Annotated in this window: 393 protein-coding genes, 4 tRNA genes and 1 riboswitch (1 of these 398 only partly in view); of the genes, 203 read left to right on the forward strand and 194 right to left on the reverse strand. The window is 61.3% G+C overall.

Annotated elements, in window-relative coordinates; genetic code table 11:
• A protein-coding gene (gene cysQ, locus HXW87_RS05460) for a 3'(2'),5'-bisphosphate nucleotidase CysQ (protein ID WP_047290828.1) crosses the window boundary here: on the forward strand, nucleotides 1-20 show its end. Its footprint begins 808 nt before the window's first position; 20 of the gene's 828 nt are visible here — the last part of the coding sequence; its start codon lies off the left edge, out of view; its stop codon occupies nucleotides 18-20.
• An 85-nt stretch (nucleotides 21-105) separates the two neighbouring features.
• On the opposite strand, the gene HXW87_RS05465 is transcribed toward cysQ, so the two are convergent.
• From HXW87_RS05465 to rfbC, 4 genes are read right to left on the reverse strand one after another with little or no spacing between them, the layout of a single operon-like run.
• Nucleotides 106-561 (reverse strand): YiiD C-terminal domain-containing protein, encoded by a 456-nt coding sequence (locus tag HXW87_RS05465; protein WP_095667804.1) that lies wholly within the window; start codon nucleotides 559-561, stop codon nucleotides 106-108.
• Nucleotides 558-1,943 (reverse strand): sigma-54 dependent transcriptional regulator, encoded by a 1,386-nt coding sequence (locus tag HXW87_RS05470; protein ID WP_047290830.1) that lies wholly within the window; start codon nucleotides 1,941-1,943, stop codon nucleotides 558-560. The genes HXW87_RS05465 and HXW87_RS05470 overlap by 4 nt, the downstream gene beginning before the upstream one ends.
• A complete protein-coding gene (locus HXW87_RS05475; RefSeq protein ID WP_041071297.1) occupies nucleotides 1,940-3,748 on the reverse strand; it encodes an ATP-binding protein in 1,809 nt (602 codons plus the stop codon). The genes HXW87_RS05470 and HXW87_RS05475 overlap by 4 nt, the downstream gene beginning before the upstream one ends.
• 42 nt (nucleotides 3,749-3,790) lie before the next feature.
• Complete coding sequence (rfbC, locus tag HXW87_RS05480; protein WP_047290831.1) at nucleotides 3,791-4,336, reverse strand: dTDP-4-dehydrorhamnose 3,5-epimerase; 546 nt, start codon at nucleotides 4,334-4,336, stop codon at nucleotides 3,791-3,793.
• A 146-nt stretch (nucleotides 4,337-4,482) separates the two neighbouring features.
• Here rfbC and HXW87_RS05485 point away from each other — a divergent pair, with 146 nt between their 5' ends.
• The 9 genes from HXW87_RS05485 to HXW87_RS05525 all read left to right on the forward strand — a co-directional run bounded on the left by HXW87_RS05485 (nucleotide 4,483) and on the right by HXW87_RS05525 (nucleotide 14,125).
• Nucleotides 4,483-7,395 (forward strand): aminotransferase, encoded by a 2,913-nt coding sequence (locus HXW87_RS05485; RefSeq protein ID WP_239778548.1) that lies wholly within the window; start codon nucleotides 4,483-4,485, stop codon nucleotides 7,393-7,395.
• A gap of 234 nt (nucleotides 7,396-7,629) precedes the next feature.
• On the forward strand, nucleotides 7,630-8,736 hold the full coding sequence (aguA, locus tag HXW87_RS05490; RefSeq protein WP_047290833.1) for an agmatine deiminase: 1,107 nt from the start codon (nucleotides 7,630-7,632) through the stop codon (nucleotides 8,734-8,736).
• Between the two features lie 244 nt (nucleotides 8,737-8,980).
• The gene (locus tag HXW87_RS05495; RefSeq protein WP_047290834.1) at nucleotides 8,981-9,193 is read left to right on the forward strand and encodes a hypothetical protein; all 213 of its coding nucleotides are present in this window, start codon (nucleotides 8,981-8,983) and stop codon (nucleotides 9,191-9,193) included.
• A gap of 236 nt (nucleotides 9,194-9,429) precedes the next feature.
• Nucleotides 9,430-10,098 (forward strand): DsbA family protein, encoded by a 669-nt coding sequence (locus HXW87_RS05500; RefSeq protein ID WP_047290836.1) that lies wholly within the window; start codon nucleotides 9,430-9,432, stop codon nucleotides 10,096-10,098.
• Nucleotides 10,099-10,394: 296 nt separating this feature from the next.
• Nucleotides 10,395-11,681 carry an OprD family porin gene (locus HXW87_RS05505; RefSeq protein ID WP_041071313.1) on the forward strand — a complete coding sequence of 429 codons (1,287 nt, stop codon included), beginning with the start codon at nucleotides 10,395-10,397 and terminating at the stop codon, nucleotides 11,679-11,681.
• 231 nt (nucleotides 11,682-11,912) lie between these two features.
• Nucleotides 11,913-12,659 carry a 2OG-Fe dioxygenase family protein gene (locus HXW87_RS05510; RefSeq protein WP_007961854.1) on the forward strand — a complete coding sequence of 249 codons (747 nt, stop codon included), beginning with the start codon at nucleotides 11,913-11,915 and terminating at the stop codon, nucleotides 12,657-12,659.
• Nucleotides 12,660-12,738: 79 nt separating this feature from the next.
• On the forward strand, nucleotides 12,739-13,116 hold the full coding sequence (locus HXW87_RS05515) for a GNAT family N-acetyltransferase (RefSeq protein WP_182403428.1): 378 nt from the start codon (nucleotides 12,739-12,741) through the stop codon (nucleotides 13,114-13,116).
• The gene (locus HXW87_RS05520; protein WP_027611235.1) at nucleotides 13,113-13,829 is read left to right on the forward strand and encodes an AzlC family ABC transporter permease; all 717 of its coding nucleotides are present in this window, start codon (nucleotides 13,113-13,115) and stop codon (nucleotides 13,827-13,829) included. The genes HXW87_RS05515 and HXW87_RS05520 overlap by 4 nt, the downstream gene beginning before the upstream one ends.
• Nucleotides 13,808-14,125: an AzlD domain-containing protein gene (locus tag HXW87_RS05525; RefSeq protein ID WP_007952614.1), complete on the forward strand. Its 318-nt coding sequence runs from the start codon at nucleotides 13,808-13,810 to the stop codon at nucleotides 14,123-14,125. The genes HXW87_RS05520 and HXW87_RS05525 overlap by 22 nt, the downstream gene beginning before the upstream one ends.
• Here HXW87_RS05525 and HXW87_RS05530 read toward each other — a convergent pair.
• Nucleotides 14,042-14,968 carry a LysR family transcriptional regulator gene (locus HXW87_RS05530; RefSeq protein ID WP_007961685.1) on the reverse strand — a complete coding sequence of 309 codons (927 nt, stop codon included), beginning with the start codon at nucleotides 14,966-14,968 and terminating at the stop codon, nucleotides 14,042-14,044. The genes HXW87_RS05525 and HXW87_RS05530 overlap by 84 nt on opposite strands.
• Nucleotides 14,969-15,708: 740 nt before the next feature.
• On the opposite strand from HXW87_RS05530, the gene HXW87_RS05535 reads away from it, so the two are divergent.
• Nucleotides 15,709-16,119, forward strand: a complete 411-nt coding sequence (locus HXW87_RS05535) for an MbcA/ParS/Xre antitoxin family protein (protein WP_007961687.1) — start codon at nucleotides 15,709-15,711, stop codon at nucleotides 16,117-16,119.
• On the forward strand, nucleotides 16,116-16,796 hold the full coding sequence (locus HXW87_RS05540; RefSeq protein ID WP_182403416.1) for an RES family NAD+ phosphorylase: 681 nt from the start codon (nucleotides 16,116-16,118) through the stop codon (nucleotides 16,794-16,796). Before HXW87_RS05535 ends, HXW87_RS05540 begins: the two co-directional genes overlap by 4 nt.
• 308 nt (nucleotides 16,797-17,104) lie before the next feature.
• Here the strand turns inward: HXW87_RS05540 and HXW87_RS05545 are convergent.
• From HXW87_RS05545 to HXW87_RS05570, 6 genes are all read right to left on the reverse strand, one after another.
• Nucleotides 17,105-17,180: transfer RNA gene (locus HXW87_RS05545), tRNA-Thr, on the reverse strand.
• Between the two features lie 419 nt (nucleotides 17,181-17,599).
• The gene (locus tag HXW87_RS05550; RefSeq protein WP_239778549.1) at nucleotides 17,600-18,835 is read right to left on the reverse strand and encodes a methyltransferase; all 1,236 of its coding nucleotides are present in this window, start codon (nucleotides 18,833-18,835) and stop codon (nucleotides 17,600-17,602) included.
• Nucleotides 18,816-19,505, reverse strand: a complete 690-nt coding sequence (locus HXW87_RS05555) for an ABC transporter permease (RefSeq protein WP_003220713.1) — start codon at nucleotides 19,503-19,505, stop codon at nucleotides 18,816-18,818. Before HXW87_RS05555 ends, HXW87_RS05550 begins: the two co-directional genes overlap by 20 nt.
• On the reverse strand, nucleotides 19,502-20,197 hold the full coding sequence (locus HXW87_RS05560) for an ABC transporter permease (RefSeq protein ID WP_007961693.1): 696 nt from the start codon (nucleotides 20,195-20,197) through the stop codon (nucleotides 19,502-19,504). The genes HXW87_RS05555 and HXW87_RS05560 overlap by 4 nt, the downstream gene beginning before the upstream one ends.
• 77 nt (nucleotides 20,198-20,274) lie before the next feature.
• Complete coding sequence (locus HXW87_RS05565) at nucleotides 20,275-21,024, reverse strand: ABC transporter substrate-binding protein (RefSeq protein WP_041071347.1); 750 nt, start codon at nucleotides 21,022-21,024, stop codon at nucleotides 20,275-20,277.
• A 13-nt stretch (nucleotides 21,025-21,037) separates the two neighbouring features.
• Nucleotides 21,038-21,811, reverse strand: a complete 774-nt coding sequence (locus tag HXW87_RS05570; protein WP_041071351.1) for an ABC transporter ATP-binding protein — start codon at nucleotides 21,809-21,811, stop codon at nucleotides 21,038-21,040.
• Between the two features lie 552 nt (nucleotides 21,812-22,363).
• Between HXW87_RS05570 and gabP the strand changes: the two genes are divergently transcribed.
• Nucleotides 22,364-23,755, forward strand: coding sequence for a GABA permease (gene gabP / locus HXW87_RS05575; protein ID WP_047290843.1), 1,392 nt, complete (start codon nucleotides 22,364-22,366; stop codon nucleotides 23,753-23,755).
• 96 nt (nucleotides 23,756-23,851) lie between these two features.
• Here the strand turns inward: gabP and HXW87_RS05580 are convergent, their stop codons facing one another.
• Genes HXW87_RS05580 through HXW87_RS05595 form a run of 4 tightly spaced genes read right to left on the reverse strand, consistent with a single transcriptional unit; the run spans nucleotide 23,852 to nucleotide 25,915 of the window.
• On the reverse strand, nucleotides 23,852-24,019 hold the full coding sequence (locus tag HXW87_RS05580) for a hypothetical protein (RefSeq protein ID WP_239778550.1): 168 nt from the start codon (nucleotides 24,017-24,019) through the stop codon (nucleotides 23,852-23,854).
• 44 nt (nucleotides 24,020-24,063) lie between these two features.
• On the reverse strand, nucleotides 24,064-24,516 hold the full coding sequence (locus HXW87_RS05585) for a hypothetical protein (RefSeq protein WP_003220723.1): 453 nt from the start codon (nucleotides 24,514-24,516) through the stop codon (nucleotides 24,064-24,066).
• A gap of 6 nt (nucleotides 24,517-24,522) precedes the next feature.
• The gene (locus tag HXW87_RS05590; RefSeq protein WP_041071360.1) at nucleotides 24,523-24,936 is read right to left on the reverse strand and encodes a hypothetical protein; all 414 of its coding nucleotides are present in this window, start codon (nucleotides 24,934-24,936) and stop codon (nucleotides 24,523-24,525) included.
• A gap of 28 nt (nucleotides 24,937-24,964) precedes the next feature.
• Nucleotides 24,965-25,915, reverse strand: coding sequence for an alpha/beta fold hydrolase (locus HXW87_RS05595; RefSeq protein ID WP_239778551.1), 951 nt, complete (start codon nucleotides 25,913-25,915; stop codon nucleotides 24,965-24,967).
• 243 nt (nucleotides 25,916-26,158) lie between these two features.
• Here HXW87_RS05595 and HXW87_RS05600 point away from each other — a divergent pair, with 243 nt between their 5' ends.
• Together HXW87_RS05600 and HXW87_RS05605 are read left to right on the forward strand one after the other, a co-directional pair.
• Nucleotides 26,159-26,608 (forward strand): carboxypeptidase regulatory-like domain-containing protein, encoded by a 450-nt coding sequence (locus HXW87_RS05600; protein ID WP_239778552.1) that lies wholly within the window; start codon nucleotides 26,159-26,161, stop codon nucleotides 26,606-26,608.
• Nucleotides 26,609-26,680: 72 nt separating this feature from the next.
• Nucleotides 26,681-26,962 (forward strand): YceK/YidQ family lipoprotein, encoded by a 282-nt coding sequence (locus tag HXW87_RS05605; protein ID WP_121183221.1) that lies wholly within the window; start codon nucleotides 26,681-26,683, stop codon nucleotides 26,960-26,962.
• 9 nt (nucleotides 26,963-26,971) lie between these two features.
• Here the strand turns inward: HXW87_RS05605 and HXW87_RS05610 are convergent, their stop codons facing one another.
• The 7 genes from HXW87_RS05610 to HXW87_RS05640 form a co-directional block, all read right to left on the reverse strand.
• Nucleotides 26,972-27,325, reverse strand: a complete 354-nt coding sequence (locus HXW87_RS05610) for a hypothetical protein (protein WP_121183223.1) — start codon at nucleotides 27,323-27,325, stop codon at nucleotides 26,972-26,974.
• A gap of 378 nt (nucleotides 27,326-27,703) precedes the next feature.
• Nucleotides 27,704-28,858 (reverse strand): hypothetical protein, encoded by a 1,155-nt coding sequence (locus HXW87_RS05615; protein WP_095667786.1) that lies wholly within the window; start codon nucleotides 28,856-28,858, stop codon nucleotides 27,704-27,706.
• Between the two features lie 113 nt (nucleotides 28,859-28,971).
• A tRNA-Phe gene (locus HXW87_RS05620) sits at nucleotides 28,972-29,047 on the reverse strand.
• A gap of 103 nt (nucleotides 29,048-29,150) precedes the next feature.
• Complete coding sequence (locus HXW87_RS05625; RefSeq protein ID WP_033043799.1) at nucleotides 29,151-29,423, reverse strand: oxidative damage protection protein; 273 nt, start codon at nucleotides 29,421-29,423, stop codon at nucleotides 29,151-29,153.
• Nucleotides 29,420-30,487: an A/G-specific adenine glycosylase gene (gene mutY, locus HXW87_RS05630; RefSeq protein WP_182403424.1), complete on the reverse strand. Its 1,068-nt coding sequence runs from the start codon at nucleotides 30,485-30,487 to the stop codon at nucleotides 29,420-29,422. The genes HXW87_RS05625 and mutY overlap by 4 nt, the downstream gene beginning before the upstream one ends.
• Entirely contained in the window at nucleotides 30,484-32,709 is a 2,226-nt protein-coding gene (locus HXW87_RS05635) for an AsmA family protein (protein ID WP_108181406.1), read from the reverse strand. The genes mutY and HXW87_RS05635 overlap by 4 nt, the downstream gene beginning before the upstream one ends.
• 78 nt (nucleotides 32,710-32,787) lie before the next feature.
• Nucleotides 32,788-33,192 carry an acetyl-CoA sensor PanZ family protein gene (locus HXW87_RS05640; protein ID WP_239778553.1) on the reverse strand — a complete coding sequence of 135 codons (405 nt, stop codon included), beginning with the start codon at nucleotides 33,190-33,192 and terminating at the stop codon, nucleotides 32,788-32,790.
• Nucleotides 33,193-33,416: 224 nt separating this feature from the next.
• On the opposite strand from HXW87_RS05640, the gene HXW87_RS05645 reads away from it, so the two are divergent.
• From HXW87_RS05645 to HXW87_RS05675, 7 genes are all read left to right on the forward strand, one after another.
• A complete protein-coding gene (locus HXW87_RS05645) occupies nucleotides 33,417-35,081 on the forward strand; it encodes an OFA family MFS transporter (protein WP_239778554.1) in 1,665 nt (554 codons plus the stop codon).
• A 271-nt stretch (nucleotides 35,082-35,352) separates the two neighbouring features.
• On the forward strand, nucleotides 35,353-35,946 hold the full coding sequence (gene hisB / locus HXW87_RS05650) for an imidazoleglycerol-phosphate dehydratase HisB (protein WP_007909204.1): 594 nt from the start codon (nucleotides 35,353-35,355) through the stop codon (nucleotides 35,944-35,946).
• The gene (hisH, locus tag HXW87_RS05655; protein WP_121183239.1) at nucleotides 35,946-36,584 is read left to right on the forward strand and encodes an imidazole glycerol phosphate synthase subunit HisH; all 639 of its coding nucleotides are present in this window, start codon (nucleotides 35,946-35,948) and stop codon (nucleotides 36,582-36,584) included. The genes hisB and hisH overlap by 1 nt, the downstream gene beginning before the upstream one ends.
• Nucleotides 36,585-36,845 (forward strand): DUF2164 domain-containing protein, encoded by a 261-nt coding sequence (locus tag HXW87_RS05660; RefSeq protein ID WP_095667781.1) that lies wholly within the window; start codon nucleotides 36,585-36,587, stop codon nucleotides 36,843-36,845.
• A 42-nt stretch (nucleotides 36,846-36,887) separates the two neighbouring features.
• Nucleotides 36,888-37,625 (forward strand): 1-(5-phosphoribosyl)-5-[(5-phosphoribosylamino)methylideneamino]imidazole-4-carboxamide isomerase, encoded by a 738-nt coding sequence (hisA, locus tag HXW87_RS05665; protein ID WP_027611256.1) that lies wholly within the window; start codon nucleotides 36,888-36,890, stop codon nucleotides 37,623-37,625.
• Nucleotides 37,626-37,634: 9 nt separating this feature from the next.
• On the forward strand, nucleotides 37,635-38,405 hold the full coding sequence (hisF, locus tag HXW87_RS05670) for an imidazole glycerol phosphate synthase subunit HisF (protein ID WP_007909211.1): 771 nt from the start codon (nucleotides 37,635-37,637) through the stop codon (nucleotides 38,403-38,405).
• Between the two features lie 73 nt (nucleotides 38,406-38,478).
• A complete protein-coding gene (locus HXW87_RS05675) occupies nucleotides 38,479-39,234 on the forward strand; it encodes an ABC transporter substrate-binding protein (RefSeq protein ID WP_047290851.1) in 756 nt (251 codons plus the stop codon).
• Here HXW87_RS05675 and HXW87_RS05680 read toward each other — a convergent pair.
• The 5 genes from HXW87_RS05680 to gpmI form a co-directional block, all read right to left on the reverse strand.
• Nucleotides 39,215-40,510: a Vps62-related protein gene (locus HXW87_RS05680; RefSeq protein WP_182403432.1), complete on the reverse strand. Its 1,296-nt coding sequence runs from the start codon at nucleotides 40,508-40,510 to the stop codon at nucleotides 39,215-39,217. The two genes, HXW87_RS05675 and HXW87_RS05680, sit on opposite strands and share 20 nt — an antisense overlap.
• Nucleotides 40,511-40,623: 113 nt before the next feature.
• Nucleotides 40,624-41,400 (reverse strand): divergent polysaccharide deacetylase family protein, encoded by a 777-nt coding sequence (locus HXW87_RS05685; protein WP_095667779.1) that lies wholly within the window; start codon nucleotides 41,398-41,400, stop codon nucleotides 40,624-40,626.
• 2 nt (nucleotides 41,401-41,402) lie between these two features.
• Nucleotides 41,403-42,722 carry a S41 family peptidase gene (locus HXW87_RS05690; RefSeq protein ID WP_041071409.1) on the reverse strand — a complete coding sequence of 440 codons (1,320 nt, stop codon included), beginning with the start codon at nucleotides 42,720-42,722 and terminating at the stop codon, nucleotides 41,403-41,405.
• Between the two features lie 31 nt (nucleotides 42,723-42,753).
• On the reverse strand, nucleotides 42,754-44,040 hold the full coding sequence (locus HXW87_RS05695) for a murein hydrolase activator EnvC (protein WP_041071412.1): 1,287 nt from the start codon (nucleotides 44,038-44,040) through the stop codon (nucleotides 42,754-42,756).
• Between the two features lie 252 nt (nucleotides 44,041-44,292).
• Nucleotides 44,293-45,819, reverse strand: coding sequence for a 2,3-bisphosphoglycerate-independent phosphoglycerate mutase (gene gpmI, locus HXW87_RS05700; RefSeq protein WP_095667777.1), 1,527 nt, complete (start codon nucleotides 45,817-45,819; stop codon nucleotides 44,293-44,295).
• Between the two features lie 153 nt (nucleotides 45,820-45,972).
• On the opposite strand from gpmI, the gene HXW87_RS05705 reads away from it, so the two are divergent.
• The 3 genes from HXW87_RS05705 to secB are packed head-to-tail and all read left to right on the forward strand — an operon-like array spanning nucleotide 45,973 to nucleotide 47,185.
• Nucleotides 45,973-46,386, forward strand: a complete 414-nt coding sequence (locus HXW87_RS05705) for a rhodanese-like domain-containing protein (protein WP_041071418.1) — start codon at nucleotides 45,973-45,975, stop codon at nucleotides 46,384-46,386.
• A gap of 1 nt (nucleotide 46,387) precedes the next feature.
• Nucleotides 46,388-46,642 carry a glutaredoxin 3 gene (grxC, locus tag HXW87_RS05710; RefSeq protein WP_041071421.1) on the forward strand — a complete coding sequence of 85 codons (255 nt, stop codon included), beginning with the start codon at nucleotides 46,388-46,390 and terminating at the stop codon, nucleotides 46,640-46,642.
• A gap of 57 nt (nucleotides 46,643-46,699) precedes the next feature.
• Nucleotides 46,700-47,185: a protein-export chaperone SecB gene (secB, locus tag HXW87_RS05715; RefSeq protein WP_025110924.1), complete on the forward strand. Its 486-nt coding sequence runs from the start codon at nucleotides 46,700-46,702 to the stop codon at nucleotides 47,183-47,185.
• A gap of 173 nt (nucleotides 47,186-47,358) precedes the next feature.
• Here secB and HXW87_RS05720 read toward each other — a convergent pair whose 3' ends face one another.
• Complete coding sequence (locus HXW87_RS05720) at nucleotides 47,359-47,814, reverse strand: tRNA (cytidine(34)-2'-O)-methyltransferase (protein WP_003220777.1); 456 nt, start codon at nucleotides 47,812-47,814, stop codon at nucleotides 47,359-47,361.
• Between HXW87_RS05720 and HXW87_RS05725 the strand changes: the two genes are divergently transcribed.
• Entirely contained in the window at nucleotides 47,813-48,253 is a 441-nt protein-coding gene (locus HXW87_RS05725) for a hypothetical protein (RefSeq protein WP_239778555.1), read from the forward strand. The two genes, HXW87_RS05720 and HXW87_RS05725, sit on opposite strands and share 2 nt — an antisense overlap.
• A gap of 509 nt (nucleotides 48,254-48,762) precedes the next feature.
• Here the strand turns inward: HXW87_RS05725 and ntrC are convergent.
• From ntrC to glnA, 5 genes are all read right to left on the reverse strand, one after another.
• Nucleotides 48,763-50,199 (reverse strand): nitrogen regulation protein NR(I), encoded by a 1,437-nt coding sequence (gene ntrC / locus HXW87_RS05730; RefSeq protein ID WP_007961729.1) that lies wholly within the window; start codon nucleotides 50,197-50,199, stop codon nucleotides 48,763-48,765.
• Nucleotides 50,196-51,281, reverse strand: a complete 1,086-nt coding sequence (glnL, locus tag HXW87_RS05735) for a nitrogen regulation protein NR(II) (RefSeq protein ID WP_007961730.1) — start codon at nucleotides 51,279-51,281, stop codon at nucleotides 50,196-50,198. The genes ntrC and glnL overlap by 4 nt, the downstream gene beginning before the upstream one ends.
• A gap of 231 nt (nucleotides 51,282-51,512) precedes the next feature.
• The gene (locus HXW87_RS05740; RefSeq protein WP_182403438.1) at nucleotides 51,513-52,130 is read right to left on the reverse strand and encodes a DUF4124 domain-containing protein; all 618 of its coding nucleotides are present in this window, start codon (nucleotides 52,128-52,130) and stop codon (nucleotides 51,513-51,515) included.
• Nucleotides 52,127-52,639 (reverse strand): DUF4124 domain-containing protein, encoded by a 513-nt coding sequence (locus HXW87_RS05745; RefSeq protein WP_182403440.1) that lies wholly within the window; start codon nucleotides 52,637-52,639, stop codon nucleotides 52,127-52,129. Before HXW87_RS05745 ends, HXW87_RS05740 begins: the two co-directional genes overlap by 4 nt.
• Nucleotides 52,640-52,916: 277 nt before the next feature.
• Nucleotides 52,917-54,323: a glutamate--ammonia ligase gene (gene glnA / locus HXW87_RS05750; RefSeq protein ID WP_003220788.1), complete on the reverse strand. Its 1,407-nt coding sequence runs from the start codon at nucleotides 54,321-54,323 to the stop codon at nucleotides 52,917-52,919.
• A gap of 328 nt (nucleotides 54,324-54,651) precedes the next feature.
• Between glnA and thiI the strand changes: the two genes are divergently transcribed.
• On the forward strand, nucleotides 54,652-56,106 hold the full coding sequence (gene thiI / locus HXW87_RS05755; RefSeq protein WP_239778556.1) for a tRNA uracil 4-sulfurtransferase ThiI: 1,455 nt from the start codon (nucleotides 54,652-54,654) through the stop codon (nucleotides 56,104-56,106).
• 139 nt (nucleotides 56,107-56,245) lie between these two features.
• Entirely contained in the window at nucleotides 56,246-58,066 is a 1,821-nt protein-coding gene (gene typA, locus HXW87_RS05760) for a translational GTPase TypA (RefSeq protein WP_007961739.1), read from the forward strand.
• 216 nt (nucleotides 58,067-58,282) lie between these two features.
• Here the strand turns inward: typA and HXW87_RS05765 are convergent, their stop codons facing one another.
• Nucleotides 58,283-58,720 (reverse strand): YkgJ family cysteine cluster protein, encoded by a 438-nt coding sequence (locus HXW87_RS05765; RefSeq protein ID WP_239778557.1) that lies wholly within the window; start codon nucleotides 58,718-58,720, stop codon nucleotides 58,283-58,285.
• A gap of 259 nt (nucleotides 58,721-58,979) precedes the next feature.
• Here HXW87_RS05765 and HXW87_RS05770 point away from each other — a divergent pair, with 259 nt between their 5' ends.
• The 5 genes from HXW87_RS05770 to HXW87_RS05790 all read left to right on the forward strand — a co-directional run bounded on the left by HXW87_RS05770 (nucleotide 58,980) and on the right by HXW87_RS05790 (nucleotide 68,514).
• Complete coding sequence (locus HXW87_RS05770) at nucleotides 58,980-61,430, forward strand: glycogen/starch/alpha-glucan phosphorylase (protein ID WP_047290859.1); 2,451 nt, start codon at nucleotides 58,980-58,982, stop codon at nucleotides 61,428-61,430.
• 168 nt (nucleotides 61,431-61,598) lie between these two features.
• Nucleotides 61,599-65,195 (forward strand): DUF2339 domain-containing protein, encoded by a 3,597-nt coding sequence (locus HXW87_RS05775; protein WP_239778558.1) that lies wholly within the window; start codon nucleotides 61,599-61,601, stop codon nucleotides 65,193-65,195.
• A complete protein-coding gene (locus HXW87_RS05780) occupies nucleotides 65,192-66,556 on the forward strand; it encodes a DUF3999 domain-containing protein (RefSeq protein ID WP_239778559.1) in 1,365 nt (454 codons plus the stop codon). Before HXW87_RS05775 ends, HXW87_RS05780 begins: the two co-directional genes overlap by 4 nt.
• 341 nt (nucleotides 66,557-66,897) lie before the next feature.
• Nucleotides 66,898-67,908 (forward strand): class 1 fructose-bisphosphatase, encoded by a 1,011-nt coding sequence (locus HXW87_RS05785; protein ID WP_003220797.1) that lies wholly within the window; start codon nucleotides 66,898-66,900, stop codon nucleotides 67,906-67,908.
• A 3-nt stretch (nucleotides 67,909-67,911) separates the two neighbouring features.
• Nucleotides 67,912-68,514, forward strand: a complete 603-nt coding sequence (locus HXW87_RS05790; protein WP_239778560.1) for a DUF924 family protein — start codon at nucleotides 67,912-67,914, stop codon at nucleotides 68,512-68,514.
• A gap of 106 nt (nucleotides 68,515-68,620) precedes the next feature.
• On the opposite strand, the gene HXW87_RS05795 is transcribed toward HXW87_RS05790, so the two are convergent.
• Entirely contained in the window at nucleotides 68,621-70,513 is a 1,893-nt protein-coding gene (locus HXW87_RS05795) for a methyl-accepting chemotaxis protein (RefSeq protein ID WP_239778561.1), read from the reverse strand.
• A gap of 282 nt (nucleotides 70,514-70,795) precedes the next feature.
• Here HXW87_RS05795 and HXW87_RS05800 point away from each other — a divergent pair, with 282 nt between their 5' ends.
• Nucleotides 70,796-71,050, forward strand: coding sequence for a hypothetical protein (locus HXW87_RS05800; RefSeq protein WP_003220802.1), 255 nt, complete (start codon nucleotides 70,796-70,798; stop codon nucleotides 71,048-71,050).
• A 31-nt stretch (nucleotides 71,051-71,081) separates the two neighbouring features.
• Nucleotides 71,082-71,651 carry a lipocalin family protein gene (locus HXW87_RS05805; protein WP_041071454.1) on the forward strand — a complete coding sequence of 190 codons (570 nt, stop codon included), beginning with the start codon at nucleotides 71,082-71,084 and terminating at the stop codon, nucleotides 71,649-71,651.
• A gap of 120 nt (nucleotides 71,652-71,771) precedes the next feature.
• Here HXW87_RS05805 and HXW87_RS05810 read toward each other — a convergent pair whose 3' ends face one another.
• Nucleotides 71,772-73,136 (reverse strand): formimidoylglutamate deiminase, encoded by a 1,365-nt coding sequence (locus HXW87_RS05810; RefSeq protein WP_239778562.1) that lies wholly within the window; start codon nucleotides 73,134-73,136, stop codon nucleotides 71,772-71,774.
• A gap of 188 nt (nucleotides 73,137-73,324) precedes the next feature.
• Here HXW87_RS05810 and hutC point away from each other — a divergent pair, with 188 nt between their 5' ends.
• From hutC to HXW87_RS05910, 20 genes are all read left to right on the forward strand, one after another.
• A complete protein-coding gene (gene hutC / locus HXW87_RS05815) occupies nucleotides 73,325-73,993 on the forward strand; it encodes a histidine utilization repressor (protein ID WP_230679353.1) in 669 nt (222 codons plus the stop codon).
• Nucleotides 73,990-74,562 (forward strand): HutD family protein, encoded by a 573-nt coding sequence (locus HXW87_RS05820; RefSeq protein ID WP_131670917.1) that lies wholly within the window; start codon nucleotides 73,990-73,992, stop codon nucleotides 74,560-74,562. The genes hutC and HXW87_RS05820 overlap by 4 nt, the downstream gene beginning before the upstream one ends.
• Before the next feature lie 458 nt (nucleotides 74,563-75,020).
• Nucleotides 75,021-76,706 (forward strand): urocanate hydratase, encoded by a 1,686-nt coding sequence (hutU, locus tag HXW87_RS05825; protein ID WP_047290868.1) that lies wholly within the window; start codon nucleotides 75,021-75,023, stop codon nucleotides 76,704-76,706.
• A gap of 153 nt (nucleotides 76,707-76,859) precedes the next feature.
• Nucleotides 76,860-78,332 (forward strand): cytosine permease, encoded by a 1,473-nt coding sequence (locus tag HXW87_RS05830; protein WP_047290869.1) that lies wholly within the window; start codon nucleotides 76,860-76,862, stop codon nucleotides 78,330-78,332.
• A 69-nt stretch (nucleotides 78,333-78,401) separates the two neighbouring features.
• The gene (locus tag HXW87_RS05835; RefSeq protein WP_041071468.1) at nucleotides 78,402-79,370 is read left to right on the forward strand and encodes an ABC transporter substrate-binding protein; all 969 of its coding nucleotides are present in this window, start codon (nucleotides 78,402-78,404) and stop codon (nucleotides 79,368-79,370) included.
• Between the two features lie 84 nt (nucleotides 79,371-79,454).
• On the forward strand, nucleotides 79,455-80,306 hold the full coding sequence (locus HXW87_RS05840) for a proline/glycine betaine ABC transporter permease (RefSeq protein WP_007949591.1): 852 nt from the start codon (nucleotides 79,455-79,457) through the stop codon (nucleotides 80,304-80,306).
• Nucleotides 80,303-81,133 carry a glycine betaine/L-proline ABC transporter ATP-binding protein gene (locus HXW87_RS05845; RefSeq protein ID WP_047601084.1) on the forward strand — a complete coding sequence of 277 codons (831 nt, stop codon included), beginning with the start codon at nucleotides 80,303-80,305 and terminating at the stop codon, nucleotides 81,131-81,133. Before HXW87_RS05840 ends, HXW87_RS05845 begins: the two co-directional genes overlap by 4 nt.
• 178 nt (nucleotides 81,134-81,311) lie before the next feature.
• Nucleotides 81,312-82,835 carry a histidine ammonia-lyase gene (gene hutH, locus HXW87_RS05850; protein ID WP_239778563.1) on the forward strand — a complete coding sequence of 508 codons (1,524 nt, stop codon included), beginning with the start codon at nucleotides 81,312-81,314 and terminating at the stop codon, nucleotides 82,833-82,835.
• A 116-nt stretch (nucleotides 82,836-82,951) separates the two neighbouring features.
• Nucleotides 82,952-84,484 carry a histidine ammonia-lyase gene (gene hutH / locus HXW87_RS05855; RefSeq protein ID WP_239778564.1) on the forward strand — a complete coding sequence of 511 codons (1,533 nt, stop codon included), beginning with the start codon at nucleotides 82,952-82,954 and terminating at the stop codon, nucleotides 84,482-84,484.
• 89 nt (nucleotides 84,485-84,573) lie between these two features.
• Complete coding sequence (gene hutI, locus HXW87_RS05860) at nucleotides 84,574-85,779, forward strand: imidazolonepropionase (RefSeq protein WP_047290871.1); 1,206 nt, start codon at nucleotides 84,574-84,576, stop codon at nucleotides 85,777-85,779.
• 10 nt (nucleotides 85,780-85,789) lie between these two features.
• The gene (gene hutG, locus HXW87_RS05865) at nucleotides 85,790-86,593 is read left to right on the forward strand and encodes an N-formylglutamate deformylase (protein ID WP_239778565.1); all 804 of its coding nucleotides are present in this window, start codon (nucleotides 85,790-85,792) and stop codon (nucleotides 86,591-86,593) included.
• 254 nt (nucleotides 86,594-86,847) lie between these two features.
• Nucleotides 86,848-87,795, forward strand: a complete 948-nt coding sequence (locus tag HXW87_RS05870; RefSeq protein WP_182403464.1) for a choline ABC transporter substrate-binding protein — start codon at nucleotides 86,848-86,850, stop codon at nucleotides 87,793-87,795.
• Complete coding sequence (locus HXW87_RS05875; RefSeq protein ID WP_239778566.1) at nucleotides 87,795-88,712, forward strand: alpha/beta hydrolase; 918 nt, start codon at nucleotides 87,795-87,797, stop codon at nucleotides 88,710-88,712. The genes HXW87_RS05870 and HXW87_RS05875 overlap by 1 nt, the downstream gene beginning before the upstream one ends.
• Nucleotides 88,713-88,816: 104 nt before the next feature.
• The gene (pip, locus tag HXW87_RS05880; protein WP_121183273.1) at nucleotides 88,817-89,788 is read left to right on the forward strand and encodes a prolyl aminopeptidase; all 972 of its coding nucleotides are present in this window, start codon (nucleotides 88,817-88,819) and stop codon (nucleotides 89,786-89,788) included.
• A complete protein-coding gene (gene dtd, locus HXW87_RS05885; RefSeq protein WP_041071491.1) occupies nucleotides 89,785-90,222 on the forward strand; it encodes a D-aminoacyl-tRNA deacylase in 438 nt (145 codons plus the stop codon). The genes pip and dtd overlap by 4 nt, the downstream gene beginning before the upstream one ends.
• A gap of 463 nt (nucleotides 90,223-90,685) precedes the next feature.
• Complete coding sequence (locus tag HXW87_RS05890; protein WP_161794907.1) at nucleotides 90,686-92,470, forward strand: glucan biosynthesis protein G; 1,785 nt, start codon at nucleotides 90,686-90,688, stop codon at nucleotides 92,468-92,470.
• Nucleotides 92,463-95,033, forward strand: coding sequence for a glucans biosynthesis glucosyltransferase MdoH (gene mdoH, locus HXW87_RS05895; protein WP_239778567.1), 2,571 nt, complete (start codon nucleotides 92,463-92,465; stop codon nucleotides 95,031-95,033). The genes HXW87_RS05890 and mdoH overlap by 8 nt, the downstream gene beginning before the upstream one ends.
• A 266-nt stretch (nucleotides 95,034-95,299) precedes the next feature.
• Entirely contained in the window at nucleotides 95,300-96,097 is a 798-nt protein-coding gene (locus HXW87_RS05900) for a transporter substrate-binding domain-containing protein (RefSeq protein ID WP_095667758.1), read from the forward strand.
• Between the two features lie 155 nt (nucleotides 96,098-96,252).
• Entirely contained in the window at nucleotides 96,253-97,212 is a 960-nt protein-coding gene (locus HXW87_RS05905) for an amino acid ABC transporter permease (protein WP_041071503.1), read from the forward strand.
• Entirely contained in the window at nucleotides 97,205-97,939 is a 735-nt protein-coding gene (locus HXW87_RS05910) for an amino acid ABC transporter ATP-binding protein (RefSeq protein ID WP_095137988.1), read from the forward strand. The genes HXW87_RS05905 and HXW87_RS05910 overlap by 8 nt, the downstream gene beginning before the upstream one ends.
• 154 nt (nucleotides 97,940-98,093) lie before the next feature.
• On the opposite strand, the gene HXW87_RS05915 is transcribed toward HXW87_RS05910, so the two are convergent.
• From HXW87_RS05915 to ubiE, 10 genes are all read right to left on the reverse strand, one after another.
• Entirely contained in the window at nucleotides 98,094-100,010 is a 1,917-nt protein-coding gene (locus HXW87_RS05915; RefSeq protein WP_239778568.1) for a methyl-accepting chemotaxis protein, read from the reverse strand.
• A gap of 189 nt (nucleotides 100,011-100,199) precedes the next feature.
• Nucleotides 100,200-100,907 carry a 16S rRNA (uracil(1498)-N(3))-methyltransferase gene (locus HXW87_RS05920; RefSeq protein ID WP_041071512.1) on the reverse strand — a complete coding sequence of 236 codons (708 nt, stop codon included), beginning with the start codon at nucleotides 100,905-100,907 and terminating at the stop codon, nucleotides 100,200-100,202.
• On the reverse strand, nucleotides 100,904-101,695 hold the full coding sequence (gene tatC / locus HXW87_RS05925; RefSeq protein ID WP_047290879.1) for a twin-arginine translocase subunit TatC: 792 nt from the start codon (nucleotides 101,693-101,695) through the stop codon (nucleotides 100,904-100,906). Before tatC ends, HXW87_RS05920 begins: the two co-directional genes overlap by 4 nt.
• Nucleotides 101,692-102,168: a Sec-independent protein translocase protein TatB gene (gene tatB, locus HXW87_RS05930; RefSeq protein ID WP_239778569.1), complete on the reverse strand. Its 477-nt coding sequence runs from the start codon at nucleotides 102,166-102,168 to the stop codon at nucleotides 101,692-101,694. Before tatB ends, tatC begins: the two co-directional genes overlap by 4 nt.
• A gap of 10 nt (nucleotides 102,169-102,178) precedes the next feature.
• Nucleotides 102,179-102,460 carry a twin-arginine translocase TatA/TatE family subunit gene (locus HXW87_RS05935; RefSeq protein ID WP_095667754.1) on the reverse strand — a complete coding sequence of 94 codons (282 nt, stop codon included), beginning with the start codon at nucleotides 102,458-102,460 and terminating at the stop codon, nucleotides 102,179-102,181.
• Nucleotides 102,461-102,485: 25 nt separating this feature from the next.
• Nucleotides 102,486-102,818, reverse strand: a complete 333-nt coding sequence (locus HXW87_RS05940) for a phosphoribosyl-ATP diphosphatase (protein WP_003220849.1) — start codon at nucleotides 102,816-102,818, stop codon at nucleotides 102,486-102,488.
• Between the two features lie 269 nt (nucleotides 102,819-103,087).
• The gene (gene hisI, locus HXW87_RS05945; RefSeq protein WP_095667753.1) at nucleotides 103,088-103,480 is read right to left on the reverse strand and encodes a phosphoribosyl-AMP cyclohydrolase; all 393 of its coding nucleotides are present in this window, start codon (nucleotides 103,478-103,480) and stop codon (nucleotides 103,088-103,090) included.
• An 80-nt stretch (nucleotides 103,481-103,560) separates the two neighbouring features.
• Nucleotides 103,561-105,165 carry a ubiquinone biosynthesis regulatory protein kinase UbiB gene (gene ubiB, locus HXW87_RS05950; protein ID WP_239778570.1) on the reverse strand — a complete coding sequence of 535 codons (1,605 nt, stop codon included), beginning with the start codon at nucleotides 105,163-105,165 and terminating at the stop codon, nucleotides 103,561-103,563.
• Complete coding sequence (locus HXW87_RS05955; protein ID WP_003220855.1) at nucleotides 105,162-105,785, reverse strand: SCP2 domain-containing protein; 624 nt, start codon at nucleotides 105,783-105,785, stop codon at nucleotides 105,162-105,164. Before HXW87_RS05955 ends, ubiB begins: the two co-directional genes overlap by 4 nt.
• Nucleotides 105,785-106,555, reverse strand: a complete 771-nt coding sequence (ubiE, locus tag HXW87_RS05960; RefSeq protein ID WP_007961779.1) for a bifunctional demethylmenaquinone methyltransferase/2-methoxy-6-polyprenyl-1,4-benzoquinol methylase UbiE — start codon at nucleotides 106,553-106,555, stop codon at nucleotides 105,785-105,787. Before ubiE ends, HXW87_RS05955 begins: the two co-directional genes overlap by 1 nt.
• Nucleotides 106,556-106,709: 154 nt before the next feature.
• On the opposite strand from ubiE, the gene HXW87_RS05965 reads away from it, so the two are divergent.
• The 3 genes from HXW87_RS05965 to HXW87_RS05975 all read left to right on the forward strand — a co-directional run bounded on the left by HXW87_RS05965 (nucleotide 106,710) and on the right by HXW87_RS05975 (nucleotide 108,564).
• Entirely contained in the window at nucleotides 106,710-106,985 is a 276-nt protein-coding gene (locus tag HXW87_RS05965) for a polyhydroxyalkanoic acid system family protein (RefSeq protein WP_003220859.1), read from the forward strand.
• Nucleotides 106,986-107,234: 249 nt separating this feature from the next.
• Nucleotides 107,235-107,657 (forward strand): phasin family protein, encoded by a 423-nt coding sequence (locus HXW87_RS05970; RefSeq protein WP_041074948.1) that lies wholly within the window; start codon nucleotides 107,235-107,237, stop codon nucleotides 107,655-107,657.
• Between the two features lie 10 nt (nucleotides 107,658-107,667).
• Nucleotides 107,668-108,564: a phasin family protein gene (locus tag HXW87_RS05975; RefSeq protein WP_239778571.1), complete on the forward strand. Its 897-nt coding sequence runs from the start codon at nucleotides 107,668-107,670 to the stop codon at nucleotides 108,562-108,564.
• Nucleotides 108,565-108,735: 171 nt separating this feature from the next.
• On the opposite strand, the gene HXW87_RS05980 is transcribed toward HXW87_RS05975, so the two are convergent.
• From HXW87_RS05980 to HXW87_RS06025, 10 genes are all read right to left on the reverse strand, one after another.
• Nucleotides 108,736-109,356 (reverse strand): TetR/AcrR family transcriptional regulator, encoded by a 621-nt coding sequence (locus HXW87_RS05980; RefSeq protein WP_047290883.1) that lies wholly within the window; start codon nucleotides 109,354-109,356, stop codon nucleotides 108,736-108,738.
• Between the two features lie 30 nt (nucleotides 109,357-109,386).
• Nucleotides 109,387-111,069 (reverse strand): class II poly(R)-hydroxyalkanoic acid synthase, encoded by a 1,683-nt coding sequence (phaC, locus tag HXW87_RS05985; RefSeq protein ID WP_047290884.1) that lies wholly within the window; start codon nucleotides 111,067-111,069, stop codon nucleotides 109,387-109,389.
• Nucleotides 111,070-111,208: 139 nt separating this feature from the next.
• Complete coding sequence (gene phaZ / locus HXW87_RS05990) at nucleotides 111,209-112,063, reverse strand: poly(3-hydroxyalkanoate) depolymerase (RefSeq protein ID WP_041074940.1); 855 nt, start codon at nucleotides 112,061-112,063, stop codon at nucleotides 111,209-111,211.
• 220 nt (nucleotides 112,064-112,283) lie between these two features.
• Nucleotides 112,284-113,963: a class II poly(R)-hydroxyalkanoic acid synthase gene (phaC, locus tag HXW87_RS05995; protein ID WP_041074938.1), complete on the reverse strand. Its 1,680-nt coding sequence runs from the start codon at nucleotides 113,961-113,963 to the stop codon at nucleotides 112,284-112,286.
• Nucleotides 113,964-114,220: 257 nt separating this feature from the next.
• Nucleotides 114,221-114,592: a DUF971 domain-containing protein gene (locus HXW87_RS06000; protein WP_186448480.1), complete on the reverse strand. Its 372-nt coding sequence runs from the start codon at nucleotides 114,590-114,592 to the stop codon at nucleotides 114,221-114,223.
• A gap of 143 nt (nucleotides 114,593-114,735) precedes the next feature.
• On the reverse strand, nucleotides 114,736-116,073 hold the full coding sequence (gene hslU, locus HXW87_RS06005) for an ATP-dependent protease ATPase subunit HslU (protein WP_047290886.1): 1,338 nt from the start codon (nucleotides 116,071-116,073) through the stop codon (nucleotides 114,736-114,738).
• A gap of 55 nt (nucleotides 116,074-116,128) precedes the next feature.
• Entirely contained in the window at nucleotides 116,129-116,659 is a 531-nt protein-coding gene (gene hslV, locus HXW87_RS06010) for an ATP-dependent protease subunit HslV (protein ID WP_007968352.1), read from the reverse strand.
• 287 nt (nucleotides 116,660-116,946) lie between these two features.
• Entirely contained in the window at nucleotides 116,947-117,654 is a 708-nt protein-coding gene (locus HXW87_RS06015) for an SPOR domain-containing protein (RefSeq protein WP_041074932.1), read from the reverse strand.
• Nucleotide 117,655: 1 nt separating this feature from the next.
• Nucleotides 117,656-119,392, reverse strand: a complete 1,737-nt coding sequence (gene argS / locus HXW87_RS06020; RefSeq protein ID WP_239778572.1) for an arginine--tRNA ligase — start codon at nucleotides 119,390-119,392, stop codon at nucleotides 117,656-117,658.
• A 214-nt stretch (nucleotides 119,393-119,606) separates the two neighbouring features.
• Nucleotides 119,607-121,826 (reverse strand): primosomal protein N', encoded by a 2,220-nt coding sequence (locus HXW87_RS06025; protein ID WP_239778573.1) that lies wholly within the window; start codon nucleotides 121,824-121,826, stop codon nucleotides 119,607-119,609.
• A gap of 286 nt (nucleotides 121,827-122,112) precedes the next feature.
• Between HXW87_RS06025 and rpmE the strand changes: the two genes are divergently transcribed.
• The 3 genes from rpmE to HXW87_RS06040 all read left to right on the forward strand — a co-directional run bounded on the left by rpmE (nucleotide 122,113) and on the right by HXW87_RS06040 (nucleotide 124,604).
• Nucleotides 122,113-122,328 carry a 50S ribosomal protein L31 gene (gene rpmE / locus HXW87_RS06030; protein ID WP_041074926.1) on the forward strand — a complete coding sequence of 72 codons (216 nt, stop codon included), beginning with the start codon at nucleotides 122,113-122,115 and terminating at the stop codon, nucleotides 122,326-122,328.
• A gap of 41 nt (nucleotides 122,329-122,369) precedes the next feature.
• Entirely contained in the window at nucleotides 122,370-123,152 is a 783-nt protein-coding gene (locus HXW87_RS06035) for a thermonuclease family protein (protein WP_239778574.1), read from the forward strand.
• Between the two features lie 183 nt (nucleotides 123,153-123,335).
• A complete protein-coding gene (locus HXW87_RS06040) occupies nucleotides 123,336-124,604 on the forward strand; it encodes a malic enzyme-like NAD(P)-binding protein (protein ID WP_041074924.1) in 1,269 nt (422 codons plus the stop codon).
• Nucleotides 124,605-124,828: 224 nt separating this feature from the next.
• Here HXW87_RS06040 and HXW87_RS06045 read toward each other — a convergent pair whose 3' ends face one another.
• Nucleotides 124,829-127,276, reverse strand: a complete 2,448-nt coding sequence (locus HXW87_RS06045) for a penicillin-binding protein 1A (RefSeq protein ID WP_121183294.1) — start codon at nucleotides 127,274-127,276, stop codon at nucleotides 124,829-124,831.
• Between the two features lie 216 nt (nucleotides 127,277-127,492).
• Between HXW87_RS06045 and HXW87_RS06050 the strand changes: the two genes are divergently transcribed.
• The 11 genes from HXW87_RS06050 to hemE all read left to right on the forward strand — a co-directional run bounded on the left by HXW87_RS06050 (nucleotide 127,493) and on the right by hemE (nucleotide 143,297).
• Nucleotides 127,493-128,557 (forward strand): pilus assembly protein PilM, encoded by a 1,065-nt coding sequence (locus HXW87_RS06050; protein ID WP_239778575.1) that lies wholly within the window; start codon nucleotides 127,493-127,495, stop codon nucleotides 128,555-128,557.
• Nucleotides 128,557-129,123: a PilN domain-containing protein gene (locus HXW87_RS06055; RefSeq protein WP_047290891.1), complete on the forward strand. Its 567-nt coding sequence runs from the start codon at nucleotides 128,557-128,559 to the stop codon at nucleotides 129,121-129,123. The genes HXW87_RS06050 and HXW87_RS06055 overlap by 1 nt, the downstream gene beginning before the upstream one ends.
• On the forward strand, nucleotides 129,120-129,743 hold the full coding sequence (gene pilO / locus HXW87_RS06060) for a type 4a pilus biogenesis protein PilO (protein ID WP_047290892.1): 624 nt from the start codon (nucleotides 129,120-129,122) through the stop codon (nucleotides 129,741-129,743). Before HXW87_RS06055 ends, pilO begins: the two co-directional genes overlap by 4 nt.
• Nucleotides 129,740-130,267, forward strand: a complete 528-nt coding sequence (locus HXW87_RS06065; RefSeq protein ID WP_047290893.1) for a pilus assembly protein PilP — start codon at nucleotides 129,740-129,742, stop codon at nucleotides 130,265-130,267. Before pilO ends, HXW87_RS06065 begins: the two co-directional genes overlap by 4 nt.
• A gap of 13 nt (nucleotides 130,268-130,280) precedes the next feature.
• Nucleotides 130,281-132,353: a type IV pilus secretin PilQ gene (gene pilQ / locus HXW87_RS06070; protein ID WP_239778576.1), complete on the forward strand. Its 2,073-nt coding sequence runs from the start codon at nucleotides 130,281-130,283 to the stop codon at nucleotides 132,351-132,353.
• Nucleotides 132,354-132,357: 4 nt separating this feature from the next.
• Complete coding sequence (gene aroK / locus HXW87_RS06075) at nucleotides 132,358-132,876, forward strand: shikimate kinase AroK (RefSeq protein WP_027611316.1); 519 nt, start codon at nucleotides 132,358-132,360, stop codon at nucleotides 132,874-132,876.
• Between the two features lie 151 nt (nucleotides 132,877-133,027).
• Nucleotides 133,028-134,128: a 3-dehydroquinate synthase gene (gene aroB, locus HXW87_RS06080; protein ID WP_041074910.1), complete on the forward strand. Its 1,101-nt coding sequence runs from the start codon at nucleotides 133,028-133,030 to the stop codon at nucleotides 134,126-134,128.
• 10 nt (nucleotides 134,129-134,138) lie between these two features.
• Entirely contained in the window at nucleotides 134,139-135,728 is a 1,590-nt protein-coding gene (locus HXW87_RS06085) for an AAA family ATPase (protein WP_131670928.1), read from the forward strand.
• Nucleotides 135,729-136,078: 350 nt separating this feature from the next.
• Nucleotides 136,079-140,524, forward strand: coding sequence for a glutamate synthase large subunit (gene gltB, locus HXW87_RS06090; RefSeq protein WP_047290896.1), 4,446 nt, complete (start codon nucleotides 136,079-136,081; stop codon nucleotides 140,522-140,524).
• 33 nt (nucleotides 140,525-140,557) lie between these two features.
• Nucleotides 140,558-141,976: an FAD-dependent oxidoreductase gene (locus tag HXW87_RS06095; RefSeq protein ID WP_007909438.1), complete on the forward strand. Its 1,419-nt coding sequence runs from the start codon at nucleotides 140,558-140,560 to the stop codon at nucleotides 141,974-141,976.
• A gap of 253 nt (nucleotides 141,977-142,229) precedes the next feature.
• Complete coding sequence (gene hemE, locus HXW87_RS06100; protein ID WP_239778577.1) at nucleotides 142,230-143,297, forward strand: uroporphyrinogen decarboxylase; 1,068 nt, start codon at nucleotides 142,230-142,232, stop codon at nucleotides 143,295-143,297.
• 135 nt (nucleotides 143,298-143,432) lie between these two features.
• On the opposite strand, the gene HXW87_RS06105 is transcribed toward hemE, so the two are convergent.
• Complete coding sequence (locus tag HXW87_RS06105; RefSeq protein ID WP_239778578.1) at nucleotides 143,433-144,707, reverse strand: MFS transporter; 1,275 nt, start codon at nucleotides 144,705-144,707, stop codon at nucleotides 143,433-143,435.
• Between the two features lie 118 nt (nucleotides 144,708-144,825).
• Between HXW87_RS06105 and HXW87_RS06110 the strand changes: the two genes are divergently transcribed.
• The gene (locus HXW87_RS06110) at nucleotides 144,826-145,728 is read left to right on the forward strand and encodes a LysR family transcriptional regulator (protein ID WP_239778579.1); all 903 of its coding nucleotides are present in this window, start codon (nucleotides 144,826-144,828) and stop codon (nucleotides 145,726-145,728) included.
• Between the two features lie 104 nt (nucleotides 145,729-145,832).
• Here HXW87_RS06110 and HXW87_RS06115 read toward each other — a convergent pair whose 3' ends face one another.
• From HXW87_RS06115 to HXW87_RS06220, 22 genes are all read right to left on the reverse strand, one after another.
• A complete protein-coding gene (locus HXW87_RS06115; protein WP_003220915.1) occupies nucleotides 145,833-146,270 on the reverse strand; it encodes a hypothetical protein in 438 nt (145 codons plus the stop codon).
• Nucleotides 146,271-146,542: 272 nt separating this feature from the next.
• Nucleotides 146,543-147,346, reverse strand: a complete 804-nt coding sequence (locus tag HXW87_RS06120; RefSeq protein ID WP_239778580.1) for a hypothetical protein — start codon at nucleotides 147,344-147,346, stop codon at nucleotides 146,543-146,545.
• A 25-nt stretch (nucleotides 147,347-147,371) separates the two neighbouring features.
• Entirely contained in the window at nucleotides 147,372-148,598 is a 1,227-nt protein-coding gene (locus tag HXW87_RS06125) for a beta-ketoacyl-ACP synthase (protein WP_095667740.1), read from the reverse strand.
• Complete coding sequence (fabG, locus tag HXW87_RS06130; RefSeq protein WP_239778581.1) at nucleotides 148,598-149,326, reverse strand: 3-oxoacyl-ACP reductase FabG; 729 nt, start codon at nucleotides 149,324-149,326, stop codon at nucleotides 148,598-148,600. Before fabG ends, HXW87_RS06125 begins: the two co-directional genes overlap by 1 nt.
• On the reverse strand, nucleotides 149,319-149,783 hold the full coding sequence (locus HXW87_RS06135; RefSeq protein WP_239778582.1) for a hotdog family protein: 465 nt from the start codon (nucleotides 149,781-149,783) through the stop codon (nucleotides 149,319-149,321). The genes fabG and HXW87_RS06135 overlap by 8 nt, the downstream gene beginning before the upstream one ends.
• Nucleotides 149,780-150,976, reverse strand: a complete 1,197-nt coding sequence (locus HXW87_RS06140) for a beta-ketoacyl-[acyl-carrier-protein] synthase family protein (RefSeq protein WP_239778583.1) — start codon at nucleotides 150,974-150,976, stop codon at nucleotides 149,780-149,782. Before HXW87_RS06140 ends, HXW87_RS06135 begins: the two co-directional genes overlap by 4 nt.
• The gene (locus HXW87_RS06145) at nucleotides 150,973-151,581 is read right to left on the reverse strand and encodes a hypothetical protein (protein ID WP_179294947.1); all 609 of its coding nucleotides are present in this window, start codon (nucleotides 151,579-151,581) and stop codon (nucleotides 150,973-150,975) included. Before HXW87_RS06145 ends, HXW87_RS06140 begins: the two co-directional genes overlap by 4 nt.
• Nucleotides 151,581-152,306, reverse strand: a complete 726-nt coding sequence (locus tag HXW87_RS06150) for a class I SAM-dependent methyltransferase (RefSeq protein WP_239778584.1) — start codon at nucleotides 152,304-152,306, stop codon at nucleotides 151,581-151,583. The genes HXW87_RS06145 and HXW87_RS06150 overlap by 1 nt, the downstream gene beginning before the upstream one ends.
• The gene (locus HXW87_RS06155) at nucleotides 152,303-153,550 is read right to left on the reverse strand and encodes an NAD(P)/FAD-dependent oxidoreductase (protein WP_239778585.1); all 1,248 of its coding nucleotides are present in this window, start codon (nucleotides 153,548-153,550) and stop codon (nucleotides 152,303-152,305) included. The genes HXW87_RS06150 and HXW87_RS06155 overlap by 4 nt, the downstream gene beginning before the upstream one ends.
• On the reverse strand, nucleotides 153,537-154,700 hold the full coding sequence (locus tag HXW87_RS06160; RefSeq protein ID WP_239778586.1) for a sodium:proton antiporter: 1,164 nt from the start codon (nucleotides 154,698-154,700) through the stop codon (nucleotides 153,537-153,539). Before HXW87_RS06160 ends, HXW87_RS06155 begins: the two co-directional genes overlap by 14 nt.
• A complete protein-coding gene (locus tag HXW87_RS06165) occupies nucleotides 154,697-157,036 on the reverse strand; it encodes an MMPL family transporter (RefSeq protein ID WP_239778587.1) in 2,340 nt (779 codons plus the stop codon). The genes HXW87_RS06160 and HXW87_RS06165 overlap by 4 nt, the downstream gene beginning before the upstream one ends.
• Nucleotides 157,020-157,622: an outer membrane lipoprotein carrier protein LolA gene (locus tag HXW87_RS06170; protein ID WP_095667734.1), complete on the reverse strand. Its 603-nt coding sequence runs from the start codon at nucleotides 157,620-157,622 to the stop codon at nucleotides 157,020-157,022. The genes HXW87_RS06165 and HXW87_RS06170 overlap by 17 nt, the downstream gene beginning before the upstream one ends.
• On the reverse strand, nucleotides 157,619-158,044 hold the full coding sequence (locus HXW87_RS06175) for an acyl-CoA thioesterase (RefSeq protein ID WP_047290910.1): 426 nt from the start codon (nucleotides 158,042-158,044) through the stop codon (nucleotides 157,619-157,621). The genes HXW87_RS06170 and HXW87_RS06175 overlap by 4 nt, the downstream gene beginning before the upstream one ends.
• Nucleotides 158,037-159,581 carry an aromatic amino acid ammonia-lyase gene (locus tag HXW87_RS06180; protein ID WP_145596004.1) on the reverse strand — a complete coding sequence of 515 codons (1,545 nt, stop codon included), beginning with the start codon at nucleotides 159,579-159,581 and terminating at the stop codon, nucleotides 158,037-158,039. Before HXW87_RS06180 ends, HXW87_RS06175 begins: the two co-directional genes overlap by 8 nt.
• A complete protein-coding gene (locus HXW87_RS06185; protein ID WP_239778588.1) occupies nucleotides 159,562-160,509 on the reverse strand; it encodes a glycosyl transferase in 948 nt (315 codons plus the stop codon). The genes HXW87_RS06180 and HXW87_RS06185 overlap by 20 nt, the downstream gene beginning before the upstream one ends.
• Nucleotides 160,506-161,240: a glycosyltransferase family 2 protein gene (locus HXW87_RS06190; RefSeq protein WP_239778589.1), complete on the reverse strand. Its 735-nt coding sequence runs from the start codon at nucleotides 161,238-161,240 to the stop codon at nucleotides 160,506-160,508. Before HXW87_RS06190 ends, HXW87_RS06185 begins: the two co-directional genes overlap by 4 nt.
• 128 nt (nucleotides 161,241-161,368) lie before the next feature.
• The gene (locus tag HXW87_RS06195) at nucleotides 161,369-163,048 is read right to left on the reverse strand and encodes an acyl-CoA synthetase family protein (RefSeq protein WP_239778590.1); all 1,680 of its coding nucleotides are present in this window, start codon (nucleotides 163,046-163,048) and stop codon (nucleotides 161,369-161,371) included.
• Nucleotides 163,045-163,590 (reverse strand): hypothetical protein, encoded by a 546-nt coding sequence (locus HXW87_RS06200; RefSeq protein ID WP_131670942.1) that lies wholly within the window; start codon nucleotides 163,588-163,590, stop codon nucleotides 163,045-163,047. Before HXW87_RS06200 ends, HXW87_RS06195 begins: the two co-directional genes overlap by 4 nt.
• Nucleotides 163,587-163,841 carry an acyl carrier protein gene (locus tag HXW87_RS06205; protein WP_041074867.1) on the reverse strand — a complete coding sequence of 85 codons (255 nt, stop codon included), beginning with the start codon at nucleotides 163,839-163,841 and terminating at the stop codon, nucleotides 163,587-163,589. Before HXW87_RS06205 ends, HXW87_RS06200 begins: the two co-directional genes overlap by 4 nt.
• Before the next feature lie 9 nt (nucleotides 163,842-163,850).
• Complete coding sequence (locus HXW87_RS06210) at nucleotides 163,851-164,126, reverse strand: phosphopantetheine-binding protein (protein WP_041074865.1); 276 nt, start codon at nucleotides 164,124-164,126, stop codon at nucleotides 163,851-163,853.
• On the reverse strand, nucleotides 164,110-164,916 hold the full coding sequence (locus tag HXW87_RS06215; protein WP_047290916.1) for a lysophospholipid acyltransferase family protein: 807 nt from the start codon (nucleotides 164,914-164,916) through the stop codon (nucleotides 164,110-164,112). The genes HXW87_RS06210 and HXW87_RS06215 overlap by 17 nt, the downstream gene beginning before the upstream one ends.
• The gene (locus tag HXW87_RS06220; protein WP_047290917.1) at nucleotides 164,892-165,611 is read right to left on the reverse strand and encodes a beta-ketoacyl synthase chain length factor; all 720 of its coding nucleotides are present in this window, start codon (nucleotides 165,609-165,611) and stop codon (nucleotides 164,892-164,894) included. Before HXW87_RS06220 ends, HXW87_RS06215 begins: the two co-directional genes overlap by 25 nt.
• A gap of 363 nt (nucleotides 165,612-165,974) precedes the next feature.
• Between HXW87_RS06220 and HXW87_RS06225 the strand changes: the two genes are divergently transcribed.
• A complete protein-coding gene (locus HXW87_RS06225) occupies nucleotides 165,975-166,745 on the forward strand; it encodes a ParA family protein (RefSeq protein WP_041074859.1) in 771 nt (256 codons plus the stop codon).
• A 113-nt stretch (nucleotides 166,746-166,858) separates the two neighbouring features.
• On the opposite strand, the gene trxC is transcribed toward HXW87_RS06225, so the two are convergent.
• On the reverse strand, nucleotides 166,859-167,293 hold the full coding sequence (gene trxC, locus HXW87_RS06230) for a thioredoxin TrxC (RefSeq protein ID WP_131670944.1): 435 nt from the start codon (nucleotides 167,291-167,293) through the stop codon (nucleotides 166,859-166,861).
• Between the two features lie 193 nt (nucleotides 167,294-167,486).
• Here trxC and HXW87_RS06235 point away from each other — a divergent pair, with 193 nt between their 5' ends.
• Nucleotides 167,487-167,783: a type II toxin-antitoxin system HigB family toxin gene (locus HXW87_RS06235; protein WP_047290919.1), complete on the forward strand. Its 297-nt coding sequence runs from the start codon at nucleotides 167,487-167,489 to the stop codon at nucleotides 167,781-167,783.
• Complete coding sequence (locus tag HXW87_RS06240) at nucleotides 167,780-168,181, forward strand: transcriptional regulator (protein WP_047290920.1); 402 nt, start codon at nucleotides 167,780-167,782, stop codon at nucleotides 168,179-168,181. Before HXW87_RS06235 ends, HXW87_RS06240 begins: the two co-directional genes overlap by 4 nt.
• 6 nt (nucleotides 168,182-168,187) lie before the next feature.
• Here the strand turns inward: HXW87_RS06240 and HXW87_RS06245 are convergent, their stop codons facing one another.
• The 4 genes from HXW87_RS06245 to HXW87_RS06260 form a co-directional block, all read right to left on the reverse strand.
• Complete coding sequence (locus HXW87_RS06245) at nucleotides 168,188-169,651, reverse strand: YdiU family protein (RefSeq protein ID WP_239778591.1); 1,464 nt, start codon at nucleotides 169,649-169,651, stop codon at nucleotides 168,188-168,190.
• Between the two features lie 48 nt (nucleotides 169,652-169,699).
• Complete coding sequence (gene mscK, locus HXW87_RS06250) at nucleotides 169,700-173,053, reverse strand: mechanosensitive channel MscK (RefSeq protein WP_047290922.1); 3,354 nt, start codon at nucleotides 173,051-173,053, stop codon at nucleotides 169,700-169,702.
• Nucleotides 173,054-173,087: 34 nt separating this feature from the next.
• Nucleotides 173,088-174,830, reverse strand: coding sequence for a potassium/proton antiporter (locus tag HXW87_RS06255; RefSeq protein ID WP_041074130.1), 1,743 nt, complete (start codon nucleotides 174,828-174,830; stop codon nucleotides 173,088-173,090).
• A 201-nt stretch (nucleotides 174,831-175,031) separates the two neighbouring features.
• Nucleotides 175,032-176,657 (reverse strand): methyl-accepting chemotaxis protein, encoded by a 1,626-nt coding sequence (locus HXW87_RS06260; RefSeq protein ID WP_047290923.1) that lies wholly within the window; start codon nucleotides 176,655-176,657, stop codon nucleotides 175,032-175,034.
• A gap of 278 nt (nucleotides 176,658-176,935) precedes the next feature.
• Between HXW87_RS06260 and HXW87_RS06265 the strand changes: the two genes are divergently transcribed.
• The 3 genes from HXW87_RS06265 (at nucleotide 176,936) to HXW87_RS06275 (ending at nucleotide 179,503) form a co-directional block, all read left to right on the forward strand.
• Nucleotides 176,936-177,166 (forward strand): hypothetical protein, encoded by a 231-nt coding sequence (locus tag HXW87_RS06265; protein WP_007967306.1) that lies wholly within the window; start codon nucleotides 176,936-176,938, stop codon nucleotides 177,164-177,166.
• Nucleotides 177,163-177,465, forward strand: a complete 303-nt coding sequence (locus HXW87_RS06270; RefSeq protein WP_007967308.1) for a cell division protein ZapA — start codon at nucleotides 177,163-177,165, stop codon at nucleotides 177,463-177,465. The genes HXW87_RS06265 and HXW87_RS06270 overlap by 4 nt, the downstream gene beginning before the upstream one ends.
• Nucleotides 177,466-177,565: 100 nt before the next feature.
• On the forward strand, nucleotides 177,566-179,503 hold the full coding sequence (locus HXW87_RS06275; protein WP_239778592.1) for a methyl-accepting chemotaxis protein: 1,938 nt from the start codon (nucleotides 177,566-177,568) through the stop codon (nucleotides 179,501-179,503).
• A gap of 142 nt (nucleotides 179,504-179,645) precedes the next feature.
• Here the strand turns inward: HXW87_RS06275 and HXW87_RS06280 are convergent, their stop codons facing one another.
• Together HXW87_RS06280 and putA are read right to left on the reverse strand one after the other, a co-directional pair.
• Complete coding sequence (locus tag HXW87_RS06280; RefSeq protein WP_239778593.1) at nucleotides 179,646-181,448, reverse strand: acyl-CoA dehydrogenase; 1,803 nt, start codon at nucleotides 181,446-181,448, stop codon at nucleotides 179,646-179,648.
• Between the two features lie 260 nt (nucleotides 181,449-181,708).
• Complete coding sequence (gene putA / locus HXW87_RS06285) at nucleotides 181,709-185,662, reverse strand: trifunctional transcriptional regulator/proline dehydrogenase/L-glutamate gamma-semialdehyde dehydrogenase (protein WP_239778594.1); 3,954 nt, start codon at nucleotides 185,660-185,662, stop codon at nucleotides 181,709-181,711.
• Nucleotides 185,663-186,118: 456 nt separating this feature from the next.
• Here putA and putP point away from each other — a divergent pair, with 456 nt between their 5' ends.
• From putP to rlmJ, 4 genes are all read left to right on the forward strand, one after another.
• Entirely contained in the window at nucleotides 186,119-187,603 is a 1,485-nt protein-coding gene (gene putP, locus HXW87_RS06290; RefSeq protein WP_121183342.1) for a sodium/proline symporter PutP, read from the forward strand.
• Between the two features lie 350 nt (nucleotides 187,604-187,953).
• Nucleotides 187,954-189,969 (forward strand): type VI secretion system tip protein VgrG, encoded by a 2,016-nt coding sequence (locus HXW87_RS06295; protein WP_239778595.1) that lies wholly within the window; start codon nucleotides 187,954-187,956, stop codon nucleotides 189,967-189,969.
• On the forward strand, nucleotides 189,959-190,663 hold the full coding sequence (locus HXW87_RS06300; RefSeq protein ID WP_239778596.1) for a DUF4123 domain-containing protein: 705 nt from the start codon (nucleotides 189,959-189,961) through the stop codon (nucleotides 190,661-190,663). Before HXW87_RS06295 ends, HXW87_RS06300 begins: the two co-directional genes overlap by 11 nt.
• Before the next feature lie 319 nt (nucleotides 190,664-190,982).
• Nucleotides 190,983-191,822: a 23S rRNA (adenine(2030)-N(6))-methyltransferase RlmJ gene (gene rlmJ / locus HXW87_RS06305; protein WP_041065871.1), complete on the forward strand. Its 840-nt coding sequence runs from the start codon at nucleotides 190,983-190,985 to the stop codon at nucleotides 191,820-191,822.
• Between the two features lie 124 nt (nucleotides 191,823-191,946).
• Here the strand turns inward: rlmJ and msrA are convergent, their stop codons facing one another.
• The 5 genes from msrA to aceE all read right to left on the reverse strand — a co-directional run bounded on the left by msrA (nucleotide 191,947) and on the right by aceE (nucleotide 202,023).
• Nucleotides 191,947-192,612 carry a peptide-methionine (S)-S-oxide reductase MsrA gene (msrA, locus tag HXW87_RS06310; protein ID WP_047290930.1) on the reverse strand — a complete coding sequence of 222 codons (666 nt, stop codon included), beginning with the start codon at nucleotides 192,610-192,612 and terminating at the stop codon, nucleotides 191,947-191,949.
• Nucleotides 192,613-192,782: 170 nt separating this feature from the next.
• Nucleotides 192,783-195,479 (reverse strand): GGDEF and EAL domain-containing protein, encoded by a 2,697-nt coding sequence (locus HXW87_RS06315; protein ID WP_121183348.1) that lies wholly within the window; start codon nucleotides 195,477-195,479, stop codon nucleotides 192,783-192,785.
• A 253-nt stretch (nucleotides 195,480-195,732) separates the two neighbouring features.
• A complete protein-coding gene (locus HXW87_RS06320; protein ID WP_239778597.1) occupies nucleotides 195,733-197,130 on the reverse strand; it encodes an alkaline phosphatase D family protein in 1,398 nt (465 codons plus the stop codon).
• Between the two features lie 274 nt (nucleotides 197,131-197,404).
• Nucleotides 197,405-199,366, reverse strand: a complete 1,962-nt coding sequence (aceF, locus tag HXW87_RS06325) for a dihydrolipoyllysine-residue acetyltransferase (protein WP_239778598.1) — start codon at nucleotides 199,364-199,366, stop codon at nucleotides 197,405-197,407.
• Nucleotides 199,367-199,377: 11 nt separating this feature from the next.
• Entirely contained in the window at nucleotides 199,378-202,023 is a 2,646-nt protein-coding gene (gene aceE, locus HXW87_RS06330) for a pyruvate dehydrogenase (acetyl-transferring), homodimeric type (RefSeq protein WP_003220999.1), read from the reverse strand.
• A 262-nt stretch (nucleotides 202,024-202,285) separates the two neighbouring features.
• Between aceE and HXW87_RS29465 the strand changes: the two genes are divergently transcribed.
• The 16 genes from HXW87_RS29465 (at nucleotide 202,286) to HXW87_RS06405 (ending at nucleotide 220,600) form a co-directional block, all read left to right on the forward strand.
• A complete protein-coding gene (locus HXW87_RS29465; RefSeq protein WP_256198919.1) occupies nucleotides 202,286-202,411 on the forward strand; it encodes a hypothetical protein in 126 nt (41 codons plus the stop codon).
• Nucleotides 202,408-205,347: a bifunctional [glutamate--ammonia ligase]-adenylyl-L-tyrosine phosphorylase/[glutamate--ammonia-ligase] adenylyltransferase gene (gene glnE, locus HXW87_RS06335; protein WP_182403532.1), complete on the forward strand. Its 2,940-nt coding sequence runs from the start codon at nucleotides 202,408-202,410 to the stop codon at nucleotides 205,345-205,347. The genes HXW87_RS29465 and glnE overlap by 4 nt, the downstream gene beginning before the upstream one ends.
• Before the next feature lie 310 nt (nucleotides 205,348-205,657).
• Nucleotides 205,658-206,692, forward strand: coding sequence for a lipopolysaccharide heptosyltransferase II (gene waaF / locus HXW87_RS06340; RefSeq protein ID WP_239778599.1), 1,035 nt, complete (start codon nucleotides 205,658-205,660; stop codon nucleotides 206,690-206,692).
• A gap of 1 nt (nucleotide 206,693) precedes the next feature.
• Nucleotides 206,694-207,755 (forward strand): lipopolysaccharide heptosyltransferase I, encoded by a 1,062-nt coding sequence (gene waaC, locus HXW87_RS06345; protein WP_121183358.1) that lies wholly within the window; start codon nucleotides 206,694-206,696, stop codon nucleotides 207,753-207,755.
• Nucleotides 207,755-208,876 carry a glycosyltransferase family 4 protein gene (locus tag HXW87_RS06350; RefSeq protein ID WP_121183360.1) on the forward strand — a complete coding sequence of 374 codons (1,122 nt, stop codon included), beginning with the start codon at nucleotides 207,755-207,757 and terminating at the stop codon, nucleotides 208,874-208,876. Before waaC ends, HXW87_RS06350 begins: the two co-directional genes overlap by 1 nt.
• On the forward strand, nucleotides 208,877-209,683 hold the full coding sequence (gene rfaP / locus HXW87_RS06355; protein ID WP_047290938.1) for a lipopolysaccharide core heptose(I) kinase RfaP: 807 nt from the start codon (nucleotides 208,877-208,879) through the stop codon (nucleotides 209,681-209,683).
• Nucleotides 209,683-210,417 (forward strand): lipopolysaccharide kinase InaA family protein, encoded by a 735-nt coding sequence (locus HXW87_RS06360; RefSeq protein ID WP_095667714.1) that lies wholly within the window; start codon nucleotides 209,683-209,685, stop codon nucleotides 210,415-210,417. Before rfaP ends, HXW87_RS06360 begins: the two co-directional genes overlap by 1 nt.
• Nucleotides 210,414-211,166 carry a lipopolysaccharide kinase InaA family protein gene (locus HXW87_RS06365; RefSeq protein WP_095667713.1) on the forward strand — a complete coding sequence of 251 codons (753 nt, stop codon included), beginning with the start codon at nucleotides 210,414-210,416 and terminating at the stop codon, nucleotides 211,164-211,166. Before HXW87_RS06360 ends, HXW87_RS06365 begins: the two co-directional genes overlap by 4 nt.
• Nucleotides 211,166-212,617, forward strand: a complete 1,452-nt coding sequence (locus HXW87_RS06370; RefSeq protein WP_239778600.1) for a lipopolysaccharide kinase InaA family protein — start codon at nucleotides 211,166-211,168, stop codon at nucleotides 212,615-212,617. Before HXW87_RS06365 ends, HXW87_RS06370 begins: the two co-directional genes overlap by 1 nt.
• 213 nt (nucleotides 212,618-212,830) lie before the next feature.
• Complete coding sequence (locus tag HXW87_RS06375) at nucleotides 212,831-213,166, forward strand: YceK/YidQ family lipoprotein (protein ID WP_239778601.1); 336 nt, start codon at nucleotides 212,831-212,833, stop codon at nucleotides 213,164-213,166.
• A gap of 171 nt (nucleotides 213,167-213,337) precedes the next feature.
• Nucleotides 213,338-215,095: a carbamoyltransferase gene (locus HXW87_RS06380; RefSeq protein ID WP_041065832.1), complete on the forward strand. Its 1,758-nt coding sequence runs from the start codon at nucleotides 213,338-213,340 to the stop codon at nucleotides 215,093-215,095.
• Nucleotides 215,079-216,209, forward strand: a complete 1,131-nt coding sequence (locus HXW87_RS06385) for a glycosyltransferase (RefSeq protein ID WP_047290942.1) — start codon at nucleotides 215,079-215,081, stop codon at nucleotides 216,207-216,209. The genes HXW87_RS06380 and HXW87_RS06385 overlap by 17 nt, the downstream gene beginning before the upstream one ends.
• The gene (locus tag HXW87_RS06390; protein ID WP_239778602.1) at nucleotides 216,209-217,105 is read left to right on the forward strand and encodes an antimicrobial resistance protein Mig-14; all 897 of its coding nucleotides are present in this window, start codon (nucleotides 216,209-216,211) and stop codon (nucleotides 217,103-217,105) included. Before HXW87_RS06385 ends, HXW87_RS06390 begins: the two co-directional genes overlap by 1 nt.
• Nucleotides 217,106-217,113: 8 nt before the next feature.
• Nucleotides 217,114-218,550, forward strand: a complete 1,437-nt coding sequence (locus tag HXW87_RS06395; protein ID WP_239778603.1) for a PIG-L family deacetylase — start codon at nucleotides 217,114-217,116, stop codon at nucleotides 218,548-218,550.
• On the forward strand, nucleotides 218,547-219,701 hold the full coding sequence (locus HXW87_RS06400) for a glycosyltransferase family 4 protein (RefSeq protein ID WP_239778604.1): 1,155 nt from the start codon (nucleotides 218,547-218,549) through the stop codon (nucleotides 219,699-219,701). The genes HXW87_RS06395 and HXW87_RS06400 overlap by 4 nt, the downstream gene beginning before the upstream one ends.
• Nucleotides 219,702-219,715: 14 nt before the next feature.
• Entirely contained in the window at nucleotides 219,716-220,600 is an 885-nt protein-coding gene (locus HXW87_RS06405) for a glycosyltransferase (RefSeq protein WP_239779138.1), read from the forward strand.
• A gap of 18 nt (nucleotides 220,601-220,618) precedes the next feature.
• Here HXW87_RS06405 and HXW87_RS06410 read toward each other — a convergent pair whose 3' ends face one another.
• Both HXW87_RS06410 and HXW87_RS06415 read right to left on the reverse strand, forming a co-directional pair.
• Complete coding sequence (locus HXW87_RS06410) at nucleotides 220,619-221,836, reverse strand: acyltransferase (protein WP_239778605.1); 1,218 nt, start codon at nucleotides 221,834-221,836, stop codon at nucleotides 220,619-220,621.
• Nucleotides 221,836-223,698: a bifunctional O-antigen ligase/aminoglycoside phosphotransferase family protein gene (locus tag HXW87_RS06415; protein WP_095667708.1), complete on the reverse strand. Its 1,863-nt coding sequence runs from the start codon at nucleotides 223,696-223,698 to the stop codon at nucleotides 221,836-221,838. Before HXW87_RS06415 ends, HXW87_RS06410 begins: the two co-directional genes overlap by 1 nt.
• A gap of 153 nt (nucleotides 223,699-223,851) precedes the next feature.
• On the opposite strand from HXW87_RS06415, the gene msbA reads away from it, so the two are divergent.
• The 4 genes from msbA (at nucleotide 223,852) to hldE (ending at nucleotide 228,720) form a co-directional block, all read left to right on the forward strand.
• Nucleotides 223,852-225,654 carry a lipid A export permease/ATP-binding protein MsbA gene (msbA, locus tag HXW87_RS06420; protein WP_047290948.1) on the forward strand — a complete coding sequence of 601 codons (1,803 nt, stop codon included), beginning with the start codon at nucleotides 223,852-223,854 and terminating at the stop codon, nucleotides 225,652-225,654.
• 233 nt (nucleotides 225,655-225,887) lie between these two features.
• A complete protein-coding gene (locus HXW87_RS06425; protein WP_047290949.1) occupies nucleotides 225,888-226,592 on the forward strand; it encodes a sulfotransferase family 2 domain-containing protein in 705 nt (234 codons plus the stop codon).
• A complete protein-coding gene (cysC, locus tag HXW87_RS06430) occupies nucleotides 226,585-227,196 on the forward strand; it encodes an adenylyl-sulfate kinase (protein WP_047290950.1) in 612 nt (203 codons plus the stop codon). Before HXW87_RS06425 ends, cysC begins: the two co-directional genes overlap by 8 nt.
• A 102-nt stretch (nucleotides 227,197-227,298) precedes the next feature.
• Nucleotides 227,299-228,720, forward strand: coding sequence for a bifunctional D-glycero-beta-D-manno-heptose-7-phosphate kinase/D-glycero-beta-D-manno-heptose 1-phosphate adenylyltransferase HldE (hldE, locus tag HXW87_RS06435; RefSeq protein WP_041065802.1), 1,422 nt, complete (start codon nucleotides 227,299-227,301; stop codon nucleotides 228,718-228,720).
• Nucleotides 228,721-228,798: 78 nt separating this feature from the next.
• Here the strand turns inward: hldE and HXW87_RS06440 are convergent, their stop codons facing one another.
• The 4 genes from HXW87_RS06440 to HXW87_RS06455 form a co-directional block, all read right to left on the reverse strand.
• Nucleotides 228,799-229,767 carry a hypothetical protein gene (locus HXW87_RS06440; protein ID WP_047290951.1) on the reverse strand — a complete coding sequence of 323 codons (969 nt, stop codon included), beginning with the start codon at nucleotides 229,765-229,767 and terminating at the stop codon, nucleotides 228,799-228,801.
• A 31-nt stretch (nucleotides 229,768-229,798) separates the two neighbouring features.
• The gene (locus HXW87_RS06445; protein WP_239778606.1) at nucleotides 229,799-230,611 is read right to left on the reverse strand and encodes an aldo/keto reductase; all 813 of its coding nucleotides are present in this window, start codon (nucleotides 230,609-230,611) and stop codon (nucleotides 229,799-229,801) included.
• Nucleotides 230,608-231,783 (reverse strand): FAD-dependent oxidoreductase, encoded by a 1,176-nt coding sequence (locus HXW87_RS06450; RefSeq protein WP_239778607.1) that lies wholly within the window; start codon nucleotides 231,781-231,783, stop codon nucleotides 230,608-230,610. Before HXW87_RS06450 ends, HXW87_RS06445 begins: the two co-directional genes overlap by 4 nt.
• A 146-nt stretch (nucleotides 231,784-231,929) precedes the next feature.
• On the reverse strand, nucleotides 231,930-232,262 hold the full coding sequence (locus tag HXW87_RS06455) for a multidrug efflux SMR transporter (RefSeq protein ID WP_003221050.1): 333 nt from the start codon (nucleotides 232,260-232,262) through the stop codon (nucleotides 231,930-231,932).
• Between the two features lie 102 nt (nucleotides 232,263-232,364).
• On the opposite strand from HXW87_RS06455, the gene HXW87_RS06460 reads away from it, so the two are divergent.
• Together HXW87_RS06460 and waaA are read left to right on the forward strand one after the other, a co-directional pair.
• Complete coding sequence (locus HXW87_RS06460; RefSeq protein ID WP_086794236.1) at nucleotides 232,365-233,267, forward strand: LysR family transcriptional regulator; 903 nt, start codon at nucleotides 232,365-232,367, stop codon at nucleotides 233,265-233,267.
• Nucleotides 233,268-233,278: 11 nt separating this feature from the next.
• On the forward strand, nucleotides 233,279-234,553 hold the full coding sequence (waaA, locus tag HXW87_RS06465) for a lipid IV(A) 3-deoxy-D-manno-octulosonic acid transferase (RefSeq protein ID WP_239778608.1): 1,275 nt from the start codon (nucleotides 233,279-233,281) through the stop codon (nucleotides 234,551-234,553).
• 165 nt (nucleotides 234,554-234,718) lie between these two features.
• Here the strand turns inward: waaA and HXW87_RS06470 are convergent, their stop codons facing one another.
• Nucleotides 234,719-236,152, reverse strand: coding sequence for a TolC family outer membrane protein (locus HXW87_RS06470; protein WP_095667703.1), 1,434 nt, complete (start codon nucleotides 236,150-236,152; stop codon nucleotides 234,719-234,721).
• A 205-nt stretch (nucleotides 236,153-236,357) separates the two neighbouring features.
• A riboswitch (TPP riboswitch) is annotated at nucleotides 236,358-236,463 on the forward strand.
• Nucleotides 236,464-236,609: 146 nt separating this feature from the next.
• Here HXW87_RS06470 and thiC point away from each other — a divergent pair.
• Nucleotides 236,610-238,499, forward strand: coding sequence for a phosphomethylpyrimidine synthase ThiC (gene thiC / locus HXW87_RS06475; RefSeq protein WP_047290956.1), 1,890 nt, complete (start codon nucleotides 236,610-236,612; stop codon nucleotides 238,497-238,499).
• Nucleotides 238,500-238,700: 201 nt separating this feature from the next.
• Entirely contained in the window at nucleotides 238,701-239,993 is a 1,293-nt protein-coding gene (gene cytX / locus HXW87_RS06480) for a putative hydroxymethylpyrimidine transporter CytX (protein WP_047290957.1), read from the forward strand.
• On the opposite strand, the gene HXW87_RS06485 is transcribed toward cytX, so the two are convergent.
• Nucleotides 239,962-240,708 (reverse strand): RsiV family protein, encoded by a 747-nt coding sequence (locus HXW87_RS06485; protein WP_131670969.1) that lies wholly within the window; start codon nucleotides 240,706-240,708, stop codon nucleotides 239,962-239,964. The genes cytX and HXW87_RS06485 overlap by 32 nt on opposite strands.
• Nucleotides 240,709-240,938: 230 nt before the next feature.
• On the opposite strand from HXW87_RS06485, the gene HXW87_RS06490 reads away from it, so the two are divergent.
• From HXW87_RS06490 to HXW87_RS06530, 9 genes are all read left to right on the forward strand, one after another.
• Nucleotides 240,939-241,556 carry an NUDIX domain-containing protein gene (locus HXW87_RS06490; protein ID WP_095667700.1) on the forward strand — a complete coding sequence of 206 codons (618 nt, stop codon included), beginning with the start codon at nucleotides 240,939-240,941 and terminating at the stop codon, nucleotides 241,554-241,556.
• Nucleotides 241,547-241,999 carry a DUF1249 domain-containing protein gene (locus HXW87_RS06495; RefSeq protein WP_007967395.1) on the forward strand — a complete coding sequence of 151 codons (453 nt, stop codon included), beginning with the start codon at nucleotides 241,547-241,549 and terminating at the stop codon, nucleotides 241,997-241,999. The genes HXW87_RS06490 and HXW87_RS06495 overlap by 10 nt, the downstream gene beginning before the upstream one ends.
• Nucleotides 242,000-242,098: 99 nt before the next feature.
• Nucleotides 242,099-242,914, forward strand: a complete 816-nt coding sequence (gene cpdA / locus HXW87_RS06500; protein ID WP_239778609.1) for a 3',5'-cyclic-AMP phosphodiesterase — start codon at nucleotides 242,099-242,101, stop codon at nucleotides 242,912-242,914.
• Nucleotides 242,915-243,119: 205 nt separating this feature from the next.
• Nucleotides 243,120-243,728 (forward strand): YqiA/YcfP family alpha/beta fold hydrolase, encoded by a 609-nt coding sequence (locus HXW87_RS06505; protein WP_239778610.1) that lies wholly within the window; start codon nucleotides 243,120-243,122, stop codon nucleotides 243,726-243,728.
• A 42-nt stretch (nucleotides 243,729-243,770) separates the two neighbouring features.
• Nucleotides 243,771-245,678: a DNA topoisomerase IV subunit B gene (gene parE, locus HXW87_RS06510; RefSeq protein ID WP_121183399.1), complete on the forward strand. Its 1,908-nt coding sequence runs from the start codon at nucleotides 243,771-243,773 to the stop codon at nucleotides 245,676-245,678.
• Nucleotides 245,678-246,667: an esterase-like activity of phytase family protein gene (locus tag HXW87_RS06515; RefSeq protein WP_239778611.1), complete on the forward strand. Its 990-nt coding sequence runs from the start codon at nucleotides 245,678-245,680 to the stop codon at nucleotides 246,665-246,667. The genes parE and HXW87_RS06515 overlap by 1 nt, the downstream gene beginning before the upstream one ends.
• Nucleotides 246,664-247,188, forward strand: a complete 525-nt coding sequence (locus HXW87_RS06520) for a TIGR02281 family clan AA aspartic protease (RefSeq protein WP_047290964.1) — start codon at nucleotides 246,664-246,666, stop codon at nucleotides 247,186-247,188. The genes HXW87_RS06515 and HXW87_RS06520 overlap by 4 nt, the downstream gene beginning before the upstream one ends.
• A gap of 7 nt (nucleotides 247,189-247,195) precedes the next feature.
• On the forward strand, nucleotides 247,196-249,460 hold the full coding sequence (gene parC, locus HXW87_RS06525) for a DNA topoisomerase IV subunit A (protein WP_003221074.1): 2,265 nt from the start codon (nucleotides 247,196-247,198) through the stop codon (nucleotides 249,458-249,460).
• Nucleotides 249,461-249,646: 186 nt separating this feature from the next.
• Nucleotides 249,647-250,357: an ABC-type transport auxiliary lipoprotein family protein gene (locus tag HXW87_RS06530; RefSeq protein ID WP_239778612.1), complete on the forward strand. Its 711-nt coding sequence runs from the start codon at nucleotides 249,647-249,649 to the stop codon at nucleotides 250,355-250,357.
• Nucleotides 250,358-250,608: 251 nt separating this feature from the next.
• Here the strand turns inward: HXW87_RS06530 and HXW87_RS06535 are convergent, their stop codons facing one another.
• A complete protein-coding gene (locus tag HXW87_RS06535; protein WP_239778613.1) occupies nucleotides 250,609-252,123 on the reverse strand; it encodes an AhpA/YtjB family protein in 1,515 nt (504 codons plus the stop codon).
• Between the two features lie 134 nt (nucleotides 252,124-252,257).
• Here HXW87_RS06535 and serB point away from each other — a divergent pair, with 134 nt between their 5' ends.
• Entirely contained in the window at nucleotides 252,258-253,472 is a 1,215-nt protein-coding gene (serB, locus tag HXW87_RS06540) for a phosphoserine phosphatase SerB (RefSeq protein ID WP_239778614.1), read from the forward strand.
• A gap of 135 nt (nucleotides 253,473-253,607) precedes the next feature.
• Here serB and HXW87_RS06545 read toward each other — a convergent pair whose 3' ends face one another.
• The 4 genes from HXW87_RS06545 to HXW87_RS06560 all read right to left on the reverse strand — a co-directional run bounded on the left by HXW87_RS06545 (nucleotide 253,608) and on the right by HXW87_RS06560 (nucleotide 258,780).
• Nucleotides 253,608-255,362 (reverse strand): molecular chaperone, encoded by a 1,755-nt coding sequence (locus HXW87_RS06545; protein ID WP_239778615.1) that lies wholly within the window; start codon nucleotides 255,360-255,362, stop codon nucleotides 253,608-253,610.
• Between the two features lie 143 nt (nucleotides 255,363-255,505).
• Complete coding sequence (gene asd, locus HXW87_RS06550; RefSeq protein WP_047290967.1) at nucleotides 255,506-256,366, reverse strand: archaetidylserine decarboxylase; 861 nt, start codon at nucleotides 256,364-256,366, stop codon at nucleotides 255,506-255,508.
• Nucleotides 256,366-257,199, reverse strand: coding sequence for a thiosulfate sulfurtransferase (gene rhdA, locus HXW87_RS06555; protein WP_047290968.1), 834 nt, complete (start codon nucleotides 257,197-257,199; stop codon nucleotides 256,366-256,368). Before rhdA ends, asd begins: the two co-directional genes overlap by 1 nt.
• A gap of 42 nt (nucleotides 257,200-257,241) precedes the next feature.
• Nucleotides 257,242-258,780 (reverse strand): HDOD domain-containing protein, encoded by a 1,539-nt coding sequence (locus tag HXW87_RS06560; protein ID WP_239778616.1) that lies wholly within the window; start codon nucleotides 258,778-258,780, stop codon nucleotides 257,242-257,244.
• A 166-nt stretch (nucleotides 258,781-258,946) separates the two neighbouring features.
• Here HXW87_RS06560 and motA point away from each other — a divergent pair, with 166 nt between their 5' ends.
• Both motA and motB read left to right on the forward strand, forming a co-directional pair.
• Nucleotides 258,947-259,798 (forward strand): flagellar motor stator protein MotA, encoded by an 852-nt coding sequence (gene motA / locus HXW87_RS06565; RefSeq protein WP_007952169.1) that lies wholly within the window; start codon nucleotides 258,947-258,949, stop codon nucleotides 259,796-259,798.
• A gap of 3 nt (nucleotides 259,799-259,801) precedes the next feature.
• Nucleotides 259,802-260,878: a flagellar motor protein MotB gene (gene motB / locus HXW87_RS06570; protein ID WP_047290970.1), complete on the forward strand. Its 1,077-nt coding sequence runs from the start codon at nucleotides 259,802-259,804 to the stop codon at nucleotides 260,876-260,878.
• 52 nt (nucleotides 260,879-260,930) lie between these two features.
• Here the strand turns inward: motB and HXW87_RS06575 are convergent, their stop codons facing one another.
• The 4 genes from HXW87_RS06575 to rsgA all read right to left on the reverse strand — a co-directional run bounded on the left by HXW87_RS06575 (nucleotide 260,931) and on the right by rsgA (nucleotide 264,028).
• Nucleotides 260,931-261,416, reverse strand: coding sequence for a toll/interleukin-1 receptor domain-containing protein (locus HXW87_RS06575; protein ID WP_047290971.1), 486 nt, complete (start codon nucleotides 261,414-261,416; stop codon nucleotides 260,931-260,933).
• A complete protein-coding gene (locus HXW87_RS06580) occupies nucleotides 261,416-262,375 on the reverse strand; it encodes a caspase family protein (RefSeq protein ID WP_182402456.1) in 960 nt (319 codons plus the stop codon). Before HXW87_RS06580 ends, HXW87_RS06575 begins: the two co-directional genes overlap by 1 nt.
• A gap of 2 nt (nucleotides 262,376-262,377) precedes the next feature.
• Complete coding sequence (locus tag HXW87_RS06585; RefSeq protein ID WP_182403572.1) at nucleotides 262,378-262,785, reverse strand: TIR domain-containing protein; 408 nt, start codon at nucleotides 262,783-262,785, stop codon at nucleotides 262,378-262,380.
• Between the two features lie 211 nt (nucleotides 262,786-262,996).
• Nucleotides 262,997-264,028 carry a small ribosomal subunit biogenesis GTPase RsgA gene (rsgA, locus tag HXW87_RS06590; protein ID WP_131670977.1) on the reverse strand — a complete coding sequence of 344 codons (1,032 nt, stop codon included), beginning with the start codon at nucleotides 264,026-264,028 and terminating at the stop codon, nucleotides 262,997-262,999.
• Between the two features lie 107 nt (nucleotides 264,029-264,135).
• Between rsgA and orn the strand changes: the two genes are divergently transcribed.
• Together orn and HXW87_RS06600 are read left to right on the forward strand one after the other, a co-directional pair.
• Nucleotides 264,136-264,678 (forward strand): oligoribonuclease, encoded by a 543-nt coding sequence (orn, locus tag HXW87_RS06595; protein WP_131670978.1) that lies wholly within the window; start codon nucleotides 264,136-264,138, stop codon nucleotides 264,676-264,678.
• Between the two features lie 84 nt (nucleotides 264,679-264,762).
• Nucleotides 264,763-265,374 carry a trimeric intracellular cation channel family protein gene (locus HXW87_RS06600; RefSeq protein ID WP_047290974.1) on the forward strand — a complete coding sequence of 204 codons (612 nt, stop codon included), beginning with the start codon at nucleotides 264,763-264,765 and terminating at the stop codon, nucleotides 265,372-265,374.
• A gap of 91 nt (nucleotides 265,375-265,465) precedes the next feature.
• Here the strand turns inward: HXW87_RS06600 and queG are convergent, their stop codons facing one another.
• The gene (gene queG / locus HXW87_RS06605; protein WP_121183413.1) at nucleotides 265,466-266,530 is read right to left on the reverse strand and encodes a tRNA epoxyqueuosine(34) reductase QueG; all 1,065 of its coding nucleotides are present in this window, start codon (nucleotides 266,528-266,530) and stop codon (nucleotides 265,466-265,468) included.
• Nucleotides 266,531-266,593: 63 nt separating this feature from the next.
• Between queG and HXW87_RS06610 the strand changes: the two genes are divergently transcribed.
• The 12 genes from HXW87_RS06610 (at nucleotide 266,594) to HXW87_RS06665 (ending at nucleotide 281,589) form a co-directional block, all read left to right on the forward strand.
• A complete protein-coding gene (locus HXW87_RS06610) occupies nucleotides 266,594-268,093 on the forward strand; it encodes an NAD(P)H-hydrate dehydratase (protein WP_239778617.1) in 1,500 nt (499 codons plus the stop codon).
• Nucleotides 268,081-268,551 (forward strand): tRNA (adenosine(37)-N6)-threonylcarbamoyltransferase complex ATPase subunit type 1 TsaE, encoded by a 471-nt coding sequence (tsaE, locus tag HXW87_RS06615; protein WP_047290977.1) that lies wholly within the window; start codon nucleotides 268,081-268,083, stop codon nucleotides 268,549-268,551. The genes HXW87_RS06610 and tsaE overlap by 13 nt, the downstream gene beginning before the upstream one ends.
• Nucleotides 268,552-268,554: 3 nt before the next feature.
• Nucleotides 268,555-269,982, forward strand: coding sequence for an N-acetylmuramoyl-L-alanine amidase (locus HXW87_RS06620; protein ID WP_218833143.1), 1,428 nt, complete (start codon nucleotides 268,555-268,557; stop codon nucleotides 269,980-269,982).
• A 5-nt stretch (nucleotides 269,983-269,987) separates the two neighbouring features.
• Entirely contained in the window at nucleotides 269,988-271,889 is a 1,902-nt protein-coding gene (gene mutL, locus HXW87_RS06625; protein ID WP_179295002.1) for a DNA mismatch repair endonuclease MutL, read from the forward strand.
• Nucleotides 271,889-272,860 (forward strand): tRNA (adenosine(37)-N6)-dimethylallyltransferase MiaA, encoded by a 972-nt coding sequence (gene miaA / locus HXW87_RS06630; protein WP_121183419.1) that lies wholly within the window; start codon nucleotides 271,889-271,891, stop codon nucleotides 272,858-272,860. Before mutL ends, miaA begins: the two co-directional genes overlap by 1 nt.
• Before the next feature lie 94 nt (nucleotides 272,861-272,954).
• Nucleotides 272,955-273,215: an RNA chaperone Hfq gene (gene hfq / locus HXW87_RS06635; RefSeq protein ID WP_003221112.1), complete on the forward strand. Its 261-nt coding sequence runs from the start codon at nucleotides 272,955-272,957 to the stop codon at nucleotides 273,213-273,215.
• A 12-nt stretch (nucleotides 273,216-273,227) separates the two neighbouring features.
• Complete coding sequence (gene hflX / locus HXW87_RS06640; RefSeq protein WP_003221114.1) at nucleotides 273,228-274,529, forward strand: ribosome rescue GTPase HflX; 1,302 nt, start codon at nucleotides 273,228-273,230, stop codon at nucleotides 274,527-274,529.
• Between the two features lie 96 nt (nucleotides 274,530-274,625).
• Entirely contained in the window at nucleotides 274,626-275,801 is a 1,176-nt protein-coding gene (gene hflK, locus HXW87_RS06645; protein WP_041065698.1) for an FtsH protease activity modulator HflK, read from the forward strand.
• A complete protein-coding gene (hflC, locus tag HXW87_RS06650; RefSeq protein WP_041065696.1) occupies nucleotides 275,801-276,670 on the forward strand; it encodes a protease modulator HflC in 870 nt (289 codons plus the stop codon). The genes hflK and hflC overlap by 1 nt, the downstream gene beginning before the upstream one ends.
• Nucleotides 276,671-276,983: 313 nt before the next feature.
• On the forward strand, nucleotides 276,984-278,171 hold the full coding sequence (locus tag HXW87_RS06655) for an ATP phosphoribosyltransferase regulatory subunit (protein WP_239778618.1): 1,188 nt from the start codon (nucleotides 276,984-276,986) through the stop codon (nucleotides 278,169-278,171).
• A gap of 54 nt (nucleotides 278,172-278,225) precedes the next feature.
• On the forward strand, nucleotides 278,226-279,515 hold the full coding sequence (locus tag HXW87_RS06660) for an adenylosuccinate synthase (RefSeq protein ID WP_085711159.1): 1,290 nt from the start codon (nucleotides 278,226-278,228) through the stop codon (nucleotides 279,513-279,515).
• A 139-nt stretch (nucleotides 279,516-279,654) separates the two neighbouring features.
• Nucleotides 279,655-281,589, forward strand: a complete 1,935-nt coding sequence (locus tag HXW87_RS06665) for a methyl-accepting chemotaxis protein (protein WP_121183423.1) — start codon at nucleotides 279,655-279,657, stop codon at nucleotides 281,587-281,589.
• Nucleotides 281,590-281,668: 79 nt separating this feature from the next.
• Here HXW87_RS06665 and HXW87_RS06670 read toward each other — a convergent pair whose 3' ends face one another.
• The 4 genes from HXW87_RS06670 to HXW87_RS06685 form a co-directional block, all read right to left on the reverse strand.
• Nucleotides 281,669-283,234: an iron ABC transporter permease gene (locus tag HXW87_RS06670; protein ID WP_239778619.1), complete on the reverse strand. Its 1,566-nt coding sequence runs from the start codon at nucleotides 283,232-283,234 to the stop codon at nucleotides 281,669-281,671.
• Entirely contained in the window at nucleotides 283,234-284,244 is a 1,011-nt protein-coding gene (locus tag HXW87_RS06675; RefSeq protein WP_095667685.1) for an extracellular solute-binding protein, read from the reverse strand. The genes HXW87_RS06670 and HXW87_RS06675 overlap by 1 nt, the downstream gene beginning before the upstream one ends.
• A 328-nt stretch (nucleotides 284,245-284,572) precedes the next feature.
• Nucleotides 284,573-284,659 (reverse strand) — tRNA-Leu (locus HXW87_RS06680).
• 181 nt (nucleotides 284,660-284,840) lie between these two features.
• A tRNA-Leu gene (locus HXW87_RS06685) sits at nucleotides 284,841-284,927 on the reverse strand.
• Between the two features lie 225 nt (nucleotides 284,928-285,152).
• Here HXW87_RS06685 and rnr point away from each other — a divergent pair.
• The 11 genes from rnr to HXW87_RS06740 all read left to right on the forward strand — a co-directional run bounded on the left by rnr (nucleotide 285,153) and on the right by HXW87_RS06740 (nucleotide 301,996).
• The gene (gene rnr, locus HXW87_RS06690) at nucleotides 285,153-287,783 is read left to right on the forward strand and encodes a ribonuclease R (protein WP_239778620.1); all 2,631 of its coding nucleotides are present in this window, start codon (nucleotides 285,153-285,155) and stop codon (nucleotides 287,781-287,783) included.
• Nucleotides 287,780-288,544, forward strand: a complete 765-nt coding sequence (gene rlmB / locus HXW87_RS06695; RefSeq protein ID WP_047290988.1) for a 23S rRNA (guanosine(2251)-2'-O)-methyltransferase RlmB — start codon at nucleotides 287,780-287,782, stop codon at nucleotides 288,542-288,544. The genes rnr and rlmB overlap by 4 nt, the downstream gene beginning before the upstream one ends.
• 313 nt (nucleotides 288,545-288,857) lie before the next feature.
• Nucleotides 288,858-289,280: a 30S ribosomal protein S6 gene (gene rpsF, locus HXW87_RS06700; RefSeq protein ID WP_003221133.1), complete on the forward strand. Its 423-nt coding sequence runs from the start codon at nucleotides 288,858-288,860 to the stop codon at nucleotides 289,278-289,280.
• A 28-nt stretch (nucleotides 289,281-289,308) separates the two neighbouring features.
• On the forward strand, nucleotides 289,309-289,539 hold the full coding sequence (gene rpsR / locus HXW87_RS06705) for a 30S ribosomal protein S18 (protein WP_002551829.1): 231 nt from the start codon (nucleotides 289,309-289,311) through the stop codon (nucleotides 289,537-289,539).
• A 36-nt stretch (nucleotides 289,540-289,575) separates the two neighbouring features.
• Complete coding sequence (locus tag HXW87_RS06710) at nucleotides 289,576-290,469, forward strand: hypothetical protein (protein WP_047290989.1); 894 nt, start codon at nucleotides 289,576-289,578, stop codon at nucleotides 290,467-290,469.
• A gap of 19 nt (nucleotides 290,470-290,488) precedes the next feature.
• Nucleotides 290,489-290,935, forward strand: coding sequence for a 50S ribosomal protein L9 (gene rplI / locus HXW87_RS06715; protein ID WP_003186385.1), 447 nt, complete (start codon nucleotides 290,489-290,491; stop codon nucleotides 290,933-290,935).
• 120 nt (nucleotides 290,936-291,055) lie between these two features.
• On the forward strand, nucleotides 291,056-292,453 hold the full coding sequence (gene dnaB, locus HXW87_RS06720; protein WP_041065665.1) for a replicative DNA helicase: 1,398 nt from the start codon (nucleotides 291,056-291,058) through the stop codon (nucleotides 292,451-292,453).
• 203 nt (nucleotides 292,454-292,656) lie between these two features.
• Nucleotides 292,657-294,960, forward strand: coding sequence for a YgiQ family radical SAM protein (locus tag HXW87_RS06725; RefSeq protein ID WP_041065663.1), 2,304 nt, complete (start codon nucleotides 292,657-292,659; stop codon nucleotides 294,958-294,960).
• 295 nt (nucleotides 294,961-295,255) lie between these two features.
• Complete coding sequence (locus HXW87_RS06730; protein WP_239778621.1) at nucleotides 295,256-298,531, forward strand: transglutaminase family protein; 3,276 nt, start codon at nucleotides 295,256-295,258, stop codon at nucleotides 298,529-298,531.
• 88 nt (nucleotides 298,532-298,619) lie between these two features.
• Nucleotides 298,620-301,106 (forward strand): circularly permuted type 2 ATP-grasp protein, encoded by a 2,487-nt coding sequence (locus HXW87_RS06735; RefSeq protein ID WP_239778622.1) that lies wholly within the window; start codon nucleotides 298,620-298,622, stop codon nucleotides 301,104-301,106.
• Nucleotides 301,106-301,996, forward strand: a complete 891-nt coding sequence (locus HXW87_RS06740; protein WP_182403591.1) for a transglutaminase family protein — start codon at nucleotides 301,106-301,108, stop codon at nucleotides 301,994-301,996. Before HXW87_RS06735 ends, HXW87_RS06740 begins: the two co-directional genes overlap by 1 nt.
• A 153-nt stretch (nucleotides 301,997-302,149) precedes the next feature.
• On the opposite strand, the gene HXW87_RS06745 is transcribed toward HXW87_RS06740, so the two are convergent.
• Nucleotides 302,150-302,335 (reverse strand): hypothetical protein, encoded by a 186-nt coding sequence (locus tag HXW87_RS06745; RefSeq protein WP_025111839.1) that lies wholly within the window; start codon nucleotides 302,333-302,335, stop codon nucleotides 302,150-302,152.
• 68 nt (nucleotides 302,336-302,403) lie between these two features.
• Entirely contained in the window at nucleotides 302,404-302,991 is a 588-nt protein-coding gene (locus tag HXW87_RS06750) for a TIGR00730 family Rossman fold protein (RefSeq protein ID WP_041065653.1), read from the reverse strand.
• A gap of 340 nt (nucleotides 302,992-303,331) precedes the next feature.
• Here HXW87_RS06750 and azu point away from each other — a divergent pair, with 340 nt between their 5' ends.
• Entirely contained in the window at nucleotides 303,332-303,778 is a 447-nt protein-coding gene (gene azu / locus HXW87_RS06755; RefSeq protein WP_239778623.1) for an azurin, read from the forward strand.
• 149 nt (nucleotides 303,779-303,927) lie between these two features.
• Here the strand turns inward: azu and nadE are convergent, their stop codons facing one another.
• From nadE to HXW87_RS06770, 3 genes are all read right to left on the reverse strand, one after another.
• Nucleotides 303,928-304,755, reverse strand: a complete 828-nt coding sequence (gene nadE, locus HXW87_RS06760; protein WP_047290995.1) for an ammonia-dependent NAD(+) synthetase — start codon at nucleotides 304,753-304,755, stop codon at nucleotides 303,928-303,930.
• Nucleotides 304,756-304,759: 4 nt separating this feature from the next.
• Complete coding sequence (pncB, locus tag HXW87_RS06765) at nucleotides 304,760-305,983, reverse strand: nicotinate phosphoribosyltransferase (protein ID WP_041065644.1); 1,224 nt, start codon at nucleotides 305,981-305,983, stop codon at nucleotides 304,760-304,762.
• Nucleotides 305,984-306,202: 219 nt separating this feature from the next.
• Nucleotides 306,203-307,105, reverse strand: coding sequence for a LysR family transcriptional regulator (locus tag HXW87_RS06770; RefSeq protein ID WP_239778624.1), 903 nt, complete (start codon nucleotides 307,103-307,105; stop codon nucleotides 306,203-306,205).
• 164 nt (nucleotides 307,106-307,269) lie between these two features.
• Here HXW87_RS06770 and HXW87_RS06775 point away from each other — a divergent pair, with 164 nt between their 5' ends.
• The 9 genes from HXW87_RS06775 (at nucleotide 307,270) to HXW87_RS06815 (ending at nucleotide 318,528) form a co-directional block, all read left to right on the forward strand.
• Nucleotides 307,270-308,760, forward strand: a complete 1,491-nt coding sequence (locus tag HXW87_RS06775; RefSeq protein WP_182403595.1) for an aldehyde dehydrogenase family protein — start codon at nucleotides 307,270-307,272, stop codon at nucleotides 308,758-308,760.
• 224 nt (nucleotides 308,761-308,984) lie between these two features.
• Nucleotides 308,985-310,268: an FAD-binding oxidoreductase gene (locus tag HXW87_RS06780; RefSeq protein WP_047290998.1), complete on the forward strand. Its 1,284-nt coding sequence runs from the start codon at nucleotides 308,985-308,987 to the stop codon at nucleotides 310,266-310,268.
• Nucleotides 310,269-310,636: 368 nt separating this feature from the next.
• The gene (locus HXW87_RS06785) at nucleotides 310,637-311,770 is read left to right on the forward strand and encodes an ABC transporter substrate-binding protein (RefSeq protein WP_041065631.1); all 1,134 of its coding nucleotides are present in this window, start codon (nucleotides 310,637-310,639) and stop codon (nucleotides 311,768-311,770) included.
• Between the two features lie 241 nt (nucleotides 311,771-312,011).
• Complete coding sequence (locus tag HXW87_RS06790) at nucleotides 312,012-312,926, forward strand: branched-chain amino acid ABC transporter permease (protein ID WP_027613532.1); 915 nt, start codon at nucleotides 312,012-312,014, stop codon at nucleotides 312,924-312,926.
• A 3-nt stretch (nucleotides 312,927-312,929) separates the two neighbouring features.
• Entirely contained in the window at nucleotides 312,930-314,231 is a 1,302-nt protein-coding gene (livM, locus tag HXW87_RS06795; RefSeq protein ID WP_041065627.1) for a high-affinity branched-chain amino acid ABC transporter permease LivM, read from the forward strand.
• Nucleotides 314,228-315,100, forward strand: a complete 873-nt coding sequence (locus tag HXW87_RS06800; RefSeq protein ID WP_041065624.1) for an ATP-binding cassette domain-containing protein — start codon at nucleotides 314,228-314,230, stop codon at nucleotides 315,098-315,100. The genes livM and HXW87_RS06800 overlap by 4 nt, the downstream gene beginning before the upstream one ends.
• Nucleotides 315,097-315,813 (forward strand): ABC transporter ATP-binding protein, encoded by a 717-nt coding sequence (locus HXW87_RS06805; protein WP_131670987.1) that lies wholly within the window; start codon nucleotides 315,097-315,099, stop codon nucleotides 315,811-315,813. The genes HXW87_RS06800 and HXW87_RS06805 overlap by 4 nt, the downstream gene beginning before the upstream one ends.
• Nucleotides 315,814-316,658: 845 nt before the next feature.
• Nucleotides 316,659-317,423: an SDR family oxidoreductase gene (locus HXW87_RS06810; protein WP_047291000.1), complete on the forward strand. Its 765-nt coding sequence runs from the start codon at nucleotides 316,659-316,661 to the stop codon at nucleotides 317,421-317,423.
• 199 nt (nucleotides 317,424-317,622) lie between these two features.
• A complete protein-coding gene (locus HXW87_RS06815; protein WP_182403600.1) occupies nucleotides 317,623-318,528 on the forward strand; it encodes a cation diffusion facilitator family transporter in 906 nt (301 codons plus the stop codon).
• A 130-nt stretch (nucleotides 318,529-318,658) separates the two neighbouring features.
• Here HXW87_RS06815 and HXW87_RS06820 read toward each other — a convergent pair whose 3' ends face one another.
• The 7 genes from HXW87_RS06820 to HXW87_RS06850 all read right to left on the reverse strand — a co-directional run bounded on the left by HXW87_RS06820 (nucleotide 318,659) and on the right by HXW87_RS06850 (nucleotide 323,986).
• Nucleotides 318,659-319,792, reverse strand: coding sequence for an AGE family epimerase/isomerase (locus tag HXW87_RS06820; RefSeq protein WP_239778625.1), 1,134 nt, complete (start codon nucleotides 319,790-319,792; stop codon nucleotides 318,659-318,661).
• 179 nt (nucleotides 319,793-319,971) lie between these two features.
• The gene (locus HXW87_RS06825) at nucleotides 319,972-320,544 is read right to left on the reverse strand and encodes a HupE/UreJ family protein (protein WP_041065604.1); all 573 of its coding nucleotides are present in this window, start codon (nucleotides 320,542-320,544) and stop codon (nucleotides 319,972-319,974) included.
• A 27-nt stretch (nucleotides 320,545-320,571) separates the two neighbouring features.
• Nucleotides 320,572-321,186 (reverse strand): urease accessory protein UreG, encoded by a 615-nt coding sequence (gene ureG, locus HXW87_RS06830; RefSeq protein ID WP_041065601.1) that lies wholly within the window; start codon nucleotides 321,184-321,186, stop codon nucleotides 320,572-320,574.
• 11 nt (nucleotides 321,187-321,197) lie between these two features.
• A complete protein-coding gene (locus HXW87_RS06835; RefSeq protein ID WP_047291005.1) occupies nucleotides 321,198-321,872 on the reverse strand; it encodes an urease accessory protein UreF in 675 nt (224 codons plus the stop codon).
• A complete protein-coding gene (gene ureE, locus HXW87_RS06840) occupies nucleotides 321,869-322,369 on the reverse strand; it encodes an urease accessory protein UreE (RefSeq protein ID WP_239778626.1) in 501 nt (166 codons plus the stop codon). The genes HXW87_RS06835 and ureE overlap by 4 nt, the downstream gene beginning before the upstream one ends.
• A 304-nt stretch (nucleotides 322,370-322,673) precedes the next feature.
• Nucleotides 322,674-323,306 carry a TetR family transcriptional regulator gene (locus HXW87_RS06845; protein WP_007966952.1) on the reverse strand — a complete coding sequence of 211 codons (633 nt, stop codon included), beginning with the start codon at nucleotides 323,304-323,306 and terminating at the stop codon, nucleotides 322,674-322,676.
• A 173-nt stretch (nucleotides 323,307-323,479) separates the two neighbouring features.
• Nucleotides 323,480-323,986 (reverse strand): hypothetical protein, encoded by a 507-nt coding sequence (locus HXW87_RS06850; RefSeq protein ID WP_041065594.1) that lies wholly within the window; start codon nucleotides 323,984-323,986, stop codon nucleotides 323,480-323,482.
• A 385-nt stretch (nucleotides 323,987-324,371) separates the two neighbouring features.
• Between HXW87_RS06850 and HXW87_RS06855 the strand changes: the two genes are divergently transcribed.
• The gene (locus HXW87_RS06855) at nucleotides 324,372-326,447 is read left to right on the forward strand and encodes an AsmA family protein (RefSeq protein ID WP_239778627.1); all 2,076 of its coding nucleotides are present in this window, start codon (nucleotides 324,372-324,374) and stop codon (nucleotides 326,445-326,447) included.
• A gap of 174 nt (nucleotides 326,448-326,621) precedes the next feature.
• Here the strand turns inward: HXW87_RS06855 and HXW87_RS06860 are convergent, their stop codons facing one another.
• Both HXW87_RS06860 and HXW87_RS06865 read right to left on the reverse strand, forming a co-directional pair.
• Entirely contained in the window at nucleotides 326,622-327,155 is a 534-nt protein-coding gene (locus HXW87_RS06860) for a ferritin-like domain-containing protein (protein WP_003221186.1), read from the reverse strand.
• Nucleotides 327,156-327,246: 91 nt separating this feature from the next.
• Nucleotides 327,247-328,206: a LysR substrate-binding domain-containing protein gene (locus tag HXW87_RS06865; RefSeq protein WP_182403612.1), complete on the reverse strand. Its 960-nt coding sequence runs from the start codon at nucleotides 328,204-328,206 to the stop codon at nucleotides 327,247-327,249.
• 109 nt (nucleotides 328,207-328,315) lie between these two features.
• Between HXW87_RS06865 and HXW87_RS06870 the strand changes: the two genes are divergently transcribed.
• The 3 genes from HXW87_RS06870 (at nucleotide 328,316) to HXW87_RS06880 (ending at nucleotide 330,241) form a co-directional block, all read left to right on the forward strand.
• Nucleotides 328,316-328,954 (forward strand): NAD(P)H-dependent oxidoreductase, encoded by a 639-nt coding sequence (locus tag HXW87_RS06870; RefSeq protein WP_182403614.1) that lies wholly within the window; start codon nucleotides 328,316-328,318, stop codon nucleotides 328,952-328,954.
• Nucleotides 328,955-329,260 (forward strand): multidrug efflux SMR transporter, encoded by a 306-nt coding sequence (locus HXW87_RS06875; RefSeq protein WP_095667671.1) that lies wholly within the window; start codon nucleotides 328,955-328,957, stop codon nucleotides 329,258-329,260. It begins immediately after the preceding gene.
• Between the two features lie 90 nt (nucleotides 329,261-329,350).
• Nucleotides 329,351-330,241, forward strand: a complete 891-nt coding sequence (locus HXW87_RS06880; RefSeq protein ID WP_239778628.1) for a triacylglycerol lipase — start codon at nucleotides 329,351-329,353, stop codon at nucleotides 330,239-330,241.
• Between the two features lie 120 nt (nucleotides 330,242-330,361).
• On the opposite strand, the gene HXW87_RS06885 is transcribed toward HXW87_RS06880, so the two are convergent.
• Nucleotides 330,362-331,249, reverse strand: a complete 888-nt coding sequence (locus HXW87_RS06885) for a DMT family transporter (protein WP_095667669.1) — start codon at nucleotides 331,247-331,249, stop codon at nucleotides 330,362-330,364.
• Between the two features lie 96 nt (nucleotides 331,250-331,345).
• Here HXW87_RS06885 and HXW87_RS06890 point away from each other — a divergent pair, with 96 nt between their 5' ends.
• The 3 genes from HXW87_RS06890 (at nucleotide 331,346) to HXW87_RS06900 (ending at nucleotide 333,727) form a co-directional block, all read left to right on the forward strand.
• Complete coding sequence (locus HXW87_RS06890) at nucleotides 331,346-332,140, forward strand: helix-turn-helix domain-containing protein (protein WP_239778629.1); 795 nt, start codon at nucleotides 331,346-331,348, stop codon at nucleotides 332,138-332,140.
• Between the two features lie 63 nt (nucleotides 332,141-332,203).
• Nucleotides 332,204-332,509, forward strand: coding sequence for a PsiF family protein (locus HXW87_RS06895; protein WP_041065573.1), 306 nt, complete (start codon nucleotides 332,204-332,206; stop codon nucleotides 332,507-332,509).
• Between the two features lie 204 nt (nucleotides 332,510-332,713).
• On the forward strand, nucleotides 332,714-333,727 hold the full coding sequence (locus HXW87_RS06900; protein ID WP_239778630.1) for a hypothetical protein: 1,014 nt from the start codon (nucleotides 332,714-332,716) through the stop codon (nucleotides 333,725-333,727).
• Between the two features lie 135 nt (nucleotides 333,728-333,862).
• Here the strand turns inward: HXW87_RS06900 and HXW87_RS06905 are convergent, their stop codons facing one another.
• Entirely contained in the window at nucleotides 333,863-335,137 is a 1,275-nt protein-coding gene (locus tag HXW87_RS06905) for an Hsp70 family protein (RefSeq protein WP_239778631.1), read from the reverse strand.
• Nucleotides 335,138-335,428: 291 nt separating this feature from the next.
• On the opposite strand from HXW87_RS06905, the gene HXW87_RS06910 reads away from it, so the two are divergent.
• A complete protein-coding gene (locus HXW87_RS06910) occupies nucleotides 335,429-336,379 on the forward strand; it encodes a DnaJ C-terminal domain-containing protein (RefSeq protein WP_041065895.1) in 951 nt (316 codons plus the stop codon).
• A gap of 23 nt (nucleotides 336,380-336,402) precedes the next feature.
• Nucleotides 336,403-336,708 (forward strand): chaperone modulator CbpM, encoded by a 306-nt coding sequence (locus tag HXW87_RS06915; RefSeq protein WP_047600625.1) that lies wholly within the window; start codon nucleotides 336,403-336,405, stop codon nucleotides 336,706-336,708.
• A 123-nt stretch (nucleotides 336,709-336,831) separates the two neighbouring features.
• On the opposite strand, the gene HXW87_RS06920 is transcribed toward HXW87_RS06915, so the two are convergent.
• From HXW87_RS06920 to cbiE, 25 genes are all read right to left on the reverse strand, one after another.
• Nucleotides 336,832-337,959: a sensor histidine kinase gene (locus HXW87_RS06920; protein ID WP_239778632.1), complete on the reverse strand. Its 1,128-nt coding sequence runs from the start codon at nucleotides 337,957-337,959 to the stop codon at nucleotides 336,832-336,834.
• A gap of 147 nt (nucleotides 337,960-338,106) precedes the next feature.
• The gene (gene ureC, locus HXW87_RS06925) at nucleotides 338,107-339,807 is read right to left on the reverse strand and encodes an urease subunit alpha (protein WP_198759479.1); all 1,701 of its coding nucleotides are present in this window, start codon (nucleotides 339,805-339,807) and stop codon (nucleotides 338,107-338,109) included.
• Nucleotides 339,808-339,989: 182 nt separating this feature from the next.
• Nucleotides 339,990-340,298, reverse strand: coding sequence for an urease subunit beta (locus HXW87_RS06930; protein WP_007966984.1), 309 nt, complete (start codon nucleotides 340,296-340,298; stop codon nucleotides 339,990-339,992).
• The gene (locus HXW87_RS06935; protein ID WP_047291019.1) at nucleotides 340,295-340,831 is read right to left on the reverse strand and encodes a GNAT family N-acetyltransferase; all 537 of its coding nucleotides are present in this window, start codon (nucleotides 340,829-340,831) and stop codon (nucleotides 340,295-340,297) included. The genes HXW87_RS06930 and HXW87_RS06935 overlap by 4 nt, the downstream gene beginning before the upstream one ends.
• 6 nt (nucleotides 340,832-340,837) lie before the next feature.
• Nucleotides 340,838-341,371, reverse strand: coding sequence for a GNAT family N-acetyltransferase (locus HXW87_RS06940; protein ID WP_095667667.1), 534 nt, complete (start codon nucleotides 341,369-341,371; stop codon nucleotides 340,838-340,840).
• 9 nt (nucleotides 341,372-341,380) lie between these two features.
• Complete coding sequence (ureA, locus tag HXW87_RS06945) at nucleotides 341,381-341,683, reverse strand: urease subunit gamma (RefSeq protein ID WP_003221215.1); 303 nt, start codon at nucleotides 341,681-341,683, stop codon at nucleotides 341,381-341,383.
• Nucleotides 341,684-341,823: 140 nt separating this feature from the next.
• Nucleotides 341,824-342,663: an urease accessory protein UreD gene (locus HXW87_RS06950; RefSeq protein ID WP_239778633.1), complete on the reverse strand. Its 840-nt coding sequence runs from the start codon at nucleotides 342,661-342,663 to the stop codon at nucleotides 341,824-341,826.
• A 30-nt stretch (nucleotides 342,664-342,693) separates the two neighbouring features.
• A complete protein-coding gene (gene urtE, locus HXW87_RS06955; protein ID WP_239778634.1) occupies nucleotides 342,694-343,392 on the reverse strand; it encodes an urea ABC transporter ATP-binding subunit UrtE in 699 nt (232 codons plus the stop codon).
• A gap of 120 nt (nucleotides 343,393-343,512) precedes the next feature.
• Nucleotides 343,513-344,355, reverse strand: coding sequence for an urea ABC transporter ATP-binding protein UrtD (gene urtD, locus HXW87_RS06960; protein ID WP_178085241.1), 843 nt, complete (start codon nucleotides 344,353-344,355; stop codon nucleotides 343,513-343,515).
• 23 nt (nucleotides 344,356-344,378) lie between these two features.
• Entirely contained in the window at nucleotides 344,379-345,458 is a 1,080-nt protein-coding gene (urtC, locus tag HXW87_RS06965; RefSeq protein ID WP_239778635.1) for an urea ABC transporter permease subunit UrtC, read from the reverse strand.
• Entirely contained in the window at nucleotides 345,458-346,960 is a 1,503-nt protein-coding gene (urtB, locus tag HXW87_RS06970; RefSeq protein WP_239778636.1) for an urea ABC transporter permease subunit UrtB, read from the reverse strand. Before urtB ends, urtC begins: the two co-directional genes overlap by 1 nt.
• Nucleotides 346,961-347,120: 160 nt before the next feature.
• On the reverse strand, nucleotides 347,121-348,386 hold the full coding sequence (gene urtA, locus HXW87_RS06975; protein WP_027613564.1) for an urea ABC transporter substrate-binding protein: 1,266 nt from the start codon (nucleotides 348,384-348,386) through the stop codon (nucleotides 347,121-347,123).
• 315 nt (nucleotides 348,387-348,701) lie between these two features.
• A complete protein-coding gene (locus tag HXW87_RS06980; RefSeq protein WP_239778637.1) occupies nucleotides 348,702-349,712 on the reverse strand; it encodes an iron ABC transporter permease in 1,011 nt (336 codons plus the stop codon).
• Entirely contained in the window at nucleotides 349,709-350,656 is a 948-nt protein-coding gene (locus HXW87_RS06985) for an ABC transporter substrate-binding protein (RefSeq protein ID WP_239778638.1), read from the reverse strand. Before HXW87_RS06985 ends, HXW87_RS06980 begins: the two co-directional genes overlap by 4 nt.
• Complete coding sequence (locus tag HXW87_RS06990; RefSeq protein ID WP_095667662.1) at nucleotides 350,653-351,441, reverse strand: ABC transporter ATP-binding protein; 789 nt, start codon at nucleotides 351,439-351,441, stop codon at nucleotides 350,653-350,655. The genes HXW87_RS06985 and HXW87_RS06990 overlap by 4 nt, the downstream gene beginning before the upstream one ends.
• A 170-nt stretch (nucleotides 351,442-351,611) precedes the next feature.
• Nucleotides 351,612-353,735 (reverse strand): TonB-dependent receptor, encoded by a 2,124-nt coding sequence (locus tag HXW87_RS06995; protein WP_239778639.1) that lies wholly within the window; start codon nucleotides 353,733-353,735, stop codon nucleotides 351,612-351,614.
• A 150-nt stretch (nucleotides 353,736-353,885) separates the two neighbouring features.
• Nucleotides 353,886-355,265, reverse strand: a complete 1,380-nt coding sequence (locus HXW87_RS07000) for a PepSY domain-containing protein (protein ID WP_239778640.1) — start codon at nucleotides 355,263-355,265, stop codon at nucleotides 353,886-353,888.
• A 117-nt stretch (nucleotides 355,266-355,382) separates the two neighbouring features.
• Nucleotides 355,383-357,503 carry a TonB-dependent copper receptor gene (locus HXW87_RS07005; RefSeq protein WP_239778641.1) on the reverse strand — a complete coding sequence of 707 codons (2,121 nt, stop codon included), beginning with the start codon at nucleotides 357,501-357,503 and terminating at the stop codon, nucleotides 355,383-355,385.
• Nucleotides 357,504-357,588: 85 nt separating this feature from the next.
• Complete coding sequence (locus tag HXW87_RS07010; RefSeq protein ID WP_239778642.1) at nucleotides 357,589-358,023, reverse strand: DUF2946 domain-containing protein; 435 nt, start codon at nucleotides 358,021-358,023, stop codon at nucleotides 357,589-357,591.
• 21 nt (nucleotides 358,024-358,044) lie between these two features.
• Nucleotides 358,045-358,521: a copper chaperone PCu(A)C gene (locus tag HXW87_RS07015; RefSeq protein ID WP_239778643.1), complete on the reverse strand. Its 477-nt coding sequence runs from the start codon at nucleotides 358,519-358,521 to the stop codon at nucleotides 358,045-358,047.
• A gap of 48 nt (nucleotides 358,522-358,569) precedes the next feature.
• Nucleotides 358,570-358,968: a DUF2946 domain-containing protein gene (locus HXW87_RS07020; protein ID WP_239778644.1), complete on the reverse strand. Its 399-nt coding sequence runs from the start codon at nucleotides 358,966-358,968 to the stop codon at nucleotides 358,570-358,572.
• Nucleotides 358,969-359,066: 98 nt separating this feature from the next.
• On the reverse strand, nucleotides 359,067-359,357 hold the full coding sequence (locus tag HXW87_RS07025; RefSeq protein WP_239778645.1) for an addiction module antidote protein: 291 nt from the start codon (nucleotides 359,355-359,357) through the stop codon (nucleotides 359,067-359,069).
• 255 nt (nucleotides 359,358-359,612) lie between these two features.
• Nucleotides 359,613-360,341: a cobalt-precorrin-6A reductase gene (locus HXW87_RS07030; RefSeq protein ID WP_239778646.1), complete on the reverse strand. Its 729-nt coding sequence runs from the start codon at nucleotides 360,339-360,341 to the stop codon at nucleotides 359,613-359,615.
• A complete protein-coding gene (locus HXW87_RS07035; protein WP_239778647.1) occupies nucleotides 360,338-361,435 on the reverse strand; it encodes a cobalt-precorrin-5B (C(1))-methyltransferase in 1,098 nt (365 codons plus the stop codon). The genes HXW87_RS07030 and HXW87_RS07035 overlap by 4 nt, the downstream gene beginning before the upstream one ends.
• Nucleotides 361,428-362,639: a precorrin-6y C5,15-methyltransferase (decarboxylating) subunit CbiE gene (gene cbiE / locus HXW87_RS07040; protein WP_239778648.1), complete on the reverse strand. Its 1,212-nt coding sequence runs from the start codon at nucleotides 362,637-362,639 to the stop codon at nucleotides 361,428-361,430. Before cbiE ends, HXW87_RS07035 begins: the two co-directional genes overlap by 8 nt.
• Nucleotides 362,640-362,868: 229 nt before the next feature.
• On the opposite strand from cbiE, the gene HXW87_RS07045 reads away from it, so the two are divergent.
• The 5 genes from HXW87_RS07045 (at nucleotide 362,869) to cobJ (ending at nucleotide 368,021) form a co-directional block, all read left to right on the forward strand.
• Nucleotides 362,869-363,525, forward strand: a complete 657-nt coding sequence (locus HXW87_RS07045) for a hypothetical protein (protein WP_095667652.1) — start codon at nucleotides 362,869-362,871, stop codon at nucleotides 363,523-363,525.
• A gap of 132 nt (nucleotides 363,526-363,657) precedes the next feature.
• Nucleotides 363,658-364,971, forward strand: coding sequence for a precorrin-3B synthase (cobG, locus tag HXW87_RS07050; RefSeq protein WP_239778649.1), 1,314 nt, complete (start codon nucleotides 363,658-363,660; stop codon nucleotides 364,969-364,971).
• Nucleotides 364,964-365,590 (forward strand): precorrin-8X methylmutase, encoded by a 627-nt coding sequence (locus tag HXW87_RS07055; RefSeq protein WP_182403654.1) that lies wholly within the window; start codon nucleotides 364,964-364,966, stop codon nucleotides 365,588-365,590. Before cobG ends, HXW87_RS07055 begins: the two co-directional genes overlap by 8 nt.
• The gene (locus tag HXW87_RS07060; protein WP_041068211.1) at nucleotides 365,590-366,321 is read left to right on the forward strand and encodes a precorrin-2 C(20)-methyltransferase; all 732 of its coding nucleotides are present in this window, start codon (nucleotides 365,590-365,592) and stop codon (nucleotides 366,319-366,321) included. Before HXW87_RS07055 ends, HXW87_RS07060 begins: the two co-directional genes overlap by 1 nt.
• The gene (gene cobJ, locus HXW87_RS07065; protein ID WP_239778650.1) at nucleotides 366,321-368,021 is read left to right on the forward strand and encodes a precorrin-3B C(17)-methyltransferase; all 1,701 of its coding nucleotides are present in this window, start codon (nucleotides 366,321-366,323) and stop codon (nucleotides 368,019-368,021) included. Before HXW87_RS07060 ends, cobJ begins: the two co-directional genes overlap by 1 nt.
• Before the next feature lie 149 nt (nucleotides 368,022-368,170).
• On the opposite strand, the gene HXW87_RS07070 is transcribed toward cobJ, so the two are convergent.
• Nucleotides 368,171-368,380 (reverse strand): hypothetical protein, encoded by a 210-nt coding sequence (locus HXW87_RS07070; RefSeq protein WP_147438954.1) that lies wholly within the window; start codon nucleotides 368,378-368,380, stop codon nucleotides 368,171-368,173.
• 52 nt (nucleotides 368,381-368,432) lie between these two features.
• On the opposite strand from HXW87_RS07070, the gene HXW87_RS07075 reads away from it, so the two are divergent.
• Together HXW87_RS07075 and HXW87_RS07080 are read left to right on the forward strand one after the other, a co-directional pair.
• Entirely contained in the window at nucleotides 368,433-375,500 is a 7,068-nt protein-coding gene (locus HXW87_RS07075) for a TcdA/TcdB pore-forming domain-containing protein (protein WP_239778651.1), read from the forward strand.
• 99 nt (nucleotides 375,501-375,599) lie between these two features.
• The gene (locus HXW87_RS07080) at nucleotides 375,600-382,562 is read left to right on the forward strand and encodes a TcdA/TcdB pore-forming domain-containing protein (RefSeq protein WP_239778652.1); all 6,963 of its coding nucleotides are present in this window, start codon (nucleotides 375,600-375,602) and stop codon (nucleotides 382,560-382,562) included.
• 63 nt (nucleotides 382,563-382,625) lie between these two features.
• On the opposite strand, the gene HXW87_RS07085 is transcribed toward HXW87_RS07080, so the two are convergent.
• Entirely contained in the window at nucleotides 382,626-383,222 is a 597-nt protein-coding gene (locus HXW87_RS07085; protein ID WP_047291049.1) for a MarC family protein, read from the reverse strand.
• A gap of 236 nt (nucleotides 383,223-383,458) precedes the next feature.
• On the opposite strand from HXW87_RS07085, the gene HXW87_RS07090 reads away from it, so the two are divergent.
• Together HXW87_RS07090 and HXW87_RS07095 are read left to right on the forward strand one after the other, a co-directional pair.
• Complete coding sequence (locus HXW87_RS07090) at nucleotides 383,459-384,241, forward strand: hypothetical protein (RefSeq protein ID WP_041068162.1); 783 nt, start codon at nucleotides 383,459-383,461, stop codon at nucleotides 384,239-384,241.
• Between the two features lie 60 nt (nucleotides 384,242-384,301).
• Nucleotides 384,302-384,991 (forward strand): hypothetical protein, encoded by a 690-nt coding sequence (locus HXW87_RS07095; RefSeq protein ID WP_239778653.1) that lies wholly within the window; start codon nucleotides 384,302-384,304, stop codon nucleotides 384,989-384,991.
• 49 nt (nucleotides 384,992-385,040) lie between these two features.
• Here the strand turns inward: HXW87_RS07095 and HXW87_RS07100 are convergent, their stop codons facing one another.
• From HXW87_RS07100 to gcbA, 12 genes are all read right to left on the reverse strand, one after another.
• Nucleotides 385,041-387,815, reverse strand: a complete 2,775-nt coding sequence (locus tag HXW87_RS07100) for a hybrid sensor histidine kinase/response regulator (protein WP_239778654.1) — start codon at nucleotides 387,813-387,815, stop codon at nucleotides 385,041-385,043.
• Nucleotides 387,816-387,914: 99 nt separating this feature from the next.
• Nucleotides 387,915-389,210, reverse strand: a complete 1,296-nt coding sequence (gene purD / locus HXW87_RS07105; protein WP_095667646.1) for a phosphoribosylamine--glycine ligase — start codon at nucleotides 389,208-389,210, stop codon at nucleotides 387,915-387,917.
• Nucleotides 389,211-389,400: 190 nt separating this feature from the next.
• Nucleotides 389,401-391,008 (reverse strand): bifunctional phosphoribosylaminoimidazolecarboxamide formyltransferase/IMP cyclohydrolase, encoded by a 1,608-nt coding sequence (purH, locus tag HXW87_RS07110; protein ID WP_182403662.1) that lies wholly within the window; start codon nucleotides 391,006-391,008, stop codon nucleotides 389,401-389,403.
• Nucleotides 391,009-391,090: 82 nt separating this feature from the next.
• Complete coding sequence (fis, locus tag HXW87_RS07115; RefSeq protein WP_003221275.1) at nucleotides 391,091-391,411, reverse strand: DNA-binding transcriptional regulator Fis; 321 nt, start codon at nucleotides 391,409-391,411, stop codon at nucleotides 391,091-391,093.
• On the reverse strand, nucleotides 391,408-392,418 hold the full coding sequence (dusB, locus tag HXW87_RS07120) for a tRNA dihydrouridine synthase DusB (protein ID WP_047291054.1): 1,011 nt from the start codon (nucleotides 392,416-392,418) through the stop codon (nucleotides 391,408-391,410). Before dusB ends, fis begins: the two co-directional genes overlap by 4 nt.
• Before the next feature lie 185 nt (nucleotides 392,419-392,603).
• Nucleotides 392,604-393,896 (reverse strand): DUF3426 domain-containing protein, encoded by a 1,293-nt coding sequence (locus HXW87_RS07125; RefSeq protein WP_047291055.1) that lies wholly within the window; start codon nucleotides 393,894-393,896, stop codon nucleotides 392,604-392,606.
• 30 nt (nucleotides 393,897-393,926) lie between these two features.
• Nucleotides 393,927-394,805 carry a 50S ribosomal protein L11 methyltransferase gene (gene prmA / locus HXW87_RS07130; protein WP_041068147.1) on the reverse strand — a complete coding sequence of 293 codons (879 nt, stop codon included), beginning with the start codon at nucleotides 394,803-394,805 and terminating at the stop codon, nucleotides 393,927-393,929.
• Nucleotides 394,806-395,039: 234 nt separating this feature from the next.
• Nucleotides 395,040-396,398 carry an acetyl-CoA carboxylase biotin carboxylase subunit gene (gene accC / locus HXW87_RS07135; protein ID WP_041068145.1) on the reverse strand — a complete coding sequence of 453 codons (1,359 nt, stop codon included), beginning with the start codon at nucleotides 396,396-396,398 and terminating at the stop codon, nucleotides 395,040-395,042.
• A 17-nt stretch (nucleotides 396,399-396,415) separates the two neighbouring features.
• Nucleotides 396,416-396,880, reverse strand: a complete 465-nt coding sequence (gene accB / locus HXW87_RS07140) for an acetyl-CoA carboxylase biotin carboxyl carrier protein (protein WP_024164417.1) — start codon at nucleotides 396,878-396,880, stop codon at nucleotides 396,416-396,418.
• Between the two features lie 48 nt (nucleotides 396,881-396,928).
• Entirely contained in the window at nucleotides 396,929-397,381 is a 453-nt protein-coding gene (aroQ, locus tag HXW87_RS07145; RefSeq protein ID WP_007914604.1) for a type II 3-dehydroquinate dehydratase, read from the reverse strand.
• Between the two features lie 246 nt (nucleotides 397,382-397,627).
• Nucleotides 397,628-399,574, reverse strand: coding sequence for a methyl-accepting chemotaxis protein (locus HXW87_RS07150; RefSeq protein WP_239778655.1), 1,947 nt, complete (start codon nucleotides 399,572-399,574; stop codon nucleotides 397,628-397,630).
• Between the two features lie 51 nt (nucleotides 399,575-399,625).
• Nucleotides 399,626-401,296, reverse strand: a complete 1,671-nt coding sequence (gcbA, locus tag HXW87_RS07155; RefSeq protein WP_041068095.1) for a diguanylate cyclase GcbA — start codon at nucleotides 401,294-401,296, stop codon at nucleotides 399,626-399,628.
• Nucleotides 401,297-401,723: 427 nt separating this feature from the next.
• Between gcbA and HXW87_RS07160 the strand changes: the two genes are divergently transcribed.
• From HXW87_RS07160 to HXW87_RS07190, 7 genes are all read left to right on the forward strand, one after another.
• Nucleotides 401,724-402,791 carry a DUF2333 family protein gene (locus HXW87_RS07160; RefSeq protein WP_007963034.1) on the forward strand — a complete coding sequence of 356 codons (1,068 nt, stop codon included), beginning with the start codon at nucleotides 401,724-401,726 and terminating at the stop codon, nucleotides 402,789-402,791.
• Between the two features lie 3 nt (nucleotides 402,792-402,794).
• The gene (locus HXW87_RS07165) at nucleotides 402,795-403,352 is read left to right on the forward strand and encodes an NUDIX hydrolase (protein WP_121183515.1); all 558 of its coding nucleotides are present in this window, start codon (nucleotides 402,795-402,797) and stop codon (nucleotides 403,350-403,352) included.
• A gap of 316 nt (nucleotides 403,353-403,668) precedes the next feature.
• The gene (locus HXW87_RS07170; protein WP_041068080.1) at nucleotides 403,669-404,040 is read left to right on the forward strand and encodes a translation initiation factor Sui1; all 372 of its coding nucleotides are present in this window, start codon (nucleotides 403,669-403,671) and stop codon (nucleotides 404,038-404,040) included.
• 219 nt (nucleotides 404,041-404,259) lie between these two features.
• Entirely contained in the window at nucleotides 404,260-406,173 is a 1,914-nt protein-coding gene (speA, locus tag HXW87_RS07175; RefSeq protein WP_007963030.1) for an arginine decarboxylase, read from the forward strand.
• A gap of 231 nt (nucleotides 406,174-406,404) precedes the next feature.
• Nucleotides 406,405-407,742: a contractile injection system protein, VgrG/Pvc8 family gene (locus HXW87_RS07180; protein WP_239778656.1), complete on the forward strand. Its 1,338-nt coding sequence runs from the start codon at nucleotides 406,405-406,407 to the stop codon at nucleotides 407,740-407,742.
• Nucleotides 407,739-408,533 (forward strand): DUF4123 domain-containing protein, encoded by a 795-nt coding sequence (locus HXW87_RS07185; RefSeq protein ID WP_239778657.1) that lies wholly within the window; start codon nucleotides 407,739-407,741, stop codon nucleotides 408,531-408,533. The genes HXW87_RS07180 and HXW87_RS07185 overlap by 4 nt, the downstream gene beginning before the upstream one ends.
• Nucleotides 408,534-408,545: 12 nt before the next feature.
• Entirely contained in the window at nucleotides 408,546-409,421 is an 876-nt protein-coding gene (locus HXW87_RS07190; RefSeq protein ID WP_239778658.1) for an alpha/beta hydrolase, read from the forward strand.
• Here HXW87_RS07190 and HXW87_RS07195 read toward each other — a convergent pair.
• Together HXW87_RS07195 and HXW87_RS07200 are read right to left on the reverse strand one after the other, a co-directional pair.
• On the reverse strand, nucleotides 409,415-410,764 hold the full coding sequence (locus HXW87_RS07195; RefSeq protein WP_131671013.1) for an MATE family efflux transporter: 1,350 nt from the start codon (nucleotides 410,762-410,764) through the stop codon (nucleotides 409,415-409,417). The genes HXW87_RS07190 and HXW87_RS07195 overlap by 7 nt on opposite strands.
• Before the next feature lie 152 nt (nucleotides 410,765-410,916).
• Nucleotides 410,917-411,210, reverse strand: a complete 294-nt coding sequence (locus HXW87_RS07200) for a hypothetical protein (RefSeq protein ID WP_007963021.1) — start codon at nucleotides 411,208-411,210, stop codon at nucleotides 410,917-410,919.
• A gap of 239 nt (nucleotides 411,211-411,449) precedes the next feature.
• Here HXW87_RS07200 and HXW87_RS07205 point away from each other — a divergent pair, with 239 nt between their 5' ends.
• The 5 genes from HXW87_RS07205 to HXW87_RS07225 all read left to right on the forward strand — a co-directional run bounded on the left by HXW87_RS07205 (nucleotide 411,450) and on the right by HXW87_RS07225 (nucleotide 415,991).
• Nucleotides 411,450-411,752: a MazG-like family protein gene (locus HXW87_RS07205; RefSeq protein WP_007951009.1), complete on the forward strand. Its 303-nt coding sequence runs from the start codon at nucleotides 411,450-411,452 to the stop codon at nucleotides 411,750-411,752.
• Nucleotides 411,752-412,501, forward strand: coding sequence for a methyltransferase (locus tag HXW87_RS07210; RefSeq protein WP_041068058.1), 750 nt, complete (start codon nucleotides 411,752-411,754; stop codon nucleotides 412,499-412,501). The genes HXW87_RS07205 and HXW87_RS07210 overlap by 1 nt, the downstream gene beginning before the upstream one ends.
• A 12-nt stretch (nucleotides 412,502-412,513) precedes the next feature.
• On the forward strand, nucleotides 412,514-413,125 hold the full coding sequence (locus HXW87_RS07215; RefSeq protein WP_182403677.1) for a DUF4136 domain-containing protein: 612 nt from the start codon (nucleotides 412,514-412,516) through the stop codon (nucleotides 413,123-413,125).
• A gap of 51 nt (nucleotides 413,126-413,176) precedes the next feature.
• Nucleotides 413,177-413,734, forward strand: a complete 558-nt coding sequence (locus HXW87_RS07220; RefSeq protein WP_007963018.1) for a DUF4136 domain-containing protein — start codon at nucleotides 413,177-413,179, stop codon at nucleotides 413,732-413,734.
• Nucleotides 413,735-413,987: 253 nt separating this feature from the next.
• Nucleotides 413,988-415,991: a pilus assembly protein TadG-related protein gene (locus HXW87_RS07225; RefSeq protein ID WP_239778659.1), complete on the forward strand. Its 2,004-nt coding sequence runs from the start codon at nucleotides 413,988-413,990 to the stop codon at nucleotides 415,989-415,991.
• Here HXW87_RS07225 and HXW87_RS07230 read toward each other — a convergent pair.
• Both HXW87_RS07230 and HXW87_RS07235 read right to left on the reverse strand, forming a co-directional pair.
• Nucleotides 415,988-418,735 carry a PAS domain-containing sensor histidine kinase gene (locus HXW87_RS07230; protein ID WP_239778660.1) on the reverse strand — a complete coding sequence of 916 codons (2,748 nt, stop codon included), beginning with the start codon at nucleotides 418,733-418,735 and terminating at the stop codon, nucleotides 415,988-415,990. The genes HXW87_RS07225 and HXW87_RS07230 overlap by 4 nt on opposite strands.
• Nucleotides 418,732-419,178: a TadE/TadG family type IV pilus assembly protein gene (locus HXW87_RS07235; RefSeq protein ID WP_047291066.1), complete on the reverse strand. Its 447-nt coding sequence runs from the start codon at nucleotides 419,176-419,178 to the stop codon at nucleotides 418,732-418,734. The genes HXW87_RS07230 and HXW87_RS07235 overlap by 4 nt, the downstream gene beginning before the upstream one ends.
• A gap of 76 nt (nucleotides 419,179-419,254) precedes the next feature.
• Here HXW87_RS07235 and HXW87_RS07240 point away from each other — a divergent pair, with 76 nt between their 5' ends.
• Together HXW87_RS07240 and HXW87_RS07245 are read left to right on the forward strand one after the other, a co-directional pair.
• Nucleotides 419,255-419,725 carry a prepilin peptidase gene (locus HXW87_RS07240; protein WP_239778661.1) on the forward strand — a complete coding sequence of 157 codons (471 nt, stop codon included), beginning with the start codon at nucleotides 419,255-419,257 and terminating at the stop codon, nucleotides 419,723-419,725.
• Between the two features lie 118 nt (nucleotides 419,726-419,843).
• The gene (locus HXW87_RS07245) at nucleotides 419,844-420,629 is read left to right on the forward strand and encodes a response regulator transcription factor (protein ID WP_041068038.1); all 786 of its coding nucleotides are present in this window, start codon (nucleotides 419,844-419,846) and stop codon (nucleotides 420,627-420,629) included.
• Between the two features lie 60 nt (nucleotides 420,630-420,689).
• On the opposite strand, the gene HXW87_RS07250 is transcribed toward HXW87_RS07245, so the two are convergent.
• The 3 genes from HXW87_RS07250 to HXW87_RS07260 form a co-directional block, all read right to left on the reverse strand.
• Entirely contained in the window at nucleotides 420,690-421,097 is a 408-nt protein-coding gene (locus tag HXW87_RS07250; RefSeq protein ID WP_047291068.1) for a response regulator, read from the reverse strand.
• 66 nt (nucleotides 421,098-421,163) lie between these two features.
• Nucleotides 421,164-421,376: a Flp family type IVb pilin gene (locus HXW87_RS07255; protein ID WP_041068032.1), complete on the reverse strand. Its 213-nt coding sequence runs from the start codon at nucleotides 421,374-421,376 to the stop codon at nucleotides 421,164-421,166.
• Between the two features lie 119 nt (nucleotides 421,377-421,495).
• On the reverse strand, nucleotides 421,496-421,702 hold the full coding sequence (locus tag HXW87_RS07260) for a Flp family type IVb pilin (protein ID WP_047291103.1): 207 nt from the start codon (nucleotides 421,700-421,702) through the stop codon (nucleotides 421,496-421,498).
• Nucleotides 421,703-422,046: 344 nt separating this feature from the next.
• Here HXW87_RS07260 and cpaB point away from each other — a divergent pair, with 344 nt between their 5' ends.
• The 8 genes from cpaB to HXW87_RS07300 are packed head-to-tail and all read left to right on the forward strand — an operon-like array spanning nucleotide 422,047 to nucleotide 429,499.
• A complete protein-coding gene (cpaB, locus tag HXW87_RS07265; RefSeq protein ID WP_047291069.1) occupies nucleotides 422,047-422,979 on the forward strand; it encodes a Flp pilus assembly protein CpaB in 933 nt (310 codons plus the stop codon).
• A gap of 20 nt (nucleotides 422,980-422,999) precedes the next feature.
• On the forward strand, nucleotides 423,000-424,223 hold the full coding sequence (locus tag HXW87_RS07270) for a type II and III secretion system protein family protein (protein WP_095667633.1): 1,224 nt from the start codon (nucleotides 423,000-423,002) through the stop codon (nucleotides 424,221-424,223).
• Nucleotides 424,220-425,410, forward strand: coding sequence for a pilus assembly protein (locus HXW87_RS07275; RefSeq protein ID WP_095667632.1), 1,191 nt, complete (start codon nucleotides 424,220-424,222; stop codon nucleotides 425,408-425,410). Before HXW87_RS07270 ends, HXW87_RS07275 begins: the two co-directional genes overlap by 4 nt.
• Entirely contained in the window at nucleotides 425,407-426,675 is a 1,269-nt protein-coding gene (locus HXW87_RS07280) for a CpaF family protein (RefSeq protein WP_121183545.1), read from the forward strand. The genes HXW87_RS07275 and HXW87_RS07280 overlap by 4 nt, the downstream gene beginning before the upstream one ends.
• Before the next feature lie 18 nt (nucleotides 426,676-426,693).
• Nucleotides 426,694-427,578, forward strand: coding sequence for a type II secretion system F family protein (locus tag HXW87_RS07285; protein WP_239778662.1), 885 nt, complete (start codon nucleotides 426,694-426,696; stop codon nucleotides 427,576-427,578).
• 1 nt (nucleotide 427,579) lies between these two features.
• Nucleotides 427,580-428,464, forward strand: a complete 885-nt coding sequence (locus tag HXW87_RS07290; RefSeq protein WP_239778663.1) for a type II secretion system F family protein — start codon at nucleotides 427,580-427,582, stop codon at nucleotides 428,462-428,464.
• A 22-nt stretch (nucleotides 428,465-428,486) separates the two neighbouring features.
• Entirely contained in the window at nucleotides 428,487-429,209 is a 723-nt protein-coding gene (locus tag HXW87_RS07295) for a tetratricopeptide repeat protein (RefSeq protein ID WP_145596273.1), read from the forward strand.
• A 17-nt stretch (nucleotides 429,210-429,226) separates the two neighbouring features.
• Nucleotides 429,227-429,499, forward strand: a complete 273-nt coding sequence (locus tag HXW87_RS07300; RefSeq protein ID WP_041068008.1) for a DUF3613 domain-containing protein — start codon at nucleotides 429,227-429,229, stop codon at nucleotides 429,497-429,499.
• Between the two features lie 67 nt (nucleotides 429,500-429,566).
• Here the strand turns inward: HXW87_RS07300 and HXW87_RS07305 are convergent, their stop codons facing one another.
• The 4 genes from HXW87_RS07305 to HXW87_RS07320 form a co-directional block, all read right to left on the reverse strand.
• Entirely contained in the window at nucleotides 429,567-431,237 is a 1,671-nt protein-coding gene (locus tag HXW87_RS07305) for a POTRA domain-containing protein (protein ID WP_239778664.1), read from the reverse strand.
• Between the two features lie 134 nt (nucleotides 431,238-431,371).
• The gene (locus HXW87_RS07310; protein WP_121183553.1) at nucleotides 431,372-432,934 is read right to left on the reverse strand and encodes a collagen-like triple helix repeat-containing protein; all 1,563 of its coding nucleotides are present in this window, start codon (nucleotides 432,932-432,934) and stop codon (nucleotides 431,372-431,374) included.
• Nucleotides 432,935-433,234: 300 nt separating this feature from the next.
• Complete coding sequence (locus HXW87_RS07315; RefSeq protein WP_108181590.1) at nucleotides 433,235-434,089, reverse strand: MaoC/PaaZ C-terminal domain-containing protein; 855 nt, start codon at nucleotides 434,087-434,089, stop codon at nucleotides 433,235-433,237.
• A 2-nt stretch (nucleotides 434,090-434,091) separates the two neighbouring features.
• Complete coding sequence (locus HXW87_RS07320) at nucleotides 434,092-435,444, reverse strand: 3-oxoacyl-ACP reductase (RefSeq protein WP_239778665.1); 1,353 nt, start codon at nucleotides 435,442-435,444, stop codon at nucleotides 434,092-434,094.
• 255 nt (nucleotides 435,445-435,699) lie between these two features.
• Between HXW87_RS07320 and HXW87_RS07325 the strand changes: the two genes are divergently transcribed.
• The 3 genes from HXW87_RS07325 to HXW87_RS07335 all read left to right on the forward strand — a co-directional run bounded on the left by HXW87_RS07325 (nucleotide 435,700) and on the right by HXW87_RS07335 (nucleotide 439,540).
• Nucleotides 435,700-436,977 (forward strand): acetyl-CoA C-acetyltransferase, encoded by a 1,278-nt coding sequence (locus HXW87_RS07325; RefSeq protein WP_239778666.1) that lies wholly within the window; start codon nucleotides 435,700-435,702, stop codon nucleotides 436,975-436,977.
• A 238-nt stretch (nucleotides 436,978-437,215) separates the two neighbouring features.
• The gene (locus HXW87_RS07330; RefSeq protein ID WP_041067990.1) at nucleotides 437,216-438,112 is read left to right on the forward strand and encodes a PA4780 family RIO1-like protein kinase; all 897 of its coding nucleotides are present in this window, start codon (nucleotides 437,216-437,218) and stop codon (nucleotides 438,110-438,112) included.
• 183 nt (nucleotides 438,113-438,295) lie between these two features.
• On the forward strand, nucleotides 438,296-439,540 hold the full coding sequence (locus HXW87_RS07335; RefSeq protein WP_239779140.1) for an MFS transporter: 1,245 nt from the start codon (nucleotides 438,296-438,298) through the stop codon (nucleotides 439,538-439,540).
• Here the strand turns inward: HXW87_RS07335 and cueR are convergent.
• From cueR to HXW87_RS07350, 3 genes are all read right to left on the reverse strand, one after another.
• Nucleotides 439,494-439,907, reverse strand: a complete 414-nt coding sequence (cueR, locus tag HXW87_RS07340; RefSeq protein WP_041067985.1) for a Cu(I)-responsive transcriptional regulator — start codon at nucleotides 439,905-439,907, stop codon at nucleotides 439,494-439,496. The two genes, HXW87_RS07335 and cueR, sit on opposite strands and share 47 nt — an antisense overlap.
• A complete protein-coding gene (locus HXW87_RS07345) occupies nucleotides 439,904-442,297 on the reverse strand; it encodes a heavy metal translocating P-type ATPase (protein WP_239778667.1) in 2,394 nt (797 codons plus the stop codon). The genes cueR and HXW87_RS07345 overlap by 4 nt, the downstream gene beginning before the upstream one ends.
• Nucleotides 442,298-442,460: 163 nt before the next feature.
• A complete protein-coding gene (locus tag HXW87_RS07350; protein WP_047291083.1) occupies nucleotides 442,461-442,844 on the reverse strand; it encodes a hypothetical protein in 384 nt (127 codons plus the stop codon).
• 148 nt (nucleotides 442,845-442,992) lie between these two features.
• On the opposite strand from HXW87_RS07350, the gene HXW87_RS07355 reads away from it, so the two are divergent.
• Nucleotides 442,993-443,193 carry a cation transporter gene (locus tag HXW87_RS07355; RefSeq protein WP_047291084.1) on the forward strand — a complete coding sequence of 67 codons (201 nt, stop codon included), beginning with the start codon at nucleotides 442,993-442,995 and terminating at the stop codon, nucleotides 443,191-443,193.
• A 215-nt stretch (nucleotides 443,194-443,408) separates the two neighbouring features.
• Complete coding sequence (locus HXW87_RS07360) at nucleotides 443,409-444,611, forward strand: multidrug effflux MFS transporter (RefSeq protein ID WP_239778668.1); 1,203 nt, start codon at nucleotides 443,409-443,411, stop codon at nucleotides 444,609-444,611.
• A 3-nt stretch (nucleotides 444,612-444,614) separates the two neighbouring features.
• Here the strand turns inward: HXW87_RS07360 and HXW87_RS07365 are convergent, their stop codons facing one another.
• The 3 genes from HXW87_RS07365 to HXW87_RS07375 all read right to left on the reverse strand — a co-directional run bounded on the left by HXW87_RS07365 (nucleotide 444,615) and on the right by HXW87_RS07375 (nucleotide 446,281).
• Nucleotides 444,615-444,788, reverse strand: a complete 174-nt coding sequence (locus tag HXW87_RS07365) for a hypothetical protein (RefSeq protein WP_169842458.1) — start codon at nucleotides 444,786-444,788, stop codon at nucleotides 444,615-444,617.
• 153 nt (nucleotides 444,789-444,941) lie between these two features.
• A complete protein-coding gene (locus tag HXW87_RS07370) occupies nucleotides 444,942-445,955 on the reverse strand; it encodes a zinc-binding alcohol dehydrogenase family protein (protein WP_182403705.1) in 1,014 nt (337 codons plus the stop codon).
• A 32-nt stretch (nucleotides 445,956-445,987) separates the two neighbouring features.
• Nucleotides 445,988-446,281: a putative quinol monooxygenase gene (locus HXW87_RS07375; protein WP_239778669.1), complete on the reverse strand. Its 294-nt coding sequence runs from the start codon at nucleotides 446,279-446,281 to the stop codon at nucleotides 445,988-445,990.
• Nucleotides 446,282-446,399: 118 nt separating this feature from the next.
• Here HXW87_RS07375 and HXW87_RS07380 point away from each other — a divergent pair, with 118 nt between their 5' ends.
• The 3 genes from HXW87_RS07380 (at nucleotide 446,400) to HXW87_RS07390 (ending at nucleotide 449,886) form a co-directional block, all read left to right on the forward strand.
• Nucleotides 446,400-447,329 (forward strand): LysR family transcriptional regulator, encoded by a 930-nt coding sequence (locus HXW87_RS07380; protein WP_095667623.1) that lies wholly within the window; start codon nucleotides 446,400-446,402, stop codon nucleotides 447,327-447,329.
• A gap of 316 nt (nucleotides 447,330-447,645) precedes the next feature.
• Complete coding sequence (locus HXW87_RS07385; RefSeq protein ID WP_041067961.1) at nucleotides 447,646-448,377, forward strand: helix-turn-helix transcriptional regulator; 732 nt, start codon at nucleotides 447,646-447,648, stop codon at nucleotides 448,375-448,377.
• Between the two features lie 129 nt (nucleotides 448,378-448,506).
• Nucleotides 448,507-449,886 (forward strand): MFS transporter, encoded by a 1,380-nt coding sequence (locus tag HXW87_RS07390; protein ID WP_041067958.1) that lies wholly within the window; start codon nucleotides 448,507-448,509, stop codon nucleotides 449,884-449,886.
• A 109-nt stretch (nucleotides 449,887-449,995) separates the two neighbouring features.
• Here HXW87_RS07390 and HXW87_RS07395 read toward each other — a convergent pair whose 3' ends face one another.
• The 3 genes from HXW87_RS07395 to HXW87_RS07405 form a co-directional block, all read right to left on the reverse strand.
• Nucleotides 449,996-450,949, reverse strand: a complete 954-nt coding sequence (locus HXW87_RS07395; protein ID WP_047291090.1) for an adenosine deaminase — start codon at nucleotides 450,947-450,949, stop codon at nucleotides 449,996-449,998.
• Nucleotides 450,950-451,031: 82 nt separating this feature from the next.
• Nucleotides 451,032-451,997 (reverse strand): 2-oxoglutarate and iron-dependent oxygenase domain-containing protein, encoded by a 966-nt coding sequence (locus tag HXW87_RS07400; RefSeq protein ID WP_239778670.1) that lies wholly within the window; start codon nucleotides 451,995-451,997, stop codon nucleotides 451,032-451,034.
• Between the two features lie 143 nt (nucleotides 451,998-452,140).
• Complete coding sequence (locus HXW87_RS07405) at nucleotides 452,141-453,214, reverse strand: BMP family ABC transporter substrate-binding protein (protein ID WP_239778671.1); 1,074 nt, start codon at nucleotides 453,212-453,214, stop codon at nucleotides 452,141-452,143.
• A 372-nt stretch (nucleotides 453,215-453,586) separates the two neighbouring features.
• Here HXW87_RS07405 and HXW87_RS07410 point away from each other — a divergent pair, with 372 nt between their 5' ends.
• Nucleotides 453,587-454,678, forward strand: a complete 1,092-nt coding sequence (locus HXW87_RS07410) for a calcium:proton antiporter (protein WP_239778672.1) — start codon at nucleotides 453,587-453,589, stop codon at nucleotides 454,676-454,678.
• Nucleotides 454,679-454,788: 110 nt separating this feature from the next.
• Here the strand turns inward: HXW87_RS07410 and HXW87_RS07415 are convergent, their stop codons facing one another.
• From HXW87_RS07415 to HXW87_RS07435, 5 genes are all read right to left on the reverse strand, one after another.
• Nucleotides 454,789-456,147: an 8-oxoguanine deaminase gene (locus HXW87_RS07415; protein WP_047291094.1), complete on the reverse strand. Its 1,359-nt coding sequence runs from the start codon at nucleotides 456,145-456,147 to the stop codon at nucleotides 454,789-454,791.
• A 199-nt stretch (nucleotides 456,148-456,346) separates the two neighbouring features.
• Entirely contained in the window at nucleotides 456,347-457,033 is a 687-nt protein-coding gene (locus HXW87_RS07420) for an SDR family oxidoreductase (protein WP_095667619.1), read from the reverse strand.
• A 248-nt stretch (nucleotides 457,034-457,281) separates the two neighbouring features.
• Nucleotides 457,282-458,208 carry an ABC transporter permease gene (locus tag HXW87_RS07425; RefSeq protein ID WP_121183573.1) on the reverse strand — a complete coding sequence of 309 codons (927 nt, stop codon included), beginning with the start codon at nucleotides 458,206-458,208 and terminating at the stop codon, nucleotides 457,282-457,284.
• On the reverse strand, nucleotides 458,208-459,314 hold the full coding sequence (locus HXW87_RS07430; RefSeq protein WP_239778673.1) for an ABC transporter permease: 1,107 nt from the start codon (nucleotides 459,312-459,314) through the stop codon (nucleotides 458,208-458,210). The genes HXW87_RS07425 and HXW87_RS07430 overlap by 1 nt, the downstream gene beginning before the upstream one ends.
• Nucleotides 459,315-459,328: 14 nt before the next feature.
• Nucleotides 459,329-460,876 carry an ABC transporter ATP-binding protein gene (locus HXW87_RS07435; RefSeq protein ID WP_239778674.1) on the reverse strand — a complete coding sequence of 516 codons (1,548 nt, stop codon included), beginning with the start codon at nucleotides 460,874-460,876 and terminating at the stop codon, nucleotides 459,329-459,331.
• Nucleotides 460,877-461,373: the final 497 nt, after the last annotated feature.

A 461,373-nucleotide genomic window follows, 5' to 3' on the forward strand; every position in this document is an offset into this window, starting at 1 on the left:
TGGAGCTGGCTCGCTCCTGAGATCAAAAGATCGCAGCCTGCGGCAGCTCCTACAGGGGATTTCGCATCTCCCAGCAGGAACTGCCGAAGGCTGCGATCTTTTGCTTCAGCGGTGCAAAACGTACTGCCCGCTGAACGTCACAGCATCTTCATCACTCCCGGTGTTGACGATTCGCGTATTGAGCGTCAACCGTGCGCGCCCATAGCGCTGATACATCGCCAGAAACTTCTTCCAGACGGCTGCCTGCGGGGCCGGGCAAATCGCCGTGGCATCACCGGTCACGGGCAGCGGATAGCTGATTTGCCCTTCCTGAATCACGATATGCCCGTCTTCAATGCCTTCTTCCTTCAGGCGCAGGTGCAGCCAGCCCCAACCCGCCAGCACCGCGCCGCAGTAGAGACTGCCGCCGAACATGGTGCTCTTGTGATTGACGTTCGGCTCCAGCGGCAAGTGCAGACTCAACTGCTGCTCGTGCCAACCGAGGACCTTGAGGCCCATCTCGCGGGTCAGGGGAATGTCGTGATGCAGCACCGATTCCAGATAGCGACTGTCGCGGCTCATTCGGCTTCGTCTCCATGGGTGTTACTGTCGGCGAAATTCAAGCCGTGCTTGCGCAGTTTGTCGTGCAGGGTCTTGCGCGGAATGCCCAGGGCTTCGGCGAGGCTGCGCACCGAACTGTGGGAGCGCGCCAGTTCGGCGGCAATCAACGATTTCTCGAAGTTTTCCACTTGCTCGCTCAGGCCGCCACTGATGACTTCCACGGCGCTGCCGCCGCCTTCACTTCCACTGTTGTCCAGCGCCAGCTCCAGACCGAGGGCGAAACGCTCGGCGGCGTTCTGCAGTTCGCGCACATTGCCGGGCCAGGTGTGGCGCAACAGCAAGGCGCGTTGCGCCGGTTGCAGTTCGTGCGGCGGCAGACCATGGCGGGCGCTGGCTTCGTCGGCGTAATGCTGGAACAGCACCAGCGCATCTTCGCCGCGTTCGCGCAGTGGCGGAATGCGCAGCGGCGCCACGTTCAGACGGTAATACAAGTCGGCCCGGAAGCGTCCTTGATCGGCGGCTTGCCGCAGGTCTTCCTTGGTCGCGGCGATGACGCGGATGTCCAGCGGGATCAACTGATTGCCACCCAGCCGTTCTACAACCCGCTCTTGCAGCATGCGCAGCAGTTTCACCTGCACGTCCATGCTCATGCTTTCGATTTCATCGAGGAACAGCGTGCCGCCGTTGGCGAATTCGAACTTACCGATCCGGCGTTTCTGCGCCCCGGTGAACGCGCCCGGCTCATGCCCGAACAGCTCGCTTTCGACCACCGATTCGGCCAGGGCGCCGGCGTTGATCGCCACGAACGGGCCGTTGCGCCGGCTCGACAAATCGTGCAGCGCACGGGCCACGACCTCTTTGCCGGCGCCGGTTTCACCGAGAATCAACACGTCGGCCTTGGTCGCCGCCAGTGCGCCGATCTGCTCGCGCAGGCGCAGCATCGGCGCCGAATGGCCGACCAGTCGCGCGCTCAATTCGTTACGGTCGCTGAGGGCCAGACGCAGGCTGCGGTTGTCCAGCACCAGCCGACGCAGGGCGAGGGCGCGGCGCACGCTGTCGAGCAGGGCATCGCTGGCGAACGGTTTTTCCAGAAAGTCATAGGCGCCGGCCCGCATCGCCTGCACTGCCAGCGGCACGTCGCCGTGGCCGGTGATCAGCAGCACCGGCAGCTCCGGATCCTGAGCGTGCAATTCGCTCAACAGTTCCAGGCCGTCCATGCCTGGCATGCGGATGTCGCTGACCACCACGCCGGGCCAGTCACGCTCCAGTTGCGCGGCGAGACCTTTGGCTTCGGACAGCGGAAGGATTTTCAGGCCGGCGAGGTCCAGGGTCTGGCCGAGGGCCTGACGCAGGTGCGGATCGTCGTCGATCAACACCACCTGAATGCGATTGTCGATGGTCATGCACTTCGATCCTCGGACGGTTGCAGGCTGACCCCGGGTGCACCGGCGCGCAGCCGCAGGGTGATCAAGGCGCCGCCTTGCTTGTGGTTGGCGAACGACAGTTCGCCGCCGAAGGCGCGCATCAGGGTTTCACAGATCGCCAGCCCCAGACCAAGGCCCTGAGTGCGGGTCTTGGTGGTGTAGAAGGGCTCGCTGGCGCGGCCGAGGGCTTCCATGCAAAAGCCCGGGCCGTTGTCGCGAATGTACAGATTGACGCCTTCGGCCGTGGATTCGGCACTCAGCCACAGTTTGCGCGGCGGGCCTTTTTCGGTCAGCGCATCGAGGGCGTTGGCCAGCAGATTGCCGAGCACCTGGCGCAGTCGGGTTTCTCCGGCCTCGACCCACAGGGTGGCGGCGGGCAGGTCGCGGATCAGCTCGACTTCCATGCTGCGGCGCCGCTTGGCCAGCAATGCCAATGCATCATCCAGCGCCGGTTGCAGGGCGACGCTTTCCGGAGCATGACGGTCGCGGCGGGCGAAGGCACGCAGGTGGGCGATGATCGAGGCCATGCGCCCGGTCAGTTCGCTGATCAGTTTGAGGTTGCCACGGGCGTCTTCGGTGCGTTGGTGATCAAGCAGCACTTCGGCGTTTTCCGCGTAACTGCGGATCGCCGCCAGCGGCTGGTTGAGCTCGTGGCTGATGCTCGCCGACATCGTGCCCAGTGCCGAGAGTTTGCCGGCCTGGACCAGATCGTCCTGAGCCCGTACCAGCTCCTGCTGCGCCTGTTCGCGCTCCAGCACTTCCTGCTTGAGGCGGCGGTTGAGACCTTCCAGATCGCTGGTCCGCTCCGCCACCCGGCCTTCGAGTTCACGGCGGGCCTTGGCTTCGAAGGCAATACGTTCCAGGTAATGTCGACGGCGCTGCATCATCAAACCGAGCAGGAGCATCACCACCAACAGCGTGGCGCCACCGATGGCGACAACGGTGCGCACCGGGCGATCGATCAGCGTGCGCGGGGCAAGGATGCTGACGCTCCAGCCGGTTTCGGCGATGTTCACGGTCTGCGTCAGCCAGGCGTTTTCGCTGAGGTTCAGCGGACGCGGCTCGCGGGTCGGATAGGGCAGGATCGCGGTGATCGCCGAGCGCTCGGTGTCGCTCAATGTCCGGGTCGAACGAAAACGCCACTCCGGGCGCGAGGTGAGGATGACCACGCCGTTATGGTCGGTCACCAACAGTTGTTCCGGGGTTTTGCCCCACAGACTTTCGGTGTGATCGAGGTCGACCTTGATCACCAGTACGCCGATGATTTTTTCGCCATTGCGCACGGCGGCGGCGAAGAAATAACCGCGTTTGGCCGACGTAGTGCCGAGGCCGAAGAAGCGTCCCAGACGCCCAGCCATGGCTTCGCTGAAATACGGACGGAAAGCGAAATTGCGTCCGACGAAACTGTCGTGTTTGTCCCAGTTCGACGCCGCCAGGGTCTGGCCGCTGGTGTCCATCAGGTACATGACTTCGGCGCCGGTCTGTGCGGCGATGTTTTTCAGCAGGCGGTTGGCATTGCCCTGGGTAACGCCGTCGTCCGGTGCGCCGAGTACGGCGCGCAGGGCCGGCAGGTCGCCGAGAATCTGCGGCAACACTTCATAACGGTGCAGGGTACCCAGCAGGTTGGCGACGTAGAGGTCGAGGGTCTGGCGGTTTTGCCCGGCCAGTTCACTGCGGTAATAGCGCTCGGCCAGATGCTCAAGCGGCCATAGCAGCGGCGCCAGACACAGGGCCAGCAGGGCGAGGCTGCGCCAGCGGGGTCTGCGGGGAAGGGTAGGTTTCATGAGCCGGATGCGCCTGTAGTGACAGGCGCATTATGCCCAGGCTCAGGCGAAGACGTCAGCGTCCTTGAGCAGCGCGCCGACCTGATCCTTGGCCGACAGCTTCGGCGCTTCGTCCAGTTGCCAGTCGATGCCCAGCGCGGGGTCGTCCCAGCGAATGCTGCGCTCGGACGATGGATCGTAGTAGTTGGTGGTCTTGTAGAGGAATTCGGCGAACTCGCTCAGTACCACGAAGCCATGGGCGAAGCCTTCCGGCACCCACAATTGGCGGTGGTTCTCGGCCGACAGGCGTACGGCAACCCATTTGCCGAAGTGCGGCGAGCTGCGGCGAATGTCCACCGCCACATCAAGCACTTCGCCGGCAGTGACCCGAACCAGTTTGCCCTGGGTATTTTGCAGCTGGTAATGCAGACCGCGCAGCACGCCTTTCTGCGAGCGCGAATGGTTGTCTTGCACGAACTGGGTGTCCAGACCGGTCGCTTCCTGGAACGCCTTGGCGTTGAAACTCTCGTAGAAGAAGCCGCGCTCGTCACCAAATACCTTGGGTTCGATGATCAGAACACCGGGCAGATCGGTGGTGATTACATTCATGAGGTTTTTCCAGATAGGTGTGAATGGCCGACATTCTTGCGCAAAGTGCCGGCGGATGCGAGCGCTTGAATATCTCCGGTCGGGGGTTGCGCATCGTCTGTAGCAATGGCGATATAGGCGCCTAATAAAATTTCAGGGGTCGTCCCATGCCGCTTGCCACGTTGATTCATCGCGCCAGTTTGCCCAGCCCACAGGTCTCTGAGGCGCAGGCCCGGCAGTGGTTGGCGGAGCATTACGGGCTCAGCGGCACGTTACAGGCGCTGGGCAGTCAGCAGGATCTGAACTATCGGGTCGACAGTGAACTCGGGCGCTTTGTCCTGAAAATCTGCCGCGGCGACTATGCACTGGTGGAGTTGCAGGCTCAGCATGCAGGCCTCAAATACCTTGCCGAACACTCGTCAGTGCACGTACCCCGGGTGATCCCGGCCAGCAATGGCGCGGATCTGCTGTCGCTGGACTCCGATGGCGAGCCCGTGCATGTGCGGCTGCTGGACTACATCGAAGGTCAGCCGCTGACGCATCTTGATCACTTGGGACACGATGTGGTGGCCGGTTTCGGTCAGCTGTGTGGCGAGATGGATCTGGCCCTGGCCGGCTTCGATCACCCGGGCCTGCAGCGCACGCTGCAATGGGACGCGCGCCATGCCAGTGCGCTGATCAGCCACCTGCTGCCGGTGATCAACGATGAACGCCAGCGCGCACTGATCGCAGGCGCCGCCGAGCAGGCCGAACGTCGCTTGCAGCCGTTGCAGGACAAGCTGCCGGTGCAGGCGATCCACATGGACATCACTGACGATAATGCGGTCTGGCAACGCGATGCCAAGCGTCATTGGCAATTGCAGGGCGTGATCGACTTCGGTGATCTGGTGCGCACCTGGCGCATCACTGACCTGTCGGTGACGTGCGCGGCGCTGCTGCACCATGCCGGCGGCGATCCGTTTGTGATTCTGCCGGCGGTGCAGGCCTATCACGCGGTCAATCCGCTGCAACATGAAGAGCTGCTGGCGTTGTGGCCGTTGATCGTGGCGCGGGCGGCGGTGCTGGTGCTCAGTGGCGAGCAACAGGTCAGCATCGATCCGGGCAACACCTATAGCCGCGACAACCTTGAACATGAGTGGGAAATCTTCCACGTAGCGACTTCGGTGCCGCTGGCGCTGATGGAGGCGGCGATTCTCACGGCAGTCGGCCAGCCGCTGCCGGCCATTGGCGGTGAAGGTTTCGCGCCGCTGCTGCCGGAACTGGTCGGGCGGGAGTTTGCGCTGATCGATCTTGGCGTCCTGAGTCCGCACTTCGAAGCGGGCAACTGGGAGCAACCGGGCATTGATCAACGGTTGCTGACCGAAGCCGCTGCCGCGCATGGTCTGGCGGCGAGCCGTTACGGACAATATCGCCTGTCGCAGACGCGATCGGACAGTGCGGTCGAGCCCCAGACGTTTCCGCTGCACGTTGAGTTACGCGTGCCGCAGGGTTCGGCGGTGGAAGCGCCGTTTGCCGGTGTGCTGCATCACGCGGCGGACGGTGTGTTGCAACTCGACGGACCCCAGCTCAGCGTGCGCCTGTGGGGTGTGAGCGCCTCGCTGCACAGTGGCGCGGCGCTGGTCAAAGGTCAGGTGCTGGGTTCGGTCGAAGGCCCGTTGAAGGTGCAGTTGAGCCGCGTTGCGTCGCTGGATGCGCCATTGTTCTGCAGCCCTTCGCGCGCGGCCGCGTGGCAGGCATTGTGTCCTTCGCCAGCCACGCTGCTCGGGCTGGCCTGCGATGCCGAACCGGAGCTGGACGCCAAAACCCTGCTCGAACGACGTGACGTCAGTTTCGCCCGCACGCAAAAACATTATTACGTCGATCCACCGCGCATCGAGCGTGGCTGGCGCAATCACCTGATCGACATGCAGGGCCGTTCCTACCTCGACATGCTCAACAACGTCGCAGTGCTTGGCCATGGTCATCCGCGCATGGCGCAGGTGGCGGCGCGGCAGTGGTCGCTGCTCAACACCAACTCGCGCTTCAACTATGCGGCGGTGGCGGAGTTTTCCGAGCGTTTGCTGAAACTGGCGCCGGAAGGCATGGACCGGGTGTTTCTGGTCAACAGCGGCAGTGAGGCCAACGACTTGGCGATCCGGCTGGCGTGGGCCTACAGCGGCGGCCGCGACATGCTCAGCGTGCTGGAGGCCTATCACGGCTGGACGGTCGGCGCCGATGCAGTGTCGACGTCGGTTGCCGACAACCCGCGAGCGCTGGAAAGCCGTCCGGACTGGGTACATCCGGTGACCGCACCGAATATCTATCGTGGCGAATTCCGTGGCCTGGATTCTGCGCCGGATTATGTACGCAGCGTCGAAACGCAATTGGCGAAAATCGCCGCGCAGGGGCGTCAACTGGCCGGGTTCATCTGCGAGCCGGTGTATGGCAACGCTGGCGGTATCTCGCTGCCGCCGACTTATCTGAAACAGGTCTATGCGCTGGTACGGGCCCAGGGCGGGGTGTGCATCGCCGACGAAGTTCAGGTCGGTTACGGGCGCATGGGCCACTTCTTCTGGGGCTTCGAAGAGCAAGGCGTGGTGCCGGACATCATCTGCATGGCCAAGGGCATGGGCAACGGTCAGCCGCTGGGCGCGGTGATCACGCGTCGGGAAATCGCCGAGGCACTGGAAGCTGAAGGTTATTTCTTCTCGTCGGCCGGCGGCAGTCCGGTGAGCTGCCAGATCGGCATGGCGGTGCTGGATGTGATGGAAGAAGAAAAGCTCTGGGAAAACGCCCGGGTGGTGGGCGGGCATTTCAAGGCGCGCCTGGAAGCCTTGATCGATAAACATCCGCTGGTGGGCGCGGTGCATGGTTCGGGTTTCTATCTGGGGGTGGAGCTGATCCGCAACCGCGAGACGCTGGAGCCGGCCACCGAGGAGACTACGCTGTTGTGCGATCGCCTGCGCGAGCTGGGGATCTTCATGCAGCCGACCGGGGATGACCTGAACATTCTCAAGATCAAACCGCCGATGGTCACCTCGCGGCGCAGTGTGGATTTCTTTGTCGACATGCTGGATCGGGTGCTCGAGGAAGGCCTCTAAACCAGACCCCTGTAGGAGCTGCCGCAGGCTGCGATCTTTAGATTTTGCTTTTGAAAAACAAGGTCAAAAGATCGCAGCCTGCGGCAGCTCCTACAGGGATTCGGATTTATATCGATAATTGTTGTTGGATTTTCGATGCTCGGTTGGTTGTTAGCTTTTAATGCCGATATTTATCGGTTATAAAGTCGCCATTGCTTCGCAACCCCCTCGACGGTTCCCAGGAGTCCTGATCCGATGACCACCTTGAAAAGTACCCCGCGTGACGATGGCTTCTACATGCCGGCCGAGTGGGCGCCGCAGACCCAGACCTGGATGATCTGGCCCGAGCGTCCGGACAACTGGCGCCTGGGTGGCAAGCCGGCGCAAGCCGCGCATGCGGCCGTGGCGAAAGCCATCGCGCGGTTCGAACCGGTGACGGTTGCCGTGTCGGCCGGTCAGTACGAGAACGCTCGTGCACGCCTCGATGTACCAAACATTCGGGTGGTCGAGATGTCCAGCGATGACGCCTGGGTGCGCGACAGCGGCCCGACTTTCGTCATCAACAACAGCGGCGAAGTGCGCGGTGTGAACTGGGATTTCAATGCCTGGGGCGGGTTTGAAGGCGGTCTGTATTCGCCGTGGAACCGTGATTCGCAGGTCGGTGGCAAGATCCTCGAAATCGAGCGCAGCCCGCGTTATCGCACCGAAGGTTTTGTGCTGGAAGGCGGTTCGATTCACGTCGACGGTGAAGGCACGCTGATCACCACCGAAGAGTGCCTGCTCAACCACAACCGCAATCCGCATCTGGGTCGCGAAGAGATCGAAGCGGTGCTGCGCGACAATCTGTCTGTGGATAAGATCATCTGGTTGCCGGATGGCCTGTTCAACGACGAAACCGACGGCCATGTGGATAACTTCTGCTGCTACGTGCGCCCGGGCGAAGTATTGCTGGCGTGGACCGACGATCCGCAGGATCCGAATTACCCGCGCTGCCAGGCCGCAATGAACGTGCTGCAAAGCAGCACCGACGCCAAGGGCCGCCCATTCACGGTGCACAAGATGCCGATTCCGGGGCCGCTGTACGCCACCGAAGAAGAGTGCGCCGGTGTCGATCCGGTGGACGGTACGCAGGAGCGCAACCCGTCCGTGCGCCTGGCCGGTTCCTACGTGAACTTCCTGATCGTCAACGGCGGCATCATCGCGCCGAGCTTCGACGATCCGATGGACGCGCCTGCGCGGGAAATCCTGCAGAAGCTGTTCCCGCAGCACGAAGTGGTGATGGTGCCGGGCCGCGAACTGTTACTGGGCGGCGGCAATATCCACTGCCTTACCCAACAGCAGCCAGCCCCGCACAAAGAGTGAGGTGAGACGTAACAGCCTGAGTTGATTAATAAATCACCCGGGCTGCAAGTTTTTTGCGATGGGTGCGAAGAAGCCCGCGGTCCTGCTGGACCGCGGGCTTCTTTGTATCCGCCTGTCGACAAATCGGAAACCTTGGCATAGCTCTTGTATCGGATAACGCGCACTAGGGAGGGGGGGAACTTCAACAGTTCTGTCATATACCTTGGATAACTTAGCCGCTCACGAACGGGGAGAGAGCGCTGAAATGAACGCCGAAGTGAACGTAATCAGCGAGCGGAATTTGCATCCCATGGTCGTAAACGGCGAATCGCTCCAGATTGTCGCGCACTTTTTGAAGTCCAATGGAACGCGTCAGATCAGGGAACCTGATCCGCGCCGGATGATGATTGAGCGCTATCCCGCTGACCTGTTCAGCGAGGCCGAACTGGAAGCGTTGTGGGCTGTGATGCAAGGATAAGAAAAACAACAAGGATTGGTAAAAGCGCTGCCGGGATGGCGGCGCTTTTTTATGCGCGATGGAAAACCATGGCGAACATTGAACCTGTGGGAGGGGCTTGAAGCGGTAGCCGAACAAGGCAACCCATTCGACCGATTCGCGAAACAGTCTGAGAGCCATTCCGGCGTTTTTCCCCAACACGCGTAGGAATAGTCTGCCGGCATCGAATTTTCCTGATTGGTTGCCGGAGTTCTCTCATGATCCTTCACTACATATACGATCCATTGTGCGGCTGGTGCTACGGCGCCAAACCGCTGGTGCAAGCGGCACAGCAAGTGCTGCCGGTCATTGCCCATGCGGGCGGAATGATGAGCGGCGCGAGCCGTCAGCGCGTTTCGCCGCAACTGCGTGATTACGTCATGCCCCACGACCGGCGCATCGCCGAATACACCGCGCAACCTTTTGGCGAGGCGTATTTCGAAGGTCTGCTGCGGGATCAATCGGCGGTTTTCGATTCGACGCCGCCGATCGCAGCGGTGATGGCGGCAGAGTCCATCGACGGCCGTGGCCTGCAATTGCTTGGGCGTTTGCAAACGGCGCATTACGTTGAGGGACGGCGGATTGCGGATGAATCCGTACTGTTCGAACTCGCCAGTGAGTTGGGCTACGCCGAGAACACCTTTGCGGCTGCGTTTAAATCCGTTGATACGACAGCGCATGTGAAAGCCAGCCGCGCACTCTTGGCGCAACTGGGCGGCCAGGGTTTTCCAACATTGGCGCTGGAGCAGGACGGGCAATTCACCCTGATCGACATCAGCCCATGGCTTGGCAAGCCGCAGTCTTTCGCCGACTGGTTGGGACAAGCGGCGGTCGCGGTTGAGCCGGGGCAATCCGCCGCGCAATGCGGTCTCGACGGCTGCGCGTAATCGAACTGGATTCACTGGCTGAGCGCATTTCCGAGCAATGCGCTATCGCAAAATTTACGATTCTTAGACGATTTTTACCTATTTAAAGACGATTCTTGAAATTGACACATTATTGAGGGCGCGGCTACGATTCGGCCCAACGCCTGTGGCCAACCGCCATGACTCAAGAATAATAAAAGGGCCCGACACGGTATAACCGTGGGCGGGTCTTTTTGTTTCGGGGTGAAAAAAGAGTGCAATAGCGCCGTTTCAGCCGTTCGACACAGCGCGTTTCAACCCGTAATAAGGAAAACAAAATGTTGAACAAGCGAATCAGTCTGATCGCACTGGGGATGTTGAGTGCCACACAGGCCATGGCTGACGGCCAGGCCGAGTCCAAGGGTTTTGTAGAAGACAGCAGCCTCAAAGTGCTGCTGCGCAATGCCTACATCAACCGTGATTACAAAGACGGCAACGCGGACAAATCCGAGTGGGGCCAAGCGGCTATCGGTACGTTCTCGTCCGGCTTCACCCAAGGCACCATCGGCGTGGGTGTCGATGCTTTCGGCCTGTACGCCCTGAACCTGGAACGCAGCGAAGATCGCAGCGGTGCCGGCGGTATCGACTTCTTCAAACGTGGCGACAGCGGCAAGCCTGCCAATGACCTGTCCAAGGGCGGCGCTGCGGTCAAATTCCGTCTGTCCAACACCGTGCTGACCTACGGTGACCAGATGCCGGCCCTGCCGGTGCTGAACTATGACAATTCGCGTCTGCTGCCGGAAAGCTACACCGGTACCTTGATCACTTCCAAAGAGATCAAAGGCCTGCAACTGGACGCCGGTCGTTTCACTGCCGAGTCGCGCAAAAGCGCTGAAGGCCGTGACAGCGGTGGTCTGAAGGCGATCAACGTGTTGGGCGGCAGCTATCAGTTCACCGAACAATTCAAGGCGGCGCTGTACGCTTCCGACGTCGAAGACGTGCTGAAGAAGCAATACGTGAACGCCAACTACGTGTTCCCGATCGACAAGGATCAGTCCCTGACCCTGGACTTCAACGGCTATCGCACCAAGCTGGACGACTCTTACGTCCGCGAAAGTGGCGCTACCGGTGATGACAACAAGATCTGGAGCCTGGCAGCAACGTTCGCCACCGGCCCGCACTCGTTCACCGTGGCGCATCAGCGCTCCACCGGCGACAGCAACCTGGGCTACGCTTACGGCGGCTATCAGAAAGAGCAAGGTCGTGTCGGTGACGGTGGCAACACCATCTACCTGGCCAACTCCTACTGGTCGGACTTCAACGCCGAAGACGAGCGCAGCTGGCAGTTGGGTTACGGCCTGGACTTCGGCGCATTCGGCGTACCGGGTCTGAGCTACAACTTCGCTTATGTGCGTGGCGACAACATCACCACCTCCACCAGCGAAGGCGGCACCGAGCGCGAGATTTTCAACCAGGTCAAATACGTCGTACAAAGTGGTCCGGCGAAAGACTTGAGCGTGAAATTGCGCAGCTCGATCCTGCGCGTGTCGCAGAAATCCAGCGAGTACAACGTCAGCGGCAACGAGTTGCGTGTATTCGTGGATTACCCGATCAACATCTTCTGATGAACGATCCGGTGTAAGAAACATGAGAAAACCCCGACTGGCTCGGGGTTTTTTTTCGAGGTCTTTTCTGCGAAAACCGGAAAAAACCCGTGTTTTTGTCACGTAAAAGTGGTTTTCAAGCGCCTTCAAGTACCATTTCAAACAGGGCTTTAAATGCCTGAAATTCTTTCTCATGGACGCAAATTCTCCACCTAATAGATTAGGCCGCTCAACGCAGCGGAGAATTTGGTAATGATCGTTTTGAACAGAGAAGTGGGCGAATCGCTACGGCGCGACAAATATGTCAACGTCCAGGGTGGTGACTTCAATCTCTACGGTCATTTTGCCGACTTCGTCAGACTGACCAAAAGTTGGGAAAACATGGAGCCAGACAGTTACTACGGTCAGGCCGAAGCCGGCATGCGTTACCGTCGTTACAGCGACTTTGAATACAACCCGAAAACACGTGAGCTCAAGCAACTCGAGCATCGCGCCTACGTGCAGTCCAAGGAAAACAACGCCTACGTGGGCGGTGTTGTGCGGCACTTTCAGGACTTCTCCGATGAAGTGATTACTTCGCCGGTGATGCGCAGCCTGATCGACACCGATTTTGAAGTGTACAAAAGCGTGCTGCCGGAAGAACTGCACGATGAAATCTGGCAGTGCCAGATTCATCAGATCCGCATCGAGATCAAACCCGGCAAGCAGCTGGAAATCACCCCGGAAGGGATTCACTGCGACGGCTATCCGTTCAGCGGCGTGCACTTCTGGGGGCGCAACAATGTCGAGGGGGCGGAGAGTCGTCTTTACGACATCCACGAGCATCAATTGGCGTCGACCACCTACCAGGAAATTCTCGACACCACCTACTTCCTTGACCGCGACATGCGCCACTACGTGACCCCCGCGCGCAACACCCACACGCATGCCATGGCGTACCGGCAGATTCTGGCGATTTCCTTCTCGCGGCCCGGGACCGCTTTCGACATTGTTCGCTAATCAGATCACCCCAATCGACGGCGTCGAGTGCTCGACGCCGGTGGTGCTGCGACGTGCCACCGCCAAGGACGCGCAGCGCATGGAGCGCTTCTTCCGCCAGTTCGACGAAGTGTCGTTCTGCGAATGGCAGGACGCCAAATGCCTGCGCGGCGTGTTGATCCAGAAGACCACCACCGCCTATCTGGCCTTCGACGTCGCGGGCGAAATCGTCGGTGCGGTGCTTGGCGGCATGCTCGGCAGTCGCGGCACCATCAACCACTTGGCGGTCAGCCCAAGCTATCGCAGCCAGGGCGTCGGCCAGCGGCTGGTGGAAGCGGCGTCGTCCGACATGAAACGGGTCGGTGTATTACGGATGTTTCTGTTCGTCGACGATGCTAACCTCGCGGGCAAGCGATTCTGGACTGCCCAGGGTTTTTGCGAACCCCACGGCGAGCGGACATTTGAGAGGGATCTATGAATGAAACGTCCGGCAGTGCGCCGCTGATGGCTGCCCATCAGCCATCGCGCACGTTTGCCGAAGCCAGCCCGGTGGTGGCCGGTTACTTCACGGTGTCATTCGTGTTCGGGCTGATGGCGGTCAATGCCGGGCTGCCGATGTGGCTGCCGGTGGCGATGTGTTTATTCGTCTACGCCGGCGCTTCGCAATTTGCCGCGCTGGCGCTGATCTCCAGTGGTGCGTCGCTGACCACCATCGTATTGACCACCTTCCTGATCAATGCGCGGCACATGCTGATGTCGGTGTACATGGCCAAGGCCCTGCGCGCACTGGGCCTCAGTCGCATGGAACGCTGGGCCTACGCCGGTGGACTGACCGACGAATCCTTCGCGTTTCACAGCGTCAAACTGGGCACCGGCGCGCCGGTCAACATCCGTTACCTGATCGGCTTCAACCTGTTCTGCCACACCTCATGGGTGCTGGGAGGATTGTTGGGCGCTGTCTGCGCGCAATATGCGTCGCACCTGATCAAATATCAGCTCGACTACGCGCTGACCGCGATGATGCTCTACGTGCTGGTGTCGCTGTGCAACACCCGCAACAAACTCATCGCCGCCGCGGCTGCCGTCGTCTGCATGGGCGCGCTGAGCCTGGTCGGCACTTCGCCATTCAATGTTTTCATCGCCACGTTTGTGGGCTGCGGAGTGGGTGTATGCCTGACCAAACGTTCCTGATTCTGGTGGTCGCGCTGATGATGGCCGTGACCTTCCTGCCACGCGCGCTGCCGCTGCAAGTCAACACCGAGCACTGGCCGCCATTCGTTGCGCGGGCGCTGGAATACCTGCCGGTGGCGATCGTCGCTGCGATCAGCCTGACACCCTTGTTGATCAAGGATCAGCACATACAGCTCGATCGCCCGGAATTTTATGCAGCCATTCCGACGTTGCTATGTGCGTATTTCAGCAAAAACCTCTTTCTCAGTGTGGCGGTTGGGACGGCTGCGTACATTGCGCTCGGCTCGTTCATGTAGCGGCAGATCGACCACGTCGTTCAGGGCCTGGCCTGACAGGTTCGGGTTGTTCACCGCCAGACGCACTTCGAGAAAATCCTCGAAACCGGGGAAGATCGTCAGGCCGTTCTTTTGTGCGGCCTCACGCGACACCATGCCGACTGCGTCCATCTGCGTGATCAACGACAGCGTCAGGGTCTCGCTGCAGGAATAGACCATGCGCTGACCGTTCTCGTGATTGCCCAGTCCGGCGTCGAGAAAACGCAGGAAGCTGTGGGAATACGGACAATCTTCCGCAGGACGCACCTGAAACTTGTTGCCCAGCAACGTCAGTGGATCGTTTTCCTGCCCGCAATGGGCACCGACCACCTGCACCTGCACATCCGGCAAAACAATGCTCGGCAAACCCGGCCGCTGCGGGCCGATCAGCACCGCGAGGTCAAAGTCCTCATTCTTCAGCTTGCTGAGGTTTTCCATCGACTCGGCGTAGCTGAATTCCATCTGGTAATCGGGAAACACCTCAATCAGGCGTCCGATCATTCGCCGGTTGAAGTCAGACGACAACGTGTTGTTCAACGCGACCTTCAACGTGCGCTGGCCTGGCACCTTGAGCGCCTCGACCTTTTCTTCCATCTGTCGCGTGGCGATCAGCACTTTGTCCATGTAGGGCGTCAGCTCCGTGCCTTGCGGCGTCAGCGTCAGCCCTTTGTTGGAACGTCGAAACAAGCGGAAACCGAACTGCTCTTCGACCTTGTTCAACTGCGCGGCCAGGGCCTGCACAGTCAGGCACGAATGCTCGGCTGCGGCCGACAACGAGCCGGTCTGCACGATGCGCATGAGGTTGCGTAAGGTTCTGCTATCCATGGGTAATGCCCTCTGAAGTGGGCTGGGTATTGTTGTTTACGAGACTGCCGGTCTGGCGTCATATGCCGGCTATATTCCAGCACCTGAGCATAGTTGTCGCGGGTTTAGTAGCGAATTGATGTCCCTGCCGATGGCTGGAAGCTGACACAGGATCGGGATTTTTGATGACGTGGGGGTGATTGGGGTCAAGAAAAGTGCGTGGTTTTGGTGCGCCGGGAGGGTTTTTCGAGGAGAAACGGCTTATGGCTCCTGTAATTTCCCCGGCGAGATATGCGCATATTTTTCAGCTTTGAGCGCGAGTGCCCTTAGCATCAGGGATGCTTTCCAATTTCGTCTTCACCAGTTTGTTGCGACTCTAGAGCCGCCATTCACGGGACGCTGAAGAGCGTCCGCATGTGAATGCACATAGGCAAAATTCGCCAGCACTTCGACTAGGCAAGCGAAATGCTCAAATAAACCAGGCAATAAAAAACCGACATTGCTGTCGGCTTTTTGCTCCCTTGAACAAGGGTAGAGGTCTCACCCGAGCGCTGATCTTCAGGTCATCAACGGGGTTCCTAACGCCGACTATCGCCACCTGATGGCAGTCGGTTTCGCGCTCTTGAGGCAGATCCTCTGCTACGGAACATTAACGTGTCAACTTGGAAATTCTTAGGCGTTTATTCGTATGCGAATAATTTCATGTAAAAAATTCATATGTGTACTACGCTCATCTTGCGGACCCGCTTAGAAGGACGATCATGCCTACCTCATCCCCAGCCCTCACCCCACGCGAACAACTCGACGTCCCCGAGGCCGGGCGCGTCGCGCTGAAGTTTTTCTTCAATCTCATGGAGCGCTGGGGTTGCAACGCCGAGCAGCAGCGCACGCTGCTGGGCGGCGTCGGCAACACCACGTTCTACAAGTACAAACACCTGCCGCCGAACATTCGCCTGCCGCACGACACGCTGGAGCGTATCTCGTACCTGATGGGCATTCACAAGGCGTTAAGCATCATCTTCAGCAACAGCCGTGAGCGCGCTTACACCTGGGTCAGCAGCCCCAACACCGCTGCGCCATTCAATGGTCGAACGGCGCTGGATTACATGCTGGCGGGGAGGGTGGTCGACATCGCCGACGTGCGCCGTTACCTCGACGGGGTGCGCGGTTGAAGGCCCTACCGCTGGCTGAGCCGCAATGGCCGAAGGCCTACCGGATCGTCAACAGCAGCTTCCCGCCGATTGCGCTGTTCGAAGACGTGCTCGACCCCGAAGACCTGGAAATCGCCTACGCGCTGGAAGCGCTGACCAATGATCGCCTGATCGAACAGGCCGGCATCCTCGCCCGCGTGCGCCCCGAAGACCGGCTCTCCGGCCCCGGTTCAACCCCGGTGATGGCGGCGTTCACCCACATCGGCAAAAGCAGCCGCTTCACCGATGGCACCTTCGGCGTCTACTACGCCGCCAGCAGCCAGGCCGCGGCCATCGCCGAAACCTGCTATCACCAGGAACGCTTCCTCGCGGCCACCAACGAAGCGGATCTTGAGTTGACCATGCGGACTTACGTCAATCGGGTGGTTAAGCCGCTGCACGATGTCCGTGATGGTTTTGCACATTTGCATCAACCCGATCCGGAAGCCTATGGCCCGTCACAGGCGTTTGCCCGACAACTGCGCGAGTCTGAATCGTGGGGAATTCTCTACAACAGCGTGCGTTTGCCGGGCCACGAATGTGTCGCTGCGTTCCGCCCGCCGGCCGTGTCGATTCCGAAGCAGGGTAAGCATTTGCGTTATGTGTGGAGTGCGAGTCAACGCAGGATTTCGTTTGTGTTTGAGATCAGTCAGGTTTGAAGCGCGACCTTATTCGACAGCCTGCTCGTAGCCGACCTTGAGCAACCGAAGGAAAAAACTCATTAACGCTCAAAGAATTGGAACAATTCCGGGAGGACTTGCTGGAATCTGTACGTCAGATGAAGGCCGTAAAGCTTTAGGTGTAACCGAGGTGCTGCGCCCCGCACTGGCAGAAGCACGTCCCTCGGTGACGAGTCGTCCGGATTAATGACGATTTAGGACTTCACAGCCTTGAGGCAGTGTGGACGTAATGTGGACGTTCCAGAAACAACAAAGCCCCTGCATTTCTGCAGGGGCTTTGTTTTGTATGGTGCCGGCACCAGGAGTCGAACCCGGGACCTACTGATTACAAGTCAGTTGCTCTACCAACTGAGCTATACCGGCGTGTGGGCGACGATTATAGCGATTGGGTGGGTTCTGTAAACCCCTGAATTCAGACTATTTTTACGCAGGTGCCGGATCAGGCTTGGCGTGAGCGGTGTCTCCGGGTTTTTAGCCGCAAGACTGGGGTTCCACGAGATCAAGCCAGACTGAGCGTGAGGGCAGGATTTCCACACTGTCCAAGCACCCATTTCCCCGTTTATGTCCTTTTGATTGGAAGCTTATGCACAACGGATCGGCGCGACCTTGGCGTTGCAGGGGAATTTGCGGACACGTTCTCATTTTGTGTGCAAAGCCCTGTTTTACAGGTTTTTTATCAATATGAACAAAAAATGACCAATGCTGTTTTGGTCATGCAATGGCCGTGGATATTGGATCCACGGGAAAACCATCAACAGAGTTATCCACAGGCTGTAAAAGTTTCAGGCGCGTTCGGCCAGCAGCAGAAAATTACGCGGCGTCAGCGAGCTGTCGCAGAAGGTGCCGAGCCGTACGAAGTATCCCCGTTCGTTGAGGAAAATGGCTCGATCAAGATTCAGCCAAAGCTCCAGCGGCCGTCGGAACAATCCGCGCAGTAATTCCAGGTTGCGAACTTCGGCCAATCGCTGCCAACCGGCAGCTTCCAGTGCCTGCCAATCCGGCGTACCGATTGTGGATAACTCTTTCAGCACTGCCAGGTCGCGGCAGTAATCGGCGAAAGGTTTGTCCAGCCAGGCATTGGGCAGGGACGGGGTGGGCAGGTATTCGTCTACTCCGCGCAGTTGTCGTTGCAGCAGATCAAAGGCCAAACGTCGCGCCATGGAGGTGTCGCGCTGACGTCGGACTCTTGCACCGGCGGTGACGGTTTCGCTCATGGGCAGCGCCAGATCTTCGAGCGAGAGCTGTAGGGCGGATCGCAAACCCGCTGAGGACAATGCCCGATACTCGCTGCGATTAATCCGGTTGTAACAGCACGGGGCGATGGCCATCTGCTGACATCCGGCCGCGCTTGCCAGTTGCATCAGGCGCACATGCAAATCACCGCAGGCGTGCAGGGCGACCGGGGTGTGGTGAGCGCTCAGCACGGTTGCCGCATCTGTTGCGAGCACATCCTGCTCGACATGCAGGGCGTGCAAATGATGACGCTGACTCAGGGCCTGACCGCTGGCGACCAACGCCGGATCGTATTCAACACAGGTCAGCTGTTGCCCGGCGCTCAACAGGCGCCGGCCCAGATGCCCCTTGCCGGAACACCAGTCCAGCCAATGCGTTGGCGGCGAGGCGAAAGACAAACGGCTGCCGAACGCTTCGATCTGCTGCCACTTGCGTCCCGGTACGTCGACATTCAATCGATGGCCTGCAGTTTCCAGCGCATGTCCCGGCAACTCACCAACTGCGCTCAGCTCAGCCGACAACGCCGCCAATGAGGCGAACGGCTCCGGGGCATCGGCGAGATCGGCGGGATGATTATGTGCACGCTCTGCATCTTCCAGCGATCGTCCGCGTAGCCACGAAGCCAATTCGGGGTAGGCGGTTTCCCATGGAAGCGAAAGATGAGCGAACGGACGAGGTTTCCACAGCGCCTGATGCGCCGTAAGAAAATCATCCAGCGCGGTGAAGCGGGCGAGTAGGGCCTCGCCCGTCAGCACGTGGGAAGTTTCAACGCCCTTGGCAGGCATCGACGCGCAGCCAGCGCTCCAGCAGCTTGAAGCCGCGCACCAGCACGTAGGACATCAGCAGATAGAACACGCCGGCGGCGAAGAAGATTTCCACCGGCAGGTAGGTGCGCGCGATGATCGTGCGGGCCATGCCGGTCAGTTCCAGCAGGGTCACGGTGCTCGCCAGTGCGCTGGCCTTGAGCATCAGGATCACTTCATTGCTGTAGGCCGGCAGGCCGATGCGCGCCGCACGCGGCAGCATGATGTAGAACATCGCTTTGGGCTTGGACATGCCCAGTGCTCGCGCCGCTTCGATTTCGCCCGGCGGAATCGCCTGGATCGCGCCGCGCAGGATCTCGGCGATGTACGCCGCCGTGTGCAGGGTCATGGTCGCGGTGGTACACCAGAACGGATCGCGCAGGTACGGCCACAGCGCGCTGCTGCGCACCGCATCGAACTGCGCCAGGCCGTAATAGACGAGGAACAGTTGCACCAGCAACGGCGTGCCACGGAAAAAGAAGATGTAGGCGTAGGGCAAGGCGCGCACGTACCACAGCTTCGACGAGCGGGCGATGCCCAGCGGAATCGCCAGCAGCAGGCCGGCAATCACGGCAATCGCCACCAGTTCGAGGGTCAAAGTCGCGCCCTGCGCCAGTTTCGGCAGCCACTTGATGATCACTTCCCAGTTCATGAAGCGCTCCTCGCAAAGCCGCGAGCGGCGCGTTTTTCCAGGAAGTGCATGCCGGTCATCGCCAGCACCGTCAGGCCGAGGTACATGACTGCGGCCACCAGATAGAAGGTGAACGGTTGTTTCGACACGGTCACGCCGATCTGCGCGTGACGCATGATTTCTTCCAGACCGATGACTGACACCAGCGCGGTGTCTTTCATCAGGATCATGAACAGGTTGCCCAGGCCGGGCAGGGCGATGCGCCACATCTGCGGCATGATCAACTTGGTGAAGATCCGCCATTTCGACAGGCCCAGCGCCACGCCGGCTTCGCGATGGCCCTTGGGAATGGCAAGGATTGCGCCGCGAAACACTTCCGTGGCGTAGGCGCCGAAGCACAGACCCAGCGCGATTACGCCGGCGGCGAAGGCGCTGAGTTGCAGGTCGGGGTTGCCGAAAAACTCACCGAGGCTGCGCATCAGGTTGACCGTACCGAAGTAGATCAACAGCACCCAGAGCAATTCCGGGACGCCACGCACCAGGGTCGAATAAGTGCCGCCAAGCCACTGCAGCGGCTTGTACGGGGAAGTCTTGGCCAAGGCGCCGAGCAGACCGAGCACCAGTCCCAGGCATAGGGCCGTCAGCGCCAGTTTGACGGTCATCAGCGCACCGGCAGCGAGGGCCGGGCCGAATCCGTAGAGGTCGATAATCATGGATTTCTTTTCAAATCGCGGCAGGCAAGGCCGGGAGCCGGCACCGTCGGTGGATGGCGCCGGTCCCGCAGGTCAGATCAATAGATGCTGAACGGGAAATACTTGTCGTTGATCTTCTTGTAGGTACCGTCAGCGACGATTTCCTTCAGCGCGGCGTTCAGCTTCTCGCGCAGCGGGTCACCTTTGCGCACGGCGATGCCGATTTTGTCGCTTTCCACGACCGGGTCGCCTTTGAACTCGTAGGCCTTGCCTGCATCGGTTTTCAGCCAGTCGTAGTTGGCGTACTTGTCGGCGAGGATGGCGTCGACACGACCGGAGGTCAGGTCCAGGTAAGCGTTTTCCTGGGTGTCGTAGAGTTTGACTTCGATATCGCTGCCGTAAGTGTCCTCAAGCCAGGTGCCCGCGAGGGTGGCGCGCTGGGTACCGATGATCTTGCCCTTGAGCGAATCCTTATCGGTTTTGAACTCTTTATCTTTCGGCGCGATGAACTGCAGCTTGTTCGAGTAGTACGGGTCGGTGAAGTCCACCGCGCCCTTGCGCTCTTCGGTGATCGACAGCGAGGACACCAGGAAGTCGAACTTCTTGGCGTTCAGCGCAGGGATGATGCCGTCCCAGTCGGAGGTGACCACCGAACACTCGACTTTCATCTTGGCGCACAGGGCGTCGCCGATGTCCTTATCGAAGCCGACCACGTTGCCGCTGGCGTCTTTGTTGTTGAACGGCGGGTAAGCCGCTTCGATGCCCATCTTCAGGGTCTCGGCCATGGCACCGGCGCTGAATGCGAGGGTGACGGCGGCGGCCAGGAAGACCTTTTTAAAATTCTGCATGCATGTTGCTCCGTTAGCGGTTGCTGGACATGAATTGTTTGCAGCGCGCCGAAAGCGGGTTTTCGAACACCTGCTGAGGCGACCCTTGCTCTTCCACCAGCCCCTGGTGGAGGAACACCACTTCGCTGGAGACCTGACGGGCAAAGCCCATTTCGTGGGTCACCAACAGCATGGTGCGGCCTTCTTCGGCCAGTGCGCGGATGACACTAAGTACTTCCTGAACCATTTCCGGGTCAAGGGCGGAGGTGGGTTCGTCAAACAGAATCACCTTCGGCTGCATCGCCAGCGTGCGGGCAATCGCGGCGCGTTGTTGCTGACCACCGGACAATTGCGACGGATAGGCGTGGCGCTTGTCGGCGATGCCGACCTTGGCCAGCAGCGCTTCGGCGACCTCGATCGCCTCGGCCTTGCTCTGGCCGAGCACGCGGCGCGGGGCTTCGATGATGTTGTCGAGCACGCTCATGTGCGGCCACAGATTAAAGTTTTGAAATACAAAACCAATCTCGGAACGCAGGCGGTTGATCTGTTTGCCATCCGCAGCAACCAGTTCGCCGTTCTTGGCGGGCTTGAGCTTGAGTTCTTCACCGGCTACCAGAATCTGACCCTGGTGCGGGTTTTCCAACAGGTTGATGCAACGCAGGAACGTGGACTTGCCGGAACCGGAGGAACCGAGGATCGAGATCACATCGCCGTCGCGGGCGGTCAGCGAGATGCCTTTGAGCACCTCAAGCTGTCCGTAGCGTTTGTGCAAGTTGCGGATTTCAAGCGCGGGCGTGGCCTCAGCCATGTGCGTTCCTCATATATGTTGCGCTCCTGCTGTTGGCGGGCCTTCCTGGCGAGGCGGCCAAGCTAGCATAGCGTTTCAATGGCAGCCAACAGCGCTACGGGCGGTAAGCGGATGGCGTGTGGCGGGTTGTCGCATCGGCACAGCAGACTGTCGCCCCATCAACAACCGAACGGGTGTTTGAACGTGCAAACCCGTGGGTGTTGCGTAAAAAAAGGCGCGATGTTGCCAGCTTTGGCGGGGTGTTGGAAGCGCTATCCGGCCGAACGTTCCTGATTCGCCCTTTTATTGTGCATCCCACACTTTTTCAGTGTGTTTCTGGTGCGTCTGTTCGTTTGAAAAGTGAGTCGCACAGTAACGCTCTGGCGAATTGCCATTAATTTTAAGGACTTGCGATGACTGTCCGGTCGCGTTCAAAGCCGCGGGACAGCAGAGTTTGAAACATTTTGGCGCATTTATTGCGTGCAGAATCTGGAACGCCCTGTTGGTTTCTTTTTACGAGAAGGAAAACCAGGCAGGTCGGACGCAATCGCTTTCCTCGCAAAGGTAGTTCCGATGAGCAGTACCCCAAGCTCCAATGGCCTCGAACAGGGGCTCAAACCGCGTCATGTGACCATGTTGTCGATCGCCGGTGTGATCGGCGCCGGTCTGTTCGTTGGCTCCGGCCACGCCATCGCTGCCGCCGGCCCTGCCGTGCTGCTGGCCTACGCCGCCGCCGGTACCCTGGTGGTGCTGGTGATGCGCATGCTCGGTGAAATGGCTGTCGCTTCGCCCGACACCGGCTCGTTCTCCACGTACGCCGACCGTGCCATCGGGCACTGGGCCGGCTTCACCATCGGCTGGTTGTACTGGTGGTTCTGGGTATTGGTGATTCCATTGGAAGCCAACGCTGCCGCGACCATCCTGCATGCCTGGTTTCCGAGCGTGGAGATCTGGGCCTTTGCCTTGGTCATCACCATGTTGCTCACGGTGACCAACCTGTTCAGCGTGAAAAACTACGGTGAATTCGAATTCTGGTTTGCCCTGATCAAAGTCCTGGCGATCATCGGCTTCATCATCCTCGGCCTCGCGGCGATCTTCGGCTTCCTGCCGAACAGTCAGGTCAGCGGCGTTTCGCACTTGTTCGACTCTGGCGGCTTCCTGCCAAACGGCATGGGCGCTGTGCTGGGCGCAATCCTGACTACCATGTTCTCGTTCATGGGTACCGAAATCGTGACCATCGCGGCCGCGGAATCGAAGAACCCGGGCAAGCAGATTTCCAAGGCCACCAACTCGGTGATCTGGCGGATCGGCCTGTTCTACCTCGTCTCGATCTTCATCGTTGTGGCCCTGGTGCCGTGGAACGATCCTACGCTGGCCAACCTCGGTTCCTACCAGACCGTGCTTGAGCGCATGGGCATTCCGAACGCGAAAATGATTGTCGACATCGTGGTGCTGGTCGCGGTCACCAGCTGCCTGAACTCGGCGCTGTACACCTCGTCGCGCATGCTGTTCTCCCTCGGCAAGCGCGGTGACGCACCGGCGATGTCGACTCGGGTCAACAAAAGCGGTACGCCTTACTGGGCTGTCATGCTGTCGACCGGCGCGGCGTTCCTCTGCACCTTCGCCAACTACGTGGCCCCGGCTGCCGTGTTCGAATTCCTGCTGGCCAGCTCCGGCGCCATCGCATTGCTGGTGTACCTGGTGATCGCGTTCTCTCAACTGCGCATGCGTAAACAACGCATGGCCCGCGGCGAGAAAATCGTCTTCAGCATGTGGCTGTTCCCGGGTCTGACCTACGCGGTGATCATCTTCATCGTCGCGGCCCTGACCATCATGCTGTTCCAGGAAGCCCACCGCGTGGAAATCCTCGCAACCGGCCTGCTGAGCCTCATGGTAGTCGCCGCCGGCCTGTTGGTGGCACGCCGCCGCAAGCTGGAAAAGCGTGGTGCGGTGGTGTTGAACTGATCCGCAACGCGTAATGCAAAACGGCCGCTGTCAGTGATGACGAGCGGCCGTTTTTGTTTGTGCTGCAGGTGGCGAAACATCGCCACATATCCGTAATCAGCTTTGTTCTCGCAAGAGCATAAAGTCTGAGCTGCCTTTCTCTTCGTCGAACCATTCATCCCAAGTTGTTTCCTTGGGAGTTTTAACGGTTTTGCTTTGGAGGGTCGCAGCTGAGTCTTCTGATTTCGGCAATTGTCCATCCTTGCATGAAGTTGTCTTCTTCACCTGACCTCCTTTTTTGATCGTGCGTGAATGTCAGGTGCAAAAAGTTACTCGGCTTTGGGGGCGCTGTCCTCCAGCGACTTGCCGTAAGTATCCAGCGCAATCCCGAAATCGGTGATGAATTGTGGCTCGGTCAGCCAGGCCTGGGCGGTTTCGATGTCCATGCCGTCGGCCCACATGCGGTAGTCGATCAGCATGTCGGCGGCCAGGTGAGTGGCGGCCATGCCTTCGTTCTCGGCGTTTTCCATGTCCAGCAGCTCTGGATGGTCAACGATGATGAACGCCAGTTCGCGCAGCAGGGTCAGCAGCATTTCGTTGCGACTGACGGCTTCGGCGTCGCGCATTTTGCTGAACATCGCCAGGGTGTATTCCGGGATCGGCTCGTCCAGATGCCCGAGGTTGTCGTCCTGGTCCAGCGGCTTACGGCCGACCATGCGGATGTGCTTGGCTTTGGCCTTGGCGCGTTTGGCGCGTTTCTGTTGCTTGTTCAGGGATGCCATGGGTACTCAGTTCTTCTGTTGGGTGTGTGCGGCGATCGCGTCGGAGGCCGCCACATAGTCGGCCTGGAAGGCCGGGGATTCGATCCACGCCAGGGCACCGGCTTCGTCGGTTTCTTGCGACCACTGGCGATACTCGATCAGCGCGGCGAGGATGAAATCCATTGCGCCTTCTTCGCCTTCCTGCTCGTAGACCAGTTCCAGCAGCGGGTCTTCGAGGAATGCGCTGCACATGGCTTGCTGGCTGATCTTCTCGGCGTCGATCATTTTCTTGAACAGCTCGGTCAGGTCCACCGACTCGAAGTCGATACGGTCATCGTTCGGGTCCAGTTCGAGCGGCGCCTCGGCGCGTTTGGTGCGGTTCTGCTTGGCCTTGGTCTTGGCCCGGGCGGCGCGTTTTTGCTGCTTGTTGGCGGAGGCCATGGTGTGTTCCATCGTGCGTTGAGAGGGCTCAGCTGCGTGGCACTGGCCGCCCGGGTGCAGCGGGGGTCAGCTCGCCGGTTTGCAGCCAGGTCAGAGCGATGGGCCATAGTGTGGCTTGGTATGCGCTACGAAAAAAGGCGAAATGTCCGACTTGCTGTTCGCCGATGTCCTGCGGCTCGATACGCAAGTGGGTTTTTGGCGCATGGCTGAAGTAGTCGAGCAGGCGTTCGATGGCAGGGATCGTACCGTACGGGTCGTCGCTGATGCTGATCGCCAAGGTCTTTGCGCGGACGTTGGCGAAGGGCAGGCGGCCGCTTGTTTTCAGCAGCCGACGGCCGCTCGGACGCTGCTCGTAGCGCGCGGCAGGCGTGCTCCAGTCGCGTACGACGCCTGCTGGCGTGTCCTCCAGCCAGCCAAGGCGTTTGCCCGGGAAATAGCCACAGAGGCGCGTCAGAAGCGGCATCAGCACATGCCATTTGCCGAACATGCGCCAGCGCTGTTCCGGCGCATAGTCAGGCCAGTAAGCGAACTGTGCACCGACCGTCACCAGCCGACGAATGACCTGCCCGGACTCGCCCAGTCCCGCCGCGCAACCGCCGAAACTGTGGCCAACCACATCGATTGGCTGGCCGGGGAGCTCTCGTTGCGCGCGCTTGAGCATCGCCTCGAAATCCAGCGCGCCCCAGTCGGTCCATGAAGCCTCAAGGCCTCTCAGGGTTGCCGGACGCGATTCGCCGATGCCTCGGTAGTCGTAGGTGATCACGTCGAAGCCGTTGGCGAACAGGTAATCGGCGAAGCGCGAGTAATGTCGGCAGCGTACCGAGGTGGCGGCGTTGATGATGACTACCGGGCGTTGCGCATCGGGCAGGGCGTGACGCCAGGTGAAGCCGCCGAGCATAAAGCCATCGGCGGCAGCTTCTTTGAAAGGTTCGCTCACGGTTGCTGTGTCGGGCGTAAACGCGGGACTGCGTGAATTCATATGGACTTGGCCTTGGCGAAGACGGATCGAGAATGAGCTTCAACGCCGGGCTGCGCAATCACTCGGAACGCAGTGCGTTCCGGATTGAAGGTTGGCGACTCTGTAAATTCGAGCCGCAGTGCGTCTCGAATTAGTCCCTTTCGCACCCTGGCCAAGTGCCAATCATTCTAAAACACGTGCTTCCCTGGCCGGATCAAATAAGGAGTAACGGTTGGGCTCTACAAGAGCCCGGGAGTCGTCATCATGAAACGCGTTCTTTCATTCCTGCTGCCCATCGCGGCGGTGGCGGCATTGGCTTTTCCGGCGATGTTGCAGGCGGCCAATCTCGACCCGATCGACAGTGCCGGTGTGCAAGTCCAGCAACAACAGCAAAACGGCATCAAATACCTGTCCGGCGGGATCGGCCTGGACGAGTCAAAAGCCATTCAACAATCCACTGGTTACAACCTGCACATGACGTTCGCGGTGGGCGCGCAAGACCAGTACACCGCTGATGTCGATGTGGTGATTCAAAAGTCGCCGGGGCAGACCGTACTGACCCTCAGCCAAACGGGTCCGCTGGTCTACGTGCAATTGCCACCCGGTAAGTACACGGTAGTCGCCACGCGCAATGGCGAAACACGGCGTGACGTGACAGACGTTGGCAGCGGTACTGCGCGCAATCTGGTGTTCCATTGGAATGACGCTGGATAACGTTGGGTGTAATTGAACGTCGAGGCGCGGGTAAAATCCCGCGCCTACTGTTGTGGCGAAGGAAGTGCTGGTTTGAAAGGGATTTTGCGTATTGGCTCAGTGGTGAGCCTGGTTTTGCTGCTGGCCGGTTGTGGAACGATGATGGGGCGCCTGAACGGTGATTCTGCAGAGCCGTACTACAAAGGTGTCGATGGCAACCTGCACTTGCTTGGCGTGAGAGGGGGAGACGGCATGCCCTCTGCGGTCATCTGCTACATGATGATCGTTTGCCCGCTGATTAGCGTTGTGTCACTGCCGGTAGACGCTGCGCTCGACACGGTTTTGTTGCCGGTCGACTACGTCAACACCCTCTGAGGCCGGTCTTTATTTATCGCGCGTACGCTTGGCCTTCTGCTTGTCACCGGGCTCGCGGGCCATTCGGTGAATCCATAATCCGATCCAGCCGACGACTATCAGGAATACGGTGCCGACGCACTGCGACACGATCTCGAACCAGAACATCCGGGGTTGCTGCGCCAGGGTGTAGGTATGGCGTGGACCGGAGCGGTTCCAAGTGGTGATGGAGCCGCTGAGCAAGCTGTGGATGATCAGATAAGTCGACGCAGCGATAACGAAGGCGATCAATACGCCGACCAGCACCGTCAGCCAGAATGCCACCCGGCTCTGACGATAGGGTGGCGGATGGGGCAGGGGGATGCGGGTTCTTTTCTGGTTCATCGAGCGGATGACCCTCTTCCTTAAGGTGCGGCCAAATTAGCGCGGATCGCCTTTGTTCGAACCCCGTCACGTATTTGTGCAATAAAAACCTGCGATGCCTAAAAAGGACTCGCGGGGTTTCTCTGGACTGCGCAGAGGGTTGAATTGTGCCGCTATCATATCGCAGGCATAAAAAACCCTGAATCTTGCGATTCAGGGTTTTCGGTATTTCATACTCAATCTTGCGCTTGTCACGCGCCTGCCAGGGATGGCGTAAAGCGGAGTAATCCGGTTAGCGAATGATCATCCCTGTGTGCAGCAAGACCCTGAAAAGGCGGGTCGCCATCAGGCGACTTGATGGGCGCTAGGATGCCAGTTAATGAAGGGTGCGGCACCACCTCATGGCGTCTGTGGGGTGCTTGGGTCAGATGTTGGCAGTGAAGAAGGCAGGGGTTTAGGCTTGGGTAAAGCTTTCGGCACAAAGATCCTGGTAGAAAGGATTGAGCTGCTGGGGATTTTTACCTTTAATTCCTGACTCGCAAACTGCCACGTCATCACAGTGGTACTGCCCATCGACCAGATCACGTGCACGTCATTCAATGCGCAATTGCTCTTGATGCCATAACCCTCAATGGCTTTGTATTTTTCGCAGAGATCGCTGCTGAGAATTACTTGTTCGGCTTGATAGTTGCCCAGCCCAAGCAGTTTGACGATTTTGCCCGGAAGATCTATCCAGGTATTGGTCCACAGCATCAGCACGACAGCAAACAACGGGCTGACGATCAGCACAAAGCGCGGATTGCCTCTGATTATTGCCGTGACGATGGTAAACACCACCAGTGAGGCAAAGAAGCAGGCTGCCATGAACGGATACTCTCCGACGGCTTTGACGGCCTCAGGGACGCCTCTGGCAACCTCCAGTGTGGACAGCAATGCAACTATGTTTGCGATGAAAAATACGAGAAATGCTGTGACAGTGAACTTGGCCCAGCTAAAGGGAGGGAGTTCGTAATTTCTCTGCAAAATCGAACCGAAAAGTAGACCGCTAAGAAACGGTCCTGCTACAAGGCCGATGGTGTAGGCGGTATCCCCTTCAAAAAAATATAGAGCCATCCATAGGATGCTCATACATATGAAGCCTGGAGCGAAAAAGTAGCGGTTGATCAGGCGATGATCGAGGCGCTCCTTGGGCATATTTCCATTGATTCGATACGCCAGCTCTTCGCGTACCGGCTTGTCGCTAAAGAAAGCCTCTGACCAAGTCCAACCGGGTGCGCAAAAGCCAAAGGCAATTACCAGAACCATCAGGCCACCGATGAGCGCGGCAGTTGCAAGCAATGAAAGAAAGCTGAAGAGATCGAAGTCGGGATAGAAGTGGTTTTGGCAGAAGTAGATAAGAAATATCAAAAAGCCAAAACCAAGTGATGCAATTCGGAAGAGTTTCCAATTGTGCTTTTCGATGAACTCAAAAACCGTGTCCAGAGATTGAGGTTGCGGCTTCTTGGTCTTGGCTTCGCATTCGTTGGTCAGCTTGCTTGAGGTTTGCATGTCCATTGGCTTGATTCATCCTTGCAAGAAACAGGGGCTGCTCTTATGCGGTGTGGGTGTTTCGCTTTTCTTCAGGCATAAAAAAACCCTGAATCTTGCGATTCAGGGTTTTCGGTATTTGGTGCCCAGAGACGGAATCGAACCGCCGACACGGGGATTTTCAATCCCCTGCTCTACCGACTGAGCTATCTGGGCAACGGGGCGCATTAAAAGGGTTTTTCGGATTTACGTCAACGACTTTTTTAAAATTTCTTAAATTAATTCCGTCGCTTACGATTCGCCCCCGGATTTTGCGGGTTTACTCAGCAGGCGGAACGTAGCCTTCGGCCTTGGCGTAATCCTCGCCGGAGAAGTACTTGTCCATTTCGCCCTGAAGGTATTTGCGGTCTTCGGCATTCATCATGTTCAGGCGCTTTTCGTTGATCAGCAGGGTCTGGTGTTTCTGCCAGTCAGCCCAGGCCTTGGCCGAGACGTGGTCAAGAATGTCCTGACCTTTGGCGCCCGGGAAAGGAGCGCGTTCCAGCGCGGGCAATTCTTCTTTGTACTTGCGGCACATGATGGTGCGGGTCATGACGACTCTCCTGCGTTCAATACGGCGGCCGCGCGCTCGAGCAAGGTTTTGACCGGGGCAGCAAGGCCCAGGCGCGGCGGGGTGGCGAGGTTATACCAGAGCCAGTCGGCCTCGGCCACGTGATGGGTGGCCTCCTGTACCTGAACCAGCCAGGGTTCGATGGACAGCTGGAAGTGACTGAAGGTGTGAACGAGGCTTGGCAGCGCCTGCTGTTCGCCCATGGACAGCGAGTGCTGATCGGCCAGATGTTGCAGGTCGTCGAGATCGTCGAGTTCCGGCAGGCTCCACAAACCGCCCCACAGACCGCTGGAGGGACGGCGATAAAGCAGAATCGCGCCGTCGCTATTGGCGAGCATCGGCATCAGCGTACGTTTTTGCGGTATCGCTTTGCGCGGTTTGGGGATCGGGTAGCGCGTTTCCAGGCCGAGCATGTGCGCCTCGCAGCCCTTTTCCAGCGGACACAGCAGGCAGCTGGGTTTGCTGCGGGTGCACAGCGTGGCGCCGAGATCCATCATCGCCTGGGTGTAGGCGTTGACTCGATCATGTGGCGTGAAACGCTCTGCGTTGGCCCACAGCTGTCTGGCAACCTTCGGTTCACCCGGGTAACCCTCTTGCGCAGTAAAACGCGCCAGAACGCGTTTGACGTTGCCATCGAGGATCGGCGCGCGCAGGCCCATGCTGATGCTGGCGATGGCGCCGGCGGTGGACAGGCCGATGCCCGGCAGATCTGTCAGCTTTTCGACGTCCCGCGGAAATTCGCCACCGTACTGGCTGACGACGATCTTTGCGGTCTTCTGCAAATTGCGCGCGCGGGTGTAGTAACCCAGCCCCGTCCACAGATGCAGCACTTCGTCCTCCGGCGCTTCGGCCAATGCTTGTACCGTCGGCAGCGCGGTCATGAAGCGGTCGAAGTAATTGAGCACGGTGCTGACCTGGGTCTGCTGCAACATGATCTCCGAGACCCACACCCGATACGGGTTGATGTCCTGCTGCCAAGGCAAATCGTGGCGGCCGTGGCGGTCGAACCATTCCAGCACCGCCGTGGAAAACTGCTCCGCTCTCATCGCTTGAACAGCCCTTTCAATGCGTTCTTCAATTCCGGGCTGACCTTGTCGCCGAGTTTTTCATCGATCTTCTCGCTGAGTTTGTCTCCGGCCATTTTGGTCGCGACCTGGCCGAGGCGTTCGTTATCCACACGGCAGGCCTTGGCGCCCAGCTCCAGCGGGCCACGGCAGCGCAGCGGCCACTCGATGCCGACGAATTTCTCGCCGACCTGACAGGCCGGATCCGGCATGGCGCTGGTATCGCCTTCGACGATGATGCCGACGCGGTAATCCATGCCCAGCACGCGCAGGTCGATGTCGCCGTCGCCGTTGACGGTCATGCCGGGGATGCGCACCTTGAGGTCCGGGTTGCTCGCCACGCCGTTGCGCAAGGTCAGGTTGCCCTTGAGTTCCTGGAACGGTGTGTCCTTGCCCCGTGGCTCGCCGCTGAGGGTTTTGCGGTTAAGCGTGGCGATGCCTTTGCACAGTTGCTGTTCAAGGTTGGCGTTGAGCAGCACGCCGTTGTTGATCACGAAACTGGCGTTGCCGTTGAGGGTTTCGATCAGCGCCTGCTGGCTGTTGCCGCTGCCGGTGAGACTGCTGGTCAGTGTGACCAGACCTTTGACTGGCGGGTTCTTGCCCTGGCTTTCGAGGATTTTCTCCACCGGCACGCGGTTGATCCGGGTTTGCAGATTCAACACTGGCGCGCTTGGACGCACATCGAGGGTGCCCTTGGCTTCGAAGTCGCCGTTGTACAGCCCGCCGCGCAGGTTTTCCAGGGTCAGCAGGCCGCCCTGGCCGGTGGCTTTGAGCGCGGCGTTCTGGATCGGCAGTTTATCGAGGGTCAGTTGGCCGAAGCTCAGATCGGCATCAACGTCGAGTTTGGCCAGGCGCTCGACCGGCAACAGGCGCTCGGTGCTCCAGGCGCTTTTACTCGGCTTGTCCGGCAGCGGTGTGCTGCCGGCGCCGGCCATGGCATCGGCTTCGGTGCTGGCGACTTCGGCCTGACGCACTTGCGTGGCGTTTTTGGCTTTTTCCGATTTCGGCGGCAGGTAGCGGTCGACATCAAACGTGTCAGCCTTGAGGATCGCCCGCAGCGACTGCTTGGCGAAGTCCTCAACGGCAATGCGTCCGCTGAAGCTGCTGTCGTCGAGTTTCAGGTTGATGTTGTCGAAGGCCACGCTGGTGGGCGTCGCGGCCACGCGGCTGACCAGCTCGACCTTGCTCAGGCTGCCGGGCGCCATCGCTGGCAGTGTCTGGCCGATGCTGTCGACGAACTTGGCCAGATCGAACTGGGCGATCGAGATACCGCCAGTGATCTGCGGAGTCTTGTCGAGGTCGTTGGCTTTCAGCTCACCCAAGGCGCGCAACTGGTTGGCAGATATCTTGATCCCGGTCCATTCGGCGACGTTCGCTGCCTTGTCCAGCAATATCTGCCCTTGGGCGGAGAAGGTCATGGCCTTGCCCTGCAGCGGGTCGCCAGTCAGTTCGCCGGACAACTTCATGTCTTCGAACTTGTAGCGTTGCAATGCACGCTCGATGCGCAATTCGCCATTGAGTTCGGTACGCACGCGCAGCACTGGCTGATTGGTGCTGAGGAACGCCGTGGCTTTCAGCGGAATGTTGGTCGAGTCGTGTACCGCACCGGTGCTCAGCTGGATGCTTTCGGCGCTGTACTGTTTGCCGGTCTGCTCGTCGTTGTATTCAACCCGGGCGTTGTTGACGGTCAGGCTGTCGATGTCTAGGCGGATCGGCTGCGGCGGTTTTTCCGGCTGGGCGGTGGCCTCTGCGACAGGCGGGCTGGCTGGCGCAGGGCTGCCGGCAGGCACGGCAGGAGGCGGCAGCTTGCCGATGTCTTCCCAGTTGCCGTGGCCGTTCTTGTCGCGTTTCAGGCGCAGGTTCAGGCCTTCGACGCGCACATCGCTCATCTGCACTTCGCGGCGCAACAGCGGCAGCACGCGCACGGACAGGCCGAGCATCTGCAGATCGGCGTACGGCTCGGTCGGATTGATCAGGGTGGCGATGCTGGCTTCATGCAGTTCCAGGCCAAGCCACGGGAACAGGCTCCAACCGATATCGCCATTGAGCGTCAGCTCGATGTGGGCCTTGTCGCGGGCTATCTGGCGAATCTCGTCTTTGTAGTCGTTGGGATCAAACAGGTGGGTCAGGGCGAAGCCCGCCGCCACAATGATCAGCAACAGCCCGAGAAGTACCAGACCCAGGATTTTGCCGAACGCTTTCATGGGCGAGTCCTTGTAGTTAGTCGAATTCGTAATTTAGCCGGGGAGTATAGCGCTGGATCCGCCCGGTTCGGGGCGCAGTCATGTCGCGAGGACGTCCAGCGGCACTTGCAATTTGATGGCCAGCGCCTGGATTTCAAGGTGCCCGGCCGGTGCGCGCAGGCGCAGTTGTGCACCCGCTTGCGACGCCATTTTCTGCGCTTGGTTCACCAGGCGCTCGGCCACCCCACGGCGCCGGGTGACTTTTCGTACACACAAATGTGACAAATACCAAACCCGGTCTTGCCTTGTCAGGCGAGCTGCGCCCAGCAGGCGATCATTGAAACGTCCTGCAATCAAAGAGCTGTCATCCAGGCTGTTTTCGATCAGTTGAGCGTCCCCGGAATACGGTGCGAACAGCCATTGCGGGGCGTCCCGATAGATTTTCTGCAGATCCTGTTGATCCTGGTAACTGGCATCGTGCAGCGCTTGGACAACGATCGGCATGGCTTTTTCCTGTGGGGGACGAGATCAGATGACATGAAAAAGGTGATATCAGTTTGGTTTTTCTGTCACGTGCAAATGGTAACCTTCGCCGGTTCGTCCGTCCTTCTGCGACTTAACGTCGCGCCTTCAAGGAGCTTCACCCGAAAAAACGGTCATGCCTGCGTGCATAAAGGCCGAGGGTGAGCAGTGGCTGGCGAACCATACTAATAATTGGGGGATACACAATGAGCACGAGCATCACGGCGGACGGCCTTCGCGCCGACCAGCCTGCGTTCCTGTCCAAGGAACGCATTATCGCCAAGCCCGGTTTCAACCGTTGGCTGGTTCCACCGGCCGCTCTGGCCATTCACCTGTGCATCGGCATGGCCTACGGTTTCTCGGTGTTCTGGTTGCCGCTGTCCAAGGCGCTGGGCGTCACGGCTCCGGTGGCTTGCGCACCGGACATGAGCTTCATCGCTCAGGTCTTCTCTTCGCAATGCGACTGGCCGATCTCCATGCTCGGCTGGATCTACACCCTGTTCTTCATCTTCCTCGGCTGCTCGGCCGCGATCTGGGGTGGCTGGCTGGAACACGCCGGGCCACGCAAGGCTGGCGTTGTGTCGGCATTGTGCTGGTGCGGCGGTCTGCTGATCTCGGCACTGGGGATTTATACCCACCAGATCTGGCTGATGTGGATCGGCTCCGGCGTGATCGGCGGTATCGGTCTGGGCCTGGGCTATATCTCGCCGGTATCGACCCTGATCAAGTGGTTCCCGGACAAGCGCGGCATGGCGACCGGCATGGCGATCATGGGCTTCGGCGGCGGTGCGATGGTCGGTGCACCGTTGGCGACTGCGCTGATGAGCCACTTCGCTTCGCCTGCCGGTGTCGGCGTCTGGCAGAGCTTCGTGGCCATGGCCGCGATCTACTTCGTGTTCATGATCGGTGGTGCGTTGGCTTACCGCGTGCCGCCAACCGGGTGGAAGCCTGAAGGCTGGACCGCTCCGGCGAAAAAAGCCTCGAACTCGATGATCACTCACCGTCACGTCCACGTGAATGTGGCGTGGAAGACCCCGCAATTCCGTCTGGTGTGGCTGGTGCTGTGCCTGAACGTGTCGGCCGGTATCGGCATCCTCGGCATGGCCTCGCCACTGCTGCTGGAAGTGTTCGGCGGCAAGCTGCTGGGCGTTGACGTGCCGTTTGGTCAACTGGACGCCGGGCAACTGGCTTCGATCGCCGCGATTGCTGCCGGCTTCACCGGTCTGCTAAGCCTGTTCAACATCGGTGGCCGCTTCTTCTGGGCCTCGTTCTCGGACTACCTGGGTCGCAAAAACACTTACTTCGTGTTCTTCGCCCTCGGTTTTGCCCTGTACGCGTTGATCCCGAACATGGGCCATCTGGGCAACGTTGCACTGTTCGTGGCGGCGTTCTGCATCATCCTGTCGATGTACGGCGGTGGTTTTGCGACCGTTCCGGCGTATCTGGCCGACCTGTTCGGTACGCAAATGGTCGGTGCGATTCATGGTCGCCTGCTGACCGCCTGGGCTGCGGCCGGCGTGCTCGGTCCGGTGCTGGTGAACTACCTGCGTGAGTATCAGTTGAGCATCGGCGTTGAACGCGCGGCGGCTTACGACATCACCCTGTACATCCTCGCGGGTCTGCTGGTGCTGGGTTTCCTGTGCAACCTGCTGGTGCGTCCGGTGGCCGACAAGTACTTCATGACCGACGCCGAACTGGCCGCCGAACAGGCGCTGGGCCACGACAAAGGTGCTGACGCGAGCACCGTGCTGGAGTGGAAAGCCGCGCCGGGCAGCAAGCCGCTGGCAATCGCCGCGTGGCTGGTGGTGGGCATTCCGTTGGCGTGGGGTGTGTGGGTGACCCTGCAGAAGACGGCGGTACTGTTTCACTAAGTAATGGGTAAAACGCAGTACCCCTGTGGGAGCGAGCCTGCTCGCGAAGACGGACGGTCAGTTGCCATAAGTGTTGGCTGACTCACCGCGTTCGCGAGCAGGCTCGCTCCCACATTTGTTTTCGGGGTGCCTGTAATGGCTTGTATGGACATGTCTACCCGCGACAGCCGGGCCTTCTGTCCGTCAGGCATATCACGTCGCGTGTTTCTGTTTCGGCCCCGCGTGCCTATAATGGCTGCCTTTTTCGCCCAATGATTTTGCGGAGCTGGTGATGGCCGAACGTAAGGCGTCTGTCGAGCGCGACACTCTGGAAACCCAGATCAAAGCCTCGATCAACCTTGATGGCACCGGAAAGGCCCGATTCGATATCGGTGTTCCTTTTCTTGAGCACATGCTGGATCAGATCGCCCGTCACGGGTTGATCGACCTGGATATTGAATGCAAGGGCGATCTGCATATCGACGACCACCATACCGTGGAAGACGTCGGTATCACCCTCGGCCAGGCCTTCGCCAAAGCCATCGGCGACAAGAAAGGCATCCGTCGCTACGGTCACGCCTACGTGCCGCTCGATGAAGCGCTGTCGCGCGTGGTGATCGACTTCTCCGGTCGCCCGGGCCTGCAGATGCACGTGCCGTACACCCGCGCCACCGTGGGCGGCTTCGACGTCGACCTGTTCCAGGAATTCTTCCAGGGCTTCGTCAACCACGCGCTGGTCAGCCTGCACATCGACAACCTGCGTGGCACCAATACCCACCACCAGATCGAAACCGTGTTCAAGGCATTCGGCCGCGCGCTGCGCATGGCCGTCGAGCTGGATGAGCGCATGGCCGGGCAGATGCCATCGACCAAAGGCGTTCTGTAATGCAGACGGTTGCAGTTATCGACTACGGCATGGGCAACCTGCACTCGGTGGCCAAGGCCCTCGAGCACGTGGGCGCCGGCAAGGTGCTGATCACCAGCGATGCGGACGTGATCCGTGAAGCCGACCGCGTGGTATTCCCGGGCGTTGGCGCGATTCGCGACTGCATGGCGGAGATCCGTCGCCTCGGTTTCGACGCGCTGGTGCGTGAAGTCAGCCAGGATCGTCCGTTCCTCGGCATCTGTGTCGGCATGCAAGCCCTGCTCGACAGCAGCGAAGAGAACGACGGCGTCGACTGCATCGGCCTGTTCCCGGGCGCGGTGAAGTTCTTCGGCAAAGACCTGCATGAAGACGGCGAGCATCTGAAAGTCCCGCACATGGGCTGGAACGAGGTGCAGCAGAAGGTCAGTCACCCGCTGTGGCACGATATTCCGGACATGGCGCGTTTCTACTTCGTGCACAGCTACTACATCGCCGCCGCCAACGCGCGGCAGGTAGTCGGTAGCGGTCATTACGGGCTCGATTTCGCTGCCGCGCTGGCCGATGGCTCGCGTTTCGCCGTGCAGTTCCACCCGGAGAAGAGCCATACCCATGGCCTGCAATTGCTGCAGAACTTCGCCGCGTGGGACGGTCGCTGGTAAATGGCTGCCAGGAAATCCAAGCCGCCGGTCCTGACCCTCACTCCCGAACAGGAGAGCGAGGCCAATCGCAAGATTCAGCGATTCATGGAGGATCGGTTCGAACTCGACCTGGGTTCGTTCGAAGCGGCGGAAATTCTTGAGCTGTTTACCCGCGAAATTGCTCCGCACTATTACAACAGGGCGATTTTCGATGTGCAGACCCACCTCAAAGAGCGGTTTGAAAGCATCGAAAGCGACCTGTGGGCGCTCGAGAAAAACTGATTTCCGAGCCAAGCTGAACATTCAAATTTGAAGGTTTGCCAGATGCTGATTATTCCCGCTATCGATCTTAAAGACGGTGCCTGCGTACGTCTGCGCCAGGGCCGCATGGAAGATTCCACAGTGTTCTCCGAGGACCCGGTGAGCATGGCTGCCAAGTGGGTGGAGGGCGGTTGCCGCCGTCTGCATCTGGTCGATCTGAACGGCGCATTCGAAGGCCAGCCGGTCAACGGCGAAGTGGTGACCGCGATTGCCAAACGCTACCCGAACCTGCCGATCCAGATCGGCGGCGGCATTCGCTCGCTGGAAACCATCGAGCACTACGTCAAGGCGGGCGTGAGCTACGTGATCATCGGCACCAAAGCCGTTAAAGATCCGGCGTTCGTCGCTGAGGCCTGCCGCGCGTTCCCGGGCAAGATCATTGTCGGCCTGGATGCCAAAGACGGGTTCGTCGCCACCGACGGCTGGGCGGAAATCAGCACCGTGCAGGTCATCGACCTGGCCAGGCAGTTTGAAGCCGACGGCGTCTCGTCGATCGTTTATACCGACATCGCCAAAGACGGCATGATGCAGGGCTGCAACGTACCGTTCACCGCTGCGCTGGCTGCTGCGACGAAGATCCCGGTGATTGCCTCCGGCGGTATCCACAATCTGGGTGACATCAAGTCGCTGCTCGACGCCAAGGCGCCGGGCATCATTGGCGCAATCACTGGCCGGGCGATCTACGAAGGCACCCTCGACGTCGCCGAAGCGCAAGCTTTCTGCGATTCGTACCAAGGCTGAGGACTGACCATGGCGCTGGCCAAACGCATCATCCCTTGCCTGGACGTGGACAACGGCCGGGTCGTCAAAGGTGTGAAGTTCGAGAACATCCGCGATGCCGGCGATCCGGTGGAAATCGCCCGTCGTTATGACGAGCAGGGTGCCGACGAGATTACCTTTCTCGACATCACCGCCAGCGTCGATGGCCGCGACACCACGCTGCATACCGTCGAGCGCATGGCCAGCCAGGTGTTCATTCCGCTGACCGTGGGCGGCGGCGTGCGCACCGTGCAGGACATCCGCAACCTGCTCAACGCCGGTGCGGACAAGGTCTCGATCAATACCGCAGCGGTGTTCAACCCGGAATTCGTCGGTGAAGCGGCGCAGCATTTCGGCTCGCAATGCATCGTCGTCGCTATCGACGCGAAGAAGGTCTCCGGCCCGGGTGAAACCCCGCGTTGGGAAATCTTCACCCACGGCGGGCGCAAACCGACTGGTCTCGATGCAGTCGAGTGGGCGAAGAAGATGGAAGGCCTCGGTGCCGGCGAGATCCTGCTGACCAGCATGGATCAGGACGGCATGAAAAACGGCTTCGACCTCGGCGTGACTCGCGCGATCAGCGATGCGCTGGGCATTCCGGTGATCGCTTCCGGCGGTGTCGGCAACCTGCAGCATCTGGCCGACGGCATCCTCGAAGGCCACGCCAGCGCGGTGCTGGCGGCGAGTATTTTCCACTTCGGCGAATACACCGTGCAGGAAGCGAAAGCGTATATGGCCAAACGCGGCATTGTGATGCGCTAAACCGTACAGGCCAGTGGACAGCATGGCGTACCCAAGGCACTCTTGGGCACGCCATGGATTCCGGTAGCCCGACATGATCAAACGCCTGCTTCTTGTTCTCGCCAGTGCTTCTGTGTTGTTGCTCAACACGGCGCGGGCCGAAAACAGTCCCGACACCGATCTGGTGCTCCTCACCGAAAACTTTCCGCCCTACAACATGGCGAAAGACGGCAAGAATTTCGCCAAGGGCGAGAACATCAACGGCATTGCCGCCGACATCGTGCGTGAAATGTTCAAGCGTGCCGGGCTCACCTACAGCCTGACGCTGCGCTTTCCGTGGGAGCGGGTCTACAAACTGGCACTGGAAAATCCCGGTTACGGTGCTTTCGTGATGGCGCGCCTGCCGGATCGCGAAAACCTGTTCAAGTGGGTCGGTCCGATCGGTCCGGACGACTGGATCATGTTGGCCAGGGCCGACAGCAAGATCACCCTCGAAACCCTCAGCGATGCGCGCAAATACAAGATCGGTGCCTACAAGGGCGACGCAATTGCCGAGACCCTGGCCAAGCAAGGCTTGAAGCCGGTGGTCGTCCTGCGCGATCAGGACAACGCAAAGAAACTGGTCAACGGCCAGATCGACCTGTGGGCCACCGGTGATCCTGCCGGGCGTTACCTGGCGCGGCAGGACGGGGTGACCGGACTCAAGACCGTATTGCGCTTCAACAGCGCCGAGTTGTACCTGGCGCTGAACAAGGACGTGTCGGATGCAACGGTCGCCAGGCTGCAGGCGGCGCTGGATCAGATGCGCAAGGACGGTGTGGTCGACGAAATCATGGGGCGCTATCTGTAGCTGTCGGCAACGCTTTGTCCGCGGCTTCATGGATGCATTCGTGCGACGGATACTGCAGCAGTTCCAGGCTCTCGTACTGGGTGTAGCCGAGGTTGATCCCGGCTTGCGAGCCATCTGCACGAAGCAGCTCGTAGAAGCTTTCCTGCTGATAAGCCGCGACAAATTTGCCTTTGTCGGCCATGGCGAGGACGTGGCAGACGAACGGTGTCAGCCAGCCGCTGGTTGAGGTTTCGCAGTGCGTGAACTGGCGGTCGAGTCTCGCCGAGAATGGCAGTGACGGATGGACGTCGCCCTTTGTTGCCCAGGCGCTCACAAAACTGATGGCGGTAACCTGGGTGAACAGGCGCAGCACCTTCGGATTCTGCAGCCGTTGCGCAGTCCACTTGAATGCCCGCGCCTTGTCGCCCGTATTGTGTCCGCTCCCGACCAGATAATACTGGTCGGTTCTTTCCAGGCGATAGAAGGGCGTGGTGCGTAATTGTTCGAGCGGTGACAGGTCATCCTTGACTACGAACCACGGAAGTTCCACCACTTGAGCGAGGGAGGCCGCTCCGTTGGTTTGCGGAGCGTCCGCTGCGCGGAGCGCCGGCAACACTGGCGATGATTTGATCAGCGGCGCGATCTGCATCCGCAAGGCAAAGACACTGACCTCGGCCTGTGGTCGGTTGAAACTGTCTGCCGCAACGAAGGTGCCCGGTGCGAAGTGAATGTCTCCCGGCGGTGCGCTGGGCGGCGTGACGCTCCAGGCGCTGAAACTTTGCCGTGCACCGCTGCCCTTGTCGCTCCAGAGCATATTGCCGACCGTTGAAGCGATCACCAGATCGGCCCGGACGCAGCGCACGCTACTGAGCAGTGGCTTGTCGTCGCCGCTGGAGCAAACCTGGCCCAAGGCAACGTAGCCGGCCGGGGGCAGCGGTCGCCAGACCGTGCAGTTGGTTTTGGCGCCCGAGCCGGTATCCTTCCAGACTTGTTCAAAGTCGAGGGGCGCGCTGAGGGCTCTGGCTTTTGTCGGGTCGGTCTCGCGCTCGCTGACAACGGCCACGATGTGTTTTGCGTTGATGTTGTCGTGGCTGCCCACCACGACATCGCCTAACGGAAAGTAACCCGGCAGCATCTCGGGAGAGGGGGTCGGGCGCCAAAAGCTCCCGGGTGCCGCTTTCGATCCGCTGCTGTCCCAGATGCGCTGGAAATCAGTCGTGAAGTTGATCAGCAGATTGTCCAGCGTGATCGGTTTTGCCTGTTGCGGGACGCCTGCGTCCTTGTCTTCGGTACTCATAATCAGCCCTGATAGTGAAAGACGACTCGGGAAGAGTCGTCACGGTTGCAGGGCTCACTATCCGGCCGTGAGCGGGCCGTTTGGCGGTAATTATGTATAGCGGGCGAGGCTGTTCAACGGTAGACGCCGTCCTTGCCATGGGCGGCGGTGGCGCGATTGCTGCGCACGCTGATCATCTGCTTGATGTCGATCCACTCGATGCCTTGTGCCTTGAGCTTCGGCAATTCACGTTCCAGTACGGCCAGGGTCTGCGGATACGGGTGACCGATCATCACCGCCGAACCCTGCTTGCGCGCCAGACTGATGGCGGTCTGCAGTTGGGTGAAGATGGCGGCTTCGGTGCGCTCGTCATCAAGGAACACATCCCGCGAAACACTCGCCAGATCGATCTTCTGTGCCTGTTGCGCCGCCACGGTCTGCGCACTGGTGCGGCTGTCGACGAAGAACTTGTGCCGGCGCTGCAACTCACCCATCAGCCACGCCATCGCCAGCGGCTGAGCGGTCATGCGACTGCCCATGTGGTTGTTGATGCCAGCGGTGTAGGGGACCATTTTGAAGGCAGCGTCGAGGCGCTTTTGCAGTTCCTCGAGCGGCAGTTCGGGATGCCAGGCGTAAGGGCCGGTGGCCGGGTCCATCGGCATGTGCAGAATCACGATCTTGCCGGCGCGATGGGCTTCGCGGGCGAATTCGGTAGCGTGCGGCGTGTCGGGCATGATCGCTGTGGTCACCGGTCCGGGCAGGGCCAGCACGCGGCGATCCCGGGGCAGGTTCTGCCCCAGGTCGTCGATGATCAGCGTCAGGTAGGCTTTTGGCGGGGTGGTTCTGGCAGGTTCTGCGTGAGCAGCACCCGCCAGACAGCACAGCAGGACGAAGAAGAAACGCAACGACATCCTCAACGGCCGGATGTGATGCTCAGCCCTTTGAGCAGGCTCAGCGCCTGGGCCAACTGGTAATCGTCATCCTGCGGCATGGCCTTGGCCTTCGCACCGGAACCGGTCGGCTTGTCCGCGCCGCCGTTGCCGTTGCCCAGGTGACCTTGCAGGTCGGCTTCCTTGAAGTAGTCGCCGTCGGCTTCGTTGGTGATCTTGGCCTTGCGCACTTCGATGTCCGGGACGATGCCCTGCGCCTGGATCGAGCGGCCGTTCGGCGTGAAGTACAGCGCGGTGGTGATCTTCAGCGCGCGGTCGTTGTTCAGCGGCAGCACGGTTTGCACCGAGCCTTTGCCGAAACTGGTGGTGCCCATGACCACGGCGCGTTTCTGGTCCTGCAGGGCGCCGGCGACAATTTCCGAAGCCGAGGCGCTGCCACCGTTGATCAGCACGACCATTGGTACCGCTTCGCTTTCGTCCTTGCCGGTGGCGGAGAAGCGCAGTTCGGAGTTGGCGATCCGGCCTTTGGTGTAGACGATCAGGCCTTTCTTGATGAAATGGTCGACCACTTCCACGGCGGCTTGCAGCACCCCGCCCGGGTTGTTGCGCAGGTCGAGGATGATGCCGTTGAGCTTCTTGCCGTTATCCTTGCGCAGCTTGGCCAGGGCCTTGGAGACCTCTTCGCCGGTCTTGACCTGGAACTGGGTGATGCGGATGTAGCCGTAGCCCGATTCCAGCAGCTGCGCCTTGACGCTCTTCACTTGAATCACGGCGCGGGCCAGCGTCACGTCGAACGGCGTACCGCCATCGCGCACCAGGGTCAGGGTGATTTTCTGGCCGATCTTGCCGCGCATCTTGTCCACGGCTTCGGTCATGGTCTGGCCGCGGGTCGGCTGGCCGTTGATCTTGACGATGAAGTCTCCGGCCTGAATGCCGGCCTTCGACGCCGGGGTGTCGTCGATCGGCGAGACGACCTTGATGAAACCGTCTTCGGAGCCGACTTCGATGCCCAGGCCGCCGAATTCGCCGCTGGTGCTTTCCTGCAGTTCGGTGAAGTCTTCAGGGCCGAGATAGGCGGAGTGCGGATCGAGGTTGCTGAGCATGCCCTTGATCGCGTTTTCCAAAAGGGTCTTGTCGTCCACCGGCTCGACATAGGCGGCCTTGATCCGGTCCATCACCTCGGCAAAGGTGCGCAACTCTTCCAGCGGCAACGGTGCCTTGGCGGTCGCGGCAGTGCCTGCCGGTGCGACGGCCGGGGCCGGTTGAGCGGCGAACGCCAGAGGCGCGCCGATCACCAGGGCGATCGTCAGGGCCAGCGAGGTAAGGCGGGACAAATGCAGCATGTCGAACGAACTCCTGAATTAGGCGACGCGCTTATCCTTGCGCGTGACACCATTGCGCCGGATCACTCGGGTGACCCTGCTGACGAATTGCGAAATACAGCGCTGGTGTGTCCTGACCGCCACTGTTACCCACAGTGGAGATCGACTCACCGGCTTTTACCACGTCACCGGCCGACTTGAGCAGCGTCTGGTTGTGACCGTAAAGACTCAGATAACCATTGCCGTGATCGAGGATCACCAGCAGCCCCGCGCCACGCAACCAGTCGGCGAACACCACGCGCCCGCCGTGCACGGCATGCACCTGGCTGCCGGCGGCGGCGCTGATCATCACGCCATCCCACTTGGTGCGGGCATCGTCGCCACGGCTTTCGCCGAAGCGTGCCAGCAATCGACCATCAACCGGCCACGGAAGTTTTCCCCGGGTTGCAGCAAAAGGGCCACCGAAGGTCTCGCCGCTGCTGGATACCAGCGCGCCTGGCGTTGACTTGACTGGTTTTCGTGGGGCGTCGCTGGTGTCAGCCTGCGCCTCACGCAAACGCTTTTTTTCCGCTTCCTGCTGGGCGATCAGCGCTTTCTGCCGCGCTTCTTCTGCCTCACGGGCCTGACGGGCCAGGGTTTCTTCAATGGTTTTAAGGACTTTAGACAGGTCTGCCTGATCCTGCTCGCGGGCGGCCAGTTTCTGGTCGCGGGCTTTCACGTCATCGTTGAGCTTGGCGAGGACTTGCTGGCGCTCCTTGCGGACTTTTTCCAGTTCGTCGCGCTGGCTGTCGAGGCTGCTTTTCTGCACCAGCAATTGCGCCTGCTGCGTGGCGATGTCTTTTTCGACATTGGCCAGTTGGCGCAGGGTTTCGTTGAAGTTCTTCAACTGCTCCAGGCGGGCCTGGCTCAGGTAATCGTAATAGGTGAGGGTGCGGGCGAATTTCTCGGGATTCTGCTGGTTGAGCAGCAGCTTGAGGTATTCCTGACGGCCATTCTGGTAGGCCGCGCGGGCCTGGATGGCAATCAGTCGCTGTTGTTCAGTGCGCGCGCTCTGGAGTTTTTTTTTCTCCGCATCGAGTCGCTGCAGCTCGGATTCGCTCTTCTTCAGCTCTTTCTGCAGGGCATCGACCTGTTTCTCGAGCTTGCCCATCTCGGTTTCAGTGCCCTTGAGCTCTTTCTGCACACCGGATTTTTCTTCCTGCAGCTTGCCCAGCAGCTTTTTCAGCTCGGCAATGTCCTGACGCGTGGCATCCAACTGCTGTTGGGTTTGCGCGCGCTCGTCAGCGAAGGCCGGTTGGAGCAGGCAGGTCAGAGCGAGGGCGATCAGGACGCGGAGCATAGAGGCGGGCGGCACCAGGGTAATGGACGGCCTAGTATGCCCGCCCGGGGCTGCAAAAAAAACGCCCAATTGGGCTTGTGTGATAACTGGAGCGGCGCAGAGGCCCATTTCCATTTCGAAAACCCCATAAACCACTGTGGGAGCTGGCTTGCCAGCGATGGCGTCTGCACATTCAACATAGCTGTTGGCTGTCAGATTGCTATCGCTGGCAAGCCAGCTCCCACAGGGTTTGGCGGTGTTTGATCTGGTGAATTACACCAGAATCGAGGTACCCGTCATCTCCGCCGGTTTTTCCAGGCCCAGCAGCATCAGCATGGTCGGAGCCACGTCCGCCAGTACGCCGCCTTCACGGACCTTGAGGTCACGCTTGCCGACATAAATGAACGGCACAGGCTCGGTGGTGTGCGCGGTGTGCGCCTGGTGGGTTTCTTCATCGGCCATTTTTTCGACGTTGCCGTGGTCAGCGGTGATCAGCGCTTCGCCGCCGACTTTTTCCAGCGCCTCGACGATGCGCCCGACGCAGGTGTCCAGGCATTCCACGGCTTTCACCGCAGCGTCGAACACGCCGCTGTGGCCGACCATGTCGCCGTTGGCGTAGTTGACCACGATCACGTCGTAACGCTGGTGTTCGATGGCGTCGACGATACGGTCAGTCACTTCCGGCGCACTCATTTCCGGCTGCAGGTCGTAGGTGGCGACTTTCGGCGACGGGATCAGAATGCGCTCTTCGCCCGGGAACGGTTCTTCACGGCCACCGGAAAAGAAGAAAGTGACGTGTGCGTATTTTTCGGTTTCGGCGATGCGCAGCTGGGTCTTGCCGTTTTTTGCCAGATAGTCGCCAAGTACATTTTCCAGGCTGCCCGGAGCGAAGGCGGCCGGGGCCGGGATGCTGGCCGCGTATTGGGTCAAGCCGACGTACTGCACTTTTGGCTGGCGCGCGCGCTCGAATTCCTTGAAATCGTCTTCGACGAACACGCGGCTCAGCTCGCGGGCGCGGTCGGCGCGGAAGTTCATGAACACCACGGCGTCGCCGTCTTCAACCTTGACCGGCTCGCCGATGGTGGTGGCTTTGACGAATTCGTCGCTTTCGCCACGGGCGTAGGCAGCGTCGAGGCCTTCCTGAGCAGTGGCGGCGTTGAATTCGGCGTTGCCGTCGACGATCAGGTTGTAGGCCTGTGATACACGGTCCCAACGGTTGTCACGGTCCATCGCGTAGTAGCGACCGATGAGGCTGGCGATGCGCCCCTTGCCGAGCGCCTGGAACGTCGCATCGAGCAGTTCGATCGACGAAGCGGCGCTCTTTGGCGGCGTGTCGCGGCCATCAAGAAAGGCGTGCAGGTAGATTTTTTCGGCGCCGCGCTTGAATGCCAGTTCGGCCATGGCGATCAAGTGATCCTGGTGGCTGTGCACGCCGCCATCGGAAAGCAGGCCCATGAAATGCACGGCTTTGCCGGCGGCCACGGCTTTATCCACAGCCGCGCAGATGGTCGGGTTCTCGAAAAACTCACCGTCGCGGATCGCTTTGGTCACGCGCGTGAAGTCCTGATACACCACGCGCCCGGCGCCGAGGTTCATGTGGCCGACTTCGGAGTTGCCCATCTGGCCGTCCGGCAGACCGACGTCCATGCCGCTGCCCGAGATCAGGCCGTTCGGCACCGTGGCCCACAGGCGATCGAGCACTGGCTTCTTCGCCGCATACACGGCATTGGATTCGTGGCTGTCACTGTGACCGAAGCCGTCGAGAATCATCAGGACCAAAGGTTTAGGCGTGGTAGTCATGGAATCCACTCGTGGCTAATAAAGAAGAGGGCGATGGAAAAGGGAGTGGCAGTTTAAAGCGAAGTTCCTGCGGCGTCACCGCCGGACGGGGTTTGGCCCACCATAGTGGCTGTGTATACTGGCCGACATTTTAACGCCCTGGAACCTCCTTCGATGGTTGCTCACCTGATTGAATTTGCCACTAACCACTACATTCTTGTCGGTATCTTCGTCGTACTGCTGGCTCTGCTGCTGGCGCACACGATGCAGGGCGGCGGTAAAAGCCTGAGCACTGGCGAGCTGACCGCATTGGTCAACAAGGACGCAGGCGTGGTGGTGGACATCCGTCCGGCGAAAGATTACGCCGCCGGTCATATCGTTGGCGCGATCAACATTCCTCAAGACAAGCTGGCTGCGCGTGCCGGTGAGCTGGAAAAGCACAAGGCCAAGACCATCATTCTGGTGGACGCCCTGGGCCAGACCGCTGGTACCCACGCTCGCGAGCTGATGAAATCCGGCTTCACCGCCGCCAAGCTGTCCGGCGGGATCTCCAGCTGGAAAGGCGACAACCTGCCGTTGGTGAAGTGATATGAGCGAAGTCATCGTCTACTCCAGCGATTACTGCCCTTATTGCATGCGAGCCAAGCAATTGCTCGCGAACAAAGGTGTGGCCTTCGAAGAGATCAAGGTCGATGGCAAGCCGCAGATTCGTGCTGCCATGAGCCAGAAGGCCGGACGCACCTCCGTGCCGCAGATCTGGATCGGCGACAAGCACATCGGCGGTTGTGATGATTTGTATGCCCTGGAGCGCGCCGGCAAGCTCGACGCGCTGCTCAAGGCCTGAACGGCTGCACCCACGTACAGCAATCCCTAAAAGACCCAAGATCAGAAAGGATCTGAGATGACTGACCAACAGAACACTGCAGCCAGCGAAGAAGAAACCGCACCGCAATTCTCCTTGCAGCGCATCTACGTACGCGATCTGTCCTTCGAAGCCCCGAAAAGCCCGGCGATCTTCCGCCAGCAGTGGGACCCGACCGTCGGTCTGGATCTGAATACCCGTCAGAAAGAACTGGAAGGCGATTTCTACGAAGTCGTGCTGACCCTGTCCGTGACCGTGAAAAACGGCGACGAAGTGGCCTTCATCGCTGAAGTGCAGCAGGCCGGTATCTTCCTGATCAAGAACCTGGACGCGGCTTCGATGAGCCACACCCTGGGTGCGTTCTGCCCGAACATCCTGTTCCCGTATGCTCGCGAAACCCTGGACAGCCTGGTGACCCGCGGTTCGTTCCCGGCCCTGATGCTGGCGCCAGTGAACTTCGACGCCCTGTACGCGCAAGAGCTGCAGCGCATGCAGGCTGCGGGCGAGACGCCGACCGTTCAATAAGCGGTTTGAGCGACAACGAAAAAAGCGCCGTAACGGGCGCTTTTTTCTTGGGTTGGAATACAGACTTCATGACTTCATGTAGGAGCTGCCACAGGCTGCGATCTTTTGATCTTGATCTTCAAAAACAGGATCAAAAGATCGCAGCTTTCGGCAGCTCCTACAGGATCGGGTGGTTATTTGAAGTCGTTCTGCCGCCACGCTTCGTACACGGCCACCGCCACGGTGTTGGACAGGTTCAGGCTGCGGCAGCCTTCACGCATCGGCAGGCGCAGGCGCTGTTCGGCGGGCAGGGCGTCGAGCACTTCCGGCGGCAGGCCACGGCTTTCCGGGCCGAAGATGAACGCATCGCCCGGGACGAACGCGGCGTCGTGAAACGGCCGCGAGCCCTTGGTGGTGAAGGCGAACAACCGTGGGTTGCCGAGGCTTTCCAGGCAACTGGCGAGGTCGGCGTGGCGCTGCAACGTGGCATATTCGTGGTAGTCGAGACCGGCCCGGCGCAAGCGTTTGTCGTCCATCTCGAAACCCAGCGGTTCGATCAAATGCAGGTGGCAGCCACTGTTGGCGCACAGCCTGATAACGTTGCCGGTGTTCGGCGGAATTTCTGGTTGAAAAAGGATGACGTGAAACATGCACGGCTCCGAAGGTAAAGATGACGCGCATTCTACGCCGCCAGCCGACCCGCGTTCGAAACTATTCCCGCGGGTGATTGGTTCGCTGGCGATTTTCGGCTTGATGGTCGGCTTGATGATCGGTCGCCTGACCACGCCGGACCCGAGCGTGCTGCAGCAGGTCGACGTGACCGCTGACGGCCTGGTGGTGTGGTTCAACAATGAGCCGAAGCTGCACGGCGAGATCATCGACGGTACCGTGGCCTTGTTGTTTCAGGCTGAAGGCCGCGCGCAGAAGGGCCAGCTCAAGCTCAATGGCAAGGATGTGAACTGGCGTACGCGAGCGAGTGACGGTGGGCTGTTGTTGACAGTGCTGGCGGCGCGGCCGCTGCAAGGGGAATGGGCCGGGAGCAAGGTCGATGACCGCTGGCGGCTGGAGATCCATCTCCGGGAGCAATAAAAGCGGGAATCCCCGGCCTGCCTGTACCGGGGTTCCCAAAACGGGGTGGACTTCGCTGAGAGCGTCGGTCCGGTGTAAAGAGGGAACCCCCGGCCTGCCTGTACCAAGGATCCCAAAAGGGTGGGTTCGCCGCGTTGCGGTTTGAACCCGGTGTAAAGAGGGGAATCCCCGGCCTGCCTGTACCAAGGCCCCCGAAACGGGTGGTGAATCGAATCACCTGTGAGGGATGATGCAGGCGGCGTGCCAGTTTTAGTATTTCGAAACAGAAAAAAAGCTTCAGATGCACGAAAGCCCCGTAAATCGGGGCTTTGATGCTTCTGCGTGGCTGGAGCTTTGAACCCGGTTGGTGTTTTTTTGATCAGTGAGATATGCCCAATTGCGGTTCGCCGTGCCTTGTGGCGGTGCACACAAAAAAAGATCGCAGCCTTCGACAGCTCCTGCAGGGCTATACATTCTCTGCAGGAGTTGCCGAAGGCTGCGATCTTTTCGCGGACGATTAGAGGAGGGGCTTAGCCCTCATCCCCCTCATCATCATCCCCACCGTCCACTTTCATCCCCAATTCCTTGATCTTGCGCGTCAGGGTATTACGCCCCCAGCCGAGCAATACCGCCGCATCACGCCGGCGTCCGGCCGTGTGCTTCAGCGCGGTCTCGATCATGATCCGCTCGAACGCCGGCACTGCGCTGTCGAGCAGGCTCGACTGGCCACGGGCCAAGGCTTGATCGGCCCACTGACGCAGCGCCTGCTCCCAATTGGTCACCGGTGCCGAATCCTGCGGCAGGCTCAGCAGTTCCGGCGGCAGGTCACTGATGTGCACTTCGCGACCGGAGGCCATCACGGTGATCCAGCGGCAGGTGTTCTCCAGCTGCCGCACGTTGCCCGGCCATGGCAGGTTCTTCAGGTACTCCTCGGTCTCGCTTTTCAGCAGCTTCGGTTCCACCGCCAGTTCTTGCGCGGCGCGGCTGAGGAAGTGTTTGGCCAGGGTCGGGATGTCTTCGCGACGGTCCGACAGGCGCGGAATGTGGATGCGGATCACGTTGAGGCGGTGGAACAAGTCCTCACGGAATTTGCCGGCGTGCACCAGGGTTTCCAGGTTCTGGTGGGTCGCGGCAATGATCCGCACATCGACCTTGACCGGCACATGTCCGCCAACGCGATAGAACTCTCCGTCGGCCAGCACCCGCAGCAAACGGGTCTGGGTATCGGCTGGCATGTCGCCGATTTCGTCGAGGAACAGCGTGCCGCCGTCCGCCTGTTCGAAACGTCCACGGCGCAGGTTGGCCGCGCCGGTAAACGCGCCTTTCTCGTGGCCGAACAGCTCGGATTCCATCAGGTCCTTGGGGATCGCCGCCATGTTCAATGCGATGAACGGCGAGGCCGCGCGCGGGCTGTGGCGGTGCAGGGCGTGGGCCACCAGTTCTTTACCGGTGCCGGATTCGCCGTTGATCAACACCGTGATGTTGGAGTGGCTCAAGCGGCCGATGGCGCGAAACACTTCCTGCATCGCCGGTGCTTCACCGATGATTTCCGGGGTGCGGGTCAGCGCGGGTACCACTTCCAGGCCTTGCTGTTCCTGCGCATGCTGATTGGCGCGCTTGACCAGCGACACCGCCTCGTCAACGTCGAACGGCTTGGGCAGGTACTCGAACGCGCCGCCCTGATAGGAGGCGACGGCGCTGTCCAGGTCGGAGTGAGCGGTCATGATGATGACCGGCAACCGTGGGTGCTGTTCGCGGATGCGCGCCAGCAGATCGAGGCCACTGGCGCCCGGCATGCGGATGTCGGAAATGATCACATCAGGCTGCTGACGGGCCAGACGACTCATCACGCCATCGGCGCTGTCGAAGCTCTGCGTGGTCATGCCTTCCTGCTGCAAGGCTTTTTCCAGAACCCAACGGATAGAACGGTCGTCATCGACGATCCACACGGTTTCACTACGGCTCATGTCGATGTGGCTCCTTGTTCCAGTGGCAGAAAGATCGAGAACGTGGTGTGGCCGGGGTGGCTGTCACACTCGATCAGGCCCTGGTGCTGGCTGATGATGTTCTGGGTGATGGCCAGGCCCAGCCCGGTACCGTCCGGGCGGCCGCTGACCATGGGAAAGAAGATGGTTTCCTGAAGTTCCGCCGGGATCCCCGGGCCGTTGTCGATGATTTCGATCTTGGTTACCAGGCGATGGCGGACGTGGCCGATGGTGAACTGGCGCATGGTCCGGGTGCGCAGGCTGATGCGCCCCAGACGCAGCTCGTTCTGGCTGCTGATTGCCTGCATCGCGTTGCGCACGATGTTCAGCACGGCCTGAATCATTTGTTCGCGGTCGATCAATACGTCGGGAATGCTCGGGTCGTAGTCGCGCACCAAGGTGATGCAGCCCTGGCTTTCCGCCTCGACCAGTTGGCAGACGCGTTCGAGCACTTCGTGGACGTTGCACAGCGCCAGCGATGGCAGCTTGTTCGAGCCGAGCATGCGGTCGACCAGATTACGCAGGCGATCGGCCTCTTCAATGATCACGTTGGTGTAGTCGCGCAGGCTGTCTTCCGGCAACTCGCGGGCCAGCAATTGCGCGGCGCCACGGATGCCGCCGAGCGGATTCTTGATCTCATGGGCCAGACCGCGCACCAGCATTTTGCTGGTTTCCTGCTTGGACAACTGCGCCTCTTCCTTGGTGATCCGCAGCAGGCGGTCACGCGGGTGCACTTCCAGCAAGAGCATGGTTGCGCCGTTGCTGAGGATCGGCGTCACCGCGTAGTCCACGGTCAGGGTCTGGCCGGTGAGGGCGGTGAGCATCGCTTCGCGCTTGGTGAACGGGTGCGCCTGTTCGACTGCCTGACGCAGCGAGTTGAGCGCCTCGGTAGACTCGGTGAACAACTCGCTGATGAACTGCCCATGGCTGCGCTGGCCGCTGATGGCGAGCAGCATCTCGGCCGCCGGGTTCATGTACTCAAGGCGCAATTCGGCGTCGAGCAGGATGGTAGCGGTGGTCAGGTTGTCGAGCAGCAAACGGTGGATTGCGTCGCTAATAGTCATCGGAGCCTCTTTTGGGGGCGGAGCGTGCGCAAGAAGCAGGCGTCGTTAAACGGAAAATGCAAAAACCAAACCAAGGCTCCGAAAAGAAGCGTTCGTCCCCTGAAACAGGCGTTTGACGCTCGTTTGCGTGGCGCCAATGTGCTCAGGGCGGGAAGTTTCGAACCAAATTGGGTTGAAATGTGAGTACGGTGCAGTCTTATGCACCAATATAGTGCGCAAAGCTGAACAGCGTTAGAAGAAGCGCAGGAAGGGATTTTTTTCTTCGGCGGGTTTGTCTTTCAATGGGCATTCCGGGCGCACGCCGTAGTCCTCGCTGACGCAGGGTTTGACCTGGCGTTTCTGTGCCAGCGAGATGCGCAGCATGTGGAACGGCTGGTTGGCGGTGCGTTCGACGGTGCGACCCTGCTCATCGAGGATTTCCACTGACAGGTTATGGCTGCCGCGATCAATGTTGCTCAGCGGGAAAACAGGACTCAGGCCCGGCTCGCCAGTGGCTTGTCCGTCCAGCAGCAGGCGATAGCGGTGACCCTGCTGTAGACCCGGTTCGCTGGTGACGCTGACGATCACCTCGCCCGCGCTGCTGCGAAGGGTCGCGTCCGGCTCGGGGATGAGGATGCGCAGCATGTCGTAGTGAAACAGCGGTTGTTCCGGGGATTTTTTTGCGACGTTGATCGGCGCAGCGACCGTGGGGTTGGCCGACATGCGGTTGCTGGTTGCGATGGGAACGCGCTTGGCATTGCCGCGCGGCTGATCGGTGTAGACGCGATTACCCTGCGCATCGACGTAGGTGAAGACCTCCGCCGAAACGGGCAGGGCGAACAGACACAGGATCAGCCAGAAAATCCTCATGGCTTGTGCACCCGCTGCACGGTGAACTCCACCGTTGGGCTCTGCTGGATGATCGCTTCGCCGTCGATCACCTGCACCGCGAGACGATGCTCGCCACGATCAACATTCACCAGTTGCAGGATGGGCACGTTGCTCGGCTGGCCGTAAGGCGCGTCGTCCAGCACCAGCCTCAATTGGTGCGGCGCCTGCAGGCGCGGCTTGATCAGCACATTGACAGTGAAGGTGCCGTTGTTGGCGCGCAGCGCTTCTTCGCTGGGCAGGCCGGTCAGCTCCAGCACCTCGTAGGCACTGCGTGCCGCGGGGCGTGTGTCGGTGCTTGAAGGCGCTGGCGCGCTCGGTGCCTGTGGCTCGACGCTGTTAAGTGGCGGCAACTCAAGCGGTTGCGCTTTGACGCCGTCCGGCGAGTGATCGCTGTAGACCGTGTTGCCGTTGGCGTCGGTGTACTTGTAGATCTGCGCGGCGGCGGGCAAGGCGATCAGCAGCAGAATGTAGAGAAAGGTGCGACCCATGAAATCGACCGGGAAAGAAAGCGATGGGGTGCAGCATAGGCCAGGGTGCGGCGGTTGGCCCAGCCCGGGATATATCCGGAGATCATTCAGACGCCAAAATCCCCTGTGGGAGCGAGCCTGCTCGCGAAGGCGGTCGCCATCCCCGTCAATGACCCACCGTATTCGCGAGCAGGCTCGCTCCCACCGGGGATTTGTGTAGCTTCATAAATCGTGGGCAATAAAAAGGCCTCCCGAAGGAGGCCTCTTTTGTCACGCTGCGTAGCGCAGCGCTACCGGATCAGCAGCTGTAGTACAGCTCATATTCCAGTGGGTGTACGAAGGTACGAACCTTGATTTCTTCTTCGGATTTCAGCGCGATGTAAGCGTCGATGAAGTCGTCGGAGAATACGCCGCCCTTGGTCAGGAACGCACGGCCCTTGTCCAGCTCTTCCAGGGCTTCTTTCAGGCTGCCGCAAACTTGTGGGATCTCTTTCGCCTCTTCAGGCGGCAGGTCGTACAGGTTTTTGTCAGCGGCATCGCCAGGGTGGATCTTGTTCTGGATACCGTCCAGACCGGCCATCAGCAGTGCTGCGAAAGCCAGGTACGGGTTGGCAGCCGGATCCGGGAAGCGAGCTTCGATACGACGGCCGCGTGGGCTGTTGACGTAAGGAATACGGATCGAGGCGGAGCGGTTGCGAGCCGAGTAAGCCAGCATCACCGGCGCTTCGAAACCTGGCACCAGACGCTTGTAGGAGTTGGTGGCCGGGTTGGTGAAACCGTTCAGGGCCTTACCGTGCTTGATGATACCGCCGATGAAGTACAGGGCGGTTTCGGACAGGCCGGCATAGCCTTCGCCAGCGAAGGTGTTCTTGCCGTCTTTGGCGATGGACATGTGTACGTGCATGCCCGAGCCGTTGTCGCCGTACAGTGGCTTCGGCATGAAGGTCGCAGTGCGGCCGTAAGCGTCGGCAACGTTGTGGACAACGTATTTCAGGGTCTGAACTTCGTCAGCTTTTTTCACCAGGGTGTTGAACTTGACACCGATTTCGTTCTGACCGGCAGTCGCCACTTCGTGGTGGTGAACTTCAACGGTCTGGCCCATCTCTTCCAGTGCGTTGCACATGGCAGTACGGATTTCGTGGTCGTGGTCGAACGGCGGAACCGGGAAGTAGCCGCCTTTGATGCCAGGACGGTGGCCTTTGTTGCCGCCTTCGATGTCCTGGTCGGACATCCACGAACCTTGCTCGGAGTAGATCTTGAACATCGAGCCGGAGATGTCGGATTTGAACTTCACTTCGTCGAAGATGAAGAATTCTGGTTCTGGACCGGCGAAGACGGTGTCGCCGATACCGGTGGTCTTCAGGTATTCCTCGGCGCGGTGCGCGATGGCGCGCGGGTCGCGATCGTAACCTTGCATGGTCGAAGGTTCGATGATGTCGCAAACCAGGATCAGGGTCGCGTCTTCGGTGAACGGGTCGAGAACGGCAGTATCGTCGTCCGGCAGCAGGATCATGTCGGAGGCTTCGATGCCTTTCCAGCCAGCGATGGAGGAACCGTCGAACATCTTGCCGACTTCGAAGAAGTCGTCTTCCAGCGCATCGCGAGCCGGCATGGTCACGTGGTGCTGAGTGCCTTTGGTGTCCGTGAAGCGCAGATCAATCCACTTGACGTCATGATCTTTGATGAGTTGAACCGACTTCGACATAGTGTCCTCCGGGTGGCTTAGGGCTTGGTAGTGGATGCCCTTAATTTGGGTGATGCCGGCGCAGATACTCTGCCAAGGCAACCTGCCTCACAAGGGAGCAAATTGCATGCCAGTGCCCCAGCATGGGTTTTTTGCCCCAATTTCACGCTTTCAAAGCAAGAAAGCGCCATAAAGGCGAATTTATCGCCCCTTAATGTAGCGCTTCAAATCAGAAATGACCCGTTTTGGTGCAAGTGAAACCTTCTGCATATTAACTGGTTAAACCTTGAGCAATTTCCGCTATAATCCGCGCCCCCCTTTTTCGGCTGGCCCTGCGCGCGCTGTTTTCATGAAACTAATCGTAAAAGTCTTCCCCGAGATCACCATCAAAAGCCGCCCTGTCCGGATGCGTTTCATCCGCCAGCTGGCCAAGAACATCCGCGCCGTGCTCCGCGATCTGGATCCGGCCGTGGTGGTGAACGGTGTGTGGGACAATCTCGACCTGGAAACCCGTGTGACCGACCCCAAAGCCTTGAAAGAGATGGGCGAGCGCCTCACTTGTACTCCCGGCGTCGCGCACTTTCTGCAGATCGACGAATACCCGCTGGGCGACTTCGACGACATCACCGAGAAGTGCAAACAGCACTACGGCGATGTGCTGGCCGGGAAGATTTTTTCGGTGCGCTGCAAACGTGCAGGCAAGCATCCGTTCAGCTCGATGGACGTCGAAAAATACGTCGGCAGCAAGCTGCGTCGCGAATGCGGGGCGGCCGGAATCGACCTCAAAGACCCGGAAATCGAAGTTCGCATCGAAGTTCGCGACCAACGGTTGTTTGTCATACACAGCCAGCACAACGGTATTGGCGGTTACCCGCTCGGCGCCCTGGAGCAGACGCTGGTATTGATGTCCGGCGGCTTTGACTCGACGGTTGCCGCGTACCAGATCATGCGCCGCGGCCTGATGGCGCATTTCTGCTTCTTCAATCTGGGCGGACGTGCCCACGAACTGGGCGTGATGGAAGTCGCGCATTTCATCTGGAAGAAGTACGGCAGCTCGCAACGCGTGCTATTTGTCAGTGTTCCGTTCGAAGAAGTGTTGGGCGAAATTCTCGGCAAAGTCGATAACAGTCATATGGGCGTCGTATTGAAGCGTATGATGTTGCGCGCATCGTCGGCCATTGCCGACCGGCTGCACATCGACGCGCTGGTCACCGGCGAAGCGATTTCCCAGGTATCGAGCCAGACGCTGCCGAACCTGTCGGTGATCGACTGCGTGACCGACAAGCTGGTCCTGCGCCCACTGATCGTTGCGCACAAGCAGGACATCATCGACACGGCCAACGAGATCGGCACCGCCGATTTCGCCCGGCACATGCCGGAGTACTGCGGGGTCATCTCGGTCAATCCGAAGACCGCCGCCAAGCGCCACCGTGTTGAGCACGAAGAGAAAGAATTCGACATGGCGGTCCTCGAGCGTGCGCTCGAAAACGCCAAACTGGTGCCGATCGATCGAGTGATCGACGAATTGGGCCAGGACTTGCAGATCGAAGAAGTCGGCGAAGCGCTGGCCGGTCAGATCGTCATCGACATCCGTCACCCGGATGCGGCCGAGGATGACCCGCTGGAACTCGCCGGCATAGAAGTACAGACGATGCCGTTCTACGCAGTGAACGCTCGTTTCAAGGAGCTGGATCCGACTCGCCAGTACCTGCTGTATTGCGACAAAGGCGTGATGAGTCGCCTGCATGCTCACCATTTGCTCAGTGAGGGGCATGCCAATGTGCGCGTTTATCGACCGAGCTAAGTGCCCGGGGCTGTTTGCCTGTGGCCTGCGTCACCGGCCCCCCGACACCGCCGTCAAGCTGTAACGGCCATGCCGGACACTACTGTTAATCGCTGCCAAGACTTGTCAGCAAACCGAATCCTCTGATCGAGATACACAAGTGATCGAAAATCTACGTAACATCGCCATCATTGCCCACGTTGACCATGGTAAGACCACCCTGGTAGACAAACTCCTGCGTCAATCCGGCACCCTGGAGCGCAACGAGCTCAACGACGAGCGCGTGATGGACTCCAACGACCAGGAAAAAGAGCGCGGTATTACCATCCTGGCGAAAAACACCGCCATCAACTGGAACGGCTACCACATCAACATCGTGGACACCCCGGGCCACGCCGACTTCGGCGGCGAAGTAGAACGCGTAATGTCGATGGTTGACTCCGTTCTGCTGCTGGTTGACGCTCAAGACGGTCCTATGCCGCAAACCCGTTTCGTGACCAAGAAGGCGTTCGAAGCCGGCCTGCGTCCAATCGTGGTGATCAACAAGGTTGACCGTCCAGGCGCGCGTCCGGACTGGGTTCTGGACCAGATCTTCGACCTGTTCGACAACCTCGGTGCGACCGAAGAACAACTGGACTTCCAGGTTGTTTACGCTTCGGCCCTGAACGGCATCGCCGGTCTGGACCACACCGCCATGGGCGAAGACATGACTGCGCTGTACCAGGCAGTGGTCGACCACGTTCCGCCTCCGGCCGTTGACCGTGACGGTCCGTTCCAGATGCAGATCTCCGCTCTGGACTACAACAGCTTCCTGGGTGTTATCGGTGTTGGCCGTATCGCTCGTGGTCGCGTCAAGCCGAACACTCCGGTTGTCGCAATCAGCGCCGACGGCAAGCGCCGCAACGGTCGTATCCTGAAGCTGATGGGTCACCACGGTCTGCACCGCATTGACGTTGAAGAAGCAGCAGCCGGCGACATCGTCTGCATCAGCGGCTTCGACGAGCTGTTCATCTCCGACACCCTGTGCGACATCAACACCGTCGAGGCGATGAAGCCGCTGACCGTTGACGAGCCAACCGTTTCCATGACCTTCCAGGTAAACGACTCGCCATTCTGCGGTAAAGAAGGCAAGTTCGTGACCTCCCGTAACATCAAGGATCGTCTGGACAAAGAGCTGCTGTACAACGTTGCACTGCGCGTTGAAGAAGGCGACTCGGCTGACAAGTTCAAGGTTTCCGGCCGTGGTGAGCTGCACCTCTCGGTACTGATCGAAACCATGCGTCGCGAAGGCTTCGAGCTGGCCCTGGGCCGTCCTGAAGTGATCATCCGTGAAGTTGACGGCGTGAAGCAGGAACCGTTCGAAAACGTCACCATCGACATCCCTGAAGAATCGCAGGGCAAGGTCATGGAAGAGATGGGTCTGCGTAAAGGCGACCTGAGCAACATGGTGCCGGATGGCAAGGGCCGTGTTCGTCTGGAATACAACATCCCTGCTCGCGGTCTGATCGGTTTCCGTAACCAGTTCCTGACCCTGACCAACGGCGCTGGCATCCTGACCTCGATCTTCGACCGTTACGCGCCAGTGAAGTCGGGCCACATGTCCGGCCGTCAGAACGGCGTTCTGGTTTCGGTTGAAACCGGCAAGGCACTGACCTACTCGCTGGAAACCCTGCAGGCTCGTGGCAAGCTGTTCGTAGAACACGGCCAGGAGATCTACAACGGTCAAATCGTTGGTCAGAACAGCCGCGACAACGACCTGGGTGTGAACCCTACCAAAGGCAAGAAGCTCGACAACATGCGTGCTTCGGGTAAAGACGAAACCATCGCTCTGGTACCACCTGTTCGCTTCACTCTGGAACAGGCTCTGGAATACATCCAGGAAGACGAGCTGTGCGAAGTCACTCCTAAGTCCATCCGTCTTCGCAAGAAGATCCTGGACGAAAGCGAGCGTACCCGCGCTGCCAAGAAAGCCAAGGCGTAATTCAGCCCGAGCTTGAAAAAAACGCCCCCGGTCGCGAGACCGGGGGCGTTTTTGTTTGTCCGGGATTTGTGCGGTGTTTGTGCTGGCCTCATCGCTGGCAAGCCAGCTCCCACAGGGTTTTGCGTCGCACATGAATCTTGTGTACGACAACAATCAATGTGGGAGCTGGCTTGCCAGCGATGGCGGCCGGACAGGCGCCGAAAATATCAGGAAAGGTCAGAACTTCTCGATCGACCGCGAATTCTGCACCCGCTCGACTTCTTTCGGCTTGTACGCGCAATACCCCGGCCGTGGGCCGACTTTCGGGTGGTTGCGGCAGGTGTCCGGGCGCTTGTCATAAATGGTGCACAGGCGGCTTTTACGATCCAGGTAGTAGCAATCGTTGTTGCTCATGCGCTGCAGGGTGAAGATCCCCGATTTCTGGTTGAAGCGCTCGACCAGCCCTTCCTTTTGCAGGCGCTTGGCGATGTTCTTCGGCGGATCGCCCAGCTCGAACTCGTCGACCACGCCGATGCGTACCAGGTCCTTGATCTTGACCTCGACCGGCAGGGTGCAGCAGCTGGAGACACAAGAGCCGCACATCGGGGCCGAATATTTGGCCCACGTATCGAGACGGTCGATCTCGGCGGCGGCAATCAGGTTGGGCTTCATCATCGGGGGTTACCAGGCGTGTGTGCATCAGGGCGCGCGATCATACCGGGACTGGTGGATTTTTGAACAACCTTTCGCCAGATTTTTGCAAACGCCGTGTAAATGCCATTCAGTCCGGCACGGCCCCTGCATTCATTAGCCCACTCGCCAAGGTAATGCCGGGCTATCTCACCGTCTTCGGAAAAACTGCCGAACCTGCGCCTCTACCGTCGGTCAGACCGTCTAGGCTCAGACAATTCCCCGCTCGCTCGAGGTCCTATCGATGACTCAAGAACCACTAGTTCGCGAAGCAGAGGTGGCCGCATTCCGCGATGCCGTCCTGACCAAGCTCACCTATGCGGTGGGCAAAGACCCGGATCACGCCTTTGACCATGACTGGTTCGAAGCCATTGCCCTGGCGGCACGCGACCACATGGTCGAACACTGGATGGACCACACCCGGCAGATCTACCGCAAAGGCCAGAAGCGGGTGTATTACCTCTCGCTGGAATTTCTCATCGGCCGTTTGCTCTACGACAGCCTGAGCAACCTCGGCCTGCTCGACGTCGCCCGTGAAGCGCTGACCGAACTGGGTGTCGATCTGGAACGCATTCGTCTGCTGGAACCCGATGCGGCGCTCGGCAACGGTGGTCTCGGGCGTCTGGCGGCGTGCTTCATGGAAAGCATGTCGACCCTCGGCATTGCCGGGCACGGTTACGGCATTCGTTATGAACACGGGTTGTTCCGCCAGGCCATCGTCGATGGCTGGCAGCAGGAACAGACCGAGCACTGGCTGGATTTCGGCAACCCGTGGGAATTCGAGCGTCCGGAAGTGGTGTACACCATTGGCTTCGGTGGCAGCGTCGAAACCGTCACCGATGCCAGTGGCAAGACCAAACAGGTCTGGTCGCCGGCGGAAACCGTGCGGGCGATTGCCTACGACACGCCGGTGGTCGGCTGGCGTGGGGCGAGCGTCAACACTCTGCGCCTGTGGCGTGCACGCGCCATGGAAGATCTGCACCTTGAGCGCTTCAACGCCGGTGACCACCTGGGCGCGGTGGCTGAGGTAGCCCGCGCCGAAAGTATTTCCCGGGTGCTTTACCCGGCGGACAGCACTGAGGCCGGGCAGGAATTGCGCCTGCGTCAGGAATATTTCTTCGTCGCGGCTTCGCTGCAGGATTTGCTGCGGCGCCATCGCAACATGCACACCTCGGTGCTGACCCTGGGCGATCACGCAGCGATTCAGCTCAACGACACCCACCCTTCGATTGCTGTCGCCGAACTGATGCGGCAACTGGTCGACGTCTACGACGTGGCCTGGGATGCGGCGTGGCAAGTCACCGTCGACACGCTGTCGTACACCAACCACACACTGTTGCCCGAGGCGCTGGAAACCTGGCCGGTCGGTTTGATGGAGCGCATGCTGCCGCGGCACATGCAGATCATTTACCTGATCAACGCGCAGCACATCGACTCGCTGCGCGCCAAGGGCATTCATGATTTCGACGTGCTGCGCGCGGTGTCGCTGATCGAAGAAGACAACGGTCGTCGGGTGCGCATGGGCAACCTCGCGTTCCTCGGATCGCACAGCGTCAATGGCGTATCCGGTCTGCACACGCAACTGATGCGCAAGACCGTGTTCGCCGAACTGCACAAGCTCTACCCGGAGCGGATCAACAACAAAACCAACGGCATCACCTTCCGCCGCTGGTTGTTCCAGGCCAACTCCGAACTGACCTCGATGCTGGTCGATGCACTCGGCCCGCAGGTGCTGGATAACCCGGAAGAGCGCTTGCTCGATCTGGAGCCGTTCGCCGAGAAAACCACGTTCCGCAAAGCCTTCGCCGAGCAGCGCCTGCACAGCAAGAAAGCATTGGCCTATCTGATTCACGAGCGGTTGGGGATCGCGGTCAATCCGGCGGCGATGTTCGACGTGCAGGTCAAACGGATCCACGAATACAAGCGCCAGTTGCTCAACCTGATGCACACGGTGGCGCTGTATCAGGCGATTCGTGCCGAGCCGGAAGTGGACTGGGTACCGCGGGTGAAGATCTTCGCCGGTAAAGCGGCCGCGAGTTATCACCAGGCCAAGCTGATCATCAAGCTGACCAACGACATCGCCCGGGTGGTGAACAACGACCCGACCGTGCGTGGTTTGCTGAAGGTGGTGTTCCTGCCCAACTACAACGTCAGCCTCGCCGAGAGCATCATTCCGGCGGCGGACTTGTCCGAGCAGATTTCCACGGCCGGCTTCGAAGCGTCGGGCACCAGTAACATGAAGTTCGGTCTCAACGGCGCACTGACCATCGGCACCCTCGACGGTGCCAACGTGGAAATGTGCGAGCGCATCGGCGCCGAGCATATGTTCATCTTCGGCCTCAGTGCGCAGCAGGTTGAAGCGCGCAAACAGAACCACGAGTTCAGCGCCGCGCCGGACATCGCCGCGTCGCACCGTTTGAGCGACGTGCTGCAAGCGATCCGCAGTGGCGTGTTCTCGCCGGATGACACGTCGCGCTATACCGGGCTGATTGATTCGCTGGTGGACTACGACCGCTTCCTGGTCTGCGCCGACTTCGATTCCTACTGGGAAGCACAGAAACGCGTCGATGCGCACTGGCACGACGCTAACAACTGGTGGCGTTCGGCAGTGCTCAACACGGCGCGGATGGGCTGGTTTTCCTCTGACCGGACCATTCGTGAGTACGCCACGGATATCTGGAAGGCACTGGAGTAACTTTTCGCTGGGCTCGATATAATCGGCGCGCCGGAAAAGATCGCAGCCTTCGGCAGCTCCTACACAGGTGTTCACATAACCCTGTAGGAGCTGCCGAAGGCTGCGATCTTTTTGGATCAGGCTGCGCTAATCTTCCCGGATTGGCCTTTGCGCTTAGGGATATCGACCATGCAATGGATGTTTATGTTGATCGGGCTGCTGCTCGGCTGGCTGCTTGATGAGTCGTTCAGCGCCGCGCTATTGGGGGCGCTGCTCGGGCTGGCGATCGGGCAAACGCTGCGCCTTGCCCGGCTTGGCTCGCAGGCCACCGAACAGCAGCGCCAACTGGAACAGGCCAAGATCGCCCTGCAAGCCGTCGAGCAGCGTCTGTTCCTGCTTGAAGGTGCCGGCGTGCGCACTACACCGCCGAGCATGGCGCCGACTCCGGACGCTGCCGTCGACCCCGTCATCGTTGCCGAACAAGCATCCGCCGCCACCCCTGAGCTGGTCTGGGAACTGCCGCCGGAACTCGAACCGATCTCTGCCGTTGCCAGCGAAGCCAGCCAGCCGCTGCCGGCCGATGTCTGGCGTCTGGACGCCGTCACCGACGAGCCTGCAATCCCCACACAACCGGCCGAACCCCGTGGCCCGAACCTGATCGAGCGCGGCATCAGCGCTGCGCGCAACTGGCTGTTCGGGGGCAACACGGTGTTGCGGGTCGGCGTGGTGCTGTTGTTTTTCGGTCTGGCGTTCCTGCTGCGCTATGCCACCGAAGGCATGGTGGTGCCGATCGAATTGCGTTATGCCGGCGTCGCGGCGGCGGCGTTGGCCCTGCTGGCGCTGGGCTGGTGGTTGCGTCGGCGCAACAGCAGCTACGCGCTGATTCTGCAGGGCACCGGGATCGCGGTGCTGTACCTGACGGTGTTTGCGGCGATGCGACTGCATCCGTTGCTTGATCCGTCCGCCGCGCTGGGTTTGCTGGTGGCGGTCACGGTGTTTTCGGCCATTCTCGCCATCACCCAGGATGCTCTTGGACTGGCCGCCGCCGCTGCGCTCGGCGGTTTCGCCGCGCCGATCCTGACCTCGACCGGCGCCGGCAACCATGTCGCGCTGTTCAGCTATTTCGCGCTGCTCAATGCCGGCATCCTTGCCATCGCCTGGTTCAAGGCCTGGCGCCTGCTCAACCTGATCGGATTCGTTGGCACGTTCGGCATCGGCTTCGCCTGGGGGCTGCGTTCGTATGCGCCCGAATTGCTGTGGAGCACCGAACCGTTCCTGATTCTGTTCTTCCTGATGTACCTGGCCATCGGCCTGCTGTTTGCCCGCCGCAAGTTGCTCGACACGCCCGATGCACCGGCAGACGGCGATCGCGAAGCACTACTGCACTGGTCGGCGCGCAAGGGCGACTACGTCGACGGCACAATGCTGTTCGGCCCGCCGCTCGTGGGCTTCGGTTTGCAGTTTGCGCTGGTGCAGCACCTGGAGTTCGCCGCCGCGTTCAGCGCACTCGCACTGGGCGTGATCTACATGGGCCTGGCCCGGTTACTGATGGGTGGTCGCGCCTTGCTGCTGGGTGAAACCTGTCTGGCGCTGGGGGTGATTTTCGCCAGTCTGGCGATCCCGCTAGGCCTTGATGCACGCTGGACCTCAGCAGCGTGGGCAGTGGAGGGCGCGGGGATTTTCTGGCTCGGTCTGCGTCAGCAGCGGCCGTTCGCCCGAGCGTTTGCCCTGTTGCTGCAACTGGGTTCGGCGCTGGCGTTCCTCAGTCAGCTGCGGGTCGGCGAAAGCAGCCTGCTCGACGGCGCACCGTTGGGCGCGTTGATGCTCGGCTTCGCGCTGCTGTTCAGTTTCTATCAATTGCGCAAAGCGGCGCCGGAACAGGCTTCGCCGTGGGAGCGCCAGGGTTTGCCGGTACTGGCGGCGCTGGGCCTGACCTTCCTGTATTTGCTGGCGCCGTTGTTTTTCTTTGTTCAGGCGACAGCGATCAGTTGGGCGTTGGCCGGACTGGTGACCTTGTTTGTCGGCCTGCGCCTGCAATCGCGTACGTTCCTGTTCACCGCGTTCGCCGTGCAGTTGTTCGGCGGTGCGCTGTTCCTGTTGCGTCTGCAAGGCGCGGGCGAGGATTCGGCAGCGGTGTTCAGCGCCGGGTGGAGCGGGTTGCTCAGCGCATCGCTGATCGGTCTGGCGTTGATCGCCGGCATGCTGCTGGCGGCACGGGACGAGATGGTGCGCGGCGATGTGCGGCTGCTGCGCGGCTTGTCGGTGGTGTTGCTGGCGGGGCTGGTGCTGATCAACCTGGCGGTGCTGTTCGTGTTGCCGTGGCAAACCGCGAGTGCGGTGTGGGCGGCGAGTGGCTTGCTGATCATCTGGCTGAGCCTGTACCTCAAGCAGCGCGTGAGTTTTGTTTTCGGCCTGTTGTTGCAGTTGATCGGTGGCACGGCGTTCTTGTTGGCCGGCCCCGAGTTGCTCGTGCCGCTGTCCAGCGAAGGCCTGCGGCCGCTGGCTCATGGCAGCTTCTGGACGCCACTGGTATTGGGGCTGGCCGCGCTGGTCGGTGCCTGGCGTTTGCAACTGGGCAATCATGCCTCGGCGTTCGATGCGCTGGGTTTGCAGCGTCTGTCTGAAGTGTTGCTGGTGTGGGGCGCCGGTTGGTGGGCGTTGGCGTGGGTCAGTGAGGTGCTGCGTTTTGCACCGTTGAACCTGCAGGCGCCGCTGTTGCTGCTGGTCGCCGCGCTAAGCGTGGCGTTGTGGACGCTGTTGGCGCTGCGCCTGAAATGGCCGGCGCTGGGCCTGATCTGCACCTTGCTGATCCCGGCGGCGGGGCTGGTGCTGCTGGCGGCGTGGCATTCGCGTTATCACCCGGCGGCGAATGTCGGCTGGCTGGCGTGGGTGCTGGTGTTCGTCGTGCACTTCTTCAGCTTGCGGCGTCTGGCGCCGATGTTGCCGGCACGGGCATTGAGCACGGCGCATGTGCTGGGTTGCTGGCTGCTGATCGGCGTACTGGCGCTGGAATTACGCTACGGCTTGCTGCTGTTGTCCGAGCAATACAACGCTTGGCGCTGGCTCGGCTGGGCGATCCTGCCGAGCCTGTATCTGTTGCTGGCGGCGGCTCCACGCAACTGGCCTTGGCCGGTGGCCGCGTTCTCGCGCGAATATCGTTTGTATGCCGCTGCGCCGTTGGCAGTGCTGATGCTGGCGTGGTTCTGGCTGGCCAACGGCTTCAGCGACGGCAACGCCGAACCGCTGCCGTACGTACCGCTGGTCAACCCGCTGGAATTGGGCCTGCTGTTTGCCCTGTTCGGGGTGTATGCGTGGTCGCGCCATGCGGTGACGCAGTTTGCCCTGCGCAAGGATTACGCCGAGTACGCCACGCAACTGGTCGCCGGGGTTTCGCTGTTCGCCTTTTGTACCGCGCTGGTGACCCGCGCCGCTCACCATTGGGCGGGGATCCCGTTCGAGCTGGATCTTTTGCTTGAGTCGATGCTGGTGCAGGCCGGGTTGTCCATCGTCTGGACCCTGATGGCATTGGGTCTGATGATCGGCGGGCATTTGCGTCACCGGCGCGAAGTCTGGCTGATCGGCGCGGCGCTGATTGCGCTGGTGGTGGCGAAACTGATTTTTGTCGAATTGAGCAACCGTGGCGGCCTCGCCCGGATCGTCTCGTTTATCGGCGTCGGCGTGTTGCTGCTGGTGGTGGGCTACTTTGCGCCGCTGCCGCCTAAGCGTGTCGAAGCCGAACCGGAGGCGGACAAACCCGTGCCGGATACCGAAGGAGTTTCATCTTGAGTCGCATGCTGAATCTGGGGTGGTTGGCGCTGGGCGTAGTGATGGCTGCCGGCGCGCAGGAAAAACCGGCGGACTTCGCCACGCAGGTGCCGCTGGCGGTGAGCGGTAACGGCCCGTGGTATCGCCTCGACCTGCCGCTGAGCGCGCAATTGCAGGCACGCCAGACCGATCTCAGCGACCTGCGCGTGTTCAACGCTGCTGGCGAGCCGCAGGCCTACGCCCTGGCCCGGGAATCGGCGCAGACCCGCGACGACGGGCAGTTGCATGAGGTGAAGTGGTTCCCGTTGTACAACGCCGCCGACGCCAGCGAGCGGGCGCCGAACGTGCGCGTGCAATCGACCACCACCGGCACGCTGGTGGAAGTGCAGCCGTCAACTCAGTTGGAGGCCGGTGAGGAAGTGCTGCGCGGCTGGCTGCTCGATGCCAGCGCGATCAAGGCGCCGCTGCAGCAGCTGATTCTTGACTGGACCAGCGAGCGCGACGGCTTCCAGCGTTTCAGCATCGAGGCCAGTGACGACTTGCAGCATTGGCAGGCGTGGGGCGAGGGGCAGGTCGCGCGCCTGACGTTTTCCGACGAGCGTATCGAACAGCATGAGGTGACGCTGCCGGGGCAATCCGCGCGTTATCTGCGTCTGCTGTGGGAGGCGTCCACCTCGGCACCCATCCTCACTGCGGTGCAATTGAAAAGCAGCGATCCACGCAACGTGCCGCTGCCGTTGGTCTGGTCGCAAGCGTTGACGGGCAGCAGCACTCAATCCGGCGAGTACACCTGGCAGTTGCCGATGGGGCTGAATGTCGAGCGGGTGCAGGTTGAGCTGAAACAACCGAACAGTCTGGCGCCGGTCACCCTCGCGGGCCGCCGCGAAAGCAGCCTGCCGTGGCAACCCCTGGGCAACGGTTTGCTGTATCGCCTGACCCAGAACGGTCAGGATGTGGTGCAGAACGAATTGCAGTTGTACGGGCAAACCGTGCAGCAATTGAAACTGAGCGTGGATGAGCGCGGCGGTGGCCTGGGCGAGCAGGCACCGAGCCTGAAATACGCGGTGCGGGCGACGCAGGTGATTTTCCTCGCGCGCGGTGACGGACCGTACAGCCTGGCGCTGGGCAATCCGACGGTGAAAACCGCGAATCTGCCGCTGAGCACGCTGATTCCGGATTTCAAACCGCAGAAGCTCGCGACGCTCGGCAAGGCGACGGTGCAGGGCGATGTGGTCACCACGCCGACCGCCCCGGCCACTACAGCGGCGGTGGCCGAAACCAACTGGAAGAAAATCGGCTTGTGGGCGGTGTTGCTGGTGAGTGTGGTGTTCCTCGGGGTGATGGCGGCGAGTCTGTTGCGCAAGCCACCGACCCGTTCCTGAGAATGGCTGGCGCTGCGCGCCATTCGCGAGCAGGCTCGCTCCCACTTTGGATCTTCAATGGACGCCCATTCAGCGGTCTCCCGGATTCCCTGTGGGAGCGAGCCTGCTCGCGAAAGCGGCGTGTCAGCCCATACATATTCCGAACTGATCAATTAACCCCCAGCCACACCCGTCCGATTTCCTACTACGCTAAATCCGCTACCTGAACTCTCCATCGACAATCACGTCTCATACAGGCAAATACACCCCAATGCACGTTACCGGGCGTCATCGCTCGCTAGGTTTTCAGACTCCCTGTAAACTGCGCGGGTTTTTAGCCCCCCATTCCACCGGAGCCGTCCATGTCCCGCGTTACCCTGAGTCGCTATTTGATTGAGCAGACCCGCAGCAATAACACTCCTGCCGATCTGCGCTTCCTGATCGAAGTGGTGGCGCGTGCCTGCAAAGAGATCAGCCACGCCGTGTCCAAAGGCGCCCTGGGCGGTGTTCTTGGCAGCATGGGCACTGAAAACGTCCAAGGCGAAGTGCAGAAGAAACTCGACGTGCTGTCGAACGAGATCCTGCTCGAAGCCAACGAATGGGGCGGTCACCTGGCCGGCATGGCGTCCGAAGAAATGGACAATGCCTACCAGATCCCGGGCAAATACCCGAAAGGCGCCTACCTGCTGGTCTTCGACCCACTGGACGGCTCGTCGAACATCGACATCAACGCCCCGGTCGGCACCATCTTCTCGGTACTGCGCTGCCCGAACGAATACCTGAGCCAGAACGAAGCGCTGAACGAGAAAGCGTTCCTGCAGCCAGGCACCCAGCAGGTTGCCGCCGGTTACGCGATTTACGGCCCGCAGACCATGCTGGTGCTGACCCTGGGCGACGGCGTCAAAGGCTTCACCCTCGACCGCGAAATGGGCAGCTTCGTGCTGACCCACGAAGACATCACCATTCCTGAAACCACCCAGGAATTCGCGATCAACATGTCCAACCAGCGCCACTGGGAAGCCCCGGTACAACGTTACGTCAGCGAACTGCTGGCCGGCGAAGAAGGCCCGCTGAAGAAGAACTACAACATGCGCTGGGTCGCGGCGATGGTGGCTGACGTGCACCGCATCCTGACCCGTGGTGGTCTGTTCATGTACCCACGCGACAGCCGTGAGCCATCCAAGCCGGGCAAACTGCGTCTGATGTACGAAGCCAACCCGATGTCGTTCCTGGTGGAACAGGCCGGCGGCGCGTCCACCGACGGTCACCAGCGCATCCTCGACATTCAGCCCGAAGGCCTGCACCAGCGCGTAGCGGTGTTCCTCGGCTCGAAAGAAGAAGTCGCCCGCGCCACGGCTTACCACAAGGAATAAGCCGTGAACGCGCCCTGGCAGCCGCTGCTCGATTGGTGGTTCGGACACGCCGAATCACCGCGCGAGATATCGGCTGAGAAGGGTACATTGTGGTTCGGCAAGAAAGACCGCCAAGACCTCGAAGCGCGTGAGCGTTTCGGGGTCTTTGTCGATCAGGCCCTCGCTGGTGAATTGACCGAGTGGACGCAACGTCCCGAAGGTTGGCTGGCGGTGGTGCTGCTGCTCGATCAACTGCCACGCATGATCTTTCGCGATACACCCAAAGCTTTTTCCGGTGATCTGCGCGCGCAGAAACTTGTCGCGCAAGGCATTGCTGCGGATTTCGATCGGCAACTGAAGCCGATTCAGCGGGTATTCATTTATCTGGTGTTCGAACACTGCGAAAACCTCGCGGTGCAGAACGAAGCCGTTTCGCGTTTTATCGATCTGGTAGCTGAACAGCCGGAAGCCGAGCGGGCGGTGTTTGCCGATAACCTGGACTATGCCGAGCGGCATCAAAAGGTGATTGCGCGGTTTGGCCGGTTTCCGCATCGCAATGCGGTGTTGGGGCGGGAGTCGACGGCAGAGGAGTTGGCGTTTCTTTCTGAGCCAGGTTCCAGGTTCTAAATCTTCACTGCGGCTGAATCCCGCTTCGCGAGCAGACTCGCTCCCACCTTGAAATGCATTCCAATGTGGGAGCTGGCTTGCCAGCGATGGGGCCAGTGGCCGCGCCTTAGATCCTGAAACTGCCCACCAGCTGCTTCAACCGCGCCGCCTGCTGCTCCAGATCCGAACAAGCCCGCAAGGTTGCCTGCAGGTTCTCCACACCTTCCTGGTTCAGCGTGTTGATCTCGTTGATGTCGACGTTGATCGACTCGACCACAGCGGTTTGCTCCTCTGTTGCGGTAGCTACCGACTGGTTCATGCCGTCGATCTCGCCGATGCGCTGGGTCACGCTGCCCAGGCGTTCGCCGGCCTGATTGGCGATGCCGACGCTGCTTTCGCTCTCGCGCTGGCTCTCGGTCATGATGCTCACCGCCTGACGCGCGCCGACTTGCAGCTCTTCGATCATCTTCTGCACTTGCTGCGCCGAATCCTGAGTGCGGTGCGCGAGGTTGCGCACTTCGTCAGCAACTACGGCGAAACCACGGCCGGCCTCACCGGCGCGGGCCGCCTCGATCGCGGCGTTGAGCGCCAGCAGGTTGGTCTGCTGCGAGATGCTGGTGATCACTTCCAGAATCTGGCCGATGTTCACCGTGTTGCTATTGAGGGTTTCGATGTTGCCGCAGGAGTCGCTGATTTTTGCCGACAACTGCTGCATCGCGTGAATGGTTTTATCCACAACCTGCTGACCGTCGACCGCCAGGTTGCGCGCATCGCTGGAGTGCTGCGAGGCGAGAGCGGCGTTCTGGGCGATTTCCTGGGCGGCAGCGCCGAGCTGGTTGATCGCCGCGGCCACGCTGTTGGTGCGGCTGGCTTGCTGGTCGGAGTTGTACATCGACGAGTTAGAGGCCGCGACCACACGCAGGGCGACTTCGTTGACTTGCCCGGTGGCCGACGACACTTCGCGGATCGAGGTATGAATACGCTCGACGAAGCGGTTGAACGACAGGCCCAGCGCGCCGAACTCGTCGTGGCCGTGGATCACCAGCCGCTTGGTCAGGTCGCCTTCGCCTTCAGCGATGTCGTGCATGGCACGGCCCATGGTCAGCAGCGGTTGCATCAGCACGCGGATCAGCATGCCGAGCAGGGCGATGATGATCACCACGGCAATGACCATGGCGATCAGCGCCGAGGTGCGGAATTCGCTGAGCATCGAGAACGCGGTGTCCTTGTCCAGCAACAGCGCCACGTACCAGTCAGCCGATGGCACGCCGTTGACGCGGGTGAACGAAATCAGTTGGGTCTTGCCGTCGAATTCGACTTCTTTCAGGCCGGGGCTGACTTTCGGTGCACCGTTCGGATAAGCCTCGGCAAGGGTTTTCAGCACCAGTTTGCTGTCCGGGTGAATCAGGATCTTGCCATCGGCGCTGACGATGAACGCATGGCCGTGGCCACCGAAGTTGAGCGAGTTGATGATCGCGCTGACGCTGGTCAGGTCGATATCCGCGCCGGCCACACCGATCATCTGGCCTTGACGCTGCACCGGGGTGGCGACGGTGATCACCAGTTTGCCCGACGAAGCGGCGATGTAGGGTTCGGTGACGATGGTCTGCTGCGCACTGTTGGCGGCCTTGTACCAGCCACGGGCGCGCGGGTCGTAATCCGGTGCACGGTTACCGGCGGGTACCGAGAACATTACGCCGTCAGCGCCGCCGAAATAGCTGAGCTGGAAATTGCCGGTGTAGGCGGGCAGGTCGATGATGCGCTTGAGGCTGGCCGGCGCGCTGCCGTCGGCGGCGACCTGCTGTGCCAGCGATTGCAGCAACTGGATGCGGCTTTCCAGCCAGGTCTGGATGTTGCTGGTCGTCAGACTCCCCAGCTCCTGCATCGAGGCTTCGGTGCTGCTGCTCAGGGCTTCGCGTTGTCGATAGTCGTTGAACAAAATGAAACAGGCGAACGCAACGGCCACCACGAGGGCGGCAGCCAACAAGATCTTGTGGCTGAATTTCATGTTTCTGGTCATCGAATGAACTACCGCGAAGGGGCTGGTCGAGAAAGGGCGGCAATTTGCCACACTCGGGGGCTTTGCGCTGCTCTTATTTCGACCGCGGTGCGCCAAAGATTAGGCGTCTTTGGTGAAATGCGACGAAATGCTCAATAGCCGCAGAAAGTGTCTGATTTGCCGGTAAATGCCAGACGAGCGGAGCGATAAATAGCCATTTCTGAAGGGAACCAGATGAGGGTTTTCTCTTCTAAGCTTCTGGTTGGCACCATGCCATCCCCCTTCCGCTCCAGGAGTTACTTCATGTCGCTGCGATCTATCGCCCTTCTGACTTTTTGCGTGCTGTTGGCCGCGTGCAGCAAGGTCAACCAGGAAAACTATTCCAAGCTTTCGGCCGGCATGGCCAAAGCCGAAGTTGAGACGCTGCTCGGCAAACCCACCGACTGTTCGGGTGCGCTCGGCATGTCCAGTTGCACCTGGGGCGACAAAAACAGCTTTATCAGCGTGCAGTACGCCGGTGACAAAGTGCTGATGTTTTCTGGCCAAGGCCTGAAGTAAACCGGGGCCAAGCGCCCACGGGAGAAAAATAATGAAGCGGTTATTGTTCGTCCTTTTTGCCGGCCTGGTACTGGCCGGCTGCGCCACTCACGGTGAAGATCCGCTGGCGCCCAAGACGGCTCACAGTGTCAACCTCAAGCGTTATCAGGGTACTTGGTACGAACTGGCGCGACTGCCGATGTACTTCCAGCGCAACTGCGCGCAATCCGAAGCCCATTATTCGCTCAGGCCGGACGGTAATGTCGACGTGCTCAATCGTTGCCTGACCGCCGACTGGCAATGGGAAGAAGCCAAAGGCAAGGCTTATCCACAGGTGCCGGGCAAGACCGACAAGTTGTGGGTCGAATTCGATACCTGGTTCTCGCGTTTGATTCCGGGAGTGGCGAAAGGCGAATACTGGGTGTTGTACGTCAGCGACGACTACAAGACCGCTATCGTCGGCGACCCGAGCCGCAAGTACATGTGGTTGCTGTCCCGCACGCCGACCGTCAACGGTGTGGTGCGTGAGGAGTTGCTGAGCAAGGCGCGTCAGCAGGGTTACGACACCACGCGACTGATCTGGCGGGCGTCGGATCGGCAGATGGCGAAGACTTCGAATTAAAGACCACCACCAATCAAATGTGGGAGCGAGCCTGCTCGCGAAGAGGGTGTGTCAGTTAACGAAAATGTTGCTGATACACCGCTTTCGCGAGCAGGCTCGCTCCCACATTTTTGTTTTGTGTCAGCCTAAAAGTTCGCGCAGAACCTGGGTGAAAGCACGTGCACTTTCCTCTTCGCCTGCATGCCGGCCATCGCGCACCACCCACTGGCCATTGACCAATACATCGCGTACCTGACGATCGCCGCCAGCAAACAACCAGCGATTCAAAATCCCGTCACCCGTTGCTGTCGCCAGATACGGATCGCTGCCATCGAGCACGATCCAGTCGGCACGCTTGCCGACTTCCAGCGCGCCAATCGGCTGCCCCAATGCCTGGGCGCCGCCGTCCAGCGCCGCGTCATACAACGTGCGCCCGACCATCGGTTGATCCGCCCCATACAAACGGTTGCGCCGCTGGTCGCGCAGACGCTGGCCGTATTCCAGCCAACGCAATTCCTCGACCACGCTGAGCGACACATGGCTGTCGGAACCGATGCCCATGCGCCCGCCCTGCGCGAGGAAATCCACCGCCGGGAAGATCCCGTCGCCGAGGTTGGCTTCGGTGGTCAGGCACAGGCCGGCGATGGCGCGACTCTTGGCCATCAGCGTGACTTCCTCGGGATTGGCGTGGGTCGCGTGAACCAGGCACCAGCGCTGATCGACTTCGGTGTTTTCATAGAGCCATTGCAGCGGCCGGCGACCGCTCCAGCTCAGGCAGTCATCGACTTCCTTCTGCTGCTCGGCAATGTGAATGTGCACCGGGCACTGTTTGTCGCTGGCCGCCAGCACTTCGCTGATCTGTTGCGGGGTGACCGCGCGCAACGAGTGGAAGCACAGCCCCAGCGATTGCGCTTTTTGCTGAGCCAGCAGCGGCTGCAGGCGCGCTTGCAGGTTCAGATAGTTTTCGGTGCTGTTGATAAAGCGGCGCTGCCCGTCATTGGGCGTTTGGCCGCCGAATCCGGAATGGCTGTAAAGCACCGGCAACAGGGTCAGACCGATGCCGCTGTCGCTCGCTGCCTGGCTGATGCGCAGTGCCAGCTCGGCCGGATCGGCATACGGCTGACCGTTGTTGTCGTGGTGCACATAGTGGAATTCAGCAACCGAGGTGTAACCGGCCTTGAGCATTTCGATGTACAGCTGACGGGCAATCACGCCGAGTTGCTCCGGGCTGATTTTTCCGACCAGCCGATACATCAGGTCACGCCAGGTCCAGAAGCTGTCGTTGGGATTGCCAGCCACTTCGGCCAGTCCCGCCATCGCGCGCTGGAAGGCGTGGGAGTGCAGATTGGGCATGCCCGGCAGCAGCGGACCGCTCAGCCGCTCGGCGCCATCTGCGGTGGAATCGGCCTGGATTCGGGTCAGCATGCCATCGGCACTGACTTCGAGACGTACATGGTTGGCCCATCCGTTAGGCAGCAGCGCGCGTTCGGCAAAGAAAGCGGACATGGTTCAGCACCCCATCGTGTGTTATTTGTATATACATATACAGACGTTTGCCTGCCCGGTAAACTCCGGCAAGCTAGCAACCTTCATCCAATGAACAGGGATCCACCGTGCCGACTCCGCCTCCAGTCTCCCCGTTGGCCGCGAACCTGGGCGACAGTCCGGCGCCCTTGTACGCCCGCGTCAAACAGATGATCACCCAGCAGATCGACAGCGGTAACTGGCCACCGCACTACCGCGTGCCGTCGGAAAGCGAACTGGTCAGCCAGCTCGGTTTCAGCCGCATGACCATCAACCGCGCGCTGCGCGAAATGACCGCAGACGGCCTGCTGGTGCGCATGCAAGGTGTCGGCACGTTTGTCGCCGAACCGAAGAGCCAGTCTGCGCTGTTCGAAGTGCACAACATCGCCGACGAAATTGCTTCCCGTGGGCATCGCCACACCTGTCAGGTGATCACCCTCGAAGAAGAGGCCGCGGGCTCCGAGCGCGCGTTGGCGCTGGACATGCGCGAAGGGCAGAAGGTCTTCCATTCGCTGATCGTGCATTACGAAAACGACATTCCGGTGCAAATCGAAGACCGTTTCGTCAACGCGCTGGTCGCTCCGGAATACCTCAAGCAGGATTTCACTCTGCAAACCCCGTACGCCTATCTCAACCAAGTCGCGCCGTTGACTGAAGGCGAGCATGTGGTCGAAGCGATCCTCGCCGAGCCGTCCGAGTGCAAGTTGTTGCAGATCGAAAAAGGCGAGCCGTGCCTGTTGATCCGTCGTCGTACGTGGTCGGGCCGTCAGCCGGTGACCGCCGCGCGTTTGATTCACCCAGGTTCCCGTCATCGTCTGGAAGGACGCTTTCATAAATGAGCAGTGAAGTGAAAGTTTTACGCGCCGAAGGTTACCCGCGCATGCCGTGGAAAAACGGCGGCGGCAGCACCGAAGAGATCACCCGTGATGCGGGTGCTGGCCTGGATGGTTTTGGCTGGCGTCTGTCGATTGCCGACATTGCCGAGTCGGGCGGTTTCTCCACCTTCAGCGGTTACCAGCGAGTGATCACCGTCTTGCAGGGTGACGGCATGACCTTGTGCGTCGATGGTGACGACACGCGTCCACTGTTACCGCTGGACCCATTTGCGTTCAGCGGCGAAAGCCAAGTGTCCTGCACACTGCTCGGTGGGGAGATACGCGACTTCAACCTGATTTACGCACCGCAGCGTTACCACGCGCGGTTGCAGTGGCTGGACGGTGAACAGCGGTTTTTCAGCTCGGCCTCGACGGTGCTGGTGTTCAGTGTCAGCGAGCTGCTGCAAATGCGGGTCGGTGACAGCACTGCGCAACTGGCCCGACATGATTGCCTGCAGCTGGACGGTAACACCGGTCTGGTTGAAGTCGCGGTCAATGCCGCGTGCTGCGTGATCGAGCTGACGGCGCGCTGATCCAACTCTGGTAACACTCCTGTGGTGAGGGGATTTATCCCCGATGGCGGCGCAGCAGACCTTTTGGGACCGCTACGCGCTCCATCGGGGATAAATCCCCTCACTACAATTGCATTTCAATTCCTGTTTCCCTCAGCGCACCAACTTGTTACCGAACGCCCCAGCGTGGCGCAAAGCCACGGGTTCGTAACGATCCCCCGCGACCTCAATTCTCCCCTGCAAAAAATTTCATCCGCGCCACAACCCTTGTTTCCAGCGCTCTGTAGCCCTGTTCGAGATTTTTCTTGAACGGCTCTTCAGTGAGTTGGCCGCTTGATTGCATATGCTTGTATGTACAAGTAAAGACGTATGCGTATAAGTCCGCAGCGTCCACTGATTCGCTTGTCGCGCATTGAGGCGCGCAGGCTGCTTGCCCACTGCCAGGGTTGGTTTGAATTGATCGCTGAGGAGTCTTTTTCGTGACTGACACAAAACCTACTAAATACCGTGACGTCGAGATCCGCGCTGCACGCGGCAACAAGCTGACCGCCAAGAGCTGGCTGACCGAAGCGCCGCTGCGCATGCTGATGAACAACCTCGACCCGGAAGTGGCCGAGAACCCGAAAGAGCTGGTGGTTTACGGTGGTATCGGTCGCGCTGCGCGTAACTGGGAGTGCTACGACAAGATCGTCGAAAGCCTGACCAATCTGAACGACGACGAAACCCTGCTGGTGCAATCCGGCAAACCGGTCGGCGTGTTCAAGACTCACAGCAACGCCCCGCGCGTATTGATCGCCAACTCCAACCTGGTGCCGCACTGGGCGAGCTGGGAACACTTCAACGAACTCGACGCCAAAGGCCTGGCCATGTACGGCCAGATGACCGCCGGCAGCTGGATCTACATCGGCAGCCAGGGCATCGTTCAGGGCACCTACGAAACCTTCGTCGAAGCCGGTCGCCAGCATTACAACGACAACCTCAAGGGCAAGTGGGTCCTGACCGCGGGTCTGGGCGGCATGGGCGGCGCACAGCCATTGGCTGCAACCCTGGCCGGTGCCTGCTCGCTGAACATCGAATGCCAGCAGGTGAGCATCGATTTCCGCCTGAAAAGCCGTTATGTCGACGAGCAAGCCAAAGACCTCGACGACGCCCTGGCGCGCATCGCCAAATACACCGCCGAAGGCAAAGCGATCTCCATCGCCCTGCTGGGTAACGCCGCAGAAATCCTCCCGGAACTGGTCAAGCGCGGCGTGCGTCCGGACATGGTCACCGACCAGACCAGCGCCCACGACCCACTGAACGGCTACCTGCCGGCGGGCTGGACCTGGGACGAGTACCGCGCCCGCGCCAAGACCGAGCCGGCCGCCGTGATCAAAGCCGCCAAGCAATCGATGGCGGTCCACGTCAAAGCGATGCTGGACTTCCAGAAGCAAGGCATTCCGACCTTCGACTACGGCAACAATATCCGTCAGATGGCGCAGGAAGAGGGCGTGGAAAACGCGTTCGACTTCCCGGGCTTCGTCCCGGCCTACATTCGCCCACTGTTCTGCCGTGGCATCGGCCCGTTCCGTTGGGCGGCACTGTCGGGTGATCCGCAGGACATCTTCAAGACCGACGCCAAAGTCAAAGAGCTGATCCCGGACGACGCGCACCTGCACAACTGGCTGGACATGGCCCGCGAGCGCATCAGCTTCCAGGGTCTGCCGGCACGGATCTGCTGGGTCGGCCTGGGCCTGCGTGCCAAGCTCGGTCTGGCGTTCAACGAAATGGTGCGCAGCGGCGAGCTGTCGGCACCGATCGTGATCGGTCGCGACCACCTCGACTCCGGCTCGGTCGCCAGCCCGAACCGCGAAACCGAATCGATGCAGGACGGTTCCGACGCTGTCTCCGACTGGCCACTGCTCAATGCGCTGCTGAACACCGCGAGCGGCGCGACCTGGGTCTCGCTGCACCACGGTGGTGGCGTGGGCATGGGCTTCTCGCAGCACTCGGGCATGGTGATTGTCTGCGACGGGACCGACGAAGCGGCCGAGCGTATTGCGCGCGTGCTGCACAACGACCCGGCCACTGGCGTCATGCGTCACGCCGATGCCGGCTACCAGATCGCCATCGACTGCGCGAAGGAGCAGGGGCTGAACCTGCCAATGATTACCGGCGGCAAGTAACACAGATTCCTGTGGGAGCTGGCTTGCCAGCGATAGCGGTGGCATTGCCGGAATAGATATTGAAGGTGCCGACGTCATCGCTGGCAAGCCAGCTCCCACAAGGGTTCGAGTAGGCCCGAGAGAACAATCAAAACAATCCACAGAGGTTGAATCATGGCTGTAACCCCCGATCGTGCAGGTAACAAACCGTTGATCGAAAGGCGTTCGATCGACTACATCCCGGAAGCGGAAAGACACGGTCGTCTGTTGAGCCAGTTCACCCTGTGGATGGGTGCGAATCTGCAAATCACCGCGATTGTTACCGGGGCCTTGGCCGTGGTGCTGGGCGGTGATGTGTTCTGGTCGTTGATCGGTCTGTTGATCGGTCAACTGCTCGGCGGCGGCGTGATGGCGCTGCACGCGGCGCAAGGGCCGAAGCTTGGCCTGCCGCAGATGATTTCCAGCCGGGTGCAGTTCGGCGTGTATGGCGCGGCGATCCCGATCGTGCTGGTGTGCCTGATGTACCTGGGTTTCACCGCCACCGGTACGGTGCTTTCCGGCCAGGCGCTGGGCCAGTTATTCGGGGTCAGCGACACCGTCGGCATCCTGCTGTTCGCCAGTGTCATCGTGGTGGTCACCGTGCTCGGTTATCGGGTGATCCACTGGATCGGGCGTGTCGCCAGCGTCATTGGCGTGATTGCCTTCGTGTATCTGTTCAGCCGCCTGCTGAGTCAGGTGGATGTGGGCGCCCTGTTGCAGATCCGCCACTTCAGCTGGAGCAGCTTCCTGCTGGCGGTGTCGCTCGCGGCGTCCTGGCAGATCGCCTTCGGCCCGTATGTGGCGGACTATTCGCGTTACTTGCCGAGCAAGGTTTCCTCGGTGAAAACCTTCTTTGCCGCTGGCGCAGGTTCGGTCATCGGCGCGCAGGTGGCGATGGTCCTCGGCGTATTCGCCGCGGCGTCGGCCAACGGCCAGTTCGCCGGGCATGAAGTGGCTTACATCGTCGGGCTGGGCGGCACCGGTGCCACGGCGGCGCTGCTGTACTTCAGCATCGCCTTCGGCAAGGTCACCATCTCGACGTTGAACTCGTACGGCAGCTTCATGTGCATCGCCACGATCATCAGCGGCTTCCGTGGGCATTTGACGGTCACCCGCCTGCAGCGTCTGGTGTTCGTGCTGGTGATCGTCGGTGCGGCGACCCTGATCGCACTGCTTGGCCAGCACTCGTTCCTCGGTGCGTTCAAGTCGTTCATCCTGTTCCTGCTGGCGTTCTTCACGCCATGGAGCGCGATCAACCTGGTCGACTACTACTGCATCACTCGTGAACGCTATGACGTACCGGCGCTGGCCGATCCGAATGGTCGCTACGGCCGCTGGAACCTGCTCGGGATCAGCGTCTATGTGTTCGGTGTGCTGGTGCAGCTGCCGTTCATCTCCACCAAGTTCTACACCGGCCCGCTGGTGGCTGCCCTCGGTGACGTGGATATTTCCTGGATCATCGGCCTGGTGCTGCCTGCCGCGCTGTATTACCTGTGCGCGAAAAAATGGCACGGCTCGGTGCCTGATCAACTGATTTTGCCGCTCGAGCAGAACAGTGCTGTACAACCTGAAAAAAGTGGGGCCGGGCGCGCTGCGGCGCAGGCCTGATTGGACGTGGACAGGGCTGGATGCCTCTTGACTGCCGTAAGCCAATTCATGATTAGGAGCGTCGCAATAATGAAATCGAACAAGACCCTGCTCACCACACTGCTGTCCATGGGCCTGCTGGCCAGTGCCGGCGCCACCCAGGCGGCCGGCTGGTGCGAGTCCGGCAAACCGGTGAAATTCGCCGGCCTGAACTGGGAAAGCGGCATGTTGCTGACCGACGTGCTGCAAGTGGTGCTGGAGAAAGGTTACGACTGCAAGACCGACAGCCTGCCGGGCAACTCCATCACCATGGAAAACGCCTTGAGCAGCAACGACATTCAAGTGTTCGCCGAAGAATGGGTCGGTCGCAGCGAAGTCTGGAACAAGGCTGAGAAGGCCGGAAAAGTCGTCGGTGTCGGCGCCCCGATCGTCGGCGCTATCGAAGGCTGGTACGTGCCGCGCTACGTGATCGAAGGCGACGCCAAACGCAAGATCGAGGCAAAAGCCCCGGACCTGAAAAACATTGCCGATCTGGGCAAATACGCGACGATTTTCAAGGACGCCGAAGAGCCGTCCAAGGGCCGTTTCTACAACTGCCCGGCGGGCTGGACCTGTGAGCTGGACAACAGCGAAATGCTCAAGAGCTACGGCCTGGAAAACAGCTACACCAACTTCCGTCCGGGCACCGGCCCGGCGCTGGATGCGGCGGTGCTGTCGAGCTACAAGCGTGGCGAGCCGATCCTGTTCTACTACTGGTCGCCAACCCCGCTGATGGGCCAGATCGACGCGGTCAAACTTGAAGAAAAACCGGGCGTCGACAAAAGCGTGAGCATCAAGGTCGGCCTGTCGAAAACCTTCCACGAGCAGGCACCGGAACTGGTGGCCGTGCTGGAAAAGGTCAACCTGCCGATCGACCTGCTGAACCAGAACCTGGGCCGCATGGCGAAGGAACGTATCGAGTCGCCGAAGCTGGCGAAAATCTTCCTCAAGGAACATCCTGAGGTCTGGCACGCGTGGGTCAGTGACGACGCAGCCAAGAAAATCGACGCGGCGCTGTAGGTCGATACCTCCCGGTCAACCGTGAGGCTGGCCGGGAGATATGCCGTAAATCGCTTGATTGAGATTTCTGATTGAGAGCCGCTTATGTTTCCCGAAAGCTTTACCTTTTCCATCGCCGACTGGGTCAACGGTTGGGTCGATTCGCTGGTCACCAACTACGGTGATGTGTTCCGCCACATCTCGGACACGCTGCTGTGGGCCATCGTCAACCTCGAAGGCCTGCTGCGAGCGGCGCCGTGGTGGTTGATGCTGGCGATCGTCGGCGTCGTCGCCTGGCACGCCACGCGCAAAGTGGTGACCACCGCTGTCATCGTCGGTCTGCTGTTCCTCGTCGGTGCTGTCGGCCTGTGGGACAAACTCATGCAGACGCTGGCGCTGATGATGGTCGCGACGATCATTTCGGTGCTGATCGGCATTCCGCTGGGGATTCTCTCGGCGCGCAGCAATCGCCTGCGTTCGGTGCTGATGCCACTGCTCGACATCATGCAGACCATGCCCAGCTTCGTCTACCTGATTCCGGTGCTGATGCTGTTCGGCCTGGGCAAGGTCCCGGCGATTTTCGCCACGGTGATCTATGCCGCGCCGCCGTTGATTCGCCTGACCGATCTGGGCATTCGCCAGGTCGATGGTGAAGTGATGGAGGCGATCAACGCCTTCGGTGCCAACCGCTGGCAGCAACTGTTCGGTGTGCAACTGCCGCTGGCCCTGCCGAGCATCATGGCCGGGATCAACCAGACCACGATGATGGCCCTGTCGATGGTGGTGATCGCCTCGATGATCGGCGCCCGAGGTCTGGGTGAAGACGTACTGGTGGGCATTCAGACCCTCAACGTCGGACGCGGCCTCGAAGCCGGTCTGGCGATCGTGATTCTCGCAGTGGTCATCGACCGCATTACTCAGGCGTACGGTCGGCCACGGCATGAGGTGAGCAAATGAACAACGCAACCGTGAGCAAGATCGAAGTCAAAAACGTCTTCAAGATTTTCGGCAACCGCGCCAAAGACGCACTGGCGATGGTTGGCCAGGGCAAGACCAAGGATCAGGTGCTGAACGAAACCGGTTGTGTGGTCGGGGTCAATGACCTGTCGCTGAGCATCGGCACTGGCGAGATCTTCGTGATCATGGGTCTGTCCGGCTCGGGCAAGTCGACGCTGGTGCGCCACTTCAATCGCCTGATCGACCCCACCAGCGGCGCGATCCTGGTCGACGGCGTGGACATCCTGCAATACGACATGGAAGCGCTGCGCGAATTTCGCCGGCACAAGATCAGCATGGTGTTCCAGAGCTTCGGCCTGCTGCCGCACAAGACCGTGATCGAGAACGTCGCCTACGGCCTGAAAGTGCGCGGCGAGAGCAAGCAACTGTGCGCCGAACGTGCGCTGCACTGGATCAACACCGTGGGCCTCAAAGGCTACGAAAACAAATACCCGCATCAGCTTTCCGGCGGCATGCGTCAGCGTGTCGGCCTGGCCCGCGCGCTGGCGGCAGATACCGACATCATCCTGATGGACGAAGCGTTCAGTGCGCTGGATCCGCTGATCCGCGCCGAGATGCAGGACCAGTTGCTGGAGCTGCAAAAGACCCTGCACAAGACCATCGTCTTCATCACCCACGACCTCGACGAGGCCGTGCGCATCGGCAACCGCATCGCGATTCTCAAGGACGGCCGCCTGATTCAGGTCGGCACCCCGAGAGAGATCCTGCATTCGCCGGCGGATGAATATGTTGACCGGTTCGTGCAGCGGCGGGCGGCAGTAGTCTGAAATGGATTGCCTTTGTGGCGAGGGGATTTATCCCCGATGGGTGGCGAAGCCGCCCCCAAACATTGCATGCGGTGCACCTGAAACATCCTGGCTGAAGGTTTTGGGGCTGCTGCGCAGCCCATCGGGGATAAATCCCCTCGCCACAGGGTGTATCAACAGAATTGGTATGAGGTTTTAGATGTCCCAGGCTGAAAAAATCATCATCACCGGCAACCCCCTGCATTGGCAGGACGTGGTCGCCGTCGCCCGTCACGGCGCGCAACTGGAACTGTCGAGCGAAACCTGGGCACGCATCGAAAACGCTCAGGGCATCGTCCAGCGCATCGTCGAAAGCGGCGAGCGCGCTTATGGCGTCAATACCGGCCTGGGTGGTTTGTCCAATGTCTCGCTGAAGGACGAACAACTCAGCCAGCTCTCGCGCAATACTTTGCTCAGCCACGCCTGCGGTGTCGGCCCGGTGCTGCCCGATGAGCAGACCCGCGCGATCATCTGCGCGGCGATTCACAACTACAGCCATGGCAAGTCCGGTATTCATCGCCGCGTGGTCGAAGCGTTGCTGGCGCTGCTCAATCGTGGCATCACCCCGCAGGTGCCGGCGCAAGGCTCGGTGGGTTACCTGACGCACATGGCGCACATCGGCATCGCGCTGCTGGGCGTGGGCCATGTCAGCTATCGCGGGCAAATCATCTCGGCGCAGCAGGCGTTGGCCGAAGAAGGCCTGCAACCGGTGCAGCTCGGCGCGAAGGACGGTTTGTGCCTGGTCAACGGCACGCCGTGCATGACCGGCCTCAGCTGCCTGGCGATTGCCGATGCGACGCGCCTGGTGCAATGGGCCGACGTGATCGGCGCCATGAGCTTCGAAGCCCAGCGCGGTCAGATCGCCGCGTTCGACGCCGAGATCATCGCGCTCAAGCCGCACCCGGGCATGCAGCAGGTCGGGAGCAATCTGCGTGCATTACTCGATGGCAGTGAAGTGATCGCGACCAGCAAGGGCATTCGCACTCAGGATGCGCTGAGCATCCGCTCGATCCCGCAGGTGCACGGCGCAGCGCGCGATCAACTGGAACATGCGATCAGGCAGGTGGAAGCCGAACTCAATGGCTGCACCGATAACCCGTTGTTGCTGGGCACGCCGGACAACTTCCGGGTGATGTCGCAGGCTAACCCGCACGGCCAGTCAGTGGCGATGGCAGCGGATCTGCTGGCGATTGCCATGGCCGAAATCGGCTCGATTGCCGAGCGTCGCCTCGATCGCCTGGTCAACCCGCACGTCAGCGGTCTGCCGGCGTTTCTGGTGGCCAATCCGGGGGTGAACTCCGGGATGATGATCGTGCAATACGTCGCCGCCTCGCTGTGTGCCGAGAACCGCCAACTGGCGCAACCGGCGGTGCTCGACAACTACGTCACCTCGGGCCTGCAGGAAGACCACTTGAGCATGGGCACCAGCGCTGCGCTGAAGCTGCACCGTGCCCTCGAAAACTGCACGCAGATCCTCGCCATCGAGTACCTGCTGGCGGCGCAGGCCTTTGAATTTCTCAAGGCGCAGCGCTTTGGCGCAGGCACCGACCGGGCGTGGCGCCTGCTGCGTGAAACCGTCCCGGCCTACGATCAGGATCGCTGGCTGGCGCCGGACATCGCTGCCGCCGCAAGCGTTCTGAAACACCCGGATTCGCTGCACAACGTATTACCGAATCTGCACTGACAATACCCATACCAGCGTGCCAAGGCGCGGATCGTCCACAAGACGAGAAACGACGGCTAACGGAATGCTCCGGAGCGACTGGTAGTTAATAACAATGCCTAAACAGGAGCATTTAAATGACTGCGCTGAACCTGATTCCCGGCCAACTGAGCCTGGCCCAACTGCGTGACGTTTATCAGCAACCGGTCAAACTGACCCTCGACCACAGCGCCTCCGCGCAGATCGAGGCCAGCGTTGCGTGTGTCGAGCAGATCCTCGCCGAGAACCGTACCGCCTACGGCATCAACACCGGTTTCGGCCTGCTGGCCTCGACCCGCATCGCCAGTGAAGACCTGGAAAACCTCCAGCGCTCGCTGGTGCTGTCCCACGCCGCCGGCGTCGGTCAGCCGATCAGCGATGAACTGGTGCGGCTGATCATGGTGCTCAAGGTCAACAGCCTCAGCCGTGGTTTCTCCGGCATCCGCCGCGTGGTGATCGACGCGCTGATCGCACTGATCAACGCCGAGGTGTACCCGCACATTCCGCTCAAAGGTTCGGTCGGCGCCTCCGGTGACCTGGCACCGCTGGCGCACATGTCGCTGGTGCTGCTCGGCGAGGGCAAGGCGCGCTACAAGGGTGAATGGATGGAGGCGACCGAAGCGCTGAAAGTCGCCGGTCTGACTCCGCTGACCCTGGCGGCGAAAGAAGGTCTGGCGCTGCTCAACGGCACTCAGGTGTCCACCGCATTTGCCCTGCGTGGTCTGTTTGAAGGTGAAGACCTGTTTGCCGGTGCGCTGGCAATCGGCGGTCTGACGGTGGAAGCGGTGCTCGGTTCTCGCTCGCCGTTCGATGCACGTATTCACGCCGCTCGCGGTCAGAAAGGCCAGATTGATGCAGCCGCCGCATATCGCGATCTGCTCGGCGAGCGCAGCGAAGTCTCCGATTCGCACCAGAACTGCGAGAAGGTCCAGGACCCGTATTCGCTGCGCTGCCAGCCGCAAGTCATGGGCGCTTGCCTGACCCAGTTCCGTCAGGCCGCCGAAGTGCTGGCCATCGAAGCCAACGCCGTGTCAGACAACCCGTTGGTGTTCGCGGCTGAAGGTGATGTGATTTCCGGCGGTAACTTCCACGCCGAGCCGGTGGCCATGGCCGCCGACAACATGGCCCTGGCCATCGCTGAAATCGGCTCGCTGAGCGAGCGCCGCATCTCGCTGATGATGGACAAGCACATGTCGCAACTGCCGCCGTTCCTGGTGGCCAATGGCGGCGTCAACTCGGGCTTCATGATCGCTCAGGTGACCGCCGCGGCACTGGCCAGCGAGAACAAGGCGCTGGCCCATCCGCATTCGGTCGACAGCCTGCCGACCTCGGCCAACCAGGAAGACCACGTGTCGATGGCCCCGGCCGCCGGCAAGCGTCTGTGGGAAATGGCCGAAAACACCCGCGGGATTCTCGCGGTGGAGTGGCTGGCGGCGGTGCAAGGGCTGGACCTGCGCAACGGTCTGAAGACCTCGGCCAAGCTGGAACAGGCGCGGGCGATTCTGCGGCGCGAAGTGCCGTTTTATGAGAAGGATCGCTTCTTTGCGCCGGACATCAATGCGGCGACCGAACTGTTGGCGTCGCGGTGTCTGACCGAGCTGGTTCCAGCCAAGCTGCTGCCGAGCCTGTAAGGCCCTCATCGCTGGCAAGCCAGCTCCCACAAATACCTGTGGGAGCTGGCTTGCCAGCGATACGATTTTGAACAAGACGAGGACTTGGGATGAAAACACTCTGGCAACACTGCCACGTCGCAACCATGGCGCAGGGCGTCTACTCGATCATCGAGGATGCGGCCATCGTGACGTCCGGTGCGCACATCGAGTGGATCGGCCCGCGCAATCAATTGCCCTCTGGCGAATACCCGGCGGTCAACGACCTGCAAGGCGCGTGGGTCACCCCCGGCCTGATCGACTGTCACACTCACACGGTGTTCGGTGGCAACCGCAGCGGCGAATTCGAGAAACGCCTGCAAGGCGTCAGCTACGCCGAGATCGCGGCGCAGGGCGGCGGTATCGCCAGCACTGTGCGCGCCACCCGTGAAGCGAGCGAAGACGAGCTGTTCGCCAGCGCCGCCAAGCGTTTGAAAAGCCTGATGCGCGACGGCGTGACCACGGTCGAGATGAAGTCCGGCTACGGTCTGGATCTGGCCAGCGAACGCAAGATCCTGCGGGTCATTCGCCGGCTCGCCGCGCAACTGCCGATCAGCGTGCGCAGCACCTGTCTGGCCGCCCACGCCTTGCCGCCGGAGTACAAGGATCGCGCTGACGACTACATCGAGCACATCTGCGCCGAGATGCTTCCCGCTTTGGCCGCCGAAGGGCTGGTCGATGCGGTGGATGCGTTCTGCGAGTATCTGGCGTTCTCGCCGGAGCAGGTCGAGCGGGTATTCATCACCGCGCAAAAGCTTGGTCTGCCGGTAAAGCTGCATGCCGAACAATTGTCGTCGCTGCATGGCTCCAGCCTGGCCGCGCGCTACAAGGCGTTGTCCGCCGATCATCTGGAGTTCATGGATGAAGACGACGCCATCGCCATGGCCAAAGCCGACACCGTCGCCGTGCTGTTGCCGGGCGCGTTCTATTTCCTTCGCGAAACCCGGTTGCCGCCGATGGACGCCCTGCGCAAGCACAAGGTGAAAATCGCCATCGCCAGCGACCTCAACCCCGGCACCTCGCCGGCGCTGTCGTTGCGCCTGATGCTGAACATGGCCTGCACCTGCTTCCGCATGACTCCGGAAGAAGCCCTGGCCGGCGCGACCATCCATGCCGCACAAGCGCTGGGCATGGCTGACACCCACGGTTCGCTGGAAGTCGGCAAGGTCGCGGATTTTGTCGCCTGGCAGATCGACCGCCCGGCGGACCTGGCCTATTGGCTCGGGGGCGATCTGGACAAACGCGTCGTGCGTCACGGCGTTGAATCAAGTCTGTAGGAGAGCGGTTGTGGATAAGGTTCTGAACTTCAAACAAGGTCGCGTACCGCTGCTGATCAGCATGCCTCACGCTGGCGTACGTCTGACCCCGGCGGTCGAGGCCGGATTGATCCCGGACGCGAAAAGCCTGCCGGACACCGACTGGCACATTCCGCAGCTTTACGATTTTGCCGAGGCGTTGGGCGCCAGCACGTTGGCCGCCGAGTACTCGCGGTTCGTCATCGACCTGAACCGCCCGTCCGACGACAAACCGCTGTACGCCGGCGCCACCACCGGGCTGTATCCGGCAACGCTGTTCGATGGCATTCCGTTGTTCAAGGAAGGCAAGGAGCCGTCGAAAGAAGAACGCACGACGTACCTGGAACAGATCTGGACGCCGTACCACCGCACCCTGCAGCAAGAGCTGGCGCGGTTGAAGGCCGAGTTCGGCTATGCGCTGCTGTTCGACGCGCACTCGATCCGCTCGGTCATCCCGCACCTGTTCGACGGCAAACTGCCGGATTTCAACCTCGGCACCTTCAACGGCGCCAGTTGCGATCCACAACTGGCGACGCAACTGGAAGCCATCTGCGCCCGTCACGACCCTTACACCCACGTGCTCAACGGGCGCTTCAAGGGCGGCCACATTACCCGCCATTACGGCAACCCGGCCGAGCACATCCACGCCGTGCAACTGGAGCTGTGCCAGAGCACCTACATGGAAGAGTTCGAACCGTTCCGCTACCGCGCCGATCTGGCAGAGCCGACGCGGCTGGTGCTCAAAGCGTTGCTGCAGGGTTTGCTCGCCTGGGGCGAGAGCCACTACCAAGCCTGAACACAGACCCACAACCCCCTGTGAGAGCGAGCTTGCTTGCGAAAGCATCGTGTCAGTCGATTATGAGATGACTGATTCACCGCATTCGCGAGCAAGCTCGCTCCCGCGAGAGGGCGGTGTTCCGTCCGGGTCGCCGCTGTGCAAAACACAGTCGCCACCGTTCATCTTTCCCTCTCGTCGCCTGCGTAATGTTGCGGCCACGGTGCACCAGACACCGACCTGACAATAATCTGCTGCCGCACGAGAACTCCCGAATGAAAAAGCTCTTCACTCGTTGTGCGTTAATCCTCACCGGCAGCGCGCTGTTCAGCGCTGGCGTCATGGCCAATGACGACGCCTCCTGCAAAACCGTGCGCATGGGCGTGGTCAACTGGACCGACGTGATCGCCACCAGCGGCATGGCCGATGTGTTGCTCAATGGTCTCGGCTACGACAGCAAGCAGACCAGCGCAGTGCAGCAGATCATCTTTGCCGGCATTCGCGACAAGCGTCTGGACATCTTCCTCGGCTACTGGAAACCGGCGATGGACAACAACATTGCGCCCTTCCTCGCTGCCAACCAGGTCAAAGTCCTGGACAAGCCGAGTCTGGCAGATGCTCAGGCGACGCTGGCGGTGCCGGATTACGTGGCGGCGGCCGGGTTGAAAACCTTCGCCGACATCGCGAAGTTCAAGGATCAGTTGGGCGGCAAGATCTACGGCATCGAGCCGGGCAGTGGGGCCAACACCACCATCAAGACCATGATCGAGACCAACCACTTCGGTCTGAAGGATTTCAAGATCGTCGAGTCCGGTGAGGCAGGCATGCTCGCCGCTGTACAACGCGCGGTGAATCGCAAGGAGTTTGTGGTGTTCGTCGGCTGGACCCCGCACCCGATGAATATCAACATGAAGATCACCTACCTGACCGGCAGCGAAGACGTCTACGGCCCCAACGAAGGCGCCGCCACCGTGTCCACCGTGACCGCGCCGGATTACGCCGAACGCTGCCCGAACGTCCATCGCCTGCTGCAAAACCTGACGTTCACTGCCGCCCAGGAAAGCCAACTGATGGTACCGATCATGGCACGCAAGACGCCGCAGGACGTGGCAAAGAACTGGCTGCGTGAACACCCCGAGGATCTGCAGCGCTGGCTGGCCGGGGTCAGCAGCTTCGATGGCAAGGATGGCGTGGGCGCCGTTCAGGCCAGTCTGAAAAACTGATGAGCCATTATCCGCTGACGCCGGCCATGGCGGCCTTCGTTACCCGAACCGAAAGTTTCGTCAGTGATGACAGCAGTCTCGCAGGACTGCGCCAGGCCTATGACGCCATGTGTCGGGCCTTCACCCCTGAACGGCCCGCAGGGCTGGAGGTCGTCGACTTCCAGTTGAGCGGCGTACCGGTGCGTTCCTACCGGCCGCCGCTCAAGCCACCGGCCAGCGGCTGGCCTTGCGTGTTGTACTTGCATGGCGGTGGTTGGGTCGTCGGTGGGCTCGACTCGCACGACTTCATCTGTTTCGAACTGGCCATGGCGCTGGGGGCGATGGTGGTGGCGGTGGATTATCGGCTGGCGCCAGAACATCCATACCCGGCGGGGTTCGAAGATTGCCTAAGTGTCTGGCGCGCGTTGCGCAGCGGGCCGTTCTGGTTTGACCCGCAGAAACTGCTGGTAGCCGGCGACAGCGCCGGTGGCAATCTCGCCGCCGCGTTGTGCCTGGCGTTGCGCGATGCCGGCGAGGCGATGCCGGCAGCTCAAGTGCTGATCTATCCCGGCCTTGGCGGTGACGACCGGTTGCCGTCACGCAGCGAATGCGCCGATGCACCGTTGCTCGGCAGCCATGATGTGCACAGCTATCACGCGTTATACCTGCGCGGCAGCCCTCATCCGGATGCTTATGCCATGCCGCTGCTCGCTGACGATTTCAGTGGATTGCCGCCAGCCTGGATCGCCGTGGCGCAATTCGATCCGCTGCGCGACGACGGCGTGGGCTACGCTGAACGACTGGCCAGCGCCGGCACCGACGCTTCGCTTTATTACGGCGAAGGGCTGGTGCACGGTTGTTTGCGTGCGCGAGGTCAGGTCGCCGAGGTCGACCGGCTCTACGAAAACCTGTTGAGGTTCATGGCTGACAAATTGTGACTGCGTGCGGGCATGCTCATTGATGTAAATCGGGTTTATGATGCCGGACGGCAGAATAATAGAAGTCCCCCCAGGGATGACCTCGACCCCTTACGGAGCACGCAATGCAGACATTGTTTCCGCAGATCAAACCCCATGCCCGGCACGATCTGGCTGTCGATGACACCCACACGCTGTACGTCGACGAAAGCGGTTCGCCGGAAGGCTTGCCGGTGGTGTTCATCCACGGTGGTCCCGGCGCCGGTTGCGACGCGCAGAGCCGTCGCTATTTCGACCCGAACCTGTATCGCATTGTCACCTTCGACCAGCGCGGCTGCGGACGCTCCACCCCCCACGCCAGCCTGGAAAACAACACCACCTGGGATCTGGTCGCCGACCTCGAGCGTATCCGCAAGCACTTGGGCATCGACAAATGGGTGCTGTTTGGCGGTTCGTGGGGCTCGACCCTGGCGCTGGCCTACGCGCAAACCCACCCCGAGCGCGTACACGGTCTGATCCTGCGTGGGATCTTTCTCTGCCGTCCACAGGAAATCGAATGGTTCTATCAGGCCGGTGCCAGCCGTCTGTTTCCTGATTACTGGCAGGACTACATCGCACCGATCCCGCTGGACGAGCGCGACGATCTGCTCGGCGCTTTCCACAAGCGCCTGGTCGGTAACGATCAGATCGCCCAGATGCACGCGGCCAAGGCCTGGTCGACGTGGGAAGGGCGCACCGCAACCCTGCGGCCGAACCCGCTGGTGGTCGACCGGTTCTCCGAACCGCAGCGCGCCCTGTCGATCGCGCGGATCGAATGTCACTACTTCACCAACAATGCGTTCCTCGAACCGAACCAGTTGATCCGCGACATGGGCAAGATCGCTCATCTGCCGGGGGTGATCATTCACGGTCGCTACGACGTGATCTGCCCGCTGGACAACGCCTGGGAATTGCATCAGGCCTGGCCGAACAGCGAGCTGCAGGTGATTCGCGATGCTGGCCACGCTGCCTCCGAGCCAGGTATTACCGACGCGTTGGTGCGTGCCGCAAGTAACATGGCCCGCCGCCTGCTCGACCTGCCACCCGAAGAAGCATGAAGGGGCTTCTGCAGCGCGTGCGCGGTGCGCGGGTCGAAGTCGCGGGAGAAATAGTCGGCGCGGTGGATCAGGGGTTGCTGGTGCTGGTGGCGGTCGAACCCGACGACACCCGTGCCAGTGCCGACAAACTTCTGCATAAGCTGCTTAACTATCGGGTATTCAGTGACGCCGAGGGCAAGATGAATCTGTCCCTGGCGGATGTGGGCGGCGGGTTGCTGCTGGTCTCTCAGTTCACCCTGGCTGCCGACACCAAGAGCGGGTTGCGTCCGAGTTTCTCGACCGCGGCCCCTCCGGCATTGGGCGAGGAATTGTTCGACTATCTATTCAGCAAAGCGAAACAGATGCATGGCACTGTGGCATCAGGTAGATTCGGCGCGGATATGCAGGTGCACCTGGTCAACGATGGCCCGGTCACCTTCCTGTTACAGACATGAAAGCGCTTGAAACATCTTTTCAAGGGCTTTTCGACTGAAAACAGGCGTTTTTCGCGATAAATACTTTGTTACCCCTGATGCGTTGTCACGCGGGCTACTAGATAATCGCGCGCTATGGGGATCAGCGTTCGCTGGTCCATTTTTGACTTAGGTAGAGACTTGTCTGGATCCGATTGGGGAATCATTTTGCCCCAGCGGAGTCGGAACAATGCTCGCCAACCTGGCATGAGCGGTCTGTACGGCCATTTTTGTCAGCATTATTTCGAGGGCCAGGGAGCCAGAGACAAGGCGCCGCGACGAGTCATAGCCCGCTATGGCGAGGAGCGGCAACGCAGTATCTGGCTCTCTGGAACCGAAATAAGCTGACGAAAATGGCCACACAGACGGCTTGCTGGCCGTTGGTTTTTTGATCTGTTTTCGGCGAGGGTTGCTCGTGATTGTTAGTCCCTGTAATGCAGCAAAAATGTCTGCCAAACGCATGCGAAGTGCCCTGGTAGCGGGTTCGGCGCTCCTGTGCCTGCTCAGCGCCGGCCAGCTTTGGGCGTTCAATCTTGACGATGTATCAGCCAAGGCTAAAGAGCTCGCCGGGCAGAAATTCGAAGCCCCGCGCAGCAACCTGCCGAACGAATTCCGCGACATGAAATTCGCGGACTATCAGAAAATCCGCTTCCTCACCGAAAAGGCTGAGTGGGCCGATCAGAAGACCCCGTTCAAGCTGTCCTTCTATCACCAGGGCATGCACTTCGATACGCCTGTGAAAATCAACGAAATCACGGCGAACACCGTCGAAGAGATCAAATACGATCCGACCCGCTTCGATTTCGGCGACCTCAAGTTCGATCCGAAGGCCACCGAGCAGCTGGGCTACGCCGGTTTCCGTGTGCTGTACCCGATCAACAAGGCCGACAAGCAAGACGAAATCATGACCATGCTTGGCGCGAGTTACTTCCGTGTCGTCGGCAAGGGTCACACCTACGGTCTGTCGGCCCGTGGTCTGGCGATCGACACCGCGCTGCCGTCGGGCGAAGAGTTTCCGCGTTTCCGCGAATTCTGGATTCAGCAGCCGAAGCCGGGCGACAAGCACCTGGTGATCTTCGCCCTGCTCGATTCGCCGCGCGCCACCGGCGCCTACCGTCTGATCCTGCGTCCGGGCAGCGACACCATTGTCGACGTCAAGGCGCAGATGTTCCTGCGTGACAAGGTCGGCAAACTGGGCATCGCGCCGTTGACCAGCATGTTCCTGTTCGGCGCCAACCAGCCGTCGAAAGTCCTCAACTACCGTCGTGAACTGCACGACTCCAGCGGTCTGTCGATCCATGCCGGCAACGGCGAGTGGATCTGGCGTCCGCTGAACAACCCGAAACACCTGGCCGTGAGCAACTTCAGCGTCGAGAACCCGCGTGGTTTCGGTCTGCTGCAGCGTGGCCGCGACTTCAGCCACTACGAAGACCTCGACGACCGCTACGACAAGCGTCCAAGTGCCTGGATCGAGCCGAAGGGCGAGTGGGGCAAGGGCACCGTTGATCTGGTAGAGATTCCGACCGCCGACGAAACCAACGACAACATCGTTGCGTTCTGGAGCCCGGAAACCATGCCGGAGCCGGGCAAGCCGCTGGACTTCGCCTACCGCCTGCACTGGACCATGGACGAAGCGGCGATTCACGCCCCCGACAGTGCCTGGGTCAAGCAGACCCTGCGTTCGACCGGTGACGTCAAGCAGTCGAACCTGATCCGTCAGCCGGACGGCAGCGTTGCCTACCTGGTCGACTTCGAAGGTCCATCGCTGGCAGCCCTGGCGCCGGATGCCGACGTGCGCAGTCAGGTCAGCGTTGGCGATAACGCCGAGCTGGTCGAGAACAGCGTGCGCTACAACCCGGAAACCAAGGGCTGGCGCCTGACCCTGCGGATGAAGATCAAGGACGCGAGCAAGTCCACCGAGATGCGTGCTGCCCTGGTCCAGCCAGTGGTCACCGCTGATCTGGCCAAATCTTCGGTACCGGCGTCGAATTCGTCGGTGGCCAAGGCTGACAAGATCGCCGCCAAGCAACAAGAGAAGGAAGACAAGGAAGCCAAGGCCGCTGAAGCCAAACAGGCCGACGCCAAGCCCGCCGCAGATGCCAAGGACAAGGCCAACAAAGACGCCAAGCAGCCAGCGGCTGCGAACGCGGCCCCAGCCACACCGGAATCGGCACCGACTGAAGAAGTCCTGACCGAGACCTGGAGCTATCAGTTGCCTGCCGATGAGTAACTCTCAAGTACAGCCAGAAACTCTGTCGGAGTATCTGGCGCATCTGCCGATGACCGACGAGCAGCGCGCGGAACTCGCGGGCTGCCAGTCTTTCAGCGAACTGCACCAGCGCCTGTCGTCGCCAACGTTCGACGCCCCTGCCGAAGCCGCCCAGGCTTCGGTGGGCAAGCGCCTGACCCTGAGCACCGCAGAGGAACTGGAAGAGGCGGAGATGCTGGTGCTCGACGCCAGCGGCCGGGTCGCCATGAAGGCGACGCCGCCCATCCACCGGACCAAAGTCGTGCCGGAACCCTGGCGCACCAATATTCTGGTGCGTGGCTGGCGCCGTCTGACCGGTCGCACCAACCCGCCGCAGCCGCCAAAAGATGCGAATGTGTTGCCGGCCGCGCGCTGGCGCACCGTCGGTTCGATCCGTCGCTACATTCTGTTGCTGCTGATGCTCGGCCAGACCATCGTCGCCGGCTGGTACATGAAAGGCATCATGCCGTACCAGGGCTGGTCGTTCGTCGATCTTGAAGAGGTCCTGCACCAGCCGCTGCTGCAAACCGCCACGCAAGTGCTGCCGTATGCGCTGCAAACCAGCATCCTGATTCTGTTCGGGATTCTGTTCTGCTGGGTGTCGGCCGGCTTCTGGACGGCGCTGATGGGCTTCCTTGAGTTGCTCACCGGTCACGACAAATACCGTATCTCCGGCAAAAGCGCTGGCAACGAGCCGATTCCGAAGGACGCCCGTACTGCGCTGGTGATGCCGATCTGCAACGAAGACGTGCCCCGGGTATTCGCCGGTCTGCGCGCCACCTTCGAATCGGTCGCGGCCACCGGTGAACTGGATCGTTTCGACTTCTTCGTCCTGAGCGACAGTAACGACACCGATATCTGCGTCGCCGAGCAACAGGCCTGGCTGGACGTCTGCCGCGAAGCCAAGGGCTTCGGCAAGATCTTCTATCGCCGCCGACGCCGTCGTGTGAAACGCAAGAGCGGCAACCTCGACGACTTCTGCCGTCGTTGGGGCGGTGACTACAAGTACATGGTCGTGCTCGACGCCGACTCGGTGATGAGCGGCGAGTGCCTGACCAGTCTGGTGCGCCTGATGGAAGCCACGCCGGACGCCGGGATCATCCAGACCGCGCCACGTGCGTCGGGCATGGACACGCTGTATGCGCGCATGCAGCAGTTCGCCACCCGCGTCTACGGTCCGCTGTTTACCGCCGGTCTGCACTTCTGGCAGTTGGGTGAATCCCACTACTGGGGTCACAACGCGATCATTCGCATGAAGCCGTTCATCGACCACTGCGCCCTGGCGCCGTTGCCGGGCAAAGGTGCGTTTTCCGGGGCGATTCTGTCCCACGACTTCGTTGAAGCCGCGCTGATGCGTCGTGCCGGTTGGGGCGTGTGGATTGCCTACGATCTGCCGGGCAGCTACGAAGAACTGCCGCCGAACCTGCTCGACGAACTCAAGCGTGACCGTCGCTGGTGCCACGGCAACCTGATGAACTTCCGCCTGTTCCTGGTCAAGGGCATGCACCCGGTGCACCGTGCGGTGTTCCTGACTGGCGTGATGTCGTACCTGTCGGCACCGTTGTGGTTCTTCTTCCTGGTGCTGTCGACCGCGCTGCTGGCGGTGAACACGCTGATGGAGCCACAGTACTTCCTGGAACCGCGTCAGCTTTATCCGCTGTGGCCGCAATGGCACCCGGACAAGGCGATCGCGCTGTTCTCGACGACCATTGTGCTGCTGTTCCTGCCGAAACTGCTGAGCATCATCCTGATCTGGGCCAAAGGCGCGAAAGAGTTCGGTGGCAAGTTCAAGGTGACCCTGTCGATGCTGCTGGAGATGCTGTTCTCCATGCTGCTGGCGCCGGTGCGGATGATTTTCCACACCCGTTTCGTCCTGGCCGCGTTCCTCGGCTGGGCCGCGACCTGGAATTCGCCGCAGCGTGACGACGACTCCACGCCATGGAGCGAGGCGGTCAAGCGCCACGGTCCGCAGACCCTGCTGGGTTTCTGCTGGGCGCTGCTGGTGATCTGGCTGAACCCGAGCTTCCTGTGGTGGCTGGTGCCGATCGTCGGTTCGCTGATGCTGTCGATCCCGGTGTCGGTGATTTCCAGTCGTGTCGGTCTGGGCCTCAAGTCCCGTGACGAGAGCCTGTTCCTCATCCCCGAGGAATACAATCCGCCACAGGCACTGCTGGCCACCGATCAGTACACCCATGAAAACCGTTGGCACGCACTGAACGACGGCTTTATTCGTGCGGTGGTCGATCCACAGCAGAACGCCCTGGCGTGTTCGCTGGCGACGGCCCGTCACGGTCAGGCCGAGCCGATCGAGTGGCTGCGTCAGGAGCGTGTGCGTCACGCGATCAAGGTCGGTCCGGCGGGGCTGAACAACCATGATCGCCTGCAACTGCTGAGCGATCCGGTGGCCCTGGCCCGTCTGCACGAGCAGGTGTGGGCCGAAGGTCACGCCGAGTGGCTGGACGCATGGCGGGCCTCGGTGAAAGCCGATCCCCACGCGCCGCTGCTGCCGTTGCGACCGCTGAGCATGCAGGCTCAGCCGGCCTAAGAAAAAGCCCCGCCAATGCGGGGCTTTTTTTTAAAAGATCGCAGCCTTCGGCAGCTCCTGCAGGGTTAGGCGCACACCTGTAGGAGCTGCCGGAGGCTGCGATCTTTTGCTTTTAAAACCCTCCCTGCAACAACAAATCCCCGCAAAAAACCTTGTGCAAACGGACGAGTGCGTTAGCATCCGTCCCCGAATTGGCGCACCCGGGCATTTTTGCCCATCACGGCTGGTTTTCGCGCCGCACATGCAATGGTTTTGGGGACTTGAAGATGAAGAAGTATCTGTCGATGCTGCTGGTCGGCGTCACGGCACTGGTTGCAGTCAATGCGGCGCACGCCGGTGCAATCGATGACGCGGTCAAGCGCGGCACGTTGAAAGTCGGTATGGATCCGACCTACATGCCGTTCGAAATGACCAACAAGCGCGGCGAGATCATCGGCTTCGAAGTCGACATCCTCAAAGCCATGACCAAGGCCATGGGCGTCAAGCTGGAACTGGTCTCCACCGGTTATGACGGGATCATCCCGGCGCTGATGACCGACAAGTTCGACATGATCGGCAGCGGCATGACCCTGACCCAGGAGCGCAACCTGCGCCTGAACTTCAGCGAACCGTTCATCGTGGTCGGCCAGACCTTGCTGATCCGCAAGGAGCTGGAAGGCACCATCAAGTCCTATAAAGACCTGAACACCGCCGACTACCGCATCACCTCCAAGCTCGGCACCACCGGTGAGATGGTCGCCAAGAAGCTGATCGCCAAAGCCAAGTACCACGGCTACGACAACGAGCAGGAAGCCGTGCTCGACGTGGTCAACGGCAAGGCCGACGCGTTTATCTACGACGCGCCGTACAACGTGGTCGCGGTGAACAAGGTCGGCGCCGGCAAACTGGTGTTCCTCGACAAACCGTTCACCTACGAGCCGCTGGCCTTCGGTCTGAAGAAGGGTGATTACGACAGCCTCAACTTCATCAACAACTTCCTGCACCAGATCCACGAAGACGGCACCTACGATCGCATCCATGACAAGTGGTTCAAGAGCACCGAGTGGCTCAAGGACATGGAATAACGCTTGATCAGTTGGATCGAGTCGCCCCATTCGCGAGCAAGCTCGCTCCCACAGTCTTTTAGGTGAACACAAATTTTGTGTCCGCCACTGAACTTGTGGGAGCGAGCTTGCTCGCGAAGAGTGCCGCCCAGGCAACACAAATTCCGGAACCTGCAATGAAACAGAAAAAAGCCCAATGGCCCTGGCACGTCCTGACCGTGCTGGTGCTGGTCGGCCTGGCGGGCGCGTTGTATTACGCCACGTCGCTGATGTCCTACGAATGGCGCTGGAACCGCGTGCCACAGTACTTCGCCTATCAGGCCGAAGAGTCCCAGCGCGCCAGCGACATCTCCACCGTCACCGAACTGGTGCGCAAGGGCGGCAGCGCGCAGGTCACCCTGCGCAACGACGCCGGTGACGAGCAGCACCTGACCGTCGACGAAAACAGCCTGCAATTCGCTCAGGGCGACGATGTGGCGGAAGGCGACGTCGTAGGCGTAACCCGGCATTGGGCGGCAGGGCCGCTGCTGTGGGGGCTGTGGACCACGCTGTGGCTGTCGGTGGTGTCTGGGGTACTCGGTCTGCTGATCGGCCTGGTCACCGGGCTGTGCCGCTTGTCGAGCAACCCGACCCTGCGCGACCTGTCGAGCATCTACGTCGAACTGGTGCGCGGCACGCCGCTGCTGGTGCAGATCTTCATTTTCTACTTCTTCATCGGCACGGTGATGAACCTGTCCCGGGAGTTCGCCGGGATCGCCGCGCTGTCGCTGTTTACCGGCGCCTACGTGGCCGAGATCATCCGTTCCGGCGTGCAGTCGATTGCCCGCGGGCAGAACGAAGCGGCGCGATCGCTGGGTCTGAGCGCCGGCCAGTCGATGCGCCATGTGGTACTGCCGCAAGCGTTCAAACGCGTGCTGCCACCGCTGGCCGGGCAGTTCATCAGTCTGGTCAAGGACACCTCGCTGGTGTCGGTGATCGCGATTACCGAGCTGCTGAAAAGCGGCCGTGAAGTCATCACCACCTCGTTCTCGCCGTTTGAAATCCTGTTCTGCGTCGCCGGCCTGTACCTGTTGATCAACCTGCCGCTGTCGAAAATCGCCAGCCGGCTTGAGCGGAGGCTCGCGCAAAGTGATTGAAGTCCGCGATCTGGTAAAAGTCTTCGACACCCGTGGTCAGGTAGTGCGGGCGGTGGATAACGTCACCACCACAGTGGCCAAGGGTGAAGTGCTGGTGGTGATCGGCCCGTCCGGCTCCGGCAAATCGACCTTCCTGCGCTGCCTCAATGGCCTGGAAGAATTCGACTCGGGTTCGGTGAGCATCGACGGCCTGCAACTGGCCGACCCGAAAACCGACGTCAACGCCTACCGCCGCGAAGTCGGCATGGTCTTCCAGCATTTCAACCTGTTCCCGCACATGACCGTGCTGGAAAACCTCTGCCTGGCGCAGAAGGTCGTGCGCAAGCGCGGACAGAAGGAAAGTGAAGCCAAGGCCTTGGCGTTGCTGGAGAAGGTCGGTATCGCGCAAAAAGCCCGCGAATACCCGTCACGTCTGTCCGGGGGGCAGCAGCAGCGCGTAGCGATCGCCCGGGCGCTGGCGATGGATCCGAAAGTGATGCTGTTCGACGAGCCGACATCGGCCCTCGACCCGGAAATGGTCGGTGAAGTGCTGGATGTGATGAAGAACCTGGCCGTGGAAGGCATGACCATGGTCTGCGTCACGCACGAAATGGGCTTCGCCCGGGAAGTGGCGGATCGGGTGCTGTTCTTCGATCACGGCAAATTGCTGGAAGATGCGTCCCCGGCGGAATTCTTCGATGCGCCGAAGGATCCGCGCGCTCAGGCTTTCCTGCGTCAGGTCTTGTAACGGCGGCGTTCTTCCGGACGCCATCGCTGGCAAGCCAGCTCCCACAGTAAATGGGTTGAACACGAACTTTGTGAACGACTGGAAACCTGTGGGAGCTGGCTTGCCAGCGATAGCATCACCTCGGTCCACAGTGAACCGAGGTCGATGGATCACCTCAAACCTTGAACCGCCCCACCAGCATCTGCAGATGCGTCCCCAGCCGCGCCAACTCAACACTCGACGCCGCCGTCTCTTCACTCGCCGCCGACGTCTGATCCGACACATCCCGCACATTCAGCACGCTGCGGTTGATCTCTTCAGCCACGGCGCTCTGCTGCTCTGCCGCTGCGGCAATCTGCTGGTTCATCGCCTGAATCGCCGACACGGTACGGGTGATGCTTTCCAGCGAGCCACCGGCGCGGCGGGTCAGTTCGACGCTGCTGTCGGTCAGGCTGCGGCTGTTGTCCATGATCGTCGCCACTTGCTGGGTGCCGGTCTGCAGGCCGACGATCAGCTCTTCGATCTCTTCCGTGGACTTCTGCGTGCGCTGGGCGAGGCTGCGCACTTCATCGGCGACCACCGCAAAGCCACGCCCGGCTTCACCGGCACGCGCCGCCTCGATGGCGGCGTTGAGCGCCAGCAGGTTGGTTTGCTGGGCCACCGACTTGATCACGTCGAGCACGCTGCCGATCTTGTCGCTCTCGCGCTTGAGTTCGCCCATAGCCTCGGTGGAGTGGCCAACCTCGGCCGCGAGGCGCTCGATCTGCGCGATGGCTTCACCCACCACCTTGTCCCCTTCGCGGGCCTGCTGGTCAGCAGCGACGGCCGCTTCCGAAGCTTCCTCGGCGTTGCGCGCGACTTCCTGCACCGTGGCAGCCATTTCGTTCATGGCGGTGGCGACCTGGTCGGTCTCGACTTTCTGATTGTTGACCCCGGCGCTGGTCTGCTCGGTGACGGCAGACAATTCTTCGGCGGCACTGGCGATCTGCGTGACGCCGTCGCTGATGCCGCCGATCAGCTCGCGCAGACCTTGCGTCATGCTCTGCATCGAACGCTGCAACTGGCCGAGTTCGTCGCGGCGCTGCGACACCAGATTATGCGTCAGGTCTCCGGCGGCCACTTGTTCGGCGACTTTCAGGGTCTGGTTCAGCGGAATGATGATCTGCCGGGTGATCGCCCACGCAGCCAGCAAACCGAAGGCCACGGCCAGCAGGGTGGCGATGATCAGCATGTTCTTGGCGTGCGCGGCATCGGTGTCGCGCACCACGGTTTGCGATTGCGTGAGCTGCTTGCTGACGTCGAGCAGGATGTCGCCCTGAGCTGACATGCGCGCCAGAGCTTTGGCACTGGCGACCTGCGAGTCGCGGAACTGGCTGACCGCCGCGCGATAAGCCTTGAGCGAATCAGTGGCCTGTTGCAGGTTGGCGATATGCTGCTCGGGTAGCTTGGCCGGCAGGGTTTCGAGGTTTTTCAGGGCGTTGTCGATGGCGTCGAGCGCAGGTTGTTCGGCTTCGGTCTTGCCGCTGTAGGTATAGCCACGCACCTGGAAGCGCGCTTGCTGGATCAGTTTGCTCAGATCGATCACCGCGTTGAACTGCGCAATGCTGTCGCCCTGGAGCATTGATTTTTCCACTTCGGCGACCTTGGCCACGGCGTTGTCGGCGGTGGCGCCGAGTTTGCTGCGGGCGTCTTCGCGGTTGGCCCCGGCCTGCACCATCTCGGCGAAGGCGCGTTTGTATTCGGCGACTGCAGCCAGTTGCTGGTCGACTCTGGCGGCATCGGCTGGTTGTTCGATCAGGCCTCGGGCGGTTTGCAGGCCGCTGTCGAGCTTGCTCAGCAGTTCGTTGACCGCGCCCGGGCCTTGTTCGCCGCGACGAGCTTCATAGTCCAGACGGGCCAGACGCAGGTCCTTGGTCAGCTCGTTGAGGCTGGAGATGAAACCGAGCTTGTCACCGCGGCTGATAATGCCGCTCATGCCGGTCCAGCCGGTGAAGGTGATCAGCAGGGTGAGCAACAGCACCAGGCCGAAACCGATACCCAGCTTGCGTTTGACGCTGACGTTTCCAAGATTCTCGGCTAACCAACGGTACATGCGACGACTCCCCTCGGACCACTAATTGGACTTATGGGGACTGTATCGGCGGGGTGATGGCAATCTGTAACCCGATTTGTCCGACACCGCCCTTGTGTAGGAGCTGCCGCAGGCTGATCTTTTGATCTTGCTGTTAAAAAAAAGATCAAAAGATCGCAGCCTTCGGCAGCTCCTACAGGGAAAGGTGTGTCAGAACAGGCGGGCGAGGAGGGCGGTGACGGCGGTTTCGACGCGCAGGATGCGCTCGCCCAGTTGCACCGGTTGCAGGCCGGACTTGGCAAGCAAGTCGATCTCGTAAGGAATCCAGCCACCTTCGGGGCCGATCGCCAGCGTTACCGGTTCGCTCAACGCGCGCGGGCACGGCGGAAAATTGCCAGGATGGCCGACCAGGCCGAGGGTGCCTTCGGTTATCGCAGGCAGTCGGTCTTCGACGAACGGCTTGAAGCGCTTCTCGATAATGATGTCCGGCAGCACGGTATCGCGGGCCTGTTCGAGGCCGAGGATCAAATTCTCGCGAATCGCTTCCGGCTCCAGAAACGGCGTCTGCCAGAAACTCTTCTCGACGCGGTAGCTGTTGACCAGAATCACCTTCGACACGCCCATGGTCGCCACGGTCTGGAACACCCGGCGCAGCATTTTCGGCCGTGGCAGGGCTAGCACCAGGGTCAGCGGCAGCTTGGCCGGTGGCGGTTGATCGAGGCTGACGCGCAACTCGGCTTCGCCGGCCTCGAGGCGCAGCAGTTCAGCCGAACCCATCAGCCCATTGATGCGCCCGACGCGCAGGCTGTCGCCGACTTCGGATCGATGCACTTCCTGCATGTGCGTCAGGCGCCGGTCACGCAGCACGACGCGGTCGGCCGCGATGAAGTCGGCCTCTTCGAGCAACAGCAGGTTCATGCCTGGGTCGCTGGCGGCTGGTCGTTGTGATCGTCAGCCGGCGTTTCGTCCGGGCGTTCGCGTTTGCTGACCAGGCTGCCGAACAGAATGCCGATTTCAAACAGCATCCACATCGGCACGGCCAGCAGGGTCTGCGAGAAGATGTCCGGCGGCGTGAGGATCATGCCGACCACGAAGCAGCCGATGATCACGTACGGACGGATCTTCTTCAGGTATTTGACGTCGACCACGCCGATCCACACCAGCAGCACCACGGCCACCGGGATTTCGAACGCGACGCCAAAGGCGAAGAACAGCGTCATCACGAAGTCGAGGTAGCTGGTGATGTCGGTCATCATTTCCACGCCGGCCGGGGTGGCCGCGGCGAAGAACTTGAAGATCAGCGGGAACACGAAGTAATAGGCGAACGCCATGCCGGTGTAGAACAGCAGGATGCTCGACACCAGCAGCGGCACGGCGACGCGTTTCTCATGCTTGTACAGGCCCGGCGCGATGAAACCCCAGATCTGGTGCAGGATCACCGGAATCGCGAGGAACAGCGAGACCATCATCGTCAGCTTCAGCGGCGTGAGGAACGGTGACGACACATCCGTGGCGATCATCGTCGCACCGGCCGGCAGGTACTGGCGCAGCGGCGTCGAGACGAAGGTGTAGATCTGCTGGGTGAACGCGAACAACCCGGCGAAGATGATGAACACCGCCGCTACACAACGCAGCAGGCGGGTGCGCAACTCGGTGAGGTGCGATACCAGCGGCATGTGCTGGTCGTTTTCGGGGAGATCGCTCATGGGGCTCGCGGCGGCAAAGTGGTGTCGTGAGGCGCAGGTGTGATCGGCGCGGCGGTTGGAGATACGTGTTCAACCGAAGTTTCTGTAGCAGTCGGCACGGGGGCTGGCGGCGCTACAGCGGCGGCAGGTGCAGGTGTCGGAGCTGTTACAGCTGGCGCGGCTGGCGCATGAATCGCCTGCTCAACCACATGCTCAACCACATGCTCAACCGGCGTAGGCTCCTGCTGAACCGGCGTGAAAATCTTCCGCGCCTCCTGCTCCAGCGACAGGATGTGTTCGTTGTGCAGTTGCCGACGGATCTCGTCGGCACCGATTTCACGTTCAACTTCCTGTTTGATCGCGTTGAAGCTGCGCTTCAGCCGCCCGACCCACAGGCCGGCGGTGCGCGCAGCGCCCGGCAGACGCTCGGGACCCAGCACCAGCAGGGCAACGAGGCCGACGAGCAGCAGTTCAGAGAAGCTGATACCAAACATTAGTCAGTGCTCACACGTCTTTGCGGATCGGCTCTTCGACTTTCTGCGCCTGCACGTCGATGGTGTGCGGCGGGTTGGCCTGAGCGGAGGCTTGCGGCTGCACCGGTGGTACCGGCTGCGCAGGCGTTACGGTCGGATCGGCGGCGGGTTTCTCATCGTCGTTCATGGCTTTGCGAAAACCCTTGATCGACTCACCGACGTCGGTGCCGAGGTTTTTCAGTTTCTTGGTGCCGAACACCAGCACCACGACTACCAGAATGACGATCCAGTGTTTCCAGTCAAAAATGCCCATGTTGCTGTTCCTCTCTAAAAATTGTTCAGGCGGACGGACGCGAGGCTTTCTCGACGTGTCCGGACAGGCCGAAGCGGCGATCCAGTTCATCCAGCACGGCCTGCGGATGCTGCCCCAACTGGGCGAGCATGACCATGCTGTGGAACCACAGGTCGGCAGTCTCGTAGATCACATCGCTGCAGTCACCGCTGATGGCGGCGTCCTTGGCGGCAATAATGGTTTCGACCGACTCTTCGCCGACTTTCTCCAGAATCTTGTTCAGGCCCTTGTGATACAGACTAGCTACATATGAGCTGTCGGCCGCTGCGCCTTTGCGCTCTTCAAGTACCTGAGCGAGGCGGGTCAGGGTGTCACTCATGGGAGGATGTGTCATCAGTCATTTCCTGAGCTGCGCCGGAGCCTGATTTTGTGCAGGGCAAGGCGCGAGGAGTGTAGTTTGGCATTTCAAATAAACGACGAGTAACGCAGCCCTGCACAAAATCAGGCCCGGCCCTTCGGGTTGCCGGCTGAAAGCGCGCCATGCTGCGTTGCAGGCCTTGGCAAGGAAAAGACATTCCCTGCGGCCTGCGCCTTGCCTGGCGCTCTTTCAGCCGGCAACGCAGCTCAGTAAATGACTGATGACACATCCTATTGTCCTGCGGAATAAATGGCGTGCGGGTCTTTCAGAACCGGGTCGACCGTTTTCCAGTCGCCGTTTTCGAAGACGCGGTAAAAGCAGCTTTGGCGGCCGGTATGGCAAGCGATGTCGCCAATCTGTTCGACCATCAGGATGATCACGTCGGCGTCACAGTCCAGACGCATTTCATGCAGGGTCTGTACGTGGCCGGACTCTTCGCCCTTGCGCCACAGCTTGCCACGGGAACGTGACCAGTAGATTGCACGGTTTTCCGCAGCGGTCAGCTCGAGCGCTTCGCGGTTCATCCAGGCCATCATCAGCACGCGTCCGGTCTTGTGATCCTGGGCAATCGCCGGCACCAGGCCATCGGCGTCCCACTTGATCTCGTCCAGCCAGTTTTTCATCTTCGACTCCGACAGCGAACCCGCACTTCAATAGTCGGGTTCAGGCGTTGAAACAGTGTGCCAGCCGATCAGCGAACTGGCTATCGGCGAACGACCAGATACAAGCCGACGGCCACCATGATGCCGGCCGGCCAATGCCCCAGCTCGTTCAGCGGGCCACCGGCGGCGAGGATGGTACCGCCCGCCAGATGCGCACTGCCGAGCAGGCGCAGGAACCAGTCGTCCTTGCGTTTGTGCCACGGGGGCGGCGGGTCGTAGGCGTGCGGTTGAGACATGCGTTCGAGCAGATCACGGGCCATGTTGGCCAGGTGCGGCAGCTGTTCGAACTGGCTCTGCACGTTGCCGATCAAGGCTTTGGGGCTGACGCGCTCGCGCATCCAGCGCTCAAGGAACGGCTGCGCGGTGTTCCACAGATCCAGATCCGGGTACAACTGACGGCCGAGGCCCTCGATATTCAGCAAGGTCTTTTGCAGCAGCACCAACTGCGGCTGCACTTCCATATTGAAGCGCCGCGCGGTCTGGAACAGGCGCATCAGCACCTGGCCAAATGAAATATCTTTTAACGGTTTTTCGAAGATCGGCTCGCACACGGTACGGATCGCCGCTTCGAATTCGTTGAGTTTGGTTTCCGCCGGCACCCAGCCCGAATCGATGTGCAATTGCGCGACGCGGCGGTAGTCGCGCTTGAAGAAGGCGAACAGGTTGCGCGCCAGGTAGTCCTGGTCTTCCGGGGTCAGACTGCCGACGATGCCGCAGTCGATCGCGATGTACTGCGGACTCCACGGGTTGACGGTGCTGACGAAGATGTTGCCCGGGTGCATGTCGGCGTGGAAGAAACTGTCGCGGAACACCTGGGTGAAGAAGATCTCCACGCCGCGTTCGGCGAGCATTTTCATGTCGGTGCGCTGGTCGGCGAGGGTCGCCAGATCCGTTACCTGAATCCCGTAGATGCGCTCCATGACCAGCACTTTCGGCCGGCACCAGTCCCAATAGACTTGCGGCACGTAGAGCAGCGGCGAGCCTTCGAAGTTGCGCTTGAGCTGGCTGGCATTCGCCGCCTCGCGCAGCAGGTCGAGTTCGTCGTAGATGGTTTTTTCGTAGTCCTGCACCACGTCCACCGGGTGCAGCAGGCGGGCGTCGGCGGAGATCTTTTCGGCGGCGCGGGCGAGGATGAACAGCCACGCCAGGTCTTGGGCAATCACCGGTTTCAGGCCTGGGCGGATCACCTTGACCACCACTTCCTCGCCGGTTTTCAGCTGTGCAGCATGTACCTGCGCCACCGAGGCCGAGGCCAGCGGTTCGACGTCAAAGCGACTGAACACGTCGCTGATTTTCTTGCCCAGTTGCTCTTCGATCAACTTGATCGACAGCTGCGAATCGAACGGCGGCACACGGTCCTGCAGCAGCATCAGCTCATCGGCGATGTCTTCCGGCAGCAGGTCGCGGCGGGTCGAGAGAATCTGCCCGAACTTGATGAAGATCGGCCCCAGATCCTGCAGCGCCAGACGCAGGCGCGCGCCACGGTTCAGCTCCAGCGGTTTGCGCGGGAACCAGCGCCACGGCAGCACGTAGCGCAGCGCCAGGAGAAACCAGGGCAACGGCAGCTTGAACAGCAGGTCATCGAGGCGGTAGCGGATCACGACGCGCTGGATGCGCAACAGACGGCGGACGGCAAGCAGCTTCATGCGTTATCGCTTGGGTCGAGGGATCGGGAAAGGCGCTCGAAACGCGCCTCGAGACGTTCCAGATCAAGTTTGATCCGGTCCAGTTCGCTGAACCGCGCTTCGGCTTCGCGCTGGCCGACGAGGGTGCGCGATTCTTCGGCGAGGTATTCGGCGAGGTTCTGGTTGAGGCTGGCAAATCCTTGTTGATACCAGCGCGCGCGGCTGCGCAGGTGACCGCCAATCAGTTGCGTGGCGACCGGGCCGAGCCAGCGCGAGAGTTCGTACTCCCAGTCCAGCTCGAGGTCCTGCAGCACCCCGGCCAGTTCCAGCAGCACGCCGCTGTCACCGTCGAGCTCGACTTCCGGGGCGTGCAGCACCGCGGTCTTGTCTTTGCTCACGGCCAGTTTCACCAGGCTGGAAGCGGGCGCGCGCAGGGTGCAGTCGACGCCGGTTTCCCAGTGCGAGGCGAGCATCAGGCCCTCATCGCTGGGCAGGATGAACAATTGCAGCGCCGGGCTGCGGCAATCCACGGCAATCACTTTGCCAGTCAGATGCGCCAGCCGCGGCAGCGCCGTGCTGTCGAGACGCAGCACCCGGTTGAGGCCGAGTTCGACGCTGGCGAGCAGCCCGGTGAGCAACATCAGGGCTTGATGCCGCGGTGCAGGGCGACGATGCCTGCGGTCATGTTGTGATAGGTCACACGGTCGAAACCGGCGTCGACCATCATCGATTTCAGGGTTTCCTGATTCGGGTGCATGCGGATCGATTCGGCCAGGTAGCGATAGCTTTCCGAATCGTTGGTGATCAGCTTGCCCATCAATGGCATGAAGGCGAACGAGTAGGCGTCGTACGCCTTGGACATCAGTGCGTTGGTCGGCTTGGAGAATTCCAGCACCAGCAGGCGACCGCCGGGCTTGAGCACGCGCAGCATCGACCGCAGGGCGTCTTCTTTATGCGTCACGTTGCGCAGGCCGAAGGCGATGGTCACGCAGTCGAAATGGTTATCCGGGAACGGCAGCTTTTCCGCATCGGCCTGGACGAATTCGACGTTGCCCGACACACCCAGATCCAGCAGGCGGTCACGACCGACCTTGAGCATGGATTCGTTGATGTCGGCCAGCACCACCTGGCCGGTCGGGCCAACCAGGTGCGAGAATTTTTTGGTCAGGTCACCGGTACCGCCGGCGATGTCGAGCACGCGGTTGCCTGCACGCACACCGGACAGTTCGATCGCGAAACGCTTCCACAGACGGTGCATGCCGCCCGACAGAAGGTCGTTCATCAGGTCGTATTTCGCGGCTACCGAGTGGAAAACCTCAGCGACTTTTTCCGCTTTCTGGCTTTCCGGAACGTTTTTGAAGCCGAAGTGAGTGGTGGGTTCGGCATCGCTGCCTTTGCGCTGATCAGTCATATCGCTGTCACCAAAAGAGAATGCGCGACATTCTAATCCCCAAGCCATGCTTTGTCTTGGAATGGCTAAAGGTAAGATGGGCAACCTTCGGGACGATTTGCCGCAGACGCGGTCAAGATTTACCGACACCCATTCATCAAGCAGGAGTCATTCAATGGCCAAAATCAGTGTTGAGCGTGCGCACAGCCTGGGCAAGGAAGCCGCCCGCGAGAAGGCCGACAAGCTGGCGCAGAAACTCTCCGATCAATATGGCCTGGAGCCGCAGTGGTCGGGCGACACCCTGAACCTCAAGCGCTCGGGCGTGAAAGGCGCGGTGCATGTGGCTGACGATTCGATCCGTGTCGATGTGGAGCTGGGCATCATGATGTCGGCCATGAGCGGCATGATCAAAGCCGAGATCGAGAAGGCGCTGGATAAAGCGCTGGTCTGATCGCGGTTTTTCGGTAACCCGAGATTCCTTGTGGGAGCGAGCCTGCTCGCGAAAACGGTGTGTCAGTCGACTCGAATATTGACGGATACACCGCTTTCGCGAGCAGGCTCGCTCCCACATTTGTCTGGTGGTGGTCCTGCTGTTTATGTCAGTTGTTAGGGTGCCGTTTCTAATTTTTCTCCCTACTTTGTGCCTGAGCCCGACACATCTGCGGGCAGTTCCTCAAACCCTCTGCGCGTGAGGTGCACCATGGCCAAAGTCATTCTGAAGAAAAAAATCGACGCTTCGACTTCTGCTCTGAGCGACGTCAAATCCTATGCCCGCAAGATCTGGCTGGCAGGCCTGGGTGCCTACGCCAAGGTCGGCCAAGAGGGCAGCGACTACTTTCAAGAGTTGATCAAGGCTGGTCAAACTGTTGAAAAGAAAGGCAAAAAAGCCGTTACCGAAAAACTTGAAGCCGCCAACGCCGAGATCGATGAAGCCAAGGGTGAAGTCAGCTCGTTCAAAGGTCGTGTCGAAGTTCAGCTCGACAAGGTCGAGAAGGCGTTCGACTCCCGTGTGGCAAGCGCCTTGAATCGTATCGGCATTCCGTCTAAACATGACGTTGAGACACTCTCTGCTAAGCTCGATGAGCTGACGGCATTGCTCGAACGCGTCGCGCGTAAATCTTAAGGAGAACGGGATGGCTGGTAAAAAGAACACCGATAAAGAAGGCAGCTCGTGGATTGGGAAAGTCGAAGACTACTCCCGCAAAATCTGGCTGGCTGGTTTAGGCGTGTACTCGAAGATCGACACTGACGGCAGCAAGCTCTTCGAGTCACTGGTCAAAGACGGCGAGAAAGCCGAGAAGCTCACCAAGTCTGCAGTCGGCAAGAAAGTCGATGCCGCCAAGGACTCCGCTTCGTCGGCCAAGTCGCGCATCAGCGGCGTGAAAGATCGTGCACTGGGCAAGTGGGACGAGCTGGAAGGGGCTTTCGACAAGCGCCTGAACAGCGCGATTTCGCGCCTGGGTGTACCGAGCCGCAATGAAGTCAAAGCGCTGCACAGCAAGGTCGAAACCCTGACCAAGCAGATCGAGAAACTCACCGGTCTGAAAACCCAACCGGTCGCGGCGAAAACCGCTGCGGCCAAACCTGCAGCCAAAACCGCCGCCAAGCCACTGGCTAAAGCGGCTGCGAAACCAGCTGCCAAAGCAGCGGCCAAGCCTGCAGCCAAAACCGCAGCAGCCAAACCTGCCGCGAAAACCGCCGCCGCCAAGCCTGCAGCAAAAGCTGCAGCCAAACCGGTAGCCGCCAAAGCCGCTGCTAAACCGGCGACAAAACCGGCCGCCAAGCCTGCAGCGAAAACCGCTGCCGCAAAACCGGCTGCCAAACCTGCGGCCAAACCGGCTGCGGCGAAAAAACCGGCAGTGAAAAAGCCGGCCGCGCCAAAAGCCGCCGCGCCAAAACCGGCCGCTCCGGCAGCAAAGCCTGCAACCCCGGCAACCCCGGCCAGCGCGTCGAACTCCGCCGCTGCACCGACCCCGGTAGCGACCCCGACTGTTGCGTCGACACCGTCGACACCCACCAGTCAGTCCTGATTTTTCAGGGCAAAACAAAACGCCCGGCCTGTGAAGGTCGGGCGTTTTTGTTTGAAGATCAAAAGATCGCAGCCTGCGGCAGCTCCTACAGAATCGTTGCCAAACCGAAAAATGGGTGGCGAACATGACCAATGTAGGAGCTGCCGCAGGCTGCGATCTTTTGATTCTGGATCACTCGTGATCTTCAAGATACTGCAGGGCCATGCGTTCGGTGGCGACTTTCACCGGCGGCAGCAGATGTGGTGCCACCAGCATCATGATCTGGTACACCACCAGCCTGACCTCACCCTCGCGATCGAGTATCCGTTGATAGTCCAGCGAGAACAGCAGGGTCATGGTGATCTGCTCCACCAGTTGCCCCAGTGCCTGGGTATCACTGACCAACTGCCCTGCCGCCTTTAACCGCGCCAGCAATGACGCCAGGGTGCGCTTGAGCGCATTGAGCAGATGACGAATGCCTTTGGCCAGTTTCGGCAGCCGCCCGGCAAGGTTCGACAGGTCCTGGAACAGAAACCGGTATTGCGCCAGGCGCTCGACGATCAGGTGCAGAAAAAGCCAGTAATCCTCCGGCGCCAGCTCGACGTCCGACGGTGGGTCGAGCAGCGGCGTCAGTTCGTTCTGGAAACGCTCGAACAGGCCGAGAATCAGCGGCTCCTTGCCGTGGAAGTGGTAGTAGAGGTTGCCGGGGCTGATCCCCATTTCGTTGGCAACCTCCATGGTGGAGACGTTGGGCTCACCCTTTTCGTTGAACAGTTGCAGGGCACATTCGAGAATCCGGTCGCGGGTTTTCATCCAGTCTTCTTAGAAAAGTTCGGTTAAGCGTCAGCGCACATGCACGTAGGTGCCGGGTGCTGCCTCCATCGGTGGATAGTTCGGGTTGCCGAGGGTGAACGTGGTTTCGCGCTGGGCGCCGGAGCGTTGCTGAATCCACTCCAGCCACTGTGGCCACCAGCTGCCGTCGACGCGTTTGGCGTCGTAGTACCAGGCGCGTGGATCGCTGCTGAGCTTGCCGTTCTCGACGTAGTTGGCTTTCGGGTTGCTCGGCGGGTTGAGGATGCTTTGCACGTGGCCACTGTTGGACAGCACGAAGCGCCGCTCCCCGCCAAGCAACAGGGTCGAGCGGTACACCGCGTCCCACGGCGTGATGTGGTCATTCATGCCGGCCACGCTGAAGCTGTCGACGGTGACTTTCTGCAGGTCGATCGGCGTGCCACAGACTTCCAGCCCGCCCGGATGGGTCAGCGGGTTGTGCTTGAAGAAGTCGAGCAGGTCGCCGTGAAACGCGGCGGGCAGGCGGGTGTTGTCGTTGTTCCAGTAAAGGATGTCGAACGCGGGCGGTTCTTTGCCCAGCAGGTAATTGTTGACGAAGTAGCTCCAGATCAGATCGTTGGGGCGCATCCAGGCGAAGACCTTCGCCATGTCGCGCCCGTCGAGCACGCCTTTCTGATAGGAGCGGCGCTTGGCGGCTTCGAGGGTTTGTTCGTCGGCGAACAGCGTGGCCGGGGTTTCAATCTGACTGTCGAGCAGGCTGACCAGATAGGTCGCGCTGGAGACGCGTCGCAGCTGCCGCTTGGCCTGCAAATGCCCCTGCAGGGCGGCAATGGTCAGGCCACCGGCGCAGGCGCCCATCAGGTTGACGTCGCGGGCGCCGGTGATCGCCCGGCAGATGTTCATCGCTTCTTCCACCGCTTCGACGTAGGTCGACAGGCCCCATTCGCGATGGCGCACATCTGGATTGCGCCAACTGATCATGAACGTCTGCAGGCCATTTTTCAGCGCGTACTGGACGAAGCTGTTCTGCGGGCTGAGGTCGAAAATGTAGTACTTGTTGATTTGCGGCGGCACCACCAGCAGCGGCTTGGCGTATTGCTTTTCGCTCATCGACTTGTACTGGATCAGCTCAAGCATCTCGTTGCGAAACACCACGGCGCCAGAGGTGGTGGCGACGGTTTTGCCGACCTCGAATGCCTGTTTGGTGACCTGGCGTGGCAGGCCGTCGTTGTGCAGCAGGTCATCGAACAGATGACTCAGACCGCGCACCAGACTGTGCCCGCCGGAGTTGAACAGCTCCTTGACTGCCAGCGGGTTGAGCAGCGTATTCGACGGTGCCACCGCGTCGTTGAGCAAGGTGAAGGCGAAGTGCGCGCGGGCGCGATCGTCATCGCTCATGTTGCTTTCATCAATCCAGCTCTTGACCTGTTTTTGCCAGGCCAGATAGGCCTGCAGGCTGCGCCGGTAGAACGGATTGAGGCTCCATGCCGGATCAGCGAAGCGGCTGTCGTTCGGGTTGGTCGGGTGCAGGGTTTCGCCGAGCAGCACGCGACCGAGTTGGCCACCGAGTTTCAAGGCGTGCTTCGCGCTGTGAATCGGGTTGCGCAGACCGTGGGCGGCGACGCTGCGCAAGGTCGAGATCAGGTCCCGGCCGCGCAGGCCGGTGATCGCACTTTGTGCGTTGATGAACACGGCGGGGCTGGGCACAACGCCCGTCGCTGGTTTGTCGCGCATGACTCAACACTCCTTCGTCTTCAGGTCAAAAACAAACTCACCGAACCAGAACACCATAGTCGCTGTTACGGGTTGCTGCCCGCGCGGCGTCCTGCCGCGCACTTTGTTCAAAACCCTGCATAAAGCCTGCCGCAGTGATTCAGCCGCCCAGCGGGGTCGGATGCGGATGCATCACCGCGCGCTGGCGTTCCTCCTCAAGGAATTTCATGATGATCGGCGCCACGGCTTCGGCGCGGGTGATCAGGAACAGATGACCGTCGTCGATGATGTGCAACTGGGCGTTGGGAATCCGCCAGGCAAGCATGCGCATGTTGATCAGCGGGATCAGCGGATCGTCGTCGCCGGCCAGTACCAGCGTCGGCTGATGGATCTTGTGCAGCCAGTGAATGCTGGTCCAGCCCAGGCCGGCGAACAGCTGCCAGTAGTAGCCGAGCTTGCCCGCCGAACGCACCTTGGCGGCATGGCTGGCGGCCAGCGTCGGGTCGCGGCGGAACGAGCCGCCGTAGATCAGCGGGGCGATACGGATTACGTGCGATGGCTGAATGTAGCGCCGCGGACTGGCCATCATCCACAGCACTTTCGGTTTGCCCGGCACCATCACCGCACCGGCGGCGGTCGCTGCCAGCACCAGCTTCTTGCAGCGCTCGGGGTAGTCGTGAGCAAACTGCTGCGCCAGCGCGCCGCCCCAGGACACGCCGATGACGTTGACCTGACCGTAATCGAGGTAGTCGAGCATCCGCGCGGTCAGCTTCGCCAGGCCGGGAAAGCGATACGGCCGGTTGGGCGTCGACGAGCCGCCGACACCGGGCACGTCGAAGGCGATCACTTCCAGATCCGGGTCCAGCGCCGCGACAAATGGAAACACCAGCTCCAGGTTGGCGCCGATGCCGTTGAAAATCAGCAAGGGCGTCAAATGAGGCTTGCCGGGGCGTACCGCCGTGCGGAGGGTCTGACCATCCAGGTCAACGGTACGGAAAATGAACGGTTGCGGCATGCTTCAGGCCCTGTGGATTAATTCATCCCGCTCCCCTGTAGGAGTGAGTCTGTGGCGAGGGGATTTATCCCCGATCGGCTGCGAAGCAGTCGCAAAATCAATGGATGCGGTTTGTCAGTTGCACCGCGTCAGTTGGTTTTGGGGCCGCTGCGCGACCCATCGGGGATAAATCCCCTCACCACAAATTCACTCCACAGTTTGGGACGTCGGGTGGTGTCAGTTACCGCTCATGTACATAAGTGCCCGGCGAGGCCTCGCCTGCCGGATACGCCTTGTTGCCCAGTTTCAGTGGCGCCTTCTTCAGATTGCCCGAGCGCTCGGCCTGCCACGCCTGCCAGTACAGCCACCAGGAATCGGTGTGCTTGGTCGAGTTCTCTTGCCAGTCATCGGCATTGGCGGCCATGCCTTCGCTGGTCATGTAACGCGATTTCGGGTTGCCCGGCGGGTTCAGGATGCTCTGGATATGCCCGCTGCTCGACAGCACGAACTCGACCTTGCCACCAAACAGCTGCGCCGACTTGTAGCAGGACTTCCACGGGGTGATGTGGTCGTTGGTGCCGGCCAGCGAGAAAATGTCGGCAGTGACCTGCTTGAGGTCGATCGGCGTGCCGCACACTTCCAGTGCATTGGGCCGAATCAGTGGGTTGTTTTTGAACATCTCGATCAGGTCGCCGTGGAACGCGGCCGGCAACCGGGTGGTGTCATTGTTCCAGAACAGGATGTCGAACACCGGCGGCTCGTTGCCGAGCAAATAGTTGTTGACCCAGTAGTTCCAGATCAGATCATTGGGGCGCATCCACGCGAAGACCTTGGCCATGTCTTTGCCTTCGAGCACACCGGCCTGATAGGAGTGGCGCTTGGCGGTCTCCAGGGTCTGCTCGTCGACGAACAGGGCGACGTCGCTGTCCAGCGTGGTGTCGAGCACGCTGACCAGCAGCGTGAGGGCGTTGACCTTATTCTCGCCGATCGCGGCGTAGTGGCCGAGCAGGGCGGTGCAGGTAATGCCGCCGGAGCAGGCGCCGAGCATGTTCACGTCTTTGCTGCCGGTGATGGCCGTGACCACGTCGACGGCTTCCTTGAGCGCATCGATGTAAGTCGACAGGCCCCACTCGCGCTGGGCCTTGGTCGGGTTGCGCCAGCTGACGATGAAGGTCTGCACGTTATTGCGCAGGCAGAAACGCGCCAGACTCTTGTCCGGGCTCAGGTCGAACACGTAGAACTTGTTGATCTGTGGCGGCACCACGAGCAGAGGGCGCTCGTGGACCTGCTCGGTGATCGGCTTGTACTGGATCAGCTCCAGCACGTCGTTGCGAAACACCACCGCGCCTTCGGTCACGCCCAGGCTCTTGCCGACCTCGAACGCGCCCATGTTGACCTGGCTCGGCATGCCGCCGTTGTGCACCAGATCCTTGGCCAGATGCGAGAGGCCATCGAGCAGGCTTTTGCCGCCGGTCTCGAAGAAGCGTTTGACCGCCGCCGGGTTGGCGGCGGTATTGGTCGGGGCCATGGCTTCGGTCATCAGGTTGATCACGAAGTGGCCGCGCGCGATGTCTTTGGGCGACAGGCTGCTGTCGTCGATCCAGGAATGGAGCTCCTTGCGCCACGCCAGGTAAGTTTGCAGATAACGTTTGTAGAGCGGGTTCTGACTCCACGCCGGGTCAACGAAGCGACGGTCATCGCTGGCCGGTTGCAGTTCGGATTTGCCGAACAGCACGTTCTTCAGTTCGAGGCCGAAATGGGTGACGTGCTTGACGCTATGGATCGGTTGTTTGATGGCCTGGGTCAGCACCATTCGAGCAGAGGCCAGCAGATCCTTTCCGCGTAGCCCAACGACGGGATTAAGCCCCAGGGTGTTTTCCGAGGCTTGGTACTTCAGGTCATCGTTATTCTTGTTACTCATCTACGACGCTCCATTGTCCTGAGACGAGTACCCGGTTTCAGCTGTGCAGTTCCACAGCCAATGCCAGGTACTACTGCTCGGGTGACCGTTAATTCTGCATAGCTGCTTTACAGTTCATAGAGCACTGCAGGGAACTTGCCAGCTCCATTGGTTACCCGAGTTTAATTTTTTTCGCAAGCAGCCGATCCTCGACCGCCAGGCGCAGCATTCAAACAGATGAATTTAGAAAATGCCCTCTAAAGAGCAAGAGTCTCGGACTAGAGCATCAGCTTGACAATCGACTGGTCCGGATCGCGGGTTTTTCCGGCGGCTTTGAGCTCGGCCAGATAATCGGCCCAGAGTGCGTCATAACGTCGCCCCAGCTCGTAGAGGTAATCCCAGGTGAACAAGCCGCTGTCGTGACCGTCGTCGAAGGTCAGTTTCAGTGCGTAGTGACCGGCCGGTTCCAGGCCGCTGAGGCCGACATTGAGCTTGCCGAATTGCAGGATCGGTTTGCCGTGGCCCTGGACCTCGGCGGAAGGGGAGTGCACGCGCAGAAATTCGGCGGGCAGGGTGTACTCCTCGCCGGACGCGTACTTGAGCGTCAGGGTTTTCGAGGCTTTGTGCAGTTTGATGTCGGTGGGGATCATGAGCAGGTTTCCGTCTTGTGCGGAACCTTGTGGGAGCGAGCCTGCTCGCGAATGCGGTGGTCCAGTCAACCCAAGAGTTGAATGTACTGCCGTCTTCGCGAGCAGGCTCGCTCCCACAGTTCCATTACATCTGTAAGAGTGACCTACAGGATATAACGGGACAGGTCTTCGTTCTGCGCCAATTCGCCCAGATGGCTGTTGACGTACGCAGCGTCGATCAGGATCGGCTGGTCGTCATGCGCGCTGGCCAGGTCGCCGGCACTGAACGACACCTCTTCCAGCAGACGCTCAAGCAGCGTGTGCAGGCGACGGGCACCGATGTTCTCGGTCTTCTCGTTGACCTGCCAGGCGATCTCCGCCAGACGCTTGATGCCTTCCGGCTGGAACTGGATGTTCAGGCCTTCAGTCTTCAGCAGCGCGCAGTATTGCTCGGTGAGCGATGCGTGCGGCTCGCTGAGGATGCGCTCGAAGTCTTCCGGGCTCAGCGCCTTGAGTTCGACACGGATCGGCAGACGCCCTTGCAGCTCAGGCACCAGATCGCTCGGCTTGCTCAGGTGGAACGCACCGGAGGCGATGAACAGGATGTGGTCGGTCTTGACCATGCCCAGCTTGGTGTTGACGGTGCAGCCTTCGATCAGCGGCAGCAGGTCGCGCTGTACGCCTTCACGGGAGACATCGGCGCCGCCGACATTACCGCGTTTGGCGACCTTGTCGATTTCGTCGATGAACACGATGCCGTGTTGCTCGACCGCTTCCAGCGCCTTGGCCTTCAGCTCTTCTTCGTTGACCAGACGCCCGGCCTCTTCGTCGCGCACCAGTTTCAGCGCTTCTTTGACCTTGAGCTTGCGGGCTTTCTTCTTACCCTTGCCCATGTTGGCGAACAGGTTCTGCAACTGGCTGGTCATCTCTTCCATGCCAGGTGGTGTAGCGATCTCGATGCCGGCCACTTCGGCGACTTCGATCTCGATTTCCTTGTCGTCCAGCTGCCCTTCGCGCAGGCGCTTGCGGAACAGCTGACGGGTGTTGGAATCGCTGCTCGGGGTTTCTTCGTTGCTGAAGCCCATGCGTGCCGGTGGCAGCAGTGCGTCGAGGATACGGTCCTCGGCAGCGTCTTCGGCACGGTGACGCACGCGAGTCATTTCCTGCTCGCGGAGCATCTTGATCGCGGCGTCGGCCAGATCACGGATGATCGATTCGACGTCACGGCCAACGTAGCCGACTTCGGTGAATTTGGTCGCTTCGACCTTGATGAACGGCGCGTTGGCCAGCTTCGCCAGACGACGGGCGATTTCGGTTTTACCGACACCGGTCGGACCGATCATCAGAATGTTTTTCGGGGTCACTTCAACGCGCAGCTCTTCAGGCAGCTGCATGCGGCGCCAGCGGTTGCGCAGGGCAATCGCGACGGCGCGCTTGGCATCGTCCTGGCCGATGATATGGCGGTTGAGTTCGTGGACGATTTCGCGGGGAGTCATGGACATAGTAATTGACGGTCCTCAAGCAGAAACAAGCCGTGGCACTTAGGCCGCGTCAGGCTTATTCAGCGAGATCCTGCTCCTCAATGGTCTGAGTGTGGTTGGTGAATACACAGATGTCGCCGGCGATACCGAGGGCGGTTTCGACGATCTCACGGGCCGACAGGTCGGTCTTTTTCAGCAGCGCGCTGGCCGCAGCTTGCGCGTAGGCGCCGCCGGAACCCATGGCAATCAGGCCGTCTTCGGGTTCGACCACGTCACCGTTACCGGTGATGATCAGCGAGGCGTCCTTGTTGGCGACCGCGAGCATGGCTTCGAGGCGGCTCAGGGAGCGATCGGTGCGCCATTCTTTGGCGAGTTCGACAGCGGCGCGGATCAGGTGGCCCTGGTGTTTCTCGAGCTGGCCTTCGAAGCGTTCGAACAGGGTAAAGGCGTCGGCGGTGGCACCGGCGAAACCGGCGATGACCTGACCGTGGTACAGGCGACGAACTTTCTTCGCGTTGCCTTTCATCACGGTGTTGCCGAGAGAAACCTGGCCGTCGCCTCCCATGACGACTTTGCCGTGGCGGCGGACTGAAACGATGGTGGTCAAGGGAAGAGTCTCCACGCAGCGGGGCGAAAATGCCTTATGCCCATTCATATGGGGGTGCTGGAGAGAATTTCAACAGGGGGCGCAGAGAGGGGACGAGCGGTGATGAAGGGGTGGTGCAAATCTCTGTGGCGAGGGAGCTTGCTCCCGCTCGGCTGCGCAGCAGTCGTAAACCTGCAATCCCGGTCTGTCTGATGCACCGGGTTTACAGGCTTTAGGGGCGCTTCGCGCCCCAGCGGGAGCAAGCTCCCTCGCCAAAGTCCGCCGAACGATTTACGTTCGGCGAGAGGTCAGCGGCTCTGGCGTTGTTGTAACAACAGGTTGCTGAAGCCACTACCCGCCAGTTGTTTCTGTGCGGTGGTCAGCTGTTCGCGGTTGCTGAACGGGCCAACGAGTACGCGGTACCAGGTTTCATCCTTCACCGTGCCCGACTCAACCGAAACAGCCTGGCCCAGCAGAATGATCTGCGCCCGCACCTTGTCCGCGTCCGCCTCTTTGCGGAACGAACCGGCCTGGAGGAAGAACTTGGTCACCGGCGCCGCTTTCGCCACCGGTGGCGCTGGCGGCGGGGTAATGCCCGACAGCGCAGCCTGCGCCCGTGCGGTATCGATCTTCGCCGCTTCCGCCGGGGTGACCGGCGTGGTTGGCACTTGTGGCGTCGGCAGGGTTTTCTCCGGCACGGCGTCCGGCGGCACGATTACTTCCGATTCCGGCAGCAGGGTGTAGAAGTCGTACTTCGGCTTCACCGGTTGCGTCGGGCTCGGCGGGGTCTTGTTGGCCTCGGCGATCTTCGACGCTTTCTGCTGCTGCGCCTGCTCGACTTTCTCGCGCTTGACCGTGTCGCTGCCCTTGCCCGGCTCCAGTTTCATCAGAAACACAATGAACGCACCGACTGTCAGGCCGATGGCCATCCACAGCCAGCCCGGAATCGGTTGCTTTGCAGGAGCTTGATAACGGCTGGCGCCACGCTTGGGTGCAGGTTTTTTCTTGGCAGCCAACTTACATGCGCTCCAGAGTTTCCAGGCCCAGCAGTTCCAGGCCTTGCTTGAGAGTACGACCGGTCAGCGCGGCCAGGCGCAGACGGCTCTGCATCTGGGCCGGCGTCTCGGCGGCGAGGATCGGGCAGTTCTCGTAGAAGCTGGAGAACAGACCGGCGACGTCATACAGATAAGTGCAGAGGATGTGCGGCGTGCCTTTTTCCGCGACGTTGTTCAGCACTTCGCCAAACTGCGCCAGTTTTGCCGCCAGCTCGTGTTCGTGCTCGGCTTCGAGGACGATCTGGCCATCGACTTCGCTGAAGTCCTTGCCGAGTTTGCGGAACACGCCGGCCACGCGAGTGTAGGCGTACAGCAGATACGGTGCGGTGTTGCCTTCGAAATTCAGCATCAGGTCGAAGTTGAAGCTGTAGTCGCTGGTGCGGTGCTTGGACAGGTCGGCGTATTTCACCGCACCGATGCCGACGACCTTGGCGATGTTGCGCAGTTCGTCTTCGGCCAGTTCCGGGTTCTTTTCTTTCACCAGGTTGTAGGCACGTTCCTGCGCTTCGGTCAGCAGGTCGATCAGCTTCACGGTGCCGCCATCACGGGTCTTGAACGGACGGCCATCGGCGCCGTTCATGGTGCCGAAGCCCATGTGCTCCATTTCCATCGGATGGGTCACGAAACCGGCCTTGCGCGCCACGGCGAACACTTGCTGGAAGTGCAGGGCCTGACGCTGGTCGACGAAATACAGCGCGCGGTCGGCTTTCAGTTTGCCAGAACGGTAGCGCACGGCTGCCAGGTCAGTGGTGGCGTACAGGTAACCGCCGTCAGCCTTGACGATGATTACCGGCAGCGGATCGCCGTCAGCGTTCTTGAACTCGTCGAGGAACACGCACTGGGCGCCGTTGCTTTCGACCAGCATGCCCGCGGCTTTCAGGTCGTTGACCACGTTGATCAGGTCGTCGTTGTAGGCGCTTTCGCCCATCACGTCGGCCATGGTCAGTTTGACGTTGAGCAGTTCGTAGATCTTCTGGCAGTGCGACAGCGAGATGTCCTTGAACTTGGTCCACAGCGCCAGGCACTCGGCATCGCCGGCCTGCAGCTTGACCACCAGGCCACGGGCACGGTCGGCGAACTCTTCGGATTCGTCGAAACGCTGTTTGGCGGCGCGGTAGAAGTTTTCCAGATCGGACAGCTCGTCGCTGGTGATCGGGTTTTCCTGCAAGTAAGCCATCAACATGCCGAACTGGGTGCCCCAGTCGCCCACGTGGTTCTGACGGATCACTTCGTCGCCGAGGAACTCGAGAACACGGGCCACGCCGTCGCCGATGATCGTCGAGCGCAGGTGGCCGACGTGCATCTCTTTGGCCAGGTTCGGTGCCGACAGGTCGACCACAGTGCGCTGCACCGGGCCGGACTTGCGCACGCCAACGTGAGCATCGGCCAGCGCGGCGTCGAGGCGCGAGGCCAGAGCCTGGGTGTTCTGGAAGAAATTGATGAAGCCGGGGCCGGCGATCTCGGCCTTGGTGACGTTGTCGTCGGCCGGCAGCGCAGCGATGATTTTCTCCGCCAGATCGCGCGGCTTCATGCCCGCAGGCTTGGCCAGCATCATGGCGATGTTGCTGGCGAAGTCGCCGTGGGTCTTGTCACGGGCGTTCTCCACCTGAATCGCCGGCGACAGGCCTTCAGGCAACACACCTTCGTTGACGAGTTGGGTGAGGGCTTGTTGGATCAGCTGGCGAATGGTGTCTTTCATGGTCTTCTCTTTCGACCGCAAGCGCGGCGGCGCATCGATGCGCGGGTGGAAAAACTGGGCATTATCCGTTGCGAAGACGGGCTTGCCAACCTTAGCAGGCAGGATGTGGATATGTGGTGACATTAAAAGCAAAAGATCGCAGCCTCTGGCAGCTCCTACAGGGAAACACGCTCGATTCTCTAGGAGCTGCCGCAGGCTGCGATCTTTTGACCTGCTAGTACAAATCGACCGGATCGACATCCAGCGACCAGCGCACCGCCCGCCCGCTCGGCATCTGCTCCAATTCCAGCAACCAGCTGGCGAGCAGTCGATGCAGCGGTGCCCGCGCTGCCGCCTGCACCAACAGCTGCGCCCGATAGCGACCGGCGCGGCGCTCCATCGGCGCCGGCACCGGCCCGAGCAGTTCGATCCCGCCCAGATTCTGCTCGGCCAGCAAACGCTCGGCCGCGCTGCATGCCTCATCGAGAAAACTTTCGGCCTGCCCCGGTTTGTGCGCTTCGGCACGCAACAGGGCCAAGTGTGAAAACGGCGGCAGTCCCGCAGCGCGGCGCTCGCTCAGCGCCTGTTCGGCAAAGGCGAAGTAGCCCTGCTCGGTCAATTGCACCAATAAAGGATGGTCGGCCAGGTGGGTCTGGATGATCACCTTGCCCGGCTCTTCCGCCCGCCCGGCGCGCCCGGCCACCTGCACGATCAATTGCGCCATACGCTCGCTGGCGCGGAAGTCGCCGGAGAACAGTCCGCCGTCGGCATCCAGAATCGACACCAGCGTAACCCGAGGGAAGTGATGCCCCTTGGCTAACATTTGCGTGCCAACCAGAATGCACGGCTGTCCCTTCTGAATCGTCGCGAACAACTGATTCATTGCGTCTTTGCGCGAAGTGCTGTCGCGGTCGACGCGCAGCACCGGGTAGTCCGGGAACAGAATCGCCAGGCGCTCCTCGGCGCGTTCGGTGCCGGCGCCCACCGGCCGCAGATCGACTTTGTTGCACTTGGGGCATTGGCGCGGCGTGCGCTCGACGTTGCCACAGTGGTGGCAGCGCAGTTCGCCGTAGCGCTGGTGCACGGTCATTCGCGCATCGCAGCGCGAGCACTCGGACATCCAGCCGCAATCGTGGCACAGCAACGTCGGCGCAAAGCCGCGCCGGTTGAGGAACACCAGCACCTGCTGGCCCGTCGCGAGGGTCTGGCCGATGGCTTGTTGCATCGGCCCGGAAATGCCGCTGTCCAGCGGACGGCTTTTCACGTCCAGCCGCAGGAAACGTGGTTGCTTGGCACCGCCGGCCCGCTCGTTGAGGCGCAGCAGGCCATAACGACCGGTGTAGGCGTTGTGCAGGCTTTCCAGTGAAGGCGTGGCGGACCCGAGGACGATCGGGATGTTTTCCTGTCGCGCGCGCACCAGTGCCAGATCCCGGGCGTGGTAGCGCAGGCCTTCCTGCTGTTTATAGGAGCCGTCGTGTTCTTCGTCGATGATGATCAGCCCCGGGTTCTTCATCGGGGTGAACAGCGCCGAGCGAGTGCCGATAATAATGTCGGCCTCGCCGTCACGGGCGGCGAGCCACGCATCGAGACGCTCACGGTCGTTGACCGCCGAATGCAGCAGGGCGATGCGTGCGTTGAAGCGCTGCTCGAAACGCGCCAGGGTCTGCGGGCCGAGATTGATTTCGGGGATCAGCACCAGTGCCTGCTTGCCGGCTTCGAGGGTTTCGCGGATCAGTTGCAAATAGACTTCGGTCTTGCCGCTGCCGGTGACGCCCGCCAGCAGAAACGCGTGATAGCTGTCGAACCCGGCGCGGATCGCCTCGTAAGCGGCGCGTTGTTCAGTGTTGAGTGGCAACTCCGGCTGGGCCAGCCAGTGTTCATGGCGCACGCCGGGCGCATGCCGGCGGATTTCCACCTGCACCAGGCCCTTGGCCAGCAGCAGGTCGAGGCTGTCCTTGCTCAGCATCAATTTGCTCAACAACTGATGAGCCACGCCGTGCGGGTGTTGCGCCAGCGTCGCCAGCGCTTCCCGTTGCCGGGGCGCACGGGCGATGCGCGGATCATCAAGGCTGGCGCCGGGCGCGACAGACCAGAAGCGCTCCTGACGGGCCTCCGCCAGTTCGCCCTGACGCAGCAGCACCGGCAGCGCCCAGCTCAAGGTATCGCCGAGACTGTGCTGGTAATACTGCGACGTCCACAGGCACAGCTTGAACAGCGCGGGCGGCAGCGGCGGTTCGACATCGAGCAGGGCCAGCGCCGGCTTGAGCTTCTCCAGCGGCACGTCGCTGGTGTCGGTGATCTCGACCAGAATCCCGATCAACTCCCGCCGCCCGAATGGCACCCGCAGGCGCATGCCCGGTTGCAACTGGGCACGCTGCACCCCGGCCGGGGCCCGATAGTCGAACAGGCGGCGCAGGGGCGAAGGCAGGGCGAGGCGCAGAATGGCGTCGGGCACGCGGGGGGGTCTCGATCAACACAAAAGGAGGCTTGGCGCAGATCAACTGTGGGAGCGAGCTTGCTCGCGAACGCGGTGTGTCAGGCACGAAGTCATCAACTGGCACAACGCATTCGCGAGCAAGCTCGCTCCCACAGGGGGTGCGTTCAAGCCCGGGAGCCTAGCAGACGGTCGGTCTCAGGGACAGCTTGCGCGATTGACATTGTCTGGTAGAATCCGCGGCCTAATTACGTGCGGTATTCAACAATAGTGTTGGGTGGCGGCACGCTAGCCTGAGGAATACACCATGAAAGCTGATATCCACCCGGATTACCCAGTAGTTGCTGTTACCTGCAGCTGCGGCAACAAGTTCGAAACCCGTTCGACCTTCGGCAAAGCCCTGGCGATCGACGTTTGCAACGAGTGCCACCCGTTCTACACCGGTAAGCAGAAGACTCTGGACACCGGTGGTCGCGTTCAGAAGTTCGCCGACCGTTTCGGTGCCTTCGGCGCCAAGAAGTAAGATTGGTCATCCTGGAAAGCCTCTACGGTTTTTCAAGGCTGATGAAAAAGGCGTCCCTTGTGGGCGCCTTTTTTGTGTCCGCGATTTGGCTGTCCGGCGCCCAGGCCTTCTGCACCGCGCCCAAAGGGCTGAGCAGCGTTGCGGTACAGCGCGTGGTCGACGGCGACACCTTGCGCCTGAGCGATGGACGCAGCGTGCGGATGATCGGTCTCAACACCCCGGAACTGGGCAAGCAGGGCCGCAGTGACGAACCCTTCGCCGTGGCGGCACGTAAACGCCTTGAAGCTCTGGTGGCGGACAGCGGTGGCCGGGTCGGTTTGCAACCCGGCCAGCAGGCCAAAGACCATTACGGTCGCATCCTCGCGCATGTCTACAGTTCAAGCGGCGCCAATCTTGAAGCGCAAATGCTTGCCGACGGCCTGGGTTTTCAAGTGGCGGTGGCGCCGAACGTCGACCTGGTTGCCTGTCAGCAAGCCGCCGAGCAGCGTGCACGAACCGCTGGACGCGGGGTCTGGCGCCAGTCACCTGTACTGAAAGCGGAGCAGATCCGCGCTTCGGGTTTCGCCGTGGTCAGTGGGCGTGTGAGCAAGGTTCAACGCAATCGCGGCGGAATCTGGATCGAGTTGCAGGGCTCGGTTGTACTGCGCGTTGCGCCCAATCTGCTCGGACAATTCGACAGTGCTCGATTGCAGACGCTGAAGGGCAGGCAGGTCGAGGCTCGCGGCTGGGTCGTTGATCGTTCGCGGCGTGGCGGGTTGAAACCGGGTCAACCGCGCTGGCTGCTGCCGTTGACCGATCCGTCGATGCTGCAAAGTGCGCGCTGAAGAAAAATTGTAGACATTTTTTCTATCGATTGTGAACAGTCCAGCCCTTGTGCGCCGTGGCTCTTGGCCCAAAGTCGTAGGACTGGGCGCTTGACAGGGGTGACCGCTCAGTCTTGTGGGGACTTTGCGAGGCGCGTATCCTCGCTGACCAGTCTGTCCAACAGTAAAAAGCGGAATGCCAAAATGTCTGATCTGAAAACTGCCGCTCTCGAATATCATGCCAATCCTCGTCCAGGGAAGCTGAGTGTCGAGCTCACCAAGGCCACTGCTACCGCCCGCGACCTGTCGCTGGCCTACAGCCCCGGCGTAGCTGAACCAGTGCGCGAGATCGCCCGCGATCCTGAACTGGCCTACAAATACACCGGCAAGGGCAACCTGGTTGCAGTCATTTCCGATGGCACCGCGATTCTGGGTCTGGGTAACCTCGGCCCACTGGCTTCCAAGCCGGTAATGGAAGGTAAAGGCGTACTGTTCAAGCGCTTCGCCGGCATCGACGTGTTCGACATCGAAGTCGACTCCGAAAGCCCGCAAGCCTTCATCGACACCGTAAAACGCATCTCCATCACCTTCGGTGGCATCAACCTGGAAGACATCAAGGCGCCTGAGTGCTTTGAGATCGAGCGCGCTCTGATCGAGCAGTGCGATATTCCGGTATTCCACGATGACCAGCACGGCACCGCGATCGTGACCGCAGCCGGCATGATCAACGCCCTGGAAATCGCCGGCAAAACCCTGCCGGAAGCCAAGATCGTCTGCCTCGGCGCTGGCGCTGCGGCCATCTCCTGCATGAAGTTGCTGGTGAGCATGGGCGCAAAAATCGAAAACATCTTCATGGTTGACCGTACCGGTGTGATCCACTCCGGCCGTGACGACCTGAACCAGTACAAAGCGGTATTCGCTCACGCCACCGACAAGCGCAGCCTGGCTGACGCTCTGCAAGGCGCTGATGTGTTCGTCGGTCTGTCCGGTCCGAACCTGCTGAGCGCTGAAGGACTGCTGTCGATGGCAGCCAACCCGATTGTCTTTGCCTGCTCGAACCCGGATCCGGAAATCTCCCCGGAACTGGCGCACGCCACCCGCAGCGACGTGATCATGGCCACCGGTCGTTCCGATTACCCGAACCAGGTCAACAACGTTCTGGGCTTCCCGTTCATCTTCCGTGGTGCCCTGGACGTTCGCGCCAAGCGCATCAACGAAGAAATGAAAGTGGCTGCGGCCAACGCCCTGCGCGAACTGGCCAAACTGCCAGTGCCACAGGACGTGTGCGACGCCTACGGTGGTGCGCCGCTGGAATTCGGCCGTGAGTACATCATTCCGAAGCCAATGGACAAGCGCCTGATCACCCTGATCTCCGACGCTGTGGCCAAAGCCGCGATCGAGACTGGTGTGGCCACCCTGCCGTATCCGAAGAACTACCCGCTGAAAAGCGTGGATGACGTGTTCAACGGCTAAGCCGTTGTAGCGCTCCAACCAAAAGCCCCGGCTCGTCATGAGTCGGGGCTTTTTGTTGGCAGATCAAAAGATCGCAGCACCGCAGCTTCTACAGGAGGAGCGCATTCCAAACGTCGGAGCTGCCGCAGGTTCGGGCCGCGTTCGGACGATCTTTTGATCTTGATCTTCAGGCAATAAAAAGCCCCGCTCTTCTCTCGAAGGCGGGGCTTTTCAATGACGCTGGATCAGAACAGATCGATCGGCGCCTGCTCATCCGCTGGCAGCGGGCTGCCCGGTACGGCACCGTTGCCCAGTTCATTCACCGAAGGCGGCGTGTCTTCGGCCTTGAACAGCTCGAAGTAGGCACCCGGTGTGCTCGGGGTGGCGGCACGACCGCTGACCGGATCCACCCGCAAGCTGAGGATGCCTTCCGGCTCAGGCTGCACATGCGGCGGCTTGTCCTTCAGTGCCGCCGACATGTAGTTCATCCAGATCGGCAACGCCACGGTGCCACCGAACTCGCGGCGACCGAGACTTTCCGGCTGGTCGAAGCCGGTCCACACGGTGGTCACGTAATCGGCGTTGTAACCGGAGAACCACGCATCCTTCGATTCGTTGGTGGTACCGGTCTTGCCCGCGATGTCGCTGCGACCCATGGCCAGCGCGCGGCGGCCGGTGCCGAGCTTGATCACGTCCTGCAGCATGCTGTTGAGGATGTACGTGGTGCGGCCATCGACAATTCGCTCAGCCACCGCAGGCGTTTGTGGCGCAGTCGCGGCGCCCGGGGCTTCACCCGGAGCCGCGGCGGCGTTGACAGTAATCGGCTGAGGCGTCGGCGCGGCGATGCCATCGGTCGCCGAGCCGCCCTGTGGCACGGTCGGCGGGTTGGCGACGAACAGCGTGTCGCCGTTGCGGCTTTCGATCTTGTCGATGATGTACGGGGTGATCTTGTAGCCGCCGTTGGCGAAAGTGCTCCAGCCGGTAGCGATCTCCATCGGGGTCAGGGTCGCGGTGCCCAGCGCCAGCGACAGGTTCGGCGGCAGGTCCTGCTTGTTGAAACCGAAGCGGGTGATGTAGTCGATGGTCTTGCCGACACCCATCGCCTGCAACAAACGGATCGACACCAGGTTACGCGACTTGTACAGCGCCTCGCGCAAGCGGATCGGGCCGAGGAAGGTGTTGGTGTCGTTCTTCGGCCGCCAGACTTTGTCCAGGTACTCGTCGACGAACACGATCGGGGCGTCGTTGACCAGGGTCGCGGCGGTGTAACCGCTGTCCAGCGCAGCGCTGTAGACGAACGGCTTGAAGCTCGAACCCGGCTGACGCTTGGCCTGCAGGGCGCGGTTGTAGTTGCTCTGTTCGAAGGCGAAACCACCGACCAGCGAGCGAATCGCGCCGTTCTGTGGATCCAGCGACACCAGCGCGCCTTGCGCCTGCGGGATCTGGCTGAACTTCAGCGAATTGTTCGGCTGACGCTGCACGCGAATCAGGTCGCCGACCTGCGCCACGTCCGACGGCTGACGCGGTGCGGCGCCCATGCTGTTGGTATTGAGGAACGGGCGCGCCCATTTCATGGTGTCCCAGGCGACGTGCTCTTCGCCGGTACGGGTCAGCACCTGCAAGCCATTCTTGTCGACCTGGGTGACGATGGCCGGCTCCAGGCTGCTGATGGTGCGCTGCTTGGTCAGTTCGGTGGCCCACGCTTCGTGAGTCTTGCCCGGCAGGCGCGACTCGGGGCCACGGTAGCCGTGACGCTGGTCGTAGGTCATCAGGCCTTCGTGCAGTGCGGTGTTGGCCATTTCCTGCAGGTTGCTCGGCACGGTGGTGGTGACGCGGAAACCTTCTGTATAGGCGTCGCTGCCATAGCGGCCGACCATTTCCGCACGGGCCATCTCGGCGATGTACGGTGCGTTCACTTCCGGGGTCGGTACGTGATAGCTGGCGTTCAGCGGCTCGTTGATCGCGGCGGTGTAGTCGGCTTCGGAAATTTTTCCAAGCTTGTACATGCGGCCGAGGATCCAGTCGCGGCGTTCCTTGCTGCGCGCCGGGTTGGCCAGCGGGTTGAAGCGCGACGGGGCTTTTGGCAGGCCGGCGATCATTGCCATCTGCGCCAGGCTGACGTCGCGGATCGACTTGCCGTAATACACCTGAGCCGCCGCCTCGATGCCATAGGCGCGGTTACCCAGATAAATCTTGTTTACGTACAGCTCAAGGATCTCGTCCTTGGTCAACTGCCGTTCGATCTGCAGGGCCAGGAGAATCTCGGTGGTTTTGCGCGAGAAGCTGCGTTCGCTGGTCAGGAAGAAGTTCTTCGCCACCTGCATGGTGATGGTGCTGCCGCCGGACTGGATGTGCCCGCTTTTGACCAGTTGGGTCGCGGCACGCATCAGGCTGCTAGGATCGACGCCATAGTGGTTGGCGAAATTGTCGTCTTCAGCACTTAGTAACGCATTAATGAAATTGGGCGGAATGTCGGCGAAACGGATCGGAGTGCGGCGCATTTCGCCAAATTCTGCGATCAACTTGTTGTCGCTGCTGTAGACCCGCAGCGGAATCTGCAACTGAATGCTTCTCAGCGCCTCCACAGACGGCAAACCCGGACTAAGGTAAAGAAACGCGCCGCTGAGACCTAAAAGCAGTCCGCAGAAAACGGCGACGATGGACCAACCGAAAAATTTCAGCAGACGAATCAAGGCTTTTGGGCATCCAGGGCAAAGAATGAATGTGGCGACAGGGTTCCGGTAACACACGGAACAGCCTGGGCCGGCAGTAAAAAGCGGAAAAAAACGCTGGGCATTATAAGCACTTTTCTGCTGGGGGCGTCATTTGCGCTTCTGTCAAGGCGGGGTGAAGGAACGCAATGCGTATTACAGAGTCCGTAACTCACGGAAAGTCATAGGGAATTGGTAGTGCTGGGACTCTTCAATAAAAAGACCAATGCGTTACTGGGGATCGACATCAGCTCCACTTCGGTGAAGCTTTTGGAACTGAGCCGTCAGGGTGACCGCTACCGCGTCGAGGCCTACGCGGTTGAGCCGCTGCCGCCCAACGCCGTGGTTGAAAAGAACATCGCCGAGCTCGAAGGCGTGGGCAATGCCTTGTCCCGCGTGCTGGTCAAGGCGCGGACCGGCCTCAAAAGCGTGGCGGTGGCGGTGGCCGGTTCAGCGGTGATTACCAAGATCATCGAGATGGATGCCGGGCTGACCGATGACGAACTGGAAAACCAGCTCAAGATCGAGGCCGATCAATACATCCCCTATCCGCTGGACGAGGTCGCCATCGATTTCGAGGTCCAGGGTGTGTCGCCGCGCAACCCGGAGCGGGTCAACGTGCTGCTGGCCGCCTGTCGCAAGGAGAATGTCGAAGTGCGCGAGGCAGCGCTGGCGCTGGCCGGGCTGACTGCGCGCGTGGTCGACGTCGAGGCCTACGCGCTGGAACGCTCGTTCGGCCTGCTCGCCACTCAATTGGCCGCATCGCAGGAGCGCCTGACTGTCGCCGTGGTGGACATCGGCGCCACCATGACCACCCTCAGCGTCCTGCACAACGGCCGCATCATCTATACCCGCGAGCAACTGTTCGGTGGCCGGCAACTGACCGAGGAAATCCAGCGCCGCTACGGTCTGACCGTCGAGCAGGCCGGACTGGCGAAAAAGCAGGGCGGTCTGCCGGATGACTATGTCAGCGAGGTGTTGCAGCCATTCCGTGACGCCCTGGTGCAGCAGGTCTCGCGATCATTGCAGTTCTTTTTCGCCTCCGGGCAGTACCATTCGGTCGATCATATTCTGCTGGCCGGCGGCACCGCCTCGGTACCGGGGCTGGATCGCCTGATCGAGCAGCGTCTGGGCACCCCGACCCAGGTCGCCAACCCGTTTTCCGACATGGCCTTGAGCAGCAAGGTCAACGCCGGGGCCCTGGCCAGTGACGCGCCGGCCCTGATGATCGCCTGCGGGCTCGCGCTCAGGAGTTTCGACTGATGGCGCGGATCAACCTTCTCCCCTGGCGTGAAGAACGCCGCGAAGAGCGGCGCAAGCGTTTCCTGCTGATTCTGATTGGAGTCTTCGTCGGCTCGGTGGGCGCGGTATTTATCGCCGATCAGGTCTTCAGTACCGCCATCGAGCGGCAGGCCGCACGCAATGCCTACATCGGCAAACAGATTGCCGTGGTCGACGAACGAATCAAGCAGATCAGCGAACTCAAGGCGCGGCGCCAGCAACTGGTCGAGCGCATGCGCATCATCCAGGACTTGCAGGGCAACCGGCAGATCAGCGGGCGGATCTTCGACCAACTGGCGCGCACGCTGCCGGACGGGGTGTATTTCACCAGCGTGAAACTGGCCGGCAAGACGCTGTCGATCAGCGGCGCGGCGGAGTCGAACAATCGCGTTTCGGAGCTGATGCGCAATCTGGATGCCTCCGACTGGTTCGACGCGCCGAGTCTCAATGAAGTGAAAGCGACGACTGCCGGTCAGGTGGACCAGGCCAACGTCTTTCAGCTGACCGTTCGTCAGACCCAGCCGGCTGTGACGGAGGGCGACAAATGAAACCGTCCGAATGGCTGCAAAGTCTGCGCAATATCGACTTCAACGATCTGGACACCAGCAATATCGGCTCCTGGCCGGCCGCGGTGAAAAGCATCGCGGGAGTGTTCCTGGCGGTGCTGGTGCTGGCGCTTGGCTACAACTTTTTCATCAGCGACATGGAAAACCAGCTGGAAGCCAGGCGTCAGGAAGAAGACACCTTGAAAGAGCAATTCGCCAGCAAGGCGCGCATGGCCGCCAACCTGGAGTTGTACACCCAGCAGATGAAGGAGATGGAAAACACTTTTGGCGTGCTCCTGCGGCAGTTGCCCAGCGACACCGAAGTCCCGGGATTACTCGAAGACATCACCCGCACCGGGCTGGGCAGCGGTCTCGAATTCGAAGAGATCAAACTGCTGCCGGAAGTGACTCAGCCGTTCTACATCGAGTTGCCGATCCAGATCACCGTCACCGGGGCTTACCACGACCTTGCGACGTTCGTCAGTGGGGTTGCCGGGTTGCCACGGATCGTCACCTTGCACGATTTCGAACTGGCACCTGCCAGCCCCGACGGCGGGACGAAGCTGCGTATGAACATCCTCGCCAAGACATACCGCTACAACGACAAGGGGTTGGACAAATGACCCCGATTCGTTTTTTCGCCCTGTCAGTGCTGTTGTTCGGCCTCAGTGGTTGCGGCAGCAGTGACGAGTTCAGTGACCTCGACGCTTACATGAACGAAGTACGTCTGCGGCCGGCCGGCCGGATCGAGCCGACGCCGACGTTTCATTCCTATCCCACGTTCACCTACAGCGCGGCCAACCTGCGCAGCCCGTTCTCGCGTCAGGTGCGAGTCGATCTGGCCGGGCACCAGCGCGGCTCGCGTAACGTCAAACCCGACCCCAACCGGGTCAAGCAATACCTCGAAGGTTTCAACATCGAGCAGTTTGAAATGGTCGGCACGATCTCCAATGCTTCCGGCTCCTTTGCGTTGCTGCGTGGGGCGGGCGGTGTGCATCGGTTGAAAGTCGGCGACTACCTGGGGCGCAACGATGGGCGCATTGTCGCTATCAGCGCCACTCAGGTCGATGTGGTCGAGATCGTGCCCGACGGCGAAGGCGCCTGGCTGGAACGTCCGCGCACCATTCCTTTGAAAGAGCACTCATAGTGGAAGTCGAACAATGAACAGGATTTTCTCCACCCTCGGTTTTTCGCTATGGATAGCGCTGCTTTCACCGATGGTTCAGGCGGCCAGTCTCCAGGCGCTGGATGTTGCGGCGTTACCGGGTGACCGTATCGAGTTGAAGCTGGCGTTTGACGGCCCGCCACCGCAACCCAAGGGCTACACCACCGAATCGCCGGCGCGAATCGCCCTGGATCTGCCGGGTGTCGCCAGCCAACTGACGAACAAGACCCGCGATCTGGGCAGCGGCAACGCCCGCAGTGCGACAGTGGTCGAAGCCAGCGACCGTACGCGTCTGATCATCAATCTGACGCAACTGACGCCGTATACCTCACGGGTCGAGGGCAACAATCTGTTCGTGGTGGTCGGGCAGGGCGCCAAGCCTGCTGCGCCAAAGCCTGCCGCTGCTGCGCCGCGACCGTTTGCGGCTCCGGCGAAGGCTTACACCCCTGTCGCCAAAACCATTCGTGGCGTCGATTTCCAGCGCGGTACTGCAGGGGAGGGGAACGTGGTCATCGACCTTTCCGACCCGACCATCGCCCCCGACATCCAGGAGCATGACGGCAAGATCATTCTCAGCTTTGCCCGCACCCAGTTGCCCGACAGGCTGCGGGTACGCCTCGACGTCAAGGACTTCGCCACCCCGGTGCAGTTCGTCAATGCCGCCGCCACTGGCGATCGTGCGGTCATCACCGTCGAACCCAGCGGCACGTTCGACTATTCCACCTACCAGACCGATAACAAGCTGACCGTCAGCATTCGCCCGATGACCGTCGATGATCTGCAAAAGCGCAATGCCGACCGCAACAGCTACAGCGGCGAAAAGCTTTCGCTGAATTTCCAGGACATCGACGTGCGCTCGGTGCTGCAACTGATCGCCGATTTCACCAACCTCAATCTGGTGGCCAGCGATACGGTGCAGGGCGGGATCACCTTGCGTCTGCAGAACGTGCCGTGGGACCAGGCGCTGGACCTGGTGCTGAAGACCAAGGGGTTGGATAAACGCAAGATCGGCAACGTGTTGCTGGTGGCGCCGGCCGACGAAATCGCCGCCCGCGAACGCCAGGAACTGGAATCGCAGAAGCAGATCGCTGAGTTGGCACCGCTGCGTCGCGAGCTGCTGCAAGTGAACTACGCCAAAGCGGCGGACATTGCCAAGCTATTCCAGTCGGTCACCAGCGCCGAAGCGAAAATCGATGAACGCGGCTCGATCACGGTCGATGAACGGACCAACAACATCATTGCCTACCAGACCCAGGATCGCCTCGACGAACTGCGGCGGATCGTGGCGCAGCTGGATATCCCGGTGCGTCAGGTGATGATCGAAGCGCGGATCGTCGAAGCCAACGTCGATTATGACAAGAGCCTGGGCGTGCGCTGGGGCGGTTCGATCCAGAACAAGGGTAACTGGAACACCTCCGGGGTCAGTAACGGCACCTCGACCACCATCGGCACACCGGGCAGTACCAGCACCAACTCGCCGTTCGTCGACATGGGCACGGTCGGTAACACATCCGGGATCGGCATCGCTTTTATCACCGACAACGTGTTGCTCGATCTTGAGCTGACCGCCATGGAAAAGACCGGCAATGGTGAAATCGTCTCCCAGCCGAAAGTGGTTACCTCCGACAAGGAGACCGCGAAAATCCTCAAAGGCACCGAGATTCCGTACCAGGAAGCCAGCTCCAGCGGTGCGACGTCGGTGTCGTTCAAGGAGGCTTCGCTGTCGCTGGAAGTGACGCCGCAGATCACCCCCGACAACCGCATCATCATGGAGGTCAAGGTCACCAAGGACGAACCGGACTACTTGAACAAGGTGCAGGATGTGCCGCCGATCAAGAAGAACGAAGTCAACGCCAAAGTGCTGGTAAACGACGGTGAGACCATCGTGATTGGGGGCGTTTTCTCAAATACTCAAAGCAAGGTCGTAGATAAGGTGCCATTTCTTGGCGATGTGCCGTATCTTGGCCGCCTTTTCCGGCGTGATGTGGTTTCGGAGAAAAAATCCGAGCTGCTGGTATTTCTCACTCCGCGTATCATGAATAACCAGGCGATTGCTGTGAGTCGTTGATTCTGTGCGAAATTTGATTCTTGTAGGACCGATGGGCGCTGGAAAAAGCACCATCGGCCGGTTGCTGGCCAAAGAGCTGCGCCTGCCGTTCAAAGATTCCGACAAGGAAATTGAACTGCGCACGGGCGCCAATATCCCGTGGATCTTCGACAAGGAAGGTGAGCCCGGCTTTCGTGACCGTGAGCAGGCGATGATCGCCGAGCTGTGCGCGTTCGACGGCGTGGTGCTGGCGACCGGTGGCGGCGCGGTGATGCGTGATGCCAACCGCAAGGCCCTGCACGCGGGCGGACGGGTGGTGTATCTGCACGCCTCCGTCGAGCAGCAGGTCGGGCGTACGTCGCGCGATCGCAATCGTCCTTTGCTGCGCACCGCCGATCCGGCGAAAACCCTGCGAGACCTGCTGGAGATCCGCGATCCGCTCTATCGGGAGATCGCCGATCTGGTGGTGGAAACCGACGAACGGCCACCGCGCATGGTGGTGCTCGATATTCTCGACCGTCTGGCACAGCTTCCACCCCGTTAAAGCGCCGCCCGAAATGCGCTATCCTCGGCGTCCGGTCACCGCCGTCGAGGTTGTGGCGGATGGCGTGCGAGCGGCGTCACATCAGCTAAAGGTCGCGGACATCCAATAATTCAAGGCAGGACGCCTGCTTCCATCTTCACTGTGGGGACACATGCAGACACTCAAGGTCGATCTAGGCGAGCGCAGCTACCCGATTCATATTGGCGAAGGTTTGTTGGATCAGCCCGAGTTGCTGGCGCCGCATATCCACGGGCGGCAGGTGGCAATCATCTCCAACGAGACCGTGGCGCCGCTCTATCTCGAACGTCTGACCCGCAGCCTTGCGCCGTTCTCGGTGATTTCCGTGGTGTTGCCTGACGGCGAAGCCTTCAAGAACTGGGAAACCCTGCAACTGATCTTCGACGGCCTGTTGACCGCCCGTCACGACCGTCGAACCACGATCATCGCCCTCGGCGGCGGGGTCATCGGTGACATGGCCGGTTTTGCCGCCGCCTGCTACCAGCGCGGCGTCGATTTCATCCAGATTCCTACCACGCTGCTGTCCCAGGTCGATTCGTCGGTGGGTGGCAAGACCGGTATCAACCATCCTTTGGGCAAGAACATGGTTGGCGCGTTCTATCAGCCGAACGTCGTGCTGATCGATACCGCATCGCTGAAAACCCTGCCGGCGCGTGAGCTGTCGGCCGGTCTGGCCGAAGTCATCAAGTACGGGCTGATCTGCGACGAGCCGTTCCTGAGCTGGCTTGAAGAAAACATCGACGCCCTGCGCGCACTGGATCAGAAGGCCCTGACCTACGCCATCGAGCGTTCCTGCGCGGCCAAGGCTGCGGTGGTCGGTGCCGATGAGAAGGAAACCGGCGTGCGTGCCACGCTCAACCTCGGCCACACCTTCGGCCACGCCATCGAGACCCACATGGGCTATGGTGTCTGGTTGCATGGTGAGGCGGTCGCCGCTGGCACCGTGATGGCGCTGGACATGTCCGCGCGCCTGGGCTGGATCAGCGAACAGGAACGTGATCGCGGCATTCGTCTGTTCCAGCGTGCCGGTCTGCCGGTGATCCCGCCGGAAGAAATGACCGAAGCCGATTTTCTCGAACACATGGCAATTGATAAAAAAGTGATCGACGGTCGTCTGCGCCTGGTGCTGCTGCGCCGGATGGGCGAAGCGGTGGTGACCGCCGATTATCCGAAAGAGGTTCTACAGGCCACGCTGGGAGCGGATTACCGCGCTCTGGCTCAGCTTAAAGGTTAATAAGATTCCGATGACTAGTTTGCATGCCGACGAGGCGTTCCTCGGCCATTTCCAGTTAAGTCACGACCCTTTCGCGCCGCGGGTGCCGGGCTTCAAATTCTTCCCGGCCCAGCGCAAGCCGGTGCTGGGGCAACTGCACCATCTGGCGCGTTACAGCCAGTTGCTGCTGGTGGTCACTGGCCCGCAAGGCAGCGGCAAGACCCTGCTGCGCCAGGCGCTGGTAGCCAGCACCAACAAGCAATCGGTGCAAAGCGTTGTGGTATCGGCCCGTGGAGCGGGCGATGCCGCCGGCGTGCTGCGTCAGGTTGCTCAGGCGCTGGATGTTGGGCAGGCCGAGGTCGGCGCGATTCTGGCGCAGGTGGTACAACTGGCGCTCACTGGTCAGGAAGTCTATCTGCTGGTGGATGATGCCGAGCAGCTCGACGAATCTGCGCTCGAAGCGCTGATGGCGCTGGGTGCCGGTGCACCGGAAGGGCGTCCGCACGTGTTCCTGTTCGGTGAATCGTCGCTGATCGCGCAGCTCGAGGCCTTGCACCTCGAGGAAGAGCGCTTCCACGTCATCGAATTGCAGCCGTACACCGAAGAAGAGACCCGCGAATATCTCGACCAACGGCTCGAAGGTGCGGGCCGGGGTGTCGAACTTTTTACCGCGGATCAGATCTCTGAGATTCACGAAAGCTCGGAGGGTTGGCCTGGCAACATCAACCAGGTCGCTCGCGATGCACTGATCGAAGTCATGATTGCCAGCCGCTCTGCGGTCAAGCGTCCAAGTATGGGGTTCAACATGCCGAAGAAACACGTATTGGCGATTTCCGCCGTCGTTGTGGTCGCGGTCGCCGCCGCCTGGCTGATGCCGGGTCGCAACAAGGCACCAACCACCGGCGCACCTGCCAACGAACAGGCACAACTGCCGTTGGGCCAAGGCGCCAAGGGTGGCGCGCCGAACGTCGAGTTCGCCGGCAATACCCAGCCGATGCCGCTGCCGCTGGTCGGTAACTCGCAGCCGGTGATGCGCGGCCCGTTGGCTGAGGCCGCAGGCGGCATCACCGAAGGTGACGATGGCGTGCCGGTTGAAGGTTCCAGCGCGACGCCGCCAACCGTAACGACTTCCGCACCACCGGCAGGTGTTCCGGCCGGTCCAGCGCCGACGCCAGTGCCTGTTCCGGCGGCCAAGCCGACCCCGGCACCGACTCAGGTCGCCACCGCCAAGCCTGCTCCGGCAGCGCCAGCGGCCAAACCGGCCCCGGCGCCGGCCAAGCCTGTTGCTGCCGCCAAACCGGCCGAGAAGCCGGTTACCGTGGCCAAGGCTGCCGGTGGCAGCTGGTACGCCGGTCAGCCGACCAGCAACTATGTGGTGCAGATCCTCGGCACCAGCTCCGAAGCGACCGCGCAAAACTTCGTCAAGGAGCAGGGCGGCGAGTACCGTTATTTCAAGAAAGTCCTCAACGGCAAGCCACTCTACGTGATCACCTACGGCAACTTCGCCAATCGTGATGCAGCCGTTTCTGCCATCAAGGCCTTGCCAGCGAAGGTTCAGGCTGGTAAACCTTGGCCTCGCACTGTCGCCAGCGTCCAACAGGAACTGGCAACAACTCGCTGAAGATTCGGCGGTCTTACCCAGGCCGCCTCTCCAAGCACCTCAAAATTTCTACAAGTGCGCGCCGCCCCTACGGGTCGCGTGCCTTGTGGTGTCTGCGTCACAGTAGTCTTTGAGTCGTTGCAGTCAGAATTAAAAAAGTTTTGACTAGCACAGCAGATCGCTTTAAACCTTTCACAAATGCGACATGAATTTGCGACATTTCGTCGTCAAATTTGTGAGCGTCTGTGTCGCTGTGTACAATGACCACCCTTTTGCCCCCGCAAAGCCGGCGTACGTTCGGCGCGGCAAGCAAGTGGTTGAATTGAAAAGAAATTTGCCTCGTAAAGAGGCAGCCTGGTGAGAAAGTGTCTATGAAAGCAGGTCTGTACCAACCAGATGAATTCAAGGATAACTGCGGTTTCGGCCTGATAGCCCATATGCAGGGCGAGCCCAGTCATACCCTTTTGCAAACGGCCATCGAGGCCCTGACCTGCATGACCCACCGCGGTGGGATTAATGCCGACGGCAAGACCGGTGACGGTTGCGGTCTGCTGATTCAAAAGCCTGACGCGTTCCTGCGGGCGATGGCCCAGGAAAACTTCAGCGTCGAGCTGCCCAAGCAATATGCCGTGGGCATGGTCTTCTTCAATCAGGATCCGGCCAAGGCCGAAGCCGCTCGCGAGAACATGAACCGCGAGATCCTCGCTGAAGGCCTGCAACTGATCGGCTGGCGCAAAGTGCCGATCGACACCAGCGTCCTCGGCCGCCTGGCACTTGAGCGTCTGCCGCAAATCGAGCAGGTCTATATTGGCGGTGAAGGCCTGAGCGATCAGGACATGGCGGTCAAGCTGTTCAGCGCCCGTCGTCGCTCGTCGGTGGCCAACGCCGCCGACACCGACCACTACATCTGCAGCTTTTCGCACAAGACCATCATTTATAAAGGCCTGATGATGCCGGCCGACCTGGCCGCGTTCTATCCGGACCTCGGTGACCAGCGCCTGCAAACCGCAATCTGCGTGTTCCACCAGCGCTTCTCCACCAACACCCTGCCGAAATGGCCGCTGGCCCAGCCATTCCGCTTCCTCGCGCACAACGGCGAGATCAACACCATTACCGGTAACCGCAACTGGGCGCAGGCCCGTCGGACCAAGTTCACCAACGATCTGATGGATCTGGAAGAACTCGGGCCGCTGGTCAACCGTGTCGGTTCCGACTCCTCGAGCATGGACAACATGCTCGAACTGATGGTCACCGGTGGCATCGACCTGTTCCGTGGCGTGCGGATGATCATTCCGCCAGCGTGGCAGAACGTTGAAACCATGGACCCGGATCTGCGAGCGTTCTACGAGTACAACTCGATGCACATGGAGCCGTGGGACGGCCCGGCTGGCGTGGTAATGACCGACGGTCGTTACGCGGTGTGCCTGCTCGACCGTAACGGTCTGCGTCCGGCGCGCTGGGTCACCACCACCAACGGCTTCATCACCGTTGCGTCGGAAATCGGCGTCTGGAATTACCAGCCGCAAGACGTGATCGCCAAGGGCCGTGTCGGCCCGGGCCAGATCCTCGCCGTGGACACCGAAACCGGGCAGATCCTTGACACCGACGCGATCGACAACCGTCTGAAGTCCCGTCATCCGTACAAGCAATGGCTGCGCAAGAACGCCCTGCGCATCCAGGCGACCATGGAAGACAACGACCACGGTTCGGCGTTCTACGACGTCGATCAGCTCAAGCAATACATGAAGATGTATCAGGTCACGTTCGAAGAGCGTGATCAGGTGCTGCGTCCGCTTGGCGAACAGGGCTACGAAGCCGTGGGTTCGATGGGCGACGACACGCCGATGGCCGTGCTGTCGCAGCGCGTGCGCACGCCATACGATTATTTCCGCCAGCAGTTCGCGCAGGTCACCAACCCGCCGATCGACCCGCTGCGTGAAGCGATCGTGATGTCGCTGGAAATCTGCCTCGGTGCCGAGCGCAACATCTTCCAGGAATCGCCGGAGCACGCCTCGCGCGTGATCCTCAGCTCGCCAGTGATCTCGCCGGCCAAGTGGCGCTCGCTGATGAACCTCGACCGCCCGGGTTTCGAGCGGCAGATCATCGACCTCAACTACGACGAAAGCGTCGGCCTCGAAGCGGCGATCCGCAACGTTGCCGATCAGGCTGAAGAAGCCGTGCGTGCCGGGCGTACCCAGATTGTCCTGAGTGACCGCCATATTGCTCCGGGCAAGCTGCCGATCCACGCTTCGCTGGCCACCGGCGCGGTGCACCACCGCCTGACCGAAAAAGGCCTGCGCTGCGACTCCAACATCCTCGTGGAAACCGCGACCGCCCGCGATCCGCATCACTTTGCGGTGTTGATCGGTTTCGGCGCCTCGGCGGTCTATCCGTTCCTGGCCTACGAAGTGCTGGGCGACCTGATCCGTACCGGTGAAGTGCTGGGTGACCTCTACGAGGTGTTCAAGAACTACCGCAAGGGCATCACCAAAGGCCTGCTGAAGATCCTGTCGAAGATGGGCATCTCGACCATCGCGTCCTATCGCGGTGCACAGCTGTTCGAAGCCATCGGTCTGTCCGAAGAAGTGTGCGAGCTGAGTTTCCGTGGCGTGCCGAGCCGCATCAAGGGTGCGCGTTTCGTCGACATCGAAGCCGAGCAGAAAGCACTGGCCACCGAAGCCTGGAGTCCGCGCAAGCCGATCCAGCAGGGCGGTCTGCTGAAGTTCGTCCACGGTGGCGAATACCACGCGTACAACCCGGACGTGGTCAACACTTTGCAAGCCGCCGTGCAGCAGGGTGACTACGCCAAGTTCAAGGAATACACCTCGCTGGTGGACAACCGTCCGGTGTCGATGATCCGTGACCTGTTCAAGGTCAAGACCCTCGATACGCCGCTGGACATCAGTGAAGTCGAACCGCTGGAATCGGTGCTCAAGCGCTTCGACTCCGCCGGTATCTCGCTGGGCGCCCTGTCGCCGGAAGCTCACGAAGCCCTGGCCGAAGCCATGAACCGCCTCGGTGCGCGTTCCAACTCCGGCGAAGGCGGTGAGGACCCAGCGCGCTACGGCACCATCAAAAGTTCGAAAATCAAGCAGGTCGCGACCGGCCGTTTCGGTGTCACTCCGGAATACCTGGTCAACGCCGAAGTGCTGCAGATCAAGGTGGCTCAGGGCGCCAAACCGGGCGAGGGCGGGCAGTTGCCGGGCGGTAAGGTTAACGGGCTGATCGCCAAGCTGCGTTATGCAGTGCCGGGCGTGACCCTGATTTCGCCACCGCCGCACCACGACATCTACTCGATCGAAGACTTGTCGCAACTGATCTTTGACCTGAAACAGGTCAACCCGAAGGCGCTGGTTTCGGTGAAACTGGTAGCGGAAGCAGGCGTCGGCACCATCGCCGCCGGTGTGGCCAAGGCCTACGCGGACTTGATCACCATCTCCGGCTACGACGGTGGTACCGGTGCTTCGCCGCTGACCTCGATCAAATACGCGGGCGCTCCGTGGGAACTCGGCCTGGCTGAAACCCACCAGACCCTGCGCGGCAACGACCTGCGCGGCAAAGTCCGGGTGCAGACCGACGGCGGCCTGAAAACCGGCCTCGACGTGATCAAGGCCGCGATCCTCGGCGCCGAAAGCTTCGGCTTCGGTACTGCGCCGATGATCGCCCTGGGCTGCAAATACCTGCGTATCTGCCACCTGAACAACTGCGCCACCGGCGTCGCGACCCAGAACGAGAAGCTGCGCAAGGATCACTACATCGGCACCGTCGATATGGTGGTGAATTTCTTCACCTACGTTGCCGAAGAAACCCGTGAGTGGCTGGCCAAGCTCGGCGTGCGCTCTCTCGAAGAGCTGATCGGTCGCACCGATCTGCTGGAAGTCCTCGAAGGCCAGACCGCCAAGCAGCATCACCTGGATCTGACCCCCCTGCTGGGCAGCGATCACATCCCGGCGGACAAACCGCAATTCTGCGGCGTTGAGCGCAACCCGCCATTCGACCAGGGCCTGCTGGCCGAGAAAATGGTCGACATGGCGACGTCGGCGATCAATGACCTCAGCGGCGCCGAGTTCGACCTGGACATCTGCAACTGCGACCGTTCGATCGGTGCGCGGATCTCCGGCGAAATCGCGCGCAAGCACGGCAATCAGGGCATGGCCCATGCGCCGATCACCTTCCGCTTCAAAGGGACGGCCGGTCAGAGCTTCGGCGTGTGGAACGCCGGCGGTCTGAACATGTACCTGGAAGGCGACGCCAACGACTACGTCGGCAAAGGCATGACCGGCGGCAAACTGGTCATCGTGCCGCCGAAGGGCAGCGTCTATCAGACTCAGAACAGCGCCATCATCGGCAACACCTGCCTGTACGGCGCCACCGGCGGCAAGCTGTTCGCCGCTGGTACTGCGGGCGAGCGTTTCGCTGTGCGTAACTCCGGTGCCCACACCGTTGTGGAAGGCACTGGCGATCACTGCTGCGAGTACATGACCGGTGGTTTCGTCTGCGTCCTGGGCAAGACCGGTTACAACTTCGGCTCTGGCATGACCGGTGGTTTCGCCTACGTGCTCGACCAGGACAACACCTTCGTTGACCGGGTCAATCACGAACTGGTGGAAATCCAGCGGATCAGCGGCGAGGCGATGGAAGCCTACCGCAGCCACCTGCAGAACGTGCTGAACGAGTACGTCAAGGAAACCGAGAGCGAGTGGGGTCGTGAACTCGCCGAGAACCTTGATGACTACCTGCGTCGTTTCTGGCTGGTGAAGCCTAAGGCTGCCAACCTGAAATCGTTGCTTTCCAGCACTCGTGCCAACCCGCAGTGATATGCGCCTGAAGAGTTTGATGAGGTTTTAACAATGGCTGAACGTCTGAATAACGACTTCCAGTTCATCGATGTCGGGCGCAAGGATCCGAAGAAGAAACTGTTGCGTCAACGCAAGAAAGAGTTCGTCGAGATCTACGAACCGTTCAAACCCCAGCAGTCGGCCGACCAGGCCCACCGCTGCCTGGGTTGCGGCAACCCGTATTGCGAATGGAAGTGCCCGGTGCACAACTTCATTCCCAACTGGCTGAAGCTGGTGGCCGAGGGCAACATCCTCCAGGCTGCCGAGCTGTCGCACCAGACCAACACCCTGCCGGAAGTCTGCGGCCGGGTCTGCCCGCAGGATCGTCTGTGCGAGGGTGCCTGCACCCTCAACGACGGTTTCGGTGCGGTGACCATCGGTTCGGTCGAGAAGTACATCACCGACACCGCGTTCGCCATGGGCTGGCGCCCGGACATGTCCAAGGTCAAGCCGACCGGCAAGCGTGTCGCGATCATCGGTGCAGGCCCGGCGGGTCTGGGCTGTGCTGACGTGCTGGTGCGTGGCGGCGTGACCCCGGTGGTGTTCGACAAGAACCCGGAAATCGGCGGTCTGCTGACCTTCGGCATTCCCGAGTTCAAGCTTGAGAAGACCGTGCTGAGCAATCGCCGCGAAGTCTTCACCGGGATGGGCATCGAATTCCGCCTCAACACCGAGGTCGGCAAGGACGTGACCATGGAGCAACTGCTCGCCGAATACGATGCGGTGTTCATGGGCATGGGCACCTACACCTACATGAAGGGCGGCTTTGCCGGTGAGGATCTGCCGGGCGTCTACGACGCGCTGGACTTCCTGATCGCCAACGTCAACCGCAACCTGGGCTTTGAAAAGTCGCCGGAAGATTTCGTCGACATGAAAGGCAAGAAGGTTGTGGTGCTCGGTGGTGGCGACACGGCGATGGACTGCAACCGCACCTCGATCCGTCAGGGCGCCAAGTCGGTGACCTGCGCCTATCGTCGTGACGAAGCGAACATGCCCGGCTCGCGCAAAGAGGTGAAGAACGCCAAGGAAGAAGGCGTGAAATTCCTCTACAACCGTCAGCCGATCGCGATCGTCGGTGAAGACAAGGTCGAAGGCGTGAAGGTGGTCGAGACCCGTCTCGGCGAACCGGACGCCCGTGGCCGTCGCAGCCCCGAGCCGATCCCGGGCTCCGAAGAGATCATCCCGGCCGACGCCGTGGTCATCGCCTTCGGTTTCCGTCCAAGCCCGGCACCGTGGTTCGAACAGTTCGAAATCCAGACCGACAGCCAGGGCCGCGTCGTCGCGCCTGAGCAAGGTCAGTACAAGCACCAGACCAGCAACCCGAAAATCTTCGCCGGTGGCGACATGGTGCGCGGTTCCGACCTGGTGGTGACGGCGATCTTCGAAGGGCGCAATGCGGCTGAAGGGATCCTCGATTACCTGGGCGTCTGACCTCAGACCCTGAGCCAAACGCAATAACCCTGTGGGAGCGAGCCTGCTCGCGAAAGCGGTCTGTCAGCCAACTTCAATGTTGGATGTACCGGCCTATTCGCGAGCAGGCTCGCTCCCACAGTTGTTTCTCGGTGTTGCTGATAACGCATTTCCAACGCAATAAATTGACCCGATAGACAAAAGGCTGACCTGCATCCGTGCCTTTTGCGTCGCGCTCTGAGAAAATGCCCGCACTTTTTTTCCGGATGCCGACATGACTGCCCTGAAGAACGACCGTTTCCTCCGCGCCCTGCTCAAGCAACCCGTTGACGTCACCCCGGTGTGGATGATGCGCCAGGCCGGCCGCTACCTGCCTGAATACCGCGCCAGCCGTGCCCAGGCCGGTGATTTCATGAGCCTGTGCATGAATCCGGAATTCGCTTGCGAAGTCACAATGCAACCGCTCGACCGCTACCCGCAACTGGACGCGGCGATCCTGTTTTCCGACATCCTCACCATCCCCGATGCCATGGGCCAGGGCCTGTACTTCGAGACCGGTGAAGGTCCGCGCTTCAAGAAAGTCGTCAGCACCCTGGCCGACATCGAAGCGCTGCCGATCCCGGATCCACACAAGGATCTCGGCTACGTGATGGACGCGGTCAGCACCATCCGCCGTGAGCTGAACGGCCGTGTGCCGCTGATCGGCTTCTCCGGCAGCCCGTGGACCTTGGCGACCTACATGGTCGAAGGCGGTTCGTCGAAAGACTTCCGCAAGACCAAGGCGATGCTCTACGACAACCCGCAAGCCATGCACCTGCTGCTGGACAAGCTGGCGCAGTCGGTGACCTCGTACCTCAACGGGCAGATCCAGGCCGGCGCGCAAGCGGTGCAGATCTTCGATACCTGGGGTGGCAACCTGTCGGCGGCGGCGTATCAGGAATTCTCCCTGGCCTACATGAAGAAAATCGTCAGCGGCCTGATTCGCGAACACGACGGGCGCAAGGTGCCGGTGATCCTCTTCACCAAGAACGGCGGCCTCTGGCTGGAAAGCATCGCCGAGGCCGGCGCCGACGCACTGGGCCTGGACTGGACCTGCGACATCGGCAATGCCCGCGCCCGTGTTGGCTACAAGGTCGCGCTGCAAGGCAACATGGACCCGACCGTGCTCTACGCCAAACCGGAAGCGATCCGCACCGAAGTCGGGCGCATTCTGGCCAGCTACGGCAAGGGCAGCGGCCACGTGTTCAACCTCGGCCACGGCATCACCCCAGAGGTCGATCCGGAGCATGCGGGCGCGTTCCTGCGTGCGGTGCACGAGTTGTCAGCGCAGTATCACGAGTGATCGACGCCCAATAAAAAACGCCCGGCCAATGCCGGGCGTTTTTGTACAAGATCAAAGGATCGCAGCCTGCGGCAGCTCCTACATTGGGATTCGCGTTTCCCTGTAGGAGCTGCCGCAGGCTGCGATCTTTTGCTTTTAAGCTTTCACACCACCAAGTGGCGGCAACTTCGCCAGTTTCAACGCCACCAGCAGTGCCACCAGCAACAGCGCACCAATAAACAGGCCGATGCCATTCCAGCCGCCCAAATGCCAGAACACCCCACCCGCCGTCCCGGCAATGCTGGAGCCTGCGTAATAACTGAACAGGTACAACGACGACGCCTGGCCCTTGGCCTTGGTCGCGCGCCGGCCGATCCAGCTGCTCGCCACCGAGTGCGCGCCGAAGAAGCCGAACGTGAAGATCAGCATGCCGACGATCACCAGCAACAGCGGTGTGAACATCGTGAGCGCAAGGCCGGCGAACATCAGTGCGATGGTTGCCCACAGCACTTTACGGCGCCCCAGTTTGTCCGCCAGCGAACCGATTTTGGCCGAACTGTAGATGCCCGACAGGTACACCACCGACAACAAGCCGACGAACACCTGATCGAGGTTGTACGGTGCCGTCAGCAGGCGATAGCCGATGTAGTTGAACAGAGTGACGAATGCGCCCATCAGCACAAAGGCTTCAAGAAACAGCAGCGGCAGGCCGGCGTCGCGAAAGTGCATGGTGAAGCCGTCGAGCAGGCTGCGTGGGTGCAGCGAGCGTGAGCGGAAGTTGCGCGATTCGGGGAGGATCTTCCAGAACACCGCTGCCGCGACCAACGCCAGGCCGCCGATCACCAGCATCGCCGTGTGCCAGCTGACGAAGTCGATCAACACCCCGGTAATCAAGCGTCCGCTCATCCCGCCAATCGCGTTGCCGCCGATGTACAGGCCCATCGCCAGGCCGATGTGCTGCGGGTGGATCTCTTCGCTCAGATAGGTCATCGCCACCGCCGCCAGGCCGCTCAGCGACAGCCCGATCAGCGCGCGCATGATCAGCACGCCGTGCCAGCTCGGCATCATCGAACTGGCGATCGTGCACAACGCGGCGGCGAACAGTGCCGCGACCATCACCGGTTTGCGCCCGACGCGGTCGGAGATCGGCCCGGTGATCAGCAGACCGAAGGCCAGCATGCCGGTCGCCACCGACAGAATCAGGCTGCTCTGCGCCGCGTTGATTCCATACTCGTGGGACAGCAGCGGCATCATCGGCTGCACGCAATACAGCAAAGCGAAGGTCGCGAAGCCGCCACTGAACAGCGCGAGCACTGTGCGCATGAACATCGGCGTGCCTTTTTCGATGTAGATCTCCTGCAGCTCGGCGATCACATCGTCCGCCGCGGCAGGCGGAACTTCATGGGCAAGAGGGGCGGCGGCGGTTTTCACATCAGACCTCGGAGGGCACGGCCAGGCAGGCAATGAAAAAATCATATAGCTGGCTAATGTTTCTATCCAATATATTGTTCGACCTGTTTGATAGCTTTAACGACCTAATGGGGTGTCCATGGAATTGCGTCATCTGCGCTACTTCATCGCCGTCGCCGAAGAATTGCATTTCGGCCGCGCCGCACAGGTGCTGGGGATCTCCCAGCCACCGCTGAGCCAGCAGATTCAGGCGCTGGAGCAAGAGGTCGGCGCGCGGTTGTTCGAACGCACCAATCGTCGGGTCGAGCTGAGCGAGGCCGGCCGATTGTTTCTGCAGGAAGCGCGGCTGGTGCTGGCTCAAGTCGACAAAGCGGCGGACGTCGCCCGGCGTGCGCAACTCGGTGAACTGGGCGAATTGAAAATTGGCTTCACCTCGTCAGCGCCGTTCAACTCGACCATTCCCCAAGCGATTTTTTCCTTTCGTCAGCGTTTCCCGGCAGTGCACCTGAACCTGCGGGAGATGAGCAGCACCATGGTCGCGGACGCGCTGGTGGATGAATCGATCGAAGTCGGCATCATGCGTCCGCTGGGTTTGCCGGATTCGCTGAGCGTGGTTGAGCTGATGCGCGAGCCCTTGGTGGCGGTGCTCAGCTCCAAGCATCCGCTGGCCCAAGGCAGTGAAGAGGGGCTGTTTCTCTCGGCGCTGGCGCTGGAGCCGTTCGTGTTCTTTCCGCGCAGCTACGGCAGCGGGCTGTATGCGCAACTGCTCAGTCTGGCCCGCGATGCCGGGTTCAGCCCGCATTTTGCCCAGGAGGCCGGTGAGGCGATGACCATCATCGGATTGGTCGCAGCGGGGCTTGGGGTTTCGGTATTGCCGGCGTCCTACCAGCGGATGCGCATCGACGGCGTGGTCTATCGACCGCTGCTCGATCCGGAGGCGGTGTCGGCGGTGTGGCTGGTGCAGCGCAAGGATCAGAAATCGCCGATGGCCAAGGCGTTTGTCGAACTGCTGACGCGTAAAGTCGAACCTTCAAACGCTTGATTGCTGCGCAATCAAATCGCGAGCAGGCTCGCTCCCACAGGGCAACGCATTTCAAGGTGGGAGCGAGCCTGCTCGCGAAGACGCTCGCCCGAACACCGCATATTTCAGGGCAACCGCACCAGATCCCCCTTCAACGCCACCCGCGTCACAAACACCCCGGCCCGACACTCATAGGTATTCAAATCCTTGCGCACATGCTGGTCGTAATAGCTGACGATATTGACCACCGCATTCGCCCCGACCCGCTTGGCGTCGGCCTGCAACTTGATCAGGTTCGACTGCAGCACCCACTCGCAGGAATCGTGATCGCTCTTGTTGAAGCCGTTGGTGCGCAAATCACTGACCACATCCCGGCGCAACAACTGCTGCGTGCCCTGCGGCCCGTTGCCGATCAGATAAAACTTCACACTGCCATCCAGCCGTCCGGCGCGAATCGCATCCGAAAGCACGGTTTCGAACGGCATGTACATCAGGTTGGTGGCGTGGCTGGCGCTGGGCAATAGCCCGAGAAGCGTGGCGGCGATCAGAGCTTTCACTTGCATGGTCATCTCCTTGACGGTGAAAGAGAACCGCGAGTGCTTGATCGATGGGGGCTCGCCGTTCCGGCAGGCGTTGAATGAGGGCCTGTTGAGCGAGTGTAGATGCAGAAATGGAGACAACACCTTGTGGCGAGGGGATTTATTCCCGATCGGCGGCGCAGCCGTCGTAAAACCAGTGAACTCGGTATGCCTGATGCTCCGGGTTCTCAGGTTTCGGGGCCGCTACGCAACCCATCGGGGATGAATCCCCTCGCCACAGGATTGGATTCACTCAGTCAATCAACGTGCGCCAAATCCCCACGCAACGCCACGCTCGACACCACCATACCGGCGCGGCACTGGAATTTTTCGGTGTCTTTGTACAGGTCGCGCTGGTCGACGCTGGCGATGTTGATCACCGCGTTGGCGTCGGCTTTTTTCGCGGCGTTCTGCAGGGTGGCGAGGGCCGATTGCAGGGCCCAGAAGCAGGCGTCGGTGTCGGATTTGTTCGAGCCGTTGGTCTTGCGGCTGCTGCTCACGGTGTCGAGTTTGCGCACCTGCTTTGGCAGGGTTTCGCCGGCCAGGTAGAACTTCACGCTGCCGTCCAGCAGGCCGGCGTCGGTGGCGCGTTTGACGCCCTCGCGAAAGCTCAGGTAGGTCGGCTCGTCGGCGCCTTGCTTGACGATGCCCAGGTCGTTGACGAACTCGATGTCCGGGTTGATCGACAGTTCCTTGAGCACGTTGTCGCGCAGGCGGTTGACCCAGCGGTTGTAGTTGCCGTGGATCTTGCCGTCCTTGGCGTCGAGGCCGTAGCTGCTGCGGTAGTCGATTTCAAACGAGGTCGGGCTGAACGGGATGTCGACCTCGGCGTGGTGGCGGCCGCGTACCGTGATCGCCGCTTTGATCATGCCCGGGCGAACCGACTGCACCACCCACTGGCGGTCGTTGAGCGCGGTGACGATGGCGCGGCTCATCTGCGCCTGGGTGAAACCGAGGTTGGGCGAAAATTCTTCCTTGGCGTTGTAAACCGGTTTGCTGGTGCAACCGCCGAGCACCAAGGCCAGGGCCAGCAGGGCGGCGATGCGGTGAAACTGAGTCATTCCCTTCACTCCAAACGTGTTGCGGTCAGTGCCAGCGGCGGAAAATCAACGAGGTGTTGACGCCACCAAAAGCGAAATTGTTGTTCATCACGTAGTCGTGATGCATCTGGCGGAATTCGCCGCGCAGGTAATCGAGCTTGCCGCAGTGCGGATCGACCTCGTCGAGGTTGAGCGTGTGCACATACAAGTCGCGATTGAGCATTTCGATGCTGAACCACGACTCCAGCGCGCCGCAGGCCCCCAGCGTGTGGCCGAGGAAACTCTTCTGCGAGCTGATCGGCATGTGTTCGCCGAACAGACTGCTGGTCGCCAGTGTTTCGGCAATGTCGCCCTGTTCTGTAGCGGTGCCGTGACCATTGACGTAACCGATGGCGTCCGGCGTCAGCCCGGCGTCTTCCAGCGCCAGCTCCATGGCGCGGCGCATGGTGACCTGTTCCGGGCGCGTGGTGTGCTGGCCGTCGGCGTTGCTGCCGAAACCGACGATCTCGGCATGGATGCGCGCACCGCGAGCCAGCGCATGTTCCAGCTCCTCGAGCACCAGCATGCCGCCGCCTTCGCCGATCACCAGACCGTCGCGGCCCTTGTCGTACGGTCGCGGGCTGGTCTGTGGCGCATCGTTTTTCAGGCTGGTGGCGTAGAGCGCGTCGAAGACCATCGCTTCGGTCGGGCACAGCTCTTCGGCGCCGCCGGCGAGCATCAGCGGCAGCCGTCCGAACTTGATCGCTTCATACGCGTAGCCAATGCCCTGACTGCCGCTGGTGCAGGCGCTGGACGTCGGGATCAGGCGCCCGGTGAGGCCGAAGAAGATGCTGATGTTGGCCGCGGTGGTGTGCGGCATCATCCGCACGTAGGAGTTGGCGTTGAGGCCTTCGGCCACCGAATTGAGCAGCATGTTGCCGAAGGCCTTGATCTCGTCGGTGCTGCCGGTGGACGAACCGCAGGCAACGCCCATGCGCCCGTCCTTGATCGATTCATCGCCGAGCAGGCCGGCGTCGGCCAGTGCCTGTTCTGCCGCGCCTACGGCCAGCCGCGAGACCCGGCCCATGCTGCGCAGTTGCTTGCGGGTCCAGTGCGCCGGGACGAGAAAATCATCGATCGGCCCGGCCAGACGGGTGTTGAGTTCGCTGAACCGGTCCCACTCGTGCATGCGGCGAATGCCGCTGCGGTTGGCCGCGAAGTTGCCGGCGATGGTCTGCCAGTCGCTGCCAAGCGAAGTGATGCCGGCCATGCCGGTGACGACGACGCGCTTCATCAGCACAGGCCTCCGTTGACCGCCAGGACCTGACGGGTGATGTACGAGGCTTCCGCCGACATCAGGAAATTCACCGCAGCGGCGACCTCTTGCGGGGTGCCCATGCGTTGTGCGGGGATCATTTTCATCAGTTCTTCCACCGGCACGTTTTCATCCAGCATCGCTGTGTCGATCAGGCCCGGTGCGACGCAGTTAACGGTGATTTTGCGCTTGCCCAGTTCGATCGCCAACGCCTTCGCGGCGCCGATCACTCCGGCCTTGGAGGCGCTGTAGTTGACCTGGCCACGGTTGCCGATCAAACCCGACACCGAGGTGATGCAGACGATCCGACCAGCGGCGCGACGACGGATCATCGGCATCATCACCGGGTGCAGGACGTTGTAGAAACCGTCGAGGTTGGTGCGCAGCACCACGTCCCAATCGTCATCGCTCAACGCCGGAAAAGCGCCATCGCGGGTCAGGCCGGCGTTAAGCACCACGCCGTAATAAGCGCCGTGGGTTTCGACGTCAGCTTCAAGGATGGTTTTGCAGGCTTCGCGGTCGGCGACGTCGAATTGCAGGATGCGTGCGTGACGGCCCAGCGCTTTGATCTCGGCCTGCACCGCTTGCGCTTCGGCAACGCCGCTGCGGCAATGCAGGACGATGTCGTGCCCGGCCTGCGCCAGACGCAAGGCAATGGCGCGGCCGATACCACGGCTGGAGCCGGTGACCAATACGGATTCAGTCATCGTTCGACTCCCTGGTTTGTTCAAGATATTGGCTGGGCTGCGGCGGGCGGAACACGTTCAACCGTGCGCTGGCCTCAATGCCGGGGGCGTTGATATGGCATTCGAAAACACCCATGCCGTTGTCGTCTTCCAGCGAACGGATGCCGTGGATGGTCAGTTCGCTGCCGGCCGGAAACGCTTCGACGTTGCACTCGAATTTACGCGTGCCGAGGAGGAAACCCAGCGCTACCGGGTTGCCCTTCTGCCGTGCGTGGCAACCGGCGAAGGCGGCTACGCTTTGCGCCATCAACTCGATGCCGACCCACGCCGGCAGGCTGCCGTCTGGCAGGTTGAACAAGCCGTCGGGCTTGACGGTAAGGCAGGTGTGGATCTGCTCTTCGTCGAAGCTGAGGATGCGGTCGATCAGGATCATGTCGCCAGCGTGGGGCAGCAGTTCGGCGAGCGGCCAGTCATTCATGGAGCGTCTCCGATAATCAGGCTGACGTTGTTGCCGCCGAAGGCAAACGAATTGCTCATCAGGTAGCGGGGTGCAATGGACGACAGGCGTTCGCTCGCGGTCACCCACTTCAGCGCCGGCAAGTCGGGGTCAGGCTGGGCGTCCCAGACGTGGGGCGGCAAGGCTTGTTGCGGGTTGTCGGCGCTCAGGCTCAGCCAGCAGAACGCTGCTTCCAGCGCACCGGCCGCGCCGAGGGTGTGACCGGTCATCGGCTTGGTCGACGAGCAGGCCACGCCGTCAGGGAACAGCGTGGCGACTGCCAGACTTTCCATCGCATCGTTGTGCTGGGTCGCGGTGCCGTGCAGGTTCAGGTAGCTGATGTGCGCCGCTTGCAACTGTGCGCGGCTCAAGGCTTTCTGCATCGCTTGCAGGGCGCCGCGGCCGCTCGGTTCCGGCGCGGAAATATGGTGCGCGTCGGAGCTGGCGCCGCTGCCGAGCAGGGCAATGGCCGGGCCGTCGCTGCGCTGCTGGCTCATCAGAAACAGCACTGCCGCTTCACCGATGTTGATGCCGTTGCGGTTGGCCGAGAACGGATTGCAGCGCTGGTCGGACACCGCTTCCAGCGCGCTGAAACCGTTGAGCGTCAGTTTGCACAGGCTGTCGACCCCGCCGCACAGCACCGCGTCGCACAGGCCCAGATCGAGCAGGCGCTGTGCGCTCATCAACGCCCGCGCACTGGACGTGCAGGCGGTGGAAATCACGTAGGCCGGGCCGCTGAGTTGCAGCCAATCGGCGAGAAAATTCGCCGGCGCGCCGAGTTCCTGTTGCCGATAGTCGTACTCGCCAGGGAACTGCTGCTCGCGAAGGTAGTGCGCCAGCCCGCGGCTGGCCTCGTCGATCCCCGAGGTGCTGGTGCCGAGCACCACGCCGATGCGCTCGCGACCATACGTCTGGATGGCCCGGTCGATGTCCTCGCGAATCTGCAGCGCGGCTTCCAGCAGCAGTTGATTGTTGCGGCTGTGCTGGTCGGCCAGTTCGGCCGGAATGGCCGCCAGCTCACCATGCACCGCCGCCACGGGCAATTCACGCTCGGCAACCCAGCCGGACTCGCGGCGCATGCCCGAGCAGTCACCGGCAAACAGGTTCTGCGCGACCTGTTGCTTGTCGCGGCCCAGCGCGCAGATCACGCCGAGGGCATTGAGGTAGGCAGTCATGGCGTCGGTTCACCGAGAGGAGAAACCCGATAGTGCGGGCCTTGGGGCAGATTCAATTGGAAACTCAACGGTTGTGCATAACGGATCGTCCAGCGCGGCGCCAGCGTGCGTTGCTCGCCCTGCTGCTGCGCGGTGGGGTAAGTGCGTGCCAGTTCGCCGGACGGGGTCAGGGCAAACAGCAGCGCGGCAAACAGCTCCCGGGCTTCGGGATTGGGCGGCAGCAGCCCGTCGGCCTGCCAGCGCCCGTCGATCAGTTGCTGACGGGCCTGGGGAATGCCCAGCGGATCCATCATCGACCAGCGGATGCCGGGGCCTTCGCGCTGGATCACCAACAGCCAGTCCTGACGCTGATCGGCCTGTTGGCGTTCGATGTGCAGTTGCAGAGGTAACGGCAGCGTCGGTGCGCTCGCGGGCAGCGGGGCCTGGCTGGCGCAACCACTCAGCAAAGCAAATGCCACTAAAATCAGCCATACCGCAAACCTTGTGGGAGCTGGCTTGCCAGCGATGGCGGCGGCACATCCAGCATTTTGGTTAACTGACACACCGCTATCGCTGGCAAGCCAGCTCCCACAGGGGTTTAGCTGTGCTGATCGAAAGTGGTACATCAGATGGATTCCTGCAATGGCTTGCGGGCGACAACGTTCACCAACGTTTCCTCACGCTCGCCAAACGGCTTGGGCCGGCGCAATCCGAATCGCTCCAGCAGTCCGAAATCCTTCGACCGGCTCCACCACAAATACGGGTACGAAACATTGCGCTCGCTGAACTCGAATCCCTGTTGGCGAATCATTTCCAGGTACTGCGCCGCGCTCTTTTGCACCTGCATCGGATGGCGGAACAGCCAGCGGATCACCCAGGTATCAATGTAAGCCTCGGTGGACTCGGCGAACAGCAGATAACCACCCGGTTTGAGCACGCGGTAGAACTCGGCGAGGGCTTTTTCCTGCTCCACCAGGTGATGAAAGGTCTGATGGCAGAACAGCAGGTCGACACTGGCATCGGCCACCTTGAGCGTCGCGCAGTCGCTACCGATCAGCTCGACGTCGAAGCCCTGCCGCGCCGCTTCTTCGGCGCTCAATTGCAGGCTGTGCGGGTCGGCGTCGACGCCGATCAGACGCTGTGGGGCGAAGGTCTGGCGCAGATGGCGGAACGATTTGCCCTGACCGCAACCAGCGTCCAGCAGCACCGGATTGGCTGGCAGCGACTCGCTGAACAACCCGCGCAAGTCGTTGATCGCCACGCGCAACACATGGTGCTGCCAGGTGTGGCTGCGCAGGAACCAGAAACCGAAGCGGGTTTCCTCGACGTAGCTGTCGCTCAAGTAATTCATGGGGCGTCCTTTGCACAGAGTTCGGAAATCATCTTCAACCGGCGACGCGCTTCGCTGACGAACGGGTTGCGTTCATCCCAGGCGTAACCGGCGAGGATCGAGCAGATCATCCGGCGGATGTCTGCCTGGCTGTCTTGATAAAAAATCACGTCCTGGAAGGTACCGGCGTACCAGCCCTCGACATAGCAGCGGAAGGTGTCGACCCCGCGTTTGAGCGGCTCGGCGAACTCGCGCTGCCAGTCGACGGTTTCGCCCTGCAACTGCCGGTGCAGGACGGCGGCGGCCATGCTCGCTGAACGCATAGCGATGGTCACGCCCGAAGAGAACACCGGGTCGAGAAATTCCGCCGCGTTGCCGAGCAGGGCGAAGCCCGGGCCGTGCAGGGTTTTCACATTGGCCGCATAACCGCCGAGGGTGCGCGCCGGGGTGTCCCACACCGCATTGTTCAATACAGCGGCGAGGCTCGGCGTTTCGCCGATGAAACCGCGCAGGCAGGCATCCAGATCGCTGTCGCGCCCCTTGAAGTGCTCGGCAGCAGCCACCACGCCCACCGAGCAGCGCCCGTTGCTGAACGGGATCGTCCAGAACCAGATGTCGCGGTGCTCGGGGTGGGTGGTGACGAGGATCTTCTCGCGGTCGAAGGCCGGGTTATCGATGTGATCTTCAACGTGGGTGAATACTGCCTGGCGCACCGGGAAATTCGACGGCGCTTCCAGATCAAGCAAACGCGATAGCACGCGCCCGTAACCGCTGGCGTCGAGCACAAAGTCCGCTTCGATGCGGTACTCGCTGCCGTCTTCGCGCAGCACGTCAAGCTGCGGTCTGGCCCGGTCGAAATCGACGCTGACGATGGCATCGCCGTAACGGAATTCGGCACCCTGCAATTCAGCCTGATCAGCCAGCAGCTTGTCGAAATCGGCGCGCTGCACCTGGAACGTGGTCGGCTTGCCCGCGGTGAAGGTGTCGCTGAAATCGAAGGCGCTGTAGCGCTCGCCCCAAGCGAAGGCAGCTCCGGTCTTGCGCTGGAAGCCGGCGGCGTTGACAGCGTCGAGCATGCCGGCCTCTTCGACGAAATCCAGGCAATGGCTGAGCAGGCTTTCACCAATGGAAAACCTTGGGAAATGCTGGCGCTCGATCACCAGCACATCGTGGCCCTGGCGCTTGAGCAACGCGGCGGCGATGGCCCCGGACGGGCCCGCGCCAATGATCACGACCTGACGGGATTCCATTTCAACGATTGGCACGTGAGCTCCCGGGCGCAGTGGCGCTGGTTTTCATAGGCGCGCGGTGCAGGCCGATCAGGGCCGGCAACAGCGTCGCGATCAGGCCCATCAGCATCAGCGCGAAGTACAGCGCCGGGCTGATGAGCTGTTGTTGCAGCAACAGGTTGAGAAAGACGATTTCGCTCAGCCCGCGAATGTTCAGCAGCACGCTTTCGCGCCAGCGGCTGGCGCCTTCGAACGATGCACCGGCCCAGCCCAGCCCGAGCCAGTTGCCGAGCAGTTTACTGGCAATCGGCAACAGCAGCAGCGCCGCCCATTGCACCGCGCCGAGGCTGGCCAGGGCGCTGTGCACGTCGATCTGCACGATGCCGAAGGTCAGGATCAGCGGGATCGCGATCCACGTCTGCAAGCGGCTCATCCACCGCGCCGGCAATGGCAGCACCAACGGCACTTTCAGCAAGGCCATGCACAGCAGATAACCGATGCCGAAAATCAGTGCGTTGAGTTTGTAATGTTCGGCCAGCACCAGCAGCGCAAAGAAGCCGAGGCTGTAGGTCAGCGGACGACGCACGCGCAGCAGATGCAGCAGCACCGGCACGCAGGCCAGTCCCAGCGGCAGCAACAGACTGCTCAGATGCAGGCTGCCCTGGGCGAGACCGAACAGCGTCCAGCAGGTCAGGTCGATGAGAATTGCGGTCTGCACCAGGCGCCGGGTGGCGGCGGGCGGATAGTCGATGTGGCGCAGGTACAGGTACAGCACCGGGATCGCGGTGATCGCGAACACCAGCCCGATTGCCAGCGAGTTCAGCCACGGTTGCGCCGGCAGCAGCCAGCAGGCGGCGGCCAGGCCGCAGGCGAACGGTACAACAAAACTCGGCACGGCGATTTTCACGCTCTGGCGGTCCAGGCGCAGGTCGATCACATCACTGAGAATGTGCCCGAGCAACAGCGCGAAACTCAGGCTGTAGAGGTCTTTCAGCCACCCCGGCGCAATCAGTTCGGCGCCGCTGAGCTGCCAGTCCGGTTCGATCCAGAAATACATCAGCAGCGGCAAACCGAAGCTGGCCAGCAGCAACTGGCTGACGATCGGGATCAGGCCGACATGCCGACCGACACGGGTCGCCACGGCGAACAGCGCCAGGGCCATCAACCAGAAGCCGGCGACCGTCACGCTGCCGGCTCCGCGACGCTGGTGCTGTGGACGTGGCGCCCGACCCACGGCGCGAGAATGAAGCTGAAGGCCAGACCGAGGCTCACTGCCAGGCCAAAATTGCTCACCGCCGGCGTACTGGAAACGGCCAGCAGACCGAACGACAGCCAGGTCGTCAGCGCCGCCAACAGGGTGCCCAGCAGACTCACTGCCGCACCGCCAACCTGTTCACGCATCAGGATCGCGTAATCGACACTGATCGCCGTCACCAGCAGCAGGCCGAACAGGCTGAACAGGGTCAGTGGCTGACCGAGCCAGCCGAGGCTGGCCAGGCTGCACAGCGCCGCCAGCAGCGGCAGGGCGACGATGCGCAACGCGCCGCCGAAGCCGAACGGCACGATCAGCACCAGCACGATCAACACGCAGGAGGCGAGTTTCAGTTCGGCGGCGCTGATCTGGGTCGCGGCGAATACATTGTTCAATTCACCGAGCCGATCCACCAGCATCACCCCCGGCAAGTCCAGCGCCTGCACTCGCAGCAGTGACGGATTGTTCAGGCCCTGCAGGCTGGTCATCGCCGCCACGCCGTCTTCGGTCGGGCCGAGCCACAGCGTGCGGTAAGGCTCGCCCAACGGCCCGGCCAGTGCTGCGTCGATGTCTTCGGCAGGCAGGTTCTGCAACTGCTGCAACTCGGTTTGCAACGCCGCGAGCGGTACGCCAAGGTCGAGCAACGGCTGCCAGTATTGAGGCAGTTTGCTCAGCGCTTCGCGCACTTGCTGTTGCTGGCTCGGCGGACTGAGCAGTTGGTCGAGGGCCAGATAGCCTTGCAGCTTGTCGAGGTTGACCAGTTGCTGCAGACGCTCGCTCAACGCGGCCTGACGCTCCAGCAATTCCTGCTGATTGGCGCCGCGCACGAGGAAGAACTGGCTGGTCGGCTGATAACCGGTGATGCGCGCGATGGTCTGGGCTTCATCGGTCAGGCGTTGCGGCGCACCGACCCATTGGCGAATGTCGTTTTTGCTTTGCAGCTGCACCAGACCGCCAGCGCAGAAGGCGATCAGCAGCGCCAGCAGCACCGGGGTGCGCACGTGTTCGAGCAGGTTTTCGCGCAGTTGCACCAAGCGCTCGGCCAGGCGCAGCGGCCATTGCGCCGGTTGCAGCTCAACGTTTTTCAGCAGGGCCGGCAGCAAGCACACCGCCGACAGGTAAGCACCGAGCAGGCCGGCAGCGGAGAACACCGCGATTTGCGTCAGCGCCGGGAAGGGCGTCCAGGCCAGTGCCAGATAACCGATGGCGCTGGTGATCAGGCTCAGCGTCAGCCCGGACAGGGTCAGGCGCAGCGCCGGCCAACTGCGCCACGGCTTGAGGCTCCAGCTTTTCGACAGATAGTGCAGCGGGTAATCCACCGCCACGCCGATCAGGCTGGAGCCGAGCACCAGCGTCATCACATGCATGTGGCCGAACACCGCGACGCAGGCCACCGCGCCGAACAGCATGCCCACCAGCACCGGCACGAACGCCAGCAGCACCCGCCAGCGGCGGAACGCCAACAGCAGCAACAGCAGAATACCGAGGGTGGCGCCGCCGCCGACCCAGGTCATTTCGCGGGTGGCTTGCTGCTGACCGTTGGCGGCGTACAGCAGACCGCTGGCGGCCAACAGGTGTACATCGGATTTCGCTGCTTGCTCGCGACTGTGCTGCAGCAGATCGGCGACTTTCAGCGGCAGGTTCATATCGAAGGCATTGCCGGTGGTACGCGCGCGCAGCAGCACCCAGCTCTTGCCGTCGGCATCGGCGACCAGTGCGCCGCTGCCGATGTCCAGTTGCACCGCGCCGTGTTTCGGCTGGCTGTTCTGGATGCGTCCGGTCAGGCCCAGCCAGTCGTCCTGGCTCGGTACCAAGGTGAAACCGTTGAACGGGTCGAACAGCGCCTGCACCCGTTGTTGAATGAACGCATCGGGATGCTCGGTCAGCAGTTGCCGATCATCCGCCGAGAGCATCGCCAGCCGCCCTTGCAGCAGTTGCGTGCGCAGCGCCGGCAGATCCGCCTGCAGGTTCCACTGGACCTTTTCGAACAGACCGCTGGCCTGCCATTGCTCGCCGAGGGTTTGCGCCATGGCCAGCGCTTGCTGGCGATCGGTGTGCCCGACCAGCACCAGCATTTCCCGATTGAGCGGCTCCTGCATGCGCTGTTCGGCGCGCAGTTCGAGGGCGTCAGGGTTGGTCCCGGGCACCAGTTCCATGAGGTTGGCCGACAGCGGCGCACCGTCGCGCCACTGCCACCCGGCCAGCGCGACAACCGCCAGCAGCAGGATCAGAAACAGCCACGGCAGCCTGCGCTCACTCGGCAAAGTCATGTTGCTCCGCTTCGCTCAACGGCTGGTTTGCAGTGCTGTCCTGCATGCGCAGCACGGTACTGTCGCCCTGGGTTTCCAGCAGTTCGATGGTCTGTACCAGCTCACCACCGTTGATATTGATCTGATTGAACACTTGCTTGAGCAGCAGCGAACGCGGGGTCAGGGTGAGTTTCCACTGCTGTGCGTCGCCGCTCAGGGCCAGTTCGAAATCCCGCTGCAAGCCGCTGCTGTCACCTTGCAGCACAGCGAGGAACAAGCGGTTCTGTTCGGCACCGGCGCTCTTGTTCGGCAGCAACTGCCAAGCGTTGCCGTCACGACGGGCGATGCCGTTGGCGGTGATGCGGTAATCCTGTTGCAGCGGGGTCTTGAGCAGCCAGAGCAGACCGTGGTTTTTCGCCAGCACGAAGCTACCCTTGCTGAGCAACGGCTGAGGCAGCGCGCGCAGGTGCTTTTCCTGAATGAACTGGCCGTGGATCACTTCCGGTTTCGCCAGTTGCTCGCTGAGCTGCTGCAGGTCGAAGGCGTTGGCCAGCGTCGACACGGCGAGCAGCGCCAGCGCGCCAAGGCCTTTGCAGAACAGGTTCATCGCAGCATCCTCTGCACCGCGTCGGTGAACACTTTGGGGGAAGCCAGTTGCATTTCGCGGCTGCTGATCTCGACCGCCACCTGCACCGAGCTGGCACGGGTCAGGCGCTCGCCGGTCTGCAGGTCGGTAATCAGATAATTGATCTTCAAGCGGTTCTCCCACTCCACCAGACTGGCGCGCACGTTCAAACGCTGGCCGAACACCGCGCCACGCACGTAACGCAATTGCAGGTCGATGATCGGCCAGGCGTAACCGGACTCGGACATCTGCGTGTAGTTGTGGCCGATCTGGTCGAGCAGCGCGCAGCGCGCCACTTCCAGGTATTTGACGTAATGCCCGTGCCAGACCACATGCATAGTGTCGACGTCAAAAAACGGCACGAGGATTTCCGTGTCGGCGTGCAGCACTCCGGCGCTACGCATGCAGCCTCCAGTGTTGCTCGGCGATACGTTGCAGGCACAGGCGCAATTCGCCTTCGAGTGCACGGTCTTCGATGACCGGCGGGAAGTCCTTGGCCAGCTCTTCGTGCATGGCGGCCAGCGAAGGTGGCAGCGCACGCGCGTCTTCATCACGACCGCGCAACCACACGCCTTGATTGGCCGCGAGCAACGTGGCGGCGGCGACCTGTTCGGTCAGCTCCAGCACGCGGATCGCGTCACGGGCGGCGATGGTGCCCATGCTCACCTTGTCCTGGTTGTGGCACTCGGTGGAGCGTGAGAATACGCTGGCCGGCATCGTGTTTTTCAGCGCTTCGGCAGTCCAGGCACTGGTGCCGATCTGCACGGCCTTGAAGCCGTGATTGATCATGGCGCGCTCCGCCGGAGCACCGGACAGGTTGCTCGGCAAGCCGTGGTTGTAGCGCTCGTCCACCAGCAACGCGAGTTGTCGGTCGAGCAGATCGGCAACGTTGGCCACCAGATTTTTCAGGCTGTCCATGGCGAATGCGATGTGCCCGCCGTAGAAGTGCCCGCCATGCAGCACGCGCTCGGCTTCGGCGTCGATGATCGGATTGTCGTTGGCGCTGTTGAGCTCGGTTTCGATGAACGAGCGCAGCCAGTTCAGGCTGTCGGCCAGCACCCCGAGCACGTGCGGGGCGCAGCGCAGCGAGTAGCGATCCTGCAGGCGATGCAGCGGCGCGGTCGGCGCGTCGATTGCCAGATCCTTGCGCAGCCACGCGGCGACTTGCATCTGTCCCGGATGCGGCTTGGCGGCGAACAGACGCTCGTCGAAGTGTTCCGGATTGCCTTGCAGCGCGACCACGTTGAGCGCGGTGATGCGCGTGGCCAGTTGCAGCAGATAGTCAGCGCGGGCGAAGGCCAGGCACGCGAGACCAGTCATCACTGCGGTGCCGTTCATCAACGCCAGCGCTTCTTTCGGGCGCAGCACCAGCGGCGTCCAGCCGAGTTCGCGATGCACGTCGGCAGCCTGGCGACGCTCGCCACGGAACCACACTTCGCGCTCGCCGGACAGGGTCGCGGCGACGTAGGACAGCGGCGTCAGATCACCGCTGGCGCCGACCGAACCTTCTTCGGGGATCAGCGGCAGGATGTCGTGTTCAAGGAAGGCATGCAGGCGCTCCAGCAGTTCGATTCGCACCCCGGACACGCCGTGGCACAGCGACTGCAAGCGCGCTGCCAGCACGGCGCGGGTGGCCTGGGCGTCGAGCAGCTTGCCCAGCCCGCAACCGTGGAAAGTGTAGAGATGACGCGGCAATGCTTCGACGTGATGCAGCGGCACCGCGACCACGCAGGAATCGCCGTAACCGGTGGTCACGCCGTAGATCACGCCTTCCTTGTCCAGCAGCGAATCGAGGAACCGTGCGCCTTTGGCGATGCGCTCGCGGTAAGCGGCGTCGCTCTGCAACTGCACGGGCGCCTGACGGTTGGCCAGGGCCAGCACGTCTTCGATGCGCAAAGGGCGTTCGCCGAAAGTTACCGGCTCATGGGTTGGCGTCGTCATCGGTCTTCCAGAAAGGGTAAAAGTTGAACCATTGGTGCGGGGCTTCGAGGCAATAGTGACTCAGGCGCTGCGCATAGCGGGTGGCCCACTGATGAATGACCTGCTCGCGCTCACGGCGCGTCCACACCACGCTGTCGGCAAACGGTTCGAGGGTCAGGCGATAGTGACCGTCCGGTTGTTTCAGGCACATCAGCAGGTTGACCGGGCATTTGAGCAAACCGGCCAGCAGCCACGGGCCTTGCGGAAACGCTGCCGGGTGGCCGAGAAAATCCACGGTGACGCTGCGCCCGCCGTGCAACGGCACGCGGTCGCCGGCAATCGCCAGCCATTCACCGCGCTCCAGGCGTTCGTGCAGTTGCAGCATGATCACCGGGTCCAGTTCGCTGACCTGAATCAGGCGCAGATTGGTTGCCCCGGCCTCGCCCAGCAAGCGGTTGAACTGCTCGGCGTGCTTGGTGTGCACCAACACGTTCATGGTGACCTTTTCGCCGATCTCGGCCAGGGCGCGGCACACTTCGAGGTTGCCCAGATGCGCGCCGACCAGCAGTTGCCCGCGACTGCCGCGCAGCTGATTGCGCAGCAGGGCCGGGTCGATGATTTCGATCTGCTCGATGCGCAGCTTGCCGTTCCACACGTCGAGCTTGTCGAGCAGCGAATCGGCGAACGCCATGAACTGGCGGAACACGCGCCAGTAGCTCGGGCGCAATTCGCCGCGGTTGCTCCAGTCAGCCAGCCGTTGCTGGTACTGCCAGGCACTGTTGCGCGCGGTACGGCCGAACAGGAAGAAGTACAGGACGATGCCGTACAGCAGTGGACTGAGCAGGCGTCGGCCAAGCACTTTGGCGGCGACTGCGGTGAATTTCATCAGCAGGAAGCTGCCGCGCTCTTCGCGGTCGGCCCAGTGTTTCTTGTCGGTCTCGACGCTCATGTGCGCCACCGGCGCCAGAGGATGACGGGCAGGCGCAGCAGCATGCCGAAGAACAGCCGGGTGTGCATGCTGGAAATCAGCGCGTTGTCGTGGAACAGGCGGAAGTGCGAGACGCCATCCAGCGGGTAATGCTCGCTGGTCTGCAGCCAGCGCATCGGCTGGTTGCGCCACGCCAGGCGCACGAGGATGTCGGAGTCGAAATCCATGCGCTTGCCGACTCGTGCCGAGTCGATCAGCGCCAGCGTCGGGGCCAGCGGATAGACGCGAAAGCCACACATCGAATCGCGGATCTGCAGCGACAGCGTGTTGATCCAGACCATCACATGAGTCAGATAACGCGCGTACAAACGGCCCTTGGGCACGCTCTCGTCGAACAGTGGATAACCGCAGATCATGGCGTCCGGGTGGGCGCGGGATTGCGCGATGAAACGCGCGACGTCGTGCAGGTCGTGCTGGCCATCGGCGTCCACTTGCAGGGCATGGGTGAAGCCCAGACGCGCCGCTTCGCGCAAGCCGGTCATCACCGCGCCGCCCTTGCCCTGATTGAGGGTCAGGCGCACCAGATGCACCTGATCACGTTCGGCCAGCGCATCCAGCACGCGCGCGCACGACGGGGTGCTGGCGTCGTCCACCAGAATGCACGGCAGGTCCTGGGCGAGCAGGGCGTCGACCACGGTGCCGATCACGGTTTCATGGTTGTAGACCGGAATCACGGCGCAAGGGTTATGCATTGAACACATCCCCACTGTGGCGAGGGAGCTTGCTCCCGCTCGAGTGCACAGCACTCGCTCGCAGTTTTGCGTGAACCGGATTTGGGGCCGCTGCGCAGCCCAACGGGAGCAAGCTCCCTCGCCACAGGTTATGCATCGGCGGCTCCTAGCAGGATACGTCCGCTGGAGCAGGTCGCGGTGTCATTGCGGTAGGCGAAATACAGCTTGCCGCGCTCGGGATCGAAGCGCAGGTGCAGTTGGACTTCATCGCCCGGGCGCACCAGTTGCTGGAATTTCAGCACTTCCATGCCGGTAAATTTATCGGGCAGGTTCAGCAGTTGTCGGCCGAGGTTCAGTGCCCATTCGACCTGCACCACGCCGGGCAACACCGGGGCTTTGGGGAAGTGACCGCTGAAGTAGGCCAGATCCGGTGGCACACTCAATTGCAGGCTCCACTCGCCGTCGGTTTCGACCTGTTCCAGCACTTCTGGGGCTTTCGGCCGTGGCGCCAGCAACCGTGCTTCGATGTCGGCCTGGGGCAGCTTGCCCTGGCTGTTCAGCGGCAGTTGCCGCACCAGGCGCCAGCGTCGGGGCAAGGCCAGCGCTTCGCAATGCTGGCTCAGGTGCTTGCGCAGGGCTTCGGTCAGGCTGCGGCGGCCGTGTTCACGCAAGGCAAACAGGCCCGCGTCGCTGAGCACCAGCAGGGCGCCAAGTACCGCGCGGCTTTCTTGAACCACGCCCAGCCGTGCTTCGGCGACCCAGTCATGGGCGACCAGTGCCTGTTCCAGCATCGGCAGCGAAATGCGCTTCTCTTCGAGTTTGACGATACGGTCCAGCCGCCCGAGCAGCTCGAAACGCCCGTCGGCAGCGATGCACGCAGCGTCGGCGGTGTGTTCGACATGCCCCGCCGGCAAATAGGGGGAAGCGATCAGCAGGGCGCCGTCGCTGTCCTGGCTCAGTTCAACCCCGGCGAAGGGCTGCCACAGGCTGGCGCCTTGGCGCCAGGCGATGCCGCCGGTTTCCGAGCTGCCGAGGATTTCGGTCGGCCACTGTTGCAAGCGTTGCTGCAGGCTTTGCGCCGCGTCTGCGGGTAATGCGCCGCCGGAGGAAAACACCCGGCGCACGGCACTCAGCGCCGGCCAGTCGAGGTTGTCGCCCATGCGCTTGAGCAGCGCCGGGCTGCCGACCCAGGCGAAGGCCGGATGTTCGCGGCTGGCGCGTTGCAGATCTTCCGGGAACGCCAGTTGCCTGCGCACGAACGGCCGCCCGGCGCACAGCGGCCACAGCACGCGGAACAACAAGCCGTAGATGTGCTGAGTGGCGACACTGCCGATGATCCAGGCTTCACCCAGATTCGCCCCCCACAACTGTTCCAGGGCTTCGACCTCGTTGGCCAGTTGGCGCAGAGTCTTGTCGATGCGCTTGGGCTCACCGCTGGAGCCGGAGGTGCACAGGCTCAGGCGGCACTGGTCGAGATCCAGTTCGACGCCAGGCAGGGCAGGCTGCAACAGATCGCTCAGGTGTGAATCATCGGAGTGATCGCTAAGCCACAGATCGACTTCACTCGACCAGCGCTGGCGGGTCTGCGCTTGCAGGTCCGCGGGCAACAGGACGCTGACGCCGGCGCGCCAGGCCCCGAGCAGGGCGATGGCGAGGTCGGCGGCATCTTCCAGATGCACCGCCACGCGCTGCACGCCGCGTGCTTGCAGGCCGGCGGCAATGCTTAGCGCCTGCTCGCGCAGTTGCGCATGGTCGAGGGCCGGGGTGTCGGTGATCGCTCGCCCCGGCAGGGCCTTGAGCAACAGTTGCTCAAGTTTTATCCAGTTCATTTACGGCCTCTTACCCGTTGTCGTATCAGCCATTCAATGGCAAACATCAGGCCGATCAATCCGTAGGAGATCAGGCCGGTGTACAACATCCACCAATGCAGCGGCGCCCACAGGGTCAGGAGCGCGGCGCACAAACCGTTGCAGAAGAAAAACACGCTCCAGGCCACGGTGACCTGACGCGTGTAGCGGATCGCCTCGGGCGGCAGTTGCGGCTCGCGCAGTCGTGCCAGGCGCTCGACCATCGGCGGGCCCCATTTCAGGCTCAGGCTGAACAGCACCAGCATGAAGCCGCTGATCAGCACCGGGTACCAGCGCAGCAACAGCGGACTGTCAAACAGCGCCAGCAGCACGCAGAACACAATCGCCACGCAGGCCATCCACAGACTGCCTGGCTTGCGCTCGCCAGTCAGGGCCCGCGCCAGCCACAGGCTACCCAGCAGCAGCCCGAACTGCCACGGGGCGAAGTGCTCCATGCCGAAATACACCGCAAAGGGGTACAGCAGCCCCGCCAGCAGCAGGCCGAGGCCGATCAATCGGCTCATGCGGCCGGTTGAACCAGACGGTAGACCGCCTCGACCACGTCACCGACAGTGCGCACCGACTTGAATTCCTCGGCGGCGATTTTCTTGCCGGTCTGGCGTTTGATGTGATCGATCAGATCGACCGCGTCGATGCTGTCGATCTCCAGATCCTGATACAGGTTGGACTCCAGGCTGATGCGCCCCGGATCCAGTTCGAACAGCTCGACCAAGGCATCGCGCAGGGTGTTGAAAATGTCGTCACGAGTTTGCATGGTCCGGTCTCAAGCTGCCTGTTTTGCCGTGACGAATGCCGCAAGGCTCGCCACGTTGGTGAAGTGGTTACGGGTGTCTTTGGCGTCGGCGTCGATCTTGATGCCGTATTTTTTCTGGATCGCCAGACCCAGTTCCAGCGCGTCGACAGAATCCAGACCCAGGCCTTCGCCGAACAGTGTCTGTTCGTCACCGATATCGTCGACGCTGATGTCTTCGAGGCCCAGGGCATCGATGATCAGCCGTTTGATGTCGCGCACCAGGCCAGGGTTATTCAGATCGCTCATCTTCGGCGAGCTCCTTAATGAAGTAAGAGTGCAAATAATCGTTGAGCTTGCGCGAGGCCTGCGGTGCCGGGCCTTGCGTGGCGAAAGTCTGTGGGTCTATATCGGCTCCGACACGAAAACTGAAGTGCACGCGGCGGTGGGGGATCCGATACCAGGGTTCGGCCTTGGTCAAGGTGGTCGGATTGACCTTGATGACCACTGGCGTAAGGATTTTCGCACCGCGCAGGGCAATCGCCGCCGCCCCCCGATGAAAGGCGGGCGCCTGACCGGGCTGTGTGCGCGTGCCTTCGGGGAAAATGATCAGGGTCTGGCCGTTTTGCAGGGACTCGGCCGCGGCGTCGAGCATGTCCATGCTGCCGTCATTGCTGATGTATTCGGTGCGGCGCAGCGGGCCACGGGTGAACGGGTTTTCCCACAGGCTTTTTTTCACCACGCAATTGGCCTGGCGCACCAGGCCGATCAGGAACACCACGTCGATCAGCGAAGGGTGGTTGGCGATGATCATTTGCCCTGGGCGACCGAGACGTTCCGCCCCTTGAATGTCATAGGTCAGCACGCCGGTGCGGGCCATGAAACGGACGAAAAACCAGAACAGCCGACTGACGGTCTGCCGTGCGCGCTGACGATGTTGCAAGGCATCGCCGGGCAGGCAACCGAGCAGCGGAAACACCAGCAGGCGCAGGCACAACCCGCCCAGCCCGAACAGCGCGAAACTTGCGGCAGTGGCCAGGAGGCGCCAGTAGTAGGCGTCGCGGTTTTTCTCGGTCACGGGTTGCGTTGCCAGGTCCATACACGATTTTTCCAGGCATGTTGGCAATGGGTTTGCTGACCGAGCAGGGTTCGCAACAGGTTCAGTGCGTGTGGCCAGTGCGCTTTGGACACTGCTTCCTGGCCGCTGTTCAGGGTCAGCCGCCAGCCGGTACCGGGGGTGAGCAGCAAACCGACCGCATAAGGGAACGGCACGTCGTCGATCCACTGCGAATAGGCTTGGGGCGGCTGTTCTTCGGTGATGATCAGCAGCACCGCCGGAGCGCCTTCATCGAGCAGGGCGGCCGCTTCGAGAATGCCATGTTCCAGGCCATCGCCCGCGGCCGCAAGGGCCGTCATTTCGCTGGTTTCGCCGCGCATGATCGACCACAGACCGATGATCGCGTTGTGCACCGACAGGCTGAACTGCGTCGGCGACAACGGCTCGTCCTTGGCCAGGTCACTGAGAATCTCGAAGGTGCGCGGGGTTTCGCCGTGTCGTGAAACAAACACCAGCGGCAGGTTTTCCCGTCCGTCGGCCAATGGCCAGCCGACACTGAACGCCATCCGCGCCAGACGGCTGAGGCGCCGGCGCTGCATGGCGGGCAGAAACGACACATCGGGTGCGGCATCGCTGTCCGGGAGTACGACCGGTTGTCGGCTCCAGGCCTGCCACGCGTCCACGCTGTCGAGCCCCGGGGCCCATGCGCGCCATTGGGCGATGTTGAAGTTGATCACGGATGTTCATCCCGCCCCTGCGGGCTTTTATATGACGCTTTGAGTCGCCAAAGCCGCGGCTGACCTGATGTGGCGCTTGGCGCCGGGTGGCGCGCATTATCCCGGTGCGACGAGTGTGTAGCAAATGTTGGTTACGTTTTGCGCAGCAAAATGTACCGAGTGGTCCGCAGAAAAGCTGTCACTTGGCCATTATCCGGACCGTGCCGGATTTGTCTGTCGGGCCTGTCAGCGCACACGGCAGGTTTTTGCCCTCTGTGCCCGCTGATTTTTGCACCTGACTCTGTAGTCCGCGTCGTTGAAGGTAGCGAAGCGCACGCACAGGCAACTACACTCGGTCATTCTTTGATACACGGAGGTTTTGTCATGCGGCGCGTGGTGTTCAATCAGAAAGGTGGTGTGGGCAAATCCAGCATTGCCTGCAATCTGGCGGCAGTGAGTGCCAGCGAGGGCTATCGCACGCTGTTGGTCGACCTCGATGCCCAGGCCAACTCCACTCAGTATCTGACCGGGCTCACTGGCGATGACATTCCCATGGGCATTGCCGACTTCTTCAAACAGACCCTGTCTTCCGGACCGTTTTCGAAGAAAAATCAGGCCGACATCTACGAAACCCCGTTCGACAACCTGCACATCATCACCGCCACCGCTGAACTGGCCGATCTGCAGCCCAAGCTCGAGGCCAAGCACAAGATCAACAAGCTGCGCAAATTGCTCGATGAGCTGGACGGCGAATACGACCGGATTTATCTCGATACGCCGCCAGCGCTGAACTTCTATGCGGTGTCGGCGCTGATCGCCGCCGATCGGGTATTGATTCCGTTCGATTGCGACAGCTTCTCGCGTCAGGCGCTGTACGGGCTGCTGGCGGAAATCGAAGAGTTGAAGGAGGACCACAACGACGGCCTGGAAGTCGAAGGCATCGTGGTCAACCAGTTCCAGGCCCGGGCCAGCCTGCCGCAGCAGATTCTCGATGAGTTGATTGCCGAGGGCTTGCCGGTGCTGCCGGTGTATCTGAACAGCTCGGTGCGCATGCGCGAGTCGCACCAGGCCAGCACCCCGCTGATCCACCTCGACCCACGGCACAAACTGACGCAGCAATTCGTTGAACTGCACAACCTGCTCGAAGATCACTGATTTTCCTGTGGGAGCGAGCCTGCTCGCGAAGCGGCCAGCACGTTCAACATCTCGGTTGACTGAACGGGCGCCTTTGCGAGCAGGCTCGCTCCCACATGGGGTCCTGTGGAGGGTCAGATGCCCTGGCTACGCAGCCACGCCAGCAACTGCGGCAACGGAAACGCCCCGCTCTGACGCGCCACTTCCCGGCCGTTCTTGAACAGAATCAAACTCGGAATCGAACGAATCCCCAACTGCGCCGACAACTGCTGATTGGCTTCGCTGTCGAGCTTGGCCAACCGGCACTTGCCCGCCAACTGCGCCGCCGCCTGCTCGAATACCGGCGCAAACGATTTGCACGGCCCGCACCAGTCCGCCCACACATCCACTAACAACGGCAGATCACCCTTGATCTGGCTGGCGTAGTCACCTTGCTTGAGTTCGAACGGCTTGCTCAGTAGCACCTCGGACTTGCAGCGCCCGCATTTTGGCTGGTCGGCGAGGCGTTCGGCGGGGATGCGGTTGAGGCCATTGCAGGCGGGGCAGGGGATCAGCAATTGGGTGGTCATGAGCGAGGTCCAGTGAGGGGCGATAAACCCTAGTTGGAGACGTTTGCTCATATTTTCAATCATGCGGATGTCAATGTTGGATCTAGGCTGAGTCGTACCGAGGCAGACCGTTGGTCTGCCTGGGTGTATCGCAAGTTGCGATAATTTTGTTTTGTGATTAACTCCCCATAGCAGAATGCGATAAGGATGTTGCATGCATGTGTTCAGTGAAAAACCCATTCGTGAGGCCAAGGAGCAGTGGCCACAGGCAGCAAGCGCGCTAGCGCAATGGTTTCGTCTGGCAAGCAGGAGTTATCCAAAGGACTTCGCGGCAATGAAGTCGATATTTCCTGCCACCGACAAGGTGGGTGATCTCCACGTTTTCGACATTGGTGGCAACAAATTGAGGCTAATCGCTTTTGTCAGTTATCGGTCACAAAGGCTCTACATCAAGCATGTGCTCGACCACCGCGAATACGATCGGGGCAAATGGAAGGAGGGAAAGGTATGAGTAGTTTGATCAAGACAGTTGCCGAGCACTGGGAGTTTGTCTCTCCGTTGCTGCGAAAACCGAAAAATGAAGAGGATTACGACGTCTTGGTTCAGGCCGTTGACGAGATCCTTGAGATAACCGGTGATGATGGCTCGCATCCGCTCGCGAGTCTGGTGGACATCATCAGTGACTGGATTGGGGAGTGGGATCGCACACACCATCCGATGGCCGAGGCGAGCGGCGAAGAGGTCCTTGGCTACCTGATGCGCGAACATGGACTGACTCAGAGCGACCTGCCGGGTGTGGGTACTCAATCTGTTGTTTCGGAAATTCTGAACGGCAAGCGCAAGTTGAACTTGCGGCAAGTTCGCTGGCTGGCCGACTACTTCAAGGTGCCTGTAGACGTATTCATCTAGTCTGCCTCAAGACGAACAACTGATCTCCAGATGCTTGCCCCACTCCGGCGGCCGCTCGGCATACGCCTCCATCCCCGGTTGCTGGTCGAACGGTTTGCTCAGCACCGCATGCAGCCGGCGCACCTCGGAGTAGTCGCCTTGTTCGGCGGCATCGATGGCTTTTTGCGCCAGGTAGTTGCGCAGGATGTACAGCGGATTGACCGCGTGCATCCGTGTGCGGCGCTGTTCCTGATCGCTGTCGCCATCGCGGGCAACCCGTGCCACGTAGCGTTCGCCCCAGGCGTCGAAGCCTTTGATATCGACGAAGTCATCGCGCAATTGGGCGACAGCCTGTTCTGCTGAATCTTCGCCGAGGCGGCGGAAGAACAAGCTGTAGTCGACGCCGCTGTTCTGCATCAATTGCAGCAGGTCTTCGAGCAATTTCTGGTCGTCATCTTCGGCGCTGGTGAAGCCGAGGCGGCGGCGCATCAGGTCGAGGTAGTGCGCCTGAAACAGCGGCAGGTACAGGCCGAGGGTTTCGCGCAGGGCTTCGACGCTGATGAACGGCGTCAGCGCCTGGGCCAGGGCGCTGAGGTTCCACTGGCCGATCGGCACTTGATTGCTGAACGAGTAGCGACCCTGATCATCGGAATGGTTGCAGATGAAGTGGGCATTGAAATCGTCGAGGAAGGCGAACGGGCCGAAGTCGAAGGTGATGCCGAGGATCGACATGTTGTCGGTGTTCATCACCCCGTGGCAGAAGCCGTACGCCTGCCATTTGGCAATCAGTTCGGCATTACGCTCGACAATTTCGCGGAACATCGCCAGATACGGCTCCGGCTGCTCCAGGCATTCGGGGTAGTGCATCGCCAATACATGCTCGCCGAGCTGCTTCTGCTGCTCGGGACGCTTGGTGTAATAGAAATATTCGAAGTGGCCGAAACGGATATGGCTTGGCGCCAGACGCAGCACCATCGCCGCGCGTTCCTGCTTTTCGCGCCACACCGGAGTGTCGGAGCCGATCACGCAGGCCGCGCGTGAAGTCGGGATGTTCAGCGCGTGCAGCGCTTCGGAAGCGAGAAATTCACGGATCGATGAACGCAGCACCGCCCGACCATCGCCCATGCGCGAAAACGGCGTCTGCCCGGCGCCCTTCAGGTGCAGATCCCAATGTTCGCCGGCCTGGTTATACACCTCGCCGAGCAACAGCCCGCGACCATCGCCCAGTTGTGGCGTGTAGCCGCCAAACTGGTGCCCGGAATAGACCATCGCCCGCGGCTCGGCATTGGCCCACAACGTGTGGCCGCCGAACAGTTCGGCAAATTCCTGAGTGTCCGCCGTCGTCGGCTCGAGATCGAGCAGGGCCAGCGCCGCCGGGCTGGCGACGACCAGACGCGGGTTGTCGATCGGCTCGGGCAGCACATGGGCGGAGAACGCGTCGCCGAGGCGGGCGAAGCGATTGTCGAAGGTCAGTTCGTCGAGGGCTTTCAAGGGCCGGCTCCAGCAGAATGTCCGAGCATTCTGCTGGGATCAGACCGGTTAGTCGAGTTTGGCCGGCGGCGGCTCTTGCAGCGGCTTTTGCTCCGCGCCGATCGGGACGATGGTTTTGTTCTCGTCTTCGATGGGTACCAGCTTGTATTCCTGGCCATGAAGGTTTTTCAGGTACACCTCCATCTGGCGGAACGAGATGTTGATGTGCTGCTTCTTGAATTCGCGGTTGATGAAGCGGTTCACTTCATCGATCACCGGGTTGCGGTCACCGAGGTCACGTACGTGCATGCGCAGTTCGTGATCGAGGGTGCTTTCGCCGAAATTGAGGAAGTAAACGTGCGGCTCGGGTTCCTTGAGGACGCGCGGGTTTTCCCGGGCAGCCTTGAGCAGCAGTTCCTTGACCAGATCCAGATCGGAGCCGTAATCCACGCCGAGTTTCAGCGTGACGCGGGTGATGGTGTCGGTCAGCGACCAGTTGATCAATTGCCCGGTAATGAACGTCTTGTTCGGGACAATGATGTCCTTGCGGTCGAAATCGGTGATGGTGGTGGCGCGGATGCGGATCTTGCTGACCGTGCCCGACAGGTTGCCGATGGTGATGGTGTCACCGATTCGCACCGGGCGTTCGAACAGGATCATGATGCCGGAGATGAAGTTGGCGAAGATCTCCTGCATACCGAAACCGAGACCGACCGACAGCGCCGCCACCAGCCACTGCAACTTGTCCCAGCTGACGCCGAGGGTCGACAGCGTGGAAACGAAACCGACGCCGGCGATCACGTAGGACAGCAGCGTCGTGGTCGCATAAGCGCTGCCCTGCGCCAGATTGAGTTTCGACAGCACGAACACTTCGAGCAGACCCGGCAAGTTGCGCGCCAGGGCGAAGGTGATGCCGATGATGATCAGCGCGCCGAGCATGTCGCCGATGCTGATCGGCACCATGCTCATGTTGGCGCCGGTGCCGCTGGTGTATTCGTAGAGGGTGATGTTGTCGAGGTACGAGAACACCGAGATCAGATCGGCCCAGACCCAGTACAACGCGGCGATGAAGCCACCGAGCAGCGCCAGACGGATCAGGCGCAGGGACTGTTCGTTGACCTTCTCGATGTCCAGGGTCGGCTCTTCGATCACCGCTTCGCCGTCGCCGGCCTCTTTGGCCGCCTGACGTTTGGCCAGGGCGCGCTGATAGGCCAGGCGGCGTGCAGCGACCGCCAGACCGCGCACGAACGTGGCTTCGATCACCAGCCAGAACATCAGCAGGTACAGGGTGTTGATCAACCGGTCGCTGAGTTTCAGCGCAGTGTAGTAGTAGCCGAAGCACACCGCGACGAACAGCGCGATTGGCAACAGAGTGAACATCACGCCCACGGCCTTGCGGAACAAGGAGGTGTTTTCGTGGGCCGGGCTGCTGATCAGCAGGCGGCTGAGCAGCCACGCCATCAGCGCGTAGCAGGTCAGCACCACCGGCATGCCGATGACGTCGTCGGCCAGCGCCGCCGGTTGCAGCTCGGCCACCGCCACCACGGTCACCAGCGCCATCACCACCAGCCCGAGGCGACGGATCCAGCCCTGCAGGAACTCGACCTGCGGCTTGTCCCAGCGGAAATGCAGCTCAGCCACACCGCCTGGCGAGAGAATCCGGTAAGCGGTGTAGAACACCAGCCACGCCTGACCCATTTGCAGCAGCGCCGCGCCCATGTTGGCGTTCTGCCCGCGGGCGTCGATCTGCAGGGCCAGCCCGCACAGCGCCAGGCCAAGGGCCACCGGCATCGCCAGCAGAATGTTGATCAGGATCGCCTGCGGGGTATGCCATTGGCTGTCACGCTTGAAGTGGCCGATGTCCTGGTGAACCTTGTTCAGCCGCGCGTACAGCGCCTTGCGTCGCCACAGCAGAGCGCCAATCAGCAGGGCCAGCGGCAGGAACAGCAGCGGACGCTGGGTCAGACCGTCGGTCAGCTCGCTCAGGCTCGAGGCCAGCGGCAGGGTATCGATCTGCCGCTTGAGCCGCTCCGGCACGCCGCGTAGCCATTCCGCGTCCAGTGGCTTGTTGCTGGGGATCCAGAACATTTGCTCGTCGAGGGTCGCACGCAGGCTCTGCGCGGTGCTCAGCAGTTGTTTCTGGTTGAGTTGCAGGGTGATCGATTCGTTGAGCACCGCGCTCAACTCGCGGTTCAGACGTTCCAGCAGGTCGGCGCGGGTGTTGGCCAGTTCCATCAGGCTCTTGCGCAGTTGCGGGGTGACTTGTTCCGGCGGCTGGGTGGAAAGCAGGTTGTCGACGTAGGTCGCCGGGTTGCTCAGCAGTTCGCGCTGCTGACTGACTTCGAACTGATACAGGCGAATGTCGGCGATCTGGTCCGCCAGATCGCGGTCGACCTTGAGCCGCGGCAACGCCTGCTTCTGCTTATAGAGAATCTTCGACAGCAGCAGGCTGCCCTTGAGCACGTTGATCTGCTCGTCGAGGGCCGAGTCGCTCTGGGTCAGGCTGTCGAGTTGCTGTTTGGTCTGCAGGTTCTGTTGGGTGACTTCGTTGAGGCGGTCGGTGCTTTTGAGCAGGTAATCGGAAAGCTTGAGGTTGGCGGCGCTTTCAGTGGCGAGCAGGCTGCTGCCGCCGGCCTTCTGAGCCTCGATCGATTGCTGGGTGACGGTTTCCTGCGACTGTGCCAGACGCTTCTGGTTGATCAGCGTCTGCAGTTCCTGGATCTCGCGATCGAGTCGGTCGGACTTCTCCGTGAGCAGGTCGTGCTGACTGTTGCCCAGATCCTGCAACTGGCTGTTGCCGGCCAGTTCCTGGCGGCGCAGCGGGATCAGCGCGTTCAACGCGGCGAGCTCGGCGTTCAATTGATCGCGTTGTTCGGCACTGACGGTCTTGCCGCTGTCCTTGCCGGACTTGAGGATGTTGTTGATCTGCTGGATGCGCGTCTGGCTGGCAGAGATTTCTGCCTGCGCACGCTCTGGGCGAGTCTGGGCGGTGATGATCAGGCTGTTGGCATCGGCCAGGGCTTTTTGCAGATCACTTTGCTGGGTCGAGCGATCGGTGAGGATCTGCTCCAGCTGCTGAATCGACTCTTTGCTGAAACGCTGCGCCACCGGCACCACTGCCGTGGCCTTGAGGCGCGTGAGTTCGCGGGTGTTCTCGATGGTCTGCCGCGGGGCGGAGGCCAGTTGCTGCTTGAGGTCGATCAGCTTCTGCTCGTAATCACGCCGGCTGTTGAGCTGATTGAGCGTGGTTTGCAGGACCGTTTGCAGGGTCTTTTTGTCGGCATCCGGCAGTTTGCTGTCGGCCAGTTTGTCCAGGCTGGCCTGCACGGCTTCGCTGGACGGCGGTTCAGCGGCATACAGCGGGCCGACGGAAAGACTCAGGCCCAGCAGGGCCGCGAAAAAGAAAGAGCGCAGGGTAGGCATAGAGACCGGTCAAGCAAGTGAGAGTGGACGCAGTTTAGAGGAAGAGACCGGGACCCGGGCGACTTCCTTCGGGGAATCTGACGCCCACTTTGCCGATCTTGTTCCCGTCCATGACCGCGACCGTCCAGTGGGTGTTGTTCCACTCCACCTGGTCGCCAACGATCGGCGCACCGCCAACCTTTTGGGCAATGAACGCGCCCAGGGTCATGTCCGGATCAATGCCCTCGGCCGGCAACCCGTACAGCGCTGCAACCGCTTTAAGCTGGGCGTCTCCTTCGAGGACGAAGTCACCGAAGAAACGCAGATCCAGACCGCGTTGCGGTGCCTGGCTGAACAGTTTGCCGAGGGCTGGAAGGTTGTGTTCATGGCCGATAACACACAGCAAATCATCGACTTCCAGCACGGTACTACCCGACGGATGGAGCAGTTGCTGGCCACGAAACAGCGCGGCGATACGTGTGCCTTCGGGCATTTTCAGTTCGCGCAGCGGTGAACCAATGCACCATTTCTCGGCGCCGAGCTTGTAAACGAACAGTTCCCACTCGCTGGTGATGTGCACTTCCAGCGCCGAACGCGAGATCGGCGCCGGCTCCGGCGGCACTGTCACCTTGAGCAGTCTGGCGACCCACGGCAGGCTTGTGCCCTGCACCAGCAGCGACACCAGCACGATGAAGAACGCGAGGTTGAAGTACAGCTGCGCATTCGGCAGCCCGGCCATCAACGGGAACACTGCGAGAATGATCGGTACCGCGCCGCGCAGACCGACCCAGGAAATAAACGCTTTCTCGCGACCATGGAACGCCTTGAACGGCAGCAGGCCGACGATCACCGACAGCGGCCGGGCGAACAGAATCATCCACAGCGCCAGACCGAGGGCGGGCAGGGCGATCGGCAGCAGATCGTGCGGGGTGACCAGCAGCCCCAGCACCAGGAACATGCCGATCTGCGCCAGCCAGGCCATGCCGTCGAGCATATGCAGGATGCCGTGACGGCTGCGCACCGGGCGGTTGCCGATCACCAGACCGCACAGGTACACCGCGAGGAAGCCGCTGCCGTGCAGGGCGTTGGTCAGGGCGAACACCACCAGACCGCCGGCGATCACCAGAATCGGGTACAGGCCGGTGGCGAGGTTGATCCGGTTGACCAGTTGCAGCATCAGCCAGCCGCCGCCCAGACCGATCACGCCGCCGATGCCGAACTCGCGGATCAGGTGCGTCAGCAGGCTCCAGTGCAGGCCGGTCTGGCCGCTGGCGAGCATGTCGATCAGGGTCACGGTGAGGAACACCGCCATCGGGTCGTTGCTGCCGGATTCGATTTCCAGGCTGGCGGTCACCCGTTCGTTGAGGCCTTTGCCGCCGAGCAGCGAGAACACCGCAGCGGCGTCCGTGGAGCCGACGATGGCGCCGATCAGCAGGCCCTGAATCAGGTTCAGGTCGAACAGCCACGCGGCGGCCATGCCGGTCAGTCCGGTGGTAATCAACACCCCGACCGTCGCCAGCGACAGCGCCGGCCACAAGGCCACACGGAAACTCGAAACCCGGGTGCGCAAGCCGCCGTCGAGGAGGATTACCGCCAGTGCGAGGTTGCCGACCAGATAGGCCGTCGGGTAGTTATCGAAAATGATCCCGCCGCCATCGACCCCGGCGGTCATGCCGACCGCGAGGATGATCACCAGAATGGGAATGCCGAGACGGGAGGACAGTGAGCTGACAAGAATGCTCGCACCTACCAGCAACGCGCCGATCAAGAACAGGCTGTTGATGGTCGTCGCATTCAAAGGCAGTACTCCAGAAGCGTAAAGACGGGCACAAACTGACCATGCAGTCTGCGTGCCAGCGATTCTAACCTGTTGAAATGTGATGCTGTCAAAAAGCTTTTTTCAAGATCAAAAGATCGCAGCCTGCGGCAGCTCCTACAGGGTGTGAATCAATCCCATGTAGGAGCTGCCGAAGGCTGCGATCTTTTTGCTTTTTAAACGTTACAGGCTGAACCGCCCGACCATGTTGTTCAGGTCCAGCGCCAGGCGCGACAGCTCGTTGCTCGCCGCACTGGTCTGATTCGCGCCGGTCGCCGATTGCACCGACAGGTCGCGGATGTTCACCAGGTTGCGATCCACTTCGCGGGCCACTTGCGCCTGCTCTTCAGCAGCGCTGGCGATCACCAGATTGCGCTCGTTGATCTCGACGATCGCGGTATTGATGGTGTCCAGCGACATCCCGGCACCCCGCGCGATGTTCAGCGTCGATTCGGCGCGCTCGGTGCTGTTGCGCATCGAGTCCACGGCGTGTTCGGTGCCGCTCTGGATGCTGCCGATCATGCGTTCGATTTCGCTGGTCGACTGCTGGGTGCGATGCGCCAGCGCACGCACTTCGTCCGCCACCACGGCAAAACCGCGCCCGGCTTCACCGGCACGCGCCGCTTCAATCGCCGCGTTCAGGGCCAGCAGGTTGGTCTGATCCGCCAGACCACGAATCACGTCCAGCACCTTGCCGATGTCACGGGATTCATTCGCCAGATCGCCGATCAGGGTCGCAGTGCTCTGTACATCGGCGCTCATGCGTTCGATGGCGCTGACGGTTTCCTGTACCAGATCACGGCCGTCGCCCGCCGAAGTGGTGGCGTTCTTCGAGGCTTCCGAAGTGCTCACCGCATTGCGCGCGACTTCTTCCACGGCGCTGGTCATCTCGTTGACGGCGGTCGCGGCCTGTTCGATTTCGTTGTTCTGCTGGGTCAGGCCACGGGCGCTTTCGTCGGTGACGCTGTTCAGCTCTTCGGCAGCGGAAGCCAGCTGGGTGGCCGAGCCGGAGATGCGCTGCAAGGTGTCGCGCAGCTTCGATTGCATCTTGGCCATGGCCGCCAGCAGACGCCCGGCTTCGTCGCTGCCGTCGACGTGGATCGGCTGGGTCAGGTTGCCTTCGGCAATGGTTTCCGCCGCGTCCAGCGCTTTGGAAATCGGCTTGGTGATGCTGATGGTCAGCAGCCAGGCGAACAGGAAGGTCAGGCCGGTGGCCACGACCAGCAGGGTGACCACCAGATTGAACGCCGAGGAATACTGGTCGACCGCCTCTTGATTGGTCTGGCTGATCTGCTCGCCGTTGATCTGCATCAGGCGGTTGAGCACGGTGTTCATCGCTTCGGAGTTGTTCAGCAACTCGGTGTTGAGCAGGTTGCGCAACTCGTCCACCTGATTGTTGCGCGACAGGCTCTTCATCCGGTCTTCGATCTGCCGGTACTGGCCCAGCAGCTGCACATATTGATCGTAGGCTGCGCGTTCCTGCGGGCCGCTGATTAACGGCTCATAGGCCGATTGGGCGGCGCGGATCTGCTGGTTGCGGGTGTCCAGCAGTTCCATGGTCTTCTGCTGCACGTCCGGCTCGCGATTGACCAGCAAGCGATACGACAGCACCCGCAGGCGCAAGGTTAGCTGCGTGAACTCGTCGAGGTTCTTGATGCTCGGCACGCTGCTGTTAGTGATGTCCTCGGCAGCGCCGCGGATTTTGCTCATCTGATTCAGGGCGAACACGCCGAGAATCAGCATCAGGCCGCCGATCAGGGCGAAGCCGGTGAACGCCCGGGGGGCGATATTCATATTGCGAAGGGACATGGCGCGGATACCAGAAAGGGCCGCATCCATGCGGGCTGAGACTGCTGTATGGATGACTTATCGGTCATACGACTAAAGTCTTGAGGCGCTGTGCGTATTTGTCGCATAGGGGGCTGAGCGACGAAGTGCAGGAACCAGATCGGCAGATCACAGTCTTTTAAACTCGCGAGAACGGTCGGCCGCCAGGAAAATCAAGGCCTTGCGCCGGTATAACCCTGGCATCCGCAGTGACTTTTCTTTATCGTACGCGCCCTTTGAAAAACGCTTGGAAGATCAAAATGTTGGAAGCATCCCTCAGCCAATTGGAACAGCTCGTCAGCGACCTGGTGCAACAGAACCAGACCCTCGCGCAAACCAACCAGACCCTGTCCACGGAACTGGCCCAGGCCAAGGATGAAAACGAAAGCCTGCAACTGAGCCTGATGGAACAGGAAGAGAAGCACGGCGCCACGGCAGCACGCATCCAGGCCCTGGTTGATCGCGTCAACGCAGGTCCTGTCAGCGCATGAACCACGGCACCGCAGGGGTAAAAGTCATCTCCATTCTCGGGGAGGACTATTCGATCAAGGCACCGGCCGGGGAAGAACAGACCCTGCTGGACGCCGCACTGATGCTCAAGGCCGCTCTGGCCGACACCAAACGCAAATACCCGACGCTGATCGGTGACCGTTTGCTGGTGCTGGCAGCGATGAACCTGTGCTCGCAGCAGATCGAAATGAAGAAGCAGCACCAGCAGGAACTCGACCGTTACCAAGAGCAAGTCAGCGCCACGGTCGACACCATCGCCAAGACCATCAATCAGGGCTGATGGGGTTGCGCACAACCAAAGAATAGATTGTCGATCAGGTTGTATACAATCGGCACGGCTGTTGCATTGTTTCGGCCACTTATTCTTTGGGGGGTGCTCCATGCAGTTGTGGCGACGCAGTATTCAATGGCAGCTGATTCTCAGCATGGGCACCGCCCTGCTGGTCAGCATCCTGATCGTGGTTGGCATTTATACCCTGGTGGTCAACCGCCTCGCCCAGAGTTATCTGGTCGAACAAGCGCTGCCGTCGAGCATCGAAGCGACGCGCAACGACATCGAACGCATCCTCGTCCAGCCGCTGACCGCCGCCAAAGACATCGCCAGCAACAGCATGGTGCGCGACTGGCTGGCCTCGGGTGAAGACGGCAGCAAAACGGCGGCCTTCGCGCAGTATCTGGAAGGCATCCGCGCCGAACATAAAGCCTTCACTGCGTTAATCATCGGCAGCGACTCCAATCACTACATCACCGAAAAAGGCCTGGATCGCACGCTCAGCCGGACCAAACCAGCCGATGCCTGGTTCTATTCCTTTCTCGACAGCAACCAGCCGCGCACCCTGAACATCGACAACGATGGCGCCACCGGAGAATTGGCGCTGTTCATCGACTTGAAGGTCGAGCAGGCCGGCAAAGTGGTCGGTGTCGCCGGGCTGGGCTTGAGCATGAAAGAGCTGTCGGAGCTGATCCACAACTTCAGCTTTGGCGAGCGCGGCAAGGTCTATCTCGTGCGTTCCGACGGTTTGATCCAGGTCCATCCCGAGGCGCAGTTCAGCGGCAAGCGCACCCTCACGGAGCAAATCGGTGCGTCGGCGGCGCAAGCGGTCATGGGTCAAAAAGCCGCCACCAACAGCTCGTTCAAGCGCGATGGCGAAGACTTCCTCGCCTTCAGCCTGCCGCTGCGCGATCTGGGCTGGACGCTGGTGGCCGAAGTGCCGCAAGCGCAGATCTACGCCGAAGCCCGCAAGGCGATGTGGATGAGCGGCGGTATCGGTCTGGCGGTGGCGCTGGTGTGCCTGGCGCTGGTGGTATGGCTGGCTCAAGGGCTGGTGCGACCGATTCGTCAGGTAACAGCCGCGCTGGTAGCGATCGGTAGCGGCGGTGGAGATTTGACCCATCGGTTAGATTCCAGCCGCGCCGATGAGCTGGGCGATCTGGCTCGGGGCTTCAACCGTTTCCTCGACAGTCAGCGCGGGCTGATCGGCGAAGTCCTGACCACCAGCGAACGCTTGCGCACGGCGGTCGGCCAAGTGGCGAAGGTGGTGGAAAACACCGCCGAACGTTCCGGGCGCCAGCAGGAAATGACCGACATGGTTGCCACGGCGGTGCACGAGATGGGCCTGACCGTGCAGGAAATCGCGCAGAACGCCGGCAACGCCGCACTCGCCTCACAAACCGCCCGGGATGAAGCGCTGCAGGCACGGGAGGTGGTTGGCGGTTCGATTCGTCATATCGAAAGCATGTCCGATGAGATTGGCGTGGCGGCGGGCGCGGTGGGTGAACTGGCGCATCAGGTGGCGTCGATCGATTCGGTGCTGGCGGTGATTCGCGGGGTGTCCGAGCAAACCAACCTGCTGGCGCTCAACGCTGCCATCGAAGCCGCGCGGGCCGGGGACATGGGCCGTGGGTTTGCCGTGGTGGCCGATGAAGTGCGCACCTTGGCGCGCAGGACTCAGGCGTCTACCGACGAGATCCAGCAGATGATCGGCAGCCTCAAGCAAGGCGCGGAAAATGCGGTGTCATCGATGCGTACCGGGCAGGCGGCGACCGGCACCGGGGTTGAGTCGAGCCAGCGTACCGGCGCCTCCCTGACCGCGATTACCGGGCAGGTCGAGCGCATCAGCGACATGAACCATCAAGTGGCGACCGCGACGGAAGAGCAGTCGGCGGTGACTGAAGAGATCAATCGCAACGTGCAGGGGATTTCCGATCTGGCCCGGGCCACGGCGGGCGAGGTGCGGGCGTGTCGTGAGGATTGTCAGATGTTGCAGCGGTTGGCGGATGATCTGGCAAGGCAGATGGGTGGGTTCAAGTTGAGCTGATGTGTTGTCAGTTCGGGCCTCTTCGCGGGCAAGCCCGCTCCCACAGGTCTTGTGACAGGTCACTTAATATGTGAACGCCACATGACCCTGTGGGAGCGGGCTTGCCCGCGAAGACGGCATCAGCAGCGACAAAAAATCCGGATCAAAACCACCCATCCTGCATCGCCAGACACGTATCATCCCGCGCCTCCAGCAACGTCAGCTCATGGTGACAGCCCGGCACTTCCCACGTCAGGAAAAAGCGCGCCGCCTGCAGCTTGCCCTGATAGAAGTCAGCATCTGCCGCATTGCCTTTGGCCAGACCTTCCTCGGCGCGGATCGCCTGTTCCAGCCAGCGCCAGCCAATCACCGTGTGCCCGAATACCTTCAAGTACAGCGCCGAATTCGCCAGGCTGCTGTTGACCTTGCCCTGCGCCAGATCGGTGAGCAAACCGATGGTGACTGTTTGCAGGCGCGCCACCAGTTGCTCCAGTGGCTCACGCAGTGCGGTCAACGATTCATACGCGGTCGCCCGCTCGGCGGTGTTGGCGATCAGGCGGATCAGTTGCTTCAATCCGGCGCCGCCGTTCTGCGCCAGTTTGCGCCCGAGCAAGTCCAGCGACTGAATGCCGTGGGTGCCTTCGTGGATCGGGTTCAGGCGGTTGTCGCGGTAATACTGCTCAACCGGGTATTCGCGGGTATAACCGTGGCCGCCGAGAATCTGGATCGCCAGTTCGTTAGCCTTCAGACAGAACTCCGACGGCCAGGATTTGACGATCGGCGTCAGCAGATCCAGCAACTCATGGGCCTGTTTGCGCTCGGCTTCGGTCTCCAGCGTTGTGGTGTCATCGAACAGTCGCGCCGCGTACAGGCCAAGATCAAACGCCCCTTCGACGTAGGACTTTTGGGTCAACAGCATGCGTCTGACATCGGCGTGCTGAATGATCGCCACTGGCGCGGTGGTTGGATCCTTGCTGTCCGGCACCCGGCCTTGCGGGCGTTCGCGGGCGTATTCCAGCGAATACAGGTAGCCGGCGTAACCGAGCATCACCGCGCCCATGCCGACGCCGATCCGCGCCTCGTTCATCATCTGGAACATGTAGCTCAGGCCATGGTGCGGCTTGCCTACCAGATAGCCGACGCACTGGCCGTTATCGCCGAAGTTCAGTGCCGTCGAGGTGGTGCCGCGCCAGCCCATCTTGTGGAACAGCCCGGCCAGCAGCACATCGTTGCGCGCGCCGAGGCTGCCGTCATCATTGACCAGAAACTTCGGCACGATGAGCAGCGAAATGCCCTTCACCCCCGGCGGCGCGTCCGGCAGCTTGGCCAGGACCATGTGCACGATGTTTTCCGACAGCGGGTGATCGCCGCCGGAAATGAAGATCTTGTTGCCCTTCAGGCGATAAGTGCCGTCAGACGCCGGCTCGGCGCGGGTACGAATATCCGACAGCGACGAGCCGGCGTGCGGTTCGGTCAGGGCCATGGTGCCGAAGAAGCGGCCGTCGATCATCGGTTGCAGGAAGCGCTGTTTCTGCTCGTCGCTGCCGAAGCTCTCGATCAGATTGGCCGCGCCCATGGTCAGGAACGGGTAGGAAGTGGTCGCCGCGTTCGCCGCTTGAAAGTGCGCAAAGCAGGCTTGCGACAGCAGCGTCGGCAGTTGCATGCCGCCGGCTTCGAAGCTGCGCGCGGCGTTGAGGAAACCCGCCTCGAGGAATGCGTCCACCGCCGGTTTCACTTCCGGGATCAGAACCGCCTGACCATTTTCGTAGCGCGGCTCGTGCTCGTCGCCCTTGCGGTTGTGCGGTGCGAAGTATTTCTCGGCGATGTTGCGCGCCGTGCCAAGGGCCGCATCGAACGTTTCACGGTTGTGCTCGGCAAAGCGCTCACGCCGGGTCAGGCCTTCGGCATCGAGGACTTCGTACAGCTCGAAAGCCAGATTGCGGGAACTGAGCAGCGTCTCGGACATGGCGGCCTACCTGAACATTGGGGTTGGGCCGAGTCTAGGCGTGCTGATAAAGGCTGAACAGGATGATTGATGGGCGTGATGTTGGAGCCCCGCAACAACTTTGCAAACACCCCAAAACAACTGTGGGAGCTGGCTTGCCAGCGATGGCGGCGGAGCAATCACCATTAATGGTGGCTGACACATCGCTATCGCTGGCAAGCCAGCTCCCACAGTTTTTTCTGCTGAACCGGGCACCTGTGCAGTACCCGGCTTAACGGTTTTTAACCGATAGTCATCAGGCTCGCATTACCCCCCGCCGCCGCCGTGTTGACGCTCAACGCGCGCTCGATCACCAGGCGCTCCAGCGCGATGTTGGTCTCGCCCTGGGACAGGCCCTGAACCCCGACAATCGCACCGGCCCGCTTGGCAATCTGCTGGCACACGCCACGCAACTGGTCGGAATGACCGTGATGCAGAACCGCATCAAACACCACTTCGTCCTTGTGCCAGTCGGCAACCCGTTTGATCCGCGCCTGAACGTCCTTCGGCAGGCGTGCGAACAAGGCCTTGCTGATGTCGGATTCCGGCCATACCGCCGAACCGCCGACCGCCAATACCGCCGCCAGTTGGGTCAGCAGATCGCCTTCGACGTCCGCCAGGCACAGGACGTGTTCACGCGGCAGGATCGCGTAGCTGTTTTTCTCGCCGGTCGGGCCGGCCAGCACGCGGGTGATACCGCTTTGCGACTGCGCGGCGTATTGCACGCACAGGGTGCTCAGTTCGGCGTATTGGTTGCTCTCGGCCCAGGCCTTGAAAGCGTTCAGCGGTTTGCTCATGGCTTCACGCAGACGCACGTCCGGGGCGACGAGTGCATCACCGCGAGCGAAGGACTGTTCGATGGCGTCCGTAGGACGGGTCGACAGCAGACGGTAGAGGTACAGCGGACCACCGGCTTTCGGGCCAGTCCCCGACAGGCCTTCGCCGCCAAACGGCTGCACGCCGACCACGGCACCGACGATGTTGCGGTTGACGTAGACGTTACCGGCGTTGACGTTGTCGATCACCTTGGCGATGGTCTCGTCGATGCGGGTGTGTACGCCGAGGGTCAGGCCATAACCGGAGGCATTGATCTGGCCGATCAACTGGTCGATGTCCTTGCGCTTGTAGCGCACTACGTGCAGCACCGGGCCGAAGATCTCGCGCTGCAGTTCGTCGAAGCTTTCCAGCTCGATCAGGGTCGGCATGACGAAGGTGCCGCGTTTGACTTCTTCACTGTCGGCGATAGCCACCTGATACACGCTGCGACCTTTGTCGCGCATGGCCTGGATGTGCTTGTCGATACCGGCCTTGGCTTCGGCGTCAATCACCGGGCCAATGTCCACGGACAGGCGCTCAGGGTTGCCGAGACGGCTTTCAGCCATCGCGCCTTTGAGCATTTCGATGACGCGGTCGGCGGAATCTTCCTGCAGGCACAGCACGCGCAGGGCCGAGCAACGCTGACCGGCGCTGTCGAAGGCCGAGGACACCACGTCGATCACCACTTGTTCGGTCAGTGCCGAAGAATCGACGATCATCGCGTTCTGCCCGCCGGTTTCGGCGATCAGCGGAATCGGACGGCCCTGGCTGTCGAGACGACCGGCGATGTTGCGCTGCAGCAGGTGCGCGACTTCGGTGGAACCGGTGAACATCACGCCTTTGACGCGCTCATCACCGACCAGACCGGCACCGACGGTTTCACCGCGACCCGGCAGCAGTTGCAGCACGCCTTCGGGAATCCCGGCTTCGAGCAGCAAACGCACGGCTTGCGCGGCAACCAGTGGCGTCTGTTCAGCCGGTTTGGCCAGTACCGGGTTGCCGGCGGCCAGTGCGGCAGCGACCTGACCGCTGAAGATGGCCAGCGGGAAGTTCCACGGGCTGATGCACACCACCGGGCCCAGTGGGCGGTGGGCGTCATTGCTGAAATCGTTGCGCGCCTGCACCGCGTAGTAACGCAGGAAATCGACCGCTTCACGCACTTCGGCAATGGCGTTGGCGAAGGTCTTGCCGGCTTCACGGGCCAGCAGGCCCATCAGTGGCTGGATCTCGCCCTCCATCAGGTCAGCGGCGCGTTCCAGAATTGCTGCACGCTCGGCTGGCGGGGTGGCCTGCCAGATGGGCGCAGCATTCAGCGCGCACTGGATCGCGTTGTCGACGTCTTCGACGGTAGCTTCCTGCACGTGACCGACCACATCACGGTGATCCGCCGGGTTCAGCACTGGCGCTGGAGCTTCGTTGCTGGAAGCGCAACCGAGCATCGGCGCGGCTTTCCAGTTGTTGTGCGCAGTGGCGAGCAGGGCGCAGGACAGCGAGGCCAGACGATGTTCGTTGGCCATGTCGATGCCGGCGGAGTTGGCGCGCTCGGCGCCGTACAGGTCACGCGGCAGCGGAATGCGCGGGTGCGGCAGGCCGAAACCACCTTCCACAGTCGCCATCTGCTCGATCTGCGCCACCGGATCGGCCACCAGTTCCTGAATCGAAATCGACTGGTCGGCGATGCGGTTGACGAACGAGGTGTTGGCGCCGTTTTCCAGCAGACGACGCACGAGGTACGCCAACAGGGTTTCGTGAGTACCAACCGGTGCGTACACGCGGCACGGACGGTTCAGCTTGCCTTCGGACACTTTGCCGACAACCTGCTCGTAGAGCGGTTCGCCCATGCCGTGCAGGCACTGGAATTCGTACTGGCCGGGGTAATAGTTCTGACCGGCAATGTGGTAAATCGCCGACAGGGTGTGGGCGTTGTGCGTGGCGAACTGCGGGTAGATGACTTCCGGCACCGACAGCAGTTTGCGTGCGCAGGCGATGTAGGAAACGTCGGTGTACACCTTGCGGGTGTAGACCGGATAGCCTTCCAGGCCTTCGACCTGCGCGCGCTTGATCTCGCTGTCCCAGTACGCACCTTTCACCAAGCGGATCATCAGGCGATGACGGCTGCGGCGGGCCAGATCGATCACGTAGTCGATCACATACGGGCAACGCTTCTGGTACGCCTGAATCACGAAACCGATGCCATTCCAGCCAGTCAGCTGCGGCTCGAAGCACAGGCGTTCGAGCAGATCCAGCGACAGCTCCAGGCGGTCGGCTTCCTCGGCGTCGATGTTCAGGCCGATGTCGTATTGCTTGGCCAACAGGGTCAGCGACAGCAGGCGCGGGTACAGCTCGTCCATCACGCGCTCGTACTGCGCACGGCTGTAGCGCGGGTGCAGGGCCGAGAGCTTGATGGAAATGCCCGGGCCTTCATAAATCCCACGGCCGTGGGAGGCTTTGCCGATCGAGTGGATGGCTTGTTCGTACGACGCCAGGTACTTCTGCGCATCGTGTTCGGTGAGGGCCGCCTCACCGAGCATGTCGTAGGAATAACGGAAGCCCTTGGCTTCGAACTTGCTCGCGTTGGCCAGTGCTTCGGCGATGGTTTCGCCGGTGACGAACTGCTCACCCATCAGACGCATGGCCATGTCGACGCCCTTGCGGATCATCGGCTCGCCGCTCTTGCCGATGATCCGGCTCAGCGACGAGGTCAGGCCAGCTTCATTGTGGGTCGACACCAGTTTGCCGGTCAGCAGCAGTCCCCAGGTTGCGGCGTTGACGAACAGCGACGGGCTGTTGCCCAGGTGCGGCTGCCAGTTGCCGGTGCTGATCTTGTCGCGGATCAGTGCATCGCGAGTGCCTTTGTCCGGGATGCGCAGCAGCGCTTCGGCCAGGCACATCAGCGCCACGCCTTCCTGGGACGACAGGGAAAATTCCTGCAGCAGGCCCTGAACAATGCCTGCACGACCACCGGCACTTTTCTGGTTACGCAGTTTTTCCGCGATGGTCGCGGCGAGTTTGTTGGTGGCTTCGGCCATCGGAGCCGGCAGGCGCGCCTGCTCGATCAGCATCGGCACCACTTCCGGCTCAGGGCGACGGTAGGCGGCCGTGATCGAAGCGCGCAGTACCGATTGCGGCAGGATGCTTTCAGCGAATTCGAGGAAGCACTGGTGCGCGTGATCGGTGTGGACTTCACCAGCGTCGTCGCTGTCCTTGGCGGTCAAACCGTTCAGCTCGGTCAGGGTTGCACCACCCTCGAGTTTTTCCAGGTAATTGAAAATTGCCTGCTTGATCAGCCAGTGCGGTGTGCGATCAATCGAGGTCGCGGCAGCCTTCAGGCGCTCGCGGGTCGGGTCATCGAGTTTGACCCCAAGGGTGGTGGTAGCCATATTTTTATCCTCATGGTTGCCACAGTTGCGTGGCATCAGCTGGCGGCAAGATTAGCCGTGCGCCGAAAGAGGTGCAACCGGGTGCAACCCTTTTTTTGTCGGAAAAATAAACGCTTCGTCAGGAATTATTTTCTGGTACTGAAGTGCCGCTCCTGCTTGGTGCTTTTACTTCTAGCGGAGCGCCGTGACTGCGCTAAAAAGGAGCAAAAACGGCGTATTTATCGGTATATCCGACTAGGTGCAACTTAATCGCCAGAAACTGGTTGCACCTTTTTTACTTTGTTGCATAGCATTCGCGCCCAAGGTGCAACCGGAAGTATCCGGTGTATCGGCTGGTGGCTTTCCTGGGGAAACATCAGTCCTAAATGCGCGGGGTCCCGATTCGTCTGCCAAACGTCGTCGTTTGCGTACGATTGATCACTGCTGCTACATAAAAACAAAGCCAGGGCGTACTTAATGAGCGTAAGCAATCCAACACTGATCACGTTCGTGATCTACATCGCAGCAATGGTACTGATCGGCCTCATGGCCTATCGCTCCACCAACAACCTTTCTGACTACATTCTTGGCGGTCGCAGCCTCGGCAGCGTGGTGACGGCATTGTCCGCCGGTGCTTCCGACATGAGCGGCTGGTTGTTGATGGGCTTGCCGGGCGCCATCTACATGTCCGGCCTGTCCGAGAGCTGGATCGCCATCGGTCTGATCATCGGCGCCTACCTGAACTGGCTGTTCGTCGCCGGCCGTCTGCGTGTGCAAACCGAGCACAACGGTGATGCGCTGACCCTGCCGGACTACTTTGCCAGCCGTTTCGAAGACAACAGCGGCCTGCTGCGGATTATCTCGGCGGTGGTGATTCTGGTGTTCTTCACCATCTACTGCGCGTCCGGCATCGTGGCTGGCGCCCGTCTGTTCGAAAGCACCTTCGGCATGTCCTACGAGACGGCGCTGTGGGCCGGTGCTGCGGCGACAATTGCCTACACCTTTATCGGCGGTTTCCTTGCGGTGAGCTGGACTGACACCGTGCAAGCCACGCTGATGATCTTTGCCCTGCTGCTGACGCCGATCATCGTGTTGCTGGCCACCGGCGGCGTCGATACCACGTTCCTCGCCATCGAAGCCCAGGACCCAAGCAACTTCGACATGCTCAAGGGCACCACCTTCATCGGCATCATCTCGCTGATGGGCTGGGGTCTGGGTTACTTCGGTCAGCCGCACATCCTCGCGCGTTTCATGGCCGCTGACTCGGTGAAATCGATTGCCAACGCCCGTCGCATCTCCATGACCTGGATGATCCTGTGCCTGGGCGGCACCGTCGCCGTGGGCTTTTTCGGCATCGCTTACTTCTCGGCGCACCCGGAAGTGGCCGGTCCGGTGACCGAGAACCACGAACGGGTGTTCATCGAACTGGCGAAAATCCTCTTCAACCCGTGGGTCGCCGGTGTCCTGCTGTCGGCGATTCTCGCCGCGGTCATGAGCACCCTGAGCTGCCAGCTGCTGGTGTGCTCGAGCGCCCTGACTGAAGACTTCTACAAAACTTTCCTGCGCAAATCCGCCTCCCAGGTTGAACTGGTCTGGGTCGGCCGCGCGATGGTGTTGCTGGTGGCACTGATCGCTATCGCCATGGCCGCCAACCCGGAAAACCGCGTACTGGGCCTGGTGTCCTACGCCTGGGCCGGTTTCGGTGCCGCGTTCGGTCCAGTGGTGCTGATCTCGGTGATCTGGAAAGACATGACCCGCAATGGCGCACTGGCCGGCATCCTGGTCGGCGCCATCACCGTGGTGGTGTGGAAGCATTTCGAGGTGATGGGCCTGTACGAAATCATCCCGGGCTTCATCTTCGCCAGCCTGGCGATCTACATCGTCAGCAAAATGGGCGAGCCAACCAAAGGCATGGTGCAGCGCTTCGAAGCGGCGGAAAAAGATTTCCACCTGAACAAGTGATGCACTGAGCTGCGGCTCACAGAAAAACGGCCCGTTTCCTACAAGGAGGCGGGCTGTTTTTTTATGCCCGTGATTTCTTAAGAACTTGGAGAACCCTGTGGGAGCTGGCTTGCCAGCGATGGCGGTGTGTCAGTGAGCGAATAAGTTGGATGTGCCGGCCTCATCGCTGGCAAGCCAGCTCCCACAGGTCCAGTGGTGGTTTTGGGGGATATGTCTGTAGTCGATCGCGCCAATATCCGAAGGCTTTTTCGCCAGAAAAAGTAGGGCAAGTCTGATTTTCCCGTCACCCACCCAACATCCCCTGCCCCTCATGCAGAATCGCCCGCCCTCAATCTGCAGAGACACATCGGATGTTCGCGCCTGCCAATCAACCGCGTTTCACGTTGACCCTTGAAGGCGCCCAATTTGATCTCAAAGTCCTTGAGTTCACGGGCAAGGAAGCCATCAGCCAACCTTTTCGTTTCGAGCTGGAACTGGTCAGTGAACGGCCCGATCTGGACCTCGAGAGCCTGCTGCACCGTCAGGCGTTTCTGAGCTTCGATGCAGAAGGTTCCGGTGTCCATGGTCAGATTTATCGAGTCGGGCAGGGTGATTCCGGGAAACGTCTGACGCGCTATCACCTGAGCCTGGTACCGCGTCTGACGTACCTCGGGCATCGCATCAACCAGCGGATTTTTCAGCATCAGACGGTGCCGCAGATCGTGGCGCGGATCCTCAAGGACCACGCGATCCTGCGCGACGCCTTCGAGTTTCGTCTCGGCAGTGATTACCCGGTGCGCGAATATTGTGTGCAGTACGCCGAGAGCGATCTGGCGTTCATTCAGCGCCTGTGTGCCGAGGTCGGCATTCATTACCACTTTCAGCACAGTCTTGAAGGGCATCTGTTGGTGTTCGGCGACGATCAAACGGTGTTCCCGCGCCTGGCCGAGCCGACGCTGTATTTGCCGGGGAGCGGCATGTCGGCTGGTGCGCCCGCCATCCAGCGTTTCAATGTCCGGGTCGAAACCCGCACCAGCGTGGTCACCCGGCGCGACTACAACTTTGAGAAGCCGCACTTGCAACTGCAAAGCCACAGCGACAGCGATCAGCGCCCGGCACTGGAGGATTATCACTTTCCCGGTCAGTTCAACGACCGGGAGACCGGCAAGCACTTGGCGCAGCGCACGCTTGAGCGACATGTCGCCGATTACCGTCAGGCCGAAGGCATCAGCGACGTCTCTGCACTGGTGTGCGGACATTTCCTGCAACTGACCGAACACCCGCGCCGGGACTGGAATGACCTGTGGCTGCTCACCGCCATCGAACACCGTGGGCGACAGCCGCAAGTGCTGGAGGAATCGGTCACCAGCGATGGGGAAACATTCCAGGGTTACCGTAATACCTTTCTTGCTACCCCGTGGGACGTGTTCTTCCGCCCAGCCCTCGGCCCGGAAAAGCCCCGGATGCTTGGCTATCAACCTGCCGTCGTCACCGGGCCGCATGACGCGGAAATTCACTGCGACGAGTACGGTCGGGTCAAGGTGCAACTGGCCTGGGACCGCGACGGCGAGCTGAATGAGCATTCCAGTTGCTGGCTGCGTGTGGCAACCGGTTGGGCACATGACCAATACGGCAGCGTGTTGATCCCGCGAGTCGGCATGGAAGTGCTGGTCGGTTTCATCGACGCCGACGCCGACAAACCGTTGGTGATGGGGTGCCTGCCGAATGCCGCGACCCCGGTGCCGCTGGACCTCCCGGCGGACAAGGCCCGCAGCATCTTCCGCAGCCATAGCAGCCCCGGTGGCGGTGGTTACAACGAACTGCGCATCGACGACAAAAAGGGCGCCGAAGAAATCTACCTGCGTGCCCAGCGCAACTGGACCCAGCATGTACTGCACGACCAGCAGGTGCAGGTCGACAACCAGCGCAGCATCGTCGTCACGGGCACCGCCAAACATGAGTTGAAGGCCGACGAACAACGCATCACCCACGGCCAGCGCCAGACCGAAGTGAAGCAGGACGATCACCTGACGGTGGTCGGCGATCGGCATATTCGGGTGAGCAACCAGGCCACTAGCGCCAGCGCACAAATCCACGTCAGTGCCGGGCAACAAGTGGTGATCGACGGCGGCGCGAGCGCCTCGATTCAGGCCGGCGGGCAGTGGATCAACATCGGGCCTGGCGGGATCTTCAGTAGCGTGCCGATTCAGGTCGGTGGCGCGCCGATGGCGGCGATGAGCGCGGCACCCGGTGTGCCGGGGTTGCCAGCGAAACTTGCAGCGGCACCGGCGGCCATGCTCACCGCCGCACAAATCATGAGCTTTAAAGGTGATGCGCCATTCTGCGAAGAGTGCGAGCGCTGCAAGGACGGTGTTTGTGCAGCCTGAGTGCCTGACGCCTTCAGCGTGGCTGGCGCGTGAGCCGCTGAAACCTGCGGAGCAACTGTTCGCGATTTTCAGTAATGCCAGCGACGCCAGGCCTCCGCTGGTCGGACTCCACCCGATCTGGGCGGACACGATCTACGCCGAGTGGGACGCGGTAATGCCCTTTGTAGGAGTTGTCGCGGCGGACAGTGCGTTTCTCGATTGGGTGGCCTCTACCGAGTCTCGCGACTGGGGGTGGTTGGCGGTGTCCTCGGCGAGCCTGGAGGTGGTAGTTGAGCACTTTCGCAGCCTGACTCAAGTGCTGATGCCGGACGGCGCAGCGGTGTTTTTTCGCTTCTGGGATGGGCGTTTTGTGTTGCCGATCCTGCAGTCCGACGAAGTGCAATCTGCGCAGTTGATGCCGGTGATTTCGCGCGGCTTGATCAATGGACAGGCCGTGGAGATCGGGGGCAGGGCGCAGGTTTCGGGGCGAGTGTTTCCTTGGTGGAAAGTAACGGGATCGGTCTTGGCCGCAACAGCTGATGACATTCGTATCGGCAATGCTGTGCAGTGGCTGAGCGAGGAGCATCCTGCCTTGTTCGAGGCCTTTCCCGAGCCGGTTTTACGTTGCAAGGTCAGGCGGTTTTTCCATGTTTCTGCGTCGGAAGAAACGTCGCAATCGGCGTTATTGGACCATTTGCAGGACGAAGCAGAATGAAATTTCCGGGCGAAGTCCAAGGATCAGCGATGTTCGCGTCCTGGGTTTTGATAAAGCTTTCGATGGGTTGTCGAGGTACCTGAACTGTGGCGAGGGGATTCATCCCCGATGGGCAGCGAAGCGGCCCCAAGACCTGTCATCGCGGAGCATCAAATAAAACATGTGACGGAATAGGGGGCTGCTGCGCAGCCCATCGGGGATGAATCCCCTCGCCACAGGTATTGGGCCGGATCTTAAGGTGTAAGAGGGCCGCTCAGCCCCCAACCCCTGACTTGCCGCCCGGTAAAAGGTAAACTTCACAGCCCTCGCAGGAGCAGCCATGAATTATCGTCACGCCTTCCATGCCGGCAATCACGCCGATGTGTTCAAACACCTGACTTTGACCCGCCTCATCGCCCTGATGTCGCGCAAGGAGCAGCCGTTTGCCTATCTCGATACGCACGCCGGTATCGGTCTGTATGACTTGCAGGGCGATCAGGCCAACCGTACCGGCGAGTACCTGGAAGGCATCGCGCGCTTATGGGATCAGCCGGATCTGCCGGCACTGACCGCCGACTACATGAAGGTGCTGCACGAGATGAACCCGGATGGCCAGTTGCGCTACTACCCGGGGTCACCGGAGCTGGCGCGGCGTCTGACCCGGCCGCAGGATCGGGTGATGCTCAACGAAAAACACCCGCAAGACGGCGTGCAGCTCAAGGAGAACATGGCCGGCGATCGTCGGGTCAAGGTGCATCTGGGCGAGGGCTGGCATGTGGCGCGGGCGATGCTGCCGGTGCAGGAGAAACGTGCGGTGATGCTGATCGATCCGCCGTTCGAACAGCTCGACGAGATGCAAAAGTGTGCGGCGTCGCTGAAAGAGGCGATTGGCCGCATGCGCCAGACCGTCGCGGCGATCTGGTACCCGGTGAAGGATCAGCGTGCGTTGCGCCGTTTCTATCAGGATCTGGCCGGTACCGGCGCGCCGAAGTTGCTGCGCGTGGAATTGCTGGTGCATCCGCTGGATACGCCGAACAGCCTGAACGGCTCCGGGATGGCGATTGCCAATCCGCCGTGGGGGCTGGAGGAAGAATTGCGTGAGTTGCTGCCGTGGTTGTCGAAGAAGCTTGGGCAGACTCAGGGTGGATGGCAGATGGATTGGTTGATTGCCGAGAGCTGATCAACTGTTTTAGCGGTGTCTGAACGGACGCCTTCGCGGGCAAGCCCGCTCCCACAAAGTACTGCGCCATTTTGAAGTCGGCGCTAAACCTGTGGGAGCGGGCTTGCCCGCGATGCTTTGGGGTTTAGTTACCCGCCAGGCTCGGTGGCATGCACACGCCGGTGCCGCCGATCCCGCAATAACCTTCAGGGTTTTTCGCCAGGTATTGCTGGTGATAGGCCTCGGCGAAATACACGGTCGGCGCCTGTTCGATTTCGGTGCTGATTTCGCCCAGGCCTGCCTTCGACAGTTCAGCCTGATACACCGCTTTGCTCTTCAGCGCCGCGTCCAGTTGCTCTGGCGAGGTCGCGTAGATCACCGAGCGGTATTGAGTGCCGATGTCATTGCCCTGACGCATGCCCTGAGTCGGGTTGTGCAGTTCCCAGAACATCGCCAGCAGCTCTTCATAGCTGACTTTGGCCTTGTCATACACCACCAGCACCACTTCGGCGTGGCCGGTCAGGCCCGAGCAGACTTCTTCGTAAGTCGGGTTCGGCGTGTAGCCGCCGGCGTAACCGACCACGGTGCTGACCACGCCTTCGCGCTGCCAGAAACGGCGCTCCGCGCCCCAGAAGCAACCCAGACCGAAGATCGCGAAGTCGACGTCCTGGAAAAACGGGCCGAGCAACGGGGTTTCTTCGAAGACGAAATGCTTTTCAGGCAGGGTCATCGCGGTTTCGCGGCCGGGTAGAGCTTGGTCTTTGGTCGGTAGCACGTTTTTGTTCACCAGAATTTCCGAGCGCAGAACCATGATCGTTCCTCTCAGTCAGGATGGGATGTAAAAAATCAGACCGCCAGTGTGCCGAATGATGCCCGTTTAATCACTACCCAATGTAGGAGCTGCCGAAGGCTGCGATCTTTTGATTTTGCTTTTTGAAAACAAGATCAAAAGATCGCAGCCTTCGGCAGCTCCTACAGGGGCTACAGGCAGAGCGGGCCGCGCGGGTAGCGCTTGAGCGCCTGAATCAGCTCGCCGCCGGGGATCGGCCGGTCGAACAGGTAGCCCTGGCCGACGTCGCACCGGTGGCGACGCAGGAACGCCAGCTGCTCGGCGGTCTCGATGCCTTCGGCCACGACCTTGAGCTTCAGGTTGTGCGCCATGGCGATCACCGCGGAGGTGATTTCCATGTCGTCCTGGTTGTCGGGGATTTCGTGGATGAAGCTGCGATCGATCTTGATGATGTCGATCGGGAATTTCTTCAGGTAACTGAGCGACGAGTAACCGGTACCGAAGTCGTCCATGGCCAGAGTCAGGCCCAGGCGCTTGAGCTGATCGAGCTGCAAGTGCGTATCTTCGGTGGCTTCCAGCAGCAAACCTTCGGTCAGCTCCAGTTCGAGCAGACTGGCCGGCAGCGCTTCTTCCTTGAGGATGTTGGCGATGGACGCGACCAGATCGGGATCGGAGAACTGCTTGGGTGACAGGTTGATCGCCACTTGCAGATTGCCCATGCCCGCGGCGGTCAGCGCTTTGCTCATGCGGCAGGCCTGGCGGGCAATCCACTTGCCGATCGGAATGATCAGGCCGGTTTCTTCGGCCACGCTGATGAACTGATCCGGGCGGATCATCCCGCGCTCCGGATGGTTCCAGCGCAGCAGTGCTTCCATGCCCAGCAGGCGACCGCTGCGCAGGCATAGCTTGGGCTGGTAGAACACGTCCAGCTCGTTCTGGGTCAGGGCGCGGCGCAGGTTGTTCTCGACGAACAGCTTGTAGCTGGCCTCGGCATTCAGCGCTTCGGTGAAGACTTGCACCTGGTGTTTGCCGTTGGCCTTGGCTTTGTGCAAAGCGAGGCCGGCGTTGCGCATCAGGGTTTGCGGGTCGCGTCCGTGCAGCGGCGCGCAGGCCAGGCCCACGGAGCCGGTGACGCTGATCAACTGGTTGTCGACGAACATCGGTTTGTCGAGGGTCGCCAGCAACTGGTTGGCGATCTGCTGGCCGGTGGCGAGATCCGTGTCGTCGAGCAGTACGGCGAACTCGTTACTGGCAAACCGCGCGAGGCTGCCGCTCGGGCTGAGGCTGTTGCGCAGACGCCGGGCCAGGCTGATCAGCAGCTTGTCGCCGGTCTGGTGACCGAGGCTGTCGTTGATCCGCTTGAAGTTGTCGATGTCCACCAGCAGCAGGCTGATCGGCGTATCGCTATCGCGGGCAAAGCGCTCGTCCAGATTGCGGATAAATGCCGGGCGGTTGCCGAGGTTGGTCAGGTTGTCGGTGTACGCCAGACGCTCGATGCGCTGCTGCGCCAGTTTGGTCTGAGTGATGTCTTCGTAGATGCCGATGTAGTGCGTCAGCTCACGGTTGTCGCCATACACCTTGGAGATCGACAACTGGCCCCAGTACGGTTCGAGGTTCTTGCGCCGGCTTTTGAATTCGCCCTGCCAGCTGTTGCTCTTGGCCAGCGCCGAGGGCGCGTCGAACAGCAGCTCGCTGAGGTTTTCCAGGGCTGGCAGCTCCGACAGGCGCTGGCCGTGGACTTCCTCGGTGGTGTACTGGGTGATCGCGGTGAAGCTCGGGTTGACGTACTCGACCACACCGTCGCAATTGACCAGCAGAAAGGCGTTGGCGCTTTGCTCCACTGCGCGCTGGAACAGGTGCAGGGCGCTGGTGGCGGTGCGGCGGTTGTGGTTGTTGATGACCTGGGCGAATTGATCCGCCAGCTCACCGGCAAAGGCGATTTCATCGGACTGCCAGGCGCGGGTCACGCCGGTCTGCTCCAGACAGAGCACGCCGACCACCTGGCCGTCGACGCGAATGCTGGCGTCGAGCATGGCGTTGACGTCGCGCGGGCGCAGGGCCTCAGCCATCTCGCGGGTGCGCGGGTCGCGCATCGCATTATGCGCGTCGATGGCGCGGCTGCCGTGCAGCGCTTCCATGTAGTCGGGAAAGCCGCTGATGTCGATCACCTCCGGCAGGAGGTATTCCTGCGTTGCGCGGTGATACGCGGAAATCGGCACCAACAGATTGCCTTCGAGGTTCCACAGGCTGGCGCAGTCGATTTCATAGATATCGCAGGCGCAGCGGGTGATCAGTTCGGCGGCTTCCTGCAGCGAGTTGTGGCTGCTGTAGCGTTGGCGGGCGAGCAGCAGAATCAGGTCCTGCTGGGCGCGCACCCGATCAAGGTGTTGCAGTTGTTCCTGCTGGGCGCGCTGGTTGAGTTCAAGGGCGATCTGCAGGCGCGAGTTCTGGGTTTCGAGGTCGACCGAGGGCAGCGCTGGCGCTTCGTCGAAGACATCATCGACCGCCAGTAGATAACCGCGCAGCAAGTGCCGATTGTGCTGCTTATAGGCTTCGCCCAGCTCGAGGATGCTCAACACGCCAGCGGCGGTGTGCAAGGTGTAGCGCACCAGATAATGCGGGCTGCCGCGCAGTTGTTGCTGAATGGTGTCGTGCAGTTGATAGCGCGCTTCAGGCTCCATCAGGCTGGCGTAGGGCGAGCCGACCAGGGCACACAATTCGACGGCCGGCTGGCCGAACTGGCGTTCGCAGTTGGGGTCGAGAAACAGCATTGCCCAACTGGCTTCATTCAAGCGCTCGAAACGCAGCATGCCGAGCCGCGAGGGCACAGGCAACTGCGTCACTACCTCGGCCGCCATACGGCTGGCGGCATCGGGTTGGCTCTTCATGAAGGAACTCGCTTGGAAATATGCTGAACGCGCCGGGCTCGCGCCCTCTTTACTGTTGCCTGCGGCAAGGTTGCATCATTGCGGCACCGACTGACAAGAGAGATGAAGGCCAAGTGCTATAAGAATGTGTCGGCCGCTCAGAGCATTTCTCCAGTAGGTGGTTGAAAAGAGCAAAAGATCGCAGCCTGCGGCAGCTCCTGCAGTGGATGCATGCCAATGTAGGAACTGCCGAAGGCTGCGATCTTTCAAGATATCAGCGTAATTTCAGGCTGATCGATTGCAGCTTCTTACCATCACGATCATGGTAATTGACCAGAATTTGATCAGTCTCGACGACTACATGGGCGAAGTTGTCTTCGCTGATGACCGGGCTGGTCAACTCATGCTGATAATCACCCGTCGACGTGCGCGCCAGCGGTCGATCGAGGATAAACGTCGACGCCGTGGCATAGGGCAGCAGCTTGCTGTTGCACAGCGGCGAGGAAACGATGGTATGGACCTCGAAGTCCGGGTCTTCACTGTGGGTCAGGCGCGAAGTCAGCGAGCCATGCACATCGCCCGAGACAAACACGACATTTTTGATGCGTCGGGTTCGGATGGTTTCCAGCAGGCGCAGGCGCTGCTCCGGGAAAGCTTTCCAGGCGTCGTCGCCCAGCAGTTGGCGATCCGGGTAGAACATTACGCTGGTCACGACGAATTTCACCCGCGCCGGACTATTGATCAGCCATTCGATCAGCGCCTGTTCCTGCGCTTCATCGAGGATGCGGCGATCATCGGCTGACAGGTTGCGGCGGGTGCGGCTGTCGGTCACAAACCATTCGATATCAGCGTCACTGAATTGATACCAGTAGTGCTCGAGTTTTGCCCGATTCACCTTTTCGTTAGTTGTAAGTTCATGCGCCGGGCTGTGACTGACTTGATAGATTTCATAGGCGGCCATTGCATTGCGATATAACACTTGATCTGATGGTTCGGCATTCGCCGGCCAATTGTCTTCGATTTCGTGATCGTCCAGGATCATATAAGTCGAAGTGCCGGACATCAAACGCTGAATATTCGGCTGAGAGAAGGCCGCACGGTACTTGCTGAGGATGTCCTTATATTCACGATCAGGCGCGAACAGATTAAGGTCGTCGAGATAAACCTGATCACCCGTCATCAGGGTGGCACTGATCGGCGGCTGCGCACCTTCGATCAATTGGTTGATGGAGGCAAAGATCCGGTCACCCAGATGGGGCAGCACCGGCACCCCCGCCGTCATGCGCAAATAGCGGCAAGAACCGACGATATAGGCCTTTGGCTGCAGGGCATTGCTGGAACGGGTGCGCAATCGGTAGATTTCCCGCGGCCACTGCAGCGGCAGTTCGGCGACACTGTCCACGGTATGGACCGGATTCATCGGGCTGAACCAGCCGGTCTGGTATTCATATTCGGTGTCACTGCTCAAGTTGTTGAGGGTGAACACTTCGGTCATGTCGCGCAGCGCATCGGGTTCGGCGAAAGTACTAGCTGACCACTGTTGTGTTCCAGACTTCCGATAGCGAATGGCGGCAAATACCGGTGCATTGCCTTGCTTGTCGGCGCGCATGAATATGCGCGCGTGATGAGTTGTCGTGTGGCCGATAATCGGGCCAATAGTTGGCTTGAACATATTCGAGTCCGTTCGAGTAAGTTTCATTTTTTATAAATAACGCAGGGAAAATGTTATTTAATCCGAGGGCAGAGATTAGTTGCCTGTCGATGAAAAATATCGAGACGAATTCGACTGCAGTCGTAGTTCAAGTAAACCGAACTTGTAGGAAGAGGCGCTGCACTTTTTTCAGTGCAAAAAAAGCCCCGTCAAACTGACGGGGTTGAGGTACGAGCGTGTGGCGCTCGAAAACGTGGAACGCAGTCGGCCCTCCGTTGCCGGAGGGCCGAACGCTTTACAGCAGGATGGTGCGGATGTCGCCCAGCAGGCTGCCCAGACGCTGGGTGAAGCGTGCAGCAGCAGCGCCGTTGATCACACGGTGATCGTAGGACAGCGACAGTGGCAGCATCAGTTTCGGCTGGAAGGCTTTGCCGTCCCAGACTGGCTGGATGGTTGCCTTGGAAACACCGAGGATCGCCACTTCCGGCGCGTTGACGATCGGCGTGAAGCCGGTGCCGCCAATGTGGCCGAGGCTGGAAATGGTGAAGCAGGCGCCCTGCATCTCGTCCGAAGAGAGCTTCTTGGTCCGGGCTTTTTCAGCCAGCGAAGCAGCTTCTGCGGCCAGTTGCAGCAGGCTCTTCTGGTCGACGTTCTTGATGACCGGTACCAGCAGGCCATCCGGGGTGTCGACGGCGAAACCGATGTTGACGTACTTCTTGCGAATGATCGCCTTGCCGCTTGGCGCCAGCGAACTGTTGAAGTCCGGCAGCTCCTTGAGCAGGTGTGCGCAGGTCTTGAGCAGCAGCGGCAGGATGGTCAGCTTGACGCCGGCCTTCTCCGCGACGGCTTTCTGCGCAACACGGAAGGCTTCCAGCTCGGTGATGTCCGCCGAGTCGAATTGCGTCACGTGCGGCACGTTTAGCCAGCTGCGGTGCAGGTTGGCCGCGCCGACCTGCATCAGACGGGTCATCGGCACTTCTTCGATTTCGCCGAAGCGGCTGAAGTCCACGACCGGAATCGGCGGGATGCCCGCGCCACCGGTTGCGCCAGCAGCAGCGGCCGGTGCTTCCTTGGCCTTCTGCATCATCGCCTTGACGTAAACCTGCACGTCTTCTTTCAGGATGCGACCGTGCGGACCGCTGGCGCCAACGGCGCTCAGCTCGACGCCGAACTCACGGGCCAGTTGACGCACGGCAGGGCCGGCGTGAACTTTCGCGCCAGGCTTGGCCGGCGCAGCAACCGGAGCGGCAGCAGCCGGGGCAGCGGCAGCCGGAGCAGCAGCGGCAGGTGCCGGAGCGCTTGGCGCAGCGGCAGCTGGAGCCGGGGCCGCAGCCGGGGCCGCACCTTTGACTTTCAGCTTGAGGATCAGATCGCCGGTGCCGACTTCGTCGTCCAGCTTGATCGAAACGCTTTCCACCACGCCCGCGGCAGGCGACGGGATTTCCATGCTCGCCTTGTCGGATTCGAGGGTGATCAGCGACTGGTCGGCTTCAACGCTGTCGCCAGCCTTGACCAGCACTTCGATGATCTTGGCCTTGCCGGCCGAACCGATGTCCGGTACGTGGATGTCCTGAACGCTGTCGGCGACCGGGGCGGCTGGAGCGGCAGCCGGAGCAGGCGCAGCGGCGGGTGCCGGAGCAGCAGCCTGAGCCGGAGCGGCCGCAGCCGGGGCCGCAGCGCCCGCCACTTCCAGATCCAGAATCAGGTCGCCAGTGCCGACTTCGTCGTTGAGCTTGACGCTGATGGCCTTGACCACGCCTGCGGCAGGCGACGGGATTTCCATGCTGGCCTTGTCGGATTCCAGGGTGATCAGCGACTGATCAGCCTCGACGGTGTCGCCGACCTTGACCTGGATCTCGATGATCTGGGCCTTGCCCGACGAACCGATGTCCGGCACGTGCACTTGCTGCACCGAAGCGGCAGCCGGGGCAGCGGCTGGCGCGGCAGCAGCAGGAGCGGCAGCAGCCGGTTTTTCTTCGGCTTTGGCCGGTGCAGCGGCAGGCGCAGGAGCCGCTTGCGCGGCGCCCTCGACTTCCAGCTCGAGCAGTTCGTCGCCTTCTTTCAGGCGGTCGCCCAGCTTCACTTTCAGGCTCTTGATGACGCCGGCTTTCGGGGCCGGCACTTCCATGCTGGCCTTGTCCGATTCCAGGGTCAGGATGCTCTGGTCGGCTTCGATACGGTCGCCGACCTTCACAAACAGTTCAATTACTTCACCTTCACCGCTGCCGATGTCAGGTACGCGAATGAGTTCGCTCACAAAATGTCTCCTCAGCAGTCCAGTGGGTTGCGTTTTTCCGGGTCGATGCCGAACTTGACGATGGCCTCGGCCACGACTTTAGGTTCGATATCACCACGGTCAGCCAGTGCTTCCAGGGCTGCCAACACCACGAAATGACGGTCGACTTCGAAGAAATGACGCAGTTTCTTGCGGCTGTCGCTGCGGCCGAAACCGTCGGTGCCCAGGACTTTGAATTCCTTGGACGGTACCCACTGACGGATCTGCTCGGCGAACAGCTTCATGTAGTCGGTAGAGGCAATGACCGGACCTTTACGGCCGCTCAGGCACTCTTCAACGTAGCTCTGCTTGGGCTTCTGGCCAGGCTTGAGACGGTTGCTGCGCTCTACGGCCAGGCCGTCGCGACGCAGTTCGTTGAAGCTGGTGACGCTCCATACGTCAGCGCCGATGTTGAACTCTTCACGCAGGATCTTCGCCGCTTCACGCACTTCACGCAGGATGGTGCCGGAGCCCATCAGTTGCACGTGGTGCGCTGCATCGCGGGTGTCTTCTTCGAGCAGGTACATGCCTTTCTTGATGCCTTCTTCGGCACCGGCCGGCATGGCTGGCTGCTGGTACGACTCGTTCATCACGGTGATGTAATAGAAGATGTCCTGCTGCTCTTCGGTCATCTTCTTCATGCCGTCCTGAATGATCACCGCCAGCTCGTAGCCGTAGGTCGGATCGTAGGTGCGGCAGTTCGGGATGGTCGCGGCCAGCAGGTGGCTGTGACCGTCTTCGTGTTGCAGGCCTTCACCGTTCAGGGTGGTACGGCCGGCGGTGCCGCCGATCAGGAAGCCACGGGTGCGGCTGTCGCCAGCGGCCCAGGCCAGGTCACCGATACGCTGGAAGCCGAACATCGAGTAGAAGATGTAGAACGGCAGCATCGGCTGGTTGTGGCTGGAGTACGAAGTACCGGCGGCGATGAAGGAACTCATGGCGCCTGCTTCGTTGATGCCTTCTTCAAGGATCTGACCTTTCTGGTCTTCCTTGTAGAACATTACCTGGTCTTTATCGACTGGCTCGTAGAGCTGGCCGACAGAGGAGTAGATGCCCAGCTGACGGAACATGCCTTCCATACCGAAGGTACGGGCTTCGTCCGGGATGATCGGCACGATGCGCGGGCCGATTTCCTTGTCCTTGACCAGTTGCGCGAGGATCCGCACGAAGGCCATGGTGGTGGAAATTTCACGGTCGCCCGAGCCGTCGAGGATGGCTTTCAGGGTGTCCAGGTCCGGGGTCGGTACGCTGAAGCTCTGCGCGCGGCGCTGCGGTACGAAACCGCCCAGTGCAGCACGGCGCTCGCTCAGGTAGCGGGCTTCGGCGCTGTTTGGCTCTGGCTTGAAGAACGGCAGGTTCTCCAGCTCTTCGTCCTTGACCGGGATGTCGAAGCGGTCGCGGAACAGCTTCAGGCTGTCGACGTCGACTTTCTTGGTGTTGTGCGCGGTGTTTTTCGCTTCGCCGGCACCGGTGCCATAACCCTTGATGGTCTTGGCCAGGATGACGGTAGGTTGTTCTTTGTGGTTGACCGCTTCGTGGTACGCCGCGTAGACCTTGTACGGGTCGTGGCCGCCACGGTTGAGTTTCCAGATCTCGTCGTCGGACAGGTCGGCAACCATCGCCTTGAGTTCAGGCGTGTTGAAGAAATGCTCGCGAACGAACGCGCCGTCTTTGGCTTTGTAGTTCTGGTACTCGCCGTCGATGACTTCGTCCATGCGACGTTGCAGGATGCCGTCGACGTCCTTGGCCAGCAGTGGGTCCCAGAAACGGCCCCAGATGACTTTGGTCACGTTCCACTGTGCACCGCGGAACACGCCTTCGAGTTCCTGGATGATCTTGCCGTTGCCGCGAACCGGGCCGTCGAGGCGCTGCAGGTTGCAGTTGATGACGAAGATCAGGTTGTCCAGCTTCTCGCGGCCGGCCAGGGAGATCGCGCCCAGGGATTCCGGCTCGTCGCACTCGCCGTCGCCCAGGAAGCACCAGACTTTCTGTTTGCCCGGCTGGATGAAACCGCGGTGCTCCAGGTACTTCATGAAGCGTGCCTGGTAGATCGCCTGGATCGGACCCAGACCCATGGATACGGTCGGGAACTGCCAGAAGTCAGGCATCAGCCAAGGGTGCGGATAGGACGACAGGCCCTGACCGTCGACTTCCTGGCGGAAGTTGTTCATCTGGTCTTCGGTGATGCGGCCTTCCATGAATGCACGGGCGTAAACGCCTGGCGAGGTGTGGCCCTGGAAGTAGATCAGGTCGCCGCCGTGTTCGTCGGTCGGGGCCTGGAAGAAGTAGTTGAAGCCGATGTCATACAGGGTCGCGCTGGAAGCGAAGCTGGAGATGTGACCACCCAGGTCAGAATCTTTCAGGTTCGTACGCATTACCATGGCCATCGCGTTCCAGCGCACCAGCGAGCGAATGCGGCGTTCCATGAACAGGTCGCCAGGCATGCGTGCTTCGTGGGTTACCGGGATGGTGTTGCGGTAAGGCGTGGTGATGGCGTAAGGGAGCTGCGAACCGCTGCGGGTCGCCAGTTCACCCATACGGGTCATCAGATAGTGAGCACGGTCTTCGCCTTCTTTGTCGAGAACCGATTCCAGGGCGTCCAGCCATTCCTGGGTTTCGACGGGATCGAGGTCTTGCATGGCTTGCTCCAGGGCGGAAAGGCTTCCAGAATCGGTTGCCTGAGTTTGCGACTGGCCTTGTGGGCAGACGATTTAAAATTCTTGGATTGCCGACAGGTTGTTCCGGCGGCGTGTAGTTTTACTACAAATCTTTGAGCATTTCAGCCTTTCGCCTGTATAGACGAGTAGTAAAACTACAGAGGAAAGGCTTGTGGCCTCCGACTGCGTTGTGAGAATAATCGTTAAGGTTGGTCGATTACCATCCGAAAAAGGTGAAAGTTTGATGCTGGATGCCAAAGAAGAAGAAATTTCAGCTATTTCTAACTTTTGTTCGACAGTCCTTCGCGTAGCGGGTTTTCATCAAACACTACAAGCGGCCATTTACACGCCGATCAAGGATAGACCATGACCCTGCCCGTGCTTGCCGAACTCCCCGCCATTCTCCTGCCGTTGGTCACTCGATCCGAGCAGTCGTTCCGTACGGCCGTCGCCTCCCTTGAAGGCGATCACGGCTTGTCGACCTGGACACCGGAGCGTTGGGCGCAATTCGCCCGCGTCGGTGCCGCCAGCGATTTCGTCATTGAACAGAGCGTTCGTGACCCTTTGATGTTGCTGTCGCTGGTGCAGTCCGGCGAACTCGACCGGCCGTACGCGCCGGGTGAACTCTGCGCGCAGATTGCCGCCGCCGTGAACACCGCGCAAAGCGAAGATGAACTCGGTCGTGTCCTGCGTCGCCAGCGCGCTCGCCATCAGGTACGAATCATCTGGCGCGACCTGAACCGCCAGGCCGATCTGGTACAGACCTGCCGCGATCTTTCAGACATGGCCGACGCCACCATCGATCAGGCTTATCAATGGTTGTACCGTCGCCACTGCGATCAGTTCGGCACGCCAACCGGTCGGCGCAGCGGTCTGCCGCAACAGATGGTCATCCTCGGCATGGGCAAGCTCGGCGCGGTCGAGTTGAACCTGTCGTCGGACATCGACCTGATCTTCGCCTACCCCGAGGGCGGCGAAACCGTCGGCGTGAAACGCGCGCTGGATAATCAGGAATTCTTCATTCGTCTCGGTCAGCGCCTGATCAAGGCCCTGGATCCGATGACGGTCGACGGCTTCGTGTTCCGCGTCGACATGCGTCTGCGCCCGTACGGTTCGTCCGGCGCGCTGGTGCTGAGCTTCAATGCGCTGGAGCAGTATTACCAGGATCAGGGCCGCGACTGGGAACGCTACGCGATGATCAAGGCGCGGGTGGTGGCCGGCGATCAGACTGCCGGCGCGCAGTTGCTCGACATGCTGCGCCCCTTCGTCTATCGGCGTTATCTGGACTTCTCGGCGATCGAAGCGCTGCGCACCATGAAGCAGTTGATCCAGCAGGAAGTGCGGCGCAAGGGCATGGCCGACAACATCAAACTCGGCTCCGGCGGTATCCGCGAGGTCGAGTTCATTGCCCAGGCCTTCCAGTTGATCCACGGCGGGCGCGACCTCAGCCTGCAACAGCGTCCTTTATTAAAGGTGCTGAGCACGCTGGAAGGGCAGGGCTATCTACCGCCGGCGGTGATCAGTGAGTTGCGCGAAGGTTACGAATTCCTACGTTACACCGAACACGCGATTCAGGCGATTGCCGATCGCCAGACCCAGATGTTGCCGGACGGCGCTCAGGATCAGGCGCGCATTGCCTTTATGCTCGGTTTCGCCGATTGGCAGGCCTTCCACGAAAAGCTGATGTTCTGGCGCGGCCGTGTGGCCTGGCACTTCGCGCAGGTGATCGCCGATCCCGATGAAGAAGAGGGCGCCGACTGCGAGGTGGTGGTCGGTGGTGAGTGGTTGCCGCTATGGGAGGAGGCGCAGGATGAGGAGGCCGCTTGCCGACAATTGGAAGAGGGCGGCTTCAAGGACGCGAGCAAAGCGCTGAAAGCGCTGGCCAGTTTGCGTGGCAGCCCGCAATTGCGCGCGATGCAGCGCCTGGGTCGCGAGCGTCTCGATGCGTTTATTCCGCGTCTGCTGGCTCAGGCGGTGGAACATGACAACCCGGATCTGGTGCTGGAGCGAGTGCTGCCGCTGGTCGAAGCGGTAGCGCGGCGTTCGGCTTATTTAGTCCTGCTGACGGAAAACCCCGGCGCCTTGCGGCGCTTGCTGACGCTGTGCGCGGCCAGTCCGTGGATTGCTGAGCAGATCACCCGTTTCCCGCTGCTGCTCGATGAATTGCTCAACGAAGGTCGCCTGTTCAAGCCGCCCCTGGCGCCAGAACTGGCCGCCGAGCTGCGCGAACGGCTGACGCGGATTCCCGAAGACGACCTCGAACAGCAGATGGAAGCCCTGCGTCACTTCAAACTCGCGCACCGCTTGCGCGTCGCCGCGTCGGAAATCGCCGGCAGCCTGCCGTTGATGAAAGTCAGCGATTACCTGACCTGGCTGGCCGAAGCGATTCTCGAGCAAGTGCTGGCGCTGGCCTGGCGCCAGACCGTGGCCAAGTACGGCACGCCGCTGCGCACCGATGGCAGTTTGTGCGATCCGGGCTTCATCATTGTCGGTTATGGGAAAGTCGGCGGGCTGGAACTGGGGCATGGTTCGGACCTGGATCTGGTGTTCATCCATGACGGTGATCCGCAGGCAGAAACCGACGGGCCGAAACCGATCGATGGCGCGCAGTTCTTCACTCGGCTGGGGCAGCGGATCATTCACTTGCTGACGGCGCAGACCAACTCCGGTCAGTTGTACGAAGTGGACATGCGTTTGCGCCCGTCCGGCGCGTCGGGGCTGTTGGTCAGTTCACTCGGTGCCTTCGAGCGCTATCAGGAAAATGAAGCCTGGACCTGGGAGCATCAGGCGCTGGTGCGGGCGCGGGTGCTGGTGGGCAGTCAGGATGTCGGCCAGGCCTTCGAGAAAGTCCGGGCGCAGGTTTTGGGTAAAGCGCGGGATCTGGCGAAATTGCAACAGGAAGTCAGCGAGATGCGCGCCAAGATGCGCGACAACCTCGGCACCAAGGGCACCGCGGCCGGTACGGCGGCTAATGCCTTCGAGGCCACGGCGCCGTTCGACCTCAAGCAGGACGCCGGAGGTATCGTCGATATTGAATTTATGGTGCAATACGCGGCCCTGGCGTGGTCGCACAGCCACCCGCCACTGCTGCGCTGGACCGATAACATCCGCATTCTGGAAGAGCTGGAACACGAAGGGCTGATGCCCGCCGAAGACGCCAGCCTGTTGCGCGAAGCCTATAAGGCTTACCGCTCCGCCGCCCACCGGCAGGCCTTGCAGAAGGACGCCGGGGTGATTGCAGGCGACCAGTTTGTCGAGGAGCGCCGGCAGGTATTGCGGATCTGGAAAGAGCTGGGGCTAAGCTGAAGCGCGCCAGTGAAGGCAATGAGATTCAAAAGGTGGGAGCGAGCCTGCTCGCGAATGCGGAGTGTCAGTCAATATCAATGCTGAATGGGTCGGCCCTTTCGCGAGCAGGCTCGCTCCCACAGTGACCTGCGGTGAGTCGCAGGTATGTGAACAGATGCAAAACCATGTAGGAGCGAGCCTGCTCGCGATAGCGGAGTAACAGTCGACAGTCATGTTGAAGGTAATGACCCATCGCAAGCAGCGCCGCTCCCTCAGTGATTCTCGAGGCGGGGAGGCGTAAATGCCTCCCCGGTTCGTTTATGGAAACCACATGAATATTCTGATCGTTGGGCCCAGTTGGGTCGGTGACATGGTGATGGCGCAGACACTGTTTCAGTGTCTCAAGCAGCGCCACCCGCAATGCGAAATCGACGTGCTGGCCCCCGAGTGGAGCCGGCCGATCCTTGAGCGCATGCCTGAAGTGCGCAAGGCCTTGAGCTTTCCGCTCGGCCATGGCGCGCTGGAGCTGGCGACGCGTCGGCGCATCGGCAAATCCCTGGCCGGCCAGTACGATCAGGCGATCCTGCTGCCGAACTCGCTGAAGTCGGCGCTGGTGCCGTTTTTCGCCGGCATCAAGAAGCGCACCGGCTGGCGCGGCGAATTCCGCTACGGCCTGCTCAATGACGTGCGCACGCTGGATAAGGAACGTTATCCGCTGATGATCGAGCGCTTCATGGCCCTGGCTTACGAGCCGAACGCCGAACTGCCGAAACCGTATCCACGTCCGAGTTTGCAAATCGATCCGGTGACCCGCGAAGCGGCACTGGCCAAGTTCGGCCTGACCCTCGACCGTCCGGTGTTGGCCCTGTGCCCCGGTGCCGAGTTCGGCGAGTCCAAGCGCTGGCCGTCCGAGCATTACGCCAAAGTCGCCGAAGCGCGGATTCGCGAAGGCTGGCAGGTGTGGTTGTTCGGCTCGAAAAACGACCACGCGGTGGGCGAAGACATCCGCGCACGGCTGATTCCCGGCCTGCGAGAAGAATCGGTCAACCTCAGCGGCAGCACCTCGCTGGCCGAGGCCATCGACCTGCTGTCCTGTGCCGATTCGGTGGTCTCCAACGACTCCGGCCTGATGCATGTCGCGGCGGCGCTGAACCGTCCATTGGTGGCGGTCTACGGCTCGACGTCGCCGGGTTTCACCCCGCCGCTGGCCGAGCACGTGGAAATCGTTCGGCTGGGTCTGGATTGCAGCCCGTGCTTCGACCGTACCTGCCGGTTCGGCCATTACAACTGCCTGCGCCAGCTGATGCCGGACGCGGTCAACGATGCCTTGCAGAAACTGCAGGGCTCTGTGGTCGAGGTTCATTAAGTTGCGGGTATTGCTGATCAAGACTTCATCGCTGGGCGACGTGATTCACGCGTTGCCAGCGCTGACCGACGCGGCCCGGGCCATCCCCGGGATCACGTTCGACTGGGTGGTGGAAGAAGGCTTCGCCGAGATCCCGACCTGGCACCCGGCCGTCGGCAAGGTGATTCCGGTGGCGATCCGCCGCTGGCGCAAGAACCTCTGGCAGACCCTCAAGAGCGGCGAGTGGAAGCGCTTCAAGCAGAGCGTGCGCGCCAGCCAATACGATCTGGTGATCGATGCTCAGGGGCTGTTGAAAAGTGCCTGGCTGACGCGCTACGTCAAAGCCCCGGTAGCTGGTCTCGACAAAGGCTCGGCGCGTGAGCCGATCGCTGCACGTTTCTATGACCGCAAACTGGCGGTGGCCCGTGGGCAGCATGCGGTCGAACGGGTGCGTCAGCTGTTCGCCATCGCCCTTGGTTATGACCTGCCCAAAGGGTTGGGCGACTACGGCCTCAACGTCGAGCGTCTGGTGGAATTGCCGCGCAAGAGTGCCTTTGTGGTGTTCCTGCATGGCACCACGTGGGACACCAAGCACTGGCCGGAAGCCTACTGGCGCGAGCTGACCGAGCGCGTCGGCTATCTGGGCGTCGGGGTCAAGCTGCCGTGGGGCAACCCGCAGGAGAAGGCTCGTGCCGAACGCATTGCCGCCGGTTTCAAGCACGCCGAAGTGTTGCCGAAGCTGAATCTGGCCGGGGTCGGCAAAGTGCTGGCCGGTGCGCAGGCCTGCGTGGCGGTGGACACCGGTCTTGGTCACCTTGCCGCCGCGCTGGATGTGCCGACGATTTCGCTGTTCGGCCCGACCAATCCGGGCCTGACCGGCGCCTACGGCAAGGTGCAGATTCACATGGCCAGTGATTTCCCCTGCGCCCCGTGCCTGCAAAAGAAATGTACCTACCAACCGACTGCGCAGGATGCCCGTCAGTTTGACCTCAAGCGCGAGCAGCCTCTGTGCTTCACGCGTGTAAATCCCGAGCGTGTCGCCAGCCGTCTGAGCACGTTGTTAATGGCTGAGGAGCTGCGCTGATGCAATTGGCTTTTGTCCTGTACAAATATTTCCCGTTCGGTGGCTTGCAGCGCGATTTCATGCGCATCGCCCTCGAATGCCAGAAGCGCGGTCACCAGATCCGCGTCTACACCCTGATCTGGGAAGGCGACGTGCCGCCCGGTTTCGAAGTGCTGGTGGCGCCGGTCAAGGCGTTCTTCAACCATCGGCGCAACGAGAAGCTCAGTGCGTGGATGGAAGCGGATCTGGCCAAGCGTCCGGTGGACCGGCTGATCGGCTTCAACAAGATGCCGGGGCTGGATGTCTACTACGCCGCCGACGGCTGCTTCGAAGACAAGGCGCAGAACCTGCGCCATTCGCTGTACCGCCGCTGGGGCCGCTATCGCCACTTCGCCGAGTACGAGCGCGCGGTGTTCGCCAAAGATGCGAAAACCGAAGTGCTGATGATTTCCGAAGTGCAGCAGCCGCTGTTCATCAAGCACTACGACACGCCGTTGGAGCGCTTCCATCTGCTGCCGCCGGGTATCGCCCAGGATCGTCGACGGCCGGCGGATGCCGACCAGATTCGCGCCGGTTTTCGTGCCGAATTCAACCTCAAGGACGACGAACTGCTGCTGGTGCAGATCGGCTCCGGGTTCAAGACCAAGGGCGTCGATCGCAGCCTCAAGGCGCTGGCCGCATTGCCCGCCGAGCTGAAGAAACGCACCCGGCTGTTTGTAATCGGCCAGGATGACCCCAAATTGTTCCAGATGCAGAGTGCAACTTTGGGTCTGGGCGATAACGTGACGTTCCTCAAGGGCCGCAGCGATATCCCGCGTTTCCTGCTCGGCGCCGATCTGTTGATCCACCCGGCTTACAACGAAAACACCGGTACCGTGCTGCTCGAAGCGCTGGTCGCCGGTTTGCCGGTGCTGGTCAGCGCGGTCTGTGGTTACGCCCATTACATCGCCGAGGCGGACGCCGGGCGCGTGCTGGACGAACCATTCGAGCAGGCGCAACTGACGCAGTACCTGACTGACATGTTGAATGACGACGCTGCACGCGCGGCCTGGAGTCGCAATGGTCTGGCCTTCGCCGAGACGGCCGACCTCTACAGCATGCCGCAGCACGCGGCCGATGTGATTCTGGCGGAGCACGCTTAAATGAAGTTGATGCTGGCTGAACCGTTCAAGAGCCTGTGGGCCGGACGCGACCCGTTCGCCGAAGTCGAAGGCTTGCAGGGCGAGGTCTATCGCGAGCTGGAAGCTCGACGCACGCTGCGCACGGAAGTCGACGGCAACGGATTTTTCGTCAAGATCCACCGGGGCATCGGCTGGGGCGAGATCTTCAAGAACCTGCTGACCGCCAAGCTGCCGGTGCTCGGCGCGGGTCAGGAATGGCAGGCGATCCAGCGTCTGCAGGCAGTTGGCGTGCCGACCATGACCGCTGTGGCTTACGGCGAAAAGGGCAGCAACCCGGCGGATCAGCATTCGTTCATCGTCACCGAAGAGCTGGCGCCGACCGTCAGCCTCGAAGATTTCAGCATCGATTGGGTCAAGAACCCGCCGCAGCCGAAACTCAAGCGCGCGCTGATCGCTGAAGTGGCACGCATGACCGGCATGATGCACCGCGCCGGGGTCAACCACCGCGACTGCTACATTTGCCACTTTCTGCTGCACACCGACAAACCGGTCACGCCGGACGATTTCAAGCTCTCGGTGATCGACCTGCACCGCGCCCAGACCCGTGCAAAGATCACGCAACGCTGGCGCAACAAGGATCTGGCCGCGCTGTATTTTTCGGCGCTGGACATCGGCCTGACCCGTCGCGACAAGTTGCGTTTCCTCAAGGGCTACTTCCAGCAACCGCTGCGGCAGATCCTGGCAGAAGAAGCGCCGCTGTTGAGCTGGCTCGAAGGCAAGGCCAACAAGCTTTATGCGCGCAAACAGCGATACGGGGATGCGCTCTGATGGCGGGTTGGACTCTTGAGCCGCAATACAGCGAACTGAGCGAAGATTTCGGCAGCCTCGAAGCGGTGTTTGCCCTGCAGGGCGAGCGTTTGACCCGTGATCCGCTGTCCGAAGTCATCCGCGTGCAGCGCAACGGCGTCAATTACTACGTCAAGCGCTACGTCGGCGCCGGTAAAGGTTTGCGCCGCTACCTGGGCAAGCCGCGGGTGAAGATGGAGTGGCAGAACCTCAAGCGCTTCGCCAAGTGGGGCATTCCCACGGCAGAAGTGGTGGCCTGGGGCCTGGAGCGGCGGGGCGCGGCGTACAACCGTGGCGCCATGATCACCCGCGAGCTGCCGCGCACCGAAGACCTGTCGGCGCTGGCCGAACGCAACGATCCGAAACTCAAGGATCGCCTGTGGGTTGATGGCATCAGCCGGCAACTGGCCGGCTATACGCGAACCATGCACGACCACCGCTTTACCCATAACGATCTGAAGTGGCGCAACCTGCTGATCGACGATCAGGCGCAGCTGTTTCTGATCGACTGCCCGAACGGCGATTTCTGGCGCGGCTTCTGGCTCAAATACCGGATCACCAAGGATCTGGCCTGTCTCGACAAAGTGGCCAAATATCACCTGTCGAACACCCAGCGCCTGCGCTTCTACCTGCAATACCGCGGACGTGATCGGCTGAATGCCGCCGACAAGAAACGGATTCGCCACGTGGTGAGATTTTTCGAGGGACGCGAATGACTGATTTCCTGGCTGCTGAAGACCGGGCGCTGCTTGAGCGTCATGGCCTCGGCACTTTCGACGCGCTCTGGGCCAAGCAGCTCGAAGCTGTGGACGAACCGAACACCGATGGCGGTGGCTGGAGCAGCGTGTTTCGCCTGGAGCTGGAAGGGCGGGCCTACTATCTCAAGCGGCAGAGCAATTACCTGACCCGCACCTTGCATGCGCCGTTCGGCGAGCCGAGTTTCGCCCGTGAGTTTCGCAATATCAGCCGCTACAACAAGCTGGGGATTCCTGCGCTGCAAGCGGCGTTTTTCGGCGAGCGCAAGGTCAAGGGCGATGTTCAGGCGATCCTGCTGACCCGTGCCCTCGACGGCTGGGATGATCTCGACTCGCTGTTGCAACGCTGGTCCGAGCTGACCTCCGCGCAGCACTCGGCGATTCTCAAGGCCTGTGGACAACTGGCGCGCCAGCTGCACGGCGTGCGTCAGGTGCACGGCTGTTTTTATCCCAAGCACATTTTCTTGCAGGCTGATGGTGATGCTTATCGGGCACAGTTGATCGACCTGGAAAAGACCCGGCCCCTGCTGTTCGGCATGCGCGATCGGGTCAAGGATCTGGAGCCGCTGCTGCGTCGTGCGCCGGAATGGAGCGAGGCGCAATTGCGCGAGTTGCTCGCGGCGTACCTCGATCAGCCCGTCGACAGTTCACTGGTCGACAGCTGGGTTTCGCGCCTGACCGCACGGCGCAGTCGCAAGGAGACCCGTTGATGCGCTTGTCCGAACTGAAAAACGCCGGGCGTGCGCCGAGTCTGCCGTTGACGATCAGCCTCGCTGATGCGGCCGGTCCTGCGGATTTGCAGTTGCTCAGTCTGCTGCGGGTGTTGCCGGGGCAGCGTTATGTCGGCGCCGGGGTCTGGCGCGGTCGGCCGGTGCTGGCCAAGTTGCTGGTGGGCAGCAAGGCTGCGCGGCATTTTCAGCGTGAACTGGCGGGCGTCAAGCTGCTCGCCGAACAAGGCCTGACCACGCCGCTGTTGTTGGCGGATGGCCTGAAGGACGGCGAGGGCGGCTGGCTGCTGTTTGAATTCCTTGAGGGTGCCGAAAGCCTCGGTGATGCCTGGCAGAAGGTCGAATCGCTACCGGTGCTGGCGGACGAGCAATCGGCGGTGCTGGCCGAGGCACTGGGCGCTATCGGTCAACTGCATGGCAAAGGCCTGTGGCAGGAAGATCTGCACCTCGACAACCTGCTGCGCCAGGGCGGCCAGTTGTACTTGATCGACGGTGCCGGGATCTGTGCCGAGACCGCTGGCCAGCCGTTGTCGCGGCACAAGGTGCTGGAAAACCTCGGGGTGTTTTTCGCCCAGTTGCCCAAGTCGCTGGAGCCGTTCACCGAAGAATTGCTGGTGTATTACCTGCTGAGCAACAGCGAGCATGCGCTGCCGCTGGAAGCGTTGCAGAAGCAGATCGCCAAGGTGCGCGCCTGGCGGCTGAGGGATTATCTGATCAAGGTGGGCCGCGAGTGCACATTGTTCAGTGTGCAGCGCGGTGCGTTTGGCTTGCGGGCAGTCCGTCGTGAGGAAGAGGCAGCCATGCTGCCGGTGCTGGATCAAGCCGATGTGCTGCTCGATCAGGGTCATCTGTACAAGACCGGCGGCGCGGCGAGTGTTGGCAAGGTCGAAGTGGCCGGGCGCACGCTGGTGATCAAGCGCTACAACATCAAAGGCTTTGCGCATTGGCTCAAGCGTTTCTGGCGCCCGAGCCGGGCGTGGCATTCGTGGCGTGAAGGCAATCGCCTGGCGTTCCTCGGCATCGCCACACCGAAACCGCTGGCGGTGCTGGAAAAGCGCTTTCTGTGGCTGCGCAGTCGCGCCTATCTGGTGACCGAGTTTCTGCCGGGGCCGGACATCATCGAGCGCTTTGCGCCGTATGTTGAAAGCGGTGCGGCGCCGGAATCCGAGCTGCAGGCGCTGGATCAACTGTTCGCCCGATTGATTGCCGAGCGCATCAGTCATGGCGACTTCAAGGGGCATAACCTGTTCTGGCAGGAAGGTCGCTGGGCGTTGATCGACCTGGATTCGATGTGTCAGCACGGCTCTGTCGGAAGTTTCGCAGCGGCCTATGCACGGGATCGGGCACGGTTCATGCGCAACTGGCCCGAGAGCAGCGCGTTGTATCAGGTGATCGATCAGCGGTTGCCCAAGGATATCTCCAGCGCGGCATGAGCCGCCTTCGCCAGCAGGCTGGCTCCCACATGGGAAAGCATTCCCCTGTAGGAGTGAGCCTGCTCGCGATAGGGCTTTAAAGCCCCAAAAAAATCCGGTTAAGCAACAGCGGACGAACTCCACTGACGTGTCCTACAGCGTCTCCAGAAGCCATGAGCTGTGCCCGTTCCAGCCCCGATGCCAGCTTGCCCTGACCACTTCGGAGGGCAAACCTTGAGCATCCAAAGCGCTGTAACACTGGGCACCTGCGCATGGCTTTTATCCGGCTCCGGCACTGCCGCCTCGGTATGGCAGATGGACGCTGACGTCGCCCGCGACCTGCGCAAACAGAAAACCTACTGCCAGTCGATTCCACGGAGCTACAGCGGGCTGGCGTTCGACTTCTGCGTACTCCACGCGTCCCCAGACCCCTCCGGCGTCCTGGTGCCGTTCGTGCTGCTCGACCTGCCGTTGTCCGGGGTGCTGGATACGGTGGTGTTGCCGTATACGATTTACCGCCAAGCCAGTGACGGCAATCCCGGTATCTATTGGCGCGCGGGCGGTTATTGAGTGTGAAAGCAAGGTTTCACCGGGCCGATTCACCAAGGGCAATTCGCACAGGGTCATTCCCGCCACGTTTACGCTATAATCCCGCCCTTTAGCTGTCTCTCGCCCGGTGCGAGGGCACATCAATTTTCAAGGCGCATCGCGCCTGAATGCAGACTAAAGAGGCTAGACCCTGTGGCATTGACGATTCTTGGCCTGTCCGGCGCCCTTAGCCATGACCCTTCAGCCGCCTTGTACATCGACGGCAAGCTGGTGGCGGCGGCTGAAGAAGAGCGCTTCGTCCGCGATAAGCATGCAAAGAACCGCATGCCCTACGAATCGGCGAAGTTCTGCCTGGAACAGGCCGGCATCAAGCCGTCCGACGTTGACGTGGTGGCGATTCCGTTCGCCCCGATCAGCCTGTTCGGCAAGGCCCGCTGGCAGTATGCCAAGCGTTACTGGTACGCCCCGGATCGTGCACTCGACGCGATCCTGATGGGCAACCGTCGCTACAAGCGTTATCGCAACAAGATCGTCTGGTGCCTGGAGCAACTGGGCTTTGATCCGAAGAAGATCAAGATCGAGCCGGTCGAGCACCACCTGGCTCACGCCTCCAGCGCCTACCACTGCTCGGGTTTCAAAGAGAAAACCGCGATCCTCGGCATCGACGGCAAGGGCGAGTACGCCACGACCTTCTTCGGCTATGGCGAAAACGGCAAGATCCACAAGATCAAGGAATTTTTCGATCCGGACTCCCTCGGCGGCCTGTACGGCGCGATCACCGAGTTCCTCGGCTTCGACATGCTCGACGGTGAGTTCAAGGTCATGGGCATGGCGCCGTATGGCGACGCCAGCAAATACGACTTCTCGCGCCTGGCTTCCTTCGAGAACGGCGAGCTGGTGATCAACACTGACTACGCCAACGTGATCGGCCTGCGTCGCTACAAGGAGAAGGGCAAGGGTTACTACTTCTCGCCGAAACTGATCGAGTGGCTGGGTCCCAAGCGCGAGGGCGACATCGCCGACGAGCCGTACATCCACTACGCCGCCAGCATCCAGGCACTGTTCGAAAAAATCGCGCTGCAGATGATCGATTACTACCTGGGCGACGTGCTCAAGGAAACCGGCAAGCTGGCCTACGCCGGTGGCTGCGCGTTGAACGTCAAGCTCAACCAGAAAATCATCGCCCGTGACGACGTCAAAGAGCTGTTCGTACAGCCTGCATCCGGCGACGCCGGCACCGCAGTCGGTGCCGCGGCCTATGTGTCGCACGCCCGTGGCGTGCCGGTCGAGAAGATGGAACACGTCTACCTCGGCCCGTCCTACAGCAACGAAGACGTGATCGCCGCGTGCGCCCGTCACGAGAACAAACCGACCTGGCGCAAGCTCGACAACATGCCGGAGCAGATCGCCAAAATCATGGTCGATGGCAACCCGGTGGCCTGGTTCCAGGGCCGCATGGAGTTCGGTCCGCGTGCACTGGGCGGTCGTTCGATCATCGGTTGCCCGAGCGTGGCCGGTGTGGCTGATCGCATCAACCACCAGATCAAGTTCCGCGAGCGCTGGAGGCCTTTCTGCCCGTCGATGCTCGACACCGTTGCACCGCAGATGATCAAGATCGATCACCCGGCGCCGTTCATGACCTTCACCTTCGAAGTGGCGGAAGAGTGGAAGACCCGCGTGCCGGAAGTTGTCCACGAAGACGGCACTTCCCGGGCCCAGGTCCTGAAGCGCGAATACAACCCGCGCTACTACGACATGATGAAGGCGCTGGAAAATCTCACCGGCAACGGCGTGTCGCTGAACACCTCGCTGAACCGTCGTGGTGAACCGATGATCTGCTCGCCGACCGATGCCCTGAACATGTTCTTCGGTTCCGATCTTCAGTACCTGATCATGGAAGACATTCTGGTGGTCAAAGAGGGCGCAAACGCTTATGACTCGCTCGGCTGAACGCCATGTGCTGCAGTTCTGTCACGGCTATGACGGGCCGTTCCTCGACTGCGCACGGCAGTACGCCAGCCTGTTCGCGGGCACCGGTTATCGGGTGACCACGGTCTTTCTGACCGGGGCCGCCGATAGCGAGGTGGCCGCAGCGTGTGCTTCCGATGAAGTGTTGTTCATGGAATACAGCTCCAAGGCCATTCGTGGCCTGAAGCTGGGCGCCATCGGCGATTTGCGCAAGATCGCCGCTTCACGCAATTTCAGTTTCTGCATCGCCCATCGCTTCAAGCCGATCTACATCGCCTTGCTCGGCACGTCGCTGCCGGTGATTGGCGTGCACCATGCGTTTGACGATTACAAACGCGGCACGCGCAAGCTGTTTGCGCACATTTTCCGCAAGCGCCTGAGCCTGCTCGGCGTCTCCGATGCCGTGCGCGACGACATGCGGCGCTGCCTGCCGAAATGGCCGTCGACCCGCATCCAGACCTTGTACAACCGCATCGATGTGCCGGCCTTGCAGGCCAGTCAGGTGTCAGCCCACGAAGCCCGCGAGACCCTCGGTCTGGCGGCTGATGCGTTCATTGTCGGCAACGTTGGACGGCTGCACCCGGACAAGGATCAGGCCACCTTGCTGCACGGTTTTGCTGCCGCGTTGCCGGGTCTGCCGGGCAACAGTCAGCTGGTGATTCTCGGCAAGGGCCGTCTGGAGCAGGACCTCAAGGAACTGGCGCGCGAACTGGGCATCGGTGATCGGGTGTTGTTTCTCGGTCAGGTGCCGGACGCGCGCAATTACTTCCGCGCCTTCGATGTGTTTGCCCTGAGCTCCGATCACGAACCGTTCGGCATGGTGCTGCTCGAAGCCATGGCCGCCGGCGTGCCTTTGCTCGCCACTGCCTGTGGCGGGGCCAAGGAAGTGGTCGAAGGCGTGGGCATTCTGTTCCCGCTGGGCGATGCCGAACACCTTGCCCAAGGCCTGCAACATTTGGCCGGTATGGATGATCAGCAACGCCGGCAGTGCGCCGAGCTGATGCTCGATCGTCTGCGTGAGCGTTTCTCCGACCGTGCGGTGCGCGACACCTTCTGGCGTCTGCCGCAAGTTACCGATCTGGCACCGAGGGGCTGATGCTCAACCGATTTCAAGGCTGGCGCGAACGTGGCTGGTCGCCCGTTGACGCCTCCACCTATGCCAGCGCCTGGCAGCGTTTTGGCGGCAGTGTCGCGACCCATCCGCTGGTGGTCGAACGCCTGGCGGATCTGGCCGGCATCCCGGTGCGTTATCTGGCCTGGGAGCAGGACGGCGAAGTCAAAGCGGCGATCCCGACCTGGGGCCGTGATTTGGCGCTGTCCAAAGACGTGCTCAAGCGCAACGGCAAGAAAGGCCTGTTCGACCTCGGCAATGCCGAGTTGATCCTGCCGGCCGCCGCCGATGCCCAGGCGCCGCTGCGCCATCGCGCCCGCTATCTGTCGGCGCTCAACGAAAACCGCTTCAGCGGCCTCAAGTTGCAGACCGAACAACTGGCCATGGCCCGCACCCCCGAAGAATTGTCGAAGAAGTTTCGCTACAACCAGCGCCGCGAACTGCGCTTGCTGGAAGAGGCGGGTGGACTGGTGCGTCCGGTCAGTGAGTTTTCCAGTGCCGAACTGGCGGCGATCTACTGTGATCTGTTCCAGCGCCGCTGGGGCTTTCCGGCCACCGGCGCGGCGCGCATGGCCGACGTCATCGAGCTGCTGCGCGAACTGTTGATCGGTTCGGTGATTTTCCTCAACGACGCGCCAATCGCCATTCAACTGGTGTACCGCGTTGAGGCCCCAGAGTGGATCAGCGTCGAGTACATCAACGGCGGCGTCGACCCCGAGACCCGCGAATTCAGCCCTGGCAGTGTGTTGAGCTTCCTCAATACGCAAAGCGCCTGGGAGCACGCGCGAGCACTGAACAAGCCGCTGCGGTTTTCCTTCGGTCGCGCCGACCGTGAATACAAGGATCGCTGGTGCAATCCTGTGCCGGTGTTCACCGTATGAGTCAGCCCATGAGCCGCAAACAGCAACTGCTCAAGCGTCATCGGCGCAATAAACGCATTACCTTGCTGATCGCCCTGATCGTGTTGATCGCGCTCGGGGTGCTGGTGGCGTGGTGGTTGCCGCTGGTGCTCGCGGTGCTTGGCTGGATCGCCCACGAGGCGTGGTTTGCCGATCACCTGTTCTATTCGCCGAAAGACGATTACCAGTACAGCTTTCCACCGTTCACACCGCAGCCGAAAGTGCATCTGAACGGCGAACAATTGCGTCTGGATGAAGGTGTGATGCTGGTCGACGAAGCGACGTTGATCCTCGCGGTAAAGGTCAAAAGCAGTTGGCTCGGACGCTTCTTTGATCCGCGCGTGGAACTGCTCGGCGGGACTAATCCGGATGCGCAAACCTTCGAGCGCGGGGTCAATGGCCTGCGCTATCTGAATCTCAGCGGTCAGGCGCAAGCTCTGTCGCAAGGCCAGTTGCGCCTGCGCGGGCGCTTTTGCCGGGTGTCCGGCGAACCGGTGTTGTGGGCGCTGGAACAGCCTGATTACCGTCGTCAGCGGGTGATGGTCATTGCCCCGCACGCCGACGACGCCGAACTGGCGGCCTATGGCTTGTACAGTCAGGCCGACGAAGCCTGGATCGTTACCCTGACCGCAGGCGAAATCGAAGCCGAACACTATCAACAGATGGGCATGAACAAGGTCGAGGCGGCGCGGCTCAAGGGCCGGTTGCGCGCCTGGGACAGCCTCGCCGTGCCGCGTTGGGCCGGTGTCCCGCAGGAACACTGCGTGCAGCTCGGTTACTTTTGTCTGCAACTGGCCGCGATGCAAGCTGCGCCGAATCAGGCAGTAGGTTCGCGCGAAGCGGACTTGAATGACACGCGCCTGTTTCGTCAGTTGAATCCGTTCACTCTGCCGGGCGACGCCGATGGTGCGCCGACCTGGAACAACCTGCTGGCCGACCTGCGTGAAGTGCTGCTGCGCGCCCGTCCGGACGTGATCGTGTTGCCGCACCCGACCCTTGATCCGCATCCCGATCATGTCTGCGCCCAGCAAGCGGTTTTGCAGGCGCTCCAAAGTCTCGACTGGCAGCCGACGTTGCTCGGTTACGCCAACCATTTGCACGACAACGACCGCTGGCCGATGGGCAACACCGGGCAGGGCATTGCCTTGCCGCCGGCCTTCGATGCGGCGGTGCCGATGCAGCCGCTGTGCCTGCCGCTGTCCCTTGAACAACAGCGGGACAAGGCCATGGCGCTGGGCATGATGCATGACCTGCAGCCGCCGGCACCGTTCAAGCGGCGCCTGCGCCGGATTATCCAGCGTGTGCTCGCCGGGCGGGCCGCGTCGGTGTACGGCGAAAACGAGTTTTTTCGAAAAGCGGTCAGACGCCAGGAATTGTTCTGGTTATTGAAGCACGGTGAACCGGGCGATCAGCGGGGAGAGTCATGAGTCAACGGTCCAAGGTGTTGCAGCTGCAACCCGACTACAACGTCAAAGCCCATGATTTCGCCGACCTGGCCGAGCAGATCGTCAAGGCGTTACCGCCTGATCGCTATGAAGTCACGGCGGCGTTCCTGCGCGGCAAACCGGGGCCGGGCGAGCCGGTGAGCCGGGCTGACCGTTCGGTGTACTTCGAGTTTTCCGACAAGTCGCTCAAAGGCATGCGCCTGCGGGCGATGTGGCAGCTGTATAAGTTCTGCCGTCGAGAAAAGTTCGATGTGGTGATCTGCAACCGCTTCAAGCCGGTGAACATGATGCTGGCGCTCAACCGCTGGTTGAAGGTGCCGCTGTGCATTGGCATCTCCCACGGTTTCGGCGAATACGACCGCTTTTACCGACGTCATCAGACCCAGCGCCTGATCGATCGGCACTGGCGCTTCGTCGGCGTTTCGCCGGCGGTCAAACAGTACCTGCTCGATTGCGATTGCGGCTTCACCGACCAGAACACCTACGCCATTACCAATGCCATCGACATCGAGCAGGCCGAAGGCTTGCAGCACAGCCGCGACAAAGCCCGCGAGTTGTTGGGCCTCGACCCGAATGTGCGTTTGATTGGCGCGCTGGGGCGGCTGGTGTCGGTCAAGGGCCACACCTATCTGTTGCAAGCTTTCGCCGCACTGAAAGACAAATACCCGAACACTCAATTGGCAATTATCGGTGCCGGACGCCTGCAAGCGCCGCTGGCGGCGGAGATTGAGCAACTGGGCTTGAGCGGCCGTGCGCATCTGCTGGGGTTCAAGGAAAACGCCCTGCAATACGTGCGTGCGTTCGACATCTGGACCATGCCCTCGCTGGCCGAAGGCCTCGGCCTGGCCTTGCTCGAAGGCATGAGCGGACACCTGCCGGTGATCGCCTCGAATGTGCCGGCCATGTTGCCGCTGATCGAAGGCGCCGGTGGCTTGGCGATTACACCCAAGGATGTACCGAGTCTGGTCGCCGCGCTGGACAACTATCTCGCGCTATCGGATGAAGAACTCAAGGCCAAGGGCGAGCAGGCTTATCGCTACCTGCAGGAACAACACGACATCGAGGTGTTCCGTCAGCAATACCTGGACCTGATCGACTCTGGCCTCGAGCAGGCCCGCAAGGAGCAGCCGTGAGCGAAGTACAAGTCATGAGCGAAGCCAACGCCCTCGTCACGGTGATCATCGCCTCGTACAACCACGCCCCGTACATCGAGGAAAGCATCCTCAGCGTCCTCAATCAGACCTACAAGAACATTGAGCTGCTGGTGGTCGATGACGGTTCGAAGGACGACAGTGTCGAGCGCATCAGCGCGTTGCAGGCGCAGTACGGTTTCGATTTTCGTGTGCAGCAGAATCAGGGCCTGACCAATACCCTCAATGGCGCTATCGCCCGTTCGAAGGGCAGCCTGATCGTGCCGTTCGGCTCCGACGACATCATGTACCCGGAGAGAATCGCCACCCAGGTGGCGTACATGGACGGCAAGCCCGAAGTCGGGATCTGCGCCGGCAACATCGAATTGATGCACGCCGATGGCAGCCTTTACCCGGAGAAGCGTCAGCGCCGTGACGTGCCGTTCCGCCGTCTGGATTTCGACGATATGTTCCTTGAGCGCAAGCCGTATCCACCGGCACCGACGCTGATGATCCGTCGTGAGGCGCTGGACAAGGTGGGTGGCTTCGATCCGACGATTCGCCTTGAGGACCTGTACATCGAGCTGAAAGTGACCCGCGCCGGCTACTTCATCGACGGTTTGAACGTGGTGATGGCGCGTTACCGCAAGCACGCCACCAACTCGTACAAGAACCATCGCTTCATGATCGAGAACATTCTGCGCACCTATGCGCTGTTCAGCGATCATCCGCTGTATGACGAAGTACGCTTCAAGGCGCTGAACTCGATGTTCCTCAAGACCGCCAACCGCAATCGCAAGCTGGCCCGCGAACTGCTGGCGCAGATCCCGTTCAAGGCCTGGAACAAGAAGACCTGGCGCGGCTTGGGGCGCTTGCTCTTTTCTCCGCTGGAAAAGGACTGAGGTCCTGGTCGCTCACACTCAGCGAGCGACTTTCTCCGGCAGGCCCTTTTCGCCCTTCTGGCGCTGGCGCAACCAATGCACAACCTTCTTGCCGGCAGCCATGCCCGGTTGCTCGATATAGAGGAAGGTCACGCTGCTGATCAGAATCAGCAGGCACGTGCAGACCGCCACCAGGGGCAGGTACACCGAAGCTTCCCGCGCATCGATATCCAGCAGCAGCGGCAGCCGTTGCACCATCAGCCACAGGACGAAACCGTGCAGCAGGTAAGTGCTGTAGCTGATTTCGCCGAGCCAGCGAATGCTGCGTGGTTTCAGCGCGCCGAACAGGTTGTTGCCGGACGCCACGATCACGAAAAACAGCGTCAGCAAAAACAGCGGCGCAGTCTTGAACGCCCGACTGAACGCGGTGAACGCAACCACCAGCGCGAGCACGGCGATGATGCTCGCCAGGCGTGACTGGCTCCATGCCACGAGCGCCGGGCGGCGAATCCAGTACGCGGCGGCGATACCGCCGAGGAAACTCGCCAGAAAGTGCTTCTTCAGCGAATGCTCCCAACCGATGATCTGGTACAGCGCGTAGATGCCGATCAGGCACAGCACCACCTGCAACCAGTTGCCGCGGTAGATGAACACCAGTCCGGCGAGTGGCAGTGCCAGGTAGAAAAACACTTCATAGGCCAGTGTCCAGGTGACGTTGGATATCAGCATGCCGGAGTGTCGGTACTGGTTGATGTCCGGGCGGTCGAACGTCAGCCACGCTAGCACCTGCTTGAACAGTTCCAGCCCCGACTCTTTCAATTGCCAGCTCTGCAAGTGGAAGATCGAGACGAACACCAGCAGCATCAATGGCAGGTACAGCGGGTACAGGCGGAAAACCCGCGAAACGCCGAATGCCAGCCAGTCGTGGTTGCGGCCCTGCGCGAGCAAGCGGCTCCAGAACAGGAACCCGGTGATCATGAAGAACAGCGCGACGCTGCCCTGGCCCAGCATCGAATAGAAGTTGCTCGGGGGGAAGTCGATCACGCCGGTGCGCAAGAAGATCCAGGTAATGATCGAATGGTGCACGAATACACCAAACGCCAGATAGCCGCGCAGACCGTCGATGCTGGCATAGCGGCTTTCGCCGGAATGCTGCAGGTGCCGGGCAATTTTCGGCACCGCGCGCAACAGCAGGGCGGAGGTGACGATGGCCAGCAGGTAGGCTGCCAGCGCAATAAGAGGATTGGTTTCGATCATCACTGAACTCGGGCCGGGGTGTTGCCGGCCAGCACTTGCCTGTGCAGATTTTCAACTGCGGATTTGGACGCCGTCACAGCGTATCCCTGGAGCAGGGCATCGAGGTGATCCTCGAACAGCCAGCGTTTGTCGACAGTGTAACGTTGCATATGACGCAAATTGCGTTGACGCATCGAAAGGCTGAGCGGGGTCGGGTAGATGCGCAGGTCGGCCAGATCAATCAAGCCGAACTCGCCATCTTCCAGTACCAGTACGTTGCCCAGGTGCAGCGAGCGGAAGTACACGCCTTTCTCATGCAATTGCGCCATGAATTTGCCGAAGCGTTCGATCAACGCCTGACGCACCGCCGGGGCGGTAATGCCCTGCAGCACCTGACGCAGGGTGTGGCCAGGCAACGGTGCGTAATGCACGGCACTGCTGCCATCATCGAGACGGTAAACGTTCAATACTTGCGGGGTGGGAATCCCCATCTGGCGCAGTTGTTCGCTGTTGACTGCGAACCGCTCGGAGTAGGGGTTGAAGCTGCCGGAGGTGTACCAGCGGCGGCGACGGAACAGTTTGAGGAAGCTGCCATCGTTCAGGCACAGGACTTTCGGGCCCAGGCCGTCTTCTTCGATGATCCGGGCTTCGCGGCTCAATTGCTCAAGGCCTGTCACCGACAGCTTTTGCACGGGCAGGGTCAACAGGCGCCGCGCGCGTTGATTGATGCTCAGCGCCGCGATCAGTGCCAGCGGGATCCACAGCAGGAACCAGTGCTCCTTGGGCCGCGAAATGATCCCGCCACCTTCCGTCAGGCCTGCGCCGATACCGAATATCAGCCAGGTCGAAGCAATGATCAGCATGGGCTGTACACGCTGACGCCAACTGCTCAGCAGGCCCCATAGCAGGAAAAACAGCCATGGCAGCAGGCCGATGATGCCGACGTAATACAGAACCCCCAGGACAAAGCTGTGCGGCTCCTGAAAACTGACACCGTTGCCGGGGTCGACAGCCAGGCTGGCGCTGTAGCCATGGCCGATCCAGGGGTGATCAGCAATCATGTGCAGCACTTTCTGCCAGATTTCCAGGCGGTAGGAATCGCCACGTTCAATGATCATCTGCGCAAACAGGGTCAGAACGGTCGCGGCACTCAGGACCAGCGCGATCAGTAACCCTACCGAGCGTCGGTTCCAGCAAATGAAACACAGCCACAACGCAGCCATGGTCAGAGCCACCAGTGGTGTTCTGGAGCCGGTGCCGATCACCGCCATGAACATGACGGCCATCGCCGGGACGCTGAGCCACATCATCTGGCGGCGCTTGCAGGTCATGGTCACACTCAGCCAGTAGGCGCTGAAGAACCCGAACAGGTGTGAGCTGAGCAGCGGGTTATCGAAGGCGCCGCCGCCAATCAGGCGCATCCCCGGTTCATAGATCCGGGCGAACATGAACAGGAAAATGGTGGTAGCAATCAGGGCGACCAGCGCTGCGCCGAACAGCAAGGGTTGCAGGATGTCGCTACGGTAGCGCACCAGCAGGTAGCAGCCGGCAAACAGCAGCAAGGTATGCAGTGGCGGCTTGAACATTCCGCCGAGCGGCTCCCCGCCCGGCCCCCAGGCGAGGCTGAGCAACGCCCATGCAGCGAACAGCAGGACCGCGACGAAAACCGGCTCGCGCAGCAGCTCCTTGAGCTCACGCGGGCGCAGGCACAGTGCGATCAGTGTCGGAATGCTGAACAGCCCGTAGAACAACTTGTGATGAAGGCTTCGACCCGGCAAAAAGAACAGCGCGCACAGGAGCAGGAAATAACCGGTGGGGAGTATCCACAGGCTAATGAAATCGAAAACTCGATTGGACGTACCGCTGAAGCCGCGAAGTTGCATGCTGTGAGATTCATTCCTGAGGTTGATCGACCATTCGAGTGATGGCTATTTGATGCAGAAAAGGTGCATAACAATAACAGCCTTTCGCCGATTGCCAGAACCCTGAAGAAGCTGTGCTAAAGTCAGCGTCCTTTTTATCGACTTTCGCGTGATATGACCGACTCCAGTCCCGCCGCAAGCCCTTCGAGCTTGAAAATCTACTTCCGCCTGCTCGGCTACGTCCGGCCGTACATCAGTCTGTTCCTGATCAGCATCGTCGGCTTTCTGATTTTCGCCTCGACGCAGCCGATGCTCGGCTACATCCTCAAGTACTTTGTCGATGGCCTGTCCAATCCTGAAGCGGTGCTGTTTCCCTCCGTGCCTTACCTGCGTGACCTGCAACTGCTGCAGGCCGTACCGCTGCTGATCATTGTGATCGCCGCGTGGCAGGGGCTGGGCTCCTATCTGGGCAACTACTTCCTGGCCAAGGTTTCCCTGGGGCTGGTGCATGACTTGCGTGTGCAGTTGTTCAACAACCTGTTGGTGCTGCCCAACCGCTATTTCGACAAGCATAACTCCGGTCATCTGATTTCGCGTATCACCTTCAACGTGACCATGGTCACGGGGGCGGCAACAGATGCGATCAAGGTCGTAATCCGTGAAGGGATGACGGTGATCTTCCTGTTTGCCTCGCTGCTGTTCATGAACTGGAAGCTGACGCTGGTGATGGTCGCGATCCTGCCGCTCATCGCCTTGATGGTGCGCACCGCGAGCAAGAAATTCCGCAAGCAGAGCAAGAAGATCCAGCTGGCGATGGGTGACGTCACGCATGTGGCCTCGGAAACCATCCAGGGTTATCGCGTGGTGCGCAGCTTCGGTGGCGAGGCTTACGAAGAACAACGCTTCCTCAACGCCAGCCAGAGCAACACCGACAAGCAACTGCGCATGACCCGTACCGGCGCGATCTACACGCCGATGCTGCAACTGGTGATCTACACCGCCATGGCGGTGCTGATGTTCCTCGTGCTGTTCCTGCGCGGTGACGCCTCGGCCGGTGACATGGTCGCCTACATCACCCTGGCAGGTCTGCTGCCCAAGCCGATCCGTCAATTGTCCGAAGTCAGCTCGACCATCCAGAAAGGCGTGGCCGGTGCCGAGAGCATTTTCGAACAACTGGACGTCGAGCCGGAAGTCGATACCGGTACGGTCGAACGCGATTCGGTGAGCGGTCGCCTGGACGTGCGCAACCTGAGCTTCACCTACCCGGGCACCGAGCGTCAGGTGCTCGACGACATCAGCTTCTCGGTCCAGCCGGGACAGATGGTCGCGCTGGTCGGCCGTTCCGGCAGCGGCAAGTCAACGCTGGCCAACCTGATTCCACGCTTCTATCACCACGACAAGGGCGAAATCCTTATCGACGACGTGGAAATCGAGCAGTACAAGCTGCTCAACCTGCGCCGTCATATCGCCCAGGTGACCCAGCACGTCACCCTGTTCAGCGACACCGTGGCCAATAACATCGCTTATGGCGATCTGGCCGGTGCACCCCGCGAAGACATCGAGAAAGCCGCGCGTGATGCCTACGCGATGGACTTCATTTCGCAACTGCCGCAAGGCCTCGACACTCAGGTCGGCGAGAACGGTGTATTGCTCTCCGGTGGCCAGCGCCAGCGTCTGGCAATTGCCCGCGCGCTGCTCAAGAACGCGCCGCTGCTGATTCTCGACGAGGCCACCTCGGCGCTCGACACCGAATCCGAACGGCACATTCAGGCGGCACTGGATCAGGTGATGAAGGGTCGCACCACCCTGGTGATCGCCCACCGTCTGTCGACCATCGAGAAGGCCGACCTGATTCTGGTCATGGATCAGGGGCGGATTGTCGAGCGTGGTACCCATGATCAGTTGCTGGCGCAAAATGGTTACTACGCGCGCCTCAATGCCATGGGCCTGGATGCGCCGGCCGAAGATATCGCCTGATTCCAGGCCCTGTCCTGTGGGAGCGAGCCTGCTCGCGAAAGCACTGCAACAGACGACGTCCGTGTCGCATGTTCACCCGCTATCGCGAGCAGGCTCGCTCCCACAGTCGTTTGTATCCAGACCTTTACCCTTCTTGACCAAACCGGAATAAATCCGGGCATCGCGCTTGTTAAGGTTCCCCAACGAACTCTGACTTTCATCGAGGGGGCCATCCCCGTCGCGCGGGTGCTTTCATGTTGCAACGCTATCTCTGGAAACTGCTGCCCAAGCCGCAGCGAGCCTTTCTGCTCGGGCGCCTGTCGGTGGTCGATCGGCAGGTGGTGAACAAGTCGATGTCGGCCAACCTCACGTTTCCCCAGCCCTTCCAGCAGCGCTCCTGCCTGTTCATCCATGTCCCGAAATGTGCCGGCAGCAGCGTTTGCACGGCGTTGTTCGACGGCTGGCGTCCCGGGCACTTGCCGTTGTACTGGTACGAAGAGCAATTCCCCGAGCAGTTCGCCAACGCCTTCAAGTTCGCCTTTGTCCGCGACCCGCTGGAGCGCGCCTATTCGGCCTACGCCTTTTTGCGTGGCAACGAGTTGAGCGCGCGTGACCATTCGGCGCAGCAGTTGGTGCGGCAGTACCGGGATTTCGACGATTTTGTCGCGCGCTGGCTGCATCCGGAAACGGTTGCCCGGCAATTGCACTTTGCGGCACAGACCGACTTTCTTACCGATTCGCTGGGGCATCTGGCGCTGGACTTCATCGGTTATCAGGAACACTTGGCGCGGGATTTTCGTCTGGTTTGCGAACAGTTGGGGCTGACTGGCGAGTTGCCTCACGTCAACGGCTCGCGGGAAAGGCAAGCAATGCCGGCGCGGGAGTTCTGTACGGTGCGCACCCGGCGTCTGGTGCGTCGGGTTTATCAGCGTGATTACGAGTTGCTCGGTTATGAATGAGTTCCTGTCAATGCCGATGCAAGCCCCGGCCATTCGGCCTTACGGTCTGGCGTTATCACATCAGGCCCGTGCAGCGCTCAAGGCGCAACGCCCACGCTGCCTGTGGCTGACCGGATTTTCCGGCGCCGGTAAGTCAACCCTGGCCAATGCCCTCGAACTGCACCTGCATGCGTCGGGTCTGCACACCTTTCTGCTCGATGGGGACAATGTGCGCAATGGCCTGTGTCGCGACCTGGGCATGAGCAACGCCTGCCGCCGGGAAAATACTCGGCGCATGGCCGAGGTAGCACGGTTGATGGTCGACGCCGGGCTGATAGTGATCGTTGCGGCCATTTCGCCGTTTCGCGCCGAACGCGACGCTGCGCGCAGGTTGTTTGCCCAGGGTGATTTCATCGAAGTGCACGTCAGCACTTCGCTGGAAGTCTGCGCCCGTCGCGATCCGAAAGGGTTGTATCAGGCCGTGCGGGAAGGAAGGATCAAGCACTTTACGGGCGTGGACAGCCCTTACGAAGCGCCATTGGCAGCCGAGTGGCAGATCGACACCGAGGCGCTGGAGTTGTCCGAATCCTGTGAGCAACTGGCGGCGCTGGTGCTCAAAAAATGAGCAAAGTAACGGACTGTTTCATCCTGTTGCAGGCTGCACTCAAGCCTGCGCCATCCCTGTGTTAATATCGCGCCCCTGTTCATTTTGTATGTGGGTTGCTCCATGAAGTTGTCCATGCCGCGATTCGATCAAGCCCCAGTCTTGGTGGTCGGCGATGTCATGCTCGACCGTTACTGGCATGGTGGAACCTCACGGATTTCCCCTGAGGCACCGGTTCCGGTTGTAAAAGTCGAGCAAATCGAAGACCGTCCGGGCGGTGCTGCCAACGTTGCCTTGAACATTGCCGCGCTCGGTGCGCCGGCGTCGCTGGTCGGTGTGACCGGTGATGACGAAGCTGCCGACAGCCTGAGCAACAGTCTCAAGGGCGCTGGCGTGCGTGCCCTGTTCCAGCGCATCGCGCATCAGCCGACCATCGTCAAACTGCGGGTCATGAGCCGGCACCAGCAATTGCTGCGTATCGACTTCGAAGAACCGTTTGCCACCGATGCGCTGGCCCTGGCCTCGCAGGTCGATGATCTGCTCGAAGGGATCAAGGTGCTGGTGCTGTCGGACTACGGCAAAGGTGCATTGAAAAACCATCAGGCCTTGATTCAGGCGGCCCGGGCCAAAGGCATTCCGGTGCTGGCCGATCCCAAGGGCAAGGATTTTTCGATCTACCGTGGCGCCAGTCTGATCACGCCGAACCTCAGCGAATTCGAAGCCATCGTCGGTGGTTGCGCCGATGAGCACGAGCTGGTGAGCAAGGGCGCTGCCCTGATGCATGATCTCGAACTCGGCGCGCTGCTGGTCACCCGTGGCGAACACGGCATGACCCTGCTGCGTCCGGAGCATCCGGCGTTGCACCTGCCGGCCCGTGCCCGTGAAGTGTTCGATGTGACCGGTGCCGGTGACACGGTGATTTCCACCCTCGCAGCGGCAATTGCTGCCGGTGAAGAACTGCCGCACGCGGTGGCACTGGCCAACCTGGCCGCCGGTATTGTGGTCGGCAAGCTCGGTACTGCAGCGATCAGCGCTCCGGAACTGCGTCGCGCGATCCAGCGTGAAGAAGGTTCGGAGCGCGGTGTTCTGGGGCTGGAGCAACTGGTACTGGCAGTGGCCGATGCTCGCGCGCATAACGAGCGCATCGTCTTCACCAATGGCTGCTTTGACATTCTGCACGCCGGGCACGTGACTTACCTTGAGCAGGCGCGTGCCCAGGGCGACCGTCTGATCGTGGCGATCAACGATGACGCCTCGGTCAGCCGTCTGAAGGGGCCGGGGCGTCCGATCAACAGTGTCGACCGACGCATGGCGGTCCTCGCAGGCCTCGGCGCGGTGGACTGGGTGATCAGCTTCCCGGAAGGCACCCCGGAAAACCTGCTGCGCGAAGTCAAACCGGATGTGTTGGTCAAGGGGGGGGATTACGGTATCGACCAAGTGGTCGGCGCCGACATCGTCAAAGCTTACGGCGGCACGGTGAAAGTGCTGGGGCTGGTGGAAAACAGCTCGACCACGGCGATCGTGGAAAAAATTCGCGGTCACTGATTCAAGCTAAAAAGATCGCCGCCTGCGACAGCTTCCGCATTGGAATGCGAGCTGCCGCAAGCGGCGATCTTTTGCGTTTCAGGAACTGACTTTCTTGCGCGGTACGATCTTCTTCAACAGTTGCTTCGCCTTGCCGCGCAACCGCGCCAGGCCCGTGGGTTTCTCCGGCGGCGTCAGGCCTTGTTGACGTAGCCAGTCCTTCCAGCGAATCCGCTCCTCGCGCACCAGCCAGCCATCCTGTCTGGCAAAACTTTCGGCCAGATACAGACCGCGCGTGCCGGCCGGAGACAGCAGGCCTTTCTTCAAGGTGTACAGCTCGGCCAGCGGCTCGCCATCCTGCAACGGCATCAGGTACAGATCCGGACGCTTGCGGTCCAGGCGCGCCACCAGTTGATCACCCTCCAGCCGCTCATCGACATGAAACAGGCTCAGCGATTTGGCTTCTTTTGGCACTTCCAGGCGCAGGTCGTAGATCAGTTGCAGCGACGCGGTGGGCAAATGCACATAGGCCCGGGGCCGTTCGAGCAATTGCAGATTGGCACAGCGCACCGGCCGCGCCGAGCCGGACAACGGCGTCAAGCGAAACGGCAGCGCTTCGCGGTAATGCAGGGCGGACGAGTAGGGCGCGGGCAGCCACGTGTCGTTGAATCGCCCGCCGAGCCAGCCCTCCGGGGTTTCCAGCAGGCACTCTTCGGCAATCTCTTGAATTGCGGTGTGCAGCGGGATGTTCAGCTCATGGGCCGGCACATAACCGGAAATCAGCTTGAGCACCACGTCGCCGCGATCCTGCCGACGCTGGCGCACCAGCACCCAGTAGTCGCGATTCTGCCAATGCAGGGTCAGGCGCACCGAGACTCCGAGGTTGGCCAGTTCCACCGCGAAGCGCTCGGCATCCGCCACGCTCACCGGTTTGCGCCGCTGCAAGGTCTGGGCGAAATTCAGCGGCATGCCGACGCTCTGATAGGTCAGGCCTTCGGGCGTGGCCTCGACGAACAGCGGCAGTGTCTTGAAGTTGCTCGGGTTCTTTCTGATGAGCGTGCGCGGCATGTCGGCTCCTGCTTAAGGCCGCGAGGCGGCGTCAGTGACCACGAAGGACCTGGGCAACGGTCGCAACGTTATGGGCGAGGTGCAGCGGATTGATCGTTCCGACAATAGCACTGGCCACGCCGGGCTGCCGGAACAGCAGCTCGAAGCTGGCGCGTACCGGGTCCACGCCGGGGCTCAGACACACATGGCCGCTGGCCAGCGCCTTCTTCACCAGAATGGCTTTGCCGTGGGCAGCAGCATAGTCAATGACTGCCTTCTCGTTCTGTTCGTTCAGATTGTAGGTGACCATCGCGCAGTCCCCTTGCTCCAGGGCCTTTAGTCCGCCTTCGACGGTTTTGCCGGAGAAACCGAACCCGCGAATCTTGCCCTCGGCCTTGAGTGCGGCAAGGGTGGCATAGACCTCTTCGCGCTCAAGGATCGCCAGGTCGTTGCCGTCGGAGTGCACCAGCACCAGGTCGATAAAATCGGTTTCAAGACGTCGCAGACTACGCTCCACAGACATCCGCGTGTGCGCGGCGCTGAAGTCATGCCGCGACAGGCCGTCGGCAAACTCTTCACCGACCTTGCTGACGATCACCCAGTCCTGTCGCTGGCCGCGCAGTAACGGGCCGAGGCGTTCTTCGCTGCGGCCATAAGCCGGAGCCGTGTCGATCAGGTTGATGCCCAAACCTTTGGCCTGATTGAGCAGCAAGCGTGCCGCGTCATCGTCGGGGATCTGGAAGCCGTTGGGGTATTTCACGCCCTGGTCGCGGCCCAGCTTGACCGTGCCCAGGCCCAGCGGGGACACCAGCAGGCCGGTGCTGCCCAGCGGGCGATGCAGTTCGTGCAGGGTCGCTACGCTCATGGCAACAATTGCTCCCAGGCCGGTACGCCCATTGGTGGTTTTGGCAATGCCGGCAGTGGTTCGGTCGGTTGTGGCTGAATGCCGTCGCGCTCCAGTGAGGCGATGACCCGGTCGGCAAAGTCCGGTGCCAGCGCCAGTTTGGTCGGCCAGCCCACCAGCAGGCGACCCTGCTCGGCAAGGAAAGCGTTGTCCGGGCGGGTCAGGCCGGTTTGCAGCGGTTCGGCGCGATCCACCCGCAAGGTCGCCCATTGCACCTGGCTCAGGTCGATCCACGGCAGCAATTGGCCGAGTTCTTTCTGCGCAGTGGCGATCTGTTCGGCAGGCTCGCGGGCCACACCATCGCTTTCGGCAATGTCGCCGCCCAGGTACCAGACCCAGTTGCCATCAGCGGCCGGGTGAGTCGTGACGGTGATGCGCGGCTTGGTGCCGCCACCCAGGCAATGGGCGTACAACGGCTTCAGGCTCGGGCCTTTGGCGATGATCATGTGCAGCGGTCGGCGTTGCATCGCCGGTTGGGTCAGGCCCAGGTCTTCCAGCAACTGCGCGGTGCCGGCCCCTGCGCTGAGGACGATGCGCTGGGCGTGGATTTCACGACCGTCGACCTTCAGACCGACCAGCACGCCTGCTTCGAGCAGCGGTTCAATGGTTTGCCCGGCGAGCAGGCCGTCGCCGGCCAGATCGGCCAGACGCTGGATCAGGCTCGGCACGTCGACCACCAGTTCGGCGAGGCGATAGACCTTGCCCTTGAAGCGCTTGTCTTGCAGCGCCGGCGGCAGTTGATCGCCCTTGACCTGATCGACTCGGCCACGCACGGCTTTACTGGCGAAGAAACTGGTGAGGTTGCCGGCGAGGGTGCCGGGCGACCACAGGTAATGCGCTTCGGACAGCACGCGCACGCCGGACAGGTCCAGCTCGCCGTTGCCGGCCAGCGCCTCACGCCAGCGGCGCGGCATGTCGGCGATGGCTTCCGAGGCGCCGGTCAGTGCACCGTGCAGCGCGTATTTGGCGCCACCGTGGATGATGCCCTGGGACTTCACACTCTGCCCGCCGCCGAGGCTGGCGCTTTCCACCAGCACGGTCGAAAAACCCTGGCGGCGCAGACGCGCGTTCAGCCAGAGGCCGGCGACACCAGCGCCGACAATCAGCACGTCGGTGGAAATAACGGATGGCATGCAACGACCTCAGTGTTCAAGACGAGGGCGCAGTATACAGACTCGGGGGTCGGAGCTCAGAGGCGAAAAAAGATCGCAGCCTTCGGCAGCCCCTACAGGGATAGGCATTCCAATGTAGGAGCTGCCGAAGGCTGCGATCTTTTTCTTCAATGCCCTGCGGTCTTGGAGAACAACTGGATGACCACCACGCCGAGCACGATCAGCGCCATCCCGAGCATCGCTGGCACGTCCAGTTTCTGCCCATAAATGAACAGCGCCGCGACGCTGACCATGACGATGCCCATGCCCGCCCACACGGCGTAGGCGACACCCACCGGCACGGTGCGGACAACGAGGGTCAGCATCCAGAAGGCGATCCCGTAGCCGACGATCACCAGGATCAGCGGCAGCGGGGTGCTCAAGCCTTTGACCGCTTTCATCGAAACGGTGGCGATCACTTCGGCGCAGATGGCGATAGCCAGGAAGGCGTAGGCGTTCATGTGTAGATCCTCATGTAAAATGTTGCTTGCTGAGGCGGCATTCTAGTGATTCGCCAGATGCGGTAAAGTCATTACCTATCTGTTTTGAAGATGGGTCGATCGATGAATACCCAGTGGAATCTGGAACAATTGCGCGCCTTCGTCAGCGTCGCCGAACAGCGCTCGTTCTCCGCCGTCGCACGTCAGCAGCGCAAGGCGCAGTCAGCCATCAGCAGCGCGATTGCCCTGCTGGAAGATGATCTGGGCGTCAGCCTGTTCGAGCGTAGCAGTGGTCGCCAGCCCCGGCTCACCGAAGCCGGCGAGGCGCTGCTCGAAGAGGCGCGAGAAGTGTTGCGTCAATGCGAGCGTCTGAACGGTCGGGCGATGGCGATGATGCGCGGTCAGGAAGCGCAGTTGCGCGTGGCCCAGGACGAGGCCATGCCTTATCAGGCACTGGTGGAAAGCTTCGATGCGCTGGCCGGGCAATTTCCCAGCCTCGAAGTGCAACTGACCAGCGCCGCTCAGGGCGAAGTGGCGCGCAAACTGGTCGAACGCCGTGCCGATCTGGGCCTGCTGTTCTATCACGATGAGATCCCCGAAGCGCTGGAACGTCGGGTCTTGGGGCGGGTGGAAATGGTCACCGTCTGCGGCATCAATCATCCGTTGGCGACGCAGTCCTACGTCACCTGTCAGCAGCTGGCGCAGCATCGGCAATTGCTGATGTCGACGCAAACGAGCGTCTATCCCGGCAACGAGCCAGCCAGCCCGCAGGTGTGGCGTGCCGACAGTTTCTATGTGATGGCCGAATGGCTGGTGCGGGATCTTGGCTGGGCGTGGCTGCCCCGGCATGTGGTGCAGTATTCGGCCTATCAGGGCCTGATGGTTGAGCTGGACAGTGAATGGACGCCGCCGGCGCTGGTGGTGGAACTGGTCTGGCGCCGCGACGAACCGCTCGGCCCTGCCGCAAGGTGGCTGGCGGAACGTTTTGCCGTGCACTTGCGGGCGATCGGCGACAAAAGTCGATAAACTCCGCCGCCATGAATAGAACTCTCTACACCGCGCTGTTTTACCTGGGGCTGCCATTGGTGGCAATTCGGCTGTGGCTGCGCTCGCGCAAGGCTCCGGCGTATGCCAAACGGATTGGCGAGCGCTTCTCTTATGGCATGCCGTCACTGCGACCCGGAGGCATCTGGGTGCATGCGGTATCGGTGGGAGAGAGCATCGCTGCTGCACCGATGATTCGCGCCTTGCTGCAACGTTATCCACAGCTGCCGATCACCGTGACCTGCATGACCCCGACCGGATCGGAACGGATTCAGGCGCTGTTCGCCAGCGAGCCGCGCATCCAGCATTGCTATCTGCCATACGACTTGCCGTGCGCAGCGGCGCGTTTTCTTGATCACGCCAAACCGAAACTCGCGGTGATCATGGAAACCGAACTGTGGCCCAACCACATTCATCAGTGTGCCAAACGCGGGATACCGGTGGCGCTGGCCAACGGTCGTCTCTCCGAGCGTTCGGCGCGGGGCTATGGGCGCTTCAGCAAGCTGACCGCGCCGATGCTCGCTGAAATGAGTTTTTTCGCAGTGCAGACCGAGGCTGAAGCCCAGCGCTTCCGAGATCTCGGCGCGCGTCCGCAGACGGTCGAGGTCACTGGCTCGATCAAGTTCGACCTGACCATCGACCCGCAACTGCTGCAGCGCGCCCATGAGTTGCGCGGCCAATGGCAGGCGCTGGAGCGCCCGGTGTGGATCGCTGCCAGTACCCACGATGGCGAAGACGAAGTGGTGCTCGACGCCCATCGTCGCCTGCTGGCGAATTACCCGAATGCGCTGCTGATTCTGGTACCGCGTCATCCCGAGCGTTTCAATTCGGTGTTCGAATTGTGCCAGCGCGAAGGCTTTGCCACGGTGCGTCGTTCCACCAGTGCCAATGTCGAGGCAAATACCGCGGTGCTGCTCGGCGACACCATGGGCGAATTGCTGTTTCTTTACGCGCTGGCGGACAGTGCCTTCGTTGGCGGCAGTCTGGTGCCGAACGGAGGACACAATCTGCTGGAGCCAGCGGCGTTGGCAAAACCGGTGCTCAGCGGCCCGCACCTGTTCAACTTCCTCGACATCGCCGCGCAATTGCGTGAAGCCGGGGCGTTGGCCGAAGTGGATGACGCCGAAGGGCTGGCGGTGGAAGTGCAGCGCCTGTTCGAATTGCCGCGCGATGCCCAGCGCATGGCCGAGGCCGGGCTGGCAGTGATGCGGCGTAATCAGGGAGCGTTGCAGCGGCTGCTGGATGGGCTGGGCCGGTTAATCAAATAGTCGCCTGGAACATTGTGGCGAGGGGATTTATCCCCGATGGGTTGCGCAGCAGCCCCAAACCATTCACCTCGGTGATTCAGTCAGATCGGGTAAGCCGGGTTTACGACTGCTGCGCAGTCGAATCGGGGATAAATCCCCTCGCCACAGGGGATTTATTCAGATTGTTTACGGCCGCGCCCTGAGCTGTGCTTCGGCGGCCTTGGCCAGATCCGGCGGGAGGAAATCCTTGTCCGGGTTGTAGTCGGCCTTCAAATAACGTCGCAGGTCTTCCAGATCACCCGGATTCAACGTCCCCGCCGCCTGCTTCAAGCGCAGGTTGTCGAGGATGTAGTCGTAACGGGTGTTGTTGTAGTTGCGCACCGAGGTGTACAGCTGACGCTGAGCATCGAGCACGTCGACGATGTTGCGCGTCCCCACCTGATAACCGATTTCCGTGGCTTCCACCGCGCTCTGGTTGGAAATGATCGACTGGCGCCGCGCCTGTACCTGCTCGACATCGGTGTTCACCGCGCGGTGCAGGTTGCGGGTGTTTTCGACGATCTGCCGGCGCAGGGCTTCGCGCTGCTGTTCGCTCTGATCCAGTTGCGCATAGGACTGGCGCACTTGCGAACTGGTCAGCCCGCCGCTGTAGATCGGAATGTTCAGTTGCAACGCCAGCGTGCGTTGATCGACGTTGCCACCGTACGGCGTGCCGAAGGCGTTCGGGTTGGCGAAGCCGAGAGCGTCGTTGTCACCCTTCTCGTATTTGGCCACGGCGTCGAGGGTCGGCAGGTGGCCGGCCTTGCGCTGCTTGAGGGTCTGTTCGGCGGAGCTGACCGCAAAGTTGCTCGCCAGCAGATTGAGGTTCTGTTTGGCGGCGGTGTCGACCCAGGCCTTGGCGTCGTTGGGTGTCGGCGGCAGGATCGGCAACGTATGGACGATGCCCTGAATCGAGTTGTACTGACGGTTGGTCAGGGTGATCAGCGCTTCGAAGGCATCGTCGACCTGACGCTGGGCAACGATCCGGTTGGCACGCGCGGTGTCGTAGCTGGCTTGTGATTGCAGGACGTCGGTCTTGTCCGACAGGCCGACATCGAAGCGCTCGTTGGACTGGTCGAGCTGACGCTTGAACGCGGCTTCTTCTGCCTTGGTCGAAGCCAGGTTGTCCTGGCTGCGCAGCACGTTGAAGTAGCTTTCGGCTGATTGCAGGATCAGGTTCTGTTCGCTGGCCGAGAGTTGCAGGGCGGCCTGTTCGTTGACGTCCTTGGCGGCCTGATACTGGAACCAGCGGTCGGCACGGAACAAGGGCTGGGCCAGGGTCGCCTGATAGGAATGCGCGCTGCGATTGGCAATGGCTGAAGGCTGGTCGATCGAGGTGCGCACATCCGCCACTTCAGCGCCGCCGGACAGGTTCGGCAGCAAGCCGGCACGGGCCTGTGGCACCACTTCTTTCTGCGCGCCGTACTGGGCGCGGGCGGCGGCCAGATCGGCGTTGTTGTCGACGGCTTCCTGATAGACGCTGACCAGATCGGTCTTGGTCGACAAGGGCGCTTCTGCTGCCCAGGCCATTGCGTTGGACGCACAAGACACGGCAAGAGCCAGTGAAAGTTTGCGCAGCATGAGGCGATCCCTAGCAAAAATATTACGAAAATAATGTGCGCGCCAAGGCTACGGCGCGGCCCCGACAGCGTCAAGGTGCGCAGGGCAAAGCGAGTGTAGTTGTGCAAACGTGCGGCAACAATCCTGCAAGTCCCGGTAATTGCGCCATTCATCATGGTGTTTGCCGCGGTGTTGGCGTTCTTCGCCGGTTGTGTCTAGACTGGCCGGGTTCTTGTCGGGGTGCCTTGCTATGAGGCTGAGATCGAATAATTTCGGATCCCGTTGAACCTGATCAGGTTAGCGCCTGCGTAGGGAACAAGATTTCTCGTCACCCGGCGAGTCCTCTTGTGCTTCGTCCGGGAAATTGTTCGACAATCGAACGCTCGACGACGATGCACAGCACCAGTCCTGGTGCGTCCGTGCCTTTCAGGTTCTGCTCCGACAATCCATTGCCTGGATGCTGTCTGGAGAGCCCGTGATGACTACAAAAGCAAAAAACGCGATCAACCTGAGTGACTCGGCCAAGGTCGATGAGCAGTCGGTTCAGCCGTTCACCCGTTCGCAAAAAGTCTACGTTCAGGGCTCGCGCCCGGACATCCGCGTGCCGATGCGCGAAATCACCCTCGATGTGACGCCGACCGACTTCGGCGGCGAAATCAACGCGCCGGTCACCGTCTACGACACCTCGGGCCCGTACACCGATCCGAACGTGGTGATCGACGTGCGCAAAGGTCTGGGCGACGTGCGTTCGGCGTGGATCGATGACCGTGGCGACACCGAGCGTCTGCCAGGCCTGAGCTCCAGCTTCGGTCAGGAACGTCTGGCCGATCCGGAGCTGACCAAACTGCGTTTTGCCCACGTCAACAACCCGCGCCGCGCCAAGGCCGGGGCCAACGTCAGCCAGATGCACTACGCGCGCAAAGGCATCATCACCGCCGAGATGGAATACGTCGCCATCCGTGAAAACATGAAGCTGCAAGAGGCCCGAGCTGCCGGCCTGTTGACTCAGCAACACGCCGGCCACAGCTTCGGCGCGAGCATCCCGAAAGAAATCACCCCTGAGTTCGTCCGCGAAGAGATCGCCCGTGGTCGCGCGATCATTCCGGCCAACATCAACCACGTCGAACTGGAACCGATGATCATCGGCCGCAACTTCCTGGTGAAGATCAACGGCAACATCGGCAACAGCGCCCTGGGTTCGTCCATCGAAGAAGAAGTGGCGAAACTGACCTGGGGCATTCGCTGGGGTTCGGACACGGTGATGGACCTGTCCACCGGCAAACACATTCACGAAACCCGCGAGTGGATCATCCGCAACTCGCCGGTGCCGATCGGTACCGTGCCGATCTATCAGGCGCTGGAGAAGGTCAACGGCGTCGCTGAAGACCTGACCTGGGAGCTGTTCCGCGACACGTTGATCGAGCAGGCCGAGCAGGGCGTCGACTACTTCACCATCCACGCCGGCGTGCTGTTGCGCTACGTGCCGCTGACCGCCAAGCGCGTGACCGGCATCGTGTCCCGTGGCGGTTCGATCATGGCCAAGTGGTGCCTGGCGCACCACAAAGAGAACTTCCTCTACACCCACTTCGACGAAATCTGCGAAATCATGAAGGCCTACGACGTCAGCTTCTCGCTGGGCGATGGCCTGCGTCCGGGCTCGATTGCCGACGCCAACGACGAAGCGCAATTCGGCGAACTGGAAACCCTCGGCGAGCTGACCAAGATCGCCTGGAAACATGACGTGCAATGCATGATTGAAGGCCCGGGTCACGTGCCGATGCAGTTGATCAAGGAGAACATGGACAAGCAGCTGGAGTGCTGCGACGAGGCGCCGTTTTACACCCTCGGCCCGCTGACCACCGACATCGCCCCGGGTTACGACCACATCACCTCGGGTATCGGTGCGGCGATGATCGGCTGGTTCGGTTGCGCCATGCTCTGCTACGTGACACCGAAGGAGCACTTGGGCCTGCCGAACAAGGATGACGTGAAGACCGGGATCATCACCTACAAGATCGCCGCCCACGCAGCGGACTTGGCCAAAGGACACCCGGGCGCGCAGATTCGTGATAACGCTTTGAGCAAGGCGCGTTTCGAATTCCGTTGGGAAGACCAGTTCAACCTCGGTCTGGATCCGGACACCGCGCGTTCGTATCACGACGAAACCCTGCCGAAGGATTCGGCCAAGGTCGCGCATTTCTGTTCGATGTGCGGGCCGAAGTTCTGCTCGATGAAGATCACTCAGGAAGTCCGCGAATACGCGGCCAACCAGCGGATCGACGCGGTCGACGTGGACGTCGCCCAAGGCCTGGCGGAACAGGCCGAGCGGTTCAAGAAGGAAGGCAGTCAGCTGTATAAAAAAGTCTGATCCCTGACTGATCTTTTGTGGTGAGGGGATTTATCCCCGATCGACTGCGCAGCAGTCGCAATTTTGAGAACCGGGTCCTTCAGATGTACCGCATTCTCAGGTTTTGGGGCTGCTGCGCAGCCCATCGGGGATGAATCCCCTCGCCACAAGTGGGCCAGCTTGATCACACACAACAACAAATGTCCCTCTGAGATAACACCCTTGAGTATTCAACCCGGCACTTATTCCCCCGACCTCGCCGTATCCGCCGACAAGCGAGTATTCGGCGGTCGCGATCTGTTTTCCCTGTGGTTCTCCCTCGGTATTGGCCTGATGGTGTTGCAGACCGGCGCGTTGCTCGCGCCTGGTCTGGGCCTTTCCGGTTCGCTGCTGGCGATTTTCCTCGGCACGCTGGTTGGCGTTCTGCTGTTGGCCGCCGTCGGCGTGATCGGCAGCGACACCGGCCTGTCATCGATGGCCGCACTGAAACTGAGCCTCGGTAGCAAAGGCGCAAGCCTGCCGGCGCTGCTCAACCTGCTGCAACTGATCGGTTGGGGCTCGTTCGAAATCATCGTCATGCGTGATGCCGCCAGCCTGCTCGGCACTCGCGCGTTCAGCGAAGGTTCGCTGTGGGCCAGTCCGATGCTCTGGACGTTGTGCTTCGGTGCGCTGGCGACTTTGCTCGCGGTCAGCGGGCCGCTGACGTTCGTGCGCAAGATCCTGCGCAAATGGGGTATCTGGCTGATCTTGGCGGCGTGCATCTGGCTGACCTGGAATCTGTTCGCCAAGGCGGATCTGGCGGCACTCTGGGCGCGTGCGGGGGACGGTTCGATGCCGTTTGCCGTGGGCTTCGATATTGCCATCGCGATGCCGCTGTCGTGGCTGCCGCTGATCGCCGACTACTCGCGTTTCGGCAAGCGCGCGAAAAACGTATTCGGCGGCACGGCGATCGGTTTCTTCGTCGGCAACTTCTGGCTGATGAGTCTCGGCGTGGCCTACACCCTGGCGTTTGCGCCAAGCGGTGAGGTCAATGCGTTGCTGCTGGCACTGGCCGGGGCCGGTCTGGGCATTCCGCTGTTGCTGATTCTGCTGGATGAGTCGGAAAACGCGTTCGCCGACATTCATTCGGCAGCGGTTTCCAGCGGGATTCTGTTGCGTTTGAAGGTTGAGCATCTGGCCTTGGCCATCGGCGTGATCTGCACCCTGATTGCACTGCTGGCGCCCTTGGCGCAGTACCAGAACTTCTTGTTGCTGATCGGCTCGGTGTTCGCGCCGCTGTTCGGCGTGGTGCTGGTGGATCACTTCATCCTGCGCAAGCGCAGCGCCTACGTGGCGTCAGCCGCATTGCGCTGGCCGGCGCTGTTGGCATGGCTGGGCGGGATCAGCACCTACCACTTGCTGGCGAATCTGTATCCGGATGTCGGCGCGACCCTGCCGGCACTGGTGCTGGCAGGGCTGTTGCAACTGGTGCTGGGCCGGGCTTTCAGTTACGGCCGGGAAACAGCTCGGGTTTGAGGATGCCGTTCAGACGCGGGTAAGGAATCTTCAGTTCGACGTGGCCCAGCGCGTAAGGCGCGATGGTGCTCACGTCGTACTTGAGGATCACGCCACCGTAGGTCAGCGCCACGTTCGGGGTTTTCACGAACGGCCAACTCTTCACGAAATCCGCTTCCTGATCGAGCTTGGTGCTGATCAGCCAACTGTTGTGCGCCACCTGCGCGGCCTTCCAGAACGCGTCTTCCTGACCCGGCAGCAACATGTCCGACAGGTTCAGCACCTTGTGCTGCTGACGCGAGTAGTTGATGAAGCCGCGCCCCGGCGTGCCATGGGCGCCGCCGGTGTCGAGGTAGCTCGACAGTTCGATGATCACCAAGCCGTCATGCTGCTCGCGTACCTTGGCCTGCAGGTAGCTGCTGTTGCGCGGGCCGGCGGTGCGCAGGAATTGATCACGATAGGCCGCCAGGCTTGGCGCGACCGCTGCGTTCTGCTCGGTGCGGGTCATTTGCAGCAGGCGCTTTTCGATAATGCCGTCCAGTGCAGGCTCGGCCGCGAAGTGCACGGTATCGATATTCACCAGCGGACAATCAGGGTTGGAACAGCCGGGTTTCAGGGTTTCCGAGGCGTCGCGGGTGGTTTCCAGCGGCGTGCGGTAGTTGGGCTGGAACAGGTTGGCGCAGGCACCCAGGGTCAGGGCGATGGCGGCCACGGAGGCAATTTTGAAAAGCGACATGGGCGTCCTTTCTGAAACAGGGGAAGGCAAAAAGTTATCCGCTTCGACTCTCGCCGAGGCAGTCAGTTCGCCACTAAGCTAATTAGAGTGGGTTTCGCCGCCACCGTCCATCCCGCTGACGGTAAAGGGGCTGCATCAATCATCACCGGCGCGTTAGGATGGCGCGAAGTCGAGGTTGCCGGTCACCACAAGGCGCCTCGTATCGGGATTTGCAGTAAGAGAGGATGCTCATGACAGATTTTGCCAACGCCACTCCGGCCAACGTCGACGTCGTAAAGCGCGAGCGCTGCTACGAGGGCTTCTACAAGCTCGATCGTTTGCACCTGCGCCATGAGCTGTTCGCCGGCGGCATGAGCCGCGAGATCAACCGCGAAGTCTTTGTGCGCCACGATGCCGTGTGCCTGCTGCCGTACGATCCGCAGCGTGACGAAGTGGTGCTGCTCGAGCAGTTTCGCGTCGGGGCCATGGGCAAGACCGACAACCCGTGGCTGGTTGAGCTGGTCGCCGGTCTGATCGACAAAGTTGAAGTGCCGGAAGAAGTTGCTCACCGCGAGGCACAGGAGGAAGCTGGACTGGACATCAAGGCCCTGTTGCCGATGACCAAATATTTTCCGTCGCCGGGCGGCAGCAACGAATTCGTGCATTTGTACCTGGGGCACTGCAGCACCGACGGCGTAGGCGGCCTGCACGGGCTGGAGGAAGAAGCAGAAGATATCCGCGTCACGGTCTGGGCCTTTGAAGATGCCTTGCAGGCCGTCCGTGACGGACGCATTGCCAATGCGGCGAGCATCATCGCCTTGCAATGGCTGGCGCTGAACCGCGCCGAAGTGAGGGGGTTATGGTCGTAAACAAGCTGCGCGATCGTTATCGAGTTGACCTTGCGGGGCTGCAAGCCGCCTGCGAGGCCAACTACGCGCGCCTGATGCGACTGGTGCCGGACATGCGCAACGACCCCGAAGCGCGGCGCATCGCCGTGACCCAGGGCGAGCAGATGCTCGGCGTGCTGGCCCTCGAAGTGCTGCAGACCTGCCCGTACACCACCACTTTGCAGGTGCGCCAGGAGCACAGTCTGCCGTGGTTGCCGGTGCCGCAACTGGAGGTGCAGGTCTATCACGATGCGCGCATGGCCGAGGTGATCAGCGCCGAACATGCACGACGCTTTCGTGGCATCTATCCTTACCCGAACGCCGCGATGCATCAGCCGGATGAAAAGGCCCAGCTCAATCTGTTCCTGGGGGAATGGCTGAGCCATTGCCTGGCCCTGGGGCACGAGTACGAAGTCGTACGCTAGTTGTGAACTGCGTCCGGTTCGCCGGTTTCCCCTTTGCGCCATCCCCCAGCATAATTGCGGCACTCAACCGATTCCGTGCTTTTGCCCTGGGAGAACGCCTTGCCGAGCGTATCCACATTGACCACCGCCGATCCGGCGTTGCTGGTGCAGTTATCCGACAGTCACCTGTTCGCCGAGGCGGACGGCACGCTGCTGGGCATGAACACCCGCGAGAGTCTGCAAAAGGTCATTGAGCAGGTACTCAAGCAGCAGCCGCGGATTGACCTGATGCTGGCCACGGGTGATTTGTCACAGGACGGAACACTTGAGTCGTATCAACTGTATCGCCAGATGACCGCGCAGATCGATGCGCCGGCGCGCTGGATTCCCGGCAATCATGATGAGCCGCAAATCATGGCTCAGGCCGCGGTGCAAAGTGCATTGCTGGAATCGGTGGTCGATGTCGGCAACTGGCGCGTGACCTTGCTCGATTCGGCGGTGCCGGGCTCAGTGCCGGGCTATCTGCAGGACGATCAGCTGCAACTGCTGGCCCGTTCGTTGAGCGAAGCGCCGGAGCGCCATCATCTGGTGTGTTTTCATCATCATCCGGTGTCGATCGGATGCCCGTGGATGGAGCCAATCGGCTTGCGCAACCCGGAAGCGTTTTTCGACGTGCTCGATCGTTTTCCACAGGCCCGCGCGGTGCTGTGGGGGCATGTGCATCAGGAAATCGACCGCGACCGCAACGGCGTGCGGTTGATGGCTTCACCGTCGACCTGCATCCAGTTCGAGCCGGGCAGTCACGACTTCAAGGTCGGTGAGCAGGCGCCAGGCTATCGCTGGTTGCGGCTGTTGCCGGACGGGCGGCTGGAAACCGGCGTGGAGCGCGTGACCGACTTCGAATTCACCGTCGATTACGGCTCTAACGGCTACTGACACTTTTTGTAGGAACTGCCGAAGGCTGCGATCTTTTGATCCTGTTTTTAAAATCAAAAGATCGCAGCCTTCGGCAGCTCCTACAGGAGGTAGCGGGGACCGAGAGGGCAGCATTGCAGCAGGGCATGCACATCATTTGTATGGCCCATCCCACCGCGACTCCCTGTAAACTCCGCTATCTTTCGCCGACACTCAGGGAGCTCCAATGTCCGGTTCGATTCTCTATATCCACGGTTTCAACAGCGCGCCGGCCTCGAAAAAGGCCTGTCAGCTGGTCGAGGTGATGGAACGGCTGGGTTTGAGCGAGCAATTGCGTGTCCCGGCGCTGCATCACCACCCGCGTGAAGCCATCGGTCAGTTGCAGCAGGCGATTGCCGACCTGGGCCGGCCGTTGCTGGTGGGAAGCTCACTCGGCGGCTACTATGCGACTCACTTGGCTGAGCGCCACGGCTTGAAAGCCCTGCTGGTCAACCCGGCGGTCAGCCCGCACCGGATGTTCGACGGCTACCTGGGCACGCAGAAAAACCTGTATACCGATGAGACCTGGGAACTGACCCATGACCATGTGACGGCCCTGGCCGAGCTGGAAGTGCCGGCACCCGTGGATGCGCAGCGCTATCAGGTGTGGTTGCAGACCGGCGATGAAACACTGGATTATCGCCTCGCCCAGCAGTATTACCGGGCCTGCGCCTTGCGCATTCAGGCCGGCGGCGACCATGGTTTCCAAGGGTTTGCCGGACAATTGCCGGCGTTGCTGAGTTTTGCCGGCATTGGCGCCGATTTGTACCAGGCAATTGATTTCACCGCACTGTGACGTCTTGCCCCTTTTTCATTGAATCACTGACGACGAGACCCTATGGCCACTCCCAGCGCTAGCTCTTATAACGCCGACGCCATCGAAGTCCTCTCGGGCCTCGACCCGGTGCGCAAACGCCCCGGCATGTACACCGACACCAGTCGGCCGAACCACCTCGCCCAGGAAGTCATCGACAACAGTGTCGACGAAGCCCTGGCCGGCCACGCCAGATCGGTGCAGGTGATTCTGCACGCCGATCACTCGCTGGAAGTCAGCGACGACGGACGCGGCATGCCGGTCGACATTCACCCGGAAGAGGGTGTGTCGGGTGTCGAGCTGATCCTCACCAAGCTGCATGCGGGCGGCAAGTTTTCCAACAAGAACTACCAGTTCTCCGGCGGTCTGCACGGGGTGGGTATTTCCGTGGTCAACGCCTTGTCGTCCGAAGTCCGGGTACGGGTGAAACGTGACGGCAACGAATACCAGATGACCTTCAAGGATGGCTTCAAAGCCACCGAACTGGAAATCGTCGGCACCGTCGGCAAGCGCAACACCGGCACCAGCGTGTACTTCGCGCCGGATCCGAAATATTTTGACTCACCGAAATTCTCCATCAGCCGCCTCAAGCATGTGCTCAAGGCCAAGGCTGTGCTGTGCCCGGGGCTGCTGGTCAGCTTCGAAGACAAAGGCACCGGCGAGAAAGTCGAGTGGCATTACGAAGACGGCCTGCGCTCCTATCTGGTGGACGCGGTCAGCGAATTCGAACGCCTGCCGGACGAGCCGTTCTGCGGCAGCCTGGCCGGTAATAAAGAAGCGGTGGACTGGGCGCTGCTGTGGCTGCCGGAAGGTGGCGACGCGGTGCAGGAAAGCTACGTCAACCTGATCCCGACGGCGCAGGGCGGTACCCACGTCAACGGTTTGCGTCAGGGCCTGCTCGACGCGATGCGCGAGTTCTGCGAATTCCGCAGCCTGCTGCCACGCGGCGTGAAGCTGGCGCCGGAAGACGTCTGGGAACGCATCGCTTTCGTGCTGTCGATGAAGATGCAGGAACCGCAGTTCTCCGGCCAGACCAAAGAGCGTCTGTCGTCCCGTGAAGCGGCGGCGTTCGTTTCCGGCGTGGTCAAGGACGCTTTCAGTCTGTGGCTCAACGCCAATCCGGAAACCGGTCTGGCCCTGGCCGAACTGGCGATCAACAACGCCGGTCGCCGCCTCAAGGCGAGCAAGAAAGTCGAGCGCAAGCGCGTCACCCAGGGCCCTGCGCTGCCGGGCAAACTGGCTGACTGTGCCGGGCAGGATCCGATGCGCTCCGAGCTGTTCCTGGTCGAAGGTGATTCCGCCGGTGGTTCCGCCAAGCAAGCGCGGGACAAGGAATTCCAGGCGATCCTGCCGTTGCGCGGCAAGATCCTCAACACCTGGGAAGTCGACGGCAGCGAAGTGCTGGCGAGCCAGGAAGTGCACAACATTGCCGTGGCCATCGGTGTCGATCCGGGTGCCACGGACATGAGCCAGCTACGCTACGGCAAGATCTGCATCCTCGCCGACGCCGACTCCGACGGTCTGCACATCGCCACGCTGCTGTGTGCGCTGTTTGTCCAGCACTTCCGCCCGCTGGTGGATGCCGGGCACGTCTACGTGGCGATGCCGCCGCTGTACCGCATCGACCTCGGCAAAGAGATCTACTACGCCCTCGACGAAGCCGAGCGCGACGGGATTCTCGACCGTCTGGTGGCCGAGAAGAAACGCGGCAAGCCACAGGTCACCCGATTCAAAGGCCTGGGTGAAATGAACCCGCCACAGCTGCGCGAAACCACCATGGACCCGAACACCCGGCGTCTGGTGCAGCTGACACTGGGCGACGATTTTGCCCAAACCTCGGAAATGATGGACATGCTGCTGGCGAAGAAACGCGCCGGTGACCGCAAGACCTGGCTCGAATCCAAGGGCAACCTCGCCGAGGTGCTGGCCTGATGCGGTTTGGCTGGGCCTTGGCGGGTGCCTTGCTGCTGAGTGCGATGGGCGTGTCGGCCGAACCGCTGCAGGAGTTGCGCGTGCTCTCGGAACACCCGGTCGACGGCATGCGTGGCGGCAACCTGTCGGGACTGGCCATGTGTGGCAGCGAGTTGTGGACGGTGTCGGACCGCGATGACGACCAGATCTATCGACTCAACACCGCCGATCAGGTCTGGCAGGCCGAAGCCTTGCACATCGACGTGCCTCTGGTGCCAGAGACCGGTTTGCCGTGGGGATTGCGCTCGCGCAATTGGGCCGCGTCGTTCGTGCGCGGTGGCGACCTGGATTTCGAAGGCATCAGTTGCGACAGCACCGGCAACCGCTACATCGTCAGCGAGGGCCACGCGGCGGTCCTGCAAGTGCCCGTCGGCGGCCCGGTCAACTGGCTGAAGATCTCGCCGATGATGGTTCGCGAAGCGCGGGCCAGTGGCATGCTTCTGCATTTCAATGCGATCTTCGAAGGTCTGGCGATCAACCCGGCGGGCGATCAAATGTGGCTGGCCGGCGAGCGGCAAAACCGTGGCTTGCTGCTGATCAAGCGTCAGCAGACCGTGTGGGATTGCGACGGTCGTTGCGTGTTGCTCAGCGAGGGTGGCAAGGAGATGCAGCCGCCGCAGTTCCCGCACGCCAAAGCGGTCGACCGCGACTTTTCCGACCTTTCGTTGTTCAACGGCAAATTGTTTACCCTTGAACGCAACGCCTTCCAGATTTGTCGGCGCGATGCGCAGACTGCCAAGGTCGAGCGTTGCTGGTCGTACGCTGCTGAACTGTTGCAGGCCAACCGCCGTTATTCGCAGAACTTCGGGTTGGAAGAAGCGCTGATCGTTGATGCGGAGGGGGCGTGGGTCGGTGTCGACAATAATTTCGGCCCGCGCGCCGACGGTGAGGTTCGGCCGATCGTCTGGCGCTTCGCCGCGCCTGAAGGTGGCTGGAGCGCCAAACCGTGAGTCAACAACCGCCGGGCAAACGCGCCGGCCGGGTGTTGATGATTCTGGCCTGGTGCGCGGGGCTGTTTCTGGCCACACGGTTTTTCGGCCAGTGGGAAGAACGTCAGCAGAATCCGAATGTGGTGGTCACGTCCGAGCAGCATGACGGCGTGGTCGAAGTAAAACTGGCGGGCAATGCCCAAGGGCATTTCGTCGCCAGTGGCCAGATCAACGGTGAGCCGGTGGAGTTCATGCTCGATACCGGCGCCACCGATGTGGCGATCCCGGCGGATCTGGCCAAACGCTTGAAACTGGAAGAAGGTTTCGGTGTGACCTTGAGCACGGCCAACGGCCTGAGCCAGGGCTACCGGACAAAGATCGACCGCCTGCAACTGGGCGACATTGTGCTGCGGGACGTCCGTGCACTGGTGGCGCCAGGGCTGCATGGCGATCAGGTGCTGCTCGGCATGAGCGCCCTGAACAAACTTGAATTCACCCAGCGCGGTGGCACCATGCTGCTGCGCCAGACAACGAACCGATGAGGCCCGCATGAGCGACTCCCTTGATCTCAGCCTGGACGGTGTGGAACGCCGCTCGCTGGCTGACTTCACCGAAAATGCCTACCTCAACTACTCCATGTACGTGATCATGGACCGTGCCCTGCCGCATATCGGCGACGGCCTGAAACCGGTACAGCGGCGTATCGTCTACGCCATGAGCGAGCTGGGGCTGGACGCCGATTCCAAGCACAAGAAATCGGCGCGTACCGTCGGTGACGTGCTCGGCAAGTTCCACCCGCACGGCGACTCGGCGTGCTACGAAGCGATGGTGCTGATGGCCCAGCCGTTCAGCTATCGCTACACGCTGGTTGACGGTCAGGGTAACTGGGGTGCGCCGGACGATCCGAAGTCCTTCGCCGCCATGCGTTATACCGAAGCGCGTCTGTCGCGCTATTCCGAAGTGCTGCTCAGCGAACTGGGCCAGGGCACCGCTGACTGGGGGCCGAACTTCGACGGTACCTTGCAGGAACCACTGGTGTTGCCGGCACGTTTGCCGAACATCCTGCTCAACGGCACCACCGGCATCGCTGTCGGTATGGCTACCGACGTACCGCCGCACAACCTGCGCGAAGTCGCTACCGCTTGCGTGCGCTTGCTCGATGAGCCGAAAGCCACGGTCGAACAGCTCTGCGAACACATTCAGGGCCCGGACTATCCGACCGAAGCGGAAATCATCACGCCGCGTGCCGACCTGCTGAAAATGTACGAAACCGGCAAGGGCTCGGTGCGCATGCGCGCCGTGTACCACGTCGAGGACGGCGACATCATCGTCACCGCGCTGCCGCATCAGGTCTCCGGGGCCAAGGTGCTGGAGCAGATCGCCGCGCTGATGCAGGCCAAGCCGTCGAAAGCGCCGCAGATCGCCGACCTGCGTGACGAATCCGACCACGAAAACCCGTGCCGCATCGTGATCATTCCGGTCAACAGCCGCGTCGATCACGAAGCGCTGATGCAGCACCTGTTCGCCAGCACCGAGCTGGAATCGACCTACCGGGTCAACGTCAACATCATCGGGCTGGACGGCAAGCCACAGCTGAAAAACCTGCGGGCATTGCTGGTCGAATGGCTGGAGTTCCGCGTACTGACCGTGCGTCGTCGCCTGCAATTCCGCCTCGACAAGGTCGAGCGCCGCCTGCATCTGTTGGACGGTTTGTTGATCGCTTACCTCAATCTGGATGAAGTGATCCACATCATCCGCACCGAGGAGCATCCGAAAGCCAAGCTGATCGAGCGCTTCGCCCTCAGCGAAATCCAGGCCGACTACATCCTCGACACCCGGTTGCGGCAGTTGGCGCGTCTGGAAGAGATGAAGCTGCGCGACGAGCAGGACGAACTGCTCAAGGAACAGGCCAAGCTGCAAGCCTTGCTGGGCAGCGAAGCCAAGCTGAAGAAGCTGGTGCGCACCGAGCTGCTGAAAGACGCTGAAACCTACGGTGATGATCGTCGTTCGCCGATCGTCGAGCGTGCCGAAGCCAAGGCGCTGACCGAACACGATCTGCTGCCGAACGAGAAAGTCACCGTCGTGCTGTCCGAAAAGGGCTGGATCCGCTCGGCCAAGGGGCACGATATCGACGCCACCGGCCTGTCGTACAAGGCTGGTGATGGCTTCAAGACCTCGGCGGCGGGGCGCTCCAACCAGTTTGCGGTGTTTATCGACTCTACCGGTCGCAGTTATTCGGTGGCCGCGCACACCTTGCCGTCGGCTCGAGGCCAGGGTGAGCCATTGACCGGTCGTCTGACCCCGCCGCCCGGCGCCACGTTCGAATGCGTGCTGATGCCCGAAGACGATGCGTTGTACGTGATCGCCTCCGATGCCGGTTACGGTTTCGTGGTCAAGGGTGAAGACCTGCAAGCCAAAAACAAGGCCGGTAAAGCCCTGTTGAGCCTGCCGAACAACGCCAAAGTCATCGCGCCGCGCCCAGTGGCCGATCGTGAGCAGAACTGGCTGGCCTCGGTCACGACCGAAGGTCGCCTGCTGATCTTCAAAATCAGCGATCTGCCACAATTAGGGAAGGGCAAGGGCAACAAGATCATCGGAATTTCCGGCGAGCGTGTGGCCAGTCGCGAAGAATACGTCACGGACATCGCCGTACTTCCGGAAGGCGCTACCTTGGTGCTGCAGGCCGGAAAACGGACCCTGTCGCTGAAGGCCGACGACCTCGAACACTATAAAGGTGAGCGTGGACGTCGCGGGAATAAACTCCCGAGGGGCTTTCAGCGGGTGGATGCGCTGCTCGTCGAAAACCTCAATTAGGCGAAAACGCCCTTCTAGAGGCGTCGAACTACGATTTAACGCGTAGATCGACGCTTTGGCGCTGGAGTCGGAACGCATATTCACGGATGATATGGCCTTTCCAAGCGCCGGCGTGGCCGAGCGTTCTTCATATTTATTGAGTATTTTCACTGTGGTCAGCCTTGTGGCGGCCACCTGGACGGGATGATGACTGCTCTGCGCCCTCTTATTTTCCTGCTCGCTGGCGTTTTGGGCCTGGCGGGCTGCAGCGTTCACCAGCCGGTGTCGCTGTATCAACTGGACAGCGGAAGTCCGGTTCAGCCTGCGCAAAGCGCTGGCATGGCGGTTTTGTTGGGCCCGATTGTCGTGGCCGATTACCTGCAACGAGAAACCCTGCTGCAGCGTCAGCCCGACGACAGCCTGCAAGCCTCGACCGATGGTCGCTGGGCGGGCAGCCTTTCGTCGGATATCGATCAATTGCTGATGCGACAGGTGGCGGGTCATCTGGACAGCCAGCGTGTGGTGCTGGCACCGGCAACATTGGGCTTCACGCCGGATGTGCAGGTATTGCTGACCATCACGCGACTGGATTCGGGTCAGAAACAACCGGCGATCCTCGATGCGCAATGGCGTCTGATTGACCGTCGTGGGCAGGTACGCGATAACCGCATCGTTCATCTGCAAGAGTTGCATGCCGGAACCACGGCTTCGCAGGTGCAAGCACAGGGGATTCTGCTGCAGCGTCTGGCCGAGCAGTTGTCGGTGGCGCTCAAGCCATTGGCCAACCAGCCGCCGGTGGCCGAAGCACCGCGCAAGGCGGCGCCAAAGCCGGCCGCGCCGGCAGCCGATGCCGAGAAACAGCCAAAGATCCCGATGGCCTCGCCGATTCGTACCGATATGGAAGTGTTCCGCTTCTAAGTCTGGTTCGAGTCAAAACAGAGCCCGCCTTGTGCGGGCTTTGTTGTGTCTGGGGGCTGGAAATCTTTGCCGTCAGTGCGGGCCTCTTCGCGAGCAAGCTCGCTCCCACAGGTCTTGAAGGTGTTCACAAGGTCTGTGGCAGCCACCGTCCACTGTGGGAGCGAGCTTGCTCGCGAAAGGGCCGGTACAGGCCACAAAAAAGCCCGCAGACAATCACTTGTCTGCGGGCTTCTGTGCATCAGGCCTGAAGCTTACGCCCGGCGCTCATGCATCCGCGCCAGTTGCCGCTCGAGCATCGACGGATACGGCTCCATCAAGCGCTCGACACAGCAAGCCCCCTCAGGGCTGGCGATCGGACGGATCCGCGCACGCTGGCGAATCAGCACGTCGTCACCGATCTTGCGCTCGACCAGCAGCAGGTTGCGGCTGTGCTGCGACAGGGCCAGGGCATCCTGGGCCGAGTCGGTCAGCAGCAAGTCGATCTGGCTCAGACCGAACAGGTCGTCACCCAGGGTCAGGCCCAGCTGCAATTGCAGAGTGATACCGCTGTCAGCGACTTCGATCTGCAATTGATGGCCCAGCGCCCGCAGCAATTCACCGCAGCAGATCGCATTGGTCAGGTAGTCGTCACCGCTGTCTTCGGTGTGGAACAGCATCAGCGTGCTGCCGTCGTTCAGGGTTTCGATCTCGCCCTGATACAGCGAAGCGGCCTGATCGAGGCAATCGCGGTAGCGCTCCAGCAACTCTTCCAGACGGGCACGCGGCAGGCGCCGCAGTTGTTCCTGCGAGCCCAGTTGCACGGCCAGTACCGCGCTGTGCTGGGGCACGCTGGGCGTGGCCTTGCGCGTGAGCGGCTGCGGCGCTGCATCCAGCGATTCGTCGCGCAGGTCAGCAAAAGCGTCGTCGTCTTCATCGTCCTCAACGGTGCTGACCACATGGCGCGGTGCAGGTTTTTGCGCAGCCATCGGGCGGGTTTCGTCAAAGCTCGGGTCACGCAGGTTGCGCACTTCGAACTCTGGCTCATCCTCTTCTTCGAACTCGGGTTCCGGCTCGGGCTCGGGTTTGGGCGCAGGCTCTGGGGCGAAGTTGGCGTGCAGCTGACGCGCCAGATCGCCGATCTCGTCCTGACGGTCGGTGCCCGGGGTGTATTCGTCGATGTTGCGCAGCCAGACGCGCAATTGCAGCAGCGGCGTCGACAGATACCGGCCCATGCGCAGACTCAGGGCCAGCGACAGCGCCAACAGGATCGCACTGAGAATGCCCATGCTCTGCAGGCTGATGGTCATCGGCTGCTGGAACTGATCCATGTCCAGGCTGATGCGCAGTTGCCCGGCGGTCACGTCCTGGAAGGTGATCTTGCTCTCGTACATGCCTTCGGCTTCGCCCAACAGGCTGTGCTTGGGGCGCTGACCGGATTCGGCGAGGATGCGGTTGTCCACGCTATAGATGGCCGCGTGGGCCACCAGCTTGTTCTTGGTCAGGTTGTTGAGCAGCACGTTGAGGCTGAGGATGTCGTTGGACACCAACAGTTCAGTGGCGGATGTGGCGGTCTGCGTAGTCAGGCTTTCGCCCAGCGCGTCGGCCTGCTCGTGCATGGCCTGCTTGAACTGCAAGCCCATCACCCCGGCATAGATCACCAGGGCCAGAGCGACCAGGATCACGTTATGGCTGGCAATGCGCAATGCAATCGGCACACGGCGATGACGCAGTGCACGGAAGATCAGCAGGAAGAAGTTATCGGTTTTAACTGGCGTGGGCCGGTTCACTGAGCTCGGCTCTTTTGTCCGTGAAGTTGACGCGCAGTATAGCGACAGGCCCTAGACCGGCAAAGCGCTCGCGGTGCCCGATGGTCACTGAAAGTGGGTAGACTGCGGTTTTTTTCCAGTTGCGGGGGTGCGCGTTGCGCGAAATCGTCCTGATTAACATCACGGGAGTCGACCGTCCGGGTCTGACTGCGGCCATTACTGGCGTTCTGGCACAGGGTGGTGTGAACATTCTCGACATCGGTCAGGCGGTGATCCACGACACCCTGTCGTTCGGCATCCTGGTCGAGATTCCCGACTCCGAGCAAGGCAAAGCCGTGCTCAAGGACATCCTGTTCAAGGGCTACGAGCTCGACCAGCAGGTGCGTTTCACCCCGGTTTCCGAAGAGGATTACCAGCAATGGGTGGGCAATCAGGGCAAGAAACGCCACATCGTCACCCTGTTGACCCGCAAAGTGACCGCCGGCCAATTGCAGGCGGTCAGCTCGATCACCGCCAAATATGGCCTGAACATCGACCATATCGACCGTCTGTCGGGTCGCATGCCGCTGGACACTCCGGCGGACAGGGGCAAGGGCTGCATCGAGTTCTCGGTGCGTGGCGAAGCGGCTGATCCGCAGGCGCTGCGTGCCGAATTCCTCAGCGTCGCCCAGGAGCTGAACGTCGACATCGCCTTCCAGGAAGACTCGCTGTTCCGGCGCAACCGGCGTCTGGCGGTGTTCGACATGGACTCGACCCTGATCGAAGCCGAAGTCATCGACGAACTGGCCAAGGCCGCCGGTGTCGGCGAGCAAGTCTCGGCCATCACCGAGCGGGCGATGGCGGGCGAACTGGACTTCCGCGCCAGCTTCAAGGAGCGCCTGGCGTTGCTCAAAGGCCTGGATGTCAGCGTACTGGATTCGATCGGCGCCTCGCTGCGCCTGACTGAAGGTGCCGAAACCCTGTTCGCCGAACTCAAGCGTCTGGGCTACAAGACCGCGATCCTGTCCGGCGGCTTCACGTACTTCGCCAAACAGTTGCAGGCCAAACTCGGCATCGACTACGTGTTCGCCAACGAACTGGAAGTGGTCGACGGCAAGTGCACCGGCGTGGCGATCGAACCGATTGTCGATGCCCAGCGCAAGGCGGATCTGCTGAAGGAACTGGCGCACAAGGAAGGCTTGCGCCTGGAGCAGACCATCGCCGTCGGCGACGGTGCGAATGACCTGCCGATGCTGGCGATTGCCGGTCTGGGTGTGGCATTCCGCGCCAAACCGCTGGTCAAGCAGTCGGCCAAGCAGGCGATTTCCACCCTTGGGCTGGATGGTGTGCTGTATCTGCTGGGCTTTCGCGATCGCGACGGGCAGCTCTGAGCCTGAGGCGGCCTCTGTGGCGAGGGAGCTTGCTCCCGCTGGGGCGCGAAGCGGCCCTGCTCTTTGACTCAAGAGAGTGGGACTGCTGCGCAGTCCAGCGGGAGCAAGCTCCCTCGCCACAGTTTCTTTAAAGCTTTAAAGCGATTTCCACAACGAGTCGAAATCCTCCTCGCCCCCGCCATTGCGTGCGGCCTCCAGCGAGCGATAGGCAAACTGATTGAAGCTGTGCGTACTCGCCACCCGTCGATCCAGCCCGGCGCGGTGTTCTTCGCCATGGGTGTTGATCAGCACTTTATTGCCTTCCTGAAACGGCAGGCGCGGGGCCAGCAAGGTCGCGGGCAAGTCGATGGCACTGATCTCGGGCAGCAGCAGGCCTCGCAAGTAATGGCTGTGATCGTCCCGCGAACGCACCAGTTGCAAACCGCAGGGCTCGGCGTGCGGCGCCACCAGCTCAAGGCCCATTTGCGGTCCGCCACCGCGTACCTGACGAATCCAGCGCACTACCGCAATGCTCCAGCCTTGATTCGAGCTGTCCTGAATCCCGACCATCTCCCCGGCCTGCAACTCGGCGGGCACCTCGTTCGGCCAGCCCAGGCAATAACCTCCGGGGCTATGGTTGATCACCGGCAAGGTGTAAGTCGGGTAGTGCGGCGTGTGGTCGGCTGTGCTTTCGTCTTCGCCGATATGGTCGTACTGAATCTCTTCATACGGCAGAAATTCCTCAGCGCTGTTTTGCGGGGCGGCGTCGAACGCCTGGCTCCAACTGTCTTTTTCGCCCTTGGCCACGGCGCGGCTGAAGTTCGCTGCACGGGCGCCGGGATGCTTGAGCAACTCACTGAAAGTGCGTTCGCCTCCCAGGTAGAAGTGCAGGGCGCTCATGCCGACGCACACGGTCAGGTTGCCCTGGCCGGGGGTGCGCTGAAAACTGCGCTCGGCGGTCTGGCCCCAACTGGCGTGCAGATGCTGCAGGGTGTCGAGGCTCAGACCCGCCGGGACAGGCAGCGGCGCCGGCGAATCCTGTTGCAGTAAATGCATTTCGATGGCGTTCACCAACGGTTGCGGATCGAAGCCCAGCAAATCTGTCTGTTGTTCTTTGCGAAACATGCTGCGATAACGCGGGCCGACGTCCAGTTCCGCGCTGATGGCGAACAGTCCATCCTGCGGACTGCCAGGATGCAGTTTGAGCAGTGCGCTCCACGGTTCCACCACCTCAGCCAGTCGGGCGATCTGGTTCTGCCGCAGTTGGTTGCAACGAGCGCTGCCCAGCAGCAGCACGGCGATGTAGGTCTGCTCCAGGCTCAGCTCGGTGGTCAGGCTCGCCAGGTCGTCGTGCACCCGACGCTGTTGCAGTTGCAAGCTGCAGGCGCAGCGATACAACTGATGCAGCTCGAACCACAGTTGCTCCGGCGCCGGGCTATACAGCTGCGCGGCGCGCAGCAGTTGTCCCTTGAGCGCATGCGCGGCGCGTTGCAGGGCCTGACTGACCAGCGCCGCACGATCCTTGTGGTACTTGGGCACGATGCGCAGCACGATCTGTTTGTAACCGATGGCCAACTGACTTTGCAGTGCCTGACACAGGTTGCTGATCTTGCGCGAACGGTCATCGAGCATGATCGCCTGATGCAGGAAGTGCCGTTCCAGATGCTGACAGACGAAATACACCTCGGGGCGCAGCAGCTCCAGCAGTTGCAGGCGATTGTCACTGGGGGTCAGCAATTGATTGAGTTCGCTCAGGCCTTGGTACAACTGGCGGGCGGTTTCGCCGATGTTGGCCTTGGGCAGGCCGGCGATCCAGCGCTTGAGGTCGCGCGGGGTGGCTTCGCAGAACGACAGGCGCGACTGCGTGGGAATCGGAGCGCTCAGCAGCGGGGGGGAGATGGTCTGGCTCATGCCAAAAACCATAGCAGCAAATGAGCATGTCAGCCTTCAACCGGTAGGAGCTGCCGCAGGCTGCGATCTTTTGATCCTGGTTTTTAAAAACAAAGTCAAAAGATCGCAGCCTGCGGCAGCTCCTACGCGGGGGCGCTGATGTATCAGGCTTTTGGCAGTGCCAAGCCTTGACCCATTTGTACTGGCGAACCGGCGACCAACTCTTCAGCCCATTTCACCTGATCCGGGCCAAACAGCACGATCGCGGTCGAACCCAGCTTGAAGCGTCCCAGTTCTGCACCTTTTTCCAGATGAATCGGCGCACGGGCGGCTTCGTCGTAGCGGAAGGTTTTCAGCTCGCGCTTCGGCGGGGTCACCAGACCGGCCCATACGGTTTCAATCGAAGCGACGATCATCGCGCCCACCAGCACCACGGCCATCGGCCCGCGCTCGGTGTCGAAAATGCACGCCACACGTTCGTTGCGGGCGAACAGTTCCGGCACGTTTTCTGCGGTGGTCTGGTTGACCGAGAAAATCCGGCCCGGGATGTAGACCATTTCGCGCAGGGTGCCGGCCAGCGGCATGTGCACGCGGTGGTAATCCTTCGGCGACAGGTAAATGGTGGCGAAGTCGCCGCCCATGAACGGTGCGGCATTAGCCGCATCACCGCCGAGCAACTCCAGCACGCTGAAACTGTGGCCCTTGGCCTGGAACACACGACCGTGTTCGATCGGGCCGAGCTGGCTGACCGCGCCGTCGGCCGGGCTGAGGATCGCGCCCGGGGTCTGATCCAGTGGACGCGCGCCGTCTTTCAGGGCACGGGTGAAGAACGCGTTGAAGTGCTCGTAGGCGGTCAGGTCTTCGACCAGCGCTTGCGACATGTCCACCTGATAACGCTTGGCGAACCACTGGGTGAAGGCATTCTTGAACCAGCGCACGCGGCACTCGGCAATGCAGCCGGCCAGACGCGACAGCAGGTGATGAGGCAGCAGGTACTGGCTGAGGATAAACAGACGCTCTTTCATTAGTTGTCCTTAGAACCTTGAATCTCGACAGGCGTATCAGGGTGGTTGCCCCATTCGCCCCAGGAACCGGCGTAGCCCTTGACCCGCGGATAACCGAGGGACTTGGCCACCAGATAAGTGAAGCCCGACCGGTGATGGGTCTGGCAGTGGGTAATGATTTCTTTGTCCTTGGTGATCCCGAGGTCTTCGAGGATCTGCGGCATGTCCGTGCGGATCCGCAGTTGACGCGCCTTGTCCATGCCGGCGGTCCACTCGAAGTTCACCGCGCCGGGGATATGTCCGCCCTTGGCGGCCAGCACCTTCTCGCCGGAATATTCCAGCGGCCCACGGGCATCCCAGATCGCCAGATCGGCGGCGCCGAGACGGCTTTGCAGGTATTCGCGGGTGGCGGTCGGCCCTTCGTGCAGGGTCAGCGCCACCGGGCCGCCCACCGCAGGCGGCACCTGGATCGACATCGGCATGCCCGCTTCCAGCCACGCCGGCAGACCGCCGTCGACATAGTGGTACTTGTCATGACCGATTACGTCGAGCAGCCAGATGAAACGCCCGGCCCAACCGCCGCCCTCGTCGTCGTAGACCACGTAGACCGCATCCTGGCGATGCCCCAGCTCACCGAACAACGCCTCCAGATCGGCTTTGGCCGGCAGCAGCCCCGGCGCCGGCGGCTGGCCGAGCTGGGTGCGTTTCGGGTCGACAAAGCGTGCGCCGGGAAGATGACCTTCGGCATAACGGGCAGGGCTGGTCAGATCCACCAGAATCAGTTCAGGGGAATCGAGACGCGGGAGCAGGTCGCTCGGCTCGATGACGAGCGGCAAGCCAGAGAAGTCAGACATGTGAGGTCTCCAGAGCACAAAGGGGGGGATTGTAGCGCAGCCTCATCGGCCACGGCTGCTAAAGCTGTGCAGGGCTTTCTCGATGCATTGTGCGGTTTTGCCGAATGCCTGCACGGTGATGTCGGCGAACGGCCCGCCGCCCTGATCGGCCACGACGATCATGATCACCCGGCCGTTATTGACCAGTGAGCGCAGGAACAGGTGCTCGCCGCGAAACAGCGAACGCAGGCCCGGCGGCAACAATGCGGAAAACTGTGCGTTGTTCTCGGGGTTGATCCGCACTTGTGCCTGCTGCGCGAGTAGCCGCTGCAGGACTTTGCTCTGACTGACGACAAAATTCAGCGCGGCGGCTTCCTTCGGCAAACCGAAGGTCTGGTGTACGCGCAGATTGGACTGCGTGCGGTCGGCCATCAGAATCATCACCCGACGCATGCCGCTGGCGACCAGCGCATCGCGCGCGGCGACGGTCAGGCTCATGGCATTGGTGAAGCGGCTCGGCTCGGCCAGCAGTTCGGCGCATTGTCGGCGCCACTGCGTCAGGTCCTCGGCATTCGGCGCGGCCGCTGGCAGCATCCCGGCCGGCAAACGATGGGTACCCCACGGCCACAATAATGAAACGGCCGGGTGCCACAGATCGGACATGGCATGCTGGCGCGCACTGTTGGCGGCTTGCTGGTGCAACTGCTGCTGCACTTCATCCATCGAGATTTGCAGATAAAGGCTGGTCAGGTACTGCCAGCGCTCGCTGTGCGGACTGTCCCAGGCCTGTTGCGCCGACAGCGCCAGACCGTTGGCCAGCAATACGGTGTTGGCCGGTTGATTGAGCCAGCGGCGCAAAGTCGGATCGTCATCGAGGCGATTCTGCTGGCGCAGCGGATGCTCGCTGTCGCGGGCGATACGCAGCACTTTCACCAGTTCGCGCTGTTCGCTGAGCAGCAGTTTATAGCCTTGCTGCACCCAGATCGGCAGGTGCCAGACCTGTACCAGTGCCTCGGCGATCTTCAGCAGGCGTACGCCAAACAGTTGCTTCTCGACCACCAGCGCCGATTCGCCCTTGTGGATCACCCGCAGCTCCCACTCTTCGAGCAACTCGGGAAACGTCAGCGCCAGCGGCCATAACGGCGAGAGAAACAACAGGCTGCCCCAATGAATGTCCTGCCACAGACGCGCGAGGCGACTGGCAAAAAAACCGTTGGCCTGTTGTGTGGCGTGCTGGCTGATCATTTGCAGTTGGCGCAGGGCTTTGGGGATCTGCAGCTGCGGTTCGACCGGCAGGCGCGCGAGCAATTCTTCGGTACGCGCCAGGCCCAGACGGTTGATCGCCACCTCGAGATTTTCCGCCGGTGCGGCCAGGGTGCCGTGGGTGTGACGATTCGCCTCACGGATGATGCTCAAGGCCAGTGCCGGGCTGTCCTGCATCAGGTCGGCGATGTCGCGCAGCGAACTGCGGTTGTCACGGATCGCGCGGCACACCTTGTCGTGAGCCTCTTGCGGCACGGGCAGCCGGACACTGTCGAGCAGCTTGACCCAGCCTTCGAGGGTGGTCGGTTTTACGGGTGGGACGTTCGTTTCATTAGCCATGTCTGGACGGGATCTTCACTGACTGTAGACGCGCCCGGCATGGGCTAAATTGGCTTTTCGCCTGAACTGGCTATAGTCTGGCGCAGTTTTGCCGATAAGTAGAAGAAGAGATTTTTTAACTTCCGAATATGACCTTGAACCCGACTTAAACAAGTACTTTCTACCTATGGCTAAAATTATCGGCATCATCGTCGTGTTCGCGAGCGTGCTCGGCGGATACGTGCTCTCCCACGGCAAAATTGCCGCCCTGATCCAGCCCTTCGAGGTGATGATCATCGGTGGTGCGGCCCTCGGTGCATTCCTGCAGGCCAACCCCGGTTACATGACGATGCACGTGCTCAAGAAATCCCTGAGCATGTTCAGTTCGCGTTTCAGCCACACGTTCTATCTGGAAGTGCTGGGCCTGATCTACGAGATCCTCAACAAGAGCCGCCGCGAAGGCATGATGGCCATCGAAGGCGACATCGAAGACGCCGCTGCGAGCCCGATCTTCGCCAAGTACCCGGCCGTGCTCAAAGACGAGCGCATGACCGCGTTCATCTGCGATTACCTGCGCATCATGTCCTCCGGCAACATGGCTCCGCATGAGCTGGAAGGCCTGTTCGACATGGAGCTCTACAGCCTCAAGGAAGACCTTGAGCACCCGTCCCATGCGGTGAACGGCATCGCCGACGCCATGCCCGGTTTCGGTATCGTCGCGGCGGTATTGGGTATCGTGGTGACCATGGCGTCCCTGGGTGAAGGCGATCAGAAATCCATCGGTCTGCACGTGGGTGCGGCTCTGGTCGGTACCTTCTTCGGTATTCTCGCGGCCTACGGTTTCTTCGGCCCGTTGGCGCATTCCCTGGCCCACGATGCCAAGGAAGAACTGAACGTCTATGAAGCCATCAAGGCCTCGCTGGTGGCGTCGGCTTCCGGCATGCCGCCATCGCTGGCGGTGGAGTTCGGGCGCAAGGTTCTGTACCCGGCGCACCGTCCAAGCTTCGCCGAGCTGGAACAAGCCGTTCGCGGTCGCTAAGCCATGGAAAATAATCAGCCGATAATCATCAAGCGCGTCAAGCGCATAGCCGGTGGGCATCACGGCGGGGCGTGGAAGATCGCCTTCGCCGACTTCGCCACGGCGATGATGGCGTTCTTCCTGGTGTTGTGGTTGCTGTCCACCGCAACCCCGGAGCAGAAGATCGCCATCGCCGGTTACTTCAAGGACCCGGTCGGCTTCTCCGAAAGCGGCACGCCGTACATCATCGATCTGGGCGGCACACCGACCCTGGCGCCGGAAAACACCCTCAACCCTGAAGTGAAATCGCAGCCGCAACCGGACAAGGTCACGGTCGACACCGAGCAGGTCGAAGGCATGGCCGAGCAGGTCGAAAAAGAACGCCTGGAATTGTTGCTGCAAGAACTGCAGAACAAGGTCGACGAGAACCCGCAGCTGCAGAAGTTCAAGGATCAGATCCTGTTCGAGATCACCCCGAACGGCCTGCGCATCCAGATCATGGACGCCGAAAACCGGCCGATGTTCGACTCGGGCTCGGCACGTCTGAAGCCGTACTTCGAAGACATCCTGCTGGCCATGGCCGACACCATCAAAGCGGTGCCGAACAAGATCAGTATCAGCGGTCACACGGATGCCAAGCCGTACACCGGCACCGGCGATTTCGGTAACTGGGAGCTCTCGGCGAATCGTGCCAACGCCGCGCGGCGTGCACTGGTGGCCGGCAGTTATCCGGATTCGCAGGTGGCGCGAGTCGTCGGTTATGCCTCGTCGGCGCTGTTCGACAAGGAAAACCCGTTCAACCCGGTCAACCGCCGCATCGACATCGTGGTCCTGACCAAAAAGGCGCAAGCGGCCATCGAAGGCTCGCAGGGGGCCGATGCGGCCAAACCTGCTGCCGAAGGTCAGAACGGCGCCGCTCCGGCGACGCCGGTCGATCCGAACGCGTTGCCGGCAGACCAGCAACCGGTACCGGCCCACGAGTTGCGCGAACGCTTGAACCTGTTCGACGACGCCGCACCGAAACCGGCCGCGCCGGGGACTGCGGCGCCAGCGCCGTCTGCTCCGCCAGCCGCTGCACCGGCCCCCGCACCAAAGCAGTGACCGACAAAAAAGCCGACAATGATGTCGGCTTTTTTGTGGCTGTTGATCGGCTTCAAAAACCGCGTCGAATCCGGTTTTTCAGTTGTTCATGGAACAGATCGGCGTTGCGCTTATAGGTACCACTGAAGGATTCGTTGCTCGAATCCAGCGTCATTGAGCGCTTGCTCGACACCTCTTCACGATAGGCATCAATGAAGAAATTCAGATCATTGGCCGTACTCAGCTTCGGCCACTTGTCCAGATACTCCGGCAACTGCGCTTGCCCGGTGCGGAACGAGCAGATCCGCCGGTTGCTGATGGTCGCTTCGCCGATTTCGAACGGCACCCACCACGACAGCGCAGTCTGCTCCGAAACCACCGCCAGCAGGTGCGTGCACTCGGTGATGTTGCGGGTGATCACGCCGGTGATGTCGTCGGTGGTCTGCGATTCCGGGTCGAGCACATCAAGGTAAGTCTTGATGTTGGCCTGTATCAGTCGGCTGTTGATAGCCATGGCCTGCGGGCGATCCATGTGGCGGTAGCTGATGAAAACCGGCATCAGAAATGTCCTTTTATGGCGAGTTCGCGGTAATAGGCGCCGAGTGCGGTGAGGCGGCAGCCCGTGGAGTGAATGGCGGCGTAATACATGTGCTCGGCATCGACCGGTTCGATCAGGCTGTGGCGGTTGCACTTTTGCAGTTGCGCGAAGACCTCGCCGTGCTCCGGGTCGAATGTCGTTTCGGTAGGTTCGTAGCTGGGATCGAGGGCGAACATCGACTCGGCTTCGGCAAACCATTCCGGCAACTTGCGCAGGATCTCTTTGGGGATCAGTGGCGAGACCTCGCGCAAGGAAATGAACTGCGAAACGTTGGTCTTGAATACGGGACGCTGTTCCCAGGCGTCGAGCGCGTTGTCGACGAAGGAATACAGGCTGCCGGGGGTAATTTTGCCGAGAATGTTCGCCGCCCCACCGTGCAGGGCCTGCAACAACAAAGCGGTGAAGACGCCATGTTGCGTACCCTCCATGGCCGGCTCCTCCTTTTTGCAGGCGGTGAGAATGGTCATGCCTTCACCGACCACGCTGCTTTCACTGCGCAAGGCTCGGACCTCACCGGCCGAGCCGCCTTGGCAGCAATCGAGGATGATCACTTTGTTTTTGATGCGCGTGGCTTTGGTGGCCCAGTTGAGAACGTCGCTGATGCGGATGCCGTCCTTGGCCGTGCGATAGTCCTGCGGGATCAGCATGCCTTCATCGGTGTCGACATCGAAGCTGCCGTGGCCGGCGAAATACAGCAGGGCGACGTTGCAGTCGCCGGAAAACAGTTCGCGAATCTGGTCTTCAAGTTTTTCCCGGCTCAGGTAGTCCTCTGCGGACGTCAGCACCACGTTCTTGAAATTCGGATCGCCGTTCGCGTCAGTCTTCAGCACCGAAGCCATGGCCATGGCGTCATTGCTGCAACCGCTCAGTCGCGAAACATGGGTGTAGTCGTTAATGCCGATAAACAGTCCCTTGCGCATGGTTACACCGCCGTGTGCTGGCGGATCGCACCGATGATGCTATTGGTATTCCACGCGCACTCGGCGTGCGCCGCATTACGCACCACCGTGGAAATGCGCTCGGCGCCGAACGGTTTGATCGCGATGATCACTTTGCCCATGCGCTTGGCGATCTCGATTTCCTTGTTGATCCACTTGCTGTAGGTCGAATACATCCCGGCCATGATCAGCACCACCGAGCACGGACGGATCTTGTTTTCGATGGCCTCTTCGAGCTGCCTGTCGGTCTGCGCGCCCATGACCGGGTTGTGCGGCGGCACGGAAAAATTCTTGAAACTGAAATCCGGTCTGGCGCCGAGCAGGCGTACCAGATTGTCGTGGGCGTGGGCGTAGTTCCACGAATGGCTGATGAACAAATGGTAGGTCTGCATGGGGTTCCTCGAAGGTCGCGAAGGTGCGAAGGAACAACCCAATCTAGGCATCTGGAAAGCGCCCGCAAGGTCTGCGCGCGGAAAGAGAAATGTCCTGCAAGCAGGTGCGAGCAGGCCTGTCAGAAAGGTCTGACGTTTAAACGGTCGGGGGATTTGTCAGGCGTGGTCCGACATCTGGCAGCCCCGGACGGGGGGCTGCCAGTGCAGATGTTTAGTAGCCGGTTTCCGGCAGGCTGGCGATGATCGAGCGGTAGCTGTTCATCCGCTGCTGTTGCACGCGGCCATCTTCCAGGGCTTTGAGCAGTGCACAGCCGGGTTCGCGGTCATGCTTGCAGTCGCGAAAGCGGCAGGTGCCGAGCAGGTCGTTGAACTCGATGAAGCCGGCTTCGACATCAGCGCGGCTGACGTGGCCCAGGCCGAACTCACGGATCCCCGGGGAGTCGATCAACTCGCCGCCGCCCGGAAAGTGGAACAGGCGCGCAGTGGTCGTGGTGTGCGTACCCTGACCGGACAACTCCGACAGCGGGCCGACACGGGTTTCGACTTCCGGCAGCAGGCTGTTGACCAGCGACGACTTGCCGACGCCGGACTGGCCGACGAATACGCTGATGCGGCCGTCGAGCTGCTTCTGTAACTGCTCCATGCCGTTGCCGTGATGCGCGGACACTTCCAGCACCGGATAACCCAGCGTGCGGTACACCGCCAGCAGCGCGTTGAGCGCCGGGGCGTTCTGCTCGTCGATCAGGTCGAATTTGTTCAGCAGCAGCAACGGACGGATGCCAGCGTGTTCGGCGGCCACCAGGTAGCGGTCGATCAGGTTGGCATGTGGCTCGGGCAGCGGCGCGAAGACGATGACGATCATGTCGACGTTGGCGGCGACCGGCTTGAGCTGGCCACGACTGTCCGGGCGGCAGAGCTCGGTGGTGCGCGGCAGTTGTGCGACGATCACGCCGATGCCCTGGTTGCCGGCGCGCCAGACCACCCGATCACCGGTCACCAGCGCCGGCAGGTTGGCGCGCAGGTGGCAACGGAATACCTGACCGGCCAGATCGCCGTCCACGGCCTCGACCTCGACCTGCACCCCGAAGTGGGCGATCACCAGGCCGTGTTGCTCAGGCCCCAGGTCGCCGCCCTCAAGGGCTTCGACCGCCGAGGACTCGCGTTTGGCGGCGCGGGCGGCGCGCTCGCCCTGAATCTTTTCGATGCGCCAGTTTTGACGACGATTGAGTTGGCGTTTGGCCATGGGTGTTCCGTCTGAAGAATGCAGCGATTAGGTAAAACGGCCGCGAGTTTAGCACGCCCGGGCACCGGCCTAGGCTAAACTGCGCAGCATTGCCTAGGAGCCCGAATATGCAAAACCCGCAGAACCTGATCTGGATCGACCTGGAAATGACCGGTCTGGATCCGGAAAACGACGTCATCATCGAAATGGCCACCATCGTCACCGACAGTGACCTGAACACCCTGGCCGAAGGCCCGGTGATCGCCATTCACCACAGTGACGAAGTGCTCGCCCGCATGGACGAGTGGAACACCCGCACCCACGGCAACTCGGGCCTGACCCAGCGCGTACGCGACAGCCGCATCAGCATGGCCGAAGCCGAGGCCGAGACCCTCGCCTTTCTGGAAAAGTGGGTGCCGAAAGGCAAGTCGCCGATCTGCGGCAACAGCATCTGCCAGGATCGGCGCTTCCTTTATACCCACATGAAGGCGCTGGAAAGCTACTTCCACTACCGCAACCTCGACGTGTCGACGCTCAAGGAGCTGGCCGCACGCTGGGCACCGGACGTGCGCGACAGCTTCAAGAAGGGCAGCACGCACCTGGCACTGGACGACATCCGCGAATCGATCGCCGAGCTGCAGCACTACCGCAAGCATTTCATCAAGTTTTGATGCCGGGGGGCGTCGTGTTCGCGCCCCCTTCTGGTGCGGCCCCGAAATGGCTAGACTGCGCGCCTTCCTGCCAGGACCGCCACCATGTTGCTGATGCTCTATCTGATCGCCATTACCGCCGAAGCCATGACCGGCGCGCTGTCTGCCGGACGGCGCGGCATGGACTGGTTCGGGGTGGTGCTGATCGCCTGTGTCACGGCGCTGGGCGGTGGTTCGGTGCGTGATGTGCTGCTTGGGCACTATCCGCTGACGTGGGTCAAGCACCCGGAATATTTGGTGCTGACCTCGGCCGCCGCAATGCTCACCGTGTTCACCGCGCGCTGGATGCGTCACCTGCGCTCACTGTTTCTGGTGCTCGACGCGGTCGGCCTGGTGGCGTTCACCCTGATTGGCTGCATGACTGCGCTGGAAATGGGCCACGGCATGCTGGTGGCGTCGGTCAGCGGCGTGATCACTGGAGTGTTCGGCGGCATCCTGCGCGACATTTTCTGCAACGACATCCCGCTGATCTTCCGCCGCGAACTGTACGCCAGCGTCTCGTTCGCCGCCGCGTGGTGCTACATGCTCTGCCTATACCTGAATGTGCCGAGCGAGCAGGCGATCCTGATTACCCTGTTCGGCGGTTTTCTGCTGCGGTTGCTGGCCATCCGTTTCCATTGGGAAATGCCCAAGTTCGTCTATAACGACGAGCATTAATGCATTCCCCTGTAGGAGCTGCCGCAGGCTGCGATCTTTTGATCTTGTCTTTTAAATATCAAAGTCAAAAGATCGCAGCCTGCGGCAGCTCCTACAATTGACCGTGTTGTTTCAGCGCCCACTCGACGTGTTCGCGGACTAGATCGGACGGGTAATCACGGCGTGCCTTCAAGGCTTCCAGTACCGGAATGCTCGATGGCGCGTTGCCCAGGCCGACCGCCAGATTGCGCAGCCAGCGCTCGTAACCGGCGCGGCGCAGCGGTGAGCCTTCGGTGCTGCTGAGAAATTTGTCCTCGTCCCACATGAACAGCTCCGCCAGTTCGGCGTTGTCCAGGTTGTGCCGCGGCTTGAAATCACTTTCCCCGGACGGCCGGGCGAAGCGGTTCCACGGGCAGACGATCTGGCAATCGTCGCAGCCGAACACGCGGTTGCCGATCAGCGGGCGCAGGTCTTCGGGGATGGCGTTTTTCAGTTCGATGGTCAGGTAGGAGATGCAGCGCCGGGCGTCCAGCACATAGGGGCCGACGAAGGCGTTGGTCGGGCAGATGTCCAGACACGCCGTGCAGCGCCCGCAATGTTCGCTGCTGTGCGGTTCGTCCACGGGCAGCGGCAGATCGACAAACAGTTCACTCAAGAAGAAATAGCTGCCGGCCTTGCGGTTCAGCACGAGCGTATTTTTACCGATCCAGCCCAGCCCGGCCTGCTCGGCAATGGCTTTTTCCAGCACCGGGGCGCTGTCGACGAAGGCGCGGAAACCGAATGGGCCGATCTGCGACTGAATCTTGTCGGCCAATTGCTGCACACGTTTACGGATCAATTTGTGGTAATCGCGGCCCAAGGCATAACGCGAGATGTAAGCTTTCTCCGGTTGCGCCAGCATTTGCACCATTTGCGTGTCGCCGGGCAGGTAGTCCATGCGCAGCGAAACCACACGCAACGTGCCGGGAACCAGTTCCTCCGGATGTGAGCGTTTGCTGCCGTGGGCGCCCATGTAATCCATTTCGCCGTGGTAGCCGGCGGCGAGCCAGCGCTGCAGATGCTGCTCATGCTCGGCCAGGTCCAGACCGCTGATGCCGACTTGCTGGAAGCCCAGCTCGCGGCCCCAATCCTTGATCGATTGGGCGAGGGCGGGCAGATCTGTGGTGATGGCGGACATGAGGCGAGAGAAACCGGAGCTGAGGTGCGTATAATTCTGCCAGACATCGGAGCCCGAAGACGCATGCCGCACACGAAAGATGAATTACCCGACGCGCTGTATGGCGCCGCGCAGGTGCGAGCACTCGATGCGCGGTTGATCGCTGCGGGTACGCCGGGCTTCGAATTGATGCAGCGCGCCGCTCATGCGACCTGGCGCGCATTGGTGCGACAGTGGCCTGCGGCGAACCAAATGACTGTGCTTGCCGGGCATGGCAACAACGCCGGTGATGGTTTTCTGATCGCCGCGCTGGCGCACCGGGCCGGTTGGTCGGTGCGAGTACTGGCCGTCGGTGATCCGCAACGCTTGCAGGGCGACGCGGCGCAGGCTTATGCGCAGGCCATCAACGATGGTGTCGCCGTGCTGGGCTGGACCGCGCACAGCGAGCTGCGCGGGGTGATTGTCGATGCCTTGCTCGGCACCGGGCTGACCGGCGATGTACGCGAGCCGTATGCCGCAGCGATCAAGGCAATCAATGCCAGTGGCCTGCCGGTGGTGGCGGTGGATATTCCTTCCGGACTGTCTGCCGATACCGGCCATGTTCTCGGCGTCGCGGTGCGCGCCAACCTTACCGTGACCTTTATCGGCTTGAAGCTCGGCCTGTTCACCGGTGATGCGGCGGATCAGGTCGGGGCGTTGGTGTTTAACGATCTGCAAGCCGCTGCCGACGTCTACCGTGACGTTCCTGCCAGCGCTGTGCGTCTCGTGACGGCTAATCTTCCGCGACTGGCTGCGCGTGCGCCCGCTGCGCATAAAGGGCGCTTCGGGCATTTGCTGTTGATCGGCGGCGATCAGGGGTTTGGCGGGGCGATTCTGCTCAGTTCCGAAACGGCCCTGCGCAGCGGCGCCGGGATGGTGTCGCTGGCAACCCGGCCGGAACATGTCCCGGCAGCGCTGACGCGGATACCGGAAGTCATGGTGCTTGGCACGTCGTCGGCCAATCAGTTGATGGGGCTACTGGAAAAAGTCTCGGTGCTGGTGGTGGGCCCTGGACTTGGACAGGCCAGTTGGGGTCGAGCGCTGTTGTCCGCTGCCGCCAATGCATCGCTGCCACAAGTGTGGGACGCCGACGCGTTGAATCTGCTGGCTGCGGGGTCGGTCAACCTGCCCAAGGATTGCGTGATCACCCCGCATCCGGGCGAAGCAGCGCGCCTGTTGGGGATCAGCACCGCAGAGGTTCAGGCCGATCGTCCGGCCGCCGCGCGAGCGTTGAGCAAGAAATACTCGGCCGTTGTTGTGCTCAAAGGCGCCGGCAGTCTGATCGCCCATCCCGATGGGCGTCTGGCGCTGTGTCATCAAGGCCATCCGGCCATGGCCACTGCTGGCCTGGGCGATGTGCTCGCCGGGTTGACCGGGGCGCTGCTGGCGCAGGGCATGGACGGCTTCGACGCCGCGTGTCTGGCGGTCTGGCTGCACGCCAATGCCGGTGCGCAACAAGGTAAATTCGGCCGTGGGCTGGCGGCCAGTGATCTGATTCCAGTCATTCGTCAGTTGTTGGAGGAGCATGCACCGTGTCTGAAGTAACCCTGTACCTGGCCGATGAACAGGCCATGAGCGACTTTGGCGCACGGATCGCCCGCGTTACCCGGGGCCACGGCCTGATTTTTCTCGAAGGCAACCTGGGCATGGGCAAAACCACTCTGTCGCGGGGCATCATTCGTGGCCTGGGGCACGTTGGCGCGGTAAAAAGTCCGACCTTCACCTTGGTCGAACCCTACGAAATCGGTGACATCCGCGCCTTTCACTTCGATCTGTATCGCCTGGTCGATCCGGAAGAGCTGGAGTTTCTCGGCATCCGCGACTATTTCGAAGACGACGCGCTGTGCCTGATCGAGTGGCCCGATAAAGGTGCAGGCTTTTTGCCAAAGCCTGACCTGACCATTACCATTAGCCCGCAAGACAGCGGGCGTTCGCTGAAAATTTTATCCCAGGGCTCGCGTGGCGACGCCTGGTGTGCCGCTTTGGCATTGGAATCCAATTAAATGATGGGGTTAGGTATGCGCTTTCGCGCGTTGGTGGCTGCCGTTGGACTGATGTTGATGGCAGTGACCGTCAACGCTGTGGCCGAGACAAAGGTCAACAGCGTGCGCCTGTGGCGGGCGCCGGACAACACGCGACTGGTCTTCGACCTGAGCGGCCCGGTGCAGCACAGCGTCTTCACCCTGACCGCACCGGATCGGCTGGTGATCGACATCAACGGCGCCACCCTGGGTGCGCCGCTGAAAGTCTCGACCGCCAACACGCCAATCACCGCGATGCGTTCGGCCCAGCGAACGCCGACCGACCTGCGGGTGGTCATCGACCTGAAAAAAGCCGTCACCCCGAAAAGCTTCTCGCTGGCGCCGAACGCGCAATACGGTAACCGTCTGGTGGTCGACCTGTTCGACAACCCGGCCGATGCGGCGCCGCCGCCAGCTCCGACGCCATCGGTCGCCACCGTGCCGGCCGTGCCGGTCACGCCGTCGGAACCGGCGATCAAGTTGCCACCGGCCCCGGCCGGCAAGCGCGACATCATTGTGGTGATCGACGCCGGCCACGGCGGCGAAGACCCGGGTGCGTCCGGCTCGCGCGGCCAGCGTGAGAAAGACGTGGTGCTGCAGATCGCCCGCGAACTGCAGCGTCAGGTCAACGGCATGAAAGGTTTCCGCGCCGAGCTGACCCGGACCGGCGACTACTTCATCCCGTTGCGCGGCCGTACCGAAATTGCCCGCAAGAAGGGCGCCGACCTGTTTGTTTCGATCCACGCCGACGCCGCGCCGTCTGCAGCAGCCTTCGGTGCCTCGGTGTTTGCCCTGTCCGATCGCGGCGCCACCTCGGAAACCGCCCGTTGGCTGGCTGACAGCGAAAACCGTTCCGACCTGATCGGCGGTGCCGGCAACGTCAGCCTCGACGACAAGGACCGCATGCTCGCCGGTGTGTTGCTCGACCTGTCGATGACCGCGTCGCTGACCTCCAGCCTCAACGTCGGTCAGAAAGTCCTGACCAACATTGGCCGCGTGACCCCGCTGCACAAGCAGCGGGTGGAGCAGGCCGGCTTCATGGTGCTGAAGTCGCCGGACATCCCGTCGATCCTCGTCGAAACCGGATTTATCTCCAACGCCAACGAAGCGAACAAACTCTCGGCATCGAGCCACCAGCAGGCGCTGGCCCGCTCGATCAGCAGCGGCGTGCGCCAGTTCTTCCAGCAGAACCCGCCACCGGGCACCTACATCGCCTGGCTGCGTGACTCCGGCAAGATCGCCCAGGGCCCGCGTGATCACCGCGTAAGCCCGGGCGAAACGCTGGCGATGATTGCGGTGCGTTATCAGGTATCCCCCGCGACGCTGCGTAGCGCCAATAATCTCAGCAGCGATGAGTTGAAGGTCGGTCAGCACCTGACCATCCCTGGCACCGAACTGGCGTCCAAAGAATGAACCAGGTGTTGAACGCTGCGCGCATTGAACTGCTCAGCCCACGGCTGGCGAACCAGATCGCTGCCGGTGAGGTGGTCGAACGCCCGGCTTCGGTGATCAAGGAGTTGCTGGAAAACAGCCTCGACTCCGGTGCCAGGCGCATCGACGTCGATGTCGAACAGGGCGGCGTCAAGCTGCTGCGGGTGCGTGACGACGGCAGCGGTATTTCCGCCGACGACCTGCCGCTGGCGCTGGCCCGTCACGCCACCAGCAAGATCCGCAATCTCGAAGACCTCGAACAGGTGATGAGCCTCGGCTTCCGTGGTGAAGCACTGGCGTCGATCAGTTCCGTGGCGCGCCTGACCCTGACCTCGCGCACCCGCGATGCGGAGCAGGCGTGGCAGGTCGAGACTGAAGGCCGCGACATGGCGCCTCGGGTACAGCCGGCAGCGCATCCGGTCGGTACCTCGGTGGAAGTGCGCGACCTGTTCTTCAACACGCCGGCGCGGCGCAAGTTTCTCAAGACCGAAAAAACCGAATTCGATCACCTGCAAGAAGTGATCAAACGTCTGGCGCTGGCGCGTTTCGACGTCGCCTTCCATCTGCGCCATAACGGCAAGACCATCCTCAGCCTGCACGAGGCCCACGATGATGCGGCCCGCGCCCGGCGGGTGGCGGCGATTTGTGGTTCAGGCTTTTTGGAGCAGGCGCTGCCGATCGAGATCGAGCGCAACGGCTTGCACCTGTGGGGCTGGGTCGGGTTGCCGACTTTCAACCGCAGTCAGGCGGACTTGCAGTATTTTTTCGTGAACGGCCGTGCGGTACGCGACAAACTGGTGGCGCATGCGGTGCGTCAGGCTTATCGCGATGTGCTGTTCAACGGTCGTCATCCGACGTTTGCACTGTTTTTCGAGGTTGATCCGGCGGCGGTGGACGTCAACGTGCACCCGACCAAGCACGAAGTGCGCTTCCGTGACGGGCGCATGGTGCATGACTTCCTTTACGGCACGCTGCACCGTGCGCTGGGCGATGTGCGTCCCGAGGATCAATTGGCCGGTTCCGTGACGACCGCTGTCGTTCGGCCAACGGGCATCGAGGCCGGCGAATTCGGCCCACAGGGTGAAATGCGTCTGGCAGCCAATGCGCTGCTGGAGCAACCGCAAGCGCAACCGGCGTTCAACACGTCTTCGGGCGCCAGCGCTGGCGGCGCTTATCAGTATCAGTACACGCCACGTCCGCAATCGGCGATCCCGCCGGCCGCCGAGGCTCAAGCCGCTTACCGCGAGTTCTTCGCACCGTTGCCGGAAGCGAATGCCAACGCACTGCCGGCCGGTCAGGAAGATATTCCGCCGCTTGGTTACGCACTGGCGCAGCTCAAGGGCATCTACATCCTGTCCGAGAACGCCCAGGGTCTGGTGCTGGTGGACATGCATGCCGCGCATGAGCGGATCATGTACGAACGCCTGAAAATCGCCATGGCCAGCGAAGGTCTCAGCGGCCAGCCGCTGCTGGTGCCGGAGTCACTGGCGGTCAGTCAGCGTGAAGCCGATTGCGCCGAAGAACACGCTGCATGGTTCCAGAAGCTGGGCTTCGAGCTGCAGCGTCTGGGCCCGGAAACGTTGGCGATCCGCCAGATTCCGGCGCTGCTCAAGCAGGCCGAGGCCAATCGGCTGGTGGGTGACGTGTTGTCGGATCTTATGGAATACGGCACCAGCGACCGGATTCAGGCACACCTGAACGAACTGCTCGGGACCATGGCCTGCCACGGTGCGATTCGCGCCAATCGGCGTCTGGCCCTGCCAGAAATGAACGGCCTGCTGCGCGACATGGAAAACACCGAGCGCAGCGGTCAATGCAACCATGGCCGACCGACCTGGACCCAACTGGGCCTGGACGATCTGGACAAACTGTTCCTGCGCGGTCGTTGATGAGCCAGCTTCCTCCAGCGATTTTCCTGATGGGCCCGACCGCTGCGGGCAAGACCGACCTGGCCATCGAGCTGACCAAGGTGCTGCCGTGCGAGCTGATCAGCGTCGACTCGGCGCTGGTCTATCGCGGCATGGACATCGGCACCGCCAAGCCTTCCAGGGAGTTGCTGGCCGAGTTTCCGCACCGGCTGATCGATATTCTCGATCCGGCTGAAGCCTATTCGGCTGCGGATTTCCGTCGCGATGCCCTGCAAGCCATGGCCGAGATCACCGCGCGCGGGAAAATTCCGCTGCTGGTCGGCGGCACCATGCTCTATTACAAGGCGTTGGTTGAAGGCCTGGCGGACATGCCGGCGGCTGATCCTGAAGTCCGCGCACAGATCGAAGAAGAGGCTGCGCGCCTTGGCTGGCAAGCCCTGCACGAGCAGCTGGCGATCATCGATCCGGTGTCGGCGGCACGCATTCACCCGAACGATCCGCAGCGCCTGAGTCGGGCGCTGGAGGTTTATCGGGTCAGCGGTCAGAGCATGACCGCCCTGCGTCAGCAACAATCTGCGCAAAGTACTGAAGCAGCCGCTTCGGGACGGCAACAATTGCCCTATACTGTCGCGAACTTGGCCATTGCTCCGGCAAATCGCCAGGTACTGCACGAACGCATTAAACAAAGATTCACAAATATGCTGGAACAGGGATTCATCGACGAGGTCGTAGCCCTGCGTAAAAGAAGTGACCTGCATGCCGGGTTGCCGTCTATACGTGCGGTAGGCTACCGCCAAGTCTGGGACTACCTGGATGGCAAGCTGTCGTTAGCTGAAATGCAGGAACGCGGCATCATTGCCACGCGTCAATTGGCCAAGCGCCAGTTCACCTGGCTGCGCAGCTGGGAAGAACTGCACTGGCTGGACAGTCTTGATTGCGACAATCTGCCACGCGCCTTGAAATACCTTGGGACCATCTCCATATTGAGCTGAGTCCTTGCAATTGCCGTCTATCCTTGGGGGTGTGGCGGCCAAAGCCATCTGAATTACCTATTTTTATTATTGAATCCTTAAAGGAGTGCGGCACATGTCAAAAGGGCATTCGCTACAAGACCCTTACTTGAATACTTTACGTAAAGAGAAAGTTGGGGTTTCCATCTACCTGGTCAACGGTATCAAACTGCAAGGCACGATCGAGTCGTTCGACCAGTTCGTTATCCTGCTGAAAAACACCGTCAGCCAGATGGTTTACAAACACGCTATCTCGACAGTCGTGCCAGTACGTCCAATTCGTCTGCCTAGCGCAACCGAATCCGATGCAGGTGACGCTGAGCCAGGTAACGCCTGATAGGAGTCTCCTTTGTTCTTTGAGCGCCACGGTGGTGGTGAGCGAGTCATCCTCGTTCACTTGGAAGGTCAGGACCCTGAGGCGCGCGAAGATCCGCAGGAGTTTCAGGAATTGGCTAATTCGGCGGGCGCCGAGACCGTTGCGTTTTTTAACGTACCGCGTCATCGGCCAACCGCCAAATTCCTGATTGGCAGCGGCAAGGTCGAAGAATTACGCGACCTGGTCCATGCCGAGAAGGCCGATCTGGTGATTTTCAATCACATTCTCACGCCCAGTCAGGAACGTAACCTCGAACGTGTTTTCGAGTGTCGCGTGATCGACCGTACCGGCCTGATTCTCGATATCTTTGCCCAGCGCGCGCGTACCCATGAAGGCAAGCTCCAGGTCGAACTGGCCCAGCTTGATCACATGAGCACCCGTCTGGTTCGCGGCTGGACTCACCTTGAGCGTCAGGGTGGCGGTATCGGCATGCGCGGCCCGGGTGAAACCCAGCTCGAAACCGACCGGCGTCTGCTGCGGGTACGTCTGCGTCAGATCAAGGGTCGTCTGGAAAAAGTGCGCAGCCAGCGCGAGCAATCGCGACGCGGCCGCTCCCGTGCGGATATCCCTACCGTGTCTCTGGTGGGCTATACCAACGCCGGTAAATCCACGCTGTTCAATAACGTGACCAAATCCGAGGTGTACGCGGCCGACCAGTTGTTCGCCACGCTGGACCCGACCCTGCGCCGTCTGGAACTGGACGACCTGGGGCCGATTGTTCTCGCGGACACGGTAGGGTTCATTCGGCATTTGCCGCACAAGCTGGTCGAGGCATTTCGGTCTACGCTCGAAGAGTCGAGCAACTCCGACCTGCTGTTGCACGTGATCGACGCGGCCGAGCCGGATCGCATGTTGCAGATCGAGCAGGTGATGGTGGTGCTGGGCGAGATCGGGGCGCAGGACTTGCCGATCCTCGAGGTATACAACAAACTCGATTTGCTTGAAGGCGTTGAGCCACAGATCCAGCGCGATGCCGATGGCAAGCCACAACGGGTCTGGCTGTCGGCGCGTGATGGCACGGGTCTGGAATTGCTTGAGCAAGCCATTGCCGAGTTGCTGGGCAGTGATTTGTTTGTGGGCACATTGCGTTTGCCACAACGGTTCGCTCGACTGCGTGCGCAGTTCTTCGAACTCGGCGCGGTACAGAAAGAAGAACACGACGAAGAAGGCATCTGCCTGCTGGCCGTTCGTTTGCCCCGGGTCGAGTTGAATCGACTGGTAAGCCGCGAAGGATTGCAGCCGATGGAATTCATCGAGCAACACACTTTGCAATAAAAGCCTGGCAAAGCGGTTGTGCCGCAACGGCAGGCATTCTGTAGCATTGGTCGGCGCGCCGTGGGTGCGTCTTTGCTTTATCAGATGGAGAGCGCTATGGCTTGGAATGAGCCGGGTGGCAACTCGAATAATCAGGATCCTTGGGGTGGCAAGCGCCGCAATAACGGCGACCGCAAGGGGCCACCGGATCTCGACGAGGCCTTCCGAAAGCTGCAGGAAAGCCTGAACGGGTTGTTCGGTGGTGGTAAGAAACGCGGTGGTGACGACGGCGGTGGTTCGGGCAGGAGTGGTGGCGGCTTCGGCGGTCTGCTCGGCATCGGCCTCGTCGTGCTGGCGGCTGTCTGGCTGTACAGCGCGGTCTATGTGGTCGACGAGCAGGAGCAAGCCGTGGTGCTGCGCTTCGGCAAGTACTATGAGACCGTCGGCCCTGGCCTGAACATCTACTTCCCGCCGATCGACAAAAAGTACATGGAGAACGTCACGCGTGAGCGTGCCTACACCAAGCAGGGCCAGATGCTGACCGAAGACGAAAACATCGTCGAAGTGCCGCTGACCGTGCAGTACAAGATCAGCAACCTGCAGGATTTCGTGCTGAACGTCGATCAGCCGGAAATCAGCCTGCAGCATGCGACCGACAGCGCCCTGCGCCACGTGGTGGGTTCGACCGCCATGGACCAGGTGCTGACCGAAGGTCGTGAACTGATGGCCAGCGAAATCAAGGAGCGTCTGCAACGTTTCCTCGATACCTATCGCACCGGTATCACCGTCACCCAGGTCAACGTACAGAGCGCAGCGGCACCGCGCGAAGTGCAGGAAGCCTTTGACGATGTGATCCGCGCCCGCGAAGACGAGCAGCGTTCGCGCAACCAGGCGGAAACCTACGCTAACGGCGTTGTGCCGGAAGCCCGTGGTCAGGCCCAGCGTATCCTCGAGGATGCCAACGGTTACCGTGACGAAACGGTCTCGCGCGCCAAGGGTGAGGCAGACCGCTTCACCAAACTGGTCGCCGAGTATCGCAAGGCCCCTGAAGTCACCCGCCAGCGTCTGTACCTGGACACCATGCAGGAAGTCTTCAGCAACACCAGCAAGGTACTCGTGACCGGCAACAAGAACGGCCAGAGCAACCTGCTTTACCTGCCGTTGGACAAGATGATCCAGAACAGTTCGGGCAGCAATGCACCGGTGACCGGTTCGGCCGCCGCCAGCAACAACACGGACGTCGCGCCGCATGTCACTGACCTGCCGCAGACACGTACAAGGGAGAGCCGCTGATGAGCAATAAATCGCTGATCGCCCTGATCGTTGGCGTTGTCGTGGTGTTGGTGGGCTGGAACTGCTTCTACATCGTCGCTCAGACCGAGCGTGCGGTGCTGCTGCAATTCGGTCGTGTGGTTCAGGCTGATGTTCAGCCCGGCCTGCACGTGAAAGTGCCTTACGTTAACCAGGTGCGTAAATTCGACGCACGTCTGATGACGCTGGATGCACCGACACAGCGCTTCCTGACCCTGGAAAAGAAAGCCGTGATGGTCGATGCCTACGCCAAGTGGCGCGTGAAAGATGCCGAGCGCTTCTACACCGCGACTTCCGGCCTCAAGCAAATCGCTGACGAGCGTCTGTCCCGTCGTCTGGAATCCGGTCTGCGTGACCAGTTCGGCAAACGCACCCTGCACGAAGTGGTGTCGGGTGAGCGTGATGCGCTGATGGCTGACATCACCGCGTCGCTGAACAAGATGGCGGAAAAAGAGCTGGGTATCGAAGTCGTCGATGTCCGGGTCAAGGCCATCGATCTGCCGAAAGAAGTGAACCGCAGCGTGTTCGAGCGTATGAGCACCGAGCGTGAGCGTGAAGCTCGCGAGCACCGCGCCAAGGGTAACGAGCTGGCCGAGGGCATCCGTGCCGACGCCGATCGTCAACGCCGCGTGCTGCTGGCTGAAGCCTATCGTGAATCCGAAGAGATTCGCGGTGACGGCGATGCCCAGGCCGCTGCGATCTACTCCAAGGCCTACGGTCAGGATCAGGAGTTCTACGGTTTCTACCGTAGCCTGCGTGCCTACCGTGACAGCTTCGCGAACAAATCCGACGTCATGGTTCTCGACCCAAGCAGCGACTTCTTCCGTTACCTGGAAAAGTCCAAGCCTTGATACGACGTTGACCTGAATCATTCCGCCCGGCGGCTAAAACCTCGGGCGGGGTGATCCTTTGGGAAAACGTGTGTATGATGCGGCAGCCGGGAAATTCCCGGCTTTTTTGCGTCTGCACGTTTGATTGCTGTTTTTTGTTGCAGGCATCGGGTTGAATGGCCCGAGCGTTTTTCGAGGAAAGTGATGGGCGAAGCCGGTAACAGGCCTTTCGCCGCGTCGTTCATGCGCGTGCGTTTTGAACGGTTTGGTCATTTTCTGCTTCACTCAAGGCTCGCCCGCAGGCTGGCCGCCCGGATCAAAGGGGAATGGCGTAATGGCAACGGTAGACCGCTGGCTGCTGCCAGATGGCATCGAAGAAGTACTGCCACCGGAAGCGGCGCGCATTGAAGTCGCGCGTCGTCAGGTGTTGGATCTGTTCCAGAGCTGGGGTTACGAGTTTGTCGTGACTCCCCATATCGAGTACCTGGAATCCCTGCTGACCGGTGCGGGCCAGGACCTGGATCTGCGTACCTTCAAGGTCATCGACCCACAGTCGGGTCGGCAGATGGGTTTCCGCGCCGACATCACGCCGCAAGTGGCGCGCATCGATGCGCATACCCTGCGTCGCGAAGGCCCTAGCCGCTTGTGCTACGCCGGCAGCGTGTTGCATGCCCAGCCGCGTGCGCTGTCGTCCTCGCGCAGCCCGATTCAACTGGGTGCCGAGTTGTACGGCGACGCCAGCCCGAGCAGTGACGTTGAAGTCATCAGCCTGATGCTGGCCATGCTGCAACTGGCCGATGTGCCGGATGTGCACATGGACCTTGGCCATGTCGGCATCTACCGTGGTCTGGCGCGTGCCGCCGGTCTGTCGGGTGAGGTTGAGCAGCAGTTGTTCGATGCGTTGCAACGCAAGGCCATCGACGAGGTCATTACCTTGACCGAAGGCCTGCCGGCCGATCTGTCCGGCATGCTGCGGGCGCTGGTCGACCTGTGTGGTGGCCGGGAAGTACTGAGCGCTGCCCGTGAGCGTCTGGCCAATGCCCCGGCGCCGGTTCTGGATGCGCTGGAAGATTTGCTGGCAATCGCCGAGCGTCTGGCGACGCGCTTCCCGGATCTGCCGCTGTACTTCGATCTGGGCGAGCTGCGCGGCTACCACTACCACACCGGTGTGGTGTTCGCGGTGTTTGTCCCGGGCGTGGGGCAGTCCATCGCTCAGGGCGGTCGTTACGACGACATCGGCGCCGACTTCGGTCGCGCCCGTCCGGCGACCGGCTTCTCTACCGATTTGAAAACCCTGGTGACCCTGGGGCGTGCTGAGATCGAGCTACCGTCTGGCGGTATCTGGATGCCTGACAGTACGGATGCGGCACTCTGGCAGCAGGTTTGCCAGTTGCGCAGTGAGGGTCAGCGTGTCGTTCAGGCATTGCCTGGACAACCTTTGGCCGCCGCCCGTGATGCGGACTGCGACCGGCAATTGATTCAGCAGAACGGGCTTTGGCAAATATCGCCACTGGCTTCTTGAGTTTTCCTGCCGGCCATCGCCGGCACCAAGTTTGCGCGAATGAGGACAAGTGTTATGGGTAAGAATGTCGTAGTCCTGGGCACCCAATGGGGTGATGAGGGCAAAGGCAAGATCGTTGATCTGCTGACCGAACATGCTGCCGCCGTAGTGCGCTACCAAGGTGGCCACAACGCTGGCCACACCCTGGTGATCGACGGCGAGAAAACCGTCTTGCACCTGATCCCGTCGGGTGTGCTGCGCGAAGGCGTGCAGTGCCTGATCGGCAACGGCGTGGTGGTTGCACCTGACGCCCTGCTGCGTGAGATCACCAAGCTGGAAGAGAAAGGCGTACCGGTGCGCGAGCGCCTGCGTATCAGCCCGTCCTGCCCGCTGATCCTGTCCTTCCACGTGGCGCTGGACCAGGCCCGTGAAAAAGCCCGTGGCGAGCTGAAGATCGGTACCACCGGTCGCGGCATCGGCCCGGCTTACGAAGACAAGGTTGCCCGCCGTGGCCTGCGCGTCGGCGACCTGCTGAACATGCCGCGTTTCGAAGACAAGCTGCGTGAACTGGTGGATTACCACAACTTCATGCTGGTCGGTTACTACAAAGAGCCGGCCATCGAGTTCGAAAAGACCCTGGCCGAGTGCAAGGAATACGCCGAGCTGCTCAAGCCGCTGATGCTCGACGTGACTGCCGAGCTGCACGACCTGCGTCGCGCCGGCAAAGACATCATGTTCGAAGGCGCTCAGGGTTCGCTGCTCGACATCGACCACGGTACCTACCCGTACGTGACCAGCTCCAACACCACCGCCGGTGGCGTGGCGACCGGCTCGGGCGTTGGTCCGATGTTCCTCGACTACATCCTGGGCATCACCAAGGCTTACACCACTCGCGTCGGTTCGGGTCCATTCCCGACTGAGCTGTTCGACGAAGTGGGCGCGCACCTGGCCAAGCAAGGTCACGAGTTCGGCGCGACCACCGGCCGTGCTCGTCGTTGCGGCTGGTTCGACGCCGTTATCCTGCGTCGCGCTATCGATGTGAACAGCATCTCGGGCATCTGCCTGACCAAGCTGGACGTCCTCGATGGTCTGGAAACCATCAACATCTGCACCGGCTACAAGGACGCGCAAGGCAATGCCGTAGCGCCGACCGACGCTGACAGCTACGTGGGCCTGCAGCCTGTGTACGAAGAAGTGCCGGGCTGGACCGAATCGACCGTGGGTGCCAAAACCCTGGAAGAGCTGCCAGCTAACGCTCGTGCCTACATCAAACGCGTTGAAGAGTTGATCGGCGCGCCGATCGACATTATTTCGACGGGTCCGGATCGCAACGAAACCATCGTTCTGCGTCATCCGTTCGCTTGATAAGTCGTTGATGTAAAAAACAAAGGCCCCTTCATCGGGGCCTTTGTCGTTTATGCCTGTTGGACGGCATGACCTTTGCTGTAAATCTTCCTACAAGAGTGCCATCAAATTAATGGCGTCAGACGTAGAGGGATTCACAGTGTCGGCCGTTCTCTCACTGTTACAAAGCCGTTTGTTGCGGCCCGTATTCGTTACCCTTGGTATCGCCCTTTTGGTGCAAGTGCTGGTGGCAGTCGCCCTGACACGAAGCACGGTCACGGCGCTGGAAGCCGACCTCGGCACTCGTCTGGGTGCTGATAGCCAGAAGCTTTCAAGCGAGCTGGAGCAGGCCGGGCGTGAAGTCACCTCCAGCCTCGACAACCTTTCCTCAAGTACCCGGCAACGTCTGACCGCTGGTCTGTCCGCGCGTCTGAAGGATGAGCAGGCACAACTGCGTGCGACGCTGGAAAAAGACCTGAAGGATTCGGCCAATGACATGGCCCAGTTGCTCGCCTCAGTGGCGCCACGCGCCATGTGGGACAGCGACGTGCCGACCCTGTCGGAATTCGCCCGCCGCGCCCAGCGCAATCCCAACGTGCTGTTCGTGGTTTACGACGACGCCACCGGACAACACCTGACGCGTTATCTCAATCGCGAAAACCCCATCAACAAAGCCCTGCTGGAAAAAGGCCAGGGCGAGCGTGCGCTGGACAAGGTGCTGGACGCGGCGAAGAACGATCCGTCGGTCTATTACCTCGAAGCGTCGATCAACCCTAACGGCGTGGAAATCGGCAAGGTGCTGATGGGCGTCTCGACCGCGTCGGTGGAAACCGATCTGGCGGCGCTCGACCAGCGCTTCTCGGCGCTGATCGCCAGCAGTGATCAACTGGTGGGCGACAGCCTCAAAGGCGCAGCAGCGGACAGCGCGACTGCGATGCAGGCACGCCTGCAGTCCGCGCAATCCACCGCTGCCGAAATGAAAGCCAATACCAGCAGCACCGTGCAGGATGCCGCCGCGACCTTGCGCTGGCGGATCGGCATGGGCCTGGCGCTGGTCGGTTGCGGCGTGTTGCTGTTGCTGGCGGTGGTGCTCGGGCATCGAGTGGTCAATCGCCTGAAAATGCTCAACGCAGCGATGGACGATCTGGCGGCGGGCGAGGGCGACCTGACCAAGCGCGTGCAGATCAACAGCAAGGACGAGATCGGCGACATGGCCTCGGCAGTCAATCGCTTTGTGGATAAGTTGCAGCCGATCGTGCGCGAGGCGGGCGATGTGGCCCAGCGTACCGGCGTGGAGATCGGTGCGATGACCCTGCGCAACGCCGGTGCCGATGCCGCGGCCGGGATGCAGCGTGATGAAGTGGCCGAGAGCCTGCGCGCGCTGTCGCAGATGGCCGACGAAGCACAATCGGAAAGCCATGCCATGCAGGCGGCGTTGAAGCAGGTGGTGGATATTCGCCAGGCCACCGATGAAAACACTCGCACCTCGGCGAAGGTCGGCAGTTTGATCGAGGCGCTGGCCGGGCAGGTCGACACCGGGGCGAAAGTCATCGAGCGACTGGCGCAGCAGAGCGAACAGATTGAAGTGGTGTTGACGGTGATTCACGGCATCGCCGAGCAGACCAACCTGTTGGCCTTGAACGCGGCGATCGAAGCGGCGCGGGCCGGTGAGACCGGGCGCGGTTTTGCGGTGGTTGCGGATGAAGTGCGCGCCTTGGCGAGCAAGACGCAAAGCTCGACGGGCGATATCCAGGCGCACATCGTCGCGTTGCAGCAAGGCGCGCGTGAGGCGGTCGAGGCGATTGGTCAGGCCGGGCGGCAGGCCAGCGAAGGGTTGCTGGTGTTACGCGACAGCGCACGGTTGCAGCAGTCAGTGCAGGCATCGGTCGAGCAGGTGCACGCGGCGATTGGTCTGGCGACGCAGGCGGCGGCGCATCAGGCGCAGGGCGCGCAGGCAGTGCGCGGGCGGGTCGAGACGATTCATGCACAGGCCGAGAAAGCGGCGCAAGCGGTGGTGGAAACCACGGCCAGTGGCAAGGTGCTGGATGGGTTGGCGGCGCAGTTGAAGGCCAGCCTCGGACAGTTCAGGGCTTAAATCAAAAGATCGCAGCCTGCGGCAGCTCCTACATGGGGATTTGCATTTCCCTGCAGGAGCTGCCGCAGGCTGCGATCTTTTAGCGGCTCAGGTACATACGGGTCGTCAGCAGATACACCGGCAACCCCGACACCACAATCAACAGCGCCGCATAAGGCGCCGCCGCCGCAAATTCGACATTCGCGGTATGCGCCCAGACCTCGGTCGCCAGCGTGTTAAGCCCGGTAGGGCTCAGCAGCAGCGTCGCCGTCAGTTCCTTCATCGCATCCAGAAACACCAGTGCAAACGCCGCGCCCAGTGCCGGGAAAATGATCGGCAGGGTCACCCGGCAAAACGCGGTGAACGACGATGCGCCCAGCGTGCGTGCCGCTTCTTCCAACTGTGGCGCAGCCTTGTTCAGTGCCGTGCGAATCGGCGCCTGCGCCAGCGGCAGAAACAGCAACGCATAGGCGATCAGCAGCAGCGCCGACGTCTGGTACAGCGCTGGCACGTAATGCAGGGCGAAATACACCAGCGTCAACGCAATCACCAGGCCCGGCAAGGCGTGGAGCAGATGCGGCAAGCGCTCGGCCCAGAGCGCCAGTTGGCCCTTGTAACGCACCACCAGCAGTCCGACCGGCACCGCCAGCAGCAGGCACAGCGCTGCGCCACCGAGCGACAAGGCCAGCGAAGACAGCAGCGCCTCTGTGATCGCTGCGACCGGGAAGGCTGCCGATGAGCCAACCGCCAGCCAGTACGCGAGCATGCCCAGCGGAATTCCGCTGCCGACAATCGCCAGCAACAGGCAATACAACTGACCGACAATAGCCCACGGCCCCAATCGCACTTGTTCGGCCTGACGTGCCGCGCCCTGGCCAGTGCGTACATGGCGACCTTTGCCGCGGACACGCAGCTCCAGCCACAGCAGCATCAGACACAAGGCGAGCAACACTGCCGACAGCATTGCCGCGTTGGCGTTGCTGAATTCCAGTTCGAATTGCTGATAGATCGCGGTGGTGAAGGTTTGCAGGCCGATGATCGACAGCGCGCCGAACTCGACCAGCATGTGCAGGGCAATCAGTAGCGAACCGGCCAGCAGCGATGGCCAGAGCAACGGCAGAGTGACGCGGAAAAACACGCCCCAGCGGTTCTGTCCCAAGGTGCGGGCGGATTCTTCGAGAGATGGATCGAGGTTGCGCAGGGTTGCTGCGACGGGCAGAAAGATCAACGGATACTTCGACAGGCTCATCACCAGAATCGCCCCGCCGAGGCCTTCGAACTGTGCGCTCAACGATACCCAGGTAAAGCTGCTGACGAACGCCGGCACCGCGAACGGCAGGCACAGAATCACGCCCCACAGGCGTCGTCCCGGCAGATTGCTGCGCTCCAGCAGCCACGCCAGTGACAGGCCGATCACGCCGCACGTCAGCGTCACGCCAACCATCAACGCCAGCGTGTTGCGCAGCAGGCCAAACACATACGGGCGCCACAGCAAGTGCAGCGCCTCGGCCCAGCCGGCCTGCCAGGCTTTCAGCCCGACATAGGCCAGCGGCAACAGGCTCAGCACCACCAGTAGTAAAACCGGCAGCACCAGCCAGATCGATGGCCGCTTGCGGCGTGGCACGTAACCCCCGCGCGCGGCGGGGGCGGATAACGATGCGGTCATCAGTTCAGGCCAACTTCACGTTCCAGTTCCAGGGCTTCCTCAGCGTTGCCCAAATCGGCCGGGGTGACATTCGGCGCTTGCAGTTCGCTGAATGGCTTGAGCCCGCGATCCGATTCCATGCCCTTGTGCAGCGGGTATTCGGCGGTGGTCTGGGTGATCACGCGCTGACCCTCTTCGCTGGCCATGTAGGCAAGGAATTGCTGAGCTTCTTTTGGATGTTTGCTGGATTTCAGCACGGCAGCACTGGACACGGTGATCAGTCCGCCGACATCGCCGCCGGTGAAGTAATGCAGTTTCGAGTCGAGTTTGCCTTTCTCGCGCTGCAGGGCGAACCAGTAGTAGTTGTTCACCAATACGGTGGCGACCTCACCATTTTCCACGGCTTTGAGCGCGACCATGTTGTTGCTGTAGGTCTTGCCGAAAGCGCGCAGGCCGGTCAGCCATTCTTCAGCGGCGTCGCGACCGTGCATCTTGATGATTGCCACGGCCTGTTCCTGAAAGGCGCCGCTGGTCGGGACGAAGCCGACTTTGCCTTGCCACTTCGGATCGGAGAATTCCATCACTGACTTCGGCAGGTCTTTTTCGTCGACCAGTTTCGGGTTGTAGGCAACCACGCGAACCCGCGCGGTGACACCGATCCAGGTGCCGTTGCCGGCAACGTATTCTTTCGGCAGCACGGCCAGCGTGGCGTCATCGGTCTTGGCCAGCAGGCCTTGCTCGCCGAGGTTGTTTAGCGGTGGGGATTCTTCGGTGTAGATCACGTCGGCGGGGGAGCGGTCGCCTTCTTCGATGACCTGGCTGGCGAGCTGGTTGCTGCTGCCTTTGCGTACATTGACGTGAATGCCGGTCTTGGCTTCGAAAGCCTTGGCGATCGCATCGCCGACTTCCTTGTGTTGACCGTTGTAGAGTGTCAGGGAAACCGCATCGGCTGCCTGGGTGAGGGGAGTGGCGAGTGCCAGGCCGAGCAGGGTGAAGGTCAAGCCGCGGCGCAGGGTATTTCGAAACATCATTCGCAGGGTTCCTCACTGTCGCATTGCAAAAACTTGCAACAATGATAAACGATATTGTTTCTCAAGTGCGCCTTGCGGGGAGGGCGGAGGTTTGCTAGAGCATGATCTGGTGATCATTTGTGGCGAGGGAGCTTGCTCCCGCTCGGCTGCGTAGCAGTCGTTAATCCTGAGAGAGGGCATGACTGATGTAAAAGCGAGGAATGCTGCGCATTCCAGCGGGAGCAAGCTCCCTCGCCACAAGGGCTTGAAGGTTTTCAAACGCCAGAAACGCAAAAACCCGCTTTCGCGGGTTTCTAAGAAACTCAACGTCGTAACCTTGAGTTTGAATTGGTGCCCAGAAGAAGACTCGAACTTCCACGACCGTAAGGTCACCAGCACCTGAAGCTGGCGTGTCTACCAATTTCACCATCTGGGCATTCATCGCGAGCGTTGCCGCTGTTGATGTGGCGCACTATACGGAGCGCTTTTTGATCTGTAAACCCCTGATTTAATTTTAATTAATCGGGTTTGACAAAACGGTTCCCCGGAATGCAAAAAACCCGCTTTCGCGGGTTTTTGTGTGAGTCTTGAAACTGTTCTAGTCTCAAACTCGAAATTGGTGCCCAGGAGAAGACTCGAACTTCCACGACCGTAAGGTCACCAGCACCTGAAGCTGGCGTGTCTACCAATTTCACCACCTGGGCATCTCGTCAACGTGTGTACGTCGTCGATGGCGCGCACTATACGGAGCGCCTTTTTAACTGTAAACCCCTGGCAGCAAAAAAAATGATTTTTTTTACCGGCGGTGTTCAAAAGGGCTTTCAGGCGTCGATACAAGGCTTCAGAAGGGCCTTATAGAGTCGGAAATTTCCCGTTTGATGACGCCTATGCCAAACTAACCCGCATATAGACAAGGTGAAAACTCTCTAATGGCCGATTGGCAGTCCCTCGATCCCGAGGCCGCTCGTGAAGCGGAAAAATATGAAAACCCTATTCCCAGCCGCGAACTGATCCTTCAGCACCTTGCTGATCGGGGTTCGCCTGCTGCCCGCGAGCAACTGGTCGAAGAGTTTGGTCTGACCACCGAAGACCAGATCGAAGCCCTGCGCCGCCGCCTGCGCGCCATGGAGCGCGACGCTCAACTGATCTACACCCGCCGTGGCACCTATGCGCCGGTAGACAAGCTCGATCTGATCCTCGGTCGCATCAGCGGTCACCGTGACGGCTTCGGTTTCCTGGTGCCGGACGACGGCTCCGACGATTTGTTCATGAGCCCGGCGCAAATGCGTCTGGTGTTCGACGGTGACCGTGCCCTGGCTCGGGTTTCCGGTCTCGACCGTCGCGGTCGCCGGGAAGGCGTGATCGTCGAAGTGGTGTCCCGTGCCCACGAGAGCATCGTAGGTCGCTACTTCGAAGAAGGCGGCATCGGTTTCGTCGTGGCCGACAATCCGAAGATTCAGCAGGAAGTGCTGGTGACTCCGGGTCGCAACGCCAACGCGCAAATCGGTCAGTTCGTCGAGGTGAAAATCACCCACTGGCCGACGCCGCGCTTCCAGCCGCAAGGCGATGTGATCGAAGTGGTCGGCAACTACATGGCGCCGGGCATGGAAATCGATGTCGCGCTGCGTACCTACGACATTCCGCACGTCTGGCCTGAAGCGGTGCTGAAAGAAGCCGCCAAGCTCAAGCCTGAAGTCGAAGAAAAAGACAAAGAGAAGCGTGTCGACCTGCGCCATCTGCCGTTCGTCACCATCGACGGCGAAGATGCCCGCGACTTCGACGACGCGGTCTACTGCGAAGCCAAGCCGGGCAAACTGCGTCTGTTCTCCGGTGGCTGGAAGTTGTACGTGGCGATTGCCGACGTTTCCAGCTACGTGAAGATCGGTTCGGCGCTGGACAACGAAGCCCAGGTGCGCGGCAACTCGGTGTACTTCCCCGAGCGCGTGGTGCCGATGCTGCCTGAGCAGCTTTCCAACGGCCTGTGCTCGCTGAACCCGCATGTCGACCGTCTGGCCATGGTTTGCGAGATGACCATCTCCAAGTCCGGCGAAATGACCGACTACTGTTTCTACGAAGCGGTGATCCATTCCCACGCCCGCCTGACCTACAACAAGGTCAGCGCGATGCTGGAAACCCCGAAAGCCACCGAAGCACGCAAGCTTCGCGGCGAATACACCGACGTGGTGCCGCACCTCAAGCAGCTCTATGCGCTGTACAAAGTGTTGCTGGCTGCCCGTCACGTGCGCGGCGCGATCGATTTCGAAACGCAGGAAACCCGGATCATCTTCGGTTCCGAGCGCAAGATCGCCGAAATCCGTCCGACCACCCGCAACGATGCGCACAAGCTGATCGAGGAATGCATGCTGGCGGCCAACGTGGCCACTGCCGAATTCCTCAAGAAGCACGAAATCCCTGCGCTGTACCGCGTCCACGACGGCCCGCCACCGGAACGTCTGGAAAAACTGCGCGCCTTCCTCGGCGAGCTGGGCCTGTCCCTGCACAAAGGCAAGGAAGGACCGTCGCCGAAGGACTATCAGGCCCTGTTGGCGAGCATCAAGGACCGTCCGGACTTCCATCTGATCCAGACCGTGATGCTGCGCTCCCTGAGTCAGGCGGTATACAGCGCCCAGAACGAAGGTCACTTCGGCCTGAATTACGAGGCTTACACCCACTTCACCTCGCCGATCCGTCGTTACCCGGACCTGCTCACGCACCGCGCGATCCGCAGCGTGATCCATTCGAAGCAGGACACGCCGCACGTTCGCCGCGCAGGGGCGATGACCATTCCGAAGGCGCGCATCTATCCGTACGACGAAGCGGCGCTGGAGCAACTCGGCGAGCAGTGCTCGATGAGCGAGCGCCGTGCCGACGAGGCCACCCGCGACGTGGTGAACTGGCTCAAGTGCGAGTTCATGAAGGATCGCGTCGGCGAATCGTTCCCGGGCGTGATCACGGCGGTGACCGGTTTCGGTCTGTTCGTCGAGCTGACCGACATCTATGTCGAAGGCTTGGTGCACGTTACCGCGCTGCCGGGCGATTACTACCACTTTGATCCTGTGCATCACCGCCTCGCGGGCGAGCGCACCGGTCGCAGCTTCCGTCTCGGCGATACCGTTGAAGTGCGCGTGATGCGCGTCGACCTCGACGAGCGCAAGATCGACTTCGAGATGGCCGAAAAAACCATCAGCGCGCCGATTGGTCGTAAGAAACGTGGCGCCGATACCGCAGCGCCTGCGACCAAGGCTGTGGAAGACAAGGCTCCGGCGAAAACCGCCAGCCGTCGTCCAGCCAAAGAGAAAGCCGTCGAGGCCTATCGCCCGAGCGATGCCGTGGCGAAAAACGCCGAGCTGCGCAAAAGCCGTGAATTGAAGAAGGCCTTGCTGGCCGAAGCCAAAAGCGGTGGTAAAGCGGCGTCTGGGGGAAAGACCGGGCGGTCGGCGCCTGACAAGGCCGTCGGCGGCAAGCCAGCCAAACCGAGCAAACACCGTAAAGGCCCGCCGAAAGCGGGTTCGGCTCCAGCCAAAAGTGGCGGGTCGCGTAAACCGAAGGCGAAGTCATGAGTCAGTTGGAAAAAATCTACGGCGTTCACGCGGTAGAAGCGTTGCTGCGTCACCACCCGAAACGCGTCAAGCAGATCTGGCTGGCCGAAAGCCGCAATGATCCGCGCGTGCAGACCCTGATCGAACTGGCCAACGAAAATCGTGTGCAGATCGGTCAGGCCGAGCGCCGCGAAATGGACGCCTGGGTTGAAGGCGTGCACCAGGGCGTGGTGGCGGAGGTCAGCCCGAGCCAGGTCTGGGGCGAGGCGATGCTCGACGAACTGCTCGACCGCACCGAAGGCGCACCGTTGTTGCTGGTGCTCGACGGCGTGACCGACCCGCACAACCTTGGCGCCTGCCTGCGTTCGGCGGATGCTGCCGGCGCGCTGGCGGTGATCGTGCCCAAGGACAAGTCGGCAACCCTGACGCCCGTGGTGCGTAAAGTGGCCTGCGGCGCGGCGGAAGTGATTCCGCTGGTGGCGGTGACCAACCTGGCACGCACTCTGGAAAAGCTCCAGCAGCGCGGTCTGTGGGTGGTCGGCACGGCGGGGGAGGCCGAGGTCAGCATTTATGACCAGGACCTGACCGGCCCGACCATCCTGATCATGGGTGCCGAAGGCAAAGGCATGCGTCGCCTGACCCGCGAGCACTGTGACTATCTGGTGAACCTGCCGATGGCTGGCAGCGTCAGCAGCCTCAATGTGTCCGTGGCGACCGGCGTGTGCCTGTTCGAAGCGCAGCGTCAACGCGGCGCCAAGGCCAAAGTTGCCGCGAAGAAGTAATCTTGAGCTGAAATCGGTTCAAATGTGGGAGCGAGCCTGCTCGCGAAAGGGGTGTGTCAGACGACAATAATGTTGCCTGATAGATCGCATTCGCGAGCAGGCTCGCTCCCACAGTGTTTTGTGTCAGGCCGAAGATCGGTGATTGTTCAAATAATCACCAATTGCCTTGCACCTCTGCAGTCCCTTCTCTACAATTGCGCCCCTTGCTGTGACGGCAGGCACGCATGTGCCCCGCGCCAGCAAGTCCATAAGTGTCATTCACTCCTTGTCTGACCGTTTTTGAGCGGCAGGCTACAACCCGTAAGGAGCATTCATGCGTCATTACGAAATCATCTTTCTGGTCCACCCTGACCAGAGCGAGCAAGTCGGCGGCATGGTTGAGCGTTACACCAAGCTGATCGAAGAAGACGGCGGCAAAATCCACCGTCTGGAAGACTGGGGCCGTCGTCAACTGGCCTACGCAATCAACAATGTTCACAAGGCTCACTACGTGATGCTGAACGTTGAGTGCACTGGCAAGGCCCTGGCCGAGCTGGAAGACAACTTCCGCTACAACGATGCTGTGATCCGTAACCTGGTCATCCGTCGCGACGAAGCCGTTACCGGCCAGTCCGAGATGCTCAAGGCTGAAGAAAACCGCAGTGAGCGCCGTGAGCGTCGCGACCGTCCTGAGCACTCCGACGCTGATGGCGTTGAGGGTGATGACAGCGACAACAGCGATAACGCTGACGAGTAATCCACGGACCTTTTAAGGAGCCTATCAAATGGCACGTTTCTTCCGTCGTCGTAAATTCTGCCGCTTCACCGCTGAAGACGTGAAAGAGATCGATTACAAAGATCTCAACACTCTGAAAGCCTACGTATCCGAGACCGGCAAAATCGTTCCAAGCCGCATCACCGGTACCAAAGCTCGTTATCAGCGTCAGCTGGCCACCGCTATCAAGCGCGCCCGCTTCCTGGCCCTGCTGGCCTACACCGACAGCCACGGCCGCTGAGACCGGGCAGTCGACAAGTAGCAAAGGATTGAATGCATGCGTGCCTTAGCTGAGTTCATCATGCGCGGCCGCATGCAGGCCACTCTCGTAGTGGCCGGGTGTGCAACATTGCCGTTGTTGTATTGGTTGGGTGCTGCCGCCGGGAGCCTGGTGCTTCTGCGGCGCGGACTGACGGACGCCATTGGCGTCCTGTCCCTGGGGCTGCTGCCGGCATTGATCTGGTGGCTGTATGCCGATGATCCGCGAGCACTTCTGGTGCTGCTGGGGTCTTCGGGGCTTGCGTTGGTGTTGCGCGCAAGCGAATCCTGGGTCCGCACGCTGCTGGTCAGCGTAGTAATTGGAGTGGTGTTTTCTGTGGTGCTCGGGGCAGCGTTTGCGGCCCAGATCGAGATGCTCGCGCAGGCCTTGATAAAGGTCATGCCGGCGCTTCTTGGTGAAACCTACAAGCAATTGTCGGTCGATGAGCAAGCGCGTTTCGCGTCCCTGATTGCACCGGTCCTGACCGGACTGATTGCGGCGTTGTTGCAGATCGTCAGCGTGCTGAGCCTGATTATCGGGCGTCATTGGCAGGCGTTGTTGTACAACCCGGGTGGTTTTGGTCGCGAGTTTCGCGCCATCCGGATCCCGCTGGGGCCGGCGATGTTGTTGCTGGCGTTGATGCTTCTGGGCCCGAATCTCGGTGCACAGATGGCCATGTTGACGCCGTTGTGCAGCGTACCGCTGGTGTTCGCCGGACTGGCCCTGATTCACGGGCTGGTCGGGCAGAAGCGACTGGCCGGTTTCTGGCTGGTGGGGTTGTACGTCACGCTGCTGTTGTTCATGCAGCTGCTCTATCCGTTGCTCGTGGTTCTGGCCATTGTCGACAGCCTGATTGATTTTCGCGGTCGTCACGTGTCGAAAGGCACCGATAACGCGAACGGTGAAGGTTAAAAGTTAAGAGGATTTCCACATGCAACTGATCCTTCTGGAAAAAATCGCCAACCTGGGCAACCTGGGCGACAAAGTAAACGTTAAGGCCGGTTACGGCCGTAACTACCTGCTGCCTTTCGGCAAAGCTACCGCTGCGACCGCTGCCAACCTGGCTGCGTTCGAAGAGCGTCGCGCTGAGCTGGAAAAAGCCGCCGCAGACCGTAAAGCATCGGCTGAAAGCCGTGCTGCCCAACTGGCCGAGCTGGAAGTGACCATCACTGCCACCGCTGGCGACGAAGGCAAGCTGTTCGGTTCGATCGGTACTCACGACATCGCTGACGCACTGACCGCCTCCGGCGTTGAAGTGGCGAAAAGCGAAGTTCGTCTGCCGAACGGCACCATCCGCAACGTGGGTGAATTCGACGTGGCTGTGCACCTGCACGCCGAAGTTGAAGCCACCGTACGCGTTGTCGTGGTAGCGGCTTAAGCAATACTTGTCGGCTGGCACCCTCGGGTGCTAGCCGGTAACATCGGGCACGATCCTGTTTACAGGTCGTGCCCTTTGTCTTTCTGGTACTCCCGTTTTCAACCCTGACTCCAAGTGGCCATGAACGAAATCACCGCTCCCGAGCAATACGATCTGCAAACCGCCGCGCTGAAAGTGCCGCCGCATTCCATCGAGGCCGAACAGGCTGTACTCGGTGGTCTGATGCTGGACAACAACGCCTGGGAACGCGTGCTCGATCAAGTCTCCGACGGCGATTTCTACCGGCATGACCACCGCCTGATCTTCCGTGCGATCGCCAAACTGGCCGATCAGAACATGCCGATCGACGTCGTGACCCTTGCCGAGCAACTGGACAAGGAAGGTCAGACGTCCCAGGTCGGCGGCCTCGGTTACCTTGGCGAGCTGGCGAAAAACACGCCGTCCGTCGCCAACATCAAGGCCTATGCGCAGATCGTTCGCCAGCGGGCGACGTTGCGCCAGTTGATCGGCATCAGCACTGAAATTGCCGACGCCGCGTTCAACCCGGAAGGTCGTACCGCCGAAGAGATCCTCGACGAGGCCGAACGGCAGATCTTCCAGATCGCCGAGGCGCGCCCCAAGACCGGCGGGCCGGTGGGCGTCAACGAGCTGTTGACCAAGGCCATCGATCGCATCGACACCCTGTTCAACACCGCCGACTCGATCACCGGCCTGTCCACCGGTTATACCGACCTTGACGAGAAGACCAGCGGCCTGCAACCGGCCGACCTGATCATCGTCGCCGGCCGTCCGTCGATGGGTAAGACCACCTTCGCCATGAACCTGGTGGAAAACGCCGTACTGCGCAGCGACAAGGCGGTGCTGGTGTACTCCCTCGAGATGCCAGGCGAATCGCTGATCATGCGTATGCTTTCGTCCCTGGGGCGTATCGATCAGACCAAGGTGCGTTCCGGCCAGCTGGAAGACGACGACTGGCCGCGCCTGACCTCGGCGGTCAATCTGCTCAACGACCGCAAGCTGTTCATCGACGATACCGCCGGCATCAGCCCGTCGGAAATGCGAGCGCGGACCCGGCGCCTGGTTCGCGAACATGGCGACATCGGTCTGATCATGATCGACTACCTGCAGCTGATGCAGATTCCCGGTTCCAGCGGCGACAACCGGACCAACGAAATTTCCGAAATCTCGCGATCTCTGAAAGCCCTGGCCAAGGAATTCAACTGCCCGGTGGTGGCGCTGTCGCAGCTCAACCGCTCCCTGGAACAACGTCCCAACAAGCGTCCGGTGAACTCCGACTTGCGGGAATCCGGAGCGATCGAGCAGGACGCCGACGTCATCATGTTCGTGTACCGGGACGAGGTGTATCACCCGGAAACCGAGCACAAGGGCATCGCCGAAATCATCATCGGCAAGCAGCGGAACGGCCCGATCGGCTTTATTCGCCTGGCGTTTATCGGTAAGTACACCCGCTTCGAAAACCTCGCGCCGGGCAGCTACAACTTCGACGACGACGAGTAACGTCGAGCACCTGTGGCGAGGGAGCTTGCTCCCGATCGGCTGCGCAGCAGTCGAATTCTGGGGGCTGCTTCGCAACCCGGAGGGAGCAAGCTCCCTCGCCACAGGTAAAGCACAATTTCCGACCATAGCCGTCGGAATTGGTCAAAATTTGTGCTATATTCCGCGCCCGCGAAATTCAATGAAAGCCAACACCGGTTATCGACATGCAAGCAGCCAAGCCGTTATTTGACTATCCAAAGTACTGGGCCGAATGTTTCGGGCCAGCGCCATTCCTGCCGATGAGCAGGGAGGAGATGGATCAGCTCGGCTGGGATTCCTGCGACATCATCATCGTCACCGGTGATGCCTACGTCGATCACCCGTCGTTCGGCATGGCGATCATCGGCCGGCTGCTGGAGTCCCAGGGCTTCCGCGTCGGGATCATTGCCCAGCCGAACTGGCAGTCCAAAGACGATTTCATGAAGCTCGGCGAGCCGAACCTGTTCTTCGGCGTCGCGGCCGGCAACATGGACTCGATGATCAACCGCTACACCGCGGACAAGAAAATCCGTTCCGACGACGCCTACACCCCGGGTGGCATGGCGGGCAAACGTCCGGACCGCGCGAGCCTGGTCTACAGCCAGCGCTGCAAAGAGGCGTACAAGCATGTGCCGATCGTTCTCGGCGGCATCGAGGCGTCCCTGCGTCGCATCGCCCACTACGACTACTGGCAGGATCGCGTGCGCAACTCGATCCTGATCGACGCCAGCGCTGACATTCTGCTGTACGGCAACGCCGAGCGGGCCATTGTCGAAGTGGCCCAGCGCCTGTCCTACGGGCACAAGATCGAAGACATCACCGATGTGCGCGGCACCGCGTTCATCCGCCGTGACACGCCGCAAGGCTGGTACGAAGTCGATTCCACGCGCATCGACCGTCCGGGCAAGATCGACAAGATCATCAACCCGTACGTCAACACCCAGGACACCCAGGCCTGCGCCATCGAGCAAGAAAAGGGGCCGGTGGACGATCCCGAGGAAGCCAAGGTCGTGCAGATCCTGGCCAGCCCGAAGATGACCCGCGACAAGACCGTGATCCGCCTGCCGTCGATGGAAAAGGTGCGTAACGATCCGGTCCTGTACGCCCACGCCAACCGCGTGCTGCACCTGGAGACCAACCCGGGCAACGCCCGCGCGCTGGTGCAGAAGCATGGCGAGATTGACGTCTGGTTCAACCCGCCGCCGATTCCGATGACCACTGAAGAAATGGACTACGTGTTCGGCATGCCTTACGCACGGGTTCCGCACCCGGCGTACGGCAAGGAAAAGATCCCGGCCTACGACATGATCCGTTTCTCGGTGAACATCATGCGTGGCTGCTTCGGCGGCTGCACGTTCTGCTCGATCACCGAGCACGAAGGCCGGATCATCCAGAACCGTTCCGAAGAGTCGATCATTCGCGAAATCGAAGAGATCCGCGACAAGGTTCCTGGCTTCACCGGCGTCATCTCCGACCTTGGCGGCCCGACCGCGAACATGTACCGCATTGCCTGCAAGAGCCCGGAAATCGAATCCGCGTGTCGCAAGCCGTCCTGCGTGTTCCCGGGCATCTGCCCGAACCTGAATACCGACCACTCGTCGCTGATTCAGCTGTACCGCAGCGCCCGTGCCTTGCCGGGTGTGAAGAAGATCCTGATTGCCTCCGGTCTGCGTTACGACCTCGCGGTCGAGTCGCCGGAGTACGTCAAAGAGCTGGTGACCCACCACGTTGGTGGTTACCTGAAGATCGCCCCGGAACACACCGAGGAAGGTCCGCTCAACCAAATGATGAAGCCAGGGATCGGTACTTACGACCGCTTCAAGCGCATGTTCGAGAAGTACACCAAGGAAGCAGGCAAAGAGCAGTACCTGATCCCGTACTTCATCGCTGCGCACCCGGGCACCACCGATGAAGACATGATGAACCTGGCGCTGTGGCTCAAGGGCAACGGGTTCCGTGCCGACCAGGTGCAGGCGTTCTACCCGTCGCCGATGGCCACCGCCACCGCGATGTACCACTCGGGCAAGAACCCGCTGCGCAAGGTCACCTACAAGAGCGACGGTGTGACTATCGTCAAGAGCGAGGAGCAGCGTCGTCTGCACAAGGCGTTCTTGCGTTATCACGACCCGAAAGGCTGGCCGATGCTGCGCGAAGCGCTGACCCGCATGGGCCGCGCCGACCTGATCGGGCCGGGCAAGAACCAGCTGATCCCGCTGCACCAGCCGGCCACCGACAGCTACCAGAGCGCCCGTCGCAAGAACTCGACGCCGGCTGGCAGTCACAAGGTCGCGAAAGAGAAGACCACCAAGATTCTGACCCAGCACACTGGCCTGCCGCCACGTGCCAGCGACGGTGGCAACCCTTGGGACAAGCGTGAACAAGCCAAGGCTGCGGCGTTTGCCCGCAACCAGCAGGCGGCCAAGGAGCGCAAGGAAGCGGCCAAGGGCAAGGGGCCCAAACCGGCGCGCAAGCCCGTCGTTCCGCGCTGAGTCGCTTTTTGTTTCAACAGAACGCCAACCTTCGGGTTGGCGTTTTTTTTCAAGGTCAAAAGATCGCAGCCTTCGGCAGCTCCTACATCGGGTCATGCGTTTCCCTGTAGGAGCTGCCGCAGGCTGCGATCTTTTGATCTTCGCCACATTTAGGCGCAACTTCCTCAATCCATTTCCCCGCATCGCCCGATTTTGGTGCTGTACTGCCCTGAGCATTCCGGGAAAGCGCCCAAGCTTCTGCATGGCATAAGTCTTGCGCGCTTTCGAATACGCTTAGGCTCGCAGGAGGCACGCCGTGTCGATTCATGTCGCATTGCATCACGTCACGCATTACCGCTACGACCGCGCTGTCGAACTCGGCCCGCAGATCGTCCGCCTGCGTCCGGCCGCTCACAGCCGCACGCGGATCTTGTCGTATGCGCTGAAGGTTTCGCCCGAGCAGCACTTCATCAACTGGCAGCAGGACCCGCAGGGCAACTACCTCGCGCGTCTGGTGTTCCCCGAGAAAACCAACGAATTGCGCATCGAAGTCGATTTGCTGGCCGAGATGGCGGTGTTCAATCCGTTCGACTTCTTCCTCGAGCCTTACGCCGAGAAAATCCCCTTCAGTTACGCCGCTGATGAGCGCAAGGAATTGGCGCCGTACCTCGAAACCCTGCCGCTGACCCCAGCCTTCAAAGCCTATCTGGATAGCATTGATCGCACGCCGCTGCCCGCCGTGGATTTCCTGGTGATGCTCAACCAGCGTCTCAGCGAAGACATCCGCTACCTGATCCGCATGGAACCGGGCGTGCAAACCCCGGAACACACCCTCGAACAGGCGTCCGGCTCTTGCCGCGACTCAGCGTGGCTGTTGGTGCAGTTGTTGCGCAACCTCGGGCTGGCCGCGCGGTTTGTTTCCGGCTACCTGATTCAACTGACCGCCGACGTGAAAAGCCTCGACGGCCCGTCCGGCACCGACGTCGATTTCACCGACCTGCACGCGTGGTGTGAGGTTTACCTGCCGGGCGCTGGCTGGATTGGTCTGGATGCCACGTCCGGGCTGTTCGCCGGTGAAGGGCATATCCCGCTGGCCTGCAGTCCCGATCCTTCCTCAGCTGCGCCGATCAGTGGTCTGGTCGAGCCGTGCGAATGCCAGTTCAGCCACGAAATGTCGGTGGAGCGGATCTGGGAAGCGCCACGGGTGACCAAGCCCTACACCGATGAGCAGTGGCTGGCGATTCAGGCGCTCGGGCGGCAGATTGATGCCGACCTGCTGGAAGGTGATGTGCGCCTGACCATGGGTGGCGAGCCGACCTTCGCTTCCATCGACGACCCGGATGGCGCCGAATGGAACACAGCGGCGTTGGGCCCGGACAAGCGCCGCCTCTCCGCCGAATTGTTCCAGCGCATGCGCCAGCACTACGCGCCGAAAGGTCTGGTGCATTTCGGTCAGGGCAAGTGGTACCCGGGCGAGCAATTGCCGCGCTGGTCGCTCAATGGTTATTGGCGCCGTGATGGCGTGCCGATCTGGCACAACAGTGCGCTGATCGCCGATGAGCAACAGGACTACGGCGCCGATGGTGAACTGGCGGGACGCTTTCTCGCGAGTGTTGCCGAACGCCTGAAACTGCCTGCACGTTTCGTGTTTCCGGCCTACGAAGACAATTTTTATTACCTCTGGCGCGAGGGCGCATTGCCGAGCAATGTCAGCGCTGAAGATTCGCGACTTGAAGAGCCGCTGGAGCGCGCACGTCTGCGCAAGGTCTTCAATCAGGGCCTGGATAAAGTGATCGGTCAGGTGCTGCCGCTGGCGCGCACCGCCAAGGGTGATCAATGGCAGAGTGGGCGCTGGTATCTGCGCGACGAGCATTGCCGATTGGTGCCGGGGGACTCGCCGCTGGGTTACCGTCTGCCGCTCGGTTCGCAGCCGTGGGTGAAGGCCGCCGAGTATCCGTTCATTCATCCCAACGATCCGAATCAGGCCTTCCCCGAGCTGCCGGACACCGCGCAGCTCAACAGTCATGCCGAACCCGCCACAACCGACGAACGTGCGCCGACAATCGACGAGTCCGCCGACTGGCTGACCCGCACCGCGTTCTGCGCCGAGGCGCGTGAAGGGCGTCTGTATCTGTTCCTGCCGCCGCTGGAGCGGCTCGAGGATTATCTGGAGCTGGTGGCGGCCATCGAGGCTACCGCCGAAGAGCTGCATTGCCCGGTGCTGCTGGAAGGTTACGAGCCACCCAGTGATCCGCGCCTGAGCAACTTCCGTATCACCCCGGACCCGGGGGTGATCGAGGTCAACGTGCAGCCATCGGCGACGTGGGACGAACTGGTCGAACGCACGGAGTTTCTCTATGAACAGGCGCGACAGACACGGTTGACCACCGAGAAGTTCATGATCGACGGGCGCCACACCGGCACCGGCGGTGGCAACCATTTCGTCCTCGGTGGCGCGACCCCGGCGGACTCACCGTTCCTGCGTCGTCCGGATCTGCTGCGCAGTCTGATCAGCTACTGGCACAACCACCCGTCGCTGTCCTACCTGTTTTCCGGGTTGTTCATCGGCCCGACTTCGCAGGCTCCGCGTGTTGATGAGGCCCGCAATGACGCCTTGTACGAACTGGAAATCGCCTTCGCGCAGATGCCTGAACCGGGCCAAGAGTGCGCGCCGTGGCTGGTGGATCGCCTGCTGCGCAATCTGCTGATTGACGTCACCGGCAACACTCACCGCGCCGAGTTCTGCATCGACAAATTGTATTCGCCGGATGGCGCTACCGGGCGTCTTGGTCTGCTGGAGCTGCGCGCGTTCGAGATGCCGCCCCACGCGCGCATGAGCCTGGCCCAGCAGTTGTTGCTGCGCGCGCTGGTCGCACGCTTCTGGCGCGAGCCGTATGCACCGCCGAAACTGGCGCGCTGGGGCACCGAGCTGCACGACCGTTTCATGCTGCCGCACTTTATCGAGCAGGACTTCGCCGACGTCATCGTCGAACTGAACAATGCCGGTTACCCACTGCGCGCCGAATGGTTCGCCGCGCACCTGGAATTCCGTTTTCCCAAGGTCGGCGATTACGCCGTCAACGGCATCGAACTGGAGCTGCGTCAGGCGCTGGAGCCTTGGCATGTGCTGGGCGAGGAAGGTACGGCGGGGGGCACGGTGCGCTATGTCGACTCGTCGCTGGAGCGTTTGCAGATCAAACTCAACGGCCTGCCGCCGCAGCGTTATCTGCTGACCTGCAACGGCGTCCCGGTGCCGCTGCAACCGACCGGGCGCATCGGCGAGTTCGTCGCCGGTGTGCGCTTCCGGGCCTGGCAACCGGCCAATTGCCTGCAACCGACCATCCCGGTGCACGCGCCGCTGGTGTTCGATCTGCTCGACACCTGGATGCAGCGTTCGCTAGGGGGCTGTCAGTACCACGTGGCGCACCCAGGCGGGCGCAATTACGAAACGTTGCCGGTCAACGCCAACGAGGCGGAGAGCCGGCGCATGGCGCGATTTTTCCGCATCGGACACACGCCGGGGAAACTTCCGATACCCAACCTGACAATCTCCGACGAGTTGCCGATGACGCTCGATTTGCGACGTTTCTAAGTCCTGCACGACATGCGGATTTTTCGTATATCCGCACGTCATGTGCCTGCGTTAGTCTGACCGTTCCCTGCTGTCTGCCGAGCTTTCCATGCCTGACCTGCTAGACCGCTACCCGCGCACTGCGGGCACTTATCACGAACTGCTGGATGACAGCGGGGAAGTGCGCCCGCACTGGCGGCGGCTGTTCGATCAATTGCAGCGCAGCACCCCGGCGCAACTGGTGCAGCGGCAGGCGTTGCTCGCCCGACAGATTCAGGAAAACGGGGTCACTTATAACGTCTACGCCGATCCGAAGGGCGCTGACCGACCGTGGGAGCTGGACCTGCTGCCGCATGTGATCGCTGCTGATGAATGGCAGCACCTGTCGGCAGGGATTGCCCAGCGTGCGCGTTTGCTCAACGCGGTACTGGCGGATCTGTACGGGCCGCAGCGGCTGATCCGCGAAGGGCTGTTGCCGGCGGAGCTGGTGTTCGGCCACAACAATTTTCTCTGGCCCTGTCAGGGCATCGCGCCACCGGAAGAGGCGTTTCTGCATCTGTATGCCGTGGACCTGGCGCGCACGCCGGACGGGCGCTGGTGGGTTACGGCGGATCGTACCCAGGCGCCGTCGGGCGCCGGTTATGCGCTGGAAAACCGCACCATCGTTTCGCGGGCGTTTCCCGAGTTGTACCGCGATCTGAAGGTGCAGCATCTGGCCGGATTCTTTCGCACCCTGCAGGAAACCCTCGCGCGTCAGGCGCCGTGTGCTGACGACGCGCCGCTGGTGGTGTTGCTCACGCCAGGGCGCTTCAACGAAAGCTACTTCGAACATCTTTATCTGGCGCGTCAGCTCGGTTATCCGCTGGTGGAGGGCGGCGACCTGACGGTGCGCGACGCCACGGTGTACCTGAAAACCCTCAGCGGTCTGCGCCGGGTGCACGCGATCATGCGCCGGCTCGACGATGACTTCTGCGACCCGCTGGAGCTGCGCACCGACTCGGCACTCGGGGTGCCCGGCTTGCTGGAAGCGGTGCGTCAGGGCCGGGTGCTGGTGGCCAATGCGTTGGGCAGCGGCGTGCTGGAGTCGCCGGGATTGCTCGGATTTCTGCCGAAGATCAATCAGTACCTGTTCGGCGAAGAACTGCTGCTGCCGTCCATTGCCACCTGGTGGTGCGGCGAGGCGCCGGTGCTGGCGCAGGCGCTGGAAAAACTGCCGGAGCTGCTGATCAAACCGGCGTTCCCCTCACAAAGCTTCGCGCCGGTATTCGGCCGCGATCTGAGTGAACCACAGCGTCAGGCGCTCGCCGAGCGCATGCAGGCGCGGCCATACGCCTACGTCGCGCAAGAGTTGGCGCAGTTGTCGCAGGCGCCGATCTGGCAAGCCGAAGACGGCCAGTTGCAACCGCGAGCCATCGGCATGCGCATGTACGCCGTGGCCAGTCGCGATGGCTATCGCGTGCTGCCCGGTGGCCTGACCCGGGTCGCCGCCGAGGCCGATGCCGAAGTGGTGTCGATGCAGCGCGGCGGGGCGAGCAAGGACACCTGGGTGCTGGGCGAGCTTGCGCCGAGTGGCGAACAATGGAAGACCCAGCGCAACGTCGGCGTACACGATCTGGTGCGCCGCGATCCGTACCTGCCCTCGCGGGTGGTGGAGAACCTGTTCTGGTTCGGCCGTTACTGCGAGCGTTGTGACGACAGTGCGCGACTGCTGCGGATCATGCTCGCGCGGTATGTCGATGGTGATGATCCGCAAGCCTTGCAGGCCGCCGTGGCGCTGGGCGAGCGTCTGATGTTGCTGCCGGAGGAGGGCGAGTTGCCGGAGCGCCTGCTGGCGGCGCTGCTCGGCGAGGACTGGTCGTTCAGCCTGCGCTCCAACCTGCAGCGCTTGCAGTGGGCCGCCTCGCAGGTACGCGGCAAGCTTTCGCGGGAGAACTGGCAGGCGTTGGTCGAGTTGCAGCGCGAGGCGCTGGAACTGGACACCGAGGAGCCGGACTTCGGCGAGTTGCTGGATTTCCTCAACCGGCTGGTGATGTCACTGGCGGCGTTGTCCGGGTTTGCCCTCGACGACATGACCCGCGACGAAGGCTGGCGCTTTCTGATGATCGGCCGGCGCATCGAACGTTTGCAGTTTCTCAGCAGCAGTCTGGCGGCGTTTCTGCGCGGTGCCGGGGCGTTCGATCAGGCCGGGCTGGAATGGCTGCTGGAACTGGGCAACAGCAGTATCACCTACCGTTCGCGGTACCTGGCGGTGGCGCAGTTGATTCCGGTGCTCGACCTGTTGCTGCTGGATGAGCAGAACCCGCACGCGGTGTTGTTCCAGTTGAAACTGGTGACCCGCACTTTGAAACGCCTGAACGATGATTTCGGCGTACCTCGCGAGGCCGGGCTGGCGCAATTGGTCGAGCGTCTGGCGCGGTTCGATCTGGGCTGTCTGGAGAACCCGCTGTTCGGGGAGAACAGCGTGCGTGCGGCGCTCGACGGTCTGGCGGATCTGCTGCAAGCGATTGCCGAGGCCAGCGCTCAGGTGTCCGATCGTCTGGCGCTGCGCCACTTTGCCCATGTCGATGATGTCAGCCAGCGCACGGTGTCCGTCTGATGAGCGCCCTTTACCAGATCCTCCACGACACCTGTTACCACTACGACAGCCCGGTGTCGCTGGCGCAGCAATTGGCGCACCTGTGGCCGCGTGAGTGCGCATGGCAGCGCTGCACCGAGCAGCAATTGCTGATCAGCCCGCAGCCGACCACGCGGCGCGATGAGCTGGATGTGTTCGGCAATCCGCTGACCCGGCTGGCCTTCGAGCGCCCGCACGACGAGTTGCAAGTCAACGCCCGGCTCACGGTTGAAGTGCTGGCGCGACCGCTGGCGGACTTCAATCTGTCCCCGGCGTGGGAGCAGACGCGCAATGCGCTGACCTATAGCAGCCAGCCGTTGTCCGCCGAATTGCTGGAGGCCTGTCGGTATCGCTTTCAGTCACCCTACGTGCATTTGAAGCGCAGCTTCGTCGAATTCTCCGAAAGCTGTTTTCCTCCGGGCAAGCCCCTGTTGCTGGGCGTGCAGGATTTGATGCAGAAGATTTTCAGCGAATTCACTTTCGACGCCGAGGCGACGCAAGTGGCGACACCGCTGGTCGAGGTGCTGGAGCGCCGGCGCGGCGTGTGTCAGGACTTCGCGCATCTGATGCTTGCGTGCGTGCGTTCACGGGGGCTGGCGGCGCGTTACATCAGCGGCTATCTGCTGACCCAGCCGCCGCCGGGCCAGCCACGACTGATCGGCGCTGATGCGTCACATGCGTGGGTCTCGGTGTTCTGTCCGGTATCGGGCTGGGTGGATTTCGATCCGACCAACAACGTGCAGCCGGCGCTGGAGCACATCACCCTGGCGTGGGGCCGGGACTTTTCCGATGTGTCGCCGTTGCGCGGGGTGATACTGGGGGGCGGTTCGCATGATCCGGAAGTGCGGGTCACGGTGATGCCATTGGAGTAAGGAATTTCACTGGCGGGAGCCAATGTGGCGAGGGAGCTTGCTCCCGCTCGACTGCGAAGCAGTCGCAAAACAATTTGGGGTCGCTGCGCAACCCAGCGGGAGCAAGCTCCCTCACCACAGATCGCTCCCTCCGGGAGCGAATCAGCAATCAGCTCAGGCGTCGGGCGCCTGGTCTTTCGGTGCATCAACATCATCATCGTTGTCAGTCGCCACTTCCCCGTCAGGGTTCAGTGCCGCTTCTTCAGCCATCTGTTTCTTGCGCTGAAGCTTTTCCTCTTTCTTCTGTTCCTTTGCCAGGTCTCGTTGACGTTTGGCGAAGGAGTAATTGGGTTTGGCCATGGGCGATCCTCTGGGGTCGAAGGTGAGGTTGAGCGGCGCGTATTCTGCCCTGTATCGGTGCCTGGCGGTTAGCCGGGTTTTTGGTCGACCCACTTGGGCGTGACGGTCGGCTTCCACTGATCGAGGGCGTCGAGCAGGGTTTGGGGCGATTCGCTCACTTGCAGCATGTCACGGTGTGGCGCGCGAACGAAGCCTTCGCCGACGATATGGTCGAGAAAAGCGGTGAGTTTGCTGTAAAAACCGTTCACTTCCAGCAGCCCCAGCGGTTTGCCGTGGTAGCCGAGCTGACCCCAGGTCCAGACTTCGAACAGCTCTTCCAGCGTGCCGAGGCCGCCGGGCAACGCGATGAACGCATCGCTCAGCTCGGCCATGCGCGCCTTGCGCGCGTGCATGCCATCGACCACTTCGAGACGGGTCAGGCTTTTGTGGCCGATTTCCTTGTCCATCAGGCTTTGCGGAATGATCCCGATCACTTCGCCGCCAGCGGCCAGCGCGGCGTCCGCCACCAGGCCCATCAGGCCCACGGCGCCACCGCCGTAAACCAGCGTCAGCTGACGCTCGGCCAGCGCGCGGCCAAGGGCCTTGGCGGCTTCGGTGTAAGCCGGATCAGTGCCGGCGTTGGCACCGCAAAAAACACAAACGGATGTGAGAGACATGCCTTCCTCCTGGGTCAATCCGTCACAGGGTAATGGCTGGCACGCCTTGATCCAAGGACTAAACTTCGCGTTCCGGTGATTCAAAGGTACCGCTGGCGCCACAGGCGTAGGCGGCGAGCAAACTGCACAACAGACCGTTAAAGAACATGACAGGCACTCCGTTTCAGTAGATGCGCCGATCATAGGCCCGGCCGGAAAATCTGGCCGGTAGATTGTTTCGATGAGTGTCATAGCCTGAAAGTTGTATACAATTTTTGACTCAAGTCATAGGAACTTGCGAAGATTTCAGGCAGTCTTTCCATCATTCGTGTTTTTGTTAACCCTGCCTTGGAGATTCACCATGTTTTCCAAAGTTGTTGCGGTATCCCTGCTGGCGCTGGCCAGCAGCCAATTGATGGCTGCCGAGTGCAAAACCACCGTTGATTCCACCGATCAGATGTCCTTCAACACCAAGGAAATCGTGATCGACAAGAGCTGCAAGACCTTCACTGTCGAACTGACCCACTCCGGCAACCTGCCGAAGAACGTCATGGGCCATAACCTGGTGGTCAGCAAAACCGCTGACATGCAGCCGATCGCCACCGATGGCCTGGCCGCTGGCATCGACAAGAACTACCTGAAAGACGGCGACGAGCGCGTTATCGCTCACACCAAAATCATCGGTGCCGGCGAGAAAGACTCGCTGACCATCGACGTATCGAAGCTGACCGCTGGCACTGACTACGGCTTCTTCTGCTCGTTCCCGGGCCACATCTCGATGATGAAAGGCACCATTGCCGTGAAGTAATGGCTGCAGGCACAAAAAAAGCGTCCCTCGGGACGCTTTTCTGTTTTCTGTAGGAGCTGCCGCAGGCTGCGATCTTTCGAGGTTGTTTTTGAAGATCAAAAGATCGCAGCCTTGTTTCACTCGACAGCTCCTACAGGTATCAGCGCAACTTACGGCGCAAACGGCATGACCCGTTTGTGATGGGTCTTGTTGTAGGTGTTGACGATGATGTCGAACGCTTCCTGACGTACCGGCTCGCCGTGCAGGAAGGCGTCGATCTCGGCGTAGGTCACGCCGTGGGACGCTTCGTCCGGTTTGCCCGGCGACAGGTCTTCCAGATCCGCGGTCGGCACTTTTTCCACCAGCGATTCCGGCGCGCCGAAGCTGCGGGCAATCGCCCGGACCTGGTTTTTCACCAGACCGCTGAGCGGGGCCAGGTCGCAGGCGCCGTCGCCGAACTTGGTGAAGAAGCCCATCACCGCTTCCGCCGCGTGGTCGGTACCGATCACCAGCCCGTGGGCCGCGCCGGCGATGGTGTACTGGGCGACCATGCGCATCCGCGCCTTGGTGTTGCCGAGCACGAAATCCACCGACACCGCGTGTTTGCCTTCGAACGCCGCCACTTCACTGGCCAGCGACTTCACTGCCGGGCCGATGTTGACCGTGTGGCGCTCGTCCGGGGCGATGAAATCCACCGAAGCCTGGGCGTCGTGTTCATCGAACTGGGTTTCGTACGGCAGGCGCACGGCAATGAACTTGTAGGCGTTGTCGCCAGTGCGCTCGCGCAGCTCACGCATGGCACGCTGGGCCAAGAGACCGGCGGTCAGCGAGTCGACACCGCCGCTGATGCCCAGCACCAGGGTCTTGAGGCCGGAATTGACCAGGCAATCCTGGATAAAGGTGATGCGTCGGGCGACTTCCGCTTCGAGGGCCTGATGCCCGGCGAATGGCGGTTGCACCTTGAGCTGTTCAGCAATCTCACGCTGTACGGCTTGCATGAATTCACTCCTTGCTAGATAGGCTGGAAACGGCAGGAACCTGGAACACATGTCGCAAATAGGCGACGAAATTCGGGTCTTTACAGTGAGTCTTGCCGGGCTCGTCGGAGATCTTCGCCACCGGCTGGCCGTTGCAGGCGGTCATTTTAAGCACGATGCTCATCGGTTCGACACCCGGAATGTCACAGGTCAGGTTGGTGCCGATGCCAAAGCTGACGTTGATCCGCCCGTGCAGCGCGCGAAAGATCTCCAGCGACTTGGGCAGGGTCAGGCTGTCGGAGAACACCAGAGTCTTGCTCATCGGGTCGATGCCGAGCTTGTGGTAGTGAGCGATGCATTTTTCGCCCCACTGCACCGGATCCCCGGAGTCGTGGCGCAGACCATCGAAGAGCTTGGCAAAGAACAGGTCGAAGTCGCCGAGGAAGGCGTCGGTGGTGATGCAGTCGGTGAGCGCAATCCCGAGCAAACCACGGTACTCGCGCACCCAGCAGTCGAGGGCGGCGATCTGGCTGTCGATCAGCCGCGGGCCGAGTTGCTGGTGGGCCATGATCCATTCATGGGCCATGGTGCCCAGCGGTTTCATGTCCAGTTCGCGGGACAAGTGCACGTTGCTGGTGCCGACGAAGCGCCCGGGGAAATCGTGCTTGAGCACGTTAACTACTTCTTCCTGCACGCGATACGAAAAACGCCGACGGGTGCCGAAATCGGCGACCTGCAATTGCGCCAGTTCGTCGGCCGAGGCGTTGGCGCTGAGCCAGTCGAACTTGCGATACAGCTGCTCACGCGCCTGCACCAGTTCGATTTCACGGTAGCGATAGCGGTTGCGCACTTCGCTGACGATCGCCAGCAGCGGCACTTCGTACAGGATCACATGCAGCCACGGACCGCGCAGACGAATGAACAACTCGCCGTTCTCGATGCCGGTGTGCAAATAGCGCAGGTTGAAACGGAACAGACCGAGAAAGCGCAGGAAATCCGGTTTCAGAAAGGTGATGCGCTCGAGAAAGCTCAACTGGTCGGCGCTCAGGCTCAGCTCGGCCAGACGCTCGATCTGGTAGCGGATTTCGGCCAGATACGGCCGCAGATCCTCACTGTTACGGCAACGAAACTCCCATTCGACTTCGACGTTGGGGTAGTTGTGCAGCACCGCCTGCATCATCGTCAGTTTGTAGAAGTCGGTGTCGAGCAGGTTCTGCACGATGCGATCGGCAAACACACTCTCGCTCATAAACGGGGTCTCCAGGTGCACCGCGCAAGGCGCGGTATCAAACAATGGTGCTAGTGGCGCATATCAGGGACGAAGATTGCCAGCAATTTTTGGCAGGTGAAGATCATTTGTGGTGAGGGGGTTTATCCCCGATTGACTGCGAAGCAGTCGTCGTTCTTGAGTTTTTTGGGGTCGCTGCGCAACCCGTCGGGGATAAATCCCCTCGCCACAGGATAGTGCTCAGACCGCAGGGCTATCGATCTGCTCCAGCATCCACTTCACAAAATCGCGCACCTTCGGCACTTCCGCCGCATGCTCCGGGTAGGCCAGGTAATAGGCGTCGGAACTGGGCATTGCATGCTGCCAGGGAATGACCAGTTTGCCGTCGGCCAATTCCTCTTCCACCAGAAACCGTGGCAGCAGCGCCACGCCGCAGCCGACCTGGGCGGCGCGGATGCACATGTAAAAGGTTTCGAAACGCGGCCCGTGATAGCTGTGTTCGGTGTGGTAACCCTGACTGTCGAACCAATCATGCCAGGCCTGTGGCCGCGAGGCGTTTTGCAGCAGCACCAGATCGGTCAGTTGCGTCGGGTCGGTGAAAAGCTGATCCGGCAGGCTGCCGGGCGCGCAGACCGGCACCAGCTCTTCGCCGAACAGCTTCAGGCATTCGGTGCCGGGGCGCGAACCCTGGCCGAAATAGAACGCCAGATCGCTGCGCCCCTGCAGCAAGTCATCTGCCTCCTGCTCGTTGCACAGGTCGAGATGGATCGACGGATGGCGCAGACGCCAGCCTTTCAGACGCGGAACCAGCCAGCGCGCGCCGAAGGTCGAAGGCGTAGAAACGCGCAGGACTTCGGTCTCGCCGCCGTAGGAACGCAAGTAATGCGTGGACATTTCCACCTGAGTGAGGATTTTTCGGACTTCCACCAGGTACAAATCCCCGGCTGGGGTCATCTGCAAACGCCGACGCACCCGGCGGAAAAGCAAGTGCTGCAACAATTCCTCAAGCTGCGCGACCTGTTTGCTGACGGCGCTCTGGGTCAGGTTCAGTTCTTCGGCGGCCCGGGTGAAGCTCAGGTGCCGGGTCACGGCCTCGAAGCACTGCAGCGCGGTGATCGACGGCAGGTGGCGTTTGTTCAGCATGGGTGATCCTTTTTCTTGTCTTTCTATGCGCAGCATGAATAAACGGAATGATATCTCGCGTAAAGGTCGTTTGTTGCCTTGCCTTCGGGAAGCTACAACTAAAGGCCTGCCCGGTCGTGAACATTCGGCCGCACACATTCAGTTTTTCGCTTGAGGAGTGACCCATGGTTGCCGCATTGCTTGATCGTCTTGGTGTGAACCCGGCCCTGTACCAGAACGGCAAAGTGCCGGTGCATTCGCCCATCGACGGCAGCCGCATCGCCGCCGTGAACTGGGAAGGCCCGGCCGAAGTCGAGCAGCACATCAGTCGCGCAGATCATGCGTTCGAGCAGTGGCGCAAGGTGCCGGCCCCGCGTCGCGGTGAGCTGGTGCGTCAATTCGGCGAAGTGCTGCGCGAATACAAGGCTGACCTCGGCGAGCTGGTGTCGTGGGAAGCGGGCAAGATCACCCAGGAAGGCCTCGGTGAAGTGCAGGAGATGATCGACATCTGCGACTTCGCCGTCGGCCTGTCGCGTCAACTGTACGGCTTGACCATCGCCTCGGAGCGCCCGGGCCACCACATGCGTGAAACCTGGCATCCGCTGGGCGTGGTCGGCGTGATCAGTGCGTTCAACTTCCCGGTCGCAGTGTGGGCGTGGAACACCACGCTGGCGCTGGTCTGCGGCAACCCGGTGGTGTGGAAACCGTCGGAGAAGACGCCGCTGACCGCATTGGCCTGCCAGGCATTGTTCGACCGTGTGGTGAAGAACTTCACCGATGCGCCGGCGCACCTGTGCCAGGTGATCATCGGTGGTCGTGACGCTGGCGAAGCGCTGGTGGATGACCCGCGTGTCGCGCTGATCAGCGCCACCGGCAGCACCCGCATGGGCCGCGAAGTGGCGCCGAAAGTCGCCGCGCGTTTCGCCCGCAGCATTCTTGAGCTGGGCGGCAACAACGCGATGATCCTCGGCCCGAGCGCCGATCTGGACATGGCCGTGCGCGCCATCCTGTTCAGCGCGGTCGGCACCGCCGGTCAGCGTTGCACCACCCTGCGTCGCCTGATTGCCCATGAGTCGGTGAAGGAAGAAATCGTCACCCGCCTCAAAGCCGCGTACGCCAAGGTGCGCATCGGCCATCCGCTGGAAGGCAATCTGGTCGGCCCGCTGATCGACAAACACAGCTTCGAAAACATGCAGGACGCGCTGGAACAGGCACTGAGCGAGGGCGGGCGGGTATTCGGCGGCAAGCGTCAGCTCGAAGAGCAGTTCCCCAACGCCTATTACGTGTCGCCGGCCATTGTCGAAATGCCGGAGCAGAGCGACGTGGTCTGCAGCGAAACCTTCGCGCCGATTCTCTATGTGGTCGGCTACAGCGATTTCCAGGAAGCGCTACGCCTGAACAACGCGGTACCGCAAGGCCTGTCGTCGTGCATCTTCACCACCGACGTGCGCGAGGCCGAGCAGTTCATGTCGGCGGTCGGCAGTGACTGCGGCATCGCCAACGTCAACATCGGCCCGAGCGGCGCGGAAATCGGCGGCGCATTCGGTGGCGAGAAAGAGACCGGTGGCGGTCGTGAATCGGGTTCCGACGCCTGGCGCGCGTACATGCGCCGGCAGACCAATACCGTGAATTACTCGCTGGAGTTGCCGCTGGCGCAGGGGATTACCTTCGACTGAGTTTGGAATGACGCAGATCCTGGGAGCGGGCTTTTGTGGAGAGGGGATTTATCCCCGATGGGCTGCGCAGCGGCCCCAAAACATGCAATCGCGGAGTTTCAGATACACCGCATGCACTGGTTTTACGGTTGCTATGCAACCGATCGGGGATAAATCCCCTCGCCACAGGGCTTTATCCCACAGGATCAGCAGTGTGTTTGGCAGGTTTCTGTTGGAGTCTGGCAATGCCGTTACGCGAAGAATGTCTGTGGGAAAAACTCACGCCGCAGCGCCCGGATAACGCCGCGCTACGGGGCGAGGTCAAAGTCGATGTCTGCGTGATCGGCGCCGGGTTTACCGGGTTGTCGGCGGCGCTGCATCTGTTGGAAAAAGGCAAAAGTGTCTGCGTGCTGGAAGCGCATCGAGCCGGCCACGGCGGCTCCGGGCGCAACGTCGGGCTGGTCAACGCCGGCATGTGGATCCCGCCGGACGAGATCGAGGCCGGGTTCGGCGAAGCGGTCGGCAGTCAGCTCAACCGCATGCTCGGGGCGGCGCCGGCGCTGGTGTTCAGCCTTGTGGATAAATACAACATCGATTGCCAGTTGCGCCGCGAAGGCACCCTGCACATGGCGCACAACGCCAAGGGCGAAGCGGATCTGCGCAGTCGCGAGCAACAATGGAAGCGTCGCGGGGCGCCCGTCGAGTTGCTCACCGGCAAGGCCTGCGAGCAAGCCACCGGTACGCAAAAGATCGCTGCCGCGCTGCTCGACCGCCGCGCCGGCACGCTCAACCCGATGGCCTATGTCACCGGACTGGCCAACGCGGTGAAAGGGCTGGGCGGGCAGATGTTCGATCATTCGCCGGTGAGCCGTCTCGAGCGCGTGGGCCAGCAATGGTCAGTGCAGACCGAGCACGGTTCGGTGCTCGCCGAGCAAGTGGTGATCGCCTCCAACGCCTACACCGAGGGCGACTGGACCGAACTCAAGCGCAACTTCTTCCCCGGTTACTACTATCAGGTCGCCTCGGTGCCGCTGACCGAAGACGCCGCCCATGACATCCTCCCCGGCGGGCAAGGCTCGTGGGACACGCGGCAGGTATTGAGCAGCATTCGCCGCGACAAGGATGGCCGGTTGTTGCTCGGCAGTCTGGGCAACGGCAACCAGAAACCGGCGTGGTTCCTCAAGGCCTGGGCCGATCGGGTGCAGCAGCATTACTTCCCCAACCTGAAACCGGTGGAGTGGGAGTGCACCTGGACCGGGCGCATCGCCTTTACCCCCGATCACCTGATGCGGCTGTTCGAGCCGGCGCCGGGACTGGTGGCCGTCACCGGTTACAACGGTCGCGGCGTGACCACTGGCACTGTGGTCGGCAAAGCCTTCGCCGACTATCTGTGTAACGGAAATCCTCAAGCCTTGCCGATCCCCTTCGCACCGATGCAGCCCCTGGCCGGTGTCGGCCTGCGCAGTTGCCTGTACGAGGCCGGGTTCTCGCTGTATCACGCGGGCCAGTGCCTGCGCATCGTCATCTGAGTGTTGAAATATGTTGCTTAACACGGCGCTTTTGCGCGTAGCGACTAGCCTGTAATGGTGCGGGTTGTAGCAGTCCCGCACCAGCAGTGTGCAGTTCGGTGACGCGAGCTGTTACAGGCTGGTTGCACGTCGTTTGGTGCCGCGGTTGCAATGATGGCGCAAGCGGGTTGCGCCTGAGATTTAAAAAGGTTTCACCTTCCGCGGTTTAGACGGTTGCACGCCCAATGAAAATGGGAACGAAACAGTCGAAATAACAAGAAAGCAGCGACTTTTTGAAGAATAAAAAACCGATGGCACGGCGCTTGCTCAGAGCATTCAGTGAAGTGAAGTCGCAGTGCCAACTAAAAAAAACCTTGGAGCACCACCTCATGTCCCAGACGTTTTACAAGAAAGGCTTTCTGGCCCTCGCAGTGGCTACTGCGCTGGGTGTTTCTGCGTTTGCTCAAGCTGATGTGAAAATCGGTGTAGCGGGTCCAATGACTGGCGCCAACGCGGCATTTGGCGAGCAGTACATGAAGGGTGCACAGGCGGCGGCGGACGCGGTCAACGCGGCGGGTGGCGTCAACGGCGAGAAAATCGTACTGGTCAAGGGCGATGACGCCTGCGAACCGAAACAGGCAGTGACGGTTGCCAAGGACCTGGTCAACCAGAAGGTGGCCGGTGTGGTCGGTCACTTCTGCTCTTCCTCCACCATTCCAGCGTCGGAAATCTACGACGAAGCCGGTGTTATCGCGATCACCCCGGGTTCCACCAACCCGCAAGTGACCGAGCGCGGCCTGAGCGCCATGTTCCGTATGTGCGGGCGTGATGACCAGCAAGGCATCGTCGCGGGCGATTACATTGTCGATGTGCTCAAGGGCAAGAAAGTCGCCGTGCTGCACGACAAGGACACCTACGGTCAGGGCCTGGCCGATGCGACCAAGGCTCAACTGGAAAAGCGTGGCGTGAAGCCGGTGCTGTATGAAGGCCTGACCCGTGGCGAGAAAGACTTCAGCGCCGTGGTCACCAAGATCCGTGCGGCCGGTGCCGACGTGGTCTACTTCGGCGGCCTGCACCCGGAAGCCGGGCCGCTGGTCAAGCAACTGCGCACCGAAGGCCTGAAAGACGTGAAGTTCATGTCTGACGACGGCATCGTCACCGACGAACTGGTGACCACCGCCGGTGGCCCGCAATACGTTGACGGTGTGCTGATGACCTTCGGCGCCGACCCACGTCTGCTGCCAGACAGCAAGACCGTGGTCGATGCGTTCCGCAAGGCCGGCACCGAACCTGAAGGCTACACCCTGTACGCCTACGCGTCGGTTCAGACCCTGGCGGCCGCCTTCAACGGCGCCAAATCCAACAGTGGCGAAAAAGCCGCCGAATGGCTCAAGGCCAACCCGGTGAAAACCGTGATGGGTGAGAAGGCCTGGGACAAGAAAGGCGACCTGAAAGTGTCCGACTACGTGGTTTACCAGTGGGACGCGAGTGGCAAATACCATCAGCTGGAAAAACAGAAGTAAGGGCTGACGCGATCAGCTTGACCCCCACCAATACCTGTGGGAGCGGGCTTGCCCGCGATGGCGTCAGGTCAGTCGACACACAGGTTGGCTGATCCGCCGCTATCGCTGGCAAGCCAGCTCCCACAGAAGATCGGTGGGTCTGGGCTCATCGCGCTCTGACATTGCTCCGACGTAAATCTGTATTTTTCCTAGAAGAACCGCCCGCCCCGGCGGGCAGGTTCTCATTGCGTGAGATTGCGTTATGGATGGTATTTTCCTGCAGCAACTGGTCAACGGCCTGACCCTCGGGTCGGTCTATGGCCTGATCGCCATCGGCTACACAATGGTCTACGGCATCATCGGCATGATCAACTTCGCCCACGGCGAGGTTTACATGATTTCCGCTTACCTGGCGGCAATCAGTCTGGCTCTGCTGGCTTACTTCGGTATCGAATCCTTCCCGCTGTTGATGCTCGGCACGCTGGTGTTCACCATCGTCGTCACTGGCGTCTATGGCTGGGTAATCGAACGCGTCGCCTACAAACCTCTGCGCAACTCCACCCGACTGGCACCGCTGATCAGTGCCATCGGCATCTCCCTGATCCTGCAGAACTATGCCCAGATCAGCCAGGGCGCCCGCCAACAGGGTGTTCCAACGCTGCTCACCGGTGCCTGGCGCATCGACGTCGGCAGCGGTTTCGTTCAGTTGACCTACACCAAGATCTTCATTCTGGTGGCCGCGTTCGTCGGCATGGGCCTGCTGACCTACGTGATCAAGTACACCAAGCTCGGCCGCATGTGCCGCGCCACCCAGCAAGACCGCAAGATGGCCTCGATCCTGGGGATCAACACCGACCGGGTGATTTCCTACGTGTTCATCATCGGTGCAGCGATGGCAGCTCTGGCCGGCGTGCTGATCACCATGAACTACGGCACGTTCGACTTCTACGCAGGCTTCGTCATCGGCATCAAGGCGTTCACCGCCGCAGTGCTCGGCGGGATCGGCTCACTGCCCGGCGCGATGCTCGGCGGGATCATTCTCGGGATCTCCGAGTCGCTGTTCTCGGGCCTGGTCAACTCCGACTACAAAGACGTGTTCAGCTTCTCGCTGCTCGTACTTGTTCTGGTCTTCCGGCCTCAGGGCCTGTTGGGCCGTCCTCTTGTGTCGAAGGTGTAAGCGATGTCTTCAACCACTCAAAAAAACATCGATATCAAAAAAAGCCTGGTTGAGGCGATTCTGGCCGGCCTTATTGCCTTGATCGTGTTCGGCCCGATTGTCGGTGTCGTGCTCGACGGCTACAGCTTCAACCTCGAACCAACCCGCGTGGCCTGGATCATCGGCATTGTCATGATCGGCCGCTTTGCCTTGAGCCTGTTTCTGCAGACGCCCAAGGGCCTGAAGATCCTCGACGGATTCGAGAGCACCGGTTCCGGTGTGCATGTGCTGCCTGCCGATCACAAATCACGCCTGCGCTGGATCATTCCACTGCTGATTGTGCTGGCGGTGATTGTGCCGTTTGTCTCCAACTCGTACCTGCTGGGCGTGGTCATCCTCGGGCTGATCTACGTGCTGTTGGGGCTGGGGCTGAACATCGTGGTTGGCCTCGCCGGTCTGCTCGACCTCGGTTACGTGGCGTTCTACGCCATCGGTGCCTACGGTCTGGCGCTCGGTTATCAATACCTCGGGCTGGGCTTCTGGACTGTGCTGCCGCTGGCGGCGATCACCGCGGGCCTGGCCGGCTGCATCCTCGGTTTTCCGGTGCTGCGTCTGCACGGTGACTATCTGGCCATCGTGACCCTGGGCTTCGGTGAAATCATCCGCCTGATCCTCAACAACTGGCTGTCGCTGACCGGAGGGCCGAACGGCATGCCGGCGCCATTGCCGACGTTCTTCGGCCTGGAATTCGGCAAGCGGGCCAAGGATGGCGGGGTACCGTTCCATGAGTTTTTCGGCATCGCCTACAACCCGGACGTGAAGTATTACTTCATCTATACGGTGTTGTTCCTGGTGGTGCTGGCCGTGCTGTACATCAAGCATCGACTGGTGAAAATGCCGGTGGGTCGCGCCTGGGAAGCCTTGCGCGAGGATGAAATCGCCTGCCGCTCGATGGGCCTGAACCACGTACTGGTCAAGCTCTCGGCGTTCACCATCGGTGCGTCGACCGCAGGTCTGGCCGGGGTGTTCTTCGCCACCTATCAAGGCTTCGTCAACCCGACCTCGTTCACCTTCTTTGAATCGGCGCTGATCCTCGCCATCGTTGTGCTCGGCGGCATGGGCTCGACCATCGGCGTGGTGATCGCAGCGTTCGTGCTCACGGTTGCTCCGGAACTGCTGCGCGGCTTCGCTGAATATCGCGTGCTGCTGTTCGGCATCCTGATGGTGTTGATGATGATCTGGCGACCTCGAGGGCTGATCCGCATCAGCCGTACCGGGGTCACTCCACGCAAAGGTGCCATTCACTATGAGAGGACTGCGCCATGAGTGAAGTCGTACTCTCTGTGGAAAAACTGATGATGCACTTCGGTGGCATCAAGGCCCTGAGCGATGTCAGCCTCAAGGTCAAACGCAACTCGATCTTTGCCCTGATCGGGCCGAACGGTGCCGGCAAGACCACGGTGTTCAACTGCCTGACCGGGTTCTACAAGGCCTCCGGCGGCAAGATCGAACTCAACGTGCGCGGCAAGCAGACCAACGTCATCCAGTTGCTGGGCGAGTCGTTCAAACCGACCGACTTCGTCTCGCCGAAAAGCTTCCTCAGTCGCCTGTATTACAAGATGTTTGGTGGCACGCATCTGGTGAACCGCGCCGGTCTGGCCCGGACCTTCCAGAACATTCGCCTGTTCAAGGAAATGTCGGTGCTGGAAAACCTGCTGGTGGCGCAGCACATGTGGGTCAACCGCAACATGCTCGCCGGCATCCTCAACACCAAGGGCTACCGCAAAGCGGAAAGCGACGCGCTGGACTGCGCGTTCTATTGGCTGGAAGTGGTCGATCTGGTGGACTGCGCCAACCGCCTGGCCGGTGAACTGTCCTACGGTCAGCAACGTCGTCTGGAGATCGCCCGGGCCATGTGCACGCGACCGCAGATCATCTGCCTCGACGAACCGGCCGCCGGCCTCAACCCTCAGGAAACCGAAGCGCTGAGCGCGATGATCCGGCTGCTGCGCGACGAGCATGATCTGACCGTGGTGCTGATCGAACACGACATGGGCATGGTCATGAGCATTTCCGACCACATCGTGGTGCTGGATCACGGCGTGGTCATCGCCGAAGGCGGGCCCGATGCGATTCGCAACGATCCGAAAGTGATTGCCGCCTATCTGGGCGCCGACGAAGAGGAACTGGTATGAGCAAACCGATCCTCGAACTCAAAGACCTGGACGTGTTCTATGGCCCGATCCAGGCCCTCAAAGGCGTGTCGCTTGAGATCAACGAAGGCGAGACGGTCAGCCTGATCGGCTCCAACGGCGCGGGCAAATCGACGCTGCTGATGTCGATCTTCGGCCAGCCACGGGCGGCGGGCGGACAGATCCTCTATCAAGGCATCGACATCACCCACAAGTCCTCGCACTACATCGCCTCCAATGGCATCGCGCAGTCGCCGGAAGGGCGGCGGGTGTTCCCCGACATGACCGTCGAGGAAAACCTCCTGATGGGCACCATCCCGATTGGCGACAAGTACGCCAAAGAGGACATGCAGCGCATGTTCGAACTGTTCCCGCGGCTCGAAGAGCGCCGCACTCAGCGGGCGATGACCATGTCCGGCGGCGAACAGCAAATGCTCGCCATTGCCCGCGCCTTGATGAGTCGGCCGAAGCTGTTGTTGCTTGATGAACCGAGCCTGGGCCTGGCGCCGATCGTGGTGAAACAGATCTTCGCCACCCTGCGTGAACTGGCGAAAACCGGCATGACCATTTTCCTCGTCGAGCAGAACGCCAACCATGCGTTGAAGCTGTCGGACCGCGCGTATGTGATGGTCAATGGCGAAATTCGCCTGACCGGTAGCGGTAAAGAGCTGCTGGTGAACGAGGAGGTGCGTAACGCTTATTTGGGCGGGCACTGACCCAATCGTTGTTATGCACAGCCCCGGCGACGCGAGTCCCGGGGCTTTTACATCTCAAACCACCACAACCCCTGTAGGAGCTGCCGAAGGCTGCGATCTTTTGATCTTCAAAACAACATCAAAAGATCGCAGCCTTCGGCAGCTCCTACATGGAATCAAGCCAGGACATCAAGCACATTCTGAAATTGTGGAAAACAAATTCCCATCGCTGTCAAAGCGCGACATATAGACGCTGCAAATGGCTGTTTTTCCACAGTTTTGACTTGTCCCCGTTTGCTGTGGAGCTGGCTGTGAATAACGTGGGAGTAGCTGGCTGAAGCCCTTGTGTGACGTGGCTTGCAGGCGGGTGATCGCTTTTTGATCAGGCGTTTTTGCGGGAGCTGAAGACGCTGTTGTCAACCTTTTTCTAGGCCTCGCGCTAAAGACAATTCCATGTGAACAAGCCTGTGGATAAGTCTGTGACTAAACTCTGGAAAGACCGCGCTGAGGGCCGTAATTACTGGCCTCGCGCAATCACCGTGCTGACCGGCCGGTCGTGCAAAATGCCATCTCCGGCACAACCGCGTCTTCAGGGTCAAGCAAAAAACTTTCTGTTTTCCGCGCAAAGCCTTGTATGGCGTGGCTTTGCGCGTTTCTACTTGCCCCCGGAAACTGTGGAAGGGATTGTGGATAACGTGCGTGCACATGGCTACAGGCCACGGCAGGTATGGCGTAGCGACGGTTGATCAAAATTTGATCGGAATATGTCCCGGTGCGGGTGTTGCTCGTAAATGCCGGGCCGGGCATGCTGGCTGCTGATTTTCTATTCCAATGGCTGCGCTGGCGGCCGACGCAAGGAGAACACGATGTCCAACACCCTGTTTATTACCGGCGCAACCTCCGGTTTTGGTGAAGCCTGTGCCCGTCGTTTCGCCGAGGCTGGCTGGAAACTGGTGTTGACCGGTCGTCGTGCAGAGCGTCTGAATGCCCTGTGCGCCGAACTGTCGGAGCAGACTGAAGTGCATGGCCTGGTACTCGATGTACGTGACCGCAAGGCGATGGAAGAGGCAATTGCCAATCTGCCGCCGTCGTTCGCCAAGCTGCGTGGCTTGATCAACAACGCCGGGCTCGCGCTGGGCGTCGATCCTGCACCGAAATGCGACCTCGACGACTGGGACACCATGGTCGACACCAACGTCAAAGGCCTGATGTACAGCACCCGCCTGCTGTTGCCACGGTTGATCGCTCACGGCCGTGGCGCCGGCATCGTCAACCTCGGCTCCATCGCCGGTAACTATCCGTACCCGGGCAGCCACGTGTATGGCGCGACCAAGGCGTTCGTCAAGCAATTCTCGCTGAACCTGCGCTGCGACCTGCAGGGCACCGGCGTGCGTGTCAGCAACATCGAGCCGGGCCTGTGCGAAAGCGAGTTCTCGCTGGTGCGTTTTGCCGGTGACCAGGAACGCTACAACGCCACCTACGCCGGTGCCGAGCCGATCCAGCCGCAGGACATCGCCGAAACGATTTTCTGGGTGCTCAACGCGCCAGCACACATCAACATCAACAGCCTGGAGCTGATGCCGGTGAGCCAGACCTGGGCCGGGTTTGCCATCGAGCGTAACAAGGCGTAAGACCCTGTGGCGAGGGAGCTTGCTCCCGCTGGACTGCGCAGCAGGCCCGCTTTTTTTGAACTGAAGAGCGGGGGCGCTCCGCACCCCAGCGGGAGCAAGCTCCCTCGCCACAAAACCGGGCAAAACCGCCAATAAGGTAAACTCATCTCCGACAAACCCCACCGCACCCCGCGGTTCAAGGGTTTTTAGAGGAGGCTACGTGAGTAACCGAGGTGAGCAGTCGCTGCTCAAACAATCGACCATCCTGATGTTCGCGGTGTCGATTGCCGGGATCGTCACCGGTTTTGTTTCAGGTTCGCAATCCATCCTTTTCGATGGTTTTTTCTCGCTGATCGCAACGTTCATCAAAGTACTGATGTTGATCACCGCCAGGTTGATCGCCAAAGAAAGCAATCATCGCTTCCAGTTCGGTTTCTGGCATCTGGAGCCGATGGTGCTGCTGATCGAAGGCAGTTTCCTGCTGTTGATCGCTATCTATGCGTTTCTTAACGGTGTGTTCGGCATCATCAACGGCGGCCGCGACATCGAATTGGGGCTGGTGATCATTTATGCGGCGGTGTTCACCGTCGTTGAATTCGCCTATTTCTTCTACGTGCGTCGGCGCAATCGCAAACTCAAGTCCAGCCTGATCCAGTTCGACAACATCAGCTGGCTGGTGGACGCGATGCTCTCGGTCGGCCTGTTGATCAGTTTTCTCGCCGCGCTGCTGCTCAAGGCCCAAGGCTTTGAGGAGTGGGCGAAGTTTGTTGACCCGCTGATCCTGATCGTCCTGGCGCTGACCATGTTGCCGCCGGCGTTCAAGATCCTCGGCCCGGCGCTGCGCGATGTGCTGGGTATTGCCCCGGACACGCTGGATGACCAGGTGCGTCAGGTCATGGAAGCGGCAAAGATCGAACACGGTTTCGACGATTACGTGACCTACGTGCAGAAGCACGGACGGGCGCGGTTCATCGAGATTCATGTGGTGTTGCCGGCGGATTATGCGCTGCGCAGCGTGAGACAACTGGATGCGTTGCGCGAGGAGATCTCGGCACAGTTGGGCGAGCCGGATGCGGCGCGCTGGTTGACCATCAGCTTTACCGGCGACAAGAAGTGGATTGCCTGATTCAGATCTGCTGAATCGCCTGTGGCGAGCGAGCTTGCTCGCGCTGGGCTGCGAAGCGGCCCCGGATTTTTGTGAGTGCTGCGCACTCAAGCGGGAGCAAGCTCCCTCGCCGCAGGATAAGTTCAGTCATTCAGTTCAGGTATTCAGCCAGCCCGCTATAACATGTCGCCAAGTGATAAGGCGTGGTCGAAGGCATGTCCTTGCGGCTGACCTCGCCCAGTTCATCCCGGCACTCATGCCACCCGCCCGCATGCAGAAAACGCTGCTGCAGCGCCTGCAACTGGCGCAGCACCGCGGCTTCGCTGTCCGGACGCAAGGTCAGGGCGCGCAAATATTCTGCCTGTGCCCAGATGCGCTGGGTCGAATCTTTCGGTCGTCCATCCAGTTGCAGATCGAGCATCGCCCGCACCGCGCCTGAAGCGTGTTCAACGCCAAATTGCTCGGTGAAAGCGAACGCCCGGTCCAGCGCCGCGTGCAGTTTCGAGCCGCGCAGCAGTGATGACGACTCCAGCAGGAAATACCATTCGAACTGATGCCCTGGCTCGTACCAGTTATCCACAGCTCCCAGCGGTTTCTCCATCAGTATGCCGTGCTGTGGATCGACGAAGTGTTGCTGCATACCTGTGCATAACTCGACGAGCGCGTGCTGCGTTGGCGCATCCTCGCGCACGGCGAGGGTGGCGAGGAACGCTTCGGCCAGGTGCATCAGCGGGTTTTGCAGCGGACCGCTTTGCAGGTTGCTCCAGTCGCGGTCCAGGTACGCTTCGTACAAGCCATCGCCGGTGGCGAAGCGCTGGCCGATCACTTCCAGTGCAGCGTTGAGCGTGGATTCCACCAGAGGCTCGCGGGACTTGGCCCAGTAATGGGCGCAGGCGAACAGGATGAAGGCGTGGGTGTAGAGGTCTTTGCGCTGATCCAGCGGCTGGCCTTGCGCGTCGATGCTGTAGAACCAGCCGCCGTGCTCGGCATCATGGAAGTACCGTTGCAGCGAGCGGAACAGCGCAGCGGCGCGCACCTCGGCATTATCCACAACCCCGATCAGGCTGGAAAACAGGTACAGCTGCCGTGCGCAGGCCATCGCCCGGTAGCGTTGCGGTGGCAAGGGTTGATGCGTCGCGTCGAGTGCCTCGTAAGGCAGCGCCATGTCGGCGTTCCAGCCCGGGACTTGCCAGAGCGGCACGATCACGTTCAGAAAGTGCTGTTGCACATCGCTGAACAGGGCGGTCAATTCGGGCAGGGAGGTGGAGCGGCAAGCATGGGGCATTGGCGGACGTCGTCACGGCTGGGGCGATTGCGCGACATGGTAGCAGAGAGACTGCTGTTAGAGTCTCGGTGTCTGATCGGCCGTCATCGCTGGCAAGCCAGCTCCCACAAGGATTGTTATCAACCACAAACCTGTGGGAGCTGGCTTGCCAGCGATGAGGCCGGTTCAGGCGGTATAGATCAGCCGGCCAGCAACCAGGCGCCAGTCAACGCCGAAGCAGCACCGGCCAGTCGCACCAGCGGCGCGGCAGCCTGAGGCAACACGCGCACCAGGCCATAACCCGCCGCATGCAGCGCCGCCGTCGCCGCGACAAAACCGGCGGCATACGCCCACGGACTGCTCATGTCCGGCAGCTCCAGGCCGTGCGCCACGCCATGGAACAACGCAAACAGTGCCGTCGCCGCCACCGCCATTACCAGCGGTGGACGCACCGCCAGTGCCACCGCCAGACCCAGCGCCAGCACCGAGGCAGCGATCCCGCTTTCCAGCGCCGGCAGCTCCAGCCCTTCAAAACCGAGCATGCCGCCGATCAGCATGGTGCCGACGAAGGTGCACGGCAGCGCCCAACGCGCCGCACCTTGTTGCTGCGCCGCCCACAGGCCGACCGCAATCATCGCCAGCAAGTGGTCGAGGCCGCCGATCGGGTGGCTGATACCGGCGACCAGCCCACTGTCGCCGTGGCCCGGGTGGGCGAAGGCGAGGGCCGGGGTCAGCAGCAGCGCCACGGCGCCGAGAATGCGTTTGAGTGTCATGGAGAAGCTTCCTTGTTGGTCAATGAATCAGGCGGCGTTCAGCAGGCCTTGGCGTTCGATGAAGGCAATGATGTCTTCCAGGCCCTGTCCGGTTTTCTGGTTGCTGAAGACGAACGGCTTGCCGTTGCGCATGCGCTGGGTGTCGCTGTTCATCATTTCCAGCGACGCGCCGACCAGCGGCGCCAGATCGATCTTGTTGATCACCAGCAGATCGGACTTGCAGATCCCCGGCCCGCCCTTGCGCGGCAGCTTGTCGCCGGCAGAGACGTCGATCACGTAGATGGTCAGGTCTGACAGCTCCGGGCTGAAGGTTGCCGACAGGTTGTCGCCACCGGACTCCACCAGAATCAGGTCCAGCCCCGGGAAGCGCCGGTTCAGTTGATCGACGGCTTCGAGGTTGATCGAGGCGTCCTCGCGGATTGCCGTGTGCGGGCAGCCGCCGGTTTCCACGCCGATGATCCGCTCCGGCGCCAGCGCTTCGTTGCGCACCAGAAAGTCGGCGTCTTCGCGGGTGTAGATGTCGTTGGTGACGACGGCCAGGTTGTAGCGATCACGCAGCGCCAGGCACAGGGCCAGGGTCAATGCGGTTTTGCCGGAACCGACCGGGCCGCCGATGCCGACGCGCAGGGGTTGTGTGTTCATGGTTTGTTCTCCTAAGAGCGAAACAGTCGGCTGTACTGGCGCTCATGCGCCATGCACGCCAGAGACAGGCCGAACGCGGCGCTGCCGATGTGTTCGGGATTAATGCGGGTGGCGTCCTGCTGCGCCTGTTGCAGCAGTGGCAGCAGTTCGCTGGTCAGGCGCTGGGCGGCTTGCTGGCCCAGCGGCAGGGTTTTCATCAATACCGCGAGCTGGTTTTCCAGCCAGCTCCACAGCCACGCGGCGAGTGCATCCTGCGGGTTGATGCCCCAGGCGCGGGCCGCCAGTGCCCAGCCAAGAGCCAGATGCGGTTCCGCGCATTGCTCAAGAAAGCGGCGGGCCGGCGCGTCGAGTTCCGGCAGACCGTTGAGCAACTGCTGCAGCGAGTAACCCATCTGCCGACTCTCCAGATGCAACTCGCGGGTCTCGCGGCTGGCGCGGTGGGTTTCGCAGAGGTGCAGCAACTCGGGCCAGTTTTCCTCGGCCGCCGCCTGACAATGGGCGAGCAGCAGCGGCGCTTCGAAACGGGCGAGGTTGAGCAGCAGTTGATCGCTGATCCAGCGCCGGGCGCTGTCCGGGTTGTTCACGCGGCCGTTATCCACCGCCATTTCCAGGCCTTGCGAATAGCTGTAGCCGCCAATCGGCAGTTGCGGACTGGCCAGGCGCAGCAGCGCCCAGGCCGGATTCACAGGCGAACGCCGAACTGATGGAGTTTGGGCGCGTAGTTGAAATCTTCGTCGCCATGCCGCGAATGATGATGGCCGCCGCCGTAGGCACCGTGCTCCGGCTGGAAGGGCGCTTCAATCGCTTCGACCTGCGCGCCGAGCTGTTCGAGCATGGCCTTGAGCACGTAATCGTCGAGCAGACGCAGCCAGCCATCGCCGACTTGCAGAGCGACGTGGCGGTTGCCCAGGTGATAGGCGGCGCGGGTCAGTTCAAAGGCATTGGCGCAGGTGACGTGCAGCAGTTGCTCGGGGCGGGCGCGGACACGAACGATGCGGCCGTCTTCGGCCTGCAGGCATTCGCCGTCGCATAACGGCGCCTGACCGCGCTCCAGAAACAACCCGACGTCTTCACCGTCGGCACTGAAACAGCGCAGACGGCTTTTGCTCCGCGCTTCGAACGTCAGGTGCAACTCGGCGGACCAGACAGGTTGAGGGTCGATTCTGCGGTGAATCACCAGCATCGGAAAGCTTCCAGCAGTGGACTGTAGGGAGGGCTAGAGCAAGGGGCTTGCCAACCGGCCGAGATGTAGGAAATCCCTGTCGGAGCGTAGAGGATGTTTCAAGATGTTGCAGAATTTTGGAAGATTTTGGTGCGTGAAGATTTTTACATGCACCAAATCGGCGCCGTGGCTCTGAACCCAATGTGGGAGCGAGCCTGCTCGCGAACGCGGTGGGTCAGTAAATTGGAAGTTGGCTAACACGACGCCTTCGCGAGCAGGCTCGCTCCCACAGGGGAGTAGGGTGTGTCAGTAATAAGAGGGGGAACTACTCGGTGCTGCCCAGCCCTTGCCAGTGCTTGAGGCCGATAAAGATGAAGCGCAATTGCTGGGTGATCTTCGCCTGGGGTGTCAGATGTTCCGGCAGGGCCTCGGCGGGCGGGTCGATGATGTCCGGCAGGGTGGCGAACACCGATTTGACGATCAGGTCGGCGATCACGCTCAGGCCGGCCGCATCCAGATGTTGCAACTTGGGCATCAGCGTCAGGTCGGCCGCGAGGTCGGCGCTGATGTTCTCGCGCAGACGACCGATCGCCTGACGCACCGGCAGCGAGCCGCCGTACTGCTCGCGGGCGAGAAACAGGAATTGCGAACGGTTGGCGCTGACCACGTCGAGGAAGATCCGCACCGACGCATCGATAATGCCGCCCATGACGAATTCGTTGTGGCGCACCAGGCGGATGGTCTCGCGGAAGGTCTGGCCGACTTCACTGACCAGCACCAGCCCCAGCTCGTCCATGTCGGCAAAGTGCCGATAGAAACCGGTGGGCACGATGCCGGCGGTCTTGGTCACTTCGCGCAGGCTCAGGCTGCCGAATCCTCGGCCGCTTTCCATCAAATGGCGGGCAGCGTCCATCAGGGCATTGCGGGTCTGTTGTTTCTGTTCGGCGCGGGGCAGCATCGCAAAGGCGTTTTCTTGAGCGGGACAAGCGCCGCACTCTAGCAAATCGGCTTTGCTGGCGTCGAACGGCAGGGGGAATGTCAGCGGTAAAAAGGGGGGTTGCAGGTTGCCAGTGCTGAAAAAGTCAAAAGCCCAATCCGGTGATTGGGCTTTTTTTCCAGGCCGCCATGGGCTTAGCTCAAAGCGCTGTTGCGTTCGATCACACGGTCACCACCACCTTCGGCAACGGCTTGGCCCAGTGGGGTTTTGTCGAAACCGTCTTCGGCAAGGGTCTGGCCTTGTGGGGTGCGGTCACCACCACCTTCAGCGAGGGTCTGGCCTTGTGGAGTGCGGTCGCTGCCATCGGAAGCCAGGGTCTGACCTTGTGGAGTCTTGTCATAGCCGTCTTGCACCAGACCTTTCTCTTCCAGACGATCACGGCCACCTTCTGCTACAGCTTGGCCTTGTGGCGTCTTGTCGTAGCCATCTTGTACCAGGCCTTTCTCTTCCAGACGATTACGGCCGTTTTCAGCCAGGGTCTGGCCTTGTGGAGTGCGGTCGCCGCCATCAGCAGCCACAGTCTGGCTGAACACCGAGTGGCTGGATTTCACTTGTGGGGTAGCCTGATCGGCAGCGGGCAGAGCGAAAGCAGTGCTGGCTAGCATCGACAGGGTAAGGCTGAGCAGTAATTGGCGTTTCATGATGGGTTGCTCCTTGGGAGGGCGATAAAGTGGGTACGGAGCCAATGCTACTCTCGATAAGTCGATATAAAAGTTCATAAACGCAATGGTAATAATCAACAGAATTGATTGTTCTGCCGAGGCGCTCTAGCTCGGGCGTTTGCGGGCGGTGGTTTTGCACCGCAGTGGGTATTTTCGACTCACTCGCGCCTCGCAAATGTGCGGGCAGCGGTAACGCTGTTCGACCAATCAGTCAGCATTCGGGCGATTTTTTGCCACGGAATCTATATTCCGATTAAACCTGCGCACTGTTTGCCAGTCGTAGATTTCATGAGGGCCGCTTTGGCCCGCCGTTTCAGCTGTGCGTCGCGAAGTCGGCGTGCGGTCGTCATCAGGAGTTTTGTGCATGACGCGCACCGGGAAAATCTTCAGTTGGACCTTCGCCATCCTCGTACTGCTGCTGGCGGTACTCGTTCTGATCATCGTGTTCTTCGATTGGAACCGGATCAAACCGCCGCTCAACGCCAAAGTCTCGGAAGAACTGCATCGACCGTTTGCCATTAATGGCAACCTCGCAGTGATCTGGCAGCGCGAGCCGGACGAGGGCGGCTGGCGGGCCTGGGTGCCGTGGCCGCACGTGGTGGCTGAAGACCTGACGCTGGGCAACCCGGACTGGTCGAAGCAGCCGCAGATGGTCACCCTCAAACGCGTGGAGCTGCGCATCTCGCCGCTGGCCCTGCTGGCGCAACGGGTGACGATCCCGCGCATCGACCTGACCGAGCCCAACGCGCAACTGCAACGCCTGGCCGATGGCCGCGCCAACTGGACCTTCAAGTTCGACCCCAAAGACCCGAACGCCGAACCGTCGAACTGGGTGGTGGACATCGGCGCCATCGGTTTCGACAAGGGCCACGTCACGCTGGACGACCAGACGCTCAAGACCCATCTCGATGTGGTGATCGATCCGCTGGGCAAACCGATTCCGTTCAGCGAAATCGTCGGTGACAAAGCCGCGAAAACGGCCCAGGACAAAGGCACTGCGCCGCAGGACTATGCGTTCGCGCTGAAGGTCAAAGGCCAGTACCACGGCCAGAATCTCACCGGCCAGGGCAAAATCGGCGGATTGCTGGCGTTGCAGGACGCGAACAAACCGTTCCCGCTGCAGGCCCAGGCGAAGATTGGCGCCACCAGTCTCGAACTCGCCGGTACGCTGACCGACCCGCTCAACCTCGGTGCCCTCGATCTGCGGCTGAAACTGGCCGGTGCCAGCCTCGGCAACCTCTATCCGCTGACCGGCGTGACTCTGCCGGACACGCCGCCGTACTCCACCGACGGCCATCTGATTGCCAAATTGCATGACGCCGCCGGGGCGAAATTCACCTACGAGCAGTTCAACGGCAAGATCGGCGGCAGTGACATTCATGGCGATCTGACCTACGTCGCCAGTCAGCCTCGGCCAAAACTCAGTGGTGCGCTGCTGTCCAATCAGCTGCTGTTCGCCGACCTCGCGCCGCTGATCGGCGCCGACTCGAATGACAAGCAAAAGGCCCGCGGCGGCGAGAGCAAGCAGCCGACCGACAAAGTGCTGCCGGTTGAAGAGTTCAAGACCGACCGCTGGCGCGCGATGGATGCCGACGTCGAGTTCACTGGCAAACGCATCGTGCACAGCGAAAAACTGCCGTTCACCGACCTTTATACCCACCTGAAACTCAACGACGGCGAACTCAGCCTCGAACCGCTGCGCTTCGGCGTGGCCGGCGGTAATCTGGACGCGCAGATTCGCCTCAACGGTCGCGCCGAACCGCTGGAAGGCCGGGCCAAACTGACCGCGCGCGGGTTCAAGCTCAAGCAGTTGTTCCCGACCTTCGAACCGATGAAAACCAGTTTCGGTGAGCTCAATGGCGACGCCGATATCAGCGGCCGCGGCAACTCGGTGGCCAAGCTGCTCGGTGGCGCCAATGGCCAGTTGAAGATGCTGATCAACGACGGGGCGATCAGCCGCGAGCTGATGGAACTGGCAGGACTCAACGTCGGTAACTACGTGGTCGGCAAGATCTTTGGCGACAAGGAAGTGAAGATCAACTGCGCGGCGGCGGACTTCGACATCAAGACCGGCCTGGCGACCACGCGGCTGTTTGTGTTCGATACCGAGAACGCGATTATTTACATCGACGGCACGGCGAACATGGCCACCGAGCAACTGGACCTGACCGTGACCCCGGAATCCAAGGGCTGGCGTCTGATTTCGCTGCGTTCACCGCTGTACGTGCGCGGCAAGTTCATCAAGCCGGACGCCGGGGTCAAGGCTGTACCGTTGATGCTGCGCGGGGCGGGAATGGTTGCACTGGGCGTGATCGCTGCACCAGCGGCGGGACTGCTGGCGCTCGTGGCGCCGAGCGGTGGTGAGCCGAATCAGTGCGCGCCGCTGCTTGAGCAGATGAAGGCTGGCAAGGCGCCCGTGACCGTCAAGCCAACCAAGTAAGGCAAGAGCAAAAGATCGCAGCCTGCGGCAGCTCCTACATTCCACTGTAGGAGCTGCCGCAGGCTGCGATCTTTTTGCTTCTGTTGCGGCCCCTTCGCGAGCAGGCTCGCTCCCGCATTTGAAATGGATTCCAGTGTGGGAGCGAGCTTGCTCGCGAAGGCGGTTTTGAAAGGCTTACAGGTCTTTCAGAATGTCGGCCATGTCATCGGCATGCTCTTCTTCCTGCGCGAGGATGTCTTCGAAGATGCGCCGAGTCGTCGGGTCTTTTTCGCCGATGTACTGAATGATCTCGCGGTAGCTGTCGATGGCGATCCGCTCGGCCACCAGGTCCTCATAGACCATTTCCTTCAAGGTGTTCCCGGCCACGTATTGCGCGTGGGACATTTTCGACAGCAGGTCCGGGTTGAATTCCGGCTCGCCGCCCAGTTGCACGATGCGCTCGGCCAGACGGTCGGCGTGTTGCGCTTCCTGGGTGGCGTGTTCGAGAAATTCGTCAGCGGCCACGTTGGCTTTCAGACCGTTGGCCATGAAGTAGTGGCGCTTGTAGCGCAGCACGCAGACCAGTTCGGTGGCCAGCGATTCGTTGAGCAGGCGCAGCACCTCCTCACGGTTGGCACTGTAGCTTTCGGTTACCGCGCCGTTCTCGACGTGTTGCCGCGCACGTTCGCGCAGGGTTTTGACATCCGACAAGTGCAGGTCATCGCTCATTTCGATCTCCAGGAGGCTAATCCAATGGGCGCCACGCTCTACAGGCGTGATCGCTTACCCTGGTTGTGAGTCCTGCGCGAGGCAAAAAGTTTTACGAGATTTGCGCCGTCCCCCCTGCAGGCGCTGCCGAAGGCTGCAATCTTGGCGTCAGTCCGGACAACACGGCCTCCTCCTGCAACCAGGCAAAAAACGCCCGCACCGGCGGATGGCGCTCCCGTCCCGGCACACACAATGCGCTGTAGCCTGCGCCATCGACCTGCACCTGCCCCTTGTACGGCACCAGCAACCCGCTGGCGACACTTTGCGAGACCAGAATATTGCTCGCAAGGACCAAGCCTTGCCCGGCAATCGCCGCTTGGAGCGCGTAGTGCTCTTCGTCGTATTCGCGCATTGCGGGATGCTGGTTCAGCCAGTTCTCACTTGCGCGGGCGCACCACGCTTCCCAGCCGTGGGCATACAGCTTCGAGTTGTGCCAGCGCACGCTGATCAGCGCCGGCGTGCGCCGGGCGGCCAGCGCCACCTGCTCCGGTGAGCCATACACGCCGAACGACTCATCGAACAGGCACAAGCCGTAAAGATTGGGGTAGTCGTCAAGGCTGTAGCGCAGCACCAGATCGACGCTGGCGTCCTGATGCAAGTCGATGACTTCGCAGTGGGTATCGAGGCGCACGTTGATGTTCGGGTGCTGCGCATAAAAGCGCCCGAGGCGCGGCACCAGCCATAGCGCGGCGAACGCGGCCGTGGTCGACAGCGTCAGGCTGCTGCCGCAGCGTTGCGGGCGCAGGGTATCGACGCTTTGCGCCACTTCCAGCAGCGCGCCGTGCAGGCTGCGAAACAGCCGCTCGCCACCTTCGGTCAGGCGTACCTGACGCGGCAAACGTTCGAACAGTGCCACGCCGAGCCAGTCTTCCAGCGTACGGATCTGATGAGAGATTGCCGTGGGCGTGACCGACAGCTCTTCGGCGGCGGCCTTGAAACTCAGCAGGCGCGAAGCGGATTCGAAGGCGCGCAGGGCGGTCAGCGGCAACGAGGCGAACATTGAAAACTCCATGGATGAAATGAATTCATCCCGACTGATTTTTGCTCATTTGAATGGACGCGGTCGCGCGCTTCAAGCTGCAAGCCACAAGCCGTTTGATTCTAGTCCGGAGGAAACACAGATGAGTAAAATTCTTGCAATTCATGCCAGCCCCCGGGGTGACCGTTCGCATTCACGGCGCCTCGCAGAAAGCTTTCTCAGCGCCTGGCAATTGCGCCATCCGCAGGCGCAGGTCACCCGCCGTGAAGTCGGGCGCGCGCTGATCCCGGCAGTCAACGAAGCGTTTGTCGCTGCCGCGTTTCATCCTGAGCCCGAGGCGCGTCCACTGTCGATGCAAGCCGATCTGGCGCTCAGCGATCAATTGGTCGGCGAGTTGTTCGAGCATGACCTGCTGCTGATTTCCACGCCGATGTACAACTTCAGCGTGCCCAGCGGCCTCAAGGCCTGGGTCGATCAGATCGTGCGCCTGGGCCTGACGTTCGACCACACCCTCGACAACGGCGTGGCCCAGTACACCCCGCTGCTGCAGGGCAAGAAAGCGTTGATTGTCACCAGTCGCGGCGGGTTCGGCTTCGGCCCCGGCGGCGAACTGGAAGCACTGAACCACGCCGATCCGTGGTTGCGCACCGCGCTGGGCTTTATCGGTATCAACGACGTTACGGTGGTCGCGGCCGAGGGTGAAGAGTCGGCCGAGCGCACCTTCGCGGTGTCGGTGGCCGAGGCCGAGCAGCGTTTGCTCGACCTCGCCCGGGGGTTCTAGATGGCCTGGCTGTTCCTGCTGATCGCCGCCGGGTTCGAAGTCACGTTTGCCATGGGCATGAAATACGCCGAAGGCTTCACCCGGTTGTGGCCGTCGCTGATCACGGTGCTCGCGGCGATTGGCGGGGTTTACTTCCTGACGCTGGCGATGCGCGAGTTGCCGGTGAGCATCGCCTACCCGATCTGGACCGCGATCGGCTCGCTGGGCACGGTGTTTCTCGGCTTTGCCCTGCTCGGCGAGAGCCTGACCCTGGTCAAACTGCTGTCGGTGGGGCTGATTGTGGCGGGGGTGGTGGGCCTGAAGTAGGCTGAGGGTGCAGTTGTCATCATCAAGGAGGAGGCTTGGCGGGTGTTTTGCACGTCAGGCCTCCACTCACGACCACAAGGATGTTTGCCCATGTCACAAAGTACGGCGACACGTTATCCACTGGTGCTGGTGCCGGGCATGCTCGGGTTTATCCGGCTGCTGCTGTATCCGTACTGGTACGGGATCATCAAGGCGCTGCGCCGTGGCGGGGCCACAGTGATTGCGGTACAGGTGTCGCCGCTCAACTCCACCGAGGTGCGCGGCGAGCAACTGCTGGCGCGGATCGACGAAATTTTGCGCGAGACCGGCGCGGCCAGGGTCAATCTGTTCGGCCACAGCCAGGGCTCGTTGACCGCGCGTTATGCCGCCGCCAAACGGCCGGATCTGGTCGCCTCGGTGACGTCGGTGGCCGGGCCCAATCACGGTTCGGAACTGGCCGACTATCTGCAGCAACACTACCCGGCGAACACTGCCAAGGGCCGTCTGCTCGAAGCGCTGCTGCGTGTTGTCGGCTGGCTGATGGCATTGCTGGAAACCGGTTACCACGGGCCGAAACTGCCGGTGGATATCCACGCCTCGCACCAATCGCTGACCCGCGAGGGCGTGGCGCTGTTCAATCAGCGTTATCCACAGGGCCTGCCCGAAACCTGGGGCGGGCAGGGGCCGGAAGTGGTCAACGGCGTGCGTTATTACTCGTGGTCGGGCACATTGCAGCCGGGCAAGACTGACCGCGGTGGCAACCTGTTCGACGGCACCAACCGCAGCTGCCGGTTGTTCGCGAAAACCTTCGTGCGTGAGCCGGGGCAGTGTGACGGGATGGTCGGGCGCTACAGCTCGCACCTGGGCACGGTGATTGGCGACGACTATCCGCTGGATCACTTCGATATCGTCAACCAGTCGCTGGGGCTGGTGGGCAAGGGCGCGGATCCGGTGCGGTTGTTTGTTGAGCATGCGGCGCGGCTGAAGGCTGCCGGCGTGTGACTCGCTTTTGTGGTGAGGGGATTTATCCCCGATGGGGCGCGCAGCGGCCCCGCTTTTTATCTCAAAACAAGGGCTGCTGCGCAGCCCATCGGGGATAAATCCCCTCACCACAGGGCCAGATCAGGCGACGCTGAGTTTGCGGCCTAGAACGGTGGTCCAACGCTCCGACAGAATCACTCCACCCAACGTCAACACCCCACCCACCAGGTGATACATCGCCAACTCTTCCTTCAACACCACCGCCGCAATCAGCGCGGTAATCAACGGCAGCAAGTTAAAGAACAAGGTCGTGCGGCTCGGCCCCAGACGCTGCACCGCCTGCATCCACGCCAGCGGCGCAAGCATCGAGGCCAGCAGGCACGCGTACAGCACCAGCGGAATATTTTGCGCGGTGAAGCCGGTTTTCGGTGAAGCGGCATACAGCGGAAACAGCACCACAATTGCCACCAGCACTTGCAAGTACAACAACACCAGCGGCGGCAGGCGTAACTGCCATTTTTTCAGCAGGGTGCTGTAGATCGCGTAGGCGAGGGTGGCGATCAGCATCATCGCGTCACCCAGATTTACCCCGTGCTGCAGCAAGGCGCCGAGGCTGCCGGACGACACCACCACCAGCACGCCGGCGAACGACAGCACCGCGCCGAACAATGCGCCGGCAGTCAGGCGCTGGCCGAGGCTGATGATCGCCATGGCCAGCGACATCAGCGGCATCAGCGACAGGATGATGCCCATGTTGGTCGCGCTGGTCAGGGTCGCGGCGAAGTAGGCGAGGCTTTGATAGACCGCCATCCCGAGCACGCCGAGGATGAAGATCTTGCCCAGGTTGGGGCGGATCTGCGGCCAGTGCGCGATCACCGCCTTGAGCATGAACGGGGTGAACAGCAGGCCGGCGAGCAGCCAGCGATAGAAACCGATCTCGGCGGGGAAGATTGCTCCGACCGCCAGTTTGTTGATCACGGTATTGCCGGCCCAGATGAAAATCGCCAGCAGCGGAAACGCGTATTGCATGGGTTAAAACCAGAACGTTGATGAACCGTGATTATCCCCTGTCTGGATGCAGCCCTATACTGCGAACCGGACAACCTGCCTCTGCAACCGGACAGCATGAACAGTAAACACATCGATCTGCTGGATTTCAGCGAATTGCCGTCAGCGGTGTACTTCCGCTACGCCGACTTCAACACCCATGAATACGCCGCGCCGCACCGCCATCCGTGGGGCACGCTGGAGTACGCGGCCCACGGCGTGCTGCACATGGACGTCGACGGCAACCGCTTCATGTCGCCGCCGCAGTACGCGGTGTGGGTGCCGCCGCAGACCGAGCACAGTTTCTACAGCCATCAACCGGTCAACTACCGCGCGGTATGCCTCGATCCGAAGGTCTGCGCCAATTTGCCGGAGCGCGCCTGCACGCTGGCGATCAGCGACATCCTCAAGGCGATTCTCAAGGACTTCGCCGCCCGCGACGTGAAGATCCCCGAACTCGACGCCGACCAGCGTCTGGCCCAGGTGCTGGTCGATCAACTGCAACAGGCGCCGGTCCATGAATGTTATCTGCCGTACGCGAGCCATCCCGGGTTGCTGGCGATTCTCGATGCATTGCAGGCCGATCCCGGTAATAACCAGCCGCTGGCGCACTGGGCGGCGCAGGTACACGTCAGCGAGCGCACGTTGGCCCGGCAGTTCGTGCGCGAGTTGGGCATGAGTTTCGGCGAATGGCGTCAGCGCCTGCGTTACCTGGCTGCCATCGAGGCACTGGAAAGCACGAAGAGCGTGCAGGAGATCGCCTTCGATCTGGGTTACAGCAGTGGCTCGGCCTTCATCGCCATGTTTGCCCGTCAGGCCGGATGTACCCCGGAACAGTATCGGCGCAGCCACCTGGAAGGCAGGAAGGTGTAACAAGATTTGGCTACACTTCAGCGGAGGCCGCATCCATCGATGCGGCGACAAGGAGAAAACTCCATGAAGATGTTGCGTGTGCCTTTGTTGATGATCGGTCTGCTCCTGTGTTCCCAGGGTTTCGCCGCCACGGCGCAACAGAACAAAATGACCACCTGCAATGCCGACGCTACCGCCAAGAACCTCAAGGGCGATGAGCGCAAGACTTTCATGAGCACTTGCCTCAAGGCCGCTCCGGCCGCCAATGACGCCAAAGTGCTGACCCCGCAGCAGGAAAAAATGAAGACCTGCAACGCCGACGCGAAAACCAAGGCCCTGACCGGCGACGCGCGCAAGACCTTCATGAGTGATTGCCTGAAGAAAAAGTAATCACTCGAGTCTGGTGGTGAGCGGGCTTGCCTCTTCGCGAGCAGGCTCGCTCCCACATTGAAATGCGTACCCCTTGTGGGAGCGAGCCTGCTCGCGAAGAGGCCGGTCTTGGCTCCGCCAATCTCAAGCACCGCATATACCTAGTGCTCTCCCCGGATCGCTGGCAGACTGCCAATCCTTTTACGCCGTTCGTTTTGAGGCTGTATGCCAACGTTTTCTGAGCGTCATGTTGTGTTTTGGGTCAGTTGCATCATTATTTTTGGCGGTTTGCTGCTGGCATTGCCGCTGCGCTTGTTGCCCAGCCTGCTGGCCGGTCTGCTGGTGTTCGAGCTGGTCAACATGCTCACCCCGCAACTGCAACGATTGATCGAAGGCCGGCGTGCGCGCTGGCTGGCGGTGGCGCTGCTGGGCACCCTGGTGGTCAGCGTGCTGGCGCTGATCTTTGCCGGTGCTATCAGTTTCCTGCTGCACGAAGCGGAAAACCCGGGCGCCTCGCTCGACAAATTCATGGGCGTGGTCGATCGCGCGCGCGGGCAACTGCCGCCGTTTCTCGATGCCTATCTGCCGGCCAGCGCTGCGGAATTTCGCGTGGCCATCGGCGAATGGGCGAGCAAGCACCTGTCCGAGCTGCAACTGGTGGGCAAGGACGCGGCGCACATGTTTGTCACCCTGCTGATCGGCATGGTCCTCGGTGCAATCATTGCCCTGCAGCGGATACCGGATGTGACCAGGCGCAAGCCGCTGGCCGCCGCCCTGTTTGATCGCCTGCACCTGCTGGTGCAAGCCTTTCGCAACATCGTCTTCGCGCAGATCAAGATTTCCCTGCTGAACACCTTCTTCACCGCGATTTTCCTTGCGGTGATTCTGCCGCTTCTGGGCATCAAGCTGCCGCTGACCAAAACCCTGATCGTCCTGACCTTCCTGCTCGGTCTGCTGCCGGTGATCGGCAACCTGATGTCGAACACGCTGATCACCATCGTCGGCCTGTCGCTGTCGATCTGGGTGGCGGTGGCGGCGCTGGGTTACCTGATTTTTATCCACAAGCTCGAATACTTCCTCAACGCGCGCATTGTCGGCGGGCAGATCAGTGCCAAGTCGTGGGAGTTGCTGCTGGCGATGCTGGTGTTCGAAGCCGCGTTCGGCCTGCCGGGGGTGGTGGCGGGGCCGATTTATTACGCGTATCTGAAGAGTGAGTTGAAGCTGGGCGGGATGGTGTAAGCGATGGATCTGTGTTGCCTGATCTGGCGCCTTCGCGAGCAAGCTCGCTCCCACACTGGATTGCATTTCAACTGAAGGAATGCGGTCAAATGTGGGAGCGAGCTTGCTCGCGAAAGGCGCAATGCCGATTTCAGGTCAGTTCATGGCGCCGTAACGCTTCATCGCCTCGATCGCCAGACCGCTGCCAATGCTGCCAAAGATGTTCCCTTCCACATGTCGCGCGTTCGGCAGCATTGCCGAGACGCTGTTGCGCAGCGCCGGAATGCCGCTGGAGCCGCCAGTGAAGAACACCGTATCGACCTGACCCACCGAGACGTTGGCATCATTCAACAGCTGCGTAACGCTGCCGCGCACGCGCTCAAGCAGCGCGTCGATCGACGATTCGAACAGGGCGCGGCTCAGTTCCACGCTCAGGCCCGGCTCGATGCGATCCAGCGGTACGTGGCGGCTGTCGGTGTGGGTCAGCTGGATCTTCGTTTCTTCCACTTCCATCGCCAGCCAGTGCCCGGCGCGCTGTTCGATCAGCTTGAACAGACGGTCGATACCGCCAGTGTCCTCGATGTCGTAGCGCATGCTGCCCAGCGCCAGGGTGGATTTCTGCGAGTACACCGAGTTGATGGTGTGCCAGGTCGCCAGGTTCATGTGGTGGCTGGTGGGCATGTAGGCGCCGCTCTTCATCCGGCTGCCGTAGCCGAACAGCGGCATCAGGCCTTGCAGGCTCAGTTGTTTGTCGAAATCAGTCCCGCCGATGTGCACGCCGCCGGTGGCGAGGATGTCATCGTGACGGTTGTCCATGCCGCGACGCTCGGGCGACAAACGCACCAGCGAGAAGTCGGAGGTACCACCGCCGATGTCGACGATCAGCACCAGCTCTTCTTTTTCGATGGTCGACTCGTAGTCGAAGGCGGCGGCAATCGGTTCGTACTGGAATGACACGTCCTTGAAGCCGAGCTTGCATGCCACTTCGACCAGGGTGTCTTCGGCTTCCTGGTCGGCCAGCGGGTCGTCATCGACGAAAAACACCGGGCGCCCCAGCACCACTTGTTCGAACTCGCGACCGGCGGCCGTTTCGGCGCGGCTCTTGAGCTGGCCGATGAACAGCCCCAACAGATCCTTGAACGGCATCGCGGTGCCGAGCACGCTGGTGTCGTGCTTGATCAGCTTGGAACCGAGCAGGCTCTTGAGCGAGCGCATCAGCCGGCCTTCGTAGCCTTCCAGGTACTCGTGCAGCGCCAGGCGACCGTACACCGGGCGGCGTTCTTCGATGTTGAAGAACACCACCGACGGCAGGGTGATCTTGTCGTCTTCCAGCGCGATCATCGTTTCCATGCCGGGGCGCAGCCAGCCGACGGTGGAGTTGGAGGTGCCGAAGTCGATACCGCAGGCACGGGCTGGAGAGGCGTTGTTCATGTCTTTCGGGTTCCGGTCAAAAAACGGCCGCGCAGTGTATGTCAGTGCGCGGCAGATTCGAAGGCCGGTCATCTGCTATTTCACGACTAAGCTTCTTGAAAGTCGCAGCTTCGCCCCAAACTTGCTGGCATGGGCCGGCAGACATACCGGCGGTCGCAAGAACCGTCGTCCACTGCCGATAAACTTCTGCTGCGCCACCCGGTCACAAAGTTGAGATCGGTCAACCCGGCACGTGCGAATGAGCGCATGCTGGTCTCGGCGCGAAATCGATAACGGATGGTGATTCCTTCGATGGACTTCAAAGACTATTACAAGATACTCGGCGTGGAGCCGACAGCGGACGACAAGGCAATCAAGGCTGCCTATCGCAAGCTGGCGCGCAAATACCACCCCGATGTCAGCAAGGAAAAAGACGCCGAGGCCAAGTTCAAGGACGCCTCGGAAGCCTATGAAGCGCTGAAGAGCGCCGACAAGCGCGCCGAGTACGACGACCTGCGCCGTTATGGCCAGCATGGTCAGCCGTTCCAGGGCCCGCCGGGCTGGCAGAGCCGTGGTGGCTTTGGCGGCGGCGGCGGTGACACCGGCGACTTCTCGGACTTCTTCAGTTCGATCTTCGGCAATCGCGGCGCCGGTTTCGGTGGCGGCGAAGGTCGGCAACAACGCAGTGCAGGACGGCGGGGACAAGACGTGGAAATGGAACTGCCGATCTTCCTTGAGGAGACGCTGTCGAACGAGTCGAAGAAGGTCAGCTTTCAGGTCCCGCAATACAACGCCAACGGTCAGCACGTCAGCAACACCAGCAAAAGCCTGAACGTGAAGATCCCGGCGGGCGTGACCGACGGCGAGCGCATCCGCCTCAAGGGGCAGGGCGCGCCGGGCATCGGTGGCGGCGCCAATGGCGATCTGTACCTGACCATTCGCTTTGCGCCGCACCCGAAATTCGATGTCGAAGGCGAAAACCTGATCATCACCTTGCCATTGGCACCGTGGGAGCTGGCGCTGGGCACCGAGGTGGCCGTGCCGACCCTGACCGGCAAGATCAACCTCAAGGTTCCGGCCGGCAGCCAGAACGGCCAGCGCATGCGCGCCAAGGGCCATGGCCTGAAAAACAAGGCCGGTGAGCGTGGTTATCTGTTCGTGCAGCTCAAGGCCGTGATGCCGAAAACCTCGGACGACGAGGTCAAGGCGCTGTGGCAGGAACTGGCGAAGAAAGCCGCGTTCAACCCACGCGAGAACTTCTGAATTCGACGACGGAGTAGCCCATCATGAGCAGCCCCCTGATCGTTCAACTGGACATGGCAGAATTCTGTGAGGCGGCCGATCTGTCGGACGTCTACGTGATCGAAATCGTCGAACACGGCATCCTCGAACCTCAGGGCGCGCAGCCCCGGGAATGGCGGTTCACCGACTACGAGCTGAGCCTGGCCAAGCGCGCCGCGAAGTTGCGGCGCGAGCTGGAGCTGGAATGGGATGGGGTCGCGCTGGCCCTGAATCTGCTGGAGGAGGTGCATGAGTTGCGGGCGGAGAACCGGATGCTCAGGCAGCGCTTGGGGCGGCTGGTGGTCGAATAGTTTTAGCGTTGTTTATGGCTGTATTTGCCGGCTCCTTCGCGAGCAGGCTCGCTCCCACAGGTTGACTGCGGTCTCTTGTGGGAGCGAGCCTGCTCGCGAAGAACGATTACGCGGTTGGCCTGCTTAAACCTTTCTCGGCAACACCACACTGAACAGCGTCCCGTCAGCCTCGCTCGAGCTGACGTCGATCGTCCCGCCATGGGCGCTCACCACTTCCTTGACGATGAACAAGCCCAACCCGAGGCTGGTCGACGGCTGCCCGAGTTCTTCGTCGGCGCTGCGCACCAGCGGGTCGAAAATCGTGCTGATCGCCTCTTCGGAAATCGGTGTGCCGTAGTTGTGCACCGACAGGTACACGTTGTCGCCCTCGCCACGCAGATCAAGGGTCACGTCGCGCTGGCTGGTGCCGTGCTGCAAGGCGTTGCCGATCAGGTTTTGCAGGAGTTGGTCGATTCGCCCGGCGTCCCACACCCCACGGGTGTCGCCGTGCACCGTGAGCTTCGGATCGGATAGCGGATTACCGGCGCAGGCTTCGGCAATCGCCGCCCGCGCCGCAACGGCCAGGTCCATCGCTGCCGGCTCGATCGGCAGGCTACGGCCCAGGCGACTGCGCACCAGCTCCAGCAGGTCGCTGACCATCGCCGCCATGTGCCGCGCACCGCGCTTGATGTGCAAGGCACAGGCCAGCGCATCGCCCTCGAGGCTGGATTTACGCAGCAGCAGTTCGGTGGACATGCTCACCGCCTGCAGCGGCGCGCGCAGGTCATGGCCGAGGATGGCGAGGAAAATGTCGCGCGAGCGGTTGACCTGCTCGGCGTAGGCAGCGGTAGATTCGGCGAGGGCTTCGTCGATGGCTTCGTTGAAGCGGATCATGTCCTGGAAATAGGTCACGTCCGGCGACTCAAGGCTGTCGACCCACAGGCGGATCACACAGGCGCGCAAATGGCGGAATTCGCTGGTCATCTGCACCAGATCGAAACCGACGGTGTGGCGCAGTTCGCCATGGCTGGCGCCGGCCTCGTCCAGGCTTGGGGTCTTTTCCGGGCCTTCGCCCTTGGCTTTGGCAGCCTGTTCGGCGGGGCTCTGTGGCTTGCTCATGTCGCGGGCGGCGGCCCGTAGAATCTCGCTGGCGTGATCGCGCAGCGCAGTGGAATCCAGATGGTCGGCCGCCGGCGTAATGGTCGCGGCGAACTGTTCCCATTCATCGACGATAGGCTCGATGTTGGCCAGGATGAACTCGGAGAGACGCATGGGCAGTTCCTGAAAATAGGCGGAGCGAATCGAATATTAGCCCCTTTGGCGGGAAATACACGACCGTTTGCACATCGGTTTTCCTGCCCCATGAAAAAGGCCCCCGGCCCGTGCGCAAGACGCGGGTCGGGGGCCTTTTGCCGTGTGTCAGAACAGGAAGTAACGCTGAGCCATCGGCAAGGTTTCCGCCGGTTCACACCACAGCAGCACACCGTCGGCCTTGACCTGATAGGTCTGCGGATCGACGTCGATGTTCGGCAGGTAATCGTTGTGGATCAGGTCGGTTTTCTGCACATCGCGGCAGCCTTTGACCACGCCGATTTTCTTCTTCAGGCCCAATGCCTCGGGCAGCCCGGCCTCCTGTGCGGCCTGGCTGATGAAGGTCAGGCTGGTGGCGTGCAGCGAGCCGCCGTAGCTGGCGAACATCGGGCGGTAGTGCACCGGTTGCGGGGTTGGGATCGACGCGTTGGCGTCGCCCATCAGGCTCGCAGCGATGGCACCGCCCTTGAGGATCAGCGTCGGTTTGACGCCGAAGAACGCCGGGCGCCAGAGTACCAGGTCGGCCCATTTGCCGACCTCCACCGAGCCCACCTCATGGCTGATGCCGTGGGTGATCGCCGGGTTGATCGTGTATTTGGCGATGTAGCGCTTGGCGCGGAAGTTGTCGTTGCCTTCGCCGTCCTGGGGCAGCGGGCCGCGCTGCTTTTTCATCTTGTCGGCGGTCTGCCAGGTGCGCGTGATGACTTCGCCGACACGGCCCATGGCCTGGCTGTCGGAACTGATCATCGAGAACGCGCCGAGGTCGTGGAGGATGTCTTCGGCGGCAATCGTCTCGCGGCGGATGCGGCTTTCGGCGAACGCCACGTCTTCGGCGATGCTCGGGTCGAGGTGGTGGCAGACCATCAGCATGTCGAGGTGTTCGTCGATGGTGTTGCGGGTGAACGGCCGGGTCGGGTTGGTCGAACTCGGCAGCACGTTAGGGAAACCGCAGGCCTTGATGATGTCCGGTGCATGGCCGCCACCGGCACCTTCGGTGTGATAGGTGTGGATGGTGCGGCCCTTGAACGCGCCCAAGGTGGTTTCGACGAAACCGGACTCGTTGAGGGTGTCGGTGTGGATCGCCACTTGTACGTCGTACTGGTCGGCGACGCTCAGGCAATTGTCGATGCTCGCCGGGGTGGTGCCCCAGTCTTCGTGCAGCTTGAGGCCGATGGCGCCGGCCTTGACCTGCTCGATCAGCGGCTCCGGCAGGCTGGCGTTGCCCTTGCCGGTGAGGCCGATGTTCATCGGGAACGCGTCGGCGGCCTGAAGCATGCGCGCCAGGTGCCACGGGCCGGAGGTGCAGGTGGTGGCGTTGGTACCGGTCGCCGGCCCCGTGCCGCCGCCGATCATGGTGGTGACGCCGCTCATCAGCGCTTCTTCGATCTGCTGCGGGCAGATGAAGTGGATGTGCGTGTCGATGCCGCCGGCAGTGAGGATCATGCCTTCACCGGCGATCACTTCGGTGCTGGCGCCGATGGCGATGGTCACGTTCGGTTGTACGTCCGGGTTACCGGCCTTGCCGATCGCGGCGATACGCCCGTCCTTGAGACCGACGTCGGCTTTGACGATGCCCCAGTGGTCGATGATCAGCGCATTGGTGATCAACGTGTCGACCACTTCGGCGGCGAGCAACTGGCTCTGGCCCTGGCCATCGCGGATGACTTTGCCGCCGCCGAACTTCACCTCTTCGCCGTAAGTGGTGAAGTCTTTTTCGACTTCGATCCACAACTCGGTGTCTGCCAGGCGCACCTTGTCGCCGACGGTGGGGCCGAACATGTCGGCGTAGGCTTGCCGGGAAATCTTCATTTCAATTCCTTGCACAAATTTATTGTGGCGAGGGGATTTATCCCCGATCGGGTGCGTAGCACCCGCGATTCAGCAAAAGTGATTTTGTGGTGGGGCCGGTGGTGGTTGGCGACCGCTGCGCGGTCGATCGGGGATGAATCCCCTCACCACAGATAAATTCCCTCACCACAGATGAATCAGCGTCAGTCGAGATCACCCATGACCCGCCCGGCAAAGCCGAACACCCGCCGATGCCCGGCGTACTCCACCAGCTCGACCTCGCGGCTTTGCCCCGGCTCGAAGCGCACGGCGGTGCCGGCGGGGATGTTCAGGCGCATGCCACGGCTGGCGGCGCGGTCGAAGGTCAGCGCATCGTTGGTTTCGAAAAAGTGATAGTGCGAACCGACCTGAATCGGTCGGTCGCCGCTGTTGGCGACTTTCAGGCTGAGGGTGCGGCGGCCGACATTCAGTTCGATGTCGCCGGGCTGGATCTGGTACTGGCCGGGAATCATGGCCGGGCTCCTTGCAGAATCTTGTAGTAGAGGGCGGTCGGGCGATAGGTACCGTGCGGGTCGCAGGCGTAATCGGGAATTTCACCGGCACGGGTGTAACCCAGGGCCTTGTAGAACTCTTCGGCGGGCGAGCCGGCCTCGGTGTCGAGGTAGAGCATGCCGCGCTTGTGTTTGGCCGCTTCGAGCTCCAGCGCATTCATCAACTGCTGGCCGAGCCCACGCCGCCGCGCCTGTTCGCGCACCAGCAGTTTTTGCACTTCTGCGCGATTGAGGCCGTTGGCTTTCTGGCACAGACCCAACTGCACGCTGGCCTGCACCTCTTCATCCTTGACCACCACCCAGAGCAACACGCTGCCCTTGTTCACCTGTTGCTGCACTTCATCGAAATAGGCGCGGGCCTGCGCGGCATCGAGGTCGGCCATGAAACCGACGCTGGCGCCATAACCCACGGCGTCGAGCAGCAGATCAATCAGGCCCTGACGATAGTGCGCAAAACTTTCCGCATTGACGCGTCGCAGTTGGGCGGGGTTCATCGCGTGTCACTCCTTGTTGGCGACCGGCGGCTGCGCGCCAGGGTTGAGGATCAGTTGCATGAAGGTCAGGTCGAGCCAGCGGCCGAACTTGGTGCCGACTTGCGGCATCTGTCCGGTGATGCTGAAACCGGCGCGTTCATGCAGACGAATGGAAGCGGCATTGCCACTTTCGATGGCGGCGACCATCACATGCTTGTCGCAGGCTTTGGCCCGCTCGATCAGCACGCTCATCAATTGCGGGCCAAGGCCATTGCCGCGCTGGTCGCTACGGACGTAGACCGAGTGCTCGACGGTGTGACGGAAACCGTCGAACGGCCGCCAGTCGCCAAAGGAAGCGTAGCCGAGCACCACGTTGTCGGCGTCGACGATCACCAGAATCGGGTAGGCTTGGGCCTGACGGGCGCTGAACCACGCCTGGCGGTTGCCGAGGTCGACCGCCGATTCGTTCCAGATCGCCGTGGTGTTGAGCACCGCGTCGTTGTAGATGTCACGGATCGCCGGCAGGTCGGCGTGCAGGGCATCGCGAATGGTGTAGGTCATGGCGAGTCCTCAAACGATCGGTTGGTGGACGGTGACCAGTTTGGTGCCGTCGGGAAACGTCGCTTCGACCTGGATCTCCGGGATCATTTCCGGAATGCCTTCCATCACTTGCTCGCGGCTCAACAGGGTGGTGCCGTAGTGCATCAGCTCGGCGACGGTCTGGCCGTCACGGGCGCCTTCGAGCAGCGCGGCGGAGATGTAGGCCATCGCTTCCGGGTAGTTGAGCTTCACACCACGGGCCAGTCGGCGCTCGGCGACGAGGCCGGCGGTGAAGATCAGCAACTTGTCTTTTTCGCGTGGGGTCAGGTCCATTTGTTTTTCAAATCTCGGCAGAAGAAAGTTAAGTCGTACACTCTGTAGGAGCTGCCGAAGGCTGCGATCTTTTGACGTTGATTTTTTACAGCAAGATCAAAAGATCGCAGCCTGCGGCAGCTCCTGCAGGGGAATGCATTTCAGGTGTTCCAGATTCTGGGTGGCTGGGCCTCGCGGCCTAGCAGAGCCGGGCGTAACAAGCGCCATAAATCGATGAGCCAGGCACGGGCGAGCAGTGCTTCTGACGCCAGACACCGAGCCACCAACAGGCCGGGCAACTGGGTCAAATCCCCGCGCACGGCATGCCGCAGCGAACGACAGCGCTCCAGCAGCTCGGCATCAATTTCACCAGTGACCAACAATGTGGCGAACACCGGACGGCCATCCAGGCCGATGGGCGAATCCAGCAAACCGTCACCGCCAGTAATCCTCTGACGCTCGTGCCAGAGCAATCGCCCGTCGCGGCGGATATCCAGATGCGCCTGAAAGTGTCCGAGGTCGAAGCGCTCGCCACTGGCCGGTCGGCCCAGTGCCACCACGTCCCAGTAGAACAGCCGCGCATCGCCTTCAAGCTCGATCGAGGTGGTGAGTTCAGCCTGAGCGGCGCTGTAGACGATGGTTTCCTGCGGCAGCCACTCCAGCGTCGCGCCGGCCGCGACTTGCAGCTCGAGCTGTTGATACGCCGGCCCCGCCGCGCGATACCACTTGGCGGCGCCGGGGCTGGTGATCTGCGCCCACGCGTCCTGTTCGACGCGGGCGCTGATGTTCAGCCGGTCACCGCCGGCGATCCCGCCCGGCGGGTGGACGATGATGTGTTGGCAGACCTCGGGGCCTTCGGCGTACAGGTGCTTCTGCACCCGCAGCGGTCCCAGATGCCGGCGCTTGACCGGGCGCGTGCAGTCGCCGAAGCGGGCGTAGGCCAGTTCCAGCTCGGCGTGCCAGCTCGGGGTAAACAGGGCAGTGGGAAGCGGTAAGTTCATGGTTTGTGATTATCGTTAGGAAGCTACAGATTAAATTGTTACCAGACCTCGTACACCCTCGGCCTCCATATTTTCGCCGCGACCCTGTTGCACGATCTCGCCCCGGGACATCACCAGGTATTGATCGGCCAGCTCCGCAGCGAAATCGTAGAACTGCTCCACCAGCAAAATGGCCATGTCGCCCCGCGCCGCGAGCTTCTTGATCACGGCGCCGATCTCCTTGATCACCGAGGGCTGGATGCCTTCGGTAGGTTCGTCGAGGATCAGCAAACGCGGACGACTGGCCAGGGCGCGACCGATAGCGAGCTGCTGTTGCTGACCGCCGGACAGGTCGCCGCCTCGGCGCTGCTTCATTTGTAGCAGCACCGGGAACAATTCGTAGATGAAACTTGGGACTTCCTTCGCTTCACTGCCGGGAAACCGCGACAAACCCATCAGCAGATTCTCTTCCACCGTGAGCCGGCCGAAGATTTCCCGGCCCTGTGGCACATAGGCGATCCCGGCGTGCACGCGCTGGTGCGGCTTGAGTGTGGTGATCGGTTTGCCCTCCCAATTCACCACGCCTTCCTTGGCCGGCAACAGGCCCATCAGGCATTTGAGCAGGGTGGTCTTGCCCACGCCGTTGCGCCCGAGCAGGCAGGTGACTTCGCCGACGTTCACGTCGAATGAGAGGCCTCGGAGGATGTGGCTACCGCCGTAGTACTGATGCAGCTTGTCGACTTGCAGCATTCTCAAAATCTCCTCAAATCCCTGTGTAGGAGCTGCCGAAGGCTGCGATCTTTTGATCTTGTTTTTAAGATCAAGATCAAAAGATCGCAGCCTTCGGCAGCTCCTACAGGGGATGGATCATCAGCGGCCGAGGTAGACCTCGATCACCCGCTCGTTTTCCTGCACCTGCTCCAGCGACCCTTCCGCCAGCACGCTGCCCTGATGCAGCACCGTGACGTGGTCGGCAATCGAGCCGACGAAGCCCATGTCATGCTCCACCACCATCAGCGAATGCTTGCCGGCCAGCGACTTGAACAGCTCGGCGGTAAATTCGGTTTCGGCATCGGTCATGCCCGCCACCGGTTCGTCGAGCAGCAGCAGTTGCGGGTCTTGCATCAGCAGCATGCCGATCTCCAGAAACTGCTTCTGGCCGTGAGAGAGCAAGCCCGCCGGGCGATTGACCGAGGTGGTCAGGCGAATGGTCTCCAGCACTTCGCTGATGCGCTCGCGCTGCTCACCGCTCAAGCGTGCGCGCAAACTGGCCCACACCGACTTGTCGGTTTTCTGCGCCAGTTCCAAGTTTTCGAATACGCTCAGCGCTTCGAACACCGTCGGTTTCTGGAACTTGCGCCCGATCCCGGCCTGGGCGATCTGCACTTCGCTCATCTGCGTCAGATCCAGGGTTTCGCCGAACCAAGCCTTGCCGTGGCTGGGGCGGGTCTTGCCGGTGATCACGTCCATCAGCGTGGTCTTGCCCGCGCCGTTGGGGCCGATGATGCAGCGCAACTCGCCGACGCCGATGTACAGGTTCAGATTGTTCAGGGCGCGAAAACCGTCGAAGCTGACGCTGATGTCTTCCAGGGTCAGGATCGTGCCGTGACGGGTGTCGAGGCCGGGGCCGACGCGCTGACCGAGGCCGATCGAGTCACGGCTGGTGCCTTCGTCCTTGTTCGGTTCTACGGGGAAAAACGCCGGTTCGAGCATGAATTCAGCACTCGCTGTGACTCTCATTGTTCACCTCGTTTCTTCAGCAGGCCGATCACGCCTTTGGGCAAATACAACGTCACGACGATGAACAGCGCGCCGAGGAAGAACAGCCAGTATTCAGGGAACGCCACGGTGAACCAGCTCTTCATGCCGTTGACCACACCGGCGCCGAGCAGCGGCCCGATCAGCGTGCCGCGACCGCCGAGGGCGACCCACACCGCCGCTTCGATCGAATTGGTCGGCGACATTTCGCTGGGGTTGATGATCCCTACTTGCGGTACGTACAACGCCCCGGCCAGACCGCACAGCACCGCGCTCAAGACCCAGACGAACAGCTTGAAACCGCGCGGGTCGTAGCCGCAGAACATCAGGCGGTTTTCCGCATCGCGCAGCGCGGTCAGCACCCGGCCGAACTTGCTCTGCGCCAGACGCCAGCCGATGAACAGACTCGCCACCAGCAACAGCACGGTGGTCAGAAACAGCACCGCGCGGGTACCCGGTTCAGTGATGCCGAAGCCGAGAATCGTGCGGAAATTGGTGAAGCCGTTGTTACCGCCGAAGCCGGTCTCGTTGCGGAAAAACAGGAGCATGCCGGCGAAGGTCAGGGCCTGGGTCATGATCGAGAAATACACGCCCTTGATCCGCGAGCGGAAGGCAAAGAAACCGAACACCAGCGCCAGCAGACCCGGCGCCAGCACCACCAGACACATCGACCAGATAAAACTGCTGGTGCCGCTCCAGTACCACGGCAACTCGGTCCACGAAAGAAAGGTCATGAATGCCGGCAAGCCGTCACCGGCGGCCTGGCGCATCAGGTACATGCCCATCGCATAACCGCCGAGGGCGAAGAACAGCCCGTGGCCCAGCGACAGCAGCCCGGCGTAACCCCAGACCAGATCCAGCGCCAGAGCAACGATGGCGTAGCAGAGGATTTTGCCGACCAGCGTCAGGGTGTAGGCCGAGACATGCAGCGCGCTGTCCGCCGGCAACAGCGAGAGCAACGGCAGGGCGATCAACAGCGCGAGGATCAGCGCGCCGATGGCGAGGGTGAGTTTCGGGCCGGCCTTTTGCGTGGCCGTGACAAGTAGAGGCTGGTTCATCAGTCGATCACCCGTCCTTTCAATGCGAAGAGGCCTTGCGGACGTTTCTGGATGAACAGAATGATCAGCGCGAGGATCAGGATTTTGCCGAGCACCGCACCGATCTGCGGTTCGAGAATCTTGTTGGCGATGCCCAGGCCGAACGCCGCCAGTACGCTGCCGGCGAGTTGGCCGACACCGCCCAGCACCACCACCAGGAACGAGTCGATGATGTAGCTCTGGCCCAGGTCCGGGCCGACGTTACCGATCTGGCTCAGCGCCACGCCACCGAGGCCGGCGATGCCCGAACCGAGGCCGAAGGCGAGCATGTCGACGCGCCCGGTGGGCACGCCGCAGCAGGCGGCCATGTTGCGGTTCTGCGTGACCGCGCGGACATTGAGGCCGAGGCGGGTTTTGTTCAGCAGTAGCCAGGTCAGCACCACCACGAACAAGGCGAAGGCGATGATCACGATGCGGTTGTACGGCAGCACCAGATTCGGCAGCACCTGAATGCCGCCGGACAGCCACGCCGGATTCGCCACTTCAACGTTCTGCGCACCGAACAGCAGGCGCACCAGTTGAATCAGCATCAGGCTGATGCCCCAGGTGGCGAGCAGGGTTTCCAGTGGTCGGCCGTAGAGGTGACGAATCACTGTGCGCTCCAGCGCCATGCCGATTGCTGCGGTGACGAAGAATGCCACCGGCAACGCAATCAGTGGATAGAACTCGATCGCCTGCGGCGCGTAGCGCTGGAACAGCAACTGCACCACGTAGGTCGAGTAGGCGCCGAGCATCAGCATCTCGCCGTGGGCCATGTTGATCACCCCGAGCAGGCCGAAGGTGATCGCCAGGCCGAGGGCCGCGAGCAGCAGAATCGAGCCGAGCGACATACCGCTGAACGCTTGACCCAACACTTCACCGATCAGCAGTTTGCGCTTGACCTGCGCGAGGCTGGTTTCGGCGGCGGTACGTACACCGGCATCGCTTTCGACGCCGGGTTCGAGCAGTCCTTCCAAGCGGGTGCGGGCCAGCGGATCGCCGGTTTCGCCGAGCTGGCGTACGGCGGCCAGACGCACTGCCGGGTCGCTGTCCACCAGTTGCAGGTTGGCCAGCGCCAGGCTCAGGGCGGCGTGGACGTTCTCGTCTTTTTCACCAGCCAGTTGCTGGTCGAGGAATTTCAGCTGCGCGGGTTTCGCGCTTTTCTGCAATTGCTGCGCGGCAGTCAGACGGGTTTTGGCGTCGGCGGCGAGCAACTGGTGGCTGGCCAGAGCGGTGTCGATCAGACCCCGCAGGCGGTTGTTCAGGCGCAGGGTTTTGGTTTGGCCGTCGAGGGTCAATTCGCCTTGCTGCAGGGCGTTGATCAGCTCGACACGCGCCGGCTCGGGCTGCGCGGCCCAGGCTTCCAGCAGTTTGGCCTGTTGCACCGGGTTGGCGGCGACGAAGTCTTCGGCATCGCCGGCGTGGCCGGCCATCGGCACCAACAGTGCGAGGGCGAGGATGAGACGGTAAAGGGCGGTGGGCATGGTAAGTCGCCTTGACACGGACATTGTGGGAGCTGGCTCGCCAGCGATGCAGGCGACTCGGTGTGCCTGCTGCACTGAGGTGATGCCATCGCTGGCAAGCCAGCTCCCACAGGGAATTGCGTCGGGCCGGACGATTTCGTCAGGCCCGACACCCAATGGCTCAGTTGCTCTTCACCGCATAATCCGGTTTCTTGTCGTTGCCATCGATAAACGGGCTCCATGGCTGAGCGCGGATCGGGCCTTCGGTCTGCCACACGACGTTGAACTGACCATCGTTCTGGATCTCGCCGATCATCACTGGCTTGTGCAGGTGGTGATTGGTCTTGTCCATGGTCAGGGTGTAACCGGACGGCGCGGCGAAGGTCTGGCCGGCGAGTGCTTCGCGGACTTTGTCGACGTCGGTGGACTTGGCTTTCTCCGCCGCTTGCGCCCACATGTGGATGCCGACGTAGGTGGCTTCCATCGGGTCGTTGGTCACCGCTTTGTCGGCGCCCGGCAGGTTGTGTTTCTTCGCGTAAGCCTTCCAGTCAGCGACGAACTTCTTGTTCACCGGGTTCTCCACGGACTCGAAGTAGTTCCACGCCGCGAGGTTGCCCACCAGCGGTTTGGTGTCGATGCCGCGCAGTTCTTCTTCACCCACGGAGAACGCCACCACCGGTACGTCGGTCGCCTTCAGCCCCTGGTTGGCCAGCTCTTTGTAGAACGGCACGTTGGAGTCACCGTTGACCGTCGAGATCACAGCGGTCTTGCCGCCGGCGGAGAATTTCTTGATGTTGGCGACGATGGTTTGATAGTCGCTGTGACCGAACGGGGTGTAGACCTCTTCGATGTCCTTGTCGGCCACGCCTTTGGAGTGCAGGAACGAGCGCAGGATCTTGTTGGTGGTGCGCGGGTAGACGTAGTCGGTGCCGAGCAGGAAGAAACGCTTGGCGCTGCCACCTTCTTCGCTCATCAGGTATTCAACGGCCGGGATCGCTTGCTGGTTCGGCGCAGCGCCGGTGTAAAACACGTTCGGCGACATCTCTTCGCCTTCGTATTGCACCGGGTAGAACAGCAGGCCGTTGAGTTCTTCGAACACCGGCAGCACCGATTTGCGCGACACCGAGGTCCAGCAGCCGAACACCACCGCGACCTTGTCCTGGGTCAGCAACTGCCGGCCTTTCTCTGCGAACAGCGGCCAGTTCGATGCCGGGTCGACCACCACCGGTTCGAGCATCTTGCCGTTCACCCCGCCCTTGGCGTTGATCTCGTCGATGGTCATCAGCGCCATGTCCTTGAGCGACGTTTCGGAAATCGCCATGGTCCCGGACAACGAATGCAGAATCCCCACCTTGATGGTCTCGGCGGCCTGGACAGTCCAGGTCATGCCCATCGCGGCAATGGATGCCGTGAGTGTGAAAGCCTTGATCAAACTGCGACGCTTCATTGTGCGATCTCCATGAACGTTAAAGTTTTTTATGGTTGGCAGATGCGGACGACTGAAGGGTGTTTTGCAAGGGCTGTGCCCGGTCGGGATCGGACAGGAAAATGTCGGTTTAGAGCGGTCGCGCGTGGGTGGGGTGCACCATGAGGGGACGCGGAGAGAGCGTTGGTGCAGGCGGCCGCGCCAGATTGGGGCGCCCACAATTCCTGTAGGAGCTGCCGAAGGCTGCGATCTTTTGACTTTGATTTTCAATGATCAAAAGCAAGATCAAGAGATCGCAGCCTGCGGCAGCTCCTACAGTTTTTGATCGCTGTTGGATCAGCGGCGGCGCATCAGGCCGATGAAGAACAGGCCGCCGATGGCCGCGGTGGCAACGCCGATGGGCAAGTCTTCCGGCGCGATCAGGGTTCGCGCGGCCACATCGACCCACACCAGAAACAGGCTGCCGAGCAGTACGCAGGCCGGCAGCAGACGGCGATGTTCGGCACCCACCAGACGGCGGGCAATGTGCGGCACCATCAGTCCGACAAAGCCGATCGAGCCACTGATCGACACCAGCACCCCGGTCATCAACGAGGCGATCACAAACACCCGCAAACGCACCGCCCGAGCGTTCAGACCGAGGGTCACGGCGGTCTGCTCGCCAGCCATCAGTGCATTCAACGGGCGGGCCATGCCCAACAGCAAAACCAGGCCAAGCAGCACGCTCAGCGCGGGTATCGTCAACAGCTCCCAGCGCGCCAGGCCGAGGCCGCCGAGCATCCAGAACATCACCGCCGAACTGGCGCGATGGTCGCCCATGAACAACAGCAGGTTGGCGATCGCCATCATCACGAACGACACCGCCACGCCGCACAGCAGCAAGCGGTCGCTGTCGAGTCGACCCTGCCGGTTGGCGATGCCCAATACCAGAAACATGCTCAGCAATGCACCGATGAAGGCGGCAATCGGCAAGGTCAGCAAACCGACGATCTCTCCGATGTGCAGCACCACGATCACTGCGCCGAGGGTCGCGCCAGAGGTGACGCCGAGCAGGTGCGGATCGGCCAGAGGATTGCGCGTCACCGCTTGCAACACCGCGCCGATCAACGCCAGCCCGGCACCGACCAACGCCCCGAGCAACATGCGCGGCACGCGGATCAGCCAGACAATGTGTTCCTGCCCGGCGCTCCAGCTCACCTCGCCGAAACCGAAGGTCTTGTGCAACAGAATCCGCCACACCACCTCCACCGGCACCCGCGCCGGACCAAAACCGAGCGAGACCACGCACGACACCAGCAACAGGGCGCCGAGGGCGGTGAGCAAAAGGGCGTAGCGCCGGTCGATCATTCGCCGTGGAATCCTTTGGCCAGGGTTTCCACCGCCAGCACGTTATCGATCCCCGGTGTGGCCTGCACGTAAGGGATGACGATGAAACGCTGGTTCTTGATCGCGTCCACCGATTGCAGCGCCGGGTTGTTCAGCAGAAATTCGATCTTCTGCTCGGCAGTGATTTCGCTGTAGTCGACGATCACGATCACCTGCGGATTGCGCTCGACCACGGTCTCCCAGTTGACCCGGGTCCAGCTCGCTTCGACGTCATCGAGAATGTTGCGCCCACCCGCCGCGTCGATCAGCGCCTGCGGCATGCCGAGACGCCCGGAAGTCATGGCGCGGTCCTCGCCGCTGTCGTAGAGGAACACACGCGGCTTGTCGGCGGGCAGGTCTTTACGGATCTCGGCGACCTGATTCTGCATGTCGGCGATCAGTGCGTTGGCGCGATCCTGTACGTCGAAAATCTTCCCGAGGTTGCGCAGGTCGTTGTAGGTGTCGTCCAGCGTCGCCGCCGGGCGCTTCATCACGAAGGCGCAGGATTCGGTCAGCTCATACACGTTGATGCCCAGCGGTTGCAGGGTCTGCGGCGTCAGGTCGCCACCGACGCGCATGCCGTAATCCCAGCCGGCGAAGAAAAAATCGACGTTGGCGTTGAGCAGGGTTTCCACTGATGGATATTTCGCAGCCAGCTCCGGCAAACCGTCGAGTAACGACTGCATCTCGGGCGTCACCGACTTCCAGCCGCTGACGCCGCTGTAACCGGCCATGCGCGATTTGAGGCCGAGGGCGAGCATCATCTGGGTCATGTTGATGTCGTGGCTGACCGCGTGTTTCGGCGCTTCGTTGAAGGTCACTTCGCGGTTGCAGCTATGGATGGTCAACGGGTATTTCGTGGCTTCGGCGAAGGCCTGGGCACTGCACAACAAAAGAGCGACGCAAAGCAGGGAACGCACAGTCATGGTCGGGTTATCCAGGTGATTCGCGGGTAGCCGTGGAGGGGATGGGAGTCGATCAACGCCTCGACGCCGAATACGTCGCGCAGCAGCTCGGTGGTCAGTACTTCTGGCGGCGTGCCGCTGGCGACGATCCGGCCGTGGTTGATTACGTACAGTCGGTCACAGAACGCGGCGGCCAGGTTCAGGTCGTGGATGCTGGCGAGGGTGCCGATCTGCAGACGTTTGACCAGCTGCAGCAGTTCGAGCTGATAACGCGGGTCGAGGTGGTTGGTCGGTTCGTCGAGGATCAACAGTTGCGGTTGCTGGGTCAGGGCGCGAGCAAGGATCACCCGCTGCTTCTCACCGCCGGACAGAGTGGCGAACGCATGGTCTTCGAAGCCGTCGAGGCCGACGGATTTGAGCGCTTGCGTCGCCAGATTGCGATCTTCCAGCGTGTCGCCATCGAACAGGCCTTTGTGCGGCGTGCGGCCCATGGCGACCACTTCTTCGACGGTCAGGCCAAAGGCATCGGGGAATTCCTGCAGGACCACGGCGATGCGTTTCGCGCACCAGCGCGAGGATTGCTTCCACACGTTGTGGTGATCGAGTCTGACCTCGCCACTTTCCGGCTGACTGAAGCGATAGGCGCAGCGCAGCAGGCTGGTCTTGCCGCTGCCGTTGGGGCCGATCAGCCCGACAAACTCACCGGCGGCCACCTGCAACGAGGCATCACGCAGCTGAAACTGGTGATGGCAGTGGCCGTGGCCCAGAGGTGTCCAGGCGAGGTTGGCGAGATTTAGCGAGGTCATCAAATTCCTGAATTCGTTAGATCATTTGTGGTGAGGGGATTTATCCCCGATGGACCGCGCAGCGGTCCCAAAACCTGTAATCACGATTTGTCAGAAGACTGTATTCATCGGATTGCGACGGCTGCCGCCGATCGGGGATAAATCCCCTCACCACAGGAATGTTTGAGCTTTTAGAAGGTGTAATCCGCCGTGACGAAGAACGATCTCGGTTCGCCGAGAATCCATTGCTGGCCGTCATTGTATTGGCTTTGTGCGTACCGGCGGTCAAACAGATTGTTCAACTGCAGGCCCAGCGTGGTGTTGCGCAAGGCTTGCCACGACAGCGTCGCATCGACCACGGTGTAACTCGGAAGCTCGTTGCGGTTGGCCATGTCGGCGTAGCGCGCGTCGACATAACGCACGCCGGCGCCAGCCTTCAGATCATCGCTGAGGTTTTTATTGAGCCACAGATTGGCGGTTCGACGCGGTACATCCACCGGGCGATTGCCGTTGTACGACAGCGTCTGTCCGTTGACCACTTCGGAGAAGTCATCGTACTTGGCTTTGACGATGGCGGCGTTGGCCTGCAGTTGCCAGGCGTGCGGCAGTTGCAGGTCGAGGCTGGCTTCAAGACCGTTGGACGATTGCTGACCGACTTGCTGCTTGAGCGTCGGGTTGCCCGGATCGTCGGTCAGCAGCTTCTTTTTGACGATGCGATAGGCCGCCAGGGTGAACTCGCCGCGTTGATCCCAGAACAACTGCTTCAGGCCGACCTCGGTCTGGCGTGCAGTCGACAGGTCGTATTGCTGCTGACTCGGGCTCAGGGATATCAGGCCGCCAATGCCGTCGGTGCTGGTCGCGACCTGAGCGTAAAACGAAGTCTCGGGCGTCAGGGCAAACACCAGTCCAGCCTTCCAGTTATTGCCGGTCAGGGTCTTGTCGCTCTGGCTGTCGTCGACCAGGTTGTTGCGATCCACCTGCACATAGTCACGGCGCACGCCGGTCACCAGCGACCAGCGCTCGCTCAGTTGCGTGCGGTTTTCGCCGAACACTGACATCTGTTTGGTGGTGCTGTCGAACTGGTCGCGGTACGGATTGGCGCTTTCGAAATAGCCCGGCTGCGGGTGATACAGATCCAAAGCCTGACCGTTGGGCAACACGTCGTTGAACGGCGAGTTGCTGTTGAGCTGGAAGCGGATGCGGTTGTAATCGACGCCAGTCACGGTCTGGCTGTCGAGGCCAAACAGCGAGTGCTTGAAGGTGAAGGTCTGGCGGTCGCCGACCTGTTCCTGCTGGTGGCCGATGCCGAAGTAGCCGCTGCGGCTGAGCTGTTGCGTGGCGGTGTCGAAGTTGTAGTTCTCGGCGTTCTGCCAGCGGCGCCGGGCCTTGAGGTAGTACAGCTCGTTGCTGGCACTGACGGCGTTGTTGATCTGCCAATCCGTGGTCAGGCGCGTCCACTGATCGTTGTAGTGCTGCTGATCGTCACGCACGTTGTAGTTCTTGTTGCGCAGACTGTCGCGCAATTGGCCATTGATCAACGGCGTGCCGAAGTCGTTCTGTGGGCGCTGGTCGCCGTAGTCGTGGGCGAGGGTGAAGGCCAGGTCGTCGGTGGCCTGCCAGCGCAGCGCGGCACTGATGAAGTCGCCGGAGGAATCACCGCGATCGACCCAGCCGTTGCTGCGCAGGCGATTGAGATTGAGGCGATAGCTCAGTGTGTCGCTCAGCGAGCCGCCGCTGTCGAACGCCTGCTGCTGACGGTCGTAGGAGCCGTAGCCGAGGCGCAAGTGGTTTTCGATGTCGCCCTCGAACGGTTTCTTCGGAATCACGTTGACCACCGCACCGGTCGCGCCTTCGCCGTACAGCACCGAGGCCGGGCCGCGCAGCACGTCGACGCGCTGCACCGACCAGGTGTCGACCGGAAAGGTCACGGTGCCCATGCCGGTGTACATGCGGTTGCCGTCATACAGCTGCATCACCGAACTCTGCCCGGTAAAGCCGCGTGCCTGCAACGAGGTGCCGCCATCGCCCGGAGTGCCGGTGCGGCTGATGCCGGTGCTGCGCGACACGGCGTCCTGCACGCTGCGATCGCCACGGGCGCGCACCTGCTCGCCGCTGAGGCTTTCGACGCTGGCCGGGGTCTCCATGGCCGTCAGGTTCAGGCGCGAACCGGCGGTGGTCGGCGTGGTCAGGCTGACGTTTTCGTCATCCATGGCCGGAGCGCTGATGGTGCCGGTGGGCAGCGTCAGCGGCTGGCTGTCGGCGTTGGCGTTGTTCAGGGCGAACAGGCAGAGGCTGGACAAGAGGTACTTGTTCATCGGGGCGGTGAATCACTTCTTCAAAAGAAAGCCCGCAACTTTTGATCGCGGGCAGAGCGGCACATTTGCGTTATACAGTAACACTAAAATCTGCCGGAGTTTAAACCCCGGCAGTTTAAAGATCTGTCTGAAACGCGCATCTCGCCTGCTTCACGTTGAAGTTGAGGCAGATTCAGCTTGGCGCCCCAGACGCGACAACAGCAGGCGATCCAGCAGCCAGACCAGCACCAGCGAAGCGCCCACCAGCGGAAAGATCACGGCCAGAGCGAGCATGATCGCCACGCCGGTTTTCCATTTCGGCAGGTCATGGCGCAGCGGCGGCACGCCGAACTTGCCCTGCGGACGGCGCTTCCACCAGATCACCACACCGCTGACGGCGCTGAGCAGAATCATCAGGCAGATCAGCAGCACGACGATCTGGTTGAAAGTGCCGAACATCTTGCCCTCATGCAGCATCACACCGATTTCCGTGGCCCGTGCCACCGCGCCGTACTGCTCGAAACGCACATCGGCGAGGACCTTGCCGGTGTACTGATCGACATGCAGGGTCGCATCGTTACGCGGGTCGTCGGCGAACACGGCAATGGTGAATACCCCGGTCGCGGTGGTCGGCAGAGTGATGCTGTAGCCGGGTTCGACCTTGCGCTCAATGGCGATGTTCTGCACGTCTTGCAGGCTGATCGCGGGCGCTGCGGGACCGTGTTGCATGCCGCCGTGGGCCATGTGCTCGGCGTGGTCACCGGACATCGGCATCGGCGTGTTTTCCATCGCCCATGGCACGGTCTGGCGCGCGGCGTTGTTGAGACTGCCGGCCTCGATGTCGGAGGTCGGCACGTTGTTCCACATCGCGGCCGGGAACACGTTCCAGACCTGGGCATATTGCTTGCCCCAGAAGCCGGTCCAGGTCATGCCGCTGAGCAGCATCACCAGCAACAGTGCGGCGCCCCAGAACCCGGTGACGGCGTGCAGATCACGCCACAACACGCGCCCGCGACTGTTCAGCCGTGGCCACAGAATCCCGGCGGCCTGCCCGCGCGGCCACCACAGAAACACCCCGGACACCACCAACACCACACCCCAACCGGCGGCGAGTTCGATCAAGCGATCACCCACGGTGCCGATCATCAACTCGCCGTGAATGGCGCGGGCGATGGCTTGCAGATTCTGCTTGGCATCCTGCTCGCCGAGGATGTCACCGTGGTACGGATCGATGAACACGTTGAGTTCGCGATCTGCATGCTTGACGACAAATTGTGCGCTGCGTTCGGCGTTGGCCGGCGGTAGATATTGGGTGATTTGGCCCTGTGGATAAGCGCTCTTGACCCGTTGCAGCAGGTCATCGGCCGGCACCGTGTGATGCCCGGCCGGAACCTTGAGCAGGCTGCTGTACATCAGTGAGTCGAGTTGCGGTTTGAACAGGTAGACGATGCCGGTCAGGGCCAGCATCACCATGAACGGCGCGACGAATAAGCCGGCATAGAAATGCCAGCGCCAGGCCAGGTTGTAGAAATTCGGTTTGGGCTTTTGCATCACGTTTGCTCCGCTTGGCGAATCATTTTTTTAGATCAAAAGATCGCAGCCTTCGGCAGCTCCTACAGGATCTACGCGCTCCCCTGCAGGAGCCTGCGATCTTTTGATTTTTTCTTGTCAGAAACTCATGTCGACCTTGGTCCAGAGCGTGCGCCCCGGCTCGTTGATCGCTTGCGGGTCGTTGGCCGGGTAGCCGAAACCGGCGTTACCGGCCAGGTTCAAGTGCTCGGCGTAAGCCTTGCCGAACAGGTTGTCGACGCCGGTGCTGACCTTCCAGTTCTTGTTGATCCGATAGGCGCCGTTGAGCGAGAACACGCCAAAGCCGCCGCTCTTGTCGTAGTCCTTGCCGACCACGTTGCCTTTGTTCTGGTCGATGCGGTTTTGCGCCGCGACCACGCGCCACAGCGCCCCGGCGCTCCAGTGGTCTTCGCTGTAGGTCAGGCCGAAGCGGGCATCCAGTGGCGGCATTTGCGGCAGGGCCTTGCCATCGCTGCTGTTCTTGCCCCAGGCGTACGCCAGGGTCGCGTCGGCTTTCCAGTTATCGGTGAGTTTGTAGGCGGCGCCGAGTTCGCCACCCATGATCCGTGCGTCGATGTTTTCCGCGCGCGAAGTGCTCATGCCCATCATCGTTGGCGTGTAGTCGAACAGGATGTAGTCGCGCACCACACCGACGTAGCCCGAGGCCCAGGCTTCGAGTTCGGCGGTCTTGTAGTTCACGCCAAAGTCGAACTGGGTGGTCTTTTCCGGTTTGATCGAGTCGAACGCATTCAGTGAACCGGCCGGGCCGGACTTCGGTGAAAACAGCTCCCAGTAATCCGGAAAGCGCTGCGCGTGACCGAGGCCGGCGTACAGCGTGGCGGGGCTGTCAGCGAGGTCATGCTCGTAGCGCACGAAGCCGCTGGGCAAGGTGTCGGCGCGGGTTTCGTCGGCGGTCGGATTTGGCCGGCTCATCATTCCCGAACCAATGCGCTGCCGGTAATCCTTGGCCGAAGCACGGTCGACCCGGGCGCCGGTAATCAGCCGATCGCGGTCGGCGGCGTACCAGGTCATTTCGCTGAACACGCCGTAGTTATGGAAATCGGCGTCCTTGGTGTAGGGCTGATCCTTGTAGGTGTCGATGCCCATGCCGCTGCGCTGGCGGTGTTCGTTGGTCTGCGCATCGAGGCCGGTGATCAGCTGGATGTCGGCCCAGCGCCAGGTCGCCTTGATCCGCGCGCCGAGGGTCCGACGGTCGACGTTGGAGGCCATGGGCCCGGCCATCATCCCGGTGCCGGACGGCGTGCGCAGGGTGTAGTTGTCCATCACGTGGTCGGCGTAGTTGTAGTAGACCTGGGCTTCGAGTTTCTCCAGTACATCAGTGATGTTGGATTTTTCGAAGCGCAGGCCGAGGCTTTCGCGCAGGAACTGCGAACCGTCCATGCCGCGTCCGGCGTAACGTGCTTCACCGTCGCCCTTGCCGGCGGTGAGTTCGATCAGGGTGTCGGCGTCCGGGGTCCAGCCGAGCGCGATATCACCGTTCCACTTGTCGTAGCGCGAGGCAACGATGTCGTTGTTGCCGTCGCGATAGTCGTCGGAGTGCGCGGTGTTGCCGATCACCCGCACGTAGCCCAATGGCCCGCCGGCAGCGGCGTCGACGACCTTGTCGAAGCGCCCGTTGGAGCCGGCCAGCACGCTGGCATTCACCCGCGTGCCGAGTTCGCCGAAGCTTTCCGGCTCACGGTCGAAGAGGATCGTGCCCGCCGATGCCCCCGGGCCCCAGAGTACGGTTTGCGGGCCTTTGATCACCGTGAGTTTGTCGTAGGTTTCCGGCGAGATGTAGGAGGTCGGCGCGTCCATCCGCCCCGGGCAGGCGCCGAGCAGCATGCTGCCGTTGGTGAGAATGTTCAGCCGCGAACCGAACATGCCGCGCAGCACCGGGTCGCCATTGGTGCCGCCGTTGCGCACCAGGGCGAAGCCGGGAATGGTCTTCAGGTAATCGCCGCCGTCGCTGGCCGGCACCGGTTGGCGCGGGTCCTTGGGGTTGGTGACGATGGTCAGCGGTGAACTCGGGGCGATGGCGGTGATCACCGTCGGGCTCAGTTCATCAACGTGACCGGCGTGGTCATCGGCCAGCACCAGCGGGGACAGCAGGACGCCGCAAAGGGCGGCGGTGGCGTGCGAGAAACGAATGCGCGATGCGTTCAGCGCGAAAGACGCCTGGGCAGAACCCGGGCGTGGAACAGCAGAAAACCTGGACATGACAATTTCCATCAAACAGTCGTAAACGACACGGCCGGCAGCCTGAAGCTGTCTTCTCAACCGTGTGCAATCAAAGGTGCGGTGTTTACGCGGCGATGGGCGGGGCGCGGGTGCGGGCGCCAGGGAAGAAGTTCTGTCGGGCATGGCCCAGACGCGGGGAGGATGGGACGAAGGTGTTGACGTGGGCGATGCTGAATGTGGCGAACGTGCCGCCACCGGTCAGCGCCGGGCAGTTGAACAGCAGGCTGCAATAACCACACTTTTCCCACAGGGCGTGGTGCGAGGATTGCGGCGGACAGTGTTCGGCAGCCGGTTGTGCGCCGTGCGCGGCGTGATCCATACCCGGCATGTCCATGCTCATCGGCATGGAACTCGAGGCGTGCTGATCCATCGGCATCGACTGAGAAATCAGCGGGCCGATGAAGATCATCAACATGGCGAACAGGGCGATCCAGCTACCGCGGGTCAGAGCCTGGCTCTGGCGATGCTTGCTGGACGCCCCGGCGCGTTGCGGGCGCACGGGCGTGGTCAGCCGGATCGGTTACTGGGCGTGATCGTGTGCCTTGGTTTCCGGCGGTTTCTTCTGCACCGCGACTTCGACGGTAACGTTGCCGGCCTTCTCGAAATGCAGGGTCAGCGGGAAGCGTTTGCCGTCGCTGAGCAGGCTGCGGTCTTTCGGGTTGAGCAGCATCACGTGATAGGCCATCGGCGCGAACGTCACTTTGCCGCCGGCCGGAATCACCACGTTGGGCACTTGCTGCATTTTCATCAGATCGCCCTGCATCACGTGCTCGTGCAACTGAGCCTCGTCAGTGATCGGCGAGTCGACGCTGAGCAGGCGATCGTCGGCCTTGCCGGGATTGCTGATCACGAAGTAAGCGGCAACCGTCGGCGCGTTGGGCGGCAGCTCCTGCGACCACGGGTGCGCGATTTCCAGCTCGCCGGCCTTGTATTCGTGGGCATGGGCGAAGCACGCCGGCAGCAACAGCGCAGCGATGACGAAGAGTTTGTTCAACATGGCAGTTCTCCAGAACGATTTGATACGCAGGTCAATTGCGAGAACAAATCAAACCAGAGGCGAGGCGCGCGGATTAAGGCTCGGCCATTGCTGGCGCGGTGTCGGTGTTTGCAACGAGGGCGGGGCCACGCTGCGATTGCTTTCGTAACGGGCAAAATACAGCTGCGGCGCATGCCCCGGCAACGCCATCAGCGGCGCAGAACCCGAGCAGCACCAGCAATGCTGCATGTTGGAATGGCTGTCGTTGGACGGGGCTTTCTGCTCCGGGGGGCCGATGTCGATCGCCACCATCTTCGTCCCGCTGCCGGTGCAGAAACTGCTCCACAGCAACTGTTCGGCCGGTGAACTGGCCGCCTGCGCCAGCGCCCCGGTCATCGGCATGGCGAGCATGTTGAACAGCACTGCAAAGCAGGCGATCCAGGCAAATGCGAGCCGGTGTCGGTTCATGGGACAGATCCGTTGGGTGGGCGATCAGGCGCGGGCTATTTAGCCTGATCAGGGCCGATAAGTAAAAAGGCGTCGTGCGGTTTGGTGTCGCAGATCAATCAAACCGCGACGGCGTGCAATCTCAAACCCAAAGCCTTCATGACCTTCATGATAGTTGCGAATTCTGGGTTACCAGTGCTGCTCAGCGCTTTATAGAGACTTTCACGACCCAGGCCAGCATCACGTGCCACCTGTGTCATGCCCTGAGCTCGGGCTATGTCATTCAGTGCTGCACGGATGAGCACGCCATCGCCTTCATCATTATCAAAGCAAGCGTCCAGATACGCCGCCATATCCTCAGGAGTTTTGAGGTATTCGGCGGCGTCGAAACGGGTGAATTTTTCGGTCATCGCAATGTTCACCTTTGGGCTCAAAAGCGGTGAGCATAAAACCGGGCATTTAATGCAGACAGTCAGTGGTTCTTTAAGTGGTTGTACGTAGCATCCGGTTTAGCTGTAGGGCGCTGGAGAGAGGATTACAGTACCGGCGCCTTCGCGAGCAAGCCCGCTCCCACAGGATCCGTGGCATACACAAACTATGCAGTCGGCGCGGACCACTGTGGGAGCGGGCTTGCCCGCGAAGGCGTATTCGAAATCTGCACCTGGCTAAAGCCGGGTGAAGGCGGCAAGGGCAGCGAAGACTTCAGACGTCGTCAGAAACTCCCGATCAACCCCCGGCAACACCGGCCGCTTCAACACAATCACCGGCACCCCCAACTCCCGCGCCACTTCCAGCTTGGGCTCGGTCGCAGTGCTGCCGCTGTTCTTGCTGATCAGGACATCGATCTGCCGGCGCTCGAACAGTGCGCGTTCGTCCTCAAGCAGAAATGGCCCACGGGCGCCGATCACTTCGCAGCGTTCGTTGCCGGGGTAGACGTCGAGCGCGCGCAGGGTCCAGAACTGGTGGGCAGGGATTTCATCGAGGTGTTGCAGCGGTTCGCGGCCGAGGGTGAACAGCGGGCGGCGGAATGGTTTGAGGGCTTTGGTCAGTTCGGTCCAGTCGCTGACTTCGCGCCAGTCATCGCCCGGTTGCGGCTGCCATGCGGGGCGGCGCAAGGCCCAGCAAGGGATGCCGCTCAGTTGCGCGGCGCGGGCGGCGTTGTGGCTGATTTGCGCGGCGTAGGGGTGGGTCGCGTCGAGCAGCAGGTCGATGCCTTCGTCGCGCATGAACTGCGTCAGACCTTCGGCCCCGCCGTAGCCGCCGACGCGTACCTGGCAGGTCAGGTCGGTCGGCACCCGGCCCACGCCGGCCAGGCTGTAGATGTGTTCTGGCCCCAACGTACGGGCGATGGCCAGGGCTTCGGTGACGCCGCCCAGCAACAGAATGCGCTTCATGCAAAACCTCCGGCGTGGCCGACAATGCCGCCTTGGCGATCAATCGCAAACACCTCGACCTGAACCTGCGCCGGCACCACGCTGCGGGCGAAATTCAGCGCGTGGCGGCAGACCTCATCGCCGAGGGCAATGCCTGCCGCACTGGCCATCGCCAAGGCCTGCTGACTGGTATTCGCTTCACGAATACTTTGCTGCAACGCCTGATCGGCGCCAATCGCCGCCGCCCATTCGGCCAGTTGCGGCAGGTCGATGCTGGAATGGCGCGAGTGCAGATCCATGTGCCCGGCCGCCAGTTTGCTGATCTTGCCGAAGCCACCGCACAGGCTCAGTTTATCCACAGGCACTTTGCGCAGATGCTTGAGCACCGCGCCGACAAAGTCGCCCATTTCGATCAAGGCGATTTCGGGCAGGTCGTAGACCCGGCGCATGGTGTCTTCGCTGGCGTTGCCGGTGCACGCGGCGATGTGCAGGTAACCATTGGTTTTCGCCACATCGATGCCTTGGTGGATCGAGGCGATGTACGCCGCACAGGAAAACGGCCGGACGATACCGCTGGTGCCGAGAATCGACAGCCCGCCGAGAATGCCCAGCCGTGGATTCATGGTTTTCAGCGCCAGCGCTTCGCCGCCCTCGACATTGACCGTGACCTCGAAGCCGCCGCCATAACCGCTTTCGGCGGCGAGCAGGCTCAAGTGATCGCTGATCATCTTGCGCGGCACCGGGTTGATTGCCGGCTCACCGACGCCGAGCACCAGCCCCGGCCGGGTCACGGTGCCGACACCTGTGCCCGCGACGAAGCGAATTCCCGGGTCGGCCAGCAGCCGCACGTGCGAATAGAGCAGCGCACCGTGGGTCACGTCGGGGTCGTCGCCGGCGTCCTTGATCGTTCCGGCCTCGGCGCCGTCGGCGGTCAAGCGGCAAAACTCCAGACGCATCTGCACCTGCTTGCCCTTGGGCAGGACGATCTGCACCGCGTCCGCCGAGGTGCCGTCGAGCAGCAGGCGTGCGGCGGCAAGGCTGGTGGCGGTGGCGCAGCTGCCGGTGGTCAGGCCGCTACGCAGCGGCGCGGGTTGTTCGGCGGTTTCGTCACGCATCGAGGGGTTTGACCAGATCGAGCAAGGTGATTGGCAGCGCCTGCCGCCACGTGTCGAACTCACCCAGCGGTTGCGCCTGGGCAACGTGGATTCGGGTCAGTTCGCCGCCGTGGCGTTCGCGCCAGTTCATCAGGGTGACTTCGCTTTGCAGGGTCACGGCGTTGGCCACCAGTCGACCACCGGGTTTGAGTTGATCCCAGCAGGTTGCAAACACCCCCTCACGGGTCACGCCGCCGCCGATGAAGATCGCGTCGGGGCGCTCCAGCCCGGCGAGCGCCTGCGGTGCGCGGCCCCGCACCAATTGCAGACCGGGTACGCCCAACGCGTCGCGGTTGTGTTCGATCAAGGCCTGTCGGCCTTCGTCCGTCTCGATGGCAATGGCACGGCAGCTGGGGTGCGTGCGCATCCATTCGATGCCGATCGAGCCGCAACCGCCGCCGACATCCCACAGCAGTTCGCCGGGGATCGGCGCAAGGCGGGCGAGGGTGATGGCGCGGACATCGCGCTTGGTCAGTTGCCCATCGTGCTGGAATGCCGAGTCGGGCAGTCCGGCCAGACGCGACAGGCGCGGTGCGTGCGCATCGGCCAGGCATTCGATGGCGATCACATTCAGATCGGCAATCGCCGGGTCGTTCCAGTCATTGGCAGTGCCGTCGATACGCCGCTCGGCGTCGCCGCCGAGGTGTTCCAGAACACTCAGGCGACTGCCGCCAAATCCGCGCTCACGCAGCAACGCCGCGACCGCCGCCGGACTTTGCCGGTCATTGCTCAGCAGCAACAGGCGTACGCCGCTGAACAGTTGCGCATTGAGTGCCGCCAAAGGTCGCGCGACCAGTGACAGGGTGACCACATCCTGCAACGGCCAGCCGAGTCGGGCGGCGGCCAGCGAACAGGAGGATGGCGCCGGCAGGATCAGCATCTCGGCACTCGGCACCTGCCGCGCGAGGCTGGCGCCGACGCCGTAGAACATCGGATCACCACTGGCCAACACGCACACCGCTTCGCCGCGCTGCTCCAGCACCGGCGCGAGGGAAAACGGGCTTGGCCACAACGCGCGTTCACCGCGTATGCATACCGGCAGCAAGTCCAGTTGCCGCTGGCCGCCGATGATCCGCGAGGCGCCCATCAGGGCGCGCCGGGCATTTTTGCCCAGGCCCTTGAAGCCGTCTTCACCGATTCCCACAACCGTCAGCCAGGGTGTCATGCCGTTCCTTAAATCCAGGGTAGATCTTCAAGGGCGGCATGATAACGCGGCGGCCGGCATCTGACGCGGGTCTGTCGTCGCGGCGTGCCCAAAGCCGCGCGGAAACGTGTTGTTGAGCAATATTGGTTTTTTCAACTGCTGTTTTTGTTAGTTTACTTCAAGTCAGTTTTTTATAAGTCTGACGCAATAGACCGATAAATTAATCAATGCCAGGTTGGCAGGAGATGATATGGATATCAGTTCCAATACACGTTTAAGTCAGAATAACGCAGTGGCCGTTAACAATATGTTATTCACCGGCCTGGAAGGTCAGGCCGAGGCCGATAACAACTTTGTGAAGCACTGCATTTATCTCGCGCAGATCAAGGCGGACGGCGTTTATAACAGCAGTACTCAGCCTGCGCAGTGGTTCGATCATTTTGCCGGCATCCTCTGGTCGTTTGGCTGGAGTCTTGAGGAACAGCCAGTGGTGCTTGTGCAGACGGCGTTTTCCGGGAGTGTGCAGGAGGCATGGCGGCGATTGACTGCGCCGTTGCTCGCGCGTTCTCAACTGACCCAGGTTGAAGCGGGACTTGCAGCGCTGGAAAAAGATGCCGCATTGTTGAAGCAGTTTTCCGCGCTGAGTGGCAAAACCTTCAACTCGCATATTTTGCCGGTCAGTCAGAACACCCGTGACGAGCTGGTGGTGGTACTCAGCCATATCCGCTTTATCAAGTTGGTACTCAATACTAACTATCTGTTCTGGCAGGTTCATCAACCGATGTCACAACTGGACATTCGCGCCAGAAAGCTGCTGATCAAGCGCCGGGCCATGGATGCCAACCGGGCAAGCGTGGAGCAAGCCATTGGCGCGCATGCGTCGAGGTTTGAGGAATACCAACTCTGAAGCAACGCCAGGCGGCGGGAATTGTTGCCTGGGTGCAGTTTCCGACCGGCAGGCATTTTCATGCGCTCGGGCAAAGCAGGCATAATGGCGACCTTTCGCCCACTACAGCGCCGTTAGCCAGCCGGTCATCCCTTGAACGAACGCCCTCTGTCCACCGCTCTGCGCCCCTCAGCTTGTCCGGGGTTGCTGCGTATCGTCCAGGCACTGGACGGCGGCATCTGCCGGATCAAGCTCAATGGCGGCTCGATCACTGCCGATCAGGCCGACGCGGTGGCCAATGCCGCCGAGCGTTTCGCCCGCGGGGAAATCGAGGCGACCAACCGCGCCAATCTGCAGATTCGCGGCATCGGTGAGCAGTCAGCGGTATTGACCGACAGCTTGCTGGCCGCCGGCCTGGGGCCGCAAACCGCAGCGGGTGACGATGTGCGTAACCTGATGCTCAGCCCGAGTGCCGGTATCGATCGGCGATTGCTATTCGATACCCGGCCTCTGGCCGAACAGATTCTGCTGACATTGCAGACGCATCCGCGCTTTCCCGAGTTGAGCGCCAAGTTTGCCGTGCAACTGGACGGCGGTGAGGCGCTGGCGATGCTCGAACATCCGCATGATCTGTGGTTGTCGGCGTTTGAGTGCGACGGTGAAGTCTTGTTGGCGTTCGGTCTGGCCGGCTGTCCGACCGATCGGGCGGCCGGTGCCGTGACCCTGGAAAACGGCCATGCGTTGGTGGTCGCGGTGCTGGAGTTGTTCCTCGAGCGGGCTCGGCCGGAGCAGACGCGTATGCGCCATTTGCTTGATGAATGGCCGATGCCGGCCTTCCTCGAACAGTTGCGCGAGCGCGTGGCGATCAAAGCCGTCGTTGCCCGACAGCGCACGCCGCTGGCGGAGGCTCTGCACATCGGTGTTCACCCGCAAAACGCTGCCGACCGGGTGTATGTCGGCGCGGTGCCGGCGCTCGGCCGTCTCGACCCGGTCATGCTGCGTGGCGCCGCCCGGCTGGCCCGCGAGTACGGTGATGGCAGCCTGCGTTTCACCCCGTGGCAAAGTCTGTTGCTGCCGAACGTGAAGCCCTCCGACGCGGCGCACGTCTTGCAAACACTGACGCAATTGCACTGGCTGACCGATGCCCGTGAGCCGCTGTCCAGGCTGATTGCCTGCACCGGCTCCAGCGGATGCGGCAAAGGCCTGGCCGATACCAAACACGACGCCCGATGGCTGGCGACGCTGTTGCCACAGGCGCAGAACGTGCACCTGTCCGGCTGCCCGCGCTCTTGCGCGGCGGCCCATTGCGCACCCGCCACCTTGCTGGCGATCAGCCCCGGTCATTACGACCTCTATTTTCGCGATGCAGCGCTGCCGGGTTTCGGCACGCTGCACGCACGCAACCTTACTATTGAAGCGGCCGCGATCCTGCTCGACGCCCGCTCACGGAGCCCCCTTGATGCTTGATTACATCCGCGACGGTCAGGAGATCTATCGCAACTCCTTCGCGATCATTCGCAGCGAGGCCAATCTGGCACGCATCCCGGCCGATCTGGAAAAACTCGCGGTGCGGGTGATCCACGCCTGCGGCATGGTCGAGGCAGTCGACGGTCTGCAATTCTCCGAGGGCGCCGGCAAGGCCGGGCGCGATGCGCTGGCAGCCGGTGCGCCGATCCTGTGCGATGCGCGGATGGTTTCCGAAGGCGTGACCCGTGCGCGTTTGCCGGCGAACAACAAGGTGATCTGCACCTTGCGCGACGACAGCGTGCCGGAGCTGGCCCGTGAGCTGGGCAACACCCGCTCGGCGGCGGCGCTGGAGCTGTGGCGTCCGCACCTGGAGGGCAGCGTGGTGGTGATCGGCAACGCGCCGACCGCACTGTTCTATCTGCTGGAAATGCTGGATGCCGGCGCACCGAAACCGGCGCTGATTCTTGGCTTCCCGGTGGGCTTCGTCGGCGCCGCCGAATCGAAAGCGGCGTTGGCGGCTGACAGTCGCGGCGTACCGTTCGTGATCATGCAAGGCCGGCTCGGCGGCAGCGCCATGGCCGCCGCCGCCGTGAACGCCCTCGCCACGGAGGTCGAATGATGCAGGCAACAGGACGACTGATCGGCCTCGGCGTGGGCCCCGGTGATCCGGAGCTGATTACCGTCAAAGCCCTGCGTCTGCTGCGCGAATCGCCAGTGGTGGCGTACTTCGTCGCCAAGGGTAAAAAAGGCAATGCGTTCGGCATCATCGAAGCGCACCTGCAGGACGCGCAGAACCTGCTGCCGCTGGTGTACCCGGTGACCACCGAAGTGCTGCCGGCGCCGCTGTCCTACGAGCAGGTGATCAGTGATTTCTACGACGCTGCCGCCGAAGAAGTCGCGGCGCATCTGGACGCCGGCCGCGACGTTGCAGTGATCTGCGAAGGCGATCCGTTCTTCTACGGCTCCTACATGTATCTGCATGACCGGTTGTCCACCCGCTACGAAGCCGAAGTGGTGCCGGGCGTGTGCTCGATGCTTGGCGGCGCCTCGGTGCTCGGCGCGCCGCTGGTGTATCGCAACCAGAGCCTGTCGGTGCTCTCCGGTGTACTGCCGCACGAGGATCTGAAGCGGCGTCTGGCCGACGCCGATGCGGCGGTGATCATGAAGCTGGGGCGCAACTTTCCCAAAGTCCGAGCGGTACTCGAAGAGCTCGGGCTGGCCGAGCGCGCGCTGTACGTCGAACGCGCGACCATGGCCAATCAGAAGATCGTGCCGCTGGATCAGGTCGAGCCGATGTCCTCGCCGTACTTCTCGCTGATCATCGTCCCGGGCGAACGGTGGCAAGGTTGATGACGCCATCCACACCGGCCATTGTCATCCTCGGACAGAGCGCGCTGGCCACCGCGCGACGTATCCAGCAGGTGTATCCGACGGCGCAGATCCACGGCCTCGCCGGACGCGTCGAAGGCGCCGACCACAGCTATCAGGAATTTGGCGCGACCCTGCGTGAGTTGTACCAGCAAGACACGCCGATCATTGCCCTGTGCGCGGCCGGTATTGTCATTCGCACCCTGGCACCGTTACTGATCGAGAAGGGCGCGGAACCGGCGGTACTCGCCGTTGCCGAAGACGGCAGCGCCGTGGTGCCGCTGCTCGGTGGCCTCGGCGGGGTGAATGTCATGGCCCGGGAAATCGCTGGCGCATTGCAGGTCGCAGCGGCGATCACCACCAGTGGCGAATTGCGCTTTGGCACTTGCCTGCTCAATCCACCCAGCGGCTATGCGCTGGCGGATCTGGAACTGGGCAAGCGTTTCGTTTCCGATTTGCTGGCCGGGCACAGCGTGCGCATCGAAGGTGCGGCGCCGTGGCTGGATCAGGCGCAGTTGCCGCAAGACCCGCAGGCGCAGCGCTCGATTCATGTCGGCAGTGCCGAACGTATCGCGAGCGCCTACGAGCTACTGATTTATCCGCGCAGCGTCGCGGTGGCGGTGAGTGCGCAGCTGGACGATCTGCCGAACGCTGTGCGCGCCGCGTTGCAGCAGGCCGGGGTTGCGCAGCAGGCGCTGGCTTGTCTGCTGGCGGCTGACACGGAAATGGCGGCGGCCAAACTGCGTGAAGCCGCGCTCGAACTGGGTGTGCCACTGCGCTTTGTCGCGGCGCACAACGACCTCGACGCGTTGGCGCGTCAGGCACTGCCGCAGGCCACGATCAGCCGTGCCAACGGCTTGGCGATTGCGCGCGCCGAACAGCCGCTGGACGTCGCGCAGATCGGTCGTCAGCGTGGACGCCTGGCGGTGATCGGCCTCGGCCCCGGCGCTGCCGAACTGATGGTGCCAGCGGTCAAGGCGGAATTGGCGCGGGCCACCGATGTGCTCGGTTACGAAACCTATGTGCGTATGGCCGGCCCGTTTCGCGCTGATCAGGTGCAGCACTGCACCGACAATCGCGAAGAAATGCAGCGCGCCCGCCACGCCTTCCGGCTGGCGGCCGAGGGCCGTTCGGTGATCGTCGTTTCGTCCGGCGACCCCGGCGTGTTCGCCATGGCCGCAGCGGTGCTCGAAGCATTGCACGAGTCGACCGATCCGGCCTGGCACCGCGTCGAGCTGGAAATCCTGCCGGGAGTGTCCGCTTCGCTCGCCACGGCTGCGCAAGCGGGTGCGCCGCTGGGTCATGATTTCTGCGTGATGTCGCTGTCGGACAACCTCAAGCCGTGGTCGATCATCGAGAAGCGTCTGGATCTGGCGGCCGCCGCCGACCTGGCCCTGGCCTTCTACAACCCGATCTCCCGGGCGCGTCCGTGGCAACTGGGCCGTGCGCTGGAAATCGTCGCGCAGCATCGCACGGAGGCGACGCCGGTGGTGTTGGGGCGCGACATCGGTCGGCCGGGGCAGTCTCTGCGGGTCACCACACTGGGGCAACTGACTCCGGATCAGGTGGACATGCGCACGATGGTGCTGATTGGTTCTTCGACCACATGCACCTTCCCCAAGGCCGAAGGTGGCGTGTGGGTCTACACGCCGCGCTGGTACGGCGAAAAGCCGCAGGCATGAGCGCAGGCGAGGGGGCTTGCTCCCTCGCCATGCCGGCCAGGACGGGGAGATTGTTTCCGGATTTGCCGATGTCATATCTTTCAGCGGTGCGTGTGAGATTTGCTCCACTACCGCGTGGGATCTTTCTTATGACTTACATTTTGTCGGACTTATCCTGAATCTTGATTGGCCGCAGTAAAAAGTCGATGCGCAGTTGTGCCGCCGACTTTCGCAGTCATATTGATTTTTTGATCAGGGTTGTCGCAATAACCTGTTGCGGTTACATGCGTTATCAGTTGTTTTTTAATTGCCTGTTTTGACATGTATTGAAAGTTCTGAAGTTTGAGTGCGAAGTCCCCATTCGTTAACTTCGCTGCCATTCAAGTGCCTGTGTGCGCTCATGATGTCGGTCAGAATAACGGAGGAACTTTCATGCACGATCAAAGATTTAAAGATGCCAGTGGTTATGTCAGTTTTATCAATCTGTTCAAACAGGCTGATCTCGAACAGGCCCTGTTGGTACACCGGGACAGTGACGTTTATCCGTCAGTGTGGCGCTATTACTTTGCATGTATCGGTTTGCTCAATTCCCCGCGAATAATTGAACCCCTGACATTACTCAAGCATTCTCTGGAACAGTTGATCGGCGTGCCGCGTGTGCGCCGTGACACGCCGGGCCAGTCTGAACCGCCGAAAAGCGCTTTATCGGGCATTTACAACGCTATTCAGGCGTTCGAGACCCGTCTGCGAAACAGCGAGATTTACGCGAACACTGCCGCCACTCCGGTTGTAAAAAATCTGCATTTCGTCTGGCTGGGCGGTGGCCTTGGCGAGATTCAGCGTGACTATCTCAACCTCTGGAAGCAGGTATTGAGCGGGCAGGGGTACAGCCTCAATCTCTGGTATGACAGTGACGCGCTACTGGCCTGGCAAACCAATAAGTTGATCGTCGAGGCCGCCAAGGCTGACGCCATGCAACACGGCGGTAGCGAGCGTATTACCGACACCAGGCTTGGGACGTTGTACGAAGAGCGGGTCATCGTCCTCAAGCAGCAGATGTTCATGCACATCAATGAGGCGCTGGAACGAGGGCAATCGGCGGATGAAGCGCGGATCGACTTGTTGTCCCGCGCCTACGGCCAGGACGCGGAACAACTGCAAGCCTTGATCGAGCAGAACCGGCGCAGTCTGCTCGATCTGGCAGGCGATGATTTGCAGTTGCGTGACTTGCGTGACCTCGACGCACCGCTGCGACTGCAAGCCATCTACGATCGCGAGACCCGCTTGCGCGGTAATCTGGCCGCCGCCTCTGACGTGGTGCGGGTCGAGGTCTTGTACGAGGAGGCTGGCCGCTACGTGGATGTCGATAACTTGCCGCCCCTGGTCAAAACCCTGGGCGGGGTCGACATCAGTGCGTTCGGCGGCGACGCGCGCCTTGGCGTTCTGCAACTGCTGCTCGATCACAATCCGCACTGGATGCCGGGACGCCAGGCATTGCGCGACCGATACACCGATTATCGGGGCCGGATTCCCGACGAACACCGCGCCGCGCTGGAGGCTTTCGCCCGGCAGCAACCGGCACTGCACGAGGTGTTCCAGGCGCCGGCCGAACTGCTGGTGCGCCCGCAGGACTTGCGCGCGGTTGCCGTGAATGAAACGTTGAGCAACTCGTTCCTGATGGCTCATGCGCAATCGCCAATGCTTAACAGCGTGATCGAGCGGTTCCGGTTCAACTATGAGGCCATCGACCAGACAAACCGCCTCGCCGCCGAACGAGGCGTCGCATTGACCGATTTCGAGGGCATGACAGAGCTGGCGCGAGAAGTTCTCGAACAGGCATTTGGCCCTCTGGCCGAGCTGTCGATGACCGAGGACATGGCGGCCAGCTTTTTGATGTTGGCCATCGCGGGCTACTTCAGTGACGGCATTCGCCCGCAGAGCGAGGGGACGATTTATCTGACCGGACCTGGCGCGATGCGCGATGGCATGGCCGACTACGAACGGCGCAACTTCGTTCCGCGCGAGGTGGAAACCTTGCGTGTGGAGGCGGCGATCGAGCCGCTGTGGATGGTCAACGACAAGACCGAGGAAGAGCAGGACCACTCCTGGAAAAACAACGCCGTTGATGTCGAGCGGTGGGTGCTCGACGAGCAGCGGCGCTGGCAGGAAGGACAGTTCAGCGCGCGTTACAGCGGTGATGTAAAAGCATTGCTGACCCAGCAGAGCATAGCGTTCGAGGAGGGCTGGCCGGTTATCGAGGGCCGGCCAGTGCTGTTGACGGATGTGCTGCAACGGATGATCGACAGACTCGGTGAACCGTTCGTGGCCGCGATGCGCGAAGGACATAACGGCCCATTATGGTTTCCCGACGGGCCGGGGCTCGGCTTCGATGATCGCCAGGCCATCAAGGCCCAGCCCGTCACTTTGCAGGCTCCGGCGTCGCTCAGCGATGCGCGGATTCAGGGGCTGGCGCTGGATGAGTTGCTAAGCGGCATTGCCGAGGGTTCGCTGTCGTTCTTCCAGATCAGTCCGTTGCAACGGGTGGTGTTGGGACAGATGCTCGGCGCACGCTCACTGGATAACTCAAGTCTCACGCAACTTGCCACCGAGCTCGACAATCTGGCCAACAGCGTTGCCGAGGTAGGGGCGTCGGTACGTTATGCGGCCATTGAACGCCATCTGTATCAGCAGCGGGCCCCGCAGTTCATGGCCGGTCTTGCCAGTCATGTCGAGCAGCCGATGGTGGCGTCGGACAGCGCGTTGACGCTGAAGCGAGCCGCGCTGTCGCAGGCGTACACGCTGTTTCAATGGGGGCGTCATGTTGCCCATATTCAGACCGTCGCCACCCGCGAGCATCGCGAGCAGGTGATCCTGCGGCTGGGTCAGGTGCTGGGACAAATCGAAGCCAGTGACGTCAAACTGGTGCCGCAGGATCTGTTGCTCGAAGGGCCGGGCGATCCCGGTGGCCGCTGTTACCCGCTGGCGCTGATCATGAGTGCTGCTCTGGAGCAGGGCGTGGCGGCGTCGCGACGATTGCGCGAGCGGTTCTTCCTGGCCACGGCCGAGCCGCAGCAGCACGATTCAATGGTGTTTCTGGAGGCGCTCGAAGAGTTGCACGACGTGCAATTGCACGACATCGGCAAGCCGTTGGGGCGAGTCGATCTGCAACAGCTCGGCACCACGCTGGAGGCGTTCGCCAGCACGCGCACGCTGATGCTCAACTCGGACAATCACGCCATGCTGGTGGCGAAAACCTTCAAGGGTGGGCACGCCACCTATCACTTTTATGATCCCAATTTCGGCGTGTTCGAGTTCAGTCAGCCGGATCAGTTGCAACTGGCACTGACTGACCTTTTTCACAAGCAGGGGATGGCGAAATACTATGCGGCCTATGGCGACGACGCGCGTCCGGCGTTTGATCTGATCGAGCTGCAGGGGCAAAAGATATCGGCCTTGAATCTGTCCGGCGGATTTAGCGTCGGACAATTGCTGGAGTCCGACAATGTGCTGCCGGAGCAGGCACAGCGGCCAATCCGCCGGCGCTTGAACAGTGCCCGCGGCCATTCGCTGGTGAGCAATCCGCACTTGGGGCGCAGCCTGCGCGAACTGGACAGTCACTGGTGGGGACAGCAGATTGCCCAGGCGACCGACGCTTTACAGGACTTGCATGCTTCAGCAAAGCCGTTGGTGCCGTTGTTCGAAACCCTGGAGATAACGCCCGCCGGCGAGTACCGGATCAACCTGATCGATCCCGCGCAATCCGAGCATGTGGTGCAGGTGGTCAGCAGCGATCATCGCCTGCTGCGCATCAGAAATTATCTGTCCGAGCAGTTTTCGGTACTGGGCACCCGAGCCACGCCGCAGATGGTTGAGGCTGGTGCCGTTCACACCCTCAATACCGGCTTCACGATCCAGGCGCTGATGAATGTCTTGCGTGGACGAGAGGGCGATGACCGCACCTTGACCACCGCCGTCAGGTTGCATGCCTACGTCAATTACGCGCAATTGGTGCACGGCAATGTCACCGACGTCGCCGGTCTGCTCAGTCTGATCAAGACCGCACTCAATGAAGAGAAAATCATCGCCCGTACCTGTGCGCCAGTGGTGGGCGAGGCGCTGGGACATGTCGCCAATGAAGGCGTCGGCGCGGTGCTGGGCCTGGCCAATGTCGGTTTCGACATCTATCAATTGGCGACGGCAGACAACGAGATCGAGCGCGCGCAGTTCGGCACCCAGTTGGCCTTCGATGCCACCAGTCTGGCGTTGACTGCCGGTGGTCTGGGAGCCGCCACGGCGGGCGCGGCGACTGCGGCAGCCGTGCTCGGCGGCGCCGGGGTGGTTCTGGGCGGATTGGCTGTGGGTGTGGCGGCACTGGCTCAGGGGTTCGCCAGGATCGCCGGGCAGGCGCAGGAGGTCGGGTTGTTTTTCGACGCTCTGGAGCGGGCCTGTCGCGGTGTCGGTTATCGTTATGGCGACGGGCTTGGGGCGTGGATCGCTCATCCCTCGCTGGTCGTTCGGAGCCTGGACTTCAATCGCGCGATGTTGGTGCTCGACAGTCCAAAGGTGTATCGGTTGCGCGACCATTTCGGGGTGCCGGGTATCAATCCGGATGATCAGCAAGCACTCGATCTGCGGCGTGAGCTGGGGCTGCCAGGCTACATCCGCTTCGATCCGCCGAGCACGCAACTGGTCGTCCTGCCCTGCACGCCGACCACCTACTACGGGTACGAATACAAGGCGCTGCCGTTCTCCACGCTGCGTCACGACACCGGTTTCGATACGGCCCGCAAGCTGGAGAAAAAGGATGCGGCAGGCCAGTGGCAGTTCCTGTTTTCGTTCTACTCTTTTCCCACGCACTACATCATCAATCGTCTGATACCGTCGTATCGCTCAACCGTTATCGAGGTGCGGCTGGATGCCCGTGAGCGTGCGCTGGCAGTACCCATGACGCCGCCGGTCTGGCAAGACAAATTGTCATACCGCATCGAAGGAGCGGGTGGTGTCTGTTCGCTGATTCTCAATCGTGGGGCCAATCTCCAGTTGCAGTCTCCCAGCCTGCAGCTGTGTCACTGGAAGTTGTCCGCCACCTGGGCCACCGAGAGCGATGTGCATATCGAAGCCGGCGGGGTGCTTTCGGTGGGGGGCGTGAAGGTGACCTTCACCGGCAGAGGACGGCATGACGTCACGCTGCAACTGACCGGTCGACAAACGTTCAAGGTCAACCGCGGTGACGCACGACTCGACGTTCTCGAGCAGGACGCGCCCGCCGGGAAGCATGAGCAATCGCTGCTCACGCACTACCAGACGCTGGCCCGGGAGCATCGACTGGTGATGCCTTACACGCCGGTTCATCACTTTCCGATTCCTTTCGAGCCCGAGGAACAACCGCGCTACACCACGGCCTGGTACGACGCTGCCAGGGATCGTTTTCTGTACATTCGCAATGAAGAGGTACTCGCGGCCGATGAAATGCTGCTGGGCGCCGTGGTCGACGATTCTGCGTTTTTCTACGAGACGCACAACTACGATATCTGGCAGGTCGATGCCGTCAGCGGTTTACTCGAATGCCGCTACCGACTGCTGGTGATGAAGGGGCAGTGCAGCGTGCGGCGTATCGATGTCGATGCCCAAGGGGTGATTCACATCGAGCAACAATGTCAGGGCGCCGATCAGCAAGTCACGCAGTTCAATTACCTGATCCGTGAGGGCCAGCTGCAGCTGGTTGCGGTGACTCGAGAGATGGACCGTGACTTGGGCCAGCGAGTGTTCGCCAATCCGACCCTGACACATTGGTCGGTGGTGCTGGGTCATTATTTTCCGTTGTCACCGGTGCCCGAACGCGCAGGCGTCACCACCGTCGACTGGCAACCGGCCGCTTACGTGTCGGTGTGCTGGAAGTTCAATCCGGACAAGCGCGATCTGGTCTGGATTCGCAGCCGTGACCTGTTGTGCATTCATCCGTTTGCCTCTGGACGAAACCGCGGCTGGGCCGATTCGATCAAGCATCTAGATGAGCTGTTGCTGCTGCCGGTCAACGATGAGCACACGCTGTTTTTCATCTACGACCGGCTGGCGCAAAAACTGTGCAGGGTGCAACGCCGTGTATCCGCAGGCAGCGAGCGCTGGCCGGCGCAATGGACGCATCAATGGCTTCAGCCTGATGGACTGAATGACGTGGTGCCGGTACAGGACGGGTATCTGGCCCTGACCGATGACGGCTTGTTCTTCAATCTGACCGCCGAGGGTGAAGTGCAGCTGGGTGGCTTGAGTGAGCGCTGGCTCAAGGGGCGGGCCCAGTGGTGGCAAGCATTGGAAGCGCTGGCAGCGAAGTACCCGGTCGACAGTTTTGCCATTCTGGGTGTGCGCAACGCCAGCGGTGATCGCAACCTGTGTGCCTGGTACGTGGATAACCGCGTGCTGCTGTGCGACCCGGGGCACGACCGGGAAATGCGCCTGCTCGGAGTGACTCCGGACAATCAGGCGGTCTGGCTGTTCGACGTCGGCAGCGGTCAGGTCTGGCGTCAGCTGTTCTTCGACAGCCGGCAACTCGCAGCAGCATTCGGCGATGGCGCACAGCTACTGGCGAGCGCGCTGCTGCCCGCACCGCAGCCCGAGTGGGATAACTGGCGGTTCAACACCGTGAGCAGTGACGGCTCCGGTCTGCGCGGGACGTCCGTCAACGGCGTGTCACTCAAGCTGCCTTATCAGGAAGCTGAACGAATCATGGGCGTCAATCAGCGCTGGGCAAGCGAGCACGCGCAGCATTTGGCGGATTCTCTGCAGGCATTGCTGGAGACTGCCGAGCATGCTCCCTATATCGCCGTGGAGTCCGGCGCGGGCAAACTGCAGTGGTTCGACGCGGCGAATGCACAACTGATCCGGATCGCGGGCCAGGACCTGCCGCACGATTGCGAATTGCTTGGTACGCGCCATCAGCATGTGCTGTTGCACGAGCGCCCTGCACACCGCGTCTTCGTCTACCCCGGTCACAAGAGCATTGGCCCTTTCGAATATATGCGGCGCGACGCCCAGGTCTTGGTGGTCGAGGGCCAGAAAAAAGTCGAAGACCTCTTGCCACTGATCGCTGATGACGTGAGTTGTCTGGTGTTGCGCGTGGGGCAGGGCGGTGTGACGTATCACCTGTCCAAGGCCTGTTGGTTGCGGCTGGAATCGGTCGTCGTCGATTGTCGTCCGGCACTGGGCGAGGTGCCGATGATTCCCGGGAAGCTGGTCTGGGCGCTGGACGCTCCGCAAAAACTGCAACTGTCGTTTGTCGACGAGCACTTGCTGATCGTCGACCCGGATCGCCAGCACAGCCTCATCCTGAGGGATGTGTGCTCGACGGATCCGGCGATGCGCGGCGACGTCTTCCTCGGCTTCGAGGGCAAGCGCTCCCATGCGGTATCGAGTCTGGTGCAAAGGCTGCGTGAAGTCGTCGAGGTCGATGATGCCGACGGCAGTGCAACGCTTGCGCAGTTGCTGGGAGCCGTGCCGGCCTGACGCAAAGTCCTGGTTGGTTTTTCAAGTTTGTTTTCTCTCTGTGTCGCGACGGCTGATGTCGTCGTGATGCGTTCGCTTGGCTGAAAAAAGGAAATTGCATTGAGTACTACGGATGAAATCTATATGGGCACTGTGTTCGTCGATCATGTCGCGCGCGCTGAACTTGAGTCGGTGAGTGGCAGCCTTGGCGAGGCTCCCTTGCGCTACTACGACGCCGCTGCGGCGGCTCCCAGTCTTTCAGAGCAACTGATAGCGGTCAGGTTGCTCAAGGGCGCGATGGAATCAACACAGCTGGATTCTTCGGATGCCCAGGTCAAGACGCTGCGCCTGAAACTGAGCGACTACCATCGCCGTCTGACCGCCACCTTGGAAATGCTGTCCGCTGGCAAACCGATACCGCGCATCATGCATTTTGTCTGGGTCGGTGGCAGTGAGGTCGGACCGAACCAGCGTGACTACATGAACATCTGGCGCAAAGTGCTGGCGGCGCAGGGCTATGCATTCAATCTCTGGTATGACAGTGATGCACTGCTGGCCTTTGAAATGAACCGGGTGATTCTCGACAGCGCTCGTGTGCACACGATGGAGTCGCCAGAGGCTGCAACGGCATCTCCGAGCAAGTTGTCGAGCATGATCGAAGACCGCGCCAGAGTGCTCAAGCAGCAGATGTTCGATTACCTGAATCAGCCGCGCTGGGCCGGGCGTGCGGACGAGGCGCGGATCGATCTGATGGTGCGCGGTTATGGCAAGGACCGTGCGACGCTCGAAGCCTTCCGCCAGAAATGTCTGGACTCGCATCAGGCCATGGTCGGTGAGGATCTGCGCCTGCGCGATGTTCGGCAGGAGTTTGCCAGTCACTTTCTGGCAGATGTCTACCAGCGCGAAGTCGCCATGCGCGGCAATTTTGCAGCAGCCAGTGATGTGGTGCGGCTGCAGGCCGAGTTTTTCGAAGGTGGGCGTTACAGCGATATGGATTATTTGCCACCCCTGATCGAAAGGCCGGGCGGCGTGGACATCAGTGGCTTCAGTGACCGCGCCAGGATCGGTGTCCTGCAGCTGCTCCTCAACCATGATGAAGCTTTGATGCCGGGGCGCGACCGGCAGCGCTATGCCGACAGAACCGGACATATTCCCGCCGAACATCTTGAGGCACTGAGCGCCTTCGCCCGAAGCAAACCGGGTATGGAGAAGATCTTCGCTTCGCCATTGCCGGTGTCTTTGCCCAAGGATGCCATGCGGCGCGGCACCGCCTTTGGCAGTCCGACGGCCAATGAAATGAATGCCTATATTCTGGCTCACTCTGGCAGCGGCATGGTCAATGCGAGCATGCAATTGATCCGGGCAAATTATGACTGCCTGTATGAGGTTGAGCGCCGCATGAGCCTTGCGGGTGTGACGCGATCAGATGAGTCCTCGGTCCGGAATATAACGTCCGAGGTTGTACTTGAAGCCCAGGCTGACGGGCGCTTGCCGTCGACCGCCAACTTACCCTACAAACTCACCGCTGCCATCCTCGGTTATTACCAGGACGGGATTCGTCTCGACGCCTTGGGCACCATCGACATGACCGGACCCGGCGCGCTTCAAGGTGGCGTAATCGGCTATTTCGAAAGAGACCTGCAACGTGAACACCTGCCGGCGATTCGTAAATATCTGAAGCAGGTCGAGGGCTTCAACGTCTTCACCGAAGAGGAAATGATCTCCGGTTGGGCAGTAAAAGGTACCCCTGAAGACTGGCTGGCAAAAGAACATGAGAAGTGGAGCTCGGGCAAGCTCAAGTCGCGCTACGCCGGCAATCTGACCGACTTGCTGAAAGAGCGGACGCTTACGTTCAAACTTGGCTGGCCGGTCATCGAAGGCAAACCGGTGTTGCTGACGTCGGTCCTGCAGCAACTGCTGGATGATCTGGGTGAGCCGTTTGTGCGGGCGATGAATGACCGATTGACCGGTGATGTTACGTTCAACGCCCCCATCCGCCTTGGTTTTGATGCCCGACAGCAGGTGCTGAACCAGTCGACCGACGCTGTTCCGACGTCCATCGGGGCGGAGTCCCTGGGCAACCTCAACGAGGCCTTGGCGCGCATCGCTGCGGGCAAGTTGCCACTGGAACAGTTGAGTCCGTTGCACCGGGTGATGTTCGGGGGCCTGTTCGGCGCCGCGACGCTGGACCAGACCGGGTTCGCTGAGGCATGGGCAACCACGGTCGCCTTTGCCGAAGATACGCGGGACCGTGGCTTGGTCGCGCGCTATGAAGTGATCGAGCAGACCCTGCTCAGTCGCGATCCTGCAGCGGTCCAGACGCGAGTCAATGCATCGGAGCGCGAATTGCTCGGCCAGAACTCCAGAGCGCTGAAGGCCCAGGCATTTGCCGAGCCGATCAGCGTACGGCAATGGCGTGAGTACGTGAGTCGGATCGAAGTCGCTGCCATGCAGGAGCGCCGGGCGTTGATCCTGTCGCGGGGGGCGGCAGTGCGTGAGGCGTTTTTTCAAGCGGGTGCGCACACGGCCAGACAGTTGCCACAAGACTTGTTGGTGCGCGGTGCGGGCGATCCGGGTCGACGCTGCTATCCGCTGGCGCTGATCATGGCCGCCGCGCTGGAAAAGGGCGCTTCGGCGGAGCGTGCGCTGATCGGTAAACTGGCGCTGGCCAATCTCACACCCGACGCGCCGCAAGTCCATGCACTGCTCAAGGTGCTGGACGAGTTGCGTGGCGTACCCATGGCGCGGTTCGGCGAAAAAAGACCGGCGGTGAACCTGGCCGCTGTGATGCAGGCGCTGGAAGCGAAAAGCACGGCCGGCAGCCTGTTGCTCAACACCGACAATCACTCGATGCTGGTGAGCAAGGTCGTGACGCAGGGCGAGACATCGTATCGCTTCTACGATCCGAACTTCGGGCTGTATGCGTTCGCCCGGATCGAGGCGCTGCAGCAAGGGGTTCAGCGCTTCGTGCAGGAGGAGTCGATTGCCAGGCTTTATGGTCTGGAGCAGGCGGCTGCGAGCGTTTTCGAGGTCATCGAGCTCGACGGCGCAACTATTGCCGGTCATTCGTTGCCTTCGGATATCCGCGTTGAACATTTGCTCAGTGGTGACCCGCTGGGCGGTGGGCGTGCCGTCGAGCCGTGGAGTCAGCATGCCGCGTTGCGTGCGCGTTCCCTGTCAGAGAACGCGCGTCTGGGGCAGGCGTTGAGCAGTGTGGACAGCCACAAGTGGGTACGGACAATCGAAAGCGCGACCCTGCGGTTGCAGGACCAGCATCAGCTGTCCCGTGACTTCGTGCCGGTGTTCGAGTCCCTGAAGAGCGCTGCACAAGGGCGCAGCGAAATCACCTTGGTCAGTGCCAGTGATCCACAGCGCACACGCACGGTGCAGACCGATGACCCGCGCCTGTCCGGAATCAAGTCTTACCTCAGCGATACATTTGAAGCGTTGTCCGGCAGACGCGCCGGGTCAGCCGTGATCGATCCGACGGACGCCAGTGCGGTACACACGCTCAATGCCGGATTTGCCATTCAAGCCTTGCTGCTCGGGTTGCAAAGTGCCGAGTCCGGGATGAGGGCGACGGCGCTGACATCGGCAGTGCGTATCCACGGTTATCTCGCCTACGCGCAGATGGCTCATGGGCTTGTGGTTGACGCCGCACAACTGCTGAATCTGGTGCGGCATGCTTTTAGCGATGGTCTGCGGGTAGCCAAAACCACCTCGTCGATCGTCAGTAATGCACTGGGTAACGTATTGAACGACGGCGTCGGAAGCGTCTTGCAACTGGCCAGCATCGGCTTCGACATTTATCTGTTGGTCAATGCACAGGACGATATCCAGCGCGCGGTCTATGCCACTCAGTTGGCATTCGATGCCGGCGGGCTGGCGCTGGGTGTCGGCGCTTTGGGCGCGGGTATCGTGGGCGCGGGGACGGCGGCGGCCTTTCTCGGCGGCGCCGGGGTGATTCTGGGGGGGCTGGCGGTTGGCATCGGCGCGCTGGTCGAGGGCTTCAGTGCCAGGACGGAACGTGGGAAGCGGATCGGCCGGTATCTCAATGATGTGCATGCGGCCTATCGACCGGAAAGCCATTCGGTACAGGGCGATAGCTACATTGCCAATCCTTTTGCGGTCTACTCCAGGCTTGATTTGCGCGAAGGACTCATTACCTTCGGCAGTCACAAAATTCTCGGAGCGAACGATTACTCCGATCTGCATACACCGAAGGTCATTGGCGATCGCAGCAAGGCATTCGGCATTCGAGAGACACTCGACCTTCGCGACACGATTTCCCTGGATATGACGCCTGGTATTGAAAGCGTAGTGCTGCCGAGTTTGCCGCAATGCTTCCTGGGTTACGATTACGGTGGGCTGCCGTTTTCGACAACGCTCAAGGAAGACCTGGAAACAGCTTTGGCACTGGAGTACGACCGGGCCGGCAAACGGCAATTCTGGTTTACCTTTTACAGGGTCCCGACCGAGTACATCGTTGAAAAAATGGTGCCGTACTACGTGGAAACCAACGTCAGTGTGACCATTGGCCCCGATCAGCGTTTTCTGCATGTACCTCCGTTGCCGCAGGAGATGCACGGTTATCTTTGCTATGACATCGATGCCGCCGGCGGACACTGCGCGATCACCCTGGCCGAGGGCGTCAAATCATTGCGCCTGCAGGTTGCATCCGACCATGCGATGACATGGTCGCTGCGTGCCCCGTGGGTGAGTGCGGCGGCGGTGAAACTGGAGCAGGACACGTTTCACCTGGGTTCGATACGGGTGCAGGTGCCTGCCAGGCATGTTGTGTATCTGCAACTCAAGGACGGTATCTATCAGATTGGTTGGGCGACGGGAACCTTGCTCTTTACTGAACTCGACGCGGTCACCGATGCCGACGCTCAGGTCACACGCGAGCACCTGCGCGAACTCGCGCGCAACCAGCGTCTGGCCGACAGTCCGACGGTCATCCGCAATTACTACGATGCCCTGACTGGCGTTCGTACCACTGCCTGGTACGACCACACCGAAGATGCCTTGCACCTGGTGCGGGGGCTGGATCTGAAGTACGCGGCGGATATCTGCATGGGACCGAAGGTCGGCGAGGAGATGTTTTACTACAGCCCGGTGCAGGGATTTATCTGGCGCACGGATCTCGTGACCGGGCAGATCAGGCGCATTTACCGGTTGATGAATATCGATTCGGAAAACAACCCCTGCATTGTTTCGATTCAGCCCACGCCAGAGGGGCTGCTGCAGGTGGTCCAGCGTTTTGAAGACGCGATTAAAAATGTCTACAAGATGACTTACCTGCTCGGTGAAAATGTCCTGTCCCTCATTGCTATTTCCGATATGAATCCAGGCCACCCGTCGCTGATTCTCGATGGACGCAGCAATGTGGCGGAGTTTCTCCAACGGCACAGCTACCTGTTCCATGAAGCGCTGGATGAGCAGCGCGTGGAGTTCACGCTGGGCGCAATGATTACGATCCACGCCTTGGACGAGAACTTGCGCAAGGCCACCCGAACGTGGGTGCGCAGCGACGATGAGCGCTTGATTCGACCCCTGTTGCGTAACGTTGAAGGCTCAGCGGATTTTCATGATTGGGAGCTGCTTGATCCGCTTCAAGTGGCTGGCGATGGCGATACCGTGTTGTTTCATCATCTGGGTGATCGTCTGGTTTATCGCCAGCGCATCGCCACGGCGGATCAGGCACCCGAGACGTTTGCGCAAAGTGTCTTGCCGCTCAAGGTGCAGCAGGTGCACCGCCAGCACGGGCAATACGTCTTGCTCACAGATGACGGCATGTTGTTCCAGATGAGCAACGACGGCAAGACGCGTCTGGTGGGCCTCAATCAGGCATGGCTGTCGGCGCAGCAGCGCAGTGTCGGCGGATTCAGGTGGTGGTACACGGTCGCGACCGGTGTTCAGAACTGGTCAGCCGAGGGTGTGGAGATCGGAGGCGTCAGTGACGCAACGGGCAAGACACCGCTGTATGTCGTGTATCTGGATCAGCAGTTCCTGATTGCCGACACAGCGGGCAAGGCCCTGCGCGTGTTAAGGCTGACGCCTGACAAAAAAGCGGCGTGGATGATGGACCGGGCATCCGGGCGAATCTATCGTCAGCCGGTCATGGAACCGGAGAACCTGGCGGCGGCATTCGGTTCGGGAACACGTTTGCTGCAGGCGGACTTGCTGCTACCGATGCAGCGAGTCATGCCGCGGCACACGTTTGCCTGGGCCGTGCCGCATGGATCAGGTCTGCGCGCCCGCCGGCATGACCATGTACTGGTCGATCTGATCGACGGAGAGCCGCCGCGTATCGTCGGCGTGGAGGTCGAATTCTTCAACGGCGCCGATTCACTTCAGGCACGGGAAGAAAAGCTGGCACGATTACTCGCAGGTCAGCACAGCGCTTCTTACCTGACGGCGGGCAGGCGTGGTGATCTGTGCAGCTGGTATGACGTCGCTGCCGGTCGCCTGCTCAGCGCCACGGCATCAGGCCAGGAATGGCCGCACTATCTGGGCCTGGAGAACGGTCAGATTCCGGTGCTGCATGACCCGGTGACGGGCCGATTGTTCAGCAACGCCAGAAACGACGACACACGCATGGATGACGGGATGACCGTGCAAGAGGTCAGTCGAGTGGCCAATACGCTGGTCATTGATGGTATTGGCTCATCGGGCAGGATGGCGCCGATTCCGGATGGCGTCGATACGCTGCTACTCAAGTTCGCACAATCCGCCGGTTACATTTCGCTGGACCGGCAGACGTGGGATCGGCTTGATTGCCTGATCGTCGACTCCGCAGAAGCAGGCATTCATCTGCTGCTGAGGCTGGGGCCGATGCATCGGTGGCTGGTCTCGGCCTCCGGCGGTCACTTGCTGCTGACGGATCCCGACTCGGGGAGCAGTATTGTTTTGCGTGACGCCTCGAGCGCTGATGCGGCACGGCAACAGCAGGTGATACTCGATATTCCGTTACCTGACGAGCTCTCGGTGACCGTCAGCCTGGAGGAGCTGATGAGTGCGATCGCCACCGAAACCTTGCTGGAACTTGGCGCGCTGATCGGCCTGTCCAGCGATCAATAAGTCATTCTGCATGGACTGATCAGATCGGGCTGCGGGTATTTTTCTTCCGCAGCCCTTTTTCGTTCAGGATCCCAGGTAGCCCTTGATCCCGGTAAAGATGATTTGCGCCGCCAAGGCACAGACGAAAAGGCCCATCAGCCGACTGACGATCTGCAGGCCCTGATCACCGAGAACCCGTTCAATGTGATTGGACAGGTACAGCACCACGCCGACGGTGAAACTGGCCAGCGTGATACTCATGATCGCGGTCAGTTTATCGTCCCAGTGCGGCTGGCTGACGCCCATCACCAGCAGGGCGCCGATGGTGCCCGGGCCGACGGTCAGCGGGATGGTCAGCGGAACGATCGTCACGTCCTGCTGCACGTTGTCACTCTGCACCACCGGCTTGCCCTGCGCCATGCCCAGCGCCGAGATGAACAACACGCTGCCGGCACCGATGCGGAATGCGTCCGCCGTGATCCCGAACACATCGAAAATCACCCGCCCGAACAGGTACAGCAAAACGCTGGACACCAGCGTGGCAATCGCCACTTTCCAGGCCAGGCGCCGCTGCTCCTTGCGCGAGTAGCCACGGGTCAGGCTGATGAAGCAGGACAACACGAAGAAGGGGCTGTAGAGCACCAGCATCTTCAGGTAAACGCTGAATAACACGTGGAGCATGGTGTTGGCTCGCGGCGGCAGATGGACAGGGCGGAGTCTATCAGCCGGTTTAATTTTTGGGGGGATGGCGAAAACAAATATCCTCGGAGTAACTGAACAAGTTGTAGTTTGAAGTGGGTGTTTTCGGTTCTTGTTATTAGCAAGTTACATGTTCTGGTTTGTAGTTTTTTATTGTTCTGTTTATTGTTCTTTCGCGGGTTCAAGAGGAGCTCGTTTTAATTAATAAGGATTTGATAATGAATATTCATGATGTTGAAGATTGCGCCGTTGCTGAGTGTGTCCACCGCTTGCAGAGTTATGAACTGGACGGCGCGGCTATTCGTCCTCGTGGTCTTTCGCTGCCGGCAATCGAAGAGCCGGGCAAGGGTTCCATCGTCGGTGAAGGCATTCTGTCCTTTACCGGAAACTTGAGTGAACAGAATCGCGAAGATGTGCAACACGCGTTCCTGTTCGCCACGCTGGTCGCCAACAAGAAATATCCGTACGAATATCAGGGCAAGGAATGGTACTACCTGTTTCTGCAAGTGATGACCGATGCTGGCTGGCTGCCAACGAGCAAGTATTACAACGACATGAACATCGGCGGTAACACCGTCCGGATGGATCAACTGGTGCTGGAGATCCTCGGCAGCGTCGTGGCCGGGCTTGCTGTACCGGGCTCGGCTTCGGTGTTGATGCTGAAAGTCGCAGGCGACGCCATTACCGCCCTGAAAAAGCGTGAAACCGCGCTGACGCTGTACGAGCGCAACATGCTGGAACATGGTGTCGGCGGTATGGCGGCGGGCACGTGTACCGAAATCAATGGCGAAGTCACCATGGCCCTGGGGACTGTGCGTTTCATCCGTAAGAACACGGCCAAGCAAGTGTTGTTCATGGATTGGGATTCGCGCGAAGTGAAACTCTATCGGGGTGATTCGGTATTCCGCAAAGTGCCTTCGATTGTCGAGCAAACCCGCGATACCATCCGCGTCAAACTGGGTTTGAACGCAAAAACCAAGATCGAGGATTACGAGATCTGATTGAGTGTTATTGATAGGGCGGCCGTTATCGGTCCGCCCTTTTTCCATTGAGGGTTAATAATGACTCGGTTGTATCAGTTGTTGGCAGTGGGGCATGCTGTTTTGGCATTGCCGGAATCCGGGCACAGCTCGGATTATGATGATCTCGTCCAATCAAGTCTGTTGGCGCAACTGGTCGCCAATAAAAAAATAGAAGACGCGAAAGTTGAAAGTTGGTACGACGCTTACATCGCCGTGCTGGATGACTTCTGGGTGCGAAGCCTGAAGTTTCGCGAGGATTTTTCTGTCGCTCAGGCCGGTACGGGGTCGGCGCAGGAATGGGCCACGAGGGTGTTGGCCAATAACGCTGGCAACGATCCGGCACTTGGCGGGTTGATGGCATATGCGGCGCAAATCACTGACGGTGTTTCGGCGGTGCAGACGTTGCCCGAGCCGCCTGGCGAAGCGCTCGTGCAAACGCCGAGGCCTGCGCTTCAGGTGGTGCGCCTGCTGGCCGTTGCAGCGCAAAGTCCGACATCGATCAGCAGCCTTTATCTTGAGTTCAAGACGCGACAGACGCTGGCTGCCAATCCGTGGTCGCAGCGTTTCGCGAGCGCTGAAGTCGAAGGTCCGGTGTGCGTGCGTTATGCGCGAGCGACGCTGTCGCAAACGCTCTACGCACTATCGCGTCAGGCCGTGGCGCGAAAGCTTGGAGATCGACTGGCGCAGAACGTGGCGCCATTGGCTGAGGCGATCGAGCTCGGTGTCTGAGGCGGATTGTCTGGGTGCTGCAAGCGCTTTCGGGCGATGAACGGAATCGTCAGAATGTCGAGGCCGTGCGGTTCTGCTGATCACGCTGGGCCACCCAGTGCTCGATCAGCTCACGCAGTTGCGACAACTCCACCGGTTTGGCCATGTGCCCGTCCATCCCGGCCTGGCGCGCGCGTTCCTTGTGCTCGGCGAGGATGTGCGCGGTCAGCGCGACGATCGGTGTGCGGGTGCGCTGATTGCTGACTTCCCACGCGCGCAATTGCTGGGTCGCCGAGAAACCGTCGAGGATCGGCATTTCGCAGTCCATCAGCACCAGGTCGTAACGCTGAGCCTTCATCGCCTGCAGGGCTTCTTCGCCATTGCTGGCGGTGTCCGGTTGCAGGTTGAGTTTGCCGAGCATGCCGCGAATCACTTTGGTCGAAATCGTGTTGTCTTCGGCGACGAGAATGCGGAAATCGCTCGGCACCTTGGCCGCCGTCGCGGGAGTGACCACTTGCGGCTGGAACACTACCTGACCTTTATTGCGCTGGTTCAACTCGTCGGCCAGCGTGGTCTTGAGCGTGTAGCCGGCCACCGGTTTGGCGAGGATGCGTTTGATCCCGGAGTTGCGCGCGATGATCTTGCTCGGCGCGTTGCTGATACCGGTGAGCATGATCAGCAGGATATCGTGGTTCAGGCTGGGGTCTTCCTTGATCTTGGCCGCCAGTTGCATGCCGGTCATGCCGGGCATGTTCTGGTCCAGCAGCACCACATCAAAGTAGTCACGCAGATGCGCCTTGGTGCGCAGCAGCGCCAACGCTTCCTTGCCCGAGGGCACCGCGCTGACGTTCAAGCCCCAGGCGCTGCATTGCTGCACCAGCACCTTGCGGCACGTGTCGTTGTCGTCCACCACCAGCACGCGCGCACCTTGCAGCGGGCCGTCGAGGTCGGAGGTCGGGTGTTCGAGACGGTCCGGGTCCAGTGGCAGGGTCAGCCACAAGGTACTGCCCTGATTGGCGCCGCTCTTGATCCCGAACTCGCCGTGCATCAGGCGGATCAGTTGCCGGGCGATCACCAGCCCAAGGTTGCCACCCAAACGGTTGGCCGAGAGGAAGTGCTTGCTGTGCAGCTCGGCATGCAGCAGCGCATCGCGCTCTTCTGCCTCCATCGGCTGGCCACTGTCCTGCACGGCGATGCGCAGGCGCGGCTTGACGCTGCGCTCGTCGAGGGCGACGACGATCAGCACTTCGCCTTCGTCGGTTTTTTTCAGGGCGTTTTCCAGCAGGCTCAGCAGGGTCTGGCGCAAGCGGGTCGGGTCGCCGCTGATCACGCGCGGTACCTGTGGCTGGATGAAACTGATCAGCTCGACGTTTTGCTGTTCGGCCTTGGCCCGGTAGATGCTCAGGCAGTCGTCGATCAAAGCATTGAGGTCGAACTGCACATCATCCAGCTCGATCTGCCCGGATTCGAGCTTGGAGATGTCGAGGATCTCGTTGATCAACGTCAGCAGTTCGTTGCCGGCACTGTGGATGGTTTGCACGTAATCACGTTGCTTGACCGACAGCGGTGTGCCCAGCAGCAGCTCGGTCATGCCCAGCACGCCGTTCATCGGGGTGCGGATTTCGTGGCTGATCTTGGCGAGAAATTCGGCCTTGGCGTTGATCTCGGCGTTGCTGGCGGCGAGGTCGCGGCTGATGCTGAAACGGCTTTCGGTGATGCTGCGCTGGCGTTCACCCAAGGCGATGCTCATCAGCAGGCCACTGATGCAGATGAAGCCCATCAGGGTCATGATCAGGCCTTGCGGTGCCACCAGGGTCAGCCCCAGCAGGGCCGGCAAAATAATCAGCGTGCCGATGTTGAATACCACCATCCCGGCCACGAACAGCCGCGCCGGACGGTAACCCTTCTGCCAGTGATAGAAGCCGACCAGCAACATGCTCAGGCCGGCCAGCGCCACCAGTGCGTAGGTGATGATGTTCAGCGGCAGGGTGTTGACGAACAACAGCAGCAGGCTGCAGATCACGATGAACAGAATGTCGCCCAGCAACAGTTTGTTCAGCGGGTGCGGGCCCAGCGGGGCGAAGAAGCGCAGGGCGAACATCAACCCGGCGGGGGCGGTCAGCAGCAGCGCCAGATAAGCACCCGGCGTCTGGATCGCGTGCCAGTTCGGCAGCCACGGGCCGGCGAGGTTGAGCAGCAGCAACAGACTCAGGCCCAGCAGGCCTTCGCAGACCGCCAGCCACAGGCTGCTGCGCGAGCGCGAGTAGGCATAGCGCACGAGGTTGTGCAGCAGCAACATGCCGAGGCAACCGAACAGCAAGCCGAAAATCAGCGTCTGGTTCTGATTGGCGGCACTCATCACCGCCGATTGCAGGGTGATGTGCGGGCGCAGCTGATGGTCGGAGACCATGCGCAGATAGATGTCGAGTGGCTTGTCGCTTTGCGGCAGCGGTAGCAGGAAATCGCTGCTGGGCAGTGGTCGCTCGGCCTGCGGCTGGTGGGTGCCGGAGAGGCGTTGCTCGATCAGCTTGTCGCCGTCCAGCACGTACAGGCTGAGGCTGGACAGGTCGGGCGCAAAGATACGCAGCACTTGCTCGTGCTTGCCCGGCGCCAGTTTGAAACGCAGCCAGAGTGCGCCATCGGGCTCGGCCGCCGTGAGGCGATCCAGTTCGATAGGGCTGAATTGATTGGTGTAGCGAGTCGAGCGGATGTCGCTCAGTTGCAGATTGCCCTGATCGTCAAGCAATACCGACCAGCCACTGCCTTGCGCGGCCAGCGCCGGAAGCATGCAGAGCAAGGTCAGCAGCGTGACGGTGAAGCTTATGGCAATCCTGAGCCAGCGCACGGCGAAATCCCTTCGTAGGTTGATGCCAGAATATAACGATGCGCAGCGGCGGAACAGCCCGGCGAGGGACTGCATCCCGCGCCGGACCTGAAGGACAACTTATTCCTGGGTTTCGCCACGTTCACGGGCAATGGCGCGGTAGCCAATGTCCTTGCGGTAGAAGCAACCTTCCCAGTCGATGGCGGCGGCCAGCTTGTAGGCTTGCTGCTGGGCTTCGCTGACGCTGGCGCCCATGGCAGTGGCGCAGAGTACGCGACCACCGGCCGTCACCACGTTGCCATCCTTGAGCGCCGTACCGGCGTGGAAGACTTTGCCTTCCAGGCTTGCGGCTGCGTCCAGACCGTTGATCGCTGCACCCTTGGCGTAGTCGCCCGGATAGCCACCGGCGGCCAATACGATGCCGACGCTCGGACGTGGATCCCACTGGGCTTCAACCTTGTCCAGCGCTTGCGCCAGAGCGGCTTCGACCAGCAACACCAGGCTCGACTGCAGACGCAGCATCACCGGTTGGGTCTCCGGGTCGCCGAAGCGGCAGTTGAACTCGATGACTTTCGGGTTGCCGGCCTTGTCGATCATCAGACCGGCGTACAGGAAACCAGTGTAGACGTTGCCTTCTTCGGCCATGCCGCGCACGGTCGGCCAGATCACCTGGTCCATCACGCGCTGGTGCACATCGGCGGTGACCACCGGGGCAGGGGAATAGGCACCCATGCCGCCAGTATTCGGGCCGCTGTCGCCGTCGCCAACACGTTTGTGATCCTGGCTGGTGGCCATCGGCAGGACGTTTTTGCCGTCGACCATGACGATGAACGAGGCTTCTTCGCCGTCGAGGAACTCTTCGATCACCACGCGCGAACCGGCGTCGCCAAAGGAATTGCCGGCGAGCATGTCGCGCACGGCGTCTTCGGCTTCGGCCAGGGTCATGGCCACGATCACGCCTTTACCGGCGGCCAGGCCATCGGCCTTGATCACGATCGGTGCGCCTTTTTCCCGCAGATAAGCCAGAGCCGGCTCGATCTCGGTGAAATTCTGGTAGTCGGCGGTCGGGATCTTGTGGCGGGCCAGGAAATCCTTGGTGAAGGCTTTCGAGCCTTCCAGCTGCGCAGCGCCGGCGGTCGGACCGAAGCAGTCCAGGCCACGGGAGCGGAACAGATCGACCACGCCAGCGACCAGCGGTACTTCCGGGCCGACGATGGTCAGGGAAACGTTTTTCTCGGCGAAGTCGGCCAGTTGCTCAAGGGCCAGCACGTCGATGGCGACGTTTTCGCACTTGGCTTCAATCGCGGTGCCGGCATTGCCCGGCGCGACGAAAACCTTCTGCACACGCGGATCCTGAGCCACTTTCCAGGCCAGGGCGTGTTCACGGCCACCGCTGCCAATGATCAAAACATTCATTTCAAAAACCTCGGATGACGCTAATTCTGTTTTTAGAGCCTAAAGCGCTTCACGCTGTAGGAGGTCGCAATGAAGTCGGTAGATGCAAGGCGGAGTTGACCTCGATGAGCGGAGTTGCCTTTTGGCAATGAGCATCATCGAGGTCGGCTCCAACGCAGCAGATGCCGGCTTCAGTGCGGCCGTCGACTGGTTAGTGACGGAAGTGGCGCATGCCGGTGAACACCATCGCGATGCCTGCTTCGTCAGCAGCAGCAATCACTTCAGCATCACGCATCGAGCCGCCCGGCTGGATCACTGCCGTGATGCCCACCTTGGCCGCATTGTCCAGACCGTCGCGGAACGGGAAGAACGCGTCCGATGCCATCACCGAACCGGCCACTTGCAGACCGGCATGCTCAGCCTTGATCGCAGCAATACGCGCGGAGTTTACGCGGCTCATCTGGCCAGCGCCGACACCGATGGTCTGACGGTTCTTGGCGTAGACGATGGCGTTGGACTTGACGTACTTGGCAACTTTCCAGGCGAAGATCAGGTCGTGGATTTCCTGTTCGGTCGGTGCACGCTTGGTCACCACTTTCAGGTCGTCGGCGCCGATCATGCCGATGTCGCGGCTCTGCACCAGCAGGCCACCGTTGACGCGCTTGTAGTCCCAGGCCGGAACGCGGTCCGCCGACCACTCGCCACAGGCCAGCAGGCGCACGTTGGCTTTGGCGGCGACGATGGCGCGAGCCTCTTCGCTGACGCTTGGGGCAATGATCACTTCCACGAACTGACGCTCGACGATCGCCTTGGCGGTCTCGGCATCCAGCTCACGGTTGAAGGCGATGATGCCGCCGAAGGCCGACTCGGTGTCGGTGGCGTAGGCCAGTTCGTAGGCCTGACGGATACCGCCCTCGGCGTCCGGGCTCACGGCCACGCCGCACGGGTTGGCGTGCTTGACGATCACGCAGGCCGGCTTGACGAAGCTCTTCACGCATTCCAGCGCGGCGTCGGTGTCGGCCACGTTGTTGTACGACAGCTCTTTGCCTTGCAGTTGGGTCGCGGTGGCGATACCGACTTCGGCAGGCTTGGCTTCCACGTAGAACGCCGCGCTCTGGTGCGGGTTCTCGCCGTAGCGCATTTCCTGGGCCTTGATGAACTGGCTGTTGAAGGTGCGCGGGAATTCGCTGCGGCCTTCGGTGCTCAGGGTTTCGGCAGCCTGATTCACGGTGCCCATGTAGTTGGCGATCATGCCGTCGTAGGCGGCGGTGTGTTCAAAGGCCTTGAGCATCAGGTCGAAACGCTGAGCGTAGGTCAGGCCGCCGGCCTTGAGGTTTTGCAGAACGTTGGCGTAATCGCTGGCATTCACCACGATCGCCACGTCCTTATGGTTTTTCGCCGCCGAACGGACCATGGTCGGGCCGCCGATGTCGATGTTCTCGATGGCGGTCGGCAGGTCGCAGCCTGGCTTGTTGATGGTGGCTTCGAACGGGTACAGGTTGACCGCAACCAGATCGATCGGCTTGATGCCGTGCTCACTCATGATCGCGTCGTCGATACCGCGACGACCGAGGATCCCGCCGTGGATTTTCGGGTGCAGGGTTTTCACCCGACCGTCCATCATTTCCGCGAAACCGGTGTAATCCGCGACTTCCACTGCAGCAACACCGTTGTCGCGCAGCAGCTTGAACGTCCCGCCGGTGGAGAGGATCTCGACGCCGAGGGCTTCAAGCTCTTTGGCGAATTCGAGGATCCCGGTCTTGTCGGAAACGCTGATCAAGGCGCGGCGGATCGGCAGGCGGGTAGTCTGGTCGGTCATCTCAATTTCCATCAAAAGCAAAGGAAGTCAGCAAAAAAGGCGACCGGTTTTACGCGGGCGCCTTTCTGGTTTGATTGAATGCTTACAGCAGATCGTACTGCTTGAGTTTCTTGCGCAGTGTGCCGCGGTTGAGTCCCAGCAGCTCACTGGCCTTGGTCTGGTTGCCCTTGACGTAGTTCATCACGCTTTCGAGCAGGGGAGCCTCGACTTCGGAGAGCACCAGGTTGTACACATCCGTGACGGACGCGCCCTCAAGGTGGGCGAAATAATTGTGCAGCGCCTTCTCGACACTCCCGCGAAGGGTCTGACCTTCTTCGCTTGGGGTATTGAGGTGCTGTTTCAAATTCACGTTGTCGCTCACGGGTGCTGTTCCACTCACTAAAGTCTCGGTCATCATCGTCATGCGGCCACCCCTTCTTCGTCCCCTGTCAGGCTCTTGTAACGCTCGGCGAAGAACTCCCGAACGTTGGCGCATTGTGTTTCCGTACCATCCAAACGATTGAAGTGGGCGCGAAACTCCCTGGCGCCCGGCAAGGTTGCGAGATACCAGCCCACATGCTTGCGGGCAATGCGCACGCCCATCACATCCCCATAGAAGGCGTGCAGGGCGGCCAGATGCTCCAGCAGGATGCGTTCCACTTCGTTCAGCTCCGGCGCCGGCAATTTCTCGCCGGTACGCAGGAAGTGTTCGATCTCGCGAAAAATCCATGGCCGCCCCTGGGCAGCCCGGCCTATTAGCAGGCCATCGGCACCGGTCGCGTCAAGCACGTAGCGGGCCTTTTCCGGCGAATCGATATCGCCATTGGCAAACACCGGGATCGACACCGCCTGCTTGATCGCGGCAATCGTGTCGTACTCGGCTTCGCCGGTGTACAGATCGGCGCGCGTGCGGCCATGCACGGCCAGCGCGGTGATCCCGGCCTGCTCGGCGATCTTCGCCACGGTCAGGCCGTTCTTGTTGTCGCGATCCCATCCGGTGCGGATCTTCAGGGTCACCGGCACATCCACTGCAGCGACGACGGCCTGCAGGATCTCGGTAACCAGTGCTTCATCCTTCAACAACGCGGAGCCGGCGGCCTTGTTGCAGACCTTCTTTGCCGGGCAACCCATGTTGATATCAATAATCTGTGCGCCCAGCTCGACGTTGGCCCTGGCCGCATCCGCGAGCATCTGCGCGTCGCCACCGGCAATCTGTACCGAGCGTGGCTCGGGATCGCCTTCGTGGATCATGCGCATGCGCGACTTGCGGGTGTTCCACAGGCTCATGTCACTGGTGACCATTTCCGAGACTACAAGCCCTGCGCCCAAACGCTTGCACAGCTGACGAAAGGGCTGGTCGGTGACGCCCGCCATCGGGGCGAGAATCAAACCGTTCTGCAATGTATATGGGCCGATGCGTACCGCCGACATAGGACTTCCCTGAAGTGGGGCCGGATCATGAGAGTTCGAAAAAGGGTTGGCATGATACCCGCTCTCGATGACTGGATAAAGGCTGAATTGAACAAAATCTGAACAGTTATTCTGTTATTGCCAGCGGTTTGGTTGCCGTGGGCGAAGTCAGAAAACTGCCGTCAAACCTGAAGCGATGAAGCGATTCACTCGGGGGAGTGGAAACTCAGGCTGTAATTCACCGCTTTGGGGCCTGGATCGAGGATATCCAGTGCGATGTGGATCGGCGTCTGTGGCGGCATTTCCGCCATGCCCTCAAGGTCGCCGTTGAGGTATTCGCCGGGTTTGAAGCGACGACTGGCAATCAGGTGCCCATTGAGATCGGCGAAGCGCAACTCCAGCAGCGGGAACGGCTGGGAGAATGTTGCGCGGTTGTAGATGATCGCATCCACTACCAGCGCCCCGCTGAATTCCGGATGGCTGCGCACCACCAGATTGCTGCTTTTGATTTTGCCGATGTCGACCTTGGAGGGCACCGTGCAGCCAATCTGCGGGCAGAACTGCTGGAACCACGGGCGGTACTGATCCTGGCGCGCCAGTTCGTCGAAATGATAGGCGATGTACTGACCGGCCAGACCAGCGGCAGCCAATAGCACCAGCAAACTCCAGAGCAGGCGCCGGCCCCAGGGCGAACGGCGCTTCTGCCAGTCCAGTTGCAGTGGATCGTCGGTCAGATCCTGCAGCACTTCGGCGCGTACGCCGGGTTCGGCACGTTCACGTTTTTTACGCAGCGGTTCGACCGATGGCAACTCGTCATCGTCCGGTTCGACGCTGGCCGACAGGCGTTCGCGGCGGGCATTCGGATCGATCGGGTCATGCAGGCGCAGTTGCGGGATCGGCGGCTCGTCGTCCAGATCCACCGGCTCCAGCGACAACGAAGGCTCGGTGCGCGCGGTTTTCAGCGGTTCGGCTTCGACGATCTCGGGCTCGATTTCATCTTCGGGCTCGGGCAGGCGTTCATCGTCGCGTGCGCTGAACAGGCTGTCGCGCCACACCGTTTCATCGGCTTCAGGGCTGTCGCGGCGGGCGCTCAGGGACTCTTCGCGCTGGCGACCGAATTCGGTGGTCGGCTGGATTTCCCGTTGTTCGAGGCGGGCCAGTTCTTCGTCCAGATCGAGGCTGTCCAGGTCCAGCTCGCTGGCGCTCCATTGCTTTTGGCTGATGGCGCGCGGCGCGGGCGGTTCGTCGTTGACGGGCGCTTCGACCACTGGCGGCGGTTCGCTGACCACGGGCTGAGACGGTGCTGGCTGGACAATGGCCGGCGCCACCGGCGTAACCGCTTCCTTGCCGGCGTGTTGTTCCAGCAGCTGTTTGGCGGCATTGAACACTTGCAGGCAGGAGCCACAGCGAACCACCCCGCGGGCCACGCTCAACTGAGCATGGCTGACGCGGAAGCTGGTTTGGCAATGCGGGCACTGGGTGACGAAGCTGTCGGTCATGCGGCGATCCGGTTTATGCAGGCGGCCATTTTAGCGCCGACGGCCGGTGATGCGCACCCAGCCATCACGATTGGCGATCGGGTCGAGATCGAAGTCTTGAGCATAAGCTGCGGCGACTTCTTCGCCTTGTTCGGCGAGGATCCCGGACAACGCCAGACGCCCGCCGGACTTGACCAGGCCGGACAGCTGCGGCGCCAGGGAAACCAGCGGGCCGGCCAGAATGTTGGCCACCAGCACGTCGGCTTTGACCTGCGGCAGATCTTCCGGCAGGTACAGCGGGAACAGCTCGTCGGCAATATTGTTGCGTCCGGCGTTGTCGCGCGAGGCTTCCAGCGCCTGCACGTCGATGTCGGTGCCGACCGCTTCTTTGGCGCCGAGCAGCAGGGCGGCGATCGCCAGAATCCCCGAGCCGCAGCCGAAGTCCAGTACGTTGCAGTCCTTCAGATCCTGGCCGTCGAGCCATTCCAGGCACAGCGCGGTAGTCGGGTGAGTGCCGGTGCCGAATGCCAGGCCCGGGTCCAGCAGCAGGTTGACCGCATCAGGCTCGGGCGCGGCATGCCAGCTCGGCACGATCCACAGGCGCTGACCGAAACGCATTGGCTGGAAACCGTCCATCCAGCTACGTTCCCAATCCTGGTCTTCGATGACTTCGCTGTGATGCTCGGGCAGCGGGCTGCCGGTCAGCAGTTCCAGATGCGCCAGCACCGGCGCAGGCTCGGTGCCGCCCTCGAACAGGGCCAGCAGGTGCGTGTGCGCCCACAGCGGGGTGGTGTTGAGTTCCGGCTCGAAGATCGGCTGATCTTCGGCGTCCATGAAGGTCACCGAAACGGCGCCGACTTCAAGGAAAGCGTCTTCGTAGGTTTCGGCTTGTTCCGGGCTGATGGCGAGACGTACTTGCAGCCAAGGCATGGCGGGCACCTTTGAAAAAATATGATTGCAGCCTAGCGGCCAGCGAGAAGCGCGCAAGTTTACGCGAGCGCAAAGCTTTTGTGGGAGCGAGCTTGCTCGCGAAAGCGGATTGCCAGTCACTTTGATGCTGACTGATGTGCCGCCTTCGCGAGCAAGCTCGCTCCCACAGGTTTTTTGCAATCTCAGAAACAACAAAGCCGCCCGAAGGCGGCCTTGTCTGGTGCGGGCTGAAGCTTAGTGCTTGTCGCCAGCCAGCTTGTGCTCGAGGTAGTGAATGTTCACGCCCCCTTTGCAGAAGCCTTCGTCGCGGGTCAGATCACGGTGCAGCGGGATGTTGGTCTTGATCCCGTCCACCACGATTTCGTCCAGGGCATTGCGCATGCGCGCCATGGCTTCGTCGCGGGTCGCGCCGTAAGTGATCAGCTTGCCGATCAGCGAGTCGTAGTTCGGTGGAACCGCATAACCGCTGTACAGGTGCGAATCGACGCGAACGCCGTTGCCGCCTGGAGCGTGGAAATGCTTGACCGTGCCCGGGCTCGGCATGAAGGTTTTCGGGTCTTCAGCGTTGATCCGGCACTCCAGCGAGTGACCGCGGATCACCACGTCATCCTGGGTGAACGACAGCTTGTTGCCAGCGGCGATGCTGAGCATCTCCTTGACGATGTCGATGCCGGTGACCATTTCCGAAACCGGGTGCTCCACCTGAACGCGGGTGTTCATTTCGATGAAGTAGAAACGACCGTTCTCGTACAGGAACTCGAACGTGCCGGCGCCACGGTAGCCGATGTCGATGCACGCCTTGACGCAGCGTGCCAGCACTTCCTGACGCGCCTGCTCGTCGATGCCCGGTGCCGGCGCTTCTTCGAGAACTTTCTGGTGACGACGTTGCAGCGAGCAATCGCGATCGCCCAGATGGATGGCGTGACCCTGGCCGTCGGACAGTACCTGAACTTCGACGTGACGCGGGTTGGTCAGGAATTTTTCCAGATAGACCATCGGGTTGCCGAACGCCGCGCCAGCTTCGGAGCGGGTCAGCTTGGCCGAGGCGATCAGGTCTTCTTCCTTGTGCACCACACGCATGCCGCGACCACCACCACCGCCAGCGGCCTTGATGATCACCGGGTAGCCGACTTCACGACCGATGCGCAGCGCCGTTTCTTCGTCTTCCGGCAGCGGGCCGTCGGAGCCTGGAACGGTCGGCACGCCAGCTTCGATCATCGCGTGCTTGGCCGACACCTTGTCGCCCATCAGACGAATGGTTTCGGCTTTCGGGCCGATGAAGGCGAAGCCGGAGTTCTCGACCTGTTCGGCGAAATCGGCGTTTTCCGCGAGGAAACCGTAGCCTGGGTGAATGGCGGTGGCGCCAGTCACTTCAGCGGCAGCGATGATGGCCGGGATGTGCAGGTAGGACTGAGCGGCAGAAGCCGGGCCGATGCAGACGGATTCGTCTGCCAGACCCAGGTGCATCAGCTCTTTGTCGGCCTTGGAGTAAACGGCGACGGTCTTGATGCCCATCTCTTTGCAGGCACGCAGAATCCGCAGGGCGATCTCACCGCGGTTAGCGATCAGAACTTTTTCCAACTTCGCAGTCATCAAAGGCTCTCCGCAGTTCAAACGATGGTGAACAGCGGTTGGTCGTACTCAACCGGCTGGCCGTCTTCGACGAGGATGGATTCGATCACACCGCTGGTTTCAGCTTCGATGTGGTTCATCATCTTCATGGCTTCGACGATGCACAGGGTGTCGCCTTTCTTCACGGTCTGGCCGACTTCAACGAAGGCTGGCGAGGTTGGCGAAGATTTGCGGTAGAAGGTGCCTACCATTGGCGAGCGGGCCACGGTGCCGTTCAGTGCCGGAGCAGCAGCGGCAGCCGGAGCGGCAGCAGCCACTGGAGCAGCAGCGGCGGCAGGTGCAGCGGCCGGAGCCTGCATCGGCGCCGGAGCGTAGTACTGCTGAGCCGGGGTCTTGCTGTGACGGCTGATGCGTACGGACTCTTCGCCTTCCTTGATCTCGAGCTCGTCGATGCCGGACTCTTCCAGCAATTCGATCAGTTTCTTAACTTTACGGATATCCATGAATCATCAACTCCCAAGGGTCGGTCAGGGGCGTTTAACGCTTGTGGTTCAAGTCGTTGCCTGTGTTTCAAGCTGCTCTAGTGCGGCCTCCAGGGCCAGTCGGTAACCGCTGGCGCCAAGGCCGCAGATCACTCCCACCGCTACATCGGAGAAGTAAGAGTGATGGCGGAAAGGTTCGCGCTTGTGCACGTTGGACAAATGCACTTCGATGAATGGGATGCTCACTCCCAGCAGCGCGTCACGTAATGCGACACTTGTGTGCGTAAAAGCTGCTGGATTGATCAGAATGAAATCCACACCTTCACCGCGAGCGGCGTGGATGCGATCGATCAATTCGTACTCGGCGTTGCTTTGCAGATACAGCAGATGATGGCCGGCTTCACGGGCGCGGCGCTCCAGATCCTGATTGATCTGCGCCAGGGTCGTTGAACCGTAAGTGCCGGGTTCGCGGGTGCCGAGCAGGTTCAGGTTGGGGCCGTGCAGCACCAGTAGCGTTGCCATCTGCATGTTCCTTGTTATGAATGAGCAGTCGTCAGAACCCGGCGACTATGCCGCAAAGGCTTTGTGACTGTCCAGTTCTCTGCAATAGCCAGCACGATGACCGATGTTTGCGCGAAATTTGTGACTGAGTGATTTGATCTGGTCATTCATCTCGTCCTGTAGGAGCTGCCGAAGGCTGCGATCTTTTTATTTTTAGAAGCAAGATCAAAGGATCGCAGCCTTCGGCAGCTTCTACAGAGGTTGGTGTCAGACGCGGAAGGCCTGCACGGCGGTATGCAGTTGCCCACCCAGTACCAGCAAGTTCTCCCCCTGTTCGCGACCCTCGCCGATGCGCAGCAGGTTATCGCCGCCCAATTGATGGATCCGCTCGCTGTGATCACGGATTTCGCTGACCGCGCCGCTCTGCTGCGCGGTGATCTCGGCGATGCGGATCGCTGTGTCGGAAATGGTCTGGATCGCGCCGACGATTTTATCCAGCGCGCCGTCCGCCGCTTGTGCCTGATTGGCTGTGGCTTCGGCGTGTCCGACCTGCGCGCGCATGCCTTCGACCGATTGTCGGGCGGCGGCTTGCAGGCCGGCGATCAGCGTCTGGATTTCCGCCGTCGCGCCGGCCGTGCGTTGTGCCAGTGAGCGCACTTCCTCGGCCACCACTGCAAAGCCACGGCCCATTTCCCCGGCCCGCGCCGCTTCGATTGCCGCGTTCAGGGCCAGCAGGTTGGTCTGGTCGGCGATCGAACGGATCACCGTCAGCACGCCACCAATGGTCGCCGACTCTTCGGCCAGGTGCTCGATCATCTGTGCATTGCCCTGCACCTCGCCGACCAGCGCGTGCAGGCCGGTGAGGCTTTGGCCGATCACGGTTTGCCCGTGCTCCACGGCCAGCCCGGCATGGCGGCTGGCATCGGCAGCCTGCCGTGCATCGCCGGCGACCTGCTGAATCGTCGCTTCCAGCTCACCCAGTGAATCGCGGATCAGCGCAGTGTCGCCGGCCTGATGCTCGGCACCGGAGTGCAGGTTGTTGCTCAGTTCGGCCAGGGTGCGGCTGCTGTCGGCGACCTGTTCGGCGTTACCGCGAATCGTCCCGACCAGATCTACCAGATACGCGCGCAAGCGGTTGAGCGAAGCCTCAATGTCATGCAGTTCGCGGTTGGTTTTGCCCAAATGAATGTCGCGACTGAAATCGCCTTCGGCCCAGGTCGACAGCGCCGGAGCAAGGTTGGTCAGGGTGCGCGCCAGGCGCCGCTGCAAGGTGTCGATCAGCAGCGCGATCAGCAGAATCAGGCCGATCATCACGCCCTGCATCAGGCGTACTTCGCCCTGGATCTGTCCGTGCTGGGCGCGCACAACCGGTTCGAGTCCCGCGATCGCCTGTTGCACGGCGGCGATTTTCAGGTGGGTCGCGGTGCTCAGTTCGGTGCGTTTCTGGATCTGCTCGCGGGTGCGTGCCAGCTCCGCCGGGTAGCGGCCGAGCAGGCTGTTAAGTTCACGCTTGAGGCCGATGCCGGCGTCTTCGGCAGCGGCTTTTTCGGTGCTTTCGATGCCCATCATCGCGGCGAAATCATCGCTGCCGGATTCATTCTTGGCGACCACGCCGAGCAGGGGCAGGGCATCGATGGCCTGAGCCTGGGTGCGGATATTGTCGACTTCACGCTCGACATCGGCCGCCAGTTCACTGCGGCCGCTGCTGACCAGTTTGTCGCGGGCCAGCGACAATTTGCCCAAGTGCTGCGAAGCGACGAGCAGCGGCGTCAGGTACGTCGCGTTGCCATTGGCGTAGGTACTGAGTTGATCGAGGCTGGCGCTCAGTTCGCGTTCGGCTTGCAGCAGCAGTGCCTGCGGATCACCGGCCAGTTTGCCGGCGGCGAGCAGGTCGGTTTTGCTGAATGCTTCCAGGCTCGACAGGCTCGGGCGCAGGGTCTCGGTTAGCGCCGGTGGCAGTTCACCGAGTTCCCTCTGCAAGCCGTCGATGGCCTGGCTGGCACTGCTCAGGCGCAGGGCATCGCCGCTGGCGAGGTAGTCCTCGACATTGCGCGCCACGTCATTCTGAAATTGCTGCGACAGGCCCAGGTAGCGCTCCATCAACAGATACGGACGCTCCAGGGCTTTTTGCGACCACCACAGCGTCGCGCCGAGGGCCACGCAGACGGCGACCAGCAGCAGGGTGTTGAGATTGGTGAGCAACTTCAGGCGCATGACGGCTACCAACGGCAGAAATGGTAAGCGCCTGAATTTATTGCGGTTCTGTTACAGGGTTATGACCGAATCGGTGGATTCCGATGAAAAGGTGGCACTTTGCTTTGAGTCGCGCGCGGTCTGCACCCGATTGCGTCCGGCACCCTTGGCGCGGTACAGCGCTTCGTCGGCCTGGCTGGCCATCATCAGGCTGTCGGAGTCTTCGTGCATTTCCACCACGCCGGCGCTGAAGGTGCACCACAAATCCTGCGGCTGCGCCGGATAGTGGATTTCGGCAAAGCGCTGGCGGATCTCGTCGAGCACTTTGTGCGCGGCTTCTATATCCGTGTCGGGCATGACAATGGCGAACTCTTCGCCGCCGTAACGACCGATGAAGTCGGTCTTGCGCAAGCGTTGCTTGAGGAACAGCGCCAGGCTCTTGATCACTCGGTCGCCCATCGGGTGGCCGTGGCTGTCGTTGACCCGTTTGAAGTGGTCGATGTCGAGCATGGCAAAGCTCAGCGGCTTGTTCTCGCGCCGGGCGCGGAACGAGCAGTCTTCGAGCAATTGCAGGATGTGCGTGTGGTTGTACAGGCCGGTGAGGCTGTCGCGGACCATCCGCGCCTTGAGGTTGCGCGCACGGGCGGCGCGGTTGCGCACGGTGGTGATCAGATGTCGCGGCTTGATCGGCTTGGTCAGGAAGTCGTCGCCGCCCTCGCTCATCGCGTCGAGCTGCTTGTCCAGATCGTCCTCGGCGGACAAGTAGATGATCGGCACGCTGACGTAACGGTCGTTATGGCGAATGACCTTGGCCAGTTCGGTGCCGGTGCAGGCCGGCATGTACATGTCGAGGATGATCAGGTCCGGCTGGAAGTCCGCCAGTTCGGCCATCGCCTGGATCGGTTCGATCAGGGTACGCGTGACGATTCCGGCGCTGTTGAGCAGGCGTTCGGTGTGCAGGGCCTGGGCGCGGGAGTCGTCGATGATCAGCACTTTATAAGGTTCGTACTGGGCGACGCAGGTCAGGACTTCAATCTTCTCCAGCAGGCTCGACGCTTCAAGGGTGCCGGTGAGGAATTCCTGGCCGCCAGCGCGCACGGCGGCGAGGCGGGTCGGGGTGTCGGTTTCGTGCAGGCTGAAGAACAGCAGCGGCAGCGGTTCTTCCAGGCCGACCTGGGCTTCGGCGGCCAGTTGCAGGCCGACACCGGCGCCGCTGAAGTCCACGTCCATGACGATTGCGGCCGGCAAGCGCTCGACCATCGAGGAGCGAAATGCGGCGACGCTGTCCAGCGCCTGTGCGGTCAGCCCGAAGAATTCCAGCTGCTTGGCCAGGCGTTCGGCGCGGTCGTGATCCTGCAGCATCACGTAGATTGGTTTGCGCAGCGGCGGCAGGAAGGTCTGGTCGAGTTGATCGCCATGGCGCAGACCGGTGCGGGACAGGCGCTGCATCAAGCGATTGAGGTCGGTGATCAGGCCGCTGCTCAGACGCCCGCGATTGGCGTCCACCGCTTCCAGCGACTGGCTGATGTGATGAGCCAGTTGCGTGTGCTCGGGCTGCTCGAAGCGCTCGGCAAAACGCAGCAGGCGCAAGTTCGCTTCGCTCAGTTCGGCGAGGTCGGCAGTGGACCACTCACTGCGTTGCAGGCGCTGCCATATCTCAAGAATCTGACGTGCCTGATGAATTACCCGCTGGGCAAAGTGGTGCTTGAGGCGCTCACGGCTGGGGTCTTCTGGCTCGGTCATATCCTGACTACTAGTTAGGGCGCATGCTGAGATCGACTGGTGGCTCTATGCTAGCACCTCTTTTCCCTTATATGAGTGTCGTGCGTCAATAATCTGCGGTGCTGCACAATTCAGTTTCTGACCAGTTGGTGCTGGATTCGACCCGTTCGTCGATGAAGTCCCCTGAAACCGGGCGCGTCGGGCGGCTTGGTCAGCGAAAAAATCTTTGGGAACTCCGCTATGGTGCAGGTTTGGATTGATCCTTGATGACGGTGTGCCGACTTTTAGCGTGGACGATGCATCAGGGAAACCCTTAGAAAGTTCGCAGCTTGAATTCGCGCTCTCCGTGGATTTTCTGCTTCTCTTCGATGGCGGGTGCCCGGCCTTGGCACGTTGTTGTATGGTTGTGGTCGAACCGTTGAACCCAAGTGATTGAAAGGATATCGCCATGCTGGACTGGAAGAACCGCGCGGGCAGCGCGCCTGAACGTGCCGCTGAACCGAAGTCGGCCACCCGCAGCTACGTGGGCGGGCTGCTGTTCAGCCGCGCGCTGGCCACGCTGATCGGCATTTATCTGCTGGTGACCATTGGCCTGGGCTGGTACTGGAGCCAGGAGCCCGCGCTGTTCCCGGTGGCACAAAATGCCCAGGCGGCTGCCGAGAAAGAAGGCAAGCAAATGGTGGTCGGCTACACCACGGTCGAAACCCTCAAGACTGTTGCCGGCACGCTGCTGAACAAGCCGGGTGGCTACATTTCCAACGACCGCTTCCCGCCAGGCCTGTGGATGGACAACACGCCGAGCTGGGAATACGGCGTGCTGGTGCAAGTGCGTGACCTGACCCGGGCGCTGCGCAAAGACTTCGCCCGTTCGCAGTCGCAGTCGGCTGAAGACGCCGATCTGGCCAAGGCCGAACCGCGTTTCAACTTCGACAACAAGAGCTGGATCCTGCCGTCGAGCGAATCGGAGTATCAGGAAGGCATCAACTCCCTGAGCCGTTATCAGGCGCGTCTGTCTGATCCAACGCAGAAAAACGCCTTGTTCTACGCCCGCGCCGACAACCTGAACAACTGGCTGGGCGATGTCGGCACTCGCCTGGGTTCGTTGTCGCAACGCCTGTCGGCCAGTGTCGGCCGGGTGAAGCTCAACACCGCACTGAAAACCGAAGTGCCGGCGGTGGGCGAAGTGCCGCAGGTTGACGAGGAAGTGGTCGAGACTCCGTGGATGCAGATCGACAACGTGTTCTATGAAGCACGCGGTCAGGCCTGGGCGCTGTCGCACCTGCTGCGCGCCATCGAAGTCGATTTCGCCGATGTCCTGGCGAAGAAGAACGCCACGGTCAGCGTGCGCCAGATCATTCGTGAGCTGGAAGCCTCGCAGGAGCCGGTCTGGAGCCCGATGATTCTCAACGGCAGCGGCTTCGGCGTGTTGGCCAACCACTCGCTGGTCATGGCCAACTACATCTCCCGGGCCAACGCCGCCGTGATCGATCTGCGTCAACTGCTCAATCAGGGCTGAGTCATGGACGAGAGCGCCAAAGAGGCGGCCCATCGCGCCGCCTCCGATGCTGAACAGATCGCCTGGGTCGACGAGCAGGACAACCTGCTTGGCGCTCTGGTGCGGGCCGATCTGCGTGAGCGTGGGCTGATCGGTCGCGGCACTTACATCATGCTGTTCAACAGTGCCGGTGAGCTGTGCGTGCATCGGCGCACCTTGAGCAAGGCAATCTATCCCGGTTACTGGGACGTGGCGGCCGGCGGCATGGTCCAGGCCGATGAGACCTACGCCGAATCGGCGGCCCGCGAGCTGGAAGAGGAGTTGGGGGTGAGTGGGGTGGAACTGACCGCCCACGATCATTTCTTCTTCGAGGACACCGGCAATCGCCTGTGGTGTTCGGCGTTTTCCGCGGTGTGGGACGGCCCGCTGAAACTGCAGCCGGAAGAAGTGCTGGAAGCACGCTTCATTCCGGTCGAACAGGTGCTGCTGGAAATCAAGCAAAAGCCTTACTGCCCGGACTCTCTGGCCGCGTTGAAGCGCTATCTGAAGGCGCAGCAAAGCGACGTCGCAAAGAACACATAAATTGGCGCCGATTGGCTCTTAGCAATTGCGCTTTTTGCCGTTACACTGCGCGACCTTTTCAAGCTGCACCGAATGGTTTGATGTGGGCCTGAACGATGACAGGCCTGTAGGAGCTGCCGAAGGCTGCGATCTTTTGATTTTTGAAGACCAGGATCAAAAGATCGCAGCCTCGTTGCACTCGACAGCTCCTGCAGGTCGAAGTCGAGCGGTTCAATTGTTTCGGTGCAGTAGCGCTGCCCCTGCCTGAGTGGGGCTTCGCGGTCGATGACCTTGCCCAAGGTCGCGATCAGTCTTTGTCCTCCCAAGAGGATTGCCGGTGGCCAAAAAAGCCGCATCCTTCGCCGCCCTGGGCGGCCTGGTATTTTCCACCGACGCAGGTCGTCATTGCCCGGAATGCAGCAAACCGGTGGACGCCTGTATCTGCAAACAAACCGTGATCCCGGCCGGGGACGGCATTGCCCGCGTGCGTCGCGAGAGCAAGGGCCGTGGCGGCAAAACGGTGACCACCATCACCGGCGTGCCGCTGGCTGAAGACGCCCTGAAGGAACTGGCGACAACGTTGAAGAAACGTTGCGGCACCGGTGGGGCGTTGAAGGACGGGGTCATCGAAATCCAGGGCGATCATGTCGAGCTACTCTTGGCAGAGCTGATCAAACACGGTTTCAAAGCGAAGAAGTCCGGCGGCTAGCAGCCTCTGTGAAATCCATCTGCGGCTTGATCCGGCACTGAAGCAGTTCAGATCCGGCGTCGTCTCCATGGTTTTCACAGAGCCTGTTCATGACCGGTTTCTAAACTACACGCGGTCAGCGCGGTCTACCGCCGCGCTGACGAACCGTCATTTTCATTCTTTAGACTGCGCCGGCCTGCGATCAGGCGACGCACTATGACTTCTTTATAGGGGACTTCGATGTCCGTACGACGCACACGCAAAGACGATGGCAGCCAATGGACAGTTGCGGACAGCCGCAGTGTTTACGGGATTCGCCATTGGGGGGCCGGGTATTTCGCGATCAATGACGCCGGTCGCGTCGAAGTTCGTCCGAACGGCCCGAGCAGTTCGCCTATCGACCTGTTCGAACAAGTCGACCAACTGCGCAAGAGCGGCTTGTCCCTGCCGTTGCTGGTACGTTTCCCCGACATCCTGCAAGACCGCGTCCGTCAGCTGACCGGTGCTTTCGACTCGAACATCGAGCGCCTGGAATACCAGAGCAAGTACACCGCGCTTTACCCGATCAAGGTCAACCAGCAGGAAGCGGTGATCGAGAACATCATCGCCACCCAGAACGTTTCCATCGGTCTGGAAGCCGGCTCCAAGCCTGAGCTGCTGGCGGTGCTGGCACTGGCGCCGAAGGGCGGCACCATCGTCTGCAACGGTTACAAGGACCGCGAGTTCATCCGTCTGGCGCTGATGGGCCAGAAGCTCGGCCACAACGTGTTCATCGTGATCGAGAAAGAATCTGAAGTCGGCCTGGTGATCGAAGAAGCGGCCTCGCTCAAGGTCAAGCCACAGGTCGGTCTGCGCGTGCGCCTGTCGTCGCTGGCGTCGTCGAAGTGGGCGGACACCGGTGGCGAGAAATCCAAGTTCGGTCTGTCGGCGGCGCAACTGCTGTCGGTGGTCGAGCGTTTCCGCGCAGCGGGCCTGGATCAGGGCATTCGCCTGCTGCACTTCCACATGGGTTCGCAGATTGCCAACCTGGCTGACTACCAGCACGGTTTCAAGGAAGCCATCCGTTACTACGGCGAGCTGCGCAACCTGGGCCTGCCGGTCGATCACATCGACGTCGGCGGCGGTCTGGGTGTCGACTATGACGGTACCCACTCGCGCAATGCCAGTTCGATCAACTACGACATGGACGACTACGCCGGTGTCGTGGTCGGTATGCTCAAGGAGTTCTGCGACGCGCAGAGCCTGCCGCATCCGCACATCTTCTCCGAAAGCGGCCGCTCGCTGACCGCACACCACGCGATGCTGGTGGTGCAAGTGACTGACGTCGAGAAGCACAACGACGACGTGCCACAGATCGAAAACAAGGAAGCCCTGCCGGAAACCGTGCAGTGGCTGGTTGACCTGCTCGGCCCGACCGACATCGAAATGGTCACCGAGACCTACTGGCGCGCTACGCACTACATGAGTGACGTGGCTTCGCAGTACGCCGACGGCAAACTGACCCTGGCTGAAAAAGCCCTGGCCGAGCAGTGCTACTTCGCGGTGTGCCGTCGCCTGCATAACTCGTTGAAAGCCCGTCAGCGTTCGCACCGTCAGGTGCTCGACGAACTCAACGACAAGCTGGCCGACAAGTACATCTGCAACTTCTCGGTGTTCCAGAGCCTGCCGGACACCTGGGCGATTGATCAGGTGCTGCCGATCATCCCGCTGCATCGTCTGGACGAAGAGCCGCTGCGTCGTGCCGTGCTGCAAGACCTGACGTGCGACTCCGACGGCAAGATCAACCAGTACGTCGACGAGCAGAGCATCGAGACCAGCCTGCCGGTGCACGGTCTGAACGAAGGTGAAGACTATCTGCTGGGGGTGTTCCTGGTCGGCGCCTATCAGGAAATTCTCGGCGACATGCACAACCTGTTCGGTGACACCGACTCGGTGAACATCTATCAGAACGCCGATGGCAGCGTGTACCACGCCGGTATCGAGACCCACGACACCATCGAAGACATGCTGCGCTACGTGCACTTGTCGCCGGAAGAACTGATGACCCACTACCGTGACAAGTGCGCCAGTGCCCGCATCAGTGCCAGCGAACGCACGCAGTTCCTCGATGCCTTGCGTCTGGGGCTGACCCGCTCCTCCTACCTGTCTTCCTGAGACAGATGCTGTTGCACCGGGTTGTCTGAAATTTCCGCGAAAGCGGTGGAAAATTCAGATGACCCGGTGGGACATCTCCCAAATTTCCCGCGAAATAACTGCCTGCCACAGCCGGTGAAGTGATCCCGTCTGCTTTTCGCGTAGGTCATTTCCTAAGTTGTACTTCAGCTCTCTACTCGGCCATGTCTCTCGGCGAGAATCCCCGGCCGCCCCTCCTGTAGAGATCCGCCCATGTTCGAATCAGTCAACGAGCCGTCGTTTCGTCTCGATGTAACGGGGCTGCCCGACCCCTTCGAGGTGCTGGCCTTTACCGGCAGTGAGGGTATCAGCGAACCTTTTGCGTTTGACATTGACCTGTTGATCGATGACCCGCAACTGGACCTGGCCGGTCTGCTGTACCGCTCGGCGTTCCTGCATTTCGGCCCCAGGCACAATGGCCTGAGCGGGCAATTGCAGAGCGTCGTGCAGCATGAGCACGAGGCGGGGGTGCGGTTGTGCCGAGTGACGCTGGGACCGAAGTTGAGTTGTCTGGCGCTGCGTTTCAGTCAGCGCATTTTCAGCAGCCAGTGTGTGCCGCAGATCCTCGCACAGGTCCTCAAGGAGCACGGTATCGCTGGCGCGCAACGGCGTTTTGATTTGCACGGCGAATACCCGGTACGCACGTTTTGCACCCAATACCGCGAGTCGGACCTGCAGTTCGTGCAGCGGCTGTGTGCGCAGGCGCGAATTCACTACTACTTCGAGCATCGGCCTGACGGGCACTGCCTGGTCTTCGTTGATGATCCCGCAAGGTTTCCGCTGGCTGGCGGGGCATCTGTGGACAATGACGCGAACTCGCCGAGTGTCCGGCGCTGGCAGATGCAAGTGGATGCCAGCGATATCCAGGAGCGTTTGGCTCGCCCCGGCAAAGCCCACGGCCACAGTGATCTGCCAACCTTGCGCAGCGCGCGGTGGCTGGCACTGAGCGCACATCCGTTTGCCGAGTGCAACCGCCGCTGGCTGCTGAACCGGATCGAGCATCGTGCTGATCCGGCCAGCGAACCGCCATACAGCAACCGGATTCTTGCGTCGGCCCAGGCGCCTCTTGCCCCGCCGACGAGCCCTGCTACACCACCGCGCATGCACAGTCTGCAACGGGCCTGGGTGGTGACCGTCGCTGAGCCCCAACCTGACGAATGGCGGTCGGTAGCGGTGCAGTTTGACTGGCTCTATCAGGGGGAAGGCGCTGCTGCCAGCCACTGCTGGCTGCCCCTTTCTGCGGCGTTGAGCGAGACGGCGCCGGCAGCGTTGGACGAGGGCGTCGAGGTGGTGGTGAGTTTTCTTGAGGGCGATCCGGATCAGCCGGTGATCAGTGGTGTGTTGCAGGAACCGGCCCTGATCGAAGACTGCCAGGAGCCTCCGGTGCTGCCGGACGTTCTGCCGAGTGCAGGTCTGGCGCGGTGGTTGATGTCCGCCGAACCGCTGTTGCTGTTGTGTCTGGTGCCCGGCGGTGGCAGTTATAACCACTGCACGGCGACAATCTGCAGTTGCCGGCTGGTCGCGTCGCTGGGACAGGGCGGCGCCACTTGAGCGGCGCGCCATTCACCCCGCAGACACAGTGGCTGCTGCTCGATGGCGCCGATGCGCAGCAGGCGCTGACGACGTTGCGTCAGGGGTTCGCCGCCGTCCATTGCACGCGGCTGTTCGAGGGCACCGAATTTCAGGCGGTAAGCGAGCTCGGGCCGCTGCTGGTCGACCTGCACGAGTGCCCGGCACTGGCGGCGCTGTGTCACCGTGATCCGCAGACCTGGCGTGGTCTGCTGATCGCGAGCGATGCCTCGTGGCAGATTCTTCTGAGTCATTTGCGACGGATGCTGACCGTCTCGTTCGGGCTCAATCATCGCGCCTTGCTCGGTTACTACAACCGGCAGACAGCCAGTTACTTCTTCGATGCCTGTGATGCCGCCGACCTGAGCCGCTGGCTCGGGCCGATCCAACTGCTGCGCTGGTTCGGTGGTACCTGGGCTGACCTCGCCATTGGCAGTGAAGGCTGGCAGCAACTGCGCAATCCGCAATGGGTGGTCGAGCCGTTGAGCGTCGACGAAAGCCTGACCCGGCGCCAGCGCGAACGCTTGCAAAACTGTCTGCTGGAACAACACATCTGGCGCTGGTGCCAATCCATAGGAACCGACTACGCGCGAATGGCCTCCCATGTGCAGGAGGGCCTGAGCCTGGGTTTCAGCGACCGCGCGGTGCTGGATGACTGGTTATGGCTACGCTTGCAGCATCCCCGGGCGCAACTGCCGGGCGTGCCGGACGGGCTGAGCCAGCAGGCACGGCTCGACCATGTGCGGCGGCACTGGCGGAACGATCAATCTTGAGGTGTGGCACCCATGACAAACCCGCTGTGGCAACGGTTTGGTTCAATCCTCGGCGGGTGCCTGCTGCTGGTGCTGTCGGGGTGTTCGCCGGTCAAGGTGCTCAATGCGCTGACACCCGATGATACGTTCCAGCGAACGGCGGGCATTGCCTACGGCGACGATCCACGGCAGAAGCTCGACGTCTACGTGCCACGCCAGCCACTGGAGGGCGCACCGGTGGTGGTGTTTTTCTACGGTGGCAGCTGGAACAGCGGTGATCGTGGCGATTACGCCTTTGTCGGCGAGGCGCTGGCATCGCGGGGGATCGTCGCGGTGCTGGCGGACTATCGGCTGTACCCGCAAGTGCGCTATCCGCTGTTTCTTGAAGACTCGGCGCGGGCAGTGGCCTGGACCCGGGCGCATATCCGCGCGTTCTCCGGCAACCCGCAACGCCTGTTCCTGATGGGCCACAGTTCCGGGGCCTACAATGCGGCGATGCTGGCGCTCGACCCTGCGCTGCTCGGTGCGGTGGGCATGTCGTCGAAAGACCTCAGCGGCTGGATCGGCCTGGCCGGGCCGTACGATTTTCTGCCGATCAAGAATGCCGCTGTGCGCCCGGTATTCTTCTGGCCTGACTCACCGCCGCAATCGCAGCCGATCAACCATGTCCGGCAAGGCGAGCCTCCGGCGCTGCTGATCGCTGCGACCAAAGATAATCTGGTCAACCCGACGCGCAACACCGCCGGCCTCGCGCGCAAACTGCGCGAGGCCGGTGTGCCGGTGCAGGATCTGTACTACTCGCGCCCCAGTCATGTGACGCTGGTGGCGAGCCTGTCGCGGCCGCTTCGGCACCTGGCGCCGGTGCTTGAGCAGGTCGTCGCGTTCGTCAAACACACGCCGGCTCAGTGAGCGGCGCCGCTGAACCAGCCGTCGTCGCGGCGCAGCCACAGGGCCAATACGCCGAGCGTCAGGCTGCGCAAGATCATGAACAGCAGGAACGTTATCCACAGCCCGTGATTGCCCAACCCTTGCAGCGCCCAGGCAAACGGCAGCAGCAGAGCGACGGTCAGCAGCATGCCATTGCGCATCTCCCGGGCGCGGGTGGCGCCGATGAACAGGCCGTCGAGCAAATAACTCCAGACCGCAATCAGCGGCAACACCGCCAGATACGGCAGGTAGATGAACGCGGTGTCGCGCACGCTCTGGATGTCGGTCTGCATTTCGATGAACAAATGCCCGGCCAGCAGAAACAACGCGGCAAATCCGAGGCTGGCCAACAACGACCAGCCGCCGGCCACCACCAATGAGCGGCGCAGGGCGAGGCGATCGCGGGCGCCGATCGCGTGCCCGCACAAGGCTTCGACGGCATGGGCCAGACCGTCCAGCGCATGGGCGGTCAGCAGCAGGCCGTTGAGCAGCAGGGCATTGGCCGCCACCGTGGCATCGCCCAAACGCGCGCCTTGCACGGTGATCAGGAAGAACACCGATTGCAGCGCCAGGCTGCGGATGAAAATGTCGCGGTTGACCGCCAGCAACGGGCGCCAGTTCTGCCACAACTTCAAGGCCGCCCAGGCGATGTGCCCGGGATAGGCGCGCAAGGCGCCACGGGTCAGCCACAGGCCAAGCAGGGCACCGCTCCACTCGGCGATCACCGAGGCCCGGGCCGAGCCGACCACGCCCCATTCCAGGCCAATCACGAACCACAGGTTCAGAGCGATGTTGATCAGGTTGGTGCTCAGCAGAATCGCCAGCGGCGCCCGGGCGTTCTGAGTGCCGAGGAACCAGCCGACCAGGGCGTAACTGGCCAGCGCTGCGGGCAGCCCGAATAACCGGGTGTGGAAGAACTCGCGGGTCAGTTGATCAAGTTCCGCCGACGGCTGCATGACGTGCAGGGCCACGCCGCTCAACGGCACGCCGAGCGTGCCGAGCACGATTGCCAGTCCCAGCGCCAGCAGTAAACCCTGCAACAGAATCTGCCGCAACGCCGCGCCATCGCTGCGCCCGGCGGCCTGGGCGGCAAACCCGGTGGTGCCCATGCGCAGAAAGCCCATGGCCCAGGCGAGGAAGGTGTAGAGGCTGGCGCCGACCGCCACTGCGCCCAACTGATGGGCGTGGGGCAGGTGGCCGATGACGGTGCTGTCGACCAGCGCCACCAGCGGTACGGAAATATTCGAAAGAATCATCGGCGCGGCGAGCGCCCAGACCTTGCGGTGAGTCGGGCGGTCGCGCCAGTCGGCAATCAGGTTGGACATGCGGGCTCCTTGGGGGAGCGGGGATTGTAGCGATTCATGCGGCCTGCGATGCAAACCAATGTGGGAGCGAGCCTGCTCGCGAAAACGGTGTGTCATTCAGAACAGTTTTGACTGATCTGACGCCTTCGCGAGCAGGCTCGCTCCCACAAGGGCTAATGGATGATCCAGCTCAACAACCACAACCCCAACAGCAGCCAGATGATCCCGGCAATGATCGACGCATTCATGAACGCGCGAATCGCCGACCACAGCAGCATCAGGCCGACAATCAGCGCGAGGATGCTGATGATCGAGGTGTCCATGCCCAGCGTCTTCGCCAGGCCATCGACAAAATTGCCGCCAGCGTTGCTCAGTATGTTGAACAGGCCGCTGAGGCCATCGACGATGAAGCGGATAATCGAACCGAGTGCCTGGCCGAGCCATTCGAAAAAGCTTTCTACCTGCATGTGTGCATCCTGATGAAAGAGCTGAGCCTTGGGCCACAACGCGGGTGGCCGAGTTCCCTGACAGGAGTATGGCCCAATGCCGCGCCGAACGGAAAATCTGTAGGAGCTGCCGCAGGCTGCGATCTTTGGCTGTTGATTTTCAGGGGCAAGATCAAAAGATCGCAGCCTGCGGCAGCTCCTACGTGGGCCTTGCCTTCAACGCGTATCCCCCCGAAGCTATACGCCTTCAGGAGAGCCCGATGAACCTTGTTGAACTGACCGAACGCCTGCACGCCATCCGCGACCGTAATGACTGGCGACAATTTCACAGCCCGAAAAACCTCGCCATGGCCGCCAGCGTGGAAATGTCCGAGCTGGTGGAGATTTTCCAGTGGCTGACCGAAGACCAGTCGCGCCAGTTGCCGGCGGACAAACTGGCGCATGCCGGGCAGGAAGTCGGTGACATCGTCCTGTATCTGTTGCTGCTGTGCAGCGAGTTGGGGCTGGACATGAATGAAGTGGTGCGCAGCAAGCTGGCTGACAGCGAACGGCGGTTCAGCTGATGAGCGACCGGCATTTCGATCAGTTGGCGACCCGTTTCGCCGAAAAAATCTACGGTGGCGCCAAAGGCGCGATTCGCCTGGCGGTGTTGCAGGCCGACCTGGCCGAAGCGTTGCCGGACCGGCCATTGCGCGTGCTGGACATCGGTGGCGGTCTGGGCCACATGTCGCTGTGGCTGGCCGAGCGTGGCCATCAAGTGACCTTCACCGAACCGGCCGAACCGATGCTCGAAGGAGCCCGCCAGCGCTTCGCCGAAGCCGGGCAGAGCGCGACGTTCATCCAGGCGCCGTGGCAGGAGCTGCTCGGTCAGCTCACCGAACCCTACGATCTGGTGATCTGCCACGCCGTACTCGAATGGCTGGCCGAACCCCATGCGATCCTGCCAGTGCTGCATCAGCTGACCAGCCCCGGCGGCTGGCTGTCGCTGGCGTTCTACAACCGGGATGCGCTGATTTATCGCAACCTGCTCAAAGGCCATTTCAAGAAAATGCGCAAAAACACCATGGCCGGTGAAAAGCAAAGCCTGACCCCGCAGCAGCCGCTTGATCCGCGGGAGCTGGCAACGCAACTCGAAGGGTTGTGGCAGGTCGAAACCCAGAGCGGGATCCGGGTTTTTCACGACTACATGCCCGTGGAATTCCAGGCTCGCGCCGAACTCGTGGATTTGCTGGAGATGGAGCTCGCTCACCGTCGCCACCCAAGCTTCGCCGGGCTTGGGCGTTACTTGCACTGGATCTGCCGGCCGATCTGATCGGAGCATCGCATGAAAGCTCAATCCGGTTTATTGCTGATCTGCCTGGGGCTGGCCGCCTGCCAGGGCAGCAACCCGTACGTCGCGCAGTCACGGCCGTTGCCGCCGGCACCGCCGCAAGCGGCCAACACCTTTGATCGCAGTGCTTATCCGGCACCGCCACGCGATTACGGGCGCTATCGCAGTTGGGCCTGGCTCAACGGCCAGTTGCCGCCGGGCACGGCGTGGGCCGACTCGGCGCAAGTGGCCGAAGCGGTGAGCAATGCGCTGGATCAGCGCGGATTGCGGCCGTTGCACGACAACCGACCGGCCGACCTGTTGGTCAGCGCCAACCTGCGTCTGGAAACCCGCTTGCGTCAGGTGCAGGACGACTACGGCTACTACGGCGGATACGGTGGCTATGATCGCTACGGACACGGTTACGGCATGTACAACACTGTGCCGATTGTTCGCACCTATCAGGAGCAGGTCGTGGTGGTGCAGGTCAATCTGTTCGACGCCGGCAGCGGGCAACCGGTGTGGAGCGCCAGCGCCGAGACGGCCAACCAGGGTAGCCAGCTGGTGCGTACCGATGCCATTCGCGAGGCTCTGGAAAAAGCCTTGTCGGCCTATCCGCCGAGCTAGACTTCATATGAGAACGCTTCGCAGGTTCAGGCCTTCAACCGGAGAAAAATCATGTTCCGCCGTCTCGCTTTATTGGCCATGGCCGCGCTGCTCAGTGCCTGCGCCGCCAATCAGGTCAACCATGACTTCGACGCCAGCCGCGACTTCGCTGCCTATCGCAGTTGGAGCTGGAAAGAACCCGCGCTGCAATATCGTCCGGATGACCCACGGATCAAAAGCGACCTGACCGAGCAACGCATCCGCCAGGCCGTCAGCGATCAGCTCGACCAGCGCGGTTTGCGTCCCGCCGCTGCAGGGGCCAAGGGTGACCTGAGTGTGCAGACCTACCTGATTGTCGAAGACCGTCAGCAGCAAGTGACCACCAACTACGGCGGCGGTTGGGGTGGCCCGTGGAACGGTTACTGGGGCGCGCCGATGTACAACGAAACCCGCAACATCACCTACAAGGTGGCAACAATCCAGATCGACCTGCTCGACGGCAAGGACGGCAAACTGGTGTGGCGCGGCAGCGACGAGCAGATGCTCAGCAGCACGCCCAATCCGCAGGATCGCAGCAACGCGGTGCGCGAAACCGTCAGCCGGATATTGGCCAACTATCCACCGCGCTAGTGCGCCGTAAAAAAGCGGGAGCCCAAGAGGCTCCCGTTTTTTTGCCCCGCCACAAATCTCCCTGTGGGAGCGGGCTTGCTCGCGAAGACGGCGTGTCAGCCACCTCCATGTTGAATGACACAGCGCATTCGCGAGCAGGCGAGGTCTGCAGGGTTTTGTGCAGCACCAAATGGCGCGTTGCCACTAGCGCCGTCTACACTCAATTCCACCATCGGAGGTAGCGCTCGGCAACGTGCCAGCAAAGGAGTGCGCCATGTCGCCTCGTACGCAGTTCAATGGCAAGGCCCGGCAACGCGGGGCGATCGGCTTGATGGCGGCTGCGACCCTCAGTCTGGCGCTGGTGTTGATGCTGTTGGTGGTCGACACCGGTCGGCTGTACATGGAGCAGCGCAAGTTGCAGCGGGTGGTCGACAGTGCGGCGCTGGAGGCCGTCAGTCGCGGCGGCAACTGCCAGTCAGGCCTCAGCGCCGCGACTTACGCCGGGCAAAGCGCCGTGCGCAATGGCTACATCGTCGATGGCAACAACACGCTGGTGACCACTTGCGGCAGCGTACAGACCGCCGCCACCGGACTGCGCGCATTCACTGCCGATGCGACGCAGTCGACGGCGGTGAAAGTCGCTGCCAGCCGCACAGTGACCACCAGTTTTGCCGGTGGGGTACAAGCGCTGTTCACGGGCTCGGCGGTCAGTCTGAACACCACGCTGAATGCTTCGGCTGTCGCCGCCCAGCCGACACCGACGGTTGCGCAACTGAACATCCGCAGCAACCTTGCGAGCATCAACACCGCACAATCGAACATCCTCAATCCGCTGTTCTCCGGGCTGCTCGGCGGCAACGTCAACCTCACGGCACTGGGCTGGGATGGCCTGCTCAATACCGACATCAACCTGCTCAGCTACCTCAACCAACTGGCAATCAACCTCAACGTCGCGGCCGGTAACTACACGCAACTGCTCAACACCCAGGCCACGGTCACCCAACTGATTCAGGCGGCCGCGACGGTGGTGCAGCTCAACGGCGCGACCGCCACGGTGATCACTGCGCTGGGGCAATTGCAGGTTGCGGCGATCAATGCGGCGCCGGTCAAGCTCGGCGACATCCTGCAGTTGCAGACCGGCACGACAGCGGCCGGGCTGGATGCCAACCTGCAACTGCTGCAATTGATTCAGGGCCTGGTGCAACTGGCCAACAGCAAGAGCGCGGTGGCTGCGACCTTGCCGATCAGCGTGCTGGGGCTGGCCAATGTCACGGTGCGGGTCAAGGTGATCGAGCCGCCGCAGTTCTCGGCCATTGGCGATCCGGCGCGGGCCAAGGCCAATCCGTTGGGGCCGGACCGGATTTACGTGCGCACGGCGCAGATTCGCACGCTGCTCTCGGTGAATCTGCCGGTGCTGACCGGGGTGACCGGGTTGACCAGTGCCGTATTGGGGCTGGTCGGAACATTGACCCCGACTCTCAATGCGCTGTTGAGTCTGAATCTGGTGGCGACCCTCAACTCGGTCGGTTGTCTGCTGGGTGCCGGTTGCGAACAGCTTGATCCGCTGCTGTTGCCATCGCCGCAAATCGACATCGCCCTGGATGCCGGTGGGGCGGTCAGCTACGTCACCGATTACAGCTGCCCGGCAGGCCCGGGCACTGCGGGCACGAAAAGTCTGACCGCCCATACCCTCACCTCGATCGCGGACCTCAAGGTCGGCAAGATCGACCCGACCAATGCCTTTTCCTCACTCGCCGAACCGACGGTCACGCCGTTGCCACTGGTCGATCTTGGCACCGTGACCTGCCACAAGATCCTCGGCATTGGCAGTTGCGACGAGAGCACCCACGTGCAGTACGGGGCGGGCGGTATTGCGATCATGGTCAACACCAGTGTCGCGCAAAACGCTCAGGATCTGCTGTATTCCAGCAGTACGCCGTTCGCCACGCCGGCCAACCTCAAACTGCCGCCAAGCGTGATCTCGGCGGCGCCGTCGAGCAATATCGTCAACAGCCTGGCGAACACGTTGGCGGGGATCAATCTGATCGTTTACAAACCGCAGGGCAGCAATCCACTGGGCGCCATCGTCACCGGCGTGGCCAGCCTGATCAGTGATGTCACGGCGATTTTGCAGCCACTGATTACCAACCTCGTCAGCCCGTTGCTCGACCCATTACTCAACAACCTGCTGAAAAGCCTGGGCATCAACCTGATGGACGTCGACGTCGGCGCCAACATGACCTGCGGTCAGACCGGCAAGGCTTATCTGGTGATCTAGACGTCCGGCGCTATCGGCAACTCGATGCAGAAACGTGCGCCCTCCAGCGAGTTGCGCACGCTCAAATGGCCGCCCATGTTTTCAATGATGCCGTAGCTCACCGACAGCCCCAGACCGGTGCCGACGCCCACCGGTTTGGTGGTGAAGAACGGTTCGAAAATCCGCTCCAGCAAACGTGGGTCGATGCCACCACCGTTGTCCTCAACCCACAGCCGCACCTTGCTTTCATCGCGCTCGGCGTAAATCGAAATCCAGGGTTTGAATGACGCCTCCTTCTCGCGTTTGCCGAGCAGCGCGTCGCGGGCATTGACCATCAGGTTGATCAGCACCTGTTCCAGCTGATCGACATAACCGCGCACTTGCACGCTAAAACCGGTTTCGCTGATCCGCAGGTCGACACCTTTGCCGCGCATGCCTTCGGCGAGCAACGACAGCGTCCCTTCGATGGCCGAAGCCGGGTTGAACAGTTGCTGCTCGACCTCCGAGCGGCGACCGAACACGCGCATGTGATCCACCACTTTCGCCGCTCGCTGCACTTGAGCGTCGATGCGATTGAGTTTGTCGGTCAGGTAGTCGATCTGCACATCGCCGTTGCCCAGACGCTTGAGCACGTTGACGATGGCCATGCGCATCACGTTCAGCGGCTGGTTGATTTCGTGGGCCAGGCCGGTGGCCATTTCGCCGAGGGTGGCCATTTTCGCGCTTTGTGTGAGTTGCTGTTGCGAGCGGCGTACCTCGGTGTTGTCGCGGCCCACGGCCTGCACTTCGAGCAGGCGCCCGTGTTCATCGAACACCCCGCGATCGGACCAGACCCACCAGGCATGTTCGCGCCCAGGTAATTGCAGGCTGATTTCGGCGGTGCTCACCGGCAGCTCTGGAGTCAGCAGCGCCAGGCGTTGCACGAAGGCGGCGCGTTGTTCGTCGGACATCCAGCTGCCCAGATCGACCCCCGGCAATTGCTCCGGCGAGCATTCCAGATAAGTCGCCAGCGGCCGGTTGCCGAAGGTCAGGGTCAGATCCGGACGATAACGGCAAATCATCGCCGGCGAGTCTTCCACCAGAATCCGGTAGCGCTCTTCGCTATGTTTGACCTGTTCGGCGGCGAGGGTCGCTTCGGTCACGTCCAGCCACAGGCCGACGGCTTCGACCGGCAGGCCCAGGTCATTGCGCAGCAGCTTGGCTTCATCGAGCAGCCAGTGGTATTCGCCGCGCGCGTCGCGTAAACGAAAGCGCGCGCGCACCGAGCCTTCGCGCAGCAGTTGGCGGGTACGGGCGAAATACAGATCGCGGTCTTCAGGATGAATCAATTGCACCCAGTCAGTGCCAATGCCCTCGTCCGGCGTCCAGCCCAGCAGCGGCTGCAAGCTGGCGCTGAAGAAATCGGGACGTAGCGCGCCCTCGACGTAACGCTGCACATAAATCACCGCTGGCGAACTGGCGATCAGGTTGTCCAGTCGCGCGTGCGCAGCTTCGGCTCGCTGCTGCTGGTTCCGGTTGTCGCTGATGTCGAGCATGAACCCCACCAGGCGCCGCTGTTCACCGCTGCCGGCGACCTGACCTTGCACGCGATACCACAGCGGTGGTTGTCCTGGTTCGCTGCGGTGCAGACGAACGCTCAGGCTCAGGGCTTCGCCGTGCAGTTGCAGGGCGTGCACACGGCTGCGCAGTTCTTCGCGGTCGGCCGGATGAATCAGCCCCAGCCAGTCTTGCAGCGAGATTCGCGCGCTGTCCGCCGGCAGCGCAGCGAGCAGCGACGGCGCCAGCAACACGTCGTCCCCGAGCATTTCCCACCAGCCGGTACCCAGCAGGATTTGCAGCGACTCGAGGCGCTCGGTGTAGTGATGATGTTGCTGATCCCGCAGACGGCTGAGCAGCGGGCCGGCGAGCGCGCCGGTCAGTGACATCCAGTCGCGGTCGCTCAGGTGTGGCGCGACAACGTCCACGGTGTAGAAACCACAGAGCAGCCATGCCGCCACCCCGCGATCATCGCTGTAGGGCACGGCGAAACCATCGGCGTTGCCGAAGATCGCTGCAACGCGCGAGTGTTCGAACAAACCGTGATGCGCGCCGAGACGCTGCGGTGCACTGCCGTTGAGGCTGTCGAGCGGCGTGCCCAGACGCTGGTTGTCCTGCCATAGCATGGGGGCATCGTGGGCGCGATAGTGTTGAAAAATCTGCCAGCCCTGTGCCTGTTCGTCGAGCAGGGCGATGGCCAGGCACGGGATTCGCCAGCGCTGGGCGATGGCCTGCAACTGCTCGCTGAGCACCACCGGCAGGCGCATCAGGCTGCAGGTGCGCAGGTGGTCGCTGATCTGCCCGGCGAGGGCCTGACAGGATTCGCGGTGGCGCGATTGCTGGCGCTCCAGCAGCAGGTCGCCGATGTCCATCAGTTGCAATACCCAGCCCGCCGCCGAAGGCTGCACCCAGCCGCGCAAATGCAGGGTCTGGTCACTGAGTCCGGGGAAATCCAGGTCGAGCATTTGCCCCTGCCAATCCTGCGGCCGGCCTTCGATCGCCAGCGTACTGTGGGCGAGTAAATAGGCCGCCAACGGCAGCGGCGAATCGTGTGGCGGCTGTTGCGCCAACAGATGACGCAACGGCCCGGCCATCTGCAGTACGCCGCCGTCGTGATCCAGGTGCAGGTGCAACCCCTGCGGCGGTGAGCCGAGGTGGTCGGGCAGTTCGCTGGCGGGCGCGGGCGCACGTTTGAGCAGGCGTCCGAACAGATGGTCGCCGGAGGTCAAAATTTCAGGCTCGACGCGGCGGAGAGGGTGGCGGGCAGGCTCGGCACGGCACCCACGCCCGGTAGCACCAGAAACGGAATGACCTGATTGAGCTTGCTGGTGGGGTAATCGACTCTGACCGTCAGCGTACCTTGAGTGGCGTCATACACCGCTGAGGTGTCGACGCCGACCACCAGGTTCAGCGCGGGTGGCACCCACTGCAACTGCTGGGTCAACGCGGTGTTGGCAGTGCTCACCACCACGGAGGCATAACCGGGCGTGTTGGGGTCGACTGCGACGCTGCGGCGCACCGCTTCGGATGTCGCCTCGTTGAAGGTCTGCATCAATACAAACGGCAGGCTGTAACTGACCAGCGCGTAGAACACGGCGAAAAAAATCACGAATACCAGGGCGAATTCGATCGCCACTGCGCCTGCCTGTGATTTTGCGAAGCCGGTTTTCATGACTGCGTCTACCCTGACGTTCACTGCGTAGTATCAGCATAGAATCAATCAGCAAAATCGGACGGGATTTAACCGGATGCAGAGTTTCGTTCTCCTGATCTGGCTGGCCGTGTGCGCCGTCCAGGATGCCCGACAACGGCGTATCGCCAATGCACTGACATTCGGCGCGGGAGCACTGGCGCTGATCTATCTGCTGGTGACTGGCACGACCTGGCTCGGTGCCGAAGCGCAGCAGGGACTGTGGGCGGGCGTGATCGCTCTGGTGTTGACCCTGCCGGGGTACTCCATGGGGCGCATGGGGGCCGGCGATGTGAAACTAATGACAGCCATGGGCCTTGCGACGAACGGTTTATTCATTCTTTGTGCGTTTATCGGCGCCGGCGTCGCCAGTCTGCTCTGGCTGCTTGTTGCGCCAAGAGTCTGGCTTCATATGAGTCAACGACTTAGAGAACATCTTCGATATATAGAGCCTGGAGTGTCAAAGAAGCTGCCATTTGCACCGTTCGTGCTGCTGGGCGTACTGGCTTCGATTCATTGGATCCATTAGTCGCCAGGTGCCACTAGTTCTATGTACATAGTCGGAAAGTGCGTCTACTTTCAAATGAAGTCGTTACATTGCCAAAGTGCAGAAAAAGTCAGCTTTGGCCCGAGCAATGGAGTGGTTCGTGAACAAGCTTACGTCGGCGGTAAAAGTGCTCGTGGTCGATGATCAGCCGTTGATCGTCGAAGAGTTGTGCGAGTTTCTCGAAAGCAGCGGGTACCGCTGTGTGCCGTGTGAATCCAGTGCGCAGGCGATCGAGCGTTTCAGCGAAGACGCGGAAATCGGCCTGGTGCTGAGCGATCTGCACATGCCGGACATGGACGGCATTCAGCTGGTGCAGGAACTGCAACGAATCTGCGGCAAACACCGGGTGTTCGAAGCGATCATGCTCACCGGCCGCGCCGATAAACAGGACGTGATCAAGGCCCTGCGCGCGGGGATCGCCGATTACTATCAGAAGCCGATCGAGCTGGATGAACTGCTCGAAGGCGTGAAGCGTCAGGAAGCGGCCCTGCAAGAGCGGCACAAGAATGTGCAGTTGGGCCACCTTAACCAGAAGCTGCAGTTTCTCTCGGAATCCATCGACGATCTCTACCAGGACCTGGACAAGGTCCGGCGCAACCCGGCGGCGGTGGTCAAAGACATGCTCGGTGGCGACAGCGCCGAAGCCGAGCAGGAGATTCCGGCGATCTTCAATCAGTTGTCGCCACGGCAACTGGATGTGGCGCGGCTGGTGGGCAAAGGGCAGACCAACTATCAGATTGCCTGCGAGTTGGGCATCACTGAAAACACTGTGAAACTGTACGTTTCGCAGGTATTGCGCCTGACCCACATGCACAACCGCACACAGTTGGCATTGGCGCTGTCGCCCAGTGCTTCGGCCGCCCGTCAGCGTGTAACCGCACACTGATCGCGATTGCCTGCCTTCCACGGGCAGGCAGTCAATTCTTCCAAAAACACTTCAAGAGAATTACCCGACCTGCGTCTTCGGTTTAGGGAACAGATTGTCCAACGTTTCCAGCAGCCGCACGTGGTAGATCGGCTTGCGAAACAGGTCCAGAACCTGCAGGCGCAGCATGTCGCTGACGTCCTCCATATCGGCATGTCCGGAGGTCACGATCACCGGCAGATGCTGGCGCGACGTGTGCTCGCGCAGGCGCTTGATCAGCGACATGCCGGACTCCTCCGGCATACGCAGATCGGTGATAACCAAGGCAATATCCGGATGGCGGGTGAGGTGATGCAGGGCGAGTTTCACCGACGTCGCGGTGTGGCAGACAAAGCCCTCGCCCTCCAGTAGCTCGGCCAGCTCAAGCAACGCGTCCTCTTCGTCGTCAACCAGAAGCAACTGTTGGCGGGGGAGTGAGGAAGCAGTCATGGGCAGTCCCTGAAAAGCTGAAAGTGCAATCGAGTGTAGCGCGACATTCGCTGGACGCGACTCACATCAGGGGGTTTGCACCGGAGCGGTCTGCGCGGTGCCGCCGAGGGATACCAGGACGCTATTGAAAATCGCAAAGATTTTCGCGCCCAGTGGTGTGATGAACACCACCACAACGACCGCTACCATCGCCACCACGATGGCGTACTCAATGGCGGATGCAGCCTCTGTACTTGCCAGAAACGACCTCAGGCGCAATATCAGATATTCGAGGATCATTGACATTCTCCTTCGTAACGGCGGGTGATCGGACTTGTGAAACCCGAAGATTTGCCAGTGTCTGAGCGCTGCTGCTGGTCAGCATGGACCCGGACACTGGACGACGGGAGGGATGTTGATCAAGGCGTCGTTCTGACCTGTGCCGTGCCACCGAGCTTGGTCAGCACCACGTTGAAAATGGCCAGCACCTTGTCGCCGATGGGCGTCACAAACACCACGACCACCACCGCCACCATTGCCACCACGATCGCGTATTCGATGGCCGACGCACCTTCTTCACTTCTGCACAGCAGCCTGGCCCTGGCCAGTAGATAGTCGATGATCATCCGAAACATACGTCCACTCCTTCGCGCCTCTGGCGCCGATCCAACGCTACAGCGGCATGCTTTCACCGTGCTATCAGAGCATTGTCAACAAACCCCCGGTCAACAACTGTAAGAACGGATTAATCACAAAGGATTAACCGGATTGTTAATTGAGCCAATCCCTACAGTTAATTGGCCATGACTCATACTTTAGTGAGTTATTTTCCTGTCACTAATGGCGTTTTGGCTCGTATCAGCTAGCTTGGAAATAGCGAAATCGTTGCATGTTCATAGCTGCCTGATCGCGAAAAATTCTCTCGGCAGGAAGTACAGGCTGTCGGTGCAGCAGGAAAGGGAGAGCCGTCATGAACAGTCGCGTCACCATGGGCCTTGCAGCCGTGCTGCTGTTGGGCGCAATCATCGTCGGTTACTGGGGCCTGGTGCTCAGTCGGCAACCGGCTCCGGTTGCCCAGGTGCCTGCCGCTGCTCCCGTCGTGGTGGAAAAAACCGTCGCCGCCGCCGAAGATCAGACCCGTCAGCCCGTGGTCGTGTTGTTGCACGATGTTCCGCCGTTCACTCCGCTGACCGCTGCCGATGTGACCGTGGAAAAATTGCGCAATGCGCCAGCCGGCAGCCTTGCCAGTGTTGATCAGGCAGTGGGTCGTACCCCGTGGCGGCATTTGAGCGCCGGCACCTGGCTCAACGATGAAAGCTTCGAGGCGGGTGGCTCACTGGCGCGGATGATCCACAGCGACGAGCGCGCTCTGACGGTGGCCGTGGATGAAGTGATCGGCGCTGCCGGGCAACTGCTCCCCGGCGACTATGTCGATGTGCTGCTCTACCTGCGCCAGGACGCGAGCAATCTGCAGCAGTCGGCGCAAATCGTCGTACCGGCCATGCGCGTGCTTGGCGTGGGTGAACAATACGGCCTGACCAACGACGGCCAGCCCGCCAATCCGGCCCTCAGCGCCGACGACAAACTCAAACAGGATCAACGCCGGATCGCTGCGCGCACCGTGGTCCTGGCCGTACCTGAACAATTGCTCAGCCGGATGATGCTCGCCACCCAGGTCGGCACCTTGCGTCTGGCCGTGCGCAGCAGCGAAGAGCAGCGGCTGGCGAAATACTGGGCCGGTGAACAGCAGGCGCCGGCGCACCTGGATAACGCCAACAGCCAACTCTTCCAGTTCACGCAACTGGCCTTGGGCGCCGCGCCGAAAGCGCCGTCCTCAGGTGGTCATGAACGCAAGCCGATGGAAGTGATCCGCGGTAATCAGGTTTCCCAACAAGCCCCATGACTGAGCAAGGATCCACGTGCATGCAGAGTCGATTCAGGCCGTTATTAAAACCGGTAGTCCCGGCCTTGATACTGATGGGACTGACGATGAACGCGGCCATCGCGGCCACCGGCAATTGCTCGGCGCTCGGTCGCATGCCTGCGGTGATCGAGATCGGCGAAGGGTTCCAGCAGGACATCCAGTCGCCCGTGGCAATCACCCGGGTGGCCATCGGTGATCCGAAGATCGCTGATGTGCATGACACCGGCAGCGCTTCTTTTTTGCTCACTGGCGTGGCCCCCGGCGCCACCAGCCTGATGGTCTGGACCGCGTGCTCCAGTGAGCCGCGTCAGAGCATGGTGTTCGTGCAAGGCAGCGCCACGGCGGCGTTGACCAGCACCAGCAGACTGCCTTCCGATGACCCGACGCTGCCTTCGCAAGTGCAGACCGACATTCGCTTCGTCGAAGTCAGCCGCACCAAACTCAAGGAAGCCACGGCCTCTTTGATCGGCGTGCGCGGCAATTTTCTGTTTGGCTCGCCCGGCACGCTGCCCGATGTCGGTGGTGTGCCGACACCGAAGTTGCCGGTGAATAATGGCCAGTTCAATTTTTCCTGGATCGGCGGCAAGACCATGGCGATCATCAATGCGCTGGAAGGCAGCGGTTTTGCCTACACCCTCGCGCGGCCGAGTCTGGTCGCGCTGAGCGGGCAGAGCGCAAGCTTTCTGGCCGGTGGCGAAATCCCGATTCCGGTGCCCAGTTCCGGCAGCGATACGGTGACCATCGAGTACAAGGAGTTCGGCATCCGCCTGACCCTGACGCCGACCGTGATCGACCGCAATCGCGTGGCGCTGAAGGTCGCGCCGGAAGTCAGCGAACTGGATTACGCCAACGCCATCAATATCGCCGGCACCCCGGTGCCGGCCCTGACCGTACGCCGTACCGATACCAGCGTATCGCTGGCCGACGGCGAAAGTTTCGTCATCAGTGGCTTGATCAGCACCAGCAACACCTCGCAAGTGAACAAGTTTCCGGGGCTGGGTGATATCCCGGTGCTCGGCGCGTTTTTCCGTGATTCGCAGATCAAGCGCGAGGAGCGCGAACTGCTGATGATCGTCACCCCGCACCTGGTGCAGCCATTGGCGGCCGATGCGCAGCTGCCGTCGCTGCCGGGCGAAAAATTGCGCAACTACGACCCGAATTTCTACCGCATGTTCTTCCTCGAAAACGGCAACTTCGACAAGCGCAGTGGGTTGTCCCAATGAACCAGAACCTGAGCCAGACCTTTCTTGCGATCACCCGTAACAGCACCGATCTGGAGTGGCTGCAAGGCGCTCTCGCGCCGCTGGGCCAGGTGGTCAGCGCCGGGGCCGGGAGCCTGGACGAGTTGCTGGCGCTGGTCGATGTCACCTTCGCCAGCCTGGTGTTCGTCGGCCTCGACCGTGATCACGTGGTGGCGCAGAGTGCGTTGATCGAAGGTGCGCTGGAAGCCAAACCCATGCTCGCCATCGTTGCTCTGGGTGATGGCATGGACAACCAGCTGGTGCTCAATGCGATGCGTGCCGGCGCCCGGGATTTCGTCGCGTACGGTTCGCGGGCCAGTGAGGTCGCCGGGCTGGTGCGGCGCCTGAACAAACGCCTGCCACCGGTGACCACCAACACCCAACTGGGTGGCCTCACCGTGTTGTTTGGCACCCAGAGCAATTCCGACGGAGCGCTGCTGGCCAATCACATGGCGCTGGTGGTGCAAAAGAGCGGTCAGCAAACCTTGCTGCTGGATCTGGGCCTGCCCCGGGGCGACAGCCTGGCGCTGCTCGGGCTCGAGAGTTCGTTCCACTTCGGCGATGCCTTGCGTCACTTGCGCAGGCTCGACGCGACACTGATCGACAGTGCCTTCACCAGCGCTGAAGCGGGGCTGCGGATTCTGGCGTATGCCAGCAGCGACGAGCCGCTGGACAGCACCAGTGCCGCCGAGCTGTACATGTTGCTCAGCGCCTTGCGTCAACACTTCCAGCACATCGTCGTGAACCTCACCGGGCAGTCCGACAGTGAAGCCTTGCGCACGTTTGTCAGCCATTGCGACAAGCTGATCTGGTACACCGATCAGAACGTGCTCAACTGCCGTCGCAACCTTGCCGTGCTCAACCAGTGGCGCGAGAAAGGCATGAAACTCGACCACGCACGCTTGCTGGTGGACGGTTACTTGAGCAGCGTCGCCCCGGACGCCGAAACCCTTGGCAAGACCTTCAACCTGGAGGTGATCGCGGTGTTGGCAGCCAACGCCGAAGTGCGCTTGAACGCCAAGAACCAGGGCGTCAGCCTGTTCGAACTGGCCCCGCGGGAAAAACTCACACAGAGCCTGCGCACCCTCGGCGAACGTCTGGCCAAGCGCTCCGAAGGCCTGGCCAAACCCAAGGTCACCTGGTTCGACCGCTTGCGAGGCACCTCATGAGCGCGGAAAAACTGTTCGGCGCGGTGCAGCACGGCGCGACCGGCAACACCGATCACGAAGGCCTGAAGCTGGTCCTGCATCGCTACATCATTGACGCCATCGAAGAGTCGGGGAAGAACCTGCTGGAAGGCTCGCGCCAGTTGCTGGCGCAATTTGTCACCGACAAGGTCGCCGAATACATCGCCCGTCTGCACCTGGCGATTTCCCGCTACGAGATGGAGCGCCTGGCCGAAGAAATCGTCGATGAACTCACCGGTTTCGGCCCGCTGGAAGTGCTGCTGCGCGATCCGTCGGTGACCGAGATTCTGGTCAACGGCCCGCACCGGGTGTTCATCGAGCGCGACGGCGTGCTGCATCAAAGTGACCTGCGCTTTATCGATGCGCATCACGTCGAGCGGGTCATGCAACGGATTCTCGCGCCGCTCGGGCGACGCCTCGACGAGTCCTCGCCGATGGTCGATGCACGCCTGCCGGATGGCAGTCGGGTCAACGCGATCATCCCGCCGATCGCTCTCGATGGCCCGTGCCTGTCGATTCGCAAGTTTCGCAAGGACATGCTCAAGAGCAGTGACCTGATGGCGATGCAGACCATCGATCTGGCGATTTTCGAGTTTCTTCAAGAGGCGGTGGGCAAGCGCTGCAACGTGCTCATCAGCGGCGGTACCGGCACCGGCAAGACCACGCTGCTGAACATCCTCAGCCAATTGATCAACCCCCACGAACGTCTGGTGACCATCGAAGACGTGGCCGAATTGCAGCTTGGCCACCCGCATGTCGTGCGCCTGGAAACCCGCCCGCCAAATGCCGAGGGTCACGGTGAAGTCAAGGCCAGCGACCTGATTCGCAACGCCCTGCGCATGCGTCCCGACCGGATCATCCTCGGCGAGATTCGTGGGGTCGAAGTGGTCGATGTACTGACCGCGATGAACACCGGCCACGACGGCTCGATGAGCACCGTGCACGCCAACAATGCGCAGGATGCGCTGCTGCGCCTGGAGACGCTGGTGGGGCTGACCGGGCGCTCGATCGCCGAGCGTACCCTGCGCCAGATGATCTGCGCCGCCCTCGACGTGATCATCCAGCTGACCCGCATGCCGGACGGCCGCCGTTGTGTCAGTGAGGTGGTGGAAGTGGTCGGCATCCGCGAAGACATCTATGTCACCAACACCTTGTTTCGCCTTGATCGGCGTACCGGTTTCGGCTTCCTGCGCGAAGCGGTCAATCCGGCGGGCGACAAGTTGCGCCACGAGATGAACCTGAGCTGAGAGCATGGGACGCACATCATGATCGGACCGGCCATTCTCATCCTGCTTTGTCTGATTCTGCTCGGACTGTCGATCTGGCTGTTCGTGCACGGCATCCACAAGAGCGGCAACGAACGGGTGCTCAATCGCCTCGCGGCGGGGCAGCCACAACTCGTTGCCCAGAAACCGGTGTGGGTCGGGTTCGAACGCATGTTCCTGCGTGCGGGGCTGGGCCGTCCCAACGAACGTTTCGGCCTGTGGCTGACCTTGTGGGGCGTGGCCATTGCCCTCGGGTATCTGCTGGCGAGCTGGATCGGTCTGCTGACGATGCTGTTGGCACCGCCGCTGATTCTGCGTCTGTACATGTCCTGGCGGTACCACCGGCGGATCAAACGCATGATCGAGCAGTTACCGCAGTTGCTCGACTACACCGTGCGCAGTCTCAAGTCCGGCCGCACCCTGAGTGACGCGGTCATGGGCGGCATCGAGTCGAGTGACGATCCGCTGAAAGAAGCCATGGGCCGGGTGCAACGCAACGTGCAACTGGGCGTCAATCTGCCGGATGCGGTCAGTGACTTTGCCGAGCTTTATGAACAGGACGAATTGCGCATGTTCGCCCTCGGCCTGAAGGTCAATCATCGCTATGGCGGCAATGCCAGCGAGTTACTGGAGAACCTGATCAAGCTGATCCGCGAGCGTGACCAAGGTGCCCGGCAACTGCGCGCGCTCACCGGCGAAACGCGTATGACGGCCTGGGTGCTGGGTTCGCTGCCGGTGATCCTGGTGGGCTACTTCATGCTGACCAACCCCGGCTACATGCTTGGCATGTGGCACGACGGCGGTGGGCGGACCATGTTGATCATCGCCGTGGTGTTGCAAGTGACCGGCTGCCTGGCGCTGTGGCGCATGTTGCGGAGTGTTTGACATGGTCTATCTCGCCGCTCTGATGCTGCTGCTCGGCGCACTGTTGCTGGTGGTCAATCACTTGCTGACGGAGCGGCGTCGGGTGCGCCAGGTCAACCAGCGGTTGCAGGGGCATCTGGTGCGTGAGAGCCGTTTCGGCAACTGGCTGCGAGCGCTGGGCAACAGCAAGTTCGGCCAGCGTTCGGTGAGCATCGACAGTGAAACCCAGACCCTGCTCAGCCGCCTCGGCTGGCGCCGCGCCAGTGAGCGTTCGCTGTACGCCGCGTGCCAGATCGGCACGCCGCTGCTGGTTTTGGGGCTGGCGATCTTTCTGCAGGAAGTGTTTTTCCCCCACGCCGCCAACCGCTGGATCGTGCCGATGCTCGCCACCGGTGCCGGTTACCTGTTGCCCAAGCGCTTGCTGGCTTACGCCGCCGGGCGTCGGCAGAAAACCATCGCCGTGGAAATCTCCACGTTCATCCCGTTGCTGCGCATCCTGTTCGAGTCGGGCATGGCGGTCGAACAGGCCCTGCGCGTGCTCAGCAGCGAAGGGCAGAAACTGCTGCCGGAACTGACCCGCGAACTGCGCCTGATTCTGGCCCGGGTCGACTCGGGACTGGAATTGGGGCAGGAGCTGAACAAGGCCTCGGTGATGCTCGCCGTCGATGAGTTCACCGACACCTGCGTGATCCTGCAACAGCTGATTCAGCAGGGCGGCGGGGCGATGAAATCGTTGCTGGCGCTCAAACAATTGCTCGACGACCGGCGCCTGACCCGACTGCAGGAATACATCTCGAAGATGTCGGCGAAGATGTCGGTGGTGATGATGCTGTTTCTGTTTCCTGCCTTGCTGATCGTACTGGCCGGCCCGGGGTTCACCGCGATTACCCGGGCGTTTGCAAACTGACGTGGGCTCATGGAGAGCGTTGATGAAAGCACTGATTGTCGTGGCAAGTCTGTTGATGCTCGGTGGCTGTGCCACTGACGGCCAGGCACCGTGGTCGGCAATGCTGGCGCCGAGCAGTTGCAGCAAGCTCGACTCCGAACAGGAACTGGCCCTGAACCTGGCGGATGATCTGGCCAACGACGGCAAGCTGCACGCCAGTCTGGCCAACCTGCAAAGCCTGCCCGACAACCTGGTCGAGGTGCGCTTGCGCAAGGCCAGGGTTTACCGCTTGCTCGGGCGCAACGAGGCTGAGCCGCTGTATCGCGGCCTGCTCGGCACGTGCCTGACGGCGGACGCCGAACATGGTCTGGGGCAGATTTATGCCGCCCGTGGCGATAACGGTCAGGCCCAGGCGCACCTGCAGCGCGCGGTGCGTCTGGCGCCAACCAATGACAAGATCCGCAACGACCTGGGCGTGGTCTACCTCAACCAGTTGCGTCTTGAAGACGCGCGCTTCGAATTCCTTACCGCTATTGAACTCAAGCAGAACGATCAACTGGCTCCGCTGAATCTGGTGACCTTGCTGCTGTACCAGAACAACTGGCAGCAAGCCGCCGAAATCGTCAGCCGCGCGCACCTGACGCCGGAGCAATTCTCCGAAGCCCGGGCCCGTGCGGAAAAACTCAAGGTGCCGGCCAAGGCCCCGACCGCGGCCGGTAATCAAGTGGCGGTGGTGGCTGACCCACAACCGTCGACGCTCAAGTGACATTGCGGGAGATCACCATGAACACCGTGCACCGCCTAAGCTGCCTGATACTGCTCAGCCTGCCGCTGGCAGCCCAGGCGATCGACGCCGGCCCGGCCTCGGCGCAGCAACAGGAAACCGAAGGCTGGCTGGTACTGCAAAGCCGTAACCAGGCGGCCTCGACGAAACCGCAAACCGCCACGGCGGCCGAGCGGGAACAGGCGATGCAGCGCTGGCTGAAGAAGTACAAGTATGAGATTCCGGACTTCTACGACCCGGACGCGGGCGGCAAGATCGAGACCAAGAACTAGGTTGCTGGCGAGGCTCAATCCATTGCGTCATCGCCGCTAAAGCGGCGTTGACGCAATGGCTGAAGGTCTACAACTGATAGCTGAAGCTGATGCTGTAGCGCGCCCGCCGATTGAACGTATCCAGCGCCTCATCGGACATCGGCTTGGCGGCCTCCAATGCAATGTTGTAGTACTTGGCATCGCCAAAACGCAGCCCCACTGCCGCCGATGACAGGTCGTTGCTCTGTACCGCGAGCTTGTTGAACCAGGTTTTCGAACGGTCCAGCACCACGTACGGCTGCAGGATGCGCACCCAGTTGCCGTCGCGGTTGAAGCTGTAGTTGACCTCGTAGGCCGCACCCCAGCCCTTGTCGCCCGACGCCTGATCGTCCGGGTAGCCACGGCCGAAGTTCTGTCCGCCAAACACGGCGCGTTCGCTGTCGGGCAGGGTGTCATCGCTCCAGTACAACGCGGCCGACAACACGCCTTGCCAGTTGTCGAAGAACTTGTCGCTCTGCACGCCGGAGAGGCGCAGGCGCAGGAAGTTCAGGTCCAGTGCCGGGTTGTTGGAATGTGCGCCCATGCTGTCCAGCCCCTGATACAAGCCACCACTGAGAATCCGCAGTTGGCGGGCATCGGTCTTGCGCCAGTCGCTCTCGAACGCGAGGGCACGCACGTTGGTGCGCTCTTCGATGCTGAGCGGATAGCCGACCACGTTGTAGCGGTTTTTGTCATCCACTGCATACAGCCGTGCACCGGCGTTGAGCAGCTCGTTGGAGGCCGCAATGAACGGGTGGCTGACACCGATGGAGTAACGGTCGTCTTCCTTGTGCGGTTTGAGTTCGAAGCCATCGCTGGTGAGCACATTGGTGCCCGGATCGGCCCGGTAGCGTGAGGCAAACAGGCTCAGTTGCGTGCCTTCGCTGTTGAGGAACTGGTTGTAGTCCAGTCGGTAGTAATGCTCGTGATCATCCCCCGGCGGAAACAGCCCGCTGAGGGTCAATTGCTCGCCCATGGCGGTCTGCGAGTTGCTGCTGACCCCGAGCAACGCCTGGGTGCCATTGCGGTTGTCTTCGGTGGTGCTCAGGGTGCTGGTGAACGGTTTGCGGCTGGCCTGGGCCACCAGTGTTGTTGCGCCGTCGGTGGTGCCGGGCGGCGGCACTTGAGCCTGCACCGTCACGCCGGGAATGCGGGTCATCAACGTGGTATAGCGCTCGAAGGTCTTGCGGGTCAGCGGCCGTTCAGCCTGGATTTTCGCTGCCAGCTTGTCGAGCAGACCTTTGACCCGGCCGACGCCGCCCTGCATCTGGATGTCCCTGACGTAGCCTTCCACCAACACCACCCGCGCGACTCCATCGTCGAATTTTTGTTGGGGCAAGAACGCGTAGGACAGCAGATAACCGTCCTGTTGGTAGCGGCGGGTAATGGTGCGGGTGGCTTCGATCAGGTCGGCGAGGCTGGTCGGGTGACCGATCAGGGGTTTATAGATCTCGGCCAGTTCGCTGAGTGGATAGATCGTCCCGCCTTCAATCTGGACCGTCTTCAGGGAGATTCTGGTTTCCATCATCAGCGGCTGGGCACTGGCCGCGCCGGGTTCCGGTACTTGCACCGGAGTAGTGGCCGGGCGATAGGCATCGGCCGGCAGGTTCGGCACGGGCAGGTTACGGGTGGTTTCGTTGCTGTTGAGAAAACTGGGCAGGGTGTCGGCGAGGGCGGCGGAACTGAGACTGAGGAACAGTAGGGATGCCATTACGCGCATAGGACACTCCATGGTCAGATCACAGCGTTGGGCTGAATTTTTCCTAAGAAAAAAGCGGAAGACTCGTGGGAATCTTCCGCCCTCAACCAAGCGTAGGCGCTGTAGGTGAGGCCGTCGAATCGGCCAGGTGCAATTTAGCGTTTGTTGCCTCCAAGCGTGCCGGTCAGGCCACCGAGTACACCGCCCAGGCCACCGGTTGCGGTGCCGCCGGTGCTGGTGCCACCGTTGAGCAGGCCGCCGACTGCACCAACGGTAGCGCCGACGTTGCTGACCACACCACCGACGGCGGTCGTGACCGGGTTGTTGGTGGACGCGAGGGTGGCGCCAACTGTGCTGACTGCGCCGCCGACCTGACCGGTGAGACCGGCGACCGGCGCGCCCAGACCTGTGGCGGCGCCGACTTGTTGAGTGACGCTGGTGACCGCACTGGTGACTGGGTTCAGCCCTGCGCCGACGGTAGCGCCGACGGTGGCCAGTGGCGAGGTGGTGGCGGTGATCGGCGTGCCCGAGCCACCGAGTACGGTGTTGAGCGAGGCGATGGTGTTGCCCAGTCCGCCAGCCGTGACGCCGCCGGCGCTGACCACGCCGTTGGTGCTGCCGGCATTCAGACCGGCACCCACATTGACCACGGCGCCGCCTACGGTTTGCAGCAGGCCGGTACCGCCCAGGCCGCCACCGAGGCCGCCGCCCAAGCCACCACCGGAAGCGGTGCCATTGTCGACCAGCCCGCCGGCTTTGCCGACCGTGGTGCCAACGTTGGTCAGGGCGCCGCCAACGGTGTTGGTCAGGGCATTGCCGCTGCCGGCACCGGTAACTTGACCGCCCAGGCCTTTGACTGCGCCACCAACCTGGCCGAGGACACCGTTGAGCGGAGCACCGAGGCCGGTCGCATCACCTACTTTGTCGGTGGTGCTTTCCACCATCGCAATCACCGGCACCAGACCGTTACCGACGCTCTTGGTCACTGAACCGAGCGGGCCTGTGGTGGTGGCCAGGCTCAATGTGTCGCCGAGCATGGTGACTTTCTCGCCGACGCCATCAAGCACCGGTGCCACTTTGGTCACCACGCCACCGACGACTGGAACGCTGCCGGTGGCGGTCGCCAGTTTGCCGCTCAGGTCCGAGACGCCGGTACCGACATCTGAAACCACGCCGCCGACCGAGGCTGCGGTGACGCCCAGGCCATTATCGACCGTACCCAGTTTGCCGATACCGTTGGCCACGCCGTCACCCAAAGTGCTGACCACATTGCCAGCGGTGTTGGCCGCGCTTTGCACGACGCCACCGACCACGGGAACCGTGCTGAGTGAATCGCCGACCTGGCCGACGCCGTCGCCGACGCCTGCGACGGTATTGCCGACATCCTGCACCAGGGTGGTGGTCACCAACGGGGTGGTGGTCGGGTTGGTCGGGTTGGTTGGGTCCGTAGGGTCGGTCGGGTTGGTTGGGTTGGTCGGATCTGTCGGGTTGGTCGTGCCGGTACCGCCAGTGCCGCCAGTACCGCCTGTGCCAGCGGTATCGGTGCCGCCAGTGCTGCCGGAGCCGCCGGTGCCGCCAGTGCCCGATGTCGCGCTGTCAGGCGAAGAGCTGCCGGAACTGCTGTGATGGCCGCCACCGCCGCTGCTGCAGCCCGCGAGGCCAAGGGAGAGGATCAATGCCAGAGCTGTTGCCGATTTGCACCACACTTGAGTTTTCATGATTGAGATTCCTTGCACCTGTAACAACATTCGTCGTTTTCGATGGCTCACCCGTCTGTCGCCGGTGATGCCTCGTCCGTGGTGTCAATCTCGATCGCGTCGCGGCTTGCCGCCATTCTCAAGTTGGTATTAACGCCTTTATATATAAGGCGCCACGCAGTGCCTAAGGACTAATACCCAGGATATAAACGCGCAAAAAAAAGCCTTGAAAATCAAGGCTGGGAGTTTTCCAGGGCACCGCGTGAAGGGCGGGAAAACTTAAGTGATATATACACAATTTACAGGTTGCCCGGGGTGGAATCAGGCAACCGGTTGCCACTGACCAACCATATGCTCCAGATCGCCAGCACCGATCAGGCGTAATTCGCCACTCGACCCTGCCGCACTCGCCAGCAACGAAACCTCACTGGGCAAACGCACCGGTTTGCGAAAGTGCACGACGATTTCCAGGTTGGCTTTTGGCAAGTGATCGGCCAGTGCCGCAAGGGTTCGTGCCTTGTTCCACAAACCGTGAGCAATCGCCGTGGGAAAACCGAACAGCCTGGCACTGGCGGCGCTCAGGTGAATCGGGTTGTAGTCGCCCGAGACCTTGGCGTACTGCCGACCGATATCGGCCGGCGCTTTCCACTGCGCCACCTGGGTCAGGGCCTGCGCAGGTTCCCACTGTTGTTCGACCGGTTCGCCGTCGAGTTTCACCCCGCGACAAAGCATCTGGCTTTCGGCTTCCCACAGCGGCCCGAGTTGATCATCGAGGGTGGTCAACACATCGAAGGTTGCCCCTTTGGGATGCGGCTGCAGGTTGTGCACGCGGACGCTGACTTGTGCGCGACTGATTCCGCCCATCGGCCGCCATACACGGATGCGGTTGCTCAGATGAATCAACCCCAGCAGCGGGAACGGAAAATCCTTCTGCGTGAGCAATTGCATTTGCAGGGCGAATGCGAGGATGTGTGGATAAGTCGGCGGCAGCAGGCCGTCATCGGCAAAGCCGCAGACCTTGCGATAAGCCGCCAGCTTCTGGCCGTCGACATCGATCCAGCAGCGCAAGCCGCTGTCGGGCAGTCGGGTGCCGGTGATCTTGCGCCGGGTCGCGGCCCGCGCATACAGACCAGGCAGGCTCGGTTCGCGGTCGAGGGTGTGCCATTCAATGCTCATGTCTACGCCCCCAGAACACTTTGTCCACAGACCCGCAGCGCCTGGCCGGTGAACGCGCCAGTGCCCGGTTGGGCCAGCCACGCGACGGCTTCGGCGACGTCTTGCGGCAAACCGCCCTGGCCCAGTGAACTCATGCGTCGCCCGGCCTCACGCAGGCCGAATGGAATGTGTGCGGTCATCTGGGTTTCGATGAAACCTGGCGCCACGGCGTTGATGCTGATGCCGCGTTCAAGCAGTGTCGGCGCCCAGGCCTGGGCCAGGCCGATCAGCCCGGCCTTGCTCGCGGCGTAGTTGGTCTGTCCGCGATTGCCGGCGATGCCGCTGATCGAGGCCAGCAGAATTACCCGCGCATTGTCGTGCAAGGTGCCGCTGTCGAGCAGGGCCTTGGTCAGCACTTGCGGCGCATTGAGGTTGACCGCCAGCACCGCATCCCAGAATTCCGGGGTCATGTTGGCCAGGGTCTTGTCGCGGGTGATCCCGGCGTTGTGCACCAGAATGTCGAGGCCGTCCGGCAGTTGTTCGATCAATTGCGCAGCGGCGTCTTCAGCGCAGATGTCGAGGGTGATCGCCAGGCCACCGAGCCGCGCGGCGAGGGCTTCCAGATCAGTCCTGGCCGGCGGCACGTCGAGCAGAATCACCTCGGCGCCATCGCGGGCCAGGGTTTCGGCGATGGATGCGCCGATCCCGCGAGCCGCCCCGGTGACCAACGCTTTGCGTCCGGCCAATGGCCGGGTCCAGTCGGTGACGTGCGTGGCGCACGCGGTCAGGCGAATCACCTGCCCGGAGACGAAGGCACTTTTCGGCGAGAGGAAAAACCGCAGCGGGCCTTCCAGTTGCTCTTCGGCGCCCTCACCGACATAGATCAGTTGCAGCGTACCGCCGCTGCGCAACTCCTTGGCCAGCGAGCGCGAGAAACCTTCGAGTGCCCGTTGTGCGCTGGAGGCAAAGGGATCGCGCAGGGTTTCCGGGGCGCGGCCGAGAATCACCAGGTGCGCACTGTGATCGAGGTTTTTCATCAGCGGCTGGAAGAATTCGCGCAGCTGTTTGAGCTGGTCGGTGTGCTGCAGGTCGCTGGCATCGAACACCACTGCCTTGAGTTTCGGCCCGTGCCCGGGAATCCACGCGGTGGCCAGCGACGGTTCTGTGCCGTAGCTGTAGATCGCATCGGTCAGGCGGTTGGCGAATGCAATGACCCGCTCGGCCAGCGGCCCGCCGCCGATCAGCAGCGCACCGTCTACCGGCCGCAGGCGCCCGGCCTGCCAGCGTTCCAGCCGCACCGGCGACGGCAGGCCCAACGCCCCGACCAGACGATGGCCGATGGATGAGTTGGCGAAGTCGATATAGCGGTCAGACATGGAACGCTCTCCAAAAGTTGGGGTTCAAAGTGTGGACTACCAACGGCAATCAATCGTTCGATCCACGCAATAAGGCCTACGCTAGAACACTGAGGTTTAGCAGGTCTTGCAGACAAATGCGGACCTTGTGGGAGCGAGCTTGCTCGCGAAGGCGGCTTGTCAGCCAATGTAACTGTTGGATGTGCCGGCCCTTCGCGAGCAAGCTCGCTCCCACAGGGATTGTTTTCAGGTCTGAAATCAAACAAGGAGCTTTTCATGAGTCAGCTGCGCCGCGTCGCCATCATCGGTGGTAACCGTATTCCTTTCGCCCGCTCCAACGGGCCGTACGCCACCGCCAGCAATCAGGTGATGCTCACCGCCGCCCTCGAAGGTCTGATCGAACGCTACAACCTGCACGGCCAGCGCATCGGTGAAGTGGTGGCCGGTGCGGTGCTTAAATTGTCACGGGATATGAATCTGACTCGCGAATGTGTGCTCGGCTCGCGGCTGTCACCGGCCACCCCGGCCTATGACATCCAGCAAGCCTGCGGCACCGGGCTGGAGGCGGCGCTGCTGGTGGCGAACAAAATCGCCCTCGGCCAGATCGATTGCGGCATCGCTGGCGGCGTCGACACCACCTCGGACGCGCCGATCAGCGTCAGCGAAGGCTTGCGCAAAATCCTCCTGCAGGCTAACCGCGCCAAGACCACCGGCGACAAGCTGAAAACCTTTCTGCAACTGCGCCCACGTCACTTGATTCCGGAATTTCCGCGTAACGGCGAGCCACGTACCGGTCTGTCGATGGGCCAGCACTGCGAACTGATGGCGCAGACCTGGAACATTCCTCGTGAAGAGCAGGATCAACTGGCCCTCGACAGCCATCACAAACTCGCCGCCTCCTACAGCGAAGGCTGGCACAACGACCTGATGACGCCGTTCCTCGGCCTGACCCGCGACAACAACCTGCGCCCGGACCTGACCCTGGAAAAACTCGCCACGCTCAAACCGGCCTTCGAAAAAAGCCCGAAAGGGACGCTGACGGCGGGCAACTCCACGCCGCTCACCGACGGTGCCTCGGTGGTGCTGCTGGGCAGTGAAGAATGGGCGAAAGAGCGTGGTTTGCCGATCCTTGCCTATCTGCGTGACGGCGAAGCGGCGGCCGTGGATTTCGTCAACGGCGCCGAAGGGCTGTTGATGGCACCGGTGTATGCGGTGCCGCGTCTGCTGGCGCGAAATGGCCTGACCTTGCAGGACTTCGACTACTACGAGATTCACGAAGCATTCGCCGCGCAGGTGCTGTGCACGCTCAAGGCCTGGGAAGACCACGAATACTGCAAGACCCGTCTTGGACTGGATGCGCCGCTCGGTTCAATCGATCGCAGCCGCTTGAATGTCAAAGGCAGCTCGCTGGCGGCGGGGCATCCGTTTGCCGCGACGGGCGGGCGGATTGTCGCCAATCTGGCGAAACTGCTGGATGCGGCGGGCAAGGGCAGGGGGCTGATCTCGATTTGCGCTGCCGGCGGCCAGGGTGTCACCGCAATCATCGAACGCTGAGCGCAATTCCCCGGGGGAAATGCATGCGATGTCAGATTCTGTCGCAAATGCCCTTGACGACCGATCACTACAAGCCCGGTGGGCTCGGCTATGATCGGCAACGGTTGGTCGATTATTTCGGCACAGTGTGTGCATCCACAGGGTTCACAGGTCGGCAACCCCTCCCCGTAGCGCGAGGATTGCCGTATAACGAGTGACATTCGCGTGTTTGGTAATAAAGGACCCACAATAAAAGCTGATGAAGACTCCAAAACGCATTGAACCCCTGATCGAAGACGGTCTGGTCGACGAAGTGCTGCGCCCACTCATGAGTGGTAAAGAAGCAGCTGTTTATGTGGTGCGCTGCGGTAACCAGTTACGTTGCGCGAAGGTCTACAAGGAGGCGAACAAACGCAGTTTCCGCCAGGCAGCCGAGTATCAGGAAGGGCGCAAGGTGCGTAACAGCCGGCAGGCGCGGGCGATGGCCAAGGGTTCGAAATTCGGTCGCAAGGAGACCGAAGACGCCTGGCAGAATGCCGAAGTCGCGGCGCTGTTCCGCTTGGCCGGTGCCGGCGTGCGAGTGCCCAAGCCGTATGATTTTCTCGATGGCGTGCTGCTGATGGAACTGGTGGCCGACGAATACGGTGATGCCGCGCCGCGTCTGAACGACGTGGTGCTGGAGCCGGATCAGGCCCGCGAATATCACGCGTTCCTGATCTCGCAGATCGTGCTGATGTTGTGTACCGGTCTGGTGCACGGTGACCTCTCGGAGTTCAACGTGCTGCTGACCCCGACAGGTCCTGTGATCATCGACCTGCCGCAGGCGGTGGATGCCGCCGGTAACAACCACGCGTTCAGCATGCTGGAGCGGGATGTGGGCAACATGGCTTCATACTTCGGGCGCTTTGCCCCGGAGCTGAAGAAAACCCGTTATGCAAAAGAAATGTGGGCGCTGTACGAAGCCGGCACCTTGCACCCGAACAGTGTGCTGACCGGCGAGTTCGACGACCCTGAAGACCTGGCCGACGTTGGCGGAGTGTTGCGCGAGATCGAGGCGGCGCGTCTGGATGAAGAGCGCAAGCAGGCGATCCGTGCCGCCGACGATGCGCCCAAAGGCAAGTCCGACGAACCACCGCCGCCACCGTGGATGCAGTAAGCGCTTGAACACAAACCCGGCTTCGGCCGGGTTTTTTGTGCCCGCATGTTCCTTCACCACACCTCACTGTGGGAGCTGGCTTGCCAGCGATAGTGGAGGTTCAGCTGAAAAATTTTATCGGATGTACCGGCCTCTTCGCTGGCAAGCCAGCTCCCACAGGGGCCGGTGGTGTCTATGGACTTTATGTGGGAATCTTGTCAGCCCTCGCACACTCAAGGATTGAATGTGAACGCCCGCCTCATCATCAGCGCCCGGCTGATCTCCGACTTCGGCGCTTTCCTCAACATGGTCGCGCTGGCGACGTACGTTTACCTGCTGAGCAACAGCGCCATGAGCGTCGGGGTGTTTCTCGCCAGTCGTGTCGGCGGGGGGATTTTTGCCAGCCTGATTGGCACTCGCTTTTACCGGCGCTGGAACGGCCGGGGGCCGTTGATTGCCTTCGATCTGCTGCGCGCGGTGTTGCTGGGCCTGCTGTTGATCCTGCCGGTGAGCCAGCAGGCGTTGCTGTTGCCGGTGATCGCTTTCGGCCTGGGTTTTGGCAACTCGATGTTCGCTATCGGCCTCAACAGTCAATTGCCGAGGCTGATCGAAGCCGCGCAGCTACTGAAAACCAATGCCTGGCTCACCTCGGCTTCATCGGCGGCAATGGTTGGTGGCAGCCTGGTGTCCGGTTTGCTGGTGGCGGCGTTCGGTTTTGAAACGGTATTCGCGCTCAACGCACTGACCTACTTGCTGGCGGCGTTGTTGATTGCGCCGTTGCGCTTCGCCGCTGCAGACGTCAGCGAACAATCGACCAACGAACGCGGCGAGTGGTCAGCCCTGAAACAAGGCCTGCGCAGTGCTCCGGTGATTGCGGCGATGCTCGCCGTGACCATGGCTGACACCTTGGGCAGTGCCGCGCACAACGTCGGCTTCCCGATCATCTCCAGACTGCTGACACCCGACTCGGCCAGCACCACGCTCGGCCTGATGCTGGCGGTGTGGGCCAGCGGCAAACTGCTGGGTGCGCGGATTGCCAGTGGCCTCAAAGGTTCTGATAACCGTGATCTGGAGCGACGGTATTTCTTCGGCGTGGCGTTGATGTCCTGCGGTTTTATCCTGATGTTCCAGCAGCACAGCCTGCTCGGTCTGCTGCTGTTTTCCCTGCCGGCGGGGTTGGGTGACGGCATTTCCGAGGTCGGCCTGATGTCGCGCCTGCAACGCGAACCGGAGCATTTGCGCTTGCCGGTTTTCAGCTTCCTGACCTTGCTGCAAATGACCGGGTTCGGTGTCGGCATGTTGATCGCCGCGCCGTTCTACGGCTGGTGGACGCCGGGTGCCGTGGTGCTGCTGTTCCACGGCATCCCGCTCGGTACGTTGTTGACCGTTAAGCTGTTGGCGCTCAGGCGCGGGCGGGTTGCGCGCAGCAGCCCGACGCCAGTTCCTTGAGGATCGGGCAGTCGGGGCGATGGTCGCCATGACAGTGCTCGACCAGGTCCTGCAGGGTGTCACGCAACTCGCCGAGTTCGCGGATCTTCTGGTTCAGCTCGTCGATGTGCTGCCGCGCCAGGGCTTTCACATCGGCGCTGGCGCGCTGGCGATCCTGCCACAGGGTCAGCAGCTTGCCGACTTCTTCCAGAGAAAATCCCAGGTCCCGCGAACGCTTGATGAACGCCAGCGTGTGCAAGTCGTCGTCGCTGTAGACCCGGTAGCCGCTGTCGGTGCGATGGGCGGCCTTGAGCAGGCCGATCGACTCGTAATAGCGGATCATCTTCGCGCTCAGGCCACTGTGCCGGGCTGCTTGGCCGATATTCATCGGTGCTCCTCCAGATCCTTCGGTTTCCAGGTTTTCAACAGTAGCGCATTGCTCACCACGCTGACGCTCGACAGTGCCATTGCCGCGCCGGCCAGCACCGGGTTGAGAAAACCGAACGCCGCCAGCGGAATGCCGATCAGGTTGTAAACGAAGGCCCAGAACAGATTCTGGCGGATCTTCGCGTAGGTCTTGCGGCTGATCTCCAGCGCGGCGGGCACCAGCCGTGGATCACCGCGCATCAAGGTGATGCCGGCCGCGTGCATGGCCACGTCGGTGCCGCCGCCCATGGCGATACCGATGTCCGCTGCGGCCAGTGCCGGGGCGTCGTTGATGCCATCACCGACCATCGCCACCACCCCGGTTTTTTTCAGTTCGGCGACGGTGGCGGCTTTGTCGGCGGGCAGCACTTCGGCGTGCACGTTCTCGATGCCCAAAGCCTCGGCGACGACTTTCGCGCTGCCGCGGTTGTCGCCGGTCAGCAGATGGCTGTGGATACCCCGGGCGGCCAGTTGTTGCACCGCTTGCAGTGCGCCGGGCTTGAGCGTGTCGCCGAAGGCGAACAAACCGAGCACTTGTGGTTCCGGGCTTTGCTCGATCAGCCACGACAGGGTCCGGCCTTCCGCTTCCCAGGCCTGGGCGGCGTCGGCGAGATCACCCGCGTTGAGGCCGCTTTCCTCCAGCATACGCCGGTTGCCCAGCGCCAGGCGCCGACCGTCAAGATGGCCGGCAATGCCGCGGCCGGTCAGGGACTGGCTGTCGCTGACATCGGGCACGCTCAGCCCGCGCTCGGCGGCCGCGTCCAGCACGGCTTTGGCCAGTGGATGCTCGCTGCCGCGCTGCAGGGCACCGGCCAGCGTCAGCAGGGTATTTTCATCGCCATCCAGCGCACTGAAATGGGCGATACGCGGCGTACCGGACGTCAGCGTGCCGGTCTTGTCGAAGACCACGTTGTCGACCTCATGGGCTCGCTCCAGTGCTTCGGCGTCCTTGATCAGAATGCCGTGACGCGCGGCCACACCAGTGCCGGCCATGATCGCCGTCGGCGTGGCGAGGCCGAGGGCACACGGACAAGCGATCACCAGCACGGCGACGGCGTTGATCAACGCGGTTTCCATAGGCGCGCCGTACAGCCACCAGCCAATCAACGTGACGAGGGCAATCAGCAACACAGTGGGCACGAACACCTGGCTGACTTTATCCACCAGTTTCTGAATCGGCGCTTTCGCTGCCTGGGCGTCTTCCACCAGCCGAATGATCCGCGCCAGCACGCTTCCCGCGCCGAGGGCGGTGGTGCGCACCAGCAAGCGGCCTTCGCCGTTGATCGCACCGCCGGTGACCTGGTCGCCCGGCTGTTTTGGCACCGGCAGGCTCTCGCCGCTGATCAGCGCTTCGTCGGCGTGGCTCTGGCCTTCCAGCACTTCACCGTCCACCGGGAAGCGTTCGCCGGGTTTGACCAGAACAAGATCGTTGAGGCGCAGGGCGCTGATCGCCACGTCTTGCTCGCGACCATCGATGACTTGAATCGCCCGTTCCGGGCGCAAGGCTTCAAGGGCGCGGATGGCGCTGGCAGTCTGGCGCTTGGCGCGGCTTTCGAGGTATTTGCCAAGCAGCACCAGGGCGATCACCACGGCTGACGCTTCGAAATACAGATGCGGCATGCGCCCGGCGGCGGTGGCCCATTCGTACACGCTCAGGCCATATCCGGCGCTGGTGCCGAGGGCGACCAGCAAATCCATGTTGCCGGCGCCGGCACGCACGGCTTTCCACGCGGCCACATAAAATCGTGCGCCGAAAATGAATTGCACCGGCGTGGCAAGGGCAAATTGCACCCAGGCCGGAAGCATCCAGTGAATGCCGAATGGTTGCAGCAGCATCGGCAGCACCAGCGGCAGGGCCAGAACGATGGCGCAGATCAGCGCCCAGCGTTCATGTTGCAGGCGCTGTTGCTGGCTATCCGCTGCGGGATGTTCGGCTTGCCAGACGCTGGCCGAGTATCCGGCCTTGCTCACGGCGTCGAGCAGTAATTGCGGATCGATCTGACCGAGCATTTCGAGGTGGGCGCGTTCGTTGGCGAGGTTGACGCTGACGCTCCTCACCCCGGGGACTTTGTTCAGGGCGCGCTCGACGCGACCGACGCACGAGGCGCAGGTCATGCCGTCGATGCTCAGCTCCACGGTTTGTTGGGGGACGCTGTAACCGGCGCGTTCAACCGCCTCCATCAACGCCGGCAAGCTGTCACCGGGTGCCTGGACGCGGGCCTGTTCGGTGGCGAGATTGACGCTGACGCCACTGGCGCCGCTGACGTTGCGCAACGCCCGCTCGACACGCCCGGCGCAACTGGCGCAGGTCATGCCGGCAATCGGCAGATCGAAAGTGATGGAATCGGACATCGGTCTTACTCCCTGTAGAAGATGTCTACAAGGATCAACCTTGCCATGCGGGCAAGGTCAAGCGCCAATCTGAAAAGCAAAAGATCGCAGCCTTCGGCAGCTCCTACAGGTGGATTGCATTCCAATGCAGGAGCTGCCGAAGGCTGCGATCTTTTTCGTTGACTCAATATTCGAGGGCGGCAGGTCGCAGGTACAAGCCTTTGGCGTTGGCCGCGATCCGGTACTTGAGCACATCGCCGGCCTTGAGCGAGATCTGCTGCGCGGGCGGCGCGAGCATGCCTGCCTGGCACCCCGGCATCTGGCCAGGCAATTGTTTCAGACGAATGGAAATCGTGCCGTGCGGCAGATTGAACGAAGTGGTCTGCTCCTGAAGCAGGCGCGCCGCCAGTTCGTCATTGAGATATACGCCAATCTCACAGGAAGTCGGCACTTCCAGGCGCTCGCGCGAGATAATCAGAACCGCATAGTCCTCACCGGTCGCATTGGCCTGAGGCAGGGCGGCAAAGAGGCTGAGCAAGCCAAACAGGCTGAAAGCTGACCAGCGCATGGCTGAATCTCCTGAATTTGAGTCATTGATGCACGCAGCTTGGCTGAGCGCAGCGCCGATTGCCAGCCCGGCAGTTTTACGCAGAACTTGACCTTGCCATGGTGGCAAGCTCGACACTGCCGGCAACCTCACTCAAAGGAGTCCCTCCATGCAAGTGTTCAGCGTTCAAGGCATGTCCTGCGGCCACTGTGTCAAAGCCATCACCAACGCCGTGCAGGCGAAAGATCCGGCAGCCAGCGTGCGGGTCGATCTGGCAGCCAAAGAAGTCGGCGTCGAAAGCTCGCTCAGCCCCGAGCAGGTGATCGAGGTCATCAGCGAAGAGGGCTACCCGGTAAAACTCGCCGGATGATCAAAAGCCAGAAGATCGCAGCCTTCGGCAGCTCCTACAGGAAACGCATTCCAATGTAGGAGCTGCCGAAGGCTGCGATCTTTTGATCTTTGCAGGCAAACTCCACAGTGCAGTTCGTCTGACGTTTTAATAGTTAGCGAGCTATCGGAATGTTCAAGGTGTCTTTGCGCGGCTAGACTGTCGGGCTGCCGACTCCAATCCAACCTGGATGCCTGATGAACTTCCGTACCATTCTGATTCTCGGTGCCTTGAGCGCCTTCGGTCCGCTGGCGATCGACTTCTATCTGCCGGCGTTCCCGTCAATGGCACTGGCCTTTGGCACCGATGAAAAGCACGTCCAGCTGACACTGGCAGCGTATTTCGCCGGTCTGTCGATCGGGCAGTTGTTGTATGGCCCGGTGGCCGACCGGTTTGGTCGGCGCCTGCCGCTGCTGGTCGGTGTCGGCCTGTTCACGCTGGCCTCATTGGCCTGCGCCTATGCACCCAATCTGCAATGGCTGATCGGGGCCCGCTTCGTCCAGGCCTTGGGCGGCTGCGCGGGGATGGTGATTTCCCGGGCGGTGGTCAGCGACAAATGCGATGCCGTCGGTTCGGCGAAAGTCTTCTCGCAGTTGATGCTGGTGATGGGTTTGGCGCCGATCCTTGCACCACTGCTCGGCGGTCTGCTGGTCAACACCACGGGCTGGCAGTCGATCTTCCTCGTGCTGACCGGCTTTAGTGCACTGGCCGGCCTCGCTGTGGCGCTGGGGTTACCGGAAAGCCTGCCGGCCTACGTGCCGCGCCAGCCGTTGTCCGGTGCGTTGCGTCAATACGGCCGGTTGTTCGGCGACCGGGTGTTTCTCGGCCACGCACTGACCGGCGGTATCGCGGTCGCCGGGATGTTTTCCTACATCGCCGGTTCACCATTTGTCTTCATCAAACTGTACGGCGTACCCGCCGAGCATTTCGGCTGGCTGTTCGGCACCAATGCAGCGGGTTTCATTCTGGTGGCTCAGGTCAACGCGCGGCTGTTGGCCAAGCGCGGTCCGTCCTTCCTGCTGACGCGAGCGGTGTGGGTATACCTGTTGGCCGGCGTTTCGCTGCTCGCGGTCAGCGCGATGCACACCGAAGCATTGTGGCCGCTGTTGATTCCGTTGTTCGTGTGCATTGCCAGCCTCGGCTGCATCCTGCCCAATGCTGCGGCATGTGCGATGAACGGCCAGGGTGCGCGCGCCGGGAGTGCCTCGGCGCTGATGGGCTGCCTGCAATTCAGCGTGGCCTCCGGCGCGGCCTCGCTGGTGGGTGTCCTGCACGACGGCAGCGCCATGCCGATGGCCATGGTCATCAGCCTGTGCGGACTGCTGGTGGTGAGCATTGCGATGTACACCCGGCGTTTGCAGAATGCCCGGGCACTGGCGCAAGCACAGGCCGAAGCCTGAACGTCAGCCGACGGCGCGTTGTTGTCCGGGCTGGGGAATCTGATGGGGCGCGTGCAGGCGCGCTTCGAGGGTACGGGTGAAGGCGAGGGCCTCGGCTTCACTGCGAAAGGTCACGGCGTGCTGGTCCAGACGAACCTGCCATTGAGACTTTGCCACTTCTTTTATCAGGATCTTCATTGCTGACCTCCCTTGTGTAAAAGATGCATCGCAGAGGGTTCGAGTGTAGACCTGAATACGATCGCATTTGTGACAACGATCAAGCATCTGACTGACGGCAAAAAACAGCGCCGGCCCTTAAAAGGACTGGCGCTGATGACGACGTTCGGGTTTTCAGAAACTTTCTAAAACAATTTTGCCCTTGGCTTTGCCGCTTTCCAGCAACTCGTGCGCGCGTCGCAGGTTCGCCGCATTGATCGTGCCGAAATGCTCACCCACCGTAGTCTTCAAGGTCCCCGCATCAATCAGCTCGGCCACGCGGTTGAGCAGTTTGTGCTGCTCGATCATGTCCGGGGTTTCGAACAGCGAGCGGGTGTACATGAATTCCCAGTGCAGCGACAGGCTCTTGCGCTTGAGCTTGCTCACATCCAGTGACTTGGGATCGTCGATCAGTGCCAGTTTGCCTTGCGGCGCCAAGGCCTCGACCAGTTGATCGAGGTGCAGATCGGTCTGGGTCAGGCTGGCGACGTGGGTCACGTGGTCGATGCTGGCGCGCTGCAGCTCTTCGCTCAACGGCTGGCTGTGGTCGATCACCAGATCGGCGCCCAGCTCAGTCACCCAGTCGCGAGTCTGTGCACGGGACGCGGTGCCGATCACCTTCAGGCCGGTCAACTGGCGAGCCAGTTGGGTGAGGATCGAACCGACGCCGCCAGCGGCGCCGACGATCAGCAGGCTTTGACCTTCATCGGTCTTGCCCTCACGGATCTGCAGGCGTTCGAACAGCAATTCCCACGCGGTGATCGCGGTCAGCGGCAGGGCAGCGGCTTCGGCGAAACCCAGGGACTTGGGCATGTGGCCGACAATCCGCTCATCCACCACGTGCAGTTCGCTGTTGCCACCGGCACGGGCGATGGAGCCGGCGTAGAACACCTTGTCACCGGCCTTGAACAGCGTCACTTCGCTACCGACGGCTTTGACCACGCCGGCGACGTCCCAGCCCAGCACTTTTGCCGCGCCGTTTTCCGGCGCCACGTTCTGCCGCACCTTGGTGTCGACCGGGTTGACCGAGATGGCTTTGACTTCCACCAACAGGTCGCGCGGGCCGGCGACCGGCTCCGGCAGTTCGATGTCTTGCAGGGATTTTTCGTCGCTGATCGGCAGGGAAGCGTAATAGGCGATGGCTTTCATGACTTGCTCCGTAGCGGTAATAGAAGAAGGGCTCAGGCGATGCTGCCCAGGCGTTTCAATTGGAAGTGTTCGATACAGTGGCCGGCTGTGGCCTGGAAATTCTGGAAGTGCGCGCTGGCGTTGTGCGCCTGGAGGATTTCTTCGCTGGCCCAGTGTTCGATCACATAGAAAGTCAGCGGGTCGGCGAGGTCGCGGTGCAGGTCGTACTGGCCGCAGCCTTCCTCGGCGCGGCTCGGCTCAACCAGTGCGCGCAGAGCGTTTTCGAGGGTCTCCTGCTGACCGGGTTTAGCGATCAGGGTGGCGATGGCGGTGAATGCTTGGGACATGTTTGGCTCCGGTCGCGGGATAAATGGGCTTGGGCCAATCATTGGCTATTTCTCGGCGCGATAAAACCGGCTAAAAGAGCAGTCTCTTTCAATTTTATTTTGATAATCGAGGCTGAGAATGCTGCGTTTCGACGATTTACAGTTGTTCGTTCGCGCTGCGGACCTGGGCAGTCTGTCGGCAGCCGCGCGGGTGATGGACATGTCTGCCGCGGTGGCCAGCGCCGCGCTCAAGCGTATCGAACAGCAACTGGGCGTGCGCTTGCTGGCGCGTTCGACCCGCAGCCTGCGCCTGACCGCCGAGGGCGAAGGCTTTCTCGAATATGCCCGGGCCGCGCTCGGTTCGCTGGACGAGGGCCGGCGCTTTCTCTCCAGCGCGCAGGATCAGGTCAGCGGCATCCTGCAGTTATCGGCGCCTTCGGATTTCGGGCGTAACCTGCTGTTGCCGTGGCTCGACGAGTTTCAGCGCGAGCACCCGAAGCTGACCGTGCGGCTGTTGCTCGGTGACCGTATCGCCGACCTGTTCCGCCAGCCAGTGGACATTGCCCTGCGCTATGGCGAACCGGAAGATTCGAGCCTGGTGGCCCTGCCCATCGCCCCGGACAATCGCCGCGTGCTCTGCGCCTCGCCGGCCTACCTGGCGCGCCACGGCGAGCCGCGTCAGCTCGAACAATTGGCGCAGCACAATTGCCTGCTGTACATGCTCGGCAGCCGCGTGCATGACCATTGGAGTTTTCATGACGGCAAGCGCGAAGTCGGCCTGACGGTCAGTGGCGATCGCTTCAGTGATGACGCCGACGTCGTACGGTTGTGGGCGGTGGCGGGGGCGGGGATTGCCTATAAATCGTGGCTCGATGTCGGCACCGATGTCCTCGCCGGACGCCTCAAAGTGTTGCTGCCGGAGCTTCTCTGCGAGCGTGCTCCGCTGAATCTGTTGTGCGCCCATCGCGCGCAATTGAGTAAGCCGGTAAACCTTTTAAGGGAAATGCTCGCCAGCCGATGCGTCGAATTGAGTAGTCAATTTCCCCATTTCCCGAAAGTTGATCATTAGTCGCAGGCAATTAGCGAAATTTCACTCAGGAACTATCACCATTCGCGTCAGCCACGGCGCAGGAAGCCGCGTGCATCCCGCTTATACTAGCGACCGCCTCAAACCTGCACCGACAACCGGCCAGGGCAGAATCAGGCCGGTTTTTCCAGGGCCGTGCCTGCGCCATACAAACGCTGTGAACACACCATCGACGGGTGTGGCAGTGCTGACCTGGCTTGCACCGGCTCATGGCGTTTTACCCGTCTTGGCCGACGACACATTACTGGTCAAGATGTCTTCGAGCAGTAGACGATACGATTCAACAGGGAGTGAATACATGGAACATGCACCTTGCATCAGCCAGATCGCCACGCTGCTGGCCGACCCCAAGCGCAGCGCGATGATGTGGGCGTTGATGGATGGCTCGGCCCGCCAGACCGAGGAGCTGGCGCTGCTGGCAGGGCTGTCGCCGTCGTCGGCCAGTGCGCATCTGGGGCGTTTGTCCGCGGGTGGCCTGTTGAAAGTCGAGGTCCGTGGACGCAAGCGCTTCTTCCGCCTGGCGGCTCCGGAAATCGCAGCCGCCATTGAAGCCCTGGCCAGTGCCACGATTGCCAGTGCGCCGCGGGACGTCCCTCACGTATTCAAACGCTCGACGCCGATCAACAATCCACGAACCGCGCCGTCCTCGCTGCTGCGTGCGCGCTTTTGCGACGATCATTTGGGCGGCACGCTGGCCGCCGATCTGTACCAGCGTTTGCTCGACGCCGGTTGGATCGAACAGATCGAGCAGCGGGTCGTGGTGACGCTCAAAGGCTCGACGCAGCTGGCGAATCGCGGGGTGTTCATTCAGGCCCTGGCTCATCGCAAGGCCCAGGTGGCGTGTGCCTGTCCGGACTGGAGCGAACGCCGTCCGCATCTGGGCGGTTCACTGGGCGCCGCGTTGCTGCAATTGTTCATGCAGTCCGGCTGGCTGGTGCTGCCCAAGGATTCTCGCGCATTGCAAGTCACGCCGGCCGGACAGCGGGAAATCCACTGTTTCGCCAAGGAAGTCGAGCTGGAACTGGCGTAATAGAGCATTCGCCGGTCAACACTTCGGGGCTTGCGTCGTCTGTGACTGCGAACAGGTCGTATCCAGAAAAAGCGTTGAGGCGTTATCGCGCACACTCGGTCCGCACACTTCGTGGATGGGGGATGAGGTATGGATACGCGAAACTTCAGCGCGGCAGAACGCCTGGAACGGCTGCCGCTCAGCGGTTATCACCGGGTCATTTTCATCATCATCGCCTTGGCGTTCTTTTTCGATTCCATGGACCTGGCCATGATGACGTTCCTGCTCGGCTCGATCAAAAGCGAGTTTGGCCTGAGCAGTGCACAAGCCGGCCTGCTCGCCAGTTCGAGTTTTTTCGGGATGGTGCTGGGGGCATCGCTGTCGGGCATGCTCGCCGACCGCTTCGGGCGCAAACCGGTGTTTCAGTGGAGCATCGTGCTGTGGGGCGTGGCCAGTTATCTGTGTTCGACCGCACAAACGGTCGAGAGCCTGACGCTGTTCCGCATCCTGCTGGGGATCGGCATGGGCATGGAGTTTCCCATTGCGCAGTCGATGCTCTCGGAGCTGATCCCGGCGCAACGGCGCGGTCGCTACATCGCATTGATGGACGGTTTCTGGCCATTGGGTTTTGTCGCTGCCGGCGTACTGTCTTACTTCCTGCTGCCGTTGATTGGCTGGCGCGACATCTTCCTGGTGTTGGCGGTACCGGCGGTGTTTGTGCTGGCGATCCGTTTTTTCATTCCCGAATCACCGCGCTGGCTGGAGCAGGCCGGACGTCACGCAGCGGCGGACAAGGTCCTCGGCGCCATCGAGGCACGGGTGCGCACGTCTCTTGGCGTTGCAACATTGCCTGAGCCGGTGCGCCTGCCAAGGACAGTGACGCCCCCGGGCAACTTCTTCTCGGCCCTGCAGCAGATCTGGTCGCCGCAATACCGCCAGCGCACGACGATGATCTGGAGCCTGTGGTTTTTCGCCTTGCTCGGTTTTTACGGACTGACGTCGTGGCTCAGTGCCTTGTTGCAGCAGTCGGGTTTCGCCGTGACCCAGTCGGTGTATTACACCGTGCTGATTTCACTGGGCGGGATTCCCGGGTTTCTGATGGCGGCGTGGCTGGTGGAGCGATGGGGGCGTAAACCGGTGTGCATCGTCACTCTGCTGGGCGGCGGGGTGATGGCATTCATCTACGGCCAAAGTGCGGTGTTTGGGGGCAATGTCGCGCTGTTGATCGGCTCGGGATTGTTGATGCAGTTTTTCCTGTTCGGCATGTGGGCGGTGCTCTACACCTACACGCCGGAGTTGTACCCGACTTCGGCGCGCGCCACAGGTTCGGGCTTTGCCTCAGCGATTGGGCGTGTCGGTTCCCTGCTCGGGCCGCTGGTGACCGGATTGGTGTTCCCGATTACCGGGCAGGGCGGGGTATTTGCGCTGGGGGCGCTGTGCTTTGCGATTGCGGCGGGGGTGGTGTGGCTGTTCGGGATGGAGACGCGGGGCAAGACGCTGGAAGAGCTTACAGAGTCGACACCGGTGTAAATGTGGGAGCGAGCCTGCTCGCGAAAGCCGAGTGTCAGACAACTCAAACTTTGACTGACATGAAGCCTTCGCGAGCAGGCTCGCTCCCACATCGGTTATGCGGTGTTGCTTACGGTTTTACCAGGCGCGCATCCAGGCTGTTCTGCGCCAGGCGCTTGGCCTGATCCTGGGTCATGCCCAAGTGTTCGTGCAGCGCGTGGAAGTTCTCGGTGACGTAACCGCCGAAGTACGCCGGGTCATCCGAGTTGACGGTGACCTTCACTCCACGCTCGAGCATGTCGAGGATGTTGTGCTTCGACATGTGATCGAACACGCAGAGTTTGGTGTTCGACAGCGGGCACACGGTCAGCGGGATCTGCTCGTCGATGATCCGCTGCATCAGGCGTTCGTCTTCGATGGCGCGTACGCCATGGTCGATACGCTGGATTTTCAGCAGGTCGATGGCTTCCCAGATGTACTCGGGCGGGCCTTCTTCACCGGCGTGGGCGACGGTCAGGAAGCCTTCGTGGCGGGCGCGGTCGAACACGCGCTGGAACTTGCTTGGCGGGTGACCCATCTCCGAGCTGTCGAGGCCGACGGCGACAAACGCATCACGGAACGGCAGCGCCTGATCCAGCGTTTTCTGTGCTTCGTCTTCGCTCAGGTGGCGCAGGAAGCTCAGGATCAAACCGCTGGTGATGCCCAGTTGCTGTTCGCCATCCTTGAGTGCCGCGGCGATGCCGTTGAGCACCACTTCGAACGGGATGCCCCGGTCGGTGTGGGTCTGCGGGTCGAAGAACGGTTCGGTGTGAATCACGTTCTGCGCTTTGCAGCGCAGCAGGTAGGCCCAGGTCAGGTCGTAAAAATCCTGCGAGGTGCGCAGCACGTCGGCGCCCTGGTAATACAGGTCGAGGAATTCCTGCAGGTTGTTGAAGGCGTAAGCCTTGCGCAGGGTTTCGACATCGCTCCACGGCAGGGCGATCTTGTTACGTTCGGCCAGGGCGAACAGCAGCTCGGGCTCCAGCGAGCCTTCCAGATGCAGGTGCAGTTCAGCCTTGGGCAGGGCGTTGAGCCAATCGTACATATGCTTTTCTCATCAGGTGCAGATGGCGGCCATTCTACAGATGCGCGCCGAAACAATTGGCAAAACCTGACCAAGCGATCCATCAGACCGCTTGCGGCTCGCGACGATAGGCGTAGGTATCGGCGAAGCGCGACAGCAGGAATTCGGCACAGGTGGTGGTCGGATATTTCGCCGGATGCTGTGCGTCCTGGCAACCGGGAAGGCATTCGATGCGGGTGTCCGGGTGCGGCTCGGCGAAGAACGGCATCGAATAGCGATCCACTCCCAGCGGACTGATCACCCGGTGCGGGGTCGAGCGATAACGGTCATTGCTCCAGCGCGCCATCATGTCGCCGAGGTTGACCACGAAGGTGCCGTCAATCGGTGGCGCGTCGATCCATTCACCGTTGATGTTCTTCACTTGCAGGCCGCCGGCGCTGTCTTGGTAGAGCAGGGTGATGCAGCCGTAATCGGTGTGCGCGCCGGCGCCTTGCTGTTCGGCGCTGCTGGCGGTGTGGCGTGGTGGGTAGTGGATCATCCGCAGTACGCTGACCGGCTCAACGAAGCGCGAGTCGAAGAAGTCGCGTTCGATCCCCAGCGCAATCGTCATCGCCCGCAGCAGGGTTTGCGCGAGGGCCTGCATGTCGAGGTAATGCTGCTCCATCAGCGCTTCCCAGCCCGCTTGCGCCGGATGGCGATTCGGCCCGCGCAGCGGTTTTTCCGCGAGCACGTCGGGATGATCCGCCGGCAAGTGCAGGCCCATGTCGAAGGTTTCCTTGAGGTCGCTGGGTTTGTCCGGGTCGAGTTGTTCGGTGGCGATGGCGCCGTAGCCGCGATGGTGGCGGGTCTGGGTGATGTCGATCCGCAGTTTTTCTTCTGCCGGTTGCGCAAAAAAACGCTGGGCGTGGTCGAGCAGCGAGTCGATGCGCTGCGCGGAAATCGGGTGGCCCTTGATGTAGAAAAAGCCCCATTCGCGGCAGGCCTGGTCGATCTGTGCGGCGACGGCGGGCCAGGCGTTTTGGTCGGTGGAATAGAGCGGGCTGATGTCGATGACCGGAAGCTGATCCATACACAATCCTTGAGAACGCTGAAGATCAAATGTGGGAGCTGGCTTGCCAGCGATAGCGGTCTGACAGGCAACAATGATGTTGAATGTGAGGACCCCATCGCTGGCAAGCCAGCTCCCACGGGGACGATGCAAGTTTGAAGAGATTACTTCGGCATCTCGGCCTTCATGCCTTCAACGTAGTAGTTCATCGACGCCAGTTCGGCATTGGTTGCGCTCACCCCGGCAGGGATTTTCTCCACGCCGGCCTGATCCTTGATCGGCCCGGTGAACGGTTGCAGCGCACCGCTCTTGATGTCGGCGATGATCTGTTCGGCCTCGGCTTTCACCGGTGCCGGCACCAGCTCGCTGATCGGCAGTTCAACCGTGCCTTCTTTCAGCCCGCCCCAGTAATCCTGGGATTTCCAGCTGTGGTCGATCACACTTTGGGTCGCTTGAATGTAATGCGGCGCCCAGTCATTGACGATCGAAGTCAGCACCGCTTTCGGGCCGAAATGCGCCATGTCCGAGGCGTAACCCACAGCGTACACGCCACGCCGTTCAGCGGCCTGGATCGGCGCCGGGCTGTCGGTGTGCTGGAACACCACGTCCACGCCCTGATCGATCAGCGCGTTGGCGGCATCGGCTTCCTTGCCCGGGTCAAACCACGAGTTGACCCACACCACTTTGATTTCAGTGCCGGGGTTGTACTTGTTCAGAGCCAGTTGGATCGCGTTGATGTCGCGGATCACTTCTGGAATCGGGAACGAGGCGACGTAGCCGATTTTCTTGGTCTTGGTCATTTTCGCCGCGAGGAAGCCGCCGACATAACGCCCCTCGTAGGTGCGCGCCAGATAGGTGCCGAGGTTCTTGTCCTGCTTGTAGCCGGTGGCGTGTTCGAAGGTCACTTTGGGAAACTGTTTGGCGACTTTCAGCGTCGGGTTCATGTAGCCGAACGAGGTGGTGAAGATCAGGTCGTAGTTGTCCTTGGCCATGTTGCGGATCACCCGCTCGGCGTCGGCGCCCTCGGCCACGTTCTCGACGTAATTGGTGGTGATCTGCGCGCCGAATTTCTCCGCCAGCGCCTTGCGTCCCTGTTCATGCTGATACGTCCAGCCGTGGTCGCCGATCGGGCCGATGTAGACGAAACCGACCTTCAGCGGATCGGCAGCGCTGGCGCTCAGGCTGATCCCCAGACCGATGGCGGCGCACAGCAGTTTGTGCAGCGGACGTATTTGCATGAATTCGAACTCCATTTTGTTGTGTGTGGTCAGGGGCAATGCAAATTGCTGACCAAAAGGACAACAAAGCAAAAGATCGCAGCCTGCGGCAGCTCCTACAGGGGAATGGGAAACCTGTAGGAGCTGCCGCAGGCTGCGATCTTTTCAGCGCCGGAACCAACGCAGTGCAAGTCAGCGGATTCACGCTATCGGCTGGTGCGCTAAGNGGAAACCTGTAGGAGCTGCCGCAGGCTGCGATCTTTTCAGCGCCGGAACCAACGCAGTGCAAGTCAGCGGATTCACGCTATCGGCTGGTGCGCTAAGGTGTAACGAAACGTTAGCGCCGCGCCGCAGTCAGTAGCTCATTCGAACCTCTCGGCAAAAAGGCCCGCCATGCTCACGATTTTCAAGCAAGAAAGCTTTCTGCTGCTGGCGGTGATTGCCGCGTGCATCGCCTATCCGCTGGAACACTGGATGCTCCATAGCGGCCAAATCGTCGCGCTGATCTGCGGTCTGGTGCTGATCGCCTTCATCGTCGCGGCTTCGATGCGCGTTGCCCATCATGCCGAACTGCTCGCCGAAAAAGTCGGCGACCCCTACGGCACGATGATCCTGACCCTCGCTGCGGTGCTGGTGGAAGTGGTGATCCTGGCGATCATGATGAGCAACGAGGCGTCCGCCACGCTGGTGCGTGACACGATCTATTCGGCGGTGATGCTCGACATCAACGGCATCCTTGGCCTCGCCGCGCTGATGGGCGGACTCAAGCATGGCGAGCAGTCGTACAACGATGATTCGGCACGCAGCTACAGCGTGATGATCCTCACCGCCATGGGCGTGTCGATGGTGGTGCCGGAGTTTATTCCGGCAGCCAACTGGAAAATTTATTCAGCGTTCACCATCGGTGCGATGGTGGTGCTTTACGCGTTGTTCCTGCGCATGCAGGTCGGCCCGCACAGTTACTTTTTCAGCTACAGCTACCCGGATAAACGCCGCAAGAAAGAACCGGTGGAAAATGAACCGAAACCGCTGAGCCTGGCGTGGTCGGTCGGCATTCTGGTGTTCGGCGTGGTGGTGATCGGCGCACTGGCCGAAGTGATGTCCAAGACCCTTGATCTGGGCCTGGAAGGCACGGGCGCACCGCCGGTGATCACGGCGATTCTGGTGGCGGCGATTTCCGCCGCGCCGGAAATTCTGACGGCGTTGCGTGCCGCGTTGGCCAATCGCATGCAGTCGGTGGTGAACATTGCGATGGGCGCGTCACTGTCGACGGTGATTTTGACCGTGCCGGTGATGGAGGCGATGGCGCTGTACACCGGCCAGCCGTTTCAAATGGCGATGACCCCGGTGCAGACGGTGATGATCTTTATCACGCTGATCGTCAGTGCGATCAACCTGAATGACGGCGAGACCAATGCCATCGAAGGCATGACCCACTTTGTGCTGTTTGCGACGTTTATCATGCTGTCGCTGTTGGGTCTCTAAGCCCACCACAAATCCGGTGTAGGAGCTGCCGCAGGCTGCGATCTTTTGAACTTGTTTTCTAAATCAAAAGATCGCAGCCTGCGGCAGCTCCTACAGGGTTCTTTATTGGATCAGGTCCCGGCGATCAACTGCCGAGCCGCCTGGCTGTGATCGGCGATCAGGCCTTTCAGATCCAGCCCTTCAACCTGGCCATCAATCACCCGCCACTGGCCACCAATCATCACCCGATCGGCACGATCGGCACCGCACAGCAACAGCGCCGAAATCGGATCATGGCTCCCCGAGAAACGCAGCTCATCGAGCTTGAACAACGCCAGGTCCGCCTGCTTGCCCACCGCCAGTTCACCAATGTCGGTACGCCCCAACAGGCTCGCCGAGCCTTTGGTTGCCCAGCCGAGCACGCGTTCCGGGGTGATCTTCTCGGCGCCGTAACGCAGACGCTGGATGTACAACGCCTGCCGCGCTTCGAGGATCATGTTCGACGCATCGTTGGAGGCCGAACCGTCCACACCCAGACCGAACAGCGCACCGGCATCGGTCAGATCGATGCTCGGGCAGATGCCGGAGGCCAGGCGCATGTTCGAACTCGGACAATGGCAGATACCGGTGCCGGCCTGGCCGAGGCGGGCGATTTCGTCCGGGTTGAAGTGGATGCCGTGGGCCAGCCAGGTGCGCGGGCCGAGCCAGCCGACGCTGTCCAGATAATCCACGGTGCGCAGGCCGAAACGCTGCAGGCAGAAATCTTCCTCGTCGAGGGTTTCGGCCAGATGGGTGTGCAGGCGTACATCGAGTTTGTCCGCCAGTTCGGCGCTGGCCGACATGATTTCCGGGGTCACCGAAAACGGCGAGCAAGGCGCCAGAGCGATCTGGATTTGTGCACCGTCGCCGCGCTCGTGGTACTCGTGAATCAGGCGCTGACTGTCGTCGAGAATCACCTGACCTTCCTGCACGGTCTGCTGCGGTGGCAGGCCGCCGTCCTTCTCGCCGAGGCTCATCGAACCGCGCGTGAGCATGGCGCGCATGCCCAGTTCACGCACGGTGTCGACTTGCACGTCGATGGCGTTTTCCAGACCGTCCGGGAACAGGTAATGATGGTCGGCGGCGGTGGTGCAACCCGACAGCAGCAATTCAGCCAAAGCCACTTTCGTCGCGAGGGCGAGTTTTTCCGGGGTCAGCCGCGCCCACACCGGATACAGGGTTTTCAACCACGGGAACAATGGCTGATTGACCACCGGCGCCCAGGCGCGAGTCAGGGTTTGATAGAAGTGGTGATGGGTGTTGATCAGGCCCGGCAGGATCACATGCTCGCGGGCATCGAACACTTCAGTGCACGGCGCGGACGGTTGCTGACCGGCTGCCAGCACTTCGACGATCACGCCGTCTTGCAGCACCAGACCGCCACGGGCATCGAGCGCGTTGGCTGTGAATATGGCGAGGGGATTTTTTAACCAGGTACGGGTCGCAGGCATTGTGGCCGGCTCCTCTGAAAGTGGGGTTCAGGGTTGCCAGCTCAGTGTTGCCCTGTCTGCTGATCCAGGGTCGCCGCGATGGACGAGCTGCGCAGTTTCAAACAAATCGCGACAGCGGGCAAGCCCAACCCGACAAGCCAACACATCACCCTCTGTAGGAGCTGCCGAAGGCTGCTCCTACAGGTGGTTTTCAGTGCGCTTACCAGGGAATGGTTTCGCCCTTGTAGTTGATGAAGTAATGCCCACCCTTGCCGGTATAAGCATTCACCTGATCAATCAGCCCACGGGTGCTGGTCTCGACATCCAGGTCAGCACCTTCACCGCCCATGTCCGTCTTTACCCAGCCCGGATGCAGCGACAGCACGGTGAGTTTCTGCTCGCCCAACTGGGTGACAAAACTATTGGTCATGGAGTTCAGCGCAGCCTTGCTGGCCTTGTACAGCGCCAGCTCCGGCGCGTCCGGTACGGTCACGCTGCCCAGACCGGAACTCATGAACGCCAGCACGCCGCTGCCATCGCGGATTTGCCCGACGAAGCGTTGCGCGAGGTTGATCGGCGCCACGGCGTTGGTGAAGAACAACTGGCCGACTTCAGCCAGGGTCGCGCCGCCCGGGGTTTGCACTTCCGGGCCTTTGACCCCGGCGTTGACGAACAGCAGGTCGAAAGTCTCGCCCTTGAGCTGTTGGCTCAGGGCGATCACCGCTTGCTGATCGTCCATGTCGAGTTTCTCGATCCGCACCTTGCCCAGCGCTTGCAACGCCTCGGCCTTTTGCGGATTGCGCACGGTGGCGGTCACTTGCCAGCCGTCGGCCAGCAGGGTTTTCACCAGCCCGAGGCCCAAGCCGCGGGAGGCGCCGATGATCAGTGCGTGTTTTGCCTGGGACATGACGGAATTCCTTGAAAGTTACGGTTCACGGATTCAATGGACACGCCTGACCGAGTCGTTGTTGCAACGCTCGTCGCAGCACATCGAACCGGCTCTCAATAGAGCTGTTGACCCCGGAGCATACTCCAGGCTTTAGCGTGTTTGCCTCTCAAATTCGCAGGCCGCTCAGCGGTGCTCGCACATCATGTAGACAACACCGCCGCTGTGGGAGCTGGCTTGCCAGCGATGAGGCCAGTGACATCACCACCCTAATGCCCGGCCTGCCACGGTTGCCCCAATGACACCGGCGCATACAACCGAGTCCGCACCGCATCGCGCGACAACAGCACCAACACCACAATCGTCGCCACATACGGCAGCATCGCCAGCAGACTCGACGGAATCGCCAGCCCCAAGCCCTGCGCCACCAGGTGCAGGATGCTGGCGAGTCCGAACAGATAAGCCCCGAGCAACAGCCGCCACACGCGCCAACTGGCAAACACCACCAGCGCCAAGGCGATCCAGCCGCGTCCGGCGGTCATGTTCTCGGCCCACATCGGCGTGTAAGCCAGGGACAGATAGGCTCCGGCCAGACCGGCCATCGCCCCGCCAAACAGCACCGCCAGCGTGCGCACGGTCAGTACCGGCAGGCCCATCGCACTGGCCGCGTCCGGGTTCTCGCCGACTGCCTGAATGATCAAGCCGACACGGCTTTTGATGATCACCCACGCCACCAGCGCAAACAGCGCGAACGACAGATACACCAGCAGATCCTGGGCAAACAGCATGCGGCCGATCAGCGGAATCTCACTCAAGTACGGAATCGCCAACGGTTCGAATCCAGCCAGTGGCTTGCCGACCCATGCTGCGCCAACGAAGGTCGACAGGCCCACACCGAAGATCGTCAGCGCCAGCCCGGTCGCCACCTGATTGGCATTGAACACCAGCGCCACCAAGGCAAACAGCGACGACAGCAGCACCCCGGCAAGCATCGCCAACAACACGCCGAGCCACAGGTTGCCGCTGTTGAGGGCGACGATAAAACCGATCACCGCGCCAAACAGCATCATCCCTTCCTGGCCGAGGTTGAGCACGCCGCTCTTCTCGCAGATCAGCTCACCCAGCGCCACCAACAACAGTGGCGTGCCGCAGCGCACCATGGCGTAGAAAATATTGCTCAGCAGATCGATATCCATCACAGCGCTCCGGCGGTTACGGCGGTGGTCGAGGTGCGCCGTGCCCAGCGCAGTTTCAGGCGTGGCCGATAGAGAATCAGCACGTCGCAGGCCAGCAGGAAAAACAGCATCATTCCCTGAAACAATTGGGTGATGGCTTGCGGCAGGTTGAGGGTCATTTGCGCGCTTTCGCCGCCGATGTACAGCAGCGCCATCAGCAGGCTTGAGAACAGAATCCCGATCGGATTCAGCCGGCCGAGAAACGCCACGGTGATTGCTGCATAGCCATAGCCCGGCGAGACTTGCGGCACCAATTGCCCAATCGGCCCGGTCACTTCGCAGACCCCGGCCAGCCCGGCCAAACCGCCGCTGATCAACAGCGCGAGCCAGATCAGGCGTTTCTCGCGAAAGCCGACAAACCCCGCCGCACGTTTATCCAGACCGAGCACTTTGATCTGAAAACCGACGAAGCTTTTCTGCAACAACACCCACACCGCGACCAGCGCAAGCAAAGCGAAATACACCCCGGCATGAACCCGACCATCCTCCATCAGAAGTGGCAGGCGACTGGCGTCGCCGAACATCGCCGACTCGGGAAAGTTGTAGCCGGCCGGATCCTTCAGCGGCCCGTGCACGCAGAACAGCAACAGGTTCAGTGCGATGTAGTTGAGCATGATGCTGGTGAGGATTTCGTTGGCGTTGAAACGCGTGCGCAACCACGCCGTCAGCCCGGCCCAGGCGGCACCGGCGAAAGTGCCGGTGAGCAGGATCAGCACCAGTGCCCAATGGCTGTGCATATCGATGATATTCACCGCCAACGCACTGCCGGCGAGCGCGCCGAACAGCAACTGACCTTCAGCGCCGATGTTCCAGATCCGTGCTTGATACGCCACGGCCAGACCGAGTGCGCAAAGCAGGATCGGCAGCGCCTTGACCAACAGTTCGGAGACGCCATACAGGTCGCTGATCGGCGCGATCAACAGCGTGTGCAGGGTTTGCAGCGGGTCATGGCCGAGGGCAATGAACAGCAGCGAGCCGCAACCCAATGTCAGCAGCGCCGCCAGCAACGGTGAGCACCACAGCATCAGGCGCGATTGCTGGCCACGGGGTTCGAGGGAAAGCAACATAGGGGGAAACTCCGTCAAAGCGTGGCCGATGAAGGCGCGTCGTTGAATTGCCCGGCCATCCAGCCGCCGACGTCACTCAGCAGGCTGTCGGTGGTGTTTCGCAGCGGTGACAGACGCCCCGCGCACAGGGCGCCGAGGCGGTCGCTGATCTGGAACAGTTCGTCGAGGTCTTCGGAAATCACCAGAATCGCCGCGCCGGCATCGCGCAGGGCAATCAGCGCGCGGTGAATGGTCGCGGCGGCGCCCACGTCCACGCCCCAGGTCGGGTGCGCGGCGATCAGCAGTTTCGGTTGCTGGAGGATTTCCCGGCCAAGAATGAATTTCTGCAAATTGCCGCCGGAGAGACTGCGCGCGGCGGTCTGGCTATCGGGCGTTTTCACCCCGAAGCGCTGAATGATCTGTTGGGCGAGGGTTTCGACTTTGCCGCGCTTGATCAAACCGTTGCTGACCAGCCCTTGTTGAAAAGCCGTGAGCAAGGCGTTGTCGGCCAGGCTCATTTCCGGCACCGCGCCATGGCCCAGGCGTTCTGCCGGGACGAACGCCAGTCCGAGCTGGCGCCGCGCATCCGGGCGCAAAGTGCCGACCGCTTGTCCGGCAAAACAAATCGATGTCGCGCTGTCGCGGGGCAGGGTTTGCTCGCCGCTGAGCAGCGCCAGCAATTCATCCTGGCCATTGCCCGCGACCCCGGCAATACCGACGATTTCGCCGCTGCGTACTTGCAGGCTGATGTCGTTCAACGAGCAGCCGAACGGATCGGGGTTGTGCCAGCTCAAGCCGTTGACCTGCAAGTACGCCGCGCCACCGCTGACCTTCGGATATTCGCCGATCAGTGCCGCCGCTTCGCCGACCATCATTTGCGCCAACTGCTGATCCGAGCATTCGGCCGGTACGCAATGCCCGGCGACCCGCCCGCCGCGCAAAACCGTGGCGCTATGGCACAGCGCGCGCACTTCCGCGAGTTTGTGGCTGATAAACAGGATGCTGCAGCCCTCGGCGGCGAGACGGCGCAGGGTGATGAACAATTCCTCGGCCTCTTGCGGCGTCAGCACCGACGTCGGCTCGTCGAGAATCAGCAAGCGAATGTCCTGCATCAGGCAACGAATGATCTCCACCCGTTGCCGCTCGCCGATAGACAGGCTGTGGACAAGTCGCTCCGGCTCCAGCGCCATGCCGTAGCGGCGCGATACGTCGGCAATTGTCGGCTCCAGTTGTTTCGGCGTGCCGGCCGTGGCGCCCATTGCCAAGGCAATGTTCTGCGCGACGCTGAGGGTTTCGAACAGCGAGAAATGCTGGAACACCATGCCGATCCCCAACTGCCGGGCCTGCGCCGGATTGCGAATATTCACCCGCTGACCTTGCCAGAGCATTTCGCCGGCATCGGCCTGGGTCACGCCGTAGATGATCTTCATCAGCGTGCTTTTGCCCGCGCCGTTCTCACCGAGCAGGGCGTGGATTTCTCCGGGCGCGATGCTCAGGTCGATGGCGTCATTGGCCAGACAACCGGGGTAGCGTTTGCTGATCTGGCGCAGTTGCAGGCGCGGCGTTGAATCTGGGCTTGGCATGACAGGCTCGACTGGCTTGGAGTTGTGCCTGTGGATAAAGCAATTTCCTGGCCATTGAGTCAGGAACCTTGGCGGCCCTCGTACGGCAACGGTTGCTGTAGAGCGTCGAAGGGCAAATGTTCGGGAGGAACGGCACCATTTGAGAGCAAAGCCGTTGATCAGGCTCCAGTTTTGCCCGTAGGCAACTGATCAAAAAACGAGCAAATGCGTGGGGCCTATGCAGACCCTGCGACTGCGCCAGCCATGAACGGGTTATCCACAGGTTGCTCCACAGTATTTGTGTGCAATTGGGAATCCTTGGCATAAGCGCAGCGGTGCTATCTTCCATTGGTGATAAACAGCGCTAACTATTTGTTTTTAGGCGGGATTAGTCTTTTTCCTGGTGGAGTGGACGAAAAATGAGCAAATCGCGCAAAGCCACGTGACAGAAGGGTTACAGCGGAATGTACTCAGGTTATCCACAGTCGGGTGCACAGCGGATGTGGGCAACTCCGTGG

The sequence above is a fragment of the Pseudomonas sp. Y5-11 genome, from assembly GCF_022368695.1.
In the GTDB taxonomy this organism is placed as follows: Bacteria; Pseudomonadota; Gammaproteobacteria; order Pseudomonadales; family Pseudomonadaceae; genus Aquipseudomonas; species Aquipseudomonas parakoreensis.

Bases quoted from the DNA above. Each gene is read 5' to 3' on its own strand.
- HXW87_RS05465 (WP_095667804.1), bottom strand. From the start codon at position 561: ATGAGCCGCGACAGTCGCTATCTGGAATCGGTGCTGCATCACGACATT.
- HXW87_RS05470 (WP_047290830.1), bottom strand. From the start codon at position 1,943: ATGACCATCGACAATCGCATTCAGGTGGTGTTGATCGACGACGATCCG.
- HXW87_RS05475 (WP_041071297.1), bottom strand. From the start codon at position 3,748: ATGAAACCTACCCTTCCCCGCAGACCCCGCTGGCGCAGCCTCGCCCTG.
- rfbC (WP_047290831.1), bottom strand. From the start codon at position 4,336: ATGAATGTAATCACCACCGATCTGCCCGGTGTTCTGATCATCGAACCC.
- HXW87_RS05485 (WP_239778548.1), top strand. From the start codon at position 4,483: ATGCCGCTTGCCACGTTGATTCATCGCGCCAGTTTGCCCAGCCCACAG.
- aguA (WP_047290833.1), top strand. From the start codon at position 7,630: ATGACCACCTTGAAAAGTACCCCGCGTGACGATGGCTTCTACATGCCG.
- HXW87_RS05495 (WP_047290834.1), top strand. From the start codon at position 8,981: ATGAACGCCGAAGTGAACGTAATCAGCGAGCGGAATTTGCATCCCATG.
- HXW87_RS05500 (WP_047290836.1), top strand. From the start codon at position 9,430: ATGATCCTTCACTACATATACGATCCATTGTGCGGCTGGTGCTACGGC.
- HXW87_RS05505 (WP_041071313.1), top strand. From the start codon at position 10,395: ATGTTGAACAAGCGAATCAGTCTGATCGCACTGGGGATGTTGAGTGCC.
- HXW87_RS05510 (WP_007961854.1), top strand. From the start codon at position 11,913: ATGATCGTTTTGAACAGAGAAGTGGGCGAATCGCTACGGCGCGACAAA.
- HXW87_RS05515 (WP_182403428.1), top strand. From the start codon at position 12,739: ATGGAGCGCTTCTTCCGCCAGTTCGACGAAGTGTCGTTCTGCGAATGG.
- HXW87_RS05520 (WP_027611235.1), top strand. From the start codon at position 13,113: ATGAATGAAACGTCCGGCAGTGCGCCGCTGATGGCTGCCCATCAGCCA.
- HXW87_RS05525 (WP_007952614.1), top strand. From the start codon at position 13,808: ATGCCTGACCAAACGTTCCTGATTCTGGTGGTCGCGCTGATGATGGCC.
- HXW87_RS05530 (WP_007961685.1), bottom strand. From the start codon at position 14,968: ATGGATAGCAGAACCTTACGCAACCTCATGCGCATCGTGCAGACCGGC.
- HXW87_RS05535 (WP_007961687.1), top strand. From the start codon at position 15,709: ATGCCTACCTCATCCCCAGCCCTCACCCCACGCGAACAACTCGACGTC.
- HXW87_RS05550 (WP_239778549.1), bottom strand. From the start codon at position 18,835: ATGCCTGCCAAGGGCGTTGAAACTTCCCACGTGCTGACGGGCGAGGCC.
- HXW87_RS05555 (WP_003220713.1), bottom strand. From the start codon at position 19,505: ATGAACTGGGAAGTGATCATCAAGTGGCTGCCGAAACTGGCGCAGGGC.
- HXW87_RS05560 (WP_007961693.1), bottom strand. From the start codon at position 20,197: ATGATTATCGACCTCTACGGATTCGGCCCGGCCCTCGCTGCCGGTGCG.
- HXW87_RS05565 (WP_041071347.1), bottom strand. From the start codon at position 21,024: ATGCAGAATTTTAAAAAGGTCTTCCTGGCCGCCGCCGTCACCCTCGCA.
- HXW87_RS05570 (WP_041071351.1), bottom strand. From the start codon at position 21,811: ATGGCTGAGGCCACGCCCGCGCTTGAAATCCGCAACTTGCACAAACGC.
- gabP (WP_047290843.1), top strand. From the start codon at position 22,364: ATGAGCAGTACCCCAAGCTCCAATGGCCTCGAACAGGGGCTCAAACCG.
- HXW87_RS05585 (WP_003220723.1), bottom strand. From the start codon at position 24,516: ATGGCATCCCTGAACAAGCAACAGAAACGCGCCAAACGCGCCAAGGCC.
- HXW87_RS05590 (WP_041071360.1), bottom strand. From the start codon at position 24,936: ATGGCCTCCGCCAACAAGCAGCAAAAACGCGCCGCCCGGGCCAAGACC.
- HXW87_RS05595 (WP_239778551.1), bottom strand. From the start codon at position 25,915: ATGAATTCACGCAGTCCCGCGTTTACGCCCGACACAGCAACCGTGAGC.
- HXW87_RS05600 (WP_239778552.1), top strand. From the start codon at position 26,159: ATGAAACGCGTTCTTTCATTCCTGCTGCCCATCGCGGCGGTGGCGGCA.
- HXW87_RS05610 (WP_121183223.1), bottom strand. From the start codon at position 27,325: ATGAACCAGAAAAGAACCCGCATCCCCCTGCCCCATCCGCCACCCTAT.
- HXW87_RS05615 (WP_095667786.1), bottom strand. From the start codon at position 28,858: ATGGACATGCAAACCTCAAGCAAGCTGACCAACGAATGCGAAGCCAAG.
- HXW87_RS05625 (WP_033043799.1), bottom strand. From the start codon at position 29,423: ATGACCCGCACCATCATGTGCCGCAAGTACAAAGAAGAATTGCCCGCG.
- mutY (WP_182403424.1), bottom strand. From the start codon at position 30,487: ATGAGAGCGGAGCAGTTTTCCACGGCGGTGCTGGAATGGTTCGACCGC.
- HXW87_RS05635 (WP_108181406.1), bottom strand. From the start codon at position 32,709: ATGAAAGCGTTCGGCAAAATCCTGGGTCTGGTACTTCTCGGGCTGTTG.
- HXW87_RS05640 (WP_239778553.1), bottom strand. From the start codon at position 33,192: ATGCCGATCGTTGTCCAAGCGCTGCACGATGCCAGTTACCAGGATCAA.
- HXW87_RS05645 (WP_239778554.1), top strand. From the start codon at position 33,417: ATGAGCACGAGCATCACGGCGGACGGCCTTCGCGCCGACCAGCCTGCG.
- hisB (WP_007909204.1), top strand. From the start codon at position 35,353: ATGGCCGAACGTAAGGCGTCTGTCGAGCGCGACACTCTGGAAACCCAG.
- hisH (WP_121183239.1), top strand. From the start codon at position 35,946: ATGCAGACGGTTGCAGTTATCGACTACGGCATGGGCAACCTGCACTCG.
- HXW87_RS05660 (WP_095667781.1), top strand. From the start codon at position 36,585: ATGGCTGCCAGGAAATCCAAGCCGCCGGTCCTGACCCTCACTCCCGAA.
- hisA (WP_027611256.1), top strand. From the start codon at position 36,888: ATGCTGATTATTCCCGCTATCGATCTTAAAGACGGTGCCTGCGTACGT.
- hisF (WP_007909211.1), top strand. From the start codon at position 37,635: ATGGCGCTGGCCAAACGCATCATCCCTTGCCTGGACGTGGACAACGGC.
- HXW87_RS05675 (WP_047290851.1), top strand. From the start codon at position 38,479: ATGATCAAACGCCTGCTTCTTGTTCTCGCCAGTGCTTCTGTGTTGTTG.
- HXW87_RS05680 (WP_182403432.1), bottom strand. From the start codon at position 40,510: ATGAGTACCGAAGACAAGGACGCAGGCGTCCCGCAACAGGCAAAACCG.
- HXW87_RS05685 (WP_095667779.1), bottom strand. From the start codon at position 41,400: ATGTCGTTGCGTTTCTTCTTCGTCCTGCTGTGCTGTCTGGCGGGTGCT.
- HXW87_RS05690 (WP_041071409.1), bottom strand. From the start codon at position 42,722: ATGCTGCATTTGTCCCGCCTTACCTCGCTGGCCCTGACGATCGCCCTG.
- HXW87_RS05695 (WP_041071412.1), bottom strand. From the start codon at position 44,040: ATGCTCCGCGTCCTGATCGCCCTCGCTCTGACCTGCCTGCTCCAACCG.
- gpmI (WP_095667777.1), bottom strand. From the start codon at position 45,819: ATGACTACCACGCCTAAACCTTTGGTCCTGATGATTCTCGACGGCTTC.
- HXW87_RS05705 (WP_041071418.1), top strand. From the start codon at position 45,973: ATGGTTGCTCACCTGATTGAATTTGCCACTAACCACTACATTCTTGTC.
- grxC (WP_041071421.1), top strand. From the start codon at position 46,388: ATGAGCGAAGTCATCGTCTACTCCAGCGATTACTGCCCTTATTGCATG.
- secB (WP_025110924.1), top strand. From the start codon at position 46,700: ATGACTGACCAACAGAACACTGCAGCCAGCGAAGAAGAAACCGCACCG.
- HXW87_RS05725 (WP_239778555.1), top strand. From the start codon at position 47,813: ATGCACGGCTCCGAAGGTAAAGATGACGCGCATTCTACGCCGCCAGCC.
- HXW87_RS05720 (WP_003220777.1), bottom strand. From the start codon at position 47,814: ATGTTTCACGTCATCCTTTTTCAACCAGAAATTCCGCCGAACACCGGC.
- ntrC (WP_007961729.1), bottom strand. From the start codon at position 50,199: ATGAGCCGTAGTGAAACCGTGTGGATCGTCGATGACGACCGTTCTATC.
- glnL (WP_007961730.1), bottom strand. From the start codon at position 51,281: ATGACTATTAGCGACGCAATCCACCGTTTGCTGCTCGACAACCTGACC.
- HXW87_RS05740 (WP_182403438.1), bottom strand. From the start codon at position 52,130: ATGAGGATTTTCTGGCTGATCCTGTGTCTGTTCGCCCTGCCCGTTTCG.
- HXW87_RS05745 (WP_182403440.1), bottom strand. From the start codon at position 52,639: ATGGGTCGCACCTTTCTCTACATTCTGCTGCTGATCGCCTTGCCCGCC.
- glnA (WP_003220788.1), bottom strand. From the start codon at position 54,323: ATGTCGAAGTCGGTTCAACTCATCAAAGATCATGACGTCAAGTGGATT.
- thiI (WP_239778556.1), top strand. From the start codon at position 54,652: ATGAAACTAATCGTAAAAGTCTTCCCCGAGATCACCATCAAAAGCCGC.
- HXW87_RS05765 (WP_239778557.1), bottom strand. From the start codon at position 58,720: ATGATGAAGCCCAACCTGATTGCCGCCGCCGAGATCGACCGTCTCGAT.
- HXW87_RS05770 (WP_047290859.1), top strand. From the start codon at position 58,980: ATGACTCAAGAACCACTAGTTCGCGAAGCAGAGGTGGCCGCATTCCGC.
- HXW87_RS05775 (WP_239778558.1), top strand. From the start codon at position 61,599: ATGCAATGGATGTTTATGTTGATCGGGCTGCTGCTCGGCTGGCTGCTT.
- HXW87_RS05785 (WP_003220797.1), top strand. From the start codon at position 66,898: ATGTCCCGCGTTACCCTGAGTCGCTATTTGATTGAGCAGACCCGCAGC.
- HXW87_RS05795 (WP_239778561.1), bottom strand. From the start codon at position 70,513: ATGACCAGAAACATGAAATTCAGCCACAAGATCTTGTTGGCTGCCGCC.
- HXW87_RS05800 (WP_003220802.1), top strand. From the start codon at position 70,796: ATGTCGCTGCGATCTATCGCCCTTCTGACTTTTTGCGTGCTGTTGGCC.
- HXW87_RS05805 (WP_041071454.1), top strand. From the start codon at position 71,082: ATGAAGCGGTTATTGTTCGTCCTTTTTGCCGGCCTGGTACTGGCCGGC.
- HXW87_RS05810 (WP_239778562.1), bottom strand. From the start codon at position 73,136: ATGTCCGCTTTCTTTGCCGAACGCGCGCTGCTGCCTAACGGATGGGCC.
- hutC (WP_230679353.1), top strand. From the start codon at position 73,325: ATGATCACCCAGCAGATCGACAGCGGTAACTGGCCACCGCACTACCGC.
- HXW87_RS05820 (WP_131670917.1), top strand. From the start codon at position 73,990: ATGAGCAGTGAAGTGAAAGTTTTACGCGCCGAAGGTTACCCGCGCATG.
- HXW87_RS05830 (WP_047290869.1), top strand. From the start codon at position 76,860: ATGGCTGTAACCCCCGATCGTGCAGGTAACAAACCGTTGATCGAAAGG.
- HXW87_RS05835 (WP_041071468.1), top strand. From the start codon at position 78,402: ATGAAATCGAACAAGACCCTGCTCACCACACTGCTGTCCATGGGCCTG.
- HXW87_RS05840 (WP_007949591.1), top strand. From the start codon at position 79,455: ATGTTTCCCGAAAGCTTTACCTTTTCCATCGCCGACTGGGTCAACGGT.
- HXW87_RS05845 (WP_047601084.1), top strand. From the start codon at position 80,303: ATGAACAACGCAACCGTGAGCAAGATCGAAGTCAAAAACGTCTTCAAG.
- hutH (WP_239778563.1), top strand. From the start codon at position 81,312: ATGTCCCAGGCTGAAAAAATCATCATCACCGGCAACCCCCTGCATTGG.
- hutH (WP_239778564.1), top strand. From the start codon at position 82,952: ATGACTGCGCTGAACCTGATTCCCGGCCAACTGAGCCTGGCCCAACTG.
- hutI (WP_047290871.1), top strand. From the start codon at position 84,574: ATGAAAACACTCTGGCAACACTGCCACGTCGCAACCATGGCGCAGGGC.
- HXW87_RS05870 (WP_182403464.1), top strand. From the start codon at position 86,848: ATGAAAAAGCTCTTCACTCGTTGTGCGTTAATCCTCACCGGCAGCGCG.
- HXW87_RS05875 (WP_239778566.1), top strand. From the start codon at position 87,795: ATGAGCCATTATCCGCTGACGCCGGCCATGGCGGCCTTCGTTACCCGA.
- pip (WP_121183273.1), top strand. From the start codon at position 88,817: ATGCAGACATTGTTTCCGCAGATCAAACCCCATGCCCGGCACGATCTG.
- dtd (WP_041071491.1), top strand. From the start codon at position 89,785: ATGAAGGGGCTTCTGCAGCGCGTGCGCGGTGCGCGGGTCGAAGTCGCG.
- HXW87_RS05890 (WP_161794907.1), top strand. From the start codon at position 90,686: ATGTCTGCCAAACGCATGCGAAGTGCCCTGGTAGCGGGTTCGGCGCTC.
- mdoH (WP_239778567.1), top strand. From the start codon at position 92,463: ATGAGTAACTCTCAAGTACAGCCAGAAACTCTGTCGGAGTATCTGGCG.
- HXW87_RS05900 (WP_095667758.1), top strand. From the start codon at position 95,300: ATGAAGAAGTATCTGTCGATGCTGCTGGTCGGCGTCACGGCACTGGTT.
- HXW87_RS05905 (WP_041071503.1), top strand. From the start codon at position 96,253: ATGAAACAGAAAAAAGCCCAATGGCCCTGGCACGTCCTGACCGTGCTG.
- HXW87_RS05915 (WP_239778568.1), bottom strand. From the start codon at position 100,010: ATGTACCGTTGGTTAGCCGAGAATCTTGGAAACGTCAGCGTCAAACGC.
- HXW87_RS05920 (WP_041071512.1), bottom strand. From the start codon at position 100,907: ATGAACCTGCTGTTGCTCGAAGAGGCCGACTTCATCGCGGCCGACCGC.
- tatC (WP_047290879.1), bottom strand. From the start codon at position 101,695: ATGAGCGATCTCCCCGAAAACGACCAGCACATGCCGCTGGTATCGCAC.
- tatB (WP_239778569.1), bottom strand. From the start codon at position 102,168: ATGTTTGGTATCAGCTTCTCTGAACTGCTGCTCGTCGGCCTCGTTGCC.
- HXW87_RS05935 (WP_095667754.1), bottom strand. From the start codon at position 102,460: ATGGGCATTTTTGACTGGAAACACTGGATCGTCATTCTGGTAGTCGTG.
- HXW87_RS05940 (WP_003220849.1), bottom strand. From the start codon at position 102,818: ATGAGTGACACCCTGACCCGCCTCGCTCAGGTACTTGAAGAGCGCAAA.
- hisI (WP_095667753.1), bottom strand. From the start codon at position 103,480: ATGAAAAACTGGCTGGACGAGATCAAGTGGGACGCCGATGGCCTGGTG.
- ubiB (WP_239778570.1), bottom strand. From the start codon at position 105,165: ATGAAGCTGCTTGCCGTCCGCCGTCTGTTGCGCATCCAGCGCGTCGTG.
- HXW87_RS05955 (WP_003220855.1), bottom strand. From the start codon at position 105,785: ATGTTGCTCACCGGGCTGCTCGCCAGCGTCGAACTCGGCCTCAACCGG.
- ubiE (WP_007961779.1), bottom strand. From the start codon at position 106,555: ATGACTGATCAGCGCAAAGGCAGCGATGCCGAACCCACCACTCACTTC.
- HXW87_RS05965 (WP_003220859.1), top strand. From the start codon at position 106,710: ATGGCCAAAATCAGTGTTGAGCGTGCGCACAGCCTGGGCAAGGAAGCC.
- HXW87_RS05970 (WP_041074948.1), top strand. From the start codon at position 107,235: ATGGCCAAAGTCATTCTGAAGAAAAAAATCGACGCTTCGACTTCTGCT.
- HXW87_RS05975 (WP_239778571.1), top strand. From the start codon at position 107,668: ATGGCTGGTAAAAAGAACACCGATAAAGAAGGCAGCTCGTGGATTGGG.
- HXW87_RS05980 (WP_047290883.1), bottom strand. From the start codon at position 109,356: ATGAAAACCCGCGACCGGATTCTCGAATGTGCCCTGCAACTGTTCAAC.
- phaC (WP_047290884.1), bottom strand. From the start codon at position 111,069: ATGCGCGACAAACCAGCGACGGGCGTTGTGCCCAGCCCCGCCGTGTTC.
- phaZ (WP_041074940.1), bottom strand. From the start codon at position 112,063: ATGCCGCAACCGTTCATTTTCCGTACCGTTGACCTGGATGGTCAGACC.
- phaC (WP_041074938.1), bottom strand. From the start codon at position 113,963: ATGAGTAACAAGAATAACGATGACCTGAAGTACCAAGCCTCGGAAAAC.
- HXW87_RS06000 (WP_186448480.1), bottom strand. From the start codon at position 114,592: ATGATCCCCACCGACATCAAACTGCACAAAGCCTCGAAAACCCTGACG.
- hslU (WP_047290886.1), bottom strand. From the start codon at position 116,073: ATGTCCATGACTCCCCGCGAAATCGTCCACGAACTCAACCGCCATATC.
- argS (WP_239778572.1), bottom strand. From the start codon at position 119,392: ATGAAAGACACCATTCGCCAGCTGATCCAACAAGCCCTCACCCAACTC.
- rpmE (WP_041074926.1), top strand. From the start codon at position 122,113: ATGAAAGCTGATATCCACCCGGATTACCCAGTAGTTGCTGTTACCTGC.
- HXW87_RS06035 (WP_239778574.1), top strand. From the start codon at position 122,370: ATGAAAAAGGCGTCCCTTGTGGGCGCCTTTTTTGTGTCCGCGATTTGG.
- HXW87_RS06040 (WP_041074924.1), top strand. From the start codon at position 123,336: ATGTCTGATCTGAAAACTGCCGCTCTCGAATATCATGCCAATCCTCGT.
- HXW87_RS06055 (WP_047290891.1), top strand. From the start codon at position 128,557: ATGGCGCGGATCAACCTTCTCCCCTGGCGTGAAGAACGCCGCGAAGAG.
- pilO (WP_047290892.1), top strand. From the start codon at position 129,120: ATGAAACCGTCCGAATGGCTGCAAAGTCTGCGCAATATCGACTTCAAC.
- HXW87_RS06065 (WP_047290893.1), top strand. From the start codon at position 129,740: ATGACCCCGATTCGTTTTTTCGCCCTGTCAGTGCTGTTGTTCGGCCTC.
- pilQ (WP_239778576.1), top strand. From the start codon at position 130,281: ATGAACAGGATTTTCTCCACCCTCGGTTTTTCGCTATGGATAGCGCTG.
- aroB (WP_041074910.1), top strand. From the start codon at position 133,028: ATGCAGACACTCAAGGTCGATCTAGGCGAGCGCAGCTACCCGATTCAT.
- HXW87_RS06085 (WP_131670928.1), top strand. From the start codon at position 134,139: ATGACTAGTTTGCATGCCGACGAGGCGTTCCTCGGCCATTTCCAGTTA.
- gltB (WP_047290896.1), top strand. From the start codon at position 136,079: ATGAAAGCAGGTCTGTACCAACCAGATGAATTCAAGGATAACTGCGGT.
- HXW87_RS06095 (WP_007909438.1), top strand. From the start codon at position 140,558: ATGGCTGAACGTCTGAATAACGACTTCCAGTTCATCGATGTCGGGCGC.
- hemE (WP_239778577.1), top strand. From the start codon at position 142,230: ATGACTGCCCTGAAGAACGACCGTTTCCTCCGCGCCCTGCTCAAGCAA.
- HXW87_RS06110 (WP_239778579.1), top strand. From the start codon at position 144,826: ATGGAATTGCGTCATCTGCGCTACTTCATCGCCGTCGCCGAAGAATTG.
- HXW87_RS06115 (WP_003220915.1), bottom strand. From the start codon at position 146,270: ATGCAAGTGAAAGCTCTGATCGCCGCCACGCTTCTCGGGCTATTGCCC.
- HXW87_RS06120 (WP_239778580.1), bottom strand. From the start codon at position 147,346: ATGACTCAGTTTCACCGCATCGCCGCCCTGCTGGCCCTGGCCTTGGTG.
- HXW87_RS06125 (WP_095667740.1), bottom strand. From the start codon at position 148,598: ATGAAGCGCGTCGTCGTCACCGGCATGGCCGGCATCACTTCGCTTGGC.
- fabG (WP_239778581.1), bottom strand. From the start codon at position 149,326: ATGACTGAATCCGTATTGGTCACCGGCTCCAGCCGTGGTATCGGCCGC.
- HXW87_RS06135 (WP_239778582.1), bottom strand. From the start codon at position 149,783: ATGAATGACTGGCCGCTCGCCGAACTGCTGCCCCACGCTGGCGACATG.
- HXW87_RS06140 (WP_239778583.1), bottom strand. From the start codon at position 150,976: ATGACTGCCTACCTCAATGCCCTCGGCGTGATCTGCGCGCTGGGCCGC.
- HXW87_RS06145 (WP_179294947.1), bottom strand. From the start codon at position 151,581: ATGTACCACTTTCGATCAGCACAGCTAAACCCCTGTGGGAGCTGGCTT.
- HXW87_RS06150 (WP_239778584.1), bottom strand. From the start codon at position 152,306: ATGAATTACTTGAGCGACAGCTACGTCGAGGAAACCCGCTTCGGTTTC.
- HXW87_RS06165 (WP_239778587.1), bottom strand. From the start codon at position 157,036: ATGACTTTGCCGAGTGAGCGCAGGCTGCCGTGGCTGTTTCTGATCCTG.
- HXW87_RS06170 (WP_095667734.1), bottom strand. From the start codon at position 157,622: ATGAACCTGTTCTGCAAAGGCCTTGGCGCGCTGGCGCTGCTCGCCGTG.
- HXW87_RS06175 (WP_047290910.1), bottom strand. From the start codon at position 158,044: ATGCGTAGCGCCGGAGTGCTGCACGCCGACACGGAAATCCTCGTGCCG.
- HXW87_RS06180 (WP_145596004.1), bottom strand. From the start codon at position 159,581: ATGACGACGCCAACCCATGAGCCGGTAACTTTCGGCGAACGCCCTTTG.
- HXW87_RS06185 (WP_239778588.1), bottom strand. From the start codon at position 160,509: ATGAGCGTCGAGACCGACAAGAAACACTGGGCCGACCGCGAAGAGCGC.
- HXW87_RS06190 (WP_239778589.1), bottom strand. From the start codon at position 161,240: ATGCATAACCCTTGCGCCGTGATTCCGGTCTACAACCATGAAACCGTG.
- HXW87_RS06195 (WP_239778590.1), bottom strand. From the start codon at position 163,048: ATGAACTGGATAAAACTTGAGCAACTGTTGCTCAAGGCCCTGCCGGGG.
- HXW87_RS06200 (WP_131670942.1), bottom strand. From the start codon at position 163,590: ATGAGCCGATTGATCGGCCTCGGCCTGCTGCTGGCGGGGCTGCTGTAC.
- HXW87_RS06205 (WP_041074867.1), bottom strand. From the start codon at position 163,841: ATGCAAACTCGTGACGACATTTTCAACACCCTGCGCGATGCCTTGGTC.
- HXW87_RS06210 (WP_041074865.1), bottom strand. From the start codon at position 164,126: ATGAGCGATCTGAATAACCCTGGCCTGGTGCGCGACATCAAACGGCTG.
- HXW87_RS06215 (WP_047290916.1), bottom strand. From the start codon at position 164,916: ATGGACCTGGCAACGCAACCCGTGACCGAGAAAAACCGCGACGCCTAC.
- HXW87_RS06225 (WP_041074859.1), top strand. From the start codon at position 165,975: ATGCGGCGCGTGGTGTTCAATCAGAAAGGTGGTGTGGGCAAATCCAGC.
- trxC (WP_131670944.1), bottom strand. From the start codon at position 167,293: ATGACCACCCAATTGCTGATCCCCTGCCCCGCCTGCAATGGCCTCAAC.
- HXW87_RS06235 (WP_047290919.1), top strand. From the start codon at position 167,487: ATGCATGTGTTCAGTGAAAAACCCATTCGTGAGGCCAAGGAGCAGTGG.
- HXW87_RS06240 (WP_047290920.1), top strand. From the start codon at position 167,780: ATGAGTAGTTTGATCAAGACAGTTGCCGAGCACTGGGAGTTTGTCTCT.
- mscK (WP_047290922.1), bottom strand. From the start codon at position 173,053: ATGCCTACCCTGCGCTCTTTCTTTTTCGCGGCCCTGCTGGGCCTGAGT.
- HXW87_RS06260 (WP_047290923.1), bottom strand. From the start codon at position 176,657: ATGTCCCTTCGCAATATGAATATCGCCCCCCGGGCGTTCACCGGCTTC.
- HXW87_RS06265 (WP_007967306.1), top strand. From the start codon at position 176,936: ATGTTGGAAGCATCCCTCAGCCAATTGGAACAGCTCGTCAGCGACCTG.
- HXW87_RS06270 (WP_007967308.1), top strand. From the start codon at position 177,163: ATGAACCACGGCACCGCAGGGGTAAAAGTCATCTCCATTCTCGGGGAG.
- HXW87_RS06275 (WP_239778592.1), top strand. From the start codon at position 177,566: ATGCAGTTGTGGCGACGCAGTATTCAATGGCAGCTGATTCTCAGCATG.
- HXW87_RS06280 (WP_239778593.1), bottom strand. From the start codon at position 181,448: ATGTCCGAGACGCTGCTCAGTTCCCGCAATCTGGCTTTCGAGCTGTAC.
- putA (WP_239778594.1), bottom strand. From the start codon at position 185,662: ATGGCTACCACCACCCTTGGGGTCAAACTCGATGACCCGACCCGCGAG.
- putP (WP_121183342.1), top strand. From the start codon at position 186,119: ATGAGCGTAAGCAATCCAACACTGATCACGTTCGTGATCTACATCGCA.
- HXW87_RS06295 (WP_239778595.1), top strand. From the start codon at position 187,954: ATGTTCGCGCCTGCCAATCAACCGCGTTTCACGTTGACCCTTGAAGGC.
- rlmJ (WP_041065871.1), top strand. From the start codon at position 190,983: ATGAATTATCGTCACGCCTTCCATGCCGGCAATCACGCCGATGTGTTC.
- msrA (WP_047290930.1), bottom strand. From the start codon at position 192,612: ATGGTTCTGCGCTCGGAAATTCTGGTGAACAAAAACGTGCTACCGACC.
- HXW87_RS06315 (WP_121183348.1), bottom strand. From the start codon at position 195,479: ATGAAGAGCCAACCCGATGCCGCCAGCCGTATGGCGGCCGAGGTAGTG.
- HXW87_RS06320 (WP_239778597.1), bottom strand. From the start codon at position 197,130: ATGTTCAAGCCAACTATTGGCCCGATTATCGGCCACACGACAACTCAT.
- aceE (WP_003220999.1), bottom strand. From the start codon at position 202,023: ATGCAAGACCTCGATCCCGTCGAAACCCAGGAATGGCTGGACGCCCTG.
- HXW87_RS29465 (WP_256198919.1), top strand. From the start codon at position 202,286: ATGCTGGATGCCAAAGAAGAAGAAATTTCAGCTATTTCTAACTTTTGT.
- glnE (WP_182403532.1), top strand. From the start codon at position 202,408: ATGACCCTGCCCGTGCTTGCCGAACTCCCCGCCATTCTCCTGCCGTTG.
- waaF (WP_239778599.1), top strand. From the start codon at position 205,658: ATGAATATTCTGATCGTTGGGCCCAGTTGGGTCGGTGACATGGTGATG.
- HXW87_RS06350 (WP_121183360.1), top strand. From the start codon at position 207,755: ATGCAATTGGCTTTTGTCCTGTACAAATATTTCCCGTTCGGTGGCTTG.
- rfaP (WP_047290938.1), top strand. From the start codon at position 208,877: ATGAAGTTGATGCTGGCTGAACCGTTCAAGAGCCTGTGGGCCGGACGC.
- HXW87_RS06360 (WP_095667714.1), top strand. From the start codon at position 209,683: ATGGCGGGTTGGACTCTTGAGCCGCAATACAGCGAACTGAGCGAAGAT.
- HXW87_RS06365 (WP_095667713.1), top strand. From the start codon at position 210,414: ATGACTGATTTCCTGGCTGCTGAAGACCGGGCGCTGCTTGAGCGTCAT.
- HXW87_RS06370 (WP_239778600.1), top strand. From the start codon at position 211,166: ATGCGCTTGTCCGAACTGAAAAACGCCGGGCGTGCGCCGAGTCTGCCG.
- HXW87_RS06385 (WP_047290942.1), top strand. From the start codon at position 215,079: ATGACTCGCTCGGCTGAACGCCATGTGCTGCAGTTCTGTCACGGCTAT.
- HXW87_RS06390 (WP_239778602.1), top strand. From the start codon at position 216,209: ATGCTCAACCGATTTCAAGGCTGGCGCGAACGTGGCTGGTCGCCCGTT.
- HXW87_RS06395 (WP_239778603.1), top strand. From the start codon at position 217,114: ATGAGCCGCAAACAGCAACTGCTCAAGCGTCATCGGCGCAATAAACGC.
- HXW87_RS06400 (WP_239778604.1), top strand. From the start codon at position 218,547: ATGAGTCAACGGTCCAAGGTGTTGCAGCTGCAACCCGACTACAACGTC.
- HXW87_RS06405 (WP_239779138.1), top strand. From the start codon at position 219,716: ATGAGCGAAGCCAACGCCCTCGTCACGGTGATCATCGCCTCGTACAAC.
- HXW87_RS06410 (WP_239778605.1), bottom strand. From the start codon at position 221,836: ATGATCGAAACCAATCCTCTTATTGCGCTGGCAGCCTACCTGCTGGCC.
- HXW87_RS06415 (WP_095667708.1), bottom strand. From the start codon at position 223,698: ATGCAACTTCGCGGCTTCAGCGGTACGTCCAATCGAGTTTTCGATTTC.
- msbA (WP_047290948.1), top strand. From the start codon at position 223,852: ATGACCGACTCCAGTCCCGCCGCAAGCCCTTCGAGCTTGAAAATCTAC.
- HXW87_RS06425 (WP_047290949.1), top strand. From the start codon at position 225,888: ATGTTGCAACGCTATCTCTGGAAACTGCTGCCCAAGCCGCAGCGAGCC.
- cysC (WP_047290950.1), top strand. From the start codon at position 226,585: ATGAATGAGTTCCTGTCAATGCCGATGCAAGCCCCGGCCATTCGGCCT.
- hldE (WP_041065802.1), top strand. From the start codon at position 227,299: ATGAAGTTGTCCATGCCGCGATTCGATCAAGCCCCAGTCTTGGTGGTC.
- HXW87_RS06440 (WP_047290951.1), bottom strand. From the start codon at position 229,767: ATGCCGCGCACGCTCATCAGAAAGAACCCGAGCAACTTCAAGACACTG.
- HXW87_RS06445 (WP_239778606.1), bottom strand. From the start codon at position 230,611: ATGAGCGTAGCGACCCTGCACGAACTGCATCGCCCGCTGGGCAGCACC.
- HXW87_RS06450 (WP_239778607.1), bottom strand. From the start codon at position 231,783: ATGCCATCCGTTATTTCCACCGACGTGCTGATTGTCGGCGCTGGTGTC.
- HXW87_RS06455 (WP_003221050.1), bottom strand. From the start codon at position 232,262: ATGAACGCCTACGCCTTCCTGGCTATCGCCATCTGCGCCGAAGTGATC.
- HXW87_RS06460 (WP_086794236.1), top strand. From the start codon at position 232,365: ATGAATACCCAGTGGAATCTGGAACAATTGCGCGCCTTCGTCAGCGTC.
- waaA (WP_239778608.1), top strand. From the start codon at position 233,279: ATGAATAGAACTCTCTACACCGCGCTGTTTTACCTGGGGCTGCCATTG.
- HXW87_RS06470 (WP_095667703.1), bottom strand. From the start codon at position 236,152: ATGCTGCGCAAACTTTCACTGGCTCTTGCCGTGTCTTGTGCGTCCAAC.
- thiC (WP_047290956.1), top strand. From the start codon at position 236,610: ATGACTACAAAAGCAAAAAACGCGATCAACCTGAGTGACTCGGCCAAG.
- HXW87_RS06485 (WP_131670969.1), bottom strand. From the start codon at position 240,708: ATGTCGCTTTTCAAAATTGCCTCCGTGGCCGCCATCGCCCTGACCCTG.
- HXW87_RS06490 (WP_095667700.1), top strand. From the start codon at position 240,939: ATGACAGATTTTGCCAACGCCACTCCGGCCAACGTCGACGTCGTAAAG.
- HXW87_RS06495 (WP_007967395.1), top strand. From the start codon at position 241,547: ATGGTCGTAAACAAGCTGCGCGATCGTTATCGAGTTGACCTTGCGGGG.
- HXW87_RS06505 (WP_239778610.1), top strand. From the start codon at position 243,120: ATGTCCGGTTCGATTCTCTATATCCACGGTTTCAACAGCGCGCCGGCC.
- parE (WP_121183399.1), top strand. From the start codon at position 243,771: ATGGCCACTCCCAGCGCTAGCTCTTATAACGCCGACGCCATCGAAGTC.
- HXW87_RS06515 (WP_239778611.1), top strand. From the start codon at position 245,678: ATGCGGTTTGGCTGGGCCTTGGCGGGTGCCTTGCTGCTGAGTGCGATG.
- parC (WP_003221074.1), top strand. From the start codon at position 247,196: ATGAGCGACTCCCTTGATCTCAGCCTGGACGGTGTGGAACGCCGCTCG.
- HXW87_RS06530 (WP_239778612.1), top strand. From the start codon at position 249,647: ATGACTGCTCTGCGCCCTCTTATTTTCCTGCTCGCTGGCGTTTTGGGC.
- HXW87_RS06545 (WP_239778615.1), bottom strand. From the start codon at position 255,362: ATGAGCCAGACCATCTCCCCCCCGCTGCTGAGCGCTCCGATTCCCACG.
- asd (WP_047290967.1), bottom strand. From the start codon at position 256,366: ATGAAAGAGCGTCTGTTTATCCTCAGCCAGTACCTGCTGCCTCATCAC.
- rhdA (WP_047290968.1), bottom strand. From the start codon at position 257,199: ATGTCTGACTTCTCTGGCTTGCCGCTCGTCATCGAGCCGAGCGACCTG.
- HXW87_RS06560 (WP_239778616.1), bottom strand. From the start codon at position 258,780: ATGGCTAATGAAACGAACGTCCCACCCGTAAAACCGACCACCCTCGAA.
- motA (WP_007952169.1), top strand. From the start codon at position 258,947: ATGGCTAAAATTATCGGCATCATCGTCGTGTTCGCGAGCGTGCTCGGC.
- motB (WP_047290970.1), top strand. From the start codon at position 259,802: ATGGAAAATAATCAGCCGATAATCATCAAGCGCGTCAAGCGCATAGCC.
- HXW87_RS06575 (WP_047290971.1), bottom strand. From the start codon at position 261,416: ATGCCGGTTTTCATCAGCTACCGCCACATGGATCGCCCGCAGGCCATG.
- HXW87_RS06580 (WP_182402456.1), bottom strand. From the start codon at position 262,375: ATGCGCAAGGGACTGTTTATCGGCATTAACGACTACACCCATGTTTCG.
- HXW87_RS06585 (WP_182403572.1), bottom strand. From the start codon at position 262,785: ATGCAGACCTACCATTTGTTCATCAGCCATTCGTGGAACTACGCCCAC.
- rsgA (WP_131670977.1), bottom strand. From the start codon at position 264,028: ATGGCCAAACGCCAACTCAATCGTCGTCAAAACTGGCGCATCGAAAAG.
- orn (WP_131670978.1), top strand. From the start codon at position 264,136: ATGCAAAACCCGCAGAACCTGATCTGGATCGACCTGGAAATGACCGGT.
- HXW87_RS06600 (WP_047290974.1), top strand. From the start codon at position 264,763: ATGTTGCTGATGCTCTATCTGATCGCCATTACCGCCGAAGCCATGACC.
- queG (WP_121183413.1), bottom strand. From the start codon at position 266,530: ATGTCCGCCATCACCACAGATCTGCCCGCCCTCGCCCAATCGATCAAG.
- HXW87_RS06610 (WP_239778617.1), top strand. From the start codon at position 266,594: ATGCCGCACACGAAAGATGAATTACCCGACGCGCTGTATGGCGCCGCG.
- HXW87_RS06620 (WP_218833143.1), top strand. From the start codon at position 268,555: ATGGGGTTAGGTATGCGCTTTCGCGCGTTGGTGGCTGCCGTTGGACTG.
- miaA (WP_121183419.1), top strand. From the start codon at position 271,889: ATGAGCCAGCTTCCTCCAGCGATTTTCCTGATGGGCCCGACCGCTGCG.
- hfq (WP_003221112.1), top strand. From the start codon at position 272,955: ATGTCAAAAGGGCATTCGCTACAAGACCCTTACTTGAATACTTTACGT.
- hflK (WP_041065698.1), top strand. From the start codon at position 274,626: ATGGCTTGGAATGAGCCGGGTGGCAACTCGAATAATCAGGATCCTTGG.
- hflC (WP_041065696.1), top strand. From the start codon at position 275,801: ATGAGCAATAAATCGCTGATCGCCCTGATCGTTGGCGTTGTCGTGGTG.
- HXW87_RS06655 (WP_239778618.1), top strand. From the start codon at position 276,984: ATGGCAACGGTAGACCGCTGGCTGCTGCCAGATGGCATCGAAGAAGTA.
- HXW87_RS06660 (WP_085711159.1), top strand. From the start codon at position 278,226: ATGGGTAAGAATGTCGTAGTCCTGGGCACCCAATGGGGTGATGAGGGC.
- HXW87_RS06670 (WP_239778619.1), bottom strand. From the start codon at position 283,234: ATGACCGCATCGTTATCCGCCCCCGCCGCGCGCGGGGGTTACGTGCCA.
- HXW87_RS06675 (WP_095667685.1), bottom strand. From the start codon at position 284,244: ATGATGTTTCGAAATACCCTGCGCCGCGGCTTGACCTTCACCCTGCTC.
- rnr (WP_239778620.1), top strand. From the start codon at position 285,153: ATGGCCGATTGGCAGTCCCTCGATCCCGAGGCCGCTCGTGAAGCGGAA.
- rlmB (WP_047290988.1), top strand. From the start codon at position 287,780: ATGAGTCAGTTGGAAAAAATCTACGGCGTTCACGCGGTAGAAGCGTTG.
- rpsF (WP_003221133.1), top strand. From the start codon at position 288,858: ATGCGTCATTACGAAATCATCTTTCTGGTCCACCCTGACCAGAGCGAG.
- rpsR (WP_002551829.1), top strand. From the start codon at position 289,309: ATGGCACGTTTCTTCCGTCGTCGTAAATTCTGCCGCTTCACCGCTGAA.
- HXW87_RS06710 (WP_047290989.1), top strand. From the start codon at position 289,576: ATGCGTGCCTTAGCTGAGTTCATCATGCGCGGCCGCATGCAGGCCACT.
- rplI (WP_003186385.1), top strand. From the start codon at position 290,489: ATGCAACTGATCCTTCTGGAAAAAATCGCCAACCTGGGCAACCTGGGC.
- dnaB (WP_041065665.1), top strand. From the start codon at position 291,056: ATGAACGAAATCACCGCTCCCGAGCAATACGATCTGCAAACCGCCGCG.
- HXW87_RS06725 (WP_041065663.1), top strand. From the start codon at position 292,657: ATGCAAGCAGCCAAGCCGTTATTTGACTATCCAAAGTACTGGGCCGAA.
- HXW87_RS06735 (WP_239778622.1), top strand. From the start codon at position 298,620: ATGCCTGACCTGCTAGACCGCTACCCGCGCACTGCGGGCACTTATCAC.
- HXW87_RS06740 (WP_182403591.1), top strand. From the start codon at position 301,106: ATGAGCGCCCTTTACCAGATCCTCCACGACACCTGTTACCACTACGAC.
- HXW87_RS06745 (WP_025111839.1), bottom strand. From the start codon at position 302,335: ATGGCCAAACCCAATTACTCCTTCGCCAAACGTCAACGAGACCTGGCA.
- HXW87_RS06750 (WP_041065653.1), bottom strand. From the start codon at position 302,991: ATGTCTCTCACATCCGTTTGTGTTTTTTGCGGTGCCAACGCCGGCACT.
- azu (WP_239778623.1), top strand. From the start codon at position 303,332: ATGTTTTCCAAAGTTGTTGCGGTATCCCTGCTGGCGCTGGCCAGCAGC.
- nadE (WP_047290995.1), bottom strand. From the start codon at position 304,755: ATGCAAGCCGTACAGCGTGAGATTGCTGAACAGCTCAAGGTGCAACCG.
- pncB (WP_041065644.1), bottom strand. From the start codon at position 305,983: ATGAGCGAGAGTGTGTTTGCCGATCGCATCGTGCAGAACCTGCTCGAC.
- HXW87_RS06770 (WP_239778624.1), bottom strand. From the start codon at position 307,105: ATGCTGAACAAACGCCACCTGCCGTCGATCACCGCGCTGCAGTGCTTC.
- HXW87_RS06775 (WP_182403595.1), top strand. From the start codon at position 307,270: ATGGTTGCCGCATTGCTTGATCGTCTTGGTGTGAACCCGGCCCTGTAC.
- HXW87_RS06780 (WP_047290998.1), top strand. From the start codon at position 308,985: ATGCCGTTACGCGAAGAATGTCTGTGGGAAAAACTCACGCCGCAGCGC.
- HXW87_RS06785 (WP_041065631.1), top strand. From the start codon at position 310,637: ATGTCCCAGACGTTTTACAAGAAAGGCTTTCTGGCCCTCGCAGTGGCT.
- HXW87_RS06790 (WP_027613532.1), top strand. From the start codon at position 312,012: ATGGATGGTATTTTCCTGCAGCAACTGGTCAACGGCCTGACCCTCGGG.
- livM (WP_041065627.1), top strand. From the start codon at position 312,930: ATGTCTTCAACCACTCAAAAAAACATCGATATCAAAAAAAGCCTGGTT.
- HXW87_RS06800 (WP_041065624.1), top strand. From the start codon at position 314,228: ATGAGTGAAGTCGTACTCTCTGTGGAAAAACTGATGATGCACTTCGGT.
- HXW87_RS06805 (WP_131670987.1), top strand. From the start codon at position 315,097: ATGAGCAAACCGATCCTCGAACTCAAAGACCTGGACGTGTTCTATGGC.
- HXW87_RS06810 (WP_047291000.1), top strand. From the start codon at position 316,659: ATGTCCAACACCCTGTTTATTACCGGCGCAACCTCCGGTTTTGGTGAA.
- HXW87_RS06820 (WP_239778625.1), bottom strand. From the start codon at position 319,792: ATGCCCCATGCTTGCCGCTCCACCTCCCTGCCCGAATTGACCGCCCTG.
- HXW87_RS06825 (WP_041065604.1), bottom strand. From the start codon at position 320,544: ATGACACTCAAACGCATTCTCGGCGCCGTGGCGCTGCTGCTGACCCCG.
- ureG (WP_041065601.1), bottom strand. From the start codon at position 321,186: ATGAACACACAACCCCTGCGCGTCGGCATCGGCGGCCCGGTCGGTTCC.
- ureE (WP_239778626.1), bottom strand. From the start codon at position 322,369: ATGCTGGTGATTCACCGCAGAATCGACCCTCAACCTGTCTGGTCCGCC.
- HXW87_RS06845 (WP_007966952.1), bottom strand. From the start codon at position 323,306: ATGCTGCCCCGCGCCGAACAGAAACAACAGACCCGCAATGCCCTGATG.
- HXW87_RS06850 (WP_041065594.1), bottom strand. From the start codon at position 323,986: ATGAAACGCCAATTACTGCTCAGCCTTACCCTGTCGATGCTAGCCAGC.
- HXW87_RS06855 (WP_239778627.1), top strand. From the start codon at position 324,372: ATGACGCGCACCGGGAAAATCTTCAGTTGGACCTTCGCCATCCTCGTA.
- HXW87_RS06860 (WP_003221186.1), bottom strand. From the start codon at position 327,155: ATGAGCGATGACCTGCACTTGTCGGATGTCAAAACCCTGCGCGAACGT.
- HXW87_RS06865 (WP_182403612.1), bottom strand. From the start codon at position 328,206: ATGGAGTTTTCAATGTTCGCCTCGTTGCCGCTGACCGCCCTGCGCGCC.
- HXW87_RS06870 (WP_182403614.1), top strand. From the start codon at position 328,316: ATGAGTAAAATTCTTGCAATTCATGCCAGCCCCCGGGGTGACCGTTCG.
- HXW87_RS06875 (WP_095667671.1), top strand. From the start codon at position 328,955: ATGGCCTGGCTGTTCCTGCTGATCGCCGCCGGGTTCGAAGTCACGTTT.
- HXW87_RS06880 (WP_239778628.1), top strand. From the start codon at position 329,351: ATGTCACAAAGTACGGCGACACGTTATCCACTGGTGCTGGTGCCGGGC.
- HXW87_RS06885 (WP_095667669.1), bottom strand. From the start codon at position 331,249: ATGCAATACGCGTTTCCGCTGCTGGCGATTTTCATCTGGGCCGGCAAT.
- HXW87_RS06890 (WP_239778629.1), top strand. From the start codon at position 331,346: ATGAACAGTAAACACATCGATCTGCTGGATTTCAGCGAATTGCCGTCA.
- HXW87_RS06895 (WP_041065573.1), top strand. From the start codon at position 332,204: ATGAAGATGTTGCGTGTGCCTTTGTTGATGATCGGTCTGCTCCTGTGT.
- HXW87_RS06900 (WP_239778630.1), top strand. From the start codon at position 332,714: ATGCCAACGTTTTCTGAGCGTCATGTTGTGTTTTGGGTCAGTTGCATC.
- HXW87_RS06905 (WP_239778631.1), bottom strand. From the start codon at position 335,137: ATGAACAACGCCTCTCCAGCCCGTGCCTGCGGTATCGACTTCGGCACC.
- HXW87_RS06910 (WP_041065895.1), top strand. From the start codon at position 335,429: ATGGACTTCAAAGACTATTACAAGATACTCGGCGTGGAGCCGACAGCG.
- HXW87_RS06915 (WP_047600625.1), top strand. From the start codon at position 336,403: ATGAGCAGCCCCCTGATCGTTCAACTGGACATGGCAGAATTCTGTGAG.
- HXW87_RS06920 (WP_239778632.1), bottom strand. From the start codon at position 337,959: ATGCGTCTCTCCGAGTTCATCCTGGCCAACATCGAGCCTATCGTCGAT.
- ureC (WP_198759479.1), bottom strand. From the start codon at position 339,807: ATGAAGATTTCCCGGCAAGCCTACGCCGACATGTTCGGCCCCACCGTC.
- HXW87_RS06930 (WP_007966984.1), bottom strand. From the start codon at position 340,298: ATGATTCCCGGCCAGTACCAGATCCAGCCCGGCGACATCGAACTGAAT.
- HXW87_RS06935 (WP_047291019.1), bottom strand. From the start codon at position 340,831: ATGAACCCCGCCCAACTGCGACGCGTCAATGCGGAAAGTTTTGCGCAC.
- HXW87_RS06940 (WP_095667667.1), bottom strand. From the start codon at position 341,371: ATGACCTACACCATTCGCGATGCCCTGCACGCCGACCTGCCGGCGATC.
- ureA (WP_003221215.1), bottom strand. From the start codon at position 341,683: ATGGACCTGACCCCACGCGAAAAAGACAAGTTGCTGATCTTCACCGCC.
- HXW87_RS06950 (WP_239778633.1), bottom strand. From the start codon at position 342,663: ATGAACTTACCGCTTCCCACTGCCCTGTTTACCCCGAGCTGGCACGCC.
- urtE (WP_239778634.1), bottom strand. From the start codon at position 343,392: ATGCTGCAAGTCGACAAGCTGCATCAGTACTACGGCGGTAGCCACATC.
- urtD (WP_178085241.1), bottom strand. From the start codon at position 344,355: ATGCTCGAACCGGCGTTTTTCCCCGTAGAACCGAACAAGGACGAAGGC.
- urtC (WP_239778635.1), bottom strand. From the start codon at position 345,458: ATGAACCAGCCTCTACTTGTCACGGCCACGCAAAAGGCCGGCCCGAAA.
- urtB (WP_239778636.1), bottom strand. From the start codon at position 346,960: ATGCCCACCGCCCTTTACCGTCTCATCCTCGCCCTCGCACTGTTGGTG.
- urtA (WP_027613564.1), bottom strand. From the start codon at position 348,386: ATGAAGCGTCGCAGTTTGATCAAGGCTTTCACACTCACGGCATCCATT.
- HXW87_RS06980 (WP_239778637.1), bottom strand. From the start codon at position 349,712: ATGATCGACCGGCGCTACGCCCTTTTGCTCACCGCCCTCGGCGCCCTG.
- HXW87_RS06985 (WP_239778638.1), bottom strand. From the start codon at position 350,656: ATGACTGTGCGTTCCCTGCTTTGCGTCGCTCTTTTGTTGTGCAGTGCC.
- HXW87_RS06990 (WP_095667662.1), bottom strand. From the start codon at position 351,441: ATGACCTCGCTAAATCTCGCCAACCTCGCCTGGACACCTCTGGGCCAC.
- HXW87_RS06995 (WP_239778639.1), bottom strand. From the start codon at position 353,735: ATGAACAAGTACCTCTTGTCCAGCCTCTGCCTGTTCGCCCTGAACAAC.
- HXW87_RS07000 (WP_239778640.1), bottom strand. From the start codon at position 355,265: ATGCAAAAGCCCAAACCGAATTTCTACAACCTGGCCTGGCGCTGGCAT.
- HXW87_RS07005 (WP_239778641.1), bottom strand. From the start codon at position 357,503: ATGTCCAGGTTTTCTGCTGTTCCACGCCCGGGTTCTGCCCAGGCGTCT.
- HXW87_RS07015 (WP_239778643.1), bottom strand. From the start codon at position 358,521: ATGTTGAACAAACTCTTCGTCATCGCTGCGCTGTTGCTGCCGGCGTGC.
- HXW87_RS07020 (WP_239778644.1), bottom strand. From the start codon at position 358,968: ATGAACCGACACCGGCTCGCATTTGCCTGGATCGCCTGCTTTGCAGTG.
- HXW87_RS07025 (WP_239778645.1), bottom strand. From the start codon at position 359,357: ATGACCGAAAAATTCACCCGTTTCGACGCCGCCGAATACCTCAAAACT.
- HXW87_RS07030 (WP_239778646.1), bottom strand. From the start codon at position 360,341: ATGAAGCGCATTCTGTTGCTGGGCGGCGTCACCGAAGCCCTGGCCATC.
- HXW87_RS07035 (WP_239778647.1), bottom strand. From the start codon at position 361,435: ATGCGTGACGAAACCGCCGAACAACCCGCGCCGCTGCGTAGCGGCCTG.
- cbiE (WP_239778648.1), bottom strand. From the start codon at position 362,639: ATGACACCCTGGCTGACGGTTGTGGGAATCGGTGAAGACGGCTTCAAG.
- HXW87_RS07045 (WP_095667652.1), top strand. From the start codon at position 362,869: ATGGATATCAGTTCCAATACACGTTTAAGTCAGAATAACGCAGTGGCC.
- HXW87_RS07055 (WP_182403654.1), top strand. From the start codon at position 364,964: ATGCTTGATTACATCCGCGACGGTCAGGAGATCTATCGCAACTCCTTC.
- HXW87_RS07060 (WP_041068211.1), top strand. From the start codon at position 365,590: ATGCAGGCAACAGGACGACTGATCGGCCTCGGCGTGGGCCCCGGTGAT.
- cobJ (WP_239778650.1), top strand. From the start codon at position 366,321: ATGACGCCATCCACACCGGCCATTGTCATCCTCGGACAGAGCGCGCTG.
- HXW87_RS07070 (WP_147438954.1), bottom strand. From the start codon at position 368,380: ATGGCAGCGAAGTTAACGAATGGGGACTTCGCACTCAAACTTCAGAAC.
- HXW87_RS07075 (WP_239778651.1), top strand. From the start codon at position 368,433: ATGCACGATCAAAGATTTAAAGATGCCAGTGGTTATGTCAGTTTTATC.
- HXW87_RS07085 (WP_047291049.1), bottom strand. From the start codon at position 383,222: ATGCTCCACGTGTTATTCAGCGTTTACCTGAAGATGCTGGTGCTCTAC.
- HXW87_RS07090 (WP_041068162.1), top strand. From the start codon at position 383,459: ATGAATATTCATGATGTTGAAGATTGCGCCGTTGCTGAGTGTGTCCAC.
- HXW87_RS07095 (WP_239778653.1), top strand. From the start codon at position 384,302: ATGACTCGGTTGTATCAGTTGTTGGCAGTGGGGCATGCTGTTTTGGCA.
- purD (WP_095667646.1), bottom strand. From the start codon at position 389,210: ATGAATGTTTTGATCATTGGCAGCGGTGGCCGTGAACACGCCCTGGCC.
- purH (WP_182403662.1), bottom strand. From the start codon at position 391,008: ATGACCGACCAGACTACCCGCCTGCCGATCCGCCGCGCCTTGATCAGC.
- fis (WP_003221275.1), bottom strand. From the start codon at position 391,411: ATGACGATGATGACCGAGACTTTAGTGAGTGGAACAGCACCCGTGAGC.
- dusB (WP_047291054.1), bottom strand. From the start codon at position 392,418: ATGTCGGCGGTACGCATCGGCCCATATACATTGCAGAACGGTTTGATT.
- HXW87_RS07125 (WP_047291055.1), bottom strand. From the start codon at position 393,896: ATGACCGACAGCTTCGTCACCCAGTGCCCGCATTGCCAAACCAGCTTC.
- prmA (WP_041068147.1), bottom strand. From the start codon at position 394,805: ATGCCTTGGCTGCAAGTACGTCTCGCCATCAGCCCGGAACAAGCCGAA.
- accC (WP_041068145.1), bottom strand. From the start codon at position 396,398: ATGACTGCGAAGTTGGAAAAAGTTCTGATCGCTAACCGCGGTGAGATC.
- accB (WP_024164417.1), bottom strand. From the start codon at position 396,880: ATGGATATCCGTAAAGTTAAGAAACTGATCGAATTGCTGGAAGAGTCC.
- aroQ (WP_007914604.1), bottom strand. From the start codon at position 397,381: ATGGCAACGCTACTGGTGCTGCACGGCCCCAACCTGAACCTGCTCGGC.
- HXW87_RS07150 (WP_239778655.1), bottom strand. From the start codon at position 399,574: ATGCGCCTGAAGTTGCTCACCAATCTCAACACCCTGCTGCTGGTCGCC.
- gcbA (WP_041068095.1), bottom strand. From the start codon at position 401,296: ATGACCGAGCCAGAAGACCCCAGCCGTGAGCGCCTCAAGCACCACTTT.
- HXW87_RS07160 (WP_007963034.1), top strand. From the start codon at position 401,724: ATGCTGGACTGGAAGAACCGCGCGGGCAGCGCGCCTGAACGTGCCGCT.
- HXW87_RS07165 (WP_121183515.1), top strand. From the start codon at position 402,795: ATGGACGAGAGCGCCAAAGAGGCGGCCCATCGCGCCGCCTCCGATGCT.
- speA (WP_007963030.1), top strand. From the start codon at position 404,260: ATGTCCGTACGACGCACACGCAAAGACGATGGCAGCCAATGGACAGTT.
- HXW87_RS07180 (WP_239778656.1), top strand. From the start codon at position 406,405: ATGTTCGAATCAGTCAACGAGCCGTCGTTTCGTCTCGATGTAACGGGG.
- HXW87_RS07190 (WP_239778658.1), top strand. From the start codon at position 408,546: ATGACAAACCCGCTGTGGCAACGGTTTGGTTCAATCCTCGGCGGGTGC.
- HXW87_RS07195 (WP_131671013.1), bottom strand. From the start codon at position 410,764: ATGTCCAACCTGATTGCCGACTGGCGCGACCGCCCGACTCACCGCAAG.
- HXW87_RS07200 (WP_007963021.1), bottom strand. From the start codon at position 411,210: ATGCAGGTAGAAAGCTTTTTCGAATGGCTCGGCCAGGCACTCGGTTCG.
- HXW87_RS07205 (WP_007951009.1), top strand. From the start codon at position 411,450: ATGAACCTTGTTGAACTGACCGAACGCCTGCACGCCATCCGCGACCGT.
- HXW87_RS07210 (WP_041068058.1), top strand. From the start codon at position 411,752: ATGAGCGACCGGCATTTCGATCAGTTGGCGACCCGTTTCGCCGAAAAA.
- HXW87_RS07215 (WP_182403677.1), top strand. From the start codon at position 412,514: ATGAAAGCTCAATCCGGTTTATTGCTGATCTGCCTGGGGCTGGCCGCC.
- HXW87_RS07220 (WP_007963018.1), top strand. From the start codon at position 413,177: ATGTTCCGCCGTCTCGCTTTATTGGCCATGGCCGCGCTGCTCAGTGCC.
- HXW87_RS07225 (WP_239778659.1), top strand. From the start codon at position 413,988: ATGTCGCCTCGTACGCAGTTCAATGGCAAGGCCCGGCAACGCGGGGCG.
- HXW87_RS07235 (WP_047291066.1), bottom strand. From the start codon at position 419,178: ATGAAAACCGGCTTCGCAAAATCACAGGCAGGCGCAGTGGCGATCGAA.
- HXW87_RS07240 (WP_239778661.1), top strand. From the start codon at position 419,255: ATGCAGAGTTTCGTTCTCCTGATCTGGCTGGCCGTGTGCGCCGTCCAG.
- HXW87_RS07250 (WP_047291068.1), bottom strand. From the start codon at position 421,097: ATGACTGCTTCCTCACTCCCCCGCCAACAGTTGCTTCTGGTTGACGAC.
- HXW87_RS07255 (WP_041068032.1), bottom strand. From the start codon at position 421,376: ATGATCCTCGAATATCTGATATTGCGCCTGAGGTCGTTTCTGGCAAGT.
- HXW87_RS07260 (WP_047291103.1), bottom strand. From the start codon at position 421,702: ATGATCATCGACTATCTACTGGCCAGGGCCAGGCTGCTGTGCAGAAGT.
- cpaB (WP_047291069.1), top strand. From the start codon at position 422,047: ATGAACAGTCGCGTCACCATGGGCCTTGCAGCCGTGCTGCTGTTGGGC.
- HXW87_RS07270 (WP_095667633.1), top strand. From the start codon at position 423,000: ATGCAGAGTCGATTCAGGCCGTTATTAAAACCGGTAGTCCCGGCCTTG.
- HXW87_RS07275 (WP_095667632.1), top strand. From the start codon at position 424,220: ATGAACCAGAACCTGAGCCAGACCTTTCTTGCGATCACCCGTAACAGC.
- HXW87_RS07280 (WP_121183545.1), top strand. From the start codon at position 425,407: ATGAGCGCGGAAAAACTGTTCGGCGCGGTGCAGCACGGCGCGACCGGC.
- HXW87_RS07285 (WP_239778662.1), top strand. From the start codon at position 426,694: ATGATCGGACCGGCCATTCTCATCCTGCTTTGTCTGATTCTGCTCGGA.
- HXW87_RS07290 (WP_239778663.1), top strand. From the start codon at position 427,580: ATGGTCTATCTCGCCGCTCTGATGCTGCTGCTCGGCGCACTGTTGCTG.
- HXW87_RS07295 (WP_145596273.1), top strand. From the start codon at position 428,487: ATGAAAGCACTGATTGTCGTGGCAAGTCTGTTGATGCTCGGTGGCTGT.
- HXW87_RS07300 (WP_041068008.1), top strand. From the start codon at position 429,227: ATGAACACCGTGCACCGCCTAAGCTGCCTGATACTGCTCAGCCTGCCG.
- HXW87_RS07305 (WP_239778664.1), bottom strand. From the start codon at position 431,237: ATGCGCGTAATGGCATCCCTACTGTTCCTCAGTCTCAGTTCCGCCGCC.
- HXW87_RS07310 (WP_121183553.1), bottom strand. From the start codon at position 432,934: ATGAAAACTCAAGTGTGGTGCAAATCGGCAACAGCTCTGGCATTGATC.
- HXW87_RS07315 (WP_108181590.1), bottom strand. From the start codon at position 434,089: ATGAGCATTGAATGGCACACCCTCGACCGCGAACCGAGCCTGCCTGGT.
- HXW87_RS07320 (WP_239778665.1), bottom strand. From the start codon at position 435,444: ATGTCTGACCGCTATATCGACTTCGCCAACTCATCCATCGGCCATCGT.
- HXW87_RS07325 (WP_239778666.1), top strand. From the start codon at position 435,700: ATGAGTCAGCTGCGCCGCGTCGCCATCATCGGTGGTAACCGTATTCCT.
- HXW87_RS07330 (WP_041067990.1), top strand. From the start codon at position 437,216: ATGAAGACTCCAAAACGCATTGAACCCCTGATCGAAGACGGTCTGGTC.
- HXW87_RS07335 (WP_239779140.1), top strand. From the start codon at position 438,296: ATGTGGGAATCTTGTCAGCCCTCGCACACTCAAGGATTGAATGTGAAC.
- cueR (WP_041067985.1), bottom strand. From the start codon at position 439,907: ATGAATATCGGCCAAGCAGCCCGGCACAGTGGCCTGAGCGCGAAGATG.
- HXW87_RS07345 (WP_239778667.1), bottom strand. From the start codon at position 442,297: ATGTCCGATTCCATCACTTTCGATCTGCCGATTGCCGGCATGACCTGC.
- HXW87_RS07350 (WP_047291083.1), bottom strand. From the start codon at position 442,844: ATGCGCTGGTCAGCTTTCAGCCTGTTTGGCTTGCTCAGCCTCTTTGCC.
- HXW87_RS07355 (WP_047291084.1), top strand. From the start codon at position 442,993: ATGCAAGTGTTCAGCGTTCAAGGCATGTCCTGCGGCCACTGTGTCAAA.
- HXW87_RS07360 (WP_239778668.1), top strand. From the start codon at position 443,409: ATGAACTTCCGTACCATTCTGATTCTCGGTGCCTTGAGCGCCTTCGGT.
- HXW87_RS07365 (WP_169842458.1), bottom strand. From the start codon at position 444,788: ATGAAGATCCTGATAAAAGAAGTGGCAAAGTCTCAATGGCAGGTTCGT.
- HXW87_RS07370 (WP_182403705.1), bottom strand. From the start codon at position 445,955: ATGAAAGCCATCGCCTATTACGCTTCCCTGCCGATCAGCGACGAAAAA.
- HXW87_RS07375 (WP_239778669.1), bottom strand. From the start codon at position 446,281: ATGTCCCAAGCATTCACCGCCATCGCCACCCTGATCGCTAAACCCGGT.
- HXW87_RS07380 (WP_095667623.1), top strand. From the start codon at position 446,400: ATGCTGCGTTTCGACGATTTACAGTTGTTCGTTCGCGCTGCGGACCTG.
- HXW87_RS07385 (WP_041067961.1), top strand. From the start codon at position 447,646: ATGGAACATGCACCTTGCATCAGCCAGATCGCCACGCTGCTGGCCGAC.
- HXW87_RS07390 (WP_041067958.1), top strand. From the start codon at position 448,507: ATGGATACGCGAAACTTCAGCGCGGCAGAACGCCTGGAACGGCTGCCG.
- HXW87_RS07395 (WP_047291090.1), bottom strand. From the start codon at position 450,949: ATGTACGATTGGCTCAACGCCCTGCCCAAGGCTGAACTGCACCTGCAT.
- HXW87_RS07400 (WP_239778670.1), bottom strand. From the start codon at position 451,997: ATGGATCAGCTTCCGGTCATCGACATCAGCCCGCTCTATTCCACCGAC.
- HXW87_RS07405 (WP_239778671.1), bottom strand. From the start codon at position 453,214: ATGCAAATACGTCCGCTGCACAAACTGCTGTGCGCCGCCATCGGTCTG.
- HXW87_RS07410 (WP_239778672.1), top strand. From the start codon at position 453,587: ATGCTCACGATTTTCAAGCAAGAAAGCTTTCTGCTGCTGGCGGTGATT.
- HXW87_RS07415 (WP_047291094.1), bottom strand. From the start codon at position 456,147: ATGCCTGCGACCCGTACCTGGTTAAAAAATCCCCTCGCCATATTCACA.
- HXW87_RS07420 (WP_095667619.1), bottom strand. From the start codon at position 457,033: ATGTCCCAGGCAAAACACGCACTGATCATCGGCGCCTCCCGCGGCTTG.
- HXW87_RS07425 (WP_121183573.1), bottom strand. From the start codon at position 458,208: ATGGATATCGATCTGCTGAGCAATATTTTCTACGCCATGGTGCGCTGC.
- HXW87_RS07430 (WP_239778673.1), bottom strand. From the start codon at position 459,314: ATGTTGCTTTCCCTCGAACCCCGTGGCCAGCAATCGCGCCTGATGCTG.
- HXW87_RS07435 (WP_239778674.1), bottom strand. From the start codon at position 460,876: ATGCCAAGCCCAGATTCAACGCCGCGCCTGCAACTGCGCCAGATCAGC.